General features: G+C 70.4%; 390 protein-coding genes, 6 tRNA genes, 3 pseudogenes and 3 riboswitches (2 of these 402 cut by a window edge). Of the genes and pseudogenes, 156 read left to right on the plus strand and 243 right to left on the minus strand.

The genetic code is table 11. The features are described 5' to 3' along the window. The 5 genes in view from AMIS_RS32205 to AMIS_RS32225 are tightly spaced (at most 18 nt apart) and all read right to left on the minus strand, a layout consistent with a single transcriptional unit that may run on beyond the window. Positions 1-232, minus strand: the beginning of a protein-coding gene (locus AMIS_RS32205; RefSeq protein ID WP_014446644.1) for a DinB family protein. The gene continues 278 nt to the left of window position 1, outside the view; 232 of the gene's 510 nt are visible here — the first part of the coding sequence; it begins with the start codon at positions 230-232; the stop codon falls past the left edge of the window. Beyond that, positions 229-1002, minus strand: a complete 774-nt coding sequence (locus tag AMIS_RS32210; protein ID WP_014446645.1) for an endonuclease/exonuclease/phosphatase family protein — start codon at positions 1000-1002, stop codon at positions 229-231. Before AMIS_RS32210 ends, AMIS_RS32205 begins: the two co-directional genes overlap by 4 nt. After that, positions 1002-2474: a phosphatase PAP2 family protein gene (locus AMIS_RS32215; protein ID WP_014446646.1), complete on the minus strand. Its 1473-nt coding sequence runs from the start codon at positions 2472-2474 to the stop codon at positions 1002-1004. The genes AMIS_RS32210 and AMIS_RS32215 overlap by 1 nt, the downstream gene beginning before the upstream one ends. An 18-nt stretch (positions 2475-2492) precedes the next feature. Then, a complete protein-coding gene (locus tag AMIS_RS32220) occupies positions 2493-3497 on the minus strand; it encodes a YihY/virulence factor BrkB family protein (RefSeq protein WP_014446647.1) in 1005 nt (334 codons plus the stop codon). After that, entirely contained in the window at positions 3494-4441 is a 948-nt protein-coding gene (locus AMIS_RS32225; protein WP_014446648.1) for a diacylglycerol/lipid kinase family protein, read from the minus strand. The genes AMIS_RS32220 and AMIS_RS32225 overlap by 4 nt, the downstream gene beginning before the upstream one ends. A 67-nt stretch (positions 4442-4508) precedes the next feature. Here AMIS_RS32225 and AMIS_RS32230 point away from each other — a divergent pair, with 67 nt between their 5' ends. The 3 genes from AMIS_RS32230 to AMIS_RS32240 are packed head-to-tail and all read left to right on the plus strand — an operon-like array spanning position 4509 to position 6410. Then, complete coding sequence (locus tag AMIS_RS32230; protein ID WP_014446649.1) at positions 4509-4997, plus strand: DUF1990 family protein; 489 nt, start codon at positions 4509-4511, stop codon at positions 4995-4997. After that, complete coding sequence (locus AMIS_RS32235; RefSeq protein ID WP_014446650.1) at positions 4994-5770, plus strand: MBL fold metallo-hydrolase; 777 nt, start codon at positions 4994-4996, stop codon at positions 5768-5770. Before AMIS_RS32230 ends, AMIS_RS32235 begins: the two co-directional genes overlap by 4 nt. 34 nt (positions 5771-5804) lie before the next feature. Continuing rightward, on the plus strand, positions 5805-6410 hold the full coding sequence (locus tag AMIS_RS32240; protein ID WP_014446651.1) for a DedA family protein: 606 nt from the start codon (positions 5805-5807) through the stop codon (positions 6408-6410). On the opposite strand, the gene AMIS_RS32245 is transcribed toward AMIS_RS32240, so the two are convergent. Next, positions 6358-7266: a serine hydrolase gene (locus tag AMIS_RS32245; protein ID WP_014446652.1), complete on the minus strand. Its 909-nt coding sequence runs from the start codon at positions 7264-7266 to the stop codon at positions 6358-6360. The two genes, AMIS_RS32240 and AMIS_RS32245, sit on opposite strands and share 53 nt — an antisense overlap. 172 nt (positions 7267-7438) lie before the next feature. Here AMIS_RS32245 and AMIS_RS32250 point away from each other — a divergent pair, with 172 nt between their 5' ends. Continuing rightward, on the plus strand, positions 7439-8371 hold the full coding sequence (locus tag AMIS_RS32250; RefSeq protein WP_157435147.1) for a hypothetical protein: 933 nt from the start codon (positions 7439-7441) through the stop codon (positions 8369-8371). A 416-nt stretch (positions 8372-8787) separates the two neighbouring features. On the opposite strand, the gene AMIS_RS32255 is transcribed toward AMIS_RS32250, so the two are convergent. Together AMIS_RS32255 and AMIS_RS32260 are read right to left on the minus strand one after the other, a co-directional pair. After that, positions 8788-9819 (minus strand): S1 family peptidase, encoded by a 1032-nt coding sequence (locus tag AMIS_RS32255; RefSeq protein WP_014446654.1) that lies wholly within the window; start codon positions 9817-9819, stop codon positions 8788-8790. Positions 9820-10061: 242 nt separating this feature from the next. Further along, on the minus strand, positions 10062-10589 hold the full coding sequence (locus AMIS_RS32260; RefSeq protein WP_014446655.1) for a winged helix-turn-helix domain-containing protein: 528 nt from the start codon (positions 10587-10589) through the stop codon (positions 10062-10064). Between the two features lie 142 nt (positions 10590-10731). On the opposite strand from AMIS_RS32260, the gene AMIS_RS32265 reads away from it, so the two are divergent. Then, positions 10732-11235: a flavin reductase family protein gene (locus tag AMIS_RS32265; RefSeq protein ID WP_014446656.1), complete on the plus strand. Its 504-nt coding sequence runs from the start codon at positions 10732-10734 to the stop codon at positions 11233-11235. An 11-nt stretch (positions 11236-11246) separates the two neighbouring features. Beyond that, complete coding sequence (locus tag AMIS_RS32270; RefSeq protein WP_014446657.1) at positions 11247-11729, plus strand: NAD(P)H-dependent oxidoreductase; 483 nt, start codon at positions 11247-11249, stop codon at positions 11727-11729. A 4-nt stretch (positions 11730-11733) separates the two neighbouring features. On the opposite strand, the gene AMIS_RS32275 is transcribed toward AMIS_RS32270, so the two are convergent. From AMIS_RS32275 to AMIS_RS32290, 4 genes are read right to left on the minus strand one after another with little or no spacing between them, the layout of a single operon-like run. Further along, positions 11734-13368, minus strand: a complete 1635-nt coding sequence (locus AMIS_RS32275; protein ID WP_014446658.1) for a S8 family serine peptidase — start codon at positions 13366-13368, stop codon at positions 11734-11736. Between the two features lie 39 nt (positions 13369-13407). Continuing rightward, on the minus strand, positions 13408-14037 hold the full coding sequence (locus tag AMIS_RS32280; RefSeq protein ID WP_014446659.1) for a response regulator transcription factor: 630 nt from the start codon (positions 14035-14037) through the stop codon (positions 13408-13410). Further along, on the minus strand, positions 14034-15176 hold the full coding sequence (locus AMIS_RS32285) for a sensor histidine kinase (RefSeq protein ID WP_014446660.1): 1143 nt from the start codon (positions 15174-15176) through the stop codon (positions 14034-14036). The genes AMIS_RS32280 and AMIS_RS32285 overlap by 4 nt, the downstream gene beginning before the upstream one ends. Positions 15177-15193: 17 nt before the next feature. Beyond that, a complete protein-coding gene (locus tag AMIS_RS32290) occupies positions 15194-16087 on the minus strand; it encodes a hypothetical protein (protein WP_041830196.1) in 894 nt (297 codons plus the stop codon). A 111-nt stretch (positions 16088-16198) separates the two neighbouring features. On the opposite strand from AMIS_RS32290, the gene AMIS_RS43490 reads away from it, so the two are divergent. Genes AMIS_RS43490 through AMIS_RS32305 form a run of 3 tightly spaced genes read left to right on the plus strand, consistent with a single transcriptional unit; the run spans position 16199 to position 19075 of the window. Then, positions 16199-17680 (plus strand): hypothetical protein, encoded by a 1482-nt coding sequence (locus AMIS_RS43490; protein ID WP_014446662.1) that lies wholly within the window; start codon positions 16199-16201, stop codon positions 17678-17680. After that, on the plus strand, positions 17677-18252 hold the full coding sequence (locus AMIS_RS32300) for a nucleotidyltransferase family protein (protein ID WP_014446663.1): 576 nt from the start codon (positions 17677-17679) through the stop codon (positions 18250-18252). The genes AMIS_RS43490 and AMIS_RS32300 overlap by 4 nt, the downstream gene beginning before the upstream one ends. 34 nt (positions 18253-18286) lie before the next feature. Next, complete coding sequence (locus tag AMIS_RS32305; protein ID WP_231859139.1) at positions 18287-19075, plus strand: pectate lyase; 789 nt, start codon at positions 18287-18289, stop codon at positions 19073-19075. On the opposite strand, the gene AMIS_RS32310 is transcribed toward AMIS_RS32305, so the two are convergent. The 4 genes and pseudogenes from AMIS_RS32310 to AMIS_RS32325 all read right to left on the minus strand — a co-directional run. Then, positions 19066-19734, minus strand: coding sequence for an HAD family hydrolase (locus tag AMIS_RS32310; protein WP_014446665.1), 669 nt, complete (start codon positions 19732-19734; stop codon positions 19066-19068). The genes AMIS_RS32305 and AMIS_RS32310 overlap by 10 nt on opposite strands. Then, on the minus strand, positions 19731-20621 hold the full coding sequence (locus tag AMIS_RS32315) for a GlxA family transcriptional regulator (RefSeq protein WP_041830197.1): 891 nt from the start codon (positions 20619-20621) through the stop codon (positions 19731-19733). The genes AMIS_RS32310 and AMIS_RS32315 overlap by 4 nt, the downstream gene beginning before the upstream one ends. 7 nt (positions 20622-20628) lie before the next feature. After that, positions 20629-21213: a cysteine hydrolase family protein gene (locus AMIS_RS32320; protein WP_014446667.1), complete on the minus strand. Its 585-nt coding sequence runs from the start codon at positions 21211-21213 to the stop codon at positions 20629-20631. A 70-nt stretch (positions 21214-21283) separates the two neighbouring features. Continuing rightward, positions 21284-21739, minus strand: a pseudogene (locus AMIS_RS32325) (DUF6194 family protein); the annotation flags it as partial. Between the two features lie 111 nt (positions 21740-21850). On the opposite strand from AMIS_RS32325, the gene AMIS_RS32330 reads away from it, so the two are divergent. After that, the gene (locus AMIS_RS32330) at positions 21851-22552 is read left to right on the plus strand and encodes a MerR family transcriptional regulator (protein WP_014446669.1); all 702 of its coding nucleotides are present in this window, start codon (positions 21851-21853) and stop codon (positions 22550-22552) included. 25 nt (positions 22553-22577) lie between these two features. Here AMIS_RS32330 and AMIS_RS32335 read toward each other — a convergent pair whose 3' ends face one another. From AMIS_RS32335 to AMIS_RS32360, 6 genes are all read right to left on the minus strand, one after another. Beyond that, complete coding sequence (locus AMIS_RS32335; protein ID WP_014446670.1) at positions 22578-22994, minus strand: PRC-barrel domain-containing protein; 417 nt, start codon at positions 22992-22994, stop codon at positions 22578-22580. 85 nt (positions 22995-23079) lie between these two features. Then, positions 23080-23976, minus strand: a complete 897-nt coding sequence (locus AMIS_RS32340) for a sugar kinase (protein ID WP_041830198.1) — start codon at positions 23974-23976, stop codon at positions 23080-23082. A 98-nt stretch (positions 23977-24074) separates the two neighbouring features. Continuing rightward, the gene (locus AMIS_RS32345) at positions 24075-24719 is read right to left on the minus strand and encodes a bifunctional 4-hydroxy-2-oxoglutarate aldolase/2-dehydro-3-deoxy-phosphogluconate aldolase (RefSeq protein WP_014446672.1); all 645 of its coding nucleotides are present in this window, start codon (positions 24717-24719) and stop codon (positions 24075-24077) included. Positions 24720-24794: 75 nt separating this feature from the next. Beyond that, entirely contained in the window at positions 24795-25355 is a 561-nt protein-coding gene (locus tag AMIS_RS32350) for a hypothetical protein (protein WP_014446673.1), read from the minus strand. A 47-nt stretch (positions 25356-25402) separates the two neighbouring features. After that, entirely contained in the window at positions 25403-28258 is a 2856-nt protein-coding gene (locus tag AMIS_RS32355; RefSeq protein WP_014446674.1) for an AfsR/SARP family transcriptional regulator, read from the minus strand. Positions 28259-28456: 198 nt separating this feature from the next. Beyond that, complete coding sequence (locus AMIS_RS32360) at positions 28457-29497, minus strand: class I SAM-dependent methyltransferase (protein WP_014446675.1); 1041 nt, start codon at positions 29495-29497, stop codon at positions 28457-28459. A gap of 71 nt (positions 29498-29568) precedes the next feature. On the opposite strand from AMIS_RS32360, the gene AMIS_RS32365 reads away from it, so the two are divergent. Together AMIS_RS32365 and AMIS_RS43050 are read left to right on the plus strand one after the other, a co-directional pair. After that, complete coding sequence (locus tag AMIS_RS32365) at positions 29569-30453, plus strand: NADP-dependent oxidoreductase (protein ID WP_014446676.1); 885 nt, start codon at positions 29569-29571, stop codon at positions 30451-30453. Between the two features lie 116 nt (positions 30454-30569). Next, complete coding sequence (locus AMIS_RS43050) at positions 30570-30746, plus strand: hypothetical protein (RefSeq protein ID WP_014446677.1); 177 nt, start codon at positions 30570-30572, stop codon at positions 30744-30746. Here AMIS_RS43050 and AMIS_RS32370 read toward each other — a convergent pair. Next, a complete protein-coding gene (locus tag AMIS_RS32370) occupies positions 30730-32811 on the minus strand; it encodes a peptidoglycan recognition protein family protein (RefSeq protein WP_014446678.1) in 2082 nt (693 codons plus the stop codon). The two genes, AMIS_RS43050 and AMIS_RS32370, sit on opposite strands and share 17 nt — an antisense overlap. A gap of 133 nt (positions 32812-32944) precedes the next feature. Continuing rightward, positions 32945-33433 (minus strand): TspO/MBR family protein, encoded by a 489-nt coding sequence (locus AMIS_RS32375; RefSeq protein ID WP_014446679.1) that lies wholly within the window; start codon positions 33431-33433, stop codon positions 32945-32947. A gap of 104 nt (positions 33434-33537) precedes the next feature. On the opposite strand from AMIS_RS32375, the gene AMIS_RS43495 reads away from it, so the two are divergent. Then, the gene (locus AMIS_RS43495) at positions 33538-33687 is read left to right on the plus strand and encodes a hypothetical protein (RefSeq protein ID WP_014446680.1); all 150 of its coding nucleotides are present in this window, start codon (positions 33538-33540) and stop codon (positions 33685-33687) included. Here AMIS_RS43495 and AMIS_RS32380 read toward each other — a convergent pair. Further along, entirely contained in the window at positions 33684-35408 is a 1725-nt protein-coding gene (locus AMIS_RS32380; protein WP_014446681.1) for an alpha-glucosidase, read from the minus strand. The two genes, AMIS_RS43495 and AMIS_RS32380, sit on opposite strands and share 4 nt — an antisense overlap. 82 nt (positions 35409-35490) lie before the next feature. Between AMIS_RS32380 and AMIS_RS32385 the strand changes: the two genes are divergently transcribed. The 4 genes from AMIS_RS32385 (at position 35491) to AMIS_RS32400 (ending at position 40569) form a co-directional block, all read left to right on the plus strand. Beyond that, positions 35491-36510: a glycosyltransferase family 4 protein gene (locus tag AMIS_RS32385; protein WP_157435149.1), complete on the plus strand. Its 1020-nt coding sequence runs from the start codon at positions 35491-35493 to the stop codon at positions 36508-36510. A 152-nt stretch (positions 36511-36662) separates the two neighbouring features. Continuing rightward, the gene (locus AMIS_RS32390) at positions 36663-37889 is read left to right on the plus strand and encodes a glycosyltransferase (protein WP_014446683.1); all 1227 of its coding nucleotides are present in this window, start codon (positions 36663-36665) and stop codon (positions 37887-37889) included. Further along, positions 37886-39088 (plus strand): hypothetical protein, encoded by a 1203-nt coding sequence (locus AMIS_RS32395; RefSeq protein WP_014446684.1) that lies wholly within the window; start codon positions 37886-37888, stop codon positions 39086-39088. The genes AMIS_RS32390 and AMIS_RS32395 overlap by 4 nt, the downstream gene beginning before the upstream one ends. A 44-nt stretch (positions 39089-39132) precedes the next feature. Further along, on the plus strand, positions 39133-40569 hold the full coding sequence (locus AMIS_RS32400) for a glycoside hydrolase family 130 protein (protein WP_386933391.1): 1437 nt from the start codon (positions 39133-39135) through the stop codon (positions 40567-40569). Between the two features lie 60 nt (positions 40570-40629). On the opposite strand, the gene AMIS_RS32405 is transcribed toward AMIS_RS32400, so the two are convergent. Beyond that, entirely contained in the window at positions 40630-41457 is an 828-nt protein-coding gene (locus AMIS_RS32405; RefSeq protein ID WP_014446686.1) for a methyltransferase domain-containing protein, read from the minus strand. A gap of 244 nt (positions 41458-41701) precedes the next feature. Here AMIS_RS32405 and AMIS_RS32410 point away from each other — a divergent pair, with 244 nt between their 5' ends. After that, complete coding sequence (locus AMIS_RS32410; protein WP_014446687.1) at positions 41702-42721, plus strand: Gfo/Idh/MocA family protein; 1020 nt, start codon at positions 41702-41704, stop codon at positions 42719-42721. A 771-nt stretch (positions 42722-43492) separates the two neighbouring features. Here the strand turns inward: AMIS_RS32410 and AMIS_RS32415 are convergent. From AMIS_RS32415 to AMIS_RS44755, 5 genes are all read right to left on the minus strand, one after another. Next, positions 43493-44653 (minus strand): amidohydrolase family protein, encoded by a 1161-nt coding sequence (locus AMIS_RS32415; protein WP_157435150.1) that lies wholly within the window; start codon positions 44651-44653, stop codon positions 43493-43495. Then, positions 44650-45891 carry a kynureninase gene (gene kynU / locus AMIS_RS32420; protein ID WP_014446689.1) on the minus strand — a complete coding sequence of 414 codons (1242 nt, stop codon included), beginning with the start codon at positions 45889-45891 and terminating at the stop codon, positions 44650-44652. Before kynU ends, AMIS_RS32415 begins: the two co-directional genes overlap by 4 nt. Positions 45892-45948: 57 nt before the next feature. Beyond that, positions 45949-46800, minus strand: coding sequence for a tryptophan 2,3-dioxygenase (locus AMIS_RS32425; protein ID WP_014446690.1), 852 nt, complete (start codon positions 46798-46800; stop codon positions 45949-45951). A gap of 53 nt (positions 46801-46853) precedes the next feature. After that, positions 46854-47144, minus strand: a complete 291-nt coding sequence (locus tag AMIS_RS32430; protein WP_407921891.1) for a YchJ family protein — start codon at positions 47142-47144, stop codon at positions 46854-46856. Between the two features lie 172 nt (positions 47145-47316). Beyond that, positions 47317-47874, minus strand: coding sequence for a methyl-accepting chemotaxis protein (locus AMIS_RS44755; RefSeq protein WP_014446692.1), 558 nt, complete (start codon positions 47872-47874; stop codon positions 47317-47319). A 180-nt stretch (positions 47875-48054) separates the two neighbouring features. On the opposite strand from AMIS_RS44755, the gene AMIS_RS32440 reads away from it, so the two are divergent. The 6 genes from AMIS_RS32440 (at position 48055) to AMIS_RS32465 (ending at position 58136) form a co-directional block, all read left to right on the plus strand. Then, on the plus strand, positions 48055-49065 hold the full coding sequence (locus AMIS_RS32440; RefSeq protein WP_014446693.1) for a LacI family DNA-binding transcriptional regulator: 1011 nt from the start codon (positions 48055-48057) through the stop codon (positions 49063-49065). A gap of 341 nt (positions 49066-49406) precedes the next feature. Beyond that, positions 49407-50840, plus strand: coding sequence for an ABC transporter substrate-binding protein (locus AMIS_RS32445; protein WP_014446694.1), 1434 nt, complete (start codon positions 49407-49409; stop codon positions 50838-50840). Between the two features lie 57 nt (positions 50841-50897). After that, complete coding sequence (locus AMIS_RS32450) at positions 50898-51836, plus strand: carbohydrate ABC transporter permease (RefSeq protein WP_014446695.1); 939 nt, start codon at positions 50898-50900, stop codon at positions 51834-51836. 9 nt (positions 51837-51845) lie between these two features. Then, entirely contained in the window at positions 51846-52718 is an 873-nt protein-coding gene (locus AMIS_RS32455) for a carbohydrate ABC transporter permease (RefSeq protein ID WP_014446696.1), read from the plus strand. A 53-nt stretch (positions 52719-52771) separates the two neighbouring features. Continuing rightward, positions 52772-54520 carry a glycoside hydrolase family 13 protein gene (locus AMIS_RS32460; protein ID WP_014446697.1) on the plus strand — a complete coding sequence of 583 codons (1749 nt, stop codon included), beginning with the start codon at positions 52772-52774 and terminating at the stop codon, positions 54518-54520. 283 nt (positions 54521-54803) lie between these two features. Beyond that, positions 54804-58136, plus strand: coding sequence for a discoidin domain-containing protein (locus tag AMIS_RS32465; protein WP_014446698.1), 3333 nt, complete (start codon positions 54804-54806; stop codon positions 58134-58136). Between the two features lie 76 nt (positions 58137-58212). Here AMIS_RS32465 and AMIS_RS44760 read toward each other — a convergent pair whose 3' ends face one another. Together AMIS_RS44760 and AMIS_RS32475 are read right to left on the minus strand one after the other, a co-directional pair. Continuing rightward, positions 58213-60693, minus strand: coding sequence for a SulP family inorganic anion transporter (locus AMIS_RS44760; protein ID WP_014446699.1), 2481 nt, complete (start codon positions 60691-60693; stop codon positions 58213-58215). A gap of 263 nt (positions 60694-60956) precedes the next feature. Further along, entirely contained in the window at positions 60957-62012 is a 1056-nt protein-coding gene (locus AMIS_RS32475) for an NAD-dependent epimerase/dehydratase family protein (protein WP_014446700.1), read from the minus strand. A gap of 430 nt (positions 62013-62442) precedes the next feature. Here AMIS_RS32475 and AMIS_RS43060 point away from each other — a divergent pair, with 430 nt between their 5' ends. From AMIS_RS43060 to AMIS_RS32510, 6 genes are all read left to right on the plus strand, one after another. Next, the gene (locus AMIS_RS43060) at positions 62443-65316 is read left to right on the plus strand and encodes a carboxylate--amine ligase/circularly permuted type 2 ATP-grasp protein (RefSeq protein ID WP_014446701.1); all 2874 of its coding nucleotides are present in this window, start codon (positions 62443-62445) and stop codon (positions 65314-65316) included. Between the two features lie 112 nt (positions 65317-65428). Next, positions 65429-67261, plus strand: coding sequence for an N-acetylglutaminylglutamine amidotransferase (locus tag AMIS_RS32490; RefSeq protein WP_014446702.1), 1833 nt, complete (start codon positions 65429-65431; stop codon positions 67259-67261). Positions 67262-67273: 12 nt separating this feature from the next. Continuing rightward, complete coding sequence (locus tag AMIS_RS41315) at positions 67274-69385, plus strand: S9 family peptidase (RefSeq protein ID WP_083888742.1); 2112 nt, start codon at positions 67274-67276, stop codon at positions 69383-69385. A 177-nt stretch (positions 69386-69562) separates the two neighbouring features. Next, positions 69563-70882, plus strand: coding sequence for an MFS transporter (locus AMIS_RS32500; protein ID WP_014446704.1), 1320 nt, complete (start codon positions 69563-69565; stop codon positions 70880-70882). A gap of 124 nt (positions 70883-71006) precedes the next feature. After that, a complete protein-coding gene (locus tag AMIS_RS32505) occupies positions 71007-72134 on the plus strand; it encodes a hypothetical protein (RefSeq protein ID WP_014446705.1) in 1128 nt (375 codons plus the stop codon). Positions 72135-72229: 95 nt separating this feature from the next. After that, positions 72230-72730 carry a mycothiol transferase gene (locus tag AMIS_RS32510; RefSeq protein ID WP_014446706.1) on the plus strand — a complete coding sequence of 167 codons (501 nt, stop codon included), beginning with the start codon at positions 72230-72232 and terminating at the stop codon, positions 72728-72730. 135 nt (positions 72731-72865) lie between these two features. Here the strand turns inward: AMIS_RS32510 and AMIS_RS32515 are convergent, their stop codons facing one another. The 3 genes from AMIS_RS32515 to AMIS_RS32525 form a co-directional block, all read right to left on the minus strand. Continuing rightward, on the minus strand, positions 72866-74482 hold the full coding sequence (locus tag AMIS_RS32515) for an ATP-binding protein (RefSeq protein WP_014446707.1): 1617 nt from the start codon (positions 74480-74482) through the stop codon (positions 72866-72868). A gap of 193 nt (positions 74483-74675) precedes the next feature. Beyond that, positions 74676-76334, minus strand: coding sequence for an FAD-dependent oxidoreductase (locus AMIS_RS32520; RefSeq protein WP_014446708.1), 1659 nt, complete (start codon positions 76332-76334; stop codon positions 74676-74678). A 117-nt stretch (positions 76335-76451) separates the two neighbouring features. Beyond that, on the minus strand, positions 76452-77666 hold the full coding sequence (locus AMIS_RS32525) for an NAD(+)/NADH kinase (protein ID WP_014446709.1): 1215 nt from the start codon (positions 77664-77666) through the stop codon (positions 76452-76454). 456 nt (positions 77667-78122) lie between these two features. Between AMIS_RS32525 and AMIS_RS44385 the strand changes: the two genes are divergently transcribed. Then, positions 78123-79211 carry an aminoglycoside phosphotransferase family protein gene (locus AMIS_RS44385; RefSeq protein WP_014446710.1) on the plus strand — a complete coding sequence of 363 codons (1089 nt, stop codon included), beginning with the start codon at positions 78123-78125 and terminating at the stop codon, positions 79209-79211. 45 nt (positions 79212-79256) lie between these two features. Here the strand turns inward: AMIS_RS44385 and AMIS_RS32535 are convergent, their stop codons facing one another. After that, entirely contained in the window at positions 79257-80645 is a 1389-nt protein-coding gene (locus AMIS_RS32535; protein ID WP_041830202.1) for an HNH endonuclease signature motif containing protein, read from the minus strand. 292 nt (positions 80646-80937) lie between these two features. Continuing rightward, positions 80938-81918: a class I SAM-dependent methyltransferase gene (locus AMIS_RS32540; protein WP_014446712.1), complete on the minus strand. Its 981-nt coding sequence runs from the start codon at positions 81916-81918 to the stop codon at positions 80938-80940. A 503-nt stretch (positions 81919-82421) separates the two neighbouring features. Here AMIS_RS32540 and AMIS_RS43500 point away from each other — a divergent pair. Beyond that, positions 82422-82763 carry a molybdate ABC transporter substrate-binding protein gene (locus tag AMIS_RS43500; RefSeq protein WP_014446713.1) on the plus strand — a complete coding sequence of 114 codons (342 nt, stop codon included), beginning with the start codon at positions 82422-82424 and terminating at the stop codon, positions 82761-82763. 12 nt (positions 82764-82775) lie between these two features. Here AMIS_RS43500 and AMIS_RS32550 read toward each other — a convergent pair whose 3' ends face one another. Further along, positions 82776-83567: an adenosylcobinamide amidohydrolase gene (locus AMIS_RS32550; RefSeq protein ID WP_014446714.1), complete on the minus strand. Its 792-nt coding sequence runs from the start codon at positions 83565-83567 to the stop codon at positions 82776-82778. Between the two features lie 71 nt (positions 83568-83638). Next, complete coding sequence (locus AMIS_RS32555) at positions 83639-84184, minus strand: GNAT family N-acetyltransferase (RefSeq protein ID WP_014446715.1); 546 nt, start codon at positions 84182-84184, stop codon at positions 83639-83641. 150 nt (positions 84185-84334) lie between these two features. On the opposite strand from AMIS_RS32555, the gene AMIS_RS44390 reads away from it, so the two are divergent. Next, positions 84335-85429, plus strand: a complete 1095-nt coding sequence (locus AMIS_RS44390; protein WP_014446716.1) for an Acg family FMN-binding oxidoreductase — start codon at positions 84335-84337, stop codon at positions 85427-85429. A gap of 245 nt (positions 85430-85674) precedes the next feature. Here AMIS_RS44390 and AMIS_RS32565 read toward each other — a convergent pair whose 3' ends face one another. Next, positions 85675-87366 (minus strand): alkaline phosphatase family protein, encoded by a 1692-nt coding sequence (locus tag AMIS_RS32565; RefSeq protein WP_014446717.1) that lies wholly within the window; start codon positions 87364-87366, stop codon positions 85675-85677. 210 nt (positions 87367-87576) lie between these two features. Here AMIS_RS32565 and AMIS_RS32570 point away from each other — a divergent pair, with 210 nt between their 5' ends. From AMIS_RS32570 to AMIS_RS32580, 3 genes are read left to right on the plus strand one after another with little or no spacing between them, the layout of a single operon-like run. Beyond that, positions 87577-88416 (plus strand): TetR/AcrR family transcriptional regulator, encoded by an 840-nt coding sequence (locus tag AMIS_RS32570; protein WP_231859143.1) that lies wholly within the window; start codon positions 87577-87579, stop codon positions 88414-88416. Next, complete coding sequence (locus AMIS_RS32575) at positions 88410-90266, plus strand: ABC transporter ATP-binding protein (protein ID WP_014446719.1); 1857 nt, start codon at positions 88410-88412, stop codon at positions 90264-90266. The genes AMIS_RS32570 and AMIS_RS32575 overlap by 7 nt, the downstream gene beginning before the upstream one ends. Beyond that, entirely contained in the window at positions 90263-92326 is a 2064-nt protein-coding gene (locus AMIS_RS32580; protein ID WP_014446720.1) for an ABC transporter ATP-binding protein, read from the plus strand. Before AMIS_RS32575 ends, AMIS_RS32580 begins: the two co-directional genes overlap by 4 nt. 125 nt (positions 92327-92451) lie before the next feature. Here the strand turns inward: AMIS_RS32580 and AMIS_RS32585 are convergent, their stop codons facing one another. The 7 genes from AMIS_RS32585 to AMIS_RS32615 all read right to left on the minus strand — a co-directional run bounded on the left by AMIS_RS32585 (position 92452) and on the right by AMIS_RS32615 (position 101337). Next, complete coding sequence (locus AMIS_RS32585; RefSeq protein ID WP_083888746.1) at positions 92452-95403, minus strand: Calx-beta domain-containing protein; 2952 nt, start codon at positions 95401-95403, stop codon at positions 92452-92454. Positions 95404-95417: 14 nt separating this feature from the next. Beyond that, positions 95418-95497: riboswitch (cyclic di-GMP riboswitch) on the minus strand. Between the two features lie 344 nt (positions 95498-95841). Next, positions 95842-96516, minus strand: coding sequence for a response regulator (locus AMIS_RS32590; protein WP_014446722.1), 675 nt, complete (start codon positions 96514-96516; stop codon positions 95842-95844). Next, the gene (locus tag AMIS_RS32595; protein WP_231859144.1) at positions 96513-97796 is read right to left on the minus strand and encodes a sensor histidine kinase; all 1284 of its coding nucleotides are present in this window, start codon (positions 97794-97796) and stop codon (positions 96513-96515) included. The genes AMIS_RS32590 and AMIS_RS32595 overlap by 4 nt, the downstream gene beginning before the upstream one ends. Positions 97797-97828: 32 nt before the next feature. After that, positions 97829-98620 (minus strand): ABC transporter permease, encoded by a 792-nt coding sequence (locus tag AMIS_RS32600; RefSeq protein WP_014446724.1) that lies wholly within the window; start codon positions 98618-98620, stop codon positions 97829-97831. Beyond that, entirely contained in the window at positions 98617-99453 is an 837-nt protein-coding gene (locus AMIS_RS32605) for an ABC transporter ATP-binding protein (RefSeq protein WP_014446725.1), read from the minus strand. Before AMIS_RS32605 ends, AMIS_RS32600 begins: the two co-directional genes overlap by 4 nt. 133 nt (positions 99454-99586) lie before the next feature. After that, positions 99587-100348, minus strand: a complete 762-nt coding sequence (locus tag AMIS_RS32610; protein WP_041830203.1) for an ABC transporter permease — start codon at positions 100346-100348, stop codon at positions 99587-99589. Further along, complete coding sequence (locus AMIS_RS32615; RefSeq protein ID WP_014446727.1) at positions 100345-101337, minus strand: ABC transporter ATP-binding protein; 993 nt, start codon at positions 101335-101337, stop codon at positions 100345-100347. Before AMIS_RS32615 ends, AMIS_RS32610 begins: the two co-directional genes overlap by 4 nt. Positions 101338-101473: 136 nt before the next feature. Between AMIS_RS32615 and rnhA the strand changes: the two genes are divergently transcribed. From rnhA to AMIS_RS32635, 3 genes are all read left to right on the plus strand, one after another. Then, entirely contained in the window at positions 101474-101941 is a 468-nt protein-coding gene (gene rnhA, locus AMIS_RS32620) for a ribonuclease HI (protein ID WP_014446728.1), read from the plus strand. Between the two features lie 863 nt (positions 101942-102804). Further along, a complete protein-coding gene (locus AMIS_RS32630; protein WP_051042225.1) occupies positions 102805-104091 on the plus strand; it encodes an ABC transporter substrate-binding protein in 1287 nt (428 codons plus the stop codon). Between the two features lie 61 nt (positions 104092-104152). Beyond that, the gene (locus AMIS_RS32635; protein WP_014446730.1) at positions 104153-105256 is read left to right on the plus strand and encodes a DNA polymerase domain-containing protein; all 1104 of its coding nucleotides are present in this window, start codon (positions 104153-104155) and stop codon (positions 105254-105256) included. A 4-nt stretch (positions 105257-105260) separates the two neighbouring features. On the opposite strand, the gene AMIS_RS32640 is transcribed toward AMIS_RS32635, so the two are convergent. Beyond that, complete coding sequence (locus AMIS_RS32640) at positions 105261-105779, minus strand: hypothetical protein (protein WP_014446731.1); 519 nt, start codon at positions 105777-105779, stop codon at positions 105261-105263. Positions 105780-105902: 123 nt separating this feature from the next. Between AMIS_RS32640 and AMIS_RS32645 the strand changes: the two genes are divergently transcribed. The 5 genes from AMIS_RS32645 (at position 105903) to AMIS_RS32665 (ending at position 112192) form a co-directional block, all read left to right on the plus strand. Then, entirely contained in the window at positions 105903-107063 is a 1161-nt protein-coding gene (locus AMIS_RS32645; RefSeq protein WP_014446732.1) for a sensor histidine kinase, read from the plus strand. Beyond that, on the plus strand, positions 107063-107731 hold the full coding sequence (locus AMIS_RS32650; protein ID WP_014446733.1) for a response regulator transcription factor: 669 nt from the start codon (positions 107063-107065) through the stop codon (positions 107729-107731). The genes AMIS_RS32645 and AMIS_RS32650 overlap by 1 nt, the downstream gene beginning before the upstream one ends. Positions 107732-107813: 82 nt before the next feature. Beyond that, the gene (locus AMIS_RS32655; protein ID WP_014446734.1) at positions 107814-110540 is read left to right on the plus strand and encodes a putative bifunctional diguanylate cyclase/phosphodiesterase; all 2727 of its coding nucleotides are present in this window, start codon (positions 107814-107816) and stop codon (positions 110538-110540) included. Between the two features lie 36 nt (positions 110541-110576). Then, a complete protein-coding gene (locus tag AMIS_RS32660; protein ID WP_014446735.1) occupies positions 110577-111461 on the plus strand; it encodes a TIGR03619 family F420-dependent LLM class oxidoreductase in 885 nt (294 codons plus the stop codon). 17 nt (positions 111462-111478) lie between these two features. Then, on the plus strand, positions 111479-112192 hold the full coding sequence (locus AMIS_RS32665; protein WP_014446736.1) for a carbohydrate-binding protein: 714 nt from the start codon (positions 111479-111481) through the stop codon (positions 112190-112192). 71 nt (positions 112193-112263) lie between these two features. On the opposite strand, the gene AMIS_RS32670 is transcribed toward AMIS_RS32665, so the two are convergent. Beyond that, positions 112264-112665 (minus strand): Hsp20/alpha crystallin family protein, encoded by a 402-nt coding sequence (locus AMIS_RS32670; RefSeq protein ID WP_014446737.1) that lies wholly within the window; start codon positions 112663-112665, stop codon positions 112264-112266. Between the two features lie 151 nt (positions 112666-112816). On the opposite strand from AMIS_RS32670, the gene dinB reads away from it, so the two are divergent. Both dinB and cobF read left to right on the plus strand, forming a co-directional pair. Next, positions 112817-114103 (plus strand): DNA polymerase IV, encoded by a 1287-nt coding sequence (gene dinB / locus AMIS_RS32675; protein ID WP_014446738.1) that lies wholly within the window; start codon positions 112817-112819, stop codon positions 114101-114103. Between the two features lie 16 nt (positions 114104-114119). Then, positions 114120-114881 carry a precorrin-6A synthase (deacetylating) gene (gene cobF, locus AMIS_RS32680; protein WP_014446739.1) on the plus strand — a complete coding sequence of 254 codons (762 nt, stop codon included), beginning with the start codon at positions 114120-114122 and terminating at the stop codon, positions 114879-114881. A gap of 189 nt (positions 114882-115070) precedes the next feature. Here cobF and cobN read toward each other — a convergent pair whose 3' ends face one another. Beyond that, positions 115071-118622 carry a cobaltochelatase subunit CobN gene (gene cobN / locus AMIS_RS32685; protein ID WP_014446740.1) on the minus strand — a complete coding sequence of 1184 codons (3552 nt, stop codon included), beginning with the start codon at positions 118620-118622 and terminating at the stop codon, positions 115071-115073. Between the two features lie 53 nt (positions 118623-118675). Next, positions 118676-118752, minus strand: a riboswitch (adenosylcobalamin (AdoCbl) riboswitch). A 265-nt stretch (positions 118753-119017) separates the two neighbouring features. Here cobN and AMIS_RS32690 point away from each other — a divergent pair. The 4 genes from AMIS_RS32690 to AMIS_RS32705 all read left to right on the plus strand — a co-directional run bounded on the left by AMIS_RS32690 (position 119018) and on the right by AMIS_RS32705 (position 124271). Beyond that, positions 119018-120388, plus strand: coding sequence for a precorrin-3B synthase (locus AMIS_RS32690; protein ID WP_157435154.1), 1371 nt, complete (start codon positions 119018-119020; stop codon positions 120386-120388). After that, positions 120388-121005, plus strand: coding sequence for a precorrin-8X methylmutase (locus AMIS_RS32695; RefSeq protein WP_014446742.1), 618 nt, complete (start codon positions 120388-120390; stop codon positions 121003-121005). Before AMIS_RS32690 ends, AMIS_RS32695 begins: the two co-directional genes overlap by 1 nt. Positions 121006-121009: 4 nt before the next feature. Further along, the gene (locus AMIS_RS32700; RefSeq protein ID WP_041830205.1) at positions 121010-122545 is read left to right on the plus strand and encodes a precorrin-2 C(20)-methyltransferase; all 1536 of its coding nucleotides are present in this window, start codon (positions 121010-121012) and stop codon (positions 122543-122545) included. A 160-nt stretch (positions 122546-122705) separates the two neighbouring features. After that, positions 122706-124271 carry a cellulase family glycosylhydrolase gene (locus AMIS_RS32705; protein ID WP_014446744.1) on the plus strand — a complete coding sequence of 522 codons (1566 nt, stop codon included), beginning with the start codon at positions 122706-122708 and terminating at the stop codon, positions 124269-124271. Here AMIS_RS32705 and AMIS_RS32710 read toward each other — a convergent pair. The 10 genes from AMIS_RS32710 to AMIS_RS32755 form a co-directional block, all read right to left on the minus strand. Then, on the minus strand, positions 124211-125434 hold the full coding sequence (locus AMIS_RS32710) for a glycosyltransferase (protein WP_051042227.1): 1224 nt from the start codon (positions 125432-125434) through the stop codon (positions 124211-124213). The two genes, AMIS_RS32705 and AMIS_RS32710, sit on opposite strands and share 61 nt — an antisense overlap. Next, complete coding sequence (locus AMIS_RS32715) at positions 125409-126656, minus strand: glycosyltransferase family 4 protein (protein ID WP_014446746.1); 1248 nt, start codon at positions 126654-126656, stop codon at positions 125409-125411. The genes AMIS_RS32710 and AMIS_RS32715 overlap by 26 nt, the downstream gene beginning before the upstream one ends. Further along, entirely contained in the window at positions 126653-128110 is a 1458-nt protein-coding gene (locus AMIS_RS32720; RefSeq protein WP_014446747.1) for a lipopolysaccharide biosynthesis protein, read from the minus strand. The genes AMIS_RS32715 and AMIS_RS32720 overlap by 4 nt, the downstream gene beginning before the upstream one ends. Then, the gene (locus AMIS_RS32725) at positions 128104-129150 is read right to left on the minus strand and encodes a hypothetical protein (RefSeq protein ID WP_014446748.1); all 1047 of its coding nucleotides are present in this window, start codon (positions 129148-129150) and stop codon (positions 128104-128106) included. The genes AMIS_RS32720 and AMIS_RS32725 overlap by 7 nt, the downstream gene beginning before the upstream one ends. Beyond that, positions 129147-131081, minus strand: a complete 1935-nt coding sequence (locus AMIS_RS32730) for a hypothetical protein (protein ID WP_197537982.1) — start codon at positions 131079-131081, stop codon at positions 129147-129149. The genes AMIS_RS32725 and AMIS_RS32730 overlap by 4 nt, the downstream gene beginning before the upstream one ends. Beyond that, entirely contained in the window at positions 131078-132193 is a 1116-nt protein-coding gene (locus AMIS_RS32735; RefSeq protein ID WP_014446750.1) for a glycosyltransferase family 4 protein, read from the minus strand. Before AMIS_RS32735 ends, AMIS_RS32730 begins: the two co-directional genes overlap by 4 nt. Beyond that, positions 132190-133143, minus strand: a complete 954-nt coding sequence (locus AMIS_RS32740; RefSeq protein WP_014446751.1) for a glycosyltransferase family 2 protein — start codon at positions 133141-133143, stop codon at positions 132190-132192. The genes AMIS_RS32735 and AMIS_RS32740 overlap by 4 nt, the downstream gene beginning before the upstream one ends. A gap of 150 nt (positions 133144-133293) precedes the next feature. Then, positions 133294-133476 (minus strand): hypothetical protein, encoded by a 183-nt coding sequence (locus AMIS_RS32745; protein WP_157435155.1) that lies wholly within the window; start codon positions 133474-133476, stop codon positions 133294-133296. 112 nt (positions 133477-133588) lie between these two features. After that, positions 133589-134740 carry an N-methyl-L-tryptophan oxidase gene (gene solA, locus AMIS_RS32750; RefSeq protein WP_014446753.1) on the minus strand — a complete coding sequence of 384 codons (1152 nt, stop codon included), beginning with the start codon at positions 134738-134740 and terminating at the stop codon, positions 133589-133591. Positions 134741-134756: 16 nt separating this feature from the next. Further along, a complete protein-coding gene (locus tag AMIS_RS32755; RefSeq protein ID WP_014446754.1) occupies positions 134757-137075 on the minus strand; it encodes a GcvT family protein in 2319 nt (772 codons plus the stop codon). Positions 137076-137300: 225 nt separating this feature from the next. Between AMIS_RS32755 and AMIS_RS32760 the strand changes: the two genes are divergently transcribed. From AMIS_RS32760 to AMIS_RS32775, 4 genes and pseudogenes are all read left to right on the plus strand, one after another. Beyond that, a complete protein-coding gene (locus AMIS_RS32760; RefSeq protein ID WP_014446755.1) occupies positions 137301-138107 on the plus strand; it encodes a glycerophosphodiester phosphodiesterase in 807 nt (268 codons plus the stop codon). Between the two features lie 396 nt (positions 138108-138503). Beyond that, positions 138504-139049: pseudogene (locus tag AMIS_RS44395) on the plus strand (Pecanex-like protein 1); the annotation flags it as partial. A 911-nt stretch (positions 139050-139960) separates the two neighbouring features. Further along, complete coding sequence (locus AMIS_RS32770) at positions 139961-140797, plus strand: siderophore-interacting protein (RefSeq protein ID WP_014446757.1); 837 nt, start codon at positions 139961-139963, stop codon at positions 140795-140797. A gap of 72 nt (positions 140798-140869) precedes the next feature. Next, positions 140870-142060, plus strand: coding sequence for a CynX/NimT family MFS transporter (locus AMIS_RS32775; protein WP_014446758.1), 1191 nt, complete (start codon positions 140870-140872; stop codon positions 142058-142060). A 75-nt stretch (positions 142061-142135) separates the two neighbouring features. Here the strand turns inward: AMIS_RS32775 and AMIS_RS32780 are convergent, their stop codons facing one another. Then, a complete protein-coding gene (locus AMIS_RS32780; RefSeq protein ID WP_014446759.1) occupies positions 142136-143647 on the minus strand; it encodes an ArnT family glycosyltransferase in 1512 nt (503 codons plus the stop codon). A 240-nt stretch (positions 143648-143887) separates the two neighbouring features. Here AMIS_RS32780 and AMIS_RS32785 point away from each other — a divergent pair, with 240 nt between their 5' ends. After that, positions 143888-144238 carry an nSTAND1 domain-containing NTPase gene (locus AMIS_RS32785; protein WP_331429011.1) on the plus strand — a complete coding sequence of 117 codons (351 nt, stop codon included), beginning with the start codon at positions 143888-143890 and terminating at the stop codon, positions 144236-144238. Here AMIS_RS32785 and AMIS_RS32790 read toward each other — a convergent pair. Then, positions 144213-144851 (minus strand): 4'-phosphopantetheinyl transferase family protein, encoded by a 639-nt coding sequence (locus AMIS_RS32790; RefSeq protein WP_014446761.1) that lies wholly within the window; start codon positions 144849-144851, stop codon positions 144213-144215. The two genes, AMIS_RS32785 and AMIS_RS32790, sit on opposite strands and share 26 nt — an antisense overlap. Before the next feature lie 143 nt (positions 144852-144994). Between AMIS_RS32790 and AMIS_RS32795 the strand changes: the two genes are divergently transcribed. From AMIS_RS32795 to AMIS_RS43080, 3 genes are all read left to right on the plus strand, one after another. Continuing rightward, positions 144995-147433, plus strand: coding sequence for a glycogen/starch/alpha-glucan phosphorylase (locus tag AMIS_RS32795; protein ID WP_014446762.1), 2439 nt, complete (start codon positions 144995-144997; stop codon positions 147431-147433). A gap of 132 nt (positions 147434-147565) precedes the next feature. Further along, positions 147566-148072 carry a SigE family RNA polymerase sigma factor gene (locus AMIS_RS32800; RefSeq protein ID WP_014446763.1) on the plus strand — a complete coding sequence of 169 codons (507 nt, stop codon included), beginning with the start codon at positions 147566-147568 and terminating at the stop codon, positions 148070-148072. Continuing rightward, on the plus strand, positions 148069-148908 hold the full coding sequence (locus tag AMIS_RS43080) for a hypothetical protein (protein ID WP_014446764.1): 840 nt from the start codon (positions 148069-148071) through the stop codon (positions 148906-148908). The genes AMIS_RS32800 and AMIS_RS43080 overlap by 4 nt, the downstream gene beginning before the upstream one ends. A 75-nt stretch (positions 148909-148983) precedes the next feature. On the opposite strand, the gene AMIS_RS32810 is transcribed toward AMIS_RS43080, so the two are convergent. From AMIS_RS32810 to AMIS_RS32830, 5 genes are all read right to left on the minus strand, one after another. Further along, on the minus strand, positions 148984-150558 hold the full coding sequence (locus AMIS_RS32810; RefSeq protein ID WP_014446765.1) for an RICIN domain-containing protein: 1575 nt from the start codon (positions 150556-150558) through the stop codon (positions 148984-148986). Between the two features lie 2 nt (positions 150559-150560). Continuing rightward, a complete protein-coding gene (locus AMIS_RS32815; RefSeq protein WP_014446766.1) occupies positions 150561-151154 on the minus strand; it encodes a type II secretion system protein in 594 nt (197 codons plus the stop codon). After that, positions 151151-152611: a putative Ig domain-containing protein gene (locus AMIS_RS32820; RefSeq protein WP_014446767.1), complete on the minus strand. Its 1461-nt coding sequence runs from the start codon at positions 152609-152611 to the stop codon at positions 151151-151153. Before AMIS_RS32820 ends, AMIS_RS32815 begins: the two co-directional genes overlap by 4 nt. Before the next feature lie 69 nt (positions 152612-152680). After that, positions 152681-153532: an MEDS domain-containing protein gene (locus AMIS_RS32825; protein WP_014446768.1), complete on the minus strand. Its 852-nt coding sequence runs from the start codon at positions 153530-153532 to the stop codon at positions 152681-152683. Between the two features lie 54 nt (positions 153533-153586). Further along, entirely contained in the window at positions 153587-154579 is a 993-nt protein-coding gene (locus AMIS_RS32830) for a polyprenyl synthetase family protein (protein ID WP_014446769.1), read from the minus strand. A gap of 63 nt (positions 154580-154642) precedes the next feature. On the opposite strand from AMIS_RS32830, the gene AMIS_RS32835 reads away from it, so the two are divergent. Continuing rightward, on the plus strand, positions 154643-155821 hold the full coding sequence (locus AMIS_RS32835) for an acyl-CoA dehydrogenase family protein (RefSeq protein WP_041830209.1): 1179 nt from the start codon (positions 154643-154645) through the stop codon (positions 155819-155821). Positions 155822-155920: 99 nt separating this feature from the next. Here AMIS_RS32835 and AMIS_RS32840 read toward each other — a convergent pair whose 3' ends face one another. Both AMIS_RS32840 and AMIS_RS32845 read right to left on the minus strand, forming a co-directional pair. Further along, on the minus strand, positions 155921-157732 hold the full coding sequence (locus AMIS_RS32840) for a bifunctional sugar phosphate isomerase/epimerase/4-hydroxyphenylpyruvate dioxygenase family protein (RefSeq protein ID WP_014446771.1): 1812 nt from the start codon (positions 157730-157732) through the stop codon (positions 155921-155923). Further along, entirely contained in the window at positions 157732-158397 is a 666-nt protein-coding gene (locus AMIS_RS32845; RefSeq protein WP_014446772.1) for a TetR/AcrR family transcriptional regulator, read from the minus strand. The genes AMIS_RS32840 and AMIS_RS32845 overlap by 1 nt, the downstream gene beginning before the upstream one ends. Before the next feature lie 92 nt (positions 158398-158489). On the opposite strand from AMIS_RS32845, the gene AMIS_RS32850 reads away from it, so the two are divergent. Further along, the gene (locus AMIS_RS32850; RefSeq protein WP_014446773.1) at positions 158490-159302 is read left to right on the plus strand and encodes a shikimate dehydrogenase; all 813 of its coding nucleotides are present in this window, start codon (positions 158490-158492) and stop codon (positions 159300-159302) included. A gap of 14 nt (positions 159303-159316) precedes the next feature. After that, positions 159317-160702, plus strand: coding sequence for an Nramp family divalent metal transporter (locus AMIS_RS32855; protein WP_014446774.1), 1386 nt, complete (start codon positions 159317-159319; stop codon positions 160700-160702). 403 nt (positions 160703-161105) lie between these two features. Here the strand turns inward: AMIS_RS32855 and AMIS_RS32860 are convergent, their stop codons facing one another. Then, positions 161106-161729 carry a DUF998 domain-containing protein gene (locus AMIS_RS32860; RefSeq protein ID WP_014446775.1) on the minus strand — a complete coding sequence of 208 codons (624 nt, stop codon included), beginning with the start codon at positions 161727-161729 and terminating at the stop codon, positions 161106-161108. A 142-nt stretch (positions 161730-161871) separates the two neighbouring features. Between AMIS_RS32860 and AMIS_RS32865 the strand changes: the two genes are divergently transcribed. After that, the gene (locus AMIS_RS32865) at positions 161872-162192 is read left to right on the plus strand and encodes a YciI family protein (protein WP_014446776.1); all 321 of its coding nucleotides are present in this window, start codon (positions 161872-161874) and stop codon (positions 162190-162192) included. Continuing rightward, complete coding sequence (locus AMIS_RS44880) at positions 162189-164042, plus strand: DUF6596 domain-containing protein (protein ID WP_014446777.1); 1854 nt, start codon at positions 162189-162191, stop codon at positions 164040-164042. Before AMIS_RS32865 ends, AMIS_RS44880 begins: the two co-directional genes overlap by 4 nt. 34 nt (positions 164043-164076) lie before the next feature. Here the strand turns inward: AMIS_RS44880 and AMIS_RS32875 are convergent, their stop codons facing one another. From AMIS_RS32875 to AMIS_RS32905, 7 genes are all read right to left on the minus strand, one after another. After that, entirely contained in the window at positions 164077-164847 is a 771-nt protein-coding gene (locus tag AMIS_RS32875; protein WP_014446778.1) for a hypothetical protein, read from the minus strand. 1 nt (position 164848) lies between these two features. Continuing rightward, the gene (locus AMIS_RS32880; RefSeq protein WP_014446779.1) at positions 164849-166108 is read right to left on the minus strand and encodes a VWA domain-containing protein; all 1260 of its coding nucleotides are present in this window, start codon (positions 166106-166108) and stop codon (positions 164849-164851) included. Positions 166109-166791: 683 nt separating this feature from the next. After that, on the minus strand, positions 166792-168006 hold the full coding sequence (locus AMIS_RS32885) for a VWA domain-containing protein (protein WP_014446782.1): 1215 nt from the start codon (positions 168004-168006) through the stop codon (positions 166792-166794). Continuing rightward, entirely contained in the window at positions 168006-168962 is a 957-nt protein-coding gene (locus AMIS_RS32890; protein ID WP_014446783.1) for a VWA domain-containing protein, read from the minus strand. Before AMIS_RS32890 ends, AMIS_RS32885 begins: the two co-directional genes overlap by 1 nt. Next, positions 168959-169837 carry a DUF58 domain-containing protein gene (locus AMIS_RS32895; RefSeq protein ID WP_014446784.1) on the minus strand — a complete coding sequence of 293 codons (879 nt, stop codon included), beginning with the start codon at positions 169835-169837 and terminating at the stop codon, positions 168959-168961. Before AMIS_RS32895 ends, AMIS_RS32890 begins: the two co-directional genes overlap by 4 nt. A gap of 3 nt (positions 169838-169840) precedes the next feature. Beyond that, a complete protein-coding gene (locus AMIS_RS32900) occupies positions 169841-170827 on the minus strand; it encodes an AAA family ATPase (protein ID WP_014446785.1) in 987 nt (328 codons plus the stop codon). A gap of 24 nt (positions 170828-170851) precedes the next feature. After that, positions 170852-171610 carry a S1C family serine protease gene (locus AMIS_RS32905; RefSeq protein WP_231859145.1) on the minus strand — a complete coding sequence of 253 codons (759 nt, stop codon included), beginning with the start codon at positions 171608-171610 and terminating at the stop codon, positions 170852-170854. A 677-nt stretch (positions 171611-172287) separates the two neighbouring features. Between AMIS_RS32905 and AMIS_RS32910 the strand changes: the two genes are divergently transcribed. Continuing rightward, on the plus strand, positions 172288-174342 hold the full coding sequence (locus AMIS_RS32910; RefSeq protein WP_014446787.1) for an endo-1,4-beta-xylanase: 2055 nt from the start codon (positions 172288-172290) through the stop codon (positions 174340-174342). 88 nt (positions 174343-174430) lie between these two features. On the opposite strand, the gene AMIS_RS32915 is transcribed toward AMIS_RS32910, so the two are convergent. From AMIS_RS32915 to AMIS_RS32945, 7 genes are all read right to left on the minus strand, one after another. After that, positions 174431-177211: a DUF5682 family protein gene (locus AMIS_RS32915; protein WP_014446788.1), complete on the minus strand. Its 2781-nt coding sequence runs from the start codon at positions 177209-177211 to the stop codon at positions 174431-174433. Beyond that, the gene (locus tag AMIS_RS32920) at positions 177208-178320 is read right to left on the minus strand and encodes an ATP-binding protein (protein WP_014446789.1); all 1113 of its coding nucleotides are present in this window, start codon (positions 178318-178320) and stop codon (positions 177208-177210) included. The genes AMIS_RS32915 and AMIS_RS32920 overlap by 4 nt, the downstream gene beginning before the upstream one ends. Before the next feature lie 10 nt (positions 178321-178330). After that, positions 178331-179674, minus strand: coding sequence for a vWA domain-containing protein (locus tag AMIS_RS32925; RefSeq protein WP_386933388.1), 1344 nt, complete (start codon positions 179672-179674; stop codon positions 178331-178333). A gap of 92 nt (positions 179675-179766) precedes the next feature. Next, positions 179767-181116, minus strand: a complete 1350-nt coding sequence (locus AMIS_RS32930) for a hypothetical protein (RefSeq protein ID WP_014446791.1) — start codon at positions 181114-181116, stop codon at positions 179767-179769. Next, complete coding sequence (locus AMIS_RS32935; RefSeq protein WP_014446792.1) at positions 181116-181601, minus strand: hypothetical protein; 486 nt, start codon at positions 181599-181601, stop codon at positions 181116-181118. Before AMIS_RS32935 ends, AMIS_RS32930 begins: the two co-directional genes overlap by 1 nt. A gap of 64 nt (positions 181602-181665) precedes the next feature. Further along, a complete protein-coding gene (locus tag AMIS_RS32940) occupies positions 181666-183912 on the minus strand; it encodes an MMPL family transporter (RefSeq protein WP_014446793.1) in 2247 nt (748 codons plus the stop codon). Between the two features lie 7 nt (positions 183913-183919). Beyond that, a complete protein-coding gene (locus tag AMIS_RS32945; RefSeq protein ID WP_014446794.1) occupies positions 183920-188596 on the minus strand; it encodes a type I polyketide synthase in 4677 nt (1558 codons plus the stop codon). A 545-nt stretch (positions 188597-189141) separates the two neighbouring features. On the opposite strand from AMIS_RS32945, the gene AMIS_RS32950 reads away from it, so the two are divergent. After that, a complete protein-coding gene (locus AMIS_RS32950; RefSeq protein ID WP_014446795.1) occupies positions 189142-189558 on the plus strand; it encodes a hypothetical protein in 417 nt (138 codons plus the stop codon). Between the two features lie 572 nt (positions 189559-190130). Here AMIS_RS32950 and AMIS_RS32955 read toward each other — a convergent pair. The 4 genes from AMIS_RS32955 to AMIS_RS32970 all read right to left on the minus strand — a co-directional run bounded on the left by AMIS_RS32955 (position 190131) and on the right by AMIS_RS32970 (position 196468). Next, the gene (locus AMIS_RS32955; protein ID WP_014446796.1) at positions 190131-191819 is read right to left on the minus strand and encodes a HelD family protein; all 1689 of its coding nucleotides are present in this window, start codon (positions 191817-191819) and stop codon (positions 190131-190133) included. A 43-nt stretch (positions 191820-191862) separates the two neighbouring features. Next, positions 191863-192372, minus strand: a complete 510-nt coding sequence (locus tag AMIS_RS32960) for a hypothetical protein (protein ID WP_014446797.1) — start codon at positions 192370-192372, stop codon at positions 191863-191865. A 413-nt stretch (positions 192373-192785) separates the two neighbouring features. Beyond that, positions 192786-195284, minus strand: a complete 2499-nt coding sequence (locus AMIS_RS32965) for a phospholipase D-like domain-containing protein (protein WP_014446799.1) — start codon at positions 195282-195284, stop codon at positions 192786-192788. Further along, a complete protein-coding gene (locus tag AMIS_RS32970; RefSeq protein ID WP_157435157.1) occupies positions 195281-196468 on the minus strand; it encodes a hypothetical protein in 1188 nt (395 codons plus the stop codon). The genes AMIS_RS32965 and AMIS_RS32970 overlap by 4 nt, the downstream gene beginning before the upstream one ends. A gap of 654 nt (positions 196469-197122) precedes the next feature. Here AMIS_RS32970 and AMIS_RS43085 point away from each other — a divergent pair. Continuing rightward, on the plus strand, positions 197123-198688 hold the full coding sequence (locus tag AMIS_RS43085; protein ID WP_014446801.1) for a hypothetical protein: 1566 nt from the start codon (positions 197123-197125) through the stop codon (positions 198686-198688). A gap of 446 nt (positions 198689-199134) precedes the next feature. On the opposite strand, the gene AMIS_RS32980 is transcribed toward AMIS_RS43085, so the two are convergent. The 9 genes from AMIS_RS32980 to AMIS_RS33015 all read right to left on the minus strand — a co-directional run bounded on the left by AMIS_RS32980 (position 199135) and on the right by AMIS_RS33015 (position 212137). Next, on the minus strand, positions 199135-200451 hold the full coding sequence (locus AMIS_RS32980) for a hypothetical protein (protein ID WP_157435158.1): 1317 nt from the start codon (positions 200449-200451) through the stop codon (positions 199135-199137). Positions 200452-200583: 132 nt separating this feature from the next. Further along, entirely contained in the window at positions 200584-201096 is a 513-nt protein-coding gene (locus AMIS_RS32985) for a hypothetical protein (RefSeq protein ID WP_014446803.1), read from the minus strand. After that, on the minus strand, positions 201096-201458 hold the full coding sequence (locus AMIS_RS32990; protein WP_014446804.1) for a hypothetical protein: 363 nt from the start codon (positions 201456-201458) through the stop codon (positions 201096-201098). The genes AMIS_RS32985 and AMIS_RS32990 overlap by 1 nt, the downstream gene beginning before the upstream one ends. Continuing rightward, entirely contained in the window at positions 201455-203869 is a 2415-nt protein-coding gene (locus AMIS_RS32995; protein ID WP_014446805.1) for an AAA family ATPase, read from the minus strand. The genes AMIS_RS32990 and AMIS_RS32995 overlap by 4 nt, the downstream gene beginning before the upstream one ends. Positions 203870-203980: 111 nt before the next feature. Beyond that, the gene (locus AMIS_RS41000; RefSeq protein WP_157435159.1) at positions 203981-204610 is read right to left on the minus strand and encodes a hypothetical protein; all 630 of its coding nucleotides are present in this window, start codon (positions 204608-204610) and stop codon (positions 203981-203983) included. Positions 204611-204982: 372 nt separating this feature from the next. Next, a complete protein-coding gene (locus tag AMIS_RS43090; RefSeq protein ID WP_014446807.1) occupies positions 204983-207229 on the minus strand; it encodes an AAA domain-containing protein in 2247 nt (748 codons plus the stop codon). Positions 207230-207310: 81 nt separating this feature from the next. After that, a complete protein-coding gene (locus tag AMIS_RS43095; protein ID WP_051042237.1) occupies positions 207311-210337 on the minus strand; it encodes an AAA domain-containing protein in 3027 nt (1008 codons plus the stop codon). Between the two features lie 367 nt (positions 210338-210704). Continuing rightward, complete coding sequence (locus tag AMIS_RS33010; protein WP_014446809.1) at positions 210705-211394, minus strand: hypothetical protein; 690 nt, start codon at positions 211392-211394, stop codon at positions 210705-210707. Positions 211395-211486: 92 nt separating this feature from the next. Further along, a complete protein-coding gene (locus AMIS_RS33015) occupies positions 211487-212137 on the minus strand; it encodes a DUF4352 domain-containing protein (RefSeq protein ID WP_014446810.1) in 651 nt (216 codons plus the stop codon). A 163-nt stretch (positions 212138-212300) separates the two neighbouring features. Here AMIS_RS33015 and AMIS_RS33020 point away from each other — a divergent pair, with 163 nt between their 5' ends. The 5 genes from AMIS_RS33020 to AMIS_RS33040 are packed head-to-tail and all read left to right on the plus strand — an operon-like array spanning position 212301 to position 221763. Further along, the gene (locus tag AMIS_RS33020) at positions 212301-214337 is read left to right on the plus strand and encodes an N-6 DNA methylase family protein (protein WP_014446811.1); all 2037 of its coding nucleotides are present in this window, start codon (positions 212301-212303) and stop codon (positions 214335-214337) included. Between the two features lie 20 nt (positions 214338-214357). Further along, positions 214358-215974, plus strand: coding sequence for a type I restriction-modification system subunit M (locus tag AMIS_RS33025; protein WP_014446812.1), 1617 nt, complete (start codon positions 214358-214360; stop codon positions 215972-215974). After that, complete coding sequence (locus AMIS_RS33030) at positions 215967-217154, plus strand: restriction endonuclease subunit S (RefSeq protein ID WP_014446813.1); 1188 nt, start codon at positions 215967-215969, stop codon at positions 217152-217154. The genes AMIS_RS33025 and AMIS_RS33030 overlap by 8 nt, the downstream gene beginning before the upstream one ends. Before the next feature lie 40 nt (positions 217155-217194). Beyond that, positions 217195-220380 (plus strand): type I restriction endonuclease subunit R, encoded by a 3186-nt coding sequence (locus AMIS_RS33035; RefSeq protein WP_231859148.1) that lies wholly within the window; start codon positions 217195-217197, stop codon positions 220378-220380. 33 nt (positions 220381-220413) lie between these two features. Continuing rightward, positions 220414-221763: a hypothetical protein gene (locus tag AMIS_RS33040; protein ID WP_157435160.1), complete on the plus strand. Its 1350-nt coding sequence runs from the start codon at positions 220414-220416 to the stop codon at positions 221761-221763. Between the two features lie 7 nt (positions 221764-221770). Here the strand turns inward: AMIS_RS33040 and AMIS_RS33045 are convergent, their stop codons facing one another. From AMIS_RS33045 to AMIS_RS33055, 3 genes are read right to left on the minus strand one after another with little or no spacing between them, the layout of a single operon-like run. After that, positions 221771-222814, minus strand: a complete 1044-nt coding sequence (locus tag AMIS_RS33045; protein ID WP_014446816.1) for a hypothetical protein — start codon at positions 222812-222814, stop codon at positions 221771-221773. A gap of 6 nt (positions 222815-222820) precedes the next feature. Then, complete coding sequence (locus AMIS_RS33050) at positions 222821-223255, minus strand: hypothetical protein (protein ID WP_014446817.1); 435 nt, start codon at positions 223253-223255, stop codon at positions 222821-222823. A 21-nt stretch (positions 223256-223276) separates the two neighbouring features. Beyond that, positions 223277-224338, minus strand: a complete 1062-nt coding sequence (locus AMIS_RS33055; RefSeq protein WP_172666638.1) for a hypothetical protein — start codon at positions 224336-224338, stop codon at positions 223277-223279. 4 nt (positions 224339-224342) lie between these two features. Between AMIS_RS33055 and AMIS_RS43510 the strand changes: the two genes are divergently transcribed. Beyond that, complete coding sequence (locus AMIS_RS43510; protein ID WP_172666639.1) at positions 224343-224813, plus strand: hypothetical protein; 471 nt, start codon at positions 224343-224345, stop codon at positions 224811-224813. 106 nt (positions 224814-224919) lie between these two features. Further along, on the plus strand, positions 224920-227955 hold the full coding sequence (locus AMIS_RS33060; protein WP_014446820.1) for a hypothetical protein: 3036 nt from the start codon (positions 224920-224922) through the stop codon (positions 227953-227955). 47 nt (positions 227956-228002) lie between these two features. On the opposite strand, the gene AMIS_RS42040 is transcribed toward AMIS_RS33060, so the two are convergent. Next, positions 228003-228272: a helix-turn-helix domain-containing protein gene (locus tag AMIS_RS42040; RefSeq protein WP_231859423.1), complete on the minus strand. Its 270-nt coding sequence runs from the start codon at positions 228270-228272 to the stop codon at positions 228003-228005. Between the two features lie 177 nt (positions 228273-228449). On the opposite strand from AMIS_RS42040, the gene AMIS_RS33070 reads away from it, so the two are divergent. Next, positions 228450-228644: a hypothetical protein gene (locus AMIS_RS33070; RefSeq protein WP_014446822.1), complete on the plus strand. Its 195-nt coding sequence runs from the start codon at positions 228450-228452 to the stop codon at positions 228642-228644. Positions 228645-228648: 4 nt separating this feature from the next. Here AMIS_RS33070 and AMIS_RS33075 read toward each other — a convergent pair whose 3' ends face one another. Next, positions 228649-229941 (minus strand): hypothetical protein, encoded by a 1293-nt coding sequence (locus AMIS_RS33075; protein WP_063711186.1) that lies wholly within the window; start codon positions 229939-229941, stop codon positions 228649-228651. Continuing rightward, positions 229920-230777, minus strand: coding sequence for an inositol monophosphatase family protein (locus tag AMIS_RS33080; protein ID WP_041831529.1), 858 nt, complete (start codon positions 230775-230777; stop codon positions 229920-229922). The genes AMIS_RS33075 and AMIS_RS33080 overlap by 22 nt, the downstream gene beginning before the upstream one ends. Positions 230778-230978: 201 nt before the next feature. On the opposite strand from AMIS_RS33080, the gene AMIS_RS45045 reads away from it, so the two are divergent. Further along, entirely contained in the window at positions 230979-231275 is a 297-nt protein-coding gene (locus AMIS_RS45045; RefSeq protein WP_063711187.1) for a helix-turn-helix domain-containing protein, read from the plus strand. Positions 231276-231733: 458 nt separating this feature from the next. Beyond that, entirely contained in the window at positions 231734-232207 is a 474-nt protein-coding gene (locus tag AMIS_RS43105; protein WP_157435162.1) for a hypothetical protein, read from the plus strand. A 32-nt stretch (positions 232208-232239) separates the two neighbouring features. Here the strand turns inward: AMIS_RS43105 and AMIS_RS43515 are convergent, their stop codons facing one another. Then, positions 232240-232602: an excisionase family DNA-binding protein gene (locus tag AMIS_RS43515; protein WP_014446827.1), complete on the minus strand. Its 363-nt coding sequence runs from the start codon at positions 232600-232602 to the stop codon at positions 232240-232242. Between the two features lie 225 nt (positions 232603-232827). Between AMIS_RS43515 and AMIS_RS33095 the strand changes: the two genes are divergently transcribed. Then, complete coding sequence (locus AMIS_RS33095; RefSeq protein ID WP_014446828.1) at positions 232828-234246, plus strand: site-specific integrase; 1419 nt, start codon at positions 232828-232830, stop codon at positions 234244-234246. A 30-nt stretch (positions 234247-234276) separates the two neighbouring features. Continuing rightward, entirely contained in the window at positions 234277-236529 is a 2253-nt protein-coding gene (locus tag AMIS_RS33100; protein ID WP_014446829.1) for a hypothetical protein, read from the plus strand. Between the two features lie 228 nt (positions 236530-236757). On the opposite strand, the gene AMIS_RS33105 is transcribed toward AMIS_RS33100, so the two are convergent. From AMIS_RS33105 to AMIS_RS33120, 4 genes are all read right to left on the minus strand, one after another. Then, a tRNA-Val gene (locus tag AMIS_RS33105) sits at positions 236758-236832 on the minus strand. A gap of 10 nt (positions 236833-236842) precedes the next feature. Next, positions 236843-236913: transfer RNA gene (locus AMIS_RS33110), tRNA-Cys, on the minus strand. Between the two features lie 38 nt (positions 236914-236951). Next, positions 236952-237024: transfer RNA gene (locus tag AMIS_RS33115), tRNA-Gly, on the minus strand. A gap of 74 nt (positions 237025-237098) precedes the next feature. Then, positions 237099-237290: a hypothetical protein gene (locus AMIS_RS33120; RefSeq protein ID WP_014446830.1), complete on the minus strand. Its 192-nt coding sequence runs from the start codon at positions 237288-237290 to the stop codon at positions 237099-237101. Positions 237291-237524: 234 nt separating this feature from the next. Between AMIS_RS33120 and AMIS_RS43785 the strand changes: the two genes are divergently transcribed. Continuing rightward, positions 237525-238202: a hypothetical protein gene (locus tag AMIS_RS43785; protein WP_014446831.1), complete on the plus strand. Its 678-nt coding sequence runs from the start codon at positions 237525-237527 to the stop codon at positions 238200-238202. Between the two features lie 73 nt (positions 238203-238275). Here AMIS_RS43785 and AMIS_RS33130 read toward each other — a convergent pair whose 3' ends face one another. Genes AMIS_RS33130 through AMIS_RS33140 form a run of 3 tightly spaced genes read right to left on the minus strand, consistent with a single transcriptional unit; the run spans position 238276 to position 240943 of the window. Further along, on the minus strand, positions 238276-238698 hold the full coding sequence (locus tag AMIS_RS33130; RefSeq protein ID WP_014446832.1) for an acyl-CoA thioesterase: 423 nt from the start codon (positions 238696-238698) through the stop codon (positions 238276-238278). A gap of 20 nt (positions 238699-238718) precedes the next feature. Continuing rightward, entirely contained in the window at positions 238719-239840 is a 1122-nt protein-coding gene (locus tag AMIS_RS33135; protein ID WP_014446833.1) for an oxygenase MpaB family protein, read from the minus strand. Between the two features lie 26 nt (positions 239841-239866). Continuing rightward, positions 239867-240943, minus strand: a complete 1077-nt coding sequence (locus AMIS_RS33140; RefSeq protein ID WP_051042241.1) for a S1C family serine protease — start codon at positions 240941-240943, stop codon at positions 239867-239869. A gap of 222 nt (positions 240944-241165) precedes the next feature. On the opposite strand from AMIS_RS33140, the gene AMIS_RS33145 reads away from it, so the two are divergent. From AMIS_RS33145 to AMIS_RS33155, 3 genes are all read left to right on the plus strand, one after another. Beyond that, a complete protein-coding gene (locus tag AMIS_RS33145) occupies positions 241166-241768 on the plus strand; it encodes a hypothetical protein (RefSeq protein WP_041830220.1) in 603 nt (200 codons plus the stop codon). Then, a complete protein-coding gene (locus AMIS_RS33150) occupies positions 241765-243276 on the plus strand; it encodes a glycosyltransferase family 2 protein (RefSeq protein ID WP_014446836.1) in 1512 nt (503 codons plus the stop codon). Before AMIS_RS33145 ends, AMIS_RS33150 begins: the two co-directional genes overlap by 4 nt. Before the next feature lie 92 nt (positions 243277-243368). Further along, positions 243369-243626, plus strand: a complete 258-nt coding sequence (locus AMIS_RS33155; RefSeq protein WP_041830221.1) for a hypothetical protein — start codon at positions 243369-243371, stop codon at positions 243624-243626. Between the two features lie 246 nt (positions 243627-243872). Here the strand turns inward: AMIS_RS33155 and AMIS_RS41020 are convergent, their stop codons facing one another. The 6 genes from AMIS_RS41020 to AMIS_RS33190 form a co-directional block, all read right to left on the minus strand. After that, positions 243873-245225, minus strand: a complete 1353-nt coding sequence (locus tag AMIS_RS41020; RefSeq protein WP_157435163.1) for a DUF6461 domain-containing protein — start codon at positions 245223-245225, stop codon at positions 243873-243875. Between the two features lie 115 nt (positions 245226-245340). Beyond that, the gene (locus tag AMIS_RS42050; protein ID WP_197537984.1) at positions 245341-246291 is read right to left on the minus strand and encodes a hypothetical protein; all 951 of its coding nucleotides are present in this window, start codon (positions 246289-246291) and stop codon (positions 245341-245343) included. A 90-nt stretch (positions 246292-246381) separates the two neighbouring features. Continuing rightward, complete coding sequence (locus tag AMIS_RS33175; RefSeq protein ID WP_157435164.1) at positions 246382-246954, minus strand: hypothetical protein; 573 nt, start codon at positions 246952-246954, stop codon at positions 246382-246384. Between the two features lie 226 nt (positions 246955-247180). After that, positions 247181-247255 (minus strand) — tRNA-Val (locus AMIS_RS33180). A gap of 22 nt (positions 247256-247277) precedes the next feature. Beyond that, positions 247278-247348 (minus strand) — tRNA-Cys (locus AMIS_RS33185). 30 nt (positions 247349-247378) lie between these two features. Next, positions 247379-247451: transfer RNA gene (locus AMIS_RS33190), tRNA-Gly, on the minus strand. 113 nt (positions 247452-247564) lie between these two features. Here AMIS_RS33190 and AMIS_RS33195 point away from each other — a divergent pair. After that, a complete protein-coding gene (locus tag AMIS_RS33195; RefSeq protein ID WP_041830222.1) occupies positions 247565-248164 on the plus strand; it encodes a GNAT family N-acetyltransferase in 600 nt (199 codons plus the stop codon). On the opposite strand, the gene AMIS_RS33200 is transcribed toward AMIS_RS33195, so the two are convergent. Genes AMIS_RS33200 through AMIS_RS33210 form a run of 3 tightly spaced genes read right to left on the minus strand, consistent with a single transcriptional unit; the run spans position 248165 to position 251064 of the window. Continuing rightward, the gene (locus AMIS_RS33200) at positions 248165-248890 is read right to left on the minus strand and encodes an FAD:protein FMN transferase (RefSeq protein WP_014446842.1); all 726 of its coding nucleotides are present in this window, start codon (positions 248888-248890) and stop codon (positions 248165-248167) included. It abuts the gene before it with no gap. A gap of 32 nt (positions 248891-248922) precedes the next feature. Beyond that, the gene (locus AMIS_RS33205; protein WP_014446843.1) at positions 248923-249468 is read right to left on the minus strand and encodes an FMN-binding protein; all 546 of its coding nucleotides are present in this window, start codon (positions 249466-249468) and stop codon (positions 248923-248925) included. An 18-nt stretch (positions 249469-249486) separates the two neighbouring features. Beyond that, positions 249487-251064 (minus strand): ferredoxin reductase family protein, encoded by a 1578-nt coding sequence (locus AMIS_RS33210; protein ID WP_014446844.1) that lies wholly within the window; start codon positions 251062-251064, stop codon positions 249487-249489. Positions 251065-251230: 166 nt separating this feature from the next. Between AMIS_RS33210 and AMIS_RS33215 the strand changes: the two genes are divergently transcribed. From AMIS_RS33215 to AMIS_RS33235, 5 genes are all read left to right on the plus strand, one after another. Further along, complete coding sequence (locus tag AMIS_RS33215; protein ID WP_014446845.1) at positions 251231-252460, plus strand: bifunctional cobalt-precorrin-7 (C(5))-methyltransferase/cobalt-precorrin-6B (C(15))-methyltransferase; 1230 nt, start codon at positions 251231-251233, stop codon at positions 252458-252460. Further along, positions 252457-253200: a precorrin-4 C(11)-methyltransferase gene (gene cobM, locus AMIS_RS33220; RefSeq protein WP_014446846.1), complete on the plus strand. Its 744-nt coding sequence runs from the start codon at positions 252457-252459 to the stop codon at positions 253198-253200. Before AMIS_RS33215 ends, cobM begins: the two co-directional genes overlap by 4 nt. Then, positions 253197-253943: a cobalt-precorrin-6A reductase gene (locus tag AMIS_RS33225; protein ID WP_014446847.1), complete on the plus strand. Its 747-nt coding sequence runs from the start codon at positions 253197-253199 to the stop codon at positions 253941-253943. Before cobM ends, AMIS_RS33225 begins: the two co-directional genes overlap by 4 nt. Before the next feature lie 40 nt (positions 253944-253983). After that, positions 253984-255075, plus strand: a complete 1092-nt coding sequence (locus AMIS_RS33230; RefSeq protein WP_014446848.1) for a hypothetical protein — start codon at positions 253984-253986, stop codon at positions 255073-255075. A gap of 80 nt (positions 255076-255155) precedes the next feature. Further along, on the plus strand, positions 255156-255878 hold the full coding sequence (locus tag AMIS_RS33235; RefSeq protein ID WP_014446849.1) for an SDR family oxidoreductase: 723 nt from the start codon (positions 255156-255158) through the stop codon (positions 255876-255878). A 115-nt stretch (positions 255879-255993) separates the two neighbouring features. Here AMIS_RS33235 and AMIS_RS33240 read toward each other — a convergent pair whose 3' ends face one another. Beyond that, the gene (locus AMIS_RS33240; protein WP_014446850.1) at positions 255994-256698 is read right to left on the minus strand and encodes a SemiSWEET transporter; all 705 of its coding nucleotides are present in this window, start codon (positions 256696-256698) and stop codon (positions 255994-255996) included. Positions 256699-256852: 154 nt separating this feature from the next. On the opposite strand from AMIS_RS33240, the gene AMIS_RS33245 reads away from it, so the two are divergent. Continuing rightward, on the plus strand, positions 256853-258016 hold the full coding sequence (locus AMIS_RS33245) for a hypothetical protein (RefSeq protein ID WP_014446851.1): 1164 nt from the start codon (positions 256853-256855) through the stop codon (positions 258014-258016). 9 nt (positions 258017-258025) lie between these two features. Here AMIS_RS33245 and AMIS_RS33250 read toward each other — a convergent pair whose 3' ends face one another. The 11 genes from AMIS_RS33250 to AMIS_RS33300 form a co-directional block, all read right to left on the minus strand. Next, a complete protein-coding gene (locus AMIS_RS33250) occupies positions 258026-258475 on the minus strand; it encodes a YdeI/OmpD-associated family protein (RefSeq protein ID WP_014446852.1) in 450 nt (149 codons plus the stop codon). A gap of 264 nt (positions 258476-258739) precedes the next feature. After that, on the minus strand, positions 258740-259288 hold the full coding sequence (locus tag AMIS_RS33255) for a GNAT family N-acetyltransferase (RefSeq protein WP_041831536.1): 549 nt from the start codon (positions 259286-259288) through the stop codon (positions 258740-258742). A gap of 5 nt (positions 259289-259293) precedes the next feature. Beyond that, the gene (locus AMIS_RS33260) at positions 259294-261222 is read right to left on the minus strand and encodes a penicillin acylase family protein (RefSeq protein ID WP_014446854.1); all 1929 of its coding nucleotides are present in this window, start codon (positions 261220-261222) and stop codon (positions 259294-259296) included. Next, entirely contained in the window at positions 261219-263420 is a 2202-nt protein-coding gene (locus tag AMIS_RS33265) for a GNAT family N-acetyltransferase (protein ID WP_014446855.1), read from the minus strand. The genes AMIS_RS33260 and AMIS_RS33265 overlap by 4 nt, the downstream gene beginning before the upstream one ends. Continuing rightward, positions 263417-264706 (minus strand): lysine N(6)-hydroxylase/L-ornithine N(5)-oxygenase family protein, encoded by a 1290-nt coding sequence (locus AMIS_RS33270; RefSeq protein WP_014446856.1) that lies wholly within the window; start codon positions 264704-264706, stop codon positions 263417-263419. The genes AMIS_RS33265 and AMIS_RS33270 overlap by 4 nt, the downstream gene beginning before the upstream one ends. Beyond that, positions 264706-266220 carry a pyridoxal phosphate-dependent decarboxylase family protein gene (locus AMIS_RS33275; protein WP_014446857.1) on the minus strand — a complete coding sequence of 505 codons (1515 nt, stop codon included), beginning with the start codon at positions 266218-266220 and terminating at the stop codon, positions 264706-264708. Before AMIS_RS33275 ends, AMIS_RS33270 begins: the two co-directional genes overlap by 1 nt. Positions 266221-266450: 230 nt before the next feature. Then, positions 266451-268013, minus strand: coding sequence for a beta-1,3-glucanase family protein (locus tag AMIS_RS33280; protein WP_014446858.1), 1563 nt, complete (start codon positions 268011-268013; stop codon positions 266451-266453). Positions 268014-268226: 213 nt separating this feature from the next. Next, entirely contained in the window at positions 268227-269738 is a 1512-nt protein-coding gene (gene arfA / locus AMIS_RS33285) for an arabinosylfuranosidase ArfA (protein WP_014446859.1), read from the minus strand. A 36-nt stretch (positions 269739-269774) separates the two neighbouring features. Beyond that, positions 269775-270650 (minus strand): carbohydrate ABC transporter permease, encoded by an 876-nt coding sequence (locus AMIS_RS33290; protein ID WP_014446860.1) that lies wholly within the window; start codon positions 270648-270650, stop codon positions 269775-269777. Continuing rightward, a complete protein-coding gene (locus AMIS_RS33295; protein ID WP_014446861.1) occupies positions 270647-271606 on the minus strand; it encodes a carbohydrate ABC transporter permease in 960 nt (319 codons plus the stop codon). The genes AMIS_RS33290 and AMIS_RS33295 overlap by 4 nt, the downstream gene beginning before the upstream one ends. After that, the gene (locus tag AMIS_RS33300) at positions 271606-272904 is read right to left on the minus strand and encodes an ABC transporter substrate-binding protein (protein ID WP_014446862.1); all 1299 of its coding nucleotides are present in this window, start codon (positions 272902-272904) and stop codon (positions 271606-271608) included. The genes AMIS_RS33295 and AMIS_RS33300 overlap by 1 nt, the downstream gene beginning before the upstream one ends. A gap of 305 nt (positions 272905-273209) precedes the next feature. Between AMIS_RS33300 and AMIS_RS33305 the strand changes: the two genes are divergently transcribed. After that, positions 273210-274241 (plus strand): LacI family DNA-binding transcriptional regulator, encoded by a 1032-nt coding sequence (locus AMIS_RS33305; RefSeq protein ID WP_014446863.1) that lies wholly within the window; start codon positions 273210-273212, stop codon positions 274239-274241. Here the strand turns inward: AMIS_RS33305 and AMIS_RS45100 are convergent. Genes AMIS_RS45100 through AMIS_RS41030 form a run of 5 tightly spaced genes read right to left on the minus strand, consistent with a single transcriptional unit; the run spans position 274216 to position 280211 of the window. Next, the gene (locus AMIS_RS45100) at positions 274216-274308 is read right to left on the minus strand and encodes an MFS transporter small subunit (protein ID WP_451916770.1); all 93 of its coding nucleotides are present in this window, start codon (positions 274306-274308) and stop codon (positions 274216-274218) included. The two genes, AMIS_RS33305 and AMIS_RS45100, sit on opposite strands and share 26 nt — an antisense overlap. Then, positions 274305-275687 carry an OFA family MFS transporter gene (locus AMIS_RS33310; RefSeq protein WP_041831538.1) on the minus strand — a complete coding sequence of 461 codons (1383 nt, stop codon included), beginning with the start codon at positions 275685-275687 and terminating at the stop codon, positions 274305-274307. The genes AMIS_RS45100 and AMIS_RS33310 overlap by 4 nt, the downstream gene beginning before the upstream one ends. Before the next feature lie 15 nt (positions 275688-275702). Next, positions 275703-276644 (minus strand): non-homologous end-joining DNA ligase, encoded by a 942-nt coding sequence (gene ligD / locus AMIS_RS33315; RefSeq protein WP_014446865.1) that lies wholly within the window; start codon positions 276642-276644, stop codon positions 275703-275705. A gap of 10 nt (positions 276645-276654) precedes the next feature. After that, complete coding sequence (locus AMIS_RS33320) at positions 276655-278364, minus strand: acyl-CoA dehydrogenase (protein WP_014446866.1); 1710 nt, start codon at positions 278362-278364, stop codon at positions 276655-276657. A gap of 53 nt (positions 278365-278417) precedes the next feature. Further along, a complete protein-coding gene (locus tag AMIS_RS41030) occupies positions 278418-280211 on the minus strand; it encodes a sensor domain-containing diguanylate cyclase (RefSeq protein WP_014446867.1) in 1794 nt (597 codons plus the stop codon). Positions 280212-280377: 166 nt separating this feature from the next. On the opposite strand from AMIS_RS41030, the gene AMIS_RS33330 reads away from it, so the two are divergent. Continuing rightward, entirely contained in the window at positions 280378-282126 is a 1749-nt protein-coding gene (locus tag AMIS_RS33330) for an alpha/beta hydrolase (RefSeq protein ID WP_014446868.1), read from the plus strand. On the opposite strand, the gene AMIS_RS33335 is transcribed toward AMIS_RS33330, so the two are convergent. From AMIS_RS33335 to AMIS_RS33350, 4 genes are all read right to left on the minus strand, one after another. Further along, positions 282123-282689, minus strand: coding sequence for an antibiotic biosynthesis monooxygenase (locus AMIS_RS33335; protein WP_014446869.1), 567 nt, complete (start codon positions 282687-282689; stop codon positions 282123-282125). The two genes, AMIS_RS33330 and AMIS_RS33335, sit on opposite strands and share 4 nt — an antisense overlap. Positions 282690-282912: 223 nt before the next feature. After that, complete coding sequence (locus AMIS_RS33340; RefSeq protein WP_041830223.1) at positions 282913-283953, minus strand: WD40/YVTN/BNR-like repeat-containing protein; 1041 nt, start codon at positions 283951-283953, stop codon at positions 282913-282915. Between the two features lie 23 nt (positions 283954-283976). Beyond that, complete coding sequence (locus AMIS_RS33345; protein ID WP_014446871.1) at positions 283977-284612, minus strand: response regulator transcription factor; 636 nt, start codon at positions 284610-284612, stop codon at positions 283977-283979. After that, on the minus strand, positions 284564-285844 hold the full coding sequence (locus AMIS_RS33350; protein ID WP_014446872.1) for a sensor histidine kinase: 1281 nt from the start codon (positions 285842-285844) through the stop codon (positions 284564-284566). The genes AMIS_RS33345 and AMIS_RS33350 overlap by 49 nt, the downstream gene beginning before the upstream one ends. Positions 285845-285952: 108 nt before the next feature. Between AMIS_RS33350 and AMIS_RS33355 the strand changes: the two genes are divergently transcribed. Continuing rightward, positions 285953-286948 carry a fatty acid desaturase family protein gene (locus AMIS_RS33355; protein WP_014446873.1) on the plus strand — a complete coding sequence of 332 codons (996 nt, stop codon included), beginning with the start codon at positions 285953-285955 and terminating at the stop codon, positions 286946-286948. Here the strand turns inward: AMIS_RS33355 and AMIS_RS33360 are convergent. Further along, entirely contained in the window at positions 286945-288684 is a 1740-nt protein-coding gene (locus AMIS_RS33360; RefSeq protein WP_014446874.1) for a pyruvate dehydrogenase, read from the minus strand. The genes AMIS_RS33355 and AMIS_RS33360 overlap by 4 nt on opposite strands. A gap of 396 nt (positions 288685-289080) precedes the next feature. On the opposite strand from AMIS_RS33360, the gene AMIS_RS33365 reads away from it, so the two are divergent. The 6 genes from AMIS_RS33365 (at position 289081) to AMIS_RS43120 (ending at position 294216) form a co-directional block, all read left to right on the plus strand. Next, a complete protein-coding gene (locus AMIS_RS33365) occupies positions 289081-289983 on the plus strand; it encodes a CDP-alcohol phosphatidyltransferase family protein (RefSeq protein ID WP_014446875.1) in 903 nt (300 codons plus the stop codon). A gap of 143 nt (positions 289984-290126) precedes the next feature. Beyond that, complete coding sequence (locus AMIS_RS33370; protein WP_014446876.1) at positions 290127-290516, plus strand: peptidase associated/transthyretin-like domain-containing protein; 390 nt, start codon at positions 290127-290129, stop codon at positions 290514-290516. A 23-nt stretch (positions 290517-290539) separates the two neighbouring features. After that, a complete protein-coding gene (locus AMIS_RS33375; protein WP_014446877.1) occupies positions 290540-292144 on the plus strand; it encodes an ArnT family glycosyltransferase in 1605 nt (534 codons plus the stop codon). Between the two features lie 38 nt (positions 292145-292182). Further along, the gene (locus AMIS_RS33380; protein ID WP_014446878.1) at positions 292183-293814 is read left to right on the plus strand and encodes a GMC oxidoreductase; all 1632 of its coding nucleotides are present in this window, start codon (positions 292183-292185) and stop codon (positions 293812-293814) included. Beyond that, positions 293811-294011, plus strand: coding sequence for a hypothetical protein (locus AMIS_RS43115; RefSeq protein WP_014446879.1), 201 nt, complete (start codon positions 293811-293813; stop codon positions 294009-294011). The genes AMIS_RS33380 and AMIS_RS43115 overlap by 4 nt, the downstream gene beginning before the upstream one ends. 13 nt (positions 294012-294024) lie before the next feature. Beyond that, on the plus strand, positions 294025-294216 hold the full coding sequence (locus AMIS_RS43120; protein ID WP_041830224.1) for a hypothetical protein: 192 nt from the start codon (positions 294025-294027) through the stop codon (positions 294214-294216). A gap of 745 nt (positions 294217-294961) precedes the next feature. Here AMIS_RS43120 and AMIS_RS33395 read toward each other — a convergent pair. After that, a complete protein-coding gene (locus AMIS_RS33395; protein WP_014446880.1) occupies positions 294962-296428 on the minus strand; it encodes a deoxyguanosinetriphosphate triphosphohydrolase family protein in 1467 nt (488 codons plus the stop codon). A gap of 22 nt (positions 296429-296450) precedes the next feature. Continuing rightward, positions 296451-296969 carry an LURP-one-related/scramblase family protein gene (locus AMIS_RS33400; protein WP_386933385.1) on the minus strand — a complete coding sequence of 173 codons (519 nt, stop codon included), beginning with the start codon at positions 296967-296969 and terminating at the stop codon, positions 296451-296453. A 124-nt stretch (positions 296970-297093) separates the two neighbouring features. Here AMIS_RS33400 and AMIS_RS33405 point away from each other — a divergent pair, with 124 nt between their 5' ends. The 3 genes from AMIS_RS33405 (at position 297094) to AMIS_RS33415 (ending at position 299924) form a co-directional block, all read left to right on the plus strand. After that, on the plus strand, positions 297094-298200 hold the full coding sequence (locus AMIS_RS33405; RefSeq protein WP_014446882.1) for an MBL fold metallo-hydrolase: 1107 nt from the start codon (positions 297094-297096) through the stop codon (positions 298198-298200). A 696-nt stretch (positions 298201-298896) separates the two neighbouring features. Further along, positions 298897-299586, plus strand: coding sequence for a hypothetical protein (locus AMIS_RS33410; protein WP_014446884.1), 690 nt, complete (start codon positions 298897-298899; stop codon positions 299584-299586). Then, positions 299583-299924: a transcriptional regulator gene (locus tag AMIS_RS33415; protein WP_041830225.1), complete on the plus strand. Its 342-nt coding sequence runs from the start codon at positions 299583-299585 to the stop codon at positions 299922-299924. The genes AMIS_RS33410 and AMIS_RS33415 overlap by 4 nt, the downstream gene beginning before the upstream one ends. Before the next feature lie 4 nt (positions 299925-299928). Here the strand turns inward: AMIS_RS33415 and AMIS_RS33420 are convergent, their stop codons facing one another. The 15 genes from AMIS_RS33420 to AMIS_RS33490 all read right to left on the minus strand — a co-directional run bounded on the left by AMIS_RS33420 (position 299929) and on the right by AMIS_RS33490 (position 315831). Beyond that, positions 299929-300204, minus strand: coding sequence for a hypothetical protein (locus AMIS_RS33420; RefSeq protein WP_014446886.1), 276 nt, complete (start codon positions 300202-300204; stop codon positions 299929-299931). Between the two features lie 299 nt (positions 300205-300503). Next, on the minus strand, positions 300504-301424 hold the full coding sequence (locus tag AMIS_RS33425) for a diacylglycerol/lipid kinase family protein (protein ID WP_014446887.1): 921 nt from the start codon (positions 301422-301424) through the stop codon (positions 300504-300506). A 20-nt stretch (positions 301425-301444) separates the two neighbouring features. Then, on the minus strand, positions 301445-301642 hold the full coding sequence (locus AMIS_RS33430) for a hypothetical protein (RefSeq protein WP_014446888.1): 198 nt from the start codon (positions 301640-301642) through the stop codon (positions 301445-301447). A gap of 26 nt (positions 301643-301668) precedes the next feature. Further along, a complete protein-coding gene (locus AMIS_RS33435) occupies positions 301669-302241 on the minus strand; it encodes a GAF domain-containing protein (RefSeq protein ID WP_014446889.1) in 573 nt (190 codons plus the stop codon). A 64-nt stretch (positions 302242-302305) separates the two neighbouring features. Then, the gene (locus AMIS_RS33440) at positions 302306-303190 is read right to left on the minus strand and encodes a DNA-3-methyladenine glycosylase family protein (RefSeq protein ID WP_041831541.1); all 885 of its coding nucleotides are present in this window, start codon (positions 303188-303190) and stop codon (positions 302306-302308) included. 286 nt (positions 303191-303476) lie between these two features. Next, positions 303477-304700, minus strand: coding sequence for a hypothetical protein (locus AMIS_RS33445; RefSeq protein WP_014446891.1), 1224 nt, complete (start codon positions 304698-304700; stop codon positions 303477-303479). A gap of 40 nt (positions 304701-304740) precedes the next feature. Next, positions 304741-305514: a DUF4142 domain-containing protein gene (locus tag AMIS_RS33450; protein WP_014446892.1), complete on the minus strand. Its 774-nt coding sequence runs from the start codon at positions 305512-305514 to the stop codon at positions 304741-304743. A gap of 29 nt (positions 305515-305543) precedes the next feature. Beyond that, a complete protein-coding gene (locus AMIS_RS33455; protein ID WP_014446893.1) occupies positions 305544-306254 on the minus strand; it encodes a hypothetical protein in 711 nt (236 codons plus the stop codon). Positions 306255-306476: 222 nt separating this feature from the next. Further along, on the minus strand, positions 306477-307277 hold the full coding sequence (locus tag AMIS_RS33460; protein WP_014446894.1) for an anti-sigma factor: 801 nt from the start codon (positions 307275-307277) through the stop codon (positions 306477-306479). Continuing rightward, the gene (locus AMIS_RS33465) at positions 307274-307957 is read right to left on the minus strand and encodes a sigma-70 family RNA polymerase sigma factor (protein WP_014446895.1); all 684 of its coding nucleotides are present in this window, start codon (positions 307955-307957) and stop codon (positions 307274-307276) included. The genes AMIS_RS33460 and AMIS_RS33465 overlap by 4 nt, the downstream gene beginning before the upstream one ends. 546 nt (positions 307958-308503) lie before the next feature. Beyond that, complete coding sequence (locus AMIS_RS33470) at positions 308504-309484, minus strand: hypothetical protein (protein WP_014446896.1); 981 nt, start codon at positions 309482-309484, stop codon at positions 308504-308506. Then, positions 309481-311970 carry an AAA family ATPase gene (locus tag AMIS_RS33475; RefSeq protein ID WP_014446897.1) on the minus strand — a complete coding sequence of 830 codons (2490 nt, stop codon included), beginning with the start codon at positions 311968-311970 and terminating at the stop codon, positions 309481-309483. Before AMIS_RS33475 ends, AMIS_RS33470 begins: the two co-directional genes overlap by 4 nt. Further along, complete coding sequence (locus tag AMIS_RS33480; protein WP_014446898.1) at positions 311967-313139, minus strand: exonuclease SbcCD subunit D; 1173 nt, start codon at positions 313137-313139, stop codon at positions 311967-311969. Before AMIS_RS33480 ends, AMIS_RS33475 begins: the two co-directional genes overlap by 4 nt. Before the next feature lie 18 nt (positions 313140-313157). Next, on the minus strand, positions 313158-314945 hold the full coding sequence (locus AMIS_RS33485) for an ATP-binding protein (protein ID WP_014446899.1): 1788 nt from the start codon (positions 314943-314945) through the stop codon (positions 313158-313160). Positions 314946-315117: 172 nt separating this feature from the next. Next, complete coding sequence (locus AMIS_RS33490; protein WP_083888751.1) at positions 315118-315831, minus strand: pyrimidine reductase family protein; 714 nt, start codon at positions 315829-315831, stop codon at positions 315118-315120. Positions 315832-315960: 129 nt separating this feature from the next. On the opposite strand from AMIS_RS33490, the gene AMIS_RS33495 reads away from it, so the two are divergent. Continuing rightward, positions 315961-316674, plus strand: coding sequence for an ACT domain-containing protein (locus tag AMIS_RS33495; RefSeq protein WP_014446901.1), 714 nt, complete (start codon positions 315961-315963; stop codon positions 316672-316674). 125 nt (positions 316675-316799) lie between these two features. Then, positions 316800-317840 (plus strand): GNAT family N-acetyltransferase, encoded by a 1041-nt coding sequence (locus tag AMIS_RS33500; protein WP_041830226.1) that lies wholly within the window; start codon positions 316800-316802, stop codon positions 317838-317840. 125 nt (positions 317841-317965) lie between these two features. On the opposite strand, the gene bsaP is transcribed toward AMIS_RS33500, so the two are convergent. Both bsaP and bioB read right to left on the minus strand, forming a co-directional pair. After that, a complete protein-coding gene (bsaP, locus tag AMIS_RS43520) occupies positions 317966-318148 on the minus strand; it encodes a biotin synthase auxiliary protein BsaP (protein ID WP_386933383.1) in 183 nt (60 codons plus the stop codon). Further along, positions 318145-319140: a biotin synthase BioB gene (gene bioB / locus AMIS_RS33505; protein ID WP_014446904.1), complete on the minus strand. Its 996-nt coding sequence runs from the start codon at positions 319138-319140 to the stop codon at positions 318145-318147. The genes bsaP and bioB overlap by 4 nt, the downstream gene beginning before the upstream one ends. Before the next feature lie 85 nt (positions 319141-319225). On the opposite strand from bioB, the gene AMIS_RS33510 reads away from it, so the two are divergent. From AMIS_RS33510 to AMIS_RS33525, 4 genes are all read left to right on the plus strand, one after another. After that, entirely contained in the window at positions 319226-320359 is a 1134-nt protein-coding gene (locus AMIS_RS33510) for an 8-amino-7-oxononanoate synthase (RefSeq protein ID WP_014446905.1), read from the plus strand. A 590-nt stretch (positions 320360-320949) separates the two neighbouring features. Then, positions 320950-321657: a dethiobiotin synthase gene (bioD, locus tag AMIS_RS43125; protein WP_041831544.1), complete on the plus strand. Its 708-nt coding sequence runs from the start codon at positions 320950-320952 to the stop codon at positions 321655-321657. Between the two features lie 57 nt (positions 321658-321714). Continuing rightward, the gene (locus AMIS_RS33520) at positions 321715-322467 is read left to right on the plus strand and encodes an ROK family protein (protein ID WP_157435167.1); all 753 of its coding nucleotides are present in this window, start codon (positions 321715-321717) and stop codon (positions 322465-322467) included. Beyond that, positions 322464-323183 (plus strand): HAD family hydrolase, encoded by a 720-nt coding sequence (locus tag AMIS_RS33525; protein WP_014446908.1) that lies wholly within the window; start codon positions 322464-322466, stop codon positions 323181-323183. The genes AMIS_RS33520 and AMIS_RS33525 overlap by 4 nt, the downstream gene beginning before the upstream one ends. Before the next feature lie 137 nt (positions 323184-323320). Here the strand turns inward: AMIS_RS33525 and AMIS_RS33530 are convergent, their stop codons facing one another. Beyond that, positions 323321-323947, minus strand: a complete 627-nt coding sequence (locus AMIS_RS33530) for a class I SAM-dependent methyltransferase (RefSeq protein ID WP_014446909.1) — start codon at positions 323945-323947, stop codon at positions 323321-323323. A gap of 91 nt (positions 323948-324038) precedes the next feature. Here AMIS_RS33530 and AMIS_RS33535 point away from each other — a divergent pair, with 91 nt between their 5' ends. From AMIS_RS33535 to AMIS_RS33560, 6 genes are all read left to right on the plus strand, one after another. Continuing rightward, a complete protein-coding gene (locus tag AMIS_RS33535; protein ID WP_014446910.1) occupies positions 324039-327068 on the plus strand; it encodes a putative bifunctional diguanylate cyclase/phosphodiesterase in 3030 nt (1009 codons plus the stop codon). A gap of 477 nt (positions 327069-327545) precedes the next feature. After that, entirely contained in the window at positions 327546-327893 is a 348-nt protein-coding gene (locus AMIS_RS33540) for a histone-like nucleoid-structuring protein Lsr2 (RefSeq protein ID WP_014446911.1), read from the plus strand. Between the two features lie 128 nt (positions 327894-328021). After that, a complete protein-coding gene (locus AMIS_RS33545; RefSeq protein WP_014446912.1) occupies positions 328022-329092 on the plus strand; it encodes an NAD-dependent epimerase/dehydratase family protein in 1071 nt (356 codons plus the stop codon). A gap of 350 nt (positions 329093-329442) precedes the next feature. After that, positions 329443-329994, plus strand: a complete 552-nt coding sequence (locus AMIS_RS33550; RefSeq protein ID WP_014446913.1) for a hypothetical protein — start codon at positions 329443-329445, stop codon at positions 329992-329994. 249 nt (positions 329995-330243) lie between these two features. Continuing rightward, positions 330244-330966, plus strand: coding sequence for a HipA family kinase (locus AMIS_RS33555; protein WP_014446914.1), 723 nt, complete (start codon positions 330244-330246; stop codon positions 330964-330966). Next, on the plus strand, positions 330963-331331 hold the full coding sequence (locus AMIS_RS33560; protein WP_014446915.1) for a DUF3037 domain-containing protein: 369 nt from the start codon (positions 330963-330965) through the stop codon (positions 331329-331331). Before AMIS_RS33555 ends, AMIS_RS33560 begins: the two co-directional genes overlap by 4 nt. 37 nt (positions 331332-331368) lie before the next feature. Here AMIS_RS33560 and AMIS_RS33565 read toward each other — a convergent pair whose 3' ends face one another. Both AMIS_RS33565 and AMIS_RS33570 read right to left on the minus strand, forming a co-directional pair. After that, on the minus strand, positions 331369-332301 hold the full coding sequence (locus AMIS_RS33565; RefSeq protein WP_014446916.1) for a transglutaminase-like domain-containing protein: 933 nt from the start codon (positions 332299-332301) through the stop codon (positions 331369-331371). A gap of 5 nt (positions 332302-332306) precedes the next feature. After that, entirely contained in the window at positions 332307-333143 is an 837-nt protein-coding gene (locus AMIS_RS33570) for a MerR family transcriptional regulator (protein WP_014446917.1), read from the minus strand. A 77-nt stretch (positions 333144-333220) separates the two neighbouring features. On the opposite strand from AMIS_RS33570, the gene AMIS_RS33575 reads away from it, so the two are divergent. Further along, entirely contained in the window at positions 333221-334288 is a 1068-nt protein-coding gene (locus tag AMIS_RS33575) for an ATP-dependent DNA ligase (protein WP_014446918.1), read from the plus strand. A 35-nt stretch (positions 334289-334323) separates the two neighbouring features. After that, positions 334324-335886, plus strand: coding sequence for an alpha/beta hydrolase (locus AMIS_RS33580; protein WP_014446919.1), 1563 nt, complete (start codon positions 334324-334326; stop codon positions 335884-335886). Here AMIS_RS33580 and AMIS_RS33585 read toward each other — a convergent pair. Continuing rightward, positions 335837-336292 (minus strand): potassium channel family protein, encoded by a 456-nt coding sequence (locus AMIS_RS33585; RefSeq protein WP_014446920.1) that lies wholly within the window; start codon positions 336290-336292, stop codon positions 335837-335839. The genes AMIS_RS33580 and AMIS_RS33585 overlap by 50 nt on opposite strands. A gap of 56 nt (positions 336293-336348) precedes the next feature. On the opposite strand from AMIS_RS33585, the gene AMIS_RS33590 reads away from it, so the two are divergent. Beyond that, positions 336349-336804, plus strand: a complete 456-nt coding sequence (locus AMIS_RS33590) for a GNAT family N-acetyltransferase (protein ID WP_014446921.1) — start codon at positions 336349-336351, stop codon at positions 336802-336804. Here the strand turns inward: AMIS_RS33590 and ligD (AMIS_RS33595) are convergent. The 3 genes from ligD (AMIS_RS33595) to AMIS_RS33605 form a co-directional block, all read right to left on the minus strand. Next, a complete protein-coding gene (gene ligD, locus AMIS_RS33595) occupies positions 336799-337821 on the minus strand; it encodes a non-homologous end-joining DNA ligase (protein WP_014446922.1) in 1023 nt (340 codons plus the stop codon). The two genes, AMIS_RS33590 and ligD (AMIS_RS33595), sit on opposite strands and share 6 nt — an antisense overlap. 98 nt (positions 337822-337919) lie before the next feature. Next, on the minus strand, positions 337920-338456 hold the full coding sequence (locus AMIS_RS33600; RefSeq protein ID WP_041830227.1) for a hypothetical protein: 537 nt from the start codon (positions 338454-338456) through the stop codon (positions 337920-337922). A 100-nt stretch (positions 338457-338556) separates the two neighbouring features. After that, on the minus strand, positions 338557-339045 hold the full coding sequence (locus AMIS_RS33605; protein ID WP_014446924.1) for a hypothetical protein: 489 nt from the start codon (positions 339043-339045) through the stop codon (positions 338557-338559). 62 nt (positions 339046-339107) lie between these two features. On the opposite strand from AMIS_RS33605, the gene msrB reads away from it, so the two are divergent. Beyond that, positions 339108-339512, plus strand: a complete 405-nt coding sequence (gene msrB, locus AMIS_RS33610) for a peptide-methionine (R)-S-oxide reductase MsrB (protein WP_014446925.1) — start codon at positions 339108-339110, stop codon at positions 339510-339512. 3 nt (positions 339513-339515) lie between these two features. Here the strand turns inward: msrB and AMIS_RS33615 are convergent, their stop codons facing one another. From AMIS_RS33615 to AMIS_RS33640, 6 genes are all read right to left on the minus strand, one after another. Further along, positions 339516-341906, minus strand: a complete 2391-nt coding sequence (locus AMIS_RS33615) for a hypothetical protein (protein ID WP_157435168.1) — start codon at positions 341904-341906, stop codon at positions 339516-339518. A 1-nt stretch (position 341907) separates the two neighbouring features. Beyond that, the gene (locus tag AMIS_RS33620) at positions 341908-342936 is read right to left on the minus strand and encodes a glycosyltransferase family 2 protein (protein ID WP_014446927.1); all 1029 of its coding nucleotides are present in this window, start codon (positions 342934-342936) and stop codon (positions 341908-341910) included. A gap of 104 nt (positions 342937-343040) precedes the next feature. Further along, positions 343041-343541 carry a dihydrofolate reductase gene (locus tag AMIS_RS33625; RefSeq protein ID WP_014446928.1) on the minus strand — a complete coding sequence of 167 codons (501 nt, stop codon included), beginning with the start codon at positions 343539-343541 and terminating at the stop codon, positions 343041-343043. A 10-nt stretch (positions 343542-343551) separates the two neighbouring features. Beyond that, entirely contained in the window at positions 343552-344349 is a 798-nt protein-coding gene (locus tag AMIS_RS33630) for a thymidylate synthase (RefSeq protein WP_014446929.1), read from the minus strand. Between the two features lie 21 nt (positions 344350-344370). Then, positions 344371-344976: an NAD(P)H:quinone oxidoreductase gene (wrbA, locus tag AMIS_RS33635; protein ID WP_014446930.1), complete on the minus strand. Its 606-nt coding sequence runs from the start codon at positions 344974-344976 to the stop codon at positions 344371-344373. Between the two features lie 65 nt (positions 344977-345041). Continuing rightward, positions 345042-345317, minus strand: a complete 276-nt coding sequence (locus tag AMIS_RS33640) for an isoamylase early set domain-containing protein (RefSeq protein WP_041831546.1) — start codon at positions 345315-345317, stop codon at positions 345042-345044. Between the two features lie 82 nt (positions 345318-345399). Here AMIS_RS33640 and AMIS_RS33645 point away from each other — a divergent pair, with 82 nt between their 5' ends. Then, positions 345400-345846: a GNAT family N-acetyltransferase gene (locus tag AMIS_RS33645; protein WP_014446932.1), complete on the plus strand. Its 447-nt coding sequence runs from the start codon at positions 345400-345402 to the stop codon at positions 345844-345846. 437 nt (positions 345847-346283) lie between these two features. Here AMIS_RS33645 and hemQ read toward each other — a convergent pair whose 3' ends face one another. The 3 genes from hemQ to hemE form a co-directional block, all read right to left on the minus strand. Continuing rightward, positions 346284-346985 carry a hydrogen peroxide-dependent heme synthase gene (hemQ, locus tag AMIS_RS33650; RefSeq protein ID WP_014446933.1) on the minus strand — a complete coding sequence of 234 codons (702 nt, stop codon included), beginning with the start codon at positions 346983-346985 and terminating at the stop codon, positions 346284-346286. Then, positions 346982-348415 carry a protoporphyrinogen oxidase gene (gene hemG / locus AMIS_RS33655; protein ID WP_014446934.1) on the minus strand — a complete coding sequence of 478 codons (1434 nt, stop codon included), beginning with the start codon at positions 348413-348415 and terminating at the stop codon, positions 346982-346984. Before hemG ends, hemQ begins: the two co-directional genes overlap by 4 nt. Positions 348416-348551: 136 nt before the next feature. Continuing rightward, a complete protein-coding gene (gene hemE, locus AMIS_RS33660) occupies positions 348552-349589 on the minus strand; it encodes a uroporphyrinogen decarboxylase (protein ID WP_014446935.1) in 1038 nt (345 codons plus the stop codon). An 81-nt stretch (positions 349590-349670) separates the two neighbouring features. Here hemE and AMIS_RS33665 point away from each other — a divergent pair, with 81 nt between their 5' ends. Beyond that, positions 349671-350252, plus strand: a complete 582-nt coding sequence (locus tag AMIS_RS33665; RefSeq protein WP_014446936.1) for a DUF3000 domain-containing protein — start codon at positions 349671-349673, stop codon at positions 350250-350252. 93 nt (positions 350253-350345) lie between these two features. Here AMIS_RS33665 and AMIS_RS33670 read toward each other — a convergent pair whose 3' ends face one another. Continuing rightward, positions 350346-351350 carry a S1C family serine protease gene (locus AMIS_RS33670; protein WP_014446937.1) on the minus strand — a complete coding sequence of 335 codons (1005 nt, stop codon included), beginning with the start codon at positions 351348-351350 and terminating at the stop codon, positions 350346-350348. Between the two features lie 157 nt (positions 351351-351507). Here AMIS_RS33670 and AMIS_RS33675 point away from each other — a divergent pair, with 157 nt between their 5' ends. The 4 genes from AMIS_RS33675 (at position 351508) to AMIS_RS33690 (ending at position 357548) form a co-directional block, all read left to right on the plus strand. Beyond that, the gene (locus AMIS_RS33675) at positions 351508-352812 is read left to right on the plus strand and encodes a ribonuclease D (protein ID WP_083888752.1); all 1305 of its coding nucleotides are present in this window, start codon (positions 351508-351510) and stop codon (positions 352810-352812) included. A 318-nt stretch (positions 352813-353130) separates the two neighbouring features. After that, complete coding sequence (locus tag AMIS_RS33680) at positions 353131-354327, plus strand: thiolase family protein (RefSeq protein WP_014446939.1); 1197 nt, start codon at positions 353131-353133, stop codon at positions 354325-354327. Further along, a complete protein-coding gene (locus tag AMIS_RS33685; RefSeq protein WP_014446940.1) occupies positions 354324-356384 on the plus strand; it encodes a 3-hydroxyacyl-CoA dehydrogenase NAD-binding domain-containing protein in 2061 nt (686 codons plus the stop codon). Before AMIS_RS33680 ends, AMIS_RS33685 begins: the two co-directional genes overlap by 4 nt. Positions 356385-356501: 117 nt before the next feature. Further along, positions 356502-357548, plus strand: a complete 1047-nt coding sequence (locus AMIS_RS33690) for a hypothetical protein (protein ID WP_014446941.1) — start codon at positions 356502-356504, stop codon at positions 357546-357548. 26 nt (positions 357549-357574) lie between these two features. Here AMIS_RS33690 and AMIS_RS33695 read toward each other — a convergent pair whose 3' ends face one another. The 6 genes from AMIS_RS33695 to dxs are packed head-to-tail and all read right to left on the minus strand — an operon-like array spanning position 357575 to position 365471. Then, entirely contained in the window at positions 357575-358747 is a 1173-nt protein-coding gene (locus tag AMIS_RS33695; RefSeq protein WP_041831550.1) for a sensor histidine kinase, read from the minus strand. Positions 358748-358788: 41 nt separating this feature from the next. After that, positions 358789-359463, minus strand: a complete 675-nt coding sequence (locus tag AMIS_RS33700) for a response regulator transcription factor (RefSeq protein WP_014446943.1) — start codon at positions 359461-359463, stop codon at positions 358789-358791. A 9-nt stretch (positions 359464-359472) separates the two neighbouring features. Then, entirely contained in the window at positions 359473-360762 is a 1290-nt protein-coding gene (locus AMIS_RS44765) for an outer membrane protein assembly factor BamB family protein (RefSeq protein WP_014446944.1), read from the minus strand. Positions 360763-360807: 45 nt separating this feature from the next. Further along, positions 360808-362175, minus strand: a complete 1368-nt coding sequence (locus tag AMIS_RS33710; protein ID WP_157435169.1) for an outer membrane protein assembly factor BamB family protein — start codon at positions 362173-362175, stop codon at positions 360808-360810. A gap of 26 nt (positions 362176-362201) precedes the next feature. Continuing rightward, positions 362202-363497, minus strand: coding sequence for an outer membrane protein assembly factor BamB family protein (locus tag AMIS_RS33715; protein WP_014446946.1), 1296 nt, complete (start codon positions 363495-363497; stop codon positions 362202-362204). Between the two features lie 48 nt (positions 363498-363545). Next, on the minus strand, positions 363546-365471 hold the full coding sequence (gene dxs, locus AMIS_RS33720) for a 1-deoxy-D-xylulose-5-phosphate synthase (protein WP_014446947.1): 1926 nt from the start codon (positions 365469-365471) through the stop codon (positions 363546-363548). A 134-nt stretch (positions 365472-365605) separates the two neighbouring features. Further along, positions 365606-365688, plus strand: a riboswitch (ZMP/ZTP riboswitch). A 12-nt stretch (positions 365689-365700) separates the two neighbouring features. On the opposite strand from dxs, the gene AMIS_RS33725 reads away from it, so the two are divergent. Further along, positions 365701-366555, plus strand: a complete 855-nt coding sequence (locus AMIS_RS33725; RefSeq protein ID WP_014446948.1) for a bifunctional 5,10-methylenetetrahydrofolate dehydrogenase/5,10-methenyltetrahydrofolate cyclohydrolase — start codon at positions 365701-365703, stop codon at positions 366553-366555. 185 nt (positions 366556-366740) lie between these two features. On the opposite strand, the gene AMIS_RS33730 is transcribed toward AMIS_RS33725, so the two are convergent. Both AMIS_RS33730 and AMIS_RS33735 read right to left on the minus strand, forming a co-directional pair. Next, the gene (locus tag AMIS_RS33730) at positions 366741-368078 is read right to left on the minus strand and encodes a class I SAM-dependent RNA methyltransferase (RefSeq protein ID WP_014446949.1); all 1338 of its coding nucleotides are present in this window, start codon (positions 368076-368078) and stop codon (positions 366741-366743) included. Then, complete coding sequence (locus AMIS_RS33735) at positions 368075-370108, minus strand: APC family permease (RefSeq protein WP_014446950.1); 2034 nt, start codon at positions 370106-370108, stop codon at positions 368075-368077. The genes AMIS_RS33730 and AMIS_RS33735 overlap by 4 nt, the downstream gene beginning before the upstream one ends. 112 nt (positions 370109-370220) lie before the next feature. On the opposite strand from AMIS_RS33735, the gene AMIS_RS33740 reads away from it, so the two are divergent. Together AMIS_RS33740 and AMIS_RS33745 are read left to right on the plus strand one after the other, a co-directional pair. Further along, complete coding sequence (locus AMIS_RS33740) at positions 370221-370886, plus strand: potassium channel family protein (RefSeq protein WP_014446951.1); 666 nt, start codon at positions 370221-370223, stop codon at positions 370884-370886. Then, a complete protein-coding gene (locus tag AMIS_RS33745; RefSeq protein ID WP_083888850.1) occupies positions 370883-371554 on the plus strand; it encodes a potassium channel family protein in 672 nt (223 codons plus the stop codon). Before AMIS_RS33740 ends, AMIS_RS33745 begins: the two co-directional genes overlap by 4 nt. A gap of 5 nt (positions 371555-371559) precedes the next feature. Here the strand turns inward: AMIS_RS33745 and AMIS_RS33750 are convergent, their stop codons facing one another. From AMIS_RS33750 to dut, 4 genes are read right to left on the minus strand one after another with little or no spacing between them, the layout of a single operon-like run. Further along, on the minus strand, positions 371560-372336 hold the full coding sequence (locus AMIS_RS33750) for a DUF3159 domain-containing protein (protein WP_014446953.1): 777 nt from the start codon (positions 372334-372336) through the stop codon (positions 371560-371562). Beyond that, positions 372333-372698, minus strand: a complete 366-nt coding sequence (locus tag AMIS_RS33755) for an OB-fold nucleic acid binding domain-containing protein (RefSeq protein WP_014446954.1) — start codon at positions 372696-372698, stop codon at positions 372333-372335. Before AMIS_RS33755 ends, AMIS_RS33750 begins: the two co-directional genes overlap by 4 nt. A 15-nt stretch (positions 372699-372713) precedes the next feature. Continuing rightward, positions 372714-373364, minus strand: a complete 651-nt coding sequence (locus AMIS_RS33760) for a DUF3710 domain-containing protein (protein ID WP_014446955.1) — start codon at positions 373362-373364, stop codon at positions 372714-372716. 17 nt (positions 373365-373381) lie between these two features. Further along, positions 373382-373855: a dUTP diphosphatase gene (dut, locus tag AMIS_RS33765; RefSeq protein ID WP_041830232.1), complete on the minus strand. Its 474-nt coding sequence runs from the start codon at positions 373853-373855 to the stop codon at positions 373382-373384. A gap of 87 nt (positions 373856-373942) precedes the next feature. Between dut and AMIS_RS33770 the strand changes: the two genes are divergently transcribed. Beyond that, positions 373943-374440 (plus strand): DUF3093 domain-containing protein, encoded by a 498-nt coding sequence (locus tag AMIS_RS33770; protein ID WP_014446957.1) that lies wholly within the window; start codon positions 373943-373945, stop codon positions 374438-374440. Here AMIS_RS33770 and AMIS_RS33775 read toward each other — a convergent pair. Together AMIS_RS33775 and AMIS_RS33780 are read right to left on the minus strand one after the other, a co-directional pair. Then, on the minus strand, positions 374406-375260 hold the full coding sequence (locus tag AMIS_RS33775; protein WP_014446958.1) for a hypothetical protein: 855 nt from the start codon (positions 375258-375260) through the stop codon (positions 374406-374408). The genes AMIS_RS33770 and AMIS_RS33775 overlap by 35 nt on opposite strands. A gap of 145 nt (positions 375261-375405) precedes the next feature. Continuing rightward, positions 375406-375702 (minus strand): DUF4193 domain-containing protein, encoded by a 297-nt coding sequence (locus AMIS_RS33780; protein WP_014446959.1) that lies wholly within the window; start codon positions 375700-375702, stop codon positions 375406-375408. A 335-nt stretch (positions 375703-376037) separates the two neighbouring features. On the opposite strand from AMIS_RS33780, the gene AMIS_RS33785 reads away from it, so the two are divergent. Continuing rightward, positions 376038-376589, plus strand: coding sequence for a LytR C-terminal domain-containing protein (locus tag AMIS_RS33785; protein WP_014446960.1), 552 nt, complete (start codon positions 376038-376040; stop codon positions 376587-376589). A gap of 28 nt (positions 376590-376617) precedes the next feature. Here AMIS_RS33785 and AMIS_RS33790 read toward each other — a convergent pair whose 3' ends face one another. Continuing rightward, entirely contained in the window at positions 376618-377427 is an 810-nt protein-coding gene (locus AMIS_RS33790; RefSeq protein WP_014446961.1) for an inositol monophosphatase family protein, read from the minus strand. 275 nt (positions 377428-377702) lie between these two features. On the opposite strand from AMIS_RS33790, the gene AMIS_RS33795 reads away from it, so the two are divergent. Both AMIS_RS33795 and AMIS_RS33800 read left to right on the plus strand, forming a co-directional pair. Beyond that, positions 377703-379256, plus strand: coding sequence for an RNA polymerase sigma factor (locus AMIS_RS33795; RefSeq protein WP_041831554.1), 1554 nt, complete (start codon positions 377703-377705; stop codon positions 379254-379256). A 247-nt stretch (positions 379257-379503) separates the two neighbouring features. Continuing rightward, positions 379504-379746: a DUF7455 domain-containing protein gene (locus tag AMIS_RS33800; RefSeq protein WP_014446963.1), complete on the plus strand. Its 243-nt coding sequence runs from the start codon at positions 379504-379506 to the stop codon at positions 379744-379746. 108 nt (positions 379747-379854) lie between these two features. Here AMIS_RS33800 and AMIS_RS33805 read toward each other — a convergent pair whose 3' ends face one another. The 3 genes from AMIS_RS33805 to AMIS_RS33815 all read right to left on the minus strand — a co-directional run bounded on the left by AMIS_RS33805 (position 379855) and on the right by AMIS_RS33815 (position 382553). Beyond that, positions 379855-381585: a DEAD/DEAH box helicase gene (locus tag AMIS_RS33805; protein WP_014446964.1), complete on the minus strand. Its 1731-nt coding sequence runs from the start codon at positions 381583-381585 to the stop codon at positions 379855-379857. 115 nt (positions 381586-381700) lie between these two features. Next, positions 381701-382321 carry a trimeric intracellular cation channel family protein gene (locus AMIS_RS33810; RefSeq protein ID WP_014446965.1) on the minus strand — a complete coding sequence of 207 codons (621 nt, stop codon included), beginning with the start codon at positions 382319-382321 and terminating at the stop codon, positions 381701-381703. A 7-nt stretch (positions 382322-382328) separates the two neighbouring features. Then, a complete protein-coding gene (locus AMIS_RS33815) occupies positions 382329-382553 on the minus strand; it encodes a DUF3039 domain-containing protein (RefSeq protein ID WP_041831555.1) in 225 nt (74 codons plus the stop codon). Positions 382554-382673: 120 nt separating this feature from the next. Here AMIS_RS33815 and AMIS_RS33820 point away from each other — a divergent pair, with 120 nt between their 5' ends. Together AMIS_RS33820 and AMIS_RS33825 are read left to right on the plus strand one after the other, a co-directional pair. Continuing rightward, positions 382674-383621, plus strand: a complete 948-nt coding sequence (locus AMIS_RS33820) for a pseudouridine-5'-phosphate glycosidase (RefSeq protein ID WP_014446967.1) — start codon at positions 382674-382676, stop codon at positions 383619-383621. After that, positions 383618-384499 carry a carbohydrate kinase family protein gene (locus tag AMIS_RS33825; protein ID WP_014446968.1) on the plus strand — a complete coding sequence of 294 codons (882 nt, stop codon included), beginning with the start codon at positions 383618-383620 and terminating at the stop codon, positions 384497-384499. The genes AMIS_RS33820 and AMIS_RS33825 overlap by 4 nt, the downstream gene beginning before the upstream one ends. A 45-nt stretch (positions 384500-384544) precedes the next feature. Here AMIS_RS33825 and AMIS_RS33830 read toward each other — a convergent pair whose 3' ends face one another. The 14 genes from AMIS_RS33830 to AMIS_RS45105 all read right to left on the minus strand — a co-directional run bounded on the left by AMIS_RS33830 (position 384545) and on the right by AMIS_RS45105 (position 397142). After that, entirely contained in the window at positions 384545-384946 is a 402-nt protein-coding gene (locus tag AMIS_RS33830) for a DUF3099 domain-containing protein (protein WP_014446969.1), read from the minus strand. Positions 384947-385013: 67 nt separating this feature from the next. After that, entirely contained in the window at positions 385014-385592 is a 579-nt protein-coding gene (locus AMIS_RS33835) for an HhH-GPD-type base excision DNA repair protein (RefSeq protein ID WP_014446970.1), read from the minus strand. Positions 385593-385721: 129 nt separating this feature from the next. Beyond that, positions 385722-386246, minus strand: coding sequence for a GAF domain-containing protein (locus tag AMIS_RS33840; protein ID WP_014446971.1), 525 nt, complete (start codon positions 386244-386246; stop codon positions 385722-385724). Continuing rightward, positions 386243-386515, minus strand: coding sequence for a hypothetical protein (locus AMIS_RS33845; RefSeq protein WP_014446972.1), 273 nt, complete (start codon positions 386513-386515; stop codon positions 386243-386245). The genes AMIS_RS33840 and AMIS_RS33845 overlap by 4 nt, the downstream gene beginning before the upstream one ends. A 42-nt stretch (positions 386516-386557) precedes the next feature. Further along, entirely contained in the window at positions 386558-387607 is a 1050-nt protein-coding gene (locus tag AMIS_RS33850) for a methyl-accepting chemotaxis protein (protein WP_014446973.1), read from the minus strand. A gap of 32 nt (positions 387608-387639) precedes the next feature. After that, positions 387640-388011, minus strand: coding sequence for a response regulator (locus AMIS_RS33855; RefSeq protein WP_014446974.1), 372 nt, complete (start codon positions 388009-388011; stop codon positions 387640-387642). Next, on the minus strand, positions 388008-388283 hold the full coding sequence (locus AMIS_RS33860; protein WP_041830233.1) for a hypothetical protein: 276 nt from the start codon (positions 388281-388283) through the stop codon (positions 388008-388010). The genes AMIS_RS33855 and AMIS_RS33860 overlap by 4 nt, the downstream gene beginning before the upstream one ends. Next, complete coding sequence (locus AMIS_RS33865) at positions 388264-390624, minus strand: chemotaxis protein CheA (RefSeq protein WP_014446976.1); 2361 nt, start codon at positions 390622-390624, stop codon at positions 388264-388266. The genes AMIS_RS33860 and AMIS_RS33865 overlap by 20 nt, the downstream gene beginning before the upstream one ends. Beyond that, positions 390621-391019: a response regulator gene (locus tag AMIS_RS33870; RefSeq protein ID WP_041830234.1), complete on the minus strand. Its 399-nt coding sequence runs from the start codon at positions 391017-391019 to the stop codon at positions 390621-390623. The genes AMIS_RS33865 and AMIS_RS33870 overlap by 4 nt, the downstream gene beginning before the upstream one ends. Further along, the gene (locus tag AMIS_RS33875) at positions 391019-391891 is read right to left on the minus strand and encodes a CheR family methyltransferase (RefSeq protein WP_014446978.1); all 873 of its coding nucleotides are present in this window, start codon (positions 391889-391891) and stop codon (positions 391019-391021) included. The genes AMIS_RS33870 and AMIS_RS33875 overlap by 1 nt, the downstream gene beginning before the upstream one ends. Then, on the minus strand, positions 391891-392514 hold the full coding sequence (locus AMIS_RS33880; RefSeq protein ID WP_041831556.1) for a HEAT repeat domain-containing protein: 624 nt from the start codon (positions 392512-392514) through the stop codon (positions 391891-391893). The genes AMIS_RS33875 and AMIS_RS33880 overlap by 1 nt, the downstream gene beginning before the upstream one ends. Before the next feature lie 22 nt (positions 392515-392536). After that, the gene (gene cheB / locus AMIS_RS33885; protein ID WP_014446980.1) at positions 392537-393604 is read right to left on the minus strand and encodes a chemotaxis-specific protein-glutamate methyltransferase CheB; all 1068 of its coding nucleotides are present in this window, start codon (positions 393602-393604) and stop codon (positions 392537-392539) included. Between the two features lie 12 nt (positions 393605-393616). After that, on the minus strand, positions 393617-395176 hold the full coding sequence (locus AMIS_RS33890) for a chemotaxis protein CheW (RefSeq protein WP_014446981.1): 1560 nt from the start codon (positions 395174-395176) through the stop codon (positions 393617-393619). 22 nt (positions 395177-395198) lie between these two features. Next, positions 395199-397142, minus strand: a complete 1944-nt coding sequence (locus AMIS_RS45105; RefSeq protein ID WP_014446982.1) for a methyl-accepting chemotaxis protein — start codon at positions 397140-397142, stop codon at positions 395199-395201. Positions 397143-397372: 230 nt separating this feature from the next. On the opposite strand from AMIS_RS45105, the gene AMIS_RS33900 reads away from it, so the two are divergent. From AMIS_RS33900 to AMIS_RS33910, 3 genes are all read left to right on the plus strand, one after another. Continuing rightward, positions 397373-397711 carry a hypothetical protein gene (locus AMIS_RS33900; protein ID WP_014446983.1) on the plus strand — a complete coding sequence of 113 codons (339 nt, stop codon included), beginning with the start codon at positions 397373-397375 and terminating at the stop codon, positions 397709-397711. Between the two features lie 63 nt (positions 397712-397774). Continuing rightward, positions 397775-398197 (plus strand): D-aminoacyl-tRNA deacylase, encoded by a 423-nt coding sequence (dtd, locus tag AMIS_RS33905; protein WP_014446984.1) that lies wholly within the window; start codon positions 397775-397777, stop codon positions 398195-398197. Between the two features lie 65 nt (positions 398198-398262). Continuing rightward, the gene (locus AMIS_RS33910; protein WP_014446985.1) at positions 398263-399510 is read left to right on the plus strand and encodes an IS701 family transposase; all 1248 of its coding nucleotides are present in this window, start codon (positions 398263-398265) and stop codon (positions 399508-399510) included. 134 nt (positions 399511-399644) lie between these two features. On the opposite strand, the gene AMIS_RS33915 is transcribed toward AMIS_RS33910, so the two are convergent. Then, positions 399645-400433 carry a sporulation protein gene (locus AMIS_RS33915; RefSeq protein WP_014446986.1) on the minus strand — a complete coding sequence of 263 codons (789 nt, stop codon included), beginning with the start codon at positions 400431-400433 and terminating at the stop codon, positions 399645-399647. Positions 400434-400650: 217 nt separating this feature from the next. Here AMIS_RS33915 and sigB point away from each other — a divergent pair. After that, positions 400651-401621 (plus strand): annotated as a pseudogene (sigB, locus tag AMIS_RS33920) (RNA polymerase sigma factor SigB). A gap of 70 nt (positions 401622-401691) precedes the next feature. On the opposite strand, the gene AMIS_RS33925 reads toward sigB, so the two are convergent. Further along, entirely contained in the window at positions 401692-404256 is a 2565-nt protein-coding gene (locus AMIS_RS33925) for a bifunctional acetate--CoA ligase family protein/GNAT family N-acetyltransferase (RefSeq protein ID WP_014446988.1), read from the minus strand. A 4-nt stretch (positions 404257-404260) separates the two neighbouring features. Then, on the minus strand, positions 404261-405442 hold the full coding sequence (locus AMIS_RS33930; RefSeq protein ID WP_014446989.1) for an acetoin utilization protein AcuC: 1182 nt from the start codon (positions 405440-405442) through the stop codon (positions 404261-404263). Between the two features lie 149 nt (positions 405443-405591). On the opposite strand from AMIS_RS33930, the gene AMIS_RS33935 reads away from it, so the two are divergent. Continuing rightward, positions 405592-406284, plus strand: coding sequence for a metal-dependent transcriptional regulator (locus AMIS_RS33935; RefSeq protein WP_041830235.1), 693 nt, complete (start codon positions 405592-405594; stop codon positions 406282-406284). A 65-nt stretch (positions 406285-406349) separates the two neighbouring features. Here AMIS_RS33935 and AMIS_RS33940 read toward each other — a convergent pair whose 3' ends face one another. After that, a complete protein-coding gene (locus AMIS_RS33940; RefSeq protein ID WP_231859150.1) occupies positions 406350-406907 on the minus strand; it encodes a hypothetical protein in 558 nt (185 codons plus the stop codon). Positions 406908-407026: 119 nt separating this feature from the next. On the opposite strand from AMIS_RS33940, the gene AMIS_RS33945 reads away from it, so the two are divergent. Both AMIS_RS33945 and AMIS_RS33950 read left to right on the plus strand, forming a co-directional pair. Then, positions 407027-407512: a hypothetical protein gene (locus AMIS_RS33945; RefSeq protein WP_014446992.1), complete on the plus strand. Its 486-nt coding sequence runs from the start codon at positions 407027-407029 to the stop codon at positions 407510-407512. Positions 407513-407552: 40 nt separating this feature from the next. Beyond that, positions 407553-408455 (plus strand): alpha/beta fold hydrolase, encoded by a 903-nt coding sequence (locus AMIS_RS33950; protein ID WP_014446993.1) that lies wholly within the window; start codon positions 407553-407555, stop codon positions 408453-408455. Here the strand turns inward: AMIS_RS33950 and AMIS_RS43130 are convergent. The 4 genes from AMIS_RS43130 to nrdR form a co-directional block, all read right to left on the minus strand. Then, positions 408420-408722 carry a hypothetical protein gene (locus AMIS_RS43130; protein WP_014446994.1) on the minus strand — a complete coding sequence of 101 codons (303 nt, stop codon included), beginning with the start codon at positions 408720-408722 and terminating at the stop codon, positions 408420-408422. The two genes, AMIS_RS33950 and AMIS_RS43130, sit on opposite strands and share 36 nt — an antisense overlap. A gap of 9 nt (positions 408723-408731) precedes the next feature. Beyond that, on the minus strand, positions 408732-409013 hold the full coding sequence (locus tag AMIS_RS33960; protein WP_014446995.1) for a hypothetical protein: 282 nt from the start codon (positions 409011-409013) through the stop codon (positions 408732-408734). A 122-nt stretch (positions 409014-409135) separates the two neighbouring features. After that, positions 409136-412054 carry a vitamin B12-dependent ribonucleotide reductase gene (locus tag AMIS_RS33965; protein ID WP_014446996.1) on the minus strand — a complete coding sequence of 973 codons (2919 nt, stop codon included), beginning with the start codon at positions 412052-412054 and terminating at the stop codon, positions 409136-409138. A 58-nt stretch (positions 412055-412112) separates the two neighbouring features. After that, positions 412113-412631, minus strand: coding sequence for a transcriptional regulator NrdR (nrdR, locus tag AMIS_RS33970; RefSeq protein WP_014446997.1), 519 nt, complete (start codon positions 412629-412631; stop codon positions 412113-412115). Between the two features lie 740 nt (positions 412632-413371). On the opposite strand from nrdR, the gene lexA reads away from it, so the two are divergent. Next, on the plus strand, positions 413372-414169 hold the full coding sequence (gene lexA / locus AMIS_RS33975) for a transcriptional repressor LexA (protein WP_014446998.1): 798 nt from the start codon (positions 413372-413374) through the stop codon (positions 414167-414169). Positions 414170-414416: 247 nt separating this feature from the next. Here the strand turns inward: lexA and AMIS_RS33980 are convergent, their stop codons facing one another. Both AMIS_RS33980 and hflX read right to left on the minus strand, forming a co-directional pair. Further along, positions 414417-416291 carry a hypothetical protein gene (locus AMIS_RS33980; protein WP_014446999.1) on the minus strand — a complete coding sequence of 625 codons (1875 nt, stop codon included), beginning with the start codon at positions 416289-416291 and terminating at the stop codon, positions 414417-414419. A gap of 81 nt (positions 416292-416372) precedes the next feature. Next, positions 416373-417785, minus strand: a complete 1413-nt coding sequence (gene hflX / locus AMIS_RS33985; RefSeq protein WP_041830237.1) for a GTPase HflX — start codon at positions 417783-417785, stop codon at positions 416373-416375. A 175-nt stretch (positions 417786-417960) separates the two neighbouring features. On the opposite strand from hflX, the gene AMIS_RS33990 reads away from it, so the two are divergent. Next, complete coding sequence (locus tag AMIS_RS33990) at positions 417961-419421, plus strand: NAD-dependent malic enzyme (RefSeq protein ID WP_014447001.1); 1461 nt, start codon at positions 417961-417963, stop codon at positions 419419-419421. A 169-nt stretch (positions 419422-419590) separates the two neighbouring features. On the opposite strand, the gene AMIS_RS33995 is transcribed toward AMIS_RS33990, so the two are convergent. The 3 genes from AMIS_RS33995 to miaA form a co-directional block, all read right to left on the minus strand. Continuing rightward, a complete protein-coding gene (locus tag AMIS_RS33995; protein WP_014447002.1) occupies positions 419591-420313 on the minus strand; it encodes a glycerophosphodiester phosphodiesterase in 723 nt (240 codons plus the stop codon). After that, complete coding sequence (gene dapF / locus AMIS_RS34000) at positions 420313-421143, minus strand: diaminopimelate epimerase (RefSeq protein ID WP_041831559.1); 831 nt, start codon at positions 421141-421143, stop codon at positions 420313-420315. Before dapF ends, AMIS_RS33995 begins: the two co-directional genes overlap by 1 nt. Before the next feature lie 80 nt (positions 421144-421223). Then, complete coding sequence (miaA, locus tag AMIS_RS34005; RefSeq protein ID WP_386933541.1) at positions 421224-422243, minus strand: tRNA (adenosine(37)-N6)-dimethylallyltransferase MiaA; 1020 nt, start codon at positions 422241-422243, stop codon at positions 421224-421226. A 68-nt stretch (positions 422244-422311) separates the two neighbouring features. Here miaA and AMIS_RS34010 point away from each other — a divergent pair, with 68 nt between their 5' ends. Beyond that, a complete protein-coding gene (locus tag AMIS_RS34010; protein WP_014447005.1) occupies positions 422312-423520 on the plus strand; it encodes a DUF349 domain-containing protein in 1209 nt (402 codons plus the stop codon). A 127-nt stretch (positions 423521-423647) separates the two neighbouring features. Here AMIS_RS34010 and AMIS_RS34015 read toward each other — a convergent pair whose 3' ends face one another. After that, positions 423648-424694 (minus strand): threonine ammonia-lyase, encoded by a 1047-nt coding sequence (locus AMIS_RS34015; protein WP_157435170.1) that lies wholly within the window; start codon positions 424692-424694, stop codon positions 423648-423650. 85 nt (positions 424695-424779) lie between these two features. Here AMIS_RS34015 and AMIS_RS34020 point away from each other — a divergent pair, with 85 nt between their 5' ends. Further along, positions 424780-425661: a LysR family transcriptional regulator gene (locus AMIS_RS34020; RefSeq protein ID WP_014447007.1), complete on the plus strand. Its 882-nt coding sequence runs from the start codon at positions 424780-424782 to the stop codon at positions 425659-425661. A gap of 223 nt (positions 425662-425884) precedes the next feature. Here the strand turns inward: AMIS_RS34020 and miaB are convergent, their stop codons facing one another. Both miaB and AMIS_RS34030 read right to left on the minus strand, forming a co-directional pair. Then, on the minus strand, positions 425885-427369 hold the full coding sequence (gene miaB / locus AMIS_RS34025) for a tRNA (N6-isopentenyl adenosine(37)-C2)-methylthiotransferase MiaB (protein WP_014447008.1): 1485 nt from the start codon (positions 427367-427369) through the stop codon (positions 425885-425887). A gap of 21 nt (positions 427370-427390) precedes the next feature. After that, positions 427391-427870, minus strand: coding sequence for a hypothetical protein (locus AMIS_RS34030; RefSeq protein WP_014447009.1), 480 nt, complete (start codon positions 427868-427870; stop codon positions 427391-427393). 129 nt (positions 427871-427999) lie between these two features. Here AMIS_RS34030 and AMIS_RS34035 point away from each other — a divergent pair, with 129 nt between their 5' ends. The 4 genes from AMIS_RS34035 (at position 428000) to AMIS_RS34050 (ending at position 431266) form a co-directional block, all read left to right on the plus strand. Beyond that, positions 428000-428743, plus strand: coding sequence for an amino acid ABC transporter ATP-binding protein (locus AMIS_RS34035; protein WP_014447010.1), 744 nt, complete (start codon positions 428000-428002; stop codon positions 428741-428743). Positions 428744-428790: 47 nt separating this feature from the next. Then, positions 428791-429651, plus strand: coding sequence for a glutamate ABC transporter substrate-binding protein (locus AMIS_RS34040; RefSeq protein WP_014447011.1), 861 nt, complete (start codon positions 428791-428793; stop codon positions 429649-429651). Between the two features lie 62 nt (positions 429652-429713). Further along, entirely contained in the window at positions 429714-430388 is a 675-nt protein-coding gene (locus tag AMIS_RS34045) for an amino acid ABC transporter permease (RefSeq protein ID WP_014447012.1), read from the plus strand. Continuing rightward, positions 430385-431266, plus strand: coding sequence for an amino acid ABC transporter permease (locus tag AMIS_RS34050; protein WP_014447013.1), 882 nt, complete (start codon positions 430385-430387; stop codon positions 431264-431266). Before AMIS_RS34045 ends, AMIS_RS34050 begins: the two co-directional genes overlap by 4 nt. 13 nt (positions 431267-431279) lie before the next feature. Here AMIS_RS34050 and rny read toward each other — a convergent pair whose 3' ends face one another. The 6 genes from rny to AMIS_RS34080 all read right to left on the minus strand — a co-directional run bounded on the left by rny (position 431280) and on the right by AMIS_RS34080 (position 439011). Then, the gene (gene rny, locus AMIS_RS34055; protein ID WP_014447014.1) at positions 431280-433004 is read right to left on the minus strand and encodes a ribonuclease Y; all 1725 of its coding nucleotides are present in this window, start codon (positions 433002-433004) and stop codon (positions 431280-431282) included. Positions 433005-434540: 1536 nt separating this feature from the next. Next, complete coding sequence (locus tag AMIS_RS44885) at positions 434541-435206, minus strand: regulatory protein RecX (RefSeq protein WP_083888851.1); 666 nt, start codon at positions 435204-435206, stop codon at positions 434541-434543. A gap of 275 nt (positions 435207-435481) precedes the next feature. Further along, positions 435482-436525 carry a recombinase RecA gene (recA, locus tag AMIS_RS34065; RefSeq protein WP_014447016.1) on the minus strand — a complete coding sequence of 348 codons (1044 nt, stop codon included), beginning with the start codon at positions 436523-436525 and terminating at the stop codon, positions 435482-435484. Positions 436526-436727: 202 nt separating this feature from the next. Beyond that, positions 436728-436928 carry a DUF3046 domain-containing protein gene (locus AMIS_RS34070; RefSeq protein ID WP_041830238.1) on the minus strand — a complete coding sequence of 67 codons (201 nt, stop codon included), beginning with the start codon at positions 436926-436928 and terminating at the stop codon, positions 436728-436730. Between the two features lie 13 nt (positions 436929-436941). Continuing rightward, positions 436942-437598, minus strand: a complete 657-nt coding sequence (locus AMIS_RS34075; RefSeq protein WP_014447017.1) for a UdgX family uracil-DNA binding protein — start codon at positions 437596-437598, stop codon at positions 436942-436944. A 66-nt stretch (positions 437599-437664) separates the two neighbouring features. After that, positions 437665-439011, minus strand: coding sequence for an aminotransferase class I/II-fold pyridoxal phosphate-dependent enzyme (locus tag AMIS_RS34080; RefSeq protein WP_014447018.1), 1347 nt, complete (start codon positions 439009-439011; stop codon positions 437665-437667). A gap of 48 nt (positions 439012-439059) precedes the next feature. On the opposite strand from AMIS_RS34080, the gene AMIS_RS34085 reads away from it, so the two are divergent. Continuing rightward, positions 439060-440310: a bifunctional pyridoxamine 5'-phosphate oxidase family protein/GNAT family N-acetyltransferase gene (locus AMIS_RS34085; protein ID WP_014447019.1), complete on the plus strand. Its 1251-nt coding sequence runs from the start codon at positions 439060-439062 to the stop codon at positions 440308-440310. Further along, positions 440307-440963, plus strand: a complete 657-nt coding sequence (gene leuE / locus AMIS_RS34090) for a leucine efflux protein LeuE (protein WP_014447020.1) — start codon at positions 440307-440309, stop codon at positions 440961-440963. Before AMIS_RS34085 ends, leuE begins: the two co-directional genes overlap by 4 nt. A gap of 40 nt (positions 440964-441003) precedes the next feature. Here leuE and AMIS_RS44410 read toward each other — a convergent pair whose 3' ends face one another. Then, positions 441004-443235, minus strand: coding sequence for a serine/threonine-protein kinase (locus tag AMIS_RS44410; RefSeq protein WP_014447021.1), 2232 nt, complete (start codon positions 443233-443235; stop codon positions 441004-441006). Between the two features lie 127 nt (positions 443236-443362). On the opposite strand from AMIS_RS44410, the gene AMIS_RS34100 reads away from it, so the two are divergent. After that, positions 443363-447913, plus strand: coding sequence for an ATP-dependent helicase (locus tag AMIS_RS34100; protein ID WP_014447022.1), 4551 nt, complete (start codon positions 443363-443365; stop codon positions 447911-447913). A 147-nt stretch (positions 447914-448060) separates the two neighbouring features. Here AMIS_RS34100 and AMIS_RS34105 read toward each other — a convergent pair whose 3' ends face one another. After that, complete coding sequence (locus AMIS_RS34105; protein ID WP_014447023.1) at positions 448061-448987, minus strand: LLM class F420-dependent oxidoreductase; 927 nt, start codon at positions 448985-448987, stop codon at positions 448061-448063. A 71-nt stretch (positions 448988-449058) separates the two neighbouring features. Here AMIS_RS34105 and AMIS_RS34110 point away from each other — a divergent pair, with 71 nt between their 5' ends. Next, entirely contained in the window at positions 449059-449850 is a 792-nt protein-coding gene (locus AMIS_RS34110; protein WP_014447024.1) for an SAM hydrolase/SAM-dependent halogenase family protein, read from the plus strand. Positions 449851-449877: 27 nt separating this feature from the next. Here AMIS_RS34110 and AMIS_RS34115 read toward each other — a convergent pair whose 3' ends face one another. Then, positions 449878-450615: a hypothetical protein gene (locus AMIS_RS34115; RefSeq protein ID WP_014447025.1), complete on the minus strand. Its 738-nt coding sequence runs from the start codon at positions 450613-450615 to the stop codon at positions 449878-449880. A 128-nt stretch (positions 450616-450743) separates the two neighbouring features. Here AMIS_RS34115 and AMIS_RS34120 point away from each other — a divergent pair, with 128 nt between their 5' ends. Beyond that, the gene (locus AMIS_RS34120) at positions 450744-451538 is read left to right on the plus strand and encodes a DNA-formamidopyrimidine glycosylase family protein (RefSeq protein ID WP_014447026.1); all 795 of its coding nucleotides are present in this window, start codon (positions 450744-450746) and stop codon (positions 451536-451538) included. On the opposite strand, the gene pspM is transcribed toward AMIS_RS34120, so the two are convergent. From pspM to rimO, 6 genes are all read right to left on the minus strand, one after another. Then, complete coding sequence (gene pspM / locus AMIS_RS34125) at positions 451492-452289, minus strand: phage shock envelope stress response protein PspM (RefSeq protein WP_014447027.1); 798 nt, start codon at positions 452287-452289, stop codon at positions 451492-451494. The genes AMIS_RS34120 and pspM overlap by 47 nt on opposite strands. A gap of 19 nt (positions 452290-452308) precedes the next feature. Further along, entirely contained in the window at positions 452309-453169 is an 861-nt protein-coding gene (locus AMIS_RS34130; RefSeq protein ID WP_014447028.1) for a PspA/IM30 family protein, read from the minus strand. 229 nt (positions 453170-453398) lie between these two features. Continuing rightward, entirely contained in the window at positions 453399-453770 is a 372-nt protein-coding gene (locus tag AMIS_RS34135; RefSeq protein WP_014447029.1) for a helix-turn-helix domain-containing protein, read from the minus strand. Between the two features lie 159 nt (positions 453771-453929). Next, positions 453930-454415 carry a CinA family protein gene (locus tag AMIS_RS34140; RefSeq protein ID WP_041831565.1) on the minus strand — a complete coding sequence of 162 codons (486 nt, stop codon included), beginning with the start codon at positions 454413-454415 and terminating at the stop codon, positions 453930-453932. Between the two features lie 15 nt (positions 454416-454430). Continuing rightward, entirely contained in the window at positions 454431-455021 is a 591-nt protein-coding gene (gene pgsA / locus AMIS_RS34145; RefSeq protein WP_014447031.1) for a CDP-diacylglycerol--glycerol-3-phosphate 3-phosphatidyltransferase, read from the minus strand. Continuing rightward, entirely contained in the window at positions 455018-456475 is a 1458-nt protein-coding gene (rimO, locus tag AMIS_RS34150) for a 30S ribosomal protein S12 methylthiotransferase RimO (RefSeq protein WP_014447032.1), read from the minus strand. The genes pgsA and rimO overlap by 4 nt, the downstream gene beginning before the upstream one ends. A 223-nt stretch (positions 456476-456698) precedes the next feature. Here rimO and AMIS_RS34155 point away from each other — a divergent pair, with 223 nt between their 5' ends. From AMIS_RS34155 to AMIS_RS34170, 4 genes are all read left to right on the plus strand, one after another. Beyond that, positions 456699-457832 carry a glycosyltransferase 87 family protein gene (locus AMIS_RS34155; protein ID WP_051042249.1) on the plus strand — a complete coding sequence of 378 codons (1134 nt, stop codon included), beginning with the start codon at positions 456699-456701 and terminating at the stop codon, positions 457830-457832. Between the two features lie 89 nt (positions 457833-457921). After that, positions 457922-459106: a glycosyltransferase 87 family protein gene (locus tag AMIS_RS34160; RefSeq protein WP_014447034.1), complete on the plus strand. Its 1185-nt coding sequence runs from the start codon at positions 457922-457924 to the stop codon at positions 459104-459106. Then, positions 459103-459717 (plus strand): helix-turn-helix transcriptional regulator, encoded by a 615-nt coding sequence (locus AMIS_RS34165; protein ID WP_014447035.1) that lies wholly within the window; start codon positions 459103-459105, stop codon positions 459715-459717. Before AMIS_RS34160 ends, AMIS_RS34165 begins: the two co-directional genes overlap by 4 nt. 31 nt (positions 459718-459748) lie before the next feature. Continuing rightward, positions 459749-460234, plus strand: a complete 486-nt coding sequence (locus tag AMIS_RS34170; RefSeq protein WP_014447036.1) for a DUF3291 domain-containing protein — start codon at positions 459749-459751, stop codon at positions 460232-460234. On the opposite strand, the gene AMIS_RS34175 is transcribed toward AMIS_RS34170, so the two are convergent. Then, on the minus strand, positions 460185-461373 hold the 3' portion of the coding sequence (locus AMIS_RS34175) for an FtsK/SpoIIIE family DNA translocase (RefSeq protein WP_014447037.1). The gene runs 1343 nt beyond the window's last position; only the last 1189 of its 2532 coding nucleotides appear in the window; its start codon lies off the right edge, out of view; the stop codon is at positions 460185-460187. The genes AMIS_RS34170 and AMIS_RS34175 overlap by 50 nt on opposite strands.

Below are 461373 nucleotides of genomic sequence, written 5' to 3' on the forward strand. Positions count from 1 at the left end.
CGACGGGGGCGCCCTGGAAACCCCACTCGATCCAGCGGCGTTCCACGTGGCGCAGGTGCTTGACCAGCTCCAGCGGGGTCCAGCCGGAGGGCAGGCGGCTGGCGCGCAGCTCGGCGGCCGGCAGCGCGGCCACCTTGGACAGCAGGGTCTCCCGGTAGTAGTCCAGGTAGCGGACGAAGACCTCGGCCTGGTCGGCGGCGGGCGTCGTCGGTGCGGGGAACTCGATGGTCATCCGCCGAGTATGTCCAGGTCCACGCGTACCGGATAGTGGTCCGAAGCGTGATCCGTCAGCTCGGTGCGGATGACCTGCGGGGTGCCGGCCCGGCTCGCCAGCCGCGGGCTGACCAGCACGTAGTCGAGGCGCATCGAGCCGAACTCCTTGCCGCCCAGGCCCGTGGTGGGCACGGTGGTTCCGGCGGTGCGGCCCAGGTCCGTGAAGCCGGCCTCCAGGAAGGCGGCCACCGCGCGGGTGTCCGGCTCGCCGGACGGGCTCACGTGGCGCGGGCGGTAGCGGGGCGGCAGCTCGGCCAGCGCCGCCGCGTGGTCCTCGGCGGGGGCCAGGCCGTTCAGGTCGCCGGCGATCAAGGTCAGGCCGGAACCGGTGGCGTGGCGGGCGGCCAGCCAGCGGGCCTCGCGCATCCGGCGGTACGGGGAGAACGGGTTGAGGTGGGTGCTCACCACGGTCAGCGGGCCGGCCGCCGTGGGGACCGTGACGGCGGCCGCCGCGTGATGGAGACGCCAGCGCACGCTCGACCGGCGGGTGATCCGCAGCGGTGGACGGACCAGCACCGCCACCGGCTGACCGAACACCGAGCGGGACAGGTGCGCCGTCATGCCGGTGGCTTCGGCGAAGGCGGTGAGTTTCCGTCCCCCGTACCCGTCGAAATCGCGAAGCTCTTGGACCGCCAGGATGTCCGGTCGCTCGGCCTTGACCACCTCGATGATCGCCGGAAGGCGATCGCCTCCGCCGAGGCGGATGTTCCAGGTCAGGAACCGCAGCATCAGCGGGCCGGCTCTAGGCGATCAGAATCAGTCGCCGCGACCGCTTCTGACGCTGCCTCGGTGGCCGATGCGGGGTGCGCGTTCGGGCGGATCGTGAACCAGAGGACGGTCAGCCAGGCGGTGGTGAGGATGGCGGCGCCCAGCATGTCGGTGGGGTGGTGCATGCCCCGGTACATGCGGGAGAGCGCCACGCCGAGCGGCATGATCACCGCGAGCGCCGGGAAGATCCAGCGCCAGGGCTGACGAATCCGGGCCATCGTGATGATCGCGATGGCGGCCCAGAGGCACATCGTCGCGGCGATGTGGCCGGACGGGAACGACGAGGTCGGCATCTGGCCGTCGAGCTGCTCGACCGGCGGGCGGGGACGGCCGACCGCGGCCGCCGCGCAGAGGAAGAGGGTGAGCTCGCCGACCATGGTCAGCACCAGGAACAGCACCGGGCGCCACTGCCGCCAGAGCGCCAGCGCGAGCGGGCAGAAGATCAGCGAGATGAAGAGGATCGCGTGCGTGTCACCGGCCTTGCTCCATGCCCAGCTCCACTTGTCGAGACGCTCGGTGCGGAACGTCTGCAGCCACTCGACGAAGCCGGTGTCGAAGCCCGGCGTCCACCGGGTCACCGTGTATCCGACCAGGTAGAGCAGACCGAAGACGAACACCCAGCCGACCAGGATCTCGGCGGCCTTGGCCCACGGGTGCGGTAGGACCGGGCCCTCGGCGGGCGCCAGGCGCAGGTCCGGACCGGCCTCCGGCTCCAGGCCGTCGGTCAGGTGCGGATCGGTGTGGCCGGCCTCGCGGCGCCACATCCGGAACGCGTACGCGGTAGCGCTGATCCACGCCACGCCGAGCAGCCACCCGGCGAGGACGTCGGAGAGGAAGTGCACGCCGAGCGCGATCCGGGTGAACCCGATCGCCGCGACGATCACCGCCGCCGCGCCGATGAAGAACGGCCGCCACCGGCGCCGCACGGCGGGCAGGAAGACCAGCACGATCATCCCGTAGACGACCATCGAACCGAGCGCGTGCCCGCTCGGGAAGCTGTTGCCGGGCGCGGTCGCGACCGGGACCTCGACGACCGGGCGGACCCGGCCGATCAGCGCCTTGAGCGACGGGTCCAGGATCATCGCCCCGAGGCCGGTGACCACCAGGTAGAGCGCCGGGCGTGGCCGGCGCCGGATGATCAGCATCAGCACCAGCAGCGCGACCAGCGGAATCATGAAGCCGCGCCCGCCGGCCGAGGAGATCTGCTGCAGCACCGCGACCACTGTCTCCGAGCCGGACGCCCAGCGGTTCAGGCCGTCCGCCACCGACCGGTCGAGGTCCTGCAGCGGTCCCCAGTGGAACCGGACCAGCAGCAACAGCACGCCGAAGCCGAGGCCGACCGCCAGCACCGCGATCAAGCCGAGCACGCTGCGCTCGGCGAAGTGCCGGACCGGCGCCCAGCCGGTGCGCTCTACCACACGGGTGTCATCCATCTGCGCCACGCGCCGTTCTTACCCGGACGGTTCGACCGGTACACCGGGTGCCCGTTGTGCCGGGATGTCCGGTTCCGGCTCCCACTGGTCCTCCTGCGCGGGCCGGGCGCCCACCCGGCTCGCCTCCAGCTGCGCGGCGAACGCCAGACCCAGGAAGAACGCGACACCCGTCAGGTTCGCCCAGAGCAGCAACGCCATGATCGCGGTCAGCGGCCCGTAGGTCGCGCCGAAGCTGTCACTCACCCGGATGTACCCGGCCAGCAGCAGACTCGCGATCCACCAGAGCACGGTCGCCACCACGGCACCGAAGAGCAGCCAGGACAGCGCCGGCTGCTTGCGCCGCGCCGAGTACCGGAACAGCGCGCCGACCGCGAACACGATAAGCGCCAGGCTGACCGGCCAGCGCACCACGTCCCACGCCACCCGGACCCCGCCGGGCAGGCCGAACTCGCGTTCCGCCGACTCCCCCGCCGCCCGGCCCGCCACGAGCAGCAGGAAGCCGAAGAGCGCGGGCAGCCCGGCGGTGAACGCGAGGACCGCGGCCCGGATGTACTTCGCGATCGCCGGGCGATCCCGCTCCACCCCGTAGATCCGGTTCGCGCCCCGCTCCACCTGCGCCATCGCCGTGGTCAGCGCCACCAGGCCGGTCACCATACCGAGCGCCAGGGCCAGCTCGCCGGCCTCCTCGGTCTTGTCGCCGTCGTCCAGCAGCTCGCGGACCACGGGTTCGCTCGCCCCCGGGGTGAGCGCGATGACGGTGTCCGCGACCACCTGGCCGCCGGACTCCACCCCGAGATCCGTGGCCAGGCCGGAGAGCGCGATCAGGAACGGCACGATCGCCAGGCACAGCTGCAGCGCGAACGCCCGGGAGTGGCTGAAGCCGTCGCCGTACCGGAACCGGATGAACGCGTCCCGCAGCAGCGGCCACCGGCCGTAGTGCCGCAGCGCCACGAACGCGTCGTCGGCGGAGAGCTCGTCCCCGGACATCGTGCGGGTCTCGGGGACCGGTTCGGTACTGCTCAAAGCTGTTCCGCCCGATCGGCCACGGCGCCGGCGTCCTCCGCCAGGTCGGGGTCGGCGTCCGGCTGCGGCACGCAGAGCAGCAGCGCTTTCGGTCGTACGTGAATCTTCATGACCTTCCCCGGTGCGATCAGATCTCCGTCCAGCTGCCGGGGCTGTGCCCGGTTGCTGTAGATCTCCACACGCGATGCGGTGTACGTCTCCATCAGCGGCACCCGGTCCTGCCGGCGCAGCACCGCCCAGGCGAGCGCCGCCCAGTGCGCCAGGTTCGCCGGGCTGAGGATCGCCACGTTCAGCTTGCCGTCGTCCGGTTCGGCCTTGCTGAGCAGCCGCACGCCGCCCTGCAACCGGCCCACGTTGCCCACGATGATCGCGCGCGGGTGGCGGGGCATCGGCGCGCCGCCGTCCAGCCGGATCCGGGCCCGCATCGGACGGTCCAGCAGGTGCTTGGCGGCGCCTCCGACGTACGCCAGCCAGCCGATCCGCCGTTTCGCGGTCTCCGACGTGTCCTCCAGCATCTGGGCGTCGAAGCCCATGCCGGCCATCACCACGAAACACCTGTCGTCGATCATGCCGACGTCGATCCGGCGGCGGCCGCCCTCGAGCGCCACCTGCAGGCCGGTAGCCGGGTCGGTGCCGAGGCCCAGGTTCGCGGCGAGCAGGTTGCCGGTGCCGGCCGGGAGGACGGCCAGCGCGGTCCTCGTCCCGGCCAGGGCGGTGACGACAGCCGTCACCGTGCCGTCGCCGCCGCACGCGAAGACCAGCTCGGCGCCGTCCGCCATCGCCTTCTTCGCCTGGCCACGGCCGGGGTCCTCGGGCGTCGTCTCGTACCACCGGGGCTCGGGCCAGCCGGCCTTCTGCAGAGCCTCGCCGACGGCGGCACGCAAATGATCGAGATCGGCCACCTTGACGGGGTTCACCACGACGGCGGAGCGGGGTCCAGTCACGGTGCTCAGTGTGCCGGACGCCCGGCACCCCGGCGACCCGAGTGACGCCGGGAGGCACACTGCACAGGTGACCGAGCTGACTTATCCACACGTCGGGGCGACCCGTACCGGCCCGCTCCCGGCCGGGTACCGCCACCTGCGCTACCGCACCCGGATCGGCGCCGGCGAGGCCGTCCTCACCCGGGCCGGCGAGGCGATTCTCACGTTCGCGATGCACCGGGCCACCGGGGCACGGATCGTCGCCGACGCCGGGCGCGCCGCTCCCGGCGTCCGGCTCACCGTGGGCCTGGGCCCGCTGCGCGCGCCCTGCGAGGTTGTCTGGGTCTCCGAGCACGGCTTCGGGTACGGGACCCGCCCCGGTCACCCTGCCACCGGCGAGGAGGCGTTCCAGGTCGAGATCGACGACCGGGGCGACGTGTGGTTCACGGTCACCGCGTTCAGCCGCCCGGCCGGGACCCTGATGCGGCTCGGCGGTCCGGTGGCGGTGGGGTTCCAGCACCTGTACGCGCGCCTGTGCGGCCGGGCGCTACGGCGGGTGAGTACCGTTACGTCGTGAGTACGACATCGGTCACCTGGTGGGGACACAGCACCGTCTGGCTCGCCGACTCCGGCGTCACCCTGCTCACCGACCCGGTGCTCACCGACCGCCTCGCCCACCTGCGCCGGATGGCCGGCCCGACGCCGTCGCTGCCCGGGGCGCCCGACGCCGTGCTCCTGTCGCATCTGCACGCCGACCACTTCCACGCCGCCTCGCTGAAAGCCGTGCCCGGTTCACCTCTTCTCGTGGTTCCGCGCGGCGCCGGGTCGTTCACCGCGAAAGCGCTGGGCCGCGCGGCGGCCCAGCGCGTGATCGAGGTCGCGCCGGGTGAGGAGACGACCATTGCGGGGGTACGGGTCCGCGCCGTCCCCGCCCGGCACGACGGAGGCCGCGGCCCGTGGTCGCGGGAACGAGCCGTCGCCCTCGGTTACGTCATCGAGGGCAGCGCGCGCACCTGGTTCGCGGGCGACACCGGACTCTTCGACGAGATGTCCTCGATCGGGCCGCTGGACCTGGCGCTGATCCCGGTCGGCGGCTGGGGGCCGACGCTCGGCGCGCACGGCCACCTCGACGCGGTGGACGCGGCCGAGGCGCTGCGCCGGGTCAAGACGGCCTGGGCGGTGCCGGTGCACTACGGCACGCTCTGGCCGGCCGGGATGGGCCGGATCCGGCGGCACATGTTCGACGAGCCGGGGGCGCGGTTCGCCGAGCACGCCGCCCGCACGTCACCGGAGACCCGGGTGCGGGTGCTGGCACACGGCGAGACTCTGACGGTGGGGCCGGCGGCATGATCACATCCGTCCGGTCCGGCCCCGGAGGCCCGGAGTGATCGCTGAACTCGGCACCATCGCCTCGCTCTTCGCGATCGTGGCGTTCGGCGCGATCGTGCCTGTCGTCCCGACCGGCGCGGCGGTGAGCGGCGCCGCCGCCCTCGCGTTCCACACCCAGCCGCTCACCATCGTGCTGGTCCTGATCGCCGGGGCCGCCGGGGCGTACGTGGGTGACCTGGTGATGTACGCGATGTGCCGGCTCGGCGGGGAATCGCTGGCCCGGCGGCTGCGCTGGCTGCGCGACGAGCAGCGGCTCGCCTCGGTCAAGCATCGCCTGGAGGAGAAACAGGTCCCGGTCCTGCTGGTGTCCCGGCTGATTCCGGGCGGCCGGGTGCCGGTACTGCTCGCCGCCGCGTTCGTCGGCCTGCCCTGGCGGACGTTCGTGGTCGCGAACGTCCCGGCCTGCGCGCTCTGGTCGGTCGTCTACGCCGCGATCGGGCTGGCCGGCGGCTCGATCTTCCCCGAGCCGTGGCAGGGGGTGATCGCCGCGGTCGTGCTGATCCTGATCGTCAACCAGTCGATGACCTGGTTCTCCCGGCGGCGGTCGGTCAATACTTCAAATGCGTCCGGGTTAGCTTCGCCGCCTTCTCCACCACCGTGATCCCGCTCGGCATCGTCTTGTTCAGGTGCGACAGCACCGCGATCGAGACGTCCGTGTCGTCGTCGGTGATCCGGCCGACCGAGTTGATGATCCAGCGGCCGTTCTCGGTGGACCGGGAGAGCCAGCCGTTCTTCACGGTCGCCTCCTCCCCCGCCTTCGCGACCGCGGGGACACCCCAGTCCTGATCCTCGGCGACCGTGCTCATCAGCGTGTCCGCGTACTTCCGGGACGCCGCCGTCAGCTCGCCCTTCTCGTCGACCAGCGCGTCGAGCAGCTTCACCTGGTCCTTCACCGTGGTCCGGGTGAGGCCCCACGAGCTGCTCACCCTGGTCTGGGTGAGGCCGAGGCGCTTGTTGCAGGCACTGATCGCGCTCGCCCGGCCCAGCTTGCTGAAGAGCGACGTGGTGGCCGCGTTGTCGCTGTACCTGATCATCTTCTTGGCGAGCGCGTCCTCGCTCGACGTGACCTTGCGGCCCCTGTCCTGCGCGGTGAGCAGCAGGCATGCCAGGACCTGCACCTTCACGACGCTGGCCGTCTCGTACTTCTCGTCGCCGCGGTAGGAGTACGCCTCGCCGGTGGTCTTGTCGAGCACCGCCACGGAGAACTCGGGGACGGTGGCCGCATACTTCTTCAGCGCGGCGTTCAGCGCCTTGACGCGTTTCGCCCGCTCCTGCGCTGCCAGCTCCTCCGGGCTCGGGCCGGTCGGGGTCGGGCTCGCGCTCGGTTTCGGCGCGGCGGCCGGCGGGGCCTGCTTGAACGCGCCGGCCAGCGGCACCGCGCTCGCGGCGGAACCGTCGCCGGTCATGCCCCTCGCCACCAGCACACCGCCGCCCAGGATGCCGGCGGCGGCGACCATCAGGATGAGATTCCGGGTACGTCGCACTCATGCATAGTGCCGTGTCCCGGGCCCTCGATGCCGCCCGGAAGCCTGTGGAATCTGTAAGAGTGCCCGACTTTCGACCGTGGGGCAGCACACCCGTACCGTCCGTGACCGGTGGCGGGTGCGAGGCAGGCGCATGATGGGAGGCATGGCAATCCTCTCGGCCCTCACCCGTGCCGCGCTGGCGGCTCCCGCAGCCGCCGCCGACCTGACCCGGTCCGCAATCGGCCAGGTGATCGAGACGGCGGCGACCGCCGCGACCATTCCGGTACGCGCGGTCGGCCTGATCAGCCAGGCAGAACTGCTGTTGAACCGGGTCAACCTGGTCGCCGGCGAGGCCGAGGATCTGATCGGCCGGGTCAGCACCGCCGTCGCCCAGGCCGAGGAACTGATCACCAAGGTGACCCTGGTGGCGAACAGCGCGGAGACTACTGTCGGTGACGCCCGCGCGATCGCCACCGCCGCCGCCCTCACCATCGAGGAAGCCGCCACCATCTCGTCGGCGGCCGGCGACCTGGTTCGCCGCGCCTCGGTCACCGCCGAGGCGGCGGGCGTCGTGGTCGGGGACGCGGCGGCCGCGCTCGGCGAGGTCGGCGCGATCACGACAGCGGCCAAGTCAGCGGTCGGCGAGGTCTCCTCCATCACCACGGCGGCCTCCGGGACGATCGCCGAGGTGGCCGGGCTCACCGACTCGGCACGCGGCATCGTCACGTCCGCGTCCGGTGTCGCGGATCAGGCAGAGGCCGTGGTCGGCCGGGCGGACGCCCTGACCGGCGAGGTCGAGGTGCTGCTCAACGGATACGCCCCGACGCTGCGGCAGGCGGCGCCGCTCGCCGCCCGGTTCGTCGCCGAGCTGACGCCGGACGAGGTGACCGCCGCGATCCGGATGGTGGACCAGCTCCCGCAGCTGCGGGACCACCTGGTCAACGACGTGATGCCGCTTCTCGGCAAGCTCGACCAGGTCGGGCCGGACCTGCACAAACTGCTCGAGGTCACCGAGGACCTGCACCTGGCGATCGCCGGGCTGCCGGGCCTGAAGCTCCTCCGCCGCCGCGGCGAGGAGCGAGTCCACGACGCCTGACAGCAGCCCGATTCGCCCGCAGCGCCCTCCGAGCCGTAGCCGCCGCAGGTCGAACCGGCCTGATGAGCGTGCCGGCCTGATGAGCGTGCTCAGCTACGGCCCGGACCCCTCAGCCGTAGCCGGCGCGGGCTAAACCGGCTTGATCACCGCGCTGCGCTACGGCTCGGGCACGAGCCGGCTTCGAGCGCGGACGGGGTGGGCTTGCGGAGTGGGCTTGCGGAGTGGGCTTGCGGAGTGGGCTTGCGGAGTGGGCTTGCGGGGTGGGCCGGGGGTGGCGGCGGGAAGCGCCGGCGGAAGGGGCGTCAGGGGTGGCGAAGGCGGGGACGCGGTGATGCGGTTGGGGGCTGCTCGGGGCGTACCCGGAAAAAGGGCCGGCGCCCCCGATCGGGGACGCCGGACCGACGAGATGGGGATTGTCAGTAGACGGAGACGCCGTAGGCGTTGAGGGCCTCGACCACCGGCTGGAAGTAGGTGACGCCGCCGGTGCTGCAGTTGCCGGAGCCGCCCGAGGTCAGGCCGTGGGCGGTGCTGCCGGAGTAGAGCGGGCCGCCGCTGTCGCCGGGCTGGGCGCAGACGGTGGTGCGGATCAGGCCGGAGACCGAGCCCTCGGCGTAGTTGACCGTGCTGTTCAGGGCGGTCACGCGGCCGGAACGGGTGCCGGTGGTGGAGCCGCGGCGGTAGACCGTGGCGCCGACGGCCGGGGTGGAGGCGGAGGCGATGTCGATCGAGCCGACGCCGCCGGTCTTGGTGATCGACGTGTTGGTGTAGCGGACGATGCCGTAGTCGTTACCGGGGAAGCTGCTGCCGGTACGGGTGCCGAGCGTCGTCGAGCCGTTGGTCCACGTGGAGGAGATGTTCGTGCAGTGGCCGGCGGTGAGGAAGAAGTAGGTGCCGGCGCTGTTGCGCACGTTGAAGCCGAGCGAGCAGCGGCCGCCGCTGGGCGCGTAGATCGCGTCGCCACCGGAGATCTTGATGCTCATCTTGCCGGCGACGGATTCGATCCGGGCGGTGTCGCCGAGCTTCGCGACGGTGGCCTTGACCGCGGCAAGCTTCGCGCCGGTGACTGTCTCGTCGACGCTGACCACGACCTGGTTGCTGACCGGGTCGACGGCGAACGCGGTGCCGGGGGTCTTCAGGGTGGACTTCAGCGTGTTGTCGGCGGCGGCCAGGGTGGCGCCGCTGCGAGCGACGTAGCGCACTGTCGCGCCGGCCGCGCGGGCCTCGGCGGCGGTGGCGGAGTCGGTCACGTTGACCACGAGTTTGCCGGCGGAGTCCAGGTAGGACCCGGCGTCACGGGTGCCGAGCTTGGAGTCGAGAGCGACGGCGAGGGCTGAGGCGTCAGCGGCGGGGGCGGCAGAGGCGGGGCCGGGCATGGCGGCCAGTCCGCTGCCGACGAGCACGCCCACGGCCAAGCCGACGATCGGCCGGCGCAGCTTCGGGTTGAGCACGGTTCCTCCCAGGGGGACGGGTAGGTCTGGTGCACCGGTCAGGCGCACCCGTGCTCGCTAGTATTTAAATCGATCAATGTGCTGGCAAGGGTGCCAACTGGATCACCCAAACCTGATCAACTCGTGCATGAGCAGGCGAAACGACCGCTCCATATCGTCGGCCTATGACCCTTTCGGGATGAATGACCGATGAATAATGTGAGCGGCCGTCTCAGCGCGGCAACAACATCGACACACGGAGGTCACCGGTCCACGACGGTGATCGGCGCGTCGTCGGCGAGCCGGTAACCCAGGCCGTAGACGGTGGTGATCAGCTCCGGGTCGTCGAGCTTCGTGCGCAGCCGGCTCACGTGGACGTCGACCGTCCGGTTCGTGGTGTGCCGGTGACCCCAGACGTGGGTGAGCAGCTGCGACCGGCTGAACACCTGGCGCGGGTGGCGGGAGAGGAAGAGCAGCAGGTCGTACTCCAGGCGGCTGAGCTCCAGCAGCCGGCCGGCCCGGAACGCGGTCCGCGCGCGGGGATCGAGCTGGATTCCGCCGTCCGCGCGCGGCGCCGGCGCGACCGGCTCGAGCTCGACCGCCGCGGACGGGCCGGCCGCGTCGACCAGCTCCCGCAGCGCGGCCAGGATCCGCTCCCGGCCGTCGGCGCCGCCGCTGATGCTGATCGTCACGGTGACCGGCTCATCCTCGGGCGCCGGCGGCGGCAGCGGTCGCAGCAGGACCGGACGGGGATAGGCGGCGTGCGGATGAGCGACGGCGAGAGCAGACATCTCGGCTCCTGAATGTGTGATCGGACCAACAGGTGGCGCCGGCGATTGCGGCCGGCGCAAGGCAAGGATACATTTCCTATCTGTTAGATAGGTATCCCGCAGCGCAGTGGCGGGCGTCTCAACACATCGAGGGGGAACCCCCATGACCGTCAGCTCACTCGTGGACGCCGATCTCTTCCGTACCCTGCTCCGCCGGCACGCCGCCGCCGTCGTGGTGATCACCGCGCCGGGCGACGAGCAGCCGGCCGGTTTCACGGCGACCTCGTTCACCTCGGTCTCCCTCGACCCGCCGCTGGTCTCCTTCTGCCTTGCGCACAGCGCGTCGGCCTGGCCCGCGGTGGCCGCCTCCGACGTCGTCGCCGTGCACGTGCTCACCGAGGAGCAGGAGCACGTGGCGCGAACCTTCTCCACACGGGGCATCGACCGGTTCGCCATGCACGGCGACTGGGAGATCGGCCCCGGCGGGGTGCCCCTGCTCGGCGGGGTCCTCGCCCGCCTGGTCTGCCGGGTGGTCCGGCGGGTCGAGGCCGGCGACCACACGATCGTGCTGGCCTCTCCGGTGGCCGGCGCGGTGCACGACGACCTCGCGGCGACGCCGCTGGTCTATCACGACGGCACCTATCACAACTTGCGGAAAGCCGCCTGAAAGGACATATCGTGACGGGAATCCTCGTGATCTCCGGCAATCCCCGCTCCGGTTCACGCACCTCCGTCCTGGCCACCGCCGTCGGCGCGGCGATCGCCGCGCGGATCGGCTCGCCGGACCCGCACGTGATCGAGGTCGGCGATCTCGGGGCCGGGCTGCTGACCCCCGGCGACGACGCGACGAGAACCGCGCTCGCCGCCATCGCCGAGGCGAATCTGCTGGTCGTCGCCACGCCGACCTACAAGGGCAGCTACACCGGCGTGCTCAAGGTTCTGCTGGACCAGCTGCCGGCGCAGGCCCTCGCCGGCAAGCTGGCCGTGCCGGTGGTGACCGCCGGCGTGGCGCCGCAGGCCGCCGCCGCGGAGGCTCTGCTGCGCCAGCTGCTGGTCGAGCTCGGCGCGATCGCGGTCCGGCCCGGCCTGCCCGTGGTCGAGGCGGACCTGGCCGAGACCGCGGAGATCGCCCAGAAGTACGCGGCAGCGCTGGACTGGTGAGGGATCAGACCACGGCGAGCGTGTAGGTCCGGGTCGCCGTCCCACCGAACTCGTCGGTGAACCGCACGGTGAAGGTGAACAGCGCACCCACCTCCTCGTCGACCGTCCCCTCGAGGGTGCCCGTCGCCGGGTCCAGGACGACCGTCGCGGGCAGCGTGCCGGACTCCACCGACCAGACGCCGTCCCGGCCGTCCGCCACGGTCAGCCGCTCGGTGTAGTGACTCCCGGCCGGTGCGTCGGCCAGCGACGTCTCCACGATCCGCGGCGCGGCGGTCACCACGGGGATCACCACGCGGCGGGTCACCGACTGGGGCACGTAATCGGTGAACCGCACGGTCACCGTCCGGTCCCCGGGCACGGTCGGCGTGCCGGAGAGGACCCCGCCGGCGGAGAGCTTCAGGCCCGCCGGCAGGGCGCCTGCCGCAAGCTTCCAGCCCCCGCGCCGGCTGCTGCCGAGGGAGAGCTTCGCCGAGTACGGGACACCCACGGTGGCCGTGGCGGTCCGGGAGGTCGTGATCGCCGGCGCCTTCGGCGGGGCCGGCACGAAGAGCAGCCGGTCCGGCGCCCCGGCCCGGGAGGACACCTTGCCCTTGGTGGCGTTCGCGACCAGCTGGTTGCGGACCTGCGCCGGGGTGAGGCCGGGGCTCGCGTCGAGCAGCAGCGCGGCGGCGCCCGCCACGTGCGGTGCGGCCATCGAGGTGCCGCTCCAGGTCGCCGTCGCGGTGTTACCGGCCGCGGTCGCCGAGGTGATGTCCACGCCCGGTGCGAAGAGGTCCACGGCGCGGCCCCAGTTGGAGAACGGCGCCCGCTTGTCCTTCCGGTCCGACGCGGCCACGGTGATCGCCTCCGGCACGCCGGACGGGCTGCCCAGCGACGCGTCGCTGTTCTCGTTGCCGGCCGCGGCCACGAACGTCACGCCGGACGTGATCGCCCTGGTGACCGCCGAGTCCAGTGCCGGGCTCCAGTCGCCGCCGAGGCTCATGTTCGCCACCGCCGGGTGGACCGCGTGCGCGGTGACCCAGTCGATGCCGTCGATCACGTCGGAGAGGCTGCCGGAACCCTCGCAGTCGAGCACCCGGACGCTGACCAGCTTGACCTTCTTCGCCACCCCGTACGTGCTGCCGCCGATCGTGCCCGCCACGTGGGTGCCGTGGCCGTTGCAGTCGTCCGCGCGGCTGTCCCGGCCGACGAAGTCGTAGCCGTACGAGGCCCGCCCGCCGAACTGCTGGTGGCTGGTCCGGATGCCGGTGTCGATCACGTAGGCGTGCACCGTGTCGCCGTCCGCGGAGGGCTGGTAGGACTTCGACAGGCTCCGCCCGCGCTGGTCGGACCGGTCCAGGCCCCAGGCCGGGTTCTTCTGGGCGCCGGTGAGGCGCAGCACCCGGTCCGGCTCGACGAAGCGGACGGCCGGGTCGGTGGCGAGCCGCCTCGCCTCGGCTGCGGTCATCTCCGCGGTGAACCCGGGGTAGCCGGCGAACCGGTGCAGGACCCGGCCGGGGGCGGCGCTCAGCGTGCTGACCTGACCCTGGTGCTGGAGCGTCACCACATAGCGGCCGGTGGCCGCCGCCTGAGCCGGGGACGGCGCGACGATCGAGGTGGCGGCGGCGAGCACGGCCGCGGTCAGGGTCCACTTACGCATGCCCTGCGAGATCGGACGTATCGGAAAGTGCTTGAGACCCTAGAGGTTGCGGGCCGCTAGCAATGCGAGTCGCACCCGGTTCGGGCTGCCGGTCTTGGTCATCAGCGCGGTGATGTGGGTCTTCACGGTGGTCACCCCGATGTGCATCCGCTCAGCGATCTCACCATTGCTCAAGCCCTCCCCGACCAGGCCCAGCACCTCCTGCTCGCGGGCGGTCAGCCCGCCGATCCGGCGGGGCTGCTCGGGCTTCGCGTCGACCGCCCGCCGCACCAGCCGGCGCAGCACCTCCTGGCTGTACGGGCTCTCCCCCGCCGCCGCCTGCCGGATCCCGTTCAGCAACTCGGCCGGCGGGGCGTCCTTGAGCAGGAACCCGCACGCGCCGGCCTGCAGCGCCGGGTAGAGATGGTCGTCGTCGCCGAACGTGGTCAGCACCAGCACCCGCGCGGCCGGGCGCTCGCCGACGATCCGGCTGGTCGCGGTGATCCCGTCCACGCCGGGCATCCGCAGATCCATCACGATCACGTCGGGTGCGAGCCGGGCGGCCAGCTCGACCGCGGCCCGGCCGTCACCCGCCTCGCCGACCACCTCCAGGCCGGGCTCCGCGTCGCAGAGCATCCGCAGCCCGGCCCGGACGAGTTGCTGGTCGTCGACGAGCAACACCCTGATCATGAGTTCTCCCCCGGTATCACCGTCGCGACCCGCCAGCCGGGCCCGTGCGGCCCGGCGTTCAGCACACCGCCGAGCACCTCGACCCGCTCCCGCATCCCGACGAGGCCGTGCCCGCCGCCGGGTGGGGCGGCCCGCACGGGAGCCCCGCCGTCGTCGGCCACCTCCCATTCGAGATCATCGCCGGCGAGGACGATACGCAGGCTGGCGCGAGCCGACGGTCCGGCGTGCTTGGCCACGTTGGTGAGCGCCTCCTGGGTGAGCCGGAGGACGGCCAGGCCGCGGACCGCGTCGAGAGCGCCGACCGCGGGGTCGATCTCGGCCTCGACGATCACGCCGGCGCGCCGGGCGGTCTCCACGGCGCCGTCCAGCGCGGCGGGCAGGGCGGACGGGTCGATCGCGGTGAGGGCGGCGTCACCGCGTACCCCGTCGGGGTCGCGCAGCACGGCGACCAGCCGGCGCAGATCCGCCAGGGCCGCGGTCCCGGTCCGATGGACGTCGTCGAAGACGGCGTCCACCTCGGGTTCCAGATCCGGCAGCACGTGCCGCGCCACGCCCACCCGGAGCACCATCGACGCGACGTGGTGGGCGACCACGTCGTGCAGCTCCCGGGCGATCGCGCTGCGCTCGTCGGCGCGGGCCGCCCGCTGCTCGGAGAGGGCCCGGCGCTCGGCCTGGACGCCCAGCTCACGGGTGGTCCGCACGACGGTTCCGATGAGCACCGGGAGGCCCAGGTTGATGCAGAGGCCGACCAGGTTCTCGGTGAGCGAGCCGGTCCGGTGGAAGATCAGGTAGACGGCGGCGACCAGGCCGACGTTGCCCCACAGCATCCGGCGGGAAGGCGCCCAGAGGGCCACCTCGCCGATCGCCCACGCCGTGCCCACCTGGTTGATCGTGTAGTCGTCCAGTGTCCGCAGCGCCACCGCGAAGAGCACGGTCTGCACCAGCAGGTTGATCGGCGGACGGCGGTGCAGCAGCAGCCCGGAGGAGAACGCCGCGACCGCGAGCGCCCACTGCGGGCCGGTCACCGGCACCCCGGTCTCCCGCGGCGCCAGCAGCAGATAGACCACGCCGGAGGTGTTCAGCAACAGCATCCGGGTGAACGTGTCCCGCACGTCGAAGAGACGTCCCCGCCGGCCCATGGTGGTCAGCCTAGGCGCTATCGACGGAGCACCGCGGCGCCGGCGGTCACGGTCACCGCGGCCAGGGCCGCGAACGCGATCAGGGTGGTCCCATCGGGTTGCAGCAGCGGTTGCGCCCGCAGCGCCTGCCAGGTCAGGAGCAGCACCAGTACGGCGTAAGCCCCGCCCCCGACGAACACGAGCCGCATCCGCTTCACCGGGTCGGCGACCAGCCGCCCCAGCAGGACGGCGAGCAGCGGCAGCGCCTGCAGCGCGTGCAGCCCGACGAAGTGGCCGATCCGCAGGTCCCCGCCGGTGGTGCTCCACCCGGTCACCGGCATGCCCGGCCCGCCGTCCGGGACGCCCACCGCGTGCGCCCCGGGAGCGGTGGCGGTGCCGCCCTGCGTGGTCATCAGGAACGCGACGGCCATGCCGAGCAGCGTGACCAGCAGGCCGAGACGGATCGCCCAGGCGATCGCCCGGTCCGGGATCCGCTGCCGCAGGGCGGTGACCCCGATCAGCAGGTGCGCGAAGAAGAGGACCATGATGGACGTGCCCATCGCCGACCAGAGCGTCGCGTCCAGCGGTGTCGCGATGTTGTAGTGGCTGGTCCTGCCCCGGATCACCTGGAACACGATGATCGCCAGCTCGGCCACCGCGACCCCGACGATCACGATGCCGGCCCACTCGGCCGGCCGGCTGCGGCGCGGCAGGATCGACAGCATCCAGGCGAGCGTCCCGGCGTAGACCACGAACGAGACGGCGAACTTGAACGGCTTGAGCCAGATCGGCACGCCGGTCAGGATCCGGGGATCGGTGAGGATCCCGACGGCGGCGACGACAGCGAGGACCGCCGAGGCGGCCGTGAGGGCCAGCAGCGCCCGGTTCCAGCGCACCGGCGTGGTTACAGCGGGAAGATCGATCGTTGTCATACTCGCAGCGTCCCGTTCCGGAGCCGCCGGATCGCCCGACCGGGGGCCGTCCTTGCGGCCGGTCGTCGGAGGCCTTCTCCTCCCCTGGTAGGAGACCGCCATACTGGCCCGGTGATCCCCCACACCGACTTCCCCGCCGACGACTCCGGGCGGCGCAGCAGCAACTCCTTCGGCAGGTCCGTCGTCGCCGACGCGCTGCGCGCCGCGGACCCGGCCGCCGCGGCCGCCGCCGAGCGGGAGACCGACTGGCGACGCGGTTACCTCCGTCATTTCCGGGCGCTCGTCGAGGCCGGGCTCTCCGCCGGCGGGGCCGCGGCATACGAGATCGCCGAGGCCGGGCTGGCGTCGGTGCAGGCGCGGATGCGGTTCCGCCGCGACGACGGGGAGTTCACGCTGGCCCAGGCCCTGCTGGCACAGCCGGAGCGGCCGTTCGAGACGGTCACCGTGACCGGCACGGGGGTCGCCGAGAAGGAGCTGGGCGTGCCGTACCGCGGCGACCTGCTCCGGGGCGACGCGCTGAAACGGCAGCTCGACGACTGGGTCACTCGCGGCGTGATCGAGGAGTCGGCCGCGGCCGCGGTGCGGGAGGTGGCCGCCAACCCGGACTGGCTGGACCTCAGCGACCAGCGCCTGGTCACGTTCGGCGCAGGCTCGGAGATGGGGCCGCTCGCGTCCGTCCTGGGCTGGGGCGGCACGGTCCTCGCCGTCGACCTGCCGCGGGCGGACCTGTGGGAGCGCACCGCCGCCCTCGCCTCGCAGTCGGCCGGCCGGCTGCTCGCCCCGCTCGCCGCCACCACCGGCCCGGTCGCCGACCCGGTGGACGCCGCCGACGCTCACCCGATCCCGCAGCCGGTCGCCGGTGTGCCGGGCGCCGATCTGCTCAGTGACCTGGGCGCGGTCGCGCAGTGGCTGCTCGGCTTCGACGAGCGGCTCATTCTCGGCAACTACGTCTACGCGCCGGGCGGGTCGTACCCGAAGCTCGCGGCCGCGCTGGACGCGCTCGCCGTGCACCTGCGCGAGCAGCGGCCGGACACCGCGCTCGCCTTCCTCGCCACGCCGACCGACGTCTACGCCGTGCCGGGCGAGGCGGTCGCGCAGAGCCGGGCCCGGTTCGCCGCACGGTCCCGGCGGGCCCGGACCGGCGCGCTGCTCTCCGGCGGGCGGCTGCTGCGCCCCAACTACCTCACCGACCTGGCGCCCGGCGTCAACGACAGCCTGGTTCCGCAGCAGGGGCCGAACTACGCCCTCGCGAAACGCATCCACCGCTGGCGGGCCGCCGTCGCGCGCCGGGACGGGGTGGTCAGCTTCACGGTGGCGCCGCCGACGCGTACCCGATCGGTGGTCAGCAACCGGCTGCTGGCCGCCGCCTACGCGGGCGCGCACCTCTTCGACGTGGAGATCTTCGAACCGGCCGCCGCGAGCCGCCTGATGGCCGCGCTGATGGTGCACCAGATCCGCCGTCCCCGGCCGGCCGATCCGGCCGCGTGGAAGGACGAGGCGACCGGAGCGGCACACGGCGGGCTGTGGCGTGCCGCCTACCACCCGAGGACGGCCCTGCCGCTGGCCGCGGTCCGCGGGCTGCTGAGCCGGTGAGCGTCGCCGGACTGGTCCTGGCCGCCGGGGCGGGCCGCCGGTACGGCATGCCGAAGGCCCTGGTCCGCTACGACGGGCAGCTGCTCGTGGAGCGCGCCGCGGACACGTTGTCCCGGGCCGGCATCGACCGCGTGCTGATCGTCCTCGGCGCGGCGGCCGACGAGGTGCGCGCTCGCGGGCGTCTCCCGGAGACCGTCGTCAACCCGGACTGGGAGACCGGTATGGGGTCGTCCCTGCGGACCGGGCTGGCCTCCCTCGCCGCGACGCCCGGCTGCACGGCCGCTGTCGTGCTGCTCGTCGACATGCCCGGGGTCAGCCCCGAGGCGGTCCGCCGGATCACCGCCCACGCGGCGCCGGACGCCCTGATCATGGGTGGTTACTCCGGCCGGCGGGGGCATCCGGTGCTGCTCGGGCGCGACCACTGGTCCGGGGTGTCGGCGTCGGCCACCGGCGATCGGGGGGCGCGGGACTACCTGCGTACCCATGAGGTGGTGGTGGTCGGGGTCGGAGACGTGGCCGATGACAAAGATCTTGACGAGCCGGGCAACCTTTCCGCGATCCACGACCACTGACCCTTCGACAACACCCTCGAAGGAAGGCTGGATCGTGTTCGACAAAATGCGGAAGCGGTGGCGTGCCGGCGTGGTGGCGGTGGCCGCCCTCGGTCTGGGTCTCGGCGCTGTCGTCTACACCCAGGGCGCGTCGGCCGCGTCCTGGCCGAGCGCTACCAGCACGGTCAAGGTCACCGCGAGCAAGCCGATCTCCGGTACGGTCGACGGCGGCCTCAAGCGGTACGTCGGCAGCGGCGCCCTCGGCAGCGGCTCCCAGGACGAGGGTCAGGACCCGCTCTTCGTGCTGGCCGACGGCGCGGTCCTGAAGAACGTCATCATCGGCTCGCCGGCCGCCGACGGCATCCACTGCAAGGGCTCCTGCACGATCCAGAACGTCTGGTGGGAGAACGTCGGCGAGGACGCCGCCACGTTCAAGGGCGGCTCCGGCGCGAAGTACACGGTCACCGGCGGCGGCGCGAAGTCGGCCGACGACAAGGTGTTCCAGCACAACGGCGGCGGCACCCTGACGATCAGCAACTTCCAGGTCAGCGACTTCGGCAAGCTCTACCGCTCGTGCGGGAACTGCTCGACGCAGTACAAGCGCGCGGTCGTGGTGAAGAACGTGACGGTCACGGCGCCGGGCAAGAGCATCGTCGGCATCAACACCAACTACGGCGACACCGCCACGCTCTCCGGCATCACCATCACCGGTGACAGCAAGAAGAAGATCTCGATCTGCGACCGCTTCACCGGCAACAAGACCGGCAAGGAGCCGACCAAGACCGGCAGCGGCCCGGACGGCACCTACTGCAAGTACACGACCGCGAACATCACCTACAAGTAGGCATCCAGCGCGCCCAGCGTGCTGATCCGGCACATCTCCTCGACCGGTCCGCTCCCGGACCGGTCGAGGTGCACCGCCCGCAGGCCGGCCTCCCGCGCCGCCAGCACGTCGAAGGCGTGATTGTCGCCCACGCTGAGCACCGATCCGGGCTCGATCCCCCACCGCCCGCAGGCGAGCCGGAACGCCTCCGGGTCGGGCTTGGCGACCCCGAGATCGTCGGGAGTGAACACCTGTGCGATGTGGCTCAACCCGATCCGCCGCAGCTTGCCGCGCTGCTGAACGGCGCTGCCATTGGTCAGCACCGCGACCGCCAGGCCGGCCCCGGCAGCCTCGTCCACCGCAGCGACCGCGTCGGGACAGGCCCGATAACCGGTGTCGTAGTGGGCGAGATAGCCCGCGAAGATCGCGTCCGCCTCGTCCGGGTCGTGGCGGACCCCCAGGAACTCCTCCAGCCGCCGGCGGCGCTGCTCGGCATAGCTGATCTCGCGGCGGCGCCAGGCGACCAGATGCCGTTCGGTGATCTCCTCCCAGGCACGGATCGTGGCCTCGTCGGACGCCATCCCGATCGACGGCAGCCAGGCAGCGAGCGCGGCCGCCACCGAGGCGTCGTGGTCGCCCAGCGTGCCGTCCAGGTCGAAGAGAACCCCCTTCAAGATCACCCCACCAGGGTACGGGCGCGGAGCCGCCGCAGCATCCGCGCGTCCCCGAAACCGACGGCACGGGCCGCCGCCTCCACCGTGGAGCCGTGCCCGATCAGATGCTCGGCCCGCTCCAGCCGGAGCTGCTGCTGGTAGCGCAGCGGCGTCTGCCCGGTCGCCGCGGTGAAGAGGCGGGTCAGCGTCCGCTCGCTCACCCCCGCCGCGGCGGCCAGCTCGGTCAGCCGCAGCGGCTCGGTGAACCCGGCGTCGATCCGGTCCTGCACCCGGTGCACCACGTCGCTCAGGTGCGACCGGTGCCGCAGCATCGCGCTCTCCTGCTGGTCGTCGCCGTTGCGCCGGGCGTAGACCACCATCTCCCGGGCCACCTGCGCGGCCACCGCCGGGCCGTGCCGCAGCGCCACCAGGTGCAGCGCCAGGTCGATGCCGCTGGCGATGCCGGCCGAGGTGACCACCCGGTCGTCGGAGACGTAGAGGACGTCCCGCAGCACGGTGGCCGCCGGGTATTGCCGGGCCAGGCGTTCCTGCAGGTCGTGGTGGGTGGTGCAGCGCCGGCCGGCGAGCAGGCCGGCCCGGCCGAGCGCGTCGGCGCCGGAGCAGACGCTCGCCACCGAACCGCCCGCGGCGTGGTGGGCGGCGATCCGGTCCAGCGTGGGGCGGGCGAAGTGGCCGTACCCGCTGCGCCAGCCGGGGACCACGACCAGGTCGTCCGCCGTCAGCTCGGGCCAGGTGGTGTCCGCGTGCAGCATGACGCCCTGCCACGTTGGCACCGCGGGCTCCTCGGCCACGTACGCCATCGCGTACCCCGGCGCGGTCCCGAACACCTGGGCCGGGCCGGCCAGGTCGAGCAGATGCACCTGCGGCGTCAGGACGAACACCACCCTGCTCACGATCCGGTCACTCCCCGATGATCTCCGCGACGGTCTTCACGGTGGCGAAGCGGCCGGCCAGCGCGTACTCGGTCCGGGCCGACACCTCCGCCGCGGACAGCGTACGCGGGTCGGCCAGCAACTCCTCCACGCTTTGATCGGCGGGGGCGTCCCGGTGCGGGATCGGGTTCGTCGCCGTCGCGTCGATCGCGAACGTGACGTCGTACCCGAGGTCGGACGCGACCCGCGCGGTCGTCTCCACGCACTGCTCGGTGCGCAGCCCGCAGACCGTCACGGCGTCCACCTTCCCGGTCACCAGCCGGTGCTGGAGGTCGGTGCCGGTGAACGCGTTGTGCACGGTCTTGCGGAGAATCGGCTCGTCGGCGGCCGGCTTGAGCTCGTCCATCACGCGCACGAACCCCCCGGCCGGGTCGAACGTGTTGCCGGTGCCCGGCTCCTCGTGCAGCACCCAGATCACCGGCTCGCCGGCGGCCCGCGCGGCCTCCACGAGCCGGCCCACGTTCTCGATCACATCGGGGTTGTCGGTCGTCGCCCAGAGCGGCCGGGCCCGGAACGACTCCTGTACGTCGATCACGATCAGCGCGTTTGTCATGCCATCGATTCAACGTGCGCGGAGGCGTTCGGAAGAAGACACCATCGAGACCGGGGGCGGACCGATCCGGTCAGGACCGGCGGTTCTCGCGAGCCGCCGAGCGGGAGCGCGCATGCTCCAGGAGACGATCGATCTCGGACGCCGTGGCCGGGCCCGGCTCGACCACGCCGGCCCAGCCCTGCACGCCGTAGGCCGGGTGCGGGACGAGCCGGTCCGGGGCCGCGAAGTCGATCTCCGGCCGCCGCTCGGCCAGCTCCTCCGGGCCGAAACCGAACACCCGCCGGAACTCGTCGCGGCCCAGCTCCAGGTTGAGCCGGTAGGCGCCGGGCCGGTCCAGGCGGGACTGCTCGTCGAAGCCCGGCACGTCGTGCCCGACGATCGTGGCGAACGGCCGCATCCGGTCGTCGCCGGCAAAGAAGAAGCGGTCACCCCAGGTGTACTCCGGCATGCCGGAACCGGGCTCGATCCGGGTCATCGACACACCCGGCAACTCCATGATCCGTGCGGCCAGCGCGGCCGCCGCGTCAGGGGCAGTCATGTCACCATCAGCCATGACCTTCACCGTATCGTTGAATCACCCGGTTAGGGTTTGCCCGCCACTGTGCTCGGGGAGGGTGTGCTGAAGTCTCAAACCGCTGTGCACCGCCCGGCGGATCTGGCCCGGGCGCACGGGCTCTCCGCGCAGGCCGTGCGCAACTACGAGCGCGACGGGTTCCTCCCGCCGGCCCGGCGATCCGCTGCCGGCTACCGCCTCTACACCGACCGGCACGTGCGTGCGCTCAGCGCGTTCGTCGCGCTCTCCCGGGGGTACGGGCACCGCGTCGCCGCCGAGATCATGCGAGCCGTGAACCGGGGCGACCGATCCTCGGCGTACGCCGCAATCGACCGTGCCCACGTCCTCCTGCAACGTGACCGGGAGACCCTCGCCTCGGTGTCGGCCGCGGTCGGCGTGCTCTCGTCCGCGCCGGCGGCCCGTGCCCACCGCGGGCCGGTCACCGTCGGGGTCCTCGCGTACCGGCTCGGGGTCACCCCTGCCACGCTGCGCAAGTGGGAACGGGCCGGGATCCTCGCGCCGGCCCGGGACGGCTCGGCCCGGATCTACTCCGCCGAGGACGTCCGGGACGCCGACCTGGCCCACCTGCTACGCCGGGGCGGGTACCTGCTCGACCACATCGCCGCGGTGGTGCGGCAGGTCCGCTCGGCCGGCGGTCCGGAACCGCTCGCCGCGTCACTGGCCGGCTGGCAGGAGCGGATCGACGACCGGGCGCGGCAGATGCTGACCGGCGCCGCCCGGCTCGCGTCCTACCTCGAAACAGACGCTGCCCCGCCCGGGGGGTAACGGGCGGGGCAGCGGTCAAGGGCGATCAGCGCGGGAAATCGCGGTAGTTGCCGGTGTAGTAGTCACCGACCTGATCGCGGTACTCGGGCGTCTCGAAGGTCTCCTTGTCGTACTCCGGAGAGCTCTTGATCTGCTCCTTCGTACGGTCCACGTAGACCTTGCGCTCGTCGTGGTCGATGGTCTGCACCGTTCCGGCCGGAAGGAGCACCTTCCGCCCGAAGATCCACGGTCCGGTGTCGACCACCAGGTAAGCGCTGCCGACGTCGTAGCTGGCCCGGTCGATGGAGCCGATGTGACCATCGGTCGCCTCCACCTTGAACCCGACCAGATCCACGCCGACCCGCCCGGTCTCGTCGACGCTCTCCACGCCGGCGGGATCGGTCGTGCTGCCCGCCAGAGCCGGATCGCGCCACGTCCACGGGGTGAACGGCGTCGGTTGCATCACGGCCTCCTCACATCGATGAATCTGCCGTTGTACATCCGGTACCCGTGCCGTCCGCCGGCGAAACGCCCGGCCCGCGATCGGCTCAGCGGTTGATGTCGCCACCGGACAGTGCGGCCAGGTCAGCGCGATCCGGCAGGCCCTCGCAGTCACCCGGCACGGTGACCGCGAACGCCCCGGACTCGATCGCCGTGCGCAACCGGTCCGGCGCCGCCGCGCCCGCGAGCCGGTCCGCCAGATAACCCGCCACGAACGCGTCCCCGGCGCCGACCGGGTCCACCGCGGTCACCGTCAGGGCCGGCAGCGCGTGCCGTTCCCCGTCGATCGACGCGGCACAGCCCCGCGCGCCGTCCTTCACGATCACCTCGGACGGGCCGAGTCTCGCCAGGCCGTCGACCGGGTCCGCGGAGTCGGTGAAGATGGCCGCCTCGTCCGGGCCGGCGAACACCACGTCGGCGCGGCTCACCAGGTCACGCAGGACCGGCGCCGCGTCGAAGCGGGACCACAGCTTGCTCCGGTAGTTGACGTCCACCGAGACCGTCACCCCGGCCGCCCGGGCCGTCTCCACGGCCGCGAAGACCGCCGCCCGGCAGGAGTCGCTCAGCGCCGGGGTGATGCCGGTGACGTGCAGGATCCGCGCCGACCGCACCTCGGCCTCGGGCACGTCGGCCGGGCTGAGGCGGGAGCCGGCGCTGCCCGCCCGGTGGTAGTCGGCGTGGATGAACTGGCCGGACCGCTGATAACGGATCATCAGGCCGGTGAAGGATTCGTCGGGGACGGCTATCACCCGTACCCCCGAAGAGCGCAACCGGGACGCGATGAGCGCGCCCGTCGCGTCCGGGCCGAGCCGGCCCAGCCAGGTGGCGTCGCCACCGAGACGCGCCACACCGATCGCCACGTTGCTCTCCGCCCCGGCCACGCCGAGGCTGAACGACCTGGCGTGGCCGAGCGGGCCGATCCCGTCCGCCACGAAGATCCCCATGGACTCGCCGAACGTGAGGAGCCCCGTCGTGAGTTCAGTCGTGGGCCCCGTCGTGGATTCAGTCGTGGGTCCCGTCGTGAGTCCGGTCGTGGGCGCGGTCATGAGCGCGCGTACCGGACGGCGTCGACGGCGTGGCGGGCGCGGGCGGCCAGCGCGGTGAGGCTGCCGCCGCTGGCCGCGTCGCCGATCAGCGGGCCGCCGACGCCGACCGCCACCGCTCCCGCCGCCAGCCACTGCGGGATGTCGTCGAGGGCGATGCCGCCGGTCGGCAGGACGCGCACGTCCGGGAGCGGACCACGCAGATCCTTCAGGTACGCCGGGCCCAGCCCACCGGCCGGGAACAGCTTGATCAGCGGCGCGCCGGCCCGGTGCGCCGCGTAGATCTCGGTCGGGCTGAACGTGCCCGGATAGAGCGGCACCCCGGCCGCGATCGGCACCGACACCGGCGACACCAGGAAGGCGGCGCCCGCGTCGACGGCCGCCTTGGCGTCGTCCTCGGTGAGGATCGTGCCGGCGCCGATCCGCACGGTGTCCGGCAGCTGGCGGCAGAGGCCGGCGATCGCCTCCAGGGCACCCTCCGAGGTGAGGGTGATCTCGAGAGCGGTGACGCCGGCGGCGACGAGCACGTCGGCGACCGCGGCGAACATGGTGGCGCTCGGCGCCCGCAGGATGGCGACGAGACCGGAGTCGGCGATGGCGGCGGAGACAGGATCGAGGGGAACCGAACCGTTGAGCGAAGTCACACGCCGATCCTGCCCGATGCCCCCGTGGGGGCAAAAGCCGCTCCACCAGCTCCGATCAGATCAGCTCCGATCAGATCAGCTCCGGTCCGGCTCCGGGGTGCTGACCGCTTTGCGGCGGGAGCCGTTCAGCGCCGCCGGGTCGGCCGCGGCCGGCGGCCGGTCGGTGATCTCCAGCTCCTCGCGCACCGCCGCCTCGAACTGCTGCAGCACGAGCGGCACCTGGGCGAGCAGCTCACGGAAGTGGGTGCGGGGCTCGACGCCGACCACGCCGGCCGGGTTCATCTCGCTGTGCAGCCGCTCCAGCTGGAGGTGCGCGGCGAGGGCGGCCGAGCGGACCGGGCCGGAGGCCAGCAGCCGGACCGGCATCAGCGCGGGGCCGATCTCGTCGAGATAGTTCAGGACGGTCGGCGGTTTCGCACCGGCGTCGTACGCCGCGCGCAGCCGGTAGGTGGCCCGGTCGAACGCGGTCAGCAGCTGGACATAGGCGGCTCTGCGCTCGTCGTACCACCGGCGGGAGCGGCGGCGCCGGTGACGCAACGTGTTGGTGCGGGCGGCGGCGAGGTGCGTGGCCGCAGCCCCGGCGAGGGCGCAGACGACGGCAACGAGGGGAAGGCCCCACCACGGGATCTGAGACACGCGCTAACGGTATCGACCCGGTGCCCGGCCCGCTGTCAACCACACCCCTATCGGTGGCGCACCCGTGCGAGCGCCGCATCGATCGCCCGTGCCGCCTCCTCGGTGACCCGGGCCGCGCCGAGCATCGCCCCGCGCCGGGCGACCTCCGCCACCCGCCCCGCACCGAGCCGCTCCGCGGCGGCCGCCCGCGCCCGGTCCAGCCGGGCGGCCTCCGCCGGGTACACCGCGGCCCGCGGCAACGCCGCGTCCAGCAGCACCGCCGTCTCGTCCTCACCGACCCGCGCCAGCAGCACCACGAGGTTGCGCAGGGCGGCCGCCCGCAGGGTGTCGTTGCCGGCCCGCCGCCACAGCCGCAGCACGTCCCGGAACGCGGCGAGAGCCACCGCCGGGTCGCCGTGCCGGCTGCGGATCGCCACCGCCGCCGAACCCGACGCCGCCTGGAAGAGCCGGTCGTCGACCGTCCCGGCCAGCGTCTCCGCCTCGGCGAGCAGGGTCAGCGCCGCCTCCGGGTCAAGATCGCCGAGTGCCTCGCCGAGCCCGTACCGCGCCTCGGCCCGGGCACCCGGATTGCCGGTGCCGTCGGCCAGCTCGACCGCCGCGCTCGCCACCGCGACCGCCGCAGCGCCCCGGCCCGACCAGGCCAGGACCAGCGCCTCACCGGTCATGCCGGAGACCCGGGCGAGAGGCTCGCCACCCATCGCCCGGTAGTGCGTCAGCGCCGTCTCGGCGTCGCACTCGACGAGCGCGACGTCACCGAGCACCTCGTGGGCGGGCGCGCCGGGCGGATCGGCGGCGGTCGCGAGCCGGCGGGCCTCGGCCAGGTCACCGCGACCCCAGGCGTGCGTGGCCGCCGCCGCGAGGGCGTCCGCGCGGACGGCGGCGGGCACGTCCGGCGCGTCGGCCTCTACGGCCCGGCCCCACGCCAGCACCTCGTACTGCTGGCAGCGGTAGCCGTAGCGGTACATCGCCGCCGCCAGCCGGATCCGCACGGCGGCGTCCCCGCGGGCATGGGCGAGCCTCAGGTCCGGCAGGAGAGCGTCGATATCCCGTACGGCGGAAGCCTGATCGGCCCCCCGCATGCGTGCGTCGAGCTCCTCGGCCGCGGCGGCCATCGCCGTCGCGTGCCGCTGCAGCGTGCCGCTGAACTCGGCGGCGGCGTGCCGCACCGGTCCCGCCGCCAGCCCGGCGCCCGCCTGCTCCAGCGCGTAGGCCCGCACGGTCTCCAGCAGCCGGAACCGGCCGGCGCCGTGCCGCACCACCAGCGACCGGTCCACCAGACCGGCCAGCAGCCCGGCGATCCGGCTACGGGGCAGCCATTCGTCCGCGGTCACCGCCTCCGCCGCCGCCACGGTGAACCCACCGGCGAACACCGAGAGCCGCCGCAGCAGCCTCGCCGACGCGTCGTCGAGCAGCGCGAACGACCACTCCACCACGGCCCGCAACGTGCGATGCCGCGGATCAGCGCCCCGGCGGCCCCGGTCCAGCAGGTCCAGCCGGTCGTCCAGCCGGGCCACCAGCTCGTCCACCCCGAGCGCGCCGGCCTGCACCGCCGCCAGCTCGATGGCGAGCGGCATCAGATCCAGCCGCTCCACGATCTCCCCCACGGCGCCCGACGACGGCACCCGGGCCCGCTCACAGAACAGCCGCCCGGCCGCCTCCGGACTCAGCGGCCCCAGCCGCAGCACGCGCTCGCCGTCCGCCCGCAGACTCTCCTGACTGGTCACCACCACGCGCACCCCGCGCAGCGCCTCGGCCAGTTCGGCCGCGACCTCGAGCACGTGCTCGCAGTTGTCCAGCACCACCACCGGATGCCGGGCCGCCGCCTCCGCGATCACCGCGAGCGGCACATCGTGCGGCGCCATCCGGGCGCCCACACCGACCGCGACGGCGTGCAGGAAATCCGCCTCCCGCACGTCGGCGGCATCCACCCAGGCCACGCCGGGCCGCGCCCGCACGGTCTCCGCGACCAGCCGCGTCTTGCCCACCCCACCCGGCCCGACGACGCTGACCAGACCCGGGTCCGGCTCGTCGAGGAGTAGCTCCAGCTGCCGCCGCTCACTCTCCCGGCCGAGAAAGGACGAATACCGCAGCGGTACGCGTAATGCCAGGTCCCGTGCCACCGGCGCCGGAGGCGGCGGCGGCCGGTCACGCAGCAGGGACTGCTGCGCGCCGCGGACCCGCTCGGACGGGTCCAGCCCGAGCCGCTCGATCACCGCGTCACAGTGCCGGCGCAGCGTGTCCAGAGCCTCGCCGCGGCAACCGGCGGCGGCGAGGGCGGTGGCCATCTCGACGGCGCCGTCCTCCCAGCAGGGGTCGGCGTCGGCGGCCTCCCGCAGCCGGTCGGCGGCGAGCGTGGGGTCGAGGGTGCGGACGTGCCGGATCAGGGCGTGCCGATAGAGGGTGGTCAGGCGGGCGGCGATGCCGCGGAACGGCTCACCCGGGAATTCCGGCAGCGGAACGCCCCGCCACAGCGAGACCGCCTCCGCGTCGGCTCCCGATCCGTTACCGCCCAGCTTGTTACCGCCCGGCCCGTTACCGCCTGCTCCGTTACCGCCCGGCCCGTTACCGCCTGCTCCGTTACCGCCCGCGCGGAGGAGGGACTCGAAGCGGAGGGCGTCGACGGTCTCGCGGGGGACGTGCAGGCAGTAGCCGGCCGGCTCGTGGGTGATCAGCGTGGGCGTACCGAGCCGGGCCCGCAGACGCGCCACATGCGACTGCAGCGTGTTACGCGCCGAGCGGGGCGGATCCTCCGGCCAGAGCGCGTCGATCAGCTCGGACACCCCGACGGGCTGCCCGGCCCGCAGCGCCAGCAACGCCAGCACCGCACGCTGCGACGCACCGGCCACCGAGATCAGACCATCGTCGCCCTCCACCTCGAAGGGACCCAGCACCCGGACGAACACGCCCCCGACCGTAGGCCGTCCCACCACACTCAGCGCAAGCCACAAAGACCCCCAACGCTGAAATCCGACTCTCCGCTCACACCGACGGGTAGCGCAGGCAGGCAAGTCCCGGGCGGCGTGGCAAAGCCGCGAACCGAGCTGTCGGAGACGGGCCGCCGCGAGACGGGCCGCTGCGGGACGGGTGGGAGACGGGGCGGGCTACTCGTACCCTCGGTGCAGGTGGTAGAAGCGCCAGAAATCGTTTTCGATGTCGAGCACCATGGGATCCGGGAAACCCGCCTCCCGCGCCCACTCCATCAGGGTCGGCGCGCGCAGGATCGTGCCGTTGGCGAGGACCGGGTTCTCGGCTCGGGTGGCGGGCAGGCAGTGCAGGACGCTGAACGCGTACTGCAACCGTTCCACCTCGCCGGCCGGGGCGGTGAACTCGTCGGCGACCCGCTCATCGGCGATGAGGACGCTGCCGCCGGGACGGAGCAGGCCGCAGGCGTTGCGCAGCACCCCCACCGGGTCGCCCATGTCGTGCAGCGCCTCGAAGATGGTGATCAGGTCGTAGTTGCCGGTCACCGACGCGGCGTCGGCGACGGTGAAGCTGACCCGGTCGGCGACGCCCGCCGCCGCGGCGACCGAGCGGGCCACCGTGATGGAGTGTTCGTCGAGGTCGGCGCCGCGTACGGTGATCGACGGGTAGGCCCGGGCCAGCGCCACCGAGGAGTACCCCATCCCGCAGCCGAGGTCGAGCACCCGGGCGCCCGGAGCCGCGTCCCGCAGACGGGATTCGATCTCCGGTACGGCCGGCAGCCACGCCGTGGTGAGCAGATGCTCGAACATCGGCCGGTTGAATCCCGCGATGCCGTGCCGGACGTGCGCGTACTCGGAGTACGGCACACCCGCGCCGGTCCGGAACGCCTCGATCACCGACGGGGTCAGCAGGGCCACCCCGACGACGAACTGGCCGGCCGCTCCCGCGTACGCGGTGCCGCCCTCGTCGATGAGCACCTCGGCAGCGCCCGGCGCCAGCGCGAAATCGGGAGTGAGGAAACCGGCTGCGGCCTGCTGTTCCAGCCATTCCCGGGCGTATCGTTCGTCGATGCCGGCGGTCTTCGCGAGTTCCGCCGGGGTGAGTGGGCCGTCCCGCAGAGCGGCGTAGAGGCCGAGTTCCCGGCCGACCTCGACGGTGCAGAGTTCCAGGGCGCCGATCATGGCGCCGAACAGGCGTTCGCCCAGTGCTTCAGCAGTCATGACCTCAGCGTGGAGAAGCCCGCGTGCAGAACGCTTGACCTCAACATGAGTTCAGCTTGCAGGGTGCTGGCATGAGAGCTGTCGTCTTCGACCGGTACGGTCCGCCCGACGTCCTGCGCTTCGCCGACCTGCCCGATCCGGAGCCGGGACCGGGCGAGGTCCTGGTCAAGGTGCGTGCCGCCGGGGTGCAGCCGTTCGACGTGGCGGTGCGGACCGGCCGGATGCCGTGGGTCCGGGCCGATTTCCCGCAGCGGATCGGTCAGGAGTACGTGGGTGTCGTGATCGCGGGTGACCTCGCCCCCGGCACGCCGGTGCTCGGCTCGACCATGCTGAACGCGGTCGCCGAGTACGTCACGGTCCCGGCCGGGAACGTCGTGGTGAAACCCGATCACCTCGACTTCCCGACGGCGGCCGGCCTGGTCGCGGCGTCGCAGACGGCGAGCGGCGCCCTGATCGAGCTCGCGGTCACCGAGGGCGACGTGCTGCTCCTGCACGCGGCGGCCGGCAGCGTCGGCACGATCGCCACCCAGCTGGCCGTCCGGGCCGGCGCCACCGTGATCGGGACCGCCAGTCCGGGTAACCACGAGTACCTGCGGGAACTTGGGGCCGTGCCGGTCCCGTACGGGATGGGCCTGATCGACGCTGTCCGTGCCACCGGGCTGACGCCGACCGTCGCTCTCGACGCGGCGGGCGGTGAGGCGATCGGCCAGTCGGTGGGGCTGGGTATCGCACCGGACCGGGTCGGCACGATCGTGGACGACAAGGCGGCCGCCGAGCACGGCGCGCGGGTGGTGCGGGCGGGCCGGTCGCCGCAGCGGCTCGCCGAGGTGGTGGCGCTGCCGGGCCTGCGGATGCCGATCCGCGCGTTCGGATGGGAGCGGGTGGCCGAGGCGCACGCGGTGGTGGAGTCCCGGCACGGCCGCGGCAAGGTGGTGGTGACCGTTGACCAGGGCTGACCATTGACCAGAGTCGACCATTGGCCAGGAGGATCATCCGGTTGCGGGCAGGTTGAGCACGTTGCAGGTGGGGAGCACGCGCTCAGCGCCCGGCGGCGCACGTCGAATCGCCGGGCATGAGCCTGCTGAACCGCCTCCTCGATCACGGTCCCGCCCCGATCCTCGCCGCCGCGGTGATGGCGGCCGGCATCGCCGTCGCGGCGCCACACGCGGCGGCGCCGGCCAAGCCGGTGATGATCCCGGCCAGCGCCGCCCAGCAGGCTCCGGGCACACCGCTCACCGCAGGTAAGTGAGCCCGTCCAGCATCGCGGAACCGGTCTCCACCACGGCCTTCACGGTGTGTGTGCCGCTCTCCGGCCACATCCGGGTCCAGACCGCCTGCCGGTACCTCGCGCTCGCCGACCGCAGATCCACCACTCCCTGATCGCGTCCGTCGAGATACATCCGGACGCGGCCCGAGGTGGCGGTGCGCCCGGCCACGAGTGCGGCGGATCGGCCGGTGACCGTCCAGGTCAGGGCCGCGCCCGGGTTCGCCGATACGGCAGCTTCGCTGCCGAGGTGGCCGGCGTCGCGCAGGGTGCGCCAGGTTCCGGTCCGCTGGGCGCCGGCTTCCGGCACGACGGCGAGGGTACGGGTGACCGAAGCGCTCGTGGTGTTCCCGGCCCGGTCGGCCGCCGTGACGGTCCACGCCCCGGCCTCACCGAGAGTGGCCGCCGCGTCGAAACTCTCCGTGTCCGGCCCCAGAACCCCCCGCCCGGTGCCGGTGACCCGCACCGCCCGTAGCCCGTTGTCGTCGGCGGCGGCCCAGCTGAGCCGCACCGGCACGCCGTTCCCGGTCAGCGAACCGGTCCGCAGGGACACCTGCGGCTCGGTCGTGAACTGCGGCGGCGCCGGGTCGGCGAGGATCCGCGCGCTGGTGATCGCGGTACGCCCGGACAGGTGCACGCCCTTGACCGCGACCGTGTGCTCGCCGGCCGGCAGCTGGAGCCGGGACAGCCGGTTCCCGGAGGGCGCGGCGGCGAAGAGCCGGCCGTCCAGCCACACCTCGAAGCGGTCCATCATCCGGCTGGGCGTGGAGAGCGTCCAGAGCGGCCGCACCAGCCCGCGGGTGTAGAACTTCCCGGCGTACGCGCTGGCGCCGCCGAGTTCCTGGTAGCGCAGCCCGATCGGGGCGCCTCCGGCGAGCGTGCGGATCGACGGGAGCTGGGCGTACAGGCCGTTGCCGGGGCACTCGGTGGATCCGGCGTCGCGGTGCCCGGAGACCCGGTTGAGGATCGCGGTCCGGCCCGCCGGGTACTTGTTGCTGCCACCGGAGACGTAGGAGACCCGGCCTGCCGGTGGGCTCCCCCAGGCGCCGAGCTTGTACGCGGCGACCTGCGCCACCGAGGCCCGCGCCGCGGACGGGACGCCGGTGGCGCGGAAGTCGCCGATCACGGCGATCGCGCTGGCGTTGTTGTTGAAGCCGAGGGTGTGCGCGCCGAGCACGGACCGGTGCACCCCGCCGCGGCGTCCCTCGAAGATGCTGCCGCACTTGTCGACCAGGAAGTTGTAGCCGATGTCGTTCCAGCCCTTACTCCGCACCTGGTACGCCTCGATGCCCCGGACGATGCTCGCCGACTGCCCGCAGGTGTAGCCGTTGCCGCTCGCGGTGTGGTGCACGAAGACGACCTCGATACCGCCGGTGTACGAGGGCGTGCCCTTGACGATCGCCTCGTTGGCGCCCCAGCCGGCCCGGGTGACGATCCTCGGCACGGGCCGGGGCGGCAGCTTCGGGTTCCGCGCGCCGGTCTGCACGGCGGCTCTCTCCAGCACCTGCTCCCGCATGTCCGGCTCCTGCGCCGGCGTGTCCGGGTTGATCAGGTCCACCCGCAGGCCGTCCGGGAGCCGTCTGCCGGCCATCCGCGCCTGCACCCCGTCGGACGGGCCGACCCAGAGCGGATCGCTGGCCCCCCGCGATCCCTCGGTCCCGCCGGACGCGTCCGGGTTGTCGGTCTCGAGGAGCTGCCAGGGGGTCCACCTGTCCGTTCCCGCGGTGCGGGTCCGCACCTCGATCCGGCCGTCACCGGCCGCCCGGGGATCCGCCCATGTCACCCCGACCAGGCTGAACGGTTCGGTGCGGCGGGGCGGTAGTTCCGCGTACCCCCGATGTGGGGTCTGCCCGGTGGTGCGGCTCGCCAGGCGCAGGCCCCCGGTCATCGGGAACGTCTGCAGCACCGGGCCGTCCCGGTCACTCCGCGCGGGCACCGGCCCTGAGACGGTCAGCCCTGAGACGGTCAGCCCCGATATGGCCAGGGCCATTGCCGGGGTGACGGCGACGATGGCCGTGAGCAGACGAAGAACGGGCCGGTTGCGGCGCATGGAGACTCCCCCGGCCACCGGCGGAAGGGGTCGTTTCGGGATGTGCCGGTGACCTTGTGCCACCTTGCCGGTGCGCCGAGTGACACGTGGGGAGTTCTGTGAAAAAAGTTCGGAATTTTACCCCGGTGGTGGGTCAGTTCGCCAACCAGATCGCGGCGTTCAGCGCCGTCGCGTAGGTGACCCAGAGCCAGTACGGCAGCAGCAGCCCGGCCGCGACCTTCGAGACCGGCCGGAACTTCCAGACCGTCACCCCGATCAGCACCCAGAGCACCGCGATGTCGATCAGGGCCAGGCCGTACTGCCCCGCGCCGAAGAAGACCGGCGTCCAGAGCGCGTTCAGCACGAGCTGCGCCGCGTACCAGTTCAGCGCGGGCGACCAGCCGGTCCGGCGCCACACGAGCCAGCCGCTCACCGCGATCATCGCGTACAGAACGGTCCAGACGGGGCCGAACACCGAGGACGGCGGAGCCCACGACGGGCGGTCGAGGCTCTGGTACTCACCGGAGGTGCCGGCCACACCGAGGCCACCGATCAGGGCGGCCACCGCCACGGCCGCGCCGAAACCGGCCAGGGCGAGCCAGGGGGAGACGTGCCGTCCGGAGCGCATCACGTGACTGCTCATGCCGGGGAGATACCCGCGATCACCCCATCGAACCACTTGTTTACCGCTCCTCGACGCGGGGGTAAGCGGACGCCGCCCCCATTCCCCCACATCGAGGAGCAATCATGTCGATCCAGGGACTTTTCTACATCATCGCCGTCATCCTTCTGGTTCTGGCGGCGCTGCCGATCGCCACGCGCGGCGTCAGCCTCGCGCTCCTCGGTGCGGCGTTCGCCCTGCTCGGGTACTCCTGGGACACCATCACCGCCGGCTAACGGGTGCGCTTGTAGACGAGGACCTGCCAGGGGTCCAGGGTCAGGTCGGCCGGCGTGCCGGGCAGATTGTTGAGCAGCAGCTCGGCCGCCGACCAGGCCTGCGCGTCGTCGATCTCGGCCCGCACCCGCTCACCGGAGAAGTTGCCGATCACCAGGAGCTCGGTGCCGCCGAGGGCACGGGTGAACGCGTACAGGCGCTCGTCGTTCGGCAGCAGCATGGTGAAGTCGCCGTCCGCCACGACCGGTTCGGTCTTCCGCAGCTCGATCAGCCTGCGGTACCAGTGGAACACCGAGCCGGGGTCGGCCTGCGCGGCTGCGGCGTTGATCTCCCGATGGTTCGGGTTGACGGCCAGCCACGGCGTACCGGTGGTGAAGCCGGCGTGCGGCGAGTCGTCCCACTGCATCGGGGTACGCGCGTTGTCCCGTCCCCGCGCGCGCAGCACCGTCAGCACCTCCTCCGGGCTGCGGCCCTCCATGTCGAGCGCCTGCCGGTAGTGGCCGAGCGCCTCGATGTCGCGGAAGTCCTCGATCCCGGTGAACGGGTAGTTCGTCATGCCGAGCTCTTCGCCCTGGTAGACGTAGGGCGTGCCGCGGTGCAGGTGGAGCACCGCGCCGAGCATCTTGGCCGAGGCGACCCGGAACTCCGGGCTGTCGTCGCCGTACCGGGAGACCGCGCGTGGCTGGTCATGGTTGTTCCAGTAGAGGCTGTTCCAGCCCAGGTCGGCGAGCCCGGCCTGCCAGCGGCCGAAGATCGCCTTGAGGTTGGTCAGCCGCAGCGGCACCAGCAGCCACGGATCCGGCCCCCGGTCGACCCACACGTGATCGAACTGGAAGACCATGTCGACCTCGTGCCGCTCCGGGTCGGTGTGCAGGCGGGCCTGCTCCACGGTGACGCCGGGTGTCTCGGCGACGGTCAGCAGACCCTCCCGGCCGGCGAACACCTCGCGGTGCATCTCCTGGAGGAACTCGTGCAGGCGGGGGCCGCCGACGAAGGAGTCGGAGCCGTCCGCGTACGCGGCGCCGGCGCTCATCCGGCCGTCCGGCAGGGAGCCGTCCGGGCCGACGACCTTGGAGATCATGTTGATGACGTCCATCCGGAAGCCGTCCACACCCCGGTCCAGCCACCAGCGCATCATGGCGTGGACGGCCTGGCGAACCTCCGGGTTCTCCCAGTTCAGGTCGGGCTGCTTCTTCGAGAAGAGGTGCAGGTAGTACTCGCCGGTCGTCTCGTCGTACTCCCAGGCCGGGCCGCCGAAAACGGATCCCCAGTTGGTCGGCTCCGCGCCGGGTGTGCCCGGCTCCATGCCGGGACGGGCGGGCCGCCACCAGTACCAGTCCCGCTTCGGACTGTCCTTGGACGACCGGCTCTCCTGGAACCACTGGTGCTCGTCCGAGCTGTGGTTCACCACCAGGTCCATGATCAGTTTGATGCCCCGGGCGTGCGCGCCGGCCAGCAGCTCGTCGAAGGTGTCCAGGTCACCGAAGAGCGGCTCGATGTCCTGGTAGTCGCTGATGTCGTACCCGTTGTCGTCCTGCGGCGACGGGTAGATCGGTGACAGCCAGAGCACGCCGACGCCGAGGTCGGCCAGGTAGTCCAGGTGGTCGATGATGCCCCGCAGGTCACCCATGCCGTCGCCGTCGGAATCCGCGAAACTCCGCGGATAGACCTGGTAGACGACCGCCTTCTTCCACCAGTCACTCTTCGCCACCGATTCGCTCATGGCTCTTCTCTAACACGAGAACGCTCTCCATACCGGCGAGGCATACTGATGACGTGGTTATGACCGTAGAAGGCGGTTTGTCGTGAGAATTGCCATGCTCGGGCCGATCGCCTGGCGCACGCCACCGCTGCACTACGGCCCGTGGGAGCTGATCACCAGCCTGCTCACCGAGGGCCTCACCACCCGAGGCGTGGACGTCACCCTCTTCGCCACCCTCGACTCGGTCACGAAGGCCACCCTCGACGGCGTGGTCCCGACCGGGTACGAGGAGAGCGACCAGATCGACGGCCGGGTGTGGGAGGCGATCCACGTCAGTCACGCGCTGGCCCGGTCCGGCGAGTTCGACCTGATCCACAATCACCTGGACTGGCTGCCGCTGGCGTTCGCGGCGCACTGCCGGGTCCCGCTGCTCACCACGATCCACGGATTCTCCGGGCCCAACATCCTTCCGGCGTACCGGCGGGCCCAGGCGCGCCGGGAGAATCCGGCGCACTTCGTCTCCATCTCCGACAGCGACCGCTCTCCCGATCTGGAATACCTGGGGACCGTGCATCACGGCGTCGACCTGAGCGGATTGCCGTTCCATCCGGACGGCGGCCGGGATCTCATCCTCTTCGGCCGGATCCATCCCGACAAAGGAACCGATATCGCCATCGAGATCGCCCGGCGCGCCGGACGGCGACTGGTCATGTGCGGAATCGTGCAGGACCGCGATTACTTCACCGAAAGCGTGGGGCCCCTGATCGACGGTGAGCGGGTCGTCTATCTCGGTTCGGTGGGCCCGGACGAGCGGGGCACGATCCTCGGTTCCGGTGCGGCGCTGCTGCATCCGATCCGGTTCGCCGAGCCGTTCGGCCTCTCGGTGGTGGAGTCGATGGCGTGCGGCACGCCCGTCATCGCGTACCGGAAAGGCTCCATGCCCGAGGTTGTCGACGAGGGTGTCACGGGATGGCTGGTGGAGACGGTGGACGAGGCGGTGGACGCGGTGGGCCGAATCGCGGAGATCGATCGGGCGGGGTGCTCGGCGCGGGCACGGCAGCGGTTCTCGGCCGAGCGGATGGTCGAGGAGTACCTGGCGATTTACCGAAAAATCGTCAGCTGAATACCAGACTCTTGTTAACGTCGCAATGTGAATTGCGCGTTAAACGGGCCCTTTTCCTTGCGGTTGGTGCCGGGGTTGTTGTCGGCCCAGTCGGTGCCCGCGCGCTGAGTCCGTGCTGCGGGGAGGCAGCCGGCCGAGGAGAAAGGCCTGTCATGCCCGCGACATACGGGTTTCTGAGCACATATCCCCCCACGCAATGCGGTTTGGCGACATTCAATGCGGCACTCGCGACCCATCTCGTCGCGGAGCCGAACTCCGGTTCGGGCTCGGGCTCCGGCTCCGGCGTCGTGCGGCTGCTCGCCGGCGACGACACCAGTGGCGGAATCGCGCTCGACCGGTCCGCCCCCCGCGTCGTGCACACCTGGCACACCGACCGGCCCGGCGGATGGGTGGCCGCCGCCACCGCCCTGAACCGGTTCGACGTGGCGATCATCCAGCACGAGTACGGGATCTACCCCGGTGACGCCGGCGCGGAGATCCTGCCCGTGCTGCGCGCGCTGCGAATCCCGGCGATCGTCGTCCTGCACACCGTGCTGACCCAGCCGGACCAGCTGCAACGGACGGTGCTCGAGGAGATCGCCGGCACCGCCGACGCGGTGGTGACCATGACCGACACCGCACGCACCCGGCTGGTCGGCCGGTACGACGTGGACGCCCGCAAGGTGACGGTGATCCCGCACGGCGCGGCCAGCCACCACGCCGTCACCCCGGGGAGCACCGGCGACGAGCGGCCGCACCTGCTCACCTGGGGGCTGCTCGGACCCGGCAAGGGCATCGAGTGGGCGATCCGGGCGCTCGCCTTCCTCGACGACATCGAGCCCCGGCCGATCTACACGGTGGCCGGGCGTACCCATCCGAAGGTCCTCGAACAGCAGGGCGACCAGTACCGGGATTCGCTCCGGGCCCTCGCCGAGGAACGCGGCGTCGCCGACTGTGTGCGCTGGTCCGACGTCTACCTGAAACCCGACGACCTGTCCCGGCTGATCTGCTCGGCCGATGCGGTCGTGCTGCCCTACGACTCCACCGAGCAGGTCACCTCCGGGGTGCTCATCGAGGCGGTGGCGGCCGGGATCCCGGTGGTGGCGACGGAGTTCCCGCACGCGGTCGAACTGCTCGCGGACGGGCCGGGTCTGCTCGTACCCCATCAGGACCCGGAGGCGATGGCCATGGCCATCCGGCGGGTTCTGGCCGAGCCGGGCCTGCCCGGCAGGCTCACCGGCCTGGCCGGCGGCCCGACGCTGCGCTGGCCCGCGGTGGCCGCCCGGTACCAGGCGCTCGCCGCCCGCCTGCTCGCCGATCGGCGGCCCCGCGCCGCCGGGCCGATCGCAGCGAGTTCTCTCAAGACCGGACCGGTCTCGGCCGGGACGATCTCCGCATGAGTGTGGCGTTGCGGCTGCTCCCGCCGCCCATTCAACTGCGTGACGTGCCCGAACCCCGATGGGACCACCTGTTCCGGCTCTCCGACGACACCGGCCTGCTCGAACACGCCCGTAACGCGATACCCCGGCGTGAGCACGGCTACTGCGTGGACGACGTGTCGCGCGGCCTGCTGGTGGCCGCGCGCGAACCCCGGCCGACACCGGAACTGACCCGGCTGGCCGAGCGGTACCTGACGTTCCTGACCCACGCTCAGAGCTCGACCGCCCAGAGCCTGACCGCCCAGAGCCTGACCGACCAGAGCCTGACCGACCGGAGCCTGACCGACCGGGGTGTCGCCGGCGGTTTTCGCAACCGGATGAGCTACGACCGCCGATGGCAGGACGAGCCGTCGCTGGGCGACTGGTGGGGCCGGGCCCTCTGGGGACTCGGCACCGCGGCGGCCCGGGCCCGCAGCCCGTGGCTGCGGCGGGAGGCGGCGAACGCGTTCCGTCACGGCGTGCGCTGCCGGTCACCCTGGTCGCGGGCGATGGCGTTCGCCGGGCTCGGCGCCGCCGAGGTGCTGCGCGCCGATCCGCACGACCGGGAGGCCGCCCAGCTGCTCGGCGACGCGGCCACGGTGATCGGACTGCCCGGATCCGACCCGGACTGGGTCTGGCCGGAGCGGAAGCTGACGTACGCGAACCCGGCCCTCGCCGAGGTGGTGATCGCCGCCGGGGACCTTCTCGGGGACGAGGGGCTGCTCACCGACGGTCTGCGGATGCTGGCCTGGCTCTGCCGGGTGCAGGAGCATCGCGGTCACCTCTCCCCCGTCCCGGTCTGCGGCTGGACCGCCGGCGAGCCCCGGAACCGGCTCACAGCGCACTCCCTCGACGACGGCACGGCGGCCTCCGGGGTGCTCGATCAGCAGCCGGTCGAGGTGGCCGCCACCGCCGACGCCTGCGCCACCGCCGCGGCGGTCACCGGCGACGAGCGCTGGGACGCCCCGCTGTTCCAGGCGATCGCCTGGTTCCTCGGCGACAACGACACCGGAACGGTGATGTGGGACAGCGAGACTTGTGGTTGTTATGACGGATTGACGGTTGATGGTCCTAATCTGAACCAAGGAGCCGAATCAACCCTCGCGCTCGTCTCCACGCTGCAGCATGCCCGCAGGCTGACGAGCCGGAGCGCGACCCGACCGTCAGGCGGCCTAGCGTGACCGCAACCGTGAATACGCAAGACATCACCCGTCACAACATCACCATGGCGCCGGACGGCCGCCGCGTGGTGATCAAGCTGTTCGTCCCCGGCGAGGACGCGCACGCCACCCACAACCGCACGTCATGCCTGATCGAGCGCGTGCTGCAACTCGACGAGAGCGACATCAACACGTTGCTGGACGACGTGCTGAACCGCTTCTCCGGGCGGCACCACGACATCCTCGCCACGTTCCAGCACCACTACGAGGTCGTGCAGCACCGCGTCCCGGCGGAGATCGAGTTGTCGCCGGCGGCACGGACGCTGATCGGGGCGTACTTCAGCCACGAGTTTTCGGTGGAGGCCGCGGCCCTCTGCAACCCGTCGATCGTCCCGCACCCCGACCAGTCCGACCTCGCACCCGGTGAGATGCGGGCGGCCCTCAGCCTCCGGCAGATCGGCGAGGGACACATCTCGTCCATCGGCTTCTGCAGCGTGATCCTCGGGCCGGGGGCGGCGATCCGGCTGGAGGAGCGGGACGGCCCGCTCGCAATCGGCCAGCGGGTCGGCGCCAAACACATGAAGCACCAGCTCTTCGCGGCGCTCGGCGACGAGGACATCGACAACGAGGCCTCCGCGTACGTGCTCGGCGCGCTCCCGGACCGATTCGACGACCAGGTGTTCGAGGACATCCTCAGTCACCTGCCCGCCGAGATCCTGGCCCGGCCGACCACCCCGATGACGCTGGACCTGATCCGGCGGATCGTGATGGACGACTACGCCGTCACGTTCCCGGCGACGATGCCGCTGCACCAGCGGGTGCTGTGGCCGGCCACCCCGAGCGAGAGCCGGGGCATGGAGGACGCCCGGTTCGTCCAGGTGGTCGACCCGGACGGGCGTCCCGCGTACCAGGCGACCTACACCGCGTACGACGGTTTCAACATCTCCGGGCGGGTGATCTACACCCGGGACCTGCGGCATTTCGAGGTCACCACACTGCACGGCCCGGCCGCCCGGAACAAGGGCATGGCGCTGTTCCCGCGGTACATCAACGGCAAGAAGATGGCACTCTGCCGCTCCGACGGCGAGACCCTCGGCCTGGCCGTCCGCGACGAGAAGCACCGCTGGCAGCCGGCCGGCCCGCTCCTCGTCCCGCACCGCGGCTGGGATCTGATCCAGGTCGGCAACTGCGGCTCACCGATCGAGACCGAGGCGGGATGGCTGGTGCTCACGCACGGCGTCGGGCCGATGCGGCGGTACGCGATCGGCGCCATGCTGCTCGACCTGGAGGACCCGTCACGCGTGCTCGCGGACCTGCCGCAGGGCCTGATCGACCCGGACGAGATCGAACGGGAAGGGTACGTGCCGAACGTGCTCTACTCCTGTGGCGGGCTCGTCCACGACGGGCGGTTCTGGATGCCGTACGCGTCGAGTGACGTGCGGATCGCGTTCGCCAGCCTGCCGCTCGACCGGCTCCTGCACCGCATGGTCCCGGTCAGCTGAATGGTCCCGGTCAGCTGAATGGTCCCGGTCAGCTGACCTCGTCGTTGCCGGGGGCTTGTCTCACCCCGGCACCGTCCCCGCCACCACCCAGATGGTGAGGACGGCCAGGAACGTGCCACTCGCCCCGGCCGCGTCGACGCACGCGAGCCATTCGTCGCGCAGGCCGGGCGGGGTGGCCCAGCTCTCCTCCGGCACCCGCGGATTGACCATCGGCAGCACCACGGCGGCCGACTCGGGGCTGGTGAAGAGGCATGTCACAGGCGTCGCGGTGATGCCGGTGAGGCCGTTCGCCACGAGACGGCGCCGCAGCGTACGCCCCATGTCGTGCTGTTTCGGGGTGAAGTGGCCCCGGACGTGGGCCATCACCACCTCGCCGAGACCCGACGGCATCCCGTCGAAGGCGAGCGACGACCAGTCCGTGTCGATCAGGCAGATCCGCCCGCCGGGACGGGTCACCCGGATCAGCTCGCCGATCGCCTGCTCGGCGCTGTCGACATGCTGCAGGACCCGCTCGCACCACACGCCGTCGAAACCGTCCGCCGGCAGGTCCATGGCGCAGACGTCGCCGGTCACGTAGCGCACCGCGCTGCCGTCGTGCCGGGAGACAGCGGCCGCGGTGATCGACGCGGAGTGGTCGAGGGCGACCACCTCACCCGCCGGCTGCGTCTCGACGGCCAGGTGACGAGCGACCTCACCCTCGCCGGAACCCGCGTCCAGCAGCCGCTGGCCGGGCTGCGGGCTCAGTGCCTCGAACGCGACGCGGCGAACCCGCCGGATCTCGGGATGGCGGCCCATTTCGGTCAGCGCATCCAGCAGCATCGCGGACATCGAGGCCGGCAAGCCGTCGATGTCGGCGAACGGGGTCCGTTCCTTCTGAGCGGGTTCCATAGGTTCGATTGAACATCGCCGGGGTGCCCGATCGGGCGTCCTCGTCATCCATCCGACAGGGCCGGACCTGCCATTTCGCTAGATCCTCGGGCCGTTCCGCTCGATCCTCGAGGCGGCCGTGTGCGCCATCCGTACATCATCGTGCCGGAGAATCCGATACACCCTGAGTAGTGGGGCGTGCATCACACGTAACGGCGAAGATCATGTGCAACAGGACGGCAACGGATGTGAAAAACTTCCGGACATGATCGAGCGGGTTAAGTTCGGGCTGGTCGGCTACGGCACCGGCGGACGGGTGTTCCACGCGCCTCTGATCGCCTCGGCGCAGAACATCGACTTCGTCGGCGTGGTGACCACCTCGGAGGAGCGCCGGGCGCAGATCGCCGAGCAGCTCCCGGGCGTTTCGGCGTACGACTCCATCGCCGCGCTGGCCGCCGACGGCGTCCAGGCCGTAGCGATCTCCACCCCGGCCGCGACCCACGCCGACCTGGCCGCCGAGGCGATCGCGGCAGGCCTCGCCGTGGTCGTCGACAAGCCGTTCGCCCTGGACGCGGCCGCGGCCCGCAAGGTCGTCACGTCCGCCGAGGAAGCCGGCGTGCTCCTCACCGTCTACCAGAACCGGCGCTGGGACTCCGACCTGCTCACCATCCGCCGCCTGATCGAGAACGGCTCGCTCGGCGAGATCCGCCGCTTCGAGTCGCGGATGGAGCGCTGGGCGCCGGACCGCGAGCCGCCCGCGGCCGGCGGCGGCACCCTGCTCGACTTCGGCTCGCACCTGGTGGACCAGGCGCTGCAACTGCACGGCCCGGCCACCCGGGTGTACGCCGAGATGCGCGGCGAGCCCCGCGACGACGACTTCTTCGTGGCGCTGCACCACGCGAACGGCGTCGAGTCCCACCTCTGGGGCAGCTGGCGGCAGGCCGGACCCGGCCCGCGCTTCCGGGTGACAGGCACAGCCGGCACGTTCATCTCGCCCGACCTGGATTACCAGGAGACCCTGCTGAAGGCCGGCAAGTCCCCGGCGAAGCTCGGCGACCGCTGGGGCGTCGAGCCGGAGCACCGCTGGGGCCACCTGTTCCGCGGCGCGACAGGCGCGCCGGTGGAGAGCGCCCGGGGCCGCTGGGACACGTTCTACCCGGCGGTGGCCGCGGCGGTCCTCGGCGAGGGCCCGCTCCCGGTCGACCCGTGGGATTCGGTCCGCGCCATGGAGGTCCTCGACGCGGCCCGCCAGAGCGCCGTGACGGGCACAGCGGTGGCGCTCTAGCCCTGCCCGCTCCAGCCCTACCCCGCTCCAGCCCTACCCGGTGGGGACGAGGGGTCACGTTGTCGTGGTGGCACCCGCCCATACCTCGATATGACGTGAGCCAGCGGCTGCCGGGCTGCGAGCCGTAGCTCACGCAGGCCGCACGGGCACATGACCTGCCTCGGCTACGGCCGGGGCCGGCGCAATGCCACTCAGCCTAAGTTGATCTCCGGGTCGGGGTGAACGGACAGGGCGGCCCACGGTGGGCTCGCGCGTGGGTGGCGGCCCACGGTGGGCTCGCACGGGGGTGGCGGCCCACGATGGGCTCGCGCGGGGGTGGCGGCCCACGGTGGGCTCGCACGTGGGTGGCGGCCCACGGTGGGCTCGCACGCAGGTGACGGCGCACCGAAGTCCACGCCTGCCATGATGGGGTCGCACGGAAGCGGTTCGTGTGCTCGCATCCCTGCCCTGGCGTTGATGGATCGCCACACAGGCGTTGTGTGTGGCCTCGTCCCCGCGGCACCGACGCTGTGTGTGGCCTCATCCACGCCGCCGGCCAACGCTGAGGCCGCAGCGCCTCGGGCCGGGCCCGCGACCGGTCGATGCGACGGTCTAAGTGGCATTGAGGGGCGGCGAGCCGCAGCTCCGACATGTGATCACGCGCGTTTTCCTGCGCCGGCTACGGCTCGGCCCGGCTGCTACTGGATCTCGAGCGACACTCGGCGATCTGGGCAAGCGGCCGAGCCGGGCAAGCGGCCGGGCCGCTGTAGGGGCGTGCGGTGGCTGTGCGGGTCAGCGGGGGCGCACCGAGTCGTCGAGGACCCGGGCTGTTGCCAGCGAGTCCGGGAACCCCTCCGGCTCGAGGGTGAGGCCGTCCGGCACCCAGCTCAGCTCCCTGCTGTCATTTTCGGTCATGGCGGAGAGTACGGCGTTCGGGTCCAAGCCCGCCTCCTGCAGGGCACGGATCTCACGGACGTTGATGCCTGCGGGTAGCGGGCCGTTGCCGAGGTCGGTGCCGTAACGGACGCTCCCGCCGTACTCGATGAAGCGCCGCAGGTTGACGACGGCGATCTCGCGCGCCGGGTCGGGGTCTCCCCACCCGTGGATGTCGAGCGTGCTGATCCAGCGCATGCGGGCGGCGCAATCGCGCACGAGAGTGTCGCCGAGTAGCTCTGACCAGGGCGTATGCGCCAGCATGTCGGCTCCGGCGGCCAGGGCGGCGGCTACCGTTCCGGCGCCCTCGGCGTGTACGACGACCTCGAGCCCGGACGCGTGCGCGGCCTCGACCAGCGCCCGCATCGTCTCCGGGGGCAGCATCGGGCCGCCGGCGTGCGCGGTCACCTTGATCAGGCCGGCGCCGGACGACTGCGCTTCGGCAACGGCGAGCGCCGCGTCCGCCGGTGAGGTGATCTCCCGCCAGCTGCCGGCGGGGGCCCATGGGCGGTCGCTCGGATAGCCGCCTGGAGCGATCAGAAACGGTCCGGCGTAGCGAATCCGCGGCAGCGGGGACCCCGGCTGCCGGGCCCGTGCCGCGAGATCTTGCACATCCGTGGGTACGCCACCCAGGTCCCAGACCGACCCGATGCCACCGGCACGGACCGTGGTGAGGTCGACAAGCGCCGAGTGCACGTGCGCGTCGACCAGGGCGGGGAGGAGCGTTCCGGGGAAGCGGCGCGTTCCGGCCAGGGGCGCGAGTTCGGCCGGCACCGGCTTGATCGCTCCGTTCTCGGCGATGCGCAGCGCGACACCCTTCCGCAGCCGGCCGCCCCACCAGATCGAGTCGGCCACCAGCCAGCGCACCACCGGCGTCCCGTCACCCGCCGTGGAACAGGCACTGCGCAGAGCAGCGGCAGCACAGCCACCACCGGACGCCCCGCCGCAGCACCCACCGGACGCCTCAGCACCAGCGCCGGCCTCACCAGCAGCAGCGGCCTCGGGAGCAGCGCCCGTCATCGGTGCTTCTCCAGCAGGTCGCGCAGGACCGACAAGCCCTGGTGGACCTCGGTGAAGCTGGTGCTCAGCGGCGCCGGGCCGATCCGCAAGCCGTCCGGCCTGCGGTAGTCCGGGATCACCCCGCTGTCCCAGAGTGGCTCCAGGAACTGCTCGAACCCGGGCCGCCGCAACGTCACGTGCCCGCCGCGCCGCTCCGGATCACGGGGGCTGACCACCTCGACACCGCGACCGGCGAGCACGGTGTCCGCGAGCATCGTGTCCGCGATGTCCAGCACGTAGCCGGTGAGCAGCAGCGACTTGGCGCGGACCGCCTCGATGCCGGCCTCGGCGAGCATGTCAAGGTTCGCGTGGAGCGGGACCATCGCGAGGATCGGCGGGGTGCCGCTGAGCAGGGCCCGTACGCCGGGGGCCGGCTCGTGGCCGTGCCCCATCTCGAAGGCCGCGCGGTGCCCCATCCAGCCGGTGATCGGCTGGCGCAGCTCGTCCTGCAACTCCCGGCGCAGGTAGGCGAAGGCGGGCGCGCCGGGACCGCCGTTGAGGTACTTGTACGTGCAGCCGACCGCGAGGTCCACGCCCCACTCGTCGAGCGAGACCGGGACCGAGCCGGCCGAATGGCAGAGGTCCCACATGGTCAGCGCGCCGGCCTCGTGCGCGATCCGGTTGATCGCGGGGATGTCGGCGAGCCAGCCGGACCGGTACGCGACGTGGCTGAACAGCACGAGTGCGGTCCGCTCGTCGACCACCTCGGCGACCTGCTCCGGATGCACGCCGGTGGCCGGGTCCGTGGAGATCCAGACCAGTTCGAGGCCACGTTCGGCGGCGATGCCCTCCAGGACGTACCTGTCGGTGGGGAAGTTGTCGGTGTCGAGCACGACCCGGTTGCGGCCCGGGCGGGCGTCGACGGCGGCCCGCGCCAGCTTGTAGATCAGCACCGTGGTCGAGTCGGCGATCACGGTCTGCCCGGCCGCCGCGCCCAAGGCGATCGCCCCGAGGCGGTCGCCGAGGGTGAGCGGCCAGTCCAGCCAGCCGTCGGTCCAGCCGCGGATGAGCCGGCCGCCCCACTGCTCCCGGATGAACTCGTCCATCAGCCGGGCGGTCGCCTCCAGGGGCCGGCCCAGCGAGTTGCCGTCCAGGTAGGAGAGCAGGTCAGAGGCGGGCGCGGTGAGGAAGCGGTCCCGGAACGGCGCGAGCGGGTCGGCCGCGTCCAGGGCCGCGGCACGGGAGAGGAGGTCGCTCAACGGGGGGCTCCAAAGCAGTCAAAAAGGGACGGCAAGACTCGGGAAGGGACGGCAAACTCAGGAAGGGACGGCGATCTCGGTACGGACGGCGTAAAGCTCAGGGAAGAATGTCAAATCGAGAGCCGCCTTCAGGAACGAGACCCCGCTCGAACCACCGGTGCCGCGTTTGAAGCCGATCGTCCGTTCCACCGTCTTGAGGTGCCGGAACCGCCAGAACTGGAAGTTCTCCTCCAGGTCGACGAGCTCCTCGCAGGCCTCGTAGACGTCCCAGTTCTGCTCCGCCCGCTCGTAGATCTCCCGGAAGACCGGCAGCAGCGTGGGCTGGTAGTCCCAGGCCTCGGTGACGTCGCGCTGCAGGATCTCGGCCGGCACCGGGTGGCCGCGCCGCGCCAGGAAGTGCAGGAACTCGTCGTAGACGCTGGGCGTCGCGAGCGCGTCCTCGAGCAGGGCCCGCGCCTCCGGCTGGTCGTCGAAGATCTTCAGCATCCGGCGGTCCTTGTTGCCGAGCAGGAACTCGATCGCCCGGTACTGGTACGACTGGAAGCCCGACGACGTGCCGAGGAAGCTGCGGAACTCGGCGTACTCACTCGGGGTGAGGGTCGCCAGCACCGACCACTGCTCGGTGAGGGTGCGCTGGATGTGCTTGACCCGAGCCAGCCCCTTGAGCGCCGGGCGCAGCTCGTCCTTGGCCAGCTGCTGCTGCACGGCGCGCAGCTCGTGGATGACCAGTTTCAGCCAGAGCTCGGACGTCTGGTGCTGGATGATGAAGAGCAGCTCGTCGTGGTGCCCGGGGACGCTGACCAGGTTCTGCGCTGTGAGGATGGCATCCAGGCGCAGGTACTCCCCGTACGAGAGGTTGACCTTGAAGTCCTGGACGATTCCGTCCTCGAGCGGCCTCTGAGCCGGCATGGTGCTCTCCTTCCCTACCCCGTTGCAGGCCTGCCCCGTTGCAGGCGAGTTGATCAAGCTAGGGGACCCCAGTAAACCCACTGTCCCTCGGAGCGCACGAATCGGCTCTTCTCCTGCATCACACCGGGCTTGCCGCCCTCGCGGTAGTGGGCCCGGAACTCGACGGTCCCCTCCGCGTCGAACATGCCACCGCCGGACATGCCGAGCACTTCGAGGCGTACCCATCGAAGGTTTGGATCATCGGCAAGCTCGGCCGGATCGCTCGGGCGTGTCTCCGGGTGCCAGGTGCGGAAGACGTGGTCGGTGCGGCCCAGCGCATAGGCGCTGAAGCGCGAGCGCATCAGAGCTTCCGGGTCCGCCGCCGGCTTCCCGTCGTGGAGAGGCCCGCAACAGTGGGGGTACGGGTTACCGCCGCACGGGCACGCGGAAGGTGAGACACGCCGTTTCGCCATGCGGACCAGTCTGCCGGATCAGCCTTCGCAGCGAGTTGGCCTACCTGAGTGCTTGGCCCATCGGTCAGCCGGCTTGCTGCTCCACCACGATGCCGCTGATCACCTTCTGGCAGCGGTCCAGTTCCTCGATCAGGCCCTGCATCTCCTCGATCGCGGAAACCGCGTTCTGGGTGTCGCTGCGGATGCCGCCGACCTGGGTGCCGATCTCGCTGGTGGCGGTGGCCGTCTCGTTCGCCAGGTCCTTGACCTCGCTCGCCACCACGGCGAAGCCCCGTCCCGCCTCACCGGCCCGGGCCGCCTCGATCGTCGCGTTCAGCGCCAGCAGGTTCGTCTGCTTCGCGATCGTCGCGATCAACTGGACCACTTTGCCGATCTCGGTGCTGCTCGCCTCGAGCCGCTGGATGACCTGAACCGCGGTCTCCGCCGCACGCACCGCCGCCTGCGTCGCCACGGCCATGTCGTTGCTGACGTTAGCGAGCCGGTGCACGGAGTCGTGCTGCCGGTTCTGCGCCTGGGCCGACCAGTCGTCCTGAGCTGCCGAAGCGGGTGACGACCAGTCCTGCGCTGCCCCGTACGCGGTGTCCCCCGTCGTCCAGGCGTCGTCCTGCTGCCAGTCGGACATGTGGTGGCGGCCCCTTTCTACCGGTCGCCTCAAAACATCCCATCCCGCCCGCGGTCGGGGAGGCGTTTTGCTTGATCTGGAGCGCGCTGTGCGGGGCGATTGCAAACTGCGGCAAGTCAGCTCCGCTCGAAGCGCTTCCCGCTGTTCATTTCTTGCAATGATCTGACGTAGGATTCCGCCGTGACCAAACGTCTCGCCGAAGTGGCGAAGAAAGCGGGCGTCAGTGAGGCGACCGTCAGCCGGGTCCTCAACGGGCGCAGCGGCGTCTCCGAGGCCACCCGCACGTCGGTGCTCACCGCGCTCGACGTGCTCGGCTACGAGCGACCCACCAAGCTCCGCGGCGAACGCGCCCGTCTCGTCGGGCTGGTGCTGCCGGAACTGCAGAACCCGATCTTCCCGGCTCTGGCCGAGGTGGTCACCGGCTCGCTCGCGCAGCGCGGCTTCACCCCGGCCCTCTGCGCCCGCACGATCGGCGGCGTGCCCGAGTCCGACTACGTCGAGATGTTGCTGGACCACCAGGTCTCCGGCGTCATCTTCGCCGGCGGGTCGTACGCGCTGACCGACGCCTCGCACGAGCACTACCGCCGGCTGACCGACCGCGGACTGCCGGTCGTGCTGGTGAACGCGGGCGTCGACGAGCTGGGCTTCCCGCGGGTGTCGACGGACGACGCGGTCGCGGTCGAGCAGGCGTGGGGTCACCTGCGCTCGCTGGGTCACGAGCGGATCGGCATGGTGCTCGGTCCGGAGGGACACGTCCCGTCCCGTCGCAAGCTGGGCGCCCTGCTCAACGTGGCCGGGATCGAGGTGACGGGCGACGAACCCGCGTACGTCGAACGCTCCAGCTTCTCGATGGAGGGGGCCCGGGTGGCCGCCACCAAGCTCGTCGAGCGGGGCGTCACCGGCATCATCTGCGCCAGCGACGTGCTCGCCCTGGGCGCGATCCGGGCCGCCCGCCGGCTGGGCCGGGCCGTGCCGGCCGACGTGTCGGTGATCGGGTTCGACGACTCGGCGTTCATGACCTGCACCGATCCGCCGCTGACCACGGTCCGGCAGCCGATCGAGACGATGGGCCAGGCCGCCGTGGACATCCTGGTCAGCCAGATCGAGGAGGCGCGGGTGCTCAGCGACGAGTTGCTCTTCGAGCCCGAGCTGGTGGTCCGTGGCTCGACGGGACCGGCGCCCACTCGCTGACCGGAGTTCTCTGACCAGTCACAACAACCGTTACGGCACGACTGTGGCCGTCGACTGCTTCCAGCAGTCGGCGGCCTTTTTTCGTACCCCATCGGGCCTTTGACCCTGGGTCTCTATCGGGTCCAACTCGGCAAAACGGCTCGCTGTCGTGATCTGCCGTCCGGAAGTCGCTTCTTTGCAAAGCGCGATCGAAACCTTGCCGACATAAGTTGGCGTCGTTACAGTGACTCCACTCACTCCCGCGCCGAGGAGCCAGGCCACCGGAAGCACCCGGGCGCGGTGACGCAACACGCAGATCAAGCGATGCCCGTGGATAGAACCGTTCCCGAAGGGATGGACAGATGTCCGTACCGCAATACCGGAAGGCCCGCGAACTGGGCGGCCACAAACTGGGCGGCCGCAAACTGGGCGCCCGGCAGCTAGGAGTTGTGGCGCTCGTGGCCGGCCTGGGGCTCGGCCTCACGGCGTGCTCCACGAAGAGCGACGACGACGGGCAGGAGGCCGGCGGCAAGGTCACCATCACGGTCGACTGCCAGCCGGTCGGGGCGCAGAAGGAACTGCTGGCGAACTGGAACGCCGACGTCGCCACGTTCCAGCAGGAGAACCCCGACATCGTCATCAAGAGCGTCAGCGTCGGCGAGCAGTGCAACAACCCGCCGGACTTCACCGCCCGCCTGGCCGGCGGCACCATGACGGACGTCTTCTACGGGTACATGACCGACCTCCAGCAGGTGCTGGACTCCGGTCAGGCGATGGACATCACCGAGTTCGCGTCCAAGGACACCATCCCGACCTGGGACAGCGTGGACCCGGCCCTCAAGGAGGTCTTCACGGACGGCGGCAAGCTCTACGCCGTACCGGTGAAGAACTACTCGATGGGCCTGGTCTACAACAAGGTCCTGTTCGCCAAGGCGGGTCTGGACGTCAACAACCCGCCGAAGACCTGGCCCGAGGTGCGCGAGGCGGCCAAGAAGATCGCCGCGCTCGGCAACGGCATCGCCGGGTACTCGGAGTACAGCGCGGGCAACACCGGCGGCTGGCACTTCACCTCGCTGCTCTACTCGCAGGGCGGCCAGGTCCTCTCCGAGGACGGCAAGACGGCCGCGTTCAACACTCCGGAGGGCAAGCAGGTCCTGCAGAACCTCAAGGACATGCGGTACGGCGACAACAGCATGGGCAGCCGTCAGCTGCTCCAGTGGGCGGACCTGCTGACCAACGCCGCGGCCGGCAAGGTCGGCATGTTCATCGGCGCGCCGGACTCCACGCAGGCGATCGTCAGCCAGTTCCAGGGCAAGTTCGAGGACTGGGCGATGGCGCCGCTGCCCGGCCAGGCCGGCCCCGCGAAGGGCACGCTCGGCGGTGGCGAGGGCTACTTCTTCAAGAAGGGCCTCACGCCGGAGCAGGTCAAGGCGGGTCTCAAGTGGGTCGCCTACCAGAAGCTGACGGTCGGCAAGGGCCAGCTCGACTACGTGCGGGCGAAGCCGCAGAACTACCCGGTCGGCCTGCCGCAGCCGCTGCTCTTCGCGAACGGCACCGAGGCGCAGAAGCAGGAGCTGGAACTCCGCAAGGCGAACGCCAACGTGGACACCGCGAACTACGCCCTCTTCGAGGCGACGCCGGTCCCGATCAAGGGTGAGCCGCGGAACGCACAGGCCGTCTACGCGGTGCTCGACTCGGCGATGTCCGGTGTCCTGACCGACCCGAAGGCGAACATCGACGCGCTGCTCAAGACCGCCGAGGAGAAGGTCAACCAGCTGCAGGCCGCCGGCAGCTGATGGCGATGGCGCGGGGCCGGCTCGGCCCGGCTCCGCGCCCCTGGATAGGAGTTCCCCTTGGCGATCCTCACCGCTCCCGCGCCGACCCGCCCCGCAGCGGCCGCTCCCCCGTCGAAGAACGGCCGCAAGCTCCGGGACAACCTCACCGGGCACGCGTTCCTGATCGGCGCGCTGCTCTGCTTCGCCCTCTTCATGTGGTACCCGATGATCCGCGGCGTCGTGATGAGCTTCCAGCGCACCCGCCGCGGCGAGACCAGCTGGGTGGGCTGGGACAACTACGTCCGGATCGTCAACGATCCGAGTTTCTGGACGGCGTGGAAGAACACCGCGTACTTCACGCTCCTGGCGCTGGTGCTCGGTTTCGTGGGGCCGTTCCTGGTGGCGATCCTGCTCAACGAGTTCCGCCACGCCAAGGGCTACCTGCGGATCCTGGTCTATCTGCCGGTGATGCTGCCGCCGGCCTCGGCCCTCTTCCTCTTCAAGTTCTATGCGTACGATCCGAGCGAGGCCGGCCTGTTCAACGCGGTCCTCGCGGGGCTGGGACTGCCCACGTCGGAGTGGATGCAGTCACCCACCATGACGATGCCCGCCATGGTGATCGCGTCGACGTGGATGAACATGGGCGGCGCCGTCCTGATCTATCTGGCGGCTCTGCAGAACATCCCGGGCGAGCTCTACGAAGCCGCCGAACTGGACGGCGCCGGGATCCTGAAGCGGATCTGGCACGTCACGATCCCACAGACCAAGCTGATCCTGGCGCTGCTCGCGATGCTCCAGATCGTCGCGACCATGCAGCTCTTCATCGAGCCGCTGATCCTCGCCAACGGCGCCGGCACCCAGGACTCGGCCACCTCGGTCGTGTACCTGATCTACCAGCACGGCTTCTTCCAGAACGACCTGAACGGTGCCGCCGCGCTCGGCGTGATCATGCTGCTGGTCCTGGCCGTCTTCTCCGCCGTGTACGTCAGGCTCAGCACTCGTTCGTCGGAAGATTGAGGAGAACTCGTGAGCCGCACCCTGATCTCCCAGGCGCAACTCCAGCGCGGTCGTGGCCGGGTTCTCTACTGGCTCGTGCTGTCGGTCGTCGTCGCGGTGTTCACGCTGGTCTTCATCGGGCCGCTCTACTGGATGGTCACCGGCGCGCTGAAGAGCGGCCAGGAGATCGCCCAGACCCCGCCGACGATCTGGCCGCAGGACCCGCAGACGCAGAACTACATCGACGCGTGGAACAACCTGGCCCTCGGCAAGCTGCTGTTCAACACGTTCTACTACGCGGCCGGGGCGGTGCTGTTCCAGCTGGTCCTGGACACCGCGGCGGCGTACTCGCTGTCGAAGCTGCGCCCGGTGTTCGGCAACGCCATCCTCGGCCTGATGCTGGCGACGCTGATGATCCCGGCGATGGTGCTGATCGTCCCGCAGTACGTCACGGTGATCGACCTGCCGATCCTGCACATCAGTCTGCTCGACTCGCCGTTCGCGATCTGGCTGCCGATGGTCGCCAACGCGTTCAACATCTTCCTGCTCAAGCGGTTCTTCGACTCGATCCCGGACGACATCATGGCGGCCGCGATGATGGACGGCGCCTCACCGCTGCGCACGCTGTGGTCGATCATCCTGCCGATGTCCCGGCCGATCCTCGGCGTGGTCTCGATCTTCGCGGTGACGGCGGTGTGGAAGGACTTCCTCTGGCCGAAATTGGTCATGCCGCACCCGGACACCCGCACGGTCAGCGTGGGGATCTACGCGTTCGCCGGCGGCACCCCGCAGAACGTGGTGATCGCCGCGTCGGTGATCGCGGCCATCCCGACGGTGATCATCTTCCTGATCTTCCAGCGCAACATCATGTCCGGCCTGACGACGGGCAGCTTGAAGGGTTAAATCCGGATTTACCAGTTATCTCATGACGAACGTCGACGTTCGTCAGAACCACTATGCGCAGACGCCCGAACGTACGCAGAAAGCAGGTGCTCGTGTCCACTCATGACGGCCCCGGTAAGGACGCCCCCGGGTGGTGGAAGAGCGCGGTGATCTACCAGGTCTACCCGCGGAGCTTCGCCGACTCGAACGGCGACGGCCTCGGCGACATCGGTGGCGTCCGGGCCCGGCTCGGCCACCTGCGCGACCTGGGGGTCGATGCGATCTGGATGAGCCCCTGGTACCCCTCGCCGATGGCGGACGCCGGATACGACGTCGCCGACTTCCGCGACATCGACCCGGTCTTCGGCACCCTGGCCGAGGCGGAGGCGCTGATCGAGGAGGCGCACGCGGCGGGCCTCCGCATGATCGTCGACATCGTCCCGAACCACGTGTCCAGCGAGCATCCCTGGTTCCGGGCGGCGCTGGCGTCACCCGATGCCCCGGAGCGGGACTACTTCTGGTTCCGCCCCGGCAAAGGGGAGAACATGCCCACGAACTGGCCCGGTGAGTTCGGCGGCACCACCTGGACACAGGTACCGGACGGTGACTGGTACCTGCACCTCTTCACCCCGCAGCAGCCGGATCTGAACTGGAACCATCCGGCGGTCCGGGCCGAGTTCGAGAGCATCCTGCGGTTCTGGTTCGACCGGGGCGTCGACGGCATCCGGATCGACTCGGCGGCGCTGCTCTTCAAGGATCCGGCGCTGCCCGAGATGACCGACGGCGCACCGCACCCGTTCCACGATCTTGACGCGGTGCACGACGTCTACCGCTCGTGGCGGCGAGTCGCCGACGAATACAGCGCCACCACGACCCGGGACCGGGCGCTCATCGGCGAGGTGTGGATGCCGGACGTGAACCGGTTCACGAACTACCTGCGCCCGGACGAGCTGCACGCCGCGTTCAACTTCGAATTCCTCGGTTGCGCCTGGGATCCGGCGCTCATGCGGGCGTGCATCGACAGTACCCTCGAAGCTCACGCAGCCGTCGGCGCGCCGTCGACCTGGGTCCTCTCCAACCATGACGTGACCCGGCACGTGACCCGGTACGGCCGCGCCGACACCACGTTCAGCTTCGACAACAACCTCGACCGCACCCCGGTCGACCTGGAGCTCGGCACCCGGCGGGCCCGGGCCGCCGCGCTGCTGTCGCTGTCGCTGCCCGGGTCGGCCTACGTCTACCAGGGCGAGGAGCTGGGCCTCTGGGAGAACGAGCACATCGCCGAGGACCGGATCCAGGATCCGATGTACGCGCGGCGCGGTCACACCCGGGACGGATGCCGGGTGCCGCTGCCGTGGGCGGAGGACGAGCCGCCCTTCGCGTTCACGGCGAATGCGCCCACCCTGTCCGATTCAGCCCTGCCCGAACCCGCCCTGCTTGAACCCGCCCTGCCCGAACCGACCCTGCCCGAACCGACCCTGCCCGAACCGACCCTGCCCGAACCGTGGCTTCCGCAGCCGCGCGAGTGGAAGGACCGGACCGTCCAGGCGCAGACCGGTGATCCGAACTCGATGCTGGAGCTCTACCGGCGGGCGATCCGCCTGCGCCGGGCCGAGCCGGGCCTGCACACGCCGGAGATGACCTGGCTCGATCATGGCCCGGACGTGCTCGCCTACACCCGCGGGCCGGATTTCGCCTGCGTGCTCAACCTGTCCGGCGCGGCCGTCCCGCTGCCGGACCACGTCTCCCCGCTGCTGGTCAGCGGGCCGCTCGACGACGGCGGTCTTCTCCCCCCGGACACCGCCGCCTGGCTCCGCCTGTAGCAACCGTGCCTGTAGCAACCCGTGCCTCTAGCAACCCGTGCCTGCAGCAACCCGTGCCTCTAGCAACCCGTGCCTGCAGCAACCCGTGCCTGAACCGGCCGCCTGACGGGGTGGTCGAGACGGCGCGATGACACAGCGCGGCCGAGTCGTCCGGGCGTCAGGGGTTCCACCGCCGCTGACGCCCGGCGTACCACCCCCGTATCCCGATCAGAGAGAGGCGCTCCCCATGTCTCGATCAAAAGCAGGGTCTCGATCAAGAAGGTCCAGGTCGTTCCGACTAGGCGTGCTCGCGATAGCCGCGAGCGTCGTCGCCACCCTCGGTCACGCCCCCGCCGCGTCCGCGGCCGGGCCCAACCTCGCCGCCGGCAAGTCCTTCACGGCCAGCAGCCAGTCCGACGTCTACGGTCCCGGCAACGCCGGTGACGGCAACGCCAGCAGCTACTGGGAGAGCGCCAACAACGCCTTCCCCCAGTGGCTGCAGGTCGATCTCGGCGCCGCGACCGAGGTCAACCAGGCGGTCCTGAAGCTGCCGCCGGCGACCGCGTGGGCCACCCGCACGCAGACGCTGAGCATCTCCGGCAGCACGAACGGCTCCTCGTTCAGCACGCTCAAGGCCGGCGCCGGATACGTCTTCAACCCGTCGTCCGCGAACACCGTGACGGTTGACCTGACGGCTACCAGCGTGCGGTACCTGCGTCTGACGTTCACGGCGAACACCGGATGGCCCGCGGGGCAGCTCTCCGAGCTGGAGGTCTACGGCCCGGGCGGCGGCGGCAACCCGGATCCCGATCCGCCGACCGGGACGAACCTCGCGGCCAAGAAGCCGATCGAGGCGTCGTCGACAGTGCACACGTTCGTCGCGACGAACGCCAACGACGAGGACGTCACCACGTACTGGGAGGGTGGCGCCTACCCGGCCACGCTCACCACGAAGCTGGGCGCGAACGCGGCCCTGACCTCGGTGGTCGTCAAGCTCAACCCGAGCAGCGCGTGGGGCACCCGCACCCAGACGTTCGCGATCCTGGGCCGCGAGCAGTCGTCGTCCTCGTTCACGACCGTGAAGGCGAGCGCCACGTACACCTTCAGTCCCTCTTCTGCTAACCCGTCCTCCGGCAACACGTCCTCCAGCAACACAGTGACCATCCCGGTGAGCGCAACCGTCGCTGACCTGCGGCTGTCGTTCACCGCGAACTCCGGCGCTCCCAGCGGGCAGGTCGCCGAGCTGCAGGCCTACGGTTCCTGGGCGCCCAACCCGGACCTGACGATCACGTCCACCGGGTTCACGCCGTCCGCGCCGGTGGAGACCGACGCGATCACGGTGTCGGCCACGGTGCGTAACGCGGGCACGGCCGCGTCCGCGGCCTCCAACGTCAACTTCTACCTGGGTACGGGTTCGGCTGCCGCTGCCCGAGCAGGCACCGTGGCAGTCCCCGCGCTGGCTGCTGGAGCCTCCGCCACGGTCTCGGTGAGCATCGGGGCTCGGGACGCCGGCAGCTACCAGCTGTCCGCCAAGGTCGACGAGGCGAACACGGTCGTCGAGACCAACGACGCGAACAACTCCTGGACCCACCCGTCGGCTCTGGTCGTCACCCCGGTGAGCAGCTCCGACCTGGTCGCCTCGGCGGTCTCCTGGTCGCCGGGCACGCCCGCGCCCGGCAACACGGTCACCTTCTCGGTGACGCTCAAGAACCAGGGTTCGGCCGCCTCGGCGGGTGGCGCGCACAACGTCACGCTGACCGTTCTCAACGGGTCGACGGTGGTCCGCACACTGACCGGCTCGTGGAGCGGCACGCTCGCCGCCGGAGCATCCTCGCCCGCGATCAACCTGGGCACGTGGACGGCGGCTAACGGGCGCTACACCGTCCGGACCGTGATCGCGAACGACGGCAACGAACTGCCCGTCAAGCAGGCGAACAACACCAGCGAGAAGCCGTTCTTCGTGGGTCGCGGCGCGAACATGCCGTTCGACTTCTACGAGGCCGAGGACGGTCAGACCGGCGGGGGCGCCACGGTGGTCGGCCCCAACCGTACCGTGGGGGATCTTGCGGGTGAGGCGTCCGGCCGCAAGGCCGTGACGCTGAACGCGACCGGCGCGTTCGTGCAGTGGACCACCCGGGCCGCCACGAACACGGTCGTCGCGCGCTTCTCGATCCCCGACAGCCCGAACAGCCCGGACGGCACGACCAGCTCGATCAACGTGTACGTCAACGGGTCGCTCAACAAGGCCTTGCCGCTGACATCACGGTTCGCGTGGCTCTACGGCAACGAGGCGAACCCGCAGAACTCCGGGACCGGGCCGCGGCACATCTACGACGAGGCGAACATCATGCTGACCGGCTCGTTCCCGGCCGGCAGCACGATCAGGCTGCAGAAGGACGCGGCCAACTCGGGGCCGATCGCGATCGACTTCATCAACACCGAGCAGGTCGCGCCGGTGGCCAACCCGGATCCGTCCCGCTATGTCGTGCCGACCGGTTTCGATCAGCAGTCGGTGCAGAACGCGCTGGACGCCGCCCGTCAGGACAGCACCAAGATCGGTGTCTACCTGCCGGCCGGTGACTACCAGACCTCCAACAAGTTCCAGGTCTACGGCAAGGCGGTGAAGGTCGTCGGCGCGGGGCCCTGGTACACCAGGTTCTTCACCCCGGCGGCACAGTCCGAGACGGACGCCGGCTTCCGGGCCGACGCCACCGCCAACGGCTCGACGTTCGCGAACTTCGCGTTCTTCGGCAACTACACGATCCGCATCGACGGCCCCGGCAAGGTGTTCGACTTCGCCAACGTGGCTGACATCACGATCGACAACATCTGGGCCGAGCACGTGGTCTGCCTCTACTGGGGCGCCAACACCGACCGCATGAAGATCACGAACTCGCGGATCCGGAACACGTTCGCCGACGGCGTCAACATGACGAACGGCAGCACCGACAACCTGGTCGACAACAACGAGGCCAGGGCCACCGGCGACGACAGCTTCGCGCTCTTCTCGGCGATCGACGCCGGTGGCTCCGACGAGATCAACAACGTCTACTCGAACCTCACGTCGATCCTGACCTGGCGCGCGGCCGGCATCGCGGTCTACGGCGGCTACGCCAACACGTTCAAGAACATCTACATCGCGGACACCCTGGTCTACTCGGGCATCACGATCAGCTCGCTGGACTTCGGATACCCGATGAACGGCTTCGGCGCCTCGCCGCCGACCGTCTTCGACAACATCTCGATCGTCCGGGCCGGCGGGCACTTCTGGGGCGCGCAGGTCTTCCCGGCGATCTGGCTGTTCAGCGCGTCGAAGGTGTTCCAGGGCATCCGGGTCAGCAACGTCGACATCGTCGATCCGACGTACTCCGGGATCATGTTCCAGACCAACTACGTGGGCGGTCAGCCGCAGAACATCATCAAGGACACCGTGTTCACGAACGTGACGATCACCGGTGCCCAGCGCAGCGGTGACGCCTATGACGCCAAGTCCGGGTACGGCATCTGGGCCAACCCGATGCCGGAGGCCGGTCAGGGCCCGGCGGTGGGGTCGGCGACCTTCACCAACCTGCAGATGAGCAGCAACTACCGCGACATCGAGAACCCGACCAGCACGTTCACCATCATCCGCAACTGATCCGGTGACAGGTGGGGCCCGCGCCGAGCCGGCGCGGGCCCCCACTGCTCTCTCCGTCAGAGCGTCTCGGGCGGGATCAGGCGGCTGCCCCGGTCAGGCGGTCGTCGTCCTCACGGTTGTCATGTTCACGGTTGTCATGTTCACCGTTGTCATGATCACGATTGTCATGATCACGGTCTCTCGTAGATGTGGGCTCCGGGTCGCCCGGGTGGCGGGGCTTCACCGGGTTCTCCGCATTGGCGCCGGGCTGGGTAGTGTTTTCACCCGGTGCCGTCACCGGGCGCGCGCCCAGGTCAGGATCCACCTCGTACATGCGGGCCTCGGCCAGGTCGAAGTACATCCCGGTGAGGCGCAACCGGCCGGCCGCCTCGGCGGCGCGAACCGTCGGGTAGGTCCGCAGGTTCGCGAGCTGCTGCGTCACGTTGTCGGTGCAGCAGCGCTGCTCGTCGGTGGAGTCGGAGAAGCGCACCCCGGACAGCGCGAGCCAGTCGCCCAGGTCCGTCCCCTTCTCGGCGGCGTTACCCATGATCGCGCGCACCGCGCCGCAGCCGGAGTGGCCGCAGACGGTGATCGTGGTGACCCCGAGGACGTCGACGGCGTACTCGATCGCCGCGCCCACCGAGGAGTCAGGGCCGCCCGCGTCAGTCTTGCCCGAATCAGTCTTGCCCGTGTCAGTCTTGCCCGTGTCAGTCTTGCCCGTGTCAGTCTTGCCCGTGTCAGTCTTGCCCGTGTCAGTCTGGCCCGTGTCAGTCTGGCCCGTGTCTCTCTGGCCCGTGTCTTTCTCATCGTGGGGCGGGACGATGTTGCCCACGTTGCGCACGCAGAACAGGTCACCCGGGCCACTCGCGGTGATCAGGTTGGGAACGAGACGCGAGTCGGCGCAGGTGATGAAGAGCTGCTCCGGGCGCTGCCCGTCCCTCGCCAGGTCGGCGAGATGCGGGCGGACCAGCGGCGCGACCGCGCGCTCGAACTCCGCGATCCCGGCCGCCATGGCGTCCCGGCGCTGGTGGTCCATGCCTTGCCAGCGCGACCAGGAACCGACCAGGCCCGCCCGGGTCAGCCCCGGCGTGCGCTTGCCGCTGCCCAGCCGCCCGGACGTGCCCTGACGGAACCAGGAGTCGTGCACCTCCCGGATCCGCACCCGGCCACCGGTGCGCTCGTAGCCCTCGCGCCAGTCCCGGACAGTCTCGAAGGCGCCGTGATCCAGGTAGTCCAGGTGCAGCTCCAGTTCGACCTCGGCGGCCGGCGGCAGCGCGCCCAGCTCGCGGATGAGCCGTGCGGACTCGACGAACGACAGGGTGCCGGTGATCGTGACCTGCCACTGACCCGGCCCCTGCTGGACCCGGCGGATCTCACATCGGGTGAGCCGCCAGAGGATCATCACGGCAGCCGTGATCATGCCCAGCGCGACACCGGTCAGGAGATCGGTGAGCACCACGCCCAGCAGCGTGACCAGGTAGGTCGGAAGCTCCCGGTGCCGGGCGTAGGTGCGGATCTGGGCGAGGCTGACCAGGCGCAACCCGACCACGATGAGCACCGCGGCGAGCACCGCCATCGGGATCGTCTCCAGCAGGCCGGCGAAGAACAGCACGAACGCCGCGATCCAGACGCCGTGCATGATGGCCGATGCTCGGGTACGCGCCCCGGCCGCCACGTTCGTCGAGCTGCGCACGATCACTCCGGTGACCGGCAGGCCGCCGAGCAGGCCGGACACCGTGTTCGCGGCACCCTGCCCGACCAGCTCCCGGTTCAGGTTGGCGCGTGGACCGTCGTGCATCCGGTCCACGGCCACCGCCGAGAGCAGCGACTCCACGCTGGCCACCAGCGCGATCGTCACCACCGCCACGAGGATCTCCCGCAGCGGCGCGTCCGGCCAGGCCGGCCGGATCAGACCGGCGAGCGGCTCGTCCGGCAGGTTCACCCGCTCCACGTCGGCGCCGATCACGGAGGCCAGCGCCGTCATCGACACCACCGCCACCAGGGCGGCGGGGAGCAGGGACAACTTCACGTGCAGAATTTTCTCGAGTCGGGGCCAGAGGATCAGGATCGCCACGGTGAACGCGCCGAGCATGGCCGCGACACCGTGGTGCTCGGCGATCTGGGTGGGTAGTTCCCGCAGGTTCTGCCAGGCGGAGCTCTGTGGAGCGCCGCCCAGCATGACGTGGATCTGGCTGAGCGCGATGACCAGGCCGATGCCGGCGAGCATGCCGTGCACGACGGCCGGTGACAGGGCGAGGGCGGCGCGGCCCATCCGGGACGCGCCAAGGATGATCTGGATGAGCCCGGCAACCGCGACGATCGCGGCTGTGCCGGCGAACCCGAAGTTGGCCACGGTCCCGGCCACGATCACGGTCAGGCCGGCAGCGGGGCCGCTGACCTGTAACGGAGCGCCGCCGAGGGCACCGGCGACAATGCCGCCGACAACCGCGGCGACCAACCCCGCCAAGAGCGGGGCCCCCGATGCCGCAGCGATACCGAGCGACAGCGGGATGGCGATCAGGAACACGACGATGGACGCCGGCAAGTCCCGGCGCAACAGTTGCGTCAAGTCGGACATTTCAGCAAAATACCGAATAATGGTTAACGGGTCATTACGCAACTGGCCCTTACCTGCAAAACACAGCAAACTGCCGCCTGGCACTCAGCCAGATCTCAGCAAACTGTGGATCATGGCGACTGCGGTCCGGCGGTCCCAGACCGGAGGATCTGCGCCTCACGGGCGCTCAGGCCGGAAGTCTTCCGCTCGGTCGCGGGGATGCCGCGAAAACAAAACTGGCCCCCGTTGGACACGGGAGCCAGCATGATGAGAAAGATCAGACGTCAGGCCTTCCAGACATCCTTGTTCGACTCGTACATGTCGCGAAGGATCATCGGGACGTCGTACTTGACCTTCCAGTCCGGGTAGTGCTCCTCGAACCGGGCCGTGCTGCTGATCCACCACTGGTGGTCGCCGACCCGGTTCTCCGGGACGTACTCGGTCTTCGCCTCGACACCCGCGATCGACGAGGCGATCTGGAACGCCTCCAGAACGCTGCAGTTCGACGTGCGGCCGCCACCCATGTTGTAGACCTCGGCGACCCGGGGCGCCTTGTGGAACGCCTCGAACGCGGAGACCAGGTCACTGGAGTGGATCGCGTCGCGGACCTGCTTGCCCTTGTATCCGAAGATCCGGTACAGGCGCTGCTCCATGACACAGCGCATCACGTACGCCAGGAAGCCGTGCAGTTCCGCCGCGGAGTGCCCCGGCCCGGTCAGCGTGCCGCCACGAAACACCGCGGTGGGCATGTCGAAGTAGCGGCCGTACTCCTGAACCATCACATCCGCGGCGACCTTGGAGGCGCCGAAGACGGAGTGCAGGCACTGGTCGATCGACATGGTCTCGTCGATGCCGTCGTACCACTTGTGGTCGGCGGGCAGCTCCCAGCGGGTGTCCTGCTCGATCAGGGGCAGCGAGTTCGGCAGGTCGCCGTAGACCTTGTTGGTCGAGGTGAAGATGAACGGCGCGTCGATCGCGTGCCGGCGGGTCGCCTCGAGCATGTTGATCGTGCCGACCGCGTTGACGTCGAAGTCGGTGAACGGCTCGCGGGCGGCCCAGTCGTGGCTCGGCTGCGCGGCCGCGTGAATCACCAGGCCGATGTTCCTACCGAGGCCGGCGAAGAGCTTGTCCAGGCCGTCCCGGTCCCGGATGTCGACGACGTGGTGCGTGTACCGGGCGCCGACCTCCTTGGTGAGCCGCTCCAGGTTCCACTTGGTGGAACCGTCGGCGCCGAAGAAGTAGCCGCGCATGTCGTTGTCGACGCCGACCACGTCCATGCCGAGCGCGGCGAAGTGCCGGACCGCCTCGGACCCGATCAGGCCGGCCGATCCGGTGATCACAACAACACTGCCCGTCGAACCAGCACTGCCGGTCGAACCAACACTGCCAGTCGAACCAACACTGCCAGTCGAACCGCTGCTCATCAGGACCTCCGTTGGATGTGGGGCGCCACCGGCCGAGGTTACACAGGGCCGGCTTCCCGCGGACGAGCCGGTCGGTGATGACGCCCAGGGTAGTGACCCGCGTGGCGGCCGATGTCGGGGCCGATGTCGGGGCCGATGTCGGGGCCGATGTCGGGGCCGATGTCGGGGCCGATGTCGGGGCTGATGTCCCGACCGGTGCCGCGGCCGGGTACTCGGCGAACGCGTGACGTAGTCGGTCTTGATGCTTGACCGGCGCGTGAAACGGGCACGTCACAGATTCGCTACATCAAATGGGAAAGCTCCGGCGGATACGAACCCTTTTGCCGGAACTCATGCGGAGGCGTCGATGACGGAATCCCTTCAGGCAGCCATCCCCCACGCTGCTGCTGGATCCGAGAAGACCGATAAGTCCGGAAAGCAGGCTTTGACCCTCGGGGTGGAGGAGGAACTCCACGTCGTCGACCTGGGGACGCGCGAACTCGTACCCCAGGCTCCGGAGATCCTGGACCGCCTGGATGCCGCGCACTTCTCGGCCGAACTGCACCGGTCCGTCGTGGAGACCAACACCCCGGTGAGCGACACGCTGGACGGTCTGCGGGCCGGCATCATCGAGCGGCGGCGATCGGCGATCACCGTGGCCGAATCGCTCGGATTGGGCCTGGTCGCCGCCGGGACCGTACCGCTGGTCGACCTGGACCGGCTGCCGGTGACGCCGACGAGCCGATACCAGAGGATGCTCCACGAGTACCAGATGCTGGTGAGGGAACAGCTGATCTGCGGCGCGCAGGTGCACGTCGGCGTGCCGGACCGGGACGAGGCCGTCGCTGTCGCGCAGCGGGTCACGCCGGTACTGCCGGTGCTGCTCGCGCTCTCCGCCAGCTCGCCCTACTGGATGGGCGAGGACTCCGGGTACGCCAGTGTCCGCTCCCTGGTGTGGATGCGCTGGCCGACCGCCGGCGACAGCGGGCCGCTGCACTCCGCGGCCGAGCACGAGGAGCTGGTCAGCGATCTGATCGCGTCCGGGACGATCAGCGACCCGAAAATGGTCTACTTCGACGTCCGGCCGTCGGCGCACGTGCCGACCGTGGAGCTGCGGGTCACCGACGCCAGCTCGGACGTGGAGACGGTCGTGCTGATCGCCGGCCTTTTCCGTGCGCTGGTGTTGCGAGCGCAGCAGCAGCACCGGGCCTATCTGAACAGTGCTTCCCTGGACGGCGCCCTCCCCAACGGTGCACTGCCCAACGGTGCACTGCTTGGCGGCGCTGTCCCGAACGGCGCTCTGCTGAACGACCCGCGGCTGAACGACCCGCGGCTGAACGGCCCGCTGCTGAACGATCCGCTGCTGAACGGTGCTGGTGGGCCGATACCGCCCGTTCGGCCGCCGCTGCACCGGGCCGCGATGTGGCGGGCCGCCCGGTCCGGGCTGGAGGGTGACCTGCTCGATCTGCCGCGCTCCCCCGTTCCGGTGCCGGCCGGGGTGGCGGTCGAGCGCCTGATCGGCGAACTGCGGCCGCAACTGGAGGAACTCGGCGACTGGGAACAGGTCTACGACCTGTCGCTGCGGGCGCTGAGCCGGGGCAGCTCGGCCGCGCGGCAGCGTCGCGCGCTGGGCCGTCGCGGCCGGCTCGCCGACGTGGTGGACATGCTGGTCAGCGAGACCCGCGGGGAAACCTCCTGGAACGGCGGGGCGGCTCCCGCCAGTGCTGGGCTGTCCGGAGTGCTGCCCGATGCGCCGAGCCTGGAGGCATACGGGGCAGCCGGGGACGAGGCGTTCCCGGACGGGCGGGTGGAACCGGCCTACGCGGGGATGCTGCCGGTGCTCACCGCGCTCGGAGCGAGCGGTCTGCGGCAGCGGGAGGACAAGCGGGACGACGAGCAGCGGGCCCGCGGGATCACGTTCAGCGTGGCCGGCGAGGCAGCTACCCGGCTGTTCCCGTTCGACCTGGTGCCGCGGATCGTGCCGGCCGCGGACTGGGGACACCTGCGGACCGGTCTCACCCAGCGGGTGCAGGCGCTCGACGCGTTCCTCACCGACGTGTACGGCGAACGCCAGATCGTGAGCGACGGGGTCATCCCGGAATGGGTGGTCAACGGGTCGCCGGAGCTGCGGGCGAGCGGCGCGCTGATCCGGCGCCGCGCGGTGCGCACCCAGGTGGCCGGCGTCGACCTGGTGAAGGACTCGACGACGGGTGAGTGGCGCGTCCTGGAGGACAACCTGCGGGTGCCGTCCGGAATCGCCTATGCGATGCAGAACCGCCGTCTGACCTGGAGTGTCCTGCCCGAGCTGCCCCGCCCGGCCGGCCTGGTGTCCGTCGAGGAGACGCCCAAGCTGCTGAAGCGGGCACTGCTCGAAGCGGCCGGCCCGGCCGCCGGCGACGATCCGCATCTCGTGGTGCTCAGCCAGGGGCCGGACGACTCGGCGTGGTTCGAGCACAAGATGCTCGCCGAGGCCATGGAGGTGCCCGTGGTCCGCAGCACCGAACTCTTCGTGGACGAAGGGCCCGGGGTGAATGGGTTCGGGGTGAATGGGCTTGGTGTGAATGGGCTTGGGGTGAACAGCGGCCGCAGGGGGCCGCGAGTGTGGCGCCTGCGGGACGGCCACCGCTACCCGGTCGACGTGATCTATCTGCGGATGGGCGAGGACAGCCTGGTGCACTCCCCCGGCGCGGACGGGATGCCGCTCGGGCCGAGCCTGGTGTCCGCGCTGCACGCCGACACCGTCGTGCTGGCGAACGCCCTGGGCAACGGCATCGCCGACGACAAGGCGGTGTACGCCTACGTGCCCCGGATGATCGAGTACTACCTGGGCGAGAAGCCGATCCTGGCCGACGTGCGTACCTACCTCTGCGGACTGCCCGACCAGCGGGTGGAGGTGCTGTCCCGCCTGGACGAGCTGGTCTGCAAGCCGGTCGACGGGTACGGCGGCGACCGGATCGTGATCGGACCGCACGCCACCGCCGACGAGCTGGACGCGCTGCGCCGGCAGATCCAGACGGCGCCGCACCGGTGGGTGGCTCAGGAGCTGGTGCAGCTCTCCACGCATCCGGTCTTCGACGGTCACCGGCTCGCACCGCGGCACGTGGACCTGCGGGCATTCGTGTTCACCGGCAAGCACTCCACCGTCGCGCCGGCGGCGCTGACCCGGGTGGCCCCGGCGGGAAGCATGATCGTCAATTCCTCGCGGGGCGGCGGGTCGAAGGACACCTGGTTGTTGGGCTGACTGGGTTGCTGGGCTGACTGGGTTATTGGGCTGACTGGGTTATTGGGCTGACTGGGTTATTGGGCTGAGTTTTCTTTCTCAAACAGAACGGTTTCAACAGGGAGGTTGTTACATGTGCGGGATCGCCGGCGAGCTGGTTTTCGGCGACCGGGCCGCGGACACTGACGCGGTCCGCCGGATGCTGCCGTGCCTCGAATCGCGGGGCCCGGACGGCGACGGGTTGTGGGCGCGAGAGCGGGTGGCGTTCGGTCACCGGAGACTGAAAATCATCGACCTGTCCGAGAACGGCGCGCAGCCGATGACGGATGAGCGGCTCGGGCTCACCGTGGTCTTCAACGGGTGCATCTACAACTACCGGCAGCTGCGAGAAGAGCTCCAGGGGTACGGCTACACGTTCTTCTCCACGTCGGACACGGAGGTGATCCTGAAGGCGTACCACCGCTGGGGCGCCGACTGTGTCACGCACTTCCTGGGCATGTTCGCGTTCGCGATCGCCGAGCACGCCAGCGGGACCGTCACGCTGGCCCGGGACCGTCTCGGGATCAAGCCGCTCTACCTGGCCGAGACGCCGGGACGGTTGCGGTTCGCGTCGACGCTCCCGGCTCTGCTGGCGGCCGGCCGGTCGACAGGGGGCGGGCCGGCCGAGGATCACATTGACACCAGCATCGACAAGGTGGCGCTGCACCACTACATGACGTTCCACTCGGTGGTCCCCGCGCCGCGGACCATCATCAACGGGGTGCGGAAGCTGCCGCCGGCCACCGTGCGAGTGATCCGTGCGGACGGGACATCCACGGAGCGGGTGTACTGGGAGGCGAGCTTCACCCGTACCCCATCGCTCAGTAAGGGCGAGTGGGCAGAAGCTGAGTGGGCCGAAGCTGAGTGGGCAGAAGCGGTGCGCGACAGGCTGAGGCTGGCCGTGGAACGGCGGATGGTCGCCGACGTTCCCGTCGGCGTGCTGCTCTCCGGCGGCCTGGACTCCAGTTTCATCGTGGCGCTGCTCGCCGAGCAGGGGCAGACCGGCCTGACCACGTTCAGCATCGGGTTCGAGGCGGCCGGCGGGGAGAGCGGCGACGAGTTCGAGTACTCCAACCTGATCGCGGCGAAGTTCGGCACCGAGCACCACCAGATCCGTATCGGACAGGACCGTTTCCTGCCGGCCGTGGAGCGGACCGTGGCCGCGATGAGCGAACCGATGGTCAGCCACGACTGCATCGCGTTCAACCTTCTCAGTGAGGACGTGGCGAAGCAGGTCAAGGTCGTACAATCGGGACAGGGTGCGGACGAGATCTTCGCCGGCTACAGCTGGTATCCGCCCCTCGGCGGCGTGCCCCGGGACAGGGCCGTCGAGGCGTACGCGAAGGAGTTCTTCGACAGGCCTCACAGCGAGTTGGCGGGCCAGCTCAACCCCGAGTGGCTGGCCGAGAATGATCCCTCGCTGGCGTTCGTCCGGGCGAGCTTCGGACGACCGGGGGCGACCACGGCCGTCGATGCGGCACTGCGCCTCGACTCACAGGTGATGCTCGTCGACGACCCGGTCAAACGGGTGGACAACATGACTATGGCGTGGGGCCTGGAAGCGCGCGTACCGTTCCTGGATCACGAGTTGGTGGAACTCGCGGCGGCCTGCCCGCCCGAGGTGAAGTTGGCGCAGGACGGCAAGGGGGTGCTCAAGGACGCGGCCCGCGGCCTCGTTCCCGACGAGGTCATCGACCGGCCGAAGGGGTACTTCCCGGTGCCCGGCATCCGGCATCTCGAAGGCCCGATGCTGGAGAAGGTGCGCGACGCGCTGCATGCGCGGGCCGCGCGGGACCGGGGCCTGTTCCGGACCGAGTACGTGGACGCGCTGCTCGCCGACCCGAACACGCCGCGCACGACGCTCGGGGCGAACCAGTTGTGGCAGCTCGCGCTGCTGGAGATGTGGTTGCAGGAAAACGGGATCTGAGGAGATTTCTTAGTGGGTGGTCAGCTCCGCCGTGCCGACGTGACCGTGCTGCCGGAAGGGTGGAGCGGCTCCCCCGGGTCCCGGTCCTCCCGGGCCGATTCGCCGGCTCCATCCGGTGAGGCCGGGTCTCATCAGGCCCGGCTTCAACCGGTCAACTCGCAACCCGCCGAATCGGAGGTCGCCGGCAACTGGTCGCCGGCGCTCTCCCCCGACGGGCGGCACATGGCCTACGTCTCGGACCGCGGTGGCGTCCCGGCAGTCTGGGTGCAGCCGGTCGGCAGTGAGCTGACGTTCCGCGTCGACACCGGGCCGGAACCGGTCGCCGCGGTGCGCTGGTCGTCCGGCGGTGGCTGGCTCGCCTGCGAGATCACCCCCGGTGGCGCGCCACGGCACGAAGTGTGGCTGGTCCGGCCGGACGGCACCGATCTGCACCAGGTCGGCGGCTTCGGGACGGACACCGCGGACAACATGCGGTGGCTGCCCGGGCGGCCGGTCCTCGCGCTCACCGAGAACCTCACCACGGCAGTGCTCGTCGACGTGGTCGCGGAGACCCGCACGGTGATCGCGCAGGGCGACCTTCTCGCGCTCCTCGACGTGGACCCGGCGGGGCGCTTCGCGCTTCTCCGGTACGGGCCGCGCGGCAGCCGGGACATCGTCCTGCGGGAACTCTCCAGTGGCATCGAGAAGCCGGTGACGCGCGGGGAGCGGGCGGTGTTCAGCCCCGGCGGCGGGTGCGTGTACGCGCTCAGTCAGGACGGTGAGCTGCCGGTGCTGCTCCGGGTCGACGGGGACGCGGTGGAGGCGCTGACCGGGGAAGGGCCCGGGTCGGCTTCGGGAGGGACCACCGACTCGGGCGGCGGCGTCAGGTCGGCCTTGCGTGGCAACCAGCCGGTCGGCACGTCTCCCGGGGAGGTCGAGAACTTCGCGGTGACGGCCGATGGCCGTACCTCCGCGGTTTTGTGGAACGTGCGCGGCGGTGAGTCGGAGGTCGCGCTGATCGGCCTGGACCACGACGGGGATCGCGTGCCGCGGCTGATCGCGCCGCTGCCGGGTCTGGTGATCGGTGAGCTCGCGTGGAGTTTCGACGGGTCGACGCTGGCGTTCACGGCGGAGGGGCCGGGGCAGCCGCACGGTGTCTGGGTGTGGTCGCGGGAGACGGGCCAGGTACAGGCGGTGTCCGCGGAGGCGGCGTCGCCCGATGCGGTACGGCCGACGCTGGAGATCTTTTCGGCGCATGACGGGGTGACGCTGACCGGATGGTTGTTCCGTCCACGCCCTGCGGGTTCCGGGCCGGCTGTGTCTGATCTAGCCGTGTCTGATCCGGCTGTATCTGATCCGGCTGTATCTGATCCGGCTGTGTCTGATCCGGCTGTGTCTGATCCCGCTGCGTCTGATCCCGCTGCGTCTGATCCCGCTGCGTCTGATCCTGCTGAGCCCTATCCGACTGTGATCTGGTTGCACGGTGGGCCCGAGGCTCAGGAACGGCCGGGGCACGGGCCGCTCTTCCAGTCGCTCGTCAACCGGGGCATCGCCGTCTTCGCGCCCAATGTGCGGGGGTCGTCGGGGTTCGGGCGGAGCTTCGTCGACGCGGACAACGGAGACCGGCGGTACGCGGCCGTGGAGGACGTGCGGACCTGCGTGGAGCACCTGCGGAAGATCGGTGTGGCCGGGGCGGTCGGGTGCATGGGGCGCTCCTACGGCGGATATCTCACGCTGGCGGCGCTCACCACGTTCCCCTCGCTGTTCTCGGTCGGGGTTGATGTGTGCGGCATGTCCAATTTTGAGACTTTTTACGAGCACACCGAGCCGTGGATCGCCGCGGCGGCGGTCAGCAAGTACGGGGATCCGGTGCATGACGCGGACCTGTTGCGGGATCTGTCGCCTATCAAGCGGATCGATCAGTTGCGGGCGCCGCTGCTCGTGGTTCACGGGGAGAACGACAGCAATGTTCCGGTGATCGAGGCCGAGCAGGTGGTGGCGGCTCTGGCGGCTCGCGGGGTGGAGCATCGGTACCTGCTCTTCCCGGACGAGGGACACGAGCTGTTGCACCGGTCGTCCCGGGCGGAATATCTGCGGGTGGTGCTGGAGTGGCTCGACGAGCATCTGGTGCGGGCGGCCGCTTGAGCACCCGGGTTTAGTTACTTGAGCCTTGGTTACTTGAGCCTTGGTTACTTGGGCCTTAGTTACTTGAGCCTGGTTACTTGGATCTTAGTTATCAGGGCAGTGAACAAACGCACGTTGCTGTGTGGCTGGCGGCGAGAAAGGCTTGACGGGCACGTATCCCGTTACGGAAGGCGAATCATGCCCCTGCGTCCCGAAACCCGGGCCTGGGCGGTGTGGTCCGCCGGACTCGCCGCCTACGTCATCGCCGTCCTGCATCGCACCTCGCTCGGCGTGGCCGGGCTGGACGCGCAGCACCGGTTCGACATCGGCGCGAGCGCGCTCGCCACCTTCGCGGTGTTGCAACTGCTCGTCTACGCCGGCCTGCAGATCCCCGTCGGCATGCTGCTGGACCGATTCGGATCACTGCGGCTGGTGCTCTCCGGCGCGCTGTTGATGGCGGCCGGGCAGTCCCTGATGGCCTTCACCGACGACATGACCGGCGCCGTCGTCGCGCGGGTGCTGGTCGGCGCGGGCGACGCCATGACGTTCATCAGCGTGCTGCGTCTGGTGCCGCACTGGTTCCCCGCACGGCGGGTGCCCGTGCTCACCCAGGTGACCGGCATCGTGGGCCAGATCGGTCAGCTGCTTTCCGCCGTACCCCTTGCTGCCCTGCTCGCCGGTCCGGGCTGGACCACCGCGTTCGTCGGCGCCGCCGGCGCCGGCGTGTTCGTCGCGCTCGTCGCGTTCGCCGCCCTGCACGACACACCGGAACGCCGGATGAACAGCGGCAGCGCCGTCACCTGGCAACGGCTCAGCTCCGATCTGAGCAGCGCGTGGCGGCACCCCGGCACCCGACTCGGGCTGTGGACGCATTTCACGACCCAATTCACCGGTACGGTCTTCGCGCTCATGTGGGGCGTGCCGTTCCTGATCGCCGGCGAAGGACTGAGCCGTAGCGCCGCCAGCTCGCTGCTGATCCTGTTCGTGCTCACCGGCATGGCGTCCGGGCCGGTGCTCGGCATGCTCACCCAGCGGTACCCGTTGCGCCGTTCACTGCTGGTGCTCGGAGTCGTCGCCGCGAACATGGGCGCGTGGGCGCTCGTCATCGCCTGGCCCGGTCAGGCCCCGATGCCGCTGCTCGTGCTGCTCGTCGTCGCGCTCGGCCTCGGCGGTCCGGGATCGATGATCGGCTTCGACTACGCGCGGACGTTCAACCCGCCGAGCCGCCTCGGCACCGCGACCGGCGTCGTGAACGTGGGCGGGTTCGTGGCGTCGCTGCTCACCATCCTGTTGATCGGGTTGATCCTGGACGCCCGTACCGGGGGAAGTGCGGACTATCACATCGACGATTTCCGGGTGGCGATGTCGGTGCAGTTCGCCGTCGCGGCGATCGGTGTTCTGGGCATCCTGCGGACCCGGCGGCTGGCCCGCCAGAAGATGGAGCAGGAGGAAGGCATCGTGATCCGCCCGCTGCTGAAGGTCCTTGCCGAGCGGCGGGAGCTGGCGCGTCAGCGGTGAGTCCGACGCGTTCGAGGGCGGCTGATGCCTCCCGGCGGGCGGCGCGGGGAGAGGTTTAGTCCGGGGACGGGCGGTAAAGGCCAGAAGCTGGTCCTGACACCCCTGACGTCCTCGGAGGAGGGAAATGACCGACCGCGTCCACGTTCCCGACCGCGCCACCCTGCAGGGGCGAGCCGCCCTGCCCGATCAAACCGCCCTGCCCGATCAAACCGCCCCGCCCGATCGAGTCGCCCCGCAGGAACGAACCGCCCTGCACGGTCAAGCCGCCCTGCACGAGCACGCCGTCCTGACCGATCGAGTCGCGTTTCCGGAGCGTGCTGAGCCCTCGGGATATGCCCAGTCCTCCGAGCATGCCGCACCTACGCAGCACGCCCAGTTCACCCAGCAGGCCCAGCCCACGCAGCAGTCCCCGCTGGCGGATGGCTCCGAGGCTCGGATCTGGTCGGGCATCGACGTCCCGAAGACCATCGCCGGCACTCTGGCTGCCGTTTCCGCCGCCGTGGTCGGATCCTTCCTCGGCGTCGCGGGCACGCTCATCGGTGCCGCGGTGGCGAGCCTGATCAGCTCGATCGGCACGGAGATCTACCACCGTTACCTGGATCGCGGCACCAAGAAGCTGCAGTCCGCCTTCATAACGGCTCCGGCCGCCGTCGGTACACCTGAGGTGGCCGCCGCTCAGACGCCGCCGTCCGGGGAGAGCCGGCAGATCCGCTGGAAGCGCGTGGGCCTGGTAGCCGGCGCGCTGTTCGTACTGGCGATGGGCGCGCTGACCACGGCAGAACTGATCGCCGGCAAGTCAGTCGCCGACGCCACCCGAGGCGGCAACGGCAGCCGCCCCACCGTGTCCCACCTGATCGGGAACGGCGGTGACTCCTCAAAGACCGACGACACCGAGAACAAGACCCCGGCAGATCAAAAGGACACCGGAGACTCAGACACCAGCGATTCAGACACCGGAGACTCAGACACCAGCGATTCCAAGACCAGCGATTCCAACACCGGAGACTCGAACACCCAGGACCCTGGAACGCAGGAGCCCGGCACCCAGGATCCGCAGACAGGCAATCAGCAGCCGGGGACAACCGAGCCGACGGGCGGCACCGACCCCGCGCCGGATTCGACCACCGCTCCAGACACCGGCCCGACCTCCGGCGACGGAACGGGCACGGGTTCCGGGAAGGAAGGCTCAGGCAACGAGGGTTCTGCGGATCAGGGATCGTCGAATCAGGGTGTCAGCGGCGAATCGCCGTAACCGGGCGTCGGGTAGCTGAGCGCCCGCGGGGTACAGCACACCGGACAATGTGATCGTCAGCAGCGGGAACCCACTCAGGAAGGCACTCACTGACCATGGACGCCAAGGACATCCTGATCGAAGCGCACGGCCGTCTCCCCGAACTCGTCGACACCGCCGTTCGTGACCTCACGCCGGAGCAGCTCCGCTGGACGCCCAAGCCCGGCGCGAACCCGATCGGCTGGCTGGTCTGGCACCTCACCCGCGTCCAGGACGACCACGTCGCCGAACTGCTCGAAGCCGACCAGGTCTACCTCACCGGTGACTGGGCACCGCGATTCGGTCTCAAGGCGGATCCGTCGGACAGCGGCTACGGCCACTCGCCCCAGCAGGTCGCCGCCGTGACGCCGCAGAGCTGGCGGGTGCTGGCCGATTACTACGGTGCGGTGCACGCCCGTACGCGGGAATTTCTCCAGAATCTCTCCCCCGCCGACCTGGACCGGGTGATCGACGAGAAGTGGGACCCGCCGGTCACGCTGGGCGTCCGCCTCGTCAGCATCATCGACGACGACGCCCAGCATGCCGGTCAGGCGGCCTACGTCCGAGGTCTCCTATAAGAGGCCTTCCAACGAAGTTCCGGTGAAGGGCTTGTGGTGAATGGCCTCCGGTGTAAAGGGCCTCCGGTGAGAGAGCTTCCGGTGAGAGAGCCTCCGGTGAGAGAGGCCCTCTGCTACCCGCCGGAGCGGACTGACTCACGCTGAAGCAGGCTCGGCCAGCGGCAACCTGACCAGGAACTTCGTGTCACCCGGCTGAGACTCCACGGAGATGTCCCCGCCGTGCCCGTTCACCACGATCCGGTACGAGATGTCCAGCCCCAGGCCGGTCCCCTCGCCCACCGGTTTCGTGGTGAAGAAGGGCTCGAACACCCGCTTACGCACCTCCGGCGGCATCCCAGGACCGGTGTCCGCGACCGACACCACGACATGCTCGTCCTCGCGATACGTCCGGATGGTGAGCGTCCCCTGCCCGCCCATCGCATGCACCGCGTTGTCGATCAGGTTGGTCCACACCTGGTTCAGTTCCGCCGGGTGTGCCGGGATCTGCGGCAGCGTACGGTCGTACTCCTTGACCACCCGCACGCCCTCGCCGACCTTGTGGGAGAGCATGACCAGAGTGCTGTCGAGGCCACCGTGCACGTCGATCCACTGGTGTGCGGCCCGGTCCAGGTGCGAGTACTGCTTGGCGGCCGACACCAGTGAGGACACCCGACCAGTGGCGTCCTCGATGTCGGTCATCAGCTGTTCCGTCTCGAGCGCGTACCCGATCCAGTGGATTGCCTGGTCGAGCAACTCCCCCACAGTCGCTTGAGGCTCCCCCGCGTGAAGCCCTCCAGCCTGGGGTCCTGCCGCCTGAGACCCTCCAGCCTGAGACCCCGCAGCCTGGGACCCTGCCGCCCGAGACCCCGCAGTCTGGGACCCCGCCGCCTGGGAGCCCGCAGCTTGCGGGGCGAGTCGCTGCTCGATCTCGGAGAGGCACGCGGTGTCGATGCCGCCCTGAGCGAACACCGGCGCGACGTCCCACGCACCGGTGATTTTGCGCTCCTCCATCCAGTCGCCGAGTTCGTCCTCCAGGTCGGCGGTCTGCATCGCGGTCAGCACCGGCGCCTTGGCGGCCCGTTCGATGACTTCTTCCTGGAGTTCGAGCAACGCGGTAAGCCGCTCCGGGGCGACCTTGCCGGCGGCGAGCTTGCCGAGCTTCATCCGCATCGCGGCGACACGCTGCCGCAGCGCTCCGGTGGCCCGGGCTGCGGCCGCGGCCGGATTGTTGAGTTCGTGCATGAGGCCCGCCGACAGCGCGCCGAGCGCCGCCAGCCGCTGCCGTTCCCCGATCGCTGCCTGGGTGCTCCGCATCCCCAGCGTCAGGCCCTCCAGCAGGTGGATCGCCATCGGGAACCACTCGCGCATCATCCAGCCGAAGTCCTCGGCGGACAGCATGAAGAACTCGCTGTCGGAGAGCGCCCGCATCGACGCCATGTACTTACGCGGAACTCCATCGTCGCGCAGGTAGGCCTGGGTCGCTCCCATGTAGACGCCACGCTGCTCGGTCCGGGTCGTCTGAACCTCGTCCTGGCCGACCCGCCGGGTGAGTGCCACCGTCCCGCTGAGCAGCACGAAGAACGACTCGGCGGGGTCGCCCTCGCGCAGCACCAGACCACCGGCGGGCACGCGCATGGTGCAGCCGTGCTCGGCGAGCCAGGTCAGCTGGTCACCGGTCAGCTTCTCGAAGAGGAACAGGGTGCGCAGTTCTTCCGGGGTGAGCGCACCGGGCTCACACGGTTCGAGCCGGATCTCTTCTGTCTCCGTAGTCATGACTTACCGCGCTCCCATGCTGATTGCGCTCCTGCACCGACTGCCCCTGATCCGGCTGGCCCTGAACCGGCTGGCCCAGTACCGGCTGGCCCCGAACCGATTGGTCCTGCACCGGCTGGTCCAGTACCGGCTGCCGCGCTCCTGCCCATACGACGCGTCCCCACAGCTACCGGGCTCGCGCCCAACTCCGGAATCACTGGGCCTCCAGGTAACGGTGAACCAGCGCCACCGCCATCGCTCCCTCGCCGACCGCCGAAGCCACCCGCTTGATCGAGTTGGCCCGGACGTCACCGGCGGCGAAGATGCCGGGGACACTGCTCTCCAAGTAGAACGGATCCCGGTCCCGATCCCATCCCCGCGGACGATCCCCGTTCGCGACGAGGTCCGGCCCGGTGCGGATGAAGCCCTTCTGGTCGCGGGCCACGATGTCCCCGAGCCAGTCGGTACGCGGCTCCGCCCCGATGAACACGAAGAGGTAACCGCACTCCACGGTGGCCTTGGTACCGTCCTTGCTGTCACAGATGGTGATCGCCTGCAGGTGCCCTTCGCCGTGCGCGCCGATCACCTCACATCGGGTACGCACCTCGATGTTCTCGATCTGAGCGAGCTGCTGGATCAGGTAGTAGGACATCGAGCTCTCCAGCGAATCACCGCGCACCAGCAGGGTGACCTTCCGGGCGTACTTGGCGAAGAAAAGCGCTGCCTGCCCGGCAGAGTTCGCCCCGCCGACGATGTAGACGTCGGTCCCGGCACAGGCCGGCCCCTCGGTGGACGCCGAGCCGTAGAACACGCCCGAACCGGTCAGCCCGGCGACGCCCTCGGCCAGCAGCGGCCGGTAGGAGACGCCGGTGGCGAGCAGCACCGCGTGCGCGGAGATCTCCCGGCCGTCAGCGAGGGTCAGCGTCCGCGCGGAGCCGTCGGCCCGGAGCCCGACCACCTCACGGGTGTTGAGCGTCTCCGCCGCGAACTTGTCGGCCTGCCGCCGCGCGCGTTCGGTGAGCTGGGCGCCGGAGATCCCGTCGGGGAAGCCGAGATAGTTCTCGATCCTGGAACTCTGCCCGGCCTGCCCGCCGACCGCCTGCCGCTCCACCAGCAGCGTCTTGAGCCCTTCGGAGCCGCCGTAGACAGCGGCGCCCAGACCGGCAGGACCGCCACCCACGATGATCAAGTCGTAGAAGTCGCGTCCCGGCGTGGTGGAGAGCCCGGCGGCCTCGGCAACCTGCTGCACGGTCGGCCGGGACAGCGCCCGCCCATCAGCGGTGACCACGAGAGGGACCGATTCCGGCCCGACCTCTGCCGCCTCCAGCAGGCGGCGCCCCTCCGGCTCATCGGCGCCGAAATATTTGTACGGGACCAGGTTGCGCGCCAGAAAATCCCGGATCTGGTACGACGGCTCACTCCACCGGTGACCGACAACTCGGATATCCGGGAGTTCGGTGTCGCCGGTCGCCTGCCATGCGTCGAGCAGCGCATCGAGGACCGGGTACAGCTTCTCCTCCGGCGGATCCCACGGCTTGAGCAGGTAGTGGTCGACGTCGACCACGTTGATCGCCTGAATCGCGGCGTCCGTGTCCGCGTACGCGGTGAGCAGTGCCCGGCGCGCGTGCGGAAACAGATCCATGGCCTGCTCGAGGAACTCGATGCCGTTCATCTGGGGCATCCGGTAGTCGGCGAGCATCACAGCGACCCGTCCGCCACGCAGCTTCAGTTCCCGCAGCACGTCGAGGGCTTCGGACGCGGAGGAGGCCCGGATGACCCGGTACTGGTCGCCGTAACGGCGGCGCAGGTCGCGTGCGATGGCACGGGAGACCGAGGGATCGTCGTCGACGGTGAGGATCGCGGGCTGGCCCATGTTCAGTACCTCAGCTCTGGGTGAGTCCGGGAGTTTCTACGGTGTCGGCTCGGGTCGGTGGATCGGGTGTGCCGGCTCTAGGAGGCAGGCTCTAGGAGGCAGGCTCTAGGACCGGCTCTAGGAGACCGGTCCAGCAGCGTCGGTCTCCGCGCGGCTGGCATCGGCAAGGCTGGCATCCGCGGTGCCGGCCTTTACGATGTCGGTGAGCTCCGGGTGGCGTTCCAGGTAAGAGGCCACGAAGGGGCACGTGACGACGACCGGGGTCGACCGCGCCCGGGCATCCTTCAACGCGGCCGCAGCCAGACGCCCCGCCAGTCCCCGCCCGGAAAAGGCCTGGTCAACCTCGGTGTGCAACAGCTCGACCCGGTCGCCGTGACGCCGGTAGTGCAGCACCCCGGCGACCTCGCCACCGAGGAGCACCTCGTACCGCTGCAGTTCGAAGCTGTCCACGACGACCGCGTCACCCTGATCCGGCGCACCGACCTGAGCGCTGCCTTCGACTCGCAGCTTGCGGCGCGCCCGCTCGTAGAACGAGGTACGCCCGAATCGGATCACCTGTGCCGCTGCGGGCACCGGCCGGATCTCCAGGCGCGTCCCGGGCTCCGCATACCCCTCGATGATGCCGTCGACCTCGATCGCGAGCCGGCCGCTGGTCGGCAGCACGTCGAGAGCGAGGTGCTCGGAAGTGTCCAGGACGAGGGAACGGTTGAACGACGAGTGCGCAGCGGCGGCGCTGACGATCAGTGCCTCCACGTTCGGCGAGACGATCGGACCACCGGCCGAGAAGCTGTAGGCGGTCGAGCCGGTCGGCGTGGAGACGATCACCGCGTCCGCCGCGTAGTTGACGAATCCACGGCCCTCGACTCGGATCCCGACCGCGGCGAGTCCGTGCCCCGGCACCCGGACGAGAGCGACGTCGTTGAACGCGGACACCTCGCGACCGTCCGGCAGCGTGGTCCGCACCGCGGTCCGCGACTCCACCGTGTACCGATGTTCGTCAATCGATGACAGCGCGTCACCCAGGTCCGGAAGGTCCACCTCGGCGAGGAATCCGAGCCGTCCGACATTGACGCCGAGCACCGGAGTCTTGCGCCCTTCGACGAGTCGCATCGTCCGCAGCATGGTCCCGTCGCCGCCGAGACTGACCAGCAGGCCGGCCCGCTCCACCATCTCCTCCGCCGGCACCGGCACCGCGCTGCACGCGATCCGGGTGATCTCGTCCGGCAGCCCGAGCACGGTGACACCCCGCTCGGCCGCCCAGTTCACGATGGCGTCGACCGCCGAACCACAGTCACGGCGCGGATGCAGCACGAGACCCACGACTTTGACCATTCCCACGGCTGCTCCCCGCTCTCTTCCAACCCTATGCAGCCTCGCACGCCGTTCCCGCTTCGGCGACAGTCCCAACCGTGGCGGCGCACACGCTCCCAGCCCGCTTCGCCGTCTCTTGCGCCTTTTCGCCGCGATGCCCGTTTAGGGACAGCCGCGCTATGGGCTCATCGCACGCTCCGAGCCACGCATTCCACCCGTTCGGCCGGCGCCCGAGTTCACGAAAACCCACATTCAGTGCGCGCTCGACTTCGCTGCGCGCTTAGGCATCGGAAGTCCCTTGGGGTTCGGTACGCCCTTCGGGTTCGGTGCCCGCTTCAGGTTCAGTGCGCGCTTCAGTTCGGTGGGCGCTCGGGTCCAGTGCGCGCTTCGAGTTCGGTACGCGCTTCGAGTTCGGTACGCGCTTCGGGTTCAGTGCACGCTTCGGGTTCGGTGCGCGCGTTGGGTTCAATACTCGTCATGCGCAGCCCGACTCAGCGATCGCTCACGCTCGACGACATCGCCGCGCTGGTTCGCGCCGGCCTCGACACGACCGTCATCGACGGCGCCGAACTGGCCGGTGGCAGCTTCGCCACCGTATGGCGAGTCACCCTCCGCGACGGCCGACAGGCGGTGGTCAAGGTGGGACCTCCGCCGGCGGCTCGCCTTCTTGGGTACGAGCAAGGCCTGCTCCCCGCCGAAGCCGAGTACTTCAGGCTGGTCCGCAAGCACGCACCGACCGTACCGGTGCCGGAAGTCCTGGCCACCTCTCCAGCCGGCAGCGAGCCGCAATGGGTGATCACGACCCTGCTGCCCGGCCGCCCGCTCACCGAGGGTGACTCGCCCGAAGCCCGGCGGCAGCTCGGCGCAGCCGTCGCGAAGGTGCACGCCATCACCGGCACCCGCTTCGGCTACACCGGCGACCGGGCAGCCGGCACGGACTGGCCGACCGCCTTCGACGCGATGGTCGAGTCCCTGCGCGCGGACGCGGATCTCTGGAACGTGCCACTTCCGCCGCTCGACGGGGTGGTGAGCCGGCACCACGACGTGCTCTCCGCGGTGACCCGTCCCGCTCTGCTGCACTTCGACCTCTGGGACGGCAACGTGCTCGTCGCGCCGGAAGCCCCGCCGACGGGCCCCGCGGACCGCACGCCGCCCGGCTCACTCGCCGGCACAGTTCCCGCCGGCACAGTTCCCGTCGGCACAGTTCTCGGGGGCACAGCTCTCGAGGGCACAGTCCGCGCCGGCACAGCCCTCGGCGGCACAGCCCTCGCAGGCATAGTCGACGGCGAGCGCTACCTCTATGGCGACCCGTTACTGGACTTCGTGTCTCCGGCGCTGTTCCGGCGCATCGAAGATGAGCCTGACCATCCGTTCCTCGCCGGTTACGCCCGGACGGAACCCTGGGACACGAGTGCCCGCATCCGGCTGGCCCTCTATCGCATCCATCTTTACGTCCTGATGATCACCGAGGCGCCGAGCCGTGGCATCCCGCCGACCGGCGAGCGTCACGACTTCCTCACCACGCTGCTGACCGCCGAGTTGAAGCACCTCGCAACGCTCCGCTGACGCCAAGCGCGAGACGCACGGCTGCCGAAATCATGCCGGCAACCCTCAGTTTCGCCGAGGGTAAGGATTGGGCCGATGGTGGGGATCGGGTCGATGAGGAGGATTGGTTCGGTGGTAGGGATTGGTTCGAGGCGCTCGTTCGGGATCAACCCATGCCGGCGGTCGATACTCCGGATGGCCGTCCGGCCCCATCGTCACCTGCCAACCACTCTGGTTACCGGCACCATCTCCCTCTACGTCTCCCTGTAGATCTCCCTGAGGATCGCCATGGAGATCGCCGTGGATGGTGTGATGGTGATGCGCGCAGAGCAGCGCCAGATTGTCCAGCGAGGTGGGGCCGCCCTCGAACCACGGAACCACGTGGTGGGCTTCGCACCAGCGGGCGGGACGATCGCAGCCGGGGAACGTGCAGCCACGGTCGCGGGCAACCAGCGCGCGCCGCAACGGTCCGGTCACCAGGCGTCGGTTGCGACCCGCGTCGAGCACCTGACCTGCTCCGCCGAGAACCAGCGGCAGGACCATGGCGTCACACGCCAGCTTGCGCACCGTCGCCGGTGAGAGCGGCTCGCCGGTGTCGCAGTCCCCGCCGGCGAGCCGCTGCTTCAGCGCGTCGAATCCGACGGTCACGACCATCTGAGGACGGTCACCACCGTTGGCGGGGAGCTCACCGCCGGCGAGGACCAGCCGGCACACGTCGGTCAGGGCGTCGGCGCGGCGCTGCCCGGGAGTCCGCGCCGTGCCGCCCTCCGCGAGCTCGGCAGCGGCTCCGGCCGGTCGGCAGAGCGGATCGATCGCAGCGGTGACGACGGCCGCGGCTTCGGCATCGAGCATGCCGCGCACACGGACCCGGCCGTCACCGAGCGGGCTCAACGTGAGGAACCGCTGCTCGTACGCATCGCGCTCGGCCCTGCGCAGCGCGGCTTCGTCGGCCGCGTCCACCACCTCGGGCGCCACATGCTCCAGAATGCGCCGACCCGCGTAGCCCAGCTGGACCGGCTCCAGGTCGGGCGCCCACTCGATCAGGGTCGCCGTAGCCTCTGCACGGGTCGGCGCGTCCAGACCCGTCGGCAGCGTCTTGAGCACCCGGGCGATGACATCAAGCTGATCAGTGTTCACCCGGCCACCGGTGAGAGCCTCATTCAGCGCCGGGTCGGCATCGAGCAGCCGCGCCTGCCGCAGCAGGCCGGCGGCTGCGCCGGCGCTGATCCGCAGACGGTTCCGCAGCCAGGCGGCCGGCGTGGGCGCCTGCTGGGTGGCGGGAATCCCCCGCCCCTCGATCTCACGAACCGCATGCGCCTTGGCTGCTCGCAGCATCTGCTCGGCACTGTGAACCGCATCCAGGAAGGCCAGGAGATCATCCTCTGACAGCGGCCACATCGGCGTGGCGCCACACTCCGCCGCCGCGGTGGTCAACTGAGCCACGAACTCCTTCATGCCCACAATCTTCGAACACACGTACGACAATCCCGTACGCCCGAAGCCGCGTTAAGCCCTCTTCCACAGAACCTGAACCCTCGCCCAAATCACCCAAACCAAACGCCGTGCTGGCGCGGGGGTGTCCGAGGGGGTCAATCCGGTGGGATCACATCCCGCGAGATTGACCCGGCGAGATTGACCCGGCCAGATTGACCCGGCGATGTTGACCCGACCAGAGTGACCCGGCCAGAGTGACCCGGCCAGAGTGACCCGGCGAGATTGATCCGCCGAGAGCAACTTCGGCGAGGGCTCAGGAACAGCGGGTAGCGAGCGCCAGGAACCGATCCGGCACGTCCTCATAGCTCTGCAACGCCCACCCTGACCCGTCCAGCAGCGGACCGAGCCGCTCACTGCTCATCGGCTCGCCCGGGCGCAGCGTCCGCCCGTGCCGGGCCGCCAGTTGCGCGCGGCCAGTCGGGTGGAAGATCGCCAGCGTGCCACCGGGCCGAGTGACCCGGGCGAGTTCGGCGAGGCCCGCCGCCGGGTCCGGAAGATGGTGGACCAGACCGGCAGCGAAGAGCACGTCGGCCGCCGCGTCAGCGACGGGGAGACGGCGAGCATCGCCCAGTAGCAGGGTGGCGCACTCGTCGCGCCCGGCTTTGCGGGCGGCGTCCAGCATGTCGGGAGTGAAGTCGAGACCGACCACACGCCCGGTCGGGCCGGCGGCTGCAGCGAGCGCCGGCAACGCGCGGCCGGTGCCGCAGCCGATGTCGAGAACGACATGACCGGGCTGAACTCCGGCCAGCCGGACGGCTTCCGCATACCGCGGCATGTCATCGCCGAACTTGCTGTCCCAATCGGCGGCCTTCGCGGCGAAGAAGGCGCGGCCCTCGGAGAGGTACCACCGGTCGGGCTCAGCGAGGTCCGGATCGATCTGCCGGATGACCGGCCACTCCGGGTCGCGGTTGTCGATCACGACTTGGGCGCGCCGCTCACCGTCGCCCTCGGCGAACCGGTGGCGGGGCCCGCCCCGGAGGAAGACGAGGACACGGTCGGTCGCCGGTTCCAGCACGTTGAGCGCCGAGTCCGAAGCTCCCCCGCCGGGACCGGTCAGGCCCAGCACGGCGTCGATGCTCCAGGCGCGCGATGCGGACGGGAACGCCGCGGCAAGACGGGAGGCGAACACGGCCGCCGCGCCGGGATCACCCCCGTCGACGATCACGGTGAGCGGGGCGCGCGGTGCCAGCACCTCGGCGAGCAGGGCGGTAACTTCAGCGATGCGGTCTGGCACGCCCCCAGCATGCGGGGTACGAGTGACGTGCGCAACGCCCTAACGGGGAGCGCTTTATGCCGTTTCGTCACCCGCACGGGATGCCGCCCACAGAGCGACAGCCTTGAGCGGCCGCCCAGCAAAGAGTCAGCCGGCAAGAGAATCAGCCCGCTAGAAGATTCAGCCTCACAGCAGGATCAGCCCCCCAGCAGGATCGCCCCACAGCAGGATCGCCCACAGAAGATTCAGCCACGAGTGGCACCGAAAGCAGCACCCGACCGTCAGACCCCCTGCAGACAGGAGGCGCCAGGGTGAAATCGACCAGACTGCTCCCTTTCCTAGCCACTTTCGTCCTATCCACTTTCGTCCTATCCACTTTTGTCCTAGCTACTCTCGTCCTCGGCGGCTGCGCAACAGCACCAACTGGAGACGGACCAAACAGCCGCAACGCTGACGAAAGCACCAGCACTACGAGCAGCAACCCCGCAACCAGCCTCGCTCCCGAGGCACTCGGCCAGATCAGAGTGCTCGCCTCCACCTCCCTGACTGAAGCGTTCGACACGATCCGTGAGGATTTTCAGGCCCGGAATCCGCAGGTAGAGGTGCTCATGACGTACGCCGGAAGTGGAAGCCTGACCCGGCAGGCAGCCGGCGGCGAGCCGGGGGACGTGCTCGTCACGGATGATGCTCGGACCCTGAGCGACGTGGCCGTTCATGGCAAGCCGGAGACGTTCGCCGGCGGCCGCCTGAGCGTCGCCGTGCTGGAGAAGTCCGCGGATCCGACGAACGCGGCGCTCTTCGTCGACTACTTACATGAGGGAGCGGCCCAGCGGATCCTCACGGACACCGGAGTGCTCAGGCCCTGATCATGAAATCGGCTACTTCTGATCATGCCGATCGGACCACGACCGGCCGGTCGCCAGGTTCACCGCCCCGCCGTCGAGCACGGCCCGATGCACCGCCCGGGCCATCGGCGCACCCCACAGCGACCGCGGACCGCCGTAAGCCGCAACCGGCCCGTCCAGCGGGCACAGCACGACGACCGCATCGGTGGCCGTCCCGGTCGCTGCAAGACCCAGCTCGGCGATCGCCTGCGCTTTCGCCTCCGTAGCGGTGGCCACCGCATTGATCAGCGCGCCGTCCGCGAGCCGCTGCGGCACCCAAACCACGATGTTGACGGTTCCCGGAGCAGGGTGGGTCCCCGGAGCAGGGTGGGTCCCCGGACCCGGAGCAGGGTGCTCGAACCCCTCGGCGGACGGATCAGCGGCCGCGATCGGAGCGCCCAGCCCCACCGTTGCCCAGACCTGAACCCCACCGTCCCCTCTAAGAACACCGTCCTCTCTAAGAACGCCGTCCCGTCCAAGAACGCCGTCCCGCCGAAGGACACCGGCACGGGCGGACACGACATCCGCGACGTCCACCCCGGTCATCAGCCCGATCCCGGGCCCGTCCAGACCGGCCTCGACGGCGATCTCACGAAGGTGCGCGTCCGGATCCGGCCGGGAGTACGACATCGGCACGCTCGCGTTGACCAGCCACTCCCGCGGCCCCACCCCGCCGCCGTGAACAGCAGTCGACACCGCGAGCAGCGGCTCCGGAAATCGCCACACCAGCAGCGGCACATCCCGCCCGTCCTCCCGGCGAAGGGAGAGGGACGGCTCCGGCAACATGATCGAACTCAACTACTCAGCGCCCCAGCCCTCAATTACGCCCCAGCCCTCATTCACGCCCCAGCCCTCAACTACTCAGCAACCCAATCACCAGCAAGGATGGCCCAGATCTCGGTGTCCCGGCGGGTGCCTTTCCATGGGTACGCGGAACGCAGCGTCCCCTCAAGTTCCATCCCGAGCCGCCGCGCGACATTGGAACTGGCCCCGTTCCGCGGATCGCAGTGCCACTCCACCCGCTGCATCCCCCGCGTCCGGAACGCCCAGTCGATCAGCACCCGGACCGCCTTGGTGACCAGCCCGTGACCGGTGCCGGCCGGCTCCAGCCAGCAGCCGATCTCACAGTTCCCGGACACCGCGTCGAAGGCCACGAACATGGTGCCCCCGACCAGTGTCCCCTGATGCCAGATCCCGAAGAGACGCCCGGTGTCGGCGGCCTGCTTGTCGGCATAGCGCTGCAGCGTCGCGGTCGCGGTCGCCAGATCGGTGCTGATGCTGGCCCACGGGATCCACGGGTCCACGAGGTCCCGGGCCCGGTCCATGTGCGCGAGGAACTCTTCGGCCTGCCAGGGTTCGAGCGGCCGCAGCTGAGCACCGTCGCCGAGATCAATAGAGAACACCCGGGCAGACTAAAGAACAGGGCACCGGCACCCGAGCACCGGCACCCCGAGCACCGGGACCCCCGAGCACTGGTAACCGAGTGCAACCCGGGTCGCGGGTAGGGTCGCAAGGCCGTACTAGGAGGCCATGGTTCCGGGAATACTGGGGTCATGAGCAACGCGGAAGAGGTCAAGAAAGCTCTGGTGCAGGCTGCTGACGCCGCCCGGTTCGCTCCCTCGATCCACAACACGCAGCCGTGGCGCTGGGTGGTGCGTGACGGCCGGCTGGAGCTGTTCGGTGTCGCCGAGCGGCAGCTCACCGAGCAGGACCCGGAGGGCAGGATGCTGCTGCTCAGCTGCGGCACGGCCCTGCACCACGCCCAGGTCGCGCTCGACGCCGAGGGCTGGCGTTACGAGGTGACCCGCCCGGAAAGCCCGGCAGACCAGGCAAGCCCCGCAGACCAGGCAAGCCCGGCAGACCACGCAAGCCCGGCAGACCACGCAAGCCCGGCAGACCAGGCAAGCCCGGCAGAACAGGAAAGCCCGGGACGCCGGGTGGACGAACCCCTCGCGGTGATCCAGCCGACCGATCGGGAGGCGATCCGCCCCGAGGCCACCCGGCACTTCCAGATGTTGCAGGTCCGGCGCACCGACCGCCGCACGGTCACCGACGACGCGATCCCGGAGAGCACGCTGTCCTTCCTCGTGAAGGCAGCCGAGGAGGCCGGCGCCCGCCTGCACGTCCTCGACCGGGACCAGGTTCTCGAACTCGCGGTGGCAGTGGAGCACGCGCAGAAGGCTCAGGACACCGACGAACGGCTGCGCGCCGAGATGGCGACCTGGGTCGGCGGCGAGCGCTCGGACGACACCGGCATCCCGGCTTCCGCACTTCCCGAGGAGTTGCCTCTGACCACCGTCGCCGAGCGCGACTTCCAGGCCCCTGGGACGCTTCCGGCCGGCGAGGGGCACGACCGCGGAGCAACATACGCGGTTCTTTACGGTACGGGTGACGACGGCGTCGACTGGCTACGCGGCGGCGAGGCGCTGAGCCGGTTGTGGCTGACCGCCGCCGAGCAGGCGGTGAGCCTCCTGCCGCTCAGCGGTCCCGTGGAGATCCCGTCCACCCGGTTCGCCCTGCGGCGGATGCTCGGTGACGTGGGTTACCCGTTCCTCGCGCTCCGGCTCGGCAGCCTTGACCCGGCGCACTCGGCGCCGCCCCGCACGCCCCGCCTGCCCGCCGGCCAGGTGATCGAGATCGTCGACTGACGATCGTCGGCTGATGATCGTCGGCTGATGATCGTCGGCTGAGCGTCCAGCCGGAGAGCCCGGACAGTCACCGCCTCGTACGCAAAGGGCGAACCGGCCGGCCACGGGGCGTCGTGGCCGGCCGGTCCAGGGTGGAGAAAGGCTGAAGAGCCCACGGAAGAAACGTCAGTGCGGATGTCATGTCAGTGCGGATGTCATGTCAGTGCGGACGTCATGTCAGTGCGGACGTCATGTCAGTGCGGATGTCAGTGCGGATCCCCCTCCGGCCCGTACGCCGCGAGGAACCGATCCCGGAACGTGTCCATCCGCCAGACCGGAGCATCCGGGGCCGGCTTCAGCCCGTCACTCCAGCCCCATGAGGCGATCCGATCAAAAACCTTCGGGTCCTTGGCGACGATCGTGATCGGCACGTCGCGGGTGGCGTTCTGACCGACCACGACCGGCGCCGGCTGGTGGTCGCCGAGGAACACCATCACCATGTCGTCGTCGGCGTACCGGGTGAGGTATCCGAGCAGGCTGTCCAGCGAGTACGCAACCGAGCGGGCGTATTCGCTCCTGACCCGGTCGCTCTGCTTCCACAGGTTCTGCGGTGACTCGGCGCCCGTGACCATCGGGCCGTACACGCTGCCGTCGCCGACCGCGTCCCAGTCGACCATGCTGGGCACCGGCGCCCACGGGGTGTGGCTGGAGGTCAGCGTGATCTCCGCGAGCAGCCGGCCCGGGTTGCGGTCGCGCTTCGCGTACTCCAATTTCTGGAACGCCGACATCACGTACTGATCAGGCATCGTGGACCAGCTGAAGGCGGGCCCGTTGTAGCCCAGCGTGTGCGAGTCGTAGATGTGGTCGTACCCGTAGAACTGCCCTTCCGGCCACGCGAACGTGATGCCCGGCTCGACACCGACCGTGCGGTGCCCCGACTTCCCGAACGCCCTGGTCAGGGTGAGCCGGTCGGAGGAGACGAGGCTGCGGTAGCGCTGTTCGTTGTCGATCCAGAGCCCGGACAGGAACGTGGCGTGCGCCAGCCAGCTGCCGCCGCCCGCCGTGGACGAGGTGAGGTACCCGCTGCGTGCCGCGAAGCCGGCCTCGGCTAGCCGGGCGCTGTTCGCCGTGAGGCTGTCCAGCACCGCGCCGTTGAACTGCGGGTTCTCCAGCGCGTCCCGCCCGTAGCTCTCCACGAACGAGATGATCACGTCCTTGTCCCGCAGCCCGGTGAGCAACTGGTCGGCGGGCCGGCCACGGTATGCGTCGACCGCGACCTCCTCGGCGAACCGTTTCCGGTCACGCAGGTCGTTCGGCAGCGCCAGCGCGGTGTGCGCGGCGAGTTCGGCGGCGGTGTGCGACGCGACCGGAATGCCGCCGATCAGCTGGGTGCCGAGCGCCGCGAGGGCGATCCAGGCGGCGGCCACCGCACTGAGTCCGCGCACCGCCCAGGTACGCCGCTGCCCGGGACGGTTGGTGCCGAGGACCCCGTTCAGCCGCAGGACGGCCCACGTCATCCCGGCGACCAGGACGACGGCGACAACGACGGCGCCGGCGGCCGCGCCGATAGCGGCGGGCTTGCCGACCGAATCGGTCAGGAAGTTGAAGCCGTCGTCGACCAGGATCCAGTCCAGGGCCGGGTCGAAGCGGCGGGCGAGAACGGCGAAGAACCCGATGTCGATCAGTTTCACGACGGTGAGCAGGCCGAGCAGCGCGCCGAGCGTGGCGGCGAGGGGTCGCCGGACCCGGCCGAGACGCCCCCGATCCGGAAGCAGGAGCAGGATCGCTCCGGCGATCAGCGCCTCGACCGGGACGCGCAGGAGAGCAGTGAAGACCGAGTTTCCGGGCGGCAGCCGGAAGATCTGATCGGGCACGATCAGTGCCAGGAAAACCAGGACTGCTGCGAAACCGGTGGTCAGGTGCCTGACAACCCGCCGGTACGGCTTTTCGTTGCTCACGTTCTGTAGATACGCCCCTTCACCCGATCCGGTTCGACGCCACGCTTACAGCAAAAGACCACGTCTACAGCAAAAGGCCACGTCTACAGCAAAAGGCCACGTCTACAGCAAAAAGACCACGTCTACAGCAAAGGGCACGCCTACAGCAAAAACCACGCCCGTGACAAAAGTCAGTGGATGAGTGAGTGCTCGCTCATTACAGTGACCGACATGCAGAGCACGCCCGGCACGGAAGCCACCACGGGCCCGGAGAGCACCGGCACCGAAAGCACCCGCACTGAGATCACCAGTACTGAGATCACCCGTACTGAGAGCACCGAGAACCGGCGCCGGCGCGTCCCCGCCATGGCGCCCGAGGAGCGCCGGGCAGCTCTCATCGCGGCGACCATCCCTCTGCTGCATGAACACGGCCTGGACGTCAGCACCCGTCAGATCGCCCACGCCGCCGGCGTCGCCGAGGGCACGATCTTCGGCGTCTTCGAGAGCAAGAGCCAGCTCGTGGTCTGCTCAGTGATCAAGGCGCTGGACCCGCAGTACACGCTTGACGCACTCGCCGCCATCGATCCTGCCACGGACCTGCGCGACAGGGTCGCCCGCACCGCCGAACTGATCCACGCCAGGTTCACCGAGCACGCCCACCTGATGAGCGCCGCCCGCAAACTCATCCTGAGCCCGCCCGAGCCCGGCACCGGCAAACCGGCCGGGCACGATCAGGACGCTCACCAGCGGATGATGTCGTCCCGGCAGAAACTCCACGCCGCGGTCGCCGAGATCTTCGTGCCGGACGCCGCCCGCCTCCGCGTCTCCCCCGATCGGGCCGCCCGGATACTCCTGCTCCACTGCGGCGCCGACGCCTTCGGCCCGTTCGGCGAGCCGGGCACGTTCCACGGCGAGGACCTGGCCGCACTACTGCTCGACGGCATCCTGACCAGCGATGACACCCGCACCATCCTGACCGGCGACAGCCCTGCCAGCAGTGACACCCACACCCACACCGACACCCACACCCACAACACCGAAACGGACCGGGGGGATCAGACACCGTGCTGATCAAACTACTTCGCGTCCACCTGCGTCCGTACCGAACTGCGATCGCCCTCGTGGTGCTCTTCCAGTTCCTGCAGACGCTGGCGACGCTCTACCTGCCCGCGCTCAACGCCGACATCATCGACAACGGCGTGGTCAAGGGCGACACCGGCTACGTGATGCGCATCGGCGGCAGCATGCTCGGCATCACCGTGCTGCAGATCTCCGCCCAGGCGGTCGCCGTCTACTTCGGCGCCCGCACCGCGATGGCCGTCGGCCGCGACCTGCGCGCCACGATCTTCGACCGGGTCCAGACGTTCTCCGCCCGTGAGGTCGGGCAGTTCGGCGCGCCCTCGCTGATCACCCGGACCACCAACGACGTGCAGCAGATCCAGATGCTGGTGCTGCTCACGTTCACGCTGATGGTGTCGGCGCCGATCATGTGCGTCGGCGGCATCGTGCTGGCGCTGCGGGAGGACGTCCCGCTCTCCTCGCTGCTGCTGGTGATCGTGCCCATTCTGATCACCGTGGTCGGCCTGATCATCGCGCGGATGCGCCCGCTGTTCCGGCTCATGCAGGTCCGTCTCGACCGGGTCAACCAGGTGATGCGCGAGCAGATCACCGGTATCCGGGTGATCCGGGCGTTCGTCCGGGACGACCACGAGCGGGAACGGTACGGCGTCGCGAACGCCGATCTGACCGACGTCTCGCTCCGGGTCGGCCGGATCATGGCGCTGATGTTCCCGACGGTCATGCTGATCGTGAACATCTCCAGCGTCGCGGTGGTCTGGTTCGGCGGCCACCGGATCGATTCCGGCGGCATGCAGGTCGGCGAGCTCACCGCGTTCATCAGCTATCTCATGCAGATCCTCATGTCGATCATGATGGCCACCTTCATGTTCATGATGATCCCGCGCGCCGAAGTGTGCGCCGAGCGCATCAAGGAGGTCGTGGACACCGATTCCAGCGTGACGCCGCCCACGGGGGGTCCGTCGGGCACCGGGATCACCACGCTTCCGCGGCACGGCGAACTCGAGCTCCGGGACGTCGACTTCCGCTATCCGGGGGCTGAGGCCGCGGTGCTTTCGGGGGTACGTCTGATAGCACGTCCCGGTGAGGTGACAGCGATCATCGGCAGCACCGGTAGCGGCAAGACCACCCTGCTCAACCTCGTGCCGCGGCTCTTCGACGCGACGAGCGGTTCGGTCCTGGTCGATGGTGTGGACGTCCGCGAGCTGGACCCGGACCTGCTGGCCCGCACGGTCGGCCTGGTCCCGCAGCGGCCGTACCTGTTCACCGGCACGATCGCGTCCAACCTGCGCTACGGCAATCCGGACGCCACCGACGAGGAGCTCTGGGAGGCCCTGGAGATCGCGCAGGCGAAGGACTTCGTCGAGGCGATGGAGGGCCGGCTGGACGCGCCGATCGCCCAGGGCGGCACGAACGTGTCCGGCGGCCAGCGGCAGCGGCTCGCGATCGCCCGCACGCTGGTGCACCGGCCGGAGATCTACCTCTTCGACGACTCGTTCTCGGCGCTGGACTACGCCACCGACGCCGCGCTGCGTGCCGCACTAACCGAACACCTGACCGCTGGAACGAACCTCACCGCTGGAACGAACCTCACCGCTGAAACGAACCAGACCGGTGAGACGAATCTGACCGGTGAGACTAACCAGTCGAGCGGCGGCCGGCAGGCCACCGTCGTGATCGTGGCGCAGCGGGTCAGCACGATTCGCGACGCCGACCGGATCATCGTGCTGGACGACGGCAAGGTGGTCGGCACGGGGACGCACGACGAACTCATGGAGAGCAACCCCACGTACCGGGAAATCGTCCTTTCGCAGCTCACCGAGAAGGAGGCGGTCACCCGATGACATCTCCAGAGAACCGCCCGCAACCGCGGCCCATGGGTGGTGGACCGCCGGCCGCCCGGATGATGATGGCGGGTGGACCGCCGGAGAAGCTCCAGGACTTCAAGGGCTCCACGAAACGCCTCCTCGGACTGCTGAAGCCGCAGCGCGCCCTGGTCGGCGCGGTGCTGGCCTTCGGTATCGCCAGCGTGACCCTCTCGGTGCTCGGTCCGTACCTGCTCGGCCACGCCACCGACGTGATCTTCAATGGTGTGATCGGCCGGATGTTCCCGGCCGGGGTCACCAAGGAGGAGGCGGTCGCCGGGTTGCGTGCCCGTGGCGACAACGGCATCGCCGACGTCCTCGTCGGATCGGACGCGGTGCCCGGCCAGGGCATCGACTTCACCCGGCTGTCGCATGTGCTGGCCTGGGTCGCGCTCGTCTACGTGTTCGCCTGGGTGTTCGGCGTCCTGCAGGGACGGCTCACCGCCCGGGTCGTGCAGACCGCCGTCTTCGACCTGCGCAACCAGGTGGAGGCGAAGCTGGCCCGGCTGCCGCTCTCCTACTTCGACCAGCAGCCGCGCGGCGAGGTGCTGAGCCGCGCCACCAACGACACCGACAACATCGCGCAGACCCTTCAGCAGACGTTCGCACAGCTGGTCACGGCTCTGCTGATGATCGTCGGCGTACTCGGGGTGATGTTCTGGATCTCCCCGCTCCTGGCGCTGATCGCGCTGGTCACCGTGCCCGTGTCGATCTGGCTCACCACGATGATCGGCAAGCGGTCCCAGCCGCAGTTCGTCGCCCAGTGGAAGACCACCGGCCGGCTCAACGGCCACATCGAGGAGATGTTCACCGGGCACACGCTGGTCAAGGTCTTCGGACGGCAGAAGGAGGCCGCGGAGACCTTCCGCGAGCACAACGACCATCTGTACGCGTCGAGCTTCCGTGCCCAGTTCATCTCCGGCCTGATCCAGCCCACGATGATGTTCATCTCGAACGTCAACTATGTGCTGGTCGCGGTCGTCGGTGGCCTGCGGGTCGCGTCCGGCACCCTGTCGCTCGGCGAGGTTCAGGCGTTCATCCAGTACTCCCGGCAGTTCAGCCAGCCGCTCACCCAGGTGGCCAGCATGGCGAACCTGGTGCAGTCCGGCGTGGCCTCGGCCGAGCGGGTGTTCGCCCTGCTCGACGCGCCGGAGCAGAGTCCCGACCCCGAGCCCGTGGACATGCCCGCGACGGGGAAGGTCCGGGGCCGGATCACCTTCGAGAACGTCTCGTTCCGCTACCTGCCGGACAAGCCGCTCATCGAGAACCTCTCGCTCTCGGTCGAGCCCGGCCAGACCGTCGCGATCGTCGGCCCGACCGGCGCCGGCAAGACGACCCTGGTCAACCTGCTGATGCGCTTCTACGAGGTGACCGGCGGGCGGATCACGCTGGACGGTGTGGACATCGCAACGATGCCCCGTGAGCAGCTGCGCGAGCAGATCGGCATGGTCCTCCAGGACACCTGGCTCTTCGGCGGAACCATCGCCGAGAACCTGGCGTACGGAGCTGATTTCAAGCTCAGCCCCGATTTTAAGACCAGCCCCGATTTCAAGACGGGTCCAGAGTTTAAGAGCAGCCCAGATCTTGTGGTCGGGGCGGACAGCCCGGAAACCGCGGCCATCGTGCGGGCTGCCGAGGCCGCCCACGTCGACGGCTTCGTGCGCATGCTCCCCGACGGCTACGACACGAAGATCGACGAGGAGGGCTCGAACGTCAGCGCCGGCCAGAAGCAGCTCATCACCATCGCCCGCGCGTTCCTGGCCGAGCCGAGCATCCTGATCCTCGATGAGGCCACCAGCTCGGTGGACACGCGTACCGAGGTGCTGATCCAGCGGGCCATGAACACGCTGCGGACCGGACGGACCAGCTTCGTCATCGCGCACCGGCTCTCCACGATCCGCGACGCCGACGTGATCCTGGTGATGGAGAACGGCAGCATCGTCGAGCAGGGCACCCACGAGGAGCTGATCGAGGCGGACGGGGCGTACGCCCGGCTCTACTCGGCCCAGTTCGCCCAGGCCGCAGTGGAAGTGGACTGAGTGGAAGTGGACTGAGTGGAAGTGGACTGAGTGGAAACCGACTGAGCGGAAGCGGACGGAGCGGAACAAGAGAGCGGGGGTGGCCGGTCGGCCACCCCCGCTTTCTGTAGTCCGAAGATGAGGACTTACTTCACCGTGACCTTCTTGGCGGTGCTGTAGTTGCCCAGCAGACCCATCCCGGTGTCACCGGCGACGAATCCCCGCATCGTCAGCGCCTTGCCGCTGTCCAGCTTGACCGTGCGCGTGTAGACCCCGTTGCTGCCGGTCTTGCCCTTGTAGACGGTCTTCCAGGCGCCACTGACGTAGCTCTGGACCATGATGTCCTGCCCGGCGGCCTTCGGGTTACCGGTGACCGTGACCGTGAAGGAACCCTTGCTCGGCGAGGTCAGCGTGAAGACCGGGTTCTGCTTGACGCGGACCGCGATCTCCTTCGACTTCAGGTCGCCCACCCTGGTGTGGAAGATGTATCCCTGGCCGATCCAGTGCGTGAGCGAGTACTGGCCGGACGCGTTGGCCGTGGTGGCCTTGAGCCGCTTGGGCTCCTCGTCCGAGCCGAACGGCACACCCCACAGCTCGACCCGGGCGTTCGCCGCGGCCTTACCGGTGATCGTCGCGGTACCGCCGCCGTTCAGCGAGGCGCTCGGCGTGGAGACGGTCGGCGCACCGGGCTCCGGCTCGCCGGGCTCGCCGGGCTCACCGGGCTGACCGGGCTCGCCACCATCGCTGGCCGCGATGGTGATCCAGCCGTCCTTCACCGAACCGGTGCCGCTGAAGCCGGTGCCGGAGACGCGGATCGTCTCGCTCGACTCCTTCAGCTCGTCCTCGGTGATCTGCACGTCGCCGATCGGGATCGTGGCGCCGGCCGGCGTACCCGCCGGAATCTTCACGACGAACGACTGCGGCGCGAAGTCAGTGGCCGAGGCCGCCTGGTGACCCCCGTTCGCAGCGCCCGCCAGGCTGACGTTGAGCAGTGTCTCGCCCTGCGCCACACCCGCCGTGGTGCCGGTCAGGGCGATGGTCTTGCCTTCCTCGCCCGTCGCGTTGTCGACCACGAGTTCCGGCGGCATGTCGTCGTTCTTGATGGTGAGGATGCCGGTCTCGGTGACTCCGGTCGCGTCGGTCTCGGCGTCGTCGAGCCCCACTGTCCAGCGGGCCGTCTCGTCGGCCTCGAAGACCCTGTCACCGTTGATGATGCCCAGCACGTAACCGGTGGTGTCTCCGGCCGCGATGGTGCCGGCGCCCATGACCGGGCCGAGCACCGTGTAGTCGTTCGAGCCGGCGCCCGCGCCGCCTTCGACCGCGGTGCCGGGGTCGGTGGCCGGTTCGACGACCCAGTCGATGTCCTCGGCGCTCGGGTTCGACAGCCGAACCTCGAGGAGCGCCGCGGAAGGGCCGTCGCCCTCCGGGATGGTCATGGCCTTGTTCGTCAACCGGAACGTCGGCTTGTCGTCGTCGTCCTTGATCGTGATCGTGTTCTCGCCGAGTGCCTTGCCCGCCTGCAAGCGGCTGATGTGCGCGTCGGTCAAGGTGATCGCGAAGGTTTCGCCGTCGCCCTCGTCGATGTCGTCGCCGATGACGTCGACGGTGAAGGTTTTCTCCGTCTCACCGGGCGCGAACGTCAGGATCGTGCGGGCGCCGGGTGCGACGGCGGTGAAGTCCTCGTCCGCCGTGGCCGTGCCAGAGATGCCCGAGCTGACCTCGTACTGGACTTTCTGCTCCTGGCCGGAGGCCTTGGTCAGGCGCGCCGTGAAGGTCCGGGACCGCGGCGTGCCGACCCCGCCCTCCATTACATCACCCGGCACGAGCTCCACCTGCGGCCCCGGCGTGGTGCCGGCGTCGGTGATCGTGCCGTTGCGGGTGTTCGGGCTGACGATCGTGGCGTTCGTGGCATTCGAGACCGTGACCGCCAGGTCCTCGTCGGCCTCGTCGATGCTGTCGGTGAGGGTGCTGACGCTGATCGGCGCCTTCGGCGTGGCGGAGTCCGCGTCGAACGCCACCGTGCCGTTGGTGACAGCTGTGAAGTCAGTGCCCGCGGCCGCCACGCCGTGCCCGGTCGCCGGCTTCGCCGTTCCGGTGGACCAGCTTGCCGAGACCGCTCGCTCCGACTTCGGGTCGAGGGTCACCGGGAAGACCAGCGGGTTACCCTCCGAGGCCGCGCCGACCGGCGCGTCCAGCGTGATCTTCGAGGTGGCCTCGTCGTCCAGGATGTTGATCCGAGTCGACTGGGTCCCGCTGACATTGGTGCCCGCCAAGCCCCTCACCCAGAAGCTCTGCTGGTCGTCCTCGTCGAGGTCGTCATCGATCAGGTCGATCGTGATCTCGCCGTAGGTGGCACCCTCCGTGATGGTGAGGTCGGCGTCGAACTCGTCGTAGTCCTGCCCTGCCTTGGCGGTGTCGTCCTCGGTCTTGATCGGGATGGTGACATCGCCGACGGTCGCGGTCGGGATGGTCGCCCGGACCTTGACGCTGGCGACGTCCTCCCGGACCGTCGCGGCCGGGGTCGCGATGAGCGTGTAGGTCGGGCTGTCGTCGTCGATGATCGTGCCGACAGCGTTGGCGGGGCTGATGGCGGCGGCTGTCGGGGTCGTGTTGTCCGATGCCGCGACCACGGCCACGATGGAGGCCTTGAACGTCTTGTCGGCCTCGTCAACGGTGTTCTGCTTCGTCGCCACGGTGATGGTTTTGACCTGCGGTGATGTGCTGTCCCATACCGGGAAGCTGACCGCGGCGTTGACGACAGCGGTGAAGTCGGTGCCGGGAGTGGCCTGGTTCGCCTGAGGGGTGTCGTCAGCGATCGTCGACCAGGTCAGTTTCTCCGCCGGCAACGCCGGGTCGTTGGCGGTGGCCTTGCCCGCTCGGGTGATGCGCAGGCTGACCGTGCCACCTTCGGTGCCGGATCCAGCCGCGATCGAGTAGTCACCGGCCGCTGCCAGGGCCGGCGTCGCGATGAACACACCCGGCACGAGGCCGATGGCACCCGCGACGGCAACGGACAGGGCGGTCCGCATGGATTTCTTACCACGCAGCGCGAACGGAATCGAGCCGCTCTTGGCCGCATGGGCTTGTGGATAGCGCATGTGTTTCTTTCTCCTTCGGCGGCTGGGCTACCTCCGTTCGGGGAGGCCCCTAGCTTTGCGTCCCCGCCTCGCGACGGGTTTGCCTGTTCGGGTACCGCGCCTGCCGGCCGTCGAAGGGGCCGCTCAGGCACCGGGGAACCGGTTCGAGCAGCGCAATGCTGGACCATCGACAAGCCCGAATCGACAACCCTGAATCGACAGGACTGAATCGACAGGACCGAATCGTGCTCCAGCAAGAGGTCGCGCCTTCCGTAATCTAACCGGCCTATCGTCCCCTTACCGGCAGAACGGGTTTTTAAGTCGAATCGCCCTCAACTAGCACAGCAGTCCCCCGCGGGACAGGAGAACAGCAAGACAGAAGGAGAGAAACAGAAAGAGAGACAGCAGAACGAGAGCCAGCGGAAAGAGAGCCAGCGGAAAGAGAGCCAGCGGAAAGGACTAGAGCAGACCGTGGCGCATCGCGGTGGTCACCGCCGCCGTCCGGTCCGCCACCCCCAGCTTGTTGAAGATCCGCAGCAGGTGCGTCTTCACGGTCGCCTCCGAGATGAACAGCCGCTTGCCGATCTCCGCGTTGGTGAGCCCGGCCGCCACCTGCTTCAGCACCTCGGTCTCCCGGGCGGAAAGAGCGGGAGGAGCAGGGGTACGGACCTGACGCACCAGTGTCGACGCGACGCTCGGCGCGAGCACCGTCTCCCCCCGCGCCGCCGCCCGGACCGCGTCGGCCAACTCGGCAGGCGTCGCATCCTTGAGCAGGTATCCGGACGCGCCGGCCTCGATGGCCCGCAGGATGTCCCGGTCCGACTCATAAGTGGTCAGCACCATGACCCGCACGGGCGAGCCGCCCCCGGACTCAGCGGCACCAAACCCAGCCGGACCGGCCCCAGCCGCACGGGGTTGACCAGCCAGGATCTGCGCGGTCGCCTCCACCCCGTCGCCGTCCGGCATCCGCAGGTCCATCAGCACGATGTCGGGGCGCTCGGCCAGCGCCAGAGCCACCCCTTCACTGCCCGACGACGCCTCCCCGATCACGGTGAGGTCCGGTTCAGCGTCGAGCATGCCGCGCAGCCCCATCCGCACCACCGGGTGATCGTCGACGAGCAGGATCCGAATCACGCGGGAATCTCCAGTTCGATAATCGTGCCGCTCACGGCAGCAGCATCACCCATGGCAGCCCCACCCACGGCAGACCCACCCACGGCAGCCCCACCCACGGCAGCAGCAGCACCCGGGCCACCACTACGCACCGCCACCTGACCACCCACCTGAGCGGCCCGCGCCCGGATGTTGGAGAGCCCGAAGCCACCCCCACCCGCGGACCGGACGCCGGCCGGGTCGAAGCCCCGCCCGTCGTCCCGGACGACGAGCCGCACACTCGACGCCGCATAGGCGAGCACCACACCGACCTCGGTGGCCCCGGCGTGCCGCCGCACGTTCGTCAGCGCCTCCTGTGCCGCGCGCAGCAGCACCACTTCCACCCGCGTCGGTAGGTCACGGGGCTCACCCGTCACCCGGACCGTGGACGGCACACCCGCCTCTTCGCTGAATCGGGCAGCTTGACGGCGTACCGCCTCGGGAAGTGAAGCGGAAGCCAGCGCGGCGGGTGAGAGAGCCGCGATGAGTGCCCGCGACTCGGCCAGGTTTTCCCGTGCGGTACGCACGGCGAGCGCCAGACGTTCGTCGGCGAGCTGCGGGTCGGCGGCCTGGACCAGCGTGATGATGCTGGTGAAGCCCTGTGCGAGGGTGTCGTGGATCTCGCCGGCCAGCCGGTTGCGCTCGGCCGCCGCCCCGGCCTCGTGGGAGAGCCGCGCCAGTTCCGCCCGGCTGGCCTCCAACGCGGCCCGGCTCGCCTCCAGCTCGACGATGAGGGCGGCCCGCTCGTCGCTCTGCGCCAGCGCCCGCATGATCCAGAGACCCATGCAGATGCCGGCGCCGGTGGAGATCGCCGCGATCACCAGGTCCAGCCCGACGCTGCCCTCCGGGTCGTTGAGCAGGTCGGCCACCGGCGGGACCAGGTTCGTCACCACGATCAGGACGATGGCGAGCCGTACCGTGACCATCTGGAAGATCAGTGGGATGACCGCGAACATCAGCCAGGTGGAGAGCGGCACCGCGAAGATGGCGATCGCGAAGAGCGTGAGCTGGACGAGCAGGACGACCCGGCTGGTGTTGTCCGGATAGTCCCGCAGGATCAGCGGCCGGCCGATCACCACGTGCAGCACGATCATCGCGGTCAGGGCGGCCAGTGCCACGCCCCGCTCCAGCGACGAGAAACCGTCCACGATGACGACTGCGGCCAGCACAGCAGCCGCGATCACCGCGAAGTAGAGATCCCAGATCCAGGTGGCGGGAACCGTACTTCCCGCACCCGTACTTCCCGCACCCGTACTTCCCAAGCCCGCACTACCAGATACCGCTTCCGGGGAGCTCATTTCTCGCTGTTGTTCCACCGGAAGGTCATCAGGCACAGCACCAATCCGACCACACACCACACTCCCAGCACCAACGCGACCCGGCCCAGCTCCCACGACCCGTTCAGCTCCTGGCTCTCGGCGGACGCGGGCAGGAAGACGTACCGGAAGCCCTGCGCCATCCACCGCACCGGGAAGATCGACGCGACCGAGATCAGCCACTCCGGGAGCTGGCTCATCGGCTGGATGAACACGCCGGAGACGAACTGCAGCGCCACCACCGGCACGTTGAGGATGCCGCCGGCGTTGCGGGCGTTGCGGACCAGCGCGCTCACTGCGACGCCGAGCAGCGAACAGGCGATCACCGAGAGCAGGAAGATCCAGGTGAACGTGATCCAGTGATCGGCCGGCGGCAGTGGCATGTCGAAGACGAGCACGCCCATGAGGATCAGCAGCGCCGCTTCGGCGAGGCTGAGAACAAGAACCAGAAGAGCCTTACCCACCAGGTACGCCGAGACCGGCATCGGCGTTCCCCGGAGGCGCTTGAGCGTCCCGTCCTCCCGGTCCAGTGCGAGCCCGGAGCCCATGGTCACGAACGCGGTGTTCAGCACCCCGTACGCCACCATGCTGGCCGTGAAGACCTGGCTCGCGCTGACGCCACTGTCGGTGTAGTCGTCGCCGAAGATCGTGCCGAAGAGCAGCAGAAGCATCGCGGGAAACGCGAACGTGAAGATCAGCGCCGTCTTGTCCCGGACGAACTGCAGAAGTTCTACCTGTCCGCGGCTGACACTCATGGTGATGGTGCTCATCGGGTGGCTCCGATCAGGCTCAGGTAGATGTCTTCCAGGGTGGGGCGGCTGATCGTGAGCGTGGTCAGATCCGCGCCCGTCGCGACCAGCCGGCGGATCAGCTCGGTCGGGTCCTCGTGCTGCTCCTCGTGGAGCACGCCGTCCTCCCGCCAGCGGACCCGGGCCGCCGCCGCGGACCGCCCGCCCAGCGTGGCCGGGGTTCCCTCGGCGACGATCAGGCCGCCGGCCAGCACCACGAGACGGTCGGCGAGCGCCTCGGCCTCGTCGAGGTAGTGGGTGGTGAGCACGATCGTGGTGCCGTCGCCGGCCAGGTGCCGGATCAGATCCCAGAACTGCCGGCGGGCCTCCGGGTCGAACCCGGTGGTCGGCTCGTCGAGGAAGAGCAACTCGGGGCGGCCGACGATGCCGAGCGCCACGTCGACGCGGCGACGCTGACCACCGGAGAGGGTACGGATCTTGCTGTTCCGCTTGGCGGTGAGGCCGACCAGCTCGATCACCTCGTCGGCCGGCCGCGCGTCGGGGTAGAACCCGCCGAGGTGCCGGACCATCTCCCGCACGGTCAGGTCGGCGGCGTCGTCCGCGTCCTGCAGGACGATCCCGATCCGGCTGCGCCAGGCGGATCCCGCCTTGCCCGGGTCCTCGCCCAGCACCCGGACGTCCCCGCTGGTCCGCCGCCGGTGACCCTCCAGGATCTCCACTGTGGTGGTCTTGCCGGCGCCGTTCGGCCCGAGCAGAGCGAAGATCTCGCCGCGGGCCACGACCAGGTCGACGCCCGCGACCGCTTCCCGGTCCTTGTACGTCTTACGAAGCCCAGTTACTTCGATTGCTTCCATGCACTGATCGTGCCGTCCGGAGGCACCCCGGCGACACGACCACCCGGCCGTCATCGGCTGTCAACCGATCGATGGACAGAGCAATCCCTAGACAGAGCAACCCATGGACAGAGCAACCGGCGGAGCCGGACTCTTACTCCCAGCGGAAGTTGCGGGCGGCGGCCGTCAGCCAGACCACTGCCCACAGACCGAGGCTGAGCCAGATCGCGACAGGGACCGACGCGTCGTACAGCAGGGTGTCCCGCAACGCCTCCGCGTGCGCAGCCAGCGGCAGCAGGAACCAACCGGCCGCGCCCAGGTCGGGAGCGGCGAACATGATCCCGCCGACCGAGAGCATCAGCACGTAGATCAGCGTCGCGGCGCCGGTCGTCGTCTCCGGCTTGAGGACGCTGGCCAGCAGCAACGCGAGGCCGCTGTAACCGGCGGCGGCCAGCACGGTCACCGCGATCGCCGGCAGCAGCTGGTCACCGTGCGGACGCCAGCCGACCGCGAAGCCGACCGCCGCGAGCACCAGCACCTGCAGCACGATCTGGACCAGCACCGCGGCGGTCTTGGCGAGCAGCAGGCCGGGCCGGGTCAGCGGCGAGGCGCCGAGTCGTTTGAGAACGCCGTAACTCCGCTCGTACCCCGTGGTGATCGCCTGGCCGGTGAAGGCCGTGGACATCACGGTCAGCGCGAGCACACCGGGAACCACGAAACCGAGACGGTCATCGGTCGGCAGATTGGTCACCTCGAAGAGGCCCGCTCCGAGCAACACCAGCAGCGGTACGCCCATGGCCAGCACCACTGCTTCGCCGCGACGGGCGGTCAGCAGCAGTTCCATCCGGATCTGCTTGCCGATGATCGTCCGCATGGGTGCCCGGCCGGGCGCCGGCGTGAAGGTTCCGGCGCTCATTGCGACGCTCCAACGGGGTTAGCGGGGTTGTTGGCAGCAGGATTGTTGGCAGCGGGGTTGTTGCTTGCCGTGAGAGAGAGGTAGACGTCCTCGAGGGTCCGCCGGCGGCTGCTCACGGCGGTGACGTGCGCGTCCACGCCCGCGAACCAGCCCAGCACGTCGGCCAGCGCACGGGTGTCCAGCTCACCGGCGATCGCGTACTCCCCCGGCGAGCCCTCGGTCACCGTGCGCTGCCCCTCCGGGCAGGTCAGGGCCCGTAGCCCGGCCAGGTCGATGCCCGGGTCGGCGCGCACTTCCAGCAGGTCGATGCCGGCCGCCGCGGTCAGCTCGGCCGGTGTCCCGGTCGCCGCCACCCGCCCGGACCGCATGATCACCACGTCGTCGGCGAGGCGCTCGGCCTCGTCGAGCAGGTGGGTGGTGAGCAGGACCGAGACGCCGTCGGCCCGCAGCTCCTCGATCAGCTGCCAGGTGGTGTGCCGGGCCTCGGTGTCCATCCCGGCCGTCGGCTCGTCGAGGAAGACCAGCTCGGGACGGCCGACCAGGGCCACCGCGAGGCTGAGCCGCTGCTGCTCGCCGCCGGAGAGCCGCCGGAACCGGGTGCGCGCCACTTTCCGCAGGCCGAGCCGGTCCATCAGCATGCCGGTGTCGAGCGGGTTCGCCGCGAACGAGGCGAAGAGCTGGAGGATCTCGCCGGCCGCCGCCCACGGGTAGACGCCGCCGGACTGCAGCATGATCCCGAGCCGGGGCATGAGCGCGTCGTGGTCGCCGACCGGGTCCAGCCCGAGCACCCGGGCCCGGCCCGCGTCCGGCCGCCGGAATCCCTCGCAGACCTGCAGCAGGCTGGTCTTGCCCGCTCCGTTGTGGCCGAGCAGCGCCAGCACCCGCCCCCGGGGCACGCTCAGTGACACTCCGCCGACGGCCGTCGTCTCGCCGTAGCGCACCACGACATCGGAGATCTCGACCGCCGCGGCCCCGTCGCCACCCACCATTGAGCTCCCGCCCCATCAGGATTTTCTGGAATCGCCGCCCCCGCAACCTTACGGCGCGTCCCTGAAAAGACCCGGCACGGTGGTCCAGCAGGATGCAATGGCTCACGCCCATCATCCCCGACGGTAGGGTGCGCGCATGAGCAGCAGCCCCGTCTCCGTGGAGATCTACACCGACGGCGCCTGCGTGCCGAATCCCGGTCCGGGCGGCTGGGGCGCGGTCCTGCGGTACGGAAAGGCCGAGAAGGACCTCTGCGGCGGCGAGGCCAACCCGACGACCAACAACCGGATGGAGTTGATGGCGCCGATCCGCGCGCTGGAGACCCTGAACCGGGCGCCGCTCAGCGTGGACATCTACACCGACAGCGTGTACGTCCGGGACGGCATCACGAAGTGGGTGGCCCGCTGGCGGGCCAACGGCTGGCAGACCTCGGCCCGGCAGCCGGTGAAGAACGTCGACCTGTGGCAGCGCCTGGACGCCGCGGTCCGCCGGCACGAGGTCCGCTGGCACTGGGTGAAAGGCCACGCCGGGCACCCGGAGAACGAACGCGCCGACCGCCTGGCCGCCCGTGGCCTGCAGGAAGCAGTCGAAGCCGCGAAATCCTGAGCCGGGCGCGATATTGCAGCATGGCGCGATATCGCAGCATTGACAGCGGCTAGGACTCGCGTGGCTGGGACCCGCGTGACTGGGACCCGCGCGGCTGGGACCCGCGCGGCTGGGACCCGCGTGGCCGTGGCACCTGGGCGCGAGCGACGCGATCCGGCGGCAGCCGATAGGTGGCCGCCCGAACCAGCTCGTCCGGAACCATGTGCCGCCCCTCGGACGACGCGGCGGCCGAGGCACTTCCGGCGCTCCCCGCTGAGGCGCTCCCCGCTGAGGCGCTCCCCGCTGAGGTGCTTCCCGTTGAGGCGCTCCCCGTTGAGGTGCTTCCCGTTGAGGCCCGCCCGGCAACGGTTCGCCCCACGGACCGCCCCGCCGCCGTCCGGGTCGCCATGCTGAACACGCTCCGCGTACCCGTCGCGTACCCCTCCCGATAGGCCGCGGCCCGATCCGCGCCGTGGCGGCGCCGCTGATGGACCCGCCCCGCGGTGTACCCGCAACAGGCCGTGAACGCGGCGAGCAGGACTAAGAGGATCAATAGGTCGCCCGGAGCGGTCATGCCACGATTGTGACGATGTGGATAGACCGCGAGCTATGGCCCGTTTGACCTACCCCGAACGAATTAGCTCACAGGCTCAACCCGTGACACCCACCTGGAAAGCGACATTTTGCCTGGCGGACGCCCTGGATTGTGATCTCTACTGCAGGGTAACCAGGGGCTCTACGACATCCGCCGAGGTCACATTCCGGATGGCCACTCTGCGGGCGACTGCCACGATAGGTCATGAGTTGACACTTTTGCCCGCCGAGCGGCACGGTACTCCCAGTTGTCCACAAGACAACGGTGAACTTGGATGATTGGGGTTGGCATGCGCTCCACTCGCCGTTCCCTGGCGGCCCGGCTCACGGCGGCCGGGGCGGGGCTCGTCCTGCTGCTGACGGCTGCCGCCTGCAGCGCCGGCGACGACACCGACGCCGCCACGGTGGAGGTCTTCACCTGGTGGGCCGAGGGCGGCGAGAAGGCCGGTCTGGACGCCCTGGTCAGCCGCTTCACCGCGGACTGCCCCGGCCAGCAGTTCACCGACGGCGTGGTGGCCGGCGGCGCCGGCATCAACGCGAAACAGGTGCTCACCGCCCGCCTGGCGCAGGACGACCCGCCGGACACGTTCCAGGTGCACGCCGGCGCCGAGCTCACCGACCACATCGACGCCGGTCAGGTGCAGGATCTGACCGCGGAGTACGACGCCTGGGGCCTGCGCCAGGCTCTGCCCGAGGGCCTGGTCGACGATCTGACGGTCAACGGCAAGATCTATTCGGTTCCGGCGAACGTCCACCGCGCCAACGTGGTCTGGACCAATCCGCAGGTGCTCTCCGGCGCCGGCATCCACACCACCCCGAAGACGATCACCGCGTTCCTGCGCGACCTGGAGAAGCTGCGCAAGTCGGGCATCGAGTCACCGCTCGCGCTCGGTCGCGACTGGACCCAGCTGATGCTGCTGGAGGCGGTGCTGATCAGCAAGCTGGGCGCGGAGAAGTTCTCCGGCCTGTTCACCGGCGAGACCAGCTGGAGCAGCAGCGCGGTCTCGACCGGGATCCGCGACTTCGGCAAGCTGGTGAGCTACAGCAATGCCGACCGCGACGCGATGGACTGGCCGGACGCTGAGCGGCTGCTGATCGACGGCAAGGCCGGTTATCAGGTGATGGGCGACTGGGAGGCAGCCGACCTGGAGGCCAAGGGCTTCAAGGCGTACGACTGGTTCACCTTCCCGGGCAACGGCGAGGTCTTCCAGTGGCTGGCCGACTCGTTCGTGCTGGCCGAGGGCGCGCCCAACCCCGAGGGCACGAAATGCTGGCTCAAGACGGTCGCGTCGGCCGAGGGCCAGGGCGCGTTCAACGCCGCCAAGGGCTCGATCCCGGCCCGCACCGACGCGATCACCCCGGCCGGAACCGTGCTCTCCTCCTACCAGCAGTCCGCCATGGAGGACTGGAGGACGGCGACGCCGGTGCCGTCGTGCGCGCACGGCTCGGCCTGCTCCCAGGCCTGGCAGAACGCGGTGAACAACGCGCTCAGCGCCTACTCCACCACCCAGAGGAGCACCACCGCGCTCCACCAGGACCTCATCGCGGCCGCGAACCAGTTCATCAAGCAGGAGTAGGAGTAACCCGGTCGGATCCGGGCGGACGGCGAGCCGCCCGGATTTCCGGCACGATGGGCGGATGGCGGAAAAACGCGGCACGAGCACCAGCAAAAAGGGTACGGGTGAAGAGCGCCACGGCGTGCCGCTGACCAACCTGGATCAGGAGCTGTTCCCCGGTGCCGGCGCCACCAAGCGGAACCTCGTGGACTACCTGGACGTGATGTCCAGCCGCATGATCCCGGTCCTCCGCGACCGCCCGCTGTCGGTGATCCGCGTCCTGCCCAAACACGGCCGCCAGACCAAGCCGGATGAACAGACCAAACCGGGTGAGCAGAGCAAGCCGGATGAACAGACCAAGCCGGATGAACAGACCAAGCCGGATGGTCGGGACACCTTCATGCAGAAGAACCTGCCCAAATACACCCCCGAGTGGGTCCCGCGAACCAGCATCTGGGCGGACGCCTCCCACCGCGAGGTCGTCTACGCGCTCGGCAACGACCGCCGTACCCTGATCTGGTTCGGCAACCAGCGCGCGGTGGAGTACCACCCCGGCCTCACCCTCGCCGGCTCGCACCACCCCACCCACCTGATCATGGATCTGGACCCGCCGGACGACCACGAGTCCCCGATCACCGGCTTCCGGCTCGCGGTGCAGGCCGCCAGGCTGGTGCGCCAGGTGCTCGCCGACGCGGGCATGACCGGAGCGGTGAAGACGTCCGGCTCCAAGGGCGTGCACGTCTTCGTGCCCCTCGCGCCGGAGACCGCGCCGGACGACGTGGCAGCCGCCCAGCGAGCCGTCGCGGCCCGCGCCGAACGACTCGATCCCGAGCTCGCCACCACGGCGTTCATCCGCGAGGACCGGCACGGCAAGGTCTTCCTGGACGCCACCCGGGCCGGCGGCGCGACGGTGGCGGCCGCCTACAGCCCCCGCATCCGGCCCGGCGTGCCGGTGTCCTTCCCGGTCGGCTGGGCGGACCTGGACGACGTGTCGCCCGGCGACTTCACCCTGCACACCGTGCCCGCCCTGCTCGGCGACCGTGATCCGTGGGCCGAGGCGCTGCCGGCGCCGCAGCCGCTGGAGAAGAGCCTGATCGACGAGGGCCACACCATCCCGGTGGCCCGAGTGCAGGCCATGCACGAGGGAAAACGCCGAGCCCGCGCCAAACGCGAGGCCGAGGGCTGAGCCCTCAGATGAGGGCGCTCCAGAACGGGGCGGTGGGGCGGACCCGCCGGGCCGCCGGCTCGCCGATGGCGAACTCGCGGTTCAGCCAGTCGCACAGGTCGGCGCCGTAGACGACCACGTCGGTCTGGTAGATGGAGAGCACCGGATGCCCGGCTATCACGGCCGGCAGGTACCGGTGCGCGTAGAGCGGGATCATCCGGGGCGCGATCAGCAGGCCGGCGCGGGCCGTGGCGAGGCGGTCACCGAAGGCGGGACCCCACCCCTCGTACCAGAAATCGTTCTCGGCCACGTCGAAGAGGACGCCCTCGACCGGGGCGGCCAGGGCGGCGCGCAGCCCGGCGCGGTCGGGTGACCGCCAGTCCGGCCAGCCGACGCCGGTGGGGACGCCGGCGGCGAGGAACTCGCGGTGGTCGGGCGCGAACGTGAAGCCGAACTCGCGCTCGATATCGGAGATTTCCGTTTCGGACAGTCCGGGCGCGATGGTGAAGCGGCCGGAGGCGGCGAGCAGTTCCGCGGCGGTCACTCCGCTACCTTAGCCAAGAAGGGACATACATCGAATGGTGTAGCCCGTACGCGGGAGGAGCAGACCCCGGTGACAGCCGCAGGACGACGCGCTGACCAGCCCGGCGGCCCTAGCGTCCCGGACATGTTGACGAAGAACTTCACCTATGTGGCGGCCGCGCTGACACTGGTCGGCGTCCCCGCCGGGATCGCCGTCACCGGCGGCGACATGCACCTCAGTGGCGACGTGAATCTCAGCGGCGATGTCACCCGGGGCGGCGGCCTCGAGAACGCGATCTTCGCGGGGACGCTCGCCTGCTGGCTGGCCCTGTTCGCGCTCGGGCTGCGGCGCTGGCCCCGGGGCATCCTGATCCTCTCCCTCTGCGGCGTCTTCGCGATGCGCGGCGCCCTGCTGGTCCACAGCGGCGCGGTCTGGCCGGTCACCGCCGCCCTGGTCGCGGTGGTGCTCGCCGGGCACCTGCGGTTCGCGGCGGTCACCGGTTCGGTGGCGGTGGTCTGGTTCGCGCTCTGGGACGCGACGGCCGGTCAGCGCTCCGCCGACTGGGTGCTCGGCAGCCTGGGCGGGGAGGCCCTCTGGCTGGCTGCGGTGCTGGCGGGCGTCACCGCGTACCGGAACTCGGTGCGCTGGCGCCACGAGGTCGCCCACCGGATCGCTCAGGACGAGTCGCAGCGGGAGATCGACGCTCGCCGCAGGCGGGCGGAGGAGCGCGTGGAGATCGCCCGTGACCTGCACGACGTGGTCTCGCACACCCTCGCTGTGGTGGGGGTGCACCTGAACGTGGCGCTGGATGCGTTCGACGCCGAGCCGGAGGAGGCGCGGGCCTCGATGAAACTCGCCCAAGAGGTGCGCAACCGGGCGATGACCGATCTGAAGTCGCTGGTCGGCGTGCTGCGCGAGGGCGAGGTGCCGGCGCTGGAGAGCCTGGAAGGGCTGGCCGATCAGGTCCGTGCCGCAGGGCTGAAGGTGTCGGTGACCGAGTTCGGCGATCCGGCGGACGTCCCGGCGCCGGTCGCGACCGCGGTCTACCGGGTGGTGCAGGAGTCACTGACCAACACGGTCCGGCACGCCGGAGCGACACGAGTCGTGGTGACGCTGCGCTACTCGCCGACGCGGGTGGTGGTGGATGTCCAGGACGACGGGTCGGGTGGGGACGGCTCGATCGTCGACGGGCACGGCATCGCCGGGATGCGGGAGCGGGTGGCCGCGCTGGGCGGCGCGCTCACGGCAGGTCCGGGCAAGACCGGATTCACGGTACGGGCCGGCATCCCCATCCTGGCGGACTGATGACGATCACGGTTCTCCTCGCCGACGACCAGCACCTGGTCCGGGCCGGTTTCCGCAGTCTGCTGCGCCGCGGACGGGACATCGACGTCGTCGGCGAGGCGTCCACCGGCGACGAGGCGGTACGCGCGGCCCGTACCCTCAAGCCCGATGTCGTTCTGATGGACATCCGGATGCCCGGCATGGACGGGATCGCGGCGACCCGGACGCTGCTCCGGGACCTACCGGACTGCAAGGTCATCATTCTGACCACGTTCGAGACCGATGAGTACGTCTTCTCCGCGCTCGCTGCCGGGGCCAGCGGTTTCCTGACCAAGGAGATCGACCCGGACGGCCTGCGCAACGCGGTGCGCGTGGTCGCCGCCGGGGACGCGCTGCTCTCCCCCAGCGTCACCCGCCGGGTGGTCGGCCAGTTCGCGCACCGTCCGGTCCCGGCGGCCGGCATGCCCGGTGGAGAGCCACCCGGCGGGGACCGGCTCGCCGTGCTGACCGACCGCGAGCGTGAGGTGGTCCGGCTGGTCGCCACCGGGCTCTCCAACGTCGAGATCGCCGCTCAGCTGGTGATCAGCCCGCTGACCGCGAAGACCCACGTCACCCGGGCGATCGCCAAGCTCGGCGTCCGGGACCGGGTGCAGCTGGTGATCGTGGCGTTCGAGGACGGGCTGATCTGATCGGCATTTCTCTCAGACGGGGTCTCTGCTGCCCGATACGCCGGATGACCACCCCACTCACGGTGGCGAACCGGAGGCTCCGATGGCACTCAGCTCCGACGCAGGGCGCCGATGGGCGCGCGTCTGCGCCCTGATCGTGGCGCTCCTCGCCCTGGTCGTCGTGCTGCTGGCGGCCGGCGACCCGGGCAGCGACCGGATCGTGGCGCTCACCGCGCTGCCGCTGGCCGCCGCCGCGGCGGCCGCGGCCTGCCTGTGGCGGTCCCGCCGGTTCACCGGGCGCTCCCGCTGGGGCTGGGCCACCCTCGCCGCCGGCCTGCTCTGCTGGGGCGGCGGTCAGTTCCGGTTCCTGCTGAACACGGGCCCGACGATCGAGGCCGGGCCGGTCACCCCGAGTCTCACGCTGATCGCGATGGCGGTGCTGGTGCCGGCCGGTCTGCTGATCCTGCCGAGCAGCTCGCAGCCGCTCGCGAACCGGATCCGCAGCGTGCTCGACGGCCTCATGATCGCCGCTTCGCTCGTCCTGGTCGCCTGGGTCTTCGTCTCCGGGCTGATCACGGACGCTCAGGTGGGGCTGTCGTTCTACATCACGCTGCTCTACCCGCTCGGCGACATCGTGATCGCCACGATGGCCGCCTACATGCTGCCGCAGCAGCGCCGCCGCAACGGCTGCGGCGCCGACCTGGCCTTCTTCGGCGCCGGCATGCTGGCTTTCGCGATCTCCGACATCGGGTACGCCTACCTGGGGCTGGTGCACGACGACGGTGTGGGACGGCTGCTCGACCTGGGCTGGCTCGCCGGTTACGGGCTGATCGTCGCCGGCGCGCTGCGTCCCCGGGTGCCCGCGGTCAAGCCGATCGACCTGCCGGGCGGCGTCCGCAGCGGCGCGGTACTCCTGCCCTACCTCGCGGTGCTGGCCGCGCTCGCCTCCAGCGTGCTGTTCCACATCTCGACCGGCCACAGCCACCCGTTCGTCGCGTACACCCGGTCGTTCCTGATCCTGCTGATCGTCGGCCGGCAGCTGCTCACCCAGCTGGAGAACCGCGACCTGACCCGTCACCTGGAGCAGCGCGTCACGGACCGGACGGCCGAGCTCTACGCCCGGGAGCAGCAGTTCCACGCGCTGGTCCAGCAGAGCTCCGACGTGGTGACGGTGGTCAGCCCGGAAGCCGACGTGATCTACCAGAGCGAGTCGGTCCAGCGGATCTTCGGATACTCGCCCCGGTTCCTCACCGGCCGGCGGCTCACCCAGCTGCTCGACCCGGAGTCAGCGATGCGGCTGGCCCAGGCGCTGCGGCAGGTCAGCGGGCGGCCGCACGCGGCCACCGTCCTGGAGCTGACCGTGCGGCACCGGGACGGGCGCACCCGTCAGGCCGAGATGACGATCACGAATCTGCTGGACGATCCGCACGTACGCGGCCTGGTGCTGAACACCCGGGACATCAGCGAGCGGATGGAGCTGCAGGAACAGCTCGTGCACGAGGCGTACCACGACTCGCTCACCCAGCTGGCGAACCGGGCCCTGTTCCGCGACCGTGCCGCGGCCGCTCTCTCGGTGTCCGACGCCGTGACGGTGCTCTACCTCGACCTCGACGGGTTCAAGCGGGTCAACGACAGCCTCGGCCACCTGGCCGGCGACCAGCTGCTGGTGCAGGTCGCCGACCGGATCCGGTCCTGCGTGCGGGACACCGACGTGGTGGCCCGGTTCGGCGCGGACGAGTTCGGGGTGCTGCTCGACGAGGACGGGTCGGAGGCGGTGGCCCGGCGGATCCTGAGCGACCTGGAGGCGCCGATCGTGGCGGGCGAGCGGCAGATCCACGTGCGCGCCAGCATCGGCCTGGCGAACGCCTCCTCCATCACTGATCCCTCGGACTCCGCCTCGGACTCCGCCTCCGGCTCCGGCTCCGGCTCGGGCTTCGGGGAGCGCGCCGAGCAGCTGATGCGCAACGCCGACCTCGCCATGCACCACGCCAAGGCGGCAGGTGGCGGCGTCTACGCCGGGTACCGCCCGCAGATGCGTGACGGCTTGATCGAGCGGCTCGAGCTCGAGTCCGACCTGCGCGGCGCCCTGGAACGCGGCGAGCTGCGCCTGCACTACCAGCCCACGGTCGACCTGGCCACCCACGAGGTGGTCGGCTTCGAGGCGCTGGTCCGCTGGCCGCACCCCACCCGCGGCATGATCAACCCGCTGGACTTCATCCCGATCGCCGAGGCCACCGGCCTGATCGTGCCGCTCGGCCGCTGGGTCCTGCACGAGGCCTGCCGGCAGGCCGTCGAGTGGAGCCGGGCCGCCGGCGGGCGTCCCCTGAAGATGTCCGTCAACGTCTCGGTACGCCAGTTCGACCAGCCCGACCTCGCCGAGACCGTGGCCGCCGTGCTGGCCGACACCGGCATGGCGGCCGACCTGCTCTGCCTGGAGATGACCGAGAGCGTCCTGATGACCGACACCGAGGCGAACCTGGAGCAGCTGGTCCGGCTCAAGGCCCTCGGGCTCACCCTGGCGATCGACGACTTCGGCACCGGGTACTCGTCGCTCGCGTACCTGCGCCGTTTCCCGGTCGACACCCTGAAGATCGACCGCTCGTTCGTCGAACGCCTCGGCGTCCTGGCCGACGACACGGCGCTGACCGACACGATCGTGCGGCTCGGCAAGAGCCTGGGCATGGCGACCGTCGCCGAGGGCATCGAGGAGTTCGGCCAGCTGGCAGCGTTGCGGGAGATGGGTTGCTCGTACGCGCAGGGCTACTACTTCTCCCGCCCGGTCCCCGCCGCTGAGGCCGGCCGGCTCTTCATGGAGGGCGCACCGGTGTGACGCGCGGGTCCCGTACCGCAGGATAGGTTGCGAGGCATGCTGATCAGTTTCGGATGTCCGGTCTCCGGCGCCTGGGCCCGGCCGGAGACGATCACCACGATCGCCCGCCGTGCTGAGGAGCTCGGCTACTCCGGTCTGTGGGCGTTCCAGCGGCTGCTCGTCGGCCAGGACCAGGACCTCGCACCGGTCTATCGCAGCGTGCTCGACCCGACCGTGGCGCTGACCTGGGCGGCGGCCGCGACCACCCGGATCCGCCTCGGCGTCTCGGTGATCAACCTGCCGTACCTGTCGCCGGCCTACCTCGCGAAGCAGGTGAGCACCCTCGACCTGCTCTCCGGCGGACGCTTCGACCTGGGCCTGGGCACCGGCTGGTCGGAGCCGGAGTTCGTGGCGACCGGCTCGAACCCGAACCCGCGCGGCCGCCGGGTCGAGGAGTACCTGACGGTCCTGCACACCCTCTTCGCCGGTGGCACGTCGTCGTACTCCGGCAGCCTCTACGAGATCCCGCCGAGCGAGATGGCGCCGCGACCGGCTCAGCCCGGCGGTCCGCCGATCCTGCTCGGCGGCACCGCGGACGTCGCGCTGCGGCGGGCCGGCCGGATCGCCCTCGGCTGGGTGAGCAGCAGCCGGGCCGGCATCGAGGACATCGCGCGGGGCGCGCGCATCGTCCGGGCGGCGGCCGAGGAGACCGGAAAAGACCCTTCCCGGGTACGCATCGTCGTGCGCGGCGTCCTGCACTCGGGTCCCCTGTCCGGCACGTGGGCGCAGATCCGTGAAGGCGCGCAGCAGTACGCGGAGGCCGGGGCGACCGAGCTCTTCTACGACCCGAACTGGGATCCCCGCATCGGCGGGCCGGACGCGGACCCGAAAGCCGCCGCCGAGCTGGCCGAAGAGATCCTCACCGAACTCGCCCCGCGCTGACTCATTACCCTGTTGCGGTGGATCATCGACCTCCCAGTGTCTACCGCACCCGCTCGTGGACGAATCGTCGCCGGCTGCTGACCGCGCTCGGCGGCGTCGGCCTGGTGCTGGTCGGCTACGCGATCGGCCGCTGGCAGGACACCCCGGCCGATGTCGTCCCCGCGGTGGCTGTCGCCGCTTCGGCAGGCGCTCCCGCGTCGAGCACCGGCACCACGTCGAGTACTGGCACTGAGTCGAGCGCCGGCACCGAGTCGAGCACCGATGGCGCGTCGAGTGCCGCCGCGCCGACCACGGAAGCTGCGGAGGCGACCACGCCGGCACCGGTCGCCGTCGAGTACCCGGTGATGCAGGCCGAGTCGGCGACCGAGCTCGCCGGCATCCAGACGCAGGAGACCGAGGACGAGGGCGGCGGCCTGAACACCGCCTGGATCACCCGGGACGACCACCTGCGGTTCGACAACCTCGACTTCGGGCAGGTGGCGGCGACGAAGGCGCGGCTCCGGCTGTCGTCGGACTCGGGTGTCACCGGCCGGGTGCAGATCCGCCTCGACAGCAAGGACAACCCGCCGGTCGGCGAGGTCTCGGTGAGCAACACCGGTGGGTGGCAGCGGTGGCGCACCGATACCGCCGCGCTGCAGCCGATCACCGGGGTGCACACGGTTTTCGTGACGTTCACGGCGCCGGACGATAGCGAGTTCGTCAACGTGAACTGGCTGCAGTTCGCCCGATGAAAAAAAGGGCCGCGTGACGCGGCCCTTTTCTCGGCTGATCAGGTTCTCGGTTGATCAGGCTTTTCGGCTGATCAGGCGCTGACCAGCTCGATCTTGCGCGGCTTCTGCTCCAGGACCGGGATCCGCAGGGTCAGCACGCCGTTGTCGTGCCGGGCCTCCAGGCGGTCCACGTCGAGCTTCTCGGAGAGCTGGACCTGACGGGAGAAGTTTCCCATCGGGCGCTCCACGACGAGCAGCTGCACGTCCGAGCCACCGGAGTCCGATCCGGCCCGCTTGCGCTCGGCGCGGACGGTCAGCACCTTGCCGTCGACCGTGATGTCGATCGTGGCCGGGTCGATGCCGGGCAGGTCGATGTCGATGAAGAACGTGTCGTCACGCCGGTAGGCGTCCAGACGGGCACCGGACTCGCGGGTCGCGTAGACGCGGGCGGTGAGGCGCTCGAGGTCGCGCACGGTGGGTGTACTGAGCAACATGGGTGGCTCCTCAAGGCTTGAGCGTGGGTGACTCAACTTCTCTAACCGAGAATCTCGCCTCGGGATTCCCTCAAATTACTCAGCGGGAAGGGTCATCTCCAGCCATCGTGGCGGCCACCACGATTAGCACACGTGTACTAGTGTTTGGGTCGTGATCCTGCACGCCGACCTGGACTCCTTCTACGCGTCGGTCGAGCAGCGCGACGACCCCGCGCTGCGCGGCCGGCCCGTTCTCGTGGGCGGCGGCGTGGTGCTGGCGGCCAGCTACGAGGCGAAGGCGTTCGGCGTCCGCACACCGATGGCTCTGGGCCGCGCCCGGGCCCTCTGCCCGCAGGCGATCGTGGTTCCACCTCGCATGTCGGCCTATGCGGAGGCCAGCCGCCGGGTCTTCGAGATCTTCGACGACACCACCCCGATCGTCGAGCCGCTCTCCATCGACGAGGCGTTCCTCGACGTCGACGGTCTCCGCAGGATCCGGGGCGGCCCGGTGGAGATCGCGCAACGGCTGCGCGCCGACGTGCGCGAGCGGGCCGGGCTGCCGATCACGGTCGGCGTGGCCGGCACCAAGTTCCTGGCCAAGGTGGCGAGCGGCGCCGGCAAACCGGACGGGCTGCTGGTGGTGCCGCCCGGCGGGGAGCTCGCGTTCCTGCACCCGCTGCCGGTGGAGAAACTCTGGGGCGTCGGCCCGGTCACCGCCGGCAAGCTGCGCGAGCGGCAGATCCACACGGTCGGGCACGTGGCCCGGATCGGCGAGGCGGCCCTCGTGTCGATGCTCGGCGCCCACGCCGGGCGGCACCTGCACGCGCTCGCCCACAATCGCGATCCCCGCCGGGTCGACACCGGCCACCGCCGCGGCTCGATCGGGGCGCAGTGCGCGCTGGGCGCCGGTTCCCGGCGGGACGGCTCGCACAGCGAGGAGCACGTGGTGGCGACACTGGCGGCCCTCGTCGACCGGGTGACCCGCCGGATGCGCCGGGCGCACCGAGCCGGGCGGACCGTCACGCTGCGCCTGCGGTTCGCCGACTTCAGCCGGGCCACCCGGTCCCGCAGCCTGCTCAAGGCCACGATGGGGACCGAGGCCATCCTGCGTACGGCGGAGGGCCTGCTGCGCGAGGCCCGGCCGCTGATCGCCGAGCGCGGGCTCACTCTCGTCGGCGTCGCGGTCAGCAACCTGGACGGCGAGGGGAACGTGCAGCTGGAGCTGCCGTTCGACAGCGCCACCACAAACCCGGGCAGGCCGGGCTCGGCCAGGCCGGATCAGGGCAGGCCGGATCAGGGCAGGCCGGCTCAGGGCGGGCGGGGCTCGGACGGGCCGGACCCGGGCGGGCTGGACGCGGCGGTGGACCGGGTGCGCGACCGCTTCGGGGCCGGCTCGCTGCGCCGAGCCGCGATGATCGGGCGGAACCTCTCCCCCTCGGTCCCCCTCCTGAGCGACTGAGGCAGACTTCTTCCCCATGCGGAAGATCTACGTGATCGGGATCGGCGCCGGCGACCCGGACCATCTGACCCTCCAGGCGGCCAAGGCGATCGGCCGGACCAACGTGTTCTTCCTGATCGACAAGGGCGAGGCCAAGCAGAGCCTGGTCGACCTGCGCGAGCGGATCATCCGGGCCTACTCGCACCCGCACAAGCGGATCGTCGAGGGCCGCGATCCGGACCGCGACCGCACCCCGGCCGACTACACCGGCACGATCGCCGACTGGCGGCACCGGCGTTCCCAGGTCTTCGAGGAGCTGATCAGCGAGCACCTCCGGGAGGACGAGATCGGCGCGTTCCTGGTCTGGGGCGACCCGTCGCTCTACGACTCCACGATCGCGATCCTCGACGAGATCCTGGAGCGGGGCGAGGCCACCTTCGAGTACGAGGTGATCCCCGGCATCAGCAGCGTGTCCGCACTCGCAGCGAAGCACCGCGTCGGGCTGAACCGGGTCGGCCAGCCGTTCCAGATCACCACCGGCCGGCGGCTCGCCGAGGGCTGGCCCGAGGGCGTCGACGACGTGGTCGTGATGCTCGACGCGCAGCAGGCGTTCACCGCGCACCCCGAGGCGGAGATCTACTGGGGTGCCTACGTGAGCACCGAGGACGAGCTGCTCGCGTCCGGCCGGGTCGCCGACGTGGCGGAGGAGATCGTCAAGACCCGCGCCGAGGCCCGCGAGCGCCACGGCTGGATCATGGACACCTACCTGCTGCGCCGCCGCCCCACCACCGACGACTGACCCGAGCCGCGAAACCACCCTCAGCCGACACCACCCTCAGCCGACACCCTCAGCCGACACCGCCCCAGGCGCACCGCCGCCTCCGGCGGCATGGCTACCGCGACGGAGCTGGTGGCGATCGTGTTGTGGATCGCCACCAGCAACCTCTTCAACCGCATCAACGTGACGACGCGGCAGCAGGCGCCGACTCTAGGCGGGGCCGTCCTCCAGCTCGCCCTCGGTCTCCAGGTAGAGCTGCTGGAGCGCGGCCAGGGTTTCCGGCTCGGGTGACTCCCAGAGTTTGCGTTCGGCCGCCTCCAGCAGCCGCTCGCTGATGCCGTGCAGCGCCCACGGGTTGGACTCCCGCATGAACTTCTGGTTGTCCGGGTCGAGCACGTAACTCGCCGCGAGCTGCTCGTACATCCAGTCGGTCACCACGCCGGCCGTCGCGTCGTACCCGAAGAGGTAATCGACCGTGGCCGCGAGCTCGAACGCGCCCTTGTAGCCGTGCCGCCGCATCGCGGCGATCCAGCGCGGGTTCACCACCCGGGCCCGGAAGATCCGGGCGGTCTCCTCGGTCAGGCTGCGGGTCCGTGCCTGGTCCGGGTTGGTGGAGTCGCCGATGTACGCGGCCGGCGCCTTGCCGGTGAGCGCGCGAACCGTGGCGATCATGCCGCCGTGGTACTGGAAGTAGTCATCGGAGTCCGCGATGTCGTGCTCGCGGGTGTCGATGTTCTTCGCGGCGACCTCGATCCGCCGGTACGCGTTCTCCATGTCCGGCCGCGCCGGGACGCCGTCCAGGTCCCGCCCGTACGCGAAACCGCCCCACACCGCGTAGACCTCGGCCAGATCGGCGTCGTCGCGCCAGTTCCGGCTGTCCATCAGTGGCAGGATCCCGGCGCCGTACGCACCCGGCCGCGACCCGAAGATCCGCATGGTGGCCCGCCGCCAGTCGCCGTGCTCGCCCTGGTCGCGCAGCGCGTGCTCGCGGACGTAGTTGTCCGGCTCGTCCAGCGCCGCGACCATCGTGAACGCGTCGTCGAGCATCGCCACCACGTGCGGGAACGCGTCCCGGAAGAACCCGGAGATGCGCACGGTCACGTCGATCCGGGGCCGGCCCAGCTCCTCGCTCGAGATCGGCTCCAGGCCGGTGACCCGCCGGGACGCCGGGTCCCAGTTCGGCCGCACGCCGATCAGGGCGAGGATCTCGGCGATGTCGTCGCCGGCGGTACGCATGGCGCTCGTGCCCCACGCGGAGATGCCGATCGACTTCGGCCAGGCGCCGTCGTGGTCGGCGCGGTAGCGGTCGAGCAGCGAGTCCGCCATGGCCTGCCCGGTCTCCCAGGCGAGCGCGCTGGGGATCGCCTTCGGGTCGACCGAGTAGAAGTTGCGGCCGGTCGGCAGCACGTTGATCAGGCCGCGCAGCGGGGAGCCGCTCGGACCGGCCGGGACGTAACCGCCGCTGAGCGCGTGCAGCACGTGCGTGATCTCGTCGGTGGTCTTCGCGAGCCGAGGGACGATCTCGGTGGCGGCGAACTGGAGAACCCGGCGCACCTCGTCCGACTCATCGCCGGGAGTGCCCAGGTCAGCGGGCACCTCCGCCGGCCAGCCACGTTCCTCCATCGCGGTCACCAGCGCCCGCGCGCGCTCCTCGACCGCGTCGGTCTCGGCCGTGGAGGCGTCCTCGGCCAGGCCCAGCGCCTCCCGCAGACCCGGCAGCGCGGCCACCTTCCCGGCCCACATCTGCCGTGCCCGCAGCATGGCGAGCACCAGGTTGATCCGCGCCTCGCCGGCCGGGGCCGCGCCGAGCACGTGCAGCCCGTCCCGGATCTGCACGTCCTTGACCTCACACAGCCATCCGTCGACGTGCATGATGAAGTCGTCGAATTCCTCGTCCTCGGGGCGCTGTGACTGCCCGAGGTCGTGGTCCATCTTCGCGGCCTGGATCAGCGTCCAGATCTGCGCCCGGATCGCCGGCAGTTTCGCCGGGTCGAGCGCGGCGATGTTCGCGTGCTCGTCGAGCAGCTGCTCCAGGCGGGCGATGTCGCCGTAGGACTCGGCGCGCGCCATCGGCGGGATCAGGTGGTCGACGAGCGTGGCGTGGGCGCGGCGCTTGGCCTGCGTGCCCTCGCCCGGGTCGTTCACCAGGAACGGGTAGATCAGCGGCAGGTCACCGAGTGCCGCGTCGGTGCCGTCCGAGGCGGACATGCCGACGTTCTTGCCGGGCAGCCACTCCAGATTGCCGTGCTTGCCGACGTGGACCACCGCGTGCGCGCCGAAGTCGTCGGCGATCCACCGGTACGCGGCCAGGTAGTGATGTGACGGCGGCAGGTCCGGGTCGTGGTAGATCGCGACCGGGTTGGCGCCGAACCCGCGCGGCGGCTGGACCATGACCACGATGTTCTCGTCGCGCAGCGCGGCCAGGACGATGTCGCCGCCGTCGACGTAGAGCTCACCCGGAGCGGGTCCCCAATGCTCCGCGACGCGATGCCGGAAGTCCTCGGGCAGAGTGTCGAACCACGATTTATACGAAATGCCAGAAATGCGCACCGGGTTGCCCGCGAGCTGCTCCTCGGTCAGCCAGTCCGGGTCCTGCCCGCCGGCCGCGATCAGCGCGTGGATCAGCCCGTCGCCGTCGTAGGAGCCGAACTCCCCGATCCGGTAACCGGCCGTGGAGAGGGCGTCCAGCAGCGCCACGGTCGAGGCCGGCGTGTCCAGGCCGACCGCGTTGCCGATCCGCGAGTGCTTGGTCGGGTAGGCCGACAGCATCAGGACGATCTTGCGCTCGGCCGGCGGCACGTGCCGCAGCCGGGCGTGCGCCACCGCGATCCCGGCGACCCGCGAGGCCCGCTCCGGGTCGGCGACATAGACCGACAGCCCGTCCGGGTCGATCTCCTTGAACGAGAACGGGACCGTGATGATCCGCCCGTCGAACTCCGGGATCGCCACCTGCGTGGCGGCGTCCAGCGGCGACAGCCCGTCGTCGCTCGCCTCCCATGCGGCCCGCGAGCTGGTCAGGCAGAGTCCCTGCAGGATCGGCACGTCCAGGTCGGCGAGCACGCCGACGTCCCAGGCCTCGTCGTCGCCACCGGCGCCCGCCGTCGCCGGTTTGGTGCCACCGGCCGCGAGCACGGTCACCACCAGGGCGTCCGCGGTGCGCAGCTCGGCCAGCAGCTCCGGCGGCGCGGTCCGCAGCGACGCCGTGAAGATCGGCAGCGCGCGGGCGCCCTTCGCCTCGATCGCCTGGCAGAGCGCCTCGACGAACGCCGTGTTCCCGGCCATGTGATGGGCGCGATAGTAGAGAACCGCCACGGTCGCCGGCCCGCCCTCGGACGCGGCGCGCGGCAGCACACCCCACTGCGGCGCCTCGACGGCCGGCGCGAACCCGTTGCCGGTCAGCAGCACCGTGTCCGACAGGAAGTCGTGCAGCGAGGCGAGGTTCTCCGCACCGCCTTGCGCGAGGTAGACGTGCGCGTCCGCCGCGACACCGGCCGGGACCGTGGAGAGTTTCATCAGGTCGGCGTCCGGGGCCTGCTCACCGCCGAGGACGACCACCGGGACGTCGGCGGCGAGCAAGGAGTCCAGGCCCTCCTGGAAGGCACGGCGGCCACCGAGGATGCGGACGACGACCAGGTCGACGCCGTCGAGCAGGGCGGGAAGATCGGCGACCGAGGTCCGGGCCGGGTTGCCCAGCCGCCAGGCCGAGCCGCTGGCCCGGGCGCTGAGCAGGTCGGTGTCGGACGTCGACAGCAGCAGAAACACGCGTTGCGCTCCCCCTCGGGGTCCGCGCCCCGGAGTCGTTGGGATCACGGCGAACGGAGTTCCTGACTTCCGGGCACAGAACCCGGTCACAGTGGCGGGACCGCGCCGGATTCGCACCGGCTTCCTCCGCGGCTTCGCCGCTCGTAGAGCTCCCACCTTTCCGAACGCTCCGGCCCGCCGTCAAGGTGGGGTGACATCACCGATACAGCCGAGCCGATCCAGCCGAGCCGATCCAGCCGAGCCGATCCAGCCGAGCCGATCCAGCCGAGCCGATCCAGCCGAGCCGATCCAGCCGAGCCGATCCAGCCGCGCCGTCCCAGTACAGCCGAGCCGATACAGCCGGAGGGCGACCCGAGGATGTGGTCCTGTCGGTGGCCGCCCGTAGTATCCGGGCCGTGACACCCCTCCGGCAGTCCGACACCGACGCCTGCCCCGGCGCTCTGCGGTTGCATGCCGCGGCCGACGGGCTGCTGGCGCGTGTCCGCCTGCCCGCCGGCGTGCTGAGCGGCGAGCAGCTGCGGGCCCTGCGTGAGCTGACCGAGCAGTTCGGCGACGGTTTCCTGGAGCTGACCTCCCGAGCGAACCTCCAGGTCAGAGGCGTGCAAGCGAAGGACGCGGAGACCTTGGCCGCTCGCTTGCGCGCCGCCGGCCTCCTGCCGTCGGCAACCCACGATGCGGTACGGAACATTGCCGCGCCCGTGCTGGCCGGCCCGGTGATCCGCGCCCTGGTCGCCCGGCTGGACGCCGCTCTCATCGGCGACCCCGCCCTGTCCGGGCTCCCGGGCAAGTTCCTGTTCGCGATCGGACACGTCCCCCTAGCCGCCGACGTCACCGCCGTCCCCGCCGGCACGTCGCCCGCCGGCACCGCCACGGGCAGCACGATTGCCGGTGGCACTACCCGCACCGGCACGGGCGGCCGGTTCGTGATCCGGCTCGGCGGCCACGACACCGGCATCCGCGTGGACGAGGACGCCGTGGTCCCGACGATGCTGGCGGCGGCACACGCGTTCCTCGCCGAGCGGGAAGCACAACGCTCCGGCGGCCCAGCGGCCTGGCGTCTGCGCGAGCTCACCGACGGCCCCTCCCGCGTAACCGCCCGCGTCCGCGCCGCCCACGACCCGGCCGCCGCGCACGAACCGGCCGCCGCCCACAACGCGGCCGAGGCGCACGGCAAGCCCGCCGCCGCCGCGACGACCGCCCCGCGCGACCCGGAACCCGCCACGCCGGTCGAGGTGCTGGAGCCCGGGGATCTGCTCGGTGTGCTTGACCAACCCGGCTCCCCGCTCGTCGCGGTGGGTGCGCTGGTCCCCCTCGGGCGGCTCGGGGGCGTACCCATGAAGGTCTTGGAGAAGGCGACCCGGCTCGTCATCACACCGTGGCGCGGCGTGCTGGTGACCGACCTCCCGCGCGCCGACGCGGCACCGTGGGCGGACCAGCTGATCGATTCCGGTCTGGCACTGGCGGCGGACTCGCCGTGGGTGGGTGTCACCGCGTGCGCCGGCCGCCCCGGTTGCGCGAAATCCCTCGCCGACGTCCGGGCCGACGCCACCCGATCCGCCCGGTTCGTCGACGGCCTCCCGGTCCACTGGGTCGGCTGCGCGCGGGCGTGCGGCAGCCCCGCGGGCCGGCACGTCCAGGTCCAGGCCACCCCCGTCGGCTACCGGGTGTCCCACCCGGACGCCGGCGCCGCGACCGACACCGACACCGACACCGTTGACCCCCGCCGCGATCTTGGAGCTGTCGTGGCGGCAGCGAGGAGGCCCTGATGGAGTACGTGCGCGACGGCGCTGAGATCTACAAGCGGTCGTTCGCCACGATCCGGGCCGAGGCGGACCTGAGCGGCCTGCCGTCCGATGTGGCCCGCGTCGTGGTGCGGATGATCCACGCCTGCGGGATGGTGGACCTGGTCGAGGACGTACGGTTCAGTCCCGGCGTGGCCACCGCCGCGAGGAAGGCGCTGCTCGGCGGCGCCCCGATCCTCTGCGACGCGGAGATGGTGGCCTCCGGCGTGACCCGCGCCCGGCTGCCCGCCGCCAACGACGTGATCTGCACGCTGCGGGACCCGGCCGTGCCGGAGATCGCGGCCCGGATCGGCAACACCCGCAGCGCCGCCGCCATGGATCTCTGGGGTGACCGGCTGGAGGGCGCCGTGGTGGCGATCGGCAACGCGCCGACCGCGCTGTTCCGCCTGCTCGAGATGATCGAGGCGGGGGCGCCCCGGCCGGCGGCGGTGCTCGGGATCCCGGTCGGTTTCATCGGCGCGGCCGAGTCCAAGGAGGCGCTCGCCGGCTCCGGACTGGAATACCTGATCGTGCGCGGGCGGCGCGGAGGCAGCGCCATGACCGCCGCCGCCATCAACGCCCTGGCATCGGAAAATGAGTAGGCACATGACGACCAGCGCCAATACCACCAACGCGACACCGCCCGGCCGGCTCTACGGCGTCGGGCTCGGCCCCGGCGACCCCGAGCTGGTCACGGTGAAGGCCGCCCGGCTGATCGAGGCGGCCGACGTGGTGGCGTACCACGCGGCCCGGCACGGCCGCAGCAACGCCCGCGCGATCGCCGCGGGTTACTTCCGGGACGGGCAGATCGAGGAACCGCTGATCTACCCGGTGACCACCGAGGGGACCGATCACCCCGGTGGCTACCAGGGCGCGATCGACGAGTTCTACGCCGAGGCGGCCGCCCGGCTCGCCGCGCACCTGGACGCCGGCCGTGACGTGGTGGTGCTCGCCGAGGGCGACCCGTTCTTCTACGGCTCCTACATGCACATGCACAAGCGCCTCGCCGACCGGTACGAGACGACTGTCGTCCCCGGCGTGACGTCGGTGAGCGCGGCCTCCGCCGTCCTCGGCCGCCCGCTGATGGAGCGCGACGAGGTGCTCACCGTGCTGCCCGGCACCCTCCCGCCGGAGGAGCTGGCGACCCGGCTGTCCACCACGGACTCGGCCGCCGTGATGAAGCTGGGCCGCACGTTCACCGGGGTCCGCGAGGCCCTGGAGCGCTCCGGCCGGCTGGCCGACGCGTGGTATGTGGAGCGCGCCACCACTGATCGGGAACGGTCAGGGCCGCTGAGCGAGGTGGACCCGGAGACGGTGCCGTACTTCTCGCTGGCGCTCCTGCCCAGCCCGGCCGCGGCGGCGTTCATGGGAGGAGACGCCGCCGAGGAGCGGACCGGCGGCGTCACGGTGATCGGCCTCGGGCCCGGCCCGCGCGACTGGCTCACGCCGGAGGCGCAGGCCGCCCTCGCCGCCGCCGACGACGTGATCGGGTACGGGCCTTACGTGGACCGGGTGCCGGTGACCCCCCGGCAGCGGCGGCACCCGTCCGACAACCGGGTCGAGGCCGAGCGTGCCGCGTTCGCCCTGGACCTGGCGAAACGGGGCCGCCGGGTGGCCGTGGTCTCGTCCGGTGACCCGGGCGTCTTCGCGATGGCGGCGGCGGTGCTGGAGACCGCCGAGGACCCGCAGTGGCGCGATGTCGGCGTCCGGATCGTTCCCGGCCTGACCGCCGCGCAGGCGGTGGCGAGCCGGGCCGGCGCCCCGCTCGGCCACGATTTCTGCACGCTCTCCCTCTCCGACCGGCTCAAGCCCTGGTCGGTGATCGAGAAACGACTCACCGCGGCGGCCGCCGCCGACCTGGTGATCGCGATCTACAACCCGGCCTCGAAGACCCGCACCGAGCAGCTGGTCCGGGCGCAGAAACTGCTGTTGGAGCACCGGTCGGCGGACACTCCGGTGGTGGTCGGCCGGGACGTCGGCGGTCCGGCCGAGTCGGTCCGGGTCACCACGCTGGGCGACCTCGACCCGGCGACCGTGGACATGCGCTGCCTGCTGATCGTCGGCTCGTCCCAGACCCGCGCGGTGACCAGGGGCGACGGGACGACAGCGGTCTACACCCCGAGGACGTACCCGGCGGAGTGACGCCGCCCACCATCGGCCGCGGACCGGGGAATGAAGAGCATGCACCGGTCCGCTCCCACCTCGCAACCGCACTGCATCGACGGAAGTCTCCGGTCACCCGAGTACCCGACCGAAAGGAGTGGTCAGACCGATAGACGAGATAGTGAAGGGCTGACCTCCCGTGAAGACTGTTCGCAGCCGCGCAGCGATCGTCGTATCCTCGCTGCTCCTTGCCGTCGTGACGCCGGCCGGGGAGGCCACGGCCGCGACCAAGCCGAGCCCGGCCCCGAAGACCGCGACCACCGTGAAAGCCACCAAGAGCCCGGCCACCAAGAGCCCGGCCGTCAAGAGCCCGGCGGTGAAGGTTCAGGGTCAGACGGTCGCGACGCTGAAGAGCCGGCTCGACGCCACGCTCGCCGCCAAGACGATCAACTACTACCCGTCCGACGCCGGCTGGTCGGCGATGTGGACGAATTACAACGGCGACAAGATCGACGCTGACATGGCGAAGGCCGCCACGCTCGGTGCCGACAGTGTCCGTCTCATCGTGTTCCCCCAGGCGTTCGGCTACCCCACGCCGAAGACCGAGTACACCGAGAAGCTGCGCAAGTTCGTCAGCATCGCCGACTCGTACGGGCTGACCGTCAAGCTCACCCTGTTCGACTGGTGGGCGGGATACACCGACGTGACCCGCAGCGCCGCCTGGGCGAAGGCCGTGCTCAAGCCGTACGCAACCGACCCCCGGGTCATCACGGTCGAGGTGAAGAACGAGTTCAACCCGAACGACGCCGCCGCCGTCGCGTGGGCCAAGCAGATCATCCCGGCGATCCGGGCGGCCGTCCCGCGGATGCCGCTGACGCTCTCGGTCGACGCCCAGGGTGGCGCCCCCGCCATGGCGAAGATCAAGTCGAGCCTGCGCAGCACCCCGCTGGACTACTACGACTTCCACTTCTACGGCAACTCGGAGCGCTCCCTCGCCGAGATCCGCAAGGCGCAGGCGGCGGTCGCCCCCTCCCCGATCGTGATCGGGGAGACCGGCCTCAGCACCGCGTCGGCCAGCGAGGGTGAGCAGGCCGCGTTCCTGGCCCGGGTCCTGGCGGCCGCGAAGGTCGCCCAGGTCGGCTCGGTGGCGCCGTGGACGCTGAGCGACTTCCACAACGGCGCGATCCCGTCGAACTCGCAGGTCTCGAAGCTGCCCGCGCAGTACAAGTACGGCCTGTACCGCGCCGACGGCACCGCGAAGGCGGCCGCCTCGGTGGTCCGCACCGCCTGGACCGGCGGCGCGATCACGAACAGCGTGCTGGACCTCGGGTTCGAGGCAGCCTCGACCAGCTCGCCGTGGCGGCCGTACCTGGCCGAGGCCGGCGCCGCGGTCCGGGTCCGGGACGTCGCGCGCACCGGTTCCGGGTCGGCGCGCTTCTCGGACACCGGCCGGAGCAGGAGCGGGCTGCCGTCGGTGCGTACCGCGCCGGTCACCCCGGTGCTGCCCGGCCAGAAGTGGCACGCCGAGGCGTGGGCCATGGGCCGGGACGTGACCGGCTCCAACGAGATGGCGCTGAGCTGGTTCGACGTGAACGACAAGTGGCTGGGCCAGGTGTCGTCGAAGTCCGTCGCGCCGGGCGACAGCAACTGGACGAAGCTGACCATCGACGCGACGGCCCCGGCCGGTGCGACAAGCGTCCAGCTTCACCTCAAGTCCGGCGACAACTCCGGGGCGGTCTGGTTCGACGACGTGTCGTTCTCCTGAACCGTCCCGATCCGGGCGATCAAACGGTCGTAGGCGTCCACCGTCGACTGCCACGACGACGGATCCGCGTGCCGCCGGCCGGTCAGGCCGGCGGCACGCGTGATGCCGAGCGCGAGCTCCGCCGGTGACGCCGGCGGCACGAAGACCGTCCCGCTGTACCGGTCGGCGGCCTCCACCAGGCCGCCGACCGCGGTCACCACCACCGGTACCCCGTGGCTCATCGCGATGTGCAGCGGCCCGCTGGCCGAGCTGCGCCGGTACGGCAGAACCACCACGTCCGCCCCCGCGAAGAAGTCGTTCACCTCGGCGTCCGCGACGTACCGGTTCACGAACGTGATCCGGTCCCGGACCGGCGAGTCCAGGATCATCTCGCCGGGCAGCGTCCACCCCTCCCAGGTCTCCCCCACGATCGTCAGGTGGTATCCCGGCCCGAGCCCGGTGAACGCCTCGACCAGGTCTTCCAGGCCCTTGTACGGCCGGATCGTCCCGAAGAACAGCAGCCGGCAGACACCCGGCGTGCCGGCCCGCCGCGCCACCGGCTCGTGATGGTCGAACGGCCCGTGCAGCGCCACCTCGACCGGCGTCGCACCGATGCCGAACGACTCGGTGACCGCCCTGCGGTCGAACGCGGAGTGCACGATCACCCCGTCGGTGCGCCGCAGCAGCGGCTGGATGCACCGCCGGACGTACCGGGCCGCCCACGCGTGCCGCGCCTCGCCGGTGTCCTGCACCTCGTGGAACTCCACCACCACCCGGATGCCGAGTGACCGCGCCGCCGCCACCAGCGCGAGGTACGAGTGCAGCACCGCGCCGGTCCACCACTGCAGCACCAGCACGTCCGGCCGGTAGGAGCGGAGGAACCGCACGGCCCGGAACAGCGACGGCACGGCGAACCAGTCGACGCCGTCGAACACCCGTACCGAAGGCTCGTAGCGCAGGTCGGCAAGCGAGTGACCGACCCGCTCCCGGCCGGGGTAGAGCCGGGCCGGCAGCAGCCGGCGCATCAGGATCACGCCGACGTCGTGTCTCGAGGTCAGCGCGTTGCTCAGCCGGCAGGTGTAATAACTGATCCCGGAGAGGAACCGCCAGCCCGAGCCGACCACGAGGATGCGAGTCCGCTGATCCGAACAGGGCTGGTCAGGTGGCGTTGGCGATGCAGTCACGGTAGACCTCCTCGATCTCGGGAACCACGCGGGCAGCGGTGAAGTCGAGCCCGCGCTCCCGGCCCGCGGCGCGCAGCCGTCCGGCCAGGTCACGGTCGGTGAGCACGCGCAGCAGCGCGGTGTGCAGCAGATCCGGGTCGCCGGGCGGGACGAGCAGCCCGTCCACCCCGTCGTGCACCACGTCGAGCAGGCCGCCGGACGCCGATGCGACGAGCGGCGCGCCGGCCAGCATCGCCTCGACGGCGACCTGGCCCATCCCCTCCAGCAGGGACGGGACGACGCCGGCTGCGGCGCCGTGCCAGGCCGCCATGACCTGCGCGTGCGGCACGTCGTGGCGGACCACCACGCCGGGCGGCACCGGCGGGGTGTCCGGCCGCAGCGCGCCGAGGCAGACCAGCCGGGGCACGGCCGGATGCAGGGCCGATGCCGAGGACACCAGCCGCCGATACGCCGTGAACAGCACGTCGATGCCCTTGTGCGGGCCGAGTTGCCCGACGAAGAGCAGGTAGGGCTCGTCCGGCAGCCAGTCCGGCCGGGGCGTCTGCCTGGCCAGCGTGTCCAGGCCGTCCGGCACCAGGCTGGAGATCACCCGTACCGGCAGCTCACCGGGGAGCCGGGCCAGGTTCAGCGCGGACGCGACCGAGGACGAGATGGCGGTGAGCGTGTCGATCCCCCGGTGGTGCTGCGCCCGCAGCCCGGCGGTGAGCACCGCCGAGCGCGGCCGGCCGTACTGGGCGCTCGCGCAGCCGACGCAGCGGCCCAGGCTCGGCCCTGACGTGCAGCGACGCCCGTTGCGGGAGAACGTCTTGCGCACGCAGGTCAGCCCGAAGTCGTGCGCGGTGTGCACGTGCGGCAGCCCGAGCCGGCCGAACCGCAGCGGCAGGTAGCTGTACATCAGCCAGTCGTGGCTGTGCACCACGTCGAACGTGTTCGTGCGGAGCACTCGCGCGATGTCCGCGGTGGTCAGCGGGTCGGGAAGGGTAGGATGGAACGGCTTGGCGGGATCCGCGTTCAGCCGGGGCAGCATCGTGCTCGCGACACTGCGGACGCGCACCACCCGTACCCCGTTGATCTCCTCGTCGTGCGGCGCCGCAGGCGTCGCCAGCGTCAGCACGGTGACCTCGTGCCCGCGTCGCACCATCGCCTCGCTGCTCGTCGCGATGCTCCGTTCCAGCCCGCCGATGACCGGCGCGTACAGGTTGGAAAGGTGCAGGATTCTCACTGGAAACCCCCCGGCTTGCCGCCGGCTCTCTGCCGGTCCTTCTCACCTTCGAGATGTACGGGCACCGGCTCCCCAACCGCACGGGTGGCCGTCCCCTGGCGCCTCCGGTGAGCCACCGCCCCCGAGGTTGTCTCCGACGCCCCTGGTCCGAGCCCTCGAAGCCCGAACCCGTGACGCCCGAGCCTCTGACGCCCGAACCTCTGACGCCCGGCCAGCGCCGCGACCAGCAGCGCGCTCGTGGTCTGGCCGGCCAGCCAGGCGACGCCGGCACCGGTCACCCCCAGCCCCGGCAGCAGCCACCAGGTGAGCAGCAGGCACGCCCCGGCCCGGACCGCGTTGAGCCGGCGGCAGCGCCGGAAGTCGCCCCGCGACCGCCAGTGCGCCACCGCCAGATTCGTGACCGCGTCCGGCAGCGCCGCCACCACCAGGATCTTCAGGAGCAGGCCACCCTCGGCGGCGTATCCGGCGCTGAACATGCCGAGAATCGCGTCACCGGCCGCGAGCAGCACCAGCGCCGGCGCGCCGACCAGGGCCAGCACCACGACGGCGGCCCGTCCCACGCCGGCCCGCGCCGCGTTGGTACGTTCGGCGTAGAGCGCGGACGCCACCGCCGGCGAGACCATGAACAGCATCGACGCGGTCATCCAGGCCAGGTAGAAGTGCGCGTTGGCGTCCGAGCCGAGCCGGGCCGTGACCAGCACCGGGAGCAGCGCGGCCGGGCCGGCCTGCGCCAGGTTGATCAGATGATGGCCGGTCAGCGCGGTCCACAGGTGCGGCAGCTCGGACCGGATTCCCGCTGGTCGCAGCCGTGCGCCGGGCCGCAGCCGCCCCGGCCCGACGATCACGGTCAGGACGCTGACCAGCAACGTCGGCAGGGTCCAGGAGAGCAGCACGGCCTCGGCCCAGCCCGCGCCGCCGCCCGGGAGACTCAGGATCGCCAGCAGCGCCAGGATCTTGCCGGCCGCGACGGCCAGGTTGCGGACCAGCATGCCGTGCCCGGCCCGATGCGCGACGTAGACGTTGTCCAGCAACGTCGTGAGCGTGACCGCGACCGCGGCGCAGACCAGCGCGGCCAGACCGGGCAGCCCGGCGAGAAAGCCGAAGTTCCCGGCGACCCGCGGCACGATCAGCGCGGCCGCGGTCGCCGCCGCCGCGGTGGCCGCCGCGGCGAAGATCAGGCCACCGCTGACGATCCGTGACCAGCGGGCCGGGCCGGCGCCGGGCAGCCGCTGGATGAACATGTGCCCGGCGCCGAGCTGCGCGATCATGCTGACCGCGGTGGCCGCCGAGATCAGCGCGGTGGCCGTGCCGATCTCCGAGGCGGGCACGCACCGGGCCGCCAGCATCCAGTAGAGGTAGCCGAGCCCGCCGTTGACCACCGTGGTGGCCATGATGAGCAGGCTGTTCCGCGCCAGCGAGTCGTCCCGGAGCCGCCGGGCCGTCCTGATCAGCACGTCGTGCGCCCCCGAACGCCGGCGCCCGTCCACGCAGCGCCCACCCCCCGAGCAGCAGTCCCCGGGGTGACCGTCCCCCGCGTAGCCGTTCCGCGCGCCGTGGCTCCCGGGGCCACCGTTCCGGGGGCGATCGGCAGGCGGTGAGCGCCGGCCCCCGGCCCGGTGATCGAAGCTCGGGCGCCGGCCGTGACCCGGGCGCCGCGGACCGGGCCGCGCGCGTAGAACCCGGTGCTGGTCGACCCCACGCTGATGCTCACCGCCCGCAGGCACCCGTCCGGCGGCAGCGCCGGCAGGTTCACGGTGAGCGACCGCACCGTGTCCGCTCCCACCGTCACCGGCCGAGCCGTGATCAGCCGCCCGCCGACCCGCAGCCGCAACGGGATGGTGACCGTCGCCAGACCCGCGCTCGTCACCCGGATCGGCACCGCCAGCCCTCGCACCGGAACCGTGACCGGCGCACTGATCCCCGCCGCCCATCCGTTGAGCGCCACGCTGAGATATCCGGGCTGCTCGGGCCGGGGCGACGCCACGTAGACCCGGGTGGCCACCCCGCCGATGACGACCGCCAGCAGCACCGGAACAGCCACCGCCACCCCGTCACCCACCCACGACCGCCGCCCCGCAGCCACCGCCACCCCGTCACCCGCCGCGTCGTCACCCGCCGTGGCCGCCGCACGGGCCGTCCATCGCTCACGCAGCAGCGCACCGGCAGTCGCCAGGGTCGCGGCCACCGCGATCCCGGCCACCAGCGGCACGCTTCGCACCGGCGTCCCGATCGCATGCAGCACGAGCGCCACCAGCGGCAACGTCACCAGCCCCGCCAGCGCGGCAAGCGCAAGCCGAGCCCCGGGGACACCAGCAGCCCCGGGCACGCCAGGAGCCTCGGGCACCGGCGGGCCGGGCAGGGCTCGCAGCAGCAGCTCCCCGGTGGTCAGGAGCGCCACCAGGCAGAACGGCGCCGCCACCGCGACCCGCCCACTGCCCGCCAGTGTCATGGCCAGGCCGGCGGCGGCCAGAAGCGCGAGCCGGATCGTCGTCATCGCACGCTCCCACGGGTCGTCGCGCCGAGCCTGCCGAAGTCGAACCGGTAGATCGCCACGTGCGGGCCGTCGTACATCTTGATCAGCCACGGCATGGTGTCGAACTTGGTGAGCTGGGCCCTGGTGAACGCGGGCCGGCCGTCGTGCGGGATCGGCTCGTTCGTCTCGAAATAGATCCTGATGTCGGGCACCTGTTCGGCCATCCGCCGGTCCACCACCAGGAACTCGAACCGCCAGCTGCGCAGCTGCTCCAGCAGCGCCGCCGAGATCGGCCGGCCGGGCCCGGCGCGGTACAGGTCGTAGGTCGGGAACGTGGCGGACCCGGTCGTCGGCTGCTGTTCGCCGTACGACCCGAAGATCAGCCCGGAGTACCTGTCCGCGACCAGCCGGATCTCCCGTCCCTGCGTCTCCCGGAGCCAGGCGGCGGCCGCGAGAACCTCCGGGGTGGCGGCCCGGGTGTCCGAGCCGAAGACCGGTGGGCCGGGGAACCGGTAGGACGGGTTCATCCCGGCCGCGTTGTTGCCCACCAGCATCAGCGCACACCCGGTCAGAAGCAGATAACCTGCGAAAACGCGCCGTCGCCGGTCCAGGAGTGCGATGATCAAGGGGGCGGCGGCAACGGCGATGCCGAGGTAGCTGAACGCCCAGGAACGCCGCGCGCCCTCGGCTCCGGCCGGGGTGAGGATCAGCAGCGTGGCCGGGAAGTACAACGCGCCGACCAGCAGCATCGCTGCCGTGCCGGCCGAGGTGAGCGGATCGGCGGTGCGTCTGCGCCGCCACCAGAGCGCGGCCGCCCCGGTCATCACGAGGAGAGCGAAGCCCGGTGCCGCGTACGCCGTGGCCCGTTCCCACCAGGGCGCGATCGACTGGCTGAACAGCGTCCGCCCGCCCGATCCCCCGCCCGCGAGCCCGCCGAACTGGCCGAGCGCCCGGCCCAGGTACGGATCGAGATAGCTGCTGGTCCGCGGGGCGATCGCCGCCATCCAGAGGACGGTGATCAGGCCGGTCCGGGCGGCGAGTCCCCATGCCACGCGGGCCACACCGATCAGCTCGCCGCCGCGGAGCGTGCAGGTGATCGCGATCAGGCCGAGGATCCCGGTGAGCCAGATCGCGGTCAGGTGATGGGTCGCCACGGTCACGACAGCGAGCAGCAGCGCGACAGCGGACCAGCCGATACGGACGCCCCGGCGGGACGACCGCATCGCCCGCAGCGCGCAGGCCAGCGCCCAGACCAGCACCGCGATCGCCAGCGACTCGTACCCGAGCTGGGTGTCGAAGAACAGGAACGAGCTGTTCAGGCTGTAGACGAACGCGGCCGCGACACCGATCCGGGGATCCGGCCAGAGCTGGCCGGCGACCGCCGCGACGCCGAGCACCAGCAGCACGTGCGCGGTGATCAGCACGAGCAGGGCGGCGTGCCAGACGGTGAGGCCGGTGAGCGCCGCCATCGAGGAGACCGTCGCGTGCAGGCCCGGATAGTCGCCGATCACCCGGACGATCGAGTTCTGCTGGAAGAGGCGGCCGTCCAGGAGGATGTCGTGTGCCTGGCCCCAGTGCGCGTATTCGTCGTGGTAGAGCGGGCCGGACGGGTTGCGCAACAGTTTGGGCAGGTAGGTGAAGCACGCGTAGCCGGCGAGCACGGCGAGGCGCAGCCGGGGAGCGGTGCTCCGGCGTACCCCCCAATAGGCCGCCGGCAGCGTGAAGAGCACCATGCCCGCCCAGAAGAAGGCGAACTGGCCCGGCTCCCCCCACTCGGCCCGCCGGTACGCGACCACCAGCGCGGCCGCACCGGCCGCCGCGGCGGCCGTGAGCGTCGCCGCGCACCAGGCCGTCTCCCGGACGCCGCCGGAGAAGCCCGGCGCGTCGTCGCGGGCGAGACCGCCGCGGGGAACACGGGCACGGGACAACCGACCGGCCGTGGTCACACTCATCGGCCGACGGCCCCCGCGGTCGCCGGTCGGCTTGTCACGGCGGTGTAGACGTCGCGGATCCCGCCGACCACGTCGTCCCAGGTGGGGAGCGTGGCCGGGCGTCGACGCCCGGCCGTGGTCGCCTCGATCATGGCGGCGGCCAGGTCGGCCTCGTCGTCCGGATCGGCGTATCGCAGCCAGACGCCGTCCCCGGCGAGGCGGGCCACCTCCTGGTGCGCCGGGATCGGCGCGGCGACCGTGGGCAGCCCGGCGGCGAGCGCGTCGGCCACCGACAGCCCGAACGCCTCGTGCGCCGAGGCGGAGACCGCGGCGGACGCGCCGGCCAGGCAGGACGCGAACGCGGCGTCGTCGAGGCGGCCGTGGAAGACCACCTGTCCGGCGAGGCCGAGCCGGGCCGCGAGCTGACGCCATTGCGCGCCGGCCGGTCCGGTGCCGACCACGTCGAGCCGGTGGTCCGGGCCGAGGTGCGCCATCGCCCGGATCACCCGGTCGACCCGTTTGTACTGCTCCAGCCGCCCGACGCAGAGGATCCGGCGGACCTGGGCCGGCACGCCGATCCGCGGTGGCGCCGGGGGCAGCGGCGGGCGCGGGTCGGTGCCGTTCGGGATGACCACGGTCCGGTCGGCGACGTCCGGGAAGTGCTTCAGCAGCAGGTCACGCTCGGCGGCGGTGACGCAGACGACCGCGCTGGATCGCTTCAGGACGATGCGCCCGAACGGGCGGTAGAGCGGGTGCAGCGCGGCCCGGAACCGGGTGTGCCCGGTCCCGTGGTAGTGCGGCGTGAAGACCATCGGTGTCCCGGGGTTGCCGAGTGCGGCACAGAGCGCGGCGAGCGCGTGATAGCTGTGGACGTGCAGGACGTCGTACTCCTGCGCATGGATGCGCAACCACCGCCAGAGCGGAAGTGACAGGCGGTAGTTGCCCGCGGGAACGGTGAGCGGGAAACGCCGGACCAGCACGCCGTCGACGGTCTCCACGGACCGGGCGGCGTGCTGGGTGATCACCTCGACGTCGTCGCCGGCGTCGATCAGGCCGGCGCAGAGACGCTTCACATGGGTCTCCACCCCGCCGATGTCCGGGTGGTACGCGTTCGAGACGACACCGACCCTCATCCGACAGGCGCCTTCTTCTGTTCGACCGGCCCCGGCTTCACCGCGGCGCCGCGGGCGGTCCGGCGCGGCCGCCACTCGCGGGCGATGGTCCGCAGGACCCGCATCCCGTCGGTGAGCGCGTTGAGGTTGCTCACCCCGTGGATCCGGGAGTGCTCGAAGCTGGGCACCTCGACGATGTCGAGCCGGGCCCGGGCCGCACGCAGGTTCAGCAGCGTCTCGATCTCGAACCCGTCGCCCCAGAGGCGGCCGTCCGCGGTGTCCGGCGCGGGCGACGTGTGGTCCAGGTCGAAGACCTCCAGGTGCCGGGCCCAGAACGCGTTGTAGCCGTAACAGAGGTCGCTGTACCGGGTGCCGAAGAGCACGTTGACCAGCAGGCTCAGGCACCTGTTGCCGGCCCGGCGCAGCCGGGTGATGTCGGCACTGCCCCCGGTCGCGGAGAACCGGGAGCCTTTCGCGAAGTCGGCGCCGGAGAGCAACGTCTGCACGAAGCTCGGGATCTCCAGCGGGTCGGTCGACCCGTCGGCGTCGATCATGACGATGATGTCGCCCGTTGCGGCAGCGAAACCGCAGGCCAGAGCATTTCCCTTGCCTCGGCGGTTCTGCCGGACGACGCGGATGTCGGGCCGCAGCCGGCGGGCGACGGCCACGGTGTCGTCCGTGGACCCGCCGTCGACGAGCACGATCTCGTCCACCTGCGGGAGCCGTGCGAACACGTGCGGGAGGTTCCGGGCCTCGTTCAGCGCCGGGACGATCACGCTGACCGTGGGTTCGTTGCCGACCGGCTCGGCCGGGACCGGGTCGGTGCGATCGGTCTCGGTCCCGGCGGATTCACTCCTGGTGGTCTCGGTTCCGGATGGCTCGGTTCTCGTTGACTCGGGCCTGGCATGCGGCTCGGCGATGGTCCGCTCGGCGCCGGTCTCGTCGGAAAGCACACGGTTGACCGTGGGCATCAGCTGTCTCCGATCGGGCAGGATATCGGGCAGGGTGGATCGGGCAGGGTGGATCGGGCAGGTCTGAAAACGGGCAGGCCTGGAACTTGGGGCAGGCCTGGCTCGGGCAGGTGCCGGGAATCGGGCGTGCCCGACGCGGGTTCCGGCTGGTCAGGAGAGCGGCGCGGGAACCGTCCGGTCGTGGACGTCCTGACGCGCGGTCACGTCGCCCGTGCCCTGTGCCGGGAGGGGAATGCCGTCGGCGGCGGGAACTCCGCCCGCGTTCGCGGCGGCAAGTATGGAGAGCGGGGCGGCAGCCAGGAGGCCGCCCCGCGCGAGTCTCGACGAACGCACGACATGCTCCATTTCAGTTGATATGCCCGAGTCAGACCTGGCTTAAGGTAGGGCAGACCAAGGAGTCGTGTGTCCGAGTCTGGGGTAATTACCCCGTTTGTTTTCTCCCGCGTTACGCGGACGCCTTCCCGAACCGCGCCGGATCGAAGAGCCCGATCGCGTGCCCGGTGGTCCCGGTCGTCGCCAGATCCGCGACGATCTCACCCACCACCGGTACGAACTTGAACCCGTGCCCGGAGAACCCGCAGGCCACCGTCACCGCGTCGTGCCCGGGATGCCGGCTGATCACGAAATGCTCGTCGGGCGTGGTGCTGTAGAGGCAGGGCTCGCCGCGCAGCCACGTCCCCGGCAGATCGGGCAGGATCCCCCCGGCGCCGCGGGCCATCTCGGCGGCCTCGTCCGGATGCACCGTGGTGTCCAGATCCTCCGGCGTGGTCAGCGAACCGCGCCGGAAGAACGCGATCTTCGCGCCGCCGTCCAGCCCGTCGATCGCCGGGAACCCGTACATCTGGCTGCCCTCGGCCGGCTCCCAGATGTAGACCGGATGCCGGTCGGCGAGGAACGGCGTCACGCCGCCGCGCGGCTGGAACCAGTGCTGGACCTGACGCTCGATGTTCACCGGCACCCCCAGGTCGGCGAGCAGCCGGGGCGCCCACGGTCCCGGCGTGATCACCAGCTGGCCGGCGGTGTGCTCCCCGGCCGCCGTCCGCACCCGCACGCCGCCGCCGGTGTCCGGCTGCCACGACTCCATCGGCTCGTGGAAGCGCAGGTCAGCGCCGTGCCTCTCGGCCAGGTCGAGCTGCGCCAGCACGGTCCGCTCGGGACGGACGAACCCCGCCTTCGCCTCGTAGAGCGCCACCTCGTCCGGCGCCGGAGCCATCGTCGGGAAGCGGCGGCGCAGCTCGGCGGCGTCGAGCAGCTCGTGCTCCAGGCCCCACTGCCGGGCGCTGCGCAGGGCGCCGGAGACGGTCCGCGACTCCGGGCGGCCCACCATCACCCCGCCGGTCAGCGTGATCACGTCCCGGCCCGAGTCGGCGGCCAGCCGCTCCCACAACTCGTACGCCCGGAGCAGCAACGGAACGTACTCCGGGCCCTCGAAGTAGGACTGCCGGGTGATCCGGGAGCCGCCGTGGCTGGCGCCCCGATCGTGACCCGGCCCGAACCGTTCCAGCCCGAGCACCCGGTGCCCCCGGGCCGCCAGCTGGTGGACGGTGGCACTGCCCATGCCCCCGAGACCGACAACGATCACATCGTAAGCGGGCACGGCGGTGCTCCTTCTTCTAACGCCTCAAGCGGTCGTGCTCCGGGTTGTGGAGCGGCTCCGCGGCGACGGTGGCGAGAAGCCTGCGATCGAAGTATCCGACCTCCACCTGTGTCCCCGGCACGGAGAGCGCCGACGGGAGCCACGCGAACGCCATCGGGGCGCCGACCGTCCACCCGTACCCCGCGCTCGTCACCTGTCCCACCGCGAAGCCGCCGGCGTACACCGGCTCGCCACCCACCGGCACGTCCCCGGTGTCGTCGAGACGCAGGCAGGCCAGGCGGCGGTCCGGCAGCGTCGCCGGCCGCGCGCCGGGCCGCACCAGAGCTTCCAACCCCACCTGGTACGGGTCGTCCTCGCAGGCCATGTCCGTTCCCCAGACGCGCCGGCCGTGTTCCATCCGCAGGCTGTCGTAGGCCAGCCAGCCCGCCGCGACCAGTCCCGCCTCCCGCCCGGCCTCCCAGATCGTGTCCCAGAGACGCAGCCCGTACTGCGCCTCGGTGTAGATCTCCCAGCCGGGCTCGCCCACCGGGGAGAGTCGCAGCACGGTCGCCGGAACCATGCCGAGGAACCCCTCCCCCTCGGTCAGCGCCAGCGCACCGGCCAGCTCCCGGGCCCGCGGTCCCCAGAGACCGACGCCGCAGGTGCCGCCGGTGACGTCCCGGACCGTGACGCCGGCCGGCGCCTGCCGGGCCAGCAGGTCCAGGTCGAGCGGCCCGCCCGCGCCGAGCAGGAACCGGTCCTCGGCGAGCCGCGCCACGACCAGGTCGCCACGGATCCCGCCGGCCGGGTCGAGCAGCAGGGCACGCGTCACGGCGCCCACCGGCTTTTCGACGTCGCTGCTGGTCAGCGCGGTGAGGAAGGAGACCGGGCCGGTCACCTCGATCCTGGTCCGCCAGGTCAGGTCGAAGAGCGCGACGCGCCGGCGGGTCTGCCGGGCCTCGGTCTCGGCGACCGGGGACCAGTGCCGCGCCGACCAGTCGTCACGCGGCCGGATCTCCTCGGGGGGCGGGTTGGTGGCGTACCAGAGGGGCCGCTCCCAGCCGTACGCCTCGCCGAACACCGCGCCCAGCTCGGCCTGGCGCGGGTGGAACGGGCTGAGCCGCAGGTTGCGCACCGGGGGCGGGTCGTGCGGGTGCGCGATGGCCGTCGTCTCGGCGTAACCGCGGATCGCCCGCCGCCGCACGTAGGCGGGTGACAGCTGGGCCGGATCGAACCGGTTCAGGTCGCACTCGTGCAGGTCGATGCTGGGGTAGCCGTCGACCAGCCACTCGGCCAGGGCCTTCGCCGCGCCGGCCGAGTGGGCCACCGAGATCGCCCCGGCCACCCAGAAGCCGCGCAGCGCGCGTGACTCGCCGAGCAGCGGGAACCCGTCGGCGGACACCGCGAGCACGCCGTCGAAGGCCTCCTCCAGCGCGGTCCGCTGCAGGCCCGGGATCAGTTCGGTCATGGCTGACCAGGACTTCTTGAAGGCGTCCGAGCTGAACGGCAGCATCGCCGGGTGCGCGTCGCCGGGCAGGTCCTCGAGCCGGACCGGGATCGGCTCGTGCCGGTAGGAGCCGACACCGAGGCGGTCGCCGTACGCACGGGCGTAGAGCCCTCGATCCGGGTGCCGCAGGATCGGCAGACCGGCCGTCCCGCCGGTCGCAGCACCGATCACGGACGTGGTTCGGACGAACTGGTGTGCCATCGGCAGCAGCGGGACCGGCACGCCCGCCAGGTCGCCGATCGCCGGGCCCCAGAAACCCGCGCAGCTCACCACCACGTCGGCCGGGTACACGGCGTCCGCGCTGCGCACCCCGGCGACCTGGGCGCCGGTGCGGAGGATCTCCACCACCCGCTCGTTGCCGACGAACCGGGCGCCGCGCGCGGCGGCCCGGGAGGCCTGGACCTGCGCGGCCCGCACCGGCTCGACCGTGCCGTCCGCCGGGACGTGCAGCCCGCCGAGGATCCGCTCGGGGTCGAGCAGCGGGAACAGCGCCGTGCAGGCGGCCGGGTCGATCACCGCCGAACCGATCCCGGCGGCCTGACCGAAACCGGACCGCCGGTGCAGCTCGACGAGCCGTTCCGGCGTGGTCGCCAGCTCCAGGCCGCCGACCGCCGCGAAGCAGCCGAGCGCGGCGTATTTCTCCACGGTGTAGCGGGCCAGCCGGGACAGGGTGCGCGACGGGCTGATCGCGGAGACCACGCCGGCCGAGTGCGAGCTGGATCCGCCGGTGGTGAACAGCGGGCCCTGCTCCAGCACCGTGACGTCGGTCCAGCCGCGACCGGTCAGCTCGTCGGCGAGAGCGCAACCGGCGATGCCCGCGCCGATGATGACGACCCTCGGTCCCGGCATCGGTCAGTGGGTCTGGGACAGCCGCGCGGACCAGCGCAGACGCGGCCAGCGCGGGGTTATCCGCAACCGGGTCCGCGGGCGGGCGCCGAACCGCCGGGTCACGCGACGGCGCCTGATGGTGCTCTCCCGCACCACACACGTTCTCACCGCTGCTACCTCCTCTCCGCGCACGCTCCGGGTTCCCCGCACAGGATCTTCACGTGAGTGGCGCCGGTCAATGGGCCGATGAGTCTTTTACCTATGCGCAACAAAGCCCGCCATACTGCTCGCGTGGATCATCCGTACCTGGACGCGCCGCGGCCGCTGGCCTTCGCACACCGCGGTGGCGCCGCGGACGGCGACGAGAACACCGCCGCGGCCTTCCGGCGGGCGATCGATCTCGGCTATCGGTACGTGGAGACCGACGTGCACGCGACGGCGGACGGCGTACCCGTGGTGATCCACGATGCGGCGCTGGACCGGGTCGCCGGGCGCACCGGACGGGTCGCGGAGATGACCTGGGCAGACCTCGAGACGGTACGGGTCGGCGGCGCCGCCGTGGTGCCCCGGCTGGACGACGTGCTCGACGCCTGGCCGCAGGTCCGGTTCAACGTGGACGTGAAATCCGACGCGGTCGTCGAGCCGGCCGTCGAGGCGGTCCGCCGCTCCGGAGCTCTCGACCGGGTCCTGCTCGCCTCGTTCAGCGACCGCAGGCTGTCCCGGGTCCGCGCGCTCGCCGGCCCCCGGGTGGCGACCTCGCTCGGGATGGGCGAGGTGGCCCGGCTCCGGATCGCCGCGACCGCGCGGATCCCGCTGCGACCCCCGGTCTCGGCGGTGGCCGCGCAGATCCCGGTGCGGCACGGCCGGATAAAGGTGCTCACTCCGCGATTCCTCGCCTATCTGCACCGGGTGGGTCTCGCCGTGCACATCTGGACGATCGACGACCCGGAAATGATGAATACGCTGCTCGATATGGGTGTCGACGGCATCATGACCGACCGCATCGACGTGCTTCACGACGTATATTCGGCTCGCGGGCTCTGGTCCCGTTAAGGAGCTACCGCCCCGCCTGGCGGTCTTGTAACCTCCCAGTTCAGCGTCGTAGCAGCACGATCGCGTGAACTCGGGGCATCATCCGTTCGGAGGATGCGGAGGGTTCAAGGTCGGACCCATATTTTTTCTTTAAGTTCGGCATAAGAATGGCTCAAGTTTCTGCGCGGAATTGATTTCTGTGAGAGCGGCTCTTAACGTCTGGGCGTCGGCGCCGCCACCGGCGTCCGATTCCGGGGAACTTGGGGAAAAGAAGGTCTCGTCATGCGACGCACCCGGCTTCTGGCCGCCGGAGCAGTTCTCGCCGCGGTCGGCGGTGTCATCGGATTCACCCAGTTCTCGTACGCCGAGGACACGCCGGGCACCAGGGCCGGCGAGAGCGGCGCCGGCAAGGTGGTCGGCAACAACCTCACGATCCTCACCGACACCTGTGTGGACAGCGACCTGGAGGCGCACGACGGCTTCCAGAAGGGCAACCGCTGCGTCTCCACCGAGTTCGGTGAAGTGGGCGCGGCTGCCAACAACCCGACCCTGCTGATCACCGAGGCGCCCCGCAACGTCGCGCCGGCCACGCCGTTCACGCTCCGGGTGAGCACCCGGAACCTGATCCGCGACCGGTTCCTCGCGGCCGGTCAGGGCGGGTACTACGTGGAGAGCAGCGTCCTGCAGAACGGCCTGGTCCGCGGCCACTTCCACACCGCCTGCCGGATGCTGACCAGCACCGACGAGGCGCCCGAGTCGGCTCCGGTTCCGGCGTTCTTCGTCGCCACCGAGGACCGGCAGGGCGGCGCCGACCCGGACACCGTGACGATCCAGGTGCCGGGGCTGCCGGAGGAGGGCACCGCGCAGTGCTCGTCGTGGGCCGGTGACGGCTCGCACCGCATCCCGATGATGGAGCGCGCCAACCAGACGCCGGCACTCGACTCGGTCCGGATCACGGTCCGCGCCGCAGGCGGCAACAACGGCGGCGGCAACAACGGCGGGGGTAACAACGGCGGGGGTAACAACGGCGGCGGTGGCAACAACAACGGCGGGAACAACGCCGGCGGCGGGAACACCGGTGGGAACAACACCAACAGCGGCGCCGTGAAGCCGTCGAAGCCGGCCGCGACCAAGCCGGCCGCCACCGCGACCCCGAAGACGACCACCTCCACGCCGCGCCCCAACACGACGACCGCGAACTCCGGCTCCGGGAACGGCGGCGTGAGCGCGGACGGCGCCGGCAACGGCTCGAACGACGACGACTCCTCGTCGAACGAGAACGCGAACCAGGGCACGAACGACAAAGACACGACGAACGAGGCCGGCGACGCCGGGTCCACCGGCACCGACGACACCGCCACCGATACCGACACCGAGTCCGACGCCGGGTCCACCGGGACGGCGGACTCGGAGGAGGCGACCGAGGCCACCCCGGAGGCGACCACCAAGGCCGCCAAGCCGAAGGCCTCGAAGTCGGCCGAGAGCACCACGACCGAGGACGAGAACGGGACCGGTGCCGGCGACGACGGCGCCCCCGACGACATCGAGTACGTCCCGGCCGACACCACGCAGGCGGAGCCGCCCGCGGCTCAGGAGAGCGGCCCGATCAGCCTGATCGCCAACAACATCGCCTGGGTGGGCGGTGGCGCGGTGCTCCTGCTGGTCGGCCTGATCGCGGCGGCGCTGATCCGCAACCGCCCGCGCAACACCTGGCGCTGATCGAGCAGTTCGACGAAAAGGTGGGCCACCCGGCCCACCTTTTCGCGTGCCGGGGTAAAAACACACAATCACCAGCACGCGGAGCGGTAGATCACCGAAATGAAGGGTAGCCTTACCTGCCGAGCGAGATCGTCCCACCGGCAGTGAGGTGAAGTATGGCGAACAGGCCAGCGCGACCGGCCCATCAGGGCGTGGTCACCCGGGTCGAGCAACTGACCCCGCACATGGTGCGCGTGGTGGTCGGTGGTGACGTTCTGACCCGCATCGAGGCTGGGCAGTTCACCGACCACTACATCAAGGTGCTCTTCCCGCAGCCGGGAGTGGACTACCCGGAGCCGTTCGAGATGGGCGTGATCCGGGAGACCATGCCACGCGACACCTGGCCGGTCGTCCGGACCTACACGGTGCGCAAGTGGCTCCCCGAGATCCCCGAGATGTGGGTCGACTTCGTGGTCCACGGCGACAGCGGCATCGCCGGCCCGTGGGCCGCGCACGCCAAGCCCGGCGACCCGTTCCGCTTCATGGGGCCGGGCGGGGGTTACACGCCGAGCACCGACGCCGACTGGCACCTGCTCGCCGGTGACGAGAGCGCCCTGCCGGCCATCGCCGCCACCCTGGAGGGCATGCCCGAGGGCGCTCGGGTGCGGGCGTTCCTCGAGGTCGAGGGGCCGGACGAGGAGCAGAAACTCCCCACCCCGGCGGACGCCGACATCACCTGGCTGCACCGCGGCGCGCGCCCGGTCGGCTCCCTGCTCTGCCCCGCGGTGCGCGGGGCGGCCCTCCCGGAGGGCCGGGGGCAGGCGTTCGTGCACGGCGAGGCGAACTTCGTCCGTGACCTCCGCGGTTACCTCCGCCTGGAGCGGGGGATGACGCTCGACCAGCTCTCCATCTCGGGTTACTGGCGCAACGGCATGAACGAGGACGGCTGGCAGTCCAGCAAACGGGACTTCAACGAGCAGACCGAGCGCGAGCAGGAGAAAGCGGCGGTGTAAGCACCGGCCGGCCGATGTGACCGTACACACCTGGCCGCGCATCAGGCCCTTCACCAGGGCCATGATGTTTCGGTGGCATTACGGGAAAAGCAGGCGGTCTCGCGCCGCCAGGGCCGGCTGTTTCTACTGACCGCGCTGTTGCTGGCGGCGGTGAACCTACGGCTCGCCGTCACCAGCGTGGGGCCGGTGCTGACCGAGCTCCGGGTCGGTCTCGGCATGTCGACGACGGTGGCGGGACTGCTCACCTCCGTACCCGTGGTGTGTTTTGCCGCAATCGGCCTGGCGGCGCCACGCCTGGCCCGGCGCTTCGGCGCGGCTCGCGTGATCTTCGGCGGCCTGGTGCTGCTCACCCTCGGTCTCGCGGCCCGGCCCTACGCCGGCGACTCGGCGGTGTTCCTGCTGCTCAGCGCGGTGGCCCTGGCCGGGATCGCGCTGGTCAACGTGCTGCTGCCGTCGGTGGTGAAGGACCGCTTCCCGGATCAGGTCGGCACCGTCACCGGCCTGTACACGGTCGCGCTGAACATCGGCGCGACCACGGCCGCCGCCGCGACGGTCCCGCTGACCGGCGCGTTCGGCGACGACTGGCGTCTCGGACTGGCCTGCTGGGCCCTCGCCGCGATGGTCGCGCTCCCGCCGTGGCTGCTGCTCGCCCGCGACCGGACCGAAACCCGCAATCACGATCACAACCAGATTCCGGTACGGGTGAGCCGGCACCCGGTCGCCTGGGCGCTCGCCGTGTACTTCGGCATGCAGTCCACCGCCGCCTACGTGATCATCGGCTGGCTCCCGCAGATCTACCGGGACGCCGGGATCTCGGCCGGGACGGCCGGTGTCCTCTTCGCGACCACCTCGTTCCTCGGGGTGCCGCTCGGCTTCGCCCTCTCCGCGCTGGCCGGCCGGATCCGCAGCCAGAGCATGATCGCGCTGAGCCTCGGCCTCTTCGGCATCGCCGGCTGGGCCGGTCTGCTCTGGTCGCCGACCGCGGCGCCGTGGCTGTGGGCGGTGCTGCTCGGCGTCGCGAACACCGCGTTCCCGCTGGTGCTCACGATGATCGCGCTGCGCGGCTCGCACCCGGGGACCGTGGTGAAGCTGTCCGCGTTCGCCCAGGGCATCGGCTACCTGATCGCCATCCCGGGCCCGTTCGTGATCGGTGCCCTGCACGACGCGACCGACGGCTGGCGGGCGCCGCTGGCGGTGATGCTGGCTCTGACGATCCCCCAGATCATCGCCGGCGTCTACGCAGGCCGGGACCGCCAGATCTGACCCCCACCCCCGCGTGTGGAGTCGAGGCGGGCTCCACACCCGAACCCCACACGCACGCGGGAGCCGCCTGCGGGGTCAGTCGTAGTGCTGGACCGACGGCCAGATCCGGCTCCACGGCTCGATGAGGCGGCAGACGTACACCTGGGCGTCGAGTTCCTCGTTCTCCACCCCTGCCGCGTTCGTCAGCCGCGCCTTGGCCACGCAGTCGCCGAACTGCCGGGGCGGAGCCTGCATGACCGCGAGCACCACGGTCTTCCCATCCGGCGGCGGGCCGTACTTGTGCAGCTCGTTGTGCCCGCTGTAGACCTCCGGCAGGCCGAGCGACCGCCCGTACCTGTCGAGCGCCCCCGCCTCGCCGTAGTTCCCGGTGAACAGCACCGCCCGGCTCTGATCGGTGGCGGAGAGCCCGGCGTAGACGGTGCCGATCTGCCAGACGTAGTCACGCCAGCCGATCTGATCGGCGACCGTGGTGTTCGCCGAGGCCACGAAGCTGCCACCCAGATCGTCCTCGGGGATGACCGGGAGCGACGAGACGATCGACAGCATCGCGAAGACCGGGATGCTCGCCCCGACGGCGATCAGCCGCCACCGCCGGCCGGCCATCCACCGCTCGACGGGCGCCGCCCCGATCGCGAAGAGCGCCAGCAGCAGGCCGAGCGGATAGTACGGCTGGCCCGCGCTCACCAGCACGAGGATCAGCAGGATCGGGTACGCGAGCGCGAGGCACCGCAGCCGCCGGTCCCGGAAAGCCGCGACGAGGCCGGCCATCCACACCGGCGGCAGGATGAGCAGCGCGAGCTGGAACGGGAGCAGCATGACCCGCGACTCGTCGCCCTTGTTCGCGGCGATGGCGGCGGCCATGTCGGCCTGCGGGAACCCGTTCACCACCTGGTAGATCAGGTTCGGCAGGCCGACCAGCACGGCAGCGGCGACGCCGGAGGAGAGCCAGCGGGATCGGAACACGTGCCGAGGACCGGCGATCAGCAGTCCCGCGGCGAGCGCGGCCAGCAGGAGCACGACGAGGTGCTTGTTGTAGAGGCCGAGCCCGGCCGTCACGCCGGCCGCGAGCCAGGCCCGTTCCCGGCCGTGCAGGAGCGCCCGCATCACGAAGAAGATCACGCCGAGCCAGACCAGCAGGTCGGGCGCGGCGGTGGAGCCGACGTGCGCGGCGGTGAGCGGGAAGACGCTCACCACCCCGGCCGCGGCGATCGTCTGGGCGGTCTGCCCGCCGCCGGCCTCCCGGGCGATCATCGCGGTCAGCACGACCGTGAGGCCGAGAATGATCGCGAAGGGCACCCGCATCGCCCACACCGTGTCCCCGAAGATCTCGATGCCGAGGCGGGCGAGCAGCGGGGTGAACGGCGGCTGGTCGGCGTATCCCCACTGAGGATGGGCGCCGAGCATCCGGAAGTAGAGCTCGTCGCGGTGGTAGTCGTACCGGCTCGCGGTGATCAGGAGCAGCAGCGTCGAGGCTGCCGCGATCAGACCGACCGGCCACCAGGCGATAGGTCGACGCCCGACGATGTCGATACGCTCGGTGGGGTCGGCACTTTCCGTAGGGGCAGTGTCGCTTACGGCGTTCGCCACGCTGACACGGTAACCCCCTCGCGCGAGGGTGCCATCATGAGGAATTCGAGGTACATCGACGTCCATGAGGGACGGCCATCGTGCGCGAACGGGATCCGGGAACCGCGGCCGAGCAGGCCAGGGCAGGTGTGCGCGCCTGGATCCGGAACGGCGGAGGGCCCGCGGCGGACCGGATCCGCGCCGCCAGCCCGTACGCGATTCTGGCACTTCTGACCGCCTCGGCGGTGGCGCCGGTCACCGATCCGGGGCTCGGGACGCCCGCCGCGCGCTGCACGAGGAGGCCTCCCGGGTGCTCCGTGCGCCGACTTCTATCCGACCTGCGCCGGGCTCCCGCCGCTGGCGGCCGTGCTCGCCGCGGGACACCTGGTGCTCGGCCCGCTGAGCGCCGCGGCGATCCGACGGGCCGTGGTCGAGCCGGCCGAGCACGCCGGCCTCAGCGTCGAGCCGGCCCTGCCCGACCACCTCCTGCACGACCTGGGCGAGGGTCACCAGGACGGCTATGAGCCGGGAGCGCTGCCGCTGCTCGCGCACGCGCTGCGGACCACCTGGGACCGGCGGGGGCCGATCAGCCGAAGTGACAGACGGCGGTGACCACGAGACCGTTCTCGATCAGGAAACGGCCGTGCATATCGTCGAACGGCGCGTCGATCAGGATGCGCCCGGTGAACGTGCGCTCGACCGGATCGATGGTCAGCTCCGCGTCCTCGAAGCCCAGCCAGCGGCCGGTCAGCGGGTACCACGCCTTGTAGATCGACTCCTTGGCGCTGAAGAGCAGCCGGTCCCAGTGCACGTCCGGGCCGGCCCGGCCCAGTTCGGCCAGCCGGTCCCGGTCACCGGCCGTGGTCACCGCCGGCAGGACCCGCGGCGGGAGCGGGGCGTGCGGTTCCGCGTCGATGCCGATGCTCGCCACGTCGGCGCGGCGGGCCACCGCGGCGGCCCGGTACCCGAGGCAGTGCGTGATGCTGCCGGCCACGCCGTCCGGCCAGAGGGGCTCGCGCCGCGGACCGGGCCGGATCGCCACCGGCGGATGCCCGAGCAGTTCCAGCGCCTCGCGGGCGCAGCGGCGGGCGGTGAGGAACTCGCGGCGCCGGCCCGGCACCGCGGTGGCCAGCAGGTCCTCCTCACCGGGGAAGGCCGGCTCGCTCGGATCGTCGGAGAACGCCTCGGCGACACACGCCGCAGACGGCAGCAACTTCTCGAGCACGGGGGAAGTGTGCCACCCGGCAGCGCCCGGGGACCGGCCGGGCGTACCGGAATGTGGGGGAAAGCGTGAGTGAAACGCCTCCCGGGACCACTGCGGGGGCGAAACGGGGTCGATCTGAAACGCGGACGCGGCACAATGGCGGCATGGATCTTCGACAGGGCATCGGTCTCCGCAAACTGGGCAGGACCGTCGATGAGTTCCAGCAGGACCTGTTGAGCAACCTCTACTTCCGGCGCGGCACCACGGTCGAGTCGGCGAGCATGCGGGACGCCTACGAGACGCTCTCGCTGACCGTTCGGGATCATCTCGCCGAGCGGCGGGCGCGGACCGCGGCAGCCCACTACGCCAGCAACCCCCGCTGGGTCTACTACCTCTCCGCGGAATACCTGCTCGGCGCTCAGCTGGAGCAGAACCTGCTGTACTCCGGCACCGGGGAGATCGCCGCCCAGGCGGTCAAGTCGTTCGGGCTCACGCTGGAGGAGATCGAGGAGCTCGACGTCGAGCCCGGTCTCGGCAACGGCGGCCTGGGGCGGCTCGCGGCCTGTCTCGTGGACGCGATGGCGACCCGGGACATCCCGGCGGTCGGCTACGGCATCCGCTACGACTTCGGCATCTTCAAGCAGTCGCTCGCCGCCGGTGGGCAGGCGGAGGGCCCGGACGACTGGGCCTTCCAGGGCAATCCGTGGGAGTTCCCGGCGCCGGACGACAGGCAGACCGTCGGCTTCTACGGGCACACCGAGCCGGTGCCGGGATCGTCGACCCGCAAGGTGTGGGTGCCCGGTGAGATCGTGCTCGGCGAGCCCAGCCACATGCTGGTCCCGGGGTACGGCACCGACACCGTGAACATCGTGCGGCTCTGGCGGGCCCGGGGCAGCGAGGCCTCGTTCGACCTGAGCCGGTTCTCCGCGGGGCAGTACGCCGAGGCCGTGCAGGAGGCGGTCCGCGCCGAGAACATCAGCAAGGTCCTCTACCCGGACGACAGCACCGAGCTGGGTCGCGAACTGCGGCTCAAGCAGCAGTATTTCCTGGTCTCCTGCTCGCTGCGGGACATCATCCGGCGGTTCCGGCTGCGCAACGAGGGCTGGGACGACTTCCCGGAGAAGACCGTCATCCAGCTCAACGACACGCACCCGACGATCGCGATCCCGGAGCTGATGCGGCTGCTGGTGGACGAGTACGAGCTGGACTGGGACCGGGCCTGGTCGATCACCCGGCGCACGTTCGCGTACACCTGCCACACGCTGCTGCCGGAGGCCCTGGAGACCTGGCCGGTGCACGTCTTCGAGCGGCTGCTCCCCCGCCACCTGGAGATCATCTATCTGATCAACATGCTGTTCCTGCGCGAGGTCGAGGAGCGCTTCCCCGGCGACGTCGCCCGGGTGAGCCGGATGTCGATCATCGGCGAGCACCCGGAGCGCCGGGTGCGGATGGCGAACCTCGCCGTGGTCGGCACCGAGGCGGTCAACGGCGTCGCCGAGCTGCACTCGAAACTGCTGCGGGAGACCGTGCTCAACGACTTCGCGGACCTGTGGCCGGCGAAATTCCAGAACGTCACGAACGGCATCTCGCCCCGCCGGTTCGTCAAGCTGGCGAACCCCCGGCTCTCCGACCTGATCACCGAGGGGCTCGGCGACGACGGCTGGCTGATGGACCTGGAACGGCTGGCCGAGCTGGGCTCGCTGGCCGGTGACGCGTCGTTCCTGGAGCGCTGGCGGGCGATCAAGCGGGCCAACAAGGTCGACCTGGCCGTCGGCGACCCGGACTCGCTCACCGACGTCATGATCAAGCGGTTCCACGAGTACAAGCGCCAGCAGCTCAAACTGCTGCACATCATCACGCTCTACCACCGGATCCGGGCCAATCCGGGGGGTGACTGGGTGCCGCGGACCGTACTGTTCGCCGGCAAGGCGGCGCCCGCCTACCACGCGGCCAAGAACATCATCCGGCTGATCAACGCGGTCGGCGCCACGATCGCGGCGGACCCGATCGTCTCGCCGTACCTGAAGGTGGTCTTCGCCGAGAACTACAACGTCAGCCTCGCCGAGCGGATCGTCCCGGCCGCCGACCTGAGCGAGCAGATCTCGCTGGCCGGCAAGGAGGCGTCCGGCACCGGCAACATGAAGCTGGCCCTCAACGGCGCGCTCACCATCGGCACGCTGGACGGCGCGAACATCGAGATCCGGGCCCGGGTCGGTGAGGAGAACTTCTTCCTCTTCGGACTCGACGCGTTCCAGGCCGCCGAGTTGCAGATCGCCGGGTACCGCCCGTGGGAGCACTACGAGCGCGACCCGGAGCTGCGCGAGGCCCTCGACGCGATCAACGCGGGCCTCTTCGGCGGCGTCGGCCACGACGTGGCGGACTCCCTGCTCGGCCGCGACGAGTACCTCACGCTCGCCGACTACCGCGCCTACGTCGACTGCCAGGACGAGGTCGAACGCGCCTGGCGCGACCAGGACCGCTGGACCCGGATGTCCGTGATGAACACCGCGAACAGCGGCTTCTTCTCCGCCGACCGCACGGTGGCCGACTACGCCGCCCGCATCTGGCGGGTCGCCCCGGTCCCGGTCGCCAAGGACCACTGACCGGGTACGGCCCGAGCCCGGTCCCGGGGTGATCGCGCCGGACCACTGATAAACCGGTCTCACCTGCTTGCCTTCTGCTGCTCCGGATCTCTAACGTCTGCCGGTCCGGGGCTGATCAGGAGGGGAGCCGCCATGCGTGACGACGCGTTCCGCGCGTATTTCGAGCGGCACCACGCCTCGCTGTCACGTCTCGCGTTCCTGATGACCGGGGAGTCCGACGTCGCCGACGATCTGGCGGCGGACGCGCTCACCGAGTGCTGGCGGCACTGGGACCGGGTCACGGCGGCCGACGATCCGGCGGCCTACGGGCACGGCATCCTGATGAACCTGGCCCGCAACTGGGTCCGCCGCCGGGGCCGGGAGCGTCTGTTGTCGTTCGAGTCGTTACGGCGTACCCGGGAAAGTGATGTCTCCGCCGTGCTGGACGTGCGCGGCGCCCTGCGCCGGCTTCCGCACCGCCGGCGCGCGTGCGTGGTGCTGCGGTACGCGTTCGACCTGCCGGAACGCGAGGTCGCCACGATCCTCGGGATCTCGGTCGGCGCGGTGAAGAGCGCCACGTCGCGCGGCGCGAAGCAACTCGCCGACCTGCTCGGTGACGGCGGCGTGGCACGGATCGACGGCTGGGAGGCGGCGCGATGAGGCTCTCCGATGACGACCTGCGCGCGGCCCTGCGCGCGGAGGCGGCCGCTCACCAGCCGGACCGCGACGCGATGCTGAGCCGGATCACCATGGCCGCGACCTCCGCGCCGGTCACCCGCCGTCGTGCGGCGCGGCGCGGTCCGCGGGTACGGATGGCGGCCGCGGCCACCGCCGTCGTGGCGCTGTTCGCCGGGGGTGGGTTCGCGAACTGGGCCCTGGCCGGCAGCGACGACGCGGCGCCGCCGGCTCCGGCGCCGGTGGTCTCCCCCACGGCGGAAACGACCGGCGAGCCGAGCACCGAACCCTCGGCCGCGAGCCCGTCGCCGTCGCTCTCACCGTCGCCGTCGCTGTCGCGATCACTGTCACCGTCGCCGGCACTGCCACCGTCGCCGTCACTGTCCCCGTCGCGGAAACCGAGCGCCGCGACGCCGGCGCCCACCACGGCACAACCCCGTGACACCCGCGTCGAGCAGGGTCCACTCTGGTCGGACGGCTCGGTCGTCGACGGGTCCAGCGTCGTGACCCTGAAGACCACCGAGCAGCTGACCTCGCTCGACGTGGTCATCCGGGTGGCCCGCACCGAGGGCCTGGCCGTTCGCGGCGCCACGAAGCAGACACCCGGTGGCAGTGTCACCACCTCGGTCACCGAGGAGGCCGACGCCGTCCTGTACCGGTTCGTCCTCTCCTCGGCCGACGCCCTGGAGCCGGGGACCTACACGTTCACGGCGAAGTACACCCACCCCGCGGAGAACCGTGACGCCGGCGGCGACACCTACCGGGCCCGGGCAGCCACCGCGTCGTCCCCGGCGCTGGACGTCTACGGCGACTTCTACTGACGGATCTGCCGGCGGGCGTTGTCCACGGCCACGGTCGGTGACGGGGAGGCGCCGCGGGGTGCGCCCTGGGACTCCTCAGTCGTTCGGCGACTCGTCCTCGTCGACGTCCTTGAGGGCGAGCGCCGCGATCACGTTCTTGTCGGCGTTCCACTTCTGCAGGGTCGAGCCGTCGCACACCCCGACATAGATCTTGGCGACCTGGTTGGTGGCGTTGAAGTAGTCGGTGGGCGATGCCGACTGGCTGCGCGGCTGGAGGCAGTACTTCCCGGAGCCGTCGACGATCTGGTAACTGGTCGCGTAGCGATCGGTCTGACCGTAAACGGTCCACGTCTGGCGAAGCGTGCTGCCGGTGCAGGCCAGAGTGCGGACGTACTGGCCGACCGCGACCGAGCCCGGACTCTCCAGACAGTACGTGGCGGCGGGTTCCGTCTTGGTGGCAGGGACGGTGGTGGTGATGGGGCCGCTGGCGTAGTTGTTCGCCCTGCCCTCCTTGGCCGAGTCGAGCGCCGGCAGCGTGTACCGCTGGTTCCAGGTGACGTTCGCCGAGTTCGGGTTCTGCTTGCACGGCCAGGCGATCATGTGCGGCCAGTCCGGCTTCTTGTTGGTGGCGTCCAGGCAGCGGCCGAACTGGGCGTAGTTCACCAGCTGCCCGATCGCCTGCCCGCCGGTCGGCGAGTTGGCCATGCCGGCGCCGACCGCGCTGTCCGGCGCCCAGCTGGAGCAACTCGACGTGGCGATCACGATGCCCGCCCCGACGGTGTTGTCCGGCGTACGCCGGAAGCAGTTGCCGGACACGTCCGACCCGTCCGCGAGTTTCGCGCCGACCAGCTGCGAGTTGTCGTTGAAGCTCCACTGCTGTCGGTACAGCGACGGCTTGGTGTCCTGGCACGGCTGCATCACCACGGCGGTGCCCGTGTCCTGGGTGCCGGCGTCCAGGCACATGCCGGACGGCCGGGCCGGCTTCTGCGACGAGATCAGCACGAACTTCAGCAGGTTGTCGTACGCCCAGGTCTGCGCCACGGCGCCGTACTTGCACGGCTGCATGGTCACCGCGCTGCCCACCGCCGGGTCCCCGGACTCGGCCGCGATGCAGAGGTCCACCGAGCCGTTGGAGTGCACCAGACCGCCGTAGATGTTGGCGTTCGTGGTGTGCAGAATGTACGTCCCCTTCAGCTTCCGCTTGACCGTGCCGTCCTTGTCGGCGTAGGTGCCCACCGCCGTGAACCGGGCATACGCCGGTACCTCCTGCGGCGCACCACCGGACGGGCAGGAGATCATGTTCTCGGACCGCCAGGTGTCGGACTTGCCCTGCGGGTCGATCAGGTAGTACCGCGCCTCCACCCGATAGGTCCCGGCGTTGCCGGCCCCGACCGCCCCGGCCATCGGATCGCAGGGCAGCAGCGTACGGTCGCCGCTCTCCTCGCCCTCGTCGTCCGTCGACACCGCGCCCCGGACATGAGCCAGCGCCACGTCGAGACCGGCCTGCGCCGCGTGCAGGGCGAGCAGCTGCCGGCTGGACGTGACACCGCTCTGGATCCGGCCGAGCACCATGGTGGTGAGCAGCGCGCTCAAGCTGACCCCGACGATCATCACCACCATCGCCATCGGCATCGAGCCGCGCTCGTCGATCGGCGCGACGAGTCTGCGCATGACTACACTCCCCGGCCTTCGGTACAGGTGTTCTCGGTGTTCTTCGGGTTCGTCGCGTTGAGCGCGGTGAACGTGACGTCGGTGACCCGGCTGGACGCGCTCGGCCCGGAGCCGACCGTCACGGTCGCCAGCAACCGCAGGCGCTGGTAGCGATATCCGGTCAGCGACTCGATGTCGACCGCGCTCACGGTGAACGGCGTGGTGGCCGTGACGTTGCTCGCCAGGGTGGTCCAGGCGGTCGGCGACGGCGGGTCGGTGCCGCTGACCCAGGTGCGCCGCTGCAGCTCGGCCACGCCGGTGTCGACCCGCAGCTGGACGCAGGTGGTGACCTCGTCCAGGTCGACCTGGTACTCCACGTAGTAGTCGCCGTCGAGGGTGGCCGGTTTGCTGACGCCGCGGGCGTACCGGACCTCCTTGTCGAGGCGGGAGTACGCCGCGGTGATCTGGGTCTGCGCCTCGGTCTCGGCGTCGGTGCGGCCGACCGAGCGGTAGATTTCCACGATCCCGCCGGTGACCATCGCCATCATGATCAGCATGATGGACATGGAGACGACGAGTTCGATGAGCGTCACACCCGATTCATCCCGAAATTTCATGAAATCTTCCAGGAAATCGCTTTAGCGCTGCTCACCGTGCTCTTCGCGGTATCCGTCACGGTGAGCGTCACCTGGTAGTTCTTCGCCACCGTCGGCGTCCCACTGATCACCCCGGTCGTGCCGTTCAGCGTCAGCCCGGTCGGCAGCCCGGTCGCGGTCCACGACGTGTACGGCTGAATGCCCCCGGCCGCGACAAGCGTCACCGCAGAGATCGCGGTGCCCGCCGGCACGGTCGTGAACGAGCTGGTGGTGATCGAGAGCGCCGGCACGGTCCAGGTGAACGACTGTGCGGCGGTCTGCCCGTACGCGTCGGTCACCGTCACGCTGACGGTGTGGACCCCCACCGCCGTCGGCGTACCCGTGACGGTGTTCGTGCTGGTCAGGGTCGCCGCCGTGCTGGCGTTGGCGGTGCTGGCGCCGGTCAGCGTGACACCGGCCGGCAGACCGGTGACGGTCCAGGCGTACGGGGAAGCCCCGTTGTTCGCCGTGAACGGCACCGAGGCCGCGACACCGCCCGTGGTGGTCACCGCATTGATCTTGTTAAGCGTCGGCAGGGCCCGGATCACCCAGGTCAGCGTGACGTAGTCCTGCTGGTCGTACGCGTCGGTGACGGTCAGCCGGATCGAGGTGGTGCTCTTCACCGTGGTCGGTGTGCCGCTGACGGTTCCGGTGGTGGAGTCCAGGGTGAGACCGGTGGGCAGGGTGCTCACCGTCCAGACGTACCCACCGCCTCCGCCCTCGGCCGTGAAGGTCTTCGACATCGGCACCGACACGTCGTTGACGGGCGTGCCGGGGTCGGCGATGTCCAGCGCGGTGGCGCCCTCGTTGGTGTTGAAGATCGGCTCCTCGGTCTCGCTGCCGATCAGCGACGAGGTGACGTACGAGCAGGCGCCGTCGGTGCAGGTGTTCCCCTTCCAGGTCACCGCGATGATCACCCGGTAGAACGGGATGGTCCGCCCGCTCCCGGCGCTCTTCACGCAGTCGCCGCTCACCCCGGGCAGCCGCTCGCACGCCCCGACGTAGAAGTGCTGCTGGTAGGGCAGCCCGTCGACGGTGACGACGGTCCAGGTGGTGGGCAGCGCGGCGCCGGCCGGCTTGTCGGCGTACGCCGCCTGCGCCGCGACGTCGGCCTGGTCCGTGGCACCCGTGTCGTAGACCATGGTCGACTGATCGAGCAGGCCCGCGACCGGATCGATCAGGCCACGGGCCGGATCCCACTGGTACGCGACGCTCGCCTGGTCCCGGCCGCTCACGATGGCCGCGACCTTGAGCCCGCGGACCCGTTCCATGGCGCTGTTGGCGACCTCGATCGCGGCCAGCCGGTCACCCTGGTAGTTGTTGATCCGCATGGTCTGCGTGAAGTACTGGGTGAGCGAGAGCATGACGATCGAGATCACGGCGATCGAGATGATCGTCTCGATCATGGTGAAGCCGTCGTCGGCCCGTTCGCCGCGCATCCCTCTCCCCCTGGCGCCCTGACGGCCGGAAAAGCCGTCATAGGCACCATCGGCAGGCGATGCGGGCGGTTAAAGGAACTCCACCAGCGGCCCGGCGCCGTGCAGCAGCATCAGCCGTCGCAGCACCGGGGAACAGCCGAGCATCCGCAGCCGCCGGCCGCCCCCGGCGATCCCCAGCAGGGTGCGCACGGCGGCCGAGTCGGCGAACCGCAGGCCGGCGACGTCCACGATCAGCGTCTCGCCGGTCTCCTCGGCCAGATGCTCCAGCACCACGTGCAGGGCCCGGCGGTTCGACAGGTCGGCCTCGCCCTCCAGCCGCACCCCGATGCCCTCCGGCGTGCCGACCCGCACCGCCCGCAGCAGCGGCACACCTTCAGGATGGGTCTGCGCGGTGATCGTGCAGGGGTGCGAGCGGATGATGTCGCGCAGCTCGCTCGCCCCGAAGAGCCGCCGGTCGTAGAGGCAGACGCCCATCGCGAACCCCTCCGCGAAGAGCCGGTTCACCCGGGCCTCGTAGTGGGGCAGCATCGCGGTGCGCCCGGACCGGGCCGCCCAGGACATGTCGCCGAACGCCCGGAGGCCGCGGAACCCGTCGGCCCGGGCCCGCTCGGCCTCGGTACGCCAGTGGTCGACGGCGGCCTCCACGTCGAAGGCGCCGCCGTGCACGTACTCCCCGGCGGCCGGGGTGACCCGCAACCGGCCGGCCGCGACCGCCGACCGCACGTCGACGCCCTGCTCAGCCAGCTCGGCCAGGACGCTCTCGCCGCCGCGGTTCTCGCCGCCGCCCAGGTAGAGGACGCGCTGACGGGCGTGCAGGCCGGCTCGGACGTACGCGGCCACGCTGCGGGTCAGCGCCGGTTCGTCACCGGCGACCAGACACGCGTGGTCACCCGGGTTGAGGCGCTCGAGGAGGCCGGCCATCCCGTCACCGTACGCACGGCACGGCTAGACGGGTATCACTGAAACGGCGGACGGTCAGCCGCTCCGGTCCGCGATGTAGTGGCAGAGCCCGTCGAGCGTCCGGCGGGCCGCCCCGGACGGCAGAGCCGCGGCGTGCCGGCGCGCTTCCTCGGCGTACCCGTGAACGGTTTCCCGGGCCTGTTTCAGCGCGGCCGACTCACGCAGCAGGAAGAGCGCCTCCGCGTGCAGCGCGTCGTCGACGAGCGGACCGGAGGAGAGCAGCTCCTTGAGCCGCCGCGCGTCGGCCCCGGTGTCGGCGGCCTCGAGCGCGTAGAACACCGGCAGCGTCGGGACGCCCTCGCGCAGGTCGGTGCCGGGGGTCTTGCCGGACTGCTCGGAGTCCGACGCGATGTCGAGCAGGTCGTCGGAGAGCTGGAACGCGATCCCGATCGAGGTGCCGAACGCCTCAAGCGTCGCCAGCTGGGGGCCCGGCAGCCCGGCGGCCATCCCGCCGAGCCGGGCCGACGTGGCGATCAGGCAGGCGGTCTTGTCCTCGATCACCCGCAGGTGATGCCGGATCGGGTCGTCGCCGCGCGGACCGACCGTCTCGGCGAGCTGGCCGCGGACCAGCTGAGCGAGGGTCCGGGCCTGCAGCCGCACCGCCTCCTCGCCCAGGTCCGCCGCCATCGAGGCGGCCCGGGCCAGCAGATAGTCACCCACGTAGACCGCGATCGAGTTGGTCCAGCGGGAGTTGGCGCTGGCCGCGCCCCGACGCATCAGCGCCTCGTCCATCACGTCGTCGTGGTAGAGCGTGGCGAGGTGGGTGAGCTCCATGACCACCGCCGAGGAGATCGCCGCGGCCCGGTCCGCCGCGCCGAAGTGGGCGCCGAGGGCCACCACCAGCGGCCGGAACCGCTTGCCGCCGGCTTCCACGAGATGGGCCGCCACTTCGGACACCAGGGGCTCCGGGCTGACCACCGAGGCGCGCAGCTCGGACTCCACGTCCCCCAGGAAATCGGAGATCGCGTCCCGGACGCCCGGGTCGATGAAGTCGTTCACCACCGTCATGATCTTGAGGCTAGTTCATGTCGCTGGGAGGACGCTGATCCCCCGGCAGGGCAGAATCCGGTGATGACGACGCACACACCTGGCACCGATCCGCTCGACCTGCTCGACGTCACAGGCCTGCTCAGCGACGAGGAGCGGCAGATTCAGGAAACGGTGCGGCGGTTCGTCGCCGACCGGGTCCGGCCGCACGTCGCGGAGTGGTTCGAGGCCGGCACGTTCCCCCGCGAGCTCGCGCCGGAACTCGGCAAGCTCGGCCTGCTCGGCATGCACCTGGACGGGTACGGCTGCGCCGGGACGAGCGCCGTCGCCTACGGCCTGGCCTGCCTGGAGCTGGAGGCCGGCGACTCGGGTCTGCGCAGCTTCGTCTCGGTGCAGGGCTCGCTGGCGATGTTCTCCATCTGGAAGTACGGCTCCGAGGAGCAAAAGCAGGAATGGCTGCCTCGGATGGCGGCCGGCGAGGCGATCGGCTGCTTCGGCCTGACCGAGCCGGACTTCGGCAGCGACCCGGCGAACATGCGTACCCGGGCGACCCGCGACGGCGGGGACTGGATACTCACCGGCACCAAGATGTGGATCACCAACGGCAGCATCGCCGACGTGGCGACGGTGTGGGCGCAGACCGAGGACGGGATCCGGGGCTTCCTGGTCCCGCGCGGCACTCCCGGGTTCACCAGCCGCACCATCAAGCAGAAACTCTCCCTGCGCGCCTCGATCACCGGTGAGCTGATCCTGGACGAGGTCCGCCTGCCCGATTCCGCCCGGCTCCCCGAGGCGCGCGGACTGGGCGCTCCGCTCGGCTGCCTCAGCGAGGCCCGGTTCGGCATCATCTTCGGCTCGGCGGGCGCCGCCCGGGACAGCCTGCGTGCCGCGCTCGACTACGCGAACAGCCGCGTCCAGTTCGGCCGGCCGATCGCCGCGTTCCAGCTCACCCAGGAAAAACTCGCCAACATGGCGGTCGGCCTGAACACGTCGCTGCTCCTCGCCCTGCACCTGGGCCGGCTCAAGGACGCCGGGGCGATCAAGCCGCACCAGATCAGCGTCGGCAAGCTGAACAACGTCCGCACCGCGCTGGCGATCGCCCGCGAGTGCCGCACCATCCTCGGCGGCAGCGGCATCACCCTCGAGTACTCACCGCTGCGCCACGCCAACAACCTCGAGTCGGTCCTCACCTACGAGGGCACCTCCGAGATCCACACACTGGTGGTCGGCCAGGCGCTGACAGGTCACGCCGCTTTCCGCTGACATTCCAGGGGTACGCCTGCACCTCCCCCGAAAAGTCCGAACCGTCCCCGAGAGTCCACCGCGACCCCGGCGTCACTTCCGGCCGTCCGGCGTCTTTCGCTACGGCTGCCGGGTCCAGCTCACCCCACCCGCCAGTCGCCGATGACGCTGGGCGGCCATCCGCACCGGCGCGTTCGCCTCCCCGAACCGCGCGTATCCGCCACGCCGCTCCACGATCTCGAAGAACACCCGGCCGCCCAGCACCGGCGTGTAGAGGTGCAGCAACTCCCCGCCCGCGGCATCCCGGTCGTAGAGGATCCCGTGCCGCCGCAGCGCGTCCACGAACTCCCCGGCGAGCCCGAACCGGGCGGCCAGGTCGTCGTAGTAGTTGTCCGGAACGACGAGCATCCCCAGGTCCAGCGCCGCCGCGGTCGCGAAGATGTCCGCGGTCGCGAACGAGACGTGCTGCGGGTCGGCCACCGCCGGCGCCCACTCCCCGCGCCGCAGCAGCGCCACGGTCAGCGCCAGCCGCAGCCGGTGCCCCGCGTTGCTCAGCGCCCGGGACCGCATCAGCCCGAACGGCGCGGCGTACTCCTCGGTGGACAACGGCGTCAGTCCCAGCACGGAGTGATAGAAGAGTCCCGCCTCGTCGAAGTGGTCGAACGGCTGGGCCAGACCGAGATGGTCGATCTCCCGCAGCCCGGCGCCGGGCACGGTCGAGCCGGTGTCCAGGAAGTCGTCGCGCCACTCGTCGCCGTCCCCGGTCACGAAGACGCTCGTGCCGTCCGGCGCGGTGATCGCCGCGAGTTCGGCCTCCCCGGGTTCCCGGACGTTCGGGTGGGCCGGGGCGAGCAGGGCCTCCGCGCGCTGCAACGACTGCGCGGGATCGGCCGACGCCACGGCGAAGGCGCTGATCGTGGCGGCCTGCGGGCGGGTGACGGCGCTGTTCAGCACGATCCGGCATCGGCTCTGCTCCCAGAGTTCGACGGGCTTGGTGCGGTGCTGCCCGGTGTGCGCGAACCCGAGCCCGCGCAGCGCGGCGCGCAGTTCCGGCCCGGAGCTCGCGTCCACCGCGAACTCGGCGAACGCGTACCCGGAAAGGTCCGGGAAGTCGGGGAGACCGGGGGCTATCGCGTCCTCCAGGGCGATCAACGACCGCATCGCGTCGACGGCGGTCCGCGCCGGATCGGCCTGCCGGAAGACATCGTTGAACACTTCGAGGGAGAGCGGGCCGTCGTATCCGGCGGCGAGCGTCAGCCGGACGAATTCCGGCAGGTCGAACGCGCCCTGTCCGGGGAAGAGCCGGTGATGCCGGCTCCACTGCAGGACGTCCATCCGCAGCTGCGGCGCGTCCGCGAGCTGCAGGAAGAAGATCTTCCCGGGCGTGATGCCGGCGATCCCGGCCGGGTCGGCCTCGCGGGAGAGGACGTGGAACGAGTCAAGGCAGAGCCCGAGCGCGGGATGATCGGCGAGCTGCACGATCCGCCACGAATGGTCCCAGGTCGAGACGTGCCGGCCCCAGGCCAGCGCCTCGTAGGCCACCCGGATCCCGCTGCCGCCCGCCAGGTCGGCCAGCGCCCGCAGCTGCTCCGCCGCCAGAGCGTCGTCGTCCACAGCGGACGGGGACACCGACGAGCACACCAGCATCGTCGACACTCCCAGCTGTTCCATCACCGCGAACTTGCGCCTCGCCCGCTCCAGATTCGCCCGGAAGATCGGCTCGGGGACCGCCTCGAAATCCCGGAACGGCTGGTAGAGCTCGATCGTCAGCCCCAGATCGGCGCACCGGGACCGGATCCGGGCCGGCGACATCGGCGACACCACGAGATCGTTCTCGAAGATCTCGATGCCGTCGAAGCCGGCCGCGGCCGCCGCGGTGAGCTTGTCGTCCAGAGTGCCGGAAACGCAGACCGTCGCGATGGAACGGCGCATCACACCTCCCGTAGATACCCGGTCACCAGGTCGCCGAGCATGGTCCGGTAGTGCTCCCTGCGCGCCGGATCGAGCAGATCCCGGTCGAAGAGCGCCCCGAACGTGTGCCGGTTGGCGACCCGGAAGAAACAGAACGAACTGATCAGCATGTGTACGTCGAGAGCGTCCACGCCGGACCGGAACAGCCCGTCCCGGCGCCCCCGCTCCAGCACCCCGTCGAGCAGCGCGACCGCCGAGCTGTTCAGGTCGACGAGCCCGGCCACGTGCCGCATGTGCCGTGCGTGCTGGGCGTTCTCCACCCCGACCAGCTTGATGAAGGCGGGGTGGGCCTCGTGGTGGTCGAAGGTGACCTCGGCGAGCCGGCGCAGCGCCGCGACCGGGTCGAGGTGGTCGACGTCGACGGCCCGCTCGGCGGCACGGATCTCGGCGTAGGCCCGTTCCAGCACCGCGAGGTAGAGCTGCTCCTTGCCGCCGAAGTAGTAATAGATCATCCGCTTGGTGGTGCGCGTCCGGTTGGCGATCTCGTCGACCCGGGCGCCGCTGTAGCCCCGCTCGGCGAACTCGTCGGTGGCCACCTCGAGGAGCTCGGCACGGGTCCGCTCGGCGTCACGCCGCCGTCCTGGCGACAACGAGGGCACGGCCGGCATCGATTTCTCCTGCGTCATGTGGGCAAGTCTGCCGTGGGCCTTGACAGTGGTCCCCGTCACACCCGATAACTAACGTACCAGTTAGTACATAGACGGCCCAGGGGCGTGACATGGCGAATTGCCGGTGCGGGTTGGTCGGGGCGGGGATCGGCACGTCGCTGTCCCCGGCTCTGCACGAGACCGAGGGCCGCAGTTCGGGCCTCGACCTCACCTACACGCTCTTCGACACGCCGACCCTCGGCCACACCCTCGACGACGCCGAACGCGACGGCTTCGCCGGGCTCAACATCACCCATCCCTTCAAGCAGCAGGTGATCGAGCTGCTCGACGACCTGTCACCGCAGGCGGAGGCGATCGGCGCGGTCAACACCGTGGTGTTCCGCGACGGCAAGCGGTTCGGTCACAACACCGACGCGTACGGCTTCGCCAGGTCCTTCCGCGCCCACCTGCCGGATGTGCCCCTCGGGCACGTCGTGCAGCTCGGTGCCGGCGGGGCCGGGGCGGCGGTGGCGCACGCTCTGCTGGAGCTCGGCGTCACGAGACTGTCCATCATCGACCCCGACACCGAGAAAAGTAACGATTTATCGGCTCAACTCGGGCAATCCCCCGCCCACGATCTGCCGGCCGCGCTGACCACCGCCGACGGCCTGGTCAACGCCAGCCCGGTCGGCATGCACCACCACCCCGGAATCCCGCTGCCCGCAGAGTTGCTCCACCGCGATCTGTGGGTCGCCGACATCGTCTACATGCCGGTCGAGACGGAGTTGCTGCGTGCCGCCCGTGCCGCCGGACTGCGGACGCTCGGCGGCACGGCGATGTGCGCCTACCAGGCAGCCGCAGCGTTCCAGCTCTTCACCGGAATCGCTCCCGACATCCCCCGGATGCTGCGGCACCTCGACGTCCTCCTCCTGCAACGCACCTGAAAGGGAGCGTTCTCATGCTGACCGAATCCACCACCCGGGAACTCCCCGAACCCCTGTCCCTGCGTCGCATGGTCGGCCCCGGCATCGTCGCCGTGGGCATCGGCATGGCCGCCGGCGAGATCATCCTGTGGCCGTACCTGACCGCGATCGGCGGTCTCGGCCTGCTCTGGCTCGCCTTCACCACCCTCGCCGTGCAGTTCGTCATCAACATGGAGATCGAGCGTTACACGCTGGCCACCGGGCAGACCGCGCTCGCCGGCTTCTCCCGCTGGTGGAAGGGCTGGGGCATCATCATCTGCCTGTCCGGCGCCTTCCAGTACGTCTGGCCGGGCTGGGCGACAAGCGGCTCGACGGTCTTCACCTACCTGTTCGGTGGCGGCGACCCGGTCTGGATCACCGTGACCGGCCTGGTGCTCGTCGGCGCCCTGCTCACCGTGTCCAAAGTGATCTACAAGACGGTCGAGCGGGTCGAGACGGTCAAGGTAGCCCTGACCCTCTTCTTCCTGGCCGTCGTGGTCGTCTTCGTGATCTCGCTGACCACCTGGGGCGACGGCGCGAAGGCCACCGTGACCGAGTTCGGCCAGATCCCGGACGGCATCACGTTCACTCTGATCCTCAGTGCGATCGGCGCGGCCGGCGCCGGCGGCGTGCACAACCTGGTGCTCAGCAACTGGATCCGCGACAAGCGCTACGGCATGGGCGCCCACGTCCCCCGCCTGATCTCCCCGATCACCGGCCAGGAGGAGGCGGCCGGCGCCGACCGCTACCAGTTCCCGATCAACGACACGTCCCTGAGCCGCTGGAACGTCTGGTGGAAGCGGGCGAACGTGGAACACCTGGCCACGTTCGTAGCGGTCTGCTTCGTGACGATCAGCATCATGAGCCTGCTCGCCTACGAGACGCTCTTCGGCCGCGACGACCTCAAGTCCGACCCGTCGTTCCTGCGCATCCAGGGCGACATCTTCTCCGCCGAGGTGGGCGGCTGGCTGCGCCTGCTCTTCCTGGCGATCGCCGGCGTCTCCCTCTGGGCCGCGGCGATGGGCCTGCTCGACGTGATCGGCCGCCTGGCCTCCGACTTCCTGCGCCGCAACTACCTGACGAACTCCACCCGCTGGACCGAGTCCCGCCTCTACCTGGCCGTCGTCTGGGCCGAGATCTTCCTGGGCTCGATCATCCTGCTGGCCGGCTTCACCCAGCCGCTGGGCCTGCTGATCGTCTCCACCTGCGCCGCGTCCGTGGTCACCCTCCTCTACTCGATCCTGCTGGTCCGCCTCAACACGCGTGATCTCCCCTCCCCCATCCGCCTGCGCGGCTGGCGCCTGATCGGCATGCTGGCGGCGATCGCGTTCTACGGCTTCTTCGCGATAGCCATGGTGGTCACCCAGTTGCAGCGCCTCTAGCCCCGAGCCCTCCGTGACCGCCGCCGACGGGTAGTCGCGTTGACATAGCCACCAAATGCCCGAACCGCACGCCCCGTCAACTCAACACGTGCCGTCAACTCACAGTAGGCCCCGTCAACTCACAACAGGCCCCGTCAACTCACCCCACGTCCCGTCAACTCAACACACGTCCCGTTAACTCAACACGTGTCGTCAACATGAAGCGACCTGTTGAGTTGACGTGTTGACAACTCAACTCAACTCAATACGTGCGGCCGGGCCCGCTCAACACCAGTGACGGGCCCGGGCTCAACACCAGTGACGGGCCCGGGCTCAACACGAGCGACGGGCCCGGGCTCAACACGAGCGACGGGCCCGGGCTCAACACGAGCGACGGGCCCGGCTCGAAACGTGCGGCTTTGCGTCACGGGCGGGGGTTGAGGGCGGCGACGGACAGGAAGCACATCGCGGTGATCGCGCCGACCGCGAGCGTGAGTGTTCCCGCCGAGCCGCCGGACATCGCCCAGCCGTCTCCCGCCAGCAACGCCGTCCCGGCAAGCGCCGCGCCGAGCGCCATGCCCTGTGATCCGTCACGCGAGTAGTGCCGCGCCAGCACGTAGCAGGCCGCGATCAGGGTGGTGAAGGTGACCGTGCCGGCTGCCATGTGCCCGATGGCGTGCCAGCTCATTGTGGACGGCACGGTGTCGGGAGTGCCGGCCGGGAAACCGCTGCCCGGATCCATCACCAGCGCCCCGGCCGCGATCATGCCGGCGCCGGCGGCCCGGATCAGCCGGGGTGACCACCGTCCTGGCAGGGCGGCGGCGCCGACGATCAGCAGCGCTCCGGCCAGCACGAAGTTGGCGATCTGGATCCAGCCGAGCGCACCGGTGCTGAGCAGGCTGAGCGGGTGCCGCATCAGGTCGAACCCGTCCCGCGTTACCACCTGAGCTATCGAGACGGCGGCCCAGAGCGGCCCGGCGACGATCAGTGACGCAACGGTGACACGGGACGCGACAAGGGTGCTGTCGGGTGCGACGACGGTGGTCATGGTGTTCCCCTTCGATCGGTCAATCGACGCTTCTGCCCCGTCGTCGTCTGGCGTCATGTGACAGGTAATGCTGCAATTACCTGTCACATGGGCCGAGCCGACGCTGAGGCAGAACCGCACACCGATCGAACGGAGAAGCGTCATGCGTTACCTGATGTTCCAGAAGGCCCAGGGCACCGAGCCGGACGCGAAGCTCTACGCCGACATGGCCGCGTTCGTCGAGGAGCTGACCGCGTCCGGCGTGCTGCTCGCCACCGGTGGGCTCGACCCGGCCGGCTTCAAGCTGACCTCGGAGGGCGACGAGATCACCGTGACCGACGGCCCGTTCACCGAGGCCAAGGAGGCGATCGGTGGCTTCGCCCTGATCGAGGTCCGGTCGCGGGAGGAGGCGATCGAGCTGGGCCGCCGGTTCCGGAAGATCGTCGGGGACGGGGAGAGCGTGGTCCACCAGGTCTTCGGATGATCGACGCCGCGGCGACGGCCGGCGCTGTCTGGAAGCAGGAGTCCGCCCGGATCGTCGGCGGGCTCCTGCGGATGGTCCACGACGTCGGTCTCGCCGAGGAGTTCGCCCAGGACGCCCTGGTCGCGGCGCTCGAGCAGTGGCCGGCCGGTGGTGTGCCGGATAACCCGGGCGCGTGGCTGCTCACCATCGCGAAGCGCCGGGCCGTCGACCACCTGAGGCGCGCGGGCCGGCAGGAGGCGCTCTCCGATCAGGCGGAGCAGGCTGCCGAACCCGCCGGCGACGACGTGCTCCGGCTGATGTTCACCGCCTGTCACCCCGTACTCCCGGCGGAAGCCCGGGTGGCACTCACCTTGCGCGTGGTCGCCGGATTGAGCCCCGCCGAGATCGCCCGGGCCTTTCTCGTCGCCGAACCGGTGATCGTACGGCGGATCGCCGGCGCGAAACGCACCCTGGCCGAGGCGGGGGTGGCCTACGAACCGTCCGCGGCGCTCACGTCGGTCCTCGAAGTGGTCTACCTGATCTTCAACGAGGGCTACGCGGCGACATCCGGCGGCGACCTGATCCGCGCCGACCTCTGCCTGGAGGCGCTGCGGCTCGGGCGGCTGCTCGCCGGGCTGGCGCCGGACCATGCGGAGGCGCACGGCCTGGTCGCGCTCATGGAGATCCAGCAGTCCCGGTCAGCGGCGCGCATCGGACCGTCCGGCGAGCCGGTCCGGCTGCACGAGCAGAACCGCGGCCGCTGGGATCAACTGTTGATCCGGCGCGGCTTCGCGGCGATGCTGCGGGCCCGGGAGGCGGGCGGGCCGCCGGGGCCGTACGTGCTGCAGGCGGCGATCGCGGTGTGCCATGCGCAGGCGCGCACCTCGGAGGAGACCGACTGGGCGCGGATCGCCGCCCTGTACGACGCGCTCGTCACGCTGCTGCCCACACCGGTGGCCCGGCTGAACCGGGCGGTCGCGGTCGGCTTCGCGCGTGGACCGCGGGCCGGGCTGACCCTGATCGACGAGTTACGGGCCGACCGCCGGCTGGCCGGCTATCACCTGCTGCCCAGTGTCCGCGGTGACCTGCTGGAACGGCTGGGCCGCACCGCCGAGGCGCGGCACGAGCTGGAGCAGGCCGCGGCGCTGGCCGCGAACACCGCCGAACGGGACTTCCTGCTGCGTCGCGCGGCCGCCCTCGGTGAGCCGCCGGCGTCCGGGCCGCTGCTCGGCGAGGCGATCACCGCGTTCCTGGCGTCGGGGCTCGCTCCGGCGACCGCCCGAGCGTACGGTCAGACGCTGCGGCGGCTCGGTGATCGCACCCCGCTGGGCGGGCTGACCGCGGCCCGGGTGAGTGAGATGGTCGCGCTGCACTGGGCGGACGTGATGCCGCGGAGCTGGAACCGGCATGTGGCCGCGGTGCGGTCGTTCGTCACGTGGGCGGGGGTTCCGGAACTGGCCACCGGGCTCGAGACCCGACATGTCCCGAAGAGTCAGCGCCCGGCCGCGGTTGATCTCGCGATCGCCGCCCCGCTCCGGGAGCTGACACTGTGGACTCTACTGAGGGAGTCACGCGCCCCGATCGGCACGGTTCTCGCCCTCGACATCGAGGATCTGGACCTGGACGGCCGGCGGACGCACAGCGGTGACGTCACGTGGCGATCCGCCTCGGCCCGGCTGCTGACGGAACTGATCTCCGGCCGTACCCGGGGGCCGGTGTTTCTTTCCGAACGACGGCCCGGACCTGGCCGCCCACCCGCGGCGCACGACGTCTGCCCGGTCACCGGGCGCCGCCGTCTCTCCTACGAACGCGCCGAACACCTCTGCAAACGGGCCACCGGACACACGCTGGGCCGCCTCCGCCACGCTTGATGAACGCGACGGAGACGGCCCTGTGCAGTACGGATCAGGCGGTGCGACGCCGGCGGGTCCAGGAGAAACCGATCAGCCCGGCGATCGCGGCAAGCACACCGCCGCTGACCGTCCACACCCAGCGCGACGAGAACTCCGGCACCCAGTCCGCGGAGAACGTGGCAGGCTCCGCCGACGGCGACGCCACCGGAGCAGCCGTCAGCACCTCGCCCGGCCGGTTGTTCGGCACCAGCGGCGCCTCCAGCTCGCCCTGATCCGCACCGGTGTCACCCTTCGGCGCGGTGAGCGTCAGGTCGACCTCGATCGGCAGGCCGAGATCCTGCTCCGGCAGATCGGTGCTGGAGAGCCGCACGTAGTAGGTGCCCGGCAGCGGGTCACCGTCCCACGGCTCGGCCCAGCTCCGCACCTGCCGCAACTGGCAACCGAGCGTCACCGCGGTCGCGCCGGTGTCCGCGACCGGGCTCTGCTCGCCGGCCACACAGGCCTGTCGCCGCCGCAACCCGTCGAACACCTCCACGGTCCACGACTGCGCGCCGGTCCGGCCCTTCCCGGGCAGCGCGACGGTCGCGGCAAGCGTGGGGTTCTCCCCCGCGGAGGCGCTGAACGACCAGTAGAGGTAGTCACCGGTCACCGCGTCCACCTTCACCGGCTGCTGCGGGGAGATCCCGACCGCGGTGAGGAACGAGGTGCCGGCGCTGCTGACGTTCGGGGCGGGTGAGGGGTCGGCGGCGAGAGCTGGTGACGCGGCCAGGAGCGGGGCGATCGCAGCGGATGCGATCGCCGCGGATGCGTGGAAGCGACGCATGTCAGTTCTCCCTCCAGGTGGCGACCCACCAGCGGGTCAGCCAGCCGGCGAGCACACCGGCGATGAGGCCCGCGACGGCGAGCACGAAGAGCAGCAGCAAGCCACGGCCCAGTCCGGGCGCGTCCGGCGTCTGGGAGGCGTCGACCAGGTCGATGCTGAGTTCCAGCGGCATGCCGGGGGCGCCGGCGGCGGTACGGGAGGCGAAGGAGTTGCTCACGACGAGGCAGACGCCCTCCGGCTTTTCCGAGATTTCGGATTCCTGTGTGCTTCCCGACCAGCGCAGACCTGTGGACAGGACGTCAGCCCGGCCACTGCCCGCATCCACCCCGCGCACCAGCTCCCGGCCGTTCTCGGTGGCAGCCTTGAGCAGCACCCCGTAGTCACGGTTCAGCTCACGGTCCAGGGCGATGCTCACCGAGGCGCGCAGCTCCTGACCCGGCTGGACGGCGACCCGGTAGTACCGGTGCTCCCCGATCAGCTCGCGGTCGGTGTAGACGCCGGCGGCCAGCATCGGGGCCTTCGTGCAGTCCTCGGCGCCGGCCACGGTCGCCGGCTGCACCGGCGGCGGCTGCGCGGCGCGGTCCACGAGCTGCTGGATCCGGTCGGTCAGCTCCTCCTCGCTCTGCGCGGCGGCGTAGGTTCCGCCGGTCGCGGTCGAGATGCAGACCAGCTGCTTGCGGGTCTTCTCGTCCGGGGTCAGGCCGAGCGTGTCGACGACCAGGCTGGTCCCCTGCGCGGCCAGCTCACGCGCGACGGTGCACGGGTCCGGCGGCGTGCACGTGTCCTCGCCGTCGGTGATCAGCACGATCCGCCGCACCGAGCCGGTGTCACCCAGATCCTCGGCCGCCTTCCGCAGCGCGAGCCCGATCGGCGTGAACCCGGTCGGCTTCAGCGTGGCGATGGCATTCTTGGCGGCGACCCGGTTGACCGGCCCGACCTCGACGATCTGCTGGGTGTCCTTGCAACCCACCTTCTTGTTCTCGCCGCCGTAGGTCGCGCCGAGCACCCGGATGCCGAGCTGCGTGGTTTCCGGCAGCGCGTCGACCACGTCATTGAAGGCCTGCTTCGCCACCGAGATCCGGGTCGCCCCGTCGATGTCCGCGGCCCGCATCGACCCACTGACGTCGAGCACCAGCTCGACCCGGGGAGGCTCGACCCGGGTCTCCGGCACTTCGTCAGCTCGGGCGGGCGAGGCCCCCAGCGCCACATTCGCGGCGATCAATCCTATTGCTGCCACAAAGGACAGTTTCCTGTGGATCACGCGGCAAGATCATAAACACCACCCCATCGTGTACGGGTAACCGCCCTCCCCACCCTGTGACCCCGCGCCTGTGGATTTCCGGTTAGCGCCGCACCCCGACTCCCACACAGCCGTGGCACCCACCGTGCGTGGAGATTCCGGGCACTCTCCGCACCCCTTCCCATGGCATCTGGCGCAGTTCATGTCCCGATACGTGAGTCACGTGATAGTCGCGCGGTCGGCCGCCCGTCCGCCCATCCGCCCATCCGCCCATCCGCCCGTGAATCGTGGAAATCCGCGCGCCGGCTGGCGCTGAGCGTCGTCCCACCGCCCCCTGAACAACACTGAAAGCCAGCCGGCCGCCGTGAGCCAGCTCCCAGTGCTGTCCCGAGACGCTCCGAACAGCACTACGCACCAGCCGGACCAGCTGGCACTCAGCGCGGCAGCACTACGCACCAGCCGGACCAGCCGGCGGTCAGTGCTGATCCGGCGTGGGGACTTGGGGCACCCTCCGCGCTCCGCGCCGCAACTTCACACGCAGCCGCACGCCCGGAGCGTGGGGAAAACGCCTTGTCCGGTCCTGGGCCGCAGGCCCGTCCACGTGAGGTCTGCGGCCCAGGACCGAGGGCTGGTGGGCCGGCGGGACCGGTGAGGGCTCGCCGGGACGCCGGGGCCGGCGGCGGGAAGCGCCGGCGGAACGGACGTCAGTCGCCGGGAGGGGCGGGACGGCTCGGGTGCGGTCGGGTGGGTGTCGCCCGTACCACGGTGGGTGTCGCCTGGACCAGGGTGGGTGTCGCCTGGACCAGGGTGGGTGTCGCCCGTACCCTCGAAGGTCCTCTGTTCCACCAGAGGGACAGGCCGGCGCCGCTGGTGACCAGCAGGAATCCGACAAGCATGAACCAGACGGAGATCTCCACGTTCTGCTTGGTGAGGCCGAACTCGCGGGGCAGGTCGGCGAGCACGTCGGTGAGCTGCTCGGCGTCCTCGGCCTTGAAGTAGCGGCCGCCGGTGAGGTCGGCGACCTGGGTCAGCGCCTCCTCGTCGATCTCGCGGGCGCCGCCTCGGCCGGCGCCGAAACCGCCGCCGCCGAAGCCGCTGCCGCTTCCGTTGCCGCCGCCTCCGAAACCGTTGCCGCCGAACGGCCCGGCGCCGCTCACCTGGTCGGCGGTGCAGACCAGTTGCTGCGGGTCGGTGGTGCCGAAACCGATCGTGTAGACGCGCAGGCGGCGGGCGGCGGCTTCCTGGGCCGCGGTGATCGGATCGACGCCCGTCGTGTTGGAGCCGTCGGTGAGGACCACGATGGTGTCCGGCTCGTAGTCCTGTGGCTGCGGGGAGGGGGCGATGTCACCGAGGTCGACGCCGGTGGCCGCCACGTCCGGGTTGATCTCGGCGATCGCGTCGACGGACGTGAGGATGGCCTGGCCGATCGCGGTGCCACGGGCTGTCTTGAGGGTATCGATCGCGTCGAGCAGGGACTGCTTGTCGGTGGTCGGGGCGACCAGCAGGCCGGCGATGCCGGAGAAGGCGACCAGCCCGATCTTGGTTTCGCCCTCCTGGGTCTCGACGAAGCCGCGGGCCGCGTCGGTGGCGACGGCGAGCCGGTTGGGGGCGATGTCGGTGTTGCACATCGAGCCGGAGACGTCGATGGCCAGCAGGATCGTGGTGTCGTTCGACGGCACGGCGATGGACGCCTGCGGCCGGGCGACCGCGCCTGCCAGCGCGAGCAGGCCGGCGAGGAAGAGGTAGACCGGGATCCGGCGGCGCCACGCGGTCCGGCCGGGCAGCGCGGCGCGGATCAGCGCGACGCTGGAGACGGTGATCGCGGTTCGTTTCCGGCGCCGGTTCAGCCACCACCGGACGGCGAGCAGCAACGGCACGACTCCGAGCGCGAGCAGTGCCCACGGCCAGCTCAGCGACATCAGACGATCCTTCCGTGCCAGCGGGTGCTCAGCAGGCCGCCGAGGGTCAGCAGGAGCAGGGCCGCCGCGGCGAACGGCGCGGTCAGCTCGAGCGGCTCCTTCTGCGTGGTCAGCCGCAGGTCGATCGACCTGGTGGTGTCGGCGAGCGCGGCGGCGTCACCTGCCGCGTGGTACGTGCCGCCGGTGACCTGGGCGATCGAGGTGAGCAGCGACTCGTCGAGCGCGGTGCCGAGCTGAAAGCCGTCCACCTCGACGGTGCCGCCCTGCGCGGTGCCGACACCCACGGTCTGGATGTGCACCCCGGCGGCGGCCGCGAGCTCGGCGGCGGCCTGCACGTCCGGCCCGCCGGTCTCCTCGCCGTCGGAGAAGACCACGATCGTCGCCGACGGCCAGTATCCGAGATCCGTTGCGGCCGGCGCGTCCACCGACACCGGCTTGCCGGTGATCGTGCTGAGGCCGACCAGGATGGCCTGGCCCAGCGACGTGCCGCCGCTCGCCTTGACCCGCTGGATGGCGGCGACCGCGGCCGCGTGGTCGTCCGTCGGCTCCTGGGTGAGCAGCGCCTGGTCGCCGAAGACCAGCACGCCGACGTCCACCGTGTCCGGCTGCCCCTCGACGAATCCGGCGGCAGCGGCCTGCGCGGCGCCGAGCCGGCTCGGCGCGACGTCGGTGGCGGACATGCTGTTGGAGATGTCGAAGGCGAGCAGCACGGTCCCGGAGACCCTCGGCACCGACACCTCGGCCTGCGGGCGGGCCAGCCCGACCAGCATGATCGGCAGCGCGGCGAGCAGCAGCGCGTAGGGCAGGTGCCGCCGCACACCGCCGCCGACCATCGTGCCGAAGCCTGCCGCGGCGAGGGCGGCGGCGCGGCGGCGCTGCACCATCAGGTACGCGTAGATCGCCGCCCCGGTCACCACCACGGCGACCACCAGCAGCAGCGGGTAGAGGAAGCTCATCGCCCGGACCGCCTGACCATGTCGATCAGCACGGCGAGCAGGTCCTGGTCGGTGGTGACCCGGTGCGGGTTCACCCCGGCCCGGCGCATGCCCTCGGCGAGGGCCTGCTCGCGCGCGCCGACCTGCTCGGCGAGCCGGCCACGCAGCAGCGGATCACTGGTGTCGACGAGGACCTGCTCGCCGGTCTCGGCGTCCTCGACGAGCACCAGACCGAGATCGGGCAGCTCCAGCTCGGCCGGGTCGACGATGCGGATCACCACGACCTCGTGCCGGTGGGTGAGCATCGCGAGGGACCGCTCCCAGCCGGGATCGCCGATGAAGTCGGACATCACGAAGACCAGGCTGCGCCGCCGCGATGTGGTGGTCGCGGCCAGTCTCAGCATTTCGGACAGATCAGTTGTCGCACCGATTTTTCGGGTTTGCTGCCGGCTCGTCAGCTCGCGCGCCAGCCGCAGAATCTGATCACGCCCACCTCTGGGCGGAACAACCTTTTTGTCAAGATTGTCGAACAGGATCGCGCCCACCCTGTTACCGCCCTGCGCGACCAGCCGGGCCAGGCTGACCGCCAGCTCGGCGGCGATCGACGACTTGCCGTCGTGGCCGCCGAACCGCATCGAGGCGGACCTGTCGATGACGAACCACGCGGTCATCTCACGGTCCTCGGTGTACTGCCGGATGTGCGGCTCGTCGGTCCGCGCCGTGACGTTCCAGTCGATGTGCCGGACGTCGTCCTCCGGCGTGTACGCCCGCAGGTCGGTGAAGTCGAGTCCGGTGCCGTGCCACACCGTGCGGTACGCGCCCTGCAGACGCCCGTCCAGGCGACGCCCCAGTTTCCACTCGAGGCGCCGCAGCAGCCGATCAGGGGCGGTGACCATACCTCAGCGGCCCCGCGGCTCGGGGAACGACAGGTTCGCCAGGATCTTCGAGATGATCAGGTCGGGGGTGACCTCGTCGGAGAGCGCCTCGTAGGACAGCACGAGACGGTGGCGCAGCACGTCCGGCGCGAGATCGCTGAGATCCTCGGGCACCACGTACTCGCGACCCCGGATGTAGGCAAGCGCCCGCCCGGCGAGCACCAGGCTGATCGACGAGCGCGGGCTGGCGCCGAACGTGACGTAACGCGCCAGGTCGGTGAGCCCGACCCGGCCCGGCTCACGGGTGGCGTGGGCGAGCTGGACCGCGAAGTCGATCAGCGACGGGTCGACGTAGACCCGGTCGGCCTCCTGCTGCAGAGCGACAAGCGTCCCCGGGTTGATGATCTTCTGGATCACGGCGGCCGGGGCGAGAGCCCGCTCGACCACCACGAACTCCTCGGTCTGCGACGGGTACCCGACCACCACCTTCATCATGAAGCGGTCGACCTGCGCCTCGGGGAGCGGATAGACGCCCTCGTTCTCGATCGGGTTCTGGGTGGCCATCACGAGGAACGGGTCCGGCAGCTTGTGCGTCTCCCGGCCGATCGTGACCTGCCGCTCCTGCATCGTCTCGAGCAGGGCGGACTGCACCTTCGCCGGTGCCCGGTTGATCTCGTCGGCGAGCAGCAGGTTGGTGAAGACCGGGCCGAGCTGCACCTGGAACTCGCCGGTGGGCTGGTGGTAGACCCGGGTGCCGACGATGTCCGCCGGCACCAGGTCGGGGGTGAACTGGACCCGGTGGAAGTCGCCGCCGATCGCCTCGGCCAGCGATTTCACGGCCAGCGTCTTGGCCAGCCCCGGGACGCCCTCGACCAGGATGTGCCCACGGGCCAGCAGCGCCACGATCAGCCGCTCGAGCAGGATGTCCTGGCCCACGATGGTCTTCTTGACCTCGTAGAGCACCTTCTCGATCGGGCCGGCCGTGGCCGCCGGTGCGTCGGTCCAGCTCATGTGGGGTGTCCGTCCTTTGTGTCGTCAGAGTGGCGGTGCCTGTCCGTCGCCTTCGCCGCCACCACCGAGGGCCGCGCCGATCGGGACCGCGAAACCGATGCCGATGAAGGTGCCCGCGTCGGTCGGGTTGGCCAGCGCCACGACGATGCCGACCACCTGACCTCGCGTATTGATCAGCGGTCCGCCGGAGTTGCCCGGGTTGACCGCCGCGTCGAACTGGATCAGACCGGCGATGTCGGCGGACCTGTCACGGTCGAGCTTGCGGTCCAGCCCGGAGACGACGCCGCTGCTGGTGCTCCAGGTCAGGCCGAGCGGGTTGCCGATCGCCACCACGTCGTCGCCGACCGCCACGCCACCGCCGAGCACGGCCGGCACCAGCGTCTCCGGCAGCTTGCCCGGGGTGATCGTGGCGATGTCCTGCTCGGCGCTCTCACTGGCGATCCGCGCGTCCGCGCGGGTGCCGTCGGCGTAGGTGACCCGGATCGACTCAGCGCCGTCGACCACGTGCAGCGCGGTGAGTATCGTGCCGTCCGCGTTGGCGATCACGCCGGTGCCGCTGCCGGCCTCGAGACGGTCCTGCGCGTCGTGGCCGGTCGTTTCGATCAGCACCACCGAGGGGGTCAGCGCCTGCGAGACCTCGGCGACGGTGAGAGGCGCGGCCGAGGCGGAGGGCGAGGCCGACGGGGCGGCTGCGGCACGGTCGCCGGTTTCACCCCGATCGGGTACGAGGACGAACGCGGTGATCGCCACGGCCCAGACGAGAGCCGCACCGAGGAGCACCATGCGTCGCCGCTCCGGCGTGTTCCACCGGGCTGCCCGTTTCTCCGATTCCTCCTGCGTCGGCGCGCTATCCGGCTTCTCCGTTCTCGCCGGCTCCCCCCGGGTCGGGTCGTTTCCCTCCGGGCGGAGCACGGTCATCACGACACGACCGCCAGACTCTCCATTCCTTGAATCTAAAAGCGATTCCTAGGAATTCGCCATGAGTCTTCTGGCGGTTTCCGGTACGCAAATGGGTTTATACAAGGTAATAACGACTCGGGTCGAGTTGGTTTGTCAGCTATCTACGGATTCGCACCTGTGCGATGTCCTGCTCATAGCGGGGATCGGGACTTCACCGGCGGGCGCGCCAGCGCCGCAGCCAGCGACGCAACTGGTACGGCCAGGCGCCGCTGGTGGCCGTTACGCCGGGGAGAATGTCGTCGCTGTCGATGGGTCGCATGTCGGGCCTTCCTGTTCGGGGTGCCACTTGGTGAGCGTCGCCGGAGTCCGTCGCGTTACTCGTTGTTCCGGGAGCGCTCCCATGTAACGATGTTCATCACTTCGTCACCCGCATACCCCGAACGGCTCCCCGCGTACCCCTTGAACGCTTCCCGCATCCCTGAACGCTTCCCGCATCCCTGAACGCTTCCCGCATCCCCGAACGCTTCCCGGCGTACCCCCGAACGCGAAGGACCACGCAGATGCGCGCACTCGCGCGGCTGGCCGTGACCACCCTGCTGGTCGCGGCTCCTCTCGCCGCAGTCACCGTCGCCACCAGCACCGCCAGCGCGGCCGACGACCCCGTCCCGATCACCGTGCTGACCAGCGACTTCGAGGACGGCAGCGCACAGGGCTGGACCGGGCGGGCCGCCGAGACCGTCGCGCACAGCACCGCCGTCGCGCACGGCGGCGCGGGCAGTCTCGCGGTCACCGGACGCACCGCCACCTGGCAGGGGCCGTCCCTGGACGTGCTCGGCGTGGTCGAGAAGGGCACCGCCTACACGATCTCCGCCTGGGTACGGATGACGTCCGGCTCGGACAACGTGAGACTCAGCGTGGAGCGGCGCAGCGGCGGTGTCGCCGCCTACGACCAGGTGGTCGGCAACACGGCGGTGACGGCCGGCGGCTGGGTGAACCTGACCGGCCGGTACACGCTCGCGACCGACGTCGACTTCCTGCGGATCTATGTGGAGACCGGGTCGGCGACCGGTGACTTCGCCATCGACGACGTGACGGTGTCCTACGTGCCGGCGCTGCCGATCCAGACCGGCATCCCGGCGGTACGGGACGTGGTCGACGAGTTCCCGGTCGGCGCCGCGATCACCGGGGCGGAGATCGTCGGCGACCACGGCCGGCTGCTCTCCCGGCACTTCGCGTCGGTCACCCCCGGCAACGCCCTGAAATGGGACGCCACCGAGCCGAGCGAGAACACGTTCACCTACGCGCAGGCCGACCCGCTGATCGCGTACGCGACGGCGAACGGTCTCGCCGTCCGCGGGCACACCCTGGTGTGGCACAACCAGACACCGTCCTGGGTGTTCACCGGCGCCGACGGCCAGCCGATGACCGCCACCGCCGAGGACAAGGAACTGCTGCTGGCCCGGCTGGAGAACCACATCCGCAACGTCGCCGGCCACTACGGCGACACGATTGCGGTCTGGGACGTGGTGAACGAGGTGATCGACGAGAACCAGTCCGACGGGCTGCGGCGCAGCACCTGGTACACCGTGGCCGGTCTCGACTACATCCGCACCGCGTTCCGGGTGGCCCGGGAGGTGCTGCCGGACGCGAAGCTGTTCATCAACGACTACAACACGAACGTCCCGGCGAAGCGCGACAAGCTGTATGCCCTGGTCGCCCAGCTGCGTGCGGAGGGCGTGCCGATCGACGGCGTCGGGCACCAGATGCACATCAACGTCAGCTGGCCTACGCTCGCCGAGACCGAGGCGATGATCCAGAAGTTCGTGCCGCTCGGGGTGGAGCAGCAGGTCACCGAGATGGACGTGAGCATCTATCCGAACAGCGGGGAGAGCTTTCCGGCGCCGCCTGCTGATCGGCTTCTCCAGCAGGCGTACGTGTACCGCGACATGTTCGCGCTGTTCCGCCGGTACGCCTCGGAGATCACCTCGGTGACGCTGTGGGGGCTGGCGGACGACAATACGTGGCTCGACACGTTCCCGGTGACCCGCAAGGACGCGCCGCTGCTGTTCGACACCCGGTTACAGGCGAAGCCGGCGTATTGGGGGGTCGTTGACCCGTCCAAGATCGGCGTCTCACCGTCGGCGTCGGCGTCCGTTTCGGTCTCGCCGTCCGCGTCGATCTCGCCGTCCGCGTCGGTCTCGCCGTCCGGGTCGGTGTCGCCGTCGGGGTCCGTTTCGGTCTCGCCGTCCGCGTCGGTCTCGCCGTCCGGGTCGGTGTCGCCGTCGGTCGGGGTGGCGGGATGTTCCGTGACATATCGGGTGACCGGGAGCTGGCCGGGCGGGTTCCAGGGCGAGGTGAAGGTCGCCAACACTGGCACGGCGGCGGTCAGCGGCTGGTCGCTGGCCTGGCAGTTCACCGGTGGGCAGCGGATCGCCCAGCTCTGGAACGGTTCGGTCATCCAGTCCGGGGCCACCGTCACCGTGACCAACACGTCGTGGAACGGCACGCTCGCTCCCGGTGGGTCCGCCACGGTCGGTTTCCTGAGCAGCTGGACCGGCAGCAACCCGGTCCCGGCCGCCTTCACCGTGAACGGCACCGCCTGCGCGGTCAACTGAGCCGGGCGCGATCGCGCCCGGAGAAGCTCTCGGCGGCGGGAGGCGGCACATGCAGCCCCGCTTCCCGCCGCCGAGGCCCAGCACCCGGTCAGGCGTTGATCAGCATGGCCACCGCCTCCGCCGTCTCCGAGTGCCGGGTGAGCAGATCGGCTGCGGCCGAGCCGGGCACGGTCGCGGCGGGCACCGACCACTCCCCCGCGATGCCGAGCAGGGCCGATACCCCGTCCGCCGCCTCCGGGTGAGTCGCCAGCAGCACCCCGGCCGGGCCACCGCCACGGGCCGCCGGAGCGGCCGGCGCGCCCGCGGCCGGCGCCGGGCGGGATTTCCACGGCGGGGTCCACGCGTCGATGCCGGCCAGGGTCGCCGGGAACGTGCGGCCCGCTTCCCGGGTCAGCACCGGGACCAGCTCGGCGGCCTGCGACCTCAGCGTCGTGATCAGCGTGGGCAGCCACGGGAGCAGGACCGGGTCGGGCAGCCGCCCGAACGCCTTCGACAGGGTCTCCACCACGAACGGCGCCAGCCTCGGCACCGGTTCGAGCGCCTGCACGAACCCGCTGACGTACTGCGGGACCGCGGGCACCACCAGCGGATTGGCGAGCAGCTCGTCGACGCGTACCCGAAGGTCGGCGAGCGGCAGGGCGCCCAGCTGGTGGCGCGCCGCCCAGAGCAGGGCCACTTTCGCCGGCGCCTCCGGATGCGACTGCCGGACCGCGAGCTCCAGCTGGGTGCGGTCGCAGCCGAGCGACAACGCCAGGCTCTCCATGCTGAACAGGAATCCGAGCATCGCGCCGACCTGCCGCACGCCGGTGTCGTCGGCCACGAACGCGGTCGGCAGCAGGGTGCAGTAGTGCGCGTATCCCTCCGTGACGAATCGTTCGCACCAGGCCGGGAGCGCCGGCTCGGTAGCGCGGTAATGGGCCATCAGCCGGCGGATGCGGCGCAGCACGGCGGGCGCGTCGTCGACCGTGCGCTCGGCGGCGAGCAGCTCCACCGCCCGGGTGCCGAGCTCGTCGGTGAGACGCGGGCTGCGCAGGAAGAGCAGCGAGTCCTCGACGGCCTTGAGCGCGGTGGCGGCGGTGGCTTTCGGGTCCCAGGCGGATCGGCGCAGCCGCTGCTCCAGGACCTGCTCGACGGTGACGCCCTCGTACCCCAGCTCGATGATGGTGCGCTGGTGGCGGCCGAGGTCGAGGTCCCAGCTCTCCTGGATGTGTTTCTCGCCGAGCCGGCGCGAACCCATGATCGGCCGGACCGCCTGGTCGGGCAGCAGGTAACGCAGCATCCAGAGCAGCTGGGAGCAGGCGGTCAGCTCGGGCTGCGCGGCCAGGTCGAGCAGGGCCCGCTGAATGGTCCGCTGTTCGAGGTTGAGCCCTAGCGGGGCGAGACGGTCGTAGACGTCGCGGGCCAGCGGCGGGAGCGCGGCGTACCCCACCTGGCCGATCCGGTCGCCGCCGAGCAGGATCTCGCAGAGACGGCGCACGTCACGCCGTCCCGGCACGGTCTCCTTCTCGATGCAGGTGACCGCCGCGTCCTGGAAGTCGTACGGCGTGGGCCTGCGCCGCCCGCGCATCCCGGCCAGCAGCACCGACGTCTCGAACACCGCGATCGCGTCCGCCGTGCTCGCCAGGTACCCGTTGCGGCGGGCCAGCCGGACGATGTCGACGCACCAGCCGCGCAGCTCCTCCTCGTCCAGGGCGTCCAGCGCCGCCGGCCCGGTGAGGTAGCCGCTGAGCTGGTCGATGACCGGCCCCGCGGCGGCCGGCGCCGGGAGCGCCGCGGCCTTCTTCCGGCCGCTCTTCTTCTGGCCGGCCAGCGAGAACGGTTTCACCCGGGTCCGCAGCAGCGATTTCTGCCAGGCGGCGGCCGCGATCGACACCGAGCCCGGCGCCAGCCCGAACTGTGCCTCGATCGCCGAGTGGCTGGACGGGATGAGCCCGTAGAGCCATGTCGTCGCGGTCCGCTCGGTGATCGCGAAGTCCGGCGTTCCCGGCTCCGAGCCGGCCTCGGGGACCCGGCTCGACGCATGGAAGGCGCCGCAGATGTAGAGGCAGTCGGCCCGGTCGGCGCCGCTGCGCGCGAGGTGCTCCCGGATCCGGGTCCACATGTAGCGCTCGCGGTCCTCGTCGCTCGCGAAACGCCGGCTGTCGTGCGGCGCGAGCCTGCGGAACAGGCTGCCGATCATGACCATGACCTGCCGGTACGTGTCGTGATCGGCCCCGGCCAGCGGCTGCTCGACATACTGCTCCCACCACTCGGACCAGTGCCGGACCCGGCCGTGGTGCAGCAGGTGCTCCTCCAGCTCGGCGAAGCGGGGGCGCAGGTCGCCGATCTCCACCCCGACCGCGTCACCGTGCAGAGCGTCCTCACCCTGCGGCTCGTCCGCACCGGCGGACGACGAGACGTCCGGCTGCCACTGGAAGACGTGGTCGGTGGACCTGTCGACGAGCACCAGCTCGACGCCGGGGGTGTCCAGCGCGTACGCGATCGCCTGGTACTCCGCGGAGGCCTCGGTGATCGGCGCGACCACGCTGAGCGGCGCGGACTCCTTGGCGAAGCCCTCCAGCTCGGAGGCGAACGCCTGCAGCGCCACCGGCAGCCGGCAGTTCCGCAGCTCGGTGAGGAGCGGCGCGAGGTCCTCGCAGAGCTCCAGGTAGATCACCTTGGGCTGTTTCTCCCGCAGGCGGCGGGCCATCGCCAGCGCCGAAGCCGGCGAGTGGTGGCACACCGGGAAGATCTCCAGCGGCTCGCGCAACGCGTGGTCGACGTCGTCGACCATCCCGGCGAGGATCTCCGGCAGGGCCGCCGGGCCGTCCGCGAGGGCCTCGGCCGCTCCGAGCAGCTGCTCCCGCAGCGCGTCGAAGGGCCGGCTCACGACAGCGTCGCGATCGCCTGGCGGCCGCCTTCGAGGAAGCCGTCCCACTCCCCGCCCTGCTCCCGGCTGCGCGGCTCGACCACGCCGTGCCAGTACTTGTTGAGGATCGCCAGGTCCTCCGGGCTGCGCCGGGCCAGCGAGCCGACCAGGGAGCCGGCGAGGGTCTCGGCGCTGAGCGCGGCGGCGCCGAAGAAGTTGCTGTGCAGGATCGCGTCCTCCAGCACGCCGATCTGCTCGGCGGTGGAGAGCGCCGACTCCAGGCGCTCCTCGTCGCTCGTCGCCGAGCCGGCGGCGGCGCGCAGGTCGGCGAAGCTCTGCAGCAGCACGTCGAGCAGGGTCGGCGGGACCTCCAGTTCGATGTTGTGCCGGCGCAGCAGTTCCTCGGTGCGGAACCGGACGATCTCGGCCTCGCTCTTCTTGTTCGTCACCACCGGGATGCGGACGAAGTTGAAGCGGCGCTTGAGCGCGGAGGAGAGGTCGTTGACGCCCCGGTCCCGGCTGTTCGCCGTCGCGATGATCGAGAAGCCCGGCCTCGCGAAGACGATGTTGTCGGAGTCCAGCTCGGGAATGGAGACGTACTTCTCGGAGAGGATCGAGATCAGCGCGTCCTGCACGTCGCTGGTGGAGCGGGTCAGCTCCTCGAAACGGCCGATCACGCCGCCCTCCATGGCCGTCATGATCGGCGACGGGATCATCGAGGCGCGGGACTGGCCTTTCGCGATGACCATCGAGACGTTCCACGAGTACTTGATGTGGTCCTCGGTGGTGCCGGCGGTGCCCTGCACGACGAGCGTGGAGTTGCGGCTGATCGCGGCGGCGAGCAGCTCGGCCAGCCAGCTCTTGCCGGTGCCCGGGTCGCCGATCAGCAGCAGGCCGCGGTCGGAGGCGAGGGTGACGATGGACCGCTCGACGAAGCTCCGGTCACCGAACCATTTCTGGCTGACCTCCCGATCGAGGCCGTCGGCACGCTCCGAGCCGAGGATGAAGAGGCGCACCATTTTCGGGCTGAGCCGCCAGGAGAAGGGTTTCGGGCCGTCGTCGATCGACTCGAGCCAGTCCAGCTCCTCGGCGTACTTGATCTCGGCGGGGGCGCGCAGCATGTCACTCATGGGGTGTCTCCTAGAAGGCGAGGAAGTTCTTGAGCTCGGTGACGAGCTTCTTGATGCGACCGGACAGCACCGGCGTGCCCTGGTCCTTGAAGCGCTGGCGGAACCAGGGGTTGACGCTCTGCTGGCCGCCGCTGCTGACGGAACCGACCGGGATGAAGCGGGCTCCGGAGCGGTGGATGGCGGCCATCCCGTCGAAGACGGCCTGTTCCTTCCACTCGTAGAAGTCGGAGATCCAGACGACCACGGTGTTGCGCGGGTCGGCGATCTTCGGCCGGGCCAGGTCGAGCGCGACGGTGCCGTCCGTCCCGCCGCCCAGCTGGGTACGCAGCAGCACCTCGAACGGATCGTGCACCCACGGCGTCAGGTCGAGCGCCCGGGTGTCGTAGGCGATCAGGTGCACGTCGACCTTGGGCAGCCCCGCGAAGATCGAGGCGAGGATCGTGCAGTTGACCATCGCGTCGACCATCGAGCCGGACTGGTCCACCACCACGATCAGCCGGGCCGGGGTGATCCGTTTCGCGGTCTGCTTGTAGTAGAGCCGGTCGACGTAGAGGCGCTCCTCCGCCGGATCCCAGTTCGGCAGGTTCTTCCAGATCGTGCGGTTGATGTCGAGGTTGCGGTAGACGCGTCTCGGCGGGATGGACCGGTCGATCGTCCCGGTGCTGGCCTGGGCCACCTGCGTGCGCAGCACCTCGGCCACCTCGTCGACGAAACGCCGGATCAGCGCCTTGGCGTTGGCCAGCGCCACACCGTCCAGGTTGTCCTTGTCGCGGAGCAGCTGCTCGATCAGCGACATGCTCGGGGTGAGCTGCTTGGCCAGGGTGGGGTCGGCCAGCACCTCGCGCAGCCGCATCCGGCTGACCAGGTCGGCCTCGATGGCGGCGAGCACCGGGGCGAGGTCGCCGTCGAACCCGTTGCCCGGCCCGGTCCCGACGCCGGTCCCGCCGCCCGGGGAAGCGCCACCCGCTGAGGTGCCGTCCGGGGAGGTGCCGCCCGGCGAGCCCGCGCCCGCCGGTCCGTCTCCCGCTGACGGGGCGCCCGCGCCGGCGGCCGCGGCGCGGCCGCGCAACGAGCCGGGGGTGCAGCCGAGGGACCGCTCGAACCAGCCCGCGTCCGACTGCCAGCGGGCCAGCTGACCGGCCGTGACGTTGCCCGAGCCGGTCCCGAAGACGTTGAGCAGCAGCTTGGAGACGAGCGCGGCCCGCCGGACCTCGCCCTCCCGGTCGTCGCCCGCCCCGTTGAGCAGGCCGTCGAACTCCGCCTCGAGGTGCGGGAAGCGCTGCACCACCGTGTCGACCGAGACGGCCGGGTCGAGCAGCGCGGCCGGCAGGTCCAGGTCGTCGACGATCGCCATGCTGCCGTTTTCCAGCGCGGCCTGCTCCTCGGGGTCGAAGAGCCGGGCCAGCAGCCGCCAGTACAGCACCTGACGCCGATTTTCCGCGGTGCTCATTTGCGCAGCAGCCTTCCCGCGCGCTCGCGGAGCACGTCGACGGCCGTGCCGGCGACCGCCTCCGCCTTCGCGGCCTTCGCGTCGAGCGGGCCGAGCGCCCAGTCACCGGCGTGCACCGCCACCGCTTTCCGTTTCACCGTGGCCTGCACGGCGAGCGGCTGGAGCGCCCATCGACCGGCGTCCCAACGCAGCAGCCCGAGGCAGGCGGTGGACGCGGTGACCAGGGCCGGGGTGAGCGGGCCGGCGGCGGGCAGCCGGTCCAGGTCGAGCGCCAGCGTGACGCCGCCGAGGTCGAGCCCGTCCGGGCCGGCGGTGTAACCCTCCAGCAGCACCGGCTCGGCGATCGCGGCCGGATGCCTGTCGAGCGGCGGCAGGGACGCTGCCGCCGCCGCGTCGAGCCGGACCCGGGCGGTCGCGAACGGGTCGGCCGGCTCACCGGCGGTGACCTGCGACTCGTCCCAGATCAGGTCGCCGCCGCCGGTCAGGACGAGGCCGCTGACCTCGACCGACCGGTGCTCGGCCAGAGCGGCCCGGAAGATCGGGAACGCCGCCAGCATGCGCCAGGCGGACGGGCCGGTGATGGTCTCGACCTTCGGCGCGGCCACCGCGGCGCGCACCAGGCGGACCTCGCCGCCGGCCGTCTCCAGCAGGCCGTGCGCCTGCGCCTGGAAGATCGTGGGGTGCTCGTGCAGGTCGGCGCCGAGCAGCAGGAACCGCCCGTCGACCGGCTCGCCGGGATCGGCGGGGAACCCGTCCTGGGAGAGCAGCAGGGCGCGGGTCCAGAGGTCCGCCCAGCGCCGGGCCGGGACACGGTCCAGGGTGGCGACCGGCGCGGCGGCGCGGAGCTCGGCGGCGAACCCGTCGAGCAGCACCGCCAGGCGGCGGGCCGCCGGATCGGCGAGCAGTGCCTGCACGGCCGGCGAGCCGGCCGCGGCGAGCTCGTGGTCGACGCCGCGCCACCCGGCGATCGCCAGCTCGCGCAGCCAGGAGCGGCTGCCGCCGGCGACGAGGGCCGGGGCCTCGACCGGGGCGGGCGACGGCAGCCGCTTGCGGGCGAGCGTGCCGAGCAGGGCGTCGTGCGCGGCGCCGAGCAGCGCGGTGCGCGCGCCGGCCAGCACCGCCAGGTGCTCGTCGGTGACGGTCCCGGCGACGATCTTGCCGATCGAGTCGGTCACCCGGCCGGCGAGCGGTGAGCCGGCGAACGCGGCGGCCAGCGCCGACAGCGACGCGGCACGCTCCTCGTCGATCCGGGCCAGGCCGTGCACGAGCACGTCGTCCAGGCCGTCGACCAGGACCAGCGTCTCGCTCAGCCCGGCGGGGCGGGCGCGCAGGGCGTCGGCGAGCATCAGCGCACCGTCCCGGCCGCGGGGAACCACTGCAGGTCGGGCAGCGGGTCGGTGGTCGCCGGCAGCTCCAGGTAGGAGAGGTGCCGCAGGAAGCTGCTGAACACCTCGGCCGCCCGGTTCGGCGCGGCGACCGGGTGCAGGCCGGTGATCAGGTCGGCGCCCTCGACGACCTCGACCTTCAGGTAACGCGCGACGCGCGCCGCACCGTACTGCAGGGTGGCCTCGGCCAGCAGCGAGCGCAGATGGTTGCACGGGTAGGCCCCGCTGAGGCCACCGCACGGGCGGTTGTTGTTGGTGTTGCAGCTCAGGCCGTGATCGCCCGCGGTGATCGAGGAGACGTAGACCCGGGAGACGTCGGACCCGCTCGACACCACGCCCTGCAAGCGGCCCTCGGCGAGCTCGAGAAAGGGCACTTTCGCCAGTTTCCGCGATCGCACTGGCTCGATGACGGGCGCCGAGCTGCGGCGCTCGTAGGGGATGCTCATGGGGCGTAGTTCTATCGGAGGGGTCCGACAAAAACCGGTCGGTCCTGGCCGGACCCCCTCGACCTCAGCCGTGTTCGCGCAGGCCCATCCGCGCGTGCAGGGCCCGCAGCGGCCCGGGCGCCCACCAGTTCCAGCGGCCGAGCAGCCGCATGAACGCCGGCACCAGCACCGGCCGGACCAGCAGCGCGTCCAGGATGATCGCCAGCGCCGCGCAGAGCCCGAAGAACTGGATGAACGACACCCCGGACACCAGCATGGCCAGGAACGACACCGACAGGATCGCGGCGGCGGCGCTGATCACCCGGCCGCTGCGGGACAGGCCCTCCACCACAGCGGTACGCAGATCGGCGCCCTGCCGATGCCGTTCGATGATCCGGGACAGCACGAACACCTCGTAGTCCATCGAGAGCCCGAACGCCACGCAGAACAGCAGCACCGGGATCGCCACGGTCAGCGGTGTCGCGGTGAATCCCAGCACCTCGGACAGGTTGCCGTCCTGGAAGATCCAGACCGCGACGCCGAAGACCGAGCTCATCGTGAGCAGGTTGAACACCAGCGCCTTGAGCGGCAGGAGCACGCTGCCGGTGAGCAGGAACAGCAGCGCGAACGTGGTGCAGGCGATCAGGATCAGCGCGTGCGGCAGCCGTCCGCCGATCGAGGCGGTGATGTCGACCAGCTGCGCGGCCGGGCCGGTGGCCATGACCGGGACTCCCGCCGGCACCGGCACGGCACGGATCGCACGCGCCAGGTCGGCGCCCGCGTCCGAGTACGGCTCCACGTCGGTGAGCACCGAGAAATAGGTGGCCAGCTTCCCGGACGCGTACGTCCGCGGATGCATCGTGATCAGTTTCGGGGTCGCGACGCCGTGCACGAACGTCCCGGCCATGCTGTCCACCCGGCTCACCCCCTCGACCCGGGAGAGCCGTGCCGCGTACACGGCGGCCCGCTTGATGCCGTTGGTGCCGGTTCCCCAGCCGTCGGCGACGATCACCGTGGCGCCGCTGCCGGTCCCGGCGAACTCGGTGCGCAGCGCGTCCGCGACGACCCGGCTCTCCGCGTCCTTGGGCAGCACCCGGTCGTCGGCGATGCCGAACTTGATGTGGGTGAACGGCATCGCGAGCGCGATCAGGAACAGGATCACCGGTACGGCGCTGCGGAACGGCCGGCGCATCACCTCCGCGGCGACCCGTCCCCAGAACGGCGCGTGCCCGCCGGCGGCCGGTCGCCGGCGCAGCACCGGCCACCTGTCGATCCGGTCCCCGAGCAGCACCAGCAGGGCCGGCAGCACCATCAGCGCGGCGCAGACCGTGGCGATCACGACGGCGATCCCGGCGTAGGCGAACGACCGCAGGAAGTACTGCGGGAAGACCAGCAGGCTGCACAGCGCGACCGCCACGGTGGCCGCGCTGAAGACCACGGTCGACCCGGCGGTACGCATCGTCGCCGCCAGCGCCGTGATGTTGTCCGGGTCGCGGAGCCGCTGTTCCCGGTACCGGGAGACGAAGAGCAGGCTGTAGTCGACGGCCAGGCCCAGTCCCAGCGCCGTCGCCATGTTCACCGCGAAGACCGAGACGTCGGTGAAGACCGCCAGCAACCGCAGCGTGCCGAGCGTCGCGACGATCGAGAAGAGGCCGATCAGCAGCGGCGCCCCGGCCGCCCACACCGTGCCGAACACGAGCAGCAGCAGGATCAGCGTGATCGGCACCGCGATCGCCTCGGCGCGCGCCAGGTCCTCGGTGACCTGGGCGTTGATGTCGTTGTTGACCTGGGTGATCCCACCGAACCCGACGGTCACCGCGCCGGTGTGCCCGGCGAGCTCGTGCAGGTCCTTCACCCGTGCGGCGCTGGTGTCCTCGTCGCCGTCGACCCGGGCCAGGATGATGCCCTTGTCCCGGTCCCGCCCGGCCAGTTGCGGCGCCCGGCCGGCCCAGTACGAGCCGACCACGCTCACGCCCTCGGTCCCGGTCAGCCGCTGCGTCACCTGGTCGGCGACCGTGCGGACGTCCGGGTCGTCGACGTCGCCGCCCGGCTTCTCGAGCATGACGACGAGGTTCGGGTCGGCGGCGTGGAAGTGCTGGGCGAGCGACTTCTGTCCCCGTACCGATTCCGAGCTCGGATCGTCGAAACCGCCGGTCTTCAGGGCCCCGACCAGGTCACCGCTGAACACGATGGCGGCCACCGCGATCAGCAGCGCGGTGATCAGGACCGATTTGGGGCGGCGGGTGACGAGCCGTACCACCGGCCCGGTAGCCGGGCCGGTGGTCGGGACGCGCCGGCCGGTGGTGACCGGGCGCGGGGTTACCGATGTCATTCCGCGCTCACACGGACTGGGACAGTGTGGCCGGGTCGAGGTGGCGGGCCAGCAGGTCCACGGTCTTCTCGATGTCGTCCGTGGTGTGCTCGGCGGTCACGAAGAACCGCAGCCGGGCCATCTTCTCCTTGACCGCCGGGTACAGGATCGGGTTCGCGCTGACCCCGTTCTGGAACAGCATGTCGGCGAGGAGCAGCGCCTTGATCGAGTCACCGGTGATCGCCGGGACGACGGGCGTGCCGACGGCGCTTCCGGTGTCGACCCCGGCCTCCTTGGCGAGCCGCAGGAACGTGCCGGCGTTGTTGTGCAGCGCGGCCAGCCGCTGCGGCTCCTCGCGGAGGATGTGCAGGGCGGCGAGCGCCGCGGCGGCGTTCGCCGGGCTCATGCCGGCGCTGAAGATGTAACCGGGCAGCGTGTACCGCATGTAGTCGATCAGCTCGTGCCGGCCGGCGATGTAACCGCCGCAGCTCGCCAGGGACTTGGACAGGGTGCCCATCCAGACGTCCACGTCGGTGCGCTCGACGCCGAAGTGCTCGCCGACGCCGCCGCCACGGGCGCCGAGCACGCCGATGCTGTGCGCCTCGTCGACCATCAGCAGCGCGCCGTGCTTCTTCTTGAGCGCGATCAGCGCCGGCAGGTCGCAGATGTCGCCGTCCATGCTGTAGACGCCCTCGACCACGATCAGCACCCGGCGGTACCGGTCACGGGTGGTGGTGAGCAGCTCGTCCAGGGCCGCGTAGTCCTGGTGGGCGAACGGCTGGCGGCTGGCGCCGGAGAGCCGGCAGCCCTGCAGGATGCTGTCGTGCGCGAGCGCGTCGTGCACGATCAGGTCCTCGGGGCCGACGATGTGGCCGATCACGCTGACGTTGGTGGCGTGACCGCCGATCATGGTGATCGCGTCCTCGCAGCCGACGAACTCGGCGAGCGCCCGGTCCAGCTCGTCGTGCAGGGCCCGGTTGCCGGAGAGGATCCGGGCCGCCGAGACCGAGGAGCCGTACCTGTCGACGGCCTCCTTCACCGCGTACGCGACCATCGGGTGCCCGGCCAGGCCGAGGTAGTTGTAGCTGGAGAAGGAGATCAGCTGCCGGCCGCCGACCGTGGTGGCCCGGCCGATCCCGGCCTCGTGGACGATGAAGTACGGGTTGGCGACCTGCACCATCCGCTCCATCATCGCGCCACGCTGGCGGAACTCCACGACCTCGGGCAGCGCGGCCACGTCGGCGACCTCCTTGCGCGGCGGCGCCACCAGGGCACGCTCCGGCGTCGGCACGACCGGCGCGGCGTGCTGCGGCTGCGCGGGCGGCGGCGAGGCCACGGCCGGCGTGCTGTTGCCGCCGAGCGCCGCGGACAGCAGCTGCGCCAGGTCGCCGACCTTGTGCACCTCGAACATGTCGGCCGGGTCCACGTCCACGTCCGGCCAGCGCCGCCGCATCGCGGTGAGCAGCTCCGAGATCATGATCGAGTCGAACCCGAGGTCGTCGGCGAACGACTGCTCGGCACGGACCAGGTCGGACGGGTACGCGCTGATCGAACCGATGATCTTCGCGAGCTCGCCGACGATCGCGCCGACGTCGTTCGGCCCGGTCTTCTGCGCCGGCACCACGGCCCGCTTGGCCACCGGCTCGGGCTCCTGGACCGCCCGGACGACAGGTGCGGCCTGCTCGATGGCCGGCGCCGCGATGGCCGGCGCGCCGATGGCCGGCGTGCTGATGGCCCGGATCGGCTCCACACCGATGTTGCGCAGAACGTCGAGCTGTTCCCGCATCAAAGAAATGACGTCGTTCACTGGCGTCGGATCTCCATTTCTGGTGGCGACCGGAAGCGCCGAGCGCTCCGGCAGGCGTAGGTCGAGCTCTCCGGCGGGCAGCGCCGGGCGCTCCAGCGCGGTGGTGACGGGAATCGGACCGGCTTCCTCGGCGGTCCGGCGGATCGAGTAGTACTGCGTGGCGAGCGGCGACGGCGGCAGGGTCAGCAGGGGTACGCCGAGACCGCTGAACAACGGCGTCAGGTCCACCGGCACGCCCGCGACGGCGAGCCGTCCCAGGCCTTCGAGCAGCGCGTACCCGTCGTCCGGCTCGGACGGCATCAGCGCGATCTTGCTGAGCCGCGCAGTGGACGGGATCTGCGCGGCCATGCCGAGCAGGGCGTCGCCGGCGCAGACCTGCACGAGGATCCGGGCGCCCGCGGCAGCGGCCGTGTCGACGGCGTCACGGAAGAGCACCGGCGACGAGATGTGCCGGCTCCACAGCGCGCGCAGCTGGTCCGGCTCCGCCGCCGCCTCCGGGTCGACGCTGGACACGAACCGCACACCGGGTGTCCGGACCGCCAGGTCGGCGGTGTACTCGGCGATCCGGCCGTCCACCTCGGCCAGCAGCGGCGAGTGGAACGCGTGCGACACCCGCAGCTCGACCGCCGACACCCCACGGGTACGGCAGCGATCCAGCAGGTGCGCGACGGCGTCCCGGTGCCCGCTCGCCACGGTCTGCGCCGGGTGGTTGTAGCACCCCGCCCAGACCCCGCGGATGCCCGAGCGCAGCTCCTCGAAGGCGGCCGCGTCGGCCTTGATCGCGGCCATCGTGCCGGGCGCCGGTTCCTCCCCCGAGGTCACCGCGGCGCCGCGCTCGATCAGGAAGTCGAGGCCGTCGTCCGGGGTGAGCGCGCCGGCGGACACGGCGGCGACCAGCTCGCCGACGCTGTGGCCGAGGGCGACGTCCGGCGTGACACCGCAGTCGGCGAGCAGCTGGGCCATGCTGATCCCGGCGATGCCGAGACCCGGCTGGCAGATCCGGGTGTCGCTGACCTGCGCCTCGGCGCCCGGTCCGGGGTTCTCGCAGAGCAGGTCGGAGACCGCGGTGCCGGTGCGCTTGTCGACGGTGTCGGCGAGCGGCCCGGCGTACCGGGCGAAGAGCGGGAACCGCTCGACCAGGTCACGCAGCACACCGGGGCGCAGCGAGCCCTGTCCGGGGAAGAGGAACGCGACCTTGCGGTCCTCCTCCTCCAGGGGCGCTTCGGCCGCGTACAGGCCGGGGCCCAGCTTGCCGAGAGCGCCGGCGCCGAGCTCCTGCGCGGCGAGCGCCAGACGCGCCGCGAGCTCCGCTCGCGTCCGGCACATCACGGCCAGGCGAGCCGGGAGCGCTTCGCGCGTGGCCATGGTCCGGGCCACTGCGGCGGGCGTCAGGGCCGGGTCGGTGGAGACCATGGTGGAGAGCCGCCGGGCGTACGTGGAGAGCAGGTCGACGGTGCCCGCGGTGATCAGCACCATCCACGGCCGGCCCTCCTCGCCGGTGTCCTCGCCGAGGCTCAGCGGGCTCGGGGCCTCGCTCAGCACCGCGTGCACGTTGGTCCCGCCGAACCCGAACGAGTTGACCCCGGCGCGACGCTTGTCACCGGGGATCTCCGGCCACTCCCGCGGCGCAGTGGTGATCGACAGGCCGGCGGCGGACAGCGGCAGGTTGGGGTTCTGGTTGATCGCGGGCTGCGGCGGCACCGTGGTGTGGTGCAGGGCCAGCGCGGCGCGCATGATCCCGGCGGCGCCGGCGGCCGGCATGGTGTGCCCGATGGTGGCCTTGCCGGAGGAGAGGTAACAGGGCCGGTCGGTGACGTCCGAGCGCAGCCGGCGGATCGCCTCGACCTCGACCCGGTCGCCCACCGCCGTGCCGGTGCCGTGCGCCTCCAGGAAGTCGATGGCGCCGGCTTCCAGCCCGGCGTCCCGGTACGCGGCACGCATGGCCGCTTCCTGACCCTCCGGGAACGGTGTCATCGGCCCGGCGCCGCGCCCGTCGTTGGCGGTGCCGATTCCGTTGATCACGGCGTAGATCCGGTCGCCGGCCGCGAGCGCGTCGTCCAGCGGGCGCAGCACCGCGAGCGAACCGCCCTCACCGAGGACGAAGCCGTCGGCGCGGACGTCGAAGGGCCGGCAGACGCCGTCCGAGGAGAGCGCGCCCACCCGGGAGAAGCCGATCAGCGCGCTCGGCGTCATGTTGATGAAGACGCCGCCGACCAGCGCCGTGGTGCAGGAGCCGGTGCGCAGGTGGTTGATCGCCTCGTGCAGGGCGACGAGCGCGGAGGAGCAGGCGGCGTCCACGGCGAACGACGGGCCACCGAGATCGAGCAGCTCGGACACCGTGCACGGCGCCATGTTGAGCAGATTGCCGGCGAGCGAGAACGACTGCGGCGGCTCGATCGAGGCGGCCGCCTCGGCGGTCGCGGCGAGCAGCCTCTCGTCGTAGGAGCCGGCCGGCAGCGAGCCGTCGGCCAGCATCGTCGCCATGATCCGGGCCCCGGCGATCTCCCGGTAGTCCGACGAGCTCAGGCCCACGAAGACCCCGGTACGGGCGCGGTCGAAGTCGCTCCGCTCCCAGCCGGCGTCCTGCACCGCCTCCCGGGCCAGGTCGACGAGCAGCCGGTGCTGCGGGTCCATGGCCTTCGCCCGGCGCGGCGGAACGCGGTGGTGCAGAGCCGCGAACTGCTCGACGTCCTCGAGGAACGCCACCCGGTCGGTGTAGGTGGAGTACTTGTCCCGGTAGTTGGTCGAGAAGAAGCTGTCGTGATTCCACCGTTCGGCCGGAACCGGCCGGAAATGATGAGCAGCGTTCAACGAGTTCGTCCAGAACTCGGTAACGTCGCGAGCGCCCGGAAAACGGCAGGAAAGGCCGACGATCGCTATATCCACTGATGTCCCCATGCTTGCGGTACCCGTTAGGCCCGACCGGAAAGAGAGCAGAAAAGCGCCGACCTCGCCGATGAACAACCGCCGGCGGTGGCGCTAATGAGCAAGGGCTGACGCCTTCCGGGACTCTTCCCCGGACGTCGCAGCCTGATCGTACAAGAAGCTAGAGCATGTGATCTCGATGAAGAAGATCCTTCCCATGGCGTCACCCAGATGGGTTCAGCACTGCTCTGAGCTGCTGATACTCACCGGCATCACCGGCGGCTCACGAAGCCGAACATATCTATCAATTCATTCTTTGAATAAACCTCGATATCCTTCTTAGGCGCGGTTCACTCCTACTCAACGGAGCGGCATTCGGAAGGTGTCGGGGCGGGTTGATGATTCACAGCACATCTCGCCGCCACTCATTCGCGATGCCACCGGCAACGTCGCTCGACGCGCAGGAAACGCCCCGGAGCGGAAAGGGTTACGAATGTTGACCCGATTCGGTAGTCATCGGCCACTCGTGAGTGCGGCGTTTTGGCGTTGGGTCGCTGGATCGCCTAGTTTTCTGCGCCATGAAGCACATGACCAAGCGGTGGCTCGCCGCCGCGGCCGCTGTGGCAGCCCTTGTCGCAGCGAACCCGGCGCCGGCTCAGGCCGCACCCACTTTCCAGCGGCAGCGTCTCATCGCGACTGCCTACTACGGCACCATGGACATCATCGCCCGGGAGACGCTCGGCCTGCGGGCCCGGTTCATCACGGTCGGCGGACGTCCCGTCCCCAACCTGATCGTCAACTTCGTCACCACCGGGGAGCGGTTCCCGATGTGCGAGGCGACGACCGACCTCAACGGCTGGGCCGAGTGCCGCAACGGCCCGATCCCCCCGCCGCAGTCGCTGGCCAACCTTCTGGTCAACGGCTACGACGCCGTCTTCGACGGAAACCGCTACTACATGCCGGTGAGTGCGCACAACAACATCGGCATCGGCTGACGCCAGCCCCGGCAGCCCGGCCGGTGATCGACAGCCTCAGCCCTCGATCACCGGCCGCCCAAACCGCGAAAAGCCCCGCCAACCAGCGGGGCTTTCAGGCGTCACAGAGCAGCTCTCCGCCCGTACCGAAGCGGGGTTGAACGTGATGCACCTTCCCCGCAACCACCGCCGAAGCCCGCCCCCGGCAGAGGGGGCCGCGGGTGGCGAAGCCCCCGCCGCGCGACGAAGTCGCGCAATGACAAAACGAGCGCCCCCGTCTGCGCTTTCCGCAGACAGAGACGCCCCAAGCTCGTGGGCGATACTGGGATCGAACCAGTGACCTCTTCCGTGTCAAGGAAGAGGACACTTGCTGACCAAGGAGTTTGACAGCTCACGAGGGAACTGTTATAGCGCTTGGAAGTGGCTGCTCATGGCGCTAAGTTGCGCCTCGCGCGGGACGTGCTGAGGGAATCTTGAGGGAATCTCTCGTCGTCGGCGCTGAGGGAATCCCTCACTCCCTCAATGCCAACCGCGTCGCCAGGCTTCGACAGAGTTCCGACAGCCCGCCGAGGGCCGCGATGAGGGGCGCCCTCTCAGCTCGATGAAGTGTCCGAGCGTGTCCTGCCCAACCTCGCGGCGACCTCATCGAGGACGGGCTGCCACAGATGTGGGGCGATGAGGCTGAGTCTCCCCATGATGTCGTCGACGATGAGGCCGACCACCTGGCGCTGCAGGGCGTCGGCCGCGGTGACCGGCTCCACGGACACCGCGGTGGGCGGCGGTGTCTCTGTGTTCTCAGCCTGCTCAGCACCTACCACTCGGCGCGGCGAGTTCTCCGGAGAGGCGCTGGCCGGCTGCGGAGCAATGGAAATGACGTCGAGGCGCTGTGTGGCTCGGGTCAGCGCTACGTACAGCAACCTGTCACCGCGGTTACCGTCGTCGTTCTTGAGGATGCCGGTGGGGTCGACGACTACCGTGACGTCGAACTCCAGGCCCTTGGCGTTCTCCGGGCTGACCACCGTGGTGTCGGCATCGAGTTCGGCACGGTCGGCGTCGCCCCAGTCGATGCGGGCATCGGTCAACGCGGCCTCGACGGCTTGCCGCCGAGATGCGGGGCAGACGACACCCACGCCCAGATCGTCGTCCAGGTGGTGAACAACCCGTTTCGCCAACTGTGCGGCGAAGGCTTGTTCGTCCAGTTCACACCAGAACGGCTCCTCGTCGGCCTCCCGAACCGGTTGGGGCGGTTCGACACCAGGGGCGACATCTGGCGCAAGGCTCGCCGCGAGTTCGTGGATCTGCCGAGGTACGCGATAGCCGTAACGAAGTTCGTGCCAACCGACAGGAAGGCGATCCGGCAGGTGGCAGAGCAGGTCGTCCCAGTCGTCACGTGACCACAGGCCTGTCGACTGCGCGATGTCACCTACCACCGTCATCGACCCGTGAGAGCGCCGCGCGAGAGCCCGCAGCTGCATCGGTGACAGATCCTGCACCTCGTCGACGACGATGTGACGGTATCGCTGCGGCGAGCCGTTGATCAGTTCGTCCGCCTCGTCGAGGAGGAACATGTCGGCCAAGGTCCAACGTTCCTGGGCCGACGGTCGAGGTTCCCGCCACATCTGGCGGAGGTCCTCGGCGGTGAAGTTCCCCGCGCTGACGCCCTGCAACTCATCCGCACGGTTCAGCACTCGCTGAACCAACGCCGCAGCCGTCATCTCGGGCATGATCTGCCCGGTCAGAGCCATCGGGTCCTGTTCGTCGACCCAGGTGCCATTCCTGGAACATTCGGTTCGGAACCAGCCGCACAACCGCAGCCGCGCCTGCTGGTAGGTCCCGGCCTGCAACGCGTCGTCGACCGCTGCGACGAGTCCCGCGCCATCGAACGTGTATGTCCGGCCGTTCACCTGGGCCTCCCACGCCTTCACCGCAGAAGGTCGTTCGACTCCCTGCATCAGTGCCCAGGCCAGGAGCCCAGCCATCCGCACATCGCCCTTGAGCGCGGCGACGTTCTCGCTCTCTCTCCCGCGCACCTGGGGTCTCGGACGGATGTCTGGACGAAAGTCGCCGATGGCCAAGTGGGCGACGTCGTCCCCCAAATCGGGGAGCAGATCCTCGATGTAGCGGACGAACGTGCTGTTCGGCCCCACGACCAGCACGTCCTCAGCGTCGAGCTCGTCATGGTTGTACAGCAGCCAGGACACCCTGTGCAGTGCGATCGCGGTCTTGCCTGTGCCTGGACCACCTTGGATCACCGTCAACTGGTTCAGCGGGGCCTCGATCACCTCATACTGGGCGGCCTGGATAGTAGCGATGATGCTCCGTAGTTCACCCGCGCGAGGCCTGTAACTCGGTCAACAACGCGTCGTCCAGGTGCGGAAGGCAGGCGCCGTCGGCGTCGACCGAGGTTTCTGGGACGTCATCGAACACCGTGTCTGCGAATCCGTCGACCCGGTTTCCGGTGCACCGGAAGACCCGTTTGCGGCGCACACCGAGTGGATCAGCCGGCTTGGCCTTGTAGTAGGCCGCGGCTGTCCGAGACTTCCAACTGGTGACGAGAAGGCTGGAGGCCTCGTCACGGATGAGTTCGTGACCGACATAGAGGCGTTCGCCGAGATCGGTGTCGATCCGGCCGATCGCGACCTGATCCAGCGGGCCCGCCATCGACGCGAGACGCGCTTCGACATAGCGGGCTGCGCGCTGTGCCGCCCCCTTGTTCGCAGTGGCGCCGGGGATATCAGCGACCGCCCGGCGCCTACGCTCGCGCTCGCCTGCAGCGCGATCGAAGTACTCCTGCTCAGTCGCGATCTCGGCCGCCACCGTGCCGTCGGCAGTCATGACTCACGCTCCGGTGGATCACATCGCATCCGCATAGGTGACGGTGATCGTATCTTGCCTGGATAATCGATCGATCCCGCGTTCAGAGCACGTGGATCGGTCTACAGACACCATGCGGCGGATGAGTAATCCACGCCCCGGCGAACTCGGCCCGAGGTGTCACGCCACTTGCGACGACAGCAGAAGATCCTATGTCGTTCCCTCGATCGGAACCCGTTCCCTCGTAACCGCCTGATTACTACTAAAACGGCACCCATTCCTCCGCGATCTCGGCGGAGAGAACGACACAGATCAGTCCGCCGAGCCCGACGGGGTAATGAGCCTGGTTCAAAGGCTGGAGGCACATCTGGCCGGAGATCGAGTCGTCCTCTGCCCTGCCGGTCCGGTGCTTGTTCTTTCTGGCCGAGTGAATCTCAGCGGCTTCCGAACTTGGTCCACGCTTCAGCCGGATCGGTCACAGCGGCGCTCTCCGAGGCAGCGGGCAACGGACTGCTTCCGGCGTAGCCGACGATGCCCGTGAACAGGTTGTGCCATACCGAGGCACGCCAGCCTGTGGGGGTCGGCCAGGCAAGCAGCAGTCGTCTTCCGTTCCACCAACCGTGAACCTCGCCGTTGAAGTGGGCGATGACGTGGGTGTCCGGAAACTTTCGGAGCCGATCGAGCACAAGGAGTACGGCTCGCTTCGGATTCTTTCTTACCTGAACGACCACCGTACCGTCGGTGGTGAAATCCGCCGAGTCACTGATGTCATCGAGTTGATCGAGGGCATCATCGATTTCACGGCGAGCCAACAGCCACTCAAGGTCGGATCGGATGTTCACCGCCGTGAACCTGGGGCCGAGCGTGTGGCCGCTGAGCTGGTAAGCGTACCTCTCGATGGTTTCGAGGTTCACGTCGAGTGCCCAGTCCCGCCAGTCACGGAAGGCGGCCAGGAAACTCTTGAAGCCGGCAGCCAGGCCCGGATCATCGGGCTGGGACAGCGTCCCATGCCGAATGGCGAGCAGCCCGATGACAGCGAGGGCGCCGTGCTCAACGGCGAGGGACTTGTCCTCCGGGGCAGCCCACAGGTTGTCCAGGCCGTCATGAACCAACCAGGCCCAATCTTGAGGGTAGGGCCAGAGGCCACCCCCAACGGCAATCAACAGGCTTCGGTACGACGCCAACTGTGCCCCGAGCGGCCATTCGGCGGATTCCTCAACGAGGCGTCGGAACCACGCCCGCGCTCTCATCCGCTGGTTCTCGGTCTGGGCTTGAAACGCGGCTGCCGCACTCAGGGGAGGAGTCATGCTCTTCGAAGCCGACTGTTCCAGGTCTTTGCGATCGGGCTCGCCTTCATCGCCTTTGAGTTCGCCGCCGTCGTTACCTCCGGCTGAGGCCTCGTTGCGATCGCGTCCGAGGGCAAGGTTCAGCAGCCCGGACCCGACCGCGCGGCGGATGTCCTCTTCCACCCGCGCTCGGCGCCGCCGACGACTGAGCGGCGTCTCCTCCTCATCGGGGCGGGGAGGGACGATCTCGGCGAGTCTGCGCAGCGCGTCGAGCAGCGCTTGCATCTGTTCCTCGCTACCCAGCAGTTCGGGTAGCGATTGTTGCTCCAGCGGCGATGGATGCCGAACCCGGGCCAACGCACTGTGTACGTCAGTGACGAGCGCGGCACCAAGAGCAGCGCCGCTGTCGTCTCGGACCGTGACGGATCGGGACAGGGTGCCGGGACTGTGATCAAGGCGGTAGGTGTGGATGGCGTCGTTATTCGCGGCGCGGATTGCGGTGTGCGTCTCGCCTGCGACGTCGATGAGCAAGTGATCGGGTGCCGTACCGGCGGTCACCAGGATGGTGATCTCGATCCGGTCGGGGTCGGTGAGGATCTGGGCGGTCAGCACCCGGATGGCGGGGTTCGGCTCGGTTTCCCGGCCCGGTTCTCGGAGTAACAGATCGTCGAGATCCTTCTGCTCGGCGTCGACCAGGTCGACAACCGACTCGACGATCTCCTGCAGGAGCGCCAGCTCACAGTTGCCGCGGTCGTCATCCATCGACCGCAGCAACGCGGCGCGGGTGCAGTTCGCGCTGCCGGTGACCAGGACGCCGGCAGGTCCGGACCACCATTCGAGCGCCTTGCCGTGGTGGTAGCGCGACGTCCTCGGCTGGGCGACTCGAACGGTGCCGACACGGTCCAGCACCCGCTCGAAGCGGCCGGAGTCGAGCTGGGCGTCACGGGTGAGGAGGACCTCGAGACTGTCAGGCCGCAGCCGGGTGATCAGGGTTGTCAAGGCATCGGCAGGCGGGTCGAAGAACGGTGATGCGACGCCCAGTCGGTCGACGGGATGATCCGGCATTGGCAGCTGGTCCATGATCGACACCTGGTCATTGGTGATCAGCCAGGGTTCGTCCGGTTCCGGCCGGCTCGGGCGGGTGGTCAACAGATCGGCGACGCGGTGCAGCCGTTGTACGCCGAGCGGCTCCATCCACAACCGGTCGGGGAGCCGACGGAGCCATGCGGCGAGGTCTTCCACCAGCGTCGGGATGGTGGGACCGTCGATGCGTAGATGCGTCCATAGCTCGGCGTTGTGATGCCAGCCGGCCGAGGTGGCGTTGCCGGAGCCGATCGAGATCAAAGCATCGTCGGCGGATGCCGCGACCAGTAACTTGGGATGGAACGCGCCGCCGGAGCGGCACTGCACTGGTACGGGCACATAGTCGGTGAGCGGTCCGCCACCGGCGGCGAATCCCGGCTCGACGTGCCCCGCGTCGTAGACGATCGTGACGCGCGCGCCACGGGCCCGCGCCTGCCGTACACACACGTCCTCGAAGAACGGAAGGTCGCTGGTGTAGGTCAGGACCAGGATCTCCTCGGGGTCCGCGATCGGCAGCTTCTGCAGGATCCGCGGCGGCGGTGCCCCGGTGAGGTCATAAGTCATGAACCTGGGCTCCACTCGGTTCCGTACGGACCCTGCTTCCATGTCATGCCGTCGTCCGAGACATCGAGTACGCCGAGCTGGAGCAGGACGCTGGCGAAGGTGTCCAGCCGTAGGGACGCCGGTGCGTCTCCCTCGCGGCCCTCCAGCCGCAGCCGATCACCGACGACACGCAGCCGGGTCGGCATTCGCAGCCCCGTGCGGGTCCACTGCATCTTGTCCCGGCTGACCTTCTCTGCCCGGTTGAACATCGCAATCGCCAGCGATCGAGCGGCATCTGGCAGGGGAATATCAGCATGGTCGTCGATCCAACCGCGGAACCACACCGGCCCCATTCCGGTCTGGTCGTACCGCAGGAACGCTTCCCGGCTCAGGCCGTCGACTTCGTCGGCACGGCGCGCGCCGACAGCGAGCAACCGCAACAGTTGCAGCACAGACCAGCCGCCGGCCTGGCCGACTTCGTCGTTCAAGTCGTGTTCTACCGGCTGCAAACCACTATTGCCGTCCACGGTCGGAGGAAGATCATCCCGCAACGCCTGCCGCACCCGGACGCTAGGAAGACCCGCCACGAAGACCGCGACCGCATCCTCGCGGGTACCCGTCCCGCTCAACGGCGCGACGAGGTTCGCCCACAGCAGCCGCCAGGCCCAGACCGACCAGTTGCGTAACAAGGCCCCACGCCAGCGCATGGCATGATCCAGGTTCGCTCCGCCCAGAATCTGCGGCAGGTCGGAAGTGAAGCAGCACAACCGGTCCATCATGAGGTCGATGTTGTCGTCGACCGGCTGACCGTGAACGGCCCTGGTGAGAACAGCCGCGCTTGCTCGATGGGCAGCGGCCAGATCCGGGTCGGGCACATCGGTGCCGAAATAGGCCCGCCTCAAGCTGGCGCCATCCGTCTTCGCGCTGACCTGACACAGGCAGACCCCGACGGCGCCGTCCAGGTCCGCCATACTCAGTACGTCACCGCCCAGCGCGAGTTCAATGGCCTGATCCAGCGCCCCCAGAGCTTCAGGCTCGGCGGCAGGGCCCGGTGCCGGGAGAACCTCCGGAGTGATCAATCCCAACGCTGTTTCGATACCGCCGTAAGTCCCGTAGAAACCGTTGGCAACGACGCTGTAAGCGCGGGACAGCTCGTCAAGATCGATCGATTCGGAGCCGTCTAATGCCTGGGCGATCGTGTTCACTCCGTGCGGTCTCCGCTTGCCAGCGCGCCGTTGATGGACTTCCCTGTCCACGGCGTCGTGGCGTAAGGAAACCGCAGCCAGGATGACCTCACAACGTCGCAGGAGTTGCCGAAATGCGGGTAGATCGTCGGTCGACCACCCACGCCGACTCGCCTCGACGGCCATGCGCGCGTGCAGGGAGAGATAGCGAGCGTGCGGTGTAGTCGTGATCACCGCTGGCACGAGCTCGGACGCGTGCGCGGCTGTCACCGCCTCCACCGCGAGCGGCTGCCGACCAGTGTCCTCCGGGCTATCAGCCTTAGCCGACCAAGCCGCCCCAGCCACCAACATGGCAACCATCCTTCCCTACGGCAGTGAGGCGATGACAGTGCGGAATCGCGACAGCGGCCTGCCCCGTCACCCTGGTCGCCCGATCGATGGCCCCAGCGTCCGGGCACATCACCTCGGCAAAGATCGGCAACCGCCATCGCTCGGGTCCTGATCCGCCCTCCGGTTACCTCTCCGGCTACCGGATGGATTCGAAGACTGTGGCTACCTTGCTGTCCAGATGACGGCAGCCGGGATCGCGATGTAACCACCGGAGCTCATTGACAGCACCCACGGCCGCCGGACGGTACGCCGGGTGCCCGACTTCCGAACCGCCCGGCTGCCGCGATGACCGCGGCACCGGCCCGACGCCCCGGCGTCTCCGATCCAGTTGACACCAGCGCCTGGTGGTGGGCGACGTGGCGCGATCTCATGCCACGACGCTCGATCCGCATCGACCGGCGGCGCGACCACTCCTACAGCTCCGCTGAGATCTCCGAGATCAGACCAGGCGAGGATTCAGTCCCGTACGCCATCTATCTCGCCGATTGGGCCAGCCGCTACCGTCTACTCGCCCTCGACCTCGACCTCGATGCCAAGCTCGGCGACGTCGAAGACGATTGCCACCACCTGCGGGCTCTGCTCGACGCCGCCGGCGTGGCCTACATCGTCGCAGCCAGCGGCCCGGGCGGCGGGCGGCACATCTGGTCAGCATGGCCCGACGGGCTGACCGCCGAACAGGTCCGCCGCCTCGGTACCACGCTCCCGAGAGTGATTCCCGCGCTCGACCCCGGATGCCTGAGTAACCCCAAGACGGGATGCGTACGGCCTATCGGTGCACCTCATCGGCGCGGCGGTATGTCCGAACTCCTGCCGGAGTGGTCGGTTGCCGACGCCATCGCGATCCTGCGCGGCGGCAATCCTTCAGAACGGCTCAGCGCACTGATGGACGCGTTGCCTACAGCCACGTCCACGGGCTGGCCCACAGTTCGTGACGACCAGCACGGGGCTGTGGATGACGAACGTCGACAACGCCTCGTCGTCGCAGAAAACGGGCACCCGATGCTCGCTGGAACCCGGCTGGAACTGAGCCCGGAGACGCTTGAGCTGCTGTATTCGCCCATCCCGGCCAGTGCAGACGCCAACCCGATCACCTGGCGGTGCCTCACACGCCTGGTCATCGCCCGCTACAGCGCCGACGACGTCACGCAACTCCTCCGCGATCCCGCCGCCCACGGATTGGAGCATCTCCGGTCATCACGTGGCGCCGGCCGAGGCCCTCGGGTACCCCGCTCGCCCGAAACGGTGGCCGCGATGCTGACCCGCCAATGGGCCAAGGCCGTCGACGCCGTCGTCGGCATGTTGCGAGGCGTTTCCGGTGAACCGGACGAGGGCCTCCTCGAGTTGGTCGCCAGTGTGCAGGCGATGGCAGACTCCGTGGCGCCGAGCCGTTGGGCCCGCCAGGCAGGACCAGCCGACCGACTGGTGCTCGATGCCGTTTGCCTGCTCGTACTGGATCACAACCGAGCTCAGGTGGGCGCGAGTGTGCGCCGGGTCGCCGAGCTGGCGGGCCTTGGAGTGGCGACCGTCTCCCGAGCGCTGAGCCGCCTGTCGCAGCCCGACGGCTTCGGGTGCACCTGGCTGGTCTGCGTCGCAGCGGCATCCGGAAACGATGCGGCGATCTGGCAGCTGACCAATCCGTCGAACGGCGGCTTCGCTTCGATCGGGATGCATGTCTCGTGCACAGGTGGAACACAAGGGAACCCGCCCCCAGGGTTTCTCCGGGTGCACTCCGCACGATCCTGGAGCACAACCGATCTGATGTCTGGACTTCACGAGGAGCAGGCCTTGGTCATCACGCAGCCCGAACCCATGGGGCCACGCTGCAGGAAGCCGCCAGCGTCGAGGATCTGACCGCAGGACCGGATACACGACCAGGACCGTCCGAGCGCATCTGAGTCGGCTCCGGAAAGCCGGTCTTGCCGAGGTCATCGGCAACAGCGTCCACACCACGGATCGCTCGCTGACGGACGCCGCCGCAGACCTCAACCTCGACGGCGTCGGCCTGGCACGTCGGCTCCGCCATCAGCTCGAACGGGAGGCCTACGCCTGGTGGACCGACGAACTGCAGTGGCGGAGGGAAAGGGGTAAACCGCGCTTCCCAGGGCTACACCGAACGTCCGGCACCGCTTCGGCCGAAACGAGAGCGTACGAGACACGTCGCCAGCGCTACGGACGCTTCCCGATGACTGCACCGGGACGCAGCGACTTCGCCGCCGCGCTACGCACCGTTCGTGATCATGCCCGCAGCCAGGAATCCGAACGGGATTCTCTGGGTGGTGACGCGAACCGGGTGATGATCAGGCAGCGTAGTCGCGCGGCAACGCCTCCGCTGGCAGCACCAGCACCTTCCCGTCAGCCTGCTGAACCAGGCCGATCTCGACGTCGGGAAGCTCCGAGGCAGCCACCGACTCCTCATCGACCATTTGCTTCAGCCGGCCGGGCCAGGCGAGCAGAGTGTTGACCTCGCCCTGCGTCAACAGGCGATCGGTGAAGCTCCTGGTCGGTGCACGGAGCTGAAGCGCCGCCATGTCGACCAGAAGCGTACGCAGGTCGCCCTGGAGTTCGTCCACCTCTCGCTGCTCGTCCTGGAGTACCTCGGTGAAACGGCGGAAGTCGAGCTCCGGCGATCTCTGGGCATGGTCCACAGCCTGGAGGACCGCAACGCGCCGCTTCGTGGCGATGGCCAGCATGGCGAGCCGGAGTTCGGTGCGGAAAGCACCGTTGGGCTGATCGATACCGGGGAAAGCCTCGAGAAGATCGGCGACCTCCACGCCCTCGGACGGGAACCCCTCGAGCCTGGCTCGCCAAGCCTTCGCCCGCCGAATGGTTGCTTCGATGGCGGTGTCGATGGTGTGCACCGCAGAGTCCAGGCCCAGCGAATGCCCGACCTCACCCCGGTCGAGCAGTAGTGCAGCCGCTCGTTCGACGGCTCTGGTGGCGCCGTTGAGGCGGTCACGTTCCTCGTCGAGGTTCTGCGCAGTCAACTCCTCAAGGAGTTCGGTGACCCGCTCCATGGCCTTACGGCGCTGCTCCTCGGCGTGCACGCTCGCGGCCGTAGCCACGGCGAGCAAGATGAAGGACGAGGCGGCGGTGACCACGGCAGCTCCGGTCACCGCCTTCACACCATTCTTCATGACCGCGGTGGCTCCAGCGGAGGACGCTTCGGTAGCGACGGGAACGAATGTCGCGTTCTTCACGATGCCCGCCTTGCCGAGGATGCCGCCGTAAATCCCGCCGGCGACCTCCTTGGACGGCATGGAGCGGACCAATCCTTTACCGAGTTGCGCTGCCAGCCGCCTCGGCACCACCATCCGGTACAGCGTCTCTGAGGACTTGGGGGCATCCGCGGGCAGTTTCAGCAGGTTCCGGAGTTCCAGCGCGAGAGGCGAAGCCGCGTCGAGAAGCTTTCCCCCGGAAAAGTGCGTCTGCGGCGGAAGGGCATAAGCCTCCACCGTGACGAGCGGCGTATCGAGGAACGCGGCGAGCGCCTGCCGCAGCCCGGCCAGTCGCTCCGACGTCATCCCCTCTTGGGCTACAGGAAGCTGAACCGCCTGCGATACCTTCTCGGGGTTCGTGGCCAGGGTCCAGACCGGCACCTGCAACTGCTCTGTCACGCTCTCCGCCATTCGTAGTCGTGGCTCCGGCCGAGCCTACTGATATCGACGACGCGAGAGAACCGTCGTCCTGGGCAACATCAAGAGAGGTTCGTACCGGTGGGCTGCCGGAGTCGATCCGGCAGCCCACCATCATCGGGTGGCCGTGGCGGCCGGTGGTTTCGGTTCCTGCCGGTCACGGAGAAAGTTCGTGACATCGACGGTGGCGCTCGTGAGGGCGCACAGTGTCGCCGTCAGCGCCAGCCAGAACGCCGCCGTGCTCTTCCCATCCTCGGCGATCTTCACGGTGACCACCTCGACGCCCTCGCCTCCGGTCGGCAGCCTGCCGGCACGCGCACCGGGTGTGTTCGGGTCCGCCTGGCGGTGCCAGCCGAAACGGGCGAAGAACTTCGCCCACACGTGCTCCGACTGGCTGCAGCCGAAGATCACGCCGTTGACCTTGCGACTGCACCGCCCGCCTTTCTGGGTGGTCACTCCGCACGTGGTCGGAGCCTTCACGGCCAGTACCCAGGCCGGGAGGGCGACGGCGATCGAAGCTGCCCAGGCAAGGCTCATGAAGTCGAGCGTCACCAGGTAGTAGATCACCCCTACCAAGGCCAACGCCTCGACGCCGAGCAGGACGAAGGCGTAGTCGCGTTTCTGCATTACCGGACCTCCTGTGTGTCGAGAAGCGTGATGACGTCGACCAGTTCGGCCCGGAGCCGCGCCAGTTCGGTGGCGGTGATGCCGAGTTCATAGGCGTGGTGGTGCCCGGCCCGGGACAGGGCCCACCACAGGTAGCTGGCCCGCCGCCCGATCTCGTCGCCGGCGTAGTGGCCGAGAAGGAGCAGTTTGTGTCGCTGGGCGTGGGCCTGCCCGATCTCCGAGCACGCCCGCTGCCAGTAGCGGTCCATGGCGGCTTCGAGTTCGTACCGCAGCAGCCAGGCGCAGGCTCGCGGCCAGCATCCCCGGGCGCCACGGATGACGGTGGTCAGCAGCCGGTCGGCGGTCTCCAGGCAGGCGCTCATGACAGCCTCGCCACCAGCAGCTCGGAGGCGACGACCATGTCCATGCTGTCCATGTCGCAGTGCCCATGCACCGCCTTCGCCACGGCTTTCACCGTGTCGACGGCCCGCGGCACCCGGCTGCGGTTCAGCTGGGCGTAGAGGTCCCCACGGCGGCTCGGGTCTCCGAACAGTCCAAGGGTCAACTTGTCCTGGACGCTGTGAGCCGTACCCAAGGCTGCGTCGATCTCTCGCAAGGGCGTGCCCGCCGCATACTGCGCTGCTCGATAGCGGTCCATCGCCGTTGCTTCGAGTGCGGACCGGCAGAACCCGGCGACCATCAGCCGCCTCGCCTGTTCCGGGATCTCCTTGTCGCGAGCGACCGCCCGGGCGTCCTCCAGGTAGCGCTTGGCAGGCCACAGATTCTTACGGACTTCGACGACCGAGCCTTCACGCCGGCTCACCTCGCGGACGTCGGCGTCGATGCCGAGTCGCCGGATCGCTTCGGGCAGCCGGTCGTCGTGAGTGAACACCACGACCTGCCGGGTACGCGCTACCTCCCGCAACACCTCGGCGAACCCGTCGACCTTGCTCGGGTCCATGCTCTGCACCGGGTCGTCGATCACCACGAACCGGTACGGGCTCGCGTCGGCGCAGGCCCGGGGCAGGAACAGCGCCAGACCGAACGCGTGCAACTCGCCCTGGCTCATCACCGCGAGCGCCGGGGTGTCCGTGCCGTCGACGGCCACCGAGATGTCGACCCGCCGCCGGGTGTTGGTGCCACCGAGTTTGATCTCGCCCATCGCGACGTTGCTCTCCTGCCGTAGCAGCTCCCAGATGTGCTGGGACTGCTGGGCAGCCGCCTGGAAACGGTCGTCACGCATCCGGTCGGCGACCGCGGTCAGGGCGTTACGGGACTTGGTCAGCAGCGCCAGCTCGTCGGCTTCGGCCCGGACGACCTGGGCGTCCTCCACCCACCGGCGGATCGCGGCGCCGGGTTCCTGCCACGCGTCATGCCGACCGGCCAGCCACTCGGCCGCGGCCGTACTCAGCCGCTGGTGGGCTACCGAGACGGCCGGCCAGGAAACCTGGTCGACCGCCAGTACCTCCAGAGCCTGGTCGGTTGCCGCGCACTGATCAGGCAGTACGGAAGCAAGAGCCGCCACGACCGGGTCCAGCATCCGGCGTACGTCGTTGATCTCGCCCTGCGCCTGCCGCAGCAGCTCACCCGATCGATCGGTCGCGGCACGCACCGTCGCGGTGGCAGAGCGCAGCCGGCTGACCTCCTGCTCGGCGCCTTCCCGCCACGCGCTGTCGAGGACACCGACCTGGCACACCGGGCACGACCGATCGCCCTGATCCCGGTGCATCTCCAGGGCACCCCAGAGCAGGTCCGCCACCCGATGCCCGACGGCCGTCTCGGTCCGGGCAAGCTGCTGCACCGACTCCTGCGCCTTGGCCAGCTCACGCAGGGTGTGTCCGACCTCCGGCAGTTCCAGCTCGGCGAGCCGCCGCGCGGCTGACGCCGCATGGGCGTCGACTCCACCGGTTTCTCCGGCAGCCAGGTCGGCGAGCGCCGCCAGGTTCGCCCGCGCAGCCTGTTTCCCCAGCAGCCGTACGGCTTCAGCAGCTCGCGGGTCGTCCATGCCTTCGAGCCGGGTACGCAGATCGTTGAACGCACCGCGCAGCGCGACCACCCGATCGTCGCGCTCCTTACGCAATGTCTGGAGCCGCGCGCTGGCGGTGGAGAGTGGCGCCAGCCCGAGGATCGGCGCGATCGAGTCGTACAGCTCGGTGGGTTTGGCACCGATCACCCGCTCCAGGTCCCGGGCGGACAGGTACGGACGGAACCGATCTGACGGGCCCAGCCACTCGGGCCGGTCTTCCGGCGGCACGGTGGCGCCGTTGCGGGTCACGCTCATAGTCGAGGCGGCCAGGTCGGTCTCGCCGACGCCCCAGGCGCGACGGATGACGACCGGCTGCCCGCTCGACGCGGACCGCAGCTTCACCGCGATCGAGCGCTCGCCGGTGTAGTGCACGTTGCGCCATCCCTCACGGAAGATGGCCGGGCGCTGCGACCAGCGCGGCGAGTCCTCGGTGAGGCCGTACTCGATCGATTCGGCGAGGCTGGACTTCGCGGAGCCGTTCCGGCCGGCGATGACGGTCAGACCCGGTTCGGGCTTGAGCCGGAGTGCGGTGTGCGGGCCGATTCCCCGGAAACCGGTGGTTTCCACCGACTCCAGAAAGACCTCCGGCGCGTCGTCGGACTCGGCCGAGCCGACGGGCACATCGGGCAGCGCCTCGCCGCGCATGACGGCCGCGAGAGTTTCCTCGCCTCGGAAGGCTGCGAGGACCAGATCGGTCTCCGGGCCGGTTGCGCCGTGAGCGCTCAGCCGGTCGGTGAGTTCGTGGTAGAGCGTGATTGCGTCGTCCATGAGGACCCCCTGTTTACTGCCGGTTTGATGCTCTGTTCGCGGCAGAGCGGTGTTGCGGTCAGTGGTGCGGGCGGAGCTGTGGAACGCGGTGGATCTAGCGGAACGAGCTGGTCAGGATGGCGAGATGGTCCACTTGCCGTCGGCGGTCACCTCGACCAGCGCGGGTGCCTGCAGCGGCCGGGTGCCGGAGTAGCCACCGATCTCGTTGACGAGCAGGCCGCCCTCACCGGTTTCGAGGGAGTAGGCATTGATCACGAAGTTCGACGACCCCTTGGAGTGGGTGATCTTCGCCTTGGTGGCGTTGCCGCCGAGCACGACGACGTCATCGCCCTTGCCGGACGCTTTACCGGAGGCGGCTTTGGTGGCGAGCTGGTCGACGGACCCGATCGTCAACGTCCAGCGGCCGGCCGCCTCGATCTCGAGCTGGGTGGTCTGCGCCCCGTCCTCGAGGTTGATCCACCGCTTGCCCTTGTAGGCGCCGATCTCATTGACCAGCAGCGACTCCGGGCCGTCGCTCTTGAGCACGGTGTTGCTGGAGCACCGGCAGTCGAAGACGACCACCGACAGATCGGTGAGCGGCGGGATGTCCACCACGTCGTCACCACGCCCTTTGATCACCCGCGGCTTGGCGACCGCGGGCTCGGTGGTGGTTGGCGTCGTGGTCGCGACCGGCTCCGTCGTGGCTGCTGCCGTCGGCTCCTCGGGCGTCGCCGTGGCCTTGACCGGCTCGGTACTCGGCACCGAGACGGCCCCTAGCTTCGAAGGCTCTTCCTCACCGTTCATCGCGGCGAGGCCCACGCCGCAGCACAACAGGACCATGACGGAAGCCGCGGCCCCGGCGATCACGAAGATGCGCCTGCCTCGCTTCGGCTGGGGCACGGGCTGCGGAAACGGATAAGGATTCTGCGGAAGAGTCATCGAAGTTCCCCTGTCGATCGAACGACATCGCTTGCCGTTCGGTGAAACAGGAGAACACGGGATTCATTTATCTATCGACAAAGTTTGCGATAACCTCGGTTATCAGCTTGATAGAAACTTTTGGTACCTGCGCCGCTGATGGCACCGGGTACGTGGACTTGAGGCCCTCGTTCCCGATGCCATCAAATAGATGCCTCAGTTCCGCGGGTCGGCCGCGAGCTTGCGCGCAACGCTCTCGACCCTGCTCAACCGAGAGGCCGCCACCTCGGTCAGCGACTTGCGACCATAGGTCTCCAGCGTTGCCCGGAAGACGGCCTCACGGTTGTCCCATCCGAGTCGCCTCGCATGGACGGCCATGACCATGGCGAGCTCTGCGGGTGGCACCTCGTCGAGGACCCGTGGGCCCAGGGTCCGCAGCAGCAGCCGAGGCTGACTCGGCAGCCGGTAGGTGCATGGCTGGATGCCGGGATCTCGCAGCGGGTTGTCCTGGATGAGCAGTCCGCGGCGGACCGCTGCGGTGATGACCTTGTTGATGGCGCTCGCCGACACCCTGGTGACGCGCTGGCCACCGGCGGCTCTGACGTACGCACTCTGCAGCCGCTCACCGAGGATCGGTCCTTCACGATCGACGATGGCGAGCAGTGCCTCACGCATTCCCGACGGGGCCGGATCGTTCGGGCGTGGTGCCGCACCCTGATAGGTCCGGTACGGCTCGAGAACGAACGACCCGACCCAGGTGGAAGCCTCTGTGGCCCCACTGCCGTCCGGCCGGGGAACACGCCACACCCCTGGCTGGATCTCCTGATTACTCGGTGTGGATGCTCGGCGCTGCGTCTCCACGACCGGCAGCGGAGGTACCGGCGGCACGGAGTCCCGTTGTGGCTCGACCCGCGGTTCGACATCCGCAACGGTTGTGCTCGACGGCTCGCTATCTGGCACGGACTCGTTCGGAACGGCTGGCGTGGAGGGAGTTGCCGGGAGCGGCGCAGGCGCGATCGGGGCTGTCGGCGCCGACTCACTCGGCGGCAGGACAGCCGCCGGACGACTCGCGACGGCCTGCGCACCTTGATCGGCGGGCCTGGGCGGCGCGACCACCAGGGCAGCGGGCTCGGCCGGCTCAGACCAGTCGGACGGGCGGATGCCGCGTCGCTCGAGGGCAGCCCACAGGTCGCGCAGCACGGAAGCCTCGTCCACCACGAAGGCCGATTGGGGGATCCGGAAGAACTCCCATCCGCAGCGTTCCAGTTCCCGCTGGCGTGCCATGTCTGCCTCGTAGCGATCTGGGCCGTGCCAGGCGTCGCCGTCACATTCGATGGCGAGCCGGCCGTGCGGGCCGACCACCACCAGGTCGATCGAGTAGCCGATCGCCTCGTACTGCGGCACCACCGTGAATCCGCGGCCGACCAGCCGGTTGTAGACCCGCTGCTCGAAAAGCGAGTCGAACGGGGCGACCCGCCGGTCCTCGGGCACGTCGGTGGGCAGGTCGACGCCCTCAAGTGCGGAGGGACGGGCGGATACGCCGTAGCAGTAGTCCAGAAGCTGATGGCGCAGGTCCTCCGGGTTGCCCAGGTCGCTGGGCCGGACCGAGTGGAAGATCCACATCTGGTCCTTGGCCCGGGAGGCGGCGACGTTGTAGCGCTGCATGTACATCTCGCTCGTGGCCACACCGATACGCGTCCCGGGCTCCACGGCGGTGACCATGCTCAGGAACATGACGTCACGCTCGGAACCCTGGAAATCGGCCGAGTCACCGCAGCGCAGGTCTCGTCGCTCCCATTCGGCCGGGTCCAGTTGCTCCAGCAGCAGCCGCTGGATGTGGTTGGCCTGATGCGTGCCCTGCAAGGAGATGACGCCGAAGGTCAGGCCGTCGTAGCGGGAATCCTGTGCGCACGCCACGATCTGCTCGACGATCGCCTCGGCCTCGGGGGGATTCACCTTGCCGGTCGTCCCCCGCACGTAGCCGGTCTCCACGAAGACCGGCTTGATCGGCTCGAGACGGTCGGCGCCGTACTGGCGAACCGGGATGAGGCGGATGTTCTCCGGCTCGTACGCGATCCGGTTGGAGAAGTTGATGATCTCCGGAACGCAGCGGCGGTGCTCGGTCAGCGCGATGAGGCCGGTGAAACGCATCTTGGCCTCGTCGAAGAAGCTGCGCTTCGGGTCCTGCCACGACGCCCGGTACGGGTCGTCGTACAGATACTGGGAAGCGAGATCACGCAGGTGCTGCTGATCCACGCCGACCGCGGCCGGGGAGACCTGCTTGTCGTCGCCGATCACGACGATCTTCGGAGCCAGGTACTGAAGGAAGGTCGCGGCCAGTCCGGCCTGGGATGCCTCGTCGACGACCACCACGTCGAACATGTTGGGCTGGACCTGCAACTGTTCGGCGATCCGGTAGATCGGCATGATCCACACCGGCACCGACGACCGGCAGCGGTCCATGGCCTGGCGGATCTCCGCCCGGCGCAGGTGGGCATACTTGCCGGTCCCCTTACCCAGGCCACGGACGAGTTGCCCGTACTGCTACAGGTTGGCCCGGGCAGAGCCGCTGATCCGCGACGGAGACGCAGCGTGCCGCCAGGCCCGCTCGGCGGACAGCTCCTCGACGTGGTGGCGGATCGTCTGCTCGACCTCGCTGATCTCGGTTTGAAGCCGGTTGAGGTCGGCCACCTGCCGATTACCGAGCCACACACCAGTGACCGCCCAGGCCCACGCGTGCTCCCAACGAGCGAGACGGTCATCCCACACGTCGTCCTCGGGAAGGGCGGCGATCGCTTCATGAACCCGGGCGGCTTCCCGCTGGAGCCGGGATCCGAGCCGGTCACGGTACTGCCCTTGTCCACGTGCCTCGATCAGACGGGCGTGCCGGTGCACGGCGACGGCGTACCCGTCGACGTCCCGGTCGACGACGGCTTTCGCCAGGGCGAGCACCACCGGCGAGACAGCAGGGTCGTGGATCAGGCCGGCGACGGGTTCCACCGCGGCGTCGACGGCGGCCCGCGTGACGAGCAGATGGTCGTCGGTGGCCGCCGCGTCGACAAGCGCGGCATAGGACCGTACGGCCGAGAGGTCGGCCCATTCCGGGCGGGGCAGGCGCCAGGCGGCGAGACGCTGGTCCTGTTGGGCGAGATCCGCCCCGAGGGCGAGAACGCGATTCAACTGGTGAAGTTCAGTGACGTGCCAGGTGAGCCGTTCGTCGAAAGTGTCCTCCGGCGGAATGACGACGCTGGCTGGCCAGGCCCGGTCGAGAGCCGCCAGCAACCGGCCGGCCTCCGTCCAGGCGAGGAAGAAGTCGATCGCGGCGACGGACGTGGGCGGGTTTCCGTCGACGCGTACGTGGGCGAAAAGGTCTCGGGCAGCCTTCACCGGTTTGGCGGCCAGTACACCGAGGACCGGCGTTCCGTCCGCCGCAATCTTGATCTTGCCGCCGGCGTTCAGATGTTCCCTTAGGTGTCGCGCCAAGGCCACCAGCGGGGCCAGATCGGGACCGGTCGAGCAGACCGAGGTGAAGCCGAGGGCCTGTACGTGCGGCTGTGCCTGCTGGGTGAGTTGTTGCAGCTGGGTGGCGCGGTTCCACCAGACCTGGCCGCGGCCGGAGACGACATCGGCCAGGGCATCGGCCATCCAGACCTCCCGGCGCCGAGCCAGGTCGTCAGCCGTGTCGGCGAGCCGATGCAGTTCCTGCCGCAGCACGGTGCGGTCGCCCGGTGGCATGGCCCGAACAGCGGCGAAGGCCGCGTGCCCCCGGCCACCCTGAAACGCCTCATGATCGGCACGCGCCTGGCTCTCAGCCGCGACGGCTGCCGCGAAGTCGGCCGGCGGCAGCAACGTTGCCGGGTCGGCCAGAACCTCCTGCGCCGCCGGCTCGTCGGCCGACAGCCGATCATCGCGCAGCAGTCGCAGCCACTCGATCATCTCCGCGGCGGCCAGTGGTGGCTGATCCGCGGGCTCGGCCGGGATCAACGGCCGCAACCATCCGTACGGTTTCTCGTCGGCGTTGTGTGCTGTAGCGATCGCCGCGAGCGTCCCCCGGTAGGGACCCTGCTCGTGCTTCGTCACTTCGGCCGACCGGACGTCGACGATGCGCCGGTGCAGCAGGCTGCGGCTGCGCCGTAAACGGTCGATGGCGTCCAGATGGTGCTGGATCTTCCGTACGGACGCATCGCCGTCGAAGTCGATCGCCCGCTGCGAGATGGTGTTGACGGCGACCTTCAGATCGGCCATGTCCTCGCGGGACGCGCCGACCACGGCCACCGACAACGGCCGGATCGCCTCCGGCAACTTCGCCCGCACCTCCTTGAGCGCCCGATCCGTCTGCGCGGTGACCAGCACCCGCTTCCCCTGGGCGAGCAGATGGCTGAGCAGCGCCGCCGCGGTGTGGGTCTTACCGGTGCCCGGCGGACCCTGCACCAGCGTCTGGGCGTTCTGGTCCACCCGCTGCACGATCTTCAACTGCGTGTCGTTCACCGGCAGCGGCAGGTAGACCTCGTCGTCCACGGCCACCAGCGCACCCGGTGCCGGATCGGCCACCGTCGGCGGCCGGTGGTCCGGGTCGACCAGCGGCAGGACGCCTTCGGGCACGCTCTCGGCGTCGATCAGCTGCTCTCGAATCCGCTCCAGCACCTCAACCAGACCGTGATTGCGCCGGCGCAGCACCACGGCGGGTGCCAGCGTGACTTCCGCGGTGGGCGCCGCCGCCCGGCCGGGATTCTCCGTCTCGGTATAGACCGCGTCCGGGTCGAGACTGTTAGCGACCCGCTGCAGCACCTCGCCGATCGCCGCCAGATCGAGCGGGTGATGCGCGTAGGTGCGCGCCAGTTCCCGAACCTCGCTGATGTGCCGTGACCTGGTCAGGCCGGAGTCCAGCATGTCGAGCTCGAGACGCAGCGGATCGACTGTCTCGGCGGCGGTCAGGTGCAGCGTGCCGCTGGCTGGATCCAGGTCGATACGCAACGGAACGGTGATCAGATGCCGCCGCACCACAGGGTGATCGGCCGGCTTCCAGACCAGGCAGCCGACGGCGAGCACCAGCTCCTTCTCTTCCGGGTTGCTGGCCGCTTCAGCCTGCATCGCGAAGAGGGCTCCATAGGCGTCGCGCACCGGCTTCTCGACGCGTTCCCGGTCTGCCCACTGCGTCCAGCCGATCAACCACCGCTCATATGCCGGCACGATCCGCGGATGATCGGCCAGAAGCAACACCTCCGGCTCGGCGTCCTCGCCTTCCGGCACGGGACCAGGGATCTCCAGTGCGAGCTTCGGCACGACGTCCGGGTCGTCACACCCGGCTTCCAGCCACCGGGCCACCTCGGAACTCGGCGCCGGCGGACGCACCCGGTCGAGACGATCGACGTGCCCGATCTCGGCACCCGGCTCCGGCACCACATCCCAGTGCGCAAAATGCACCGCCGGGTGCCGGGGCATGTCCCGGGTCCAGGCGACCTCGTACCCGTCCACGGTTCTCGGGGCCGTCGTCACCGACTGCTGCGCCCGGGCGAGAAACTCGAACAGTCGGATCGCGCGGTCCAGGCGACTCGCTGGAGCGGTGGTCAAGACAGAGTTCCCTTCAAAGCGATGATTCCTACGCATTCAGGACGGGCGCTCGGACCTACTCGGCGCAGGGAAGCCGGTCAGGGCGGATGTGACGGATCCGCGCAGTCATCCGGCCCGAAGAGTCGCCGTCGCGCCCCCGGCGGCGAAAGCCCGCCGACCCAGCATCGATCACCGGCTGGCACGAAGGTGCGGCCGGATTGCTGATCGGAAACGGCACGGGCGAACATGGGAACGGCCCAGAACACTAGACGTGACACAACGGCTACCGCTGCCCGCCTTTACGGGGATGTTCTCGGCCGTCCGGGGGATCACAGCTGGCCCAAAGCAATGGTTTGGGCACAGCTGAAAGTCGGCGAGATACTCCGTGTCAGTCCGACCATGATGCGGGGGCCTGGCCGAATGCACGTCGGCCGGCTCGCACCGCCAGGGTGGCAAGGCCTGCGTTCGCGGCACCACCGATCACCAGGCCGATGCCGAACGGCGCCACTCGGCCGAGAACGATGATTCCCTGCTTGGTCCCGTATTTCGTGACGAAGTGCCTTCCCAGGACTCCGTTGATCCGGTGCAACGTCTCGACGGGCACCTTGGCGACGATCTGCCGGGCCCAATGCTGCCCCGTACGCTCAGCGACCTTGGTGATGGTCTTGGACCCGGAGCCGCCGAGCATGATGCCCATCACGATCGTCCGGCGGCGCTCGATCTCGTCGATGGGCACGCCGTGAACCTCGGCGATCGAGAGCGCGAAGAGCACGCTCAGCTCGAGAGACGAGAGAGCCTCGGCGGCGGACAGCGCCAACGCGACACCCGTGCCGACGCCGGGCGCGGCCGCGGTTCCTCCGACCGCGGCACCCGTCCCCGTCAGAGCGCTGACGTACATCCGCTCCAGATTTCGGATCACCTCCGCCGGGGACGCCTCGGGGTTCCGCTGGCGGGCCCGAGCGATGTTCCTGCGCACCAGCGGAGTCTGGACATCGATCGCCTTGTTCAGGAGGCTGAGGGCTCGATGCCCAGCCTCAGCGGCCATCGATGTTGTTTCGTCGGTGTTGTCTGTCGTCATGGGGTGTCCTCCTTGATCGTCATCTCTACTTCGATCGTTCGTTGGTGCGCCGTACCGGCTGTCCGGCTGGCTTGAACCGGCACGGCGCCTGATCACTTGAGGGACACCCGGACGCCGCCGGAGAACGGCGAGTCGTGCAGCTCCAGGCTGGTGAGCTTGGGGCCCTCGGGCACGTCGAAGACGAGCTTGCCCTTGACCGTGTTGCCCGGGTTGATCTCGGCGAAGAGGATCTGCTGGTCACCGTTGGCGTAGAGAGCCGCGCTGGAGTCGACGGAGTACTCGACCTTCTTCGCGTCGTACGCCTTCTGAGCCGAGTCGAGGAACGTCTGCGCCTCCTTGCCGATGTTCTTGACCTGGACGCTGATCAGGCAGAACTGGCCCTGCGCCGCCTGCCCGAGCAGGCTGGTGCCGACCTTGCTGACGCCGCACTTCACGCCGGTGACCGTGAACTGGAAGTCGCCGTCGGCGGCCGGGTGGTTCAGGCCAGGAGTGTCGTCCTTGGCCTTCTCGGTCTTCTTGGGCGCGACGGCGGCCGGCCCTTCCGCCGCGGTAGTCGCCTGCGACCCGTCGGCCGGCTCGGCCGTGTCGGTGCCGCCGGAGGTGACCGCGCCGATGCAGCCGATCAGCATCAGACCGACCAGCCCGCCGAGGATCCACGGCCACTTGCGCTTCTTGGCCGGTGCCGGCATCGGCGCCGGAGGCGTCCAGCCGGACGGGGTGGCGGGATTCTGCGGATATGTCATGGCGGACTCCGTGTCGTGATCGGGATGCGGCCCACCAAGAAGACCGTGGCCGCCTATTCCCGTCGAGTCACGGAGCTGATAACCCGGGTTACCGACATCGCCTTTGACTATGGGACGACGATGACTACTGTGGAGCCTGTTGGTCACGAAGGAGGTGAAGAGGATGACGGACGAGTTGATGTCGTCGGGTGAGATCGCCCAGCTGGCCCAGGTCGAACGGCCGGTGGTGTCGACCTGGCGGCGCCGGCACCTCGACTTTCCGGCCCCGGTCTCCAGCCCCGGCGGTCAGCTCCTCTTCCCCGCAGATGAGGTCATCGCCTGGCTTCTGGACCGCAGACTCGGCAACACCGATCCGGAGACCCTACGCGCCGAGCGCGCTCTGCACACCCTGAGCACGTACGGCCGTGAGCACGGCGGCCGAAAGCTGGTGCTGTCACTCGGGGCCGCCCTCTGCCTACGTGAGATGTCCGGCCGGATCCTGCCGCCCGATCCACTGAAGGCGGCTCAACGATTCGATCCGGACGACGAGTTCATCCTCTCGGATCTCCAGGAAGCACCCGCACTGGCCGATCTACCGGGCATGGTCGAGCAACTGATCGAGGGCGCCTACGACGCTGGGCGGGCTCATCAGTTCCTTCTCGGCAGCGCTGCTCGCCTCGGCTGGCCGGAGCTCGACACTGACACGCTGACCCCCCACCTGGTCACGCTGATCCGGCAGGCTGTCGACGTGCCGAGCCGGTTGACCGAGGACGGCTTGATCAGCATCGCCGACCCCTACGCGGGATCCGGCGACCTACTGACCGCGCTCCTACCCGACCTCGACCCGGACCGGCTGATCGTCAACGCGGTGCAGCCCGATCCGGTTCTCGCCCGTCTGGTACGCCGTCGCCTCCTGCTCGCCGGCGTTCCCGAGTATCAGGTCGAGGTCCGCGCTGACGATCTGAACGACGACTTCTCCGAAGCCGACGTGATCGTGACTCGACTCCCCTATCAGCCGACCGAATCCCGCGACCCGTCTGAAGACCTCAACAAGATCAGCGACATCACGGACCGACTCGGCCGTGGTCGTACAGCCGTGGTTGTCGGCCCGGCTGCCAGCCTGGTCGACGACCTACGTGAACCGAAGGCGATCCGACGCCGGAGGGACTTACTGGAAGGCGGTCTCGTCGAAGCGGTAGTGCGCCTTCCCGGCGGAACATACCCGGGCCGACCCGGGTATCCCGCGGCGCTGTGGGTGCTCACCCGTGACCCGGTGCCGTCGACCAAGGGTCTTCTACTGCTCGCGGACCTCAGCGGTAAGGCCCTCGACGATCGCGTCGTCGAGGCCGCCGCCGGAGACATAGTGTTGTGGCGCGCCGAGGGCATCCGCCGCGACGGGCACGATCCGCGTACCGGCCGCATCGTCCTCCTGGAAGAACTCGGCTTGAACAACGGGAGCGCACTACGGCTTCCCGGGCCGACCTCGGTCACCATGCGCGCTCAGCTCGCGATGGACCGTCCCGCGCTCATCGGCGAGGTCGAGCGCCGACTCGCCGATGCCGAGAAAGCGACGCATCAGTACAAGGATGAGAACGGCCCTCTCGACACCGCCGCCGTCCAACATCACGGAAAGCGTCCAACGGAGGTCAGCCTTCGCAGTCTGCGAACTGCCGGCCGCCTGCGAGAACTACCTGGGCACCGGCTGTTGCCCGAGCATGTAGGGCCGCGCGGAACCTACCGGGTACTCGGCGCCGCCGAGGCAACCGGTCAGCGCCCGCGACGATGGATCGACCGGCTCACCCTGGCCGCCGAGTACCCGCACGCCATCCTCACCGAACCGGGTGATCTGGTGGTGACAACCGTCCCGCACTGGGGTGTGCTGCTCGACGAGGAGGGGGTCTCGGTCATCGAGTTCCCCGCGCGCGGGTTACGGATCAAGAAGGGCGACGCCCTGACCCCACGCGTGCTCAAGGCCCTGCTCGACACTGCCCGCAACACCGCCCGTAGCCCGAGCGCCGTCCGCGGCCCACGGCTGCACGATGTGACGGTCCCTGACCTGACGAGAGAAGAGGCCCACCGCCTCGACGTCGCACTGGGCCGCATCGCCGAGCGTGAACGTCTACTCCAACGACAGCTCGACCTTCTGGACGAAATGCGAGAACTCGCCGTATCCGGCTTCGCCGACGGCACCCTGACGACTTTGTACGGTACGAACTCCTGACCGAGAGAACGGAATCACCAGTGCCCCCACGCAAGCGCGCCACTGGACAGGGCGAACTGCCCGGCATGTCCAGTACCAAGCAGATCCAGGACATCCTGTGGAAGGCCGCGGACAAACTGCGCGGCTCTATGGACGCCGCCCAGTACAAGGAGTTCGTCCTCGGCCTAGTCTTCCTCAAGTACGTCTCGGACGCGTTCGCCGAGCGCCGCGCCCAGATCGCCGAGGAACTGACCGACATGCCGGAGGACCGGCGTGCCGAGTTCCTCGACGAACGCGACGAGTACACCGCGGAGAACGTCTTCTGGGTACCGGAGATCGCGCGCTGGGACTACCTGGTTGAGAACGCACCCAACGGCGTCGGCATGCTGCTCGACGACGCGATGGACGCGGTCATGCGGGAAAACCCGCCGCTGATCGGTGTCCTGCCCAAGATCTTCAACCGGGACAACGTCGACCAAAAACGCCTCAAAGAACTCGTCGACCTGATCAGTGATGCCCGGTTCACCGGGCACGGCGAGCGCTCGGCCCAGGATGTTCTCGGCGAGGTCTACGAATACTTCCTGGAAAAGTTCGCTCGCGCCGAGGGCAAGCGGGCGGGCGAGTTCTACACCCCCGCCAGCGTGGTCAAGCTGATCGTCGAGATCCTCGAACCGTACGAGGGCCGCGTCTACGACCCGTGCTGCGGCTCCGGCGGCATGTTTGTGCAGGCCGGCAAGTTCGTCGCAGCTCACGCCGGTCGCGACCACACTCACGACATCGCCGTCTACGGCCAGGAGGCGAACGAGCGCACCTGGCGACTGGCAAAAATGAACCTCGCCATCCACGGCATGGATCCCAAGGGCATCGGCGACCGCTGGGCGGACACCTTCGCCGAAGACAAACACCCTGACATGCAGGCCGACTTCATCATGGCGAACCCACCATTCAACATGAGTGATTGGGCGAGAAAGGAGACCGATCAGCGCTGGCGCTACGGCGTCCCGCCCCAGAGCAACGCCAACTACGCCTGGCTCCAGCACATGGTCTCCAAGCTCGGCGACCGCGGTAGTGCTGGCGTAGTCCTGGCAAACGGCTCGATGTCATCGAAGCAGTCCGGCGAGGGCGAAATCCGTCGAGAAATGATCGAACAGGACCTGATCGCCTGCATGGTCGCTCTGCCGCCGAATCTGTTCCGCACTACCGCGATCCCGGCCTGCCTGTGGTTCCTGACCAAAGACAAGTCATCGCAGGGGAATCGGGCACTGACAGACCGACGCGGCCAAACTCTCTTCATCAATGCTCAGGCATCGGGCACGATGGTCGACCGCACCGAGCGCATACTCACCGATACTGACCTGTCCAGGATCGCCGACACGTACCACTCCTGGCGTGGCACAAAATCCGCGAAGGCCAAAGGCCAGGCGTACCAAGACGTGCCCGGCTTCTGCTACTCGGCAACGCTGGACGAAATAGGCGCCTTCGATCATGTCCTCACGCCCGGCTGGTACGTAGGTGCGACTGAAGGGGAGGAGGAGTCGGAAGCCGAACCGCCAGCGGACCGCATCGAGCGCCTCACAAAAGATCTCTACGCGCACTTCGATGAGTCGTCTCGGATCCAAGCTCTGATTCGTGAGCAGCTTGGAGGGATCAATGTCTGATTGGATTGAGCGGAAGCTGAGCGACCTAGTCACCATCAAGCACGGATATGCATTCAAGGGTGAGTATTTTGGCGATGATCCAAAATATCCCACTCTTGTAACACCTGGAAACTTTGCCGTCGGCGGCGGTTTCAAGGACGGCAAGCCTCGCACTTATTTCGGCCCCGAAATCGAAGGCTTCACGCTTTCCGCTGGTGATCTCGTCGTCACCATGACCGACCTCAGTAAGACTGGCGACACGCTAGGCTATCCAGCATTGGTGCCGGAAGGTAAGACCTACCTGCACAACCAGCGCATAGGGCTGGTCGAACTGCGGAGCCAGGATGCGATTCCGAGATTCCTTTACTACGTGCTAATGACGAAGAGATATCGCCAGCACATCCTCGCGACCGCGACCGGAAGCACCGTCCGCCACACGAGCCCCAGCAGGATAACCGAATACTCCTTCAAAGTCCCTTCATTGCACGAGCAGCATGCGATATCCACGACACTCGGCGCCCTGGATGACAAGATCGCGGTCAACAACCGCATTGCCACTACCGCCGAGGCCCTGCTGCGAGCGCACTACGAAGAACTAAGCGGCAATGAGAGTAAGGCAAAGATCTCCGCCATCGGTTCTTTAGTCAAAGATGGCGCTCGGCCGGGCGAGTCCGCTCAGGCCGCCTACATCGGGTTGGAGCACATGCCACGAAAATCCGTATGGATCAATAGCTGGGGCTCTTCGGCCGATGTCACAAGCCAGAAGAATCGATTCACCCACGGCGACGTTCTTTTCGGCAAACTCAGACCATACTTCCACAAAGTGGGCGTGGCACCCCTAGACGGCCTGTGCTCCACCGACATTCTTGTCGTCCGCCCCTTGATGCCGGAATACCTGCCATGGCTGCTGATGTCGCTCTCCAGCGACGAAGTGATCGCCCATGCGACAGCTAGGAGCGATGGCACTAGGATGCCTCGCACCCGATGGAGTGATCTTGCAGATTTCGAGGTTCCTTGGGCCGAGCCGTCAACCGTCAAGCGTTTCGCCGAAATAGCACGTCCATTAATCGAGCAGGTGCATCATGGCATCGCCGAATCGGAGCTGCTGACTCAGCTCAGGAACACACTCTTGCCAGATCTAATCTCGGGGCTTTTGAAAATCGAAAACGCCGAAAGGGTCATTGAAGAGACCGTTCAGTAGACAAATCATGGGGAGGGTTGAGATGGGGCAGAGCACGGGAATGAGCGAGGCTGACTGGGAGGCCATCGCTCTGGAGGAACTGGGCACTATCGGCTGGGAGCCAGGTGACGGCAAGGACTTCGCGCCTGGTTCCGAGCAGCGACGTGACTGGGCAGACCTCGTACTGATGAAGGATCTGCGGGCCGCGATCGAACGTCTCAACCCCGAGCTGCCGCCAGCCGCGGTGGCCGACGCGGTGCGCGCCGCTGTCGACGTGGCCTCCGGTGAGGCGTTCGCTGAGAACCGTGCGGCCCACGAGCGGCTCGTCGATGGCATTCGCTCGGTCTCGTACACCGATGGGTACGGGGCCGAGCACGCTCCCACCATCCGCCTCGCCGACCTGCATGATCCGCTCGGCAACACCTACCGGGCGATCAGCCAGGTGATCGTGGTGGACGGCGACCGGCAGCGCCGGTTCGACATCGTGCTCTATCTCAACGGGCTGCCGGTCGCCGTCATCGAGCTGAAGAACGCCACCGACGAGAACGCCACTCTCGTCGGTGCCCACGCCCAGCTGCAGACTTACTTGTACGAGTTCCCGCTGGCGTTCCGGCACGCCGTGCTCTGCCTGATCTCCGACGGGGTCACCGCGAAGTACGGCACCCCGTTCACTCCGTACGAGCACTTCGCGCCGTGGAACATCGACGAAGAGGGCCAGCGGATCGACACCACCGCGCCGGAGTACGACGGCCCAGAGGCCCTCGCCGTGGCGCTGAACGGTGTGTTCCAGCAACGGCGGTTTCTCGAACTGACCGCGGGTTTCGTCAACTTCACCTCCAAGACGAAGCGGATCGCCAAGCCGCACCAGCACTTCGCGGTCACCAAGGCCGTCGAGGAGATCGTGCGGGCGGCGCAGGGTGACGGCAAGGCAGGCGTCGTCTGGCACACCCAGGGCTCCGGTAAGTCCGAGGAGATGGTGTGCACCACCGCGCTGACCGCCCGCCACCCGTTGCTGAAGAACCCGACGATCGTGGTGATCACGGACCGCAACGATCTGGACGACCAGCTCTTCGACACGTTCGCGGACAGCGAACGGCTGCTCGGTCAGGCGCCGGAGCAGGCCGCCACCCGGGCCGATCTGAGGGACAAGTTGTCCACCCGGAACGCCGGCGGCATCGTGTTCACGACGTTGCAGAAGTTCGGGCTCACCGCGGACGAGAAGGCGGCCGGGCGTTCGCACCCGCTGCTGTCCGACCGGCGCAATATCGTGGTGATCGTCGACGAGGCTCACCGCAGTCACTACGACAACCTGGACGGCTACGCCCGTCACCTGCGCGACGCACTGCCGAACGCCACTTTCATCGCCTTCACCGGCACCCCGATCTCGGAGGCGGACCGCGACACCCGCGACGTCTTCGGCAAGTACATCGACACGTACGACCTCAAGCGTGCCGTTGACGACGAGGCGACCGTCCGCGTCTACCACGAGCCGCGGATCATCCCGGTGTCGTTCCCGCCGGACGTCGACCCGGCGGACCTCGACGAGAAGGCGGACACCGCGTCGGCCGGCCTGGACGACGCGGAACGCCGCAGGGCTGCGGAGTTCGCGGCGAAGATGAACATCATCTACGGAGCACCCGACCGGGTCCAGACACTCGCCGAGGACCTCGTGGCGCACTGGGAGGCACGGCGCGAACTGGTATCGCCTCAGCTCGGTGGCCCCGGTAAAGCCATGCTGGTCTGCGCCACCCGGGAGATCTGCGTCAGCGTCTTCGACGCCATCAAGAAGCTACGGCCGGACTGGGCGGACCAGGCGGTCGACAAGGGCAAGATGAAGATCGTCTTCAGCACCCTGCCCACCGACGGCGCGATCTTCCACCCGCACCTGTTGCGCACCTCCCAGCGCAAGACCGTCCAGGCCCGTGCCAAGGACCCGGATGACGAACTGGAGTTGCTCATCGTCCATTCGATGCTGCTCACCGGCTACGACGCACCGCCGATCCACACCATCTACATGGACCGGCCGATGCGCGGCGCCAACCTGATGCAGGCGCTCGCCCGGGTCAACCGCCGCTTCCGCAACAAGAAGGACGGGCTGCTCGTCGGCTACGCCCCGCTGACCGAGAACCTGAGGAAGGCGCTCACCGAGTACAGCTCGGCCGACCAGGACGACCAGACCCTGGGCCGGGAGATCGACCGCGCCATCAGCGAGGTGTACAACGAGGTGGCGGTCCTCAACGCCATGCTAGCGCCGGTGAAGTGGGAGAAACTCCTCGCCGACCTGAGCAACAACAAGCGCTGGATCCAAGCCGTTCACCAGGCCGCCAACTTCCTGCGCAACCCGTTGACCCCGGGCAACAAGGTCGAGGGCGACGCGAAGCCGCTGCACAAGCGGTTCCGGGAGTCGTCGAGCAGGCTCGAACAGTTCCACGCCATCTGCGCCAACAGCCGGGACTTCCGCGACCGGGCGGACGACTTCGACCGGCTCCGCCGCGACATCCAGTTCTTCACCGCCGTACGCATCATGATGGTCAAGCTGGACGCCGCGGCCCGTGAGGCGGAGGGCCTCCCGCGTACCGCCGAAGTGCAGTGGTATCTCGCGCAGCTCGCCGCGGAGGCGGTCGACGCCGCCGAGATCACCGACATCTACGCCGAGGCCGGCCTCGGCCGGCTGGACATCACCGACCTCAACGAGGCGGCCGTCCAGCGGCTGGAGAACTCCGAGACCCCGCATCTAGCCGCCGAGGCACTGCGCCGGCTGATCCAGCAGAAGATGCGCGAGGTGACCAAGCACAACGTGGTCCGCCAGGAGAGCTTCTCAGCCAGGCTGGAGGCGCTGATGACCCGGTACATGAAGCAGCAGCTAACCAGTGCTCAGCTGATCGCCGAACTGGTCGCGATGGCCAAGGAGGTCTCCGCCGAGGCCCGGCGCGGCGAGCACTTCGATCCGCCGCTCACCGTTCCCGAGCTGGCCTTCTACGACGCCGTCGCGCAGCACGACCTCGCCAAGGCGGTGATGGGCGACGACGAGCTGGCGAAGATCGCCCGCGAGATCGTCGCCACCATCCGGGCCAAGATCACCGTTGACTGGTACTCCCGCGAGCCGGTCCGGGCCAAGCTGCGCAACTTCATCCGCCGGGTACTGGTCAAGTACGACTATCCGCCGGACCACGAGCGCGCAGCCGTCGACCTGGTCCTGCGCCAGCTGGAGACCTTCGCTACCGAGTGGACGACCACGGCACCTTGATACAGCGACATCGACCGGATGCGGGGAGGCACCATGGGTCGACAGCTGGGAACGGTTTTCGCCGATGACACCGTCATCAACCATCTTCGAGACGTCGCCGACGGCCGCGCCATCGGACACGAGGACGGTGACAGCAAGATCTCCTTCCTCGGAACAGAACGGGTCAGCGCACCGGTCGTACTGGTTCTGTATCAGGGGTCGGTGCAGTTCGTAGCCGGCGTCTACGAGGAGAACCGGGCTGACGATCTCCGCTGGATGTTTCAGCTGCGGCGGTTGACTCGGCTCAGACGCCCGGTCGAGGTCAGTCGTCTCCGAGTAGAGCTCCGGACTGACCAGCAGCGCCCCTTCGCGAAGCAGGGTCGACTGACGCCGAAAGCCAGCGAGACCGTACTCAGGATTCTCGTGGACGAGAACCCCGGCCTCGAACACGTCCTCGGGGCGCTGTACGGAATCCGGGACATCGATCTACCCGTACCGAGAAAGGAGGCGCTGGCAGAGGAGCGGGATTCGCTCGCCACACTCTGCGCGTTCACCGGCGCGCCGGACCTGGCACCGGCAGGCGGTTTCCTCGCCGAGGACGAGATCGGCGACATCCATGATCGCGACTCCTTCCTACCTCCGATGTACGGCGTCACGCCTCGCGAAGACCCCATGGTCGAGCACGATGCGAACACGTTCTTGGGCTGGAGCCGGAAGAGCAACGACCGCCTCGCGGTCCGGTTGTTCGAGGACAGTTATGGGCGAACGCTCGAGATCATGAACGTCAACCGCTGGCCGATCGAGACCAGGCTCGGCACCGACCTCATCTACTACCATCGGCAACGGCACAGTTTCGTCTTGGTCCAGTACAAGCGACTGGTTCTCGACGATCAGCGCTGGCGCTGCCGGGTCGACAGCCATTTCCACGACCAACTCGAGGTCATGCGTGCGCTCGATGCCCGCTGCCACCCGCAGTATCCCGGCAGCGACTACCGGATGGTGCCCACACCCAGTTTCGTGAAGATCTGCCGGCTCGACAGCCTGGACGTCGACAGCACATCGATGATCTCGGGGATGTGTATGCCACGCGAGCAGGTCGCTCGGTATCTCGATCGCCCGGAATCGCCGAAGTATCTTGATCAAGACACCTTCAAGGATCATCTGACCAGCACGATGTTCGCCCAACTCGTCGCAGTGGGTGCGGTCGGGACCGTCGGCGTCGCGACGGAACTCATCAAGGCCGAGATCGAAAGTTCGCTGAGGCAGCAGAAGTCGGTCAGCCTCGGCGTGTTCAGCGATACGACAAGACGTCGGCCGTCCTGGTCATCGGCCAGCCGTCGCAGGTCTCGCTCGGGCAAGGCGAGCAGCCGACAACCGGACAGTCGGCAAGCACCGCTCTGGTAGATACCTTCTATCTCTTGGGCTGCATGTTTCGTGTGAGTTCTGCTGCGGTGGCGTCGGCGAGTGCGGACCTCTCCAAGGAGAAGGGGCCCGAGGTGTTGGAGACCAGGGATGGGCGTCGGAGGCTTTCGATGACCCGGGTGATGTCGCGTAGCGCGGTTGCTACTTGCTGTTCCTGGGAGTAGGTGTCCCGTTCGAGGGCGCTGATCGCGGTCGTGATGTTCGCGGCGACGTCGGCTGTCGTTCGGCCTCCGATGTTGAACCGGGTTATCGCTTTCTTCTCCTCTTTGTCCGGGACGAGCCCCTGCGCGATGGTGCCACCGGCGTCCAGCATCAGCGCCAGACCGATGCCCCAGCCGGCGACGAACGGGCCGAGCGTGGTGCCGACCGCCGCAGCGGCGATGGTCGCCCACTTCGCCGCGTCCGCGTCGATCTCGTTGTCGAGGTTCTGGGTGGCGTAGAGCGCTGTGTCGAGTAGATCCATCGCTGACTGCCGCCGCTGGATGTAGATGACCTTGTTGCAGGTGAGCTGCTCCTGGACCTGCTGAGCCAGGTTCCGTTGGTTCGGGAGGACGGTGGCCAGTGGCGTCACGAAATGATCGATGAAGTTGTCGGTGAATGACCCTTTCCACCCGGCGATCATCTCGGTGCCGAAGAGGTTCACTCGCTCGAGGGCGGGGTTGGCGCCGGTCCAGTTGTTCGCGGTGTCGACGTCGCCGTCGAACCAGCCCTGGATCGTCCCCAGCATCTCGACGGCGGGGTCGACGTCGTCCGGGTCGGGGGTCACGAAGGTCTCGAAAGCGGGGACGACCCAATCGAAGGCGTCACCGATGCGGCCCCGGAATGCTTCGACCTCCTGCAGGTAGTCCTGGGTTCCGATCCGCAGCTCGGGGTGCCGTCTGACGACGTTCTCGTCGATGGATCGTTCCCAGGAGGCATAGTCCTTGAGCGTCTGCTGAATCAAGGCGTCACGGAGTTGCGCCGCTTTGCCGGTCAGGGCCGAGACGAACGCGTTGCCGACGAGGTGAGCCGGAGTCCGGGCCAGGTTGCTCATGGTTCCTCATCTCTGCTGGTCGGCTGGCGTGGTGTCCCAGGATCCGTACGGCATGCCGGGATAGTCGGTGGCCCAGCTGGCCGGCGGGTTGGCGAGCGGGTCCTCGGCATTGTGGTTCGCGGGATCCCGGAGGTAGTCGTTGAGGAGGTTGGCGTTGGCCTGGTCGGCTTCCTCGAAGGCGTGCGCGGCATTCATCACTCCGCGGCCGGTGTCGAGGACCGTGGTGCCGATCTGCTCCATCATCAACTGCATCTCGACGCACAGTTCCTCCCAGGCGGCCCCGACCGAGCTCGTCAGGAACGACGACCCGGGGTAAGCGGCCTCGTTGGGCCGGAACGCCTGACGGGTGCTTCCCGTGGCATTGCCGCCGAGCATGCGGTTCGCGTCGTAGAAAACGTCGGCGACCCGCGGTAGATGCACCTCACCGACGCGCCAGAGCACGTACAGGTCGCCCCGGTCACCTCAGGCATGATCCGCTCCAGTCTCTGTTCTCCAGTGGGATTCGGGCCGTCGGCGACGTACCACCCAGGCCCCGATGAGCAGGACGGCAAGCAGCGCCACTGCACCGACGGCGTACGGCCACCACACCCGGTTGTTCCCCTGCGCCGTCCCGTCGCTGGCTGCCGAACCGATTCCCGCCGCCAGAACGCGATTGGCAGCGTTGTCCACCAGGTAGATCGGGCCGTCCGGTGCTGCGGCCGCGGCAGCCCAGAGGATCGGCTGCTGGGTCGGGGCGAAGGTCGCGACGGTGCTGACCCGGTTGTCGCGGGTGAGCCGGCGGACGGCACGTTCCTGCTGGTCGACGAGGTAGACCCCATCACGGCCGGCGGAAACTGTCGCGACACTGCCCACTGGTTCGGTGACCTTGGTCAGGGTGGTGCCGCTCAGCCGGAGCAGAGCAGAAGCGCTGCTTATCCATAGGTCGCCACTGGTGTCGGCCGCGATGCCGGTGACCGGACCAACCGGTGTCTCGGTCGCCAGGCCACTCGAATCTGTCACCGATCCGCCCATGCCACCGGCGGCCAGTCGTACCGAGCCGTCCGGGCCGAGAGCGATGATCTGGTAGTTCGCGCGATCCGCGATGTACAGCGTGCCGTCCGGGGCGACCGCCAACCCGCTCGGGGCACCCATCGGCGACGGCAGGACCCCGTTCCCCGTACTTGCGTCGGCGCGCACCGAGATGGTGCCGTCGGGCGCGAGCGCGTACACCCGGACCGTTCGCCCATCGGCGATGAACACCGTCCCGTCCTGGCCGACCGCGAGATCGTTGGGAAAGGCGGGCGGCACGTCCGTCGCCTTCGCGCCGACCGCCGGCTCAGGTGCGCCCGCGCCGTCCCGCCCGGTCCCCGCGACCGTGCGGATAGTGCCGTTCGTGCTGATCGCGCGTACCACATGATTGCCGCTGTCGCTCACATACACGGTGCCATCCGGTCCGACCGCGATTCCGGTCGGGTTATTCATCGGCGTCTGGGATGCCGCAACGTCATCCTTTGCGGCCCCGCGATCACCGCTGCCGGCCACCACTGTGATGTCCGCGCCGGTCGAAGCGGCCGGTGATGGTGCAGCCTTTGACGGCGACGCCAGACTGACGATGATCGCTGTGGCGGCTGTAGCCGTCACCGCCCGCCGTACCGTGGCCGGATTCCTGAGCCTCATGCTTTATCGATACGCCGACATTCGTCGGTCTGGTTCACGGCCTCGGTTCGATGGCACAAGGAGTGAACATCCGGGCAGCCTTCCGTTGACTGGTGCTCACGGACGCGCGGTTGAACCGACCTCATGGCGCGATCGCGAACCGGCGGAACGGTCCGCGGACATGACTGAACACCCACGTACCGATGCCACTGTCAAGAACAACGCCGCCGTGGCCACCTTCCGCGCCGAGGTAGACCGCATGGCTGCCCTCGACCACGAGGCCTTCCACAACCTCGACCCGCGCACTTTGCCGCTGCTCGAAGCCGTCATCCCGGTGATTTCCAGGGAGATGCCGTGCTCGTAGAACTCGTCACTGGTTTCAACTATTTAGGAGTTCTCCATCAGATGAGTGCCTTCCTTGACCAGACACGCACGGTTGCCGTCGTCACCCCCACGAAGGAGTACTGACGATGACAGGTCTGGAATCCCTGTACACGGCGCAGAAGGTCTACCGGCCGCTCGCCTTACGGCTGGAGATCGCGAACGAGTGCACGTGCGTGCACTGGGACCGCTACAGCGTGAACGACGGCAGCGGCATCGAGAGCCAGGTCGCACGGCACTGCGCTCACTATCCCGATGACCCGGATGTCGCTGCCTACCGGGCGCTGCCCGCCGAGGCCTTCGAGAGCGTCGCTGCCGGTGCTGAGTACGGCATCCAGTGGCTCAGCCTTGCTGACCTCCACCACACCTTGACCGACCGGCGACCGGTCATAGCCTTCGTGGTGATCGGGAAGACCGTCTTCTTTCGTGTCGAGTTGTCCGCCGTGGAACGGCAGATTCAGCGGCCGGACGGAGAAAACGAGAACGCGTACACCTCGCTGGTGCTGGCGGTGACCAATCAGCTTCGCAACCTGCAGGTCAGCCGCTGGGCCGACGACATCACTCGAGCAGCTCGGGAGAACGTCAACTGGAGCATCATCATGCGGCGCCATCACGAGCGCGGCATCCGGATGAGCCTGGGCGGCACCGCGTTCACCCTGGCGGAGAAGGCTGACCGGACCGCGCTCAAGCTGCTCGGCGCGGTCGGCTCCGAAGATGACCCGGAACGCCGTCGGAAGCTGCTCGGCTCACGGCTGATGGCGATGCAGGTCGGTGGTGCCGCGCTGGCCGAGGACCAGATGCCCTACGGATGGGAACTGGAGAAGGACAAGCGAGGTCGGGAACGCCGTGTGAAGACGAAGGGCCTCATCCCGGTCGCGGTCGCAGCCAACGCGCCAGCGCTGGCCGCCGCGTACGCCATGCACGCCGAGGGCAAGACCTACGAGTCGATCTGCACTGCTCTCGCCGAGTTCGAGAAAGACGGGGTAATGAGCCGCAGAAGCGGCCAGCGGTACGACCTCGACTTCGCGGCCGCGGTGGGCGACACCTTCCGGGCGTACGACGCGGCGCTCACGGTGTTCCAGGCGCACTGGCCCTCCGGCATTCCTCGCCCCACGCCGCCCGACGAGGCCACGATCGTCGCCTACGAGAGCGGCGAGGATCCGGCTGAGCTGTTCACCTACGAGCAGCGCCTTGTCATCGCCCGTCCTGAGTTGCTCCGGACCGGGATGCTGCTACGGGCGGTCGTCAACGACATCCGTGGTCGCGGCCTCGAACTGGCCGGGCTGACGCCGCACTACGCCGACGACTACGACGAGAAAGGGGTCTTCTACCTCGAAGCACGCTGGCCGTGGCCGATTGACGCCGGCACTGGCCAGGAGATGCCTCGGTTCGGCATACCCGACGAGATCCTCCGGTTGTCCGCCGGCCGTCTGCTTCGATCGATCGGAAGGCGTAGGAAGCCGACCGGCGGCCTGGCCCACGTCCGGACCGAGCGACGGGTTTTGCAGGGCTTCGGCACCTGGGAGCTGGCCGACGGCCGGGAGGCGACCCTGATCGCCCGAATGAACAACAACGGGCGGGCGAACATGGTTCTTCTCGGCAGGAACAAGCCGGCCGATGGGACCTCGCCGGGCTGGACCAGGGAGCTCGCCCAGCCCAAGAAGTGCATCCTCGCCACGCTCAACCTCAACGCCCTCTGCGGCGACCTCGCGCACCGCATCGGCGAGGCTGTCACCGCACAGATCGATCCAGCGCGTCTCGCTCCGGCCAGTGCGGTTCTCCGCGCCGAGTCGACGGATCGCACCGAGCACGTGCGTGCCGGGCTGCTCGCGAGGGCGGAAGCCGCCGACCAGGCTGCCGAGAAATCGGAGCGCGCTGCTCGTGGGGCTCGTACCAGTGCGGCGCTCGCGGCCGAGGATGGTGACGAGGAGGAGGCAGCCGAGTACCGCAAGGACGCCAGCAGCCACGCCGTTGATGCGCGCCGAGCCCGCCAGGAAGCCGAGACGCTGCGGCAGCGAGCCGCAGATCTCGACCAGCAGACGGAGCGCGCGCAGACCGCCAACGTGAACCTGTCCACGACCGCATACCTGGTCGCAGGGCTCCAGCGGGCCGCGTCCAACAACGGAACCGGCCCGGCCGCGCTCGGCGAACTCGCCGACGCGCATCTCCACAGCTGGAACGTCCAGGCGAGCCGTGACACAGAGGGCTACTGGGCGAACTACGAGGTCAAGCTCGACGTACCCGTCCTACCCGGGGGTGTCGTCCAGATCGACATTCGAGGCCGCGTCCGCGACGTGCGGACGAGGAGGCCAATGACGGGCCTTCGAGGGGCCGTGGCCCAGGGTGCCACGGCCGAGACCGTTTTCGCCAAGGGCCTGCCCCTCAATGCCGTGGTCACCGCCGACCTCAACCGGAAGACGCTGCTCAACCGGCACATCATGCCGTGGTTGTCCTCGCACCAGGTGTCAACCCGGGGCGCGCGGTGCGCTCTCGTGGACCATCCGCTGCCGGAAGTCAGGCAAGTCGTCTACGCCGACGTCACCGGTACGGACATGCCCCAGCTCGCCGCGTATCCGACCGCATGGCGCGAACACATCCTCGCTACGTACCGCGACCCCGGCCTTCAATGGGGCAACGCCGCGAGCCCGGACGACACCACCCTCGTGCGGCAACTGATCGCCACCCTCGGGCTCCCGGGAGTGCGCAGCGACGGCCGAGGGCTTGAGATCAAATCCATCGCGCGGTACGCCGGTGTCGCAGCCGACGTCGTACGCGAGCTCGTCCTTCCCACCAGCCGCTACGGCCTCGGGTTCGAACGCCCGCGATACCTCGCATACGTCGGCGAGCGGTCGGACCGTGTTCAACTCATCTCCTGCACCCACGGCTGCGAGCAGGGGTTGTGCGACCTCGTCGCGCTCTACCCCGAGGTGAGTGCGAGCGGATACGGCGTTATCTGTAGCACCTGCTGGAGGCTGCCAAACACCGCCGACCCGAAGTGGCAGACGATCGTCTTCCCGGCCATCTACGGGAGATCGTTCAACCGAACATCGCCCAAGGGCTCATTGCGGGATGCGGTGCAGACCGTCCCCATCGGGCCAGCGGTGCCAATGGCAATCGTCGATTGACCACCAGCGCCACCAGGATGCCCCGGCCGTTCGCCGGGGCATCCGCATCACAGCTGTTGGCCGCTTTCACCCGAGACGATCAACACGCCGACGCCGACGCCCAGGACATGCGCGATGGCATGGAGAACTTCGAGATCGACGTCTCCCTGACCACGTTCGAGGTCATCAAGCAGCGGCTCAGGCAGTCCCGCACTCTCGGCGACGTCGGAGATTGTCATGCCAGCGGCCTCCCGTGCACGCACCACGGCTCTTCCAAGTTCCGCGAAGTCGTACTGAGCAGCATGGTGCGCTGCCGTCTTCGGCGTTTCCTCCGGCATCCGCACGACGATGCACTATAGTGCATCACGCGGCCTCCAAGCTAACCATGCTCAGCGCCGTCGAAGATCCACCCGCCCGGATTGCCGAACGCGGGCCAGCGTTGCATGAGTGCACTAAGGTGCACCACAGGAGAGAAGTCACACACGTTGATCACGACCAGTGCATAGGAGCAGCAAGTGAGCAGGGTGTTCGTCACGTTGGATCTCGACGACGAGGTATACGCGACGGCCAAGGAGCGAGCCCATGCCGAGTTGGTCTCCGCTGAAACGTGGATTGCGTACAGGCTGGAGCAGCACATCAACATGAACCGACTGCGCAACTCTGACCGCAGCGACGCCCCAGGGGAGAACGCCGGCAAGCAACATGCGTGACCGCCTACCGGCCGGCCGCCTTCCATGCCCGGACGAACTCCCGGTACAGGAACTGTTGATAGGGCTGGCCACCGATGCGGAACTGGGCCATCTGCCGACCGATCGCCTTGGTCCCGAACCAGAGCCCGGAAACCTTGGGCACGCCGGTCGCCACCTGCACCACCGAGGCGACGTCGTCGACGAGTTCGCGCTCTATCGGAGACGCCTCGGCTCGTCGCAACCCGAGACGATCGAGCAGCTGCTCCTTGACCTCCTCGATGTCTCGGGCGACCCGCAAGAGGTCTTCATCGGTGACGCACCGCATGATTGTTGCGCGCAGCTCGGCGGCGTCTTCCCGGTAGTCCCGGACGCGTTCGACGACCAGTTCGAGCCAGTCCGGATCCGCCTTCTGCATAGTCTCCGAGGAATCCCACAGCCGGCCGCCGAGCAGTGGCAGCTCCAGCTCCAGGAGCCGCATCCGGTGAGACTGGGGCGCGCCGGCCGCCTCCGCCAGCGATCTGTGGATTCCCCGGACGGACTTGATCAGGTCGAGCACGGAGCCGTTGTCGGTGTGGTCCTGGTTGAGCTGGAACGTCAGGGAAAAATCTCGACGCATCGGGTGCGCTTGGTAGCACGTACCAGCCACTTCGGCACGCACCTTGTACTTCAGGCCGCGCACCAGGTTGGCCATCAGGTACTTCTGTTCCGCGGCGGATGCGACCCGCTCAAGGGATCCTTCGAGCGTCAGCGCGGCGGCCCGCGCCCACCGTCCGTAGTCGTCGTCTTCGATGCCGTCGGACGTGGTGATGCGATCCGTGTGGTGTCCGGGAACACGGATCTTCCGGGCCTGGAAGTCGGACCACTCTCCGATACGACGCGACAGGCTGTTGCGCCGGCTGGGCTGAGCTTGATCGCAGATCAGCGCCTGGTCGACGAACTGCATCACGCTGCGCGTCCCTTGAGGGCTCTTCAGATCCCGCAAGGCGCCGGCCTCGGCGTCCGCGGCTACCGCCCACTGCTGGCCGTCGAGGCGCAACGGATGCAGAAGTTCGGCTCGCATCAACGCGCGCAGCAGTCGCGGCTGCTCGCCGTAGTCCTCGGGCCGGGGGTTCGGCAGGGTCGGATGGGCCACGTAGACCGTCGACATGAAGATCAAAGACTGGATCAGCTCGACGAAACACTGGCGCGCGAAGGGGTCCTCGGGCGCGGCGCCTTGGTTCTGCGAGACGATGAAGTCCTCGGCCCCGATGATCGATGTGACGTCGACCAGGACGCTCGAGTCTCGCTGCGGTCCGGTCACATGAGCTTCAAGAACCATTCGACGGCCTCCGGCGGTCCGAGGATGGTGGAGTCAAAGGTCGGCTCGGCTTGGCGCAGTGTCGCTACGTCCACGGGCACCCGGGCAGCTCCGCCGCGGTCAGCGGCACGGAGACCAACGGTCTCGCCGAGGCAGATTCCGGCAAGTCCGTCCCAGATCTTCTGCCTGGTGCGGTAGAAGATCTCGAAGTGCGTTGGGACAGCATCAGAGTATGGACTTAGGTCAATGGCGGTTCTGACCATGTCCATGGTCTGCGATGTGGTACGCGTCTTGAGCTGGAAGCCCGCCGCTTGGAGCTGGGATTCGAAGCCACGCGGCTCGGTGCCGCTGCTGCGGGTCACCGACGCCCAGCGTGGACCAGCCACCGAGCTCGGCTGACCGATTTCGGAGCCGTCGACTCGCACACTGCCGGTCGGCTGGTCACAGGTGATCAGCAACGGCGTTCCGCCGACACCCATCTCCGGCGCCAGGATGAAGGCAGCGACGGGCCGGTACTCCCGGAGTACGCAGACGACCGAGCCGAACTCGCGATGATCCGGTCGTACGAACTCGGCGGTGCCGTCGATGGGATCGATCACGTAGAGCAACTTGCCTGGGTCGGCGACTTCGGCGCGCTCATCGTCCCGTCCGTCCTCCTCCCCGATGATCACGGCGTCAGGGTCGAACTCTCGGATGCGATCGGAGATCAGCCGCTCGATCTCGACGTCGGCTGCCGTGAGCAGCGTCTTGTCAGGCTTGGTCGTCACCGGCAACGTCGCGATGCGTTCCCGGTACCGGCGGACGACGTCCTTCAACTCGTCGGCAAGGGTCTGCCAAAGTCGGTCGAAATCCGTCATGGTGCGCCTCCAGGTGCTCCGGAAGACCGGCATGCCAGAACAGGATCATTGTTCCATGTCGTCCGGTTCGGACTGCCCATGCTTCGCTCGGCGAGCGACTCGGTCCGGGCACCGCTTTCTCGGGTACAGATTCTCCAGATCCGACACCCCGTACGATGACGGTGCAGACAACACCGGGCACCGGTCGTATGGAGCAGCTTCTTGCGTGATCTCGATGAAGACCCGGCGAAGGAACCCTTCCCGTACGACGCCGCATCACTCGGGCGAGCAGTTGCCGCAGCGAGGCAAGCCGCCGGCCTAACCCTGGACGGGTTAGCGGCGCGGTCTGGGGTCTCCCGCAGGATGATCGTCGACATCGAGCAGGGCCGGAAATCCTGCACGGTCAAGACGCTCCACGCGATCGCCCACGCGGTGTCCGTTCCGCTGGGCACGCTAGCTGACTCAGCCTGCGGACATGACATCTCCGCCACGCAGCCGCTGAATCTCGCAACTCCGTAGATCGCCCCTACGCACAAACGGCACATCTTCCCCGAATGCAGTACTTGAACGACATGCCGCCCACAGTGCACTAAAGTGCATCATCTTGCGATAAGCTGATCTGGTCGCTCCGAAGTGCGCGACGAGCCTTGAAGGCCTCGGCACCGCGCGCTCTTCATGGCGAAATGAATAAGCATGTCGCGACGGGAGTTGTCATGTCCACGGAAACAGATCTACAAGAGGAGACGGAAGGTCGTGCGGGAGGAAGTCCTCCGACAAAACGCCGCCGAAAGTCCGTATCGTCATCACCGGGAACGCGCATTACGGCACGTTACAGTTCCATCTGTGCAACATGCCGCGCCGGGATCTCGCCAGGTGACTCGATTGGTCGACTTCCAAGGAATGTCAGCCGCTATGGCGACCCGGGCTGGATTTGTATCCCGTGCCTGACAACGGCGGCCGAGCCTGGGCAGCCAAGCTTGCGCGATGTCGTAGCACGCACCTACCTTCGATGGGCACGCGGCAAGCCGATCAGCTTGAACAAGGTCGAAACCGAGGTGCTCGCGAACGAGATCCTCCAGGCCGATGCCGATCTCACCCCCGATCGCCGGTGTGAGACCGGCGCCGTCGACGATCATCCCTCAACACCGTGGCGAGAATGGGACCAGTCCGAGGCGCCGATAGCGCAGATCGTCGGCTACATGCTCGACTCCATTCATTTCGATTTCTCGTGCAACCTCAGAACTAGAACAGCCATTCGCTTGCTGTCTCACATCATCGGCAAGACATGCACGTGCGGAAAACATGTTCCCCAAACCCTCGTCTGCGTCTACGAGATGATGAACATCGTGTCCAGTTGGGAAGCATTGGACTGGCGGAACCCGCTGCGAGAAAAGGGGATCGCCGCATTCTCGCAGCGATACGCTCGGACAGCACTTCCGCCGCTGCTTTGAGGCACGAGATCGCACCGAAAGCGCATGCCGTTCTACCTCAGGAGATGAGCGTATGCCGCCGCATTTCCCTTGAGTCCGGACAGATTCGCAGGTGGTTCCTTCGCGGTGCGCCGAGCCAGCACCTCGGGCCGCCCGGACGCCGGAAGGCCCTCCACCTCCGGCGGCACCACCGGGAACTTCGGTTTCGGTTTGACCGGCACCTCAATCGCAGAAAGCACCTCTTCTCGCCTCAGCCAGGTCCTCCGAGGGGATGGCCGGTAGGCGGGCAGGATCCCCTCATCGATCATCCGATACACGACGTACTTCGACACGCCCAGCAGTCCAGCCGCCTGTTTGACAGAGATTCTCTCCTCGTTCACGTCGGCGACGGTCCCCGCCCCCGCGATGCGCGCCATCGTCCTCGGGTGCGGCAACGGTGCAATACCAGTGCCGTCGGGGTGGAACCCAACCCGCTCGACGGGAAAGCGTCCCCACGTTCTACAACTCCACAGCTGTCTCCGTGTCCGCCGCAAGGTGAGTGACGTATCGGGCTGGCCGCGAACGGTCGTCGCCAGCCCGAGACACCAGGACAACGAAGTCCCGCTCGGGCCTCGATCATCGACGGCCAAGCGGAGCGAAAAGTGGCAGCGAAACCGAACCAGTACATGGAGACTGTCCCGGACCTGAACAACCCCGGCGCGAAAGTTCGACGCCAGCGCACTGATGCGCTGGGCCGACTGGGCTGGCGACTGCGGGTACGAGACCCGCGCACTGGTGGGCAGCCTGAGCAGACGTTCTACGGCACGGAAGACGAGGCATGGCGTGAGCTGGTCCGTCTTGAGCAGGAGATCAGTGCTCGCTCCGTTCGCCCGGCAGACGGCGCGAAGAACACGACCGTAGAGAACTTCACGACGAAGTGGCTCGAGCACTACCAGTACAAGATCCAGCCGACCGAGAAGTTCGACGGAACTACTCGCCCATACTCGACCTGGTCGAACAGGTACGCCCTCTGCACCGGGTACATCGTGCCGGGTCTCGGCAAGCGTCGCCGTTTGTCCAGCATCACGACCCAGGACCTGATGGATCTGATCGCCGGCCTGAAGCGGAAGGACGGCGAAGCTGTCGCCAGCCATACTCGCCAGTCCGTCGCCAATACGGTGAAGGCGATGTTCCGCGACGCGGAAGTGATGGGATACCTCAGCACCAACATCGCCGAACTCGTCCCTTCCTCCTGGGAGGCCACGAGCAGCCGTCGGCAGTCGCTTCAGGTGTCGATCAGAAGCATGGAGGGTCTCGCGGCCCGACTCGACTCAGAGTGGTTGCTGCCTCGGTGGACGAGAGACCTGACGGGTCCCAACGGCGAGGGTCGTGGCGACATTCTTCGGCTCGCGGCCTACACCGGCCTGCGTTGGGAGGAGTTCGCCGCTCTGGACGACGAGGCCGTAATCCTGCCTGAGCGGGTCATTCTGGTGCGGGCGACCGCAACAGAGTCCGGCGGCCGCCGAGAGGTCCGCCGATCGAAGGATGGAAAGACTGCAGGCAAGACCCGCGCCGCCACCCGGTCGATCGTCATCGTCGACCAGGCGGTTCCCGTGATCGAACGACTCCAGGCCATCCGTCGCCGAGGTCTGGCACTCGAACCAGCCCGCGAACAGCGCCGTCAAGCGCGCGGTGTCAAGCGTCCACCGAACCAGCCCTTCGATGAGCGGTGGAGCCTTCTGCTGCCCGGCGAAACCGGCGGCTACATGTCCTACGGGCACTTCCGGAAGAAGCTCAGGAAGGCCCGTGACCTCAGTGGCATCGACTACACCGTTCACGAGCTGCGGCACATCGCCGCCTCGATCCTGATCGCCTCCGGCGCCAGCGACTACGAGATCCAGGAGCAGATGGGCCATGTCTCCGTGGAGATGACGCGGCGGGTCTACGGGCACCTGTTCCGCGTCGACCGCACCGAACTGGCTCGGCGGGTCTCCAAGAAGATCGCAACACTGAGCCAGGCAGAGTTCGAGGCAGCGGTGGCCGCGGGCAATGGCGAAGCCGACGAAAACCGTGACAAGTGATGCGTTCCTGAGATCACTTGGCTGCCAGCAATGCATGATGACGACCTCATGATGGTCGTCATCATGCTTTTGAAGTGGCGCGGCCGGGAGCTTCGCTTCGGCCACACCGACGTGACCGACACCGCGACCGCTGCCTGCACGAACCGGGCGCCAGGACCGTTTCGTCTGACCAGCGGATACTTCGAACCCTGCGAGAGTCGCTATCGTCGCAACGTGCAGCAAGATCATCCAGCCGTGGGGCTCGGCGAACTCCTGTACCGGCGGGCCCAGGGGGATTCCCTCACTCCGGGCGAGCAGGAGACGATCCGGCGCAATAGTGCTGGCGTCGTACGGGTTGCTGCTCTCCGGTACGCGGCGGTCTTCGCCGAGGGACAGATCCTGGCGAACAGCTTGCTAGGAGGCGAGCGAGTACGTGGCGCGGTGAACCTGGCCGCCGAACACAACAGGGCCGACAAGGCACTCACCGCGCGGGTCGGTCGTCGGCTCACCGACGCGGATTCCGGCGAAGCCGCATCGGGCCCCCTCGAAGCGCTCGTCATGCGGCACCTGGCCGGCAAGACCTTCGCGAAAGCGCTGACGGGTGTGTTACAGCAACGGCAGTTGAGTCCGCACGCCATCGACAAGCCGGGCCGCGACTTCGGCGACTGGATGGCCGGCTACGGCCTCCTGGCCCCGATGCCGGCGGACGTCAGCCGGCTACTGACCCTGCCGAACCCGGATTTCGCCGACCACGTCATCGCGAGCCTCAAGGCTGCAAGCCCCCTGCCCGCTCATGAAGCGATCACCTCCCGGTGGGACGCGGTCTCCAAACGGGTCACGAGACAGCTCCGCGAGCACCGTGAGCTCATCAAAAGCCGGCTGGAAGCCATGCCGCGTCACCGACGGAGCCGGACGGCCGCAGCGGAGCTTCGCGAGGCTTGCCGGCTGTATGCCGTCGGATGTGCGCTCAGCGAGATCGCTGCGCATGCCGAAAAGGAGCTGCAGATCCGGTGCTTCGCGGCCTATCACAGCAATACAGTGCAGCGGATACGGGTGGAATGCCTGAACGCCGCAGCCGCCGAGGTGGCGCAGAAGTGGCCGGACCTGGCAGCCGTGGTATGGGAGGCGTGCGCCCGACACCGCCAGGAGTGTCCCGAGACGACGTCTCCGCATCCCTGCTCCGGCTGTGCCCGAGGGATCGCTGCCGAGGTCCAGCGCACGACGGCTTTCGTAGACCCGGCGATCAAAATCGTCGAGCCCTCACCGCTGGCCGCCGAGCCAACACCGCTGCCGATGGAGCCCGCACCGGATCCGAAGCCCTCCACGTCCGCCAGCCTGGTGGACGTCGGTGCCGAATCAGTCGAGCTGGTGGAATGGATCCGCCGCCCGCAGGCGGACGGCCCACCGGCGGTCTGGCAGGTCATCCTGCACCGGCTGCACCTGCGTGGCGGCTGGTGCCCGATCCCGGAAATCACACTGCCGCTCACCAGAGACAGCACGCCGCTGAGTCTGCGGCTGGACTACAACGGCGGCTCCCGGACGCGCCGATCGGTCGAGCAGCAGGTCCGACTGCGGCACCAGGCCGGCGAATGGGAGCTCACCGGCTTGGACTGGCCCTCGGACCTACCGCCCGGAGTCATCCTCACCCTCAAATGGGCGCTGGCCGAATCGTCCGTCGCGGCAAAGACCAGCACATTGTGGCCGCCGGTCCGGGTCGACGGTGTCGCGTTCTTCGACCGCTACCACTCCGGGACGGTGATCCGGGAACTCGCGCCCGGTTCCGACCAGGATCGTGACACGCCCGATCTCACCAACGAAGGATGGGTGCTGCGGACTCTGCGCGTGCTCGGGCATCTGCGGACCGACGGCTCAGTGATCATCGCGGAGCAGGGGCTCATCGCCAACTGCCGACGTCTTGGCATACCCGGCCGTCGGGCCGATCAACTGCACCGGGTTGTGGACCGGCTCCTCCAAAGAGGTCTTCTCAGCCGCGTCGAGGGCAGCGTCGACGTGGACGGCACACCGCACTGCCCGCCCCGTCCAGGCCGGGCACGAGTCCCAATGTTGCGTTTCCAACCGACGCCAGTGCCCCTGGACGAAAGATCCCAGGGACCCAACTCCACTGACGCCCGGGCGCGCAGAGCACACGTCGTCCAGGGCTTCGTCCGCCGCCTACCGGACGGAGCCGAAGCCTCGCAAGCACAACTGGAACTCTACGAAGAGGCGGTACGGCAAGCTCAGGTCGTCGCCGGCTCGCTGCCGCCGGGGCACACGTATGTCCAGAGCCACCGACGCAAAGCGTGAGACCGTAGAATCGCCGAGCGGCCGCCCCCGCGCAGCCGTTCAAACGGGTCGGGAGGCGGCCCAAAGGTTCGAGCGAATGCCGCTGGCGCACAGCGTTCTGCCAGAGCAGAACGCCCAGATCCAAGAAAATAGATCACCCTTGTAGCCATGAGGGAAAGCTGAGGGAACAAGAGCGCGCTTATCAGCGCGGTGAGGTGCCGAACATGGCCCCTCACCAGCGTAAATAGCTGGTGGGCGATACTGGGATCGAACCAGTGACCTCTTCCGTGTCAAGGAAGCGCGCTCCCGCTGCGCCAATCGCCCTCGTCATGCGAGGTGGAGACGGGATTTGAACCCGTGTACACGGCTTTGCAGGCCGTTGCCTCGCCTCTCGGCCACTCCACCGAGGCGGCCGATGCAAGGATCAGCAACAGCCTTCTCCGAGCGGACGACGGGATTCGAACCCGCGACCCTCACCTTGGCAAGGTGATGCGCTACCAGCTGCGCTACGTCCGCACGCCCCCGGAGTCTTTCCCGGCGACGGATGAAACCTTAGCCGAGGCCTGCCCCTGTTGACAAAGCGGGTCCCCTCATCGCGGGTCGCCGAGGATCCGGCGCATCTCGGCGGCGAGCTCGGACTGGAAGGCGGCGATGCTGCCGTCCACGACGCCGACGCGGTAATCGGGGCCGGTTTCGGGGTGATCGGCCTGCGCCTGGTCGCTGTGCCGGGCGGTGCCATCGGTGTGGCCGGCGTTATACGCCTGCAAAGAATCGTCGAACACGGCGACAAATCTCCCACGCCCGGGCAGCCGTGGCGCTCCGCCGTCAGGTCGGAAGAACCGTCACGCAGCGGAGTTCCCGCACCGTGCGGACGGGTGCGGCGTCGGCGGTCCGGCTACCGCGGGCCGGCACTTGCGGCGGGTGGCAATCAACCACAGCCGACCCTCACTGTGATCACAGACTCCGCACAACCGGGGTGCCGACGCTTGTCTTCGGTGACCAGTCGAGGAGCCTTGATGACCACGCATGACCAGGAAGAACAGTCCGTCAGCACGGAGCCGGCGGTCCCCGCGGCGGCAGCTGGACCCGCGGCGGCAGTTGGACCCGAGGACGAGCCGACAGCCGTCGTCGTGCCGGCTCCGTCGTCCCAGCACGTTCCCACCGAATCGCCCACCACGGTGACCGAGATCATCACCGAGCCGCGGGGAGAGGTCACGCCGGCCGATCCCGGCGAGCCGCCCGCCGGCGGCTGGGTCCCGCCGGCCGCGGGCGCGGACGTCCCGCCCCCGTGGATGCCGCCGTCCAAGATCTCCGCCAAGGAGCGGTTCACGAAGAGCCCGAAAGTCGTCCTCGCGGCGGCGGTCCTCTTCACCGCGGTGGCGAGCTCCGGCCTGACCGCCGGGATCATGTCCGCGACCGGCGACGGCTCGTCCACCCCGGGCGTGACGGTCCAGCAGGGCGGCCCCGGAACCGGCATGCGCGGCGGAGGCGGCTTCCCCGGAGGCGGCGGTTTCGGTGGCGGCCAAGGCGGCTTCGGAAGCGGTCAAGGCACCACAGACCAGGGCACAACAGACCAAGGCACAACAGACCAAGGCACAACCGATCAAGGTACGGCCGATCAGGGCACCACCCAGCAGGGCGCCACGGGCCAGGGCACTCAGCAGGGCTCCACCGGCCAGGGCACCGGCACCTGATCCATCTCACCGCCCGGAGCCGAAGGCGGCGTGACTCCCCCGGGTCACGCCGCCTTCTCCGTCACCGAACGCGTTACAGGCCCAGGACGCTCGGGTCGGACGACATCTCGCGCAGCCGCTCCGCCGCCCGAGGCACCAACCGGCGACTCTGCCGGTCCATCAACCCCGCCACCCCGGTCACCACCGCGACCGGCGTCCCGTCCACCCGCGTGTAGTCCTGCTCCACCCGGAACGTCTTCCCGTCGCCCCAGAAGAACCGGCAGTCCACGTCGACCTCGTCACCGGAGCGCAGCTCCTTCAGGTACCGGATGGTGGTCTCCAGCACGACCGGCCCGCATCCCGCCGCGACCAGCACCTCCGGGGTCACCCCCGCAGCCTGGAAGCACTGCCAGCGGGCGTGTTCCCCGTACTGCAGGTAGACGGCCTGATTGACGTGCCCCTGGACGTCGAGTTCGTAGCCGCGTACCGCGATGCGTACCTGAAAGTGGTCAGCCATCGACCGATCGTCACACACGATCAGCCCCAGCGGTGGAACTGCGCCTCCGCCTGCCGCTCGCCGCGGGACAGCAGGAACGCCCGCCCGCCCGGCAGCCGGCCAGCTCCGTGGCTGAGCACCAGGTTGGCGAGGACGCGCGACACCCCGTACCAGGGAAGGCGGTAGGGCAGGCCGAGGTCGCGCATGGCGGCCGGGCCGAGCAGCCAGCAGCTCACCGACAGCGCCCGTTCCCGTTCCCACCAGCGCCGCCACCGGCCGCCGGGCAGATCGTCGGCCATGTGGATCAGGGCGTGGGCGAGGGCGACGCTGTTGTCGTCCGGCGGCGGGTCGTTCGACAGGAAGTGGTAGAGCAGCCGCCGGCCACGGCGTTCGGTGTGCGGCAGCCACTGCTCGTCGACGCCCATGAGCCAGCCGACGTAACTCCACAGGTGCATGACCGCGGCCGCGTCGTCACGGGAGATCCGCACGCCGAGCAGGCGTAGATGCAGCAGGAAACTGGTGCTGAACACGCCCAGGGTGCTGGCTTGGTCGTACTGGTTGATCGGCAGGCCGCGCCGCTCGTGGTCCCACGACGGGTCGGCCTCCAGCCGGGCGTTGACCAGGGCGTGCATGACCCGGACGTGCAGGGTGATCCGGAACCCCTCCGCGTCCGGCCGGAGACCGCCGGGCGCGGTGACCGCCCGCCACCAGAGCGAGGTTTCCTTGATCCGGCGCAGCGTTTCGCCGCCGGCCAGCCTTCCGGTACGCACGAGCGGCTCCAGCGCGGCGGCGGTGCGATAGCCGCCGAGCAGCGATCCGTACGCCAGCACCAGTCCGGCGTCCATCCCGAACGCCCGGCAGGCCTCGGCGCCGCGTTCCAGCAAGCGGTCGTCGACCCAGTCCGGCCGCTCCCGCACGCGGTCGAAGAACGGCCCGTCGAGGGTCCCGGCCGCGAACATGCGGTGCAGCTCGTTCGGCGTGACCGTCCGGATCAGCTCGGCGGCCGCCTCGTCCCGCCGGTTCAGGCCGGCCCGCAGCTCGGCCAGCTCCTCCCCGGTCGGCGCGGTGCCGGGCCCGGCCACCAGCCGCAGCGGGCGGGCAGCCCGTTCCGACCAGTCCGCGTCGGCGCGGAAGCGAGTGGGCGTCATCAATCCCTGGGCCATGCGTCGACGATAAACTCACGCGCTGATCACTGTTGGGCCCCCAGTTTCACCGTCGCGGAGCCGGGTCGACCGCTGCGGGTGTAATCCACCGTGACCGTGTCGCCGGGGTTCTTGGTCAGGGTCACCGCCGCCACGTCGTTCGTGGTGGTCACCGGGCTGCCGTCGATCGCGGTGATGACGTCGCCGGCTTTCAGGCCGGCCTGTGCTGCCGGGCTGCCGGGCACCACCGATCGGATGTAGACGCCACCCGCCCGGCCCTGCGCCTGGGGAACCGTGATCAGCTCGACCCCGAAGTACGCGTGGGTGACCGTCCCGGTTTCGATGATCTCGTCGGAGACCGCCTTCGCGTGGTCGACCGGGATCGCGAACCCGAGCCCGATGTCCCCGCCGCCGCCACCGCCGCCGTCGGGGTCCGGGATGTTCGCCCCGGCCGAGGGCACGCCGATCAGCTCGGACGCGCAGTTGACCAGCGCCCCGCCGCTGTTGCCCGGGTTGATCGCCGCGTCGGTCTGCACCGCCGAGACCAGCAGCGCCGTCTCCCCGTTGTCACCGGGCACCTCGATCGTCCGGTCGAGCGCGCTGACGATCCCGGCGGTGACCGTGTTGGAGAGGCCGAGCGGCGCGCCGAGCGCCACCACCGGCTGACCCACCTGTACGGCCTCGGAGCTGCCGAACGCGATGACCGGCAGGTCCGACTCCCCCTCGACCTTGATCACCGCGAGGTCGGACTTGGGGTCGCGGCCCACGATGGTGGCCGGCACTCCCCGCCCGTCGTTGAAGAGCACACCGACCTCGCCGCCGTTCGCCGCCACCGAGATCACGTGATTGTTGGTGAGGATGTAGCCGTCACTACGGATGATCTCGCCGGATCCGGTGCCGCCCGTCGAACCGTTCGACGCCGAGATCGTCACCACCGACGGCAGCGTCTTCTCGGCCACCTCGGTCGCCGCGCACGTCTCGGCGGTGCTCTGCGACGCCGCCGGGTTACCCGCCGCGGGCTCCTCGTTCGCCGACACCGCGACCGCTCCGGCCACCGCGCCGAGCGCGGCGGCGACCGCCATGCCGGCCCACATCACCCAACCGCTGCTGTTCGCGGTGTCCATGCTCACCGTCCTCGTCCAAGGGCTCTTCCTCGCAGTCCAGGAAAGGTGATCCGGCCCGGACCGGCATCCCCCGCAGTGAATGAGTCGGCGAACTCTCAACTCCGCTATCACGCCGCCGACAGGATCCGCCGAACCCTGGCTGCAACCAGGCGCTCACCCCCCAGTCGTCGGTCGAAGAGCGAAGGGTCACCCGTGCACCTCCCCCGAAGTGCGGCAGTCGGCATGGCAGCGGTCATGCTCTGCGGCAGTCTCAGCGGCTGCAGCAGCCTCAAGGAGCTGACCAGCAGCAGCAAACCGCTGCTCGGCGGCAGTTCGACAAGCAGCCCCAGCGCCAAACCCTCCGCCGCGGCGACCGGCAAGGACGCCGCCGCGAAGAAGCCGGAACGCGAGAGCGGCCCGCTGGACACCGGCACCGTGACCCATCGCCTCAAACAGGGCAACTTCACCGTCACGCTGAACTATTGGACCTCCGACAACGCGAAGCTCTACACCGCCGAGTCGGCCAAGACGCTCAACGTGGCCGCCCACATCGAGGACGCCGACAGCAAGCACCGGGTCAAGGTGAGCACGTTCCAGGTGACTCAGGACGACGGCACGGCACGGGTCGACGTCACCACCGACAGCGGGTCGTTCGACATCACCCCGCCCTATCCCTACAACACCGTGGTGACGCTGCCGGCAGCGACGACCGGAGCAACGACGCTCACGCTGACCTTCCGGATGGATCTCCTGGTGGAGACCACCCCGAAGTCGAACAGCTACTACCGCTCCACGGCCCTCGACACCCTGACCCTGCCTTTGATCACGAAGGGCGCCACTCAGTGAGCGAATCCAGTCCCGGCCTGCGCCGGGCGACCGACCGTCAGATCCTGCTGCCCCGCAGCGCCAAAGCGGGTCCGCTGGCGTTGCCACCCGTACCCGCGCTGGCCGAGCTGGAGGCGGTGGAGACCACCTCGGGCGAGTTCGCCGCGGCGGCCGCCGCCACACCCCGGCACGCGACGATCAGCTGCATCATCCCCTGCTACAACGAGCAGGAGACGATCGGCGATGTCCTGCGGAGCATCCTCGCCCAGACGCGGCTGCCGAACATCATCCACGTCATCATCAACAACACCGACGACGACACCCCCGAGATCGCCCGCAGCTTCGAGGGCCGGCACACCCGTACCGTGAAGGGTGAAGAGTTCGTCACCACCGTCCACGTCCATGACATGGGCGTGAACCCCGACAAGAAGGTCGGGGCGCTGAACTACGGGTACTTCCTCTCCCGTGGCTACGACTACATCCTCGGTGTCGACGGCGACACCACCCTTGCCCGGGACTGCGTGGAGCGGCTCGAGCTGGAGATGACCGACGACCCGCGGATCGGCGGGCTGAGCGCGATCTACAGCATCGACAAGAGCCGCTACAAGGGCCTGATGGCGCGCTTCCTGATCGCCGGCCAGCGGGCGCAGTTCGGCGCGTTCAACATGGACAACCTGCTCCGCGGCCGCAACATGGCCGTGCTGGGCGGCCAGTGCAGCCTGTTCAGCATGCGGGCACTGGAGATGGTGATGGTCCGCCACCACCAGCAGGCGCCCTGGGTCCGGGACAGCGAGGTGGAGGACAGCAAGCTGTCGCTCCAGATCAAGGACGCCGGCTACAGCACCAAGATCAGCGCCTCGGCCCGCGCGTACGTCGGCCCGATGACCAACCTGCGCGCGCTGCACGGCCAGCAGGTGAAGTGGAACTTCGGCGCCATCGACCTGTTCTGGCCCGGCCAGCGGGGCGACAACAAGGGTCAGCCGATGCACCCCAACCTGCGGCTGCGCTGGTACGAGAACATCGCGATGGTGTTCAACATCGGCTCGCGGCTCGGCTTCATCCTGCTGCTTGTCGCGTCCCTGTCGATCGACGCCTTCGTGTTCAACCCGATCTGGCTCATCCCACCCGCGGTGGCGATGCTGCTCAACCTGCGCCTGGCGCTGGCGATGAAGGACAAGAGCGCGTCCGACCTGCTCTACGCCGCGCTGGCGTTCCCCGCCGAGCTGTACATGTGGATCAGGATGGGGCACTTCGTCTCCGCCTGGACGCAGTTCCTGGCGCAGACCGACAAGGACAACTGGGCGGCCCAAGCCAACGCGGAGAAGGGCAAGGGCTCCGCCTACGTCATGCCGCTGGTGGTGCTGCTCGCCATCATCGGCGCCTCGATCTACGCCTGGAGCCAGCAGAGCATCAGCGTCCAGTCCGCGATCCTCAGCCTGGGCTGGCCGATCCTCTACATCTTCACCATTCTCCAGACCGTCTTCATGCTCAAGAAGCTCTTCCGCCGTCACCGCGGCTTCGCCGTCTGACCCGAGCCGTCACCGCCCGGCCGATCGTGGAAGGATCGGCCGGGCGGGTTTGTACGATGACGAACCAGCCGAGATCTCGTAGGGACAAGCACATGGCAGAGGGAACCGGCGCGGTGAAGTCGCCGTGGAGCGGCGCGTTACTCGCCGTCGCCGCGATGGCAGTCGTCAGCGTCGTCGCACTGGTACAGAAGTGGGACGCCGCGTCCTGGTTGTGGGCGGCCGCCGTCTGCGCCGGAGGCGGGCTCATCGTCTTCCTCACGCAGGCACGCCGCAACCGGCAGCTCGACGCCGCAGCCAGGCAGGCCCGCCAGACCGGCAACGGCCCGGACATCGAGCAAAGCACGCGATAACCGATATTTCCGACCTGCGCGCCTGGATGTACGGATGTGACGACCATGGCGCCCGGCGGACGGTGAGCACGACGGTTGGGCGTCCCGGGCCGCCGTGCTCTATCAGGGGCGCGAGCAATACGACTGGGCGACATTGGTGACCAGCGACAAAGCTGTCGTCACCGTCGCGAGACGTGTCCCGCGTGACGCTCGCATCGCCGAGTTGGCCGAACGGCAGGAGGCGGCATACAAGAAGGCGGTAGCCGATCACTCGGGACGTAGGTCCGGGCCGGCTTTCGCCGCTTGAAGCTGCGGGAACTGCTTCCACAGCGCGGCGAGAAACGCGCGGTGCGCCGGCTCGCCGTGGGCCACCGCGCTCGCGAAGACGACGTTGAGGGCAGCGACCAGCGGGTCCCGGTCCCCCGCGTCGATCAGAGCGGGAAGCGCCACATGCTGTTGCGACATCTCCAGCGGCGGGTTCCCCGGCACCCGCACGGTGGTCCAGGTGACCGGAGCCTGCTCCAGCAACTCCCAGACCTCCGCCTGATACTGCGCCTTCGGGTTGAAGGGCGGCGGCAGAGGACGCTGCGCCCGTAACGCCTCCAGGGCCTCGGACGCCCACGGCATCACGCTGAGCCCCGCCACGGCGACCGCCCGCTCGGCCGCCCAGAGAACCACCGCCCGCAGCGTGTCGGTATCGGCGGCGCCGAGCGCGGCCGGCAGCTTCCGGTCGTACTCCTGAACCGGGTTGGCCCGCTTCAGGGCTTTCTCCAACCGCGTCTTCTTCGGGCGCTTCCTCCGGGTGGCCACCAGCGTGCGATCCCGGGCTGCCACGGCGCCATCGCGATCCGGATCGGCGGCGTAGGCGGTCAGCCATCCCCGCGCCTGCACCGCCAGCTCCTCCACCGTCAGCGGCCCGATCCGGCCGGGGTTGGCCCGCATCCAGGACAGCGCGTGCTCGTCGGGCACGGCGGCACACCGGAACCGCGCGCTCTCCAGGAGATCGGATGTGATCGGTACGCCCGTCAGGTGCTCCATCAGGGCCAGGGCCCGCGCCTGCCATTTCTCGTCGTACCGCCAGCGCGGATCGGCCGGGTCGATCTCCTCCGTGCTCAGGTCGAAGCCCAGCGACGCCAGTGCCGGCACCAGCCGGTCCGGTTCGCTGCCCTCCCGCCATCCGGCTCCCCCGCACGGATCGAACGACACGAGGGTCACGCCGTCGCGGGCCCACCGCAGGACCGGGGCGGTGTTCTCGTTGAAGTAGAACGAGACGAGCTCACCCTTCGCGGACAGCAGCGCGGCGGATTCCTCGGTGGAACACCGGAACCCGTTCGGCTCGACGATCAGCGTCCAGCCGCCAAGGTCACCAGCGGCGATGAAGTCGAGCCCGGTGTCGAGGTCGGCGTGGAACACCCCGTCCTCCCCCATCGAATGGGGATAACCGACCTGCTCGGCAGCACCGGCGAGCCGGCGAGCGCCGGTGATGTCGACGGCTTCGGAGCCCCCGAGCGCGGCGATCACCTCATCGGGGGTGAGCGCGCGCACCAGCGTGGCACAGAAGTTGAGGCCGAGCGGGTACTCCTCGATGAACCAGAGGTAGTCGTCAGCAGATGCCGTCACGGCATGATCATGCCGGACCATACCGACCAAAATCAGCCAATGCCGCAGCGAGTGGAGCGGATCGCGGCTAGATGAGGACGGCACTCCACTGGATCATCATGGTGCGATGACGCGACTACAGCGATTGCTCGTCGAATTGGAAATGGGGTGGAATGGTCCAGCGAAGTGTGGCCCGGCCGTCGACGTCTTCGAGAGTCACGGGATAGACCTGCCCAGCTGACCGCCCTCCGGTGAAGCGCTGAAGTTCCAGCGGGGACCAAGCAATGAAGAGAATCGGGCAGCCCGCCACCTCGATTACTCCAGCACGGAGAGGGTGCTGCCAGCCCGCACGCCATCCGAGATGGTGATGGCTGTGCAGGTCGACATGCGCCATATGCGGGTAGTGATCCTGAGCGCTGGCCCACCTGTTGATCGCTGCCGCCCGCTCCCGCGCAATCTCGACCGGCAGGTCAAGCCAACCATGGCTGTCATCGCCGGGGGCCGTGAGAATGCGAGGGGCATCGAAGTGTTCCCATGCTTCCTGCGCGCCCTTGCCCCAGATCCGGATATCGGCGAGCCCATCGACGCCCTGATCGCCGTGCATGAACCCGACCCAGGAGTCGAGCGCCCGGGCGTCACCGATGACGGTTCCGCACCGATCCACCGGCAGATCGCCCAGTAACGCCGGTCCGCTCCCGGCCGACACTGCAGAGAAAGGCAGACCCAAGTCGATGTTCAGCACCGCGATCGCGTCGCCCGTGTCGATCGGCCGGTAGGCCCCGGCCCTGGTATCCGCGGTTATCGCTAACGATCCGGGCCCAGCCGGCACGGCCACCGCCTCGGCGAGCCAATCTCGTATGCACGCACCGCCAGACCCCGCCGTCGACATCGCACGCACAGACAATGGCTCGCCGAGCTCCGACCATTCGTCCAGCAATCCCGCGCAGGCCAGCACCACAGCGCCTGACGGTGCAACCACCTGCCCCAGAGCCGCACCCATCGATGCGAAACCGCCGCTGTTTGTCACAACCGCCGATGATCGCACCTTCAGTTCCCAGGACGTCCGCTCATCGGTACGCCCGGGCACCCGCCGTCCTGTCCGGGTCATTGCCGACAACGCCCGATCAGCGGCAGAGTACGGGTGCCGCATCGCCTCCTTCCGCGGCGGATGTACTGCTTAGAGACCCGCCGCCAGAAGGTCACGCAGCAACTGCGCCCCGGCCTGAACGCGATCTTCGGTGTCCACCTGGCGGCCGCTACGAAGCCGTTGCGGGATCGCCAGGGTCAGCCGCTCATCGACGCCGAAGTCCATGCAGAACCGTCGAAAGGCATCGAGAAACTCCTCCTTCGGTGGAGGCCTCAGGATGAAACCGTTCGGAGCGTTGCATAGCCCGGTGCCGCTCTTGGGTAGAGCCATCCACCGGGAGTATTCGGGGTAGCCGCCGATGAAGACGGGTTCCCCGAAAGCCCCGACCTCACGGACCAGGGCGCTGAGGTAAGGGTCGCGGTAGCGGCCGTTCATCTGAGTCTTGTTGAGCATGCAGATCTGGTAGCCCATCGCACCGCCGACGCTCGCGTAGATGCCTGACGGGCCCTCGCGCATCGCGGCGTAGCGCACGAGGTAGTAACGCCAGTCGAAGTTCTCCTCGTGCGCTCTCGCTTCCACGAATGCATTGCGAATCTCTCTCAGCGAGACCTCGGCGGAAGTCCCGGCGGCGACAGCGTCCAGGACAGCCTGCTGGAGAATCACGCGTGTGGACATCCCGACCCGTTGCGCCAGGCGGCCATCATGGTCCCTCCATCGGCCACCAGCGAGGCAGGGACCACCGTGGCTGACGCCGCGACCACAACGAGTACGGGATCGCGCTCGACATCCGAATCCCGCATCACCTTGAAGCGCCCCCAGAGTAAGGAGCGAAAACGCCAACGGCCCGTTACCAGGATCCTGATAACGGGCCGTTGATCTGCATAAACACTGGTGGGCGATACTGGGATCGAACCAGTGACCTCTTCCGTGTCAAGGAAGCGCGCTCCCGCTGCGCCAATCGCCCTGGCAATGCGCACAAAAATGCGAGGTGGAGACGGGATTTGAACCCGTGTACACGGCTTTGCAGGCCGTTGCCTCGCCTCTCGGCCACTCCACCGAGCTGGCCCCGTGGAAGAAGGCCTCTCCGAGCGGACGACGGGATTCGAACCCGCGACCCTCACCTTGGCAAGGTGATGCGCTACCAGCTGCGCTACGTCCGCGTGTCTCCGGGCTGCCCCGGCGACGAGGAAAACATTAGCCGGTCCCCTCGCCGCCCGCCAAACCGGGGTACCCCGGCGTGTCGCGAGCTGGGGAAACACGCCAGGATCCAGGCGTGGAGCTGACGACCTGGTACCTGGAACAGACCGATGCCGCCCAGATCCAGCCGGGGCGGGAACCGCGCGTGCCGGTGGAGGTCGGGCGGGCCGAGGTGGCGAGCCCGGAGCTGAGCCGCTTCCTCTACACGGCGGTGGGCGGTGACTGGTTCTGGACCGACCGGCTGTCCTGGACCTGGGCGCAGTGGCAGGACTGGCTGACCCGTCCGGGGGTGGAGACCTGGGTGGCGTCGGTGCGCGGCACGCCGGCCGGGTACGTGGAGCTGGACGGCCGGCACCCGGGCGCCGTGGAGATCGCGTACTTCGGGTTGCTGCCGCAGTTCGCCGGGCTGGGCCTCGGCGGGCATCTGCTGACCGAGGGGCTGCGGCGGGCGTGGCGCCTGGCGGACCGCTGGCCGCACCAGACGCCGATCTCCCGGGTCTGGGTGCACACCTGCAGCCTGGACGGCCCGGCGGCGCTGGCGAACTACCGGGCGCGCGGCCTGACCGCCTACCGGACCGAGGTCACGCCGTCGAGCCGGCCCGCGGAGACGCCCGGACCGTGGCCGGGAGCCGGCCCGAGAGTCACGCCGGGCCTGACAGGCCGGCCGGAGTCATGATCAGGCCACCGGCAGTCCGGCGGACGTGAACGCCCGCCCGTCGTCGGTCACGGCCGCCGACTCGTAACCGCCGGCCACCCGCCCGGCGAGCCAGGACAGCCCGGCCTCACCCATGGCGAGCGCGGTCGTCGCGTACGCGTCGGCGACCGCCAGGTCCGGGCCGACCACGGTGACCGAGCGCAGCCCGGTGGCCGGTTTCCCGGTGCGTGGGTCGACCACGTGCGCGCCCCGCTCGTACGTGCCGGAAGTCGCCACCGCCCCGTCGGTGAGCGCCAGCACCCAGCTGAGCTTGCCGGCTTCCCAGGGGTGCCGGACACCGACCCGCCAGGGCCCGCCGGTGGGGCCGGTCCCGCGCATCCGGATGTCGCCGCCGGCGTTCAGGTAGTGCCGCCGCGACCCGGCTTCGGCGAGGCGCTGCGAGGCCACCTCGATCGACCAGCCCTTCACGTAACCGGACGGATCGAGTTTCCCGCCGGCGTAGGCGTCGAAGTACCCGTCGGTGTCGCGCCACAGGTCGGCGCAGCGGTCCAGCACGAGTCGCAGGTCGGCCGAGCAGTCCTCGAGCGCCAGCGCGCCGTCGCGGAACCGGCACACCTCGCTGTCCGGCTTGTAGGTGCTGAACCGCGCGTCCACCTCATGCAGCCAGGAGCAGGTCATCTCCACCAGACCCGACAACTCGGACTCGGGGAGCTCGTCCGCCAGTTCGATGCTGACGACCGTACCCATGACCTGCTCGACGTGGCGCACGAAACTGGACCCTACGCGCCCGCCTTGTCCAGCGCCGCCTGCAGCGAGGTGACATACGACTGGCTGGTGAAGGTCGCGCCGGAGACCGCGTCCACGTCCGCGCTCTGCGCCGCCAGCGTCGCCTCGCTGAGCTGCTTCACCGCGTTCGGGTTGATCGTCCCGCTGAAGCCGTCGGTGGGGTACGTGGCGTCCGCCGCGCTGACCTTCCCGCCGCTGACCTTGATGGTGACCTGCACGGTGCCGTACTCGTTCTGCACGGCCTTGCCCTTGTAGGTGCCGGCCTTGAGCCCGGCCTCCTCCTCGGCCGGGGCTTCTTCTTTCTTCTTGTCCGAGGAACCCGAATTGTCCGAAGAAGCCTTCTTGTCCGACGAAGACGAGCCCTTCTTACTCGCCGAGGGGGACGGCTCGGCAGCCTCCGGATCGTCGCCGGTGGCGGCCTCCTGCGCGACCGGCGCGGTGGCGATCGGCGCGTCCGGCGGCTGCACGCTCAGGCGTACCCCGAGGATCAGGGCCGCGCCGGTGAGGGTCCCGACGGCTGCTGCGGTACTACGTCGCATCGCGAATCTCCCAGGGAATCAGAACTCGAAGGGGTCGAGGTGGATCTGGCTGCTCGGGACGTCGAGGTCCTGCAGCGTGCCGACCGCCGTGTTCACCAGGCCGGGCGGGCCGCACAGGTAGACGTCGCGCCGGTTCACGTCCGGCACCAGGCCGCGCAGGCCTTCCGGGGTGAAGAGGCGCTGCGGGCCGGGGTCGTTGCGGCCGCCGACGATGTAGCGCACCCAGGCGTCCCGCTGCTCGGCGAGCTCCTCGAGCTCGGCACGGAAGACCAGCTCGTCCGGGCGGCTGGCCCGGTAGATCACGATCGTGTCCGGCGGCATGTCCTCCAGCAGCGCCCGGATCGGCGCGATGCCGCTGCCGCCGGCGATCAGCAGAGCCCGCCTCCGGGTACGCCGCTGCGCCGTGAACGTGCCGAACGGTCCTTCCGCCCAGACCGGCGTGCCCGGCCGCATCGTGGCGAGCTTCGCGGTGTGCCCGCCGGCGATCGTCACGGTGAGCCGCAGCCACTGCCCGTTCGGCGCCGCGGAGAGCGAGAACGGGTGCGACTGCCACCAGCCGTTGGCGGTCAGGAACCGCCAGCGCATGAACTGGCCGGCCTGCACCGGGATCTTCTCGAGGCGCTTGCCCTCGATGTAGATCGAGAACGTGTTGGCGCCCTCGCCGACCACCTCGGCGACGCTGAAGCGGTGCCGGGCGTTGAGCCAGAGCGGCTCGACCACGCGGCCCCAGATCAGCGCGGAGAGGGTGAGGCAGCCGAGGGCCGGCCAGAAGACCGACGCGAACCTGCCGCTCATGTCGGCGCCGGCGGAGATCTGATGGGCGTAGCCGAGGAGCAGCACGGCGTAGCTCGACAGATGCAGGAGATGCCAGAGCTCGTACGGCAGCACGGTGCGGATGAATCGCAGGGAACTCAGCGCGATCACGACCAGCAGACCTGTCGCGACGGTCGCGCTGATCATGTCGGGGAACGTGGTGATCACGGTCCAGCCCTGCTCGACGACGCCGGTGCCGGCGGTGAGCGAGTACGCGTAGACGATGAAGACGACGTGCGCGACGACCGCGGTGAACAGGGACGTGCCGAGCCAGCGGTGCCAGCGCAGCAGGTCACGGGAGCCGACCCATTCCTCCAGCCAGGAGACCCGGCTCATCATGAGGAGCTGGATGAAGAGCAGGTAACCACCGACCACGCCGGTGATCCGCCCGGCCGCCAGCATCATGCTGGTGGTGTCGCTGACCGCGCCGGCCTGGGTGTTGAAGAGCCAGAGGGAGATGCTCGTCGCGAGGCCGGAGAAGAACAGCAACACGGTGAGCAGCCGGTTGCCGCTCGTCGCCTCGGCGGGCGGGCGGTCGTCGGGGATCGGGACACCGGCGCCGGCCTTCCAGCCGGTCGGATCGGTGAGCGACTCCACCACGATGTCGCCACGCCGATAGGGGTCCGTCGCATCGGATTGCTGGGGCCACTGTGACTGCGGGGGCCACGGCGGCATCGACGGGTTGTCCCAGCTGGGACGGTCGTCGTTGCGGAGATCGGCGAAGTATCCGTCGTATCCGTCGTCGGGCCGCTCACGAGAAGCGTGGAAGGCCGGTATGGCCATCGTCCTCACCTGCTAGCAGTCGTCTCTCGGCGTCTGCCACCCCTGCGGCTGACGTGACGGCCCGGTCGCAGGAGGAGCCGTCAGGGATGGGTACGCGTCCGGCCGCCGGTTGGCTCAACGGCCCTCCGGAAAATTCCTCCGAACCTCATCGGGATAGGTTCAGCCGATGAGCAACCCGGAAGTGGTCACGGTGGTCGGCGTCGGCGCCGGCGGGTGGTCAGACCTTTCCGGTACGGCCCATCGCGCTCTCGCTGCCGCCGAGGTGGTCTTCGGCAGCGCCCGTCAGCTCGATCTGCTCCCGGACACCGTCACCGCCCGCCGCGAGAAGTGGCCGTCCCCACTGGTCCCGGCCCTGCCCGGCCTGATCGAGGCGGAACGCGGCCGGGCCGTGGCCGTGCTGGCGAGCGGCGACCCGATGTTCCACGGGATCGGCGCCACGCTCGCCCGGGTGCTCGGCCCGGACCGCATCCGGGTCCTGCCGCACCCCTCGTCGGTGTCGCTCGCGGCGGCCCGGCTCGGCTGGGACCTGGCTGCCGCCGACGTGGTGAGCTTGGTCACCTCGCCGGTCGCGACGCTCGCCCGGTGGCTGCATCCGGGCCGCCGGATCCTGGTGCTCTCGGCCGGCGCGCACACCCCCGCCGAGGTCGCCGGCCTGCTCGTCGAGCGCGGCTACGGATCGGCGGCGGTGACCGTTCTTGAACAGCTGGGCGGCCCGGCCGAGCGGGTGGTCGCCGGCGCGGCCGACGGGTGGGTGGTCCCGCCCGGCGACCCGCTCAACGTGGTTGCGATCGAGCTCGGCGACGGGCCGCCGGCTTCCTGGGTGGCCGGCCTTCCCGACGAGGTGTACGCGGGAGACGGCCAGCTCACGAAACGGGAGGTGCGAGCCGTGACACTGGCGGCGCTCTCCCCCGTACCGGGTGGATTGCTCTGGGATGTCGGCGCCGGATCCGGGTCGATCGGCATCGAATGGATGCGCGCCCACCCGGCCTGCCGGGCGATCGCCGTCGAGTCGTCGGCGGAACGGATCGCCACCATCACCGCGAACGCGACGGCGCTCGGCGTGCCCGGCCTGCGGGTGGTGCACGGCCGCGCGCCGGACGCGCTGGACGGCCTGCCGGCGCCCGACACGATCTTCATCGGCGGCGGCCTGACCCGCGACGGGGTCCTGGATCGCTGTCTCGCGGCGCTGCGGCCCGGCGGCCGGCTGGTGGCGAACGCGGTCACCGTGGAGTCCGAGGCGGTGGTCGCGGCCGGCTACGCGAAGCACGGCGGCGAGCTGACCCGGGTCGCGGTGCAGCGCGGCTCGCCGGTCGGCGGCTTCACCGGCTGGCGCTCGTTCATGCCGGTCACCATCTGGTCGGTGGTGCCGGGGCTCGGTTCGGGAGGAACACAGTGACCGTGCACTTCATCGGCGCCGGACCGGGCGCCGCCGACCTGATCACGCTGCGCGGGCACCGGCTGCTCGCCGCCGCGCCGGTCTGCCTCTACGCCGGCAGCCTGGTCCCGCCCGAGCTGCTGGAGGCGTGCCCGGCCGGCGCGCGGCTGGTGGACACCGCGAACCTGAACCTCGACGAGATCATCGCCGAGATGGTCGCCGCCCACGAGGCCGGCAAGGACGTGGCCCGCCTGCACTCCGGCGACCCGTCGGTGTTCAGCGCGGTCGCCGAGCAGATGCGCCGGCTGGACGCGGCCGGCGTGCCGTACGACGTGACGCCGGGTGTGCCGGCCTTCGCGGCGGCCGCGGCCACGCTGGGACGGGAGTTCACGGTTCCCGGTGTGGCGCAGACCGTGATCCTGACCCGGACCGCGGAGCGGGCCACCGCGATGCCGCCCGGCGAGGACCTCGCCACGCTCGGCGCCAGCCGGTCCACGATGGTGCTGCACCTCGCGGTCCAGCGGATCGACGCGGTGGTGGCCGAACTGACCGGCAGCTACGGCGCGGACTGCCCGGTCGCCGTGGTGGCCCGGGCCAGCCGCCCGGACGAGCTGATCGTGCGCGGCACCCTCGCCGACATCGCGGCCCGGGTGACCGCGGCCGGCATCAAGCGGACCGCGGTGATCGTGGTGGGCGCGGCGCTGACCGCCGGCCAGTTCCCGGACAGCCACCTCTACTCGGCGAGCCGCTGCCGGTCATGAGGGTTCTGCTGCTCGGCGGCACTGCCGACGCGCGGCGGCTGGCCGGCCTGCTGGTCCACGAGGGACACCACGTGGTCAGCTCACTCGCCGGGCGGACCCGGGAACCGCTGCTGCCCGCCGGTGAGGTGCGGATCGGCGGGTTCGGCGGGGTGGAGGGGCTCATCGCGTACCTGCGGGGCGAGCGGATCGACGTCCTGGTCGACGCGACACACCCGTTCGCGGCCACGATGAGCGAGCACGCGGCGGTGGCGTGCGCGGGTCTCGGCGTACCCCGGATGGTCGTGGACCGACCGGGCTGGACCGCCTCGCCGGGCGACGTGTGGCACCGCGTCGCGTCCCTCGGGGAAGCCGCCGCCGTGATCCCCCGGCTCGGCCGGCGGGTCTTCCTGACCACCGGCCGGCAGGGCATCGCGGCCTTCGCGGAGCTCGACGAGTGCTGGTTCCTGGCCCGCTCGGTGGAGCCGCCGGACGCCGTCGCGCCGAAGCGGCTGGACGTGGTGCTGGACCGGGGACCGTTCACGGTGGACGGTGAGCGGCGGCTGATGGCCGGGCACCGGATCGACGTGCTGGTCACCAAGGACAGCGGCGGCCCGGACGCCAAGCTGGTGGCGGCCCGCGAGCTCGGCATCCCGGTGGTGATGGTGAATCGGCCGCCGGCGCCCCCGCTGGGCCCGCTCGACCGGGTCGCCGGCGTGCACGCGGTCACCCGCGCCATCGCCGAGGCTGAAACACGACACCCCTGAGGGGATCCGCATCGGCGCCTGTCGGTGCGAGGCTCGGGTCATGCCGGGCCACGCGCTGCACGCCGAGTTGGCCGCGATCCGTGCGCTCGTGTCGCACGGCCTCGCCGAGGTGACGAGCGCGAACGAGATCGGCCAGTTCTGGGTGCGGTCGGCCTGTGCCCGGCTCGCCGCGATCGACACGCTGCTGACCGAGGCGGCCGGCGCCGGCGCCGCCACCGGGGTGCGGGCCCTCTCGCTGGGCGCCGCGTCGATCGGCGCGGTGCTGCTCACCGCGAGCCTGGCCCGGGCGAGCGTCGCCGGGATGGTCGCCGCCGCCGCGCTGATCCTCGTCGCGCTGGCCGGCGTCACGCCGTGGGCCGCCCACCGGGCACGGATGGTGGCCGGCCGGCGGCGGCTGGCCCGGCTGCCCGCGCCGGCCGTCCCCTGGCACACCCCGGTGCGGCCGGGGCTGATCAGCGTGCCGGAGGAGTTGCAGCAGGCCCGGGTCCGGCTCGTCTCGGCGGTGCTGCGACACGTCGGCGCGGATCGCTGGACGGCGCCGGAGCTGCGGCTCGCGGCCCGGACCGATCCGGTGACCCGGCGGCTCGCCGGGGCGGACCTGCTGCTCTGCCAGGCGCTCGACTGCCTGGAGCGATACCTCTTCGACATCTCCGGCAAGTCCGATGTCTCGGGCAAGGAAGAGATGTCCCTCTCCGGCGACGCCACGCCGCTCGCCGGTCCGGTGGCGCCCGAGCTGGCCCGGATCCGGCGGGAGCTGTCCACGGTGATCCTCGATGCGCAGTGCCGGGACTGGGTCGCCGACCGTCCCGACCGGGTCGGGTTCGCCCGGCTCGGCCAGGCCGGCGAGGCGGTGAACCGTGCCGCCGGACGCTATCGGCGAACGACCCGGCCGGCCCCGCTCGCAGCCCTGCCCGGCTCGGGCCGGCTGTTGCGCGCCCGCCGGCGTGCCGACGGACCGGCGCGGATCGACGACCGGCAGCTCTACACCTCGCTCGGCCGGCGACTGGAAGCCTGCGCCGCAGCCGCCCGATCCGACCGCTCCCACCAGCGGCGGGCCGCCGCCACCGACCTGGAGTACGCGCTGGACTGGCTCGCCGCCGCCGAACGGGAACTGCCCCGCGGCCGCCGGTGACCGCCGTCACTGTCACACCTTCGCCCGCCGGCTCGTCCCTCTTCCGACCACCGTGCGGAAGCGACTGCTAGGGAGCAGCGATGAAGGTTGTAGTGGTAGGCGGGACCGGGCAGACCGGAAAACTGCTCGTCGAGGCCCTGCGCGCCCGAGGTCACGAGGCGGTGCCGGCATCGCCGTCGACCGGAGTCGACACCATCACCGGCGACGGACTGGCGGAGGCGCTCGACGGCGCGGACGTCGTGGTGGACGTGACAAACCCGGCCACCCAGGAGGAGACCGCGGCGACCGAGTTCTTCCGGGTGTCGTCGGAGAACCTGATCGCCGCGGAGAGCAAGGCCGGCGTACGGCACCACGTGGTGCTCTCGATCGTCGGGATGGAACGGGCCACCGACCTCGCCTACTACCGGGCGAAACTGGCTCAGGAGGCGGCGGTGAAGGCCGGCGGCGTGGACTGGACGATCGTCCGGGCCACCCAGTTCTTCGAATTCCTCGGCCCGATCCTCGGCGCGAACACGTCCGGCGACGAGATCCGGCTGGCACCGGTCAGGGTGCAGCCGATCGCGCTGGCCGACGTGGTGACGTTCCTGGCCGAGGCTGCCGAGACGGAACCGGTGAACGGCACGGTCGAGGTGGCCGGCCCGGAGGTGATCGCGCTCGACGAGATCGGCCGCCGGCTGGCCGCTCCCGGTCAGCGGGTCACCTCGGACGGCAAGCCGTTCTTCGGCGCCGACGTCCCGGTGGACGCGCTGGTGGCCGGCGCGGGCGCACGGCTCGGGACGACCACACTGGACGCCTGGCGCTGAACCGGCGAGGGGGGCGGCCTTCCAGCCACCCCCCGTTCGGTCCGTGCCACCGACAGCGCTCCACACCTCAAACCACAGCCCGACAGCACGGAGCCGGGCCCTGCGATCCCTGCGGTCAGATCCCGGCGGTCGCCAGGCTGCGGGTGATCACGTCGTGCCGCCAGCACACGGTCGCCGCGGCGACCTCGCGGGTGCGGCGGGGGCGGCGGGCGAACAGCACGCCGTTGACGACCAGGGAGCTGGTCAGGCCGACGAGCGCCGACGCCCAGACCGCCGGCTGGCCGGTGCCCAGGCCGTAGAGCAGCCACGACGCGCACGCCGCCGCCGCGAGCCGCCAGCGCAGCGGGGAGAGACCGGAGAGGTCCTGGGTGCGGTCACGCAGCAGGGACAGCGGCTGCGGGATCGCCGACACGAACGAGACGGCGGCCAGCACGGTGCCCAGGATCCCGGCCGCGACCGGGCCGCTGACCTGCGGGGACGCGGCCAGCGCGGCGATGCCGAGGATCGCCAGCAGCACACCGCCGGCCATCGCGCCGCTGGTGAGCAGCGCCCGGGGAGACCGCAGCCGCGGCTGGGTGATCAGCAGGGCGAGGAGGATCGCGAGGCCGGTCGAGGCGGCGACGACGTTCGTGACCACCTGGAACGGGTCACTGATCAGCAGACCGTACGTCACCCACCCGGCCGGCATCACGACACCCAGCATGCATGCGGTGGCCGACAGTCCGCTGGTGCGGCGGCGCACGCAGGAGCGGTAGACCTGGGGCCAGGCGATGGACATGGAGAGGGCCGCACCGAGGGTGCCGAAAACGTGGGTAAGCATGATCCGTTTCTGGGTCGGGGTCAGTCGCACCCGTCCGTTCGGCCTGCTCCCGGGGCCCCTGACCGCCCGCACCCGCACCGCACCCGGCGGCAACGGAGCCGCAACCGGTGAGGCGGGGTGACGGTTGCCCACTCGCGTTTGGCACAGTGGACAGATGCTGACCGACGTGGACCTGCCCGCGCCCGGACTGCTCTGGACCCGCTGGGCGACGCTCGGCGCCGCGCTCACCAGCATCGGCCGTGCCGCGGTGTGGTCGATCGACGACCGTGGCGCCACGCACGACGACGGCGACGGTGGCTGGGCCCGGTTCGCCCTGCTCGACGGCCGGCGAGCCGTTCTCTACGGCCACCACCGTGAGCACAGCGCCACCACGCACACCGATCCCCCGCTCGACCTGCTCACCGGCGCCCCGGATTGGCTGCCCTGGGCCGACTTGTCCCCGCTCGCCGAGAACGACCGGCTCGGCTTCGTGATCTGGCACGAGAGCGGCCGCTGGTCCCGGGTGCGGTACCGCGACGGCCTGCTCGACGGCATGACCGATCTGCTCGCACCGCTGCTCACCGCGGAGAAGACGATCACCGCGCTGAGCGCGATGATCCCCGGGGGCACGCGCGAGGCCGCGTCAATCCTGCTCACCGCCGGGGTACGGGCGGAGCTCACCACCGCGGACCTTGAGGCACTTCTCGGTGACGTGGCGGACGGGGAGGCAGCGCTCGGCGTCGCGGCTCGGGGCGGGTTGCTCCCCGGCACCCGCGCGCCCCGGATCGCGCCCGGCAAGCGCCCGCCGATGCGCCGCGTCCGCCGGCTCAGCCAGGGCGAACACGACCGGCTCGTCTGGGCCGCCATGCACGACGCCGCCGAGCTGCGCCGCCCCGCGCCGCCCGCCACCGGCGAACTGGACGCCCTGGTCTCCTGGCTGCAGGACCGCGCGCCGCACGGCGACGGCCGCTGCACCCTGCTCGCCTACGCGGACGCCACCAGCTTCAGCTCACAGCCCGGCGAGCGCCCGCCGGCAGACCGACCCGACGAGGAACGCTTCGCCGCGTTCCGGGCGCTCACCGAGCTGGTCCGGGCCCTGCGCCGGGCCGAGTCCGACCCCCGTTACGGCCGCTGGCTCTTCCTCCGGGTGGAGACCACCGCCACCGGGGTCACGATCGAGCGACGGTACGACTCCTGGCCGCCCTGGTGGCACGACGACGGCGTGTCCGGCCCGTGGCGCACCAACCTCCAGGAGGAGATGGACGCCCGCCTGCCGCCCTACCGCCCCTCCTGGGTGAGGCTGCTGGACCCGGAGGTCGCTTACCGCCCCACGTCGTAGCGAGTCGTCCTAGCGTGCCTTGCCGGCCCGCAACAGGTCGAGCGACTTGGCCAGCCGGCGCGCCCGCGTCTCCTCGGTCTTCGCCGAGGTGAGCTGCTCGGCGTGCCAGCGCTGGTTGCTGAACGACAGGCTGTCCCAGAAAGCTCTCACGTGCGGCTCCAGCACCAGAGCCGCCTCCAGGTCCGCCGGCACCTCGACGGTCCGGGGCGCGCTGTCCAGCTCCACCTCGACGTCGTAGGTCTGCCCGCCCTCGAGCCCGGCCGCGGCCCGCCGCTCCGAGCTGACCCCCAGCCAGTACTCACCGCCCATCCGAGCGATCGAGGAGCGGAACTCGAACCCGTTCACCCGCACGACCACCTTGGGCCGCCCGCCGCCACCGAGCCCGTCCACGACCTCGTCGGCCACCAGAAACCCGGTGGTGCTCCCACCGGTCCGCCGCAACTCCGCCCGGAACTCCATGCCCGCCACCCTAGGCCCGACCGGCCCCCGGCGGGCGGCCCTCGCTGTTCGTGTTCGCTCACCGCCCGTGGGACGCGATGCCGCGAAGCCAGGCGACCGCGCACGTGGAAACGCCCGTTCCCGTGAGTCCGCGCTGATCGCCAGCCGGCCTTGCCATTTCCAAGATCTGCGACGACGAGATCTGCGCACCCGGGGACCGCGGGACGCCGCACGGGCTTCGGCGGGAGTTCCGGATGCGGTCGATCGTGACCTCGGCGGGCGCGGTCAGGTGTTCGCCGTGAAGGCGGCGCGGGTGAGGAAGGTCAGCTGGGCTGTCTTGTGGCCCAGGTCGATCTCGGGGCCGAGGGTGAAACCCTCGCGCTGGAGGCGGGCGATCATCTTCTCGTTGCGGATGTCGGGCTCGGCGATGATGCGCCGGTGCGCCGGGTCGGTGAAGAGGTGGCGCAGCAGGGCCGGGAAGACGACGCTCGTCACGTGCGGCAGGTTCCGGTCGCCGGCGTCCAGCAGCAGGTGCAGGCCGAAGTCGCCGGGCTGGACCTGGTAGCACTCGCCGACCGGGTCGTGTTCCGGCTCGTATGTCTGGAAGATGCCGATCGGGCCGTCGTCCAGCAATAGCAGGTACGCGTGGTGGGTCGTCAGCCCGTCCACGAAGGCGTAGATCTCCTCGACGTCGGCGACCGTGTGCCCGCCCATGCCCCAGTACCGGTTGCGCGGCTTGGTCACCCAGCTGTGGATCAGCTCCGCGTGCGCGTGCGGGTCGAGCCGGACCATGATCAGTTCGCCCAGGCCGGGGAGCTTCTCGGAAAAGACGATCATGATTACTCCGGAAAGGTGAGATCGGGCATGAGACGGTCCCAGTCGGTGACCAGCGGAACCAGGTCGCCGGACGTCCAGAGCGGCAACTGATCCACGAAATGCGGCGACGCGGGATCGCCGGACGCCCCGAACGGCACCACCCACCGGCTGCGCTGCCGATCCGTGACGTCCCAGACATACCGGGCGACCGGCCCGCGCAGGCACCTGTCGCTCACCCCGGTGACGCTCGACGTGTTCAGCACGCAGTCCCGGGACCCGGAGAGCGGGACGTCCGGGAACGCCACCTCGTGCGTGGGCAGCTGGATCGGGTGGAGCAGGTGCCGCTCGCCCCACGGCGACGACTCGACCGAGGCCGGGTCGACCAGCGTGGCGGGGTCCAGGCCGAGACCGAGCAGCACCCCGTCGAGCGCGTGGCCGATCCGCCCGCGCGGGTCGGTCCAGGGCGCGAAGAGCGGGTCGTAACCGCAGTCGGTGAAGAGCGGCTTCAGCTCCGGGCGGTCCCACAGGGCGCGGGCCACGGCGGAGCGCCAGGCCTCGTGCCGGCCGGCCTCGGCGGAACCGGCGGGCATCGAGGTGTCCATCTGGATCCGCTCGTGCGGCACACCGGCGTCGAGCAGGGTGCGGATCCGCCGGGCCCTCGACGGCGGGGCGAAGTCGATGCCGTGCTCCGCGGTGTCCGGCCGCCGGTCGTTGGCGTTCACCGCGGTGTCCACGTCGAACCGCGCCATCGGCGCCCAGCCGGGTTGCCAGGAGTAGGCCGGGTCCCAGGCCGGGACCGGTATCCAGCGGTTCCGGTCGTCGCGCACCGGCACCCGGCCGGCGGCGAGTTGGACGACCCGGCCGGTGCGGTCGGTGATCAGGACGCTGTTGACCGGTTCGACCCAGTGGGACAGCGCGTCGGCCACCTGGTCCGCGGTGGTCGCCCGGAGCAGCGGCAGCAGGACGTCGAAGCCGAGATCGGAGCCGGCCCGAGCAGGCGTCCGCAGGCTGAGCGCGGGACCCGCGAGGCCGGGCCCCCCTGCGTCAACACCGGGGACACCGGCAGCCGCGGCGCCACCGGAGACGACGGAGTCACCGGAGACGACGGAGACACCGGCGCCCGCCGCGTCAGCGAAGGCGATCACCGGCCCGCGATCGGTCTCCGCGATGTCCACCACGACCGGGTCGGAACCCCGTACCGCAATGGTCTCCTGAAGGGTGACCACCGGCTCCCAGCCGGTCGCGCCGCGGGCCTCGAGCCCCGCCGGCGTCGCGCGCAGTTCCTCGATGAAGAGGTCCTGGTAGTCGGCCATCGCGTTGGTGATCGCCCAGGCCACCGGCCCGGCGTGACCGAAATGCTGCACGCCGGGGACGCCCGGGAAGGTCAGGCCCGCGACGTCGAACTCCGGGCAGGCCAGGCGGATCTGCTGGTAGACACCGGGAAGTTCGAGCAGCCGGTGCGGATCACCAGCGATCTCACCGGGGATCGCCCAGGCGTTGCTCCCCGAGCCGCCCGGCCCCTCGATCGCGAACCAGGGCAGAGCGGAGGTTCCGAGGGTACGTTCGACGTGCGCGCGCCACATCTTGTTGGGGAAGGTCCCGAACAGGATGTGATGCACCTGGAAGACGCCGAGCGACGACCACGGATGCCACTCGATCCCGCCGGCCCGCACCCCGTCGGCATAAGCGGACAGGAACGCTTTGGTCTCGCCGGAGAGCGTCGCGAAACACCGGCGAGCGGTGTCGTCGAGCCGCGCCCGGCGGGCGAAGACGTCCCATTCCAGCTCGTCGGGGCCGGCCAGGGACGCCAGCCGGCCCTCCGATCGGAGCCGCTCCACGCGCAGCTGGTCGCCCCGATCCTTCGCGGTCACCCGCCCCTGGAGGTGGGCCAGTTCGAGAACCGAGCCGGCCCGCAGGTGCGGGATCCCGTAGTCGTCGCGGTAGACAGTCATCCGGCGATCGGATTCTCCAGCTCACCCGCGTAGATCAGCGAGCTCTCCTGGTCGGCGAGGTCCACCATCTGCAGGGTGTTGCGCAGCTGGAGACGGTTCAGGCAGGAGTGCGCGAACGTCGGCCGCAGCAGGTCGAGCCGCCCCGCGATCGCCGGGTGGTCCTTCGCGTGCTCGCGGACGCAGTCGCCGGCGAGCGCCCAGAACTCGGCCCAGGAGAGCACGCCGTCGCTGTCCAGGATGCCGGCGAGGTGCCGCAGGAACCCGTCGAAGACGTCGGTGAAGAGCGCCAGCTCCTTCAGCTCGACCGAGGTGATCATGCGGATCCGCTCGACCTCGGGCGGCAGCGGCTGATCGTTCATCACCGCCACCTCCTCGCCGATGTCCTTCATGAACACCCGGGTCGGCACATGGTTCTCCAGCACCAGGATCAGGTTCTCGCCGTGCGGCATGAACGCCAGGTCGTGCTGGAGCAGGCAGTGCACGATCGGCCGCAGATAGGCGCGGAAGTACGTCGCCACCCACTGCGACGCGCTGATCCCGGACTCCCGGATCAACGCGGTGACCAGCGCGTTCCCGTCCCGATCGCGGTGCACCAGGCTGGCCATGGTGGCCAGGCGCTCGTTCGCGGCGAGTCGTGGCAGAGGGCTCTCCCGCCACAGCGCGGCGAGCATCTTCGTGTACGCGCTCGGCGTGCCCGTCCGGTGGTACGCGTCCCCGGTGTACCCGGCCGACGCCAGTTCCCGCAGCACCTCGAAACCGCAGGCGCGCAGCTCCTCGTCGCCGTGCACCAGGTCCGCGACCCACTGGTTGATCGGCGGCGTGACCTGCATGTACTTCGGCGAGAGCCCGCGCAGGAAGCCCATGTTCTGCACGGCGATCGCGGTCTTCACGTAGTGCCGGTCCGGCCGGTCGATGTTGAAGAACGTGCGGATCGACTGCTGTGCCCGGTAACGGTCGGCGCTCTCGTCGAGCGGGACCATCGCGCGGCGGGCCACCTCGGGGGCGAAGGTGATCGCCAGCTTGTGCTCCCACTGCCACGGGTGCACGGGCAGGTACCGGTAGTCGTCCGGGTTCAGCCCGCGGGAGCGCAGCTGACGCTCGTAGTGGTCGAGCTGGGCGGCGCCGAACTCGGCGAGGTAGTGCGAGCGTTCGTCCCCGTCGTACACGAAGATGCTCTCGCTCTTGAGGACCGCCACCCAGCGCAGGCGGACCGGGCGGCCGGCCTCGGGGGCGAACGCCTCGTGGTCCTTCAGGCCGAAACCGATCCGGCCGTTGTTCGCCACGAAGCCGGGGTGGCCCTCGGTCATCGCGGCCTCGATGGCCTGGAAGCCGGCGTGCACCAGCTCGTCGGCGGTCTCCCGCCGGTGGGTCAGCTTCCAGGCGGTGCCGGCGAGCGTCGCGGAGATCTCTTCGAGGTACGTGCCGAGCAGCTGCTCGGGGATGCCGAGGGTCTCCCGCAGGCCGGAGATGAAGTCGAGCGCGTCGAGCGGACCCTCGAGGGAGGCCGGGTCGACGATCCAGTGCTCCATCGGGAGGCGACGGGCCGTGAACTCGAGATCGCCGAATCGGTAACGGCCGTCCCCGACGGGCGACGGCGCGATCAGCCGCTCGTGGCTGAACTCGGCGAGCGCCTTCGCGATCAGCCGCCGGCTCGCGATCTCCATGGTCGCCGGGTTCAGGTGCGGGACGCTCATCTCGTACGCGGCACGGGTGCAGAAGCTCAGCCGGGCCACCTTGTCGTGCAGCGTGACGTGCCGCTCCTCGACGAACCCGACCTCGGCGTTCTTCTGTGCGATCGCCTCGTTGCGCACGTCCGGCTCGACCACGACCCGGCTGATCCGCGGGTCGGCGAAGCAGAAGTCCATCACCGCGCGCATCACCGCGGAGGTGAGACCGGACCGCTTGCGGGTCGGCGGTGACACCAGCACGTGCATGCCGATGTCACTGGGCCGCACCTCGTAGTGCTCGGCCAGCTCGCTGTGCGCCGGGTCGTAGGTCTCGGCGAGGAAGAGCGGGGCGCCGTCGTCGTCGCGTCCGAGCCACGCGTGGTGGTGCGGGTTGTCGGCGATCTTCTGGTACTCCGCGCGCACACGTTCCGGGGTGGCGCCCTGCAAACCCCAGAAGTGCGAGCGCGGGTGGGTCACCCACGCGTGCAGAAGGTCCAGGTCGCGGTCCAGATCAAGGGGTACGAGGTTCATGACGTCACCAGTTGGCGGGGGATGTCGGCGGTCGGGGCGCCGAACTGCTGGAAGGCGATCGACTGCTCGATCTTGTAGATCTCGCGACCGGTGATGCCCTTGAGGATCACCGAGTTGCGGTACGGGCCCATGCCGAGGTCGGGGGCGTTCACGCTGTGCGTGTGCTCCTCGGCGTTCTGCACGAACACCTCGTTGCCGGTGACGTCGACCGCGTAGTCGACCGCCACGTCGAAGCGGCCCTTGGCGTCCCAGCGGATCCGGTCGCGGACCGGATCCAGGAAGGACGGGACGCGGGGGGCGTACCCGGTGGCGAGCAGCAGGCCCTGTGTCGTCGCGGTGAACGAGCTGCCCTGCTCGGCGTGGTGCAGCGCCAGCGTGTAGCGCTGCTCCACGGCGTCCCAGATCACGCCCTCCAGGGCGGTGTTGGTGATCAGGGTGGTCGGCACCGGCCCGTTCAGGCTCTTCGCATAGAGCGTGTCGTAGATGGCGTCGACCAGGTCCGCGCTGATGCCCTTGTAGAGGTTGCGCTGCTCCCGGCCGAGCCGGTCACGCGTCTCCAGCGGCAGCGCCTGGTGGTAGCGGATGTACTCCGGCGAGGTCATCTCCAGGGTCAGCTTCGTGTACTCCATCGGGAAGTACCGGGGCGACCGGGTGATCCAGCTGAGGTGGTAGCCATACGTCTCGATCTCGGTGAGCAGGTCGAGGTAGATCTCGGCGGCGCTCTGCCCGCTGCCGATCACCGTGATCGAGTCGAGGGACTGCAGTTTCGCCTTGTTCGGCAGGTAGTCGGCGCTGTGCACGTACGGGCCCTGGTCGACCACGGCCGGGACGCGCGGGGCGGTGCCGATGCCGAGCACCAGCTTGCGGGTCCGGAACGTCTCCCCGGTCGCGGTGTGCACGAGGTACGCCTCGCCGTCGTGGGTGACCGTGTCGACGCGGGTGTCCCAGTGGATCGACGGCAGCTGCTTCGCCACCCACTTGCAGTACTCGTTGTACTCCGCGCGCAGCGGGAACCAGTTCTCCCGGATGTAGAACGGGTAGAGCCGGCCCACCTGCTTGAGGTAGTTCAGGAAGGAGAACCGCGAGGTCGGATCGGCCATCGTGACCAGGTCCGCCATGAACGGCACCTGGATCGTGACACCGTCCAGCATCAGCCCGGGGTGCCAGTCGAACTCGGACCGCTGCTCGAGGAAGACGCCGTCCACGTCGGGCAGGTCGGCGGTCAGCGCGGCGAGGCCGAGGTTGAACGGCCCGACGCCGATCGCCACGAAGTCATGGGTACGCATCAGGCCATCACCGCCGCGGTAGTCGTCTCGCCGGTCATCGGTTCTCTCGGGTTTTCTCCCGGCAAGCTCAGCCGGACCCCGATCCCGCGGATCAGGTCCAGCACGTCCTTCAGGTTGCCCATCGTCGTGTTCGGGTTGAGCAGGGTGAACTTGAGCCAGTAGTGGCCGCCCACGGTGGTCCCGGCGACGATCGCCTGACCGTCCCGGAACAGCTCCTGCCGCAGCCGCGGCATCAGCTCGTCGCACGCCTCGACGCTCATCGGGCCCGGGCGGTACCGGAAGAGGATCGTGCTGAGCGTCGGCTCGGTCAGCACCTCGAAGTCGGGGTCGGTCCGCAGGTGCTCCCAGGCCTGGTGGGCCCGGTCGACCACGGTGTCGAACATGTCGCCGATCTGCTCGGAGCCCATCGTGCGCAGGGTCATCCAGAGCTTGAGCGCGTCGAACCGGCGGGTGGTCTGCAGGCTCTTGTCGACCTGGTTCGGCACCGTCGCGGTGCGTGGGTTCAGGTAGTCGGCGTGCACCGCGATCCGGCGCATCGTCTCGCCCCGGCGCACCACGATCGCGCTGGAGCTGACCGGCTGGAAGAAGCTCTTGTGGAAGTCGACGGTCACCGAGTCCGCCTGCTCGATGCCGTCGAGAAGGTGCCGGCGGCGGGTGGAGACCAGAAGACCGCATCCGTACGCGGCGTCGACGTGGAACCAGATGGCCTGCTCGGCGCAGATCCCGGCGATCACGGCGACCGGATCGATCCGGCCCAGGTCGGTCGTGCCGGCGGTGGCGACCACGGCCATCGGGATCGAGCCGTCACGGCGTACCCCGTCGATGGCCGCCGCCAGCGCGCCCGGCTCCATCCGCCCGTCGCCGTCGGTCGCGACAGCGACCACGGCGTCCGCGGCCAGGCCGAGGATGCCGGCCGACTTGACCACGCTGAAGTGACTCTCCGCGGTCGCGAAGATCCGCAGGCGGGACAGCACGGCGTCCCGCGGCTCGCCGAGGCCGGCCAGCGTCTCCTCGCGGGCGAGCAGCAGCGCCTGCAGGTTCGACTGGGTGCCACCGCTGGTGAAGATGCCGTCAGCGCCGGGACCGAACCCGATGCGCCCCGCGGTCCAGTCGATCAACCGGCGCTCGATCAGGGTGCCGGTCGCGCTCTGGTCCCAGGTGTCCACCGAGGAGTTGACGGCGGAGATCAGCACCTCGGCGCTGAGAGCGGGGATGGCTACCGGGCAGTTCAGGTGCGCCACGTACGTCGGCTCGTGGAACCAGATGGCGTTGTCCAGATAGAGCCGGGCGACCTCGTGCAACGCGGCGCCGGTGTCACCGAGCGGTCGATCCAGGTCGACCGCGTCGACCTGAGCCTGAAGATCGGTGACCGATGCACCGGAGTACGGCTGCCGCACTGCCTTCACCCGGTCCGCCAGCAACGCCGAGGCGTGCCAGACACCCGACGTGTAACTGTCGAGCGTGGACCCGGAGAACAGATGCGGGGACGCGAACCCCTCCAACGTGGCCTCCACTAATAAGGTAAACCTTACCTAACTGAGGGGAGGCTAACCGGCCGGACTCGCGTTGGAAACTTGATCGGGTCGCGTCGGGGGGCGACGGCCGGGATCCGCGCGTCCGGAACAGGCCGCGACCAGCGGATCGATCCCGGCGAGACGGTTCCGTGAGTGACGGGTGATTCATCCCATAATGCGGGTGTGGAGCCCACCGTGTAAGACAGTGGGCTCCATCGATAGCCGTCGGATCAGAACGCGGTGAGGGTGATCCCGGCCGCTCGCGGATCGCCGTCGTGCACCAGCGACTCCTGGTTCTGCACATCGTCGAAGGCGAACGCGTACGCCTTGCCGTCGACCATGTTCGCGTGGATCTCCCGGGCGTAGACGTTGGCGGGTTCGCCCTGGTAGAAGTCGGTGGCGGTACCGCTCGGCTGGGTGTCGAGGCGACCCAGGGTGGTGCGCTGGAGAGCCGCGCACAGGGTCCGGGCGATCGGGCCGACCACGGCGTCGTTCGGCGCCGCGAGAGCCCCGTCGCAACCCCAGACGTTCGCGGTCGAGGGCTTGGTGAACGACGCGACGGTCCTCCCCGCCGTGTCGGTGAAGCTCAGGACGTCACCGCTGGTCCGTCCCCGGTACTTCACGGCCGGCTGATCGGTGAACGGCGCCACGGTGAGCGTCCGGTCGCGATAGGCGGACCACGCGCTCGTGATGTACGAGTCGAGATACGACGGGCTCATCAGTCCGGCGTCGGCCGCCTTGCCCGGCGCCAGCACGCGCAGCACCGTGCCGCCGGACCCCTTCACCACGCTCCTGGCGAAGGCCGGATCCGCCGCGATCGCGTCGATCACCTTCTGCCGGCCGCCCGGCTTCAGCTCGCCGGTCGCCCTCGTCCGGCTCCCGTTGCTGACGCTCACCACGTGGGGGACCGCGAACATGTCGACCTGCGAGCTGTTCAGCCAGAGACCGGAGTCGTTCAGGGTGAACTCGCTCCAGTCGAAGAGGACGTCGCGGTTCGGGTCGCCGCCCGCCCACGGCGCCGGCTGCACCAGGCCGTCGCCGGAGAGGCGGAAGTCGAGCTTGCGGCCGAAGCTGAAGTAGATCCGGCCGGACAGGTTCTCCGGGATTCCGATCGTGGTGGAGGCGTTGTTCCGCGGGCCGGGGATGGCGACGTCGGGGGCCGGGACAGGCACGGCGGCGCCGCCGGTCCATGCGGTGAACGTGCCGGACTTGTCGGCGTATCCGAGCTTGCCGGTCGTCAGGTCGGTGCCGAGGACGTAGAGGTGGACGGCCTCGGGGCGGCCGCTGTCGTTGGTGACGGTCAGCGGGAGGCGCCCTTCCCCCTTTTCCGGACTGGTCGGGTTCGCACCGCCGGGCGCGGCCGCTACCGGCGCCGTCGCCTCGGGCGACCTGCCGCAGGGCGCGCCGTTCAGCATGCAGTTCATCGGCTGCCCGCCGCTGCCGACGAACCCGAACGTCACCGTCCCGCCGACCGGAATCGCGCCGTTCCACGCCCGGTTCGTGAAGGTCCGATGACTTCCGGAAGCGGTCATCTCCGCATCCCAGAAACTGCCGATCGCCGACCCGGCCGGCAGATCGAATTCCACCCTCCACGATGTCATCGTGGAGGCGCCGGTATTGCTGATCGTCACCTCGTCCTGCCAGCCGCTCCCCCAGTCGGAGACCGTGCGGAGGCTCGCCGTCGGCGCGGCGGCCGAGGCCGGCAGGGCGATCCAGGCGGTCGCCAGCGCAATCGTGGTGGCCGCAGCGGCCAGAATGAGACTTCGCGTCCGGGGCTTTCTTTTCCGGGGCATGGGGGTGCCACCCTTCGAAGGCGGAACGATCGGGGACGATCGCCATTATTCAAAGGGCGGCACCGGAAAAGCGCGCTGTTTAAGGTCGCTTTAATGTCGGATCGGGCGGACGTTTTTCGACGGCGCCCGATAACAGTTTTCCGGAATGTGGCCCGGCCGGGCCACGCGGTGGGAAGAGGAGATCAACGAACACCGCGCGGCCCGGCCGGAGTCTCAGGCGCGGGTGAGCCGCACCGCCGACCAGGACACCCGCGGCAGGGCCAGGGTCGCCACCCCGTCCGCGACGCTCACCGTGTCCAGCGCGCGCAGCGTGACCCGCTCCGGCTCGTCCCGGGTATTGCAGGCCCGGACATCGTCGTCGGTCAGCGTCCAGGTCTCCGCCACGGTCAGGTCCGCGCCGAACGCGCACAGGTCGATCGCGAACTCGACCTGCTGCTCCTGGTCCCGGTTGACCGCGAAGACCACCACGTCGCCGGTGGCCGGGTCGTGGGTGGCGACGGCGTCGATCACGGGTGCCTCGCCGTACCGGGCGGTCTCGTACACCGGGCTCTGGATCTCCAGGCGGAGCACGTCGCCCTTGGCGAGCGCGGCGGTCCGGGCGAACGGGTGGAAGATGGTCTGCCGCCAGGCCGGTCCGCCGGGCTCGGTCATGATCGGGGCGATCACGTTGACGAGCTGCGCCTGGCAGGCCGCGGTGACCCGGTCGCTGTGCCGGAGCAGCGAGATCAACAGGCTGCCGACGACCACCGCGTCCGCGACGTTGTACTGATCCTCGATCACTCGCGGGGCGACCTCCCACTCCTTCGGCAAGGGCGCGTTCTGGAAGCGGGAGAGGTACCAGACGTTCCACTCGTCGAACGACAGGTTGATCTTCTTCTTGCTCTTGAGCCGGGCGCCGACCGCGTCCGCCGTGGCCACGATGCTGTTCACGAAGTGGTCCATGTCGACCGCGCTGGCCAGGAACGAGCCGAGGTCGCCGTCGTGCTCCTCGTAGTACGCGTGGCAGGACACGTAGTCGACCACCTCGTACGCGTGCTCCAGCACCGTCGACTCCCAGGAGCCGAACGTCGGCATCGTCGAGCTGGAACTGCCACACGCCACGAGCTCGAGATCGGGCTCGGCGGATCGCAGCGCGCGGGCCGTGGCGGCCGCGAGCAGCCCGTACTCCTCGGGGGTCTTGTGCCCGGTCTGCCAGGGGCCGTCGAGCTCGTTGCCGAGGCACCAGATCTTGATCCCGTAGGGCTTCTCCGCGCCGTTGGCGCGACGCTGCTCGGAGAGGTGCGTGCCCTCCGGGTGGTTGACGTACTCGTGCACGTCGAGCGCCTCCTGCACGCCACGGGTGCCGAGGTTCACCGCGTACATGATCTCGACGTCGGCCTTCTCGGCCCACCTGGCGAACTCGTCGATGCCGACCTGGTTCGTCTCGATGCTGCGCCAGGCGAGATCCCGGCGGCGAGGACGCTGATCGGCCGGCCCGATGCCGTCCTCCCAGCGGTATCCGGAGACGAAGTTGCCGCCGGGGTAGCGCACCATCGTGACGCCCAGCTCGCGGGCGAGGGCGAGCACATCGGTGCGGAACCCGTCCTCGTCGGCGAGCGGATGTCCCGGCTCGTAGATCCCGGTGTAGACACACCGGCCCATGTGCTCGACGAAGGAGCCGAAGGTGCGGCGGCTGACAGGCGCCACCACGGAGGCAGGATTCAGTGCGACACGCGCATGGAGCATTTCGATCCCTTTACCAAGAAGAAGAGATGCCGCGGGCTACTTGACGGCGCCGATGGTCAGGCCACCGCGCCAGTGCCTCTGCAACATCAGGAAGGCCGTGATCAGGGGGATGATGGCCACCAGGGACCCGACCACGATCACATTGAAGAGGGCCGCGCCGCCGTTGCCGAGGGTCGCGGACATGTACCAGGTACGCAGGCCGACGGTGAGCGGATAGAGCTGGTTGTCGCTCAGCATCACCAGGGGCAGGAAGAAGTTGTTCCAGGAGGCGACCATGGTGAACAACAGGACGGTGACGAGGGCGGGCCGCATCGCGGGCAGGGCGACGCTGGTGAAGACCCGGAACTCGCCGGCGCCGTCGATCCGGGCCGCCTCCAGCATCTCGTCGGGGATCGAGTCGTGCACGTAGACCCGCAGCAGGTACACGCCGAACGGGTTCAGCAGCGACGGCAGGATCACCGCCCAGATCGTGTCGACCAGGTCCACCTGCGCCAGCAGCAGGTACGTCGGCAGCACCAGAGCCGTCGCCGGCACCATGATCAGGCCGAGGAGCAGCGCGAAGAGGGCTCCGCGCCCCGGGAAACGCAGCTTGGCGAAGGCGTAACCGGCCAGCGCCGAGATCACGGTCGCGCCGATGCCGCTGACCACGGCGTAGAACGCCGAGTTGCGCAGCCAGGTGAGGTAGATGCCGTTCTCGTGGGTGAAGACCAGCTTGAGGTTCTCGATCAGCTGGAAGTCGGAGAACCACAGCGGCGCCGATTGAAAGAGGCCGTCGTTGCTCTTGGTCGCGGCCACCACCAGCCACCAGAAGGGCAGCAGGAAGTAGAGCGCCAGGAGTCCCATCAGGATGTGGGCGGCGAGGCTGCCTCCGGTCACCCTCCCGGCGCGGCGTGCCTGCGTCTCTGTGCTCATCGCAGCGCGCTCCGTTTCCGAGTGGCGAAGAGGAAGATGTACGACCCGACGAAGACCACCGCGCCGAGCAGGAACGAGATCGCCGCCGAGTAGTTGTACTGCTGGAACGAGAACGCCTGGTTGAAGGCGTACAGGTTGGGCGTGTAGTGCTGGGTGATCGCCCCGGGGTTGAGCGGCTGGAGGATCAGCGGCTCGGTGAAGAACTGGAGCGTGCCCATGATCGTGAAGAGGGTGGCCAGCACCAGGGCCGACGAGATCATCGGCGTCTTGATCCGGAGCGCGATCTGCACCTGGCCCGCGCCGTCCATCTTGGCGGACTCGTAGATCTCCCGGGGCAGGCCCTGCAGGGCGGCGTACAGGACGATCATGTTGTAACCGGCCCACTGCCACGTGACGATGTTGCCGAGCGACGCCAGCACCGTGCTTCCGGACAGGAAGTCGACGTTCACCAGGCCACTGAGCGGGCCGACGTTCTCGCTGTAGAGGAAGCCCCACATCAGCGTGCCGATCACCACCGGCACGGCGTACGGGACGAACGCCGCGAGCCGGAAGAAGCGGGAGAACCGCGAGGTGGCGGCGTCGATCAGCAACGCCGCGAGCAGCGCGATCCCGATCATCAGCGGAGTCTGGATCAACCCGAAGATCAGGACCCGGACCACGCCCTCGCGCACCAGCGGGTCGTCGAACGCCTGCTTGTAGTTGTCGAAGTAGGCGAAGACCTCACCCTCGACGAGGGTGGAGCGGTACAGGCTGATCTTGAACGCGTACGCCATCGGCAGCAGCAGGAAGGCGACCAGCAACACCGCGAACGGCAGGACGAACAGCCAGCCCGTGGCGGCCTCGCGGAGATTCCACTTCCGCTTCCTGCCGCCGCCGGCCGTCGACCGGGCGCCGGATCGGGGCGGGAGACCCGCAGCCGCCGGAGCGGCCGCGGGCTCGTTACGGACCTCAGTCATTACTGGACCTTGAAGCCCTGCTGGGTGGCGTAGGTCTTGATGTTCTCCTGCGCCGTGTCCAGCGCGGCCGACCAGGGGGTCTTCTTCTCGATCGCCTGGTTCAGACCGGTGGTGATCTGGTTGAAGTTGTAGCTGTTGAACGGGCTCCAGGCGAACTCACCGATCGCGTTGTACGCCGGGACGAAGACCTCGTTGACCTTCTGGCCGCCGAAGAACTCGTACTCCTTCTTCATGAACGCGTCCGACTCCAGGATCGGGGTGGCGGTCGGGAAGAGGTACGCCTTGTCGATGCCGATCTTCCAGGCGTCGGTGTTCTTCGCGCCGAAGAGCTCCATCGCGACCTTGGCGGCGATGTCCGGGTACTTGGCCTGGTCGGTCACCGCGAACGAGGAGCCGCCCCAGTCACCCTGGGCGTTGGCGCCGGCGGTCCACTGCGGCAGCGGGACGGCCTTCCACTTGCCCTTGGTCTTCTCGGCGATGCTCTGCAGGTAACCGGGACCCCAGCCGGCCGAGATGTAGGTGACGTACTTGCCGGAACCGAGGCCGTTGTAGAAGTCGGTGGTGCCGTAGGCCTTGGTGTCGGCGAGACCGCCGTTGACCATGCCCTCCCAGTACTCGACGACCTTCTTGGCCTCGGGGCTGTTGACGTTCACGCCGATCTTCGACGGGTCCGCGATGTCGTAGGCGTACGGCTTCGCGCCCGCCTGCCACATGAGACCGGTCAGGAACCCGCCGTCGTTGGCGCCGAAGTCGGTCATGAAGGCCTTGCCGCCGGAGGCGGCCTTCAGCTTCTCGGCCTGCTGCTTGTACTCGTCCCAGGTGGTCGGGACGGTCAAGCCGTACTGCTTGAAGAGGTCCTCGCGGTAGAGCAGCGCCATCGGACCGGCGTCGACCGGGATGGCGTAGACCGAGTCACCGGTGCTGACCTGCTTCCAGGCCCATTCGACGTAGTCGCCCTTGACGTCGTTCGCACCGTACTTGCCCAGGTCGACGAGGTGCTTGGTGAGCTGGAAGGTGGGGATCTCCTGCAGCTCGAGCATCGCCACGTCGGGCGCGCCCTTGCCTGCCTTCAGCGCGGTCTGCAGCTTGGTGTACTGGTCCTGCCCCGCACCGGCGTTCGTCCACTCGATCTTGATGTCGCTGTGGGTCTTGTTGAACAGGTCGACGACGCCCTGGAACTCGGGGTACCAGGCCCACACCTTGATGGTCACCGGGCCGGTCGGCTTCTCCGTCGTGGTGGCCTCGTCGCCGCTGCCGCACCCGGTCAGCGCCAGGGACGCGGCAGCGACCGCCGCCACAACCGATCGCCGCGTGACACGCTGTGCGCTAAGTTTACTGAGGTTCACTGGGTCCTCACAGACAAGTAGACGTGTGTCCAGTTGATCAGTTCTGAGCCCGTTCAGGGCTCAGAGAGCCGGCCTCCGGTGCTGGCACACCGGGGGTCGGCCATTAGGCCGAACTTCGCACGCCAGAAGAGTTTCTGAAGTCCGATGTAGTTTTCTTGCTACGCTTTTGCAGCGCTGCAAAAGACAGCATGCACGGACGCCTTATCGACGGCAAGGGGTAACCTGCCGGAAACTTGAGGCGGGCAGAGGGGGGCACAATGCGTCGAGAAGTCACTCTGCGTGACGTCGCGGAGCTGGCCGGCGTATCGAGCCGAACCGTCTCCAACGTGGTCAATGGCTACGCCAATGTCACTGCGCGTACCAAAGAGCGCGTCCAACGCGCGGTGGACGAACTCGGATACCGACCGAACGTGCTCGCGCGCAACCTGGCGCAGGGCCGATCCGGCCAGATAGCGGTGGTCGTGCCCTATCTGGATACGCCCTATTTCGCCGAGTTGTTGCAGAGCGTCATCCGGGCAGCCCGGATCAGCGGCTATAACGTTTTGATCGACCAGACCGACGGCGACCCGGAACACGAGCGCGGCTTCATCGCCCACGGCTCCCGGCGGCTCCTCTTCGACGGGGTCATCTTCAGTCCGCTCGGCCTCGACCAGCAGGCCCTCGCCGACCGGGACCCGGCCCTGCCGCTCGTCATCCTGGGCGAGCGGACCAGCGACGGCACGTTCGACCACATCGGCATCGACGACGTGGCGGCCTCCCGGCAGGCCACCGAGCATCTGCTCGACCTGGGCCGGCGCCGGGTCGCGGCGATAGGCGACCAGCCCTACGCCACGGGTGAGGCGGCGCAACTGCGCACCCGCGGGTTCCGCCAGGCCCACGAGGGCCGCGGCCGCCCGGTGCACGAGGATCTGATCATCGGCACGCCCCGGTTCAACCGGCCGGACGGCGCCCGCGCCATGGCCCACCTGCTCGATGGGGAGAACCCGCCGGACGCGGTCTTCTGCTACAGCGACCTGGTCGCGCTCGGCGCCATCCACGCGATCCTCGCGCGCGGCCTGCGGGTGCCCGAGGACGTCGCGGTGATCGGGTACGACGACATCGAGGACGGCCGGTACTCGAACCCCACCGTCACCACGATCTCGCCGGACAAGGAGTGGATCGCGACCACGGCGGTGGAGCGCCTGCTGCTGCGGATCGGCAGCAGCACCCCACCACCCGGTCTGGAACTGCGGGCCCCGCACAAGCTGATCGTGCGGGAGAGCACTACTGGAACAATTTCGCGGCAGTGATCGCGGTCTGGACGATCCCGTAACCGAGCAGGACGGAGACGAGCGCCCAGGAGAAGAAGAGCCTCATGCCGTCTTCACCTCCTCACGGGCTTCCTCGTGGTACTTCGAGGGGACCGGTCGCACCAGCAGGTTCGCGACGAAACCGACGGCGAGCAGCGCGACCATGGTGAACAGCGCCGGCCGGTAGGCGTCCGCCGTCAGCGTCCCCGGCTTGCCCTGCGCGTCCAGGAACCCGTTGATGATCAGCGGTCCGGCCACCCCGGCCGCGGACCAGGCGGTCAGCAGCCGGCCATGGATCGCACCCACCTGGTACGTCCCGAACAGGTCCCGCAGATACGCCGGAACAGTGGCGAACCCGCCGCCGTAGAACGACAGGATCAGCCCGGCCAGCAGCACGAACAGCGGCGTCGCGGCCGGCCCCACCAGGGCCAGCAGCGCGTAGAGCACGATGCCGCCACCGAGGTAGAGCATGTAGATGGGCTTGCGGCCGATCAGGTCGGAGGTCGACGACCAGGCGAACCGGCCGGCCATGTTGAACAGCGACAGCACGCCGACGAAACCGGCCGCCGCGGAGACCGCGACGCTCGACGTGCCGCCGTCCCGGAAGAAGTCCTGGATCATCGGGCTGGCCTGCTCCAGGATCCCGATGCCGGCCGTGACGTTGCAGAACAGCACGATCCAGAGCAGCCAGAAGGCACGGGTGCGGATCGCGTTCGCGGCGGAGACCTGCGCGGTGGTGACCAGCGGCTTCTCCCGTACCGAAGCGGGGTCCCAGCCCTCCGGCTGCCACCCGTCCCGGGGCACCCGGATGTTGACCACCCCGAACATCATGATCACGAAGTAGCCGATGCCCAGGGTGAGAAAGAGCGCGGTCAGCGCGCTGCCGTCGGCCACCGAGGTCGCGACATTCGGGTCGTACCCGCTGTCGTAGAACGACATGAGCTGCCGGGAGAGCGGCCCGGCGATCAGCGCCCCGCCGCCGAACCCCATGATGGCCAGGCCGGTGGCGAGGCCGGGCCGGTCCGGGAACCACTTGATCAGCGTGGAGACCGGCGAGATGTACCCGATGCCGAGCCCGATCCCGCCGAGCACGCCGTACCCCAGATAGAGCAGCCAGAGCTGGGTGGTGGCGATGCCGAGCGCGCCGATCAGGAAGCCGGACGCCCAGAACGCGGCGGAGACGAACATCGCCTTGCGCGGCCCGTTCGCCTCCACCCAGGTTCCGCCGACCGCGGCCGAGAGGCCCAGCATCACGATCGCGATGCTGAAGATGACGCCGACCGCGGTCTGGCTGGTGTCGAAGTGCTGGACCAGGGAGTTCTTGTAGACGCTTGTGGCGTACACCTGGCCGATGCACAGGTGAACCGAGAGCGCGGCGGGCGGGATGAGCCAGCGGCTGTATCCCGGCGGAGCAACGGTGTGCTCGCGGTCTAGCGCGGAGAGCAGGGCCATCGCAGCGCCCTACCCATCGTCATCAGTCGATAAACCTTCCTGATCGGCCCACTCCAGCAGCGTGTCCAGGGAAAACGCCTGATCGTCGATCGTGGCGTGGAGATCACCCAGCTCGGCGAACCGGGCCGGCACGGTCCGGATCGTCAGGTCCCGCGGCTCCACGTCCGGGATCTCGTCCCAGCGCACCGGGGTGGAGACGGTCGCCGACGGGACACCACGCACCGAGTACGCGCTGGCGATGGTGTGGTCCCGCGCGTTCTGGTTGTAGTCGATGAAGAGCGACTTCGGGTCCCGGTCCTTGCGCCACCAGGTGGTGGTCACGTCGTCCGGCGCCCGTTTCTCCACCGCGCGGGCGAACGCGAGGGCGGCCCGGCGCACCTCGGAGAAGCCCCAGCGCGGCTCGATCCGGACGTAGACGTGCAGTCCCTTGCCGCCGGACGTCTTCGGGTACCCGGTGATCCCCAGCTCGTCGAGCACCTCGTGGACCACGCCGGCCACCGTGCGGACCGTGTCGAACGGGCAGTCCGGCATCGGGTCCAGATCGATCCGCCACTCGTCCGGTCTCTCGGTGTCCGCCCGCCGGGAGTTCCACGGATGGAACTCCACGGTGGACATCTGCACGGCCCAGATCACGTCGGCCGGCTTGGTCACGCAGAGCTCGTCGGCGTGCCGGTTGTAGCGCGGGAACTTCACCCGGACCGTCTCCAGCCAGGGCGGTGCGCCGTTCGGCACGCGTTTCTGGTGCACCTTCTCCCCGGACAGGCCGTCCGGGAAGCGGTGCAGCATGCAGGGTCGCTCGCGGAGCGCCCGGACGATCCCGTCGCTCACCGCCAGGTAGTACTCGACCAGGTCGAGCTTGGTGGCGCCGAGCTCCGGGAAGTAGATCCGGTCCGGGTTGGAGACGCGGACGTCGTAGTCGCCGGCTTCGATGACAGTGGCTTTCGCGGCCATGCCATGAAACCTAGCCGAGCCACGCCTCTTTCATGTCCAGAAGAAGGGTGTCGCCCGTGTCGAGCAGGTCCAGCATCGGCGCGATCCGGGGCAGCTCGTGGGTCACGAAATACCGCGCGGCCAGGCGTTTGCCCTCGTAGAAGTCGCCTTCCTTGCCGTCCGCGGCACGCCACTGCTCCAGCCAGATCCAGGCGATCACCAGATGCCCGGCGGCGTCGAGATACGCCGTGGCGTTCACCAGCGCCCGCTCCGCGTCCCCCGAGGCCCACAGCTTCGCTGTGGTCCGTGCCAGGCGATCCGCCGCCTCCGCCACCGGCTTTCCAAGATCATCGGGTACGTCCGAGGCAGTCTCCCGGATCCGGTCCAGCAGCAGGCCCAGTCCCGCCCCGCCCTTCATGGTCACCTTGCGGCCCAGCAGGTCGAGAGCCTGGATCCCGTCGGTGCCCTCGTGGATCGAGTTGAGCCGGTTGTCCCGGTAGAACTGCTCCACCGGGTACTCGCGGGTGTAGCCGTACCCGCCGTGGATCTGGATGGCGTGGTCGTCGGCGAGCCGGCACCACTGCGACGGCCACGCCTTGACGATCGGGGTGAGCACGTCCAGGAGCAGGTCGTTCTCCGGCGACGACTCGTCGACCAGCTTCGCGGCGTAGAGGATCAGAGCCAGACCCCCCTCGACGTACGACTTGGAGGCGAGCAGCATCCGCCGTACATCGGGATGTTGAATGATCGGCACCGGAGGGGCCGCGGGGTCCTTGCCGGCGACCGGCCGGCCCTGGGTGCGCTCCTTGGCGTAGTCGAGCGCGTGCAGGTACCCGGTGTAACCGAGGGCGACCGCGCCGGCCCCGACGCCGATCCGCGCCTCGTTCATCATGTGGAACATGTACTGGAGGCCGCGGCCCTCCTCGCCCACCAGGTACCCGGTCGCGTCGTCGAAGGCGAGCACCGTGTTGGTGGTCCCGCGGTACCCCATCTTGTGGTTCAGCCCGGCCAGGGTGACGCCGTTGCGCTCGCCGGTGTCCAGGTCCTTCTTCGGCACGATGAAGAGCGACAGGCCCTTGACACCGGGCGGCGCGCCCGCGACCCGGGCCAGCACCAGGTGGATGATGTTCTCGCTGAGCTCGTGGTCGCCGCCGGAGATCCACATCTTGCTGCCGGTGACCCGGTAGGCGTCGCCGGACTTCACGGCCCTCGTCGTCACGTCGCTGAGCGACGAGCCGGCCTGCGGCTCGGAGAGACACATGGTGCCGGTGAACCGGCCCTCGATCATCGGCTGGACGAACCGGGCGATCTGTTCCTCGGTGCCGTGGGTGAGCAGCAGATGCGCGTTCGCCGAGGTCAGCATCGCGTAGGCGGACGTGCCGGTGTTGGCGGCCTGGAACCAGAGGAAGCAGGCCCGCTGCACCACGAGCGGCAGTTGCAACCCGCCGTGCTCGGCGTCCACGGTCCCGGCGATCAGCCCGGACTCGGCGAAGACCTTGAGCGCCTTCGCCACCTCCGGGATGATCTCCACCCGCTCGCCGTCGAACGTCGGCTCGTTGAGGTCGTTCTTGCGGTTGTGCGGCGCGAAGTCGCGCTCGGCGATCCGCTGCGAGACCTCCAGGAACGCGTCGAACGTCTCCCGGGAGTGGTCGGCGAACCGCTCCCGGGCGGTCAGCGACTCCACATCGAGCCATTCGTAGAGCAGGAACGCGAGATCTCGCTGGGAGAGCACCTTGGACACCGCAGCCACCACCGTTCGTCGGAAAAACTCCTTGCACACAGTGTGCACTAAGTTCAGTCCGACGCGCGGTGCCTGCCCGACCGGCCGCGCTCGCCGCCCGTCCGGCGACTGCCGCCGGCGTGCTTGATCGCGTACATGGCGTGGTCCGCGGCGCGCAGCGCGGCATCCGGGTTCTCGGCCGCCGGCGCGAGGTGCACGCCGATGCTCGCGCCGATCCGGATCTCCTGCCCGGCGATCCGGAACGGCAGCTCCAGGACGTACCGGATCCGGCCGCTCATCGTCGCGGCGTCCTTCTCCGACAGCACGCCGGGCATCAGGACCACGAACTCGTCGCCGCCCACCCGGGAGAGCACGTCGGTCTCCCGGACACACGCGGTGAGCCGGTCCGCCACCTGACGCAGCAGCTCGTCGCCGACCTCGTGCCCGTACGCGTCGTTGACCGGCTTGAATCCGTCCAGGTCCACGAAGAGCACGGCGACCGGGGCATCCGACAGCGACGAGCCCAGCGCGTCCTGCATCCGCCGGCGGTTCGGCAGGCCGGTGAGCGGGTCGTGCTGCGCCTCGTGCGCCAGCCGCTCGTGGAACGCCTTGGTCTCGGACACGTCCCGCGCGTTGATCACGACGCCGTCCAGCGACGGGTTGTGCAGCTGGTTCGAGGCGGTGAAGTCGAACCAGCGGTACTCGCCGCCGGCCGAGCGGATCCGGCACTGCAGGCTGATCGCGCCGTTCGGCTCGTCGAGCAGCCGGCTGAGCCGCTCACGCATCTCCGGCTCGTCATCCGGATGCATCAGCTCGAAGACGCTGTGCCCGATCAGCGCGCCGGTCTTGAAGCCGAGGACGGCCTGCGAGCTCGGGCTGCTGAACACGATCCGGCCCCGGCCGTCGAGCACCGACACCAGGTCCGGCGCGTGCTGGATCAGCGCCTGGAACCGCTCGTCGGCGCGACGCCGCTGGACCTGGGTGCGGTAGCCGAGCACCGAGATGCCGGCCACCCCGATCAGCAGCATCGCGAGCAGGGTCAGGTTCAGGGTCTGGCTGCGGGCGTGCACCACACCGTCGAACGAGGACTTGGTCTGCGTACGCACGTAGGACCAGCCGCTGGGCAGGCCGCCGTAGACGATCGCGATCATGTCGGTCTTGCCGGACCGGTACTCGACGAACCGCACCCCGTCCGGACCCAGCGCGGCGCTGACCGCAGGGTCGATCCGGGTGCCGATCAGGGCCCTGTCGCTGGACGCCCCGACCACGCCGGCGCTGTCCACCACGAAGGTCCGGTGCGCCTGGGTGGAGAGTCGCACGAGGTAGGTCTGCAGCGACGTCTTGGCGACCTGGTTGAGGCCGATCAGGTAACCGATCACCGAGTCGTTGACCTGGATCGGCACCGCCACCGCCGCGAGCGTCGTCCCGTTCGCGGTCATCACGCTGGAGAAACCGGCCTGCCCCTGGGTCAGCTGGGCCTTCATCGGCGCCCAGCCGGCATCGGTGGCGGCCGGCAGCCCCGACTTGCGGCTCGAGGTGAGGACGTTGCCGTCCATGTCGGCGGTGAGCAGGCCGTACTGGAAGGTGGTGCTCTTCGCGGCCGCGGCCGCGAGGGTCCCCCGGTCCGCCGCGTTGTCCCGGCCCAGGTGCAGGGCGTGCTCGGCGAGGATCGAGGAGAGCTCGGCGGCCGAGTTCACCTGCAGCTGACCGGTGAGCGTGCCGTTGTTCGTGCCGAGCGCGCTGCTGTCCGCGCGGTGCACCGTGTCGGCCGCGCGCAGCGCCGACCGGTTCACCAGAAAGCCGATCACTCCGGCGGCAGCCAGCAGCAACACGCTGACCACCACCGCGATCCAGTTACGCAGGCGCATTCCGTCCCTCCTCGGTGCATCTGATCGGCAGACCGAACACGGACTGAACGAATCCCACCTAGGGGCTTCGCCAGGGAAGAACTCGGGGAAAAGGGGGCGGCGCTTCCGGTCATCGACCCACGATGATGGGGAGGCAACAGTGCGTCGTCGATGAACGGAGCACCGCATGCGCAGACAGGTGGTCGCGCCGCCTCCGGGGTGGCTCACCCCACTCCGTGCCCGGATCCCGGCACCCCGGCGATCACCGGAGAGCCGGGCGCCTTCGCCGGTTCAGGACGCGCCACGGGATCAGGGCGCGCCGCGGGGCCGCCGGATCGTCCGGACCGGCCTCACCCTCACCGGCGCCGCGTTCGCCGCCGTCTTCTTCTGCCTCGCCTTCACCCCGTCGCTGCTCCCCCGCGCCTGGTTCCTCCAGGGGGTGGTCGCCGGCATCACCGCGGCGACGGGTTACGCGCTGGGCACCGCGATCGGCGCGCTGGTCCGGGTGTGGCTGCGGTTCAGCGAGCGGACGGTCCGGCTCGCGTGGCGGGCGCTGTTCTCGCTCGTACCCCTGTTGTTCCTGTTCTTCCTCTGGCTCGGCACCCGGTGGCAGCGCGAGCTTCGCGTGCGGCTCGGCATGCCCCAGGCCCAGGAGTACGACGTGGCCCGCACGCTCGGCGTCGGCCTGCTCGCCTTCGCCGTGATCCTGCTCGTCGCGCGCAGCCTGCGGCTCGCCACCCACGGCTTCGCCCTGGTCTTCCGGCAGGTCGTCCCGAACCGCGCGGCCTACTGCGCGGGCACCGTCGTGGTCGCGCTGCTCAGCTACAGCGCGCTGGACGGCCTGGTGATGGCGCAGCTGGTCACGATGGCCGACCGGTCCGCGGCGGTGGTCAACAGCGGCACCGGCAACGGGGTCATGGTGCCGACGTCGTCGCTGCGCTCCGGCGGCCCGAGGTCGCTGGTGGCCTGGGACTCGCTGGGCCGGCAGGGCCGGGCGTTCGTCGCCGGCGCGCCGAGCATCGACGAGCTGACCGCGTTCGCCGGCCGGCCGGCGCGCGAGCCGATCCGCGTCTACGCCGGTCTGACCTCGGCGGACACCGTCGAGGAGCGGGCCGCGCTGGCGGTCCGCGAGATGGACCGCACCGGCGCGTTCGACCGCGCGGTGATCGCCATCGTCACGCCCACCGGGACCGGCTGGGTGGACGGCAAGGTGACCCGCTCCCTGGAGTACATGTACGCCGGGGACACCGCCCTGATCTCCATGCAGTACTCCTACATGCCGAGCTGGATCTCGTTCTGGGGCGATCGGTCGGACGTGGTCGGCAGCGCGACCGCCCTGATCGACGCGGTGCGCGGCCGGTGGGCGGCGATGCCCGAGGCCACCCGGCCCAAGCTGCTGCTCTTCGGCGAGAGCCTCGGCACGTACGGCCTGGAGAAGACGTTCGGCTCGGCGGCCGCGCTGGCCGCCGGCTCGGACGGCGCGCTGCTGCTCGGGCCGACGTTCGCGAACCCGGTGCACCGGCAGCTGACCGAGGAGCGTGCCGCCGGCAGCCCGGTCTGGGACCCGATCTACCCGGACCTGCCGATCGAGTTCGCGGAGAACGCGGCGACCCTGCGCGCGCCCGCCGCCGAACGCCCGAAGGTGGTCTACCTGCAGAACGCGACGGACCCGGTGGTCTGGTGGAGCTGGGATCTGTTCTGGAAGAAGCCGGAGTGGCTGACCGGCGAGCGCGGGCCGGACGTCACCCCGGCCATGCACTGGTACCCGGGCGTCACGTTCTGGCAGACCTCGTGCGACCTGCTCTTCGCGAACAAGGCGCCGACCGGCCACGGTCACGTCTACAAGTCCGAAACGGTCGACGGATGGGCCGCGCTGGCCCCGCCGCCGGGCTGGTCAGTTTCGGACACGCTGCGACTGCGGGCCCTGCTCGGCTAGCGCTTCAGCCAGGGCTGCAGGAGACGGGTCACCCGGGGCAGCACGAGGTAGGTCATGATCGGTGTCAGGACCAGCGTGCTGACGAGCGTCTTCAGCACCGTGTTCAGCGCGCCCAGATGCGGCGCCAGCAGGTACGCGGAGAGCAGGCTCACCGGGAAGAACCCGAGCCAGATGGTGACCGCCTGCTTCCATCGCGGCGGCGCGGCCGGCGCCGGGCCCGGCTCGTCGACCGCCAGCTCCCGGGGCGGGTCGAACCAGCCCTCGATCCCGGTGCGGCGCTCCACCCGGGTGTGCTCGACGAAGCCCTCGGCCGAGGAGAGCCACCAGCGGCGCTGCGCGGACTCCTCCCAGTCGTGCAGGGCCTCGGCGTCGGCGAAGCGGTAGAGCATGTGCCACTCGGAGGAGCCGACCTCGGGTCGTACCCAGCCGGTGCCGAGGAATCCGGGGAACGTCTCGGCCAGCGACGCGCCGGCGCGCACCCACGCGGCCATCTCGGCGGCCCGTGCCGGATCGGCACGGCGGGTGATGGCGACGGTGACAGCGAGCTGCGGCGGAGACTGCATATCCCATAGTGTGGTACGCCCTTGTTTCCGGCACGCTTCATCCCGCCGATCAGTGCCGTGCCACACACCGGCTTGGCGCTCGCCGTGCGTGGGAGCTCGGGCGCGCTCTATGCCACAACTCCACACACAGGCGCTTAGCCCACCACGCGAGTGGAATCCGGGCGCGCTCCGTGCCGCGACTCCACACGCAGGCGGTCGGCCCGGCCTGCGTGTGGAGCTGGGGTCAGCGCTTCAGGCGGGCTATCCGGCCGGCCTCGCCGGAGGCCCAGCAGGAGCCGTCGGTGGCGCAGGCGACCGCGTCGAAGCTGCCCCCGTCGAAGCGCCGCCAGCTGACCCCGCCGTCGAACGAGACGTCGCTGCCGGTGGGCCCGACCGCCAGCGCGACACCCCGGCGCCCGGTCCACGCGACGCCGGAGCGGTACTCGCCCGGCACCGTGCGGGACACTGTCCAGCGCCGCCCGCCGTCCCGGCTGACCGCAGCGCCGTCCGGAGCGGCCTCCGGGGTCACGTAGTCGCCGCCGACCGCGAGCCCGTGGCGCCCGTCGCGGAACGCCAGGCCGTAGACGCCGGCGCTCGGGCCTCCCGGGATCGGCGTCTCGCTCACCCTCCAGCTCCGGCCGCCGTCCCGGGAGGCGAAGACCCGCGAGACCGATCCGCCACCCGTCGCGAACCAGGCGTTGTGCCCCTGCGTGACCAGGCACGTCCCGCTGGCGGCGAAGGCGAACTCGCCGGGCAGCGCGGCCGGCATGCCGCCGGTGGGCCGGACCTGCCAGGTGCGGCCGCCGTCGCGGGTGGCGAGGATCCGGAACTTCCCGCCGACCGGGTCGGAGAGGGCCAGGCCGTGCCTGCGGCCGGAGAAGTCGAGGCAGTCGTAGAACGCGGCCGGGTCGGTGTTGCGGAACGACTCGTCCCAGGTCCGGCCGCCGTCCGAGGTCCGGTACACCCGGGACTCCTCGCCGGCGCCGATGGTGAGGGCGACGGCGGTCCGCGCGTCGAACGCCTCGATGTCGCGGAATTGCAGAGCGGCCGCGTCCGCCGGGCCCACCGAGGACCAGGACCGGCCGCCGTCGATCGTCCGCAGCACGGTTCCGGCCGAGCCCGCGGCCCAGGCGACCGTGGAGCTGACCGGGGCGAGCCCGCGGAACCGGGCGGTCGACCCGGTGTCGGTGAGCTGCCAGGAGAGGCCCGGTCCCGGGGTGAAGCCGGTGCTGCCGAGCATGACGAGAGCTAGGGCTGGGATCGACAACTTTCGCTGCAATGTCATGTCCGCAACCTACCGGAGCGGGCTCAGACGTTCAGGTACGCCAGCACCGCCAGCACCCGGCGGTGATCGTCGTCCGAGGGCGGCAGGCCCAGCTTCGTGAAGATGCTGCTGATGTGCTTGCTGACCGCTTTCTCCCCGATGAACAGCTTCCCGGCGATCGCCCCGTTCGACCGGCCCTCGGCCATCAGCCCGAGCACCTCCCGCTCGCGCGCGGTCAGCGCGGCCAGCGGCTGGTGCCGGGCCAGCAGCTGGCCCACCACCTCCGGGTCCATCGCGGTGCCACCGGCGGCCACCCGACGCACCGCGTCGATGAACTGGGCCACGTGCGAGACCCGGTCCTTGAGCAGGTATCCGACCCCGCCCTTGCGGTCGCTCAGCAGCTCACGGGCGTAGAGCGGCTCGACGTGCTGGGAGAGGACGAGCACCGGCATGCCGGGCACCGCCGCCCGGGCCGCGATCGCCGCCTGCAGGCCCTCGTCGGTGAAGGTGGGCGGCAGCCGTACGTCCACCACCGCCACGTCGGGTTTCTGCTCCACCAGGGCCGGCAGCAGCGACGGCCCGTTGTCGACCGCCGCCACCACCTCGAAGTCGTACGCCTCCAGCAGCCTGGTCAGGCCGTCTCGGAGGAGGGCGTGATCTTCGGCGATGACAACGCGCACGGCAGCTCCATGGTCACGACGGTCGGTCCGCCCGGAGGGCTGGACAGGCTCATCGTGCCATCGAAGGCAGCGAGACGGCGTTCGATACCCCGCAGGCCGGTCCCGCCGGCCGGATCGGCCCCGCCCAGGCCGTCGTCGCTGACCCGCATGGTCAGTTTCCCGTCGCTGTGCCAGAGCTGCACCTGGACGCTGCGCGCCATGCTGTGCCGGGCCGCGTTCGCCAGCACCTCGGCGACCGCGAAGTACGCGGCGGACTCCACCGGCGTGTCGAGCCGGCCGGGCACCGCCGCGCCGACGCTCGTCGGGATCGGCAGCGCCATCGCCAGCGCCCGGACCGCGCCTTCCAGGCCCCGCTCGGCGAGCACCGGCGGGTGGATGCCGCGGACCAGGTGCCGCAGCTCGACCAGGGCGTCCGAGCTGGTCTCGCGGGCCTCGGCGAGCAGCTTGCGGGCCATCGCCGGATCGGCCTCGACCATCTCCTCGGCCAGCCCGATGGTCATCCCGAGCGAGACGAGCCGGGCCTGCGCGCCGTCGTGCAGGTCGCGCTCGATCCGGCGCAGCTCGGCGGCCTGCGAGTCCAGGTTCTCGGCGCGGGTCGTGGTCAGGTGGCTGACCCGCAGGCGCAGCTCGGCGTTGCGGGTCGGGGCCAGGAAGAGCCGGGTCAGGAGGGCGTCGGCGCGCCGCAAATAGGGCGCCATCGCCAGCCCGATCGCCAGGATCACGGTGCCCTGCGGCAGGGACAGGAAGCCCTGGCCGACCGTCTCGATCGGCCAGATCACGCCGTAGCCGTACTCCCCGGTGCCGAGCCAGATCCAGAGCGGCAGCAGGACGATGCCCTCGACGCCGTAGAGCGGCACGGCGAGCGAGAGCACCCCCAGCACCAGCCCGGCCACCGCGCCCGGCAGCAACCAGGCGAAGTCCCGCCAGGTCGCCGGGTCGGTGATGATCCACCGGTACCGGACGAGCAGACCGCGGGACGGCGGCGCCGGCCGGTACGGGCGGGCGATCGGCATCCCGAACGTCGCCGCGAGCCGGCGCGACAGCCGGGCCCGGAGCCGGATCAGCGCGGTCACCAGCGGCAGCAGCACCAGCCCGATGCCGAGCACCGGGGTGAGCACCAGGGAGACCACGAACAGCACGAAGAGCGGGATGTTCGTGATCGCCAGGGCCACGCTGAGCACGCCGCCGGCCACGGCGCGGACGCCGTCCCGTATCCAGTCACGCGAGTCCATGTCCTCATCCTGGCCCGCGGCCGCCAGCGTGTCGGTAGTGCCAGCCCTACCACCGCAGGGGGTCTGGCACTCCTGACCACCGCGCGCGCGGGCGGGAGGCTGAGACCCATGACGACGACAGCGGAGACACGAGCAACCGGCAGCGACTTCGCGGAGCTGAGCCGCCGGATCAACGCGGCCGGCCTGCTCCGGCGACGACCGGCCTACTACGCCGCGCGCCTGACCGGCGTGGCCCTCGCCCTGATCGGCGGCTGGACGGCGTTCTTCCTGGTCGGCGCCTCGTGGTGGACGCTCGCGGTGGCCGTCTTCCTGGCGGTGGTGTTCGCTCAGACCGCCCTGGTGGCGCACGACCTCGCGCACCGGCAGGTGTTCCGCACCAACAAGCCGAGCGCCCGGGCCGGCCTGATCGCCGGCAACCTGGCGATCGGCATGTCCTACGGCTACTGGATGGACAAGCACACCAAGCACCACGCCAACCCGAACCACGACGACCTGGATCCGGACGTCGGGCCGGGAGTGCTGGTCTGGAACGCCGAGAACGCGCGGGGCCTCATCGCGAAGTACCAGGCGTACCTGTTCTTCCCGCTGCTCACCCTGCTCGGCCTGTCGCTGAAGAAGGACAGCGTCCGGGCGCTGCGCAACGGCACGGTGAAGCGGCCGGTCCTGGAGGGCACGCTGCTGGCCGTGCACATCGTCGCCTACCTCGCGGCCCTGGCGCTGGTGCTCAGCCCGCTGCAGGCGCTCGCGTTCCTGGTGGTGCACCAGGCGGTCTTCGGCGTCTACCTGGGCATGACGTTCGCCCCCAACCACAAGGGCATGCCACACCCGGACGGCACCGAGGACTACCTCCGCAAGCAGGTGCTGACCTCCCGCAACGTCCGTGGCGGGTGGCTCGTCGACACGGCGCTCGGCGGGCTCAACTACCAGATCGAGCACCACCTGTTCCCGGCCATGCCGACGCCCAACCTGCGCAAGGCCCAGCCGGTGGTGCAGCGGTACTGCGCGGAGATCGGTGTGCCGTACGAGATGACCAGCCTCACCGAGTCCTACGCGCAGGCGCTGCGCCACCTCCACGAGGTCGGGGCGGACCTGCGCGGGAACTAGCGGGGGATGTTCCGCAGGTTGGTCCGGGCCAGATGCAGCATCTGGCCCACCCCACCGCCCAGCACGGTCCGGCCGACAGCGAGCGCGAACCCGGCGGCCTCCTCCTTGGTGATGTGCGGCGGGAGCTCCAGCGCGTTCGGGTCGGTCACCACGTCGAGCACCGCGGGCCCGTCGTGATCCAGGAATTCCCGCATCGCCCGGCGTAGTTCGGCCGGCTTCTCGACCCGTACCCCCAGGATGCCCGCGCCGCGGGCAATGGCCGCGAAATCGACCGCGGCGTGGTCGGTCTCGAACGGCGGGTCGCCGGCTACCAGCATCTCCAGGCGGACCATGCCGAGGCTGGAGTTGTTGAAGACCACGACCTTGACCGGCAGGTTGTGCAGTTTCGCGGTGAGCAGCTCGCCGAGGAGCATGGCGAGCCCGCCGTCGCCGGACATCGAGACGACCTGCCGCTCCGGGAAGACCTTCTGCGCGCCGAGCGCCTGCGGCAGCGCGTTCGCCATGGTGCCGTGCACCCAGGAGCCGAGCAGCCGGCGATGCCCGTTCGGGGTGATGTAGCGGGCGATCCAGCTGCAGCACATGCCGGTGTCGGCCGTGAAGATCGCATCCGAGGCAGCCTCCTCGTCGAGCACCGAGGCGACGTACTCCGGGTGGATCGGCGTGAGGTGCTCGACGTCGTGCGTGTACGCGCCGACCACCCGCTCCAGTTCCTCGTTGTGCTTCGCCAGCATCCGGTCGAGGAAGTCCCGCTTCTTGCGGTTCAGTTTCGGCAGCAACGCCCGGATCGTCGCGCCGACGTCACCCGCGACGCCCTGGTCGAGCGGGGTGCGCCGGCCCAGCCGGGACGGGTCGATGTCGACCTGGACGGTGTTCTTGCCGGGCAGGAACTGACGGTACGGGAAGTCGGTGCCGAGCAGGATCAGCAGATCCGCCTCGTGGCTGGCCTGGTAACACGCGCCGTACCCGAGCAGGCCGGACATGCCGACGTCGAACGGGTTGTCGTACTGCAGCGACTCCTTGCCCCGCAGGGTGTGCCCGACCGGCGCGGCAAGCACGTCGGCGAGCTGCAGGACGTCGTCGCGGGCGCCCGCCGCGCCGATGCCACCGAAGATCGCCACCGTCTCGGCCTGGTTGATCCGCTCGGCCAGCTCCTCGATCACCTCGGGCGCCGGCGCGCCGATCACCGGGCCGGCCGCGCGGTGCGCCGTGCCGGTCTCGTTCACGGCGTGCTGGGAGAGCACATCGCCGGGCATCACCAGCACCGCAGCGCCGCGCTTGCCGACCGCCTCCTGGATCGCCACCCGGGCCATCCGGGGCATCTGCTCCGGCGAGGAAACCAGCTCGGTGAAGTGGCTGGCCTGCCCGAACAGCTGCTTCGGGTCGGTCTCCTGGAAGAAGCCGGTGCCGATCTCGGTGGAGACGATGTGCGAGGCGATCGCGAGAACCGGCGCGCCCGAGCGGTGCGCGTCGAAGACGCCCTGGATCAGGTGCGTGTTGCCCGGTCCGCAGCTGCCGGCGCAGACCGCGAGCCGGCCGGTGAGCTGCGCCTCCGCCGAGGCCGCGAACGCCGCCGCCTCCTCGTTGTGCACGTGCACCCACTCGATCGCCCCGCTGCGCCGGATGGCGTCGCTCAGCGAGTTCAGGCTGTCCCCCACGATCCCGTAGATCCGCTCGACCCCGGCCTGGACCAGAACCTCGACAAATTGGTCCGCAACCGTCTGCTTCGTCCCGAACATCCCCGCGCCTCCCGCCCCGTTTCCTCCAGCGGATCTGCGATACCCCGGCATCGGGCCGCCCGAACGGGACGTGCGTCTCACTCCGGGCGTGAACCTCCGGCCCTTTCTTCCGTACGGGGTACCGGCGCACCCTCGTTGATCAAGGGGGAAAGGAGGCCTCCTGTGGCCGGTGGGCGTAAAGTCTATGGACCGGCCCGAGGGCCGGACGACGTATACGGTTCATCCGATTTCCGGGTGGGCGCGGGCGCCTGAGTTGTTCAGCGGCGGCCGCAGACTCCGTCGGCGGCACGGCGGCGATCACCGCAGGGCGAAAGCAGCGTCACTGCAGGTGATGGCCCTTGTGGTACCGGCGTTTTATTTGGTGTTTGCATAGGATTAAGGTCTAGAGTGCCGCGCGTGAAGGTGACCTTGCAGGAGATCCGGGAGCGGACCTACAAGCCGGTTGACGCGTGGTGGACCGTGCTTCTGGTCGACCCGCTGGCGTCCCGGTTGGTGCGTCTGGTCGCGCCGTACCGGTGGATCACGCCTAACGTTCTTACCCTGTTCGCGACCGTGATCGGCGTGGGCGCGATGGTCTTCTTCGCCATCGGGGACCGCTGGGCGCTGGCCGCCGGCGCGCTCCTGTTCCACCTGAGCTTCGTCGTCGACTGCATGGACGGCAAGATCGCCCGGCTGAACGGGACCGGCACGATCTTCGGGCAGTGGCTCGACTTCGTGCTCGACCGGGTCCGGGTCTTCTTCTGCGCGGTCGCCCTCTTCGGCGGGCAGTACGTGCAGACGGACAACGTCGCGTACCTCTGGATGATGTCGGTCGCGGTCTTCCTCGACCTCTTCCGGTACCTCAACGGCCAGCAGATGGCGAAGGTCCGCCGGTTCATGCGGGAGCAGATCGAAGCTCTCCAGCCGCCGCGGGACCCGGCTGCCGCGACCGCCGCCGAGGAGGCGCCCGCCGCGCCGGCCGGCACGCCGTCGCTGCGCCGCCGGGTGGGCAACACCCTGCGCAGCAACCGGATCCGCACGCACCTGTTCAGCGGCATCGAGTACGAGATGTTCGTCTTCATCGTCGGCCCGCTGCTCGGCCTGGTCATCCCGGTCACCATCCTGGCCGGCGCGGGACTGCTCACCTTCGAGCTGTTCCTGATCCTGCGCCTGCTCCGCGCCTGCCAGCAGCACCCGGCCAAGCTGGCGGCGGCCGAGGCGGCGTTCGCGGCACGGCAGGCACAGGCCGAGGCGCCGCCGATCCCGGCCGAGATGCCCGCCCCCGGCGTCACCCCGACGGGCGTGCCCACCACCGTCTGAGTCACAGCGCCTTCCAGGAGCACCCCCGGTCATCGGCCGGGGGTGCTCCTGTTTTGCACCCGGCCGGCGATCCACCGCCCCGGCGCCGTGCCGAACGGAAACGTGCCGGACGCCGACCGCGCCGGCTGACGAAGGGGACCGCCATGAACCGGGAGAACGTGCCGCTCACCGTGAAGCTGCGCCTGATGAGCGCGAACTCCGGACGGCCCGTGCCGGGGTACCGGGTGAACCTGTGGCACTGCGACCGCGCGTCCGGCGGGGAGCAGACCAGCGACACCTCCGGCTGGGTGGCCTTCCCCAGCGCTTTCCCGGGCGAGTCCGCGGGGCACTGGCCGCACATGCACTTCGAGGTCTACCGGGACAGCCGGGCGGTGCACGCGGCCCAGCTGGTGCTGCCCGGCGACGGCCGGCATGCCGCCCCGATGAGTCTCGCGGCCGACACCTGCTTCGCCGGCGGCTGGCCGCTGGAGATCCCCTCGATGACCGGCGACCCGAACCGCGGCCTGGTCGCCACCCGAACCGTGGATCTCTGAACTCGGGCGGCTAGATTGGCGCGATGCCGCGACGCCGCCTGTTGTATCTGCTGGCCGTCGTCGCGCTGCTCGGGCAGATGGCGTTCGCGATGGTCACCACCGCGGTGCAGCAGTCCCCCACCATCGACGAGCCGGTCTACGTCGCCACCGCCGAGGTCTACCGCCAGCAGCACAGCCTGCGCTACAACCCGGAGCACCCGCCGCTCGGCAAGCTGGTCATGGCGGCCGGTCTGGCGTTCGCCGGCGCGAAGCTGGACCCGGCCTTCCAGGGCAACCAGACCCGGCTCGGCCGGCACCTGCTCTACGAGAACGGCAACAACCCCTTCCGGGTGATGCTGGCGGCCCGGCTGCCGATCATCCTACTGACGCTGCTGTTCGGGCTCGTGGTGCTGGCGTTCGCCCGGGACCTGGCCGGGCCGGTGGGCGGGCTGATCGCCCTCACCCTGTACGCGTTCTCCCCCGACCTGATCGCGCACGGCTCGCTGGCCACCCTGGACGTGCCGGCCGCCGGGCTGCTCCTGGTCGCGTTCTGGACGGCGTGGCGGGCCCGCCGGCGGCCACTGCGGTATCTCCCTCTCGCGGGGGCGGCACTGGGCGCGGCACTGGCCACCCGGATGAGCGTGCTTCCCGCCGTACCCCTGCTGGTGGTGCTCGCCGGGGTCTCCATGTGGAAAGCGCAGGCGGACCGCCCGGATCGGCGCCGTCGGATCCTGCTGGCCGGTGGCGCGGCGCTCGCGGTGGGCGTGCTCGCGGCCGCGGTGGTCTGGCTCTGCTATCTGGCCGTCGATCCGCGGCTGCGGTGGACCGCCCCGGCGAACCTCGCGCACCCCGGCGGGCTGAAAGGGCTGGCGGTGGATCTGCTGCCGTTCCCGCAGGCCTACCGGGACGGGATGCTGATCCAGTTCGGGTTCGAGAACAACCAGTTCAACGGGTTCCTGCTGGGTGAGGCGTATCGCGGGTCGCCGTGGTACTACATGCCCGTCGCGCTGCTGATCAAGACACCGCTCGGGATGCTGGCGCTCTGGGCGGCCGGGGCGATCACCATGCTGGCGCTGCCGCGGCTGCGGGCGGCGGCTCTCTATCTGCTGCCGGTCTCGGCCGTCCTGCTGCTGGTCACGATGACCGGCGCCCGCAACTTCGGCACCCGGTACGTGATCTTCCTGCCTCTCTTCCTCGGGGTGGCGGCCGGGACGGTGGCGCTGCTGCGATGGCGCTGGGCGAAGATCGGGGCCGGGGTGCTGGTGGCTACGGTCGCCGCCGGATCTATGCTGACATTCCCGACATACATCCCTTATTCGAATATCGCGTTCGGCGGGGCCTCGCACACGCACGAGAACCTGCATGACGCGAACGTCGACTGGGGACAGGACCTGCCCCGCCTCAGCGCGCGCCTGCGGACGGCGTACCCGGAGGAGAAGGTCTGGCTCGTCTACAAGGGCGCCGGCGTCCCGTCCTATTACGGGATCGTGGCCGGCGACCCCTTTGACGTGCCCGAGCAGCAGGTCCGCGGCCTGCTCGTCGTCTCCGACTCGCGGGCGGCCCTCGCCACCGGCCGCCTCAAGCGCCTGATCGAGTCGAGCACCCCGATCGATCAGGTCGGCCATTCGATCACCATCTATCGCCGCTGACCCTTCCGGTTACTCGCCGGTAATGCTTAAGTGATGCGATGACGCATTACGACATCGTCGTCGTCGGCAGCGGCTTCGGCGGCAGCGTCAGCGCCCTGCGCCTGGCGGAGAAGGGATACCGGGTCGGCGTGCTCGAGGCCGGCCGCCGATTCACCCCGGAGACACTGCCCAAGACCTCCTGGGACCTGCGCAACTTCCTCTGGGCCCCACGCCTCGGCATGCGCGGCATGCAGCGGATCACGCTGCTCAAGGACATCATGGTGCTCTCCGCGGCGGGCGTCGGCGGCGGCTCGCTGGTCTACGCGAACACGCTCTACCGGCCGCCGGCGCCGTTCTTCGCCGACCCGCACTGGTCCGGGATCACCGACTGGGCGGACGAGCTGGCGGTCTTCTACGACCAGGCGTCGCGCATGCTCGGCGTCACCGAGCAGCCCACCATGACCCCCTCCGACGTCGTGATCAAGCAGGTGGCCGACGACATGGGCGTCGGGCACACGTTCCGGCGCACCCCCGTCGGCGTCTACTTCGGCGAGCCCGGCAAGACCGTGCCCGACCCGTACTTCGGGGGCGCCGGCCCGGACCGCACCGGCTGCGTCGAGTGCGGCAACTGCATGATCGGCTGCAAGGTCGGCGCGAAGAACCGGCTCGACGTCAACTACCTCTACCTGGCCGAACGGTCCGGCGCCGTGGTGCACCCGGACACCGAGGTGACCTCGCTGCGCCCGGGCTGGCGCCTGGAGACCACCAAGGGAACGTTCACCGCCGATCAGGTGATCCTTTCGGCCGGGGCGCTCGGCACCCAGCGGCTGCTGCACGCCATGAAAGACACCGGGGTGCTGCCGCAGCTGTCGGATCGGCTGGGTGAGCTGACCCGTACCAACTCGGAGGCCCTGCTCGGCGCCGCCGTCAAGGACGTCCCCGCCGAGCCCTTCTCCCGGGGCATCGCGATCACGTCGTCGTTCCACCCCGACCCCGACACCCACATCGAACCCGTCCGCTACGGCCCCGGCAGCAACGCGATGGGCCTGCTCTCCACCCTGCTCGTGGACGGCGGCGGCCGGATCCCGCGGCCGCTGCGGTTCCTCGGCCAGGCGCTGCGGCACCCGGTCGTGCTGGCCCACTCCCTGTCGGTACGGCGGTGGAGCGAACGGACCATCATCGCGCTCGTCATGCAGTCGGTGGACAACTCGCTGACCGTACGGCGTACCCGTCGCGGACGGCTCACCACCTCGCTCGGGCACGGCAAGCCCAACCCGGTCTGGATCCCGGTCGGCCACGAGGCGGTCCGCCGTCTCGCCGACCGGATCGGCGGCTACCCGGGCGGCACCGTGGGAGACATCTTCAACATCCCGCTCACCGCGCACATCCTCGGCGGGGCCACGATCGGGGAGTCGGCGTCGTCCGGGGTCGTCGACGCGTACCACCGGGTCTGGGGTTGCCCCGGGCTGCACGTGGTGGACGGCTCGGCGGTGCCGGCGAACCTCGGGGTCAACCCCTCGCTGACCATCACGGCCATGGCGGAACGGGCGATGTCGCTCTGGCCCAACAAGGGCGACGAGGACCCGCGCCCGGCACCCGGAAGCGGTTACCGCCGGCTCGCCCCGGTCCCGCCCCACTTCCCCGCCGTACCGGCCCACGCGCCGACCGCCCTGCGACTGCACCCACGATGATCCACTCGCTGCCGCTCGAACCGGTCGGCACGCCGTGCTCCACCGTCACCGGCCGGCCACACGCCCGGCTGCTCTCCTACGGTGGGATCCGCAGCGACGCGCCGATCGGGCACCGGGTGCTGCCGATCAACATGCCGGCGCTGGTCATCGACATCACCGGCGCGGGCCGGGCGGTGACCGGCGCGGGCGGGTGGTGACCGGCGCGGGCGGGTGGTGACCGGCGCGGGCCGGGCGGTGACCGGCGCGGGCCGGGCGGTGACCGGCGCGGGCCGGGCGGTGACCGGCGCGGGCCGGGCGGTGACCGGCGCGGGCCGGGCGGTGACCGGCGTGCTCGGCGCAGCCGTCGTCTCACGCCAGATGCGGTGGGGGTACGGGGTGTCGGCTCCCGCGGCATCACCGTGAACACCGTCTCCCCGGGCGCCACTGACACCGCACTCAAGCGGATTGCGCGCACCGACCGCCGCCAGCGAAGCACTCCACTGCCGACTGCGCCCCGTTGCCAGCTGCGCCCCGTCGCCAGCCGCGTTCCGCGGGAGGCCGCCCCCACTGCTCGGCTGCGTTCCGTGCCCCCCGGGGGTTCGCGGCCCCCGGGGGGGCACGGACCCGGAGGGCGTGGCCAGGGGCGCGGCCCCGGAGAGTCGCGGATCTTGGAAAGGGCGGCGACGGCTGGCGCTCAGCGCGGACAAACCGGACGCCCGACAGCACTGTTAACCAGCCCGGCGAGACGAGCTGGCTCCCAGTGTCGCCAGCAGCATGCTCGGGCAGCGCTGTGGACCAGCCGGACCGGCTGGTCCACAGTGTCGGTCCGGCGGCTTTGATCACGCGAACCGGGCGCCGCCGACACGCGGCAACGCTTAACTAGGCGGCATGGGGCCCGCGTGTGGCTCACGGGTTCGCCCGCGCCCGAACTCCACACGCTGCGGAGAGCGGGCGCGCGTGGGCCTTTCCGGGTGCGGGGCATGCCCGGACTCCCCATGTTGTGGGGAGCGCGACCGGGCGGGACTGAGAGGAGAAGGGCGCAACCACTCACGCACGTGGCCCGGGGCCCCGGCGCGCGGTCTGGGCGCGCCAGCGGCCAGCGCGCCGGCCCCGGGCACCTCGGCGGGAGCAGCGGTCCGCACCACCGCCGAAGCTACGACATCTGGTTCTAAAGGACGAACGCGTCGGTCCAGAGCTGGCGGGAGCGTCCGGAGAGGGCCTCCATCAGGCCGACCGCCTGGCCGTCGGTGAGGCCGGCCACGAAGTCGATCACGGCGCGGCCGCGGGCTCGGGTGAGGCGTTCCGGGGTGCCGATGGGCAGTTCGGCCTCGGCGAGTTCGACCAGGTCGCGGAGGCGGCGGGGGAGGCGCTGCTCCTCGTCGGGGTCGGTGAGCCAGGCGAGCAGGGCTTCGACGAGGGAGGCGAGGAGGCGGGCCTGGCCGCGCTGGTGCAGGGCCAGATCGGGGCGTTCCAGGACGAAGCGGTTCTGCACGAACTTGAGGATCTGGACCTCGTGCCACTGCGCACGGGACAGCTGGACATGACCGCTTCGGATCGCGGGCTGGCCGATCAGTTCGATGGTGTCGACGAGGCGGCGGGTCCAGTTCGCGGAGAAGGCGGCGACCCGGGCCTCGGCCTCTATCGAACCGTCGAACGGGCGGGCCAGCAAACCGTCGACGAGTTCGGCGCGGACGAGTTCCACGGCACCGGCGAAAGCGTCGTCGTCGGCGATCCAGCCGTCCTTGCGGTGCAGCTGGCGGCGCAGCGACTCGATGGCGCCGCCTGCCCGGTTCAGATCAGTCTCGGCGCCCCAGCGCTGCCAGGCCATCAACTCGGTCGCGACCGCGCCCTGCTGCAGCACGCCGACCCGGTGGACGTCCTCGAGATCATGGATGGCGTACGCGATGTCGTCGGCCGTGTCCATGACCGACGCCTCGACGGTCTGCTGCCAGTCGGCGACCCGCCCGGCGAACGGCGCCCGGGCCGCCCGCATGTCCGTGATCTCGGTGGAGTACGCCCCGAACTTCAGCGACCCGCCGTCCGGATCGTCCGGGACCATCGAGGCGCCGCGCGGCGCCGGGTCCATGAAACGCGGGTGGGGGTCGGGGTGGTCCCGCCGCGTCCACGGGTATTTCAGGATCGCCGCCCGGACCGCGTTCGTCAGGTTCAGCCCGATCGTCGCCTGGCCGCGCACCTCGGTGCTGGTCACGATCCGGTACGACTGGGCGTTGCCCTCGAACCCGTCCCGCAGCCGCAGCCGATGCCGCGCCAGCTGGTCGAGCACCCGCTCGCCCAGATGCCCGAACGGCGGGTGACCCAGATCGTGGGCGAGCGCCGCCGCCTCCACGACGTCCGGGTCGCAGCCGCCCAGTTTGTCGCTCAGATCCGGGTCCGACGCGCGGACCCGCTCGGCGATGGCCCGGCCCACCTGCGCCACCTTGAGGCTGTGGGTGAGCCGGTTGTGCACGAGCAGGCCCGCCCCGCCCGGACTGATCACCTGGGTGACACCGGCCAGGCGAGCGAGGAACGGCGAACTGACGATCCTGTCCCGGTCCACCCGGAAAGGGCTCGACGCGAGGTCGCCGGGAGCGACGAGACTGTCGCCGAAAAGGCGCTGAGCACGGGGATCGTCCATCCGCGCAGGTTACCGGGGCCGGCTAGCGCGACTGCAGCGCGTCCAGCGCGACGGCCATCGCCACGATCAGGCGGCGGTCCAGGTTCGGGTCGTGGATCGACACCTCGAACCGGTCCCGCAGGCCCCACTTGCGCACCACCGAGAACGCCGGGCGGCCCGCGATCGTGAAGTCGAAGTGGTACGGCAGCCAGGACAGGTAGTCGATGAACCGGCGCAGGACGGCCACCAGCATGCTGCGCTCCTGGCCGGTCATCTCGCCGTACCCGGGCTGCTCCAGCACCCAGGTGGAGCGCAGCAGCGACGCCGCGAAGCTCTTCTTGAACAGGCCGATCGGCTGGCCGTACGCGTCCGTCACGTCGTAGGTCGCGCCCAGGTCGATCACCTGCCGCGCCTTGAAGCCGAGCAGGGGCTGCTGCTTGGTGTCGTCGGTGTAGAGGGTCACCTGCTCCTTGAACGCGAGCCGTTTCTGCTGGGCGAACGCCAGCACACCGGCCTCCCGGCCGTCCGGGGAGACGGCGTGCACCTCGTACTGGTTGACCATGAAACGGATCCGCTGCCGGATGATGAGCTGCTGCTGAGCCTGAAGGGTGTCGAGCGTCACGCGGCGAGTGTTTCATGCCGGACGTGGTGGCCGGGCACGGCAGGGGGCGGTCAAACTGGTGGGTATGGCGAAGCGACCGCGTACCCGTACCGTGTTGGCTCTGGCTGCTCTCGGCGCCGCGGCGGTGTGGGCCGCCCGTGACGTCCCCGCGCAGCTCGGGGCCCGGGCCCGCGGTGAGCGCCGCGCCCGGATCGAGGAGTCCCCGCAGTTCTCCGGCGGCAAGTTCCGCAACACCGTGCCGGCCACCATGATCACGGCCACCTCGATGCCGAAGGTCGCCGCCGCGACGCTCACCGGCCGCGAGGCGCGCCACCCGCACCAGCCGATCCCGCTCGTCACGCCGGTGCCCGGGCAGGACGCGTCCGGGCTGCACGTGACGTGGTTCGGGCACTCCTCGGCGCTCGTCGAGATCGAGGGACGGCGCATCCTGCTCGACCCGGTGTGGAGCGACCGCTGCTCCCCGTCCCGCCTCACCGGCCCGCGCCGCCTGCACGAACCGCCGCTGCCGCTGCGCGAGCTGCCCCCGCTGGACGCCGTGGTGATCTCTCACGACCACTACGACCACCTCGACATGACCACGATCCAGAACCTGGTCGACCTGCAGGCCGCGCCGTTCCTGGTGCCGCTCGGCGTCGGCGCCCACCTGGAGCGATGGGGCGTGCCGCCGACCCGCATCATCGAGCTCGACTGGAACGAGAAAGCCAAGGTCAACGGCGTCGAGCTGGTGGCGACCCCGGCCCGGCACTTCTCCGGCCGCGGCTTCAGCCGGGACGAGACGCTCTGGGCCAGCTGGGTGATCAACGGCCCGACGCGCAAAGTGTTCTACTCCGGCGACACCGGCTACTTCCCCGGATTCGCCGAGATCGGCGCCGAGCACGGCCCGTTCGACGCCACACTGGTCCAGGTCGGCGCCTACGGTGACGCCTGGCCCGACATCCACATGCTCCCCGAGGACGGCGTCGCCATGCACGTCGACGTCCGTGGCGGCCTGATGATCCCGGTCCACTGGGCCACGTTCAACCTGGCCCTGCACGACTGGCCGGAGCCCGCCGACCGCACCTGGCGCGAGGCGAAGGCACGCGGCGTCACCCTGGCCATCCCCCGCCCCGGCGAGCGCGTCGACGTCGACAACCCGCCGCCCGTCGACGGCTGGTGGCAGCAGATCGCCTGAAGAACTTCGATGTCGTAGCTTCGGCGGTGGTGCAGACCGCTGCTCCCGCCGAGGTGCCCGGGGCCGGCGCGCTGGGCGCTGGCGCGCCCAGACCGCGCGCCGGGGCCCCGGGCCACGTGCGTGAGTGGTTGCGCCCTTCTCCTCTCAGTCCCGCCCGCCCGCGGTCCCTCACAACGTGCGGAGTCCGGTCAGTCCCGCCCGCTCGCGCTCCCCACAACGTGCGGAGTCCGGGCATGCCCCGCACCCGAAAGCCGCACGCACGCCGGCCGCTCCTGCCAGCGCGTGAAGTCCGGGCGCGCAGCGAACCCGGAAGGCACAGGCGGGCCCGTGCCGCGCAGTTAAGCGTTGCCGCGTGTCGGCGGCGCCCGGTTCGCGTGATCAAAGCCGCCGAACCGACACTGTGGACCGGCCGGTCCGGCCGGTCCGGCTGGTCCGGCCGGTCCCAGTGGTCCCGCTGGTCCGGCTGGTGGTCAGCGCTGCCCGGGCATGCTGCTGACAACACTGGTAACCAGCTCGTCTCGCCCGGCTGGTTGACAGTGCTGTCGGCCGCCCGGTTTGTCCGCACTGAGCGCCAGCCGGCATCGGCGTTTCCAAGATCTGCGAACCAGGGGACCGCAAGGCCGGGGACCGAGCGCTGAGTGTGCCAACTTTCATCGATCACTAGCGCCTATTGGTTGGCGATGGAAACCTGTTGGCATGACTACTGATTCGGTACCTGCCGACGGCGACCCGCGCCGGCTGCTGGCCGAGGTGCGCGCGCTGGCCCACCGGGTGCGCGTCGACCAGCGGATGACCTGGGCCGCGCTGCTCGTGCTGGGCGTGACGACGCTGCTCGCCATCCCGTTCGACTGGTTCGGCATGCAGGTGGACTGCCACGCCGACGGCGGCTGCACGTTCTCGCGCCAGGGCATGCTCTATTACTGGCCGCTCGCGATGGTGGTGGCCTACGGGATCATCGCCGTCGCCTACCTGCGGGCGGCCCGGGCGCGGGGGCTGGGCACCCGGGTGCTGCCCTATGCGATCACCGGCGCGGTGACGACCCTCGTCTTCCCCGCCGCGTGGCTGGCCGTGCATCTGTACTTCCGGAGTCACCCCTACCCGGACGGCCCACTTCCGTACTGGTATTTCGTGCTGGACCGGCTTGTCATGCCGTGGGGCATGATCGGGGTGGCGCTGCTGGTGCTGGCCTGGCTGGAACGCAATCCGGCGCTGCTGCTGTTCACCGCCGGCTACCTGGCTCTGGTGCTGCTGGTGCTGCCGATGAACGACGGCTTCGCCTCGCCGCACTTCGGCATCCGTGCGGGGATGGCGATTCCCCAGCTGACCGCCGGCGTCGTGCTGCTGCTGGGCGCGCTCGGTTTCGCCCGTGCCGGCCGGCGGCGGTGAGCGCCGTGACCGACACCCCGGACCCGGACGCCGACCACCCCGTCCTCGGGCTGGACGACGTCGTGCACCAGCGGGTCCGGCTCGGCATCCTCACCATCGCGCACGAGGCACGACGGGTCGAGTTCGGCTATCTGCGCACCCAGCTCGACCTGACCGCCGGAAACCTCTCCAAGCATCTGAGCGTGCTGGAAGGGGCGGGGCTGATCGAGGTCGAGAAGGGCTACGAGGGGCGCCGGGCCCGCACGTGGGTCACGCTGACCCCGGCCGGCACGACCGCGCTGGCCGAGGAGATCAACCGCCTGAAGCTGCTGATCGCGCGCGTCGAGACGACCGGCTGACGTTTCAGCGGGCCAGGTTGAAACCGGCGGCCAGCAGACCGACCAGGACTATCGCTATGCCGGCGGTTAATCGGATGGTGTGCCCCCACGCGACCCGGCGGTTGGCGCGGACGGCGTGCTTGGCGGCGGTGACCTCGTGCCACGCCGCGTGGGTGCGCCCCAGCCGGTAGGCGACCGCCAGCACGCCGCCGACGGTCAGTGCGGCGCCCACGTACGGCGCGGCGGGTGGCAGCGGGCGGCCCTCGCTCAGCAGGAGTGCGGCGATGCTCGGGTATGACATGTGGACCCCCTCAGACGAAGCGATGAACAGCCAGTCTGGGCGCGGTCCGCGGGAACAATCCAGAGGATTCAGGGGCGAATACCGACAGGAACGAAACGCCCGTGCACGGACGGATACGAACCGATCTGTCGCCTATCGGTCACTTGATTCGTCAGTGCTTTCGGAGTGTCACGCCGAAGAAGCGCAACCACTCACGCAGGTCGCCCGGTGTGGCTCGCGATCTGGACGCGTCAGCGGCCAGCGAGCCACACCGGGCCCTCGGCGTGAGCGACGGTCTGAACCCCCGCTCAGCTACGACATCACGATTTTGATTCTGACTTTGAGTCGGATGGCACGCAGACTTTGACCGCTGCCGGCACGACCGATGCCGTGAATTTGCGGGTTTTCGCGCGGGCGCCGCCGTCGAGTTCGTATTCCAGCTTGGAATCCAGCTTCACATCGATACGCTGCGCCCGGGTCATCCGGACAAAGGGGGAATTGTCGGAGCGACCGACCGCCATGGTGCCCAGCGCCCGCGCCCACTGCAGCGCGCCCTGCGCGGTGGCCACGCCCACGTCCAGCCAACCGTCGTCGGGCACCGCGTCGTCGAAGGCGCGGATGCCGCCGGTGATCGTGCCGACGTTGCCGATCAGGACGCAGCTGGCCTCGTCGTCGAACCAGTCCGCGCCGTCCACCTTGATCTTCGCGTGCGTGGCCTCGCCGTTGACGTGACGGATGCCGGTCCAGACGTAGGCGAGCTTGCCGAGGCGGTCCTTGAGCGCGCCGTCCGCGTCCTTGATCATGGCGCCGTCGAAGCCGACGCCGGCCATCACCGCGAAGTGCTCGCCATCGAGTCTGCCCAGGTCGAGGCTGCGTCGCTCGCCGTGGAAAGCGATGTCGACGGCCTTCTCCAGATCGGTCGGAATACCGAGGTTGCCGGCCAGCAGGTTTCCGGTGCCGGCCGGCATGATCGCCACGGGGATCTTGCTGCCGCCCTTCTCGGCGGCGAGCACGTCGAGGGAGCGCTGCACCATGCCGTCACCGCCCCAGACGATCAGCAGGTCGACACCGGCGTCGATCGCCTCGCGGACCTTCTTCGGGGCTTTGCGGCTCTTCGGAACTTCGAACCAGAGCAGCTCCTCGACGTCCTTGCCGGTGATTCGCCGGCGCAGTTCATCGAGTCCGCCACCGAGGTTCTTCCGCTGGTGGGCAACGACGGCGATTCTGCGGGGGGTACGCATGTCGCCGCCGTTACCCAGAATCAGCGGAAGCCGAAACGGCGGCGCTTCTTCCGGCCGAACGTGTTCTGCAGAGTGTCGGCGCCCTGGCGGAGCAGACGGGTGCCCCGGCTCGCGCCGCGACGCCGCTCGATGGTGTCGCTGAGCTTGCGGGCGCCGGCCGCGCCGAGGGGGACAAGAATGGCGGTCAGGATCATTTTGCGGGCAAAGTTCCAGATCATGCCGGTGTAATACCCAGCATTGATGATCAGTTCACGGTGTCGCGCATGCGTTGTTCGGCGGCGGCGCTGCGGATCACCATGAGGCGCAGCTCCAGCTCGTCGGCGACGATCGCCGCGAGGTGCTCCAGCGCCTTGAGCTGGCGCTGGCCGGCGTCCCGGGGCCGGCTGTCGATGACGTTGACGGTGCCGAGGCGGTAACCGTCGTGGGTGCGGATCGGCGCGGCGGCGTAGAAGCGCAGGCCCAGCTCGCCCCGGACCAGCGGATGATCGAGCGTGCGTGGGTCCACAGCCGCGTTGTTGATCACGTAGACGTCATCCTGGGCGATCACCGACGCGCACAGGCCGGGCTCCTTGCCGACCTCGCGGACACCGGGCAGGCCCTGGCACGCGGCCAGCCAGACCCGGTCCTGCTCGACCAGCGAGACCGTCGCGATCGGCGTCTCGAAGATGGCGCCGGCCACGAAGGCGATCCGGTCGTAGGCGTCCTCGACCGGCTGGTCGACCATGCGGTACCGGCGTACCGCCGCGAGACGGGCCTCCTCGCTGTCCCGAGGCCCGACGTTGTCCAGATATTCGTAGGCGTTAGACGACGCTGTCATGGACGTCAGCCTATGTCCTCAGCACGCTGAACGTCGCACAGGAAGTCAGTCGGGCCGGATTGCCTCAGAACCGGGCGAACGACCGGATCGGCATCCGCGGGCCGAATTTCGGCGCGCCGATCCCACCGAGCGCGAAAAGGTCACAGACCCGGCCCCGGTGACCGCGGAAGGGCTCCAGCAACTCCAGCATCCGCTCGTCGGTGCCGCGGGCCTCACCGGCGAGCGCCCAGGCCACCGTGTTCGGGATGTGGAAGTCGCCGACGCTCACCGCGTCCGGGTCGCCGAACGCGTACCGCACCACTTCGGCGGCGGTCCACGGGCCGATGCCGGGCAGCGCGGTCATCCGGCGGGTCGCCTCGGCCGCGCCGGTGCACTCGTCGAGCCGGGCCGCGACCGTCGCGGCCCGCAGCAGGGTCTGCGTGCGCCGCTGCTCCACGCCGAACGGGTGGAAAGTCCAGTAGGGCGTCGCCGCTATCGCGGCGGGATCGGGTGGGAGCACGAGATCGACCGGGCCGGGCGCCGGCTCACCGAGATGCCGGCAGATCGCACGGTACGCCCGATGCGCCTCCTTGCCGGTGACCTTCTGCTCCAGGATCGCGCGCAGCAGCCTCGGGAAGATCTGACCGGTGGCCGGCAGGCGCACTCCGGCGAACGTCCTGGCCAGGCGGTGGACCAGCGGGTTCGAGGCGGCCAGCTCGGTGAAGCCGGTGAGATCGTCGCGCAGCCCGGCGATCGCGTCGGCCCGGTCGACGATCCAGGCGGCGCCCGGGCCGTGACCCGTCGCGACCAGCTCGCCGGCGGTGCACGTCAGATGCAGGGTGGCCGGCCCCTCCGGGGTCCGCGAGGCGATCCAGAGCTCGCCGTCCCGCAGGACGCCGCACGGATCGTGTTTCGGCACCAGCAGCGGCCGCACCGAGACACCGAAGTGGTAACGCTCGGGCGGCGTCATCCGGCGGGTCACGGTCACCGAGCCACTATGCCACTCCGAACGTGTATCCGGGCAGGCCGATGGCCCTGACCTTGCTCCGGGGTCAGGGCCATCGGGCGGTGAACCGGACACCCGAGAAAGGTCCGGTCACCCGGTGCGGAGTGCCGCCCGGTGGTGGCCGGGCGACCGTCGCGTTTCCGTCCGGCAGGGGAAAGGACGGCCGGCTGCGCCGAAGGGGGGTCCCGGACGCGAGGTCCGGTTCGGCGACGCCGTGCGGCGGTGTACTCCGCGTCTGGTGGTCGTACGGTCAGCCGCGCACGCGGATCCGCACCGAGTCGAAGGCGGGGGTCTGGTTGGCGCGCTCCATCATCGGCGTGCGGTGCGAGCCGTCACCGGCCCACGAGGAGCACTGGAACGTGCCCGCCTCGGGCAGACCCGGCACCTGGATGGAGACCGTGTCCGGGGTGGCGCCGCCACGGCTGTCCTCGGTCGCGACGAAGAACGCCGGGACCGGGTCCGGGGCCGGAGCCTGGTTCTGGCTCTGCAGGATCCGGCACGCGGTGTGGAAGTGACCGCGGACCAGTCCGCCCTGCAGAACGCTGCTCTCCACGTAGTAACCGCCCTGGCCGGCCGCGAGGAAGCGGTCCCGGATCAGGTTGCGGGTGCTGACCTGGAGGGTGAACGGGGTGTTCACGTTGACCTGGCGGGGCGCCCGGGTGATCAGCAGCGTCGGGTTGTTGGCGGCCGCGCCGACCTCACCGAACTCGGTGGAGACGCACCGGTTGCCCTTCTGGAAGCCGTCGTGCGCCTCCAGGTCGCTGGTCTCGCAGCTGTTGGTCAGGATGCCGAGACCGGCGCCGGGCGGCGGGGTGGTCTGGCCCTGGGTCGGCTGCGGGTCGGGCTGCTGGGTCTCCTCCTCGGCCGGCGGCTGGGTCTCCTCAGCCGGCGGAGCCGTGGTCTCCTCCTCGGCCGGCGGCTGGGACTCCTCACCGGCGGGCGGGGCGCTGGTCTCCTCACCGGCGGGCTGGCTGGCCTCCTCCGACGGCTCGGCGCTGGGGTTGCCCCCGTTGTTGTTGCCGCCGTTGTTACCGCCGTTGTTGTTCCCGCCGCCGTTGTTACCGCCGTTGTTGTTCCCGCCGCCGTTGCCGCGGCGGCGAGCCTGCGTGGTCGCCTCGGCGGCGCCCTCCTCGTCGGCGACGTTGTTCATCACCCACGTGCGGCACCGGGCCCGGACCTGGGCAGCGGTGGCCACGTCGCCGGCGCCGTCGTCGGCGTGCTGCGTGACCCGGCCGTTGTTCGTGGTGTACGTGCCCCGCCGGGTCTCCGTGGAGAGGTCGACCTTGTTCGGGGCGGCCAGGTCGTCACAGGCGGCGAGGGCCCTCTTCGTGGTGCGGTCGGTGCTGGCGTTCGAGACCTGGGTGACGGTCACGATGCCGCCGAACGCGACAAGCGTGGCCGCGACGGCGATGATGCGGCGCCGACCGCTGAACCACGTCGGGGAACTGGCGCGCCGGTACTTGGACCTTCGCATGGGGTGACACCTTTCTTGGTCGCCGTGGGCGATTCGAGACCTAGCGCGCCCGGAAGATGCGCATGGTCGTGATAACCCCGACCACCAGTGCGGCGGCGAGGACGAGCAGGATGACGGTGTTGCTGAGGCCCGGGATGCTTCCGCCCTCGGTGGCCGCGACGAGCATCTGGTTGTCGACCGGGACCGGACCCTGGCCCGCGGCGGCGGCCGGGGCGGGCGCGGTGGGCAGCGCCGCGTAGTCGACGATGCCGCTGCTCTCCAGCAGGGTCATGTGCGTCATCACGAACTGGTTGGTCTGCTGGGCGAGCTTGCGGACCGAGTCGTTGCGCGTGGTGGCGCGGATCGTGGCGATGGCCGGGAAGATCTTCCCGTGGGCCGCCCGGAGCCGGTCGATGAAGATCTGGTCGAACTGGGCCGGCGTGGGCGCCGTGCGCATCTCGTTCAGCCAGGCCTGCTGGTCGCCGTTCGGCTCGTTCGGCAGGCTGATGCCGAGCTTCTTGGCGACCGCGCGGTCCAGGTTGTCGAGCGCCACGTGCTGCTTGGCGATCTCCCGGCCGATGTTGGCGACCTTCGTGTTCTCCGACTTCTCCTGAGCCATGTTGCCGGCCGGGACCTCCCAGAGCCCGGCGAGCCGGACCTTGATGACGAAGTCACGGTCGGCGGCGGTCACCACGCCGGCGCCCCGGTCGGTCAGGCCGGTGTTCGGGGGGATCGGGACGTCGTCGGCGTGCGCCACCCCGGCCGGCGCGAGCAGGAACGCCAGCGTCAGTGCCAGGGTGCCGACCAACCACCGGGGGATACGACGGGCCTTCATCTCTCTCTCCCAACCTCGGTCGAAGGCGATCAGTAGCTGTAGTCGCTGCCGGCGTCCGCGGACTCCTCGCCGCCCGCGTCCGCGTCGGCCTCGTCGTCCGCCGGCGGCGCGACCGGCTTGGAGATCTTGGGGAGGCAGGTCAGGTTCTTGGTGCCTTTCGGGGTGATGACGAACCAGGTGCCGCTGACGTTCTGGCCCTTCCACTGACCCGGCTTCTTGTCGCCGATGTAGCGGTAGAGCGGCCAGCCCTTCAGGGTCAGCTGCTTGGTACCGTCCGCGCGGGTCACCGTGCCGACCAGCTTCTCGTCGACGCCGTCCAGGGCGGGCTTGCCGTCGTTGGTGACCACCGGCGGCCAGATCTCGGCGCAGTCGCCGTTGCAGTTCGACTTGGCCGGGTCGTCCGAGTCCTTGTCGAACCGGTACAGCACGAAGCCGTCCTCGTCCTGCACGGTCTCGCCCATCTTCGCCACCTTGGTGGCGGTGAGCTGCGTCGTGGCGACCTCTTCGCTGATCTCCGGGGTGTTCGCCTCGGCGTCGCCGGGAGCGGCCTCGGCGGTGGACTCGGGGTCCGCCTCCGCGGTCGACTCCGGGTCGGCCTCGGCGGTCGCGCCCGGGGACGCGGCGACCTCGTTGGAGGCCGGCTCAGCCGCGTTGCCGTAGTCGGCAGCCGCGTTGCCGTATCCGGCCGGGGCGCAGCCGGGCAGTGCGACCACCGCCGCGAGCGCTGCACCGACAACCATCAACTTCCGCTTCTCCGGTACCACTGACCCTCCAGCTGATTAATGGCGCTGCCATTTCCGGGCTGTAGTACGGAGTGGGTGCGGGGACGGTTGAACATTCGGCTCGATCAAATTGGAGAAATTTCCGTTGAACCATCCGGACGCCGCATACGTAAACACATGACCGTTCCGCGAAAAATGGCCCGGCCGCATCAGCGGCCGGGCCATAACGCGATCAGACGGTCACGGAACGCGAACGAGGGTCTCCCCCGGGCCGTTCGCCGTGATCTCCTGCACCTGCAGGTGGGCGATGTCGTCACGGGCGGTGCCGGTGACGGCCTGCAGCAGCAGCGGCGACGGGTTCTCCGCGGTGCCCCAGCCCTTCTCGCCGATGTCCCAGCTGGCGAGCAGCTCAGCCGTCCCGTCGGTGCGGACCGCGTAGAGACCGCACTTCTTCGGGCCGGTGATGTTGGAGACCGCGAAGGAGACCTGGGTGCCCCAGTCCTTCTTCTCCAGGCCGACCGCCATCGCGACACCGGTCCGGGCGTCGGTGCCGCTGAACGGCTCGCCGGGCAGCGGGGTGCCGCCCAGGCCGACGCCGTCCGAGTTCGGCAGCGGGTCGAGCTGGCTGCTCGAGCTCTGCGCGCCGGTCTCCGGGGCGGTGGCGTCGTCGCCGAGCCACGCGCCGCCGGCGAAGAGGGCGCCGATCGAGAGCATCGCGAAGATCACGACGGCGGCGGCCAGCGAGTAGAGCCGGCGGCTGTTCGCCTTGCGCCGCTCGGTCCGCACCTCGCGGAGCATGCTGTTGAGCAGCTGGCCGTCGCGCTCGGACTGCTCGGCGGCGACCAGCGCCTCCGCGTCGACGGTCGCCAGCACGTCCGCCACCTGGACGAAGGACTCCAGCTCGTACGCACACTGCGGGCAGTCGATCAGGTGGTCCTCGAACTGGGCAGCGCCCCGGTCGTCGAGGATGCCGAGCGCGTACGACGCGACGTCGTAGTGCTGGTCCTGCGTCATGCCGTCGTAGTGCTGATCCGGTGTCATTCCGTCACCCCCCGCTGCTGGAGAGCCGACCGCAGAGCCCGGAGAGCGTAGTAGACCCGTGACTTGGCCGTCCCGAGCGGGAGGTTCAGCGCCTCCGCCGCCTCGGGGACGGTCCGTCCGCGGAAGTACGTCTCGATCAGAATCTCCCGGTGCGAGTGGCTCAGCTGCCGGAGCGCGTCCGACACCGTCATCGACTGCAGGACCTTGTCGGTCTCGTCGGACGTGGTCGGGAAGCTCTCCAGCTCTCGATCGTACGTCTCGGCGGGACGGGCGTTGGCGCTGCGGTGCTCGTCGATGGCGATCCGCCGGGCGACCGTGACCAGCCAGGGACGCAGGGACTGCTGGCCCTGCGCGCCGAGCCGGTGCGCGTTGCGCCAGGCCCGCAGCAGGGTCTCCTGCACGATGTCCTCGGCGCGCTGCCGGTCACCGCCGGTCAGCCGCAGCACGAACATCAGCAGCGGGCCCGCGTGCTCCTCGTAGAGCATCTTGACCAGCGTGTCCTCGTGGCTGGGACTGCCGCTCGGAGTGGCTCCGTGCCGCGGCGCCTGCCGCGGGATCACCGTGCCCTCGTCGCGGGAGTGGCTGCCACCGTCGAGAGCCTGCCACCTACCACCGGAGTGTTGCCGTGCCATCACACGCACCCTCTCCGGCGCGAGCCGATCCTCGGCCACCGCATGCATCGATACCTCCGCCCGGACCTTTCCCCGTCGCCTGATGTACGGCTGGGGGGCCCTGCCGGGATCAAAGCCGGCGCGAGATTTTCCGGGGCACTCGGTCTCAACGGTCCTCCGCTGCGATCGTGATCGTGAAGGCGCACCGGTCGGAGATCACCCTCCGTATTGATCTACGACGATTCGGACGCCAGGTAAGGCGGAATGATACTCAGTGACAACCGAACGTAGACATGGTCCTGAGAATAATTCTCTCGGACGCGGGAGAGCGCGATCTCGTAGCGTGAACCTACGATTTCGTAGCGTTGACAGGATCGCGTAACAAGTGGTGAAAGGCGGGGTCCGAGAACCGTTCGGGTGACCCGTTAATGCCACTCGGCCCTATCCTGTGACCACCCTGCCGGGAGCGCTCCCATTCCCCGATGGCGCTGCTGGAGCGCTTCTCCGCTCCTATTCGGATCATCCTCCCGGACGCCCCCGATGGTCAACTTCGCGCGTTCTGGAAAGGCGACCGTGCACGAGCACACACGCGGTCCCACGTACCGAGATTGAAGATCAAGAAGTGAGACGGGTCCGGGCGGTCTCCCGGGCCAGCGCGCGGTGCAGCACCCGGGCGTCACCGAGCATCCCGCGCAGCCGCCGCTCCAGCCCGGCGATCGGCACCAGGTTCTGCGGCGCCCGCGGATCCTTGTAGGCCGACGACGCGAGCCGTGGCAGTGTCGCGCCGGACAGGTCGGCCAGCTCGATCGCCTGGTCCGGGCTGAGCTCCGGTGAGCACTCCACCCGCACCACGCCCGACCACGGCGCGCCGGACGAACCGGGCAGCCGCAGGTACCACGTCCAGCCACCGAAGACCGACAGGATCTGGAAGACCGGCGTGCGCTGTCCCGGCCGCAGCCGGGGCACGACCGCCTGTTGCGCCGCCGGCAGATATTGCTTCTGCTGGGTCTTCACGTAGCCGATGGTGCGCGGCAGCTGACGCCTGTTGCGCAGCGGACCGTCCACGATCAGCAGGTCGGCGCCGTCCGTGCCGCCGTCCCGGGCCGCCGCCGAGATCTCGATCTCCAGAGCGGTCAGCGGCGGCTGCACGGCGGCCGGCAGCTTGCTCGCCTCCCCCGTGCCGCTGACCCGGTGCACCTCGTAACGCACCGAGCCGGCGACCAGGTCGCTCACCGACGGGCTCGCGGTGAAGAGGCCGCGCGCCACCCGCGCGCCGGCCAGCTCGGCGACGCCCCGGCCCAGGTCGCAGCGGACCACGCCGGCCGCGTAGGAGGCGGCGAGACCGGCGTACGAGGTGCCGTCCTCCTCGGCCGTCCACAACCCGGCGTCGTTGCGGCGCACGCCGTCGACCAGGAACACCACGTCCGGGGCGCGGACCGACGAGGGGACGTCGATCGGCGCCCACTCGGCGGCGGGCACCTCCACGTCCACGTCGACCTGCTGGGAGCTGGAGGACGACGGGCCGTCGCCGCCGCCCTCGCCCTCGAACGACGAGCCGTAGGAGGGATCCCACGCGTCCACGAACACCCTGGTCACATGCCCACCCTTTCGACGTGCGCGGTCCGCGCGTCCTTGTGCACCTCGAACCGGACCGGCACCCGCTCGGCGAGCGCCTGCACGTGGGTGACCAGGCCGACCATCCGGTCGCCGCGGGCCGCCAGGTTCTCCAGGGTCGCGGCGACCACGTCCAGGGTGGCCGCGTCCAGGGTGCCGAAGCCCTCGTCCAGCACGATCGACTCCAGGCTCGCCGCGGTCGTGCTCATCCCGGCCAGTTGCTCGGAGAGGGCGAGCGCGAGCGCCAGCGACGCCTGGAACGTCTCACCGCCGGAGAGGGTGCGCACGCCGCGCTTGAGCCCCGCGTCGTGGTGGTCCACCACGAAGAACTCGCCCTTGTCGTGGATCAGCTCGTACTGCCCGTTGGTGAGCTCGCGCAGAATGCCGGAGGCGCCGTCGACCAGCAGGTCCAGGGCCTCCTCGAGGAGCCAGCGCTCGAAGTTGTTCGCCCGCAGGTGCCCGGCCAGCGATTTCGCGACCCGGCCCTGCTGCTGCAGGCGGTTGCGCAGCTCGGCGGCGTCGCCGGCCTGCTGGCGCCGCTCGGTCAGACGCTGCCAGGCCGCCTCGGCCCGCTCGGCGGCGACCGCGGCGGCCCGGATCAGCCCGGCCTCGGCGTCCACCGAGGACACCGTGAGGTCCGCCTCGGTGAACAGGTCGACGATCGCCCCGTGTGCACGGACCGTCGCGGCGTGCGCGGCGGTGACCGCCGCGTCCGCCTCGGCCCGCCCGGTCAGCCGGGTCTCGTGCTCACCGCGGGCCCAGCCGACCAGGGCCTGCCACGCGGCGGCGAGGTCGTCCCGGTCGGCCGGCGGCGGCACGAACCGGGCCAGTCCGTCGCGGGCCGCGTCGAACGTGCGCCACGCCGTCCGCTGCTGTTCCTCGGCGGCCCGGACACCGGCTTGCGCCCTGCGCTGCGCCTCCCGGGCCGCGCGCACGGCGGCCGCCGCCTCCTCGAGCCGGCCCTGCAGCCGGCTGAGATCGGCCAGCCGGGACCGCACCGCCTCCACGTCCGGCAGACCGGACACCGCGGCGCGCACCTCGGCGAGACGGGACAGGTGGTGCTCGTACTGGCCGCGCTTGCGCTCCAGGTCGCTCTCCAGGTTGCGGGCCACCGCGTCGCGCTCCCGCCAGCGCGCCGCCGCCGACTCGGCGGCCGCTTTCGCCGCGGCGCCGGCCGCCTCGGCCAGCCGGACCGCCGACTCCTTCGGCACCTCCGGGACGACCGTGACGGTCTGCTCGCAGACCGGGCACTCGTGACCGGCCACCAGGTGACCGCGCAGGGCCGCCGCCCGGTCGCGCTGCTGGGCGTCCCGGTAGTCCTGGCGGGCCTGCTCGAGCAGCTGCTGCGCGCCGGTGTGCTCGGCCTGGGCCAGCTCGGCGGCGGCGTGTGCGTCCCGGTACTCCACCTCGGCGACCGACACCTTGCCGGCGAACCAGTCCTCCTGCTCGGCCAGTCGCTGCAGCTCGGTGTGCCGGTCCAGGGTCAGCCGCAGCGTCCCGGCGTCGCCCGCCGCCGCCAGCTCGCCGCGGATCTTCTCCTCGGCCTCCTCGGCCGCGTGCACCTCCCGCGCCGCCTGCTCCGCGGCGGCACGGGCCGCGGTGGTCGCCCCGGTCGCCTCGGCAAGCCCATCGGGGGTACGCACGGACTTCAGCGCCGCCAGCTCCGCGTCGATCGTGTCCCGCGCCGCCACCGCGGATTTCTCCGCCTCGCGGGCGGCCCGCAGCCCCGGCACGGCGAGCTCCACCGCCCGGGTCAGCTCCCGCATCCGCTCCAGCCGCTCGGCAGCCGCGCCGACCGCCTCGTCGGTGGCATCCGCCAGCGCCTCGAGCTGCTGCTCAACCACGGACAGCTTGGCCTCCGCGGCCTTACCCCGCTCGGAGGCCTTGACCTGCACGTTCTCGTAGACGTGCAGACCCAGCAGGTTCACCAGGATCTGCTGACGGGTGGCCGGCTTGGCGTGCAGGAAGTCGGCGAACTGCCCCTGCGGGAGCACCACGCAACTGGTGAACTGCTCGTACGGCAACCCCACCGCGTCGAGCACCGCGGCGTCCATCTCGGCCGGGGTGCCGGCCAGGGCCTCGCCCAGGTCCTCCAGGTCCATGCCGGTGTCGAGCTTGGTGACGTCGAAGCCGGCCGGCATCAGCTGCAGCCCGGCGCCGGCCGTCTTCACGTTGCCCCGGCCGTCGCGGCGCACCACGCGGGTCGCCACGAACCGGTCGCCGGCCGACTCGAAGCAGAGCCGCACCCGGGCCTCGGTGGCCGACGGGGCGAGCGCGTTGCCGATCCCCCGGGTGCCACCCCAGCGCGGCACCGTGCCGTAGAGGGCGAAACAGATCGCGTCGAGCACCGTCGACTTGCCGGAGCCGGTCGGGCCGACCAGGGCGAAGTAGTCGGCGTCGGTGAAGTCCACGGTGGTCGGGTCGCGGAACACCGTGAATCCGGCCATGTCGAGCCTCAGTGGCCTCATTGGTTGCTGCTCACCTCGTCGTACAGCTCGTCGAAGAGCTCGCGGACACCCTCTTCGGCGTTGCCGCGACTGTCCAGGTAGTCGCCGAACAGCTCGCGCGGGGAACGGCCGGCCCGTTCCGCCGACCGCTGTCGCGACGTGTCGGGCAGCATGTCCGGATCGATGCGCACCTCCAGCGCGTTCGGCAGGAGCTCCTGCACGTCCTCGCGCAGCCCCGGCCTGGGCGTCTCCCGGACCAGGACACGCAGCCACGCGTCCGGCAGGTTCACCGTGCCGAGCTGCTCCAGCGTCCCGCGCACGGTCCGCAGGGTGAGCGCCGAGGTCACCGGCACGTCGCGGACCCGGGCGGCCTGGTCGGCGGAGACGTCGACGATCGCGACCGAGGAGACGTTCTCCTCCTCGCCGAAGTCGACGGCGAGCGGGCTGCCGCTGTACCGCGTCGGGCACGGCGAGATGATCTGCTGGGCGCGGTGCAGGTGCCCCAGGGCCACGTAGTGCGCGTTCGGCGGGAACACCGTGGCCGGCACCGCGTACCCCATGATGGTGTGCGCCTCCCGCTCGCCGCCGCCGGTGCTCGCGCCGACGATCGTCAGGTGCGAGGTGAGCAGGTTGACCACACCGCGCCCGTCCGGGCCGGGCTCGGCGAACGACGCGCTCAGCTTGGCGATCAGCCGGGCGACCAGGTCCGCGTAGGTCTGGTTGGCCTCGGCGGCGGTCAGGTCGTACATCTCCGCGGCCCGGATCGCCAGGCGCTGGGAGAGGAACGGCAGGGCCACCAGCCGCCAGCGCTCGCCGCCCTCGGTGATCCCCTCGATCAGCAGGTCGCCGACGTCCTCCGCGCGGGGGAACGAGCCTCGCAGCTCGATGCCGGCGGCGTCCGCCCACGGCCGCAGCGCGTCGAGCGCCGCGCCGTTGTCGTGGTTGCCGCCGATCGCCACCACCCGCGCCCCGGTCTTGCGCAGCGCGGACAGCGCCCGCGTCACCAGACGGGTGGCGTCGGCCGTCGGTGCCGCGGTGTCGTAGAGGTCACCGGCGACGATCACCAGGTCGGGGCGCTCCGCCCGGGCGATCTCGACGACCTGGGCGAGGACCCGGATGTGCTCCTCGTGCCGGTTCCGGCCCTTCAGGACCTTGCCGACATGCCAGTCGGAGGTGTGCAGGATGCGCATCGCGAAACCTTAGAACGCTCAGAAGGGGATGTCGTCGTCGGAACGGCCGCCGCCGCCGACCACGGCGAACGGGTCGGCACCTTGGACTATCGAGCGCAGCGTCTCGGCCGGCGGCGGGCCGGACTCCGACTTGCGGGTCGCCCAGGCCGGGAACGGGAACTCGACGCAGAGCGGCACCGGGATGTCCGGCTGGTTCACGAACATCGTGCCGGGCCGGGCCAGCAGCGCGCGCTGGCGCATCGCGGGCGGGAGGAAGCCGTACTCCGGCCGGGACGCCTCGGCGGGATCGAGCCGGCCGACCACCCGGATCGCCGAGTTCGTCACGATCCGGCGCTCCACCTCGCTCGCCGTCTGCTGGGCGCCGATCAGGATCACCCCGAGCGAGCGGCCGCGCTCGGCGATGTCGAGCAGCACCTCCTTGATCGGCGAGCTGCCCTCGCGCGGCGCGTACTTGTTCAGCTCGTCGAGGACCACGAAGAGCAGCGGCCGGCCGGTGCCGGACTTCTCCTTCTCCTCGAACTCGGTCTTCAGCGTCACACCGACCACGAAACGCTGCGCCCGGTCCGGCAGGTTGTGCAGGTCGACGACTGTCACCTGGGCGCTCGCCGCGGTCTTGATCTGGTGCGGGCGGCGGCTCGCCAGGTCGCCGCGGATCAGCCGGGACAGGTCACGCTTGCTGCCGATCAGCCGGCGGGCGAACGCGTTGACAGTACCCATGTTGACCGCACTGCCGGCCCAGGTGGACCGGGTCTCGTCGTCGGTGAGCTGCTCGACGACGTGGTCCACCAGATCCTGGTACGACCCGATGCGCTTGCCGTCGATGCTGACGCCGCCCTCGGCGGGCACCGCGTACCGGTTCAGGTGGGCGGTCACCGAGTGGACCACCATCGTGTACTGCTGGCGCTCGTCGTCGGCGTCGGCGAACACGTACGGCAGCAGCTTGTTCTCGCAGAACTCGGCGAGCGTCCAGTAGAACGAGTCGACCCCGGTGAGCCGGCTGCTCACATCGGGCGCGCCGGACGAGTCGCCGGGGCGGGGCGGGGCGTAGACCCGGACGTCCGGGAAGGGTGCGGCGGGGAGGCCGAGCAGCGCGTACGCCTCGCGGGTCTTGTCGTCGAGCTTGGTGTTCGGGTGGTCGAGGAAGAGCAGGTCCTCGCCCTTCACGTTGAAGATCAGGGCACGCGCGTTGGCGCCGTCCGCCCCGAGCTGACCGGACCGGAACACCGAGTAGAGCAGGAACGTCGCGAAACTGGTCTTGGTCGCGACACCGGAGATGCCGGAGATAGACACGTGCGCGCCGCGGGTGCCGTCGAGGAAGTCCGCGTTCAGGAAGACGGGCACGCCGTCACGGCCGGTGCCCATCGGGACCCGCCGCTCCATCCGGTCGAAGTGCAGCGCCGCGTCCCGGGCCTCGCCGCTGGCCCGGTGCACGATCGCGCCGGGCGCGGGCGGCACGTAGAGCTCCGGGTCGACCCGGGTGGTGGTGATCTCGGCGGCCTCCTGGACCATGGCCGGCAGCGTGCCGTCGGCGATGGCGAAGACGTCCGAGTCGAACTGGGCCCCCTCGTGCCGGGCCCGGACCTGGGTCACCACGCCGGCGATCGTCACCGGTTCGCGGTCCGGCAGGTCACGCTGGGTCACCACGACGTCGTCGAGTTGCAGGTAGGAGCCGGGGGCCACGGCCGTCCAGAACTGCAACGGGGTGGCATCGGCTGTACCGAGCACTCGTCCGACTGGGTCCACCTCCGGGTTTGCATTCAGTTTTCCGCCGCGGAGGAGCTCAGCTTCGTCAGACACGGGGATCATGGTGCCTCAGGTGTACGACAAAATGCCCGTCGCGTTCGCTCTCCACAACTTCTGGTGTCCATCCACAGAGTTATGCACAAGATCTTGATCAGATCGCGGAGGCGCGCCCCGGGACCGAACCGATTGACCCGGATCGGTCGATGGGGGCCGGCCGGCTTCCCGGGTCAGGCGCTCAGGGCGTACCCCATCGGGCTTTTCGGACGTAACGCAGGAAAAGCATGTCCTCGCGCGTGAGCACGTGCCGCAACCGCATCCGGCGCCCCGGCCCGTCCGGGCCGTGGGCGATCCGGCCCGCGCCGCCACCCACCAGGAGCGGCGCGACGGTGAGGCAGAGCTCGTCGACGAGGTCGGCGGCGATCAGCGAGCCGAGCAGGCCGGGACCGCCCTCGCAGAGCAGCTGACCGGCGCCGCGCTCGTGGAGGAGGCGGACCATCGCCGCCAGATCGACCCGGTCGTCACCGAGAGCCACCACCTCGGCCACCTCGGTGAGCCGGTCCGCGGCCCGGGCCCGGCTGTGGGTGATCACTATCGGGCGGATCGGCGCGTCCGAGAAGATCAGCTGGTCCGGGTCGAGGTCGAGACTGCCGGAAACGATCACCATGAGCGGGAACTCGGGCAGGCCCGCGGCCGTCCGCCAGGCGCGTGCCGCGGGGGTGAGCCGCAACGCGTCGTAGTTCTCCGCGCGAACCGTGCCGGCCGCGACGATCAGCGCGTCACAGACCATCCGCAGCGTGTCGAAGACCTCCTTGTCGCCCGGGCCCTGCAGCCCGGCGGAAACTCCTTCGACGGTGACCGCACCGTCCGCGCTCGCGATGAAGTTGACCCTGAGGGCCGGGTCCGGCTCGCGCGGGTAGAGCTCGGTCAGCGGGGCGGGCCAGGCGTGCATATCGGTCACGCCGGCCGACACTATCGCAGCTTGACAGGCGGGACACGGCGGTGCAACGGGTCGGAAACGCCCGGTCGGCACGCTGGTCCCAGGACGGCGGCACCGGCCGTCCGCGACGGGAGGAGTTTCATGTTGCTGCGGGTACGAGTCACCCTGCCGGACCGTCCCGGCGCCCTCGGACAGGTCGCCCGCACCCTCGGCGTCGCCGGCGCGGACATCGTCCAGGTCGTGGTGCTGGAACGACTCGGCGGCCGGGCCGTCGACGACTTCACCGTCGTGTGGCCGGGCGCGGCGCGCGTCGAACGACTCCTCGCCGGCCTGGCCGCCATCCCCGGCGTGCAGGTCGACGGCGTGTGGCAGGCGATCGGGGCGCCGGTCAACGGCGGGCACGACGCGGAGCTGCTCGCGCAGGTCGCCGCGAACCCGGCGGACGGCCTGGCCACCCTGGTCGACGCGGTGCCCGGGCTGCTCGCCGCGGACTGGGCCGCCGCCGCGATCGTCCCGGCCGACTGGGCGTCACGCAACGGCGCCGGCGGCGCGGCCGGCGAGCCGCAGGTGGTGTACGCGAGCTGGCGCGCCCCCTCCCCGCTGCGCCTGCCCGAGGTGACCCCGCTGCGGGCCCGCCCGTTCGCCGAGCCGGGTGGCGCGCGGTACGCGGTCGCCCCGTTCGGCCGCGGCGGACTCGTCCTGCTCGTGGCCCGCAGCGACGAGGGCGACCTGCCGGCCGCCGCCTTCCACGTGACCGAGGTGGACCGGGTCGCCCAGCTGGTCCGCGCCGCCGCCGTCATCCTCGGCGACCGGCTGGACACGGCGACCACGCCCGCGCATCTAGACGTGGTGTGACGACCGTGACTCGCTGTGATCGTTCTAACCCGGAAATCGCGTTTGAGGCAACACTCGGGTAACAACGCCGGGGCACCCTTGAGTACGGACATCGAGTGACCGACGCGCCGAGAGGAGTGCCCCGCATGGCGTTGTGGCGGATCCGAGCCACGGTCGACGACCGGCCCGGCTACCTTTCCGTGCTGACCGCGAGCCTGGCTCTGCGATCAGTCAACATCCTCGCCGTCCAGGTGCACACCACCGAGGAGGGCGCCGTCGACGACTTCCTCGTCGACGCGCCGGACTCGCTCACCGAGGCGGACATCATGGCCGCCGTGCTCAAGGGGCGCGGCCGCGACGCGTTCGTCACCCGGGCCGAGGCGCAGGGGCTGGCCGACCAGCCGACCCGGGCGCTGGCGCTGGCCGGCCGTCTGGTGCACGAGCCGGACACGCTCGGCGAGACGCTGGTGGCGCTGCTCGACGCGACCGAGGTGCGGTGGCGGCCGAGCGGTGGCTCGCACGGCGAGCAGCCCGGCTTCCACGGCGGGCGGATGACGCTTGCCGACCCGGCCGGCGGGACGTACGAGGTGCTCCGCGCCCTGCCCGCCTTCACCCCCGCCGAGTACGCCCGGGCGCAGACACTGGTCGAGATCGCCGGCGCGGTGGTGCGGCAGCGGCACGAGCACGTCACGCTGCTGCTGGCCGACGGCGCCGAGCTGGTGGTGCGCCCGGCCACCACGGACGACCTGGCCGCCGTCCGGGAGCTGCACGAGAACTGCTCGCCGGCCACGCTGCACGACAGGTACCTGAGCGGCGCGACCCCGCGCGACTCCCGGCTGCGCCAGCTGCTCGAACCGGCCGGCGGCGTGACGCTCGTCGCGACCACCCCGGCCGGCGCCGTGATCGCGATGGCGAACCTGGTGACCGAGGGCGACCTCGGCGAGGTGGCGCTGCTCGTCGAGGACGGCTGGCAGCGGCGCGGGCTCGGCACGGCCCTGCTGCGCCGGCTGCACGCCCACGCCGAGCGCTCCGGAACCGCGGCGATCGTCGCGCACACCGGCGCGGAGAACGTGGCGATGCTGAGCACCCTGCGGCGGATCGGGGCGGGCTCGATCGAGCGCGACGGCTCGCTGGTCAGCGTGACGTTGCCGGCCGCCGGAAGAAAAGCTCCTGCCACCTCAGGGTGACGGGTGAGAGGGGTGGCGGCACTCTGTTCGGGAGTGTCGCCACCCATGGGTGGCGACACTCCCGAACAGAGTGCCGCCACCTGACAGGAGCAGTGGCTGGGCTTACTTCAAGCCCTGCGGGCTTTTCAGCCCTTGCGGGCCCCGTGCTCGACGCAGGTCGCGGTCCAGCCGGTGGGGACGACCTGGACCTTCATCCGGCGGCGGCACTCCGGGCAGAAGCGCGGTGGCTCCAGCTCGCGGGCGGAGGCGCAGGCCGCGTGGTCGCCCTCCGCGGCCGGTCGCCCACAGCGGTCGCAGTACATCGTCAGAACGTCGCGGACAGCGACTTGACCGGCATCTTCAGGTCCTGCAGCAGCTCCAGGTCGGCGGTGGCGGGCCGGCCCAGGGTGGTCAGGTAGTTGCCGACGATCACCGCGTTGATGCCACCGAGCAGGCCGTCCCGCGTACCCAGATCGCCCAGCGTGATCTCGCGGCCCCCGGCGTACCGCAGGATGGTCCTCGGCATCGCCAGCCGGAAGGCGGCGATCGCGCGCAGCGCGTCCTTGCCCTCCACCACCGGGCGGTCGCCCAGCGGCGTGCCCGGACGGGGGTTGAGGAAGTTCAGCGGGACCTCGTGCGGGTCGAGCTCGGCCAGCTGCGCGGCGAACTCGGCACGCTGCTCGACCGTCTCACCCAGACCGAGGATGCCGCCGCAGCAGACCTCCATGCCGGAGTCGCGCACCATCTTCAGCGTGCTCCAGCGCTCCTCCCACGAATGGGTGGTCACCACGTTCGGGAAGTAGGACTCGCAGGTCTCCAGGTTGTGGTTGTAGCGGTGCACGCCCATCTCGACCAGCTCGTCGACCTGCTCCTGGGTGAGCATGCCGAGGCTCGCGGCGACCTGGATGTCGACCGCTTCCTTGATCGCTTTGACGCCGGCCCGCATCTGCTCCATGAGCCGCTTGTCCGGCCCGCGGACGGCGGCCACGATGCAGAACTCGGTGGCGCCGGTGGCCGCGGTCTGCTTCGCAGCCTCCACTAGAGAGGGAATGTCGAGCCAGACCGCGCGTACCGGAGACGCGAAAAGTCCCGACTGCGAACAGAAGTGACAGTCCTCCGGGCAGCCGCCGGTCTTCAGCGAGACGATGCCCTCGACCTCGACCTCGGGACCGCACCATTTCATCCGCACGTCGTGTGCCAGCTGCAACAACGCCGGCAGATCAGCGTCCGGCAGGCGGAGCACCTCGAGGATCTCGGCTTCGGAGAGGCCGGTGCCACCGTCGAGAACCTTGGTCCGGGCGCGGTCGAGGATGTCTGGCATGCCCGTACCCTACAGAGTTCCCGGCCCGGACAGGACTGTCGGTGGTGGGTGGTAGTTTCCGGTTCTCGCGATCTCTGGGGGTGTCTTGACCGGCTGGTTGGAGGCGATCGATCGCCTGGCCCGCGAGCGGGCCAAGGCGGGGCTCACCCGTCAGCTGCGCCCCCGGGCAGCCGGCGACGGCGTCGTCGACCTCGCCGGAAACGACTACCTGGGGCTGTCGGTTCACCCGGAGGTGGTGACCGCCGCCGGGGCCGCGCTGAGCGCGTTCGGGCTGGGCGCGACGGGTTCCCGGCTGGTCCGCGGCACCACCGGCCCGCACGCCGAGCTGGAGTCCGCACTGGCCGGTTGGCTCGGCGCGGAGAGCTCGCTGGTCTTCTCCTCGGGCTACCTGGCGAACCTCGCGGTGGTCCGAGCCGTCGGCGCGGTCTGCGACCTGGTCGTGTCGGACGCGTACAACCACGCCTCCCTCATCGACGGCTGCAAGATCTCCGGGATCCGGACCGCCGTCGCGCCGCACAACGACCCGGCCGCCGTCGCTGCCCTGCTCGACGCCCATCCGGGCCGCGCCGCGGTGGTCACCGAGTCGATCTTCTCGGTCGACGGCGACCTCGCCCCGCTGGCCGCGCTGCACGAGGTGACCTCGGCGCGCGGCGCGCTGCTGATCGTCGACGATGCGCACGCGCTCGGCCTGCTCGGTCACCGAGGCGCCGGCGGGGTGGCCGCGGCGGGCCTGGCCGGTCTGCCGGACGTGCTGGTCACGGCCACGCTCTCCAAGGCCCTCGGTGGCGCCGGCGGCGTGGTGGCCGGCCCGGCCGCCTTCATCCGGCACCTGGTCGACACCGGGCGCACGTTCATCTACGACACCGCGCCACCGCCGGCCGTGGTCGCCGGTGTGCTGGCCGCCGTGCGGGTGGCCGCCGACGCCGACGACCGCCGTGCCGTGCTCACCGCGCGCGGGGCGGAGATCGCCGCCCGGCTGCGGTCCGCCGGCTACCCCGTGCCCGATCCGGCGGCCGGGGTTCTCTCCGTGCCGGCGCCCGGGCCGGAGGCGGCGGTCGCGTGGGCCGCCGACTGCCGCGACCGTGGCGTCGCGGTCGGCTGTTTCCGGCCCCCCTCGACGCCGGACGGCAGCTCACGTCTCCGGCTGACCTTGAACGCGGGCGTCGACGGGGCGGATTTCGCCCGCGCCCTGAACGTGATCGTGGAGTGCGCACCATGACCGCCGATCCCCCTTCGGGCACCTACTACTCCGGGATCTCGCTGGCTCCCCCGCCACGCGGGCGCAGCGGCGGGCACGGCCTGCCGGTCGGAGCGCCACCGCACGGGCGCAGCGGGGGGCACGGGTTGCCGGTCGCGGCGCCGCCTCGGGAGCGGGTCACCGACGATCCGCTGCACGCGCACGGCGGCGGCCATCGTGGCGGCCACGGTGCCGGGCACAGCGGCGGCCACGGTGCCGGGCACAGCGGCGGCCACGGTCCCGGCGACGGGCATCCGGCCGGGGCGCCGGCGGGCGAGGCCCACCGGGACGGGGCTCCGGCCGTACCCCCGCTGACCGCGACCGCGCCGCCCGCCGAGCCGGAAGCGGACCCGCCGGCCCTGCCGATCGAGGAACCGGGCGAGAGCCCGGCGGAGCCGCTCACCGAGGCCGAGGTCGACGGCGAGGCGCTGGCCGCCGAGATCGGCAACGAACTCGCCGCACAATCCGGCGAAAGCCCGCAGACCGGCGAAAGCCCGCAGACCGGCCAAAGCCCGCAGACCGGCGAGCCGCAACCCGCCCCGGCCCGGGCCGAACCGCACGAGTGGCGCGGGATCATCCTGGTCACCGGCACCGACACCGAGGTCGGCAAGACCATCGCCACCGCCGCGATGGCCGCTGCGGCGCAGGCGGCGGGCCTCCGGGTCGCCGTGATCAAACCCGGTCAGACGGGCATCGCCACCGGCGCGCCCACCGACGCCGAGGTGATCACTCGGCTGGCCGGTCCGGAGACCGTGCGGACCCTCGCCGAGTACCCGGAGCCGCTGGCGCCCCTGGCCGCCGCGAAAGTCGCCGGTCAGGCCGCGCTGGACCTGTTCGAAACGGTCGACGCGATCCGCGCCGAGGCCGAGAAACACGACCTGGTCCTGGTCGAGGGCGCCGGCGGCCTGCTCGTGCCGATGGGGTTGCGGCCGTCCGGGGAGCCGTGGACGTTCGCCGACCTGGCCACCACGCTCGGCGCGAATGTGATCGTGGTCGCGCGCGCGGGACTCGGCACGCTCAACCACACCGCGCTGACCCTGGAGGCGCTGCACCGGCGCGGCGTCTACGCGCGGGTGATCCTCGGCGCCTGGCCGCACGATCCCGAGCTGGTGCACTGGGCCAACCTGGGCGAACTCGTCCCGCACCTGGTCGGGGCCCTCCCGTCGGACGCCGGATCGATGGACCCCGGGGTGTTCCGCAGATCCGCGCCGGGCTGGCTGACACCCGCTCTGCACGGCGTTCTCGACAACTGGCGGGTCTGGGCGGAGGAAGCGGGTTAACGGCGCGCCCGTCACAATTGTTGTGTCCGGGAGGTGGTCGACATGCACACTGGCCGCGTGGCTTTCACCCTGACGATTGACTGTGGCGGCGGCGGCATCAAGGGCTCTGTCCTCGACGAGGCCGGCACGATGCGGGCACACCCGATCCGGGTCCCGACACCGTACCCATTGCCTCCCGAACTCTTCGTCAAGACTCTGGTGAGTCTCGGCGAACAGTTGCCGAACGCCGATCGGGTCACCGTCGGCATGCCCGGCATGATCCGGCACGGCGTGGTCGTGGCGACCCCGCACTACGTGACACGTAGCGGCCCGCGTACCAGGGTGGACCCGGAGTTGTTCGAGGCGTGGCGCGGGTTCGACGCGCGGACCGCTCTCGCCGACGCGTTCGGGCTGCCCACGCTGGTGCTCAACGACGCCGAGGTGCACGGCGCGGGCGTGGTCGCGGGCACCGGCTGCGAGCTGGTGCTGACCCTCGGCACCGGGCTGGGCTGCGCCCTCTTCGACGGCGGTGAGCTGGCGCCGCACCTGGAGATGTCGCAGGCGCCGGTGCGCTGGGGGATGTCCTACGACACGTACATCGGTGAACATGAACGCCGCCGCCTCGGCGACGCGCTCTGGTCGCGCCGGGTGCGCAACGTGATCGAGGGCCTGCGGCCGGTCTTCCTCTGGGATCGGGTCTATCTCGGCGGCGGCAACAGCCGCCTGATCACCGCCACGCAGCTGGCCCGGATGGGCGACGATGTGGTCGTGGTGCCGAACACCGCGGGCATCGTCGGCGGCGTCCGCGCCTGGACCCTGGGTCAGCGATGACGCCGGACGCCGTGCTGTTCGACTTCGGCGGGGTGCTGGCGGACTCCCCGCCGCAGCGCGCCGCCCCGCCGGAGCTGGTGCTGCGCGTCTTCAACGTGATCAAGAGCGCGCTCACCCCCGGCGAGATCCAGCGGTCGCTCACCGCGGGCGCCGAGGCCTATGCCCGGTGGCGTGACGAGGACTGGCCGGACGAGCTGCCCCAGGCCGAGGTCTGGGAACGCTTCGTGATCGGTGACTGGCCGCCGGAGGCGCAGGCACGGGTGCGGACCGCCGTGCCGCGTCTCAGCTACGACTGGGCCTGGCGGGACGGCTGGCATCTGCGGCCGGGCATTCCGGAGGCGCTGGCGGCCCTCACCGAACGCGGCATCCCGATGGCGGTCGTCAGCAACACGCTCGCCGGGGCCGCGCATCGCGACTTCCTGGACAAATCCGGCGTGGGCCGTCTCTTCGCCGCCCAGATCTACAGCGACGAGGCGGGCGTCCGCAAACCCAACCCGCAGATGATCTGGAACGCCACGGACACCCTCGGCGTCTCCCCCGCGAACTGCTGGTTCATCGGCGACAGCCGCCGCCGCGACGTGCTCTGCGCCCGCCGCGCCGACATCGGCCGCGCCATCCTGATGATCTCCCGCCGGACCGCTCGCGAGGACCCGACCGGCTGGCCGGAACCGGACACCGAGATCCAAGACGGATTCGGCCTGCTCGCGCTCCTTTGAGGGTACGGGCAGCCGAGGTCCCGTGACCCACCGGCGCAACCGGCCAGGCGCGGCCTCCCGGCCGTCCCCCGCCGCCGGCCCATGAGATCCCGCGTGGGGATTCCGGGCGCGCTCCGCACCCGAGGTGCGTGTGGAATTCAGGTGACCTGCCAGACCGTGGTGCGGCGGATCGCCACGCTCTCCAGCGCCTCGGAGACCGGCACCTCGTAGACCGCCCGCCGGATGAGACCCTCCGGCAGATAGGCCCGCCCCGGATCGCCGACCAGCACGAGCGACCCCCGCCCGGCCGCCCGGCGCAGGAACGGCAGCACCCGCCCGGCCATCTCCCGGCTGTAGAAGACGTCGCCGGCCAGCACCACCCCGTACTTCTCGTCGCTGTCCAGCAGGTCCGCCTCGACGGTCCGGACCTCGACGCCGTTGGCGGTCGCGTTGGCCGCGGCCGCCGCCAGCGAGAACGGATCGATGTCGTTCGCGGTCACCGGCGTCGCGCCGGCCCGCGCCGCGGCGACCGCCACCAGGCCGGAACCGGTGGCCAGGTCGAGCACGCTGCGCCCGGCGACCAGGTCCGGGTCGTCCAGCACGTGCCGGGCCAGGGCCTGCCCGCCCGCCCAGGCGAACGCCCAGAACGGCGGGGGCTGCGACGAGCCGCCCGCCTCGGTGGCCTCCCAGAGCGCGATCGGCTCCTCGGCCTGCCACAGCGCGATCTCGGGGACGAAGGGAACCGGCGCGAGCCTGGTGTGGGCGTGAAGGAACTCCGATAGCACCTCCCGATTGTGCCGCTCTCGCTCAGTCTCACGGCGATCGGGCCGATCAGGCCGACATAGCCGTTCACCGGGGCCGCCCGAAGGGAGCAGGATGCCGAGCAGGTGGTCCGCCGCCCTCTTCGGCGTCTGGATGGCGGTCCTCGTCGTGGTTCTGGTGCTGGAACCCGGACTGCAGAGCCCGCTGCGCCTGCTCGCCGGCGCCTCCGCGGTCGCCGCCGTGGTCGCCGGGATGCGCGGCCGCCAGCCGGACGACACCCGGCCCTGGTGGCTGCTCGCCGCGGCGGTCGGCCTGTCGGCGGCCGGTGGCGCGGCCTCCACGGCACCCGCGTTCCTCACCGATCGGCTGGTCTGGCTGGAACCGGCCGGTACGGTGCTGCTGCTCGTCGCGTACCTGCTGCTGGCGGTCGCCCTCGGGCTCTTCGTCCGCCGCCGCACCGAGTCGGCGCGGGACCGGGCCGGGCTGCTCGACGCGCTCACCGTCACCGCCGGGGTGGCGCTGCTGATCTGGACGTTCGTGGTCGGGCCCCGCTTCGACGGCTCCACCGCCGACACCTGGGCCGACCTGGCCATGCCCCTCGCCGACCTGCTCTGCCTGGGCTTCCTGATCCGGCTGGCGACCATGCCGGGCCGGCTCGTCGCGCCCGGGCACTGCCTCGGCGCCGGGGTGTTCGCGATGCTGGTCGCCGACGTGGCCCGGCACCCGGCCGTCGGGCACGTCGCGTTCTACATGGCGGCCGGGCTGGCCGCGCTGATCCCGTCGATGGCCGAACTGACCCGCCCGGGCGAGAAGCCGCCCGTCGAGACCAGCCGGGGGCGGCTCGCGCTGCTCGCGCTCGCCGCCCTGGTCGCGCCGACCGTGCTGCTGGTCAAGATGTACCGGGACAGCCAGGTGGCGGGCCTGACCGTGGTGGCCGCGCTGAGCATGCTGATGCTGCTGCTCGTGCTGGCCCGGATGGCCGGGATCATGACGAGTCACGGGCAGGTGATGGCGCGCGAGCGTGGCCTGCGGGAGGCGTCCGCGGCCCTCGTCTCGGCCGCCGACACCGAATCGGTCGGGCTCGCCGTGCGTACGGCGGTGGCCCAGCTCATCCCCGGCGACGCGCCGCACGGCGTGGTCCTCGCGGTGACGATCGTGCAGGCCGAGCCGCAGTCACCGGAGGCCGCCGCGCAGGCCGCCGTGGACCGGGCGACGGGCACTGCCGCGCGCCTGGTCTCCACCCGGGACGTGGACTGGGCGGTCGCGGTGCGTCTCAGCCAGTTCAACAAGACGCTGCGCTGCCCGATGGTGCTCAAGGACCGGCCGACCGGCGACCCGCTGCTCGGCGTGCTGCACGTCGGTGCGCCGACCTGGGCGCTGCTGGAGCTGCAGCGCTCGGTGGAGGTGCTCGCCGGCCAGGTGGCGCTGGCCCTGGAGCGGATAGCGCTGAGCCAGGAGGTGGCACGGCGCAACAGCGAGACTTATTTCCGCACGCTGATCCAGAACACCGCCGACGTCATCATGATCATCGACGAGCGGGACCGGATCCGGTACGCGAGCCCGTCCGCGGTCGGCGTCTTCGGCGGTGACCCGACCGGCGCGCTGCTCCCCGAGGTGATCCATCCCGGTGAGCGGGACCGGCTGTCCGAGGTGCTGACCGCCGTCCGCGGCGGTGACCAGTTGCAGCAGCAACTCGATTTCCGGGCGCGGGGCAACCGCCGTACCGAGGTCTTGCTCGAATTGCACTGCCGCGACCTGCGCGCCGAGCCGACGGTGGCCGGTCTCGTCGTCACGATGCGCGATGTCACCGAACAGCGGCAGCTCGAACGCGAGCTCACCCACCAGGCGTTCCACGACGCGATGACCGGGTTGGCGAACCGGGTGCTCTTCAACGACCGGCTCAAGCACGCCCTCGCCCGCGGCGCCCGGGACGGCTCGGTGGTCGGCGTGCTCTTCATCGACCTGGACGACTTCAAAATCGTCAACGACACGCTCGGCCACGCCGTCGGCGACCAGCTGCTGATCGCCGTGGCGCACCGGATCGCCGGGGCGCTGCGGGCCGACGACACGGCGGCCCGGCTCGGCGGCGACGAGTTCGCCGCCCTGGTCGAGAACGTCAACGACCCGGGCGCCGTCGAGGAGACCGCCAACCGGATCTTCGAGGCCTTCGCCCAGCCGGTCGAGACCGACGCCAAACCCCTCTACCCGGCGGCCAGCATCGGCATCACGACCACGCCGGAGGCGGACGACGCCGACGAGCTGCTCCGCCAGGCCGACCTCGCGCTCTACGTCGCGAAGGGCGCCGGCAAGAACCAGTGGCGCCGCTACCAGGCGCACCTGCACGCCGAGATGGTCGAACGCCTGGAACTGCGCTCGGCGCTCGACCACGCCGTCAACGAGGGTCACTTCCTGCTGCACTACCAGCCGATCGTGGACCTGGCAGCGGGCACGGCGGTCGGCTTCGAGGCGCTGGTCCGCTGGCACCACCCGCGTCGGGGCATCGTCACGCCGGACCAGTTCATCGAGGTCGCGGAGGAGAGCGGCCTGATCCTGCCGATGGGCCGGTGGGTGCTCGAGGAGGCGCTGCGCACGGCCGCCGAGTGGCGCCGGATCCTGCCGGCCGGGCAGGCGCCGTACATGAGCGTGAACGTGTCGGTCCGGCAGTTCCGCGAGTCCGGATTCGTCGATCAGGTACGCGCCGCCCTGACCAGCACCGGCGTTCCGGCGAACAGCCTGATGCTGGAGATCACCGAGACCCTGCTGGTGAAGGACGACGAACAGATCTGGGCCGATCTCGGCATTCTGCGGGACATGGGCATCCGGATCGCCATCGACGACTTCGGCACCGGGTATTCGTCGCTCGGCTATCTCCGCCAGCGCCCGATCGACGTCGTGAAGATCGACAAGATGTTCATCGACGACATGGTGACGAGTCAGCAGCCGATGGCCCTGGTCAGCGGAATCGTCAATCTGGCGCAGTCCCAGGGCCTTGTCGTGGTCGCCGAGGGGATCGAGCAGCCCGCGCACCGGGATCTGCTGGTGAAGATGGGATGCCCGCTGGGGCAGGGCTATCTGTTCAGCAGTCCGCTGGGGCCGACCGAGGTGCTGGCGTGGCTTCGTAACACCCAGTCGGTGGCCGTCTGATCCGGCTGACCCGTCACCTCCACCGGCTTCGCCTTCAGCTCACCCCGGCTTCCCTTCCGCTCAACGCGGCGTCCCTTCGGCTCGCCCCGGCTTCCCTTCCGCTCGACGCGGCTTCCCTTCGCCTCGCCCCGGCTTCCCTTCCGCTCAACGCGGCTTCTCCTTCAGCCGAATGACCCAAGATCAAATTCTTGATCCCGGAAAAGAAATGGACGAACCGCCCCGGCACCGGAGGATCGGCGACGAGGCGGCTCGGGTCTATGAGCAGGCGCGCAGGTAGAGTCCCATCGACACCCCTAGACTCCTGGGAGCGCTCCCACATGCGAAGGTACCGCACATTCCCAGCCAGCAAAAGAGCCCTCCCATTGCGACATGCCAGAACGGGCAATTTGCACTCGATACCGCGTGCGCGACAGAATGAATGCGACGACGACGATTCGCTGTCCACCCGAATGACTTCGCTACAGGAGCGACAACCACATGGCCAAGCAGGTAATTACTCTTCTCACCGACGACCTCGACGGCGGTGAGGCCGACCGCACCGTCGAATTCGGGCTGGATGGCGTGAACTACACCATCGACCTGTCCGAGAAGAACGCCGGCAAGCTGCGGAAATCCCTCGAGCCGTTCCTCTCCGCGGCCACCCGTCTCGGCCGGGCCGGTGTGGTTCCGTCCACCGCCCGCCGTGCCGCCCCGGCCAGTTCCAGCCGGTCGAGCCGCGACCAGAACCAGGCCATTCGCGAGTGGGCCAACAAGAACGGGCACCCGGTCTCGGAGCGCGGCCGCATCCCGAGCCACATCGTCGAGGCGTACCACAACAAGCGCTGACGCAAAGGTGGCGCCGCCGGGCGCGGCGCCACCTTTCCGCCCCGGTCACGCCCCGCCGACACGCTTTGACACCGGCCGATTACCGCTAAAACCTGGTTCAACCCGCGCTGACGGGGTACGCGAAACGCATGCGTGTAGTCATCGTGGGTGCCAGCGGCAACGCCGGAACCGCCCTGCTGCGCCGGCTCCGCACCGAACCCGGCATCGAGGCAGTCGGAATCTGCCGGCGACTTCCCGAGCAACGGGGCACCGGCGTCGAATGGCATTCGGTGGACGTCGGGCACGAGTCCGCCACCGAACTCCTCACGCCGATCTTCGCGACCGCGGACGCCGTGGTGAACCTGGCCTGGCAGATCCAGCCGAGTCATGACCAGCGCCGGCTCTACCGCACGAACGTGCTGGGCAGCCGCGCCATCTTCCAGGCAGTGCTGCGCGCCGGTGTGCCGTCGCTGGTCCAGGCGTCCTCGGTCGGCGTCTACTCACCCGGGCCGAAGCACGCGTACGTCACCGAGGACTGGCGGCGCGCCGGTGTGCTCGAATCGTCGTACAGCCGGCACAAGGCTCTCGTGGAACGCATGCTCGACGAGATCGAGTCCGACCATCCCACGCTGCGGGTGGTCCGCGTACGCCCCGGCCTGATCTTCCAGCGGGACGCCGGCACCGAGATCGGCCGCTACTTCGCCGGCCCGCTGCTCCCCGCCCGCCTGCTCCGCTTCGGCTGGATCCCGCTGATTCCCGCCCACCCGAACCTGCGGATGCAGGCGGTCCACGCCGACGACGTGGCCGAGGCCTACCTGTCGATCCTCTCGTCCGACGTCCACGGCGCCTTCAACCTCGCGGCCGGCCCGGTCCTCGACCCGGACTCGGCAGCACGCGCCTTCCGCGGCCTGCCGGTGCCGGTTCCCGGTGTCGCCCTGGAGGGCGCCGCCGCGCTGAGCTGGTGGCTGCGCCTGCAACCGGTGGACCGCGGCTGGGTCAAGCTGGCGCTGAAGGCCCCCCTGATGAGCTGCGACCGCGCCGTCTCCGAACTGGGCTGGCGCCCGCGTACCGACGCCATCTCCGCGTTGCGCGAGCTGGTCGCCGGCCTCGCCGGCCGCGCGCACACGGAAAGCCCGCCGCTGCGCGCCGACCCCGACATGCCCGGGCGGATGGGAGGCCTCCTGCGAGGCCGCCTGCCAGGCACCGGAAACCCCTACTGACGGGTACGCCCGAAGCCCTCCCCCCTCCACCGAGCCGCCCCGCGAGGTTGAGGCGCGGACCCTGGCCCCCATATCCACACGCGCCGCGAGTGCCCGCTCTGCGTGTGGAGTTGGGGCGGCTTCACACGTGACCGAGGCTGGTATGTGCGTGTGGAATTTGGGGTTCAGAGCGCGGCTCGGACCCTTTTTGCGCCCGCCTGAGAGCGATTTTTCATGATTTAGCGGCTCTCCGTCACGGCCGCCCTCCGACCGCTGCAAGCAGCCCGGCTTCGCTCAGCGTGAACACTGCTAGCGGCTTGCCCAGGCAACGGTGTAAGCATGTAATCACGTAAGTTGCTTAGGAGGCTGGCATGCGTATTCGAATGAGTCCGCCCGGAGGGCGCACCGAGCCGCCGAACGCCGACGACGCCCCCGCCTGGATCACCGGCGCCATTCCGGACGGGTGGTTCACCGAGCCGCCCGAGGTGGTCGTGGACCGCGACGAGATCATCATCTGGGGCCGGCTGCCGCAGCCGGAGATGACCGCCGAGGCGACCGAGGCCGACCGGGCCGCCGGGCAGGCCGGGCGGATCGCCCAGTTCCGGGAGGACACCCGGGATGCCCGGATCCGGGTCGCCCGGCAGGTGGAGCACCGCTACCAGCGCAAGGTCGCCTGGGGCGCGCGCTGCGGCGACACGTCCGAACTGTTCACCCACCTGTCCGCGCCGGTGATGACGCGACTGCGCCAGCCGGAACGCCAGGTTCTCGACACGCTGGTGGACGCGGGCGTGGCCCGTTCCCGCTCGGAGGCGCTGGCCTGGTGCGTCAAGCTGGTCGGCCGCCATACCGAGGACTGGCTCAGCGATCTCCGCAACGCGATGACCCGCGTCGACGAGCTGCGCCGCCAGGGCCCGGAAGCCTGACGGCCGAAGTCACCCGGCCCGACACGGCAGGCGTCGGGCCGGGTGACGCGCGGACCGGACCGGGTGACGCGCGGCCGGGCCGGCGACAGCGCGGACCGGCCAGGCGCAGGCCAAACCCGGCGCGTGCCGGACCCGCGCGGACCGGAAACCGCGCGGACCGGACCCGGCGCGGGCCGGAACCGGAGTCGGTGACGGCGGGAGAGCGGGGCGCGCCGCCGGCACGCTCGGGGCGGCCGTAGGGTTGGCGGCGTGCTTCGTGAGGTCACTGCTATCCGGTATGTCACTCCGCTCCGCGAGGGCGGCTCCCTCCCCGGCGTCGTCGAGGCGGACGACCTCGGCACCTACGTGGTCAAGTTCCGCGGGGCCGGGCAGGGACCCAAGGCGCTCGTCGCCGAGGTGATCGCCGGGGAGCTGGCTCGGCGGCTCGGGCTGCCGGTCCCGGACCTGGCGAAGGTGGAACTCGATCCGATCGTGGCGCGCGCCGAGCCGGACGAAGAGGTCCAGGAGCTGATCAAGGCGAGCGCCGGCAGCAATCTGGGCATGGACTTCCTGCCCGGTTCGCTCGGTTACGACCCCAACGCGCACCCGGTCGAGCCGGGGCTGGCCAGCCGGGTGGTGGCCTTCGACGCGTTCGTGGAGAACGTCGACCGCAGCTGGCGCAATCCGAACCTCCTGATCTGGCACGGCGGGCTCTGGCTGATCGATCACGGGGCCACCCTCTATTTCCACCACAACTGGGCACGGGCGGCGGCTGTGGTGCACCGCCCCTACCGCTGGGACGACCACGTGCTCAAGCAGTTCGCCACCGAGCTGGCGACCGAGGGGCCGCGGCTGGCCGAGCGGATCACCCCGGAGCTGCTGACCGAGGTGCTGGCGCTGGTGCCGGACGAGTGGCTGGAGGACGGCGACCGGAAAGCGTATTTCGACCACCTTTCTCAGCGCGCCGCGCAGCCGGAGGCGTGGCTGCCGTGAAGATCCCCTACGAGTACGCCGTCATCCAGGCCGTCCCGCGGATCGAGCGGGGTGAGCTGATCAACGTCGGGGTCGTCCTGTACTGCCAGCGGCAGGACTTCCTGGACGCCCGCACCCACCTGGACCCCGACCGGCTGCGGGCGTTGGACCCGGCCGCCGACGTGCCGGCGATCGGCGCCGCCCTGGCCGCGTGGGGCCGGACCTGCGCGGGTGGCGGCCCGTCGGCAGGCATGAAACTGGGCGAACGGTTCCGCTGGCTCGTCGCGCCGCGCAGCACCATCCTGCGGGCCGGCCCCGTCCACATGGGCCTCGCCGAGGACCCGGCCGCCGAGCTGGAGAGGCTCGCCGACCTGCTGGTCCGCTGAGCTCTCGAGCGAGCCCAGGACCCGGCAGGAAAGCGGCTCACGCCCCGGCCGGCGCCCGCGACCGCAGGTCGACCTCGTAACGAACGCCCCGCGGCGAATGACAGCTGACCACGTCGCCGGGTCGCAGGCGCGGGTCGGACGCATAGCGCTCGGCAAGCGTCCGCTCAGCGACCAGAGAGCCGCCGTCCGCCGCGACCAGCAGGTCGGCGATCTCGTCGATCAGCTCCGGCCCGTCCCCCGGCCACGACGGCGGCAGCGCCGCCCAGGACTCGGCCAGCGGCGCCGGGCCCAGCGACTCGACGAATGCCGCCTCGTCACCCCAGAGGTCCCAGAGCAGCACCTCGTCGCCCATCCGGTGAGCGAGCTCCAGCAGCACATAGCTCCGGATCATCAGCGGGCCCCGGATCGGCACGCCGGCGCCCACCCCGTACGTCTGAGGGTCGTCCTCACCGCGCCGGAAGGCGCGCCACGCCTGCGCCGCCGTGCGCAGCCCGCCCGGACCGAGCGGCACGTCGGCGACGTCCACCGGGTAGCCCGCGGCCGGGTTGAGCTGGGTGTCGGTGGCGACCCAGCGAGAGCCGTCGTGCCACTCGGTCACGACGTGGTCGACGTGGAAGCCCTCCTCGAGGTAGTCGGCGAACCCGACCCGGCTGCGCGCCGGGACGCCGTGGGCCCGCAACGCCGCCACCGTGAACAGCGTGAAGTCGCGGCAGCAGCCGACCACGCGCTGCTCCGCCGGGCACGGCGTGCCGAGCGGCCCGTCGAAGCGGACCGTGTCGAGGATGCGCTCCACCCAGCGGTTGTCGATCTCGGCGAGCCGGTCGGGTGGGAAGTCCAGCCCGGAGGCGCGGTAGTGCACCAGCACGTTGCGGGCGACCGCGCCGATGCCCGCCACGTCACGGGGCAGCGCGGTCAGGCGGTCGCGGTGCCGGCCGGGGTCGGAGAAGCGTGTCTGCCGGGTGTAGTCCATCTCTCTCACCCCTCGAAGGGCTGGGCGACGTGCACGAACGGATCGGTGCCGGTCAACCGGTCCCAGCTGTCCAGATAGATCTCGCGGGGCGGCGCGGTGAGGATCATCCCGGCCGCGGTGACGTGCTCGCGGACCGCCTCGTAGGCCTGGGTGATGCGCGGGTAGAAGCAGTCGTCCCGGGTCACCTCGGCGAACGCCACCAGGCGCTCCGGCTCGATCCGGAGAGCGACCCTGCCGACCGGCTCGACCGAGCCGGTGAACGGGATGCAGACCTCGATCGGCGCCTCGCTCTCCGGCGTGACCGCGCGGTGGTAGATCACCCAGCGCTCACCGGTGGTGGTGGCCCGCTGCTCCTCGAGCATGCGCCGGATCTCCCACTCGGCCTCGCCCATGGCCGGCACGAGCCTCTCCTGGTCGACGTCGACGAGGAGGGTGGCGACCTTGTGCGACGGCCGCAGCCCGATCCGCACCGGGTACCTCCGCTCCGGCTCGTCACCGTGCGCCAGACGGCTCCGCAACCAGGTGTAACTCTCCTGCCGGGCCGAGAACGCCGCCTGCTCCCCCGCCCACCAGCGGTCCAGCCGTTTGCCGGCCTCGGCATCCGGCAGGTCGAGCACCTCGCCGATCACGGCGAGCGGCATGCCGAGACGGCGCAGCAGGCCGATCCGGGCGGCCCGGTCCAGCTGGGCGGCACTGTATCGCCGGTAGCTGCTGGCGGTGTCCACCTCGGCCGGTGGCAGCAGCCCGGACGCCTCGTAGAGCCGCAACGCCTTGACCGACAGCCCGGCCCGCCGCCCGAACTCGCCGATGGTCATCTGTGCAGAAGCGGGAGAGGAAGCCATGCGGTCGATGGTGAACCCTGCCCCAGGGGACGAGTAAAGGGACTTCCGGGAAACGATTTTGCGGGCACACTGAGCGGATGCAGCTTCCGCTCAGCCCGCCGGTCAAGCCGATGCTCGCCAAACCGGTCGCCGACATCCCACCCGACCAGGTCTACGAGCCCAAATGGGACGGATTCCGGTCGATCGTCTTCCGGGACGGCGACGAGGTGGAGATCGGCAGCCGCAACGAGAAGCCGATGACCAGGTACTTCCCGGAGGTGGTGACCGCCGTCCTGGCGAACTTCCCGGAGCGGGCGGTGATCGACGGCGAGGTGATCGTCGCCGACACCGAGCGGAACACCCTCGACTTCGAGGCGCTCCAGCAGCGCATCCACCCGGCGGCCAGCCGGGTCAGGCTGCTCGCCGAGCAGACGCCGGCGAGTTTCGTGGCGTTCGACCTGCTGGCGCTCGGCGACGAGGACCTCACCGAGCTGCCCTTCGTCCAGCGCCGGGCCCGCCTGCTGGAGGCCCTGAAGGACGCGAAACCGCCGGTGTACGTCACCCCCGCCACCGACGACACGGCGGAGGCGCGGCGCTGGTTCGAGCAGTTCGAGGGCGCCGGTCTGGACGGGCTGATCGCCAAGCCACGGGACCTGGTCTACCAGCCCGACAAGCGGGTCATGTTCAAGATCAAGCACAAGCGGACGGCGGACTGCGTGGTCGCCGGCTACCGGATCCACAAGTCCGGCCCTGACCGGATCGGATCACTGCTGCTCGGCCTGCACGACGAGCGCGGCGTGCTCGTCTCGGTCGGCGTGATCGGCTCCTTCCCGATGAAGGTCCGCGAGGAGCTCTTCGCCGAGCTGCAGCCTCTGGTCACGACGTTCGAGGGGCACCCCTGGAACTGGGCCGCGCACGAGCAGGGCGAGCGCACCCCGCGCAAGAACGAGTACAGCCGGTGGAACAACGGCAAGGACCTGTCGTTCACGCCGCTGCGCCCGGAGCGGGTGGTCGAGGTCCGCTACGACTACATGGAGGGCGCCCGCTTCCGGCACACCGCCCAGTTCGAACGGTGGCGGCCCGACCGGGACCCGGCCACCTGCACCTACGACCAGCTCGAGCGGCCGGTCCGGTTCGATCTCGCCGAGGTGCTCAACGGTCGCTGACCGCCGTGCCGCGGAGGACCGGATAGGGTCGTCGTGTGGATCGCCGCTTCGTCGCACTCCTCGCCGTGCTCGTCCTGTCGCTGTCGGGGTGCACCCTGCCCGCGTTCGCGCCGAACGGGGCGGACGAGCCGGCCCGCCCGGGCGGCGCCGGCACGAGCCCGGGTGCGAGCGGCACGGCCGACTGGACGCCCTGCCCGGACGTGCCCCGCGAGCTGGTCGGACAGGCCGCGCGCGGGATGTCCTACGACTGTGCCTCGGTGCCGGTTCCTCGTGACTGGAACGAGCCGGACAGCGGCGAGACCTACGACGTGGCGATGATCCGGATCCGGTCGGCGAGCCAGCGTGACCGGATCGGATCGCTGCTGCTGAACCCCGGCGGCCCCGGCGCCTCGGGCATCGACTACGCCGTCTACCTCTCCTTCGGCCAGGCCCTCGGCGGCCTGCCCACCGAGATCACCGACAAGTTCGACATCGTCGGCTTCGACCCGCGCGGCGTGGGCCGGTCCAACCCGGTGAAATGCATCGCCGACCGCGATCAGGACGCCAGTTTCGGCGGCGATCCGGACCCGGTGAGCCAGGCCGACTTCGACAAGATCGCCGCGCTGAACAAGAAGATCGCCGACGGCTGCGCCGCGAAGTACGGCGACCAGCTGCCCAACTTCTCCACCGAGCAGGCGGCCCGCGACATGGAGGCGCTGCGCACGGCGGTCGGCGACGAGAAGCTCAGCTACCTGGGCTTCTCCTACGGCACGCTGCTCGGCGCCACCTACGCCCAGCTCTTCGGAGAGAAGGTGCGGGCGCTGGTGCTGGACGGCGCGATCGACCCGACCGAGAACTATGTGCAGGGCGCCGAGACGCAGGCCAAGGGCTTCGAGCGGGCGTTCGCGAACTTCACGGCGTGGTGCGCGAAGACGCCGGCCAAGTGCCCCATCGCGCCCGACGCGCGAGGCGCGGTCACCGACGCGCTGGCCAAGGCGGAGACCGCACCGGTACGCGGCACCGACGGCCGCGACGCCACACCCGGCTGGGTCTTCTACGGGTTGATCTCCTCGCTCTACACCGAGTCCAGCTGGATCACCCTCGCCAAGGCGATCGCCGCGCTGCAGACCGGGGACGCGGAGGACATCTTCAAGCTCGCCGATCAGTACGCCGAACGCAAGCCGGACGGCACCTACACCAACATGTTCGACGCCAACCTCGCGGTGAACTGCGCGGACACCGACGACGCACCGACCGTCGCCGAGATCCGCAAGCTGCAGGGCGAGTGGCGCGCCAAGTACCCGATGTTCGGCGCGGCTCTCGCGATCGGCATGCTGCCCTGCGCGTACTGGCGCGGCGAGCGCGATCCGTACCCGGCCGGCGCGGCGAAGGGCGCCCCGGCCATCGTGGTGGTCGGCACGACGGGCGACCCCGCCACGCCGTACGAGAACACCGCCGACCTGGCGAACATGCTCGGGCCCGACGTGGGTCATGTGCTGACGTGGGAGGGCGAGGGCCACACCGCGTACCCGTCGACGACGTGCATCGTCGACGCGGTGGACGACTATCTCATCGACTTGAAGGTGCCTCAGGAGGGGCTGCGCTGTCCGGCACGCTGATCCCCTCGCGGGCGGCCATCTCCTCCAGCAGTTTCCGGACCTGACGCAGGTTCGCCTTGAGCTCCTCCTGCTCCTCGTGCCGGAACGCGTCCGTGTCCACGATCAGCTTGCTGGCGAAATGCGCGGTGATCAGCGGGATGACCAAGAGCACCATGATCGAGATGAGCAGGGCGGCCATGAAGCGCGCCGGCACGGTCGACGGTGAGATGTCGCCGTAACCGACGGTGGACGCCGTGACCACGGCCCACCAGATCGAGTCGCCGAACGACTTGTCCTCGAAGAAGTGGTACAACGAACCGCAGACCACGATCAGCAATGAGTACGCGATCAACAGCGTCTTGGGCGAATTTGCCAGCCAGACAACACCGCGGTAGGCCCATCGCGGCAGCGTGAGCAGCACATGCATAGGGCCATGGTGCCCGAGGCGGCAGGCGCGCGACAGCCCGTGACAGGGTAGGGATCATGGAATTCCGGATAGCCACACGCGCCGACGTCCCCGCCGTCCTCGATCTGCTCGCGGACGACGACATCACCCGGCAGCGCGGGTACGGCACGGTGCCGGAGCATGTGGACGCGGCGATCTGGGCGGCGTTCGAGGCGATCGAGGCCGACGACCGCAACGAGCTGATCGTCGCGGTGGACCGGAACGAGGTGGTCGGCACCTGCCAGCTCACCTTCATCCCGGGGCTGAGCCGGGGCGGCGGCGAGCGCCTGCTGATCGAGGCGGTCCGGATCCGCTCCGACCGGCGCGGCCGGGGCCTCGGCGGTGAGCTGATCCGCTGGGCCGTCGACCGGGCCCGCGAACGCGGCTGCCGGATGGTCCAGCTGACCACCGACAAGCGGCGCACGGACGCGCACCGCTTCTACGAGCGGCTCGGCTTCACCGCCTCGCACGAGGGCTTCAAGCTGGCGCTATGACCAGTTCGCCTTGTTGATTTTGCTGGGCTGCACCCGCGGCGGCTCACCCGGCATCTTCGGGTGGTCCGGCGGATAGGGCAGGTCACCCTGCCCGGCCTTCTCGTCGCGCTCGGACCACTCCAGCAGCGGGGTGATGTCGTGCTGAACGGCGTCGATGGCGGCGTGCGGGTCACCGGACGCGGCGAACCGGGCCGGCATGGTCCGCAGGTCGAAGTCGTCCGGCTCCACATCGGCCAGCTCGTCCCAGGTCACCGGTGCGGAGACGGTGGCCCGGGCGTTGGCGCGCAGCGAGTACGCGCAGGCGATCGTCCGGTCCCGGGCCATCTGGTTGTAGTCGAGGAACACCTTCTCGCCGCGCTCCTCCTTCCACCAGGAGGTGGTGATGCCGTCCGGGTTGCGCCGCTCCACCTCGCGGGCCAGCGCGATCACCGCCCGCCGCACCTCGACGAAGGACCAGCGCGGGGCGATCCGGACGTAGACGTGCACGCCCCGGCCGCCGGAGGTCTTGGGGTAACCGGTCCAGCCCAGCTCGGCGAGCACCTCGCGCACCACGCCGGCGGTCGCCACGACGTCGCCGAAGCCGGTGCCGGGCTGCGGATCGAGGTCGACGCGCAGCTCGTCCGGGTTGTCGGGCGCGGCGCCGCGCACCGGCCACGGATGGAAGACCACGGTGCCCATCTGGGCGGCCCAGGCGACGTGCGCCAGGTCGGCCGGGCACAGTTCGTCGGCCGTACGCATGCTCGGGAATTTGATCTTTGCCGTCTGGATCCAGTCGGGGACTCCGCGGGTGGGGATCCGTTTCTGGAAGAACGTCTCCCCGTCGAGACCGTCCGGGAAGCGCTGGAGTGTCGTCGGGCGGTCCCGCAGAGCGCGCAGGATGCCGTCGCCGACCGCGAGGTAGTACTCGAAGACGTCCCGCTTCGTGAAACCCCGGCTCGGGAACATCACCCTGTCGGGACTGGACAGGCGGACGGTGTGGCCGGCGATCTCGATCTCTTCCGCGGCGGCTTTCGGCATGCTCCGACCTTATGCCCCGCCGCGTCCCCGGGCTGCCCGCAAAAGCACCGAAGGCCACCCGGCGGGCGACCTTCGGTGGTGACATCCGAGAAGACGGATCAGGCGCGGCGGCGCCGGGTGTACAGGACCGCGCCGACCCCGGCGGCGACCAGCAGGCCACCGAGCGCGAGCGTCCCGGCCAGCGGCGCGCCGGTGACCGGGAGGGTGCTCCCGGAGCTGACGCCGGCGCCCTGGGTGGTCACGGCCGGCGCCGGAGACGCGGTCTCCGAGCTGACCCCGGCCGGCGGGGTGGCCTGGACCGTGCCGGGCGGCGTGGTCGGCGGGGTGGTGGCCGGCGGCGCCGTGGTGGGGCTTTCCCCGCCGTAACCCGGCTTGCCGCGGGTGCCACCGGTGGTGTCGGAGGTCGCGGTGGCCGCCGCCGGCGGCGCGGTGGCGGGCTGCTCGGCTCCGGTGTCGCCGTTGTAGTCGTCCGCGCCGCGGGTGGCGGCCGGCGCGGAGCTCTCCACGGCGCCCGGCCGGGCCGCCTGCGCGGCATCGGTGGCAGCGGTGGCCGGCGACCCGCTGAGGGCCAGAGCGGCGAGGACGGTGACGCCGACCGCGGGAATCCCGGCGGTCAGCCGACGCGAGAAGCTCATGAGAGGAGTATCCGTTCTGTCGCTGAAGGTACGTTCCATGGTCGCACGGGAGCTTAGCGGGGATTGCCCGTTTTACCCGGAAACATCCCTCGGCGGGTCTTCAACTAGGAAGACCACCGAAACGGTGACTCCTCCATAAATGAGACAAAGCGAACACCTTGAGCTCGAACTGCGGGTCCGCGGCGAAGAGGCCTCCGCTGTACGGTGCGTGCAGCTGCACGCTGGTCCCGGAGTCCAGGTAGACGGCGACCACGGTGCGCCGGCCGCGCCGCTCGGCGCGCAGGTCCACCACCCGGTGCCAGGGCGCCACACCCTCACCGAAGACCGACGAGGTACGGATCCCGCGGGCGCCCACCTCGACCCCGGTGCGCCGTCCCGCCATCACACCGAGGATCGCGCCGAGCAGCAGCGGCACCGTGAACACCGCCGCGAACGCCCACCCCGGCGGCCCGCCACCGTCCGGCCAGGCCAGCGTCACCATCAACGCGGCGGTGACACCCGCCACGGCGCTGAGCGCGCCCAGATAGAGACCGTGGCCGAGAGCCTGCTGCCAGGTCGGCCGGAACGTCGCCGGGGATGCAGCTTTCATAGATAGCTCAACGGGATCGTTCTCACCTCCGGCGCACGCCGGGTGCGACGTACGGTTGACACATGGCAACCGATGAGACCACGCTGCCGACCACCGAGGACGAGTGGCGGATCCGCCTCTCCCCGGCCGAGTTCCGGGTGCTCCGTGAGGCGGGCACCGAGGCGCCGTGGACCGGCGAATATGTGGACACCAAGACCGAGGGCATCTACGACTGTCGCGCCTGCGGCGCGGAGCTCTACCCGAGCGACACGAAATTCGACAGCCACTGCGGCTGGCCGTCCTTCGACGACGCCATCCCGGGCGCGGTCAAGGAGATCGAGGACCGCAGCCACGGGATGGTCCGTGTGGAGATCAGGTGCGCGCGCTGCGACTCACACCTGGGCCACGTGTTCCGCGGTGAGGGCTTCACCGCGAAGAACACGCGCCACTGTGTGAACAGCCTGTCGATCCGGCTGGACCCGAAATAGGGTTCAGCGCACCTCATAGACGGTGACGTCACCCGCGCGGTAACGCTCCGTCGCGAACTGGGCCAGCTCCGGGCTGGCCCAGACCTCGCCCTTGCGGTCCGGGTCGGGCACCGGCACGCTGCCGACCGCGACCAGCCAGCGGACCCGGTGCTGCGCGGTGAAGTCCTTCACCCGCTCCGCGGTGGGGTCGGTGAAGACCTCGTCGTTGCGCTGCAGCAGGGCCGGGTCCCAGAACGTGCTGCGGTACAGCGTCCGGTCCCAGAGCCCGCCGGTGGAGAACGCCGGCTCGGTGTAACTCCAGCCCTCCAGCACGACCTGCCGCTCGGAGAACGCCGCCAGCCAGAAGTCCCGGCTGTCGCACGGGCTGTACCCCTGCCGGCAGTGGCTGTTGGTGGCGACGAGATCGCGCGGATGCGAGTGGTCCCGCAGCCAGCGCCCCGCCTTGATCGCACCGCGCGGCATCGCGATGACGCTGGTGTCGGAGACCAGGTCCCGCTGCGATTTCCCGGAGGTCAGCGCGTCCCAGACGTTCCGGTTCGTCACCACACCGCTCGTCACGGCGATCGCCGTCACCGCGATCGTGGCGACCGCCAGCACCTGCGCCCGGCCCAGCTTGACCAGCAGCGCGACCACCACGACCAGCGCCACCAGGCCGGCGATCGCGGCCAGCAGCACCAGGTACGGACGGGTCGCCTGCTCCACCGTGAAGCCGGCGAGCGGCTCGACCGGCCCCTTCTCCCCCACGGTCGCCCGGATGACCAGCAGCACGGCAGCGCCGCCTGCCGCGCCGAGCGCCGCCACGGCGAAGAACCGGCCCGGCGCCCGCTTCCCCGCGGGGAGCAGCGCGGCGAGGCCCAGGGCGGCCAGGATCCCCAGGTACGGGGTCGCCGAACGGCCGAAGTAGGTCTGGCTCATGCCCGGGTGCGCCAGGATGTACAGCGCGCCCAGTCCGGCCACCGCGAATCCGAGCATCACGTGCACGATCGGGTCGGTCCGCCAGCCCCGGCGCAGCAGGCCGGCCATGCTCGCCCAGCCGAGCAGGCAGGCGCCGAGCGAGATGCCGGTCAGCGCGGCGAGCGTGCCCCAGTCGTTGAGCGCGTTCTGGGTGCCCATCACCGCCCGGCCCAGCACCGAGTACTTCACCGTCTGCAGCGGGTTCACCTCGGTGCCCTGCGAGCCGGAGCCGTAGAGGATGAGCTGCGCGAACGCCAGCCAGCCGAGCGAGATCAGCAGCGCCGGCAGCTCCGGTCCGGGCCGCTTGCGCTGCACCAGCCGGAAGAAGAGAGCCAGCAGCAGACCACAGATCAGCATGGGTACGAACGTGGCCTTCGCCCCGGCCATCGCGCCGATCAGCACGGCCAGCACGATCCACGGCACCGGGCGGCGGCGCTCGGCGCCCTCCGGGGCCTGGAAGATCCCGCACAGCACGTAGATCGCCACGATCGCGAAGAACGCCGCGAACGTCTGTGTCGGGCTGACCCAGAGGTTGTCGATGAAGACGATCGCGTCCATCGGCTTGGCCGACCAGCCGGACGGGACGGTCACCGCGGCCACGAGCATCAGCAGGATCGCGACGTTCCCCGGCCACCAGCGACCGGTGATCCGGTGCACCAGGCCGATCACGGCGAGCAGGAAGACGGCGATCATCGGGACCGGCAGCAGCCGCATGATCAGCACCTGCGGCTCGACGCCGCTGATCCAGCTGGCCGCCGCCCCGTGGGCATAGACGTACCAGTGGTAGACCAGTTCGACGCCGGACACCCAGGGGGTGTTCAGCGGCACGTCGTGCTTGAACTCGCCGACCAGCGCGAACTGGAACGGGAAGTCCACGTGCATGGCGCCGTAGTTCCGCCCGCTCAGCGGGTTCCACCGGAAGACCGTGAGCGCGCCGCTGATCAGGATGAACGACGTGCCCAGCGCGGCCGACCAGGAGGCGCCCAGCGGCATCCGCTCGCCGTTGCCGCGCCAGAACCGGCGCAACCTCGGCACCGCGGCGAACGCCACGACGGTGAGGATCGGCCAGGCCAGCACCGCGAACGGCAGGTCGGCCTGACGGGCCAGCATGTAGACCGGCAGCTCCACCGCGAAGCCCGCGGCGGTGCCGAACGCGGCGTCCAGCGGCAGGTAGCCGGAGCGGCCCTGCAGAGCGCGCCAGATCAGCGTGCCGGGCAGCGTGACGCAGCCCAGCGAGTACGCCGCGAACGCGAGCTGGGCCCGCTCGCCGACGCCGTAGTAACTCATCGTCACTGCGGTGACCGCGAGCGTGAAGATCAGGGCCAGCCAGCCCGGAGACAGCAATGCTCTTTGCAGAACCAAGCGCCGACGACCGGCCACCGCTGCGGTGGCCGGTCCGGTTTCTTCAGTTCGTGGGGTGTCGGTGACTTCTGTGGTCATGTCACCGATGCGTCGCCAACTGCGTCGGTACAGCCGCCGCCTCGATCGAGACGGCCTCCGGCTTCGTGCTCATCGGCTCCTGCTCATCCGTGTCGAACGCGACCAGGAACTTCGGACGGTTCTGGGTCGCTGCGTAGATTCGCCCCACGTACTCGCCGAGCAGCCCGAGGCAGATCAGCTGCACCGCGCCGAGGAGCAGCACGGCGATGTAGAGGGACGTCCAGCCCGGCACGGTAACACCGAAGCCCCACGCCGCGATCCCACTGACCACCAAACCGAGACACACCATGAAGGTGACCAGGCCGAGCCAGGTGGCGACCCGCAGCGGCGCCGCCGAGAAGCTGGTGACGCTGTCCACGCTCAGCTTGATCATCTTGGTGAGCGGGTACTTGGTCTCGCCGGCGACGCGCTCTGCCCGGACGTAGGTCACCTCGCCGCTGGCGAAACCGAGCGACGGCACGACCAGCCGGTACACCGGCTGCTGCTCCTGAAGGTCGTTCAGGGTGTCCACGACCACGCGGCTCATCAGCCGGAAGTCGCCGGCCTGGTCACTGAGGTGCGGGCCGACCAGCTTGCGCATCAGCCAGTAGTAGACGCCGGCGGTGTTGCGCTTGAACGACGTGTCGGTGCTGCGGTCGCTGCGGACGCCATAGACCACGTCCAGGTTCTCCGAGCGCGCCTTCGCCAGCATGTCGCCGATGGTCTCCGGCGGGTCCTGGAGGTCGGCGTCGATGCTCACGACGTACTCCCCGCGGGCGGACTTCAGGCCGGCCGCGAGCGCCGACTGGTGGCCCACGTTGCGGCGCAGCTTGACCACGCGCAGCTCGGACCAGTCCTCCCGCAGCTCGAGCAGCCGCTCGACCGTCTCGTCCCGGCTGCCGTCGTCGACCGCGACCACTTCGTACGTGACGCCCAAGCCGTCCAGCACCGGACGCAGACGCGCCACGAAGTGGTCCACCGCCTCGCGCTCGTTGTACATCGGCGTCACGACCGACAGGGTCAGTGAGTTGAGCACGAAGTCACGTGACATTTGCCGTCCCCAGGTTCTGGCTCTGAAGTGAAAAGGCTTACGTGCGCCCGCGGAACGCGAGCGATCTTCGCCAGCCAATGGTCGCAGAAGGTACCGCAGATCCGCTAATGGAAGGTGTCACCGGTGTGGAAGTCAAGCCGCTCCAGGTCGTCTATCCGGTAACGGTGACCTGTCTCGGCCGTGATCCAGCCGGTGGACGAGGACACCACCCACTCCGGACCGAGATCCGGCGCGAACGTGTCACCTTCCGCATCGAAGTCTATGGTCGTGCGGACCAGGTGCTCCGCCCGGGGGAGGAACGCGGCGTAGATTCCACCCCCGCCGATCACCCAGAAGTCGTCCTCGGTGATCTCCTCCGGGGAGTGGGTGACCACCGCGCCCTCGGCCTTCCAGCCGGGATCCCTGGTCAGTACGACGTTACGGCGGCCCGGTAGCGGGCGGACCCGTTCCGGGAGCGAATCCCAGGTGGCCCGCCCCATCACCACTGTCGAGCCCATCGTCCGTTCCTTGAACAGGCGCTGCTCGCCGGGGAGCCGCCACGGGATGTCACCGGCCGCGCCGATCACCCCGTTCCGCGCCTGCGCCCAGATCATGTGCACGCTCATGCCGGATTCCTCATACCGCGACCGGCGCCTTCAGAGCGGGGTGATGCCGGTAGTCCACCACCGTGAAATCCTCGTACGCGTACTCGAAGAGGCTGGGCCGCTCGGCGATCTCCAGCTCCGGGAACGGGTACGCCTCCCGGGTCAGCTGCTCGGTGACCTGCTCCACGTGGTTGTTGTAGATGTGGCAGTCCCCGCCGACCCAGACGAAGTCGCCGGGCGCGAGGCCGGCCTGCGCCGCGACCATCCGGGTGAGCAGCGCGTAACTCGCGATGTTGAACGGCACGCCGAGGAAGAGGTCTGCGCTGCGCTGGTAGAGCTGGCAGGAGAGCTTGCCGTCCGCCACGTAGAACTGGAACATCGCGTGGCACGGCGCGAGCGCCATCTTCGGCAGGTCACCGACGTTCCACGCCGAGACGATCATGCGACGCGAGTCCGGGTTCTTCCGGAGCGTGTCGAGGATCTCGGAGATCTGGTCGACCTCGCCGGACGGCGTGGGCCACGACCGCCACTGGTGCCCGTAGACCGGCCCCAGCTCCCCGGACTCGTCCGCCCACTCGTCCCAGATCGTCACGCCCTGCTCGTGCAGCCACGCGACGTTGGTGTCGCCGCGCAGGAACCAGAGCAGCTCCACCGCGATCGACTTGAAGTGCACCCGCTTCGTGGTGATCAGCGGGAAGCCCTGGGAGAGGTCGTAGCGCAGCCGCTCGCCGAAGAGACTTCGGGTGCCGGTCCCGGTCCGGTCGGTCTTCGGTGTTCCGGTGTGCAGCACCCGCCGGAGCAGGTCTTCGTACTGGGTGTCGACGGCCATGGCCCAAACCGTAGCGAATCCTCAGGCGCGCAGCTTCCCGGCGATGGTCACCATTCGGGTGGCCAGGTGGTCGAGAGCGGCGTGCTGCACCCCGGTGAGCGGCGCGTCGTTGTTACCGCCGGTGACGTGCGAGACACCGTACGGGTTGCCGTCGGCGAACTTCAGCGGGTCGGTGTACCCGGGTGCCACCACGATGCCGCCGAAGTGGTAGATCGTGTTGTAGAGCGCCAGCAGGGTGGACTCCTGGCCGCCGTGCTCGGTCATCGACGCGGTGAACCCGGCGTACGCCTTGTTCGCCAGCAGACCCTGCCCCCACTGCGGGCCCAGGGTGTCGATGAACTGCTTGAGCTGGCTGGAGACGTTGCCGTACCGGGTCGGGGTGCCGAAGAGCACACCGTCGGCCCAGACCACGTCGTCCGCAGTCGCCTTCGGCTCGTTCTTGGTGCGGTCGAAGTGCTGGCTCCACGCCGCGTTCGAGGCGATCGCCTCCTCGGGGGCGAGTTCCGGGACCTGACGCAGACGTACCTCGGCCCCGGCCTTCTCCCCCGCCTCCCGCAGGCGTTCCGCCATGCCGTGGATGGTGCCGGTGGACGAGTAGTAGATGATCGCCAGTTTGACGTCTGCCACGGTTCCTCCTCGAAGGTGAGCTGCTTACCGATCAGCAGATCCCCCCGGGCGGCCGGCTGTAACGCTTATAGGCGAATTTCACTGCCGTTCGGACCGACCACGTCGGCCTGCTCGTCGTCGAGCCAGACGCCGTCGCTCGCCAGATAGCGGAACTTGTAGTGGCCGGGGTCGAGCGGCACGCTCACGGTGCGGGTGCCGTTGCGCCGCGCCTGGAGCTCGTGCCGGCCGGGCTCCCAGTCGTTGAAGTCGCCGACGACGCTGACCCGCCCGGCCGGCTCGTCCGCCGGCAGGCTGAAGGTCACACGTGTCTTGTTGCCGAACAGCTTGCTGCGTTTGATCATGGCGTCCTCCACAAAGCGGTGCCTCATCCGTACAACGGCAGGAATGCCCCGAAGGTCAGGACACGCCGCGTATGTTGTCCCGATGCATCCTGAACCACACGATGAGCTGCGAGTGGCCTCGTTCCGCGATCTCGACACCACAACTCTTTACGCGATCCTGCGGTTGCGCGTGGACGTCTTCGTGGTCGAACAGGAATGCCCCTACCCGGAACTGGACGGCCGGGACACCGAGCCCGGAACCCGGCATCTGTGGTTCGAGCGGGGCGGTGAGGTGCGGGCGTACCTCCGCGTGCTGCGCGACCCGGACGCCGAGCGGATCGGCCGCGTGGTCACCGCGAAGGACGCCCGGGGCGCGGGCCTGGCCGGCCGGCTGATCACCGAGGCGCTCACCGTGATCGGGAACCGGCCCGCGGTCCTCCACGCGCAGGCCCACCTGGCCGATTATTACGCCACGTTCGGATTCGCCCCCTCCGGCCCCGAATACCTCGAAGACGGCATTCCACACATCCCCATGGCAAAACCCGCATAGGTACGCCCGGAGCCGCTCCCAACCGCAGCAGCGCGGCCCCGTGAATGACGCACACCTGACGGTCCGCCGGGCCGGCGCTTCCCGCCGCCGGCCCCGGCCTGCCGCGCCGGCTCCCCACACAGGGCACCGATGCCACTCAGCTTGAGTGGCATTGCGGCACCGCCAGCCGTAGCCCAGGCACGTTGAACGCCCGTGAACTACGGCTCGGGAACACCGCACGCCACTCAGGTCCAATCGATCACGGGTGTGACCTGGCGGCACGAGCGACAGGCCCCCGACCGATCGTGATCACCGGACCGAACCGCCGAACACTGCCACCGGCGGGGCGACCACCGCACGCAGTAACGGTTCGCGTGCGCCCACCGCCCCGGCACACTCCTGCGTGTGGAACCAGGGCGCGCTCCGGCACCCGAACTCCACACGCCGGGAACACGCGGTCAGGGGAGGTTGGTGACCAGCTCGGAGACGGAGCGGCGGCGGCCGGTGAAGAAGGGGACCTCCTCGCGGACGTGCCGGCGGGCGCCGGAGGCACGCAGGTCGCGCATCAGGTCGACGATGCGGTGCATCTCATCGGCCTCGAAGGCGAGCATCCACTCGTAGTCGCCGAGGGCGAACGAGGCGACCGTGTTGGCGCGGACGTCCGGGTAGGGCCGGGCCATCTGACCGTGCTCGGCCAGCAGCTGACGGCGCTCGGCGTCGGGCAGCAGGTACCACTCGTAGGAGCGGACGAACGGGTAGACGCAGATGTAGGCGCGGGCCTCCTCGCCGGCCAGGAAGGCCGGCAGGTGGCTGCGGTTGAACTCGGCCGGGCGGTGCAGCGCCATCTGCGACCACACCGGCTCCAGGTGCCGGCCGAGCGCGGTGCGGCGGAACAGCCCGTAGGCGTCCTGCAGCGCATCAGGCGTCGCCGCGTGCCACCAGATCATCACGTCGGCGTCGGCGCGCAGACCGGACACGTCGTACGTGCCGCGGATCGTCACGTCCTTCCCGGACAGCTGCTCGAAGAGCGCGTCGACCTCACCGGCCAGGTCCTCGCGAAGCGCCGGCAACGGCGTCGCGGCCCGGAACACCGACCACATGGTGTAACGGATCGTCGCGTTCAGCTCGTTGATCCGCGCCGCGTTGGTCTGCTCGCTCATGCTTCCTCCAAGAACTTGCTCACATCGTCCGCGGCGCGCTCGCCGCTTGCCACACACACCGGGATGCCGACACCGTCGAACGCCGCCCCGGCCAGCGCCAGACCCGGCGGCAGCGCGGCCCGGGCCGCCGCGACCCGGTCGGCGTGGCCGGGAGCGTACTGCGGGAGGGCGCCGCCCCACCGCTGGATCCAGGACGCTGCCGGCGCCGGCAGCGGCGCGCCGGCCGGCTCGCCGAGCTCCTGACGGGCCCGGTCCAGCAACTCGCCGAGCTCGCGGCGGGCCCACTCCAGCAGCGCGGCGTCGTCGAGCTGCAGGCGGTCCTCCTCGCCGGCCCGGCCCAGCGAGGCGCGCACCACGACCGGACCTCCCGGCCGGTCCAGGTGCGGCCATTTGCGGGTGAAGAACGTGGCCGCCTTGACCAGCGTGCCCTCCCCCGGCGGAACCAGGAAGCCGGAGAGCTCGGGCAGCACGGTGCCCGGCGGGAGCGCCAGGCCGGCCAGGGCGACGCTCGCGTAGGTCAGCGTGCCGACCGCCTGCGCCACCGCCGGCGCGACCTCGGCGAGCAGCCGGGACGCCGGTTTCGCCGGGACGGCGAGCACCACGGCGTCCACGTCCTCGGTCCGCGGCGCGGGCGCCGGCCCGAGGACGAGACGCCAGCCGGTGGCGGTGCGGATCAGCTCGCGCACCGGCAGCCCCAGGCTGATCCGGGCCCGGCTCGCCGTCGCTGCCGCGGAGACCAGACGGCTCATCCCGCCGTCGACGGCCGCGAAGACCGGTCTGCCCGGCACCCGGCGGGACTGGGCCTGGGCGGCCCGGACCGCGGCGCGCAGCGTGTGCTCGGTCTCGGCGGTGCGGGCCAGCTGCGGCATGGTGACCCGCAGCGAGAGCTGGTCGGCACGGCCCGCGTAGACCCCGCCGAGCATCGGGTCGACCAGCCGGTCGACCACCTCGGCGCCGTACCGCGAGCGGACCAGCGCGCCGACCGCGACGTCCTCGTCCGGCCCGAGCAGCGGGCGGCCGAGATCCTGATCGGCGGCGGGATCGGCGTCGGCGATGCCGTTCAGCGTGGAGAGGTCGCCGGGGACGCCGACCAGGGTGCCACCCGGGATCGGGGTGAGCCGGCCGTCGATCGCGAGCGCGGCGGGTTGTCGCGCGGGGTGCACCAGGGCGTCGCCGAGACCGAGCCGGCGGGCCAGCGTCACCGCCGCGGAGTCGGCCCCGTCCGGGCCACTGGCCAGGAAGGACTCGGCGCCCCGCTCGACCGTGAGACCACCGAGCTCACCGGTGCGCAGTTTGCCGCCCAGGGCGCCGCTCTGCTCGAACACGACGATGTCGGCGCCCTCCGGGATCTGCTCCCGCAGGCGCACGGCAGCCGCCAGCCCGGCGATGCCGCCACCGATGACCGCGATCCGCTTCCGCACGATTCCCACACTCCCAGGTCCGCCCGGCTCCGCCCACCCAGGGTCGGCCGGCTGTGACGCAACCCTTCCAGGCCGGTGTCCCGGGCGGCCAGGGACACAAGTCCTTAATCCCGCCGGGACGGAAAACGGCCCGCCGAGGCAGCCGTCAGGACCGGCCGGACACCTCGTGCACCAGGGCGACCAGGCGGGTCAGGATCTCCGGGTCGGTCTCCGGCATCACACCGTGACCCAGGTTGAAGACGTGACCCGGAGCGGCGGCGCCCTGCGCGAGCACCCGGCGCGTCTCCCGCTCCACGGTCTCCCAGCCGGCGAAGAGGATCGCCGGGTCCAGGTTGCCCTGGACGGCTTTCTCCGGGCCGAGACGCTTGGTGGCGACGTCCAGCGGGGTACGCCAGTCGACGCCCACCACGTCCGCGCCGGCCTCGCCCATCGCCTCGAGGAGCACCGCCGTGCCGACCCCGAAGTGGATCCGCGGCACCCCGGCGCCGGCCAGCCCGCTCAGCACCGCGGCCGAGTGGGGCAGCACGTACTGCCGGTAGTCGGCCTCGGAGAGCGCGCCGGCCCAGGAGTCGAAGAGCTGGACCGCGCTGACCCCGGCGTCCACCTGGGTACGCAGGAACGTCAGCGTGATCTCGGAGAGCCGGCCGAGCAGCGCGTGCCACAGGTCGGGCTGGGCGTACATCATGGCCTTGGTCTTCAGGTACGTCCGGGACGGCCCACCCTCGATCAGGTAACTGGCCAGCGTGAACGGCGCGCCGGCGAAACCGATCAGCGGCGTGCTGCCGAGCTCGGCGACGAGCAGGCGCACCGACTCGGCGACGAAGTCCACGTCGTCCGGGGTGATCGGGCGCAGCCGCTCCAGGTCGGGCGCGGACCGGATCGGCTCGGCCACCACCGGGCCGGTGCCGGCCACGATGTCCAGATCGATCCCGGCCGCGGCGACCGGCACGACGATGTCGCTGAACAGGATCGCGGCGTCGACGCCGTGCCGCCGGACCGGCTGCAGGGTGATCTCGGTGACCAGATCGGGACGGCGGCACGACTCGAGCATGCCGACCCCCGCACGGATCTTGCGGTACTCGGGGAGCGAACGCCCGGCCTGCCGCATGAACCAGACCGGCGTGTGCGGGCCCGGAAGGCCGCGACACGCCCGGACAAAGGGGGAAGCTTCGAGAACGGTCACCGGCTCATGGTGCCACGGCAGTGTTCCTCCCCGGCGGCGTGCCGAGCACGGAGGGCCCCGAGATCGGCTTAGTCTGCCAACATGGCGTCCCCCTCCGCTGCCCCCGAGGCGTTCACCCGCGCCGTCGCCGGGTTGCGCGTGGACTCGCCGTGGTCCGAGATCCTCCTCGAGGAGATCACCCCACCGCAGAAGCTCGCCCCGTACGCGTTCGCGCTCAGCGCCACCGTGCTGCGCGGCGAGGACGAGGTGGCGAGCGGGCGGCTGATCCTGCTGCACGAGCCGGACGGCCACGAGGCGTGGCACGGCACCCTGCGCCTGGTCACGCTGATCACCGCGGAGCTGGAGGCGGACCTGGCCACCGACCCGCTGCTGCCGGCCGTGGCCTGGAGCTGGCTCTCCGACGGGCTGGAGCACTACGCGGCGGCGTACACGGCGATCGGCGGCACCGTGACGCAGACCGCGTCGACCCGGTTCGGCGAGCTGGCCGGTCCGGAGCCGACCGCGGATCTGGAGGTGCGCGCGTCCTGGACACCGACCTCCGACGACTTCGGCGCCCACCTGCGCGGCTGGTGCGCGATGCTGGCGTCGACGGCGGGACTGCCCCCGCCGGGGGTGGTGTCGCTCAGCGACCGGCCGCGCGGGGTGACCACCCACCGGGGGTGAAAGGCGCGCAGCGGCCTTGCGTGGCAGGTGGTCGCGCGGTAGCCACGGGACGGGTCATGTCGGTGTGGGCGGTTCGTCCCCGTACCCTGTGATTCAGCCTTTTCCGCAGGAGCCCAGGGTGTCGCAGGCGGTCTCGATCGGGATGGCGAGGCCGATGCCCTCGGCGTCGCGTGCCTTCGCGGTGGCGATGCCGACGACCTGCTTGCTGGTGTTGACGACCGGGCCGCCGCTGTTGCCGGGGTTGATCGGCGCGTCGAACTGGATCGTCGGGCCGTCCGCGTCGTCCGGCCGGTACGCGCTGATCACGCCCGTGGTGACCGAGTCGTCGAGCCCGAGCGGCGCGCCCACGACCACCACCTGCTGGCCCGGCTTCACGTCGTCGGTGGCGACCCCGAGTCCCTTGATCTCACGGGACGTGCGCAGCAGCGCGAGATCCTTGCCCGCGCTGACCTTCACGATCGTCGCCTCGATCCGGGTGTTGCCCCGCTCCAGCGACACCGACTTGTCGCCGCTTTCGAACGTCTCCTCGACCACGTGATAGTTCGTGAACAGGTTGGTGCGCCCGTCATCGGTGCTGCCGACCGCGAACGCGGTGCCGGTGAAGTCGCCGGCCCGCACCCGGAAGACGCTCGGCAGCACGGCCGCCGCGATCCCTTCCGGGTCGAAGACGGTGGCGAGTTGTTTCTCGAGCTCCTGGCTGCGGCCCTGCTCGGCGGAGACCGCGGTGGCGAGATCGTTGCTGCTGCGGATCATGCCCTCGACCCGGAACGCCTGCCACGCGGAGACCGCGAGCAGCGCGACCACCAGCACGATGACCACCGTGCGGCCGCGACCGGTGCGGGCGATCGGGGCGGCGGCCGGGGTGGAGGCTGCCGCCGGAACCGGATCGGGGTAGGTCTGCTGCTGATAGGACGGCTGTTGCGGGTACCACTGTTGCTGATCCCATTGCTGTTGCTGATCCCATTGCTGTTGCCGGTCCCACTGCTGCTGCTGATCCCACTGCCGTTCCTGGAACCACTGCTGCTGCTCGGGGGCCGCCCACTCCCCGCGACGCTGGTCATAGCCGTTGGCGGGGGTGAAGGGTTCGTATGGGCTCATCCGGCGCGGCCTCCGTAATTTTCAGCGCTGCGTGTAGTGATACGCACGAAATCGCCGCGCGGTTGAGTCCCGCCCCAGAGTCCCGCCGAAGATCGAGAATCGACGCGCCGGACCCCGGCTGCGCACGGCAAGGGCGTCGCCCCCGTACGGTTACGGAGTGACCGACGAAGCACCCCTGCGCCGTCGGGACGCGCCGGACACAGCAGGGGACGGACCGCACTCCGTGCCGCCCGACCCGAATTCTGGCGGTCCCGCATCGACCCCTCTCACTGCCCCGCGCGACGGAACCCCTCGTCCGGTGGAGACCTCGGCCGAACTGGCCGATGTGGTCTCCCGGATGTCGGCGGGGACCGGACCGGTCGCCGTGGACGCCGAGCGCGCCTCCGGCTACCGCTACACCCAGCGCGCCTACCTGGTGCAACTGCGCCGGGCGGGCGCCGGAACCGTCCTGATCGACCCGTTGCCGCTGGACGATCTGCGCACCCTCGACGCCGCGCTCGCCGAGTCCGAATGGGTGCTGCACGCCGCGAGTCAGGACCTGCCGTGCCTGGCCGAGCTGGGCTTCAGACCGCGCCGCCTGTTCGACACCGAACTGGCCGCCCGGCTCGCCGGTTTCGAGCGGGTCGGCCTGGCCGCGCTCACCGAGCAGCTGCTCGGCTACTCGCTGGAGAAACACCACTCGGCGGCGGACTGGTCGACCCGTCCCCTGCCGGACTCCTGGCTCACCTATGCCGCCCTCGACGTCGAGCTCCTCACCGACCTGCGTGACCTGCTCGCCGCCGAACTCGAACGCCAGGGCAAGACCGCCTGGGCCGCCGAGGAGTTCGCGGCGCTCGTCGCGAGCGCCGACCGGCCGCCGCGAGTCCGTCCCGATCCCTGGCGGCGGACGTCAGGCATTCATCGGGTACGGGGTGCGCGGGCCCAGTCCCGGGTGCGCGCCCTCTGGTACGCCCGTGACGGCGTCGCCGCCCGCCGCGACTCCGCCCCCGGACGGGTGCTGCCCGACTCCGCGATCATCGCGGCCGCCGAGGCCGACCCGAAGGACGAGCGCACCCTGCTCGGCATCCCCGGGTTCGGTGGCCGCTCGGTGCGCCGGCTGGCCCGGATCTGGCTCGACGCGCTGGACCAGGCCCGGGCGTTGCCGGACGACGCGTTGCCGGTGAACCAGCCGGTCGAGGGCCCGCCCCCGCCGCACCGCTGGGCCGAGCGCGACCCGATCGCCGCGGCCCGGCTGGCCCGGTGCCGCGCCGTGGTCGTCGGCACCGCCGAGCAGCACAACCTCCCGCCGGAGAACCTGATCAGCCCGGACTTCATCCGCCGGCTGGCCTGGTCGCCACCGGACGAGGTGACCTCCCAGACGGTCGCCGACACGCTGCGCGGCTTCGGCGCCCGGAACTGGCAGGTGGGCCTGATCGCCGAACAGCTCGCCACAGCCCTCCCGGCCCCCGACCCGGCAGACTGAGCCGACCGCCGATCAGGCGCGTTCGTCGCTTTTGTGGCCACACCCGTTGCGGGTGTGGCCACATCCCGGACAGGCGTGAGCCGCGGAGAGCACGGCCGCGCCGCGGGTGCTGCCGTCGAGCGTGGGGAATTCGGGTGCACTCCTCGGGGCCACCACCCGGATGCGACATGGATCTTGACCTTGACCTGGGGTTTCGGGTTCTCGGGGAACGTGGCGGAAACAGAGCTGTGACGTTTTCGCGATGCGGTGGCAGGGCCTAGTTACCGGCGAGTAGCATTCCTGGCACGCTTAGGGTTCACGCCCGCAAGGAGGCTTGCTGTGCCCCGTGAAGTACGCGAGGTCGTCTTCGTCGACGGCGTCCGCACCCCGTTCGGCAAGGCGGGCGGCATGTATGCCGAGACCCGCGCCGACGACCTGGTGATCCGCTGCATCCGAGAGCTGATTCGGCGGAACCCCCAGCTCCCGACCGACCGGGTGGACGAGGTCGCGATCGCGGCCACCACCCAGACCGGTGACCAGGGCCTGACCATCGGCCGCACGGCGGCGCTGCTCTCCGGCCTGCCGAAGACCGTTCCCGGCTACGCCATCGACCGGATGTGCGCGGGCGCCATGACCGCGGTGACCAACGTCGCCGGCGGCATCGCGATGGGCGCGTACGACATCGCGATCGCGGGCGGCGTCGAGCACATGGGCCGGCACCCGATGGGCGAGGGCGTCGACCCGAACCCGCGGATCCTCGCCGAGAAGCTGGTCGACCCGTCGGCCCTGGTGATGGGCTCGACCGCGGAGAACCTGCACGACCGGCTGCCGCACATCACCAAGGAGCGCGCCGACCGGTACGGGCTGAACTCGCAGATCAAGACCGCGAAGGCGTACGCCAACGGCAAGATCCAGCCGGACCTGGTGCCGGTGGCGATCCGCAGCGCCGAGCAGGGCTGGGGCCTGGCGACCGTCGACGAGGCGCCGCGCGAGACCTCGATGGAGAAGCTCGCCACGCTGAAGACCCCGTTCCGCCCGCACGGCCGGATCACCGCGGGCAACGCCGCCGGTCTCAACGACGGCGCGACCGCGGCCGTCCTCGCCGACGAGGCGACCGCCCGTGAGCTGGGCCTGCCGGTCGCGATGCGGCTGGTGTCCTACGGGTTCGTCGGCGTCGAGCCGGAGATCATGGGGTACGGCCCGATCCCGTCGACCGAGAAGGCCCTGAAGAAGGCCGGTCTCACCATCGACGACATCGGCCTGTTCGAGCTGAACGAGGCGTTCGCGATCCAGGTGCTGGCGTTCCTCGACCACTACGGCATCGCCGACGACGACCCGCGGGTCAACCCGTGGGGCGGCGCGATCGCCATCGGTCACCCCCTCGCCTCCTCCGGCGTGCGGCTGATGACCCAGCTGGCCCGTCACTTCGAGGAGCACCCCGAGGTCCGCTACGGCCTCAACGCCATGTGCATCGGTATCGGCATGGGTGGCACCGTGATCTGGGAGAACCCGAACTGGGAAGGCTTCGCGAAGTGATCGAGAACCCGAACGAGGTAGTGACCAAGGCCCTCGTCCGCCTGGTCAGCGTGCCCGGCCTCGACAAGCAGGCCGCTCTGATCACGCTGGACAACGGCTTCGACCACAAGAAGCCGAACAGCTTCGGCCCGGCCGGCCTGAAGTCGCTGGACGAGGCGATCACCACGGCGACCGCGGCGGCGCCGGCGTTCATCGCGATCACCGGTAAGCCGTACATCTTCTGTGTCGGCGCGGACATCACCGGCATGCCGCTGATCAGCTCCCGCGACCAGGCCGTGGCGCTGGGCGAACTCGGTCACCGGGTGTTCGCGCGGCTCAAGAACAGCGAGATCCCGACGTTCGCGTTCATCAACGGCGCGGCGCTCGGCGGTGGCCTCGAGGTCGCCCTGCACTGCCACTACCGCACGGTCTCCGGCGGCGCGGCGGCGCTCGGCCTGCCCGAGGTCGCGATCGGCCTGATCCCCGGCTGGGGCGGCAGCCAGCTGCTGCCGAACCTGATCGGCGTGCCGGGGGCGGCCCAGGTCATCCTGCAGAACCCGCTCACCCAGAAGACGCTGCGCCCGAAGCAGGCCCGCGAGCTGGGCGTCGCGGACGCGCTCTTCGAGCCGGCCGAGTTCCTCGAGGACTCGCTCGCCTGGGCGGCCGGCGTGGTCAAGGGCGACGTCACGGTGGAGCGTCCCGAGGTCGACAAGGACATGTGGGACGGGGTGCTGTTCTTCGCCAAGCAGCAGCTCGACGAGAAGCTGCACGGCGCGGTCCCGTCCGCGAACAAGGCCCTGGAGCTGCTCGCCCTCGCCAAGGAGTCGTCCTTCGAAGACGGCACCGCGGCCGAGACCGAGGCGCTCGCCGACCTGATCATGGGTGACGAGTCGCGCGCCAGCCTGTACGCGTTCGACCTGGTCCAGCGCCGCGCGAAGCGGCCGGTCGGTGTGCCGTCCCGGGAGAACGCCCGCAAGGTCACCAAGGTCGGCATCGTCGGCGCCGGTCTGATGGCCTCCCAGCTGGCCCTGCTCTTCCTGCGCCGCCTCCAGGTCCCGGTCGTGCTGACCGACCTCGACCAGGCCCGCGTCGACAAGGGCGTGGCCTACGTCAACGAGCAGATCGACAAGCTGGTCGGCAAGCGCCGGATGGACGAGGGCACCGCGGCGAAGCTGCGCGGCCTGATCAGCGGCTCGGTCGACCGGCAGGTCTTCGCGGACGCCGACTTCGTGATCGAGGCGGTCTTCGAGAACCTCGACCTGAAGAAGCAGATCTGGGCCGAGTTCGAGAAGATCGTGAAGCCCGAGGCGATCCTCGCGACGAACACCAGCTCGCTGTCGATCACCGAGATGGCGGCCGGCCTGGAGCACCCGGAGCGGGTCGTCGGCTTCCACTTCTTCAACCCGGTCGCGGTCCTCCCCCTGCTGGAGATCATCAAGGGCGAGAAGACCGACGACGCGACGCTCGCCACCGCGTTCGAGGTCGGCAAGCAGCTGAAGAAGTCCTCGGTGCTGGTCAAGGACGCCCCGGCGTTCGTGGTGAACCGGGTGCTCACCCGCTTCACCAGCGAGGTCTTCAAGGCTGTCGACGCCGGCACCCCGCTCGACGTGGTGAACGAGGCGTTCGACCCGCTGGGCCTGCCGATGCGCCCGGTCGCGCTGCTGCAGCTGGTCGGTCCCGCCGTGGCGTACCACGTGGGTGAGACGCTGCATGCCGCGTTCCCGGACCGGTTCGTGGACTCGGCCAACCTCAAGACGATCGTCGACCTCGGGCAGCCGCTGCTCGTGGACGACGAGATCAACCCCGAGGTGGCCAAGGCCCTGGTGCTCGGCGACAGCCCGCTGACCGCCGACGAGGTACGCCAGAGGGCCCTCGACGCCCTGGCCGAGGAGATCCGGATCATGCTCGACGAGGGCGTGGTCGCGGAGGCGCAGGACATCGACCTGTGCATGATTCTCGGCGCGGGATACCCGTTCCACCTGGGCGGCATCACGCCGTACCTGGACCGCAGCGGCACCGCCGAGCGGGTCACCGGCAAGCGCTTCCTGCGCCCCGGCGTGGCGAACGTGCCGGCTTGATCGTGAGGAGCCCCCGCCGAGGCGGGGGCTCCTTGCTGTCACCCGCCTGTGAGAATCCTCCTGGGCAGACCCGCAATACCCTCGATAAGCTGCGACAACCCCGATCATGGAGTGTTGATGTCGCAGCCACCTTACGGCCCGCCCAACCCGGATCAGCCGCCCTACGGGCAGCCGAACCCGGATCAGTCGCCCTACGGACCGCCGTCCTACGGGCCGCCGGCTTCCGGCCCGCCCGCCTCCGGGCCGCCCTTCTCGGGCCCGCCCGCCTCCGGCCAGCCCGTCCCGGGTCAGCCGGTCCCGGGTCAGCCCGTCTCGGGTCAGCCCGGATATCCGCCGCCGCCCGGTTACCCCGCGCCCGGCCAGGCACCCGGCCAGCCGCCCTACGGCCAGCCCGGGTACGGCCAGCCCGGGTACGACCAGGCCGGTTACGGCCAGCCCGGGTACGACCAGGCCGGTTACGGCCAGCCCGGTTACGGCACGCCGCCCGGATATCCCGCGGCGCCCCCGCCGAAGAAGTCCAAGGTCCTCCCGATCGTGCTGATCTCGGTCGCGGTGTTCCTGGTGCTCTGCATCGGCGGCATCACGAGCCTCTACCTGATCGGCAAGGACGCGGTCGAGGACGCCCAGAACACCATCGACTCGGTCACCACGAGTGAGCCGACCACGGGCACCCAGACGACCGACCCGCAGCCGACCGAGAAGGCCTCGACCATCACGATCGTCGAGCCGAAGACCCTCGGCGGCCGCCCGAAGCTGACCGACGGCCAGTTCGCCGGCATCACCAAGGAGCTCGAGGACGGCCTCGCCTCCGGGTACCCCGGCAGCAAGTCGTTCGGCGCGTTCTACGGCAAGATCGAGAAGCAGGACATCGTCATCGCGATCGGTGTCGAGACCGACGTCCCGGACCCGAAGTCGGCGCTGAACGGCACGTTCGCCGGCATCGGCATCGGCGGCCTCGAGGTCAAGAACCTCTCCGACGCCGGCACCGGCGACCTCGGCGGCGAGGCCCAGTGCGGCACCGCCAACGCGTCCGACATCGACGTCGCGGTCTGCAGCTGGGCCGACGAGGGCAGCATCGGCATGGTCATGTGGTACTTCAAGACCGCCGCGAAGGTGAAGACCGAGTTCCCGAAGCTCCGTGCGGAGATCGAGAAGAAGAGCTGACGTGCGCCGCGCCGGCCGTGACCCGCTCAGGGCCGGCGCGGGACGCTCACGCTGGCCGTCACGACCGGCGTGGTGTCGGCGGCCGGCAGGGTCACGGTGACCTCCAGCCCGCCGCCCTCCTGAGCCACGGCGGAGACCGTGCCGCCGTGCGCGTCGCAGACCGCCCGGACGATGGAGAGACCCAACCCCGACCCCCGCGACCCGGTACGCTCCCAGCCGCCCCGCTGGAACGGCTCGAACAGTCCCGGGACGTCGGCCGGCTCGACCTCGTAACCGGTGTTGCCGACGACGAGCCGGGTCTGCCCGTTCACCGACTCGGTGCGCAGCCAGAGCCGGCCGAGCAGATGGTTGTAACGGATCGCGTTCTCGATCAGGTTGCCGGCCAGCCGGTCCAGCAGGCTCGGGTCACCGACCACCGGGGCCGGCTGCAGGTCGGTGCTGACGTCCAGTTTCAGCCGCTCCGCCTCGGCCTTGACCGCGGAGAGCGCGTTGTAGACGCTCGTCGCCAGGTCGGCCGGGACCTTGCGGACCAGCCGCCGGCCGGACTGTGCTTCCGAGCGGGCCAGCACCAGCAGCGCGTCGACCAGGCCGTTCGCCCGCTCCGAGGCGTTGCGGACCACCTTCGCCATCCGGCGGTACTCCGCCACATCGGCCTCGTCGTCGCTGAGCGTCACGTCGATCTCGGTCCGCATCACCGCGAGCGGGGTGCGCAGCTCGTGCGAGGCGTTCGCCACGAACCGTTTCTGCGACTCGAACGCGGCCGCCAGCCGGTCCAGCATCGCGTCGAACGTGCGCGCCAGCTCGGCCACCTCGTCGTCCGCCCCGGAGTACCGGATCCGCTGGTCCAGCGTCTCCTCGCCGAGCCGCTGGGCGGTCTGGGTCACGCTGTGCAGCGGGCGCAGGGCGCGACCGGCCACCGCGTACGCCCCGGCGATGCCGATGATGCCGATCGCGACGAGCGCGCTGAAGCCGTTCACCAGCAGCTCCCGGGACGCCTGCGCGACCATGTCGGTCTGCCAGGCCAGCGCCTCCCGGGTGCTGCCGTCGCTCAGCGTCACGGTCGAGCCGGCCCGCAGGTCGTCGACCGGGTGCAGCGACTCGCTGACCAGCAGCCAGGCGAGCAGCACGAGCACCGCGCCGGCCCCGATCAACAGGATGCCGTTGAGCAGGGTCAGCCGCAGGCGGAGCGTGGGTCGCATGCTGAGGCCCAGCGCCCGGCGTTTCGCGCCGAGGTAGACGGTCACGAGGCCACGACCGGCTCGGGCACGCGGTAACCCGCGCCGACCACCGTCTCGATCAGCGGCGGATCGCCGATCTTCTTACGCAGCGTGTTGATCGTGACCCGGACGGTCGTGGTGAACGGGTCGGTGTTGGCGTCCCAGACCCGCTCCAGCAGCTCCTCGGTGGACACCACCCCACCGCGCGCCTTGACCAGCTCCTCCAGGACGCCGAACTCCTTGTTGGTCAGCTCGATCGGCACGCCGCCACGGGTCACCACCCGGCGGGTCTGGTCGAGCACCAGGTTGCCGACGGTGAGCACCGGCGGCGCGGCCGGGGTGGCCCGCCGGCCCAGCGCCTGCACCCGGGCCACCAGCTCCTCGAACGCGAACGGCTTGGCGAGGTAGTCGTCGGCGCCCAGCTCCAGGCCCTCGACCCGGTCGGCGACGGTCCCGCTGGCGGTGAGCATCAACACCCGGGTCAGGGCGCCGGACGCGACCAGCTCGGCGCAGATCTCATCGCCGTGCATGCCCGGCAGGTCCCGGTCCAGCACCACCACGTCGTACCGGGTCACGTAGGCCATCTCGTGGCCCTGCAAGCCGTCGTACGCGACGTCGACCGCCATCCCCTTGCGGCGCAGCCCGCGGGCGATCGCATCCGCCAGGTTCCGCTCGTCTTCCACCACCAGCACGCGCATGCCCAAAGCCTAATCAAGCCGCCAAACGCCCACCGACGCGTCGAGCCGGCGGCAGATCAGCGCGCCCGCGGCGAAGTGACAGTCACCGGCGACCCGGTCGGCCACCCCGGACACCCGGATCCGCATCCGGCGCATGTCGAGCACCCCGTACCAGACCCGGTCCTCGCCGGAGACCACCCGCCGCACGTACGCGGTGTCCGGTTCCGGCCCCGGCCCGCCGCTCTCCCAGCGCCCCGCCTCGCCCAGCACGTCGCCGGTGGCCGGGTCGAGCACGAAGTGCTCCGGGAAGGCGGTGCCGGGCAGCCCGGTGACCAGATAACCGCCGACCCGCTCGGCGTAGTTCCACCGGTCCGAGGACCAGCGTTCCCGCCCGGTCCGCGGGTCGATCACCATGATTCCGCGCTGCGGCAGGAACGCGCAGATCAGGTCGCCGCACGGGCTCGGGTTGCGGTACCAGCTCAGGTTCACCCCGCTGTGCCAGCGCTGCCGCAGGCCCTCGGTCGCGTCGTACCCGGTGGTGCCGTCGCTGCGCGCCCCGATCAGCGCCATGTCGCCGGCCGGCCAGAGCGAGAGGGTCTCCGGGCCGCGCTCCGGGATGTTCCGCGTGGCGCTGAGCCGACCGGTCCGGGTGTCCCAGGCCAGCAGCCGGCGGTCCGTGGTCAGCTGGTAGAGCCAGTCCGGGTAGGCGCCGCCGTGCGTGGACGGCGACATCACGTCGTCGCCGGGCTGGCGCAGGCTCCAGCGCACCTCCCCGGTCGCCAGGTCCAGCCCGCGCCACCAGAACCCGGTGTCGTCCTCCTCCCGGACCAGCGCCAGGCGGTCCGCCGGGGAGACGCCCTCGACCAGGACCGGGAGCCGCCACACCGGGTCCGGGTCGGTCGCCCGCAGCGCGATCGTGCCGAACCGGGAGGTTCGCTCGTTCAGGACGCTGAGCAGCAGCATGTCACCGGCGGCGGCCACGTCGAGGATCTCGCCGGTGAGCGCGACCAGGTGCCAGGAGAGCAGTCGCGCGTCCGGCAGCGAGAGGGACCGGACGACGCGGACGCCCGGGGACGTCTGCCGGCCGATCACGTAGAGCCGGTCGCCGACCACCCGGAGCACGTCGCCCTGGGCGGCCGGCACGATCGCCGGCGGCGCCGGCCGGTCCGGCTGGACGGCCCCGCCCAGACCCACCACCAGGATCATCGAGAGGATCGCGAGCAGCACACGGGACGGCACCGGCGGCGCCTCGGCCGGAACGGCCGGGGCCAGTGACTCGCCGCGCGGCACCTCGCCGAGATCGATCAGCACAGGGCTCACACCGGGCTCCCCGCACGCAGGGACTTCAGTGTGCCCCCTGAAGGGTCAGATCCGGTACGCCCAGACGCCCAGTCCGTGCTCATCCCGGCAGACCACGTGCCGTTCGTCGGCCGCGCACTCGGCGCTCGCCGTCTCGGCCGCGCCGAGAACCCGGACCTCGGCATGCCCGGGCAGCACCACGCCGAACAGCGAACGGCCGGCATCGTGGTCACGCCGCAGCACCAGCGCCTCGCCCGGTGACGACCCCGGCGCCTGGGCCACCACCATGTCCCAGCCGGTCAGGTCGGCCACCGTGCGGCCGGTGAGCGGGTCGGCCAGCCGGACCGGCACGTCGGTGTGGGTCTGGGTCTCCAGCACCGCTCCGGCCCGCATCTCCAGGTCGATCTCCGCTGTCACCGGCCAGACCGGCTCGCCGGTGGCCGGGTCCAGCACGGACTGCTCCCTGAGCGGCCCGGAGCAGATCACGCCGAGGCAGACCGGGATCTCGCCCGGCGTCCGCGGCACCCGGTGCTCCCAGAGCCTGCGCAGCGTCCGGACGTCGTAGCCGGCCTGCACACCGGCCGTCTCGTAGCCGACCAGGGCAACCTGGCCGGCGACGGCGCCGCTTGACGGGCCGGAGCCGTCCCGCTCGGGCAGCGCCGCCTCGGCGAGAGTCTCCCCTGTTGCCCCGGCGAGCAGGGTGAGCCGCTGCGACGACGTGATCAGGACGGCGGCCGGCGTGCCGGGGACCGGGTCGACGGTGACCGAACCGCCGGGCGCCGCGGTCCACAACGTCTTCCCGGTCACCAGGTCGACACCGCGCACCTCGGTGCGGAGCGGCGGCTCGGTGTGCGGCACGCCGGTGGCCGAGAAGTAGAGCGCACCCGGATCGCCGGAGGCCTGGTCGTACTCGGTGCCGGGGCGGAACACGCGCTCCACCACGACACCGGTGCCGCCGGAGTCCAGCAGGGTCAGCGAGTTCGTCATGGTCCACCGGATCCGGCCGGTGGCGACGTCCATGGCGGTCGTGGTGTACCCCTCGGAGACCAGCACCGAGTCGGCGGCCTGCTGGATCGTCACCCCGCCGAACAGGCCGCTACCGACCTCGTACTCCGCGCCGATGGGCACCGCGCTGGTCCAGAGCCGCTCCGGCTCCGGGTCCAGCCGCCAGGCGGTCAGCTCCCGTGCGATGCCGCGCGACGAGGCGGTGTAGGCGTTTCCCCCGGCCAGCCGCAGCGGCATCTCCACAACGTCCATCGGCCCGGCCAGGCCCAGGTAACGCCAGCGGACCGCGGCACCGGGCGCGGCGCCACCCAGCGTGATCAGCAGGACCGCCGCGAGCAGCAGGCCGGCGTGCCGGTACCGCCGGGGCGGCGGGCGCAGGCCGGCCGCCGGGCCGGGCTCCGGGACGCGGTCCAGGTCGATCAGCGTCACACCGAAACCCTTCACGTGAGCGGTCGTCAGCCGGCGCCCGCCGCGGTCCGGTAGGCCCAGACGACCAGTTCACCGAAGGACGACCGGCAGACCAGCCGTTCCGGTGCGGACTGGCAGCCGCCGGTGCCGGCCGGCAGTTCCGCCAGCAGCCGCGGCCGCCGGGTGTCCGGCGCCGCGATCGCGACCATGGTACGCGTGCTCGTGGAGGCGTCCCGCGTCACCAGTAACTCCCCGTTACCGGGGCTGCCCGGCACCAGGTCCCAGCCGGACAGGTCCACCAGTGTCCCGCCGGTCTGCGGGTCGGCCAGCGCGACCGGGTCCTGCCCCGCGTATCCGACCAGGGCGGTGCCCTCCTGCTCCACGGTCCGCCAGTCACCGCGCTGCCAGCGGTGATCCCCGGTGGCGGGGTCGACGGCGCGGACGCCGTACTGGCCGATCAGGCAGGCGAGCAGGCCGCACGGGACGACCCGGTCGGTGCCCCGCACGGTCACGGTCCACAGCGGCCGCAGATCCGCCGGGTCGTAGGCGGAGATCGCGGTCCCGGACGGCCCGGGATGGCGCAGCAGCAGCGTGCCCCCGGCGACCACCGGGTTGTCCGGGTCGTAGTCGGCGGCCGGGAACCTCCGGGAGGCCAGATGCCGGCCGTTCGCCGTGTCGTACAGGTCGGCGACCTGGTCGTCGCCGATCAGCAGCGTCCGGGGCTCGGTGTCGGCCGGGCCGGGCACCCCGAGCAGCACCGCGGTCCGGCGCAGGTGGAGCTGCCAGCGGACGTCGCCGATCACCGGGTCGATCACCTGGACGGTGTTCTCCACCCGGCGGCCCGGCCCGGAGCTGGTCCGCACGTCGTCGACGGCGAACAGCAGCGAGGTGCCGGCGAAACTGATCACGTTGTGCTGGTTGCGCCACTGGTGGCCGCCGGTCGACAGCGACAGGGCAGTGGTGCCGACCGCGAACCGCCCGAACGGCCGCAGCAGCAGCATCCCGGCCGCGGTGCGCAGCCGGGAGACCTGCATGTCCTGCCGCACGCTCCACCGCAGCTCCCCGCTCTGCAGATGGTACGAGCTGAGGGTGGCGCCGGTCTGGGCGAGCAACCGGCCGCCCTCGGTGATCGCGTAGGGCTCGCCGGGGGCGATCGGGATGCTCAGCAGCGGGGTGAGCGCCGGCGGCCGGCGCAGCGGCCCGGACGCCCCGGCGAGCAGGAGCACGAGAACGGTCAGGAGCGCCGGGGCGAACCAGGGCGACGTGGTCGGCCGCCCCGGTTGCTCATATGTCTCCGGTTCCCCGCGATCCAGCCCGAGATCGATGACGACTGGCTCACCCATCCATCCAACGTAACGGTTGGATAACGAGATCGCCCATCGGCCGATCGATCAGACCGCGGCCGTCGCCTCCCCGGCCGGAGCGGCGTCCAGGCGGGACACCGTCTCGGTCACCTCGCGGGCGACGTCCTGCGCGGTCAGGCCCAGGGCGGTGAGGATCTCGGCGCGGGTGCCGTGCGGGTGGAAGCCGACCGGCACGCCGAAGTCGCGCAGCGGCACCGCGACGCCCGCGTCCCGCAGGGCGCTCGCCACCGCGTCACCCACGCCACCGGTACGGACGCCGTCCTCCAGGGTCACCACGAGGCGGTGGGCCGCGGCCAGGCCGGTCAGCTCGATCGGCACCGGGCGGACCCAGCGCGGGTCAACGACGGTCACGCCGTACCCCTGCTCGGCGAGCCGCTCCGCGGCGTCCAGACCGAGGCCCGCGAACGAGCCGACCGCGACCAGCAGAATGTCTTTTCTCTCGTCCTCGCGCAGCACGTCGATCTGGCCGACCCGGCGCAGCGCCGGGGTGGCCGGGGCGACCGAGCCGGTCGGGAAGCGCACGATCGTCGGGCCGTCGTCGACCGCGACCGCCTCCCGCAGCTCCTCACGCAGGGTCTCGGCGTCCCGCGGGGCGGCGATCCGCAGGCCCGGCACCACGCCGAAGACGCTCATGTCCCACATGCCGTAGTGGCTCGGCCCGTCCGGCCCGGTGATCCCGGCCCGGTCCAGCACGAACGTCACCGGCAGCCGGTGCATCGCCACGTCGAGCAGCACCTGGTCGAACGCGCGGTTCAGGAACGTGGCGTAGACCGCCACCACCGGGTGCAGCCCGCCCATCGCCAGGCCGGCCGCGCTCGTCGCCGCGTGCTGCTCGGCGATGCCCACGTCGTAGGTCCGCTCCGGGTACTTCTTCGCCAGCGCGGCGATGCCGGTCGGCTCGGCCATCGCGGCGGTGATACCCACCACGTCCGGCCGCTCGTCGGCGATCCGGACCAGCTCCTCGGAGAAGACCTTCGTCCACTTCAGCGACGGCTTCGCGGTCAGCGCGCCGGTCTGCGGGTCGAACGCGCCCGGACCGTGCAGGCAGTCCGCCTCGTCCTGCTCGGCGGGGAGGTAACCGTAGCCCTTGCGGGTCACCGCGTGCACGATCACCGGGGCGTTGAAGCCCTTGGCGCGGCGCAGCGCCGACTCCATCGCCTGCTGGTCGTGGCCGTCCACCGGCCCGATGTACTTCAGGCCGAGGTCCTCGAACATCGGCTGCGGGCTGACCGCGTCCTTGATGCCCTTCTTGACCGCGTGCAGCACCTCGAAGACCGGCTTGCCCACCACGGGCGTCTGGCCCAGCGCGTCCTTGACCAGGTCGAGCACCTTCTCGTAGCCCGGGTTCAGCCGCAGCGTGGAGAGGTGGTCGGCCAGGCCGCCGATGGTCGGCGCGTACGACCGGCCGTTGTCGTTGACGACGATGACCAGCCGGTTCTTCGTGGCGGCGATGTTGTTCAACGCCTCCCAGCACATGCCACCGGTCAGCGCGCCGTCGCCGACCACGGCCACCACGTGCCGCTCCTCGCCGCGCAGCGCGAACGCCTTGGCCAGGCCGTCGGCGTAGGACAGGGCGGTGGAGGCGTGCGAGTTCTCGATCAGGTCGTGCTCGCTCTCGGCCTGGCTCGGGTAGCCGGTGAGGCCACCCCGCTGGCGCAGCAGGTCGAAGCCGTCCTGACGGCCGGTCACCATCTTGTGCACGTACGACTGGTGGCCGGTGTCGAAGAGGATCTTGTCGCGCGGTGAGTCGAAGACACGGTGCATCGCGAGGGTCATCTCGACCACGCCGAGGTTCGGACCGAGGTGGCCGCCGGTCCGCGACACCTTGGCGACGAGGAAGTCACGAATCTCGGCCGCGAGCAGGGTCAGCTGCTCCGGGGTCAGTCGCTTGAGATCACCGGGCTCGGTGATGCTCGCCAGCAGGCCGGCCGGGGTCGAGGGGGAGTCGCTCATGAGGGAGCAGTCTATCGGTGCTCCGCCGTGGCGCACCTTACGCGAACGGCCGATGCCGATCCTCCACACAACCTCCACATCCTCGCAACCGGTCACCCCGGCTGGCCGGCCGTACCGATGGTCGGGCATCCTGGAGGTCACGCAGCGACTGGCGGCACGGGGATGGTTCAACCATCGGGGAGCTCGTTGCGGAGAGTCGACCGCCTGGGCTCCCGCGGGGGTCACGCGTATGTCCGCTCGTCTTCTTCCCGGCGCTCCCGTCGCCGAGTCCGTGCTCGCCGACGTCCGGCAGCGGGTCGCCGCGCTCAAGGACCGCGGCGTCCAGCCGAGCCTCGCCACCATCCTGGTCGGCGACGACGACGCCAGCGCCGGTTACATCCGGATCAAACAGAAGCAGGCCGCCGAGCTGGGCTTCTCCTCCCCGCACGAGCACCTCAGCGGCGACGTCACGCAGGCCGACCTGCTCCGGGTGATCGCCGGCTTCAACGACGACAAGGACGTGCACGGCGTCCTCATCCAGTACCCGATCCCGGCCCACCTGGACTACGACGCGGCGCTGCAGACGCTCGACCCCGACAAGGACGTCGACGGCATGCACCCGCTCAACATGGGCCGGCTCGCGGTCGGGCTGCCCGGGCCGCTGCCGTGCACCCCGGCCGGCATCGAGGCGCTGCTCGCCTTCCACGGCGTCGAGATCTCCGGTCGCGAGGTCGTCATCCTCGGCCGCGGTGCCACGCTGGGCCGCCCGCTTGCCATGCTGCTCGCCCAGAAACGCCCCACCGCGAACGCCGCCGTCACCGTGGTGCACACCGGCGTGAAGGACTGGCCGCGCTACACCCAGCGCGCCGAGATCCTGATCGCCGCCGCCGGCGTACCAGGCATCATCCAGCCCGAGCACGTGAAGCCGGGGGCCGTGGTGATCGGCGCGGGCGTGCGTTACGAGGGCCGCCGCCTGCTCCCGGACGTCGACGAGTCCTGCGCCGAGGTGGCGGGCGCCATCACCCCCCGCGTCGGCGGCGTCGGCCCGACCACGGTCGCGATGCTCTTCCGCAACGCGGTGAGCGCCGCCGAACGCGCCGGCTGAGCCAGCTGGCTCCGCTTCGCGGCAAAACGGCCTTTTGACCCGGTGAGTTGGCCGTTGGTTTCCCGCCACCCGCACACCCCGCGGGCGTCGGCAAACCAGCGTCCAACTCACCGGCGGCGTTTTGCGGGTCGCCCCCCTGCTTACGTGCTCTTGCCGAGACTGAACGTCAGGGTGGGTGGGGGTGATCACACCCGGTGCAGGAGGGCCACGCACTCCACGTGCTGGGTCATCGGGAAGCAGTCGAAGGCTCTGATCTCGACCGGGGCCCAGCCCTCGGCCCGGAAGGTCTTCAGGTCCCGGGCCAGGGCTGCCGGGTCGCAGGCGACGTAGGCGACGGCCCGCGGGGTGGCTGCGGCCACCGCGCGGACGACCTTGGCGCCGGCGCCGGCCCGGGGTGGGTCGAGGACGACGAGGTCGACCGGGGCGGTCAGGCGGCGGCGGGAGAGGGCCGCGTCGACCTTGGCCTCGACCACCTCGACCTCGGGGAGGCCGGCCAGGTTCCGGCGGGCCGCGGCGACGCCCGCCGGTGACGACTCGACCACGGTGGTCCGCGCTCCGGTGCGGGCTGCCAGGGCCGCCGCGAAGAGGCCGGCGCCGCCGTACAGATCCCAGGAGACCTCGCCCCGCGCCGGCTCCAGCATCGTCAGCACCGCGTCCACCAGCGTGTCGGCGGCGGCCGGGTGGATCTGCCAAAACCCTTCCGGGGGTACGGCCCAGGCCCGCCCTCCGGCGATCTCGGTCACCTCGCCCGGACCGGAGAGGCGGGTCAGCGTGCCACCGGCCGGGGCGTCGCCGAGATCGTCCGCCGCCGTGCCGCCGGACGATCCGGCCGGGCGGGCCAGCACCGCGACGTCGCCGCCGGTGGAGGCGACCACCTGCAGCGCGTCCGCGTCCGGCCAGGTGCGGGACAGCAGGTCGAGCTCCTGGACGGCGGGGTGGGCGATCACACAGCGGTCGATCGGGACGACCTGGTGCGACCGGTGCTGGAGCAGGCCGGGGCGGTCGAGGGCGTCGATCGCGTAACGGACCCGGCTGCGCCATCCGAGCAGTCGCTCCGCGTCCGGTTCGGCCCGGTCACCGGAGGTGGCGGGACGGTCGGGTGCGGTGGGCAACGGCTCCACGCGTACAAAAATCTTGTCTTGATCTTCGGGGTTGATCCCGGCCAGGCGGGTGAGCTGGTCGCGGACCACGTCGGCTTTCCAGCGCAGCTGCGCGTCGGCGGAGACATGCTGCAGGTCACAGCCACCGCAGCCGCCCGGGTGAGCGAACGCGCAGGGCGGGGTGACCCGGTCCGGCGACGGCTCGTGGACCTCCACCGCGTCGGCGCGCAGGTAACCCTTGTGCAGCTCGGTGATCTCGGCGGTGACCCGCTCGCCCGGCAGCGCGTGCCGGACGAAGATCACTCGGCCGTGCGGGCCGCCGAGCCGGGCCACGCAGTGCCCGCCGTGCGCCGGAGCGCCCACGGTCACCTCGACCCGGTCACCCTCGACAAGATCGTCGGTCATCTCGTAGCTCTCGATCATGAGGACTCACCCGGTCCGGGCTGGTCGGCGGGTGGCTCGCTGCGGTTGCGCGGACCCCGCGCCGGCGCCCGGGTCAGGCCGCGGTCCAGGCGGTCCAGGTCACGGTCCTGGCTGGACCGCAACTGCCAGGGCACGCTGGTGACCATCACGCCGGGCTCGAAGAGCAGCCGGCCCTTGATCCGCAGAGCGCTCTGGTTGTGCAACAGATTCTCCCACCAGCGGCCGACCACGTATTCCGGAACGAAGACGGTGACCACGTCCCGGGGCGAGGCCCGGCGCACGCTCTTCACGAAGTCGATGATCGGACGGGTGATCTCCCGGTACGGCGAGTCGACGACGGTCAGCGGCACCGGGATCTGCCGGCGCTCCCACTCCGCCTGGATGGCCCGGGTGTCCTGGTCGTCGACGTTCACGGTGACCGCGGTGATCGAGTCCGGGCGGGTGGCCTGGGCGTAGGCGACCGCGCGCAGCGTCGGCTGGTGCACCTTGCTGACCAGCACCACGGCGTGGTTGCGGGACGGCAGGATGGGCCGCTCGTCGGTCGGCTTGAGCTCCTCGGCGACCCGTGTGTAGTGCCGGTGGATGGCGAGCATGACGCCGTAGATGACCACCATGGCGGCGATCGCGATCCACGCGCCGAGCAGGAACTTGGTGATCAGCACCACGATCAGGACCGCGCCGGTGAGCACCATGCCGAACGTGTTGATCGCCCGGGAGCGGATCATCTGCCGCCGGCGCTCCGGATCACGCTGGGTCCGCAGCAGCCGGTTCCAGTGCCGGATCATGCCGGCCTGGGACAGCGTGAACGACACGAAGACGCCCACGATGTAGAGCTGGATCAGCTTGGTGACCTCGGCGTGGAACGCCACGATCAGCACCATCGCGGCGATCGCCAGGAACGCGATGCCGTTGCTGAACGCCAGCCGGTCGCCGCGGGTGTGGAACTGGCGGGGAAGGTACCGGTCCTGGGCGAGGATCGAGCCGAGCACCGGGAAGCCGTTGAACGCGGTGTTCGCGGCCAGGAACAGGATCAGCGCGGTCACCGCGCCGACCAGGTAGAGCAGGATCGAGCCGTTGCCGAAGACCGTCTCGGCGATCTGGGTGGTGACCGTCTTCTGCACGTAGTCGGCCGGCCCGGAGATGATCTGCAGGCCGGGGTCCTCGACGTACTGCAGGTGGGTGGCGCGGGCCAGCAGGATGATGCCCGAGAGCATCACGATCGCGAGGCCGCCGAGCAGCAGCAGCGTGGTCGCGGCGTTCTTGCTCTTCGGCTGCTTGAACGCGGGCACGCCGTTGGAGATCGCCTCGACGCCGGTCAGCGCCGCGCAGCCCGAGGAGAACGTCCGCAACAGCAGGAACGCGAACGCGAAGCTGGTCAGATGGTGTTCCTCCGCGGCGATCACCAGGTCGGCGCTCGGCGCCCGCAGGTCGTCACCGAGCACGAAGACCCGGAACAGCCCGGTCAGGATCATGCCGACGATCACGATGATGAACAGGTACGTCGGCACCGCGAACGCGGTCCCGGACTCCCGCAGCCCGCGCAGGTTGAGCGCGCTGAGCAGGAGCACCGCGGTGATCGCGATGCCGACCTTGTGCTCCGCGACCCAGGGCACCACCGAACCGAGGTTCGTCACCCCGGACGAGACCGAGACCGCCACCGTGAGGATGTAGTCGACCAGCAGCGCGCTGGCGACGCCGAGACCCGCTTTCGGGCCGAGGTTGACGGTGGCGACCTCGTAGTCGCCACCGCCGGACGGATACGCGTGCACGTTCTGCCGGTAACTGGCGACCACCGTCACCATCACGACCGCGACCGCGAGCGTCACCCAGGGCGAATAGACGTAGGCGGCGGCGCCGGCGATCGAGAGCGTCAGGAGGATCTCGTCGGGGGCGTACGCCACGCTGGAGAGCGCGTCGCTGGCGAACACCGGCAGGGCGATCCGCTTGGGCAGCAGCGTGTGCTGAAGCTTGTCCGAGCGGAACGGCCGGCCGAGAAGCAGCCGCTTGGCTAGAGAGGTGGTACTTGCCACGAGTGCCAAGGGTACGGCCGGACGTTGATCCGCGTATGCCGCCCCGGACACCGGAGCCGAGGAGCACATGGCAGGCTCACAGAGGTCGGTAGTCGATGGGAGGGCATGAACCGTGCACGTGGTGATCATGGGGTGCGGCAGGCTCGGTTCCACGCTGGCCCAGAAGCTGGACGCGCAGGGACACCACGTCGCCGTCATCGACCAGAACGCTGACGCGTTCCGGCGTCTCGGCGACGGTTTCGGCGGTGTCACCGTCAACGGCATCGGCTTCGACCGGGACGTGCTGCGGGCCGCCGGCATCGAGCGGGCGGACGCGTTCGCCGCCGTCTCCAGCGGTGACAATTCCAACATCATCTCGGCCCGGCTGGCCCGGGAGACGTTCGGGGTGTCCCGGGTGGTGGCCCGGATCTACGACTCCCGGCGGGCCCAGGTCTACGAGCGGCTCGGCATCGCCACCATCGCGACCATCCGGTGGGCCGCCGACCGGATGTTCCGGTTCCTGGTCCCCGAGGACCGGGTCGAGGTGTTCCGGGACCCCACGAGCGTGGTCAGCATCGTGGAGACCCCGCTGCACCGGGACTGGGTCGGCAAGCAGGTGCGGGCGCTGGAGGAGCGTACCGGCGCCCGGGTCGCCTATCTGATGCGCTTCGGGATGGGCGCCCTGGCCCAGCCCTCCACCGTGCTGCAGGACGGCGACCAGGTCTTCATGCTGGTCACCGACGAGACCGTCGGAAGTGTCCTGGACCTCGCGCAGGGCGCCGACAAGGAAGGGCACTGACCATGCGGATCGCCATCGCCGGGGCCGGCAACGTCGGCCGGTCGATCGCTCAGGAGCTGATCGGCAACGGGCACGAGGTGATGCTCATCGAGCGGCAGCCGCGGCAGCTCTGCCCGGAACGGGTGCCGCAGGCCCGCTGGGTGCTCGCCGACGCCTGCGAGATGAGCAGCCTCGAGGAGGCCGACCTGGCCTCCTGCGACGTGGTGGTGGCCGCTACCGGCGACGACAAGGCCAACCTGGTGGTGTCGCTGCTCGCCAAGACCGAGTTCGCGGTCGGCCGGGTGGTGGCCCGGGTGAACCGCGCCGAGAACGAGTGGCTCTTCACCGAGCAGTGGGGCGTCGACGTGGCGGTCAGCAAGCCGCGCCTGATGGCCGCGCTGGTCGAGGAGGCGGTGACGGTCGGCGACCTGGTCCGGCTCATGACGTTCCGGCAGGGCGAGGCGAACCTTGTGGAGATCACGCTGCCGCGCGACGCGCCGTACGAGGGTCAGCCCATCCGCGACGTGCCGATGCCCCGGGACGCGGCCCTGGTCGCGATCCTGCGCGGCAAGCGGGTCATGGTGCCGACGCCGGACGACCCGCTGGAGGCCGGTGACGAGCTGATCTTCGTCTGCACCAGCGAGGTGGAGGAGCAGATCCGGGCCGTGGTGCTCGGCGCCGCGGCCTGATCCGCCTAGACGGCGGCGGCCTCGCGTTTCTGTGCGCTGGTGATCCGGTGGATGGCCCACGCCGTGAAGGCGAAGGTGCCGGCGTAGAGCGGCCAGCTCACCAGGATCCGGACGATGCCGATCGCGTTCGCCGCGTCCATCGCGTAGAGGTAGAACTGGATGCCGGCGCGCACGCAGAGCGACGCCACCCAGAGCAGCGTGAGCCACTGGAAGGCGCGGAACAGCCGGGCGTTGCCGAACCAGTCCTGATGCCCCTTGTTCGCCATGATCCCCCAGGCGTAACCGATCAGCGGCTTGCGCACGAAGACCGAGACCAGCAGCACCGCGGCCTGGCCGAAGGTGAGCAGGATGCCCGGCAGGTAGAAGTTCTTCGCGTCGCCGGTGCGCCAGGCCAGCCAGGCGCCGAGCGCGATGCCGAACAAGCCGTTCACCGCGTGCCGGACCGGCTGCCTGCGGGCCAGCCGGAACCCGCCGATGGCAAGCGCCGTGGCGACCGAGCCGATGATCGCCCAGAGCAGCGCCTGACGTTTCTCCAGACCGGCCACCGAGTCGCCGAGCAGCACGTTGAGCATCACGAACGCGAGCACCGGGAGGCTCGACTCGATGAGGCCGCGCACACCGCCGAGCTGCTCGGCGATCTGCTCGCTCATCGACGGGAGGGCGTCCTCCTCCGCGTCCTTCGCTGAGGGCACCGGGTGGAGATCGTGCTCGGCGACGATCTCCTCAGCGATCCGCTCCTCGACCGACTCGTGCGCGGCGTGGCGCGGCTCGCTGCCATTCACCGGGGCGCCTCCAGCTCGTAGTACGGGTTGTAGATCACCTTACGGTCGTCCCGGATCGCTATCCGGCCGCGAGCGGTGAGCTGGCGCCCCGGCTCGATGCCGGGGATCGACCGGCGACCCAGGAACACCAGCGTGACCACGTCGCTGCCGTCCCAGAGGTCGGCTTCCAGCGTGGGCAGGTTGGTGCGAGGAGTGTACGCCACCGTCCGCAACCGGCCGGACACCGAAACGACCTGCCCGCGCCGGCAGGCGCCGGCCGGGACCGCGCCGCACTTGGCGCTGTCCCGCTGCAGCTCTTCGGCATCCAGCTCGGAGTCGCTGGCGGTGAGGCGGTTGAGGAAACCGCGAAGACCGGTGGTCATGACTCCCACGGTACGTCAGGCGGGCGCGTCGGCTTGACCTTGCTGCGCCATCTCCTTGGGCAGCCGCATCGGCAGCGGCTCACGGACCGGGCGGGGCTCGTTGTCGCGGACCACGACGAGGCCGGAGAGCACCTCGCCGAGCACGCCCTCGCGGCCCGGATCGGCGGCCGCGGCGCCCTGGTAGAGCGCGCGGATCATCCAGCGCGGGCCGTCCACACCGACGAAACGGACGTCGGCCGGGCCCTCCGGGGTGGTGACCCGGGCGCGCAGCTCGGTCCCGTACTTACCGGTGACCTCCTGCGGCGCGACACCGTCCGAGGTCATCGCCGCGACGATCTCGGCACGGACCTCGTCCCAGATGCCCTCGGTCTTCGGCGCCGCGAAGACGCCCAGCTGCAGCGCGCTCTCGCCGTCGACGAGCACCACCTGCTCGACGCCGCCCTCGGGGTTGGCCTGGACCCGGACCTCGACGCCCTCGATCGCGGGGATCTGCAGGCTGCCCAGGTCGAGCCGCTGCACACCCTCCGGGGCGTGCTTGGCGTCCCAGGGGCCGGACTCGGGCGCGGGTGCCTCCCCGCCCGCGGCCAGGCTGCTCGCGAGCGCCGCGGAGGGCGGCGCGTCGGCCGCACGGACGTGCTTCGCGGCATCGCGCTTACGGGAGAACATCACTGCCACCTTCCGTTTCAGTCCTGCTTGTCGTGCCCGGCCAGCTCTGCGTGACCGCCGGTCGAGCCGTGCCCACCGGCGCCCCGCGCGGTGTCGTCGAGCGTGTCCACGAGGTGGAACACCGCCCGCTCCACCCGCTGGACCACGAGCTGGGCGATCCGGTCGCCACGGGAGATCTTGACGGTGTTCTCCCGATCGTGATTGATCAGGTTCACCAGAATCTCGCCCCGGTAACCGGCGTCGACCGTACCGGGCGCGTTGAGGACCGTCACCCCGAGGCGAGCGGCGAGACCGGAACGAGGATGGACCAGCCCGACGAAACCGTCCGGCAGGGCGATCGCCAGGCCGGTCCGGACCTTCACGCGGGCGCCCGGGGCGATCTCGGCCTCCTCGGCGGCGACCAGGTCGGCGCCGGCGTCACCGTGATGCGCGTACGCCGGCAGGGGCAGATCGGGGTCGAGCAGGCGGACCTGGACGACGGGGTCAGTCACGTCGAGCCTTCCTGACGGGTCAACCGGGCGCACTTACCCTGCCATCCTGCCGCGCCGGGCATCGGAGGCGCGCCGTACCCTTCGAGGGTGACACCCGAGTCCCCGGCCCGCACCCGCGCGGCCCATCGCGAACGGCTCAGCCTCCCGTGGTGGGCCTGGCCCGCCGCGCTGCTCTCGGGCACCATCCTCGCCGCTGAGCTGACGTTCGGCCTGCCGGACATCCCCTGGTGGCTCCCGTTCGTGGTGCTGGTGCCGCTGAGCGTCCTGCTGCTCCTCCCGCTGAACCGGCTGCGGATCGCCGTCACGCCGACCGAGTTCCAGGTCGACGACGCCCGGCTGCCGGTCGCGGTGATCTCGGACGTGGTGGCGCTGGACGCGGCCGGCAAGCGGGAGGCGCTCGGCGTCGGCGCCCACCCGTTCGCGTTCGTGGTGCAACGCCCGTGGATCTCCACGGCCGTGCAGGTGGTCCTCGACGACCCGGCCGACCCCACGCCGTACTGGGTGGTCAGCACCCGCAAGCCGGTCGAGCTCGCGACGGTGCTGCTCGAGGTCAGCCGCCGAGAGCGGGCGGAGCAGTCTTCCTGAGGTCCGCGCGGACCTTGTCGCCGACCGCGCGGGTGGCCCGCCGGTTCAGGTAACTGGCGACCGCCGCGCCGGTGAGCATCGGGCCCATCGTGGTCAGGTTCCGGCCGAACCGCTTCAGCAGGGTCTTCTGCAGCTCCTTGCGGGCGGCGGTGCCGAGCACCGCGGCCACGCCCACGCCGGGCAGCATCGGGTTCACCCCGCGCTGGCCGGACCAGGACTCGACGAGCTTCATGGCCCGCTCGGGCACCCCGCCGTCGATCGGCTGCCGGTACACGGCGTGCAGCTCCCCGATCAGCTTGATCTCGATGGCGACCACGGCGACCGTCTCGGCGGCGAGCAGGACCGGGGCGGAGAGCAGCGTCGGCGTCGCCACCCACTCGACCGAGGCGACCCCGCCGCCCGCCGCGCCCACCCCGGCGGTGGCCCGGGCGGCGTTGCGGATCAGGCGCTCGGCGAGCTCCTCGTCGTCCAGCCCGGGGAAGTGCCGGCGCAGCGTCTCCAGGTCGCGGACCGGGATGCGCGGCGCCACGTCGACCACCGCGTCGGCCATCCAGCGCAGCGCGGCCCTGGGCCGGAACAGGCGGCCCACACCGCGGTCGCGCACCTCGTCCACGAGGCGGCCCAGCAGTTGCCGGCGGCCGGCCGGCTCCAGCTCGTCCGAGGTCAGGGCCGCGACGGTGCGGCCCAGTTCGACATCGGAACCGGGTTGTGCGAATTTATCCGTTATTTCGTTTTTGTCTGGCGAGTCACGGACAGCGTCGAACTCGGCTCCGGACCCAGCCGCGTCTGCGGGCTCGGTCGCACGATCCGCGTGGTTCATCGTCGTCCTTCCCGTCGGGCGTTCCCGGTATGAGTTCCCGGTCACGCCCCAGGGTCAAACCCCGTATCAAACCCCCGTGGCGAACGCCTTGTGCCCGACCGCGTCATGCCGCGATCGGGTGCCGGCGGACTTGCGGCGAGTGCGCTCAGGCGCACTCGCGGCAGATCAGCTCCCCGTTGCGCTCCGTCGCCAACTGGCTGCGGTGGTGCACCAGGAAGCAGCGGGAGCAGCGGAACTCGTCGGTCTGCATGGGCAGAACCTTGACGGTGAGCTCCTCGTCGGCCAGGTCGGCGCCGGGCAGCTCGAAGCTCTCCGCTACCTCGACCTCGTCGACGTCCACTGCGCCCGACTGTGAGTCGGCGCGACGGGCCTTGAGCTCCTCGAGGCTGTCCTCGCCGAGGTCGACCTCATCGCGACGCGGGGCGTCGTAGTCGGTGGCCATCGGTTTTCACTCTCCTGTATCGATGTGTCGCTTGTGCGTTTGTAACGCCAAGGACAGGGTTTCGGTTCCCGGTTCCGCTGGACGATTTCTGACACCCGGACCAGGTCCGGCGAGCGCGGAACCTTACCGCTGTTGCGGCAGGCTTGTACGCGCTACGGCGGCACATTGTTCCCGATGTGACTGAGGCGACATCAAAGTAGGGGCACCGGCCTCTGGATCATTGTCGGCGCGCCGGAAGCATTCCCTGTTTCCGCGCGCCTGGCGGACAGACGCTAACCTCTCGACAGGCCCGGCGACCTTACCCGGGCCCCTCGTCCGACCCTGGAGCCAACCCCATGAGCTTTGCCCGCGTCCGAGCGCTCGTCCTCGTCGGCGTGCTCGCCGTGGCAGCGGTGGTCTTCGTCGTTGTCGCGCTGGTGCGTGACACCCAGGGCGACCTCGCCGACGGCAGCGACTGCCCGGCGGGCGCCCCGCTCGCCGACGTCCTGCTTCCGGACGACCCGGCCGAGGTGACCATCAAGGTGCTCAACGGCACGAACCGGGCCGGCCTGGCGGAGAGCGTCACCAACGAGTTCAAGAACCGGCGCTTCACCGTCAAGGACCCGGCCAAGAGCAAGACGAAGTTCAAGGAAGTCGCCGAGATCAAGTACGGGCCGGAGGCGGTCGGCCGGGCCCAGCTGCTCCGGGCGTACTTCCTGGCGCAGTCGAAGATGACGTACGACCCGAAGCGCAAGGGCGCGGTGATCGACGTCGTCATCGGCGACCAGTTCCAGCAGCTGGCCACGACCACCGAGGTCAACCAGTCGCTGGTCGAGATCGGGGAGCCCACGCTGCCGCCGGGCTCCTGCCTCAAGCCGGCCGCCGAGGCCGCCAAGGACGGGGACTGACCCCGGCCCAGGGACCGCCTGCCACGCCCTAGGGACCACCCGCCGCGTCCAGCTCCACCAGGACGTCGTGCAGAACCGGGAAGAGCGCCGGTGGCGCCGCGACCAGCATCTCCTTGCCGGCCGGCGCACCGGACAGCCCGCCCACGACGAGCCCCGCCTCCTCGGCGATCAGGCCGCCCGCCGCGTGGTCCCACAGGTTCAAGCCTTTCTCGAAGTAGGCGTCCAGACTGCCCTCCGCGGTGAGGCAGAGGTCGAGTGCTGCCGCACCCAGCCGCCGAATGTCACGCACACGGGTGATCAAACGGGCCAGAACGGCGCCCTGGTGCTCGCGCCGGCGGGCGTCGTACCCGAATCCGGTGGCGACCAGGGACTGGTCCAGCGTCGTCCGGACGGAGCCGGTCAGGCGGTGCCCGGCGCGCCACGCCCCGCCGCCCCGGGTGGCCGTCCACTCGTCGCCGGTGGCCGCGTTGATCACCACTCCGGCGACCACCTCGCCGTCGACCTGGGCGGCCAGCGAGACGGCGTACTGGGGCAGGCCGTAGAGGTAGTTCACGGTGCCGTCGATCGGGTCCAGGATCCAGCGCACGGCGCCGGGCGCGACCGTCGCCGAGTCCCCGTACTCCTCGCCGAGCACGCCGTCGCCGGGACGCTCGGCCAGCAGCGCCTCGATCACCTGACGCTCGACCGCCTTGTCGGCCGCGGTCACCACGTCCGTGTCGGTGCTCTTGGTCTCCACGTCGCCGATCGCCTCGTCGCGCATCCGGCGGGCCGTGACGGCGCCCTGCCTGGCCACGCGGACCGCGATCGCCAACAACTCGTCCGTCAAAATCTCACTCACGTGTGGGTCCTTTCCGCCGTTAGCATTCTCCTGCCGGGCTCTTCCGGGGCCGCAACCGGCGTCTTCGGCGAGGTCGTCGAGCGTCGGCGGCGTGCTGTGGGCGGAGGATCTCGGTCGGCGGCGCTACAATTCACCCCTGCCCACGCTTCACGGACACTCGCCTGCGGGACGGTCCGGGTCCCGGGGGCTCCCAAACCGACCCCAGCAACTCTCGCCCCCGCGTGCTGCGCTGGACCCTGGCCGTGCCCAACCTCATCGCCTCCGGAAGGTCATTCGTGACAGAAGCCCACCAGAACGGTGCCGACGTTCGCTCTCTCACCGAGGCCCTGATCACCCATGCTCAGGGTGCGGGCGGGCAACTCACCTCGGCCCAGGTCGCGCATACCCTCGAGTCAGCCGCGGTGAACCCGGCTCAGGCGAAGAAGATTCTGCGCGGCCTCGTCGACGCCGGCATCACCGTCGTCGTCGACGGCTCCGCCAGCACCCGCCGCAAGGTGGCCGCCGCCCGCTCGGCAACGCCGGCGTCGAAGGCGACCACCGCGAAGACGGCGCCCGTCAAGAAGGCCGCGCCCGCGCCGAAGCAGGCCGCACCGGCCGCTGACGGCGGCACGCCGGCCCCCGCCAAGAAGGCGGCGCCGGTCCGCAAGGCCACCGCGGCCGCCAAGGCCACGCCGGCCAAGAAGACCGCCACCAAGGCCGCTCCGGGTCAGCCCGGCGAGGGCCCCGGCGAAGAGATCGATCCCGAAGAGCTCGCCGCCGAGATCGAGGACGTCGTGGTGGAGGAGCCGGCCGCCATGGTCGCGGCTGCCGCCACCGACGCCGCCAGCTCGGCGACCGACGGCGACTTCGAGTGGGACGACGAGGAGTCCGAGGCGCTCAAGCAGGCGCGTCGCGACGCCGAGCTGACCGCTTCCGCCGACTCGGTCCGGGCGTACCTCAAGCAGATCGGCAAGGTTCCGCTGCTCAACGCGGAGCAGGAGGTCGAGCTCGCCAAGCGGATCGAGGCCGGCCTCTACGCCGCGGAGCGGCTGCGCGCCGCCGACGAGGGCGAGGAGACGCTCGAGCGCAACTTCGAGCGCGACCTCAAGTGGATCAACCGGGACGGCGAGCGGGCCAAGAACCACCTGCTCGAGGCGAACCTGCGGCTCGTGGTCTCGCTGGCCAAGCGCTACACCGGTCGCGGCATGGCCTTCCTCGACCTGATCCAGGAGGGCAACCTCGGCCTGATCCGCGCGGTCGAGAAGTTCGACTACACCAAGGGCTACAAGTTCTCCACGTACGCCACCTGGTGGATCCGGCAGGCCATCACCCGCGCCATGGCCGACCAGGCCCGCACCATCCGCATCCCGGTGCACATGGTCGAGGTCATCAACAAGCTCGGCCGCATCCAGCGCGAGCTTCTCCAGGACCTGGGCCGCGAGCCCACCCCGGAGGAGCTGGCGAAGGAGATGGACATCACGCCGGAGAAGGTGCTGGAGATCCAGCAGTACGCGCGTGAGCCGATCTCGCTGGACCAGACCATCGGCGACGAGGGCGACAGCCAGCTCGGTGACTTCATCGAGGACTCCGAGGCGGTCGTCGCGGTCGACGCGGTCTCGTTCTCGCTGCTGCAGGACCAGCTCCAGCAGGTGCTGCAGACGCTCTCCGAGCGGGAGGCGGGCGTGGTCCGGCTGCGCTTCGGCCTGACCGACGGCCAGCCGCGCACGCTGGACGAGATCGGCCAGGTCTACGGCGTGACCCGGGAGCGGATTCGTCAGATCGAGTCCAAGACGATGTCGAAGTTGCGGCACCCGTCCCGGTCCCAGGTCCTCCGCGACTACCTGGACTAGGGTATTCAGTCAACATTACGTGTCCAAATGGTCACCACCCGTACATCAACGGGTGGTGATCAGACCGTTGTGCAGAAGTGATCGTTGACGTGGCACCCTTGGATCACGGCACACTAGCCAGAACGAACGGTGTGACCTCGGTCCCCCCGGGGCACATCGGGAAGGCTGCAACGGTGCAGGGTGTTGCACGATGAGTGAGCAGTAGCCGAGGAACATGTTCATCGGTGACGAACAGAGGAGGAAGGCGATGACCCCGACCCTCACGCCGCCGGCGGGAAGCCTGGCCGGTCTAGCAGCCGATGAACGGTGCGACCGCTGCAATGCAGCCGGGAAGCTCCGTTTGACCCTGGCAGGCGGTGGCGATCTTGTGTTCTGCGGCCACCACGCCAACCGGTACGCCGAGGACCTGGTGAAGATCGCCGTGCACTATGCGGCCGATCCGGAATTCACCTGGCGCGGCGCTGTCATGATGTCGAACTCCACCAACTAGCAGCAGCGGTCCCCCACAGAGACGCGCAAGAAGGGCACCTCCAGCCAGGAGGTGCCCTTCTGTTTGTGCGTAAGACCCTCTGAGCGGCCCGCTGCGGGCCGTAATCCCTCAGAGCGTCTGGATGGTCGCGATCCGCTCCTCGAGCTGCTCGATCGTCGCCTGAGCGCTCGGCGGCCCCCCGCAGAGCCGGCGCAGCTCGGCGTGGATCTTGCCGTGCGGCAGGTTGGTCCGGTGGTGATGGGCCGCCACCAGAGTGTTCAGCTGGCGGCGCAGGCTGTTGCGCCGCTCCCCCGCGCTCATCGGCGCGACCGGTTCCCGCTGCTCCGGCACCGGCGCGGCGGGCTGGGCCAGCTGCTGCCGCTTCTGCGCGGCCAGCTGCTCCGCCTGCCGCTTGTTCAGCAGATCGGTCACCTGCTCCGGGGTGAGCAGGCCGGGCAGGCCCAGGTAGTCCAGCTCCTCGGCGGTGCCGCTGCGCGCGCCGGTGCCGAACGACGTCCCGTCGTAGATCACCTGGTCCAGCTCGGCGGTGGCGGAGAGCGCCTCGAACTGCTTGTCCAGGTCGCCGAGGGCGTCCTCGGACTTCTGCGCCCGCTCGATCAGCTCGTCGTCGAGCCCGTCCTTCTCCTTCGGCGCGCCGAGGACGTGGTTGCGCTGCTCCTCCATCTCGCTGGCCAGCCCCAGCAGGTGCGGCACGCTCGGCAGGAAGACCGTGGCGGTCTCACCCTCCACCCGGGAGCGGACGAACCGGCCGATCGCCTGGGCGAAGTAGAGCGGGGTGGAGGCGCTGGTGGCGTAGACACCGACGGCCAGGCGCGGGATGTCGACGCCCTCGGACACCATCCGGACCGCGACCATCCAGCGCTGCTCGGAGGCGGCGAACGCGGCGATCCGGCCGGAGGCGCCCTCATCGTCGGAGAGGACGATCGTGGCGGACTCCCCGGTCACGTCGTGCAGCAGCTTCGCGTACGCCCGGGCGGACTGCTGGTCGCTCGCGATCACCAGGCCGCCGGCGTCCGGCATGCCGTGCTCGCGCAGCTTGGAGAGCCGGGCGTCGGCCGCCCGCAGCACCTGGGGCATCCAGTCGCCCCGGTGGTCCAGGGCGGTCCGCCAGGCCTGCGCCACCAGATCCTTGGTCATCGGCTCACCGAGGCGGGCCGCCAGCTCGTCGCCGGCGTTGGTCCGCCAGCGGGTCTCCCCGGAGTACGCCATGAACAGCACCGGCCGGACGACCCGGTCCTTCAGCGCGTCGCCGTACCCGTAGACCGAGTCGGCCCGGGACCGCTGGATGCCGTCCTGACCCCGCTCGTAGGTGACGAACGGGATCGGGTTCTCGTCGGAGCGGAACGGGGTCCCGGTGAGCAGCAGGCGCCGCACCGCCGGCTCGAACGCGTCCTTGACCCCGTCACCCCAGCTCCGCGAGTCACCGGCGTGGTGGATCTCGTCCAGGATCACGAACGTGCGCCGGGTGATGGTGCGCCGCTTGTGCACCGCCGGCGCCATGCCGACCTGCGCGTACGTCACCACCGCCCCGTGGAAGTCGCGGGACGAGTGCACGTCGGCGTTGCGGAACTTCGGGTCGAGCTGGATGCCGACCCGGGCCGCGGCGAGCGCCCACTGGGTCTTCAGGTGCTCGGTCGGGCAGACCACGGTGACCGCGTCGCAGGTGCCGTCGGCGAGCATCTCGGCCGCGATCCGCAGGGCGAACGTGGTCTTGCCGGCACCGGGCGTCGCCACGGCCATGAAGTCCTCGGACTGCCGGCGCAGGTACGTCACCATCGCCTTGCGCTGCCAGGCACGCAGCGGCGGGAAGATCTCCAGGTTCGGCAGAGGCGGGCTCAAGCTGCGAGGATCCCTTCACTCACGGAAAAACCCCCGCGATCTGGGGCGCGGAGGCTTCGACCAGCATAGCGGCGGCCGGTTGCCGGGCGGGTGTCGGAAGGCTGCGACCAAAGGCTCAAAACCGAGGCGCCGCGACCGGCGCGGACCACTTGCGGTAGAGCGCGAGGAGGCGTACCCCGGTCATCAGGCCGGCCGCGCCGACCAGCGGGAGGAGGCCGGTGAAGCCCATCCGGTGCATGACCGTGACCAGGACCGCGCCGCCCAGCGCGACCACCGCGTAGATCTCGCGCCGGAGCACCACCGGGATCTCCCCGGTGAGCAGGTCACGGGCCAGGCCGCCGCCGATCGCGGTGAGCATGCCGAGCAGGCAGGCGCCGACCGGCGGGACGCCGGCGGCGATCGCCTTGAGAGTGCCGGTCGCGGTGAACAGGCCCAGCCCGGCGGCGTCCAGCAGCAGCACGGTGCGCCGGAGCCGGTTCAGCGTGGGATGGAGCCAGAACGCGGCAAGCGAGGCCGCCACCGCGGTCACCGCGTACCGCCAGTCGGCGAACGCCAGCGGCGGGACCGACCCGATGGCCAGGTCCCGCAGGATGCCGCCGCCCAGCGCGGCCACGAAGCCGACGAACGCGACCCCGAACAGGTCGAGGCGTTTCGCGACGCCGGCCGTGGCGCCGGAGGCGGCGAACACCGCCACACCGATCAGGTCCGCGACGAGCAGGCCGTATCCGCCCGTCACGCCTTGATCAGACCTTCATGGATTCGTAGATCTCCTTGCACTGCGGGCAGACCGGTGAGCCCGGCTTCGGCGACTTGGTCACCGGGAAGGTCTCGCCGCAGAGGGCCACGACGAGGTTGCCCATGACGGCGCTCTCGGCGATCTTCTCCTTGCGCACGTAATGGAACATCTCCGGACCGGTATCGGCGTCCTTGGTCTCCGGACGCTCAAGGATCTGGGTGCTCACGGTTATCTGCCCTTCAGGAATGCAACGCGGGACCGATCCAACGCAGGACCTCAGCCAGCAAGTCTGACACCTCACGCCGGGTCGGTCCAACGACAAGGCGATAACCAGGACCCGTACGGTGATCATGTGACTGACTTCGCGATTCGATACGGCGACCATGTGACCCGGGCCCGCCGTGACGGCCGGCCGGTGGTGGCCCTGGAGAGCACGATCATCTCGCACGGGCTGCCGCACCCCGACAACCTCCGGGTGGCCCGGGAGATCGAGCAGACCGTCCGGGACAACGGCGCCGAGCCGGCCACCATCGGCATGATCGGCGGCGAGATCGTCGTCGGCCTGGACGACGCGCAGGTCGAGCACCTGGCACTCGCGCAGGACGTGGCGAAGCTCTCCGTCCGTGACCTCGCGATCGCCGCGGCCCGGCGCGCCGACGGCGCCACCACCGTGGCGGCCACCAGCGCGATCGCCGCGGCGGCCGGGATCGGCGTGTTCGCCACCGGCGGCCTGGGCGGCGTGCACCGGGAGGCCAGCGTCACCTTCGACGAGTCGGCCGACCTGACGGCTCTGGCCCGTACCCCGATCGTGGTGGTCTGCGCCGGCGTGAAGTCGATCCTCGACGTGGGCGCCACCCTGGAACGGCTGGAGACCCTCGGCGTCTCGGTGGCCGGTTACCGAACCACCCGCTTCCCCGGCTTCTTCATCACCGACGGCGGCTTCGACGTCGACTGGCAGCTGGACTCGCCGGAGCAGGTCGCGGACTTCATCCGGGCCCGCGACGAGCAGCGGGTCACCGAGGGCGCGCTGGTGCTGGCGAACCCGCTGCCCAGGGACGAGCAACTCGACCCGGAGCTGCACGACCGCACCCTGGAGTCCGGCCTGCGCCTGCTCTCCGAGCAGAACATCACCGGCAAGGCGGTCACCCCGTTCCTGCTGTCGCACTTCCACTCCAGCACCGAGGGGAAGAGCCTGGAGACCAACATCCGGATCATCCTGCGCAACTCGGCGCTGGCCGCCCGGATCGCGGTCGCCGCGACCAGCGGGTCCGCCGGCCCGGTCGGCTTCGCCGCGCCATGATCATCGTCGTCGGGGATCTCGTCACGGACGTCCTCGTCGAACACGACGGCCCTGTGCAGCCCGGTTCGGACACCGACGCGGCGATCCGCGTCGGCGGCGGTGGCCAGGCCGCGAACACGGCGGCCTGGCTGGCCCACACCGGGCACCCGGTCACGCTGGTCTCCGCGGTCGGTGACGACGCCGCCGGACGGGACCGGGTCGCCGAGCTCTCCGACGGCGGCGTGCGCTGCGCGGTGCAGGTCTGCCCCGGCACGGCCACCGGCAGCGTCGTCGTCCTGACCAGCGCCGGCGAACGCACCATGATCACCGATCGGGGCGCGTCGCTGCTGCTCGGCCCGGCGCACGTGACAGCGGTCGTCGACGCCGCGCCGGACGGCACGCACGTGCACCTCTCCGGCTATCCGCTGCTGCACGCCGGGTCCCGGGACGCCGGCCTGGCGGCCCTGGCGGCCGCCGCCCGGCGGGGATTTCCGGTGAGCGTCGACGCGGCCTCGGCGGCCCCGTTACGGTCGGTGGGCGCTTCCGCCTTCCTCGATTGGGTACGGGGTTCCGCCCTGCTGCTGTGCAACGCGGACGAGGCGGACGTGCTGGCCGGGCCGGGCAGCCCCGGTGAGCAGGCGCGGCGGCTGACGGCTCACGTGCACGCGGCCGTGGTGAAGCAGGGGGCGGCCGGCGCGGTGTGGAGCGGGCGGGACGGGTCGGAGGTCGGTGGGCGGGCTCAGGCCGTACCCATGAAAGATCCGACCGGCGCGGGTGACGCCTTCGCCGCAGGTCTGCTCGCGGCCCGGTGTTCCGGGGCGTCGCCGCGGGAGGCGCTCGCCGCGGGGGCTGAACTCGGCGCCCGTGCGGTCGCTGTCCTGGGAGCGCGGCCGTCCTAGCCGGCCGGGTCTGCGTTCGTTCCTGGCCGGGGTCTGCGTTCGTTCCTAGCCGGGTCTGCGCTCGTTCTTGCCCGCGGGCTCGTTCGTTTCCACGATCTCGGCGTCGATGATGATCGGCTCCGGGGTGGTCTGCTCCGCGGCGGCGGCCTGGATCAGCGCCCGCCGGTAGTCCTCCCGCGCCGCCGCGTCGGCCGCCCGCTCGGCCTTGGATTTCGGCGGGCGGTCGTTCGCGATCAGCACCGCCGCCCAGGGCAGGAAGACCATCCCGGCGGCGCAGAGGATCAGCCAGAGCGCCAGCAGCGGCACCCGCAGACTGATCAGGACGCCCCCGAGGATCAGGCACAACGCCCGGATCCCCATCATCGTGACGTAACGGATCTCCCGGCTTCGGAGCTGGTCGCCCTGGCTGCGAGCGGCATCGGTGATCAACACCGGTTGCTTTTTCACGCGCGGACTCCGATCGACTCCGCCATCCTCCCACCGTCCGGGGAATTCCGGCCAGCCGGCCCGCGAATCAGGAGCCCTTCGCCGCTTTCGCCTCGGCCTTGACCTGCTTCTTGTACGCCCGGACCTTCCCGAGCGACTCCTCGTCGACGATGTCCGCGACCGACCGGTACGCGTCCGCGTCGCCGTAGCCGCCCGCAGCCTCCCGCCAGCCCGCCGGCTGCACACCGCACTGCTTGCCGAGCAGCGCCACGAAGATCTGCGCCTTCTGCTTGCCGAACCCGGGCAGCGCGAAGATCCGCTGGTACAGCTCGGCGCCGCTCCCGACGCCGGCCCAGAGGTTCGCCGCCTCGCCGTCGTACCGGTCCACCAGCACCCGGCAGACCTCCTGCACCCGGGCGGCCATCGCCTTCGGGAACCGGTGCAGCGCGGGCGGCTCCGAGAAGATCGCCAGCAACGCCTCCGGGTCGAACTCGGCGAGCTCGGTGGCGGTCGGCACGTGCCCGAGCCGCTGGGCCAGGACGTGCGGCGAGGTGAACGCCTTCTCCATGGTGATCTGCTGGTCGAGGGTCAGACCGATCAGCACGGCGAGCGGGTCGCGGTCCAGAAGCGCGTTCGCCTCGGCGTCGATGGGCAGCGAGAATGACATGCGCTCATCTTCCTACCTCACCCGGGCGGCGGGTCGGCGAGTCCCACGCGTGCGCGATCCGACACTGCCGATCCGGCGCCGGCGGGTGCGTGAACCCACACTGCTGGTCCGCTCCCCCGCGTGCGGCGTTCAGTCAGCGGAGCTGGAGGCGGCGTCGGCCTCCAGCCGGCGAGCGGCCTCCTCGGCCAGTTCCTGGACGACGCGGAGCTGGTCCGCGCCGAACTCCCGGGGCCGCAGGTCCAGGCCACAGATGCTGCCGAGGACCCCACCCCGGCCGGAGATCAGCGGAGCGCCGATGTAGGAGCGGACGCCCTCGATCGTGACCAGCGGGTTGTCCCGGAATTCCGGGTCGGCGGTGAAGTCGTTGACGTACCGGGCGGCGCGGTTGCGCAGCATCGGGGTGCAGAACGCCCATTCGATCGGGGTGCCGCCGGCCTCGCCGAGCCAGGCCGGGATCGGGCCGTACCCGGCGAGGAAGACCTGTGCGTCGGTGAGCAGGCCGGTGATCACGGCGAACGGGGTGTCCATCGCCACCGCGACCTGTTCCACGAGCTCGGTGAGATAGGCACGGGGCGTCTCCCGGTCCAGGCCTACGCGTGCCAGGTCGCGCAGCCGGGAGGGGTCGTGCAGTTCGGGATAGCGCGTGAAGATCACGACGGCACCGTGCGAGCCAGGGCCTCGTACGTGATGATCCGGACTTTGAGCGAGCGCCCGGCGACCCGGCTCAGCTCGCCCACCTCCATCACGTGCTCGGCCACCCGGCGCAGCTCGGCCGGCGACGTGACCGGGCGGCGCATGCCGAGCGCCTGCACCGCGAGGGTCCACAGCCCTTCGGCCATCTGCGGGCCGATCAGGTCCGCCAGGGCCTTGACGGCGTCCTGCTCGGTCGGCATGTCGTGGCCGTAATTCTCGATGCGAGCCATCGCCGGGCACCTCTCGCTGGCAGTCTCGTGGCGGTCTCGTGGTCAGAAGAGTTCGATGAGCGGTTCGGCAGCGGACTGGACCTCCTGACCGGTCTGCTGAGCGTGGGTGGTCCGCTGACGCGACATCACGTGTTTCGCCTGCAGGCTCTCCACGTTGATGGCGCCGGCTCGCAACTCCTCCTCGGTGAGGTCGCCACGCGCGTACGCGCTCACGTCGGCGGCCTGCCGGGAGACGTCGGTGACCGCCTCAGCCACATGTTCCAGCATCTGACGGCTGATGTCCTGGAACTGGACGTGACCGACCGCGCCGGTGGTCTCCGAGATCAGCGCGTCGGAGCTGCGCTGCACCTGGGTCGCCGCGCTGACGGTGTCCTTGAGGATGCCGGTCACCATCTCGGACATCTCGCGCTGCGCGTTGGCGATGCCGCCGAGACGGCGGGTCATCGCCGTCTCCTCGGTGTGCGCCGGGATCTCCTCGCTCCGGTCGAACTGGCTGTCGTCGGAGAGCACCGAGTCGAGCTTGGCGGTCAGGTCGGCGATGCTGCTGCCGATGCCGTGCGCCGCCTCGGACGACCGGTGGGCCAGCTTGCGGACCTCGTCGGCGACGACCGAGAAGCCCTCACCCGCCTCACCTGCCCGGACCGCTTCGATCATGGCGTTGAGCGCGAGGATGTTGGTGGCCCGGCTGACCTCCTCGATCTGGGTGACGTGCTGGTTCAGCTCCCGCATCTGGTCCACCAGGGCCCGGATCTGGAAGTCGCGGTGCAGGAAGTAGGCGATGAGCCGGCCGACCAGCTGGTCGTTGGACGAGCTGACCTGGCTGAGCTCGCTCTCGGTGCGGGAGAGGGTGCCGGCGAGCTGCGCCACGTCGCCGGACATCACCTCGGCCAGGGAGTCGACCTTCACGAGCTGTTCGACGATTGCCTGGGCCGCTTCCCCGGTCTGCTCGATCACGTCGCGGATGTGGCCGTCGACCACCTCGCAGAACGCCGGGATCGGCTCCAGCGCCTCGGCCACGACGTCCCCGCGCACACCCTGCTGCTCCGGCTGCTCGGCCGGAGAGAGGGTGAGCCTGCGGAGAAGGCTTGGCATGCGGTACCTCCAAAGCGAGAAGAGCCGTGGGATCAGGCGCCGGGCAGAACCTGCTTGATCACGCCGAGCAGCTGGTCCGGTCCGACCGGCTTGACCAGCCAGCCGGTGGCGCCGGCGTTCTTCGCCTCGGTCCGCTTCGACTGCTCGGACTCGGTGGTCAGCATGAGGATCGGGGTGAATCGCATGCCGGGGGCCTTGCGCGCCTCGCGGGCGAACGTGATCCCGTCCATCTGCGGCATGTTGACGTCGCTGATGATCAGGTTCGGCTTGACGCCCTTGGCGAGCTTGTCCATGGCCTCCTTGCCGTGACCGGCGGTCTCCACGGTGTATCCGGCCTTGGTGAGGATCGACTTGAGGCTCATGAGCATGGTCGCGGAGTCGTCGACGAGCATCACGGTGGTCATGGTGGTTCGCTCCCCTTGTTACCGGCTGTGCCGCTGCTCCCGTTGAGCAGTGGCAGCACCTGCGTCGCCAGGAAGGCGTCTTTCGGTGCTGCAGAAATCTTCGGTTTGAAAAGCAGCAGGGCCTGGAGCGCGCCGGTGTGCAGATGGTTGCATCTGCTCAGGCTGACCCGGGGTCGTTTGGCGGCCCGCAGCCAGCCGGCCAGCTGCTCCACCTCGTCGACGGTGACCACGCCGACGAGCGTCGCGCTGTCGTCATGCAACTCGAGCGGCAAGGCCGAGCACCTCCTTCATGTTGAGCACCAGCAGCACCAGGCCGTCGCCGAGCAGCGCGGTGCCGGAGAACTCGTCGGCGTAGGCGAGCAGGCCCTCCATCGGTTTCAGGATCACGTCCACCTCCCGGTGGAACTGCTCGACGAGCAGGCCCACCCGCTGCCCGTTGACGCTGACCACGAGGATCGCCCGGTCGGCGTCCGGATCAGCGGCCCAGGGCATGTCCAGCGCCCGCGCCAGGTCCAGCACCGGCACCACCTCGCCGCGCATCACGACCACGTCCTGGTGCAGCACGCGGCCCATCTCGGCGGCCGGCACGCGTACCGTCTCGACCACCAGGTCGACCGGTATGCCGAACCGCTGCCCGGCCACGCTGACCACCATCACCTGCGTCACGGCCATCGAGAGCGGCAGTCGCAACCGGGTCGAGGTGCCCTGCCCGAGCTTCGACCGCATCGTCACGGTGCCGCCGAGCTTCTCGACGCTGGCGCGCACCGCGTCCATCCCGACTCCCCGCCCGGAAAGATCCGAAACCTGATCGGCGGTGGAGAATCCCGGGCGGAACACCAGGTCGACGGCCTCGATGTCGCTCAGCGACTCCAGCTCCTCCTCGGAGATCAGACCCTTTTCGTACGCCTTGCGCTTGACGCGTACCGGGTCGACGCCCCGGCCGTCGTCGGAGACCTCGACGATCACCGCGTCGCCGTCGGCCACGGCCGCGAGGGTGAGCCGGGCGGCCGGGTTCTTGCCGCTCGCGGTCCGCTCGTCGGACGGCTCGATGCCGTGGTCCAGGCTGTTGCGCACGAGGTGCACCAGCGGGTCGCCGAGGGCCTCGATGACGTCCTTGTCGGCCATCGTGTCCTCGCCCTCGGTGACCAGCTCGATGGTCTTGCCGAGCCGGCGGCTGAGGTCGCGGACCAGGCGCGGGAACCTGCCGAACGCCACCGAGAGCGGCAGCATGCGCACGTCCATCACCGCGGACTGGAGTTCCTCGGCGATCCGGTGCAGGCCGGCGTACTGGTCCTTGATCCGCCGGCTGAGCACCCGGCTGCCGAACTCCTCCTCGGCCGAGTCGGCCAGGAAGGTGAGGCCGTTCTTCGCGACGTTCAGCTCCCCGACCAGCTCCATCAGCCGGTCCACCTTCTCCTGGTCGACCTTGAGCACCCGGGTGCCGACCTGGCCGCCGGGGTCGTCGGCCCGGCCGGTGGGCTCGGCGGGCGGTCCGGCGGCGGCCACCGGTGCGGACGCGGCCGCTGCCACCGGCACGGTGCCGACCGGCGCCGGCGCGGCCTCGGCGAGGAGACGTTCCACCGCTTCGCTCACGCTTGCGCGGTCGGCCTCGGTCAGATCTTCGGGTACGCCCAGAGCCCGCGCCGCCGCCATGACGGCCAGCGCCACGGACCGCAACTGAACGCCCTCGACCGGATTGATCTCCAGGGTCCGCTGGGCCGCGGCGAGCACCGACCGGGCGTCGGCGGCCAGCTCGGAGTCGATCACCTCGGTGACCGCGATGGTGACCTTCTCCTCGACCTTCAGCGGTGGCTCGCCGCTGAGATGCCGGGTGATCGCGTCGCCGTCCAGCTCGACGATCTGCACCTGGTCCGGCACGTACCGGAACAGGTACTCCAGCTCGCCGATGCCGGCCCGGGTGGCGACCACGAAGGAGAGCAGGCAGACGTACTCGTCGTACTCCTCCGGCGCGGGCCACTGCTCGGGCTGCACGATCCCGAGCTTGTCCAGACCGGGCACCTGGCGTACCAGATGGATGGGGTCCTCGGCCCGGAAGAAGCAGTCCGCGTCCGGGGTGTAGCGGACGAACCGCATGGTCGAGGTGGTGGTCTCCAGCCAGGTCGCGGTCTCGGTGAGCCACTCGGCGTCGAACCACGCGAGCCACTCGGGCGCCGCATCGATCACGGCGATGCCCGCGGCCGCGGTCGCCGCGGTGTGCGCGACCGGCTCACCGCCGAGCGGCGCCCGCAACTTGGTGATCAGCCCGGCCGCGTCGTTGCCGGCGCTGGCGGGCAGCCGCTCGTGCGCCGTGACGTGCGCGAGCCAGCCGCGGATCAGGTCGAACGCGGCGAGCAGGTCGTCGGTCATGCCGGAGTCGAGGGCGAGGCGGCCCCCGCGTACCGCGTCCAGAAGATCCTCGGCCGCGTGGGTGAGCCGGGTCAGCTCGGGGAAGTCGAACAGGCCGGACGAGCCCTTGAAGGTGTGCGCAGCGCGGAACACCTCGTTGACCAGCTCGGCGTCGCCGGGATCGCGCTCCAGGTGCAGGAGGCCTTCGTCGACCGAGGCGAGCAGGTCGTTCGCCTCGGCGAGGAACTGTGCGAGCAACGGATTCATGCCGGTGTGCCCCTCCCGGCCGTGAGCATGGTGGCGATCCGGATCAGCCGTTCTCCGGTGACCGGTTTGACCAGGTACAGGTTGGCGCCGGCCGCATACGCCCGGTCGGCGTCGCCGGGGCGGTCCTCGGTGCTGATCATGAGGACCGGCGCGTCGGTGGCGACGGTCTCCGAACGCAGGTTCTCGACGCAGGTGTAGCCGTTCATCTTCGGCATGTTCACGTCGACCACGAACAGGTCGAACGGTGTCGCCATGGCCGCCTCGACGGCTTCCAGGCCGTTCGCCGCCTCATCCACCTGGAAACCGGCTTCGAGCAGCAGGCTGCTGTGGTAGAGCCGCACCGTGGCGGCGTCGTCGACGACGAGCACCCGGGGCGGCGCCTCGGTATCGGTCATCACTTCGCTCCGGTCGGTCGCTGGTAGACGATGCCCTCCGCCAGGCGGGTGGGTGTGAAGATCGGCGAGATCCGGCTCATCGACTCGGAATGGCCGAGGAAGAGGTAGCCGCCGGGACGCATCGCGCCGTACAGGTTCTCGGCTGCCCGGCGGCTGGAGAGCTCGTCGAAGTAGATCAGCACGTTGCGGCAGAAGACCACGTCGAAGTCGCGGAAGGCGCGCATCGCCATCGTGTCGCAGACGTTCACTCGGTGCAGCGTCACCGCGCTGCGGATGCCCTCGTCGACCTGGTACCGCCCGGACCCGACCGGGGTGAAGTACTTGTTCAGCCAGGGCTTGGGCACCCGCTGCACCGAGCGATCGTTGTAGCTGGCGTGCGCCGCCTTGGCGAGCACCTCGCTGTCGATGTCGGCGCCGTGGATCTCCACGTCGACGTGGTCGATCTGGTCCCACTCCTCCAGCAGGCGCAGCGCGATCGAGTACGGCTCCTCGCCGGTCGAGCAGGGCAACGAAAGGATCTTGACCGGCCCGACGATCCGGTTCAGCCCGCCCCGGTCACGCAGCACGTTCGGCAGCACCGTGCTGAGCATCGCGTCGAACTGGTAGTCCTCGCGCAGGAAGTACGTCTCGTTGACGGTCAACTGGTTGATCAGGTCCTGGAGCATGCCGGTGTTCTCGTTCACCCGCAGCGCCGCGAACCAGCCGCTGAACGTGTCGTACGGCGACTCCCGTACGCAAGTCTCGATCCGCTTGTCCACGAAGTAGCGCTTCGCCGAGGTGAAGTGGATCCCGGTGCGTTTGTAGAAGTACTCGGTGAACCGGACGAAGTCGGCGTCGGAGAGACCGGCCCCGGTGGCGGGCGCGCTCGCCATCACGCCGTCCCGGCCAGACGGGGCAGGGCCGCCTGAACGGTGAATCGCAGGAACGGATCGTCCGGGAAGCGGCGCACGGCCTCCTCCAGCACGGCGGCGTGCTCGGGGCCGGCCACCGGCAGCAGCGCGTCGATCGCCGCGGTCACCACGTTCGGATGCGGGTCCTCACTGATCATCTGGACCAGCCAGGCGGCCGTGTCCGGATGGTTCAGGTCGGCCAGCACCATCGCGGTCATCACCCGGACGTCGTGGTCGGGCGCGACCAGCAGGCTGGGCAGCAGCGCCGGCATCGACCTCGGCATGGTCGCCAGCGCCTCCGCGACGGCCGTGCGCAGCGCCGCGTCGTCGCTGGCCAGGTGGACGGCGAGGCTGCCCGCCACGGTCTCGTTGTCGTGCGCCGCGAGCGTGGTGAGGATCGCGTCGCGTACGTTCGTCTCGGTCTCCACCGTCATCCGGGTGAGCAGGTGCGGCACTGATTCCTCGTCGCCCTCCAGACCCAGCGCGGCCTCCCGCCGGCAGTCCGGGTCGGGGTCGTCCAGCTGAGCCCGCAGCGCCTCCGCCGACGGTCTCTCCGGCGCGACGTCCTCGGGTTGCTCCGCTGCCTTCTTGCGGACGAGTCCCATCGTGATCACCCTTCCTCGGCGTTCAGCGGACCCAGTCGGCCAACTGGTCGGCGATCTCGTACGAGGGCAGCACGACCGTGGCGCCACCCCGCCGGGCGAGTTCGCCCGGCATGCCCCAGACCACCGCTGTCTCCTCGGACTCGGCGACGGTCCGGCCGCCGCCCTCCTTGACGGCGGCCATCTCGGTGGCGCCGTCATCGCCCATTCCGGTCAGCAGGGCGCACACCAGCCGTTCCGGGTCGATGTAGCGCCGGGCCGAGCCGACCAGCCGGTCCACGCTGGGATGCCAGCGGTACTCGGCGGCGGCCGGCACGCTCTTGACGATCAGGCCGTCGGTGCGCCGGGCCACCACCACGTCCGCGTTGCCCCGGCCGATGTAGATGTTGCCGCGTTGCAGGTTCATGATCCGGTCGACCTCGTGCACCCGCAGCGCGCAGATCTCGTCCAGGCGACGGGCCAGCGCCGCGGTGAACGACGCCGGGATGTGCTGCGCCACCACCACCGGGGCGCCGAGCGTGCCGGGCAGCTTGGGCAGCAGTTCGGAGAGCAGCGCCGGGCCACCGGTGGACGACCCGATCAGCAGCAGGTCGACGGCGCCGACCTTGCCCGGCTGCCGTCGCGGCGGCGGTGCGGTGGACACCTGCCGGGTCTGCGCGCGGACCCGGGCGGTCAGCCCACCGGCCCGTTTGAGCCGGGCCTGGGCCGCGGCCCGGACCTTGGTCACCAGCTCGGCGCTGACGTCCTCGATGTTGAGCGAGACGGTGCCGCCCGGTTTCGGGACGTAGTCCACCGCGCCCAGCTCCAGCGCCTCCAGCGTGACAAGCGCGTTGTGCTCGGTCAGCGAGGAGACCATGATGACCGGGGTCGGCTGCTCGTCCATGATCCGGGCGAGGCAGGTCATCCCGTCCATCTCCGGCATGTTGATGTCGAGCGTCACCACATCCGGCTTGAGGCGTCCGAGCTGTTCCAGCGCGTCCACCCCGTTACGGGCGGTGTGCACGTCGAACTCGCCGGTGTCGGTGAGGATCCCCTTGAGTGCCCGCCGCATCAGCGCGGAGTCGTCGACGACCAGGACGGAGGTTGATGACACGGCAGACTCCGATCACACGCCGACGAGCGCCTCGTCGACGATCGCCTCGCACAGCTCGGCAGCCTGATCGGCCTGCTCGGCCGCGAGCAGCTGGTCCACCTGGACGAGCAGCAGCATCCGCTGCTGGTCCGGCAGGTTCGCCACCCGGGAGACCACCCGCGCCTGCTCCGCGGAGAGTTCCGGGGCGGGTTCCAGCACGTTGCGCCCGACCCGGGCCACCTCGGCGACCGAGTCGACGATGAACCCGGTGCGCACCCCACCGATGATCAGCACCACGATGCGCTGCCGCTCGTCCCGCTCGGTGCGGCCCAGCCCGAGCCGGGTCCGCAGGTCGACCACCGGGAGAACGGTTCCGCGCAGATTGACCAGGCCTTCGACGAAATCAAACGACTTGGGTACGCGGATGAGCGCTTCCGGCACCCGGATGATCTCCTGCACGGTGTCGACGTCGACCGCGTACTCCTCGTCGTCGAGGCGGAACACCACGAACAGTTCCTCGTCGCCGCGCCCGTCGTCGGCCTCGGACCGGTCCCGTTCCACAGCCATCTCCTCGTTCTCGTCGCGGTAGTCGGCGATCTCGTTGCGCACCTCCGGCGAGTCGAACATCCGGTTCACGCTGAGCACTGAGACCAGCCGTTTGCCGTCCTCGAGGCGGCAGACCGACTCGACCTCGCTCTTACGGCCCTCACCTTCGACCACGTTGGGCAGCGGGGCGACCAGCTGATGCGGCACCCGCAGCACCTCACGCACGGTGTCCATCACCACGCCCACCACGCCACCGTCGATCGAGACCACGACGATCCGGTTCTGCGGCGCGAGCGGGGTGACCGGCAGGCCGAAGACCCGCCGCATGCTCACCACCGGCAGCAACCGGCCGCGCAGGTCGATCACGCCGAGGACCCGGCTGCCGGCGTTCGGCACATGGCTCACCGACTCGGGCGCCTGGACGATCTCCTGCACCTGTTCGATCGGGAGCGCGTACTCCTGACCCTCCACCGCGAAGCTGACCAGCTCCAGGGTGTCGTCCGACTCGGCGTCCCCGTCCGATTCGCCCGGCACCCGGGCCGTCGCGGCGGTGTCCCGGCTGCCCCGCTCGGAGAGCCGGGAGAACTGACTGCCGATCAGGTTGTCCACGTGAAGCACCGTGGTCATGTCGCCGTCGTCGGACTTGATCACGCCGACCAGCACGTCGGAGCGGACCGTGGACTGCACCGACTCGGCCGGCTCGAGCGCCTGCGGATCGATGCTGATCACGCTCGCCACCCGGTCGACCACGAAGCCGAGCGGCACTCCGCCGTCGACCACGATCACCCGTGTCGTCTCGTCGTGGGGTGCCTGCTCCATGGAACAGCAGCCCCGCAGGTTCACCACCGGCAGCACCCGGCCCCGCAAATTAGCCAGGCCTTCCAGCGACGGCGGGCCGAGTGGCACCTTCACCACGGCCGGCATCCGGATGATCTCCTGCACCCGGTGCATCGGGAAGGCGTACCGCTCCCCCGCCATGTCGAACGTGACATAGTCCGTGTTCTCGTCGTCCAGCTCGTCGGCGCCGAGCTCCTCGTCGGTGTCCATCGGGCGGTTCCCCCTTCGTGGGTCAGCCGGCGTTCTGAAGCTCGTCCGCGAGCGCGGCGATCTCCTCGACCGCGGCGGCGAGTTCCTCGGCGCCCTGCGCCTGCTCCCGGGCCGCCGTTGACGCCTGCCCGGCGAGCTGTTCGGCCTCGTTCGCGGCCGTGGCGATCTGCTCGAGACCGATCTTGACCTCACCGAGCGAGCTGGCGATCTGCATCGCCGACTCCTTGACCTCGACGTTGCCCGCGCGGACCTGCTGCATGTCGCGCTGGATCTCCTCGAGACGTGCGGTGGTGGCCTTCGCGGACTCCGCCTCGGCCAGCGACAGCCGGCTGGTCTCCTCCAGATCGCCGCGTACCTCCACGATCCGGTCCTGCACCGACTTCACCAGGTCCTTGATCCGGTCGGCGTTCTCCCCCGAGTCACGGGCCAGGTTGCGGATGTCGGTGGAGACGACGGCGAAGCCCTTGCCGAACTCGCCGGCCCGCGCCGATTCCACCGACCCGTTGACCGCGAGCATGTTGGTCTGGATGGAGACGTTCGCGATGGCATCGACGATCTTGTCGATCCGGCGGGAGATCTGCTCCAGCTCGGTGACCTTGCGAACGTTCTCGATGCCCTCCCGGGCGCCCTGCCCGATCGCGTCGATCATGGAGTCGACCGACTCCTTGTTCGCGGCCAGCAATTCCAGGATCCCGTCCGAGCGCTCGGCCGCTGATCCGCCGCGCTCCACCGACAGCTGAGCGCCCGTCTCGATCTGGCTGACCAGTTCGGAGGTCTGCTGCCCCTTCTCGGCAGCCGTCCGCGCGCCCGCGTTGATCTCGTTGATCGCCACGTTGATCTGACTGGCCGCCCGGGTGATCTCCTCGACCGCGGCGGAGAGCTCCTCGGCCGACGAGGCGACCTCCTCGGCGCTCTTCGCGATGTCGGTGCTGTTGCGCAGCGTCTCGGAGACCTCGGCCAGCAGATCGGCGGCCTGCTCGCTCTGCCGCAAGGCCTGGGTCTGCTGCGCGACCGTCTGGAGCGACTCCTCGCACGCCGCGGACTGCTGCTCGGCCGCCGCCGCGATCTCCTCGGAGCGGGCCTTGGCCGCGCCTGCCGAGCGCCGGGCCTGCTGTGCCGCGGTGGCCATCTCGACCGCACCAGCCATGATCGTGCCCATGTCGGCCCGGATGGTCTCCAACTGCGAGCTGATGGTCTTGCCCTTGTCGGCCTCGCCCCGGGCCGATTCGGCGGACGTCTGCACCGCCCCGGCGATCTCGGTGACGCTGCTGCGCACCTCGTCGATCAGGTCGCGGATCTGCCGGGCGCTGCGCTCGCTCGTCTCGGCCAGGGTGCGCACCTCGTCGGCGACCACAGCGAAGCCCTTGCCGTGCTGCCGGGCCCGGGCAGCCTCGATCGCGGCGTTCAACGCCAGCAGGTTGGTCTGGTCGGCGATGTGCGCGACGGTCTTGACGATCTCGCCGATCTCGTCGGCCTGCTTCTCCAATTCGGTGATCTTCGCGACCGAGGTGGTCTGCCGGTTCGACGCGCTGGTGACATTGGCGAGCAGGGTGTTGATCCCGATCAGCGTCTCGTTGAGCAGGTTCTGGAGGGTTTGGCTCAGCTCGGCCACCTGCCGGGTGGTCGTCTCCTGCCCCTCGGCCCGTTCCTCGACCTGGTTCATCGCGGCGAGGCTCTGCTGGGTCGCGCCCGATGCCTCCTCGGCGCCGGCCGCGATCTGCTGCATGGTCTCGGAGAGCTGCCGGGAAGCCTCGGCGGCCTGCGCGTTCTGCGCGGAGATCTCGGCGGTGGCGGCGGCGATCCGCTCCGCGGACTGCTGCTGCTTCGCCACCGAACGGGCCTGGCGCCGGCCGGCGTCGGCGTCGCCGCCCCGGGCCGGCGCGGGCCGCGCGGCAGCGGGTGCGGCGGCCGGCCGGGCCCGGGAGGCCTCGGTGGTGCGCCCGGAGGAGGTGCTGGTGAGGGGCATGGGTGAACTCCCATCTGAGTACGGTCGATCCGGCGCATGCGGGGTGCGGTTCGAGTCGCCGCGATCGGGAGCGCGTCGTCCGGTCAGCGCCGGAACATGTGGAAGACGGCCCCTCCGACCAGGCAAATCCTGGCACCGGACGAGCGAACGCCAGGGTAATATCCACCCATTTCGCTGTTTCCTGGCGCACACCCACGTTTACCGGCGGCCGGGCGGGGCAATCGCGGCCCATGAGTGACTCTCAGAGCCGTACCGAAGCGGAGATCGCCGGCGACTACGGTCCCGGTGCGCTCGACGAGCCCAGCACGTACCGTCCGGAGAAGGGTTCCGACGGCGATCCGGGCCTGTCCAGCACCTACGACGCGGGCACCGACACCGAGCAGCTGCGCGACGGCGGTCCGCCGCCCGCCGGTGGCGGCATCATGACCACGACCGGTGGCACCGCCGGGCCGGCCAGCTTCCCGCAGCACGCGCGTACCGGACCGGGGGTCGCCAACACGACGACCGGTGACGCCACCACCGGCGCGCTGCGCACCGAGGACGAATACACCAGCGACGCGGCGGGCTGAGCCGGTCGGATACCGTCATCCGGCTGCCGCGACCACGCGGCGGCCGGGACGACGGGGAGTGCGATGCGGGCACTGGTGCAGACGGTCAGCCGGGCGAGCGTGACCGTCGGCGACGAGGTCGTCGGCGAGATCAAGGACGGCCTGCTCGTCCTGGTCGGCGTGACGCACGACGACACCCCGGCGACAGCGGCCGAACTCGCCCGCAAGACGTGGGAGCTGCGCATCCTCGACGGGGATCGGTCCGCCTCGGACGAGAACGCGCCGGTGCTGGCGGTCAGCCAGTTCACGCTTTACGGCGACGCGCGCAAGGGTCGCCGGCCCACCTGGAACGCGGCGGCGCCGGCCGAGATCGCCGAGCCGCTGATCACCGCGTACGTCGACGCGTTGCGCGCCCGGGGAGCGACCGTCGCCACCGGCCGCTTCCGGGCGCACATGCTCGTGGAGAGCGTCAACGTCGGACCGCGCACGGTCCTGCTGGAGCTCTAGTAGTGCTTTGTCACTTTCGAGTGGCTGATGGTGACTTGTTGACGGTGGGTTGCTGTCGTTGAGGTATGGACGTTGCTGAGGCTGACCGGTTGCGTGACGACTTGGCCGAGTTCGCGTCGGACGTGTTCGCCTCGCTGACCAGGGCCGGCTGGCAGGATCGTGCGGCCGCGTATCTGCAAGGGCTGATGATCGACGGACGGCGTAAGTCGATCCAGCCGATGGCCGCTCGGCTGCAGGGCGTGCATGAGCAGGCGTTGAACCACTTCGTGACCAACAGTCCGTGGCAGGTCGAGCCGGTCCGGCGACGGATCGCCGCGCTGGCCGACCAGGCGATCGTCCCGACGGCATGGGCCATCGACGACACCGGCCTGCTCAAATGCGGCACCGCTTCGCCGTGTGTGGCCCGGCAGTACACCGGCACCGCGGGCAAGGTCACCAACTGCCAGATCGCCGTAAGCGTCAGCATGGTCACCGACACCGCATCCTGCCCCGTGGACTGGCGACTGTTTCTGCCGGAGTCCTGGGATCCCGCCTCACCCAAGGCCACCAGCGATGTCCACAACCGTCGCCGCCGCGCCGGGATCAGCGACGACGTGACCCATCGGGAGAAGTGGCGCCTCGCCCTGGACATGATCGACGAACTGCTGCGATGGGGACATCGCCCGCCGCTGATCGTGGCCGACTGCGGCTACGGCGACGCCGCAGAGTTCCGCCTCGCCCTGACCGAACGCGGGCTGCCCCACCTGGTGCAGGTCAGCGGCAGGCTCACCGCTTACCCGGCCTCGACGATCCGCACGGCCGGGGACTACGCCGGCGTCGGCTCCTATCCCACGCCCCGCTACCAGCAGCCGGCGCCGACCCTCACCGAACTGATCACCACCGGCACCGGCAAAGCCCGGAGAGTGACCTGGCGACCCGGCTCCCGCAGCCGCGGCGGCCGTCCGCTCCTGATGTCCTCGCACTTCGTGTTCACCCGGGTCCGTCCGGCCGGGCGAACCCTGCTGTCCGCGCACCGCGGCGAGGACCCTCCTGAGGCCTGGCTCATCGCCGAATGGCCGCCCGGCAACCCGGAGCCGATCAAGTACTGGCTCTCTGACCTACCCGCCCGGACCGCGAGACGCACCCTGATCCGCTGGGCGAAACTGCGCTGGCGCATCGAACACGACTACCGCGAAGTCAAGACCGGTCTCGGCCTCGACCACTACGAAGGCCGCACCTGGCAGGGATGGCACCACCACGTCACCCTCGTCTCCGCGGCACACATCTTCCTCACCCTGCAACGCCTCGACCCAAAAACCCATGCGCCGGAATGACCCTCTACGCCGTACTCCGACGCCTGCAACTCCTGCTCGTCTACCTCATCGGCGCATGCCCGACCTGCCGAACCCCGTTCCCGCAACGGAAACGAGCCCGCCGACGCGGATCATGACAAAGCACTACTAGGCTCCTAGAAGAACATCCCGCGGCGCTGGGCGGACTGGCGCAGCCACTGATCCAGCCGGCCGGTCCAGTCGATCTGGTCGGCGGTGGCGTAATCCACGTCGAAGCTGCCGAACGAGTCGTGCCCCTCGGTGAAGAGGCCGCCGCGCTTGTCCAGCTCGAGCACCACCTGCAGTTTCTGCGGCGTCGGCAGGAACGTCAGCTCGAGCTGGTTGATGCCGCTCGCGTACGCCGCCGGCGGGTAGAACTCGATCTCCTGGTAGAACGGCAGCTGCTGGTCCACGCCGTAGACCCGGCCCTTCTCCACGTCGGCCCGGCTGAACCGGAAACCGAGACGCAGCAGCGCCTCCAGGATGCGCTCCTCAGCCGGGAGCGGGTGCACGGCCACCGTGTCCAGATCGGACTTGTCGACGGCGCGGGCCACCTCCAGCTCGGTGGTGAGGCCCATCGTCATGCCGTGCAGGTGCTGCCCGTACACCTCGGTGATCGGGGTCTGCCAGGGGACCTCGAACCGGAACGGGACGTCGTGCCGGGCGCCGGACTCCAGCCGGAACGAGCCGGTCAGCCGCTGACGGTGGAACTCCTGGTCGGTCTGGTACTCACTGTCGCCGCTCTCCACCTCCACCCGGGTGATCAGCCCGATCGCGAGGTACTCGATGTCGACCGCGTGATCGCCGCCGACCACGTGAACCGTCCCTTCCAGGAAGCCGCCCGGGTAGGTGTTCGGGTTCGCCAGCACGGTGTCGACCGAAGGCCCACCGACACCCAGCGCCTGCATCATGCGTTTGAAGACCACGGTGATCACCCTTTCTCGGTGCAAGAACAGTATCGGCGCCCGGCAAGCCCTGGTTGTCGGCTTCTCGACGTCAGGGTTCTCCCTGATTCATGCCACCTGGAGGCTGGCCTCACCTCCGCTTAACGCGCCAGCGACGAAGCTTGCTCTCACCGGCACGGAAAGCGGCTGGTACGCACGAGACGTTAATCGCGGGGAGGGGACTCAAGTGGTCCTGGAGATGAAGGCGTCGGAGCAGGTCGTGGTCGAGGAGACCGACGGGGTCGAGGCACTGGCCGACCTGGACGCGACGGACGAGCGCGGAGTCTCCGCTGACCTGGTCCCGGCATCGGCCGCACGCGGCTGCTCACCGCCGTCGAGGAGGTCACCCTCTCGAAGCGCATCGAGGCCGGGCTCTACGCGGAGGAGAAACTCTCCGCCGCCCCGGCCGAGCTGGCGCCCCTGCTCGCCGTCATCGTCGCCGAGGGCAAGGCCGCGAAGAACCACCTGCTCGAGGCGAACCTGCGGCTCGTGGTGAGCATCGCGAAGCGCTACACCGGTCGCGGCATGGCCTTCCTCGACCTGATCCAGGAGGGCAACCTCGGCCTGATCCGCGCGGTCGAGAAGTTCGACTACACCAAGGGCTACAAGTTCTCCACGTACGCCACCTGGTGGATCCGGCAGGCCATCACCCGCGCCATGGCCGACCAGGCCCGCACCATCCGCATCCCGGTGCACATGGTCGAGCAGGTCAACCGCATGGTCCGCTGCCGCCGCGACCTCGCCGTCTCGCTCGGCCGGGAGCCGAGCATCGCCGAGATCGCCACCGCGATGGACGTGCCGGAGTTCCAGGTCATCGAGCTGATCTCGTACGACCGGGAGCCGGTCAGCCTGGACCAGGCGGTCGGCGAGGACGGCGAGAGCGCCCTCGGTGACTTCGTCGCCGCGGTCGACCCGAACCAGCCCGGCGAGGGCGTGGCCCAGGGCGAGCTGCGCAGCGAGGTGGAAATCGTGCTCGCCACCCTCTCCGAGCGGGAGTCGGCGGTGATCCGGCTGCGCTTCGGCCTGGACGACGGCCGGCAGCGCACGCTGGACGAGGTGGGCCGCGAGTTCGGCCTGAGCCGCGAGCGCATCCGCCAGATCGAGAAGGTGACGATGCTCAAGCTGCGCGACCCGGAGCGGGCGTCCCGCCTCGAGGCTTACGCGTCCTGACGTTTCCGCAGTACGGCGTGGGCCGGTCCGATCCGCTTCGGGGGAAGCGGGGACCGGCCCGGCGCCGTTTCTAGGCGCTGCGCAACCGCCGGGGACCGGTGTCCGGGCGGACACCCGCGTCGCCGAACTCGGCGGCCGCGTGCAGCACCGAGTAACCGTCCGGCCGGGCCAGCACCGGGTTCAGCGTGAGCGACCGGACCCGCGGGTGCTCGTCGGCGATCCGCCCGACCCGCAGCAGCAGGTCGATCAGGGCGTCCCGGTCAACGGGCGTCGAGCCGCGGTAACCGTGCAGCAGCGGCGCCGCCCGCGGTTCGTCCACCAGGGCCTCGGCGGCGCGGTCGGTGAGCGGAGCGGCCCGCCAGGCGAGGTCGCCGAGCAGTTCGCTGGCCACGCCACCCAAGCCGAACCCGACGACCGGGCCGAACGCCGGGTCCTCGACGACCTCGATCCGGCAGGCCACACCGGGCGGGACCATGGTCTGCACGAGCACGTCCGGTCCGAAGGCGGTGGACAGTTCGCGGTACGCCACCCGTACGTCGTCCTCGTCGCCGAGCGCGAGGCGCACCGCGCCGAGGTCGATCCGATGGCGCAACCCACCGCCGGCGGCCTTGAGCGCGACCGGGTATCCCAGCTCGCCCGCCGCCAGGACGGCCTCATCGGCGGAGTGTGACAGCGTGGACGGCACGACCGGGATCCGGTAGGCGTCGAGCAGTTCGGTGGCGTCGCCGGCCGTCTCCGCCGCCACGGGGTCCACATCGGACAGCAGCGGCATCACGCCCGGCGGGCGCCGCAGCCAGTCGGCGTAATTGACCACCCGGGCCAGTGCCCGCACCGCCTCCTCCACCGACGGATAGGCCGGCACCCGCGCCGGGACCTGCCCGAACACCATCGTCGCGACGGTCGGTTTCTCGCCCGCGAGGGCCACGCTCGCCAGCGCCGCGGCGAAGTCGGCGTCCTCGTCGGCGTGCTGTCCGGGCACCGGCGGGGCGAAGACCACGACGAGCGCGTCCACGCCCGGGTCGACGGCCGCGTCGGCGAGCGCGTCGGCCAGATCGTGCGCGGTGGCGAGCGGGCTGACGTCCCGGGGGTATCCGCCGGCCACGGTCAGCCCGGCGGCGCGGCAGGCGACGACCGCGAGTTCGGCCAGCGCCGAGGAGTTGCCGACCACCGCGACCCGGCGGCCGGACGGCAACGGCTGGTGAGCGAGGATCATGCCGACGTCGAAAAGTTCCTGAACGGTGTCCACGCGAATGACGCCAGAACGGGCGAAGAGCGCGGTCACCGCGTTCGCGTCCGGTCCCGGCGCGTCACCCGCCAGCCCGGGCGGGCGGGTCGCCGAGGCCACCGCCACGACCGGCTTCACCCGGCTCATCCGGCGGGCCAGCCGGGCGAACTTGCGCGGATTGCCGAACGTCTCCAGATAGAGCAGGACCACGTCGGTGCCCGGATCGTCGCGCCAGAACTGCAGCAGGTCGTTGCCGGAGACGTCGGCCCGGTTCCCGGCCGACACGAAGCTGGACAGTCCCAGGCCACGCCGGTCCGCCTCGGCCAGCAGCGCCACGCCCAGCGCGCCGCTCTGCGCGAAGAAGCCGACCCGCCCGGCTTTCGGCAGCCGGGGCGAGAGCGTGGCGTTCAGCCGGACGCCGGGATCGGTGTTGGCGATCCCGAAACTGCTCGGGCCGATCACCCGCAGGCCCGCCGCGCGGGCCGCCTCCACCAGGCGTCGCTGCTGGCCGGCACCCTCCGGACCGGTCTCACCGAAACCCGCCGAGACCACCACCACGCCACCTGCGCCGGCGCGAGCCGCGTCCGTCCCGGCCTCCGGAACGGCCTCCGCAGGCACGGCGATCAGGGCCAGGTCGATCGGGACACCGGCTTCCGAGGCGCTCCGGTACGCGGGGAGCCCCGCCACCCGGTCGGCGGTGCGATGCACCGGGACGATGGCACCGGAGTACCCGCCGTCGCGCAGGTTGCCCAGCATCGCGGCGCCGATTCCCTGCCCGCTGGCGCTCGCGCCGTAGATGGCGATGCCCCTCGGCGCCAGCAGCCGCGCGATCGAGCGGGCCTCGGTGAGGTGCTCGCGGGACTCCTGCACCTCTCGGGACTTCTCGGTCGGCGCGATCGGGAAGTCCAGGTGGACGACGCCGTCCGCGTACTGGCGCTGCACCTGGAAACCGGAGTCGCCGAAGACCCGCAGCATGCCACCGTTCTCCGGCAGGACCTCGGCGACGAAGCGGGTCACGCCGTTCTCCCGGGCCGCCTCGGCCAGGTGCTCCAGCAGCACCGAGCCGATGCCCCGCCCCTGGTGCGCGTCCTCGACGACGAACGCGACCTCGGCGTCCGGCGAGTCCGGGCCGAGTCGCTCGTACCGCCCGACCGCGGTGATCCGGCCGTCGGCGTCGACTGTCACGAACGCCTCCCGGTCACGGTGGTCGACGTTGACGAAACGCTGCAGGTCACGTTCCGGGATGCGCGGGTACGGCGAGAAGTAGCGCAGGTAACGGGTGCGGTCGCTCATCCGCGAGTGGAAGTCCACGATGGCCGGAGCGTCCTCCGGGCGGATCTGGCGCAGGTGCGCGGTCGAGCCGTCGGCCAGCAGGACGTCCGCGCTTCGCGGGATGGCGGAGTTCTCCACGTCGTCAGTCCCTGGGGTCGTGAGGGTCCAGGCCGTGCAGGGGGAAGACCGCGGTCCGCGTCGCCTGGATCGCCCGGTCCACCGGATCGGTGGTCCCCGGCGCCCATTCTTCCAGCACCGGCGGCACGCCGTCGGACATCGTCTCCGGCACCGGCACGCCGGGCCAGCGCCGGGCGGCGAGCTCGCGCCACCCCTGCGGCGTCCGGGTCTGCGGGGCGAGCGGCTCCCCGCTGGCGACCGCGAGCAGATGGGTCCACGCCCGGGGCACGACCTCGACGAGCGCGTACCCCCCGCCGCCGGTCGCCACCCAGCGGCCGTCGCAGAGCTCGTCGGCGAGCGCGCGGATCGCCACGTACGCGGCGCGCTGCCCGTCCACCGACAGCTTCAGGTCGGCCAGCGGGTCGAGCAGGTGCGCGTCGGCGCCGCACTGACTGACGATGATCTCCGGGTCGAACGCGCGGACCACCGACGGCACGACCGCGTGGAAGGCCCGTAGCCAGGCGGCGTCGCCGGTGCCCGGGGGCAGGGGCACGTTCACCGCGGTGCCCTCGGCGTCCGGCCCGCCGATCTCGTCGGCGAACCCCGTACCCGGGAAGAGCGCGAGCGGCGTCTCGTGCAGGCTGACCGTGAGCACCCGCGGGTCGTTGTAGAACGCCACCTGCACGCCGTCGCCGTGATGGACGTCGACATCGATGTACGCGATGCGCCGGGCGCCGTGCTCGAGCAGCCACGCGATCGCCACGGCCGGGTCGTTGTAGACACAGAATCCGGAGGCCCGGGCCGGCAGCGCGTGGTGCAGGCCGCCCGAGACGTTCACCGCGCGCCGGGCCGCGCCGGTCCAGACCGCCTCGGCCGCCGCGATGGAGGCGCCGCAGATGCGCGCCGACGCGTCGTGCATGCCGTCGAAGACCGGGTTGTCCGGGGTGTTGAGGCCCCAGCCGGTGAAGAACGGATCGATCGGGGCGAGGCGTACGGCGTCCAGATAGTCCGCCCGGTGCACGCGCGTGAGATCGGTCTCACTTGCCGGGCGCGGCGTGACCATCCGGACGGCCGGACGGTCCAGCACGCCGAGTTCCCTGGCCAGCGCCATGGTCAGTTCGACCCGTACCGGATTGAGCGGATGGTCGCCCATGTCGTAGTCGAGCAGGGCACTGTCCCAAACGACCGCCGTCGTCTCGTCCGCCATGTGGACATGGTCCCATGACCGATGTCCCCCGGTCGGGGACGACGTGTCGTTAGCACACCTGTTCCGCAGTCGGGTAGGGTCACCGGGCACTTGCTCGGGGCGGATGTCAACCCCCCGCCGCGCGGTATTATCGCTGCTGGGAGGCCCGCATCGTGAACGATCTCGTCGATACCACCGAGATGTACCTGCGCACCATCCTCGAACTCGAGGAAGAAGGTGTGCCCGCACTCCGAGCCCGCATCGCCGAACGCCTGCACCAGAGCGGTCCCACGGTCAGCCAGACCGTCGCCCGGATGGAACGTGACGGTCTGCTGACCGTCGAGGGTGACCGTCATCTGGTGCTGACCGACGCGGGCCGCGCCAACGCCGTCGCCGTCATGCGCAAGCACCGGCTGGCGGAGCTTCTGCTCGTCAACGTCATCGGCATGCCCTACGAGGAGGCCCACGACGAGGCCTGCCGCTGGGAGCACGTGATGAGCGACTCCGTGGAGAAACGCGTCTACGAGCTGCTCAACAAGCCGACCCGCTCGCCGTACGGGAACCCGATTCCCGGGCTGGAGGAGCTGGGCGCGCCCGACGAGAGCCAGATCGACGCGGCGGTGAGCCACGGCGAGCGCAATCTGGCCTTCCCGGGCCTGACCGGCAGCGTCGTGGTTCAGCGCATCTGCGAGAGCGTGCAGACCAACGCGGATGTGTTGCGCCAGCTGCATGCCGCCGGCATCGATCCGGGTACGACGGTGACCGTCGCCCAGGAACGGGACGGCGTCACCATCGACAAGTCCGGCGACAAGATCCGCCTCCCGCGTGAGGTGGCGTCCCGGGTGTTCGTCGCGGCGCACTGAGGCGTGTCCGGCCCGCCGAGGGCCGGACCGTGCGCGAAGGCGTCCAGCCCTGCGGGGCCGGACGCCTATCCGTCGGTGGTGTTCATCGCCTGCGCCAGGGCGAAAAGCTTGCCGTTCATGGCCTTCACGGCCGCCGCGTCGGCGCCCTTCTCGAAGGTGAACTTGAGCGTCTGCAGCTGCTTGGCCTCGCTCAGCCAGCCGATCTCCACGGTCGGCCCGTGGCCGTCCTTGGCCTTGCCGGTCAGCCGATAGGCGGCCTTGCCCAGTTTCTTGAGCTTGGTCGCCTTCGCCGGCATCCGCTCCTCGAGGAAGATCTCGGCGTCCACCTTCGTCGTATCGACGACGGAGAGTGACAAGTCGGGCCACTCCTCGTCGATGTTCTGCACCACGCAGGTGGACGTCTCGTCGACCTGGCCGGAGGCGGCCACCGAGAACGTGACGCCGATCCTCTCCTCGATGAACGCCCAGTCCCAGAGGATGCAGGCGCCACCGGCGGAAGCGGCGGGCGGGGCCACGACCTCCACCGGGGGCAGCGATGCCGCGGCGGGCTTCTCATCGCGCGGACCGCACCCGGAGACGACGAGCAGCACGGCGACGGCCGGCATGGCGAGACGCGTACGCACTGAGATCCTCCCGAGTCCGCGCACACCTTATTGGGCGCGGGGCAGGAGCGGAAGGCCCGGGATCGCGATCACTGTCCGTTCAACTTGACGACCCCTGTCAAGTATCGCAGGATGGGCGTATGGACGCCCTCGCCGAGCAGTTGCTCCGCCTCGTCGACGTGCGCCTGCTCGACCCGTTGGAGATCCTGCTGGAGGACGACGGGATTCCCGGTGGGCTGCGTACCGTGCTGCGCCACCGGGCGGCGGCGTGGGCCGACACCATCGAGCACAGCGACGACGCGACGGCCGTCCGCACGCTCGCCCGGCTGATGGCGACGCTCTATCCGGAGGAGCACGCGTTCGCCCCGCCGGCCGACTGGTGGCGCACGCCGCTCGGCCAGGCCGTCGTGCGCCGGGTCGGTCATCCCTATGCGGAGACGGTGTCCTACGCAACGGCCGGCGCCATGCTCGGCATCAGCCGCCAGGGGGTACATGATCTTGTGCGCCGTGGCCGTCTGCCCCGTCATCCCGATGGTGGCGTTCCGGTCAGCGCGGTCCGCGACCGCCTGCTGACCGGGCCACCGCCCCCTTCCGACCCGTCATCGACCGATCCGCCACCGCTCTGAGGGCGGCTGGGCGCCGCCACACAAGGCACTGGGAGCCTCAATGATCAACGACCGCCTCATCGACGCCGGCGAGCTGCCCATCGCCGTCCGCGACTTCGGTGGCGACCAGCCGCCGCTGCTGCTCCTGCACGGCGCCGGGGCGAACCTCGCGCACATGACCACGCTGGCCCGTGCGCTGCGGCCCCGGCACCGGGTGATCACCGTCGACCTGCGTGGCCACGGCCGCTCCGGCGACGGCCCGTGGACCTGGGACGCGGCGCTCGCCGACCTGGCCGCCGTGTGCGTACAGATGGAGCTCGACCGGCCCGCGGTGGCCGGGCACTCGCTGGGCGGGATGATCGCCGCCCTCTGGGCCCAGCGGCACCCGGAGACACCCGGCGTGGTGAGCCTCGACGGCAACCCGCCGCCCACCTCCCCGGCGCACCTGCCCGGCCTGCCCGAGGAGAAGGCGATCGGCGAGCTGGCCCGGCTGCACGCCGTCTTCGACGCGATCGAGGCCACGGCCGGCCAGGTCATCCCCGCCGACCAGCTGCCCGACCTGGTGGAGCGCCAGCAGATGGCGGCCCGCGACATGGGCGCCAACGAGAAGGTCTGGATCGAGGGCTTCCGGCGCAATCTGGTGCATGTGGACGGTGAGACCTCGATCCGTCCGTCCGCGCAGGCGACGGCCGAGCTGCGGGCGCTGATGAACTCGCTGGACCTCAGCCCGGTGTACGCCGCGACCACCTGCCCGGAACTGGTCGTGCTGCCGACCCGCAGCCTGCCCGAGCAGGAGCCGTTCGCGGAGCTGTACGAGGCGCACCGCCGGTTCCTGGTGGAGCAGGCGCGATCGGTGCCGCACCTGCGTTACCTGTCGCTCGCCGACGCCTCGCACGCCATGGTGATCGAGCAGCCGACCGTGCTCGCCTCAGTCATCAGCGACTTCCTGGCCCAGCACCGCTGATCGATTCCGGTCGCCGGCGGCGGGAGTGCCGGCGGCAGGGATGTCGCCTGCGGCGGGCTTCAGCGGCCTTGCGGCGCCCGAGGCGGCCAGGCCGACGGCCAGGGCGCCCAGCACGACGAGCAGCGCCTGGCGCATACCGACAATGTCCAGCGCGTCCTGCGCGGCGGGCGCCCGGGAGAGCCAGCCGGCATAGGCGAAACCGTTCATCGCGAACGCGACGCCGACGGCGACCTTGGCGGAGTTCAGGCGCTGATCGACGTCTGCCACTTCTCGAATTTACTCGAAATCGGACAGTGACATCGACACTATATTGATCACCACGATTGCCAGGCCGATCAGCGCCGGCCAGAGCACGGCGCCGGTGAAGGCGCCCACCGCGCTGTCCCGCCGGGACCGGCGCTGGTGCCACTGACCGAGCAGGATCACCGCGAGCAGCCCGGCGCCGGCGAGCGACCACGCGACGGCGACGTTCCGCACGAACGGCATCGCCAGCAGGACCGCCAGCCAGATCCCGAGAGATTGAACAAGCCCACCGGCTACCGCATCAGTCTTCCGCACGTGGTCCCCGCCTCGCCGATGTCTGGACGCGATGCAGTGTGCCCCACTTGATCAACCAACCGTGCCCGGACGGCAGGATGCCTCCCCCCGGACCGGGTGGGAGGCATCCGTCAGGTGCTCGCTCAGCTGCAGCCGGAGGTGGAGCCGCAGCCCTCGCAGACGTAGCAGGAGCCGGCGCGGCGCATCTTCGTGCCGCAGGTGAAGCAGAGCGGCGCGTCGGCCGCGTGGCCGGTGACCACCTCGAGCAGTTCGGTGGACGAGCCGGCCTGGTGTGCCGGGGCCGGCGCGGCCTTCGCCTCGGCGACCTCGGCCACGGTGACCGCGGACGAGACGACCGGGGTGGCGGCGATCGGAGCGGCGGGCGCCGGAGCGGACGCGGCCATGCCGGCCAGGTCCACCGTGGCGGCCTCGGCAGCCGCCTCGGCCTGGGCCTGGGCGGTGCGCTCCTTCGCGGTGAAGATGCCGAGCTCGGCGCGGGTGTCGTAGGGCAGGAAGTCCAGCGCCAGGCGACGGAAGATGTAGTCCATCACCGAGGAGGCCATCCGCACGTCCGGGTCGTCGGTCATGCCGGCCGGCTCGAAACGCATGTTGGTGAACTTCGCGACGTACGTCTCCAGCGGGACGCCGTACTGCAGGCCTATCGAGATGGCGACCGAGAAGGCGTCCATCACGCCGGCCAGGGTGGAGCCCTGCTTCGACATCTTCAGGAAGACCTCACCGAGGCCGTCGTCCGGGTAGGACGACGCGGTCAGGTAGCCCTCGGCGCCGGCGACCGAGAAGGACACCGTCTCCGACGGGCGCTTCTTCGGCAGGCGCTTGCGGACCGGCCGGTACTCGATGACCTTCTCGACGACCTTCTCGACCGCCTTGGGCTCCTCGGCCGCGGCGGGCGCGGTCGCGGTGGCCTTGGTGCCCTTGCCGGCCGAGAGCGGCTGGCCGACCTTGCAGTTGTCGCGGTAGATCGCGAGCGCCTTGAGGCCGAGCTTCCAGCCCTGGTAGTGGATCTCCTCGATCTCCTCGACGGTCGCCGTCTCCGGCATGTTGACCGTCTTCGAGATCGCGCCGGAGATGAACGGCTGCACGGCCGCCATCATCCGGACGTGGCCGATCGGCGCGATCGCCCGCTCGCCCATGGCGCAGTCGAAGACCGCGTAGTGCTCCGGCTTGAGGCCGGGGGCGTCGACGACGTTGCCGTGGTCGGAGATGTGCTCGACGATCGCCTCGACCTGCTCCTCGGGGTAACCGAGGGTGCGCAGCGCGCGCGGGACCGTCTGGTTGACGATCTGCATCGAACCGCCGCCGACCAGCTTCTTGAACTTGACCAGGGCCAGGTCGGGCTCGATGCCGGTGGTGTCGCAGTCCATCATCAGGCCGATGGTGCCGGTCGGGGCGAGCACCGACGCCTGCGCGTTGCGCCAGCCGTTCTTCTCACCGATCTTGTTGCCGTTCTTCCACTGCTTGGTGGCCTCACGGACGATCTCGGTGGCGACGGCGCCGGACGGGCGGATCTCGTCGTTCGCGGCGGCGTGCTTGCGCATGACCCGCTGGTGGGCGTCGGCGTTGCGGGCGTAGCCGTCGTAGGCGCCGACGATGCCGGCGAGCTCGGCCGAGCGGCGGTACGCCGTGCCGGTCATCAGCGAGGTGATCGCGGCTGCCACGCCACGGCCGGCCTCCGAGTCGTACGGCAGGCCGGACGCCATCAGCAGGGCGCCGATGTTCGCGTACCCGATGCCGAGCTGGCGGTAGGCGCGGGTGGTGACCCCGATCTTCTCGGTCGGGAAGTCCGCGAAGCAGATCGAGATGTCCATCGCGGTGATGATGAACTCGACGCTCTTGACGAACTTCTCCACCTCGAAGCCGCCGTCGGAGCGGAGGAACTTCATCAGGTTGAGCGAGGCGAGGTTGCAGGACGAGTCGTCCAGCGACATGTACTCCGAGCAGGGGTTGGACGCGGTGATGCGGCCGGTCTCGGGGTTCGTGTGCCAGTCGTTGATGGTGTCGTCGTACTGCAGGCCGGGGTCGGCGCACTCCCACGCGGCCTGGGCGATGCCGCGGAAGAGCTTCTTGGCGTCGATGGTCTCGATGACCTCGCCGTTGAGCCGGCCGCGCAGGCCGAACTCGGTGCCCTCCTCGTACGCCCGCATGAACTCGTCGCTGACCCGCACCGAGTTGTTGGCGTTCTGGTACTGCACGCTGACGATGTCGGCGCCGCCCAGGTCCATGTCGAAGCCGGCGTCCCGCAGCGCGCGGATCTTGTCTTCCTCGCGCGCCTTGGTGGAGACGAACTCCTCGATGTCCGGGTGGTCCACGTCGAGGATGACCATCTTCGCGGCACGCCGGGTGGCGCCGCCGGACTTGATGGTGCCCGCGCTGGCGTCGGCGCCGCGCATGAAGCTGACCGGGCCGCTCGCGGTGCCGCCGGAGGAGAGGAGCTCCTTGGAGGAGCGGATCCGGGAGAGGTTGACGCCGGAACCGGAGCCACCCTTGAAGATCAGACCCTCTTCCTTGTACCAGTCGAGGATCGAGTCCATCGAGTCGTCGACGGAGAGGATGAAGCACGCGCTGACCTGCTGCGGCGACTTGGTGCCGACGTTGAACCAGACCGGCGAGTTGAAGCTGAAGACCTGGTGCAGCAGCATCCAGGTGAGCTCGTGGTCGAAGACCTCGGCGTCGGCCGGCGACGCGAAGTAGCCGTGCTCCTCGCCCGCCTTGCGGTAGGTGCTCACCACGCGGTCGATCAGCTGGCGGAGCGAGACCTCGCGCTCCGGCGTGCCGACCGCTCCGCGGAAGTACTTGGTCGTGACGATGTTCGCGGCGTTCACGCTCCAGAACGCCGGGAACTCCACGCCACGCTGCTCGAAGTTGATCGAGCCGTCACGCCAGTTGGTCATGACGACGTCGCGGCGTTCCCATTCCACCTCGTCGTACGGGTGAACGCCCTCCGTCGTCCACACCCGCTCCACACGCAGCCCCCTGGTCGCCGCGCCCGCGCCGCTCGTCCGGCTGCGCTGGCGACCTGCTGTGATGCCGTCTCCGGCCATAAGGATGTGCTCCCCCTCGTAGTACCCGCGGAAAGGTGTAGCTGAATGTCGGCTGTGATCAGCCGTTGAGCTTTGGTGCCCGCGCGCCGGACCGCGGCGCGACGGCGTGTCGCGTCCCGGGTTCCCTGACGGCGGGTGCTTCGCGGAGCGCGGCGATCTCTTTCTCGAACTCGTCCAGAGAATCGAACGCCTTGTAGACACTCGCGAACCGGAGATAAGCCACCTGGTCGAGCTCACGCAGCGGCGTGAGGATCGCCAGGCCCACCTCGTGGCTGGGGATCTCGGCAGCTCCCCGCGCCCGGACGGTCTCCTCGACCCGCTGCGCGAGCAGCGCGATCGAGTCCTCGTCGACGGGACGGCCCTGACAGGCCTTCCGGACGCCACTCATGATCTTCGTCCGGCTGAAGGGCTCGGTGACGCCACTGCGCTTCACCACCGCGAGGACCGCTTCCTCGACCGTGGTGAACCGCTTGCCGCACTCGGTGCACGACCGGCGGCGACGGATCAGCTGACCGTCGTCGGCCTCACGCGAATCGACCACGCGTGAGTCGGCGTGACGGCAATACGGGCAGCGCACCGCGGACCCCCTCCGGATTCCCCCGAACCGGCTCGCAGACACGCAGAAGCACAGCTTCGCCTCGGTCAGGACCGATGCGAGGCTGTGGACGGCATGTGGATAACCGGGGAGAGGGAAACCCAACCTGTGGATGACTTGCATCCGTGTAACCACTAGATGTTGGGGTCAACGCTATGCCCCGGCAGACGGCGGCGCAAGTTCAGCAGCATGCCGACGCGCCGGGTTTTTCAAGCTCACCACCAGGGGTGATGCCACGATCACTCGCCGCAGCGGGTGGGGGTGACGTGACGCGCCGGAGATCCGGACACCCCACTCGTCCGGTGACCACGAAGGGACAGCGAACGGCGCTGGTCAGCCTTGCGACGCAGTAGTGAACAACACGACACTCGCGAGGAGCGCGAGGAGGAGATAGACACCGAGCAGCACGACGCGGCCACGCCGGGTGAGTCGCACGGGCGGCGCCGCGTGTCGCATCCCACTGGAAACCATGACGACCCCTCTCTCGGACACCCGTTCGATAGAACGCCCGTACGACGGTCTATCAGAACACGCGTACGGAAGTCGAGTCCTCGGGCGCGACACGCCGGAGAAAGATCGTACAGATGTTTGAATATGTCGCATGTCCCTATTACGGTTTCCCGTCAAGAGGGGTCAGCCGGGCAAACGTCATCCCCACAGCGTCGGTCCGGCTCCGCGACGCACCACGTGCCGGAAGGCACTGGCCGACAGGGAGGGCGGACGTGTCGACCGACGACCGCACGAAGCAAACACCCGGGCAGCAGTCCGTCAAGAGGGGCGAGGCCGCCGCCCCGGCCGGCATCCGCCGCCGCTCACCGGGCCGGGCCCGCAGCGCTGACGCGCCCCAGCTGCGCTCGGTCACCCCCGTCGGGCACGCCCCCGAGGTCGTCGCCCCGGACCTGACCGCACGGCAGCGGCGCATCCTGGAGTTCATCCGCGACTGGGTGGAGCGGTACGGGTACCCGCCCAGCGTGCGGGAGATCGGCGAGGCCGTCGGACTGGTCTCCCCGTCCAGCGTGGCGTACCAGTTGAAGGCCCTGGAGACCAAGGGCTACCTGCGCCGCGACCCGAACCGGCCGCGCGCCGTGGACGTCCGGATGCCCGGCGAGATGGTCGACGACGATGCGCTGCGCGCCGCCCGGCCGCAGCCGGCCTACGTGCCGCTGGTGGGCCGGATCGCCGCCGGTGGCCCGATCCTGGCCGAGCAGACCGTGGAGGACTTCTTCCCGCTGCCGCGCGAGCTCGTCGGCGAGGGCGACGTCTTCATGCTCGAGGTCAAGGGCGACTCGATGATCGACGCGGCGATCTGCAACGGCGACTGGGTCGTGGTCCGCCAGCAGCCGACGGCCGAGGCCGGAGACATCGTGGCCGCGATGATCGACGGTGAGGCCACCGTGAAGAGCTACCGCCAGCGCGACGGGCACGTCTGGCTGATGCCGGCCAACCCGGCGTTCGACCCGATCCCCGGTGACGACGCCACCATCATGGGCCGCGTCGTGGCCGTCCTGCGCCGCGTCTGAGCCGAGAACGGCGAAAGGGCCGGCCCCGTCTGGGGCCGACCCTTCTCGGTGCTTGCTGACGCCTACCGGCCGGATCACGCGGCGCCTGACCGGCGGTGCTCGCGCATCAGCGGTCGCGCGGCGCGCGAGTTGCGGTCCCGCGCTGCTCGCGCGTCAGCTGTCGCGCGGCACGCGGGTTGCGGTCCCGCGCTGCTCGCGCGTCAGCTGTCGCGCGGCACGCGGGTTGCGGTCCCGCACTGCTCTCGTGTCAGCGGTCGTCCGGGCGGCCGCCGCCACCGCCGTAGACACCGCCGCCACCGCCGCCGCGACCGGACGGCGGCTTGGGACCGCGCGGCGGCTGCTGCGGACCCCGCGGACCGCCCTGCTGGGGTCCACGCGGCGGGACCTGCTGCGGGCCGCGCGGACCGGCGCCACCCTGCTGCGGACCCCGCGGGCCACCGCCCTGCTGAGGACCGCGCGGCTGCTGCTGCGGACCACGCGGGCCGCCCTGCTGCGGACCACCCTGCTGCGGACCCCGCGGACCGCCGCCCTGCTGCGGACCACGCGGCGGAACCTGCTGCGGACCGCGCGGCTGCTGCTGCGGACCACGCGGGCCACCCTGCTTCGGACCACCCTGCTTCGGACTGCCCTGCTTCGGACCGCCCTGCTTCGGACCGCCCTGCTGCGGACCCCGCGGGCCACCGCCCTGCTGCGGACCACGCGGCGGAACCTGCTGCGGGCCTCGCGGGGGCTGCTGACCGGCGGGCCGGCCGTACTGCCCGCCGCCTCCTGCTGCTGCTCCGGCCGGCGCGCCCGCCGGGGCGCCGCCGTAGACGCCGTTGCCACCGCGCTGCGGGCCCGGAGCGCCCGGCGGCGGACCGGCCTGGGCGCCGCCGTAGACCGGGCCGGCTCCCCCGCCCGGCCGCCCGTACGCCGGGGCGCGCTGCGGCAGCCCGCCGACGCCGATGAGCTCGGTCTCCGGGTCGGCGGTGTTCAGGCCGCCGGGTAGGTCGTCGGCCTCGGAGGCCGCGGTCGCCCGCGGGGACTTGCGGAACCGCACGATGCCGAAGACACCGGCCGCCACCAGGAGCAGGCCGAGCCCGCCGACGCCGGCGACCAGATAGGTCAGATTGTCCAGATCGGTGTACCACGCGGCGCCGGAGCTGTCCTGGCCGGACTTCTTCGAGATCGCGGCGACCTCGGTGGCCGGCGTGTACTCCCGGATGTTGTTGGCGACCTTCAGATCGCCGTTCATGTCCGAGACGGTGATGAAGGACTTGCCGTCCGGGCTGTACGAGATCGCCTCACCGAACGGCTCGTTCGGCAGGCCGGTGGTCCGTGGCTCCTTCTTCAGGGCCGCCACCACGTCACCGTTCTCCACGTCCCACTCGAGCGCGTCGGTGTACGTCCGGAGCACGACCTTGGCGCCGCCCGGGGCGACCGCCCCACCCGTGATCGTCTTGTTGCCGATCCGGGCCAGCGCGTTGCCGGCCGTCTCGGTGGCGTTGACCTTCAGGTCGGCCACCTTGGTCATCGGCACGCCGGCGGTGCTTTTCGCCACCAGGGCGGCGGACGGCTTGTAGACCCCGGCCGTCGCGCCGATCTCCTTGGTGATCACCAGGGGCAGGCCGTCGCCGTCGATCAGCAGGGCCTCGGCGTCGTGGTTGTCACCGCCCGGGTAGGTCATCCGGTACAGCGTCGGCTTCTTCCCGCCGTCGGCCGGCATCTTCCAGACCGCGACCGCCTTGCGCGGGTCCGCGCCCTCGGTCCGCACCGCGTTGTCACCGATGTCGGCGATCCAGATCGTCTTGCCGTCCGCGGAGAGGACCATGTCCTCCGGGTCCTTCGGGCCGTCGCCGCTGTACTCCTGCTCCTTGGTGACGACGCACTTCTTGTTGAGGAAGAAGATCTTGCGCTTGGCTTCATCGGTGGTGCCGTCGTCGATCGCGACGTAACCGTCGTCCGTCGCCACCAGCCCGGAGATCTCATCCAGCCGCTTGTCGACGATCTTGCAGAGTTTCTTGCCGGGTGTCGCCTTGGCACTCACCGTCGGCGCGGGTGTCGGGTCCTCGGCGGACGCGCTGGAGGAACCGACCATCACGAAGCCCATGGCCACGATGATCGAGAAGACGAGACGCCGCATCCGCACAGTGTCGCACGCGGCGTCGCCCCCCGGTATTACGTGTGGATCAACGCTGGTGAGAGCGATCTTGAAGGTCGTCCCTCACAGCCGGAAAGCCTCCAGCTCAGCGGCGATTTCCTCGCTCACCCGGACCCGAAGCTCGGTCCCGTCGTCCAGGTGTCGGGACTGCAGCACCTGACCGGACCGGTGCACCCTGGCCACCAGGTCGCCCCGGTCGTACGGCACCAGGACCATCATGTCCACGGCGGGACGGGGCAGCCGCTCGGCGATGGCCGCATGCAGCTCGTCGATGCCCGCTCCGGACCGCGCCGAGACGAAAACGGCGTCCGGCCATGTCCGCTTGAGCCGCAGGATCGTCTCTTCGTCGGCGGCGTCGACCTTGTTGACCGCCAGCAGCTCGGGAATCCGGTCGGCGCCGACCTCGCCCAGCACCTCACGGACCGCGCTGACCTGACCCTCCGGGTCCGGATGGGCGCCGTCCACGACGTGCACCACCAGGTCGGCCTGGGCCACCTCCTCCAGCGTGGAGCGGAACGCCTCCACGATCTGGTGCGGCAGGTGCCGGACGAAACCGACCGTGTCGGACAGCGTGAAGACACGGCCGTCCTCCGCGGCGGTCCGCCGGGTCGTCGGGTCGAGCGTGGCGAAGAGCGCGTCCTCCACCAGCACGCCGGCCTGTGTCAGCCGGTTCAGCAGGCTCGACTTGCCGGCGTTGGTGTAACCGGCGATCGCCACGGCGGGGACACCGCTCGCGGAACGGCGGGAGCGTTTGGTCTCCCGTACCGTCTTCATGGCTTTGATCTCACGCCGCAGCTTGGCGATCCGGGTGTTGATCCGGCGACGGTCGGTCTCCAGCTTCGTCTCACCGGGACCACGCGTGCCGACACCGCCGCCGCCCGAGCCGCCGCCGGCGCCACCGCCCTGGCGGGAGAGCGAGTCACCCCAGCCGCGCAGCCGGGGCAGAAGGTACTGCAGCTGGGCCAGCTCGACCTGGGCCTTGCCCTCGCGGCTCTTCGCGTGCTGGGCGAAGATGTCGAGGATCAGCGCCGTACGGTCGACGACCTTGATCTTGACTTGTTGTTCGAGGTTGCGCAGCTGAGACGGGGACAGCTCGCCGTCGCAGATGACCGTGTCGGCGCCCGTGCTGAGCACCACGTCACGCAACTCGTCGACCTTGCCGCGACCGATGAACGTGGCCGCGTCGGGTTGTTTACGTCTCTGGATCAAACCCTCGAGCACCTGGGAACCGGCGGTCTCGGCCAGCGCGGCGAGCTCGGTCAGCGAGTTCTCCGCGTCGGCGACACTTCCCTCGGTCCAGACGCCGACCAGCACCACTCTTTCGAGTCGCAACTGGCGGTACTCGACCTCGGTGATGTCGGTCAGCTCCGTGGAGAGACCCGCCACACGCCGCAGCGAATGACGCTCTTCCAGCTCGAGCTCACCGGTGGTCAGGTCGGGCTCGTCCAGCACTGGTGCCTGGTAGGTGTTTCGCAAAAGTGACCTCCTCCGGCCCGATCGTGGCACGTCACGCCTCTGCGCGCATCCACATAACCCGGCCGGACGTTCTGGCAGTTTGAAACTGACTATTGAGTAACCACCGCGACGGCGCCTGCTATTCCGCAAGAGCGACAATACGGAGAGACAGCCACTTGACGTCGAAGGGGACACCGTGGTGACCACCCGCCTGCCGAGCGCAGGATTCTCGATCACGATTCGCATCGCAGTGACCGCTGACGCCTCGTCCATCGGCCGTCTCACCACCTGTGTGGGCGAGGCCGGCGCGATCGTCACGGCACTGGACGTGGTCGACTCGGACGCCACACATGTGATCGTCGACCTGACCTGCGACACCGCCGACGCGGCGCACGCCGACCAGGTCGTCAAGCAGCTCGAGGACCAGGACGGCGTCGACGTCCGCAAGGTCTCCGACCGGACCTTCCTGCTGCACCTCGGCGGTAAGATCGAGGTCAGTTCCAAGGTCGCGCTGCGGAACCGGGACGAGCTGTCCCGGGCGTACACGCCGGGTGTGGCGCGCGTCTGCATGGCGATCGCCGAGAACCCCGCCGACGCCCGCCGGCTCACCATCAAGCGCAACACCGTGGCCGTGGTCAGCGACGGCTCCGCGGTCCTCGGGCTCGGCAACATCGGTCCGGCCGCCGCGATGCCGGTCATGGAGGGCAAGGCCGCCCTCTTCAAGCGGTTCGGCGGCGTCGACGCGTGGCCGGTGGTGCTCGACACCCAGGACACCGACGAGATCGTCGCGATCGTGAAGGCGATCGCTCCGGCGTACGGCGGGATCAACCTGGAGGACATCGCGGCGCCGCGGTGCTTCGAGATCGAGGCGCGGCTGCGCGAGCTGCTGGACATCCCGGTCTTCCACGACGACCAGCACGGCACCGCGATCTGCGTGCTGGCGGCGCTGACCAACGCGTTGCGGGTGGTCGGCAAGCGTCTGGAGGACGTCCGGGTCGTCGTCTCCGGCGCCGGGGCGGCCGGCACGGCGATCATGAAACTGCTGCTGCGCCAGGGCGTGGGCGACATCATCGCGTACGACCGGAAGGGCGCCCTGCACCGCGGGATGCCCGACATGTCGGAGACGTGGCAGTGGCTGGCCGAGCACACCAACAAGAGCGATTACTCCGGTGACCTGCCCGGCGCCATCGTCGGCGCGGACGTCTTCATCGGCGTCAGCGCGCCCAACCTGCTGACCGGCGAGGACATCGCCAAGATGGCGGACAAGTCGATCGTGTTCGCGCTCGCCAACCCGGACCCGGAGGTCGACCCGCGCGAGGCCCGCAAGCACGCGGCGATCGTGGCGACCGGCCGTTCCGACCAGCCGAACCAGATCAACAACGTGCTGGCGTTCCCCGGCGTGTTCCGCGGCATGCTCGACGTGAGCGCCGAGGAGTTCACCGAGGAGATGGCGCTCGCGGCGGCCCGGGCGATCGCCGACGTGGTGGGCGAGGACAAGCTGAACCCCACGGTGATCATCCCGAGCGTCTTCGACAGCCGGGTGACGCCGGCCGTGGCGGCGGCGATCCGGGCCGTGGTGCGCGGGGTGCCGGCGCCGTCGAACCCGGCCGCGACGCCGGACTCGGAGCTGGACAAGGCCCCGGAGGGCATCTTCTAGCCCGCTCGTCCCCCAGGTCCCCGCGTCGCCCGCGCCTTCCTCCGCGCGGCGAGGGCGACGCGGTGAGGGCCGCGCGCAAGGCGGCGACGCGGCGAGGGCGACGCTGTGGAGGGCGTGGGCAAGGCGGTGGCACGGCGCGGGCGACGCGGCGGCAAGGCCGCGGCGTGGGCTACGGGGTGGACCAGCCGGTCAGTTCGCCCACGTAATCGGTTATCAGGCCGGCTGCGCCCGCCTCCACCAGCGCGCCCCAATGCGCCCGGTCATTGGCGGTCCACGGCATCACGCCGACGCCCACCGCGGCGAGCTCCGCCACCACCGGCGCACCCTGCAGCACATCCACCACGGACGGGTTGCAGAGCGCCACCCCCAGGTCCCGGCACTGGGACACGGTCTCGGCGTCGAAGCGGAACAGCAGCAGGCCGCGGCGCAGCTCAGGAGCGATCTCCCGGGCCTTGCGGAGCACGTCCGGGTCGAAGCTCTGCACCACCGTCCGCTCCACCAGGTCGCGGGACGCCAGCTCGGCGATCACCGTCTTGACCTCGTCCAGGGTGGCCGGGCTCTTGATCTCGACGAGCAGCTCGGGCGGGGCCGGGCGGAGCAGGTCGAGGACCTCGGCCAGCGACGGGACCCGGGCGCCGGCGAACGCCGGGCTGAAGCGGACACCCGCGTCCAGCTCGGCGATCTCGTCCCAGCGCAGGTCCCAGACCCGGCCGCGGCCGGTGGTGGTGCGGTCGACGGTGCGGTCGTGGATCACCACGGGCACGCCGTCGGCGGTCACCCGCACGTCGAACTCGACGATCGTGGCGCCGGCCCGCACCGCCGCCTCGAAGGCGGGCAGCGTGTTCTCCGGGGCCGCCGCCGCATAGCCGCGGTGGGCGACGCGATGGAGCATCAGGACACCGTGCCCGTGGCTACCAGCACGGCCGGGCCCTCCAGCCACCAGTCCCCCGCCTCGTCGGCGGTCACGATCAGCCGGCCGCCGGGCACGTCCACCGCGATCGAGCCGGTCTCCAGCCCGCGGTCACGCAGGGCCACCGCGCCGACCGCGAGGGCGCCCGTGCCGCAGGAGAGCGTCTCGCCCGAGCCGCGCTCGTGCACCCGCATCAGCACGTGCCCGTCCACGCCGTCGACGGGCTCGCCCGGCTCGACGAACTCCACGTTCACCCCGTGCGGGAAGACCGCCGGGTCGACGAGCGGCTCCCGGGTCAGGTCGAGCGAGCCGAGGGCGACCCCGTCGTGCAGGCCGCAGACCAGGTGCGGGTTGCCGCAGTCCACCGCGACTCCGGGGACGGTCAGGGGTCCGACGGTCGCGGTGCTCCCCGCGTACGCCCGGGGGGTCGTCATCCGCACCCGGATCGTCTCCGCGCCGACCACAGCGACCATGATCCCGGCTCGCGTCGCCACCGGCAGGCCCGCCGGGCCGGGCGTGGCGAGCTCGTTCTCCAGCAGGTAGCGGACGAAGACGCGGACGCCGTTGCCGCACATCTCGGCGATCGAGCCGTCACTGTTCCAGTAGTCCATGAACCACTCGGCCTGGCCGGCGGAACCGGCGGCCTCCGGGTGCTTGGCGCTGCGGACCACCCGCAGGACGCCGTCGCCGCCGATGCCCCGGCGCCTGTCGCAGAGCGAGGCGACCAGCTCGGGCGTGAGGGTGAGCTCGCCGTCCGGGTCGGGGAGGATCACGAAGTCGTTGCCGGTCCCATGGCCCTTGGTGAAACGCAGTCCTTCGGTGACACGCGATCCGTCGGTGGCACGCTGTCCTTCGGTGACACGCTGTCCTTTGGTGAAACGCACGCCGCCCATCATCGCGCAGCCGCCAGAGCGTCGGCCACCAGCGTCGGCGCGGCGCCGTCCAGCCAGGTGACCGCGGGGTCGCGCCGGAACCAGGAGCGCTGCCGGCGCACGAACCGGCGGGTGCCGCGAACCGTGTCGTCCTTCGCCTCGGCCTCGGTCAGCACGCCGTCGATCTGCGCGAGGGCCTGCTGGTACCCGAGGGCGCGGGAGGCGGTCCGGCCGTCCCGGATGCCGGTCAGCCCGCGGACCTCGTCGACCAGGCCGGCCGCCCACATCAGGTCGACCCGCAGCGCGATCCGCTCGTCCAGCTCGGCGGTGTCCCGGTCGACCCCGATCTGCACGGCGTCGTAGACCGGCACCGGATCGGGCAGGGCCGCGGTGAAGGGCTTACCGGTCAGCTCGATGACCTCCAGGGCCCGGACGATCCGCCTGCCGTTGGAGGGCAGGATCTTGGTGGCCGCCACCGGGTCCTTGACCGACAATTCCGCATGAAGTGGGGCGGTTCCCTCGGCGGCGAGCCGCTCCTCCAGCCGTGAACGGATCTCCGGCGACGTCCCCGGGAACGCGAAGTCCTCCAGCACCGCCCGCACGTAGAGACCCGACCCGCCCACCAGCAGCGGCACCCGGCCACGGCCCAGGATGTCGTCGATCGCCGCGCGGGCCAGCCGCTGGTACTCCGCGACCGCGGCCGGCTCGGTCACGTCCCAGATGTCGAGCAGATGGTGCGGAACGCCCTCGCGTTCCGCCACGCTCAGCTTGGCCGTGCCGATGTCCATGCCGCGATACAGCTGCATGGAGTCGGCGTTGACCACCTCACCTCCCAGTTCATGGGCGAGAGCGATGCTCAGTGCGGACTTGCCGGCCGCCGTCGGACCGACGACGGTGACCACTCGATGACCTGCTCGGGACGGCACCGGCCCACCGTAGGACACCGTTGTGTCACGGTCGCTCGCGGGAGCTTTCCCCGGACCGGGTTGGACCTGTGACAATGCGCGAGAAAGAATGCCCGTGGGAGAGTTGGCATTCACTGCGCTATGGCGGTGGCCGTGGGTCCCGGAAACGGGACAGGCGGCGCCGGGAGAACGAGGATGAGCTGATGAACGACTGGACGGCCTTCGGGCGCGTGGATGCCGACGGCACCGTGTACGTGAAGACCGCCGAGGGCGACCGGGTGGTCGGCTCCTGGCAGGCTGGTACGCCGGAGGAGGGTCTGGCGCACTTCGCTCGCCGATTCGCCGACCTGGTGACCGAGGTCGACCTCGTCGAGGCTCGCCTCAAGTCGGGCGCCGCCGACGCCTCACATTCGCTGAGCAGTGTGAAACGTCTGCGCACCACGCTCGACGAGGCTCACGTGGTCGGTGACATCGACGGCCTGGCGGCCCGGCTGGAGCGGCTCGCCGCCCTCGCCGAGGAGAAGGCCGGCGAGGCCCGCGCCGCCCGCGAGGTGGCCCGCACCGAGGCGCTCGCGCGCAAGACCGCGCTCGTCGAGGAAGCGGAGAAGATCGCCGCCGAGGCGACCGGCTGGAAGACGGCCGGCGACCGCCTCAAGGAGATCCTCGACGAGTGGAAGACGATCCGCGGCGTCGACAAGAAGACCGACGGCGAGCTGTGGAAGCGGTTCGCGACCGCGCGGGACGGGTTCACCCGCCGCCGCGGCGCGCACTTCGCCACCCTCGACGGTCAGCGCAAGCAGGCGCAGACCGCCAAGGAGGAGCTGGTCAAGGAGGCCGAGGGCCTCGCCGACTCGACCGAGTGGTCGAGCACGGCGAACCGGCTCAAGGAGCTGATGACCGAGTGGAAGGCGGCGCCCCGTGCCGCCAAGGAGGCCGAGCAGCGCCTCTGGGAACGCTTCCGGGCCGCTCAGGACGCGTTCTTCACCCGGCGCAGCGAGGTCTTCTCGGCCCGCGACGCGGAGTACCAGGGCAACCTGGAGAAGAAGCAGGCCATCCTCGCCGAGCTCGAGGCCCTCGACGTGGACGCGGACGCCCGCGGCGCGCAGAACAAGCTGCGTGACGCCCAGGCCGCGTGGCACGAGGCGGGCCGGGTTCCGCGTGAGGCGTCCGCCTCGCTGGACCGCCGCTGGCGGGCCGCCGAGGAGCGCATCCGCGTGGCGATGGACTCCGCCTGGCGCAAGACCAGCCCGCAGGACAACCCGCTGCTGCGTCAGATGCGCGACCAGGTGGCCGAGGCCGAGCAGCGTCTCGCCCGCGCCCAGGCCGCCGGCGACAACCGCCGGATCAAGGAGGCCGAGCAGGCCCTCGCGTCGAAGCGCCAGTTCCTCGCTCTCGCCGAGCAGGCGAACTGACCTCAGCTGCGGGAGAAGGCGGCGGGCCGTTGGTCCGCCGCCTTCTCCTTTCCGGTACGGATGACAAGAGGCGCCCGAGAGTCCGGGGCGGCCTCGCTGCCGGGTCCCGGCCGTCCGGCCGGTTTCGCTACCGGTGCATGGCCGGGCTCTTCTCTCCCCGCCGTTCGGTTTCGCCCTGCCGCTCGGTCCCGCCCTGCCGCTCGGTCCCGCCCTGCCGTTCGGTTTCGCTCGCCACCGTCGACAGTTCGGACATGTCGGCGTTTCCCCCGGTGCAGACGACGGCGACCCGGCGGCCGGCGAAGTGCTGCGGGTGGGCCATGACGGCGGCCATCGACGCCGCGCCGGCGCCCTCGGCCTGGGTGTGCGCCGCAGTGGCCAGCAGCCGGCGCGCGTCGGTGATCTGCTCGTCCGTGACCAGCAGGAAGTCACTGAGCCGGCCGGCCATCAGCCGCTGCGGCAGGGCGTATCCACGGCCGGTGGCCAGACCTGCCACGGCGGTCCGGTTGGGCCGTGCGACGAGGGTTCCGGAACGCCAGGAGTCGTGCGCTGCCGGCGACGCCGACGCCTGGACGCCGATCACCGCGCAGTTCGGGGCCAGGGCCTCGGCCACCACGCACGCGGCCGCCGCGCCGGTGCCGCTGCCGATCGGCACGACTATCGCGTCCAGGTCCGGGTGTGCTTCGAGGATCTCCAGGTACAGGGTGCCGACCCCGGCCAGCAGCTCCGGCGTGTCACCGGGGCTGATCAGCCGGGCACCGGTCTCCTCGGCGATCTTCCGGGCGTGGCGTTCGGCCTCCTCCAGCGAATTTCCGGTTCGCACCGCGGTGGCCGACCAGCCTTCGACGGCCTCGGCCTTCGCGACAGGCGTGCCGGACGGCATGACCACGGTGCAGTCCACGCCGAAGACCCGGCTCGCGTAGGCCAGGGACTGCGCGTGGTTGCCGGTGGAGTAGGTGACGACGCCATGACGGCGCTCCGCCTCTGTCATCTGCGACAGAAGGGTCAAACCGCCACGCACCTTGAACGCTCCGACCGGCTGCGTGTTCTCGTGCTTGATCAGCACGCTGGCGCCGGTGGCCCGGTCCACGAGCGGGTAGGACCAGATCGGCGTCGGCGGCAGGTGATCCGCGAGCAGAGTCCGGGCGGCGCGCACGTCGGCGAGGGTGAGTTCCATGCTGCTGATCATCAGTCGCCAATGACACATAGGTCCAATGTCAAAGTCCTGGCGTACCTATAGAAGCGATTGATAGGTTGCGGCGATGCTCGACGTCACCCGGCTCACCGTGCTCGTCGCGGTCGCCCGGCACGGATCCGTCACCGCGGCCGCTCGCGCCCTGCACTACGCCCAGCCCTCGGTGAGTCACCACCTGGCCCGGCTGGAGGCCGAGACCGGGAGCGTGCTGCTGCAAAAGGTGGGCCGGGGTGTGCGGCTCACCGACGCCGGCCGCCTGCTCGCCGACCGGGCCGAGGAGATCCTCGGCCGGCTCGCCGCCGCCGAGGCGGAACTCGCCGCGCACACCGGGTTGCGCAGCGGGCGGGTGCGGCTCGCGGCGTTCCCGTCGGCGCTCGGCACGTTCGTCCCGGTGGCGGCGGCGACGTTCGCGCGGGCGCACCCGGAGGTGGATCTGCGGTTCACCGAGGCCGAGCCGCCGGAAGCGGTGCGGCTGCTGCGCAGCGGCGAGGTGGAGGCGGCGGTGGTGTTCGCGTTCCCCGGGGAGCCGGGCCCGGACGGGTTACGCCATGAGCATCTGCTGGACGAGGAGACGAACCTGATCGTGCCGCCGGGGTGGGACGGGGATCGGCTCGCGGACCACCAGGACCGGCCGTGGATCGGCGGCTGCGAGCGCTGCCAGGGCCGGTTGCGCAGCGCGTGCGCGGCCGAGGGGTTCACGCCGGACATCCGGTTCACCACCGACGACTACGTGGCGGTGCAGGCGCTCGTCGCGGCCGGTCTCGGCGCCACCACGTTACCGGCGCTGGCGCTGGCCGCGCATCGCCATCCCCGGGTCCGGGTGGTCCCGCTGCCGGACGCGAGCCGCCGGATCTCCGTCGCGCTGGCCGGCGCCCCGCCCGATCCCCCGGGCACGGCCGCCCTGCTGACCCACCTCAGAGCGGCCATCCGTTCCACCCAGCCCGCCTGAAACCGCGCGTGGAGTTCGGTGCGGAGCTCGCCCCGAATCAACACACGACCCGGGCGACCACCCCGCGTGTGGAACTTGGGCGCGGACCGCGCCTCAGGTCCACACGCGCGAGGGGACGCCGGGGCCGGCGGCGGGGTGCGCCGGCGGAAGGGGCCGTCAGGTGGCTGCTGGGCGGGAGTGGTCGATGCTTCTGGGAGTTTGGTGCGCGTAAAATGTCGGGATTTTAGAGGGCGCAACCCTGGGCCGGCGGGAGAGGGGCGGGGGCGCCGATCGTGGGGAGGCCCAGGGAGACGCCCTTGAGCTTGGGGGCGCGGCCGGCCTCGTGGGCGTCGCCGGCTCGGGTGCGGCGGTGCGAGAGCGGGTCGCCGTCGGCGTTGAGGTGGTGCGGGGCCGCGTAGGTGACCACCGTCTCGACGATGTCTCCGGGGCGCGGCGTGGTCGTGCCGGTGGCGAAGTGGACCAGGCGGCCGTCGCGGGCGCGGCCGCTCATCCGGCCGGTGCGCTCGTCCTTGCGGCCCTCGCCGACCGCGACCAGGATCTCGACCTTCTCGCCGACCAGTTTCTTGTTCTCCGCCCAGGTGATCTCCTCGAGGGTGGCGATCAGGCGCTCGTAACGCTCCTGGACCACGGCCTTGGGCAGCTGCTCCTCCATGGTCGCGGCGGGGGTGCCGGGACGTTTCGAGTACTGGAAGGTGAACGCGCTGGAGAAGCGGGCCTGGCGGACCACCTCGAGGGTCTGCTCGAAGTCCTCGTCGGTCTCGCCGGGGAAACCGACGATGATGTCCGTGGTGATCGCGGCGTCCGGCATGGCGGCGCGCACCTTGTCCAGGATGCCGAGGTATTTCTCCTGGCGGTAGCTGCGGCGCATCGCCTTGAGGACGCGGTCCGAGCCGGACTGCAGCGGCATGTGCAGCGAGTGGCAGACGTTCGGCGTCTCGGCCATCGCGGCGATCACGTCGTCGGTGAAATCCTTCGGGTGCGGGCTGGTGAAACGGACCCGCTCCAGGCCCTCCACCTCGCCGGTCGCGCGCAGCAGCTTGCCGAACGCGAGACGGTCGCCGAACTCGACGCCGTAGGAGTTCACGTTCTGCCCGAGCAGGGTCACCTCGAGGACGCCCTCGGCGACCAGCGCGCGCACCTCGGCCAGGACGTCGCCGGGACGGCGGTCCTTCTCCTTGCCGCGCAGCGACGGGACGATGCAGAACGTGCAGGTGTTGTTGCAGCCCACCGAGATGGAGACCCATCCGGCGTACGTCGATTCGCGCTTCGTGGGCAGCGTGGAGGGGAAGACCTCGAGCGACTCGAGGATCTCGACCTGCGCCTCGTCGTTGTGCCGGGCGCGCTCCAGCAGGGCCGGCAGCGACCCGATGTTGTGGGTGCCGAAGACCACGTCGACCCAGGGCGCCTTCTTGACGATGTCGCCCTGGTCCTTCTGCGCGAGGCAGCCACCGACCGCGATCTGCATGCCCGGGTTCTTCAGTTTCGTCGGGCGCAGGTGACCGAGGTTGCCGTAGAGGCGGTTGTCGGCGTTCTCCCGGACCGCGCAGGTGTTGAAGACCACGACGTCCGCCGCGTCCGCGGTCGCGGCGCGCACATAGCCGGCGTCCTCCATCAGGCCGGAGATCCGCTCGCTGTCGTGCACGTTCATCTGGCAGCCGTAGGTGCGCACGTCGTAGGTGCGGGCGCTGCCCTGGATTTCGGTAGTCATGGCAATTGACCAGGCTACCCGCTAACCCGGCGGAGGCCGCTCCCGCGTCGGGTCGGGCTTGAACCGGGAACGGCCACACCCCTTCTCCACCGCGCACACCGGATCCGCGCCGGTGCACGGCCGCACCTCGCGGCGCTCCGGCCCGTCGTCGGTCTCGGTCTCCGTCACGTGCACCGGACGGAGCGTCCCGTCCGGCTCGGCCAGGACGTACCGGGTGGGGTTGAGGGTGTCGTCGGGGAGCAGGACCGCGGCACGCAGCCGGACCGCGACGGCGCTCGCGATGGTCTCCTCGGCCAGCTCGGAGGGCGCGAGATAGACGTCGACGAGTGTCGGGAAGTCGCCACCGACGTGATAGACGTCCGCCATCAGGTCGCCGGGCAGCGCGTTCTCGATCTCGCCGACCCCTCGTTCCAGGGCGCCGGCCAACGCTCCCCGTACGCGGTCGGCGTCCAGACGCCGGGCGACACACCAGTTCCAGAGGCCGTCCGCCATGTCCACCATGCTTTACACCTCTCCCACCGGGCACGGGCTGTGTTACCGCTCCGTGACCATTCTCGACACGATCCGATACTGACCGCCCCCTAGGGTGTGTCCATTCGAGTGAACCGACAACGAGTGGATGGACCAGGGGTGACAGACGAAGCACTCATCGTGCTGGAGAGCGTCAACAAGTGGTTCGGACCCTTGCACGTGCTGCAGGACGTGGATCTGTCTGTCGCGCGCGGCGAGGTGGTGGTCGTGATCGGACCCTCCGGGTCCGGCAAATCCACCCTGTGCCGCGCCATCAACCGGCTGGAGCCGATCGACTCCGGCACGATCACGTTCGACGGGCAGCCGCTCGCCGCCGAGGGCCGGGCGCTGGCCCGGCTGCGCAGCGAGGTCGGCATGGTGTTCCAGTCGTTCAACCTCTTCGCGCACAAGACCATCCTGCAGAACGTGATGCTGGGGCCGGTCAAGGTGCGCAAGGAGAAGCCGGCCGTGGTCCGCGACCGGGCCATGGGCCTGCTGGAGCGGGTCGGCATCGCGAACCAGGCGGAGAAGTTCCCGGCTCAGCTCTCCGGCGGCCAGCAGCAGCGCGTCGCGATCGCACGCGCGCTCGCCATGCAGCCCAAGGCGCTGCTCTTCGACGAGCCCACCAGCGCGCTCGACCCCGAGATGGTCGGTGAGGTCCTCGACGTGATGACCTCACTCGCCCGCGAGGGCATGACCATGGTGGTGGTCACCCACGAGATGGGCTTCGCGCGGCACGCGGCGAACCGGGTGGTCTTCATGGCCGACGGTCAGCTGGTCGAGCAGGCGCCTCCGGCCGAGTTCTTCGCGAATCCGAAGAGCGAACGCGCCCGCGACTTCCTCTCCAAGATCCTCACGCACTGACATATCTGACGCATTTGTCCAGAACCCCTGTTTCGAGGAGCGTAAACATGCGCATCACCCGATTGGCAGCCACCTTCGGCGCGCTCACCATGGCGCTCGCCGTGGCGGCCTGTGGCGGCGACGACGGCGATGCCGGCAGCTCCGGCGGCGCCTCCGGCATCGTCGGCAAGGCCTCCGGCGACAAGAAGCTGGTCATCGGCGTGAAGGCCGACCAGCCGGGTCTCGGCCTGCAGACCGGCTCCAGCTACACCGGCTTCGACATCGAGATCGGCAAGATCATCGCGAAGGGCCTCGGTGTCGAGGAGAGCGGGATCGAGTGGAAGACCACCGTCTCGGCGAACCGTGAGCCGTACATCCAGCAGGGCCAGGTCGACCTGGTGGTCGCCACCTACACGATCAACGACGAGCGCAAGAAGGTCGTCAACTTCGGCGGGCCGTACTACATCGCCGGCCAGGACCTGCTCGTGCCGGTCGACTCGACGATCACCGGCCCGGAGGCCCTCGCCGGCAAGAAGGTCTGCTCGGTGAGCGGCTCGACCCCGGCCAAGCGGATCCAGTCGGACTACAAGGACGCCCAGCTCCAGCAGTTCGACTCGTACTCCAAGTGCGTGACGGCGCTGGCCGGCGGCCAGGTGGACGCGGTCACCACGGACGACATCATCCTCGCCGGCTACGCCGCGCAGGAGCAGTACGCCGGCAAGTTCAAGGTGGTCGGCAAGCCGTTCAGCGAGGAGCCGTACGGCATCGGTCTGAAGAAGGACGACAGCGAAGGCTGCAAGAAGATCAACGAGATCCTCACGGCCGCCGCGTCGGACGGCTCCTACAAGGCCGCCTGGGACAACACGCTCGGCAAGAGCGGCACCCCGGCGCCGGAGCTCGACACGACCAAGATGACCAACTGCTCCTGAATTTCCTGAGATGAGCGGAGCCGGGTCCCCCGGCTCCGCTCTCCCTTTGCCTGAAGGTGCCGATGGACGTCTTCTCCGATCCCTACAACGTCGACGTGTACGTGACCGGGTTCCTCTGGATCCTGAAGCTGACCGCTGCCTCCACGGTGGGCGCGCTCGTGCTCGGCGTGCTCCTCGCCGCCATGCGGGTCTCGCCCGTGCCGGTGCTGCGCGGCTTCGGGGCGGCCTGGGTGAACACGTTCCGGAACACGCCGCTCACTCTGATCATCTTCTTCTGCTACTTCGGCCTCTTCTCGACGCTCGGGTTCTCGGTCTCCGACGAGATCGACCTGAACAACTACTGGCTCGGCGTCATCGGCCTCTCGGTGTACACGGCCGCGTTCGTCTGTGAGGCGATCCGCTCCGGCATCAACACGGTCCCGGCGGGACAGGCCGAGGCGGCCCGCGCCATCGGCATGTCGTTTCGGCAGACCCTCACCATGATCATCCTGCCGCAGGCCGGCCGGGCCGTGATCGCGCCGCTCGGCAGCATCTTCATCGCCCTGTCGAAGAACGCGACGATCGTCGGCACGATCGGGCTCATGGAGTCGTCCAACGCGATGAAGGAGCTGATCAACGCGAACGGCGACGCCGTCATCCCGATCTTCCTGGTCTTCGCGGGCACGTTCGCGGCGGTGCTGATCCCCGTCGGGTACGGGTTCAGCTGGCTGGCCAACCGTCTGGCGGTGAAGCGATGAGTGTGGAAGCTGTTCTCTACGACCACCCCGGGCCCCGGGCCAAGCGGCGCAACGCGATCCTCACCGTGGTCTTCGGGCTGGCCCTGCTCGGGCTGCTCTACTGGATCTACGCGAAGTTCGACGAGAAGGGCCAGTGGGACGCGGCGCTCTGGAAGCCGTTCACCGAGGCCAGCACGTGGACCGACTACATCGTCCCCGGTCTGTTGCACACCCTCGGCGCGGCCGCGGTCGCGATGCTTCTCTCGCTGACGTTCGGCATCGTGTTCTCGGTGGGGCGGCTCTCCGAGCACTGGTGGGTGCGCATTCCGGCCGGCGCGGTCGTGGAGTTCTTCCGGGCCGTACCGCTGCTGCTGTTGATGTTCTTCATCTTCTACGGCCTGCCGTTCATCATCGAACAGCCGATGTCGATCTTCTGGGCCGTCGTGATCGGTCTGACCCTGTACAACGGGTCGGTGCTGGCCGAGGCGTTCCGGGCCGGCATCCTCGCGGTGCCGCGCGGGCAGAGCGAGGCGGCGTACGCGGTCGGCATGCGCAAGAGCCAGGTGATGCGGGAGATCCTCGTCCCGCAGGCCGCGCGGTCCATGCTGCCGGTGATCGTCAGCCAGATGGTGGTCCTGGTGAAGGACACCGCGCTCGGCTACATCATCTCGTACCCGGAGCTGCTGCAGTTCGGCGTCAACAACGTCGCTGCGAACTTCGGCAACGTGGTGCAGGCCGCGATCGTGGTCATGATCATCTTCATCCTGGTGAACTCCGCGCTCACGGCGCTGGCCGGGTGGCTGGAGCGGCGGACCCGGCGCAGCGGCCGTGCGCCCCGGGCCACGGGCCAGCCGGTTCCGGCCGGGCTCACCCAGACCGGTGAGGCCGCCGGCGACTGATCCGCACGGTTCTTTACCGGGCCAGCTCCGTGACGCGGGACTCTCTGACGACCGTGACGCGGATCTGGCCCGGATAGGTCAGCTCCTCCTCGATCTGCTTCGCCACGTCGCGGGCCAGCACCGCCGCCCCGATGTCGTCGATGTCGTCCGGCCGCACCATCACCCGGATCTCGCGACCCGCCTGCATGGCGAAGACCTTCTCCACCCCGACCTTGCCGCCGGCGATCTCCTCGATGCGTTCCAGGCGTTTCACGTACGCCTCCAAGCTCTCCCGCCGTGCGCCGGGTCGACCGCCGGAACACGCGTCGGCCGCCTGGGTCAGCACGGCTTCGATGGTCTGCGGCGGCACCTCGTTGTGATGCGCTTCGATGGCGTGCACCACGTCCTCGTGCTCCCCGTACTTGCGGGCCAGGTCCGCGCCGATCAGCGCGTGACTGCCCTCCACCTCGTGGGTGAGCGCCTTGCCGATGTCGTGCAGGAACGCGGCCCGCTTCATCGTCGGCACGTCCAGCCCCAGCTCGGCTGCCATGATGCCGGCGATGTGGGCGGTCTCCACCAGGTGTTTCAGCACGTTCTGGCCGTAGCTCGTGCGGTATCGCAGGCGGCCCAGCAGCTTCACCAGCTCCGGATGGATGTTCGTGATCCCGACGTCGACGAGCGCCTCCTCGGCCGCCCGGTCGCAGAGGACCTCGACCTCGTTCTTGGCGCTGTCGAAGACCTCCTCGATCCGGTGCGGATGGATCCGGCCGTCCAGCACCAGTTTCTCCAGGGTGAGGCGACCCACCTCCCGGCGTACCGGATCGAAGCAGGAGAGCAGCACCGCCTCCGGAGTGTCGTCGATGATCAGGTTCACCCCGGTCGTCGACTCGAACGCCCGGATGTTGCGGCCCTCCCGGCCGATGATCCGGCCCTTCATCTCGTCGCTCGGCAGGTGCAGGACGCTGACCACGCTCTCCGCGGTCTGCTCACTGGCGATCCGCTGGATCGCGTCCACCACGATGTGCCGGGCACGGGTGTCGGCGGTGTTCTTCGCCTCGGTCTCGATGTCGCGGATCAGGATCGCCGCCTCGCGCTTCGCCTGCCCCTCGATCGACTCGATCAGCTCGGCCCGGGCCGTGTCGGCGGTCAGCGCGGCGATCCGCTCCAGCTCCCGGCGCTTCGTCTCCTCCACCCGGGCGATCTCCACCTCCCGCTTGGTGAGCGTCGCCTCCCTGGTGTTGAGATCGCTCTCCAGCGCGGCCAGCCGGCGTTCCCGCTCGACCAGGCGCTCCACCTCCTCGCCGTGCAGGCGCTCCCGCTCGTCGATCCGGGCCGCCCGGCGCTCCACCTCCGCGGCCTGCTCCTTCACCGTGGCGTTGAGCAGCGCGACCTCACGCTCACCGGAACGGCGGGCGGCGGTACGGAGCTGCTCGGCATCCGCCTCGGCCTGCCGGTGGGCGTGCTCCAGAATCGTGTCGGCCTCGCTGTGCGCGGCCTCCAGGACACGGCGGGCCTCGGCTCGGGCGGCGCCGGCCTCGGCTTTGGCGGCGGCGGTCTCGGCGCGTACCGACGCGGCCTTCGCATTGGCGTCGGCGATCTTCGCCTGGGCGGCGCCGACCTCCAGCTCCTGCCGCTCGTGGGCGTCGTGGCGCTCGGACTGCATCTGACGCAGCGCCCGCGCCCCGAGGACGAGCCCGGCTATCACCGACGCGGCGAGCACGATGACAGCAATCACGAGCACCCAGTCCAGGGGGGTCATCTCGCCGCGTCTCCCTTCGCCGCCGGCGCGGTGGTCTACGCGCGCGGCCATCCTGCGGGATGCCCGACCAAGGCAGTGATCGCGGACGGCATGGGGGCGAAACGCTTCGCCGCCGGTTTTCCCGGCCTTCCAGTCTCTGACCCTCACGGCGGCGACAGGCATGCCGGTTGCGCCGGCATGCCGGTTCCGGCTTGCGGCCGCTGGACCTGCCCTTTCGCGGCCTGCCCTTCGCTGCCCGCCCTTACGCGGCCTGCGCGGGTCGGCCCGCCCGCTCGCGGTTGCCCTCGTGGGCCGCTTGCTCGCGGTTGCCCTCCGCGGTTGCCTCTGGAGGGCGCTTGCTTGCGCTTGGGCCTGGGCGGCTTGGCGCTTGCGGCCCGGTGTGGCGTTTCGACGGTGCGGCACAGCGGCAGCCCGGGCGGATGCCCTGGTTGCCTCCGCGGTGCTCAGCGTTTCCGAGTCGCTGGCACCGCCGCGCGGCATGTGCCTGCCGTGCGGTGTTCAGTTGCGCCGTCGTGCGGGCTTTGGGGTACTTATGGCCGGCTCGCGCCTAGGTGAGCATCACCCGCCTGGCCGGAAACGACCGTCACCCCATGTGATCAGGATGCCGGACCTCTTCCTGCCGGGCCGGCTGCTCGCCGTTCGGGTCAGAGTGTGTGGAGTTGTGGGTCGGCTGCCGATATGTCCCGTCGCCGCCCGCGTGGCTCGCGGCCGGTGATGGCATCGGCTGGCACGGATGAAGCGTTCAAGTGATGCCGTAATGTAATGCGATCTATGTTGTGACTGTTGCTTGCGATGGTCGAACAAACCTTGTGTAACGCGAGGCTAGGTCGCGAGCACCGCTTCGGTCAAGGACTCATGATTCGGCAGCGGATAGGACGTAGGGCACAGACGTGCTTACGCCCAGCTCACGATCGCGCCGGGCATTTCCGACGTACCGTGTGATGACGCCTCGATCATCGTTACCGAGTCGCAACCGAGGCCCTGTTCATTATCGCCCTTGCCGCAACCGTGTGTAGCTGTGGCACCGGGGGTGGTCTTCGTGGGGGTTGCTGGGAACGCCACGAATTTCACATCAGGACTATATCGGTGAGAGCTCCCGGTATCGCCATCAACCGTGCGCTCTGCTGTCCGGCGCCGGAGTAGGGCCGGGATGGGGCCGGGCGGACCGGTGGAGGCGGGCGCGCCGGAGGTCCAAGGTCCGCGTTCGGTCCGCCGGGTGGGCGGAGGAACGGCTCGGCTGGCGCACGGAGGGTCACGCCGACGCGCGGCCGCAGGCAGTCGCCCCGCAGTGCGGCTGCGGCGCCAGGAACCGCCCGCGCAGATGTCACGGCGCGAAGATCGGCCCGCCCCGCAGTGCGGCCGCGCGCCAGGAAGCACCCGCGCGGGCATCACGGCGCGAAGAGCCGCCCGCGCGGATGTCACGGCGCGGAGAACCGCCCGCGCGGATATCTCGGCGCGAGCCGCCCGCGCGGGCTCCCGGCACCAGGAGTCGCCGGCGTCGGAGTCGGGGGGCGCGGGGAGCCGCCCGGCGCGGTATCAGGCGTCGGGGTCGGCGTTTCCGGCCAGGGCGTCGGGGTCGATGGCGTCGGCGAACTCCGCGGCCTCCGCGTCACGGGCGGCCAAGGCGTCCTTCACCGCTCGGATGGCCACGCCCGCCGGATAGCCCTTGCGGGCCAGCATCGCGACCAGGCGACGGAAGACCGCGTCGGGGGTGCCCGTGGCGGTTCGCAGCTTGCGGTCGACCAGGGCCCTCGCGGCGTCGGCCTCGGCCTCGTCGTCGACGGCCTCCAGGGCGACGCTTGCCACTTCCGCGTCGACGCCGCGCTGGCGCAGCTCGTTCGCCAGCGCTCGCCGGGCCAGACCCCGGCCGTGATGCCGGCTGGAGACCCAGGCCCGGGCGAAGGCCGCGTCGTCGATGATGCCGACCTCGTCGTAACGGTCGAGGACCTCGGCGATCACCTCGTCCGAGATGCCCTTGCGGACCAGCGCTTTCGCCAGCTCGGCACGGGTCCTCGGACGCGCCGAGAGCTGGCGCAGGCAGATCTCGCGCGCGACCTCCGACTCGGTCCGTGGGTCGGCGGCCTTCCCCGGCCCGGAGCCCTCCCGGCCGCCGAAACCCCGGCCGCCGGGGCCGGTACCCTCGTCGTTGATGTCGCGGCCACCGAAACCACGGTCGCCGGGGCCGGCACCCTCGTCGTTGATGTCGCGGCCACCGAAGCCCCGGGAAGCTCGCCGCCGCCCGGCGGACCGGCCACTGCGGCCCCGCGACGACCCGGTGGGATCGGGGTCGTCGCCGCGGGGAGAGCCATCGCCCGCGAGCAGTTCGGCGTCCCGCTCCGGGGAGCCGCCGAGGTAGTAGCGACCCGTCAGCGGCGGTGAGCCGTCAGCGGGCGGGGCGTCAGCGGCCCGGGGCGGGATGGCATCCCACCCTCGCCCGGACCGCGCACCACGTCGTCCTGGCATGGCGGATCACCGCATCAGAAGTCGACCGGCGGCAGCTCGGGGCCACCGGCGGCGTCGCCGGCGGTCTGGCCGACGCCGAGCTTCTCCAGGATCTTCTTCTCGATCTCGGCGGCGACGTCGGGGTTCTCTTTGAGGAACTCCCGCGCCTTCTCCTTGCCCTGGCCGAGCTGGTCGCCGTCGTACGTGTACCACGCGCCGGACTTGCGGATGATGCTCTGCTCGACGCCGACGTCGATGAGCGAGCCCTCCCGCGAGATGCCCTTGCCATACATGATGTCGAACTCGGCCTGCTTGAACGGCGCGGCCACCTTGTTCTTCACGACCTTGACGCGGGTCCGGTTGCCGACCACGTCGGTGCCGTCCTTGAGGGCCTCGATGCGGCGCACGTCGAGGCGGACCGAGGCGTAGAACTTCAGCGCGCGGCCACCGGTCGTGGTCTCGGGCGAGCCGAACATGACGCCGATCTTCTCGCGGAGCTGGTTGATGAAGATGGCGGTGGTGCCGGTGTTGCTCAGCACACCAGTGATCTTGCGGAGCGCCTGGCTCATCAGGCGGGCCTGCAGACCGACGTGGCTGTCGCCCATCTCACCCTCGATCTCGGCGCGCGGCACGAGAGCGGCCACCGAGTCGATGACGATGATGTCGAGCGCGCCGGAGCGGATCAGCATGTCCGCGATCTCCAGGGCCTGCTCACCGGTGTCCGGTTGGGAGATCAGCAGAGCGTCGGTGTCGACGCCGAGGGCCCGCGCGTAGTCCGGGTCGAGGGCGTGCTCCGCGTCGATGAACGCCGCGATGCCGCCGGCCCTCTGCGCGTTCGCCACGGCGTGCAGGGCGACCGTGGTCTTACCGCTCGACTCGGGACCGTAGACCTCGATGACGCGGCCTCGCGGCAGGCCGCCGACGCCGAGCGCCACGTCGAGAGCGATGGAGCTCGTCGGGATGACGGCGGTCTGCACGACCGGCCGCTCCCCGAGCCGCATCACGGACCCCTTGCCGAACTGCTTGTCGATCTGTGCCAGCGCGAGTTCGAGCGCCTTTTCCCGATCCGGACCTGCCATTGCCGCCACCCCAATATTCGACTTCGCGTTCGCGGTCTTCGCCGAAGAGCTTCTGTTCACCACGGCCGACACGGTATGCGGTGGGTACGACAAAAATCTCCTGCCCCACCCGGGCCTGTGGATAGCCGAGCCGCTGTGGACAATAGCCGAACACCTGTACGACGATCGAGCGACACGCCAGAACAAGCGTACGAAAAACGCGTCAGCGCAGGCGGGAAGGCACCCGATCGGGGTAAGCCGCCACCACTGCACGCCAGATAGTGGCGGTCTCGACACCCTGAGTTATTGCTTCGTCGATGGTGCGCCCGCCGAGCGCCGAAAAAGTTTGGTCCGTCGCGATGCTGCGCGCATACGCCGCCCCGAACGACTCCTCGAGCCGCCCCCAGAATTCTGTCAACCGCACCGTACGAGCGTACTCAAACGGTCGCCGCCACCTTCAGATCGTCGACCAGCCCCCGGTACGCCGCGTCCCGGTTGTCGGCGCGCAGCACCGCCGATGGATGGATCGTCGCGAGCGCCTGGATCTCGGCGACCGGGAAGTCCTCCGGGTGCTGCGCGGAGGCCGGCCACGGCATCAGCCGACCGCGCGACCGGGTCACCCGGAACGAGGGGCCGAGCAGCGCTTTCGCCGCGGTGGCGCCGAGCAGCACCACCAGCTCCGGCTGGAGCCGGGAGAACTCGGCGACCAGCCAGGGCCGGCAGGCGGTGATGTGCGTCGGGCCGGGCGTCTGGTGGATCCGCCGTTTGCCGCGCATCTCGAACCGGAAGTGCTTCACCGCGTTCGTGATGTAGAGCTGGGCCGGATCGATGCCGGCGTCGTCCACCGCCTCGCGCAGCAGCCGCCCGGCCGGGCCGACGAACGGCAGGCCGTGCTGGTCCTCCACGTCGCCGGGCTGCTCGCCGACGAAGACGATCCGCGCGTCCTCCGCGCCGCGGCCGAAGACGGTCTGGGTGGCGTCCTGGAACAGCTCGCAGCCGCGGCAACCGGCTGCCGCGGCTTTCAGCTCGGCGATGTCGCGGGGCTGCGGCGGCACCCACTGCTGCGCGCCGGGTGGCGCCTCGGTCGATGACATGGGCACCGTTTTACCCCCGGGGTCCGACAGGATGCCGTCCCCCGCGACACTTCCGGGGGACGAGAATCAACGGAACGGAAGAGCCACCCCCCGGGTACGGACGGAGGCGGCGACCGCTTCGGCCAGAAATGGGATCTCTTCAGCCGACAGGGTGCTGACCGTGATGCGAATGCCGGGGGCCGAGCGGATCCGGAAAAGGGAACCGGGGGCCACACCGTACCCCCGGTCGCGGAGCGACGAGACGGCCCGCAGCTCGTCGGGAACCGGGACCCAGACGTTGATCCCGGTCTCGCCGAAGGCGGGAACTCCCTGCGCATGCAGGGCGGAGAGCAGGCCCTCGCGCCGGGCGGCATAGGCCCGCGCGGCCTCGGCGACCTGCTCGGTGACCTCCGGATCGCGCCACAGCCGCAGCAGCAGCCGCTGGGTGATCGTGGAGACCCAGCCCATGCCGATCCGCATCCGGCCCACCACCCGGGCCACCGTGGTCTCGTCGCCGGCCATCACCGCGATCCGCAGGTCGGGGCCGAACGGCTTGGAGGCGGAGCGGACGAACGCCCAGGAACCGGTCACCGGGCCGACGCAGTGCGGCGGGCTGTCGGCCAGCTCGGCGGCGTGGTCGTCCTCGATCACCAGCACGCCGGGATGGGCGGTGAGCAGCTCACGCAGCAGGGCCGCACGGGGCTCGGAGACGGCGGCGCCGGTCGGGTTCTGCGCGCGGACCGTGATCACCGTGGCCCGCGCGCCGGACCGCAGCGCGGCGTCCAGCGCCTCCGGGTCCATCCCCTCGGTGTCGACGGCGACCGGGAGCGGGCGCAGGCCGAGCGCCGCGAGCAGGTCGATCAGGCCGCCCCAGCCCGGGTCCTCGATCGCGACCGCGTCGCCCTGGCGGAGATGGGCGGTGAGCAGTCGCTCGATCGAGTCGAGGGCGCCGGCGGTCACGGCGATCGACGCGCCGGTGACCGGCACCCCCTCGGCGAGCAGGCGGGGGCGGGCCGCGTCGATCAGCTCCGGCATGGTGACCGCCGACGCATAGCCCTGCGGGGGGCCGGTCTCGGCGGCGACCGCCGCCAGCGAGGGGCCGAGCGGGGGCAGAAGGCGCACGTCGGGCTCGCCGGACGAGAGATCGCGGACGCCGGCCGGCACCGGTGGCGCGAGGTCGGCGCGGAGCATCGCGACGGCGGGCCGGGACCGCACCCGGGTGCCGCGCCGGCCCTCGGTCTCGACGACGCCGCGCTGGCGCAGCTCCTGATAGGCCTTCGACACGGTGGCCGGGCTGACGTGCAGCGCGTCGGCCAGCACCCGCACCGACGGCAGCGCGGCGCCGAAGACCCAGTCGCCGCGCAGCACGCCCGCCTCGATGCTCGCCGAAATCTCGGCGGCGCTCCGGCCATCGACCTGATACTGTTCTGCCACAGATGCGATTCTGTACTAGTACAGCGCTCCCCGCAAGGAGACCCACCGATGACCGACCTCTATCAGCCGACCGAGCGCACCACCGCCACCCGCAGCCGCCACAAGATGCGGTATGACCGGGAGCTCGCTCACGCCATTCTGGACGAGGCGCTCGACTGCGCGGTCGGTTTCGTCGTGGACGGTGAGCCCTGCGTCCTCCCGAACCTGCACGTCCGGGTCGGCGACACCCTCTACCTGCACGGCTCCACCGGCTCCCGGATGATGCTGGCGGCCCGCGGCGAGGGCATCCCGCTCTGCGTCGCGGTCACGCTGCTGGACGGGATCGTCTACGCGCGATCCCAGTTCAACCACAGCGCCAACTACCGCTCGGTGGTCGTGCACGGCGCCGCCCGGCCGGTGACCGACGAGGCGGAGAAGGCGCGGGTGCTGACCGCCATCGCCGACAAGGTCGGTCCGGGGCGCTCGGCGGACAGCCGGCCCGGCGACCGGCGCGAGCTCGCGCAGACCAGCCTGCTGGCGCTCCCGCTCGCCGAGGTGTCGGTCCGGGTGCGTTCCGGCGGGGTCGGCGACGAGCCCGAGGACCTGGACTTGCCGTACTGGGCGGGCGTCCTGCCGTTGCGTACCGTTGCCGGCCCGCCGGAGCCCGACGCCGGGGTGACCCAGGCGCCCCCGGCCTACCTGCCGGGATCGCCGTCGGCATGGCAGACGCCGGTCGTGCTGGAGGGCGAGCATGTGCGGCTCGAGCCGCTGACGCCGGGTCACGTGCCGGGCCTGTTCGCGGCGCTCGCCGACGACGAGGTCTGGCAGCACATGCCGGTCGCCCGGCCGGACCGGCCGGAGCAGGTCGCCGACGTCGTCGCGATGCTCCTGCGCGGGCAATGGCAGGGGCACCGCTGCGCCTGGGCACAGATCGACCCCACGACGGGTACGGTGGTCGGCCTCACCACCTACCACGACATCGACACGGAGCTGAAGGCCGTCGCCATCGGCTACACCATGGTCGGCCGGAAATGGTGGCGGACCGGGGTCAACACCGAGGCGAAGCTGCTCCTTCTGGAGCGGGCGTTCGACGTGCTCGGCGCCGAGCGGGTGTTCTGGTACACCGACGTCCGCAACGAGCGCTCCCAGCGTGCCATCGCCCGCCTCGGCGCCAGCCGTGACGGCGTGATCCGGCGGCACCGGCGGCGGCCCGACGGCACCTGGCGGGACACCGTGATGTTCGCGATGACGGCCGACGAGTGGCCGGCCGCAGCGCAGCGGCTGCGCGATCGTCTGGCGGCTGCGACGCGAGAGGCATGACAGTGCTGGGCATCACCGACTTCTGGACCTACGTGCTCGGCGTGGTGGCGATCATCCTGCTGCCCGGGCCGAACTCGATCTTCGTGTTGTCGGTCGGGGCGCGGCGCGGTGTGCGGGCCGGTTACCTGGCCGCCGGTGGGGTGTTCCTCGGCGACGCGGTCCTCATGATCCTGTCGGCAACCGGGGTGGCGTCGCTGCTCAACACGTACCCTCCGCTGTTCCTGGTGTTGAAGTACGCCGGGGCCGCCTACCTCCTCTGGGTCGGTGTGAACATCATCCGCAGCGCGTGGGGCCGGTGGCGGAACCGGGGCGGGGCCACGACCGTCACCACCGAGGACATGCCGGGGCTGCAGCACCCGTTCCGGCGGGCCGCAGTGATCAGCCTGCTCAACCCGAAGGCGATCCTCTTCTTCATCTCCTTCTTCATCCAGTTCGTCGAGCCGGGGTACCCGCATCCGGCGCTGTCGTTCCTGGTGCTCGGCGCGGTCGTGCAGTTCTTCAGCCTGCTGTACCTGAGCGCGCTGATCTTCGGTGGGCGGTTCATGGCCGGGCAGTTCCAGCAGCGGCGGCGACTGGCCGCGGGCGCCTCGACGGGTGTGGGCGCACTCTTCGTCGGGTTCGGGATCAAGCTGGCGACGGCGAGCGCGGGCTGACCCGGTCCCTCAGATCTCGCCTCAGGTCTCCGCTCCCGTCTCAGCTGCGGCGGGCGGCGTCGGCGGGGTCCGGCGGGTGGTCGGTGTAGAACGTGGTGCGGACCATCCGGAGCTCGTCGAGGTGGGTGGCCCAGTCGGTGTCGGGGGTGGCCCAGCCGATGGCGAAGGCGTCGTCGCCGACCGTCAGCCATCGGGTGCTGACCCGGCGCAGCGTCCCGTCGTCGCGGTAACGGACATCCCAGTCGGCGGCCTGGTGGAGCAGTGGCACGGCGGCGACGCCGAGTGAGGCGTACCCGGGGATTCTGCCCTCTTTGCGGAGGCGCCGGTCCTCGGCGCGGCAGGCCTTCACCGGGCTGAGGGCCGGGTCACGGCCGGTGTCGAGGCTCATCGTCCGGGCGCCGGTCGGTTCGCGGAAGCAGTACAGGGTGCCGATCCGCTGATAGGTCCAGCCGTCCGGGACCGCCAGGTGGAAACCGGAGCCGTCGGTGAAATAGGACCATCCGGCCTGCAGGGTCCAGCCGTTGACGCCGCGGGCGGCGCCCTTCTGCGGGGTGGCGGGGAGCCCTGCCGGTGGGGCGGCGTCGCAGACGATCGGGGAGAAGCCGCCGGGGCGCGGGGTGGCTTTCCGTGAGGCCACCGGCTCCTTGGTGATCGGCTGGGATTCCGCCTGCGGGGAGGTGGGCACGGGCTTGGATGCCGGCGCGGGCTTGGATGCCGGCGCGGGCTTGCCTGTCGGCTTCGGCGCCGGGTCTCCCGTTGAGGGCTTCAGGGACGGCAGGACCGTGTCAGCCGGCGGCAGGACGACGGTGCCGGGGGTGTCGTCCCTGGTCAGCAGGCCGGCGAGGAGGCCCGTGGCGAGGAGGAGGACCAGGACGGCGGCGATCATCAGCTTGGGGCGGGGCGCACGGGCGGGGCGCACGGGGATCGGCGCGGCCTGCGGGGGGACGATGACCGGCAGGAGCGCCTTGCCCACGGGCCTTTCCGGGGGCGGGGGCCTCTCCGGGGTCTCGGGTTCTGCCGCGGTCTCGGGCTCTGCCGGGCTTTCGGGCTCTGCCGGGCTTTCGGGCTTTTCTCTGGCTACCGGAATTTCCGCGATTTCGGGCGTTCGCACCGGCCCCCGTACGGTAAGCGGGCCCCCATACAGCGTGATCACGCCCGTGAGGAACGGATCATTTCCGGTCTCGGGGATGTCCTGCCACTTCTCGGCCGGCGGCTCGGGCGCCGGCGCTGAGGGACTGCGGTCCTTCAGCGCCGGCGCTGAAGGACCGGACCAGACCAGGCCGGAGTCCTGGGAGTGCCAGTCGCCGACGCTCAGCGGCTCGTCGTCCGGCGCCGGCTCCGGCGCGGCCACGAACCAGACCTCGCCGGACGGCTCCTCGTCGGGTTTCGCCGGCTCCTCGACCGGCGAGCGCCGGGGCCTGCGCTGTCCCGGCACCAGCGGGCTGTCCCGGTGGTCCGAGGCGACGATGGCGAGCAACCGGCTCTCCACCTCGGCGGCGGTGAGCCGGTCAGCGGGTTCGTAGCGGAGCAGGCCGGCCAGGATCGGGGTGAGCGGCCCGGCCCGGACCGGCGGGTCGGGCGGCTCGGTGGCGAGCGCCGCGAGGGTGGCCATCGCGGTCTCCCGGGCGTACGGCGAGTGCCCCTCGACGGCGGCGTAGAGAGTCGCGCCGAACGACCACAGGTCCGACTCGACGGTGGAGGCGCCGTCGCGGGCGCGCTCCGGTGAGACGTACTGCGGGGAGCCGACGATCAGGCCGGGCATCGTGACGGTGCCGTCATCGACGAAGGTGGCGAGACCAAAATCGGTCAGCACCACGCGGCCGTCGGTGCCGATCAGCACGTTGTGCGGCTTCACGTCGCGGTGCAGGACGCCGGCCTGGTGCGCGGCGTCGAGCGCGTCGAGCACCGCCAGGCCGATCCGGGCGGCGCCGGCCGGGTCGTAGGGGCCCTCCTGGTGCAGGACCTGGTGCAGGGAGCGGGACGGGATGTACTCCATCACGATCCAGGAGATGCCGTCGGCGTGCACGACGTCGTAGACCCGGACCACGTGCGGGTGGCTGAGCCGGGCGGCACTGCGGGCCTCGCGCAGGGTGCGCTCACGAAGACGGTCCTGCTCGGCGCCGCTCATCCAGTCAGGAGGAACGATTTCCTTGATCGCGATGTCCCGGTGGAGCATCTCGTCGCGGGCCAGCCACACGCGCCCCATTCCCCCGGCGCCGACCGGCTCCAGAAGACGGTACCGGCCGGCGACGAGCATCTGCCTGACCGCCATCGGCACCCACCCATCACGTCGGGTATCAGGATAATCAGCACAGACCGCCCACGGAACGACGATCACCCGGTCGCCGCTCGGGACTGGCTCCGCCCGTACCCAGAAATTGTCGGACCCCCGAGAGAGGATGGTCGGCATGCGAGAGGTGCTCGAAACGTTCGGTCCGGCCACCCGCGAGTGGTTCACGGCCGCGTTCGCCGCGCCCACGCTCGCCCAGGCCGGAGCGTGGCGTGCGATCGGAGCGGGGCGGAACGCGCTGGTGGTGGCCCCGACCGGCTCCGGCAAGACGCTCGCGGCCTTCCTCTGGTCGCTGGACAAACTGGCGCGCGAGCCGGTGCCCGAGGAGGCCCGCCGGCGATGCCGGGTGCTCTACGTGAGCCCGCTCAAGGCGCTCGCGGTCGACGTGGAGCGCAACCTGCGGGCGCCGCTGACCGGCATCCGGCAGGCGTCCGGCCGGCTCGGCCTGCCCCCACCCGAGATCACCGTGGGGATGCGCACCGGCGACACCCCCGCCGAGGAGCGACGGCTCTTCTCCCGCACCCCGCCGGACATTCTGATCACCACGCCGGAGTCGCTGTTCCTGCTGCTCACGTCGGCCGCGCGCGACTCGCTCCGCGGCGTCGAGACGGTGATCATCGACGAGGTGCACGCGGTCGCGGCGACCAAGCGCGGCGCGCACCTGGCGCTCTCCCTGGAACGGCTGGACGCGCTGCTGGAGCGTCCGGCGCAGCGGGTCGGCCTCTCCGCGACGGTCCGGCCGATCGACGAGACGGCCCGGTTCCTCGGCGGCGCCCAGCCGGTCGAGATCGTGCAGCCACCCAGCGCCAAGACCATCGAGGTTTCGGTCGAGGTCCCGGTGGAGGACATGACCCGCCTCGACGAGGTCCCCGACCTCGACGCCGACGACCCGGGCGGCGGGCGGCACACGCCCTCGATCTGGCCGGCCGTGGAGGAGCGGGTCCTCGACCTGATCGAGGCGCACCGCTCCACGATCGTCTTCACGAACTCGCGACGCGGCGCCGAGCGGCTCTGCGCCCGGCTGAACGAGCTGGTGGTGGAGCGATCAGGGGAGCCCGTCCCCGTGGTCACCACGATGCCCGCCGCGGTCATGGCGCAGGCCGGCGCGACCGTCGGCGCACCTGCCGTGGTGGCCCGCGCCCACCACGGCAGCGTCTCCCGTGAGGAGCGCAAACAGATTGAGGAGGCGCTGAAATCCGGCACCCTGCCGGCCGTCGTCGCCACCTCCAGCCTGGAGCTCGGCATCGACATGGGCGCCGTCGACCTGGTGGTGCAGATCGAGGCACCGCCGTCGGTCGCGGCCGGGCTGCAGCGCATCGGCCGTGCCGGGCACCAGGTGGGCGCGGTCTCGCGGGGCGTGGTCTTCCCCAAGCACCGCGGTGACCTGCTCTCCTGCGCGGTGGTGGCGGAGCGGATGGGCGAGGGCGCGATCGAGGAGCTGCGCTACCCGCGCAACCCGCTCGACGTGCTCGCCCAGCAGATCGTGGCGATGGTCGCGATGGACGCCTGGCAGGTCGACGAGCTGGCCGCGCTGGTGCGCCGGTGCGCGCCCTTCGCCGAGCTGCCCGACTCGGCGCTGCACGCGGTCCTCGACATGCTCTCCGGGCGCTACCCGTCGACCGCCTTCGCCGAGCTGCGCCCCCGGCTGGTCTGGGACCGCGGCACCGACGAGCTCACCGGCCGGCCCGGCGCCCAGCGCCTCGCCGTGACCAGCGGCGGCACCATTCCGGACCGGGGGACCTTCGGGGTCTTCCTGGCCGGTTCGGAGCGGGCTTCGCGGGTGGGCGAGCTCGACGAGGAGATGGTGTACGAGTCACGCGTCGGTGACGTCTTCCTCCTCGGGTCCACGTCCTGGCGGATCGAGGACATCACGCCCGACCGGGTGCTGGTCTCCCCCGCGCCGGGAGCGCCGGCCCGGATGCCGTTCTGGAAAGGCGACTCCCCCGGCCGGCCGATCGAGCTGGGCCGGGCGATCGGGGCCCGGCTGCGCGGGCTCGCCCGGGCCGGCGACGAGAAGGCGACGGCCACGCTGCGCGACTCCGGGCTGGACGAGTGGGCCGCCGGCAACCTCGTGGCGTACCTGCGGGAGCAGCGTGAGGCGACCCGCCACCTGCCGGACGACCGGACCATCGTGGTCGAGCGGTTCCGCGACGAGCTCGGCGACTGGCGGATGACCGTGCACTGTGTGCTCGGCGCACGGGTCAACGCGCCCTGGGCACTGGCGATCGGCCGCCGGCTCTCCGAGCGGTACGGGGTGGACGGCCAGGTCATGCCCTCCGACGACGGCATCGTGATCCGCCTGCCGGACACCGCCGACGAGCCGCCCGGCGCCGACCTCGTCGCGTTCGACCCGGAGGAGATCGCGCAGATCGTCGAGGAGTCGGTCGGCACGTCCGCCCTCTTCGCGTCCCGGTTCCGTGAGTGCGCCGCCCGGTCGCTGTTGCTGCCCCGCCGCGACCCGCGCCGCCGCCAGCCGCTCTGGCAACAGCGCCAGCGGTCCGCGCAGCTGCTCGACGTCGCCCGCGAGTTCGCCGACTTCCCGGTCACCCTGGAAGCCGCCCGTGAGTGTCTGCGCGACGTCTTCGACGTGCCGGGCCTGGCCGGGCTGATGCGCGAGATCTCCGGGCGCAAGGTCCGCCTGGTCGAGGCCGAGACCCAGCGGCCCTCCCCGTTCGCCCGGTCACTGCTCTTCGGATACGTCGGAGCCTTCCTGTACGAGGGGGACGCTCCTCTGGCCGAGCGGCGCGCCGCCGCGCTGGCCCTCGACTCCACCCTGCTCGGCGAGTTGCTCGGCCGGGTCGACCTGCGGGAGCTGCTCGATCCGGGCGTGGTCGCCGAGACCGAGGCCCAGCTGCAGTGGCACACCGAGCAGCGCACACCACGCGACGCCGAGGACACGGCCGAGCTGCTGCGGCTGCTCGGTGACCTGTCCGCGGCCGAGCTGGCGTCGCGGGGCGCGCCCGAGGAGTGGGCGATCAGCCTGGAGAGCGCGCGCCGGGCGATCCGGATCCGGGTCGCCGGCGAGGAGCGGTGGATCGGGATCGACGACGCCGGGCGCTATCGGGACGCGCTCGGGGTGGCGCTGCCGGTCGGCATCCCCGAGGCCTACCTGGAGTCGGTGACGGATCCGCTCGGGGACCTGGTGGCGCGGTATGCGCGTACCCATGGGCCGTTCCTCGCCGCCACCTGCGCGGCGCGCTTCGGTCTCGGGGTGTTCGTCGTGGAGCAGGCGCTCAAACGGCTCAGCGCGACCGGGCGGGTGGTCTCCGGCGAGTTCTCCCCCGGCGGCGCCGGGACCGAGTGGTGCGACGCCGAGGTGCTGCGCATGCTGCGGCGGCGCTCGCTGGCCGCGCTGCGCCGCGAGATCGAGCCGGTGCCGCCGCGGGTGCTCGCCGCGTTTCTCCCCCGCTGGCAGCAGGTCGGCGGCAACGCCCGCGGCGTGGACGCGGTGGCCGCCGCGATCGAGCAGGTGCAGGGCGTGGCGGTGCCGGCCTCGGCGTGGGAGCGGCTGGTGCTGCCCGCGCGGGTGGCCGACTACGCACCGCCGCAGCTCGACGAACTGTGCGCCAGCGGCGAGGTGCTGTGGGCCGGGTCCGGCTCGATCACCGGCGGGGACGGGTGGGTGACCCTGGCGTACGCGGACAGCGCCCCGCTGCTTCTCCCCCCACCCGACGAGGAGTTCGCCGCCACGCCACTGCACCAGACCGTGCTGGAGGCGCTCGGCGACGGGCAGGCCCTGTTCTTCCGATCGCTCTCCGACCGGGTCGGCTCCACCGACGACACCGACCTGGCCGCCGCGATCTGGGACCTGGTCTGGGCCGGGCATCTCACCAACGACACGCTCGCGCCGGTGCGGGCGCTGCTCGGCGGCAGCGGAGCGCACCGGGCGAAAGCCGCGCCGGCCCGGTCCCGCTACCGGCGTCCGGGCCGCCCGGCCATGCCGTCGCGCACCGGCCCGCTGAACATGGTGGGCCGCTGGTCCCGGCTGCCCGACCGCGACCTCGACCCGACCCGGCGCGCGGCCGCGCTCGCCGACCTGCTGCTCGAACGGCACGGGGTGGTGACCCGCGGGGCGGTGATGGCGGAAGGCGTCACGGGCGGGTTCGCTGCCGTCTACCCGGTGCTGGCCGCACTGGAGGAACGCGGGGCGGCCCGGCGGGGCTACTTCGTGGAGGGACTCGGGGCGGCCCAGTTCGCGGTGCCGGGTGCGGTGGACCGGCTGCGTGCCCTCGCCGAGCCCGCCGAGCTCGCCAAGCGGACCGGGCCGGGCGCCGTGGTGCTGGCCGCCACTGATCCGGCCAACCCGTACGGCGCTGCCCTGCCCTGGCCGGACCGGGTGGTGGACAGCGGCGACGGCGAGCCGGTCGCCAAGGCCGGTCATCGGGCGGGACGCAAAGCCGGCGCGCTCGTGGTCCTCGTCGGCGGGGACGTGGTGCTCTATGTGGAGCGGGGCGGGCGAACCCTGCTGTCGTTCACCGACGATCCGGAGGCACTCGTCGCGGCCGGGCAGTCGCTGGCGGCGGCGGTGCGGTCGGGGGCGTTGGGGGCGCTGTCGGTGGAGCGGGCGGACGGGGAGTCGGTCAATGCTTCGCCGCTGCGGGACGCGTTGACGGCGGCGGGGTTCAGGGCTACGCCTCGGGGGTTGCGGTTGCGCGCTTAGGCGAGGGATCCGGGGCGGCTCGCTTGGGGCGCGGCCGGCCTGACGGGCGGGGTCGTGCCGCGGGTGCCGCGCGACGAACGGCGGGTGCCGAGCGGCGAGCGACCGCCGCTCGGCCCTGCCGTCGGCACCCTCCGGCTATCGCGCTCGCTACAGCTGCGGGGCCACCTCGGACGCCACCAGCTCGACGTGATCAATGTCGGACAAGTCCAGCACCTGCAGGAACAACCGGCCCGCGCCCGCCTCGCCGTACCGCTTGATGATCTCAACGGCCTCGGCCGGCGTGCCGACGATGCCGCCGTTCTCGCGCATCTCCTCGACCTCGCGACCGATGGCCGCTGCCCGGCGGCGCACCTCGGCGTCGTCGCGGCCGACGCAGAGGACCGCCGCGGCGGAGAAGTCGGGCGGCGTGGTGCGGCCGATCGCGGTGCTGGCGGCGCGGACCCGGTCGTACTGGGCCGGCAGGTCCTCGATCTTGGAGAACGGGACGTTGAACTCGGTGGCGTAGCGGGCCGCGAGGGCGGGGGTGCGCTTCTTGCCGTGGCCGCCGATGACGACCGGCAGCGGGGACTGCACCGGCTTCGGCAGCGCCGGCGAGTCGGTGAGCTGGTAGTGCTTGCCGTCGAAGGAGAACGACGAGCCGACCGGCGTCTTCCAGAGGCCGGTGATGATCTCCAGCTGCTCCTCGAGCCGGTCGAAGCGCTCGCCGACGGGCGGGAACGGGATGCCGTACGCCTGGTGCTCGGTGTCGAACCAGCCGCCGCCGAGGCCGAACTCGATGCGGCCGCCGCTCATCGCGTCGACCTGGGCCACCGCGATCGCCAGCGGGCCGGGCAGCCGGAACGTGGCGGAGCTGACCAGCGTGCCGAGCCGGATCCGGGACGTCTGCACGGCCAGCGCCGCGAGGGTGATCCAGGCATCCGTCGGGCCGGGCATGCCGGACACGTCGCCCATCTTGACGTAGTGGTCCGAGCGGAAGAATCCGTCGAAGCCACTGTCCTCGGCAGCCTTGGCCACCCGCAGGAGGTCGTCGTGGCTGGCGCCCTGCTGGGGTTCGGTGAAGATCACGAGACGCATGGATCAACACTGCCACGATGGCGGCGTGCCTGCCCCGCGCTTGGAAAGCACAGGCAGTAACGTGAAGCACCATGGCCGGTTATGAATGGATCAGCTTTACGACCGATTACGGCACGTTCGACGGTTTCGTCGCGGCCTGCCATGGCTCGATCGCACGGGTCGCTCCGCAGGCCCGAGTGATCGACGTCACCCACCACGTACCGCCGGCCGATGTCACCCGGGGTGCGGCGGTGCTGGCGCAGACCGCCCCCTACCTGCCGCCGTCGGTGCACCTCGCGGTCGTCGACCCGGGCGTCGGCACGGCCCGCCGGGGCATCGTGCTGACCACGCCGAACGGCCTGCTCGTCGGCCCCGACAACGGCCTGCTGATCTGGGCCGCCGAGGCGCTCGGCGGGATCGAGTCCGCGCACGAGCTGAGCAACAAGGACTGGACGCTCGGCGACGTCTCGCGCACCTTCCACGGCCGTGACCTCTTCGCGCCGGCCGCGGCCCGGCTGGCGGCGGGCGCGCCTGCCGCGGATGCCGGGCCGTCCGTGGCAACCCCCGATCTGGTACGCCTTCCGGACCCTGTCGTGACGATCGGGGACGGCTGGATCGAGGCCGAGGTGCTGACCGTCGACCGGTTCGGCAACGTGCAGCTGGCGGCCGGCGGATCGATGCTGTCCGGCCTGGGACCGGAACTCACCCTGAACGGCAACGTGCGGGCACGGCGCGGCACGACGTTCGCCGACGTGAACGCCGGTGAGCTGCTGGTCTTCGCGGACTCCGCGGACCGGGTGGCGATCGCGGTGAACAACGGCCGCGCGGTCGTGGTCCTGTCGGTCCGCCCCGGCGACATGATCCGCATCGCCGAGCGCCGATAGGGGCCGCAGGACAACACGGCGACCGGGTCAGATGCGGTGGTGGATCCAGACATTGGGCTCCACGTAGGCGGCGTGGTCCTGGGCCACGTCGCAATGGACCGGTGACAGCGCCCCCGGCACCTCCACCGGGCCGGTCGTGTCGAACGGCAGGCCGGTCCACGACCGCCACTGCTCCAGCGTCCCGCCGTAGACCATGCTCAGGTGCGCCACGTTGACGATCCGGCCGCCGGCACGCACGTGGACCCGCAGCCACGGGTCCACCGGGAGGCCGTCGGGACGCTGCTCATAGGCGTACACGTCAATGGGTTTGGTGATCTGAGCGGTCTTGCCGCTCGGCCGGACCGGCGCGATCAGGTCGGTGAATCCCAGCCGGGCCACGTTGTCGCGCATGGCGCTCAGCATGACGCCGGAGAGGCCGCTGCCGCGCAGGTCCGGGCGGATCATGATTTCCAGGGCGGAGACGATCGTCGGCTTGGTGCCGGCGAGGCGGTCGAGGGCTGCGGTGCGGATCGCCCAGTCCCAGCCGGTCTCCGGGAGCCCGTCGGCGATGTCGCCGGTGAAGGAGAGCGGCACCGCGTGTGCCTTCGCGACCGCGCGGCCGGTCTTCCGGTCCACCGCGAGCAGCGTGAACTCCGGCCAGAACTCCTCGAAGTGACGGTAGTAGAAGACGCCTGTCGGGTCTTTCGACATGAACACCGGCCAGCCGCCCTCGAGTTCGTCGAAGAGCGCGGTGCGGCCGGCGAGCGGGGCGATGTCCAAGTCCATGCGCGCCAGGATGTCAGCGCGCGGCCGCCGGGAAAACCGATTAAGAGATGTCAGCGCGCGGCCGCCGGGAAAACCGATTAAGAGATGTCAGCGCGCGGCCGCCGGGAGAACCGATTAAGAATGGAGGCATGCCGGAAGGGGACACCGTTTGGAACACCGCCCGCGTGCTGGAGAAGGCGCTCAGCGGTGACGTGCTGACCGGGTCGGACTTCCGGGTGCCGCGGCTGGCGACCACCGACCTGACCGGGTGGACCGTGGCCGAGTCGGCTAGCCGCGGGAAGCACCTGCTGCTACGCCTCACGAAAGGCACCACACGAATGACCCTCCACTCGCATCTGCGGATGGAGGGGGCCTGGCGTGCCTATGCGCCCGGGGAGCGCTGGACGGCCCGGCCGGCGCACCTGATCCGGGTGGTGCTGCGGACCGCGCGGTCGGTGGCGGTCGGGTACCACCTGCACGAGGTGACGCTGATCCCGACCGCCGAGGAGGAGAAACTGGTCGGTCATCTCGGCCCGGACCTGCTCGGCGCCGACTGGGATCCGGCGGAGGCGGTCCGCCGGATCAGCGCGAAACCGTCGGCGTCGATCGCGGAGGCGCTGCTCGACCAGCGGAACCTGGCCGGTGTGGGCAACCTCTACAAGGCGGAGACGCTGTTCCTGCGCGGTCTCTGGCCGTGGACGCCGGTGGAGCGGGTGCAGGATCTATTGGGGACCGTCACGATGGCGCAGAAACTGGTGGCGTCCAACCGGGGCCGGTGGACGCAGACCACGACCGGCTCGCTGCGGCGCGGGCAGACCAGCTATGTCTACGGCCGGCGGGCCCAGCCGTGCCGCCGCTGCGGCAGCGCCATCCAGAAAGCCGAGCAGGACGAGCGCGTCACTTACTGGTGTCCGCGCTGCCAGCCCGCTCCGACGGAATCTTGATCTCGTTGGTCCGCAGCTCGGCCAGGCCCTCCGCGAAACCACGCAGCCGGTCGGCCGCCTCGATCAGACCGAAGTACGCCGGGTGGCGGCTGTCGGCGACCGGATGCCCGTCCTCCGCGACGTAACTCGCGGCGGCGGCGACGAGGTTCTCGTACTCCAGCACGCCCTCGGTGAACTGCTCGGCCAGACCCGCGTGCGAGCGCTCCAGCACCTCACGCCGGTCCGGGTGGCTCAGCGGGATGGCCCGCTCCACACTCGCCACCCGCTGGCCCAGCTCGCGCAGCCACTGCTCGGCGCCGGCCGCCTCGATCGCGGCCGGCTCGCCGAGCCCGGTCAGCAGGCCGCTGAGGCCCGCCATGGTCTGCGACGCGCGGTCCAGCCGGTCCCAGCTGTCGGCGATCGCGGAGCCGCGCAGCGCGTAACGGTTCTTCTGCCGGCGGACCTCCTGCAGGACCGTGCGGCCGGCCGGGATGCGCTCCAGCGCGGCCGTCAGTTTCGGCGAGCCGATCGCCGGGGGCGGCGGCGGGGGCGCGGGTGTCGCGGCGAGCTCCCGGTGGTCGCTCCAGCGGAACCAGGCGAGCACGGCCGAGCCGCCGGCGGCAGCCGCCCACGCGGCGTCGGCGATGCCGATCCCCGCGTAGGGCGTCAGGACCACCGCGGCGCCGGTGAACCCCGCCCCGAGCACGCTCCACCGGCGTGCCGCGCCGCGCAGCCGCTTGAGCCGCCGGAAATACCTGGTCCGCTCGTCCACCCGTCAGTCCTCCCCGAACTCAGCCGGCAGCGGTGGTGTCGCCCCGCTTCTGGTTCATGCTGGCGCGGATCTCGTCGAGCCGGGCCACGCTGGCCGGGTCGGCGGCCGGCGGGGTGGACTGGCCGACGGCGGGCTGCGCCGCGGTGCCACCCAGTTTCTCGCCGGCCATGCTGGCCCGGATCTGCTCCAGCCGGGACGAGCCGGCCAGGTCCAGGCTGGACTTCTGCACCTCCAGGATCCGCCCCTCGACGGAGTTGGAGGCGAGCTCGGCGCGACCCATGGCGTTCGCGTAGCGCTCCTCGATCTTGTCGCGCACCTGGTCCAGCGACGGGGTGTTGCCCGGCGCGGCGAGCTGCGACATCGACTCGAGCGATTTCGCCACGGTCTCCTGCATCTTGGCCTGCTCGAGCTGGCTCAGCAGGCGGGAGCGCTCGGCGATGCGCTGCTGCAGCACCATCGCGTTGTTCTCCACCGCCTTGCGGGCCTGGCCGGCCGCGGCGAGCGCCTGGTCGTGCAGGGTCTTGAGGTCTTCCATCGACTGCTCGCCGGAGACCAGCTGGGTCGCCAGCGTCTGCGCGGTCGCCTCGTATTTCTGGGCCTCGGCCTCGTCGCCACCGGCGCGGGCACGGTCGGCCAGCACGAGCGCCTGCCGGGCCATGCCCTGCAGTTTCTCGACCTCGGACATCTGCCGGGACAGCTTCATCTCGAGCTGCCGCTGGTTGCCGATGACGGCCGCGGCCTGCTGCACGAGCGCCTGGTGCTGTCGCTGGGCGTCCTCGATGGCCTGCTGGATCTGAACCTTCGGGTCGGCGTATTCATCGATTTTCGCGCCGAAGAGCGCCATCATGTAATGCCAGCCCTTGACGAACGGATTCGCCATCTCGTGGTGTCCCCTCAAATGTCGCTCCGCCGGACGCGCTGCCTCGGCCCGGTGAGCCTCGGTGGCGCGAACCCCATCGTGTCAGCCCGACGCCAGTGACGTCACGTGTCCTACGGGGGATCTCAGGGTTCTCCCCCGGCTTCGAGGCTACGCTCCCCCGGGCCGGACGACACGTGCCGCAGACACAGAAACGCACCGGAACCCGCCCGGTGCGCCCCCGAAAAGATGATCATGCAGCGTAGACGACGTCCCGCTTCTTCCGTGTCGCGTGCAGCGTCGCTTTCAGCGGTGAGTCCTGGCGCACCGAGACGGAGACGTTTCCATCCGTCGCCTTGTCCTCGACCGGGACGAGCACGCCTTCCATGTTCTCCGCGAGGGCGAGAGTGTTGCTGACCTCACTGAGCAACTCGGAGAGGCGGGCCCCGAGCGCGTCACAGATCGCCGCGAGCAGCTCGCTGGACGCCTCTTTCTGACCGCGCTCGATCTCGGACAGGTATCCCAGGCTCACATTCGCAGCTGTCGACACCTCGCGCAGCGTGCGGTGCTGTCCCTGCCGGCGCGCCCGAAGTGCGTCGCCGATAACGCGGCGTAGCAGGACCATGGCACCTCCTCCTGCGGGCGGGGCCGCCGGCATACGCCGGAGGCTTCCCGCAACCGTACCTGGCGCGAGCCATGCCGACATCCCGCCCCGCCGAATTCCCGGACCCACCGGCCGGCGGCCTATCCGGACAACGATCATGGGACCGGGAGAATTCCCAGTTCAGGCGCGAGCCGGTGTGGCGCGGAGAGCGTCGGTGAGCAATTGCAGGACGGCCGTCACACTTTCGGTGCGGACGGCGTCCCGGTTTCCGTCGAGTTGCAGCTCGCGCACCTCGGCGACCCCCGGGCCGGAAACGGCGACATACACCAGGCCGACCGGCTTGCCGCCCTGTGGCTCCGGGCCCGCGACGCCGGTGGTGGCCAGGCCCCAGTCCGCGCCGCAGCGCTCGCGGGCGCCGGACGCGAGCTCGGCGGCCACGTCCCGGTCCACCGGCCCCCGCTCTTCGAGCAATTCCTCCGGTACGCCGGCGAGCCGCGCCTTGAGCTCGGTGGCGTAGACCACCATTCCCCCTCGGTACACCGAACTGACGCCGGCGATCTCCACGATGGTGGCGGCCACCAGGCCACCGGTGAGCGACTCGGCGGTCGCCAGCGTCTCATGCCGCTCGACGAGCTGGTGCACCGCTGCCGCCGCGGCCACTGACATCTCCACCACGAACTCCTACCGCCGTGCGCCCGCCCGCAAGCGCAACGCCTCCACCAGGTACGCCACCCCGGTCACCACGGTGACCACGAGCGCGGCGCCCATGAGGCATACCCCGATCAGGCGCGCCGATTCCGGAACCGGCCACAGGTACCAGGCGATCGCCACGATCTGCAGCCCGGTCTTGAGCTTGCCACCCCGGGAGGCCGGAATGATGCCGTACCGGATCACCCAGAACCGCAGAGCGGTGACTCCCCACTCGCGGACCAGGATGGCGATCGTGACCCACCAGGGCAGGTGGTCGTAGGCGGAGAGCAGCACCAGAGCCGTACCGGTGAGGGCCTTGTCCGCGATCGGGTCGGCGACCTTGCCGAACGACGTGACCAGATGCCACCGGCGGGCGATCCACCCGTCCACGAAGTCGGTCGCGGAGGCCACGCAGAACGCCAGACAGGCGGCGATCCGCCAGTCCGGGTCGGTCATCTCGGACGCGATGACCAGAGCCACGAAGACGGGGATGAGCACGATCCGGACCACGGTCAACGCGTTCGCCGCGTTGTAGAGCGACACCACGCGCGGCGCGGGCACCGGAGCAGGCTCGTTGGTCACCGCGCCACCGGCGCTGCCGAGATCATCTCCACCGGCACCGCGATCAGGTCGACGCCCTCGGTGCCGGTGACGGTGGCCCGGACCAGGTCACCGGGGCGCAGGGCGGACAGGTCGACGCCGCTCTCCCCGGCGACGAGCGTGGTGGAGCCGTCGACCTCGGGGGCCTGGTGCTCGGCGCGGCCCTCGACCTCGTCGCCCTCGATCGTGTCGACGAGCACCTCGACGGTGGCGCCGATCCGCTCCTCGGCGCGCTGGGCACACAGCTCCTCGGCAAGCGCGGTGATCCGCTCGTACCGCTTCTGGACGGTCTCCTGGTGGACCTTGCCGGTCATGCCGGCGGCCTCGGTGCCGTCCTCGTCGCTGTAGTCGAAGATGCCGATCGCGTCGAGCCGGGCCTCGTTGAGGAAGCGGACCAGCTCCTCGTACTCCTGCTTGGTCTCGCCGGGGAAGCCGACGATGAAGTTGCTCCGGGCGCCCGCCTGCGGCGCGAACCTGCGGGCCGAGTCGAGCAGCTCGAGGAAGCGCTCGGTGGAGCCGAACCGGCGCATCCGGCGCAGCACCGTCTCGCTGGAGTGCTGGAAGGAGAGGTCGTAGTAGGCCGCGACGCCGGGCGTGGTGGCGATCGTCTCGACCAGGCCGGGGCGGGTCTCGGCGGGCTGGAGGTAGCTGGCGCGCACCCGGACGATGCCGTCGACCGCGGCGAGCTGCGGCAGCAGTTTCTCCAGCAGGCGCGGGTCGCCCAGGTCCTTCCCGTACGACGTGCTGTTCTCGCTCACCAGGACGAGCTCGCGGACGCCGGTCTTGGCCAGCCACTCCGCCTCGGCGAGCAGCTCCTGCGGGTCGCGGGAGACGAAGGCGCCGCGGAACGCCGGGATCGCGCAGAACGAGCAGCGCCTGTCGCAGCCGCTGGCCAGTTTGAGCGACGCCACCGGGCCGGTGTCCAGCCGGCGGCGCAGCACGGTGCGCAGGTGGGCCGGGGTGTGCTCGTCGACGGTGGCGTGACCGGGGACGACGACCTTGGCGGCGCGCCGCTCCACCGGAGTGATCGGGAGCAGCTCGCGGCGGTCCCGCGGGGTGTGCGCGTCGAGGCTCTCGCCGCGCAGCACGGCGTCGAGCCGGTCGGTGATGTCGGTGTAGTCGTCGAAGCCGAGGACCGCGTTCGCCTCGGGGAGGTTGTCGGCGAGCTCCTTGCCGTACCGCTCGGCCATGCAGCCGGCGGCCACCACCTTGGCGCCGGTGTCGGCGGCCGCGAGCAGCGTGTCGATCGAGTCCTGCTTCGCCTTCTCCACGAAGCCGCAGGTGTTCACGACGACCACGTCGGCGCCCTCGGCGTCGGTGCCCACCTCCCAGCCCCCGGCGTCGAGACGGGCGGCGAGCTCTTCCGAGTCGACCTCGTTACGGGCGCAGCCCAGGGTCAGCAGGGCGACGCGGCGGGAAGAAGGGGTTGCAGACACCCCGTAAGGTTAGCGGCCTTCTGAAGCACCGACTTCGTCCGCTCGGCCGGTAACCCGCAGAACACGAATTGTTCATCAAGGTCAATACGTGGGGTAAATGTCACCCAGGTAGATTTCTCGATTTGTGCAGCCATTCCGAAATCGGGGGATTTTCCCGGAAGTAACGCTCATTCTAGCCCTGGCCGTCATCGCGGGGGCCCTGCGCTACCTGGGGTTCGGCCTGGTGTCCGGCGACTACGAGGGCTTTCTGCGGCCGTGGGCGCAATTCATCGCGGCGAACGGCGGATTCGACGCCCTCGCGCATGATTTCGCCGATTACAACGTTCCGTACCTCTATGTCCTGACCGCGCTCACCTGGCTCGCCACCCACTCCCCGCTCGGCATGATGCTCCTCGTCAAGCTGACCTCTGTCGCGTTCGACGTGGTGATGGCGTACTACGCCGGGCGGATCGTCGGACTGCGGTGGCCGGACTGGCGGATCCGGGCGCTCGCCGCCGTGAGCGTGCTGCTGCTCCCCACCGTCGTGCTGAACGGCGCCTACTGGGCCCAGTGCGACTCGATCTACACCGCGCTGACCCTGGCCGGGCTCTACCACCTGCTGCGGGACCGGCCCTGGTGGGGCGTCGCGCTGCTCGGGCTCAGCCTCACCGTCAAACTCCAGGCGATCTTCGTCTTCCCGGCCCTGCTGACCCTGCTGCTGGCCGGGCGGATCCGCTGGCGGCACCTGCTGACGATCCCGGCGGTCTACCTGCTCTGCGCGGTGCCGGCGTGGCTGGCCGGCCGGCCGTTCGGCGACCTCATGCTGATCTACCTGCACCAGTCCGGCCAGTACGGCGGCCTGACACTGGGCGCGCCGTCGATCTACGCGTACGTCCGGCCCGGCGAGCAGCTCGACACGATCCGGACCGCCGGCTCGCTGCTCGCGGTCGCCGCCGTGCTGGTCGTCATCTGCGTGCTGCTGATCCGGCGGATCCGGTTCGACCGGACCGGCACGGTGCTGCTCTTCGCGACGTTCAGCATCCTCGTGCCGTTCCTGCTGCCGAGCATGCACGAGCGGTACTTCTTCCAGGCCGAGGTGCTGGCGGTCGTCGCCGCGTTCTGGCTGCCCCGCGAGCTCTGGTACGTGCCGCTGCTGACCCAGGCGGCCACGTTCGCCGAGTACCAGGACTACCTCTTCGGCACTCCGGAGGTCGTCGATCTGCGGATCCTCGCCCTCCTCACCGGGGCGGCGCTGGTCGCCACCGCGTCCCGGCTGCTCCGCCACGACCGGGAGCCCGATCCACCCGTACCGGTGCAGGCGGAGGCACCGACGCCCGCGCCGGTGGAGGAGACGGCCCGGGTCCCGCAGCCCGTCTGAGTGAGACCTAGCTCTCGCAGGAGCGCCCGAAAACGCTGGTACCGGTATCTTCCGTCCATCTGTGTCGATCGCGCTGACGGGGAGCGACGTTGGACGGAGAAAGAAAACGGGCTGCGCCGGAGCTGCTGCTCACCATCGCGCTGGTCGCGGTGGCTGTCGCGGTACGCCTTCTCGGGCTGGGACTGGAGACCTACGACTGGCTCTGGTACCTGGACCCGTGGACCCGGTTCATCGCGGAGAACGGTGGCTTCGCCGCGCTGAAATTCCAGTTCGCGGACTACAACGTCCCGTACCTCTACCTGCTCACCGGCTTCGTCTGGCTGTCCCAGCACACGCCGCTCGACGTCCTGGCCTGGATCAAACTGGGCTCGGTGGTCTTCGACGCCGTGCTGGCGGTCTACGCCGCCCGGATCGTGGCTCTGCGCGGTCCGGGCTGGCGGATGCCGCTGCTCGCCGGGCTCACCGTGCTGCTGCTGCCGACCGTCGTGCTCAACGGCGCGTACTGGGGGCAGTGCGACACGATCTACAGCTCGTTCGCGGTGGCCGGGCTCTACTACCTGCTCCGCGGCCGGCCGTGGGTCGGTACCGCGCTGATCGGTGTGGCCTTCGCCTTCAAGCTGCAGGCGATCTTCCTCTTCCCGGTTCTCGCCGCTCTGCTGCTGACCGGCCGCCTGCGGTGGCGGTGCGTGATCACCATCCCGGCGGCCTACGTGCTGTTCGCGGTGCCGGCGTGGCTCGCCGGGCGGCCGTTCGGCGAGCTGATGCTGATCTACGCGAACCAGACCGGCAAGTTCCCGCAGCTCACCTACAGCGCGCCGAGCATCTACTCCTTCCTGCGCCCGGCGCCGCAGTACCTGGACATGGTCCGTACCGCCGGTGTGCTCTTCGCCGTGGCCGCGTTCCTCGCCCTGGTCTTCCTGCTCCTGGCGCGCCGGGTGGAGCTCGACACCGAGCACGTCGTCTACCTGGCGGCGGCGTCCGCGCTGATGGCGCCGTTCCTGCTGCCGGGCATGCACGAGCGGTACTTCATGCTGGCCGAGGTGCTGACCGTGGTCGCCGCGTTCTGGGCGCCGCGCAAGCTCTGGTTCGTCCCGGTGCTGGTGCAGGCCGCGTCGATCATCACCTACCAGACCTATCTGGTGCAGGCCAAGCCGGCGCCGGTGGATCTGCGGCTGCTCACGCTGCTGGTCCTCGCGGCGCTCGCCACACTCGTCGGCCGCCTGTTCCGGGGCTCTCTAGCGCCAACGCCGGTTAGCAATACGATTGCCGGGTGACGAACCCGGAAGACCTCGCGGCCATCGCCGCGCTCACCGACAGGGTACGGCGGGACGCATACCGCGCCGTGTCGGACGCGCGGCCGGCGCCGATCGGGCGGGACGAGGTGGCCGAGGCGCTCGGCGTCGGCCGGTCGCTCGCCGCTTTCCACCTCGACAAACTGGTCGACGCGGGACTGCTCGAGGTGTCGTACGCCCGCCGGTCGGGCCGGACCGGCCCCGGCGCCGGGCGTCCCGCCAAGCTCTACCACCTCACCGCGGCGGAGCATTCGGTCAGCGTGCCGCCGCGCGCCTACCGCACCGCCGCCGGGCTGCTGGCCGAGACCCTGGAGCGGCTCGGGGCGGACGAGGCCCTGGCGAAGGTGGCACGGGCACACGGCCGCTCACTCGGCGACCTGTCCGCGCTCGGCTACGAGCCCGACTTCTCCGACCACACGGCGATCTTCCGGAACTGCCCCTTCCACCAGCTCGCCGAGCAGTTCCCCCCATTGATCTGCGGGATGAACCTGGCACTCGTCGAGGGGATCGTGGAGGGCAGCGAGTGGACCGCCCGGATGGACGCGGCGCCTGGCCGGTGCTGCGTGACGTTGTCTAAAAAGCAAACTGATTGACTTTAGAAGGCCGGGCTGGTGAGCTGAGGTCATGACCGACTTCCACCTGGCCCAGATCAACACCGCCCGGCTGCTCGCCCCGCTGGAAGACCCGTCGATGGCCGAGTTCGTCGCCGGCCTCAGCCTGATGAACGCGTTGGCCGACCGCTCGCCCGGCTTCGTCTGGCGGCTCGAGGGAGAGAACGGGGACGGCACGATCGCCGCGCCCACCGACCCGATGCGGATCTACACGCTCTCGGTCTGGGAATCGGTCGAGCACTTGCGGGCATACGCCTACCAGAGCGAACACCTCGATTACCTGCGCCGCCGCCGCGAGTGGTTCGTTCCGCACGGGCACGAGACGGCGCTGGTGCTGTGGTGGATCCCGGCCGGCAAGCGCCCCACGCTGCGCCAGGGGATCTCCCGGCTGGGCCGGTTGGCCGCCGCCGGCCCGACCGCCGAGGCCTTCAGCTTCCGGCAGGTCTTCCCTAGTCCACGCGCAGCGACGCGAGAGTCTCTTCCAGCTCGTCCGGCTTGATCAGCACGTCCCGGGCCTTCGACCCCTCGGACGGGCCGACGATCCCGCGGGTCTCCATCAGGTCCATCAGGCGGCCCGCCTTGGCGAACCCGACCCGCAGCTTGCGCTGGAGCATCGACGTCGAGCCGAACTGACTGGTCACCACGAGTTCGATGGCCTGGATCAGCAGGGCGAGATCGTCGCCGATCTCCTCGTCGATCTCCTTCTTCTTGCTCGGCGGCGCGTCCGTGACACCCTCGGCGAACTCCGGCTCGCGCTGGTCCTTGCAGAACTTGACGACCGAGTGGATCTCTTTCTCGTCCACCCAGGCGCCCTGGATGCGCACCGGCTTCGAGGCGCCCATCGGCAGGAACAGGCCGTCACCGCGGCCGAGCAGTTTCTCGGCGCCCGGCTGGTCGAGGATGACCCGCGAGTCGGCCAGGCTGGACGTGGCGAACGCCAGCCGGGACGGCACGTTCGCCTTGATCAGGCCGGTGACCACGTCGACGCTCGGCCGCTGGGTGGCCAGGACCAGGTGGATGCCGGCGGCCCGGGCCAGCTGGGTGATCCGGACGACCGAGTCCTCCACGTCGCGCGGCGCCACCATCATCAGGTCGGCCAGCTCGTCGATGATCACCAGAAGGTACGGGTACGGCTTCATCTCCCGCTCGACCCCGGGCGGCGCCGTGATCTCGCCACTGCGGACCTTGCGGTTGAAGTCGTCGATGTGGCGCACCCCGTTGGCGGCGAGGTCGTCATACCGCTTGTCCATCTCCGCGACCACCCACTCCAGGGCGTCCGCGGCCTTCTTCGGGTTCGTGATGATCGGCGTGACGAGGTGCGGGATCCCCTCGTACGCGGTCAGCTCCACCCGTTTCGGGTCGACCAGCAGCAACCGCACCTCGTCCGGGGTGGCCCGGGTCAGCAGGCTCACCAGCAGCGAGTTCAGGCAGCTCGACTTGCCCGCGCCGGTGGCGCCGGCGATCAGGATGTGCGGCATCTTCGCCAGGTTCGCCACCACGAACCCGCCCTCGATGTCCTTGCCGAGCGCGACGAGCATCGGGTGGTGGTCCGCGGCGGCAGCGCGGGAGCGCAGCACGTCACCGAGCGACACGTTCTCCGGGTCGGTGTTCGGGATCTCCACACCGACCGCGCTCTTG

The sequence above is a fragment of the Actinoplanes missouriensis 431 genome (genome assembly GCF_000284295.1).
Taxonomy (GTDB): domain Bacteria; phylum Actinomycetota; class Actinomycetes; order Mycobacteriales; family Micromonosporaceae; genus Actinoplanes; species Actinoplanes missouriensis.

Bases quoted from the DNA above. Each gene is read 5' to 3' on its own strand.
- AMIS_RS32210 (WP_014446645.1), bottom strand. From the start codon at position 1,002: ATGCTGCGGTTCCTGACCTGGAACATCCGCCTCGGCGGAGGCGATCGC.
- AMIS_RS32215 (WP_014446646.1), bottom strand. From the start codon at position 2,474: ATGGATGACACCCGTGTGGTAGAGCGCACCGGCTGGGCGCCGGTCCGG.
- AMIS_RS32245 (WP_014446652.1), bottom strand. From the start codon at position 7,266: ATGGTCGCCGCCGCCGGCATCCTGGGCGGCGGTGTGCTGGTGGCGAGG.
- AMIS_RS32250 (WP_157435147.1), top strand. From the start codon at position 7,439: ATGGCAATCCTCTCGGCCCTCACCCGTGCCGCGCTGGCGGCTCCCGCA.
- AMIS_RS32260 (WP_014446655.1), bottom strand. From the start codon at position 10,589: ATGTCTGCTCTCGCCGTCGCTCATCCGCACGCCGCCTATCCCCGTCCG.
- AMIS_RS32265 (WP_014446656.1), top strand. From the start codon at position 10,732: ATGACCGTCAGCTCACTCGTGGACGCCGATCTCTTCCGTACCCTGCTC.
- AMIS_RS32275 (WP_014446658.1), bottom strand. From the start codon at position 13,368: ATGCGTAAGTGGACCCTGACCGCGGCCGTGCTCGCCGCCGCCACCTCG.
- AMIS_RS32280 (WP_014446659.1), bottom strand. From the start codon at position 14,037: ATGATCAGGGTGTTGCTCGTCGACGACCAGCAACTCGTCCGGGCCGGG.
- AMIS_RS32285 (WP_014446660.1), bottom strand. From the start codon at position 15,176: ATGGGCCGGCGGGGACGTCTCTTCGACGTGCGGGACACGTTCACCCGG.
- AMIS_RS32290 (WP_041830196.1), bottom strand. From the start codon at position 16,087: ATGACAACGATCGATCTTCCCGCTGTAACCACGCCGGTGCGCTGGAAC.
- AMIS_RS32320 (WP_014446667.1), bottom strand. From the start codon at position 21,213: ATGACAAACGCGCTGATCGTGATCGACGTACAGGAGTCGTTCCGGGCC.
- AMIS_RS32335 (WP_014446670.1), bottom strand. From the start codon at position 22,994: ATGCAACCGACGCCGTTCACCCCGTGGACGTGGCGCGATCCGGCTCTG.
- AMIS_RS32340 (WP_041830198.1), bottom strand. From the start codon at position 23,976: ATGGGGATCTTCGTGGCGGACGGGATCGGCCCGCTCGGCCACGCCAGG.
- AMIS_RS32360 (WP_014446675.1), bottom strand. From the start codon at position 29,497: ATGACTGCTGAAGCACTGGGCGAACGCCTGTTCGGCGCCATGATCGGC.
- AMIS_RS32365 (WP_014446676.1), top strand. From the start codon at position 29,569: ATGAGAGCTGTCGTCTTCGACCGGTACGGTCCGCCCGACGTCCTGCGC.
- AMIS_RS43050 (WP_014446677.1), top strand. From the start codon at position 30,570: ATGAGCCTGCTGAACCGCCTCCTCGATCACGGTCCCGCCCCGATCCTC.
- AMIS_RS32370 (WP_014446678.1), bottom strand. From the start codon at position 32,811: ATGCGCCGCAACCGGCCCGTTCTTCGTCTGCTCACGGCCATCGTCGCC.
- AMIS_RS32375 (WP_014446679.1), bottom strand. From the start codon at position 33,433: ATGAGCAGTCACGTGATGCGCTCCGGACGGCACGTCTCCCCCTGGCTC.
- AMIS_RS43495 (WP_014446680.1), top strand. From the start codon at position 33,538: ATGTCGATCCAGGGACTTTTCTACATCATCGCCGTCATCCTTCTGGTT.
- AMIS_RS32380 (WP_014446681.1), bottom strand. From the start codon at position 35,408: ATGAGCGAATCGGTGGCGAAGAGTGACTGGTGGAAGAAGGCGGTCGTC.
- AMIS_RS32390 (WP_014446683.1), top strand. From the start codon at position 36,663: ATGCCCGCGACATACGGGTTTCTGAGCACATATCCCCCCACGCAATGC.
- AMIS_RS32395 (WP_014446684.1), top strand. From the start codon at position 37,886: ATGAGTGTGGCGTTGCGGCTGCTCCCGCCGCCCATTCAACTGCGTGAC.
- AMIS_RS32400 (WP_386933391.1), top strand. From the start codon at position 39,133: ATGGCGCCGGACGGCCGCCGCGTGGTGATCAAGCTGTTCGTCCCCGGC.
- AMIS_RS32405 (WP_014446686.1), bottom strand. From the start codon at position 41,457: ATGGAACCCGCTCAGAAGGAACGGACCCCGTTCGCCGACATCGACGGC.
- AMIS_RS32410 (WP_014446687.1), top strand. From the start codon at position 41,702: ATGATCGAGCGGGTTAAGTTCGGGCTGGTCGGCTACGGCACCGGCGGA.
- AMIS_RS32415 (WP_157435150.1), bottom strand. From the start codon at position 44,653: ATGACGGGCGCTGCTCCCGAGGCCGCTGCTGCTGGTGAGGCCGGCGCT.
- AMIS_RS32425 (WP_014446690.1), bottom strand. From the start codon at position 46,800: ATGCCGGCTCAGAGGCCGCTCGAGGACGGAATCGTCCAGGACTTCAAG.
- AMIS_RS44755 (WP_014446692.1), bottom strand. From the start codon at position 47,874: ATGTCCGACTGGCAGCAGGACGACGCCTGGACGACGGGGGACACCGCG.
- AMIS_RS32445 (WP_014446694.1), top strand. From the start codon at position 49,407: ATGTCCGTACCGCAATACCGGAAGGCCCGCGAACTGGGCGGCCACAAA.
- AMIS_RS32460 (WP_014446697.1), top strand. From the start codon at position 52,772: ATGCGCAGACGCCCGAACGTACGCAGAAAGCAGGTGCTCGTGTCCACT.
- AMIS_RS44760 (WP_014446699.1), bottom strand. From the start codon at position 60,693: ATGTCCGACTTGACGCAACTGTTGCGCCGGGACTTGCCGGCGTCCATC.
- AMIS_RS43060 (WP_014446701.1), top strand. From the start codon at position 62,443: ATGACGGAATCCCTTCAGGCAGCCATCCCCCACGCTGCTGCTGGATCC.
- AMIS_RS32490 (WP_014446702.1), top strand. From the start codon at position 65,429: ATGTGCGGGATCGCCGGCGAGCTGGTTTTCGGCGACCGGGCCGCGGAC.
- AMIS_RS32500 (WP_014446704.1), top strand. From the start codon at position 69,563: ATGCCCCTGCGTCCCGAAACCCGGGCCTGGGCGGTGTGGTCCGCCGGA.
- AMIS_RS32505 (WP_014446705.1), top strand. From the start codon at position 71,007: ATGACCGACCGCGTCCACGTTCCCGACCGCGCCACCCTGCAGGGGCGA.
- AMIS_RS32510 (WP_014446706.1), top strand. From the start codon at position 72,230: ATGGACGCCAAGGACATCCTGATCGAAGCGCACGGCCGTCTCCCCGAA.
- AMIS_RS32515 (WP_014446707.1), bottom strand. From the start codon at position 74,482: ATGACTACGGAGACAGAAGAGATCCGGCTCGAACCGTGTGAGCCCGGT.
- AMIS_RS32520 (WP_014446708.1), bottom strand. From the start codon at position 76,334: ATGGGCCAGCCCGCGATCCTCACCGTCGACGACGATCCCTCGGTCTCC.
- AMIS_RS32525 (WP_014446709.1), bottom strand. From the start codon at position 77,666: ATGGTCAAAGTCGTGGGTCTCGTGCTGCATCCGCGCCGTGACTGTGGT.
- AMIS_RS44385 (WP_014446710.1), top strand. From the start codon at position 78,123: ATGCGCAGCCCGACTCAGCGATCGCTCACGCTCGACGACATCGCCGCG.
- AMIS_RS32535 (WP_041830202.1), bottom strand. From the start codon at position 80,645: ATGAAGGAGTTCGTGGCTCAGTTGACCACCGCGGCGGCGGAGTGTGGC.
- AMIS_RS32550 (WP_014446714.1), bottom strand. From the start codon at position 83,567: ATGTTGCCGGAGCCGTCCCTCTCCCTTCGCCGGGAGGACGGGCGGGAT.
- AMIS_RS44390 (WP_014446716.1), top strand. From the start codon at position 84,335: ATGAGCAACGCGGAAGAGGTCAAGAAAGCTCTGGTGCAGGCTGCTGAC.
- AMIS_RS32570 (WP_231859143.1), top strand. From the start codon at position 87,577: ATGCAGAGCACGCCCGGCACGGAAGCCACCACGGGCCCGGAGAGCACC.
- AMIS_RS32580 (WP_014446720.1), top strand. From the start codon at position 90,263: ATGACATCTCCAGAGAACCGCCCGCAACCGCGGCCCATGGGTGGTGGA.
- AMIS_RS32585 (WP_083888746.1), bottom strand. From the start codon at position 95,403: ATGCGCTATCCACAAGCCCATGCGGCCAAGAGCGGCTCGATTCCGTTC.
- AMIS_RS32600 (WP_014446724.1), bottom strand. From the start codon at position 98,620: ATGAGCACCATCACCATGAGTGTCAGCCGCGGACAGGTAGAACTTCTG.
- AMIS_RS32605 (WP_014446725.1), bottom strand. From the start codon at position 99,453: ATGGAAGCAATCGAAGTAACTGGGCTTCGTAAGACGTACAAGGACCGG.
- AMIS_RS32610 (WP_041830203.1), bottom strand. From the start codon at position 100,348: ATGAGCGCCGGAACCTTCACGCCGGCGCCCGGCCGGGCACCCATGCGG.
- AMIS_RS32615 (WP_014446727.1), bottom strand. From the start codon at position 101,337: ATGGTGGGTGGCGACGGGGCCGCGGCGGTCGAGATCTCCGATGTCGTG.
- rnhA (WP_014446728.1), top strand. From the start codon at position 101,474: ATGAGCAGCAGCCCCGTCTCCGTGGAGATCTACACCGACGGCGCCTGC.
- AMIS_RS32630 (WP_051042225.1), top strand. From the start codon at position 102,805: ATGCGCTCCACTCGCCGTTCCCTGGCGGCCCGGCTCACGGCGGCCGGG.
- AMIS_RS32635 (WP_014446730.1), top strand. From the start codon at position 104,153: ATGGCGGAAAAACGCGGCACGAGCACCAGCAAAAAGGGTACGGGTGAA.
- AMIS_RS32645 (WP_014446732.1), top strand. From the start codon at position 105,903: ATGTTGACGAAGAACTTCACCTATGTGGCGGCCGCGCTGACACTGGTC.
- AMIS_RS32650 (WP_014446733.1), top strand. From the start codon at position 107,063: ATGACGATCACGGTTCTCCTCGCCGACGACCAGCACCTGGTCCGGGCC.
- AMIS_RS32655 (WP_014446734.1), top strand. From the start codon at position 107,814: ATGGCACTCAGCTCCGACGCAGGGCGCCGATGGGCGCGCGTCTGCGCC.
- AMIS_RS32660 (WP_014446735.1), top strand. From the start codon at position 110,577: ATGCTGATCAGTTTCGGATGTCCGGTCTCCGGCGCCTGGGCCCGGCCG.
- AMIS_RS32670 (WP_014446737.1), bottom strand. From the start codon at position 112,665: ATGTTGCTCAGTACACCCACCGTGCGCGACCTCGAGCGCCTCACCGCC.
- cobF (WP_014446739.1), top strand. From the start codon at position 114,120: ATGCGGAAGATCTACGTGATCGGGATCGGCGCCGGCGACCCGGACCAT.
- AMIS_RS32695 (WP_014446742.1), top strand. From the start codon at position 120,388: ATGGAGTACGTGCGCGACGGCGCTGAGATCTACAAGCGGTCGTTCGCC.
- AMIS_RS32700 (WP_041830205.1), top strand. From the start codon at position 121,010: ATGACGACCAGCGCCAATACCACCAACGCGACACCGCCCGGCCGGCTC.
- AMIS_RS32725 (WP_014446748.1), bottom strand. From the start codon at position 129,150: ATGACGACGATCCGGCTCGCGCTTCTGGCCGCCGCCGGCCTGGCCATG.
- AMIS_RS32730 (WP_197537982.1), bottom strand. From the start codon at position 131,081: ATGAGTGTGACCACGGCCGGTCGGTTGTCCCGTGCCCGTGTTCCCCGC.
- AMIS_RS32735 (WP_014446750.1), bottom strand. From the start codon at position 132,193: ATGAGGGTCGGTGTCGTCTCGAACGCGTACCACCCGGACATCGGCGGG.
- AMIS_RS32740 (WP_014446751.1), bottom strand. From the start codon at position 133,143: ATGCCCACGGTCAACCGTGTGCTTTCCGACGAGACCGGCGCCGAGCGG.
- AMIS_RS32755 (WP_014446754.1), bottom strand. From the start codon at position 137,075: ATGCCGGGACCGAGGGTCGTCATCATCGGCGCGGGCATCGCCGGTTGC.
- AMIS_RS32760 (WP_014446755.1), top strand. From the start codon at position 137,301: ATGAGTCTTTTACCTATGCGCAACAAAGCCCGCCATACTGCTCGCGTG.
- AMIS_RS32770 (WP_014446757.1), top strand. From the start codon at position 139,961: ATGGCGAACAGGCCAGCGCGACCGGCCCATCAGGGCGTGGTCACCCGG.
- AMIS_RS32795 (WP_014446762.1), top strand. From the start codon at position 144,995: ATGGATCTTCGACAGGGCATCGGTCTCCGCAAACTGGGCAGGACCGTC.
- AMIS_RS32800 (WP_014446763.1), top strand. From the start codon at position 147,566: ATGCGTGACGACGCGTTCCGCGCGTATTTCGAGCGGCACCACGCCTCG.
- AMIS_RS43080 (WP_014446764.1), top strand. From the start codon at position 148,069: ATGAGGCTCTCCGATGACGACCTGCGCGCGGCCCTGCGCGCGGAGGCG.
- AMIS_RS32810 (WP_014446765.1), bottom strand. From the start codon at position 150,558: ATGCGCAGACTCGTCGCGCCGATCGACGAGCGCGGCTCGATGCCGATG.
- AMIS_RS32815 (WP_014446766.1), bottom strand. From the start codon at position 151,154: ATGAAATTTCGGGATGAATCGGGTGTGACGCTCATCGAACTCGTCGTC.
- AMIS_RS32820 (WP_014446767.1), bottom strand. From the start codon at position 152,611: ATGCGCGGCGAACGGGCCGACGACGGCTTCACCATGATCGAGACGATC.
- AMIS_RS32825 (WP_014446768.1), bottom strand. From the start codon at position 153,532: ATGGCCGGCCTCCTCGAGCGCCTCAACCCGGGTGACCACGCGTGTCTG.
- AMIS_RS32830 (WP_014446769.1), bottom strand. From the start codon at position 154,579: ATGACGGTGGTGAACGACTTCATCGACCCGGGCGTCCGGGACGCGATC.
- AMIS_RS32835 (WP_041830209.1), top strand. From the start codon at position 154,643: ATGACGACGCACACACCTGGCACCGATCCGCTCGACCTGCTCGACGTC.
- AMIS_RS32840 (WP_014446771.1), bottom strand. From the start codon at position 157,732: ATGCGCCGTTCCATCGCGACGGTCTGCGTTTCCGGCACTCTGGACGAC.
- AMIS_RS32845 (WP_014446772.1), bottom strand. From the start codon at position 158,397: ATGACGCAGGAGAAATCGATGCCGGCCGTGCCCTCGTTGTCGCCAGGA.
- AMIS_RS32850 (WP_014446773.1), top strand. From the start codon at position 158,490: ATGGCGAATTGCCGGTGCGGGTTGGTCGGGGCGGGGATCGGCACGTCG.
- AMIS_RS32855 (WP_014446774.1), top strand. From the start codon at position 159,317: ATGCTGACCGAATCCACCACCCGGGAACTCCCCGAACCCCTGTCCCTG.
- AMIS_RS32860 (WP_014446775.1), bottom strand. From the start codon at position 161,729: ATGACCACCGTCGTCGCACCCGACAGCACCCTTGTCGCGTCCCGTGTC.
- AMIS_RS32865 (WP_014446776.1), top strand. From the start codon at position 161,872: ATGCGTTACCTGATGTTCCAGAAGGCCCAGGGCACCGAGCCGGACGCG.
- AMIS_RS44880 (WP_014446777.1), top strand. From the start codon at position 162,189: ATGATCGACGCCGCGGCGACGGCCGGCGCTGTCTGGAAGCAGGAGTCC.
- AMIS_RS32875 (WP_014446778.1), bottom strand. From the start codon at position 164,847: ATGCGTCGCTTCCACGCATCCGCGGCGATCGCATCCGCTGCGATCGCC.
- AMIS_RS32885 (WP_014446782.1), bottom strand. From the start codon at position 168,006: ATGTCGCTGAGCTGGCCGTGGGCACTGCTCGCGCTCGGAGTCGTGCCG.
- AMIS_RS32890 (WP_014446783.1), bottom strand. From the start codon at position 168,962: ATGAGCTTCCTCTACCCGCTGCTGCTGGTGGTCGCCGTGGTGGTGACC.
- AMIS_RS32895 (WP_014446784.1), bottom strand. From the start codon at position 169,837: ATGGTCACCGCCCCTGATCGGCTGCTGCGGCGCCTCGAGTGGAAACTG.
- AMIS_RS32900 (WP_014446785.1), bottom strand. From the start codon at position 170,827: ATGAGCTGGACCGACGCACCGGCGGCCACGGCCGGCCCGATCGAGAAG.
- AMIS_RS32905 (WP_231859145.1), bottom strand. From the start codon at position 171,610: ATGGTGCTCCTCGGTGCGGCTCTCGTCTGGGCCGTGGCGATCACCGCG.
- AMIS_RS32910 (WP_014446787.1), top strand. From the start codon at position 172,288: ATGCGCGCACTCGCGCGGCTGGCCGTGACCACCCTGCTGGTCGCGGCT.
- AMIS_RS32920 (WP_014446789.1), bottom strand. From the start codon at position 178,320: ATGAGTGACATGCTGCGCGCCCCCGCCGAGATCAAGTACGCCGAGGAG.
- AMIS_RS32925 (WP_386933388.1), bottom strand. From the start codon at position 179,674: ATGGCGATCGTCGACGACCTGGACCTGCCGGCCGCGCTGCTCGACCCG.
- AMIS_RS32930 (WP_014446791.1), bottom strand. From the start codon at position 181,116: ATGCTCGCCGACGCCCTGCGCGCCCGCCCCGCCGGGCTGAGCGAGACG.
- AMIS_RS32935 (WP_014446792.1), bottom strand. From the start codon at position 181,601: ATGAGCATCCCCTACGAGCGCCGCAGCTCGGCGCCCGTCATCGAGCCA.
- AMIS_RS32940 (WP_014446793.1), bottom strand. From the start codon at position 183,912: ATGACATCGGTAACCCCGCGCCCGGTCACCACCGGCCGGCGCGTCCCG.
- AMIS_RS32945 (WP_014446794.1), bottom strand. From the start codon at position 188,596: ATGGGGACATCAGTGGATATAGCGATCGTCGGCCTTTCCTGCCGTTTT.
- AMIS_RS32950 (WP_014446795.1), top strand. From the start codon at position 189,142: ATGAAGCACATGACCAAGCGGTGGCTCGCCGCCGCGGCCGCTGTGGCA.
- AMIS_RS32960 (WP_014446797.1), bottom strand. From the start codon at position 192,372: ATGACTGCCGACGGCACGGTGGCGGCCGAGATCGCGACTGAGCAGGAG.
- AMIS_RS32965 (WP_014446799.1), bottom strand. From the start codon at position 195,284: ATGACTTATGACCTCACCGGGGCACCGCCGCCGCGGATCCTGCAGAAG.
- AMIS_RS43085 (WP_014446801.1), top strand. From the start codon at position 197,123: ATGACCGCGGCACCGGCCCGACGCCCCGGCGTCTCCGATCCAGTTGAC.
- AMIS_RS32985 (WP_014446803.1), bottom strand. From the start codon at position 201,096: ATGCAGAAACGCGACTACGCCTTCGTCCTGCTCGGCGTCGAGGCGTTG.
- AMIS_RS32990 (WP_014446804.1), bottom strand. From the start codon at position 201,458: ATGAGCGCCTGCCTGGAGACCGCCGACCGGCTGCTGACCACCGTCATC.
- AMIS_RS32995 (WP_014446805.1), bottom strand. From the start codon at position 203,869: ATGGACGACGCAATCACGCTCTACCACGAACTCACCGACCGGCTGAGC.
- AMIS_RS43090 (WP_014446807.1), bottom strand. From the start codon at position 207,229: ATGGACCGCTGCCGGTCGTCGGTGCCGGTGTGGATCATGCCGATCTAC.
- AMIS_RS33010 (WP_014446809.1), bottom strand. From the start codon at position 211,394: ATGACGACAGACAACACCGACGAAACAACATCGATGGCCGCTGAGGCT.
- AMIS_RS33015 (WP_014446810.1), bottom strand. From the start codon at position 212,137: ATGACATATCCGCAGAATCCCGCCACCCCGTCCGGCTGGACGCCTCCG.
- AMIS_RS33020 (WP_014446811.1), top strand. From the start codon at position 212,301: ATGACGGACGAGTTGATGTCGTCGGGTGAGATCGCCCAGCTGGCCCAG.
- AMIS_RS33030 (WP_014446813.1), top strand. From the start codon at position 215,967: ATGTCTGATTGGATTGAGCGGAAGCTGAGCGACCTAGTCACCATCAAG.
- AMIS_RS33035 (WP_231859148.1), top strand. From the start codon at position 217,195: ATGAGCGAGGCTGACTGGGAGGCCATCGCTCTGGAGGAACTGGGCACT.
- AMIS_RS33040 (WP_157435160.1), top strand. From the start codon at position 220,414: ATGGGTCGACAGCTGGGAACGGTTTTCGCCGATGACACCGTCATCAAC.
- AMIS_RS33045 (WP_014446816.1), bottom strand. From the start codon at position 222,814: ATGAGCAACCTGGCCCGGACTCCGGCTCACCTCGTCGGCAACGCGTTC.
- AMIS_RS43510 (WP_172666639.1), top strand. From the start codon at position 224,343: ATGTCCGCGCCGGTCGAAGCGGCCGGTGATGGTGCAGCCTTTGACGGC.
- AMIS_RS33060 (WP_014446820.1), top strand. From the start codon at position 224,920: ATGACAGGTCTGGAATCCCTGTACACGGCGCAGAAGGTCTACCGGCCG.
- AMIS_RS42040 (WP_231859423.1), bottom strand. From the start codon at position 228,272: ATGCCGGAGGAAACGCCGAAGACGGCAGCGCACCATGCTGCTCAGTAC.
- AMIS_RS33075 (WP_063711186.1), bottom strand. From the start codon at position 229,941: ATGGTTCTTGAAGCTCATGTGACCGGACCGCAGCGAGACTCGAGCGTC.
- AMIS_RS33080 (WP_041831529.1), bottom strand. From the start codon at position 230,777: ATGACGGATTTCGACCGACTTTGGCAGACCCTTGCCGACGAGTTGAAG.
- AMIS_RS43515 (WP_014446827.1), bottom strand. From the start codon at position 232,602: ATGGCGCGCATCGCGGGGGCGGGGACCGTCGCCGACGTGAACGAGGAG.
- AMIS_RS33100 (WP_014446829.1), top strand. From the start codon at position 234,277: ATGCATGATGACGACCTCATGATGGTCGTCATCATGCTTTTGAAGTGG.
- AMIS_RS43785 (WP_014446831.1), top strand. From the start codon at position 237,525: ATGACCACGCATGACCAGGAAGAACAGTCCGTCAGCACGGAGCCGGCG.
- AMIS_RS33130 (WP_014446832.1), bottom strand. From the start codon at position 238,698: ATGGCTGACCACTTTCAGGTACGCATCGCGGTACGCGGCTACGAACTC.
- AMIS_RS33135 (WP_014446833.1), bottom strand. From the start codon at position 239,840: ATGGCCCAGGGATTGATGACGCCCACTCGCTTCCGCGCCGACGCGGAC.
- AMIS_RS33140 (WP_051042241.1), bottom strand. From the start codon at position 240,943: ATGGACACCGCGAACAGCAGCGGTTGGGTGATGTGGGCCGGCATGGCG.
- AMIS_RS33145 (WP_041830220.1), top strand. From the start codon at position 241,166: ATGGCAGCGGTCATGCTCTGCGGCAGTCTCAGCGGCTGCAGCAGCCTC.
- AMIS_RS33155 (WP_041830221.1), top strand. From the start codon at position 243,369: ATGGCAGAGGGAACCGGCGCGGTGAAGTCGCCGTGGAGCGGCGCGTTA.
- AMIS_RS33200 (WP_014446842.1), bottom strand. From the start codon at position 248,890: ATGGGTACGGTCGTCAGCATCGAACTGGCGGACGAGCTCCCCGAGTCC.
- AMIS_RS33205 (WP_014446843.1), bottom strand. From the start codon at position 249,468: ATGCGACGTAGTACCGCAGCAGCCGTCGGGACCCTCACCGGCGCGGCC.
- AMIS_RS33210 (WP_014446844.1), bottom strand. From the start codon at position 251,064: ATGGCCATACCGGCCTTCCACGCTTCTCGTGAGCGGCCCGACGACGGA.
- AMIS_RS33215 (WP_014446845.1), top strand. From the start codon at position 251,231: ATGAGCAACCCGGAAGTGGTCACGGTGGTCGGCGTCGGCGCCGGCGGG.
- AMIS_RS33225 (WP_014446847.1), top strand. From the start codon at position 253,197: ATGAGGGTTCTGCTGCTCGGCGGCACTGCCGACGCGCGGCGGCTGGCC.
- AMIS_RS33230 (WP_014446848.1), top strand. From the start codon at position 253,984: ATGCCGGGCCACGCGCTGCACGCCGAGTTGGCCGCGATCCGTGCGCTC.
- AMIS_RS33235 (WP_014446849.1), top strand. From the start codon at position 255,156: ATGAAGGTTGTAGTGGTAGGCGGGACCGGGCAGACCGGAAAACTGCTC.
- AMIS_RS33240 (WP_014446850.1), bottom strand. From the start codon at position 256,698: ATGCTTACCCACGTTTTCGGCACCCTCGGTGCGGCCCTCTCCATGTCC.
- AMIS_RS33245 (WP_014446851.1), top strand. From the start codon at position 256,853: ATGCTGACCGACGTGGACCTGCCCGCGCCCGGACTGCTCTGGACCCGC.
- AMIS_RS33250 (WP_014446852.1), bottom strand. From the start codon at position 258,475: ATGGAGTTCCGGGCGGAGTTGCGGCGGACCGGTGGGAGCACCACCGGG.
- AMIS_RS33260 (WP_014446854.1), bottom strand. From the start codon at position 261,222: ATGACTGTCTACCGCGACGACTACGGGATCCCGCACCTGCGGGCCGGC.
- AMIS_RS33265 (WP_014446855.1), bottom strand. From the start codon at position 263,420: ATGAACCTCGTACCCCTTGATCTGGACCGCGACCTGGACCTTCTGCAC.
- AMIS_RS33270 (WP_014446856.1), bottom strand. From the start codon at position 264,706: ATGCGTACCCATGACTTCGTGGCGATCGGCGTCGGGCCGTTCAACCTC.
- AMIS_RS33280 (WP_014446858.1), bottom strand. From the start codon at position 268,013: ATGCCCCGGAAAAGAAAGCCCCGGACGCGAAGTCTCATTCTGGCCGCT.
- arfA (WP_014446859.1), bottom strand. From the start codon at position 269,738: ATGCTCCATGCGCGTGTCGCACTGAATCCTGCCTCCGTGGTGGCGCCT.
- AMIS_RS33290 (WP_014446860.1), bottom strand. From the start codon at position 270,650: ATGAGCACAGAGACGCAGGCACGCCGCGCCGGGAGGGTGACCGGAGGC.
- AMIS_RS33295 (WP_014446861.1), bottom strand. From the start codon at position 271,606: ATGACTGAGGTCCGTAACGAGCCCGCGGCCGCTCCGGCGGCTGCGGGT.
- AMIS_RS33305 (WP_014446863.1), top strand. From the start codon at position 273,210: ATGCGTCGAGAAGTCACTCTGCGTGACGTCGCGGAGCTGGCCGGCGTA.
- AMIS_RS45100 (WP_451916770.1), bottom strand. From the start codon at position 274,308: ATGAGGCTCTTCTTCTCCTGGGCGCTCGTCTCCGTCCTGCTCGGTTAC.
- ligD (WP_014446865.1), bottom strand. From the start codon at position 276,644: ATGGCCGCGAAAGCCACTGTCATCGAAGCCGGCGACTACGACGTCCGC.
- AMIS_RS41030 (WP_014446867.1), bottom strand. From the start codon at position 280,211: ATGCGCCTGCGTAACTGGATCGCGGTGGTGGTCAGCGTGTTGCTGCTG.
- AMIS_RS33330 (WP_014446868.1), top strand. From the start codon at position 280,378: ATGCGCAGACAGGTGGTCGCGCCGCCTCCGGGGTGGCTCACCCCACTC.
- AMIS_RS33335 (WP_014446869.1), bottom strand. From the start codon at position 282,689: ATGCAGTCTCCGCCGCAGCTCGCTGTCACCGTCGCCATCACCCGCCGT.
- AMIS_RS33340 (WP_041830223.1), bottom strand. From the start codon at position 283,953: ATGACATTGCAGCGAAAGTTGTCGATCCCAGCCCTAGCTCTCGTCATG.
- AMIS_RS33350 (WP_014446872.1), bottom strand. From the start codon at position 285,844: ATGGACTCGCGTGACTGGATACGGGACGGCGTCCGCGCCGTGGCCGGC.
- AMIS_RS33355 (WP_014446873.1), top strand. From the start codon at position 285,953: ATGACGACGACAGCGGAGACACGAGCAACCGGCAGCGACTTCGCGGAG.
- AMIS_RS33360 (WP_014446874.1), bottom strand. From the start codon at position 288,684: ATGTTCGGGACGAAGCAGACGGTTGCGGACCAATTTGTCGAGGTTCTG.
- AMIS_RS33370 (WP_014446876.1), top strand. From the start codon at position 290,127: ATGAACCGGGAGAACGTGCCGCTCACCGTGAAGCTGCGCCTGATGAGC.
- AMIS_RS33375 (WP_014446877.1), top strand. From the start codon at position 290,540: ATGCCGCGACGCCGCCTGTTGTATCTGCTGGCCGTCGTCGCGCTGCTC.
- AMIS_RS33380 (WP_014446878.1), top strand. From the start codon at position 292,183: ATGACGCATTACGACATCGTCGTCGTCGGCAGCGGCTTCGGCGGCAGC.
- AMIS_RS43115 (WP_014446879.1), top strand. From the start codon at position 293,811: ATGATCCACTCGCTGCCGCTCGAACCGGTCGGCACGCCGTGCTCCACC.
- AMIS_RS33395 (WP_014446880.1), bottom strand. From the start codon at position 296,428: ATGGACGATCCCCGTGCTCAGCGCCTTTTCGGCGACAGTCTCGTCGCT.
- AMIS_RS33400 (WP_386933385.1), bottom strand. From the start codon at position 296,969: ATGGTCAACCAGTACGAGGTGCACGCCGTCTCCCCGGACGGCCGGGAG.
- AMIS_RS33405 (WP_014446882.1), top strand. From the start codon at position 297,094: ATGGCGAAGCGACCGCGTACCCGTACCGTGTTGGCTCTGGCTGCTCTC.
- AMIS_RS33410 (WP_014446884.1), top strand. From the start codon at position 298,897: ATGACTACTGATTCGGTACCTGCCGACGGCGACCCGCGCCGGCTGCTG.
- AMIS_RS33420 (WP_014446886.1), bottom strand. From the start codon at position 300,204: ATGTCATACCCGAGCATCGCCGCACTCCTGCTGAGCGAGGGCCGCCCG.
- AMIS_RS33425 (WP_014446887.1), bottom strand. From the start codon at position 301,424: ATGCGTACCCCCCGCAGAATCGCCGTCGTTGCCCACCAGCGGAAGAAC.
- AMIS_RS33430 (WP_014446888.1), bottom strand. From the start codon at position 301,642: ATGATCTGGAACTTTGCCCGCAAAATGATCCTGACCGCCATTCTTGTC.
- AMIS_RS33435 (WP_014446889.1), bottom strand. From the start codon at position 302,241: ATGACAGCGTCGTCTAACGCCTACGAATATCTGGACAACGTCGGGCCT.
- AMIS_RS33440 (WP_041831541.1), bottom strand. From the start codon at position 303,190: ATGACGCCGCCCGAGCGTTACCACTTCGGTGTCTCGGTGCGGCCGCTG.
- AMIS_RS33445 (WP_014446891.1), bottom strand. From the start codon at position 304,700: ATGCGAAGGTCCAAGTACCGGCGCGCCAGTTCCCCGACGTGGTTCAGC.
- AMIS_RS33450 (WP_014446892.1), bottom strand. From the start codon at position 305,514: ATGAAGGCCCGTCGTATCCCCCGGTGGTTGGTCGGCACCCTGGCACTG.
- AMIS_RS33455 (WP_014446893.1), bottom strand. From the start codon at position 306,254: ATGGTTGTCGGTGCAGCGCTCGCGGCGGTGGTCGCACTGCCCGGCTGC.
- AMIS_RS33460 (WP_014446894.1), bottom strand. From the start codon at position 307,277: ATGACACCGGATCAGCACTACGACGGCATGACGCAGGACCAGCACTAC.
- AMIS_RS33465 (WP_014446895.1), bottom strand. From the start codon at position 307,957: ATGCATGCGGTGGCCGAGGATCGGCTCGCGCCGGAGAGGGTGCGTGTG.
- AMIS_RS33475 (WP_014446897.1), bottom strand. From the start codon at position 311,970: ATGAGGCCACTGAGGCTCGACATGGCCGGATTCACGGTGTTCCGCGAC.
- AMIS_RS33480 (WP_014446898.1), bottom strand. From the start codon at position 313,139: ATGCGCATCCTGCACACCTCCGACTGGCATGTCGGCAAGGTCCTGAAG.
- AMIS_RS33485 (WP_014446899.1), bottom strand. From the start codon at position 314,945: ATGATCCCCGTGTCTGACGAAGCTGAGCTCCTCCGCGGCGGAAAACTG.
- AMIS_RS33490 (WP_083888751.1), bottom strand. From the start codon at position 315,831: ATGCACGCCTGGCCCGCCCCGCTGACCGAGCTCTACCCGCGCGAGCCG.
- AMIS_RS33495 (WP_014446901.1), top strand. From the start codon at position 315,961: ATGTTGCTGCGGGTACGAGTCACCCTGCCGGACCGTCCCGGCGCCCTC.
- AMIS_RS33500 (WP_041830226.1), top strand. From the start codon at position 316,800: ATGGCGTTGTGGCGGATCCGAGCCACGGTCGACGACCGGCCCGGCTAC.
- bioB (WP_014446904.1), bottom strand. From the start codon at position 319,140: ATGCCAGACATCCTCGACCGCGCCCGGACCAAGGTTCTCGACGGTGGC.
- AMIS_RS33525 (WP_014446908.1), top strand. From the start codon at position 322,464: ATGACGCCGGACGCCGTGCTGTTCGACTTCGGCGGGGTGCTGGCGGAC.
- AMIS_RS33535 (WP_014446910.1), top strand. From the start codon at position 324,039: ATGCCGAGCAGGTGGTCCGCCGCCCTCTTCGGCGTCTGGATGGCGGTC.
- AMIS_RS33540 (WP_014446911.1), top strand. From the start codon at position 327,546: ATGGCCAAGCAGGTAATTACTCTTCTCACCGACGACCTCGACGGCGGT.
- AMIS_RS33545 (WP_014446912.1), top strand. From the start codon at position 328,022: ATGCGTGTAGTCATCGTGGGTGCCAGCGGCAACGCCGGAACCGCCCTG.
- AMIS_RS33550 (WP_014446913.1), top strand. From the start codon at position 329,443: ATGCGTATTCGAATGAGTCCGCCCGGAGGGCGCACCGAGCCGCCGAAC.
- AMIS_RS33565 (WP_014446916.1), bottom strand. From the start codon at position 332,301: ATGGACTACACCCGGCAGACACGCTTCTCCGACCCCGGCCGGCACCGC.
- AMIS_RS33570 (WP_014446917.1), bottom strand. From the start codon at position 333,143: ATGGCTTCCTCTCCCGCTTCTGCACAGATGACCATCGGCGAGTTCGGG.
- AMIS_RS33575 (WP_014446918.1), top strand. From the start codon at position 333,221: ATGCAGCTTCCGCTCAGCCCGCCGGTCAAGCCGATGCTCGCCAAACCG.
- AMIS_RS33585 (WP_014446920.1), bottom strand. From the start codon at position 336,292: ATGCATGTGCTGCTCACGCTGCCGCGATGGGCCTACCGCGGTGTTGTC.
- AMIS_RS33590 (WP_014446921.1), top strand. From the start codon at position 336,349: ATGGAATTCCGGATAGCCACACGCGCCGACGTCCCCGCCGTCCTCGAT.
- ligD (WP_014446922.1), bottom strand. From the start codon at position 337,821: ATGCCGAAAGCCGCCGCGGAAGAGATCGAGATCGCCGGCCACACCGTC.
- AMIS_RS33600 (WP_041830227.1), bottom strand. From the start codon at position 338,456: ATGAGCTTCTCGCGTCGGCTGACCGCCGGGATTCCCGCGGTCGGCGTC.
- AMIS_RS33605 (WP_014446924.1), bottom strand. From the start codon at position 339,045: ATGAAAGCTGCATCCCCGGCGACGTTCCGGCCGACCTGGCAGCAGGCT.
- msrB (WP_014446925.1), top strand. From the start codon at position 339,108: ATGGCAACCGATGAGACCACGCTGCCGACCACCGAGGACGAGTGGCGG.
- AMIS_RS33615 (WP_157435168.1), bottom strand. From the start codon at position 341,906: ATGACCACAGAAGTCACCGACACCCCACGAACTGAAGAAACCGGACCG.
- AMIS_RS33620 (WP_014446927.1), bottom strand. From the start codon at position 342,936: ATGTCACGTGACTTCGTGCTCAACTCACTGACCCTGTCGGTCGTGACG.
- AMIS_RS33625 (WP_014446928.1), bottom strand. From the start codon at position 343,541: ATGAGCGTGCACATGATCTGGGCGCAGGCGCGGAACGGGGTGATCGGC.
- AMIS_RS33630 (WP_014446929.1), bottom strand. From the start codon at position 344,349: ATGGCCGTCGACACCCAGTACGAAGACCTGCTCCGGCGGGTGCTGCAC.
- AMIS_RS33640 (WP_041831546.1), bottom strand. From the start codon at position 345,317: ATGATCAAACGCAGCAAGCTGTTCGGCAACAAGACACGTGTGACCTTC.
- AMIS_RS33645 (WP_014446932.1), top strand. From the start codon at position 345,400: ATGCATCCTGAACCACACGATGAGCTGCGAGTGGCCTCGTTCCGCGAT.
- hemQ (WP_014446933.1), bottom strand. From the start codon at position 346,985: ATGAGCGAGCAGACCAACGCGGCGCGGATCAACGAGCTGAACGCGACG.
- AMIS_RS33665 (WP_014446936.1), top strand. From the start codon at position 349,671: ATGGCGTCCCCCTCCGCTGCCCCCGAGGCGTTCACCCGCGCCGTCGCC.
- AMIS_RS33670 (WP_014446937.1), bottom strand. From the start codon at position 351,350: ATGAGCCCATACGAACCCTTCACCCCCGCCAACGGCTATGACCAGCGT.
- AMIS_RS33690 (WP_014446941.1), top strand. From the start codon at position 356,502: ATGTCGCAGCCACCTTACGGCCCGCCCAACCCGGATCAGCCGCCCTAC.
- AMIS_RS33695 (WP_041831550.1), bottom strand. From the start codon at position 358,747: ATGCGACCCACGCTCCGCCTGCGGCTGACCCTGCTCAACGGCATCCTG.
- AMIS_RS33700 (WP_014446943.1), bottom strand. From the start codon at position 359,463: ATGCGCGTGCTGGTGGTGGAAGACGAGCGGAACCTGGCGGATGCGATC.
- AMIS_RS33715 (WP_014446946.1), bottom strand. From the start codon at position 363,497: ATGGGTGAGCCAGTCGTCATCGATCTCGGGCTGGATCGCGGGGAACCG.
- dxs (WP_014446947.1), bottom strand. From the start codon at position 365,471: ATGAGCGACTCCCCCTCGACCCCGGCCGGCCTGCTGGCGAGCATCACC.
- AMIS_RS33725 (WP_014446948.1), top strand. From the start codon at position 365,701: ATGTCCGCTCGTCTTCTTCCCGGCGCTCCCGTCGCCGAGTCCGTGCTC.
- AMIS_RS33730 (WP_014446949.1), bottom strand. From the start codon at position 368,078: ATGATCGAGAGCTACGAGATGACCGACGATCTTGTCGAGGGTGACCGG.
- AMIS_RS33755 (WP_014446954.1), bottom strand. From the start codon at position 372,698: ATGACCACCGGTCTTCGCGGTTTCCTCAACCGCCTCACCGCCAGCGAC.
- AMIS_RS33760 (WP_014446955.1), bottom strand. From the start codon at position 373,364: ATGTTCTCCCGTAAGCGCGATGCCGCGAAGCACGTCCGTGCGGCCGAC.
- AMIS_RS33775 (WP_014446958.1), bottom strand. From the start codon at position 375,260: ATGAACCACGCGGATCGTGCGACCGAGCCCGCAGACGCGGCTGGGTCC.
- AMIS_RS33780 (WP_014446959.1), bottom strand. From the start codon at position 375,702: ATGGCCACCGACTACGACGCCCCGCGTCGCGATGAGGTCGACCTCGGC.
- AMIS_RS33785 (WP_014446960.1), top strand. From the start codon at position 376,038: ATGAGCTTTGCCCGCGTCCGAGCGCTCGTCCTCGTCGGCGTGCTCGCC.
- AMIS_RS33800 (WP_014446963.1), top strand. From the start codon at position 379,504: ATGACCCCGACCCTCACGCCGCCGGCGGGAAGCCTGGCCGGTCTAGCA.
- AMIS_RS33825 (WP_014446968.1), top strand. From the start codon at position 383,618: ATGATCATCGTCGTCGGGGATCTCGTCACGGACGTCCTCGTCGAACAC.
- AMIS_RS33835 (WP_014446970.1), bottom strand. From the start codon at position 385,592: ATGTCATTCTCGCTGCCCATCGACGCCGAGGCGAACGCGCTTCTGGAC.
- AMIS_RS33845 (WP_014446972.1), bottom strand. From the start codon at position 386,515: ATGGCTCGCATCGAGAATTACGGCCACGACATGCCGACCGAGCAGGAC.
- AMIS_RS33850 (WP_014446973.1), bottom strand. From the start codon at position 387,607: ATGCCAAGCCTTCTCCGCAGGCTCACCCTCTCTCCGGCCGAGCAGCCG.
- AMIS_RS33855 (WP_014446974.1), bottom strand. From the start codon at position 388,011: ATGACCACCGTGATGCTCGTCGACGACTCCGCGACCATGCTCATGAGC.
- AMIS_RS33865 (WP_014446976.1), bottom strand. From the start codon at position 390,624: ATGAATCCGTTGCTCGCACAGTTCCTCGCCGAGGCGAACGACCTGCTC.
- AMIS_RS33870 (WP_041830234.1), bottom strand. From the start codon at position 391,019: ATGACCGATACCGAGGCGCCGCCCCGGGTGCTCGTCGTCGACGACGCC.
- AMIS_RS33875 (WP_014446978.1), bottom strand. From the start codon at position 391,891: ATGGCGAGCGCGCCCGCCACCGGGGCCGGTCTCTCCGACGCCGACTTC.
- AMIS_RS33880 (WP_041831556.1), bottom strand. From the start codon at position 392,514: ATGGGACTCGTCCGCAAGAAGGCAGCGGAGCAACCCGAGGACGTCGCG.
- AMIS_RS33890 (WP_014446981.1), bottom strand. From the start codon at position 395,176: ATGGACACCGACGAGGAGCTCGGCGCCGACGAGCTGGACGACGAGAAC.
- AMIS_RS45105 (WP_014446982.1), bottom strand. From the start codon at position 397,142: ATGCCCCTCACCAGCACCTCCTCCGGGCGCACCACCGAGGCCTCCCGG.
- AMIS_RS33900 (WP_014446983.1), top strand. From the start codon at position 397,373: ATGAGTGACTCTCAGAGCCGTACCGAAGCGGAGATCGCCGGCGACTAC.
- dtd (WP_014446984.1), top strand. From the start codon at position 397,775: ATGCGGGCACTGGTGCAGACGGTCAGCCGGGCGAGCGTGACCGTCGGC.
- AMIS_RS33910 (WP_014446985.1), top strand. From the start codon at position 398,263: ATGGACGTTGCTGAGGCTGACCGGTTGCGTGACGACTTGGCCGAGTTC.
- AMIS_RS33930 (WP_014446989.1), bottom strand. From the start codon at position 405,442: ATGGCGGACGAGACGACGGCGGTCGTTTGGGACAGTGCCCTGCTCGAC.
- AMIS_RS33945 (WP_014446992.1), top strand. From the start codon at position 407,027: ATGGACGCCCTCGCCGAGCAGTTGCTCCGCCTCGTCGACGTGCGCCTG.
- AMIS_RS33950 (WP_014446993.1), top strand. From the start codon at position 407,553: ATGATCAACGACCGCCTCATCGACGCCGGCGAGCTGCCCATCGCCGTC.
- AMIS_RS33965 (WP_014446996.1), bottom strand. From the start codon at position 412,054: ATGGCCGGAGACGGCATCACAGCAGGTCGCCAGCGCAGCCGGACGAGC.
- AMIS_RS33980 (WP_014446999.1), bottom strand. From the start codon at position 416,291: ATGCGGCGTCTCGTCTTCTCGATCATCGTGGCCATGGGCTTCGTGATG.
- AMIS_RS33995 (WP_014447002.1), bottom strand. From the start codon at position 420,313: ATGCTCCATCGCGTCGCCCACCGCGGCTATGCGGCGGCGGCCCCGGAG.
- AMIS_RS34010 (WP_014447005.1), top strand. From the start codon at position 422,312: ATGAACGACTGGACGGCCTTCGGGCGCGTGGATGCCGACGGCACCGTG.
- AMIS_RS34015 (WP_157435170.1), bottom strand. From the start codon at position 424,694: ATGGAACTCACCCTCGCCGACGTGCGCGCCGCCCGGACTCTGCTCGCG.
- AMIS_RS34020 (WP_014447007.1), top strand. From the start codon at position 424,780: ATGCTCGACGTCACCCGGCTCACCGTGCTCGTCGCGGTCGCCCGGCAC.
- miaB (WP_014447008.1), bottom strand. From the start codon at position 427,369: ATGACTACCGAAATCCAGGGCAGCGCCCGCACCTACGACGTGCGCACC.
- AMIS_RS34030 (WP_014447009.1), bottom strand. From the start codon at position 427,870: ATGGTGGACATGGCGGACGGCCTCTGGAACTGGTGTGTCGCCCGGCGT.
- AMIS_RS34040 (WP_014447011.1), top strand. From the start codon at position 428,791: ATGCGCATCACCCGATTGGCAGCCACCTTCGGCGCGCTCACCATGGCG.
- AMIS_RS34045 (WP_014447012.1), top strand. From the start codon at position 429,714: ATGGACGTCTTCTCCGATCCCTACAACGTCGACGTGTACGTGACCGGG.
- AMIS_RS34050 (WP_014447013.1), top strand. From the start codon at position 430,385: ATGAGTGTGGAAGCTGTTCTCTACGACCACCCCGGGCCCCGGGCCAAG.
- rny (WP_014447014.1), bottom strand. From the start codon at position 433,004: ATGACCCCCCTGGACTGGGTGCTCGTGATTGCTGTCATCGTGCTCGCC.
- recA (WP_014447016.1), bottom strand. From the start codon at position 436,525: ATGGCAGGTCCGGATCGGGAAAAGGCGCTCGAACTCGCGCTGGCACAG.
- AMIS_RS34075 (WP_014447017.1), bottom strand. From the start codon at position 437,598: ATGTCATCGACCGAGGCGCCACCCGGCGCGCAGCAGTGGGTGCCGCCG.
- AMIS_RS34085 (WP_014447019.1), top strand. From the start codon at position 439,060: ATGACCGACCTCTATCAGCCGACCGAGCGCACCACCGCCACCCGCAGC.
- leuE (WP_014447020.1), top strand. From the start codon at position 440,307: ATGACAGTGCTGGGCATCACCGACTTCTGGACCTACGTGCTCGGCGTG.
- AMIS_RS44410 (WP_014447021.1), bottom strand. From the start codon at position 443,235: ATGGCGGTCAGGCAGATGCTCGTCGCCGGCCGGTACCGTCTTCTGGAG.
- AMIS_RS34100 (WP_014447022.1), top strand. From the start codon at position 443,363: ATGGTCGGCATGCGAGAGGTGCTCGAAACGTTCGGTCCGGCCACCCGC.
- AMIS_RS34105 (WP_014447023.1), bottom strand. From the start codon at position 448,987: ATGCGTCTCGTGATCTTCACCGAACCCCAGCAGGGCGCCAGCCACGAC.
- AMIS_RS34110 (WP_014447024.1), top strand. From the start codon at position 449,059: ATGGCCGGTTATGAATGGATCAGCTTTACGACCGATTACGGCACGTTC.
- AMIS_RS34115 (WP_014447025.1), bottom strand. From the start codon at position 450,615: ATGGACTTGGACATCGCCCCGCTCGCCGGCCGCACCGCGCTCTTCGAC.
- AMIS_RS34120 (WP_014447026.1), top strand. From the start codon at position 450,744: ATGCCGGAAGGGGACACCGTTTGGAACACCGCCCGCGTGCTGGAGAAG.
- AMIS_RS34130 (WP_014447028.1), bottom strand. From the start codon at position 453,169: ATGGCGAATCCGTTCGTCAAGGGCTGGCATTACATGATGGCGCTCTTC.
- AMIS_RS34135 (WP_014447029.1), bottom strand. From the start codon at position 453,770: ATGGTCCTGCTACGCCGCGTTATCGGCGACGCACTTCGGGCGCGCCGG.
- AMIS_RS34140 (WP_041831565.1), bottom strand. From the start codon at position 454,415: ATGTCAGTGGCCGCGGCGGCAGCGGTGCACCAGCTCGTCGAGCGGCAT.
- AMIS_RS34170 (WP_014447036.1), top strand. From the start codon at position 459,749: ATGACCGACTTCCACCTGGCCCAGATCAACACCGCCCGGCTGCTCGCC.